Source organism: Dyella sp. AD56, from assembly GCF_002878475.1.
Lineage (GTDB): Bacteria > Pseudomonadota > Gammaproteobacteria > Xanthomonadales > Rhodanobacteraceae > Dyella.
In genome coordinates this window covers 1-351,329 of the sequence record NZ_NRDP01000007.1, presented here as the reverse complement: position 1 = coordinate 351,329, position 351,329 = coordinate 1, and the positions used below count along the sequence as shown (strand labels likewise).

310 protein-coding genes, 1 tRNA gene, 1 pseudogene and 2 riboswitches are annotated in these 351,329 nt (G+C 62.4%); of the genes and pseudogenes, 136 read left to right on the top strand and 176 right to left on the bottom strand.

Annotated features, from left to right (window positions below):
• Both DyAD56_RS07655 and DyAD56_RS07650 read left to right on the top strand, forming a co-directional pair.
• Window positions 1-738: IS3 family transposase (locus DyAD56_RS07655; protein ID WP_102302175.1), on the top strand; the 738-nt coding region annotated here is incomplete at its 5' end.
• A 541-nt stretch (window positions 739-1,279) separates the two neighbouring features.
• Window positions 1,280-1,966, top strand: a complete 687-nt coding sequence (locus DyAD56_RS07650) for a S24 family peptidase (RefSeq protein WP_102302147.1) — start codon at window positions 1,280-1,282, stop codon at window positions 1,964-1,966.
• A 171-nt stretch (window positions 1,967-2,137) separates the two neighbouring features.
• On the opposite strand, the gene DyAD56_RS07645 is transcribed toward DyAD56_RS07650, so the two are convergent.
• The 4 genes from DyAD56_RS07645 to DyAD56_RS07630 all read right to left on the bottom strand — a co-directional run bounded on the left by DyAD56_RS07645 (window position 2,138) and on the right by DyAD56_RS07630 (window position 4,631).
• Window positions 2,138-2,641 (bottom strand): TPM domain-containing protein, encoded by a 504-nt coding sequence (locus DyAD56_RS07645; RefSeq protein WP_102302146.1) that lies wholly within the window; start codon window positions 2,639-2,641, stop codon window positions 2,138-2,140.
• A gap of 1 nt (window position 2,642) precedes the next feature.
• The gene (locus DyAD56_RS07640) at window positions 2,643-3,530 is read right to left on the bottom strand and encodes a YgcG family protein (RefSeq protein WP_102302145.1); all 888 of its coding nucleotides are present in this window, start codon (window positions 3,528-3,530) and stop codon (window positions 2,643-2,645) included.
• A gap of 1 nt (window position 3,531) precedes the next feature.
• Window positions 3,532-4,146: a LemA family protein gene (locus DyAD56_RS07635; protein ID WP_102302144.1), complete on the bottom strand. Its 615-nt coding sequence runs from the start codon at window positions 4,144-4,146 to the stop codon at window positions 3,532-3,534.
• Window positions 4,147-4,259: 113 nt separating this feature from the next.
• The gene (locus tag DyAD56_RS07630; protein WP_102302143.1) at window positions 4,260-4,631 is read right to left on the bottom strand and encodes a diacylglycerol kinase; all 372 of its coding nucleotides are present in this window, start codon (window positions 4,629-4,631) and stop codon (window positions 4,260-4,262) included.
• Between the two features lie 233 nt (window positions 4,632-4,864).
• Between DyAD56_RS07630 and DyAD56_RS07625 the strand changes: the two genes are divergently transcribed.
• From DyAD56_RS07625 to DyAD56_RS07615, 3 genes are all read left to right on the top strand, one after another.
• Window positions 4,865-6,406, top strand: a complete 1,542-nt coding sequence (locus DyAD56_RS07625; protein WP_102302142.1) for an oligopeptide:H+ symporter — start codon at window positions 4,865-4,867, stop codon at window positions 6,404-6,406.
• A gap of 136 nt (window positions 6,407-6,542) precedes the next feature.
• Window positions 6,543-7,817, top strand: coding sequence for an ATP-binding protein (locus DyAD56_RS07620; protein WP_102302141.1), 1,275 nt, complete (start codon window positions 6,543-6,545; stop codon window positions 7,815-7,817).
• A gap of 98 nt (window positions 7,818-7,915) precedes the next feature.
• Window positions 7,916-8,479, top strand: a complete 564-nt coding sequence (locus DyAD56_RS07615; RefSeq protein WP_102302140.1) for a response regulator transcription factor — start codon at window positions 7,916-7,918, stop codon at window positions 8,477-8,479.
• Between the two features lie 59 nt (window positions 8,480-8,538).
• On the opposite strand, the gene DyAD56_RS07610 is transcribed toward DyAD56_RS07615, so the two are convergent.
• The 3 genes from DyAD56_RS07610 to DyAD56_RS07600 all read right to left on the bottom strand — a co-directional run bounded on the left by DyAD56_RS07610 (window position 8,539) and on the right by DyAD56_RS07600 (window position 11,284).
• Window positions 8,539-9,531: an isoaspartyl peptidase/L-asparaginase gene (locus tag DyAD56_RS07610; RefSeq protein ID WP_102302139.1), complete on the bottom strand. Its 993-nt coding sequence runs from the start codon at window positions 9,529-9,531 to the stop codon at window positions 8,539-8,541.
• A gap of 120 nt (window positions 9,532-9,651) precedes the next feature.
• Complete coding sequence (locus tag DyAD56_RS07605; protein WP_102302138.1) at window positions 9,652-10,926, bottom strand: M56 family metallopeptidase; 1,275 nt, start codon at window positions 10,924-10,926, stop codon at window positions 9,652-9,654.
• A complete protein-coding gene (locus DyAD56_RS07600; RefSeq protein WP_102302137.1) occupies window positions 10,913-11,284 on the bottom strand; it encodes a BlaI/MecI/CopY family transcriptional regulator in 372 nt (123 codons plus the stop codon). The genes DyAD56_RS07605 and DyAD56_RS07600 overlap by 14 nt, the downstream gene beginning before the upstream one ends.
• Before the next feature lie 222 nt (window positions 11,285-11,506).
• Here DyAD56_RS07600 and DyAD56_RS24475 point away from each other — a divergent pair, with 222 nt between their 5' ends.
• A complete protein-coding gene (locus DyAD56_RS24475) occupies window positions 11,507-12,865 on the top strand; it encodes a 3-oxoacid CoA-transferase (RefSeq protein ID WP_102302136.1) in 1,359 nt (452 codons plus the stop codon).
• A gap of 51 nt (window positions 12,866-12,916) precedes the next feature.
• Here DyAD56_RS24475 and DyAD56_RS07590 read toward each other — a convergent pair whose 3' ends face one another.
• The 3 genes from DyAD56_RS07590 to DyAD56_RS07580 all read right to left on the bottom strand — a co-directional run bounded on the left by DyAD56_RS07590 (window position 12,917) and on the right by DyAD56_RS07580 (window position 15,390).
• On the bottom strand, window positions 12,917-13,834 hold the full coding sequence (locus DyAD56_RS07590; protein WP_233202323.1) for a HAMP domain-containing sensor histidine kinase: 918 nt from the start codon (window positions 13,832-13,834) through the stop codon (window positions 12,917-12,919).
• A gap of 84 nt (window positions 13,835-13,918) precedes the next feature.
• Entirely contained in the window at window positions 13,919-14,650 is a 732-nt protein-coding gene (locus DyAD56_RS07585) for a response regulator transcription factor (RefSeq protein WP_102302134.1), read from the bottom strand.
• Between the two features lie 122 nt (window positions 14,651-14,772).
• Window positions 14,773-15,390 carry an arylesterase gene (locus DyAD56_RS07580; RefSeq protein WP_102302133.1) on the bottom strand — a complete coding sequence of 206 codons (618 nt, stop codon included), beginning with the start codon at window positions 15,388-15,390 and terminating at the stop codon, window positions 14,773-14,775.
• Between the two features lie 19 nt (window positions 15,391-15,409).
• Between DyAD56_RS07580 and DyAD56_RS07575 the strand changes: the two genes are divergently transcribed.
• The 3 genes from DyAD56_RS07575 to DyAD56_RS07565 are packed head-to-tail and all read left to right on the top strand — an operon-like array spanning window position 15,410 to window position 19,760.
• Entirely contained in the window at window positions 15,410-16,135 is a 726-nt protein-coding gene (locus tag DyAD56_RS07575) for an ATP-binding cassette domain-containing protein (protein WP_102302132.1), read from the top strand.
• A gap of 31 nt (window positions 16,136-16,166) precedes the next feature.
• Window positions 16,167-18,650 (top strand): FtsX-like permease family protein, encoded by a 2,484-nt coding sequence (locus DyAD56_RS07570; RefSeq protein WP_102302131.1) that lies wholly within the window; start codon window positions 16,167-16,169, stop codon window positions 18,648-18,650.
• On the top strand, window positions 18,651-19,760 hold the full coding sequence (locus tag DyAD56_RS07565; RefSeq protein WP_102302130.1) for an SLC13 family permease: 1,110 nt from the start codon (window positions 18,651-18,653) through the stop codon (window positions 19,758-19,760).
• A 24-nt stretch (window positions 19,761-19,784) separates the two neighbouring features.
• Here the strand turns inward: DyAD56_RS07565 and DyAD56_RS07560 are convergent, their stop codons facing one another.
• A complete protein-coding gene (locus DyAD56_RS07560; RefSeq protein WP_102302129.1) occupies window positions 19,785-20,555 on the bottom strand; it encodes a DUF2807 domain-containing protein in 771 nt (256 codons plus the stop codon).
• A 150-nt stretch (window positions 20,556-20,705) separates the two neighbouring features.
• On the opposite strand from DyAD56_RS07560, the gene DyAD56_RS07555 reads away from it, so the two are divergent.
• Entirely contained in the window at window positions 20,706-21,257 is a 552-nt protein-coding gene (locus DyAD56_RS07555; protein WP_102302128.1) for a hypothetical protein, read from the top strand.
• Window positions 21,258-21,363: 106 nt separating this feature from the next.
• On the opposite strand, the gene mazG is transcribed toward DyAD56_RS07555, so the two are convergent.
• Genes mazG through DyAD56_RS07525 form a run of 6 tightly spaced genes read right to left on the bottom strand, consistent with a single transcriptional unit; the run spans window position 21,364 to window position 25,494 of the window.
• A complete protein-coding gene (gene mazG, locus DyAD56_RS07550) occupies window positions 21,364-22,179 on the bottom strand; it encodes a nucleoside triphosphate pyrophosphohydrolase (RefSeq protein WP_102302127.1) in 816 nt (271 codons plus the stop codon).
• Window positions 22,176-23,003 carry a 3'(2'),5'-bisphosphate nucleotidase CysQ gene (cysQ, locus tag DyAD56_RS07545; protein WP_102302126.1) on the bottom strand — a complete coding sequence of 276 codons (828 nt, stop codon included), beginning with the start codon at window positions 23,001-23,003 and terminating at the stop codon, window positions 22,176-22,178. Before cysQ ends, mazG begins: the two co-directional genes overlap by 4 nt.
• Complete coding sequence (gene nudE, locus DyAD56_RS07540; protein ID WP_102302125.1) at window positions 23,000-23,557, bottom strand: ADP compounds hydrolase NudE; 558 nt, start codon at window positions 23,555-23,557, stop codon at window positions 23,000-23,002. Before nudE ends, cysQ begins: the two co-directional genes overlap by 4 nt.
• A gap of 21 nt (window positions 23,558-23,578) precedes the next feature.
• A complete protein-coding gene (locus tag DyAD56_RS07535) occupies window positions 23,579-23,920 on the bottom strand; it encodes a hypothetical protein (protein WP_102302124.1) in 342 nt (113 codons plus the stop codon).
• Window positions 23,921-23,929: 9 nt separating this feature from the next.
• Complete coding sequence (locus DyAD56_RS07530; RefSeq protein ID WP_102302123.1) at window positions 23,930-24,712, bottom strand: inositol monophosphatase family protein; 783 nt, start codon at window positions 24,710-24,712, stop codon at window positions 23,930-23,932.
• Window positions 24,709-25,494 carry a type II secretion system protein N gene (locus DyAD56_RS07525; protein ID WP_146010458.1) on the bottom strand — a complete coding sequence of 262 codons (786 nt, stop codon included), beginning with the start codon at window positions 25,492-25,494 and terminating at the stop codon, window positions 24,709-24,711. Before DyAD56_RS07525 ends, DyAD56_RS07530 begins: the two co-directional genes overlap by 4 nt.
• A gap of 62 nt (window positions 25,495-25,556) precedes the next feature.
• Between DyAD56_RS07525 and bioA the strand changes: the two genes are divergently transcribed.
• Window positions 25,557-26,915 carry an adenosylmethionine--8-amino-7-oxononanoate transaminase gene (gene bioA / locus DyAD56_RS07520; RefSeq protein WP_102302121.1) on the top strand — a complete coding sequence of 453 codons (1,359 nt, stop codon included), beginning with the start codon at window positions 25,557-25,559 and terminating at the stop codon, window positions 26,913-26,915.
• On the opposite strand, the gene DyAD56_RS07515 is transcribed toward bioA, so the two are convergent.
• Entirely contained in the window at window positions 26,912-27,232 is a 321-nt protein-coding gene (locus tag DyAD56_RS07515; RefSeq protein ID WP_102302120.1) for a hypothetical protein, read from the bottom strand. The genes bioA and DyAD56_RS07515 overlap by 4 nt on opposite strands.
• A 173-nt stretch (window positions 27,233-27,405) precedes the next feature.
• Between DyAD56_RS07515 and DyAD56_RS07510 the strand changes: the two genes are divergently transcribed.
• A complete protein-coding gene (locus DyAD56_RS07510; protein WP_102302119.1) occupies window positions 27,406-28,140 on the top strand; it encodes a 16S rRNA (uracil(1498)-N(3))-methyltransferase in 735 nt (244 codons plus the stop codon).
• A 124-nt stretch (window positions 28,141-28,264) separates the two neighbouring features.
• Here the strand turns inward: DyAD56_RS07510 and DyAD56_RS07505 are convergent, their stop codons facing one another.
• From DyAD56_RS07505 to DyAD56_RS07475, 7 genes are all read right to left on the bottom strand, one after another.
• Window positions 28,265-28,741, bottom strand: coding sequence for a chemotaxis protein CheW (locus tag DyAD56_RS07505; protein ID WP_102302118.1), 477 nt, complete (start codon window positions 28,739-28,741; stop codon window positions 28,265-28,267).
• Window positions 28,738-30,588: a chemotaxis protein CheB gene (locus DyAD56_RS07500; RefSeq protein WP_102302117.1), complete on the bottom strand. Its 1,851-nt coding sequence runs from the start codon at window positions 30,586-30,588 to the stop codon at window positions 28,738-28,740. Before DyAD56_RS07500 ends, DyAD56_RS07505 begins: the two co-directional genes overlap by 4 nt.
• A complete protein-coding gene (locus DyAD56_RS07495; RefSeq protein ID WP_102302116.1) occupies window positions 30,581-36,739 on the bottom strand; it encodes an Hpt domain-containing protein in 6,159 nt (2,052 codons plus the stop codon). Before DyAD56_RS07495 ends, DyAD56_RS07500 begins: the two co-directional genes overlap by 8 nt.
• 82 nt (window positions 36,740-36,821) lie before the next feature.
• Window positions 36,822-38,852 (bottom strand): methyl-accepting chemotaxis protein, encoded by a 2,031-nt coding sequence (locus DyAD56_RS07490; RefSeq protein WP_102302115.1) that lies wholly within the window; start codon window positions 38,850-38,852, stop codon window positions 36,822-36,824.
• Window positions 38,853-38,967: 115 nt separating this feature from the next.
• Entirely contained in the window at window positions 38,968-39,507 is a 540-nt protein-coding gene (locus DyAD56_RS07485; protein ID WP_102302114.1) for a chemotaxis protein CheW, read from the bottom strand.
• A 7-nt stretch (window positions 39,508-39,514) separates the two neighbouring features.
• Window positions 39,515-39,886, bottom strand: coding sequence for a response regulator (locus tag DyAD56_RS07480; RefSeq protein ID WP_102302113.1), 372 nt, complete (start codon window positions 39,884-39,886; stop codon window positions 39,515-39,517).
• 31 nt (window positions 39,887-39,917) lie between these two features.
• Window positions 39,918-40,319, bottom strand: coding sequence for a response regulator (locus tag DyAD56_RS07475; protein ID WP_275666955.1), 402 nt, complete (start codon window positions 40,317-40,319; stop codon window positions 39,918-39,920).
• 422 nt (window positions 40,320-40,741) lie between these two features.
• On the opposite strand from DyAD56_RS07475, the gene gshB reads away from it, so the two are divergent.
• From gshB to DyAD56_RS07445, 6 genes are all read left to right on the top strand, one after another.
• Window positions 40,742-41,719 carry a glutathione synthase gene (gshB, locus tag DyAD56_RS07470; protein ID WP_102302111.1) on the top strand — a complete coding sequence of 326 codons (978 nt, stop codon included), beginning with the start codon at window positions 40,742-40,744 and terminating at the stop codon, window positions 41,717-41,719.
• Window positions 41,716-42,582, top strand: coding sequence for an energy transducer TonB (locus DyAD56_RS07465; RefSeq protein ID WP_233202322.1), 867 nt, complete (start codon window positions 41,716-41,718; stop codon window positions 42,580-42,582). The genes gshB and DyAD56_RS07465 overlap by 4 nt, the downstream gene beginning before the upstream one ends.
• Window positions 42,583-42,711: 129 nt before the next feature.
• The gene (locus DyAD56_RS07460) at window positions 42,712-43,287 is read left to right on the top strand and encodes a YqgE/AlgH family protein (RefSeq protein WP_102302110.1); all 576 of its coding nucleotides are present in this window, start codon (window positions 42,712-42,714) and stop codon (window positions 43,285-43,287) included.
• On the top strand, window positions 43,284-43,718 hold the full coding sequence (ruvX, locus tag DyAD56_RS07455) for a Holliday junction resolvase RuvX (RefSeq protein ID WP_102302109.1): 435 nt from the start codon (window positions 43,284-43,286) through the stop codon (window positions 43,716-43,718). The genes DyAD56_RS07460 and ruvX overlap by 4 nt, the downstream gene beginning before the upstream one ends.
• A 19-nt stretch (window positions 43,719-43,737) precedes the next feature.
• Window positions 43,738-44,664: an aspartate carbamoyltransferase catalytic subunit gene (locus tag DyAD56_RS07450; RefSeq protein WP_102302108.1), complete on the top strand. Its 927-nt coding sequence runs from the start codon at window positions 43,738-43,740 to the stop codon at window positions 44,662-44,664.
• 116 nt (window positions 44,665-44,780) lie between these two features.
• The gene (locus tag DyAD56_RS07445) at window positions 44,781-46,544 is read left to right on the top strand and encodes a hypothetical protein (protein WP_102302107.1); all 1,764 of its coding nucleotides are present in this window, start codon (window positions 44,781-44,783) and stop codon (window positions 46,542-46,544) included.
• Between the two features lie 72 nt (window positions 46,545-46,616).
• Here the strand turns inward: DyAD56_RS07445 and DyAD56_RS07440 are convergent, their stop codons facing one another.
• Window positions 46,617-47,360, bottom strand: a complete 744-nt coding sequence (locus tag DyAD56_RS07440) for an MHYT domain-containing protein (protein ID WP_102302106.1) — start codon at window positions 47,358-47,360, stop codon at window positions 46,617-46,619.
• A gap of 64 nt (window positions 47,361-47,424) precedes the next feature.
• Window positions 47,425-48,231 carry a hypothetical protein gene (locus DyAD56_RS07435; protein WP_146010457.1) on the bottom strand — a complete coding sequence of 269 codons (807 nt, stop codon included), beginning with the start codon at window positions 48,229-48,231 and terminating at the stop codon, window positions 47,425-47,427.
• Between the two features lie 406 nt (window positions 48,232-48,637).
• Between DyAD56_RS07435 and DyAD56_RS07425 the strand changes: the two genes are divergently transcribed.
• A complete protein-coding gene (locus tag DyAD56_RS07425) occupies window positions 48,638-49,042 on the top strand; it encodes a BON domain-containing protein (protein ID WP_102302103.1) in 405 nt (134 codons plus the stop codon).
• An 88-nt stretch (window positions 49,043-49,130) separates the two neighbouring features.
• Here DyAD56_RS07425 and DyAD56_RS07420 read toward each other — a convergent pair whose 3' ends face one another.
• A complete protein-coding gene (locus DyAD56_RS07420) occupies window positions 49,131-50,297 on the bottom strand; it encodes a PilT/PilU family type 4a pilus ATPase (protein ID WP_102302102.1) in 1,167 nt (388 codons plus the stop codon).
• A 70-nt stretch (window positions 50,298-50,367) separates the two neighbouring features.
• Window positions 50,368-51,408, bottom strand: coding sequence for a type IV pilus twitching motility protein PilT (locus DyAD56_RS07415; RefSeq protein ID WP_102302101.1), 1,041 nt, complete (start codon window positions 51,406-51,408; stop codon window positions 50,368-50,370).
• Window positions 51,409-51,720: 312 nt separating this feature from the next.
• On the opposite strand from DyAD56_RS07415, the gene proC reads away from it, so the two are divergent.
• The 3 genes from proC (at window position 51,721) to DyAD56_RS07400 (ending at window position 55,285) form a co-directional block, all read left to right on the top strand.
• Complete coding sequence (gene proC / locus DyAD56_RS07410; protein ID WP_102302100.1) at window positions 51,721-52,545, top strand: pyrroline-5-carboxylate reductase; 825 nt, start codon at window positions 51,721-51,723, stop codon at window positions 52,543-52,545.
• Window positions 52,542-53,117, top strand: a complete 576-nt coding sequence (locus DyAD56_RS07405) for a YggT family protein (RefSeq protein ID WP_102302099.1) — start codon at window positions 52,542-52,544, stop codon at window positions 53,115-53,117. Before proC ends, DyAD56_RS07405 begins: the two co-directional genes overlap by 4 nt.
• Before the next feature lie 95 nt (window positions 53,118-53,212).
• A complete protein-coding gene (locus DyAD56_RS07400) occupies window positions 53,213-55,285 on the top strand; it encodes a M13 family metallopeptidase (RefSeq protein ID WP_102302098.1) in 2,073 nt (690 codons plus the stop codon).
• A 137-nt stretch (window positions 55,286-55,422) separates the two neighbouring features.
• Here the strand turns inward: DyAD56_RS07400 and DyAD56_RS24235 are convergent, their stop codons facing one another.
• The 3 genes from DyAD56_RS24235 to ltaE form a co-directional block, all read right to left on the bottom strand.
• Entirely contained in the window at window positions 55,423-56,568 is a 1,146-nt protein-coding gene (locus DyAD56_RS24235; RefSeq protein WP_233202321.1) for a fimbrial protein, read from the bottom strand.
• Between the two features lie 178 nt (window positions 56,569-56,746).
• Window positions 56,747-56,941: a hypothetical protein gene (locus tag DyAD56_RS07390; protein WP_102302097.1), complete on the bottom strand. Its 195-nt coding sequence runs from the start codon at window positions 56,939-56,941 to the stop codon at window positions 56,747-56,749.
• Window positions 56,942-58,475: 1,534 nt separating this feature from the next.
• The gene (ltaE, locus tag DyAD56_RS07385; RefSeq protein ID WP_102302096.1) at window positions 58,476-59,492 is read right to left on the bottom strand and encodes a low-specificity L-threonine aldolase; all 1,017 of its coding nucleotides are present in this window, start codon (window positions 59,490-59,492) and stop codon (window positions 58,476-58,478) included.
• 147 nt (window positions 59,493-59,639) lie between these two features.
• On the opposite strand from ltaE, the gene DyAD56_RS07380 reads away from it, so the two are divergent.
• Window positions 59,640-61,400 carry a glucan ABC transporter ATP-binding protein/ permease gene (locus DyAD56_RS07380; protein ID WP_102302095.1) on the top strand — a complete coding sequence of 587 codons (1,761 nt, stop codon included), beginning with the start codon at window positions 59,640-59,642 and terminating at the stop codon, window positions 61,398-61,400.
• A 65-nt stretch (window positions 61,401-61,465) separates the two neighbouring features.
• On the opposite strand, the gene lptG is transcribed toward DyAD56_RS07380, so the two are convergent.
• Both lptG and lptF read right to left on the bottom strand, forming a co-directional pair.
• Complete coding sequence (lptG, locus tag DyAD56_RS07375; RefSeq protein ID WP_102302094.1) at window positions 61,466-62,566, bottom strand: LPS export ABC transporter permease LptG; 1,101 nt, start codon at window positions 62,564-62,566, stop codon at window positions 61,466-61,468.
• Window positions 62,566-63,606 carry an LPS export ABC transporter permease LptF gene (gene lptF / locus DyAD56_RS07370; RefSeq protein WP_233202320.1) on the bottom strand — a complete coding sequence of 347 codons (1,041 nt, stop codon included), beginning with the start codon at window positions 63,604-63,606 and terminating at the stop codon, window positions 62,566-62,568. The genes lptG and lptF overlap by 1 nt, the downstream gene beginning before the upstream one ends.
• A 265-nt stretch (window positions 63,607-63,871) precedes the next feature.
• Here lptF and DyAD56_RS07365 point away from each other — a divergent pair, with 265 nt between their 5' ends.
• Together DyAD56_RS07365 and DyAD56_RS07360 are read left to right on the top strand one after the other, a co-directional pair.
• Window positions 63,872-65,359, top strand: a complete 1,488-nt coding sequence (locus DyAD56_RS07365) for a leucyl aminopeptidase (protein ID WP_102302172.1) — start codon at window positions 63,872-63,874, stop codon at window positions 65,357-65,359.
• Between the two features lie 86 nt (window positions 65,360-65,445).
• Window positions 65,446-65,868 carry a DNA polymerase III subunit chi gene (locus tag DyAD56_RS07360; RefSeq protein WP_102302092.1) on the top strand — a complete coding sequence of 141 codons (423 nt, stop codon included), beginning with the start codon at window positions 65,446-65,448 and terminating at the stop codon, window positions 65,866-65,868.
• Window positions 65,869-65,911: 43 nt separating this feature from the next.
• Here DyAD56_RS07360 and DyAD56_RS07355 read toward each other — a convergent pair whose 3' ends face one another.
• Window positions 65,912-69,505 (bottom strand): hybrid sensor histidine kinase/response regulator, encoded by a 3,594-nt coding sequence (locus DyAD56_RS07355; protein ID WP_102302091.1) that lies wholly within the window; start codon window positions 69,503-69,505, stop codon window positions 65,912-65,914.
• A 167-nt stretch (window positions 69,506-69,672) separates the two neighbouring features.
• Here DyAD56_RS07355 and DyAD56_RS07350 point away from each other — a divergent pair, with 167 nt between their 5' ends.
• The 3 genes from DyAD56_RS07350 to DyAD56_RS07340 are packed head-to-tail and all read left to right on the top strand — an operon-like array spanning window position 69,673 to window position 71,422.
• A complete protein-coding gene (locus DyAD56_RS07350) occupies window positions 69,673-70,293 on the top strand; it encodes a YceI family protein (RefSeq protein ID WP_102302090.1) in 621 nt (206 codons plus the stop codon).
• Window positions 70,290-70,862 carry a cytochrome b gene (locus DyAD56_RS07345; protein WP_102302089.1) on the top strand — a complete coding sequence of 191 codons (573 nt, stop codon included), beginning with the start codon at window positions 70,290-70,292 and terminating at the stop codon, window positions 70,860-70,862. Before DyAD56_RS07350 ends, DyAD56_RS07345 begins: the two co-directional genes overlap by 4 nt.
• The gene (locus DyAD56_RS07340) at window positions 70,862-71,422 is read left to right on the top strand and encodes a YceI family protein (protein WP_102302088.1); all 561 of its coding nucleotides are present in this window, start codon (window positions 70,862-70,864) and stop codon (window positions 71,420-71,422) included. Before DyAD56_RS07345 ends, DyAD56_RS07340 begins: the two co-directional genes overlap by 1 nt.
• Window positions 71,423-71,458: 36 nt before the next feature.
• Here the strand turns inward: DyAD56_RS07340 and DyAD56_RS07335 are convergent, their stop codons facing one another.
• On the bottom strand, window positions 71,459-71,698 hold the full coding sequence (locus DyAD56_RS07335; RefSeq protein ID WP_102302087.1) for a glutaredoxin family protein: 240 nt from the start codon (window positions 71,696-71,698) through the stop codon (window positions 71,459-71,461).
• A gap of 213 nt (window positions 71,699-71,911) precedes the next feature.
• On the opposite strand from DyAD56_RS07335, the gene DyAD56_RS07330 reads away from it, so the two are divergent.
• Both DyAD56_RS07330 and DyAD56_RS07325 read left to right on the top strand, forming a co-directional pair.
• Window positions 71,912-74,077, top strand: a complete 2,166-nt coding sequence (locus DyAD56_RS07330; protein WP_102302086.1) for a TonB-dependent siderophore receptor — start codon at window positions 71,912-71,914, stop codon at window positions 74,075-74,077.
• Window positions 74,078-74,314: 237 nt separating this feature from the next.
• The gene (locus DyAD56_RS07325; RefSeq protein ID WP_102302085.1) at window positions 74,315-75,697 is read left to right on the top strand and encodes an L-serine ammonia-lyase; all 1,383 of its coding nucleotides are present in this window, start codon (window positions 74,315-74,317) and stop codon (window positions 75,695-75,697) included.
• A gap of 97 nt (window positions 75,698-75,794) precedes the next feature.
• Here DyAD56_RS07325 and DyAD56_RS07320 read toward each other — a convergent pair whose 3' ends face one another.
• Window positions 75,795-76,802: a tetratricopeptide repeat protein gene (locus DyAD56_RS07320; protein ID WP_102302084.1), complete on the bottom strand. Its 1,008-nt coding sequence runs from the start codon at window positions 76,800-76,802 to the stop codon at window positions 75,795-75,797.
• 275 nt (window positions 76,803-77,077) lie between these two features.
• Here DyAD56_RS07320 and DyAD56_RS07315 point away from each other — a divergent pair, with 275 nt between their 5' ends.
• Entirely contained in the window at window positions 77,078-78,685 is a 1,608-nt protein-coding gene (locus DyAD56_RS07315) for an APC family permease (protein ID WP_102302083.1), read from the top strand.
• Window positions 78,686-78,940: 255 nt separating this feature from the next.
• On the opposite strand, the gene DyAD56_RS07310 is transcribed toward DyAD56_RS07315, so the two are convergent.
• The 4 genes from DyAD56_RS07310 to DyAD56_RS07295 form a co-directional block, all read right to left on the bottom strand.
• Window positions 78,941-80,026 (bottom strand): homoserine dehydrogenase, encoded by a 1,086-nt coding sequence (locus tag DyAD56_RS07310; RefSeq protein WP_102302082.1) that lies wholly within the window; start codon window positions 80,024-80,026, stop codon window positions 78,941-78,943.
• Complete coding sequence (metB, locus tag DyAD56_RS07305; protein WP_102302081.1) at window positions 80,023-81,231, bottom strand: cystathionine gamma-synthase; 1,209 nt, start codon at window positions 81,229-81,231, stop codon at window positions 80,023-80,025. The genes DyAD56_RS07310 and metB overlap by 4 nt, the downstream gene beginning before the upstream one ends.
• 38 nt (window positions 81,232-81,269) lie before the next feature.
• Window positions 81,270-82,298, bottom strand: coding sequence for a homoserine O-succinyltransferase (locus DyAD56_RS07300; protein ID WP_102302080.1), 1,029 nt, complete (start codon window positions 82,296-82,298; stop codon window positions 81,270-81,272).
• Window positions 82,299-82,383: 85 nt separating this feature from the next.
• Window positions 82,384-82,500: riboswitch (SAM riboswitch) on the bottom strand.
• 155 nt (window positions 82,501-82,655) lie between these two features.
• Window positions 82,656-83,447, bottom strand: coding sequence for a hypothetical protein (locus tag DyAD56_RS07295; protein ID WP_199178909.1), 792 nt, complete (start codon window positions 83,445-83,447; stop codon window positions 82,656-82,658).
• Between the two features lie 215 nt (window positions 83,448-83,662).
• Here DyAD56_RS07295 and DyAD56_RS07290 point away from each other — a divergent pair, with 215 nt between their 5' ends.
• The 9 genes from DyAD56_RS07290 to DyAD56_RS07250 all read left to right on the top strand — a co-directional run bounded on the left by DyAD56_RS07290 (window position 83,663) and on the right by DyAD56_RS07250 (window position 94,918).
• Entirely contained in the window at window positions 83,663-84,019 is a 357-nt protein-coding gene (locus DyAD56_RS07290; RefSeq protein WP_102302079.1) for a DUF1304 domain-containing protein, read from the top strand.
• 82 nt (window positions 84,020-84,101) lie between these two features.
• The gene (locus DyAD56_RS07285; protein ID WP_102302170.1) at window positions 84,102-84,764 is read left to right on the top strand and encodes a M24 family metallopeptidase; all 663 of its coding nucleotides are present in this window, start codon (window positions 84,102-84,104) and stop codon (window positions 84,762-84,764) included.
• A 60-nt stretch (window positions 84,765-84,824) separates the two neighbouring features.
• Window positions 84,825-85,994, top strand: a complete 1,170-nt coding sequence (locus DyAD56_RS07280) for an acyl-CoA desaturase (protein ID WP_102302078.1) — start codon at window positions 84,825-84,827, stop codon at window positions 85,992-85,994.
• Between the two features lie 98 nt (window positions 85,995-86,092).
• Complete coding sequence (locus DyAD56_RS07275; protein ID WP_102302077.1) at window positions 86,093-87,694, top strand: peptide chain release factor 3; 1,602 nt, start codon at window positions 86,093-86,095, stop codon at window positions 87,692-87,694.
• Window positions 87,695-87,803: 109 nt separating this feature from the next.
• A complete protein-coding gene (locus DyAD56_RS07270; RefSeq protein ID WP_102302076.1) occupies window positions 87,804-88,721 on the top strand; it encodes a CPBP family intramembrane glutamic endopeptidase in 918 nt (305 codons plus the stop codon).
• A 93-nt stretch (window positions 88,722-88,814) separates the two neighbouring features.
• A complete protein-coding gene (locus DyAD56_RS07265) occupies window positions 88,815-92,489 on the top strand; it encodes a response regulator (protein WP_102302075.1) in 3,675 nt (1,224 codons plus the stop codon).
• Window positions 92,486-93,355, top strand: coding sequence for a protein-glutamate O-methyltransferase CheR (locus DyAD56_RS07260; protein WP_102302074.1), 870 nt, complete (start codon window positions 92,486-92,488; stop codon window positions 93,353-93,355). Before DyAD56_RS07265 ends, DyAD56_RS07260 begins: the two co-directional genes overlap by 4 nt.
• A 1-nt stretch (window position 93,356) precedes the next feature.
• A complete protein-coding gene (locus tag DyAD56_RS07255; protein ID WP_102302073.1) occupies window positions 93,357-93,926 on the top strand; it encodes a chemotaxis protein CheB in 570 nt (189 codons plus the stop codon).
• Entirely contained in the window at window positions 93,923-94,918 is a 996-nt protein-coding gene (locus DyAD56_RS07250) for a diguanylate cyclase (RefSeq protein ID WP_102302072.1), read from the top strand. Before DyAD56_RS07255 ends, DyAD56_RS07250 begins: the two co-directional genes overlap by 4 nt.
• 10 nt (window positions 94,919-94,928) lie before the next feature.
• Here DyAD56_RS07250 and DyAD56_RS07245 read toward each other — a convergent pair whose 3' ends face one another.
• From DyAD56_RS07245 to DyAD56_RS07235, 3 genes are all read right to left on the bottom strand, one after another.
• Entirely contained in the window at window positions 94,929-95,393 is a 465-nt protein-coding gene (locus DyAD56_RS07245) for a hotdog fold domain-containing protein (RefSeq protein WP_102302071.1), read from the bottom strand.
• Window positions 95,394-95,490: 97 nt separating this feature from the next.
• A complete protein-coding gene (locus DyAD56_RS07240; protein WP_102302070.1) occupies window positions 95,491-97,962 on the bottom strand; it encodes an acyl-CoA dehydrogenase in 2,472 nt (823 codons plus the stop codon).
• 51 nt (window positions 97,963-98,013) lie between these two features.
• Complete coding sequence (locus DyAD56_RS07235) at window positions 98,014-98,904, bottom strand: alpha/beta hydrolase (protein WP_102302069.1); 891 nt, start codon at window positions 98,902-98,904, stop codon at window positions 98,014-98,016.
• Between the two features lie 126 nt (window positions 98,905-99,030).
• Here DyAD56_RS07235 and DyAD56_RS07230 point away from each other — a divergent pair, with 126 nt between their 5' ends.
• The 5 genes from DyAD56_RS07230 to DyAD56_RS07210 all read left to right on the top strand — a co-directional run bounded on the left by DyAD56_RS07230 (window position 99,031) and on the right by DyAD56_RS07210 (window position 103,695).
• Complete coding sequence (locus DyAD56_RS07230; protein ID WP_102302068.1) at window positions 99,031-99,609, top strand: TetR/AcrR family transcriptional regulator; 579 nt, start codon at window positions 99,031-99,033, stop codon at window positions 99,607-99,609.
• Window positions 99,610-99,844: 235 nt separating this feature from the next.
• The gene (locus tag DyAD56_RS07225; RefSeq protein WP_102302067.1) at window positions 99,845-101,626 is read left to right on the top strand and encodes a phosphoenolpyruvate carboxykinase (GTP); all 1,782 of its coding nucleotides are present in this window, start codon (window positions 99,845-99,847) and stop codon (window positions 101,624-101,626) included.
• A 152-nt stretch (window positions 101,627-101,778) separates the two neighbouring features.
• Window positions 101,779-102,330, top strand: a complete 552-nt coding sequence (locus tag DyAD56_RS07220; protein WP_102302066.1) for a sigma-70 family RNA polymerase sigma factor — start codon at window positions 101,779-101,781, stop codon at window positions 102,328-102,330.
• Complete coding sequence (locus DyAD56_RS07215; protein ID WP_102302065.1) at window positions 102,327-102,773, top strand: hypothetical protein; 447 nt, start codon at window positions 102,327-102,329, stop codon at window positions 102,771-102,773. Before DyAD56_RS07220 ends, DyAD56_RS07215 begins: the two co-directional genes overlap by 4 nt.
• Window positions 102,774-102,792: 19 nt before the next feature.
• Window positions 102,793-103,695 carry a DUF4097 family beta strand repeat-containing protein gene (locus tag DyAD56_RS07210; protein ID WP_102302064.1) on the top strand — a complete coding sequence of 301 codons (903 nt, stop codon included), beginning with the start codon at window positions 102,793-102,795 and terminating at the stop codon, window positions 103,693-103,695.
• Between the two features lie 83 nt (window positions 103,696-103,778).
• Here DyAD56_RS07210 and DyAD56_RS07205 read toward each other — a convergent pair whose 3' ends face one another.
• The gene (locus DyAD56_RS07205) at window positions 103,779-104,702 is read right to left on the bottom strand and encodes a hypothetical protein (protein ID WP_102302063.1); all 924 of its coding nucleotides are present in this window, start codon (window positions 104,700-104,702) and stop codon (window positions 103,779-103,781) included.
• Between the two features lie 265 nt (window positions 104,703-104,967).
• Between DyAD56_RS07205 and DyAD56_RS07200 the strand changes: the two genes are divergently transcribed.
• Window positions 104,968-107,865, top strand: a complete 2,898-nt coding sequence (locus DyAD56_RS07200) for an EAL domain-containing protein (protein WP_102302062.1) — start codon at window positions 104,968-104,970, stop codon at window positions 107,863-107,865.
• Window positions 107,866-107,971: 106 nt separating this feature from the next.
• Here the strand turns inward: DyAD56_RS07200 and DyAD56_RS07195 are convergent, their stop codons facing one another.
• Window positions 107,972-108,871 carry an Hsp33 family molecular chaperone HslO gene (locus DyAD56_RS07195; RefSeq protein ID WP_102302061.1) on the bottom strand — a complete coding sequence of 300 codons (900 nt, stop codon included), beginning with the start codon at window positions 108,869-108,871 and terminating at the stop codon, window positions 107,972-107,974.
• A gap of 130 nt (window positions 108,872-109,001) precedes the next feature.
• Here DyAD56_RS07195 and mtgA point away from each other — a divergent pair, with 130 nt between their 5' ends.
• The 3 genes from mtgA (at window position 109,002) to DyAD56_RS07180 (ending at window position 111,284) form a co-directional block, all read left to right on the top strand.
• Window positions 109,002-109,742, top strand: coding sequence for a monofunctional biosynthetic peptidoglycan transglycosylase (gene mtgA / locus DyAD56_RS07190; protein ID WP_102302060.1), 741 nt, complete (start codon window positions 109,002-109,004; stop codon window positions 109,740-109,742).
• 68 nt (window positions 109,743-109,810) lie between these two features.
• Complete coding sequence (locus DyAD56_RS07185) at window positions 109,811-110,749, top strand: glycosyltransferase family 2 protein (protein WP_102302059.1); 939 nt, start codon at window positions 109,811-109,813, stop codon at window positions 110,747-110,749.
• A 106-nt stretch (window positions 110,750-110,855) separates the two neighbouring features.
• Complete coding sequence (locus tag DyAD56_RS07180) at window positions 110,856-111,284, top strand: CBS domain-containing protein (RefSeq protein WP_102302058.1); 429 nt, start codon at window positions 110,856-110,858, stop codon at window positions 111,282-111,284.
• Between the two features lie 10 nt (window positions 111,285-111,294).
• On the opposite strand, the gene DyAD56_RS07175 is transcribed toward DyAD56_RS07180, so the two are convergent.
• Window positions 111,295-112,617 (bottom strand): MFS transporter, encoded by a 1,323-nt coding sequence (locus DyAD56_RS07175; RefSeq protein WP_233202319.1) that lies wholly within the window; start codon window positions 112,615-112,617, stop codon window positions 111,295-111,297.
• Between the two features lie 67 nt (window positions 112,618-112,684).
• Between DyAD56_RS07175 and DyAD56_RS07170 the strand changes: the two genes are divergently transcribed.
• Entirely contained in the window at window positions 112,685-114,289 is a 1,605-nt protein-coding gene (locus DyAD56_RS07170; RefSeq protein WP_102302056.1) for a choline dehydrogenase, read from the top strand.
• A 157-nt stretch (window positions 114,290-114,446) separates the two neighbouring features.
• Window positions 114,447-115,751 carry a serine hydrolase domain-containing protein gene (locus DyAD56_RS07165; protein ID WP_102302055.1) on the top strand — a complete coding sequence of 435 codons (1,305 nt, stop codon included), beginning with the start codon at window positions 114,447-114,449 and terminating at the stop codon, window positions 115,749-115,751.
• Between the two features lie 89 nt (window positions 115,752-115,840).
• On the opposite strand, the gene DyAD56_RS07160 is transcribed toward DyAD56_RS07165, so the two are convergent.
• The 6 genes from DyAD56_RS07160 to cysD form a co-directional block, all read right to left on the bottom strand.
• Window positions 115,841-116,881, bottom strand: a complete 1,041-nt coding sequence (locus DyAD56_RS07160; RefSeq protein ID WP_102302054.1) for an energy transducer TonB — start codon at window positions 116,879-116,881, stop codon at window positions 115,841-115,843.
• A 357-nt stretch (window positions 116,882-117,238) separates the two neighbouring features.
• On the bottom strand, window positions 117,239-117,826 hold the full coding sequence (gene metJ / locus DyAD56_RS24495) for a met regulon transcriptional regulator MetJ (RefSeq protein ID WP_102302053.1): 588 nt from the start codon (window positions 117,824-117,826) through the stop codon (window positions 117,239-117,241).
• A gap of 628 nt (window positions 117,827-118,454) precedes the next feature.
• Window positions 118,455-118,850 (bottom strand): glycine cleavage system protein GcvH, encoded by a 396-nt coding sequence (gene gcvH, locus DyAD56_RS07150; RefSeq protein ID WP_102302052.1) that lies wholly within the window; start codon window positions 118,848-118,850, stop codon window positions 118,455-118,457.
• 104 nt (window positions 118,851-118,954) lie between these two features.
• On the bottom strand, window positions 118,955-120,055 hold the full coding sequence (gene gcvT, locus DyAD56_RS07145) for a glycine cleavage system aminomethyltransferase GcvT (RefSeq protein ID WP_102302051.1): 1,101 nt from the start codon (window positions 120,053-120,055) through the stop codon (window positions 118,955-118,957).
• A gap of 201 nt (window positions 120,056-120,256) precedes the next feature.
• Window positions 120,257-122,146, bottom strand: a complete 1,890-nt coding sequence (cysN, locus tag DyAD56_RS07140; protein WP_102302050.1) for a sulfate adenylyltransferase subunit CysN — start codon at window positions 122,144-122,146, stop codon at window positions 120,257-120,259.
• A complete protein-coding gene (gene cysD, locus DyAD56_RS07135) occupies window positions 122,146-123,048 on the bottom strand; it encodes a sulfate adenylyltransferase subunit CysD (RefSeq protein ID WP_102302049.1) in 903 nt (300 codons plus the stop codon). The genes cysN and cysD overlap by 1 nt, the downstream gene beginning before the upstream one ends.
• 471 nt (window positions 123,049-123,519) lie before the next feature.
• On the opposite strand from cysD, the gene DyAD56_RS07130 reads away from it, so the two are divergent.
• Genes DyAD56_RS07130 through DyAD56_RS07115 form a run of 4 tightly spaced genes read left to right on the top strand, consistent with a single transcriptional unit; the run spans window position 123,520 to window position 127,037 of the window.
• Window positions 123,520-124,665, top strand: a complete 1,146-nt coding sequence (locus DyAD56_RS07130) for an ABC transporter permease (RefSeq protein ID WP_233202318.1) — start codon at window positions 123,520-123,522, stop codon at window positions 124,663-124,665.
• Entirely contained in the window at window positions 124,662-125,477 is an 816-nt protein-coding gene (locus DyAD56_RS07125; protein WP_102302047.1) for an ABC transporter ATP-binding protein, read from the top strand. The genes DyAD56_RS07130 and DyAD56_RS07125 overlap by 4 nt, the downstream gene beginning before the upstream one ends.
• A gap of 1 nt (window position 125,478) precedes the next feature.
• The gene (locus DyAD56_RS07120) at window positions 125,479-126,417 is read left to right on the top strand and encodes an MlaD family protein (protein WP_102302046.1); all 939 of its coding nucleotides are present in this window, start codon (window positions 125,479-125,481) and stop codon (window positions 126,415-126,417) included.
• Window positions 126,414-127,037 (top strand): ABC-type transport auxiliary lipoprotein family protein, encoded by a 624-nt coding sequence (locus tag DyAD56_RS07115; protein ID WP_102302045.1) that lies wholly within the window; start codon window positions 126,414-126,416, stop codon window positions 127,035-127,037. Before DyAD56_RS07120 ends, DyAD56_RS07115 begins: the two co-directional genes overlap by 4 nt.
• Before the next feature lie 10 nt (window positions 127,038-127,047).
• Here the strand turns inward: DyAD56_RS07115 and DyAD56_RS07110 are convergent, their stop codons facing one another.
• A complete protein-coding gene (locus DyAD56_RS07110) occupies window positions 127,048-127,677 on the bottom strand; it encodes an alpha-ketoglutarate-dependent dioxygenase AlkB (RefSeq protein ID WP_102302169.1) in 630 nt (209 codons plus the stop codon).
• A gap of 20 nt (window positions 127,678-127,697) precedes the next feature.
• On the bottom strand, window positions 127,698-129,095 hold the full coding sequence (locus DyAD56_RS07105) for an amidase (RefSeq protein WP_102302044.1): 1,398 nt from the start codon (window positions 129,093-129,095) through the stop codon (window positions 127,698-127,700).
• A 167-nt stretch (window positions 129,096-129,262) separates the two neighbouring features.
• On the opposite strand from DyAD56_RS07105, the gene DyAD56_RS07100 reads away from it, so the two are divergent.
• Complete coding sequence (locus tag DyAD56_RS07100; RefSeq protein WP_102302043.1) at window positions 129,263-130,882, top strand: electron transfer flavoprotein-ubiquinone oxidoreductase; 1,620 nt, start codon at window positions 129,263-129,265, stop codon at window positions 130,880-130,882.
• A 48-nt stretch (window positions 130,883-130,930) separates the two neighbouring features.
• Here DyAD56_RS07100 and DyAD56_RS07095 read toward each other — a convergent pair whose 3' ends face one another.
• Entirely contained in the window at window positions 130,931-132,058 is a 1,128-nt protein-coding gene (locus tag DyAD56_RS07095; RefSeq protein WP_233202329.1) for a glycosyltransferase family 2 protein, read from the bottom strand.
• 426 nt (window positions 132,059-132,484) lie between these two features.
• On the opposite strand from DyAD56_RS07095, the gene DyAD56_RS07090 reads away from it, so the two are divergent.
• The 4 genes from DyAD56_RS07090 to DyAD56_RS07075 all read left to right on the top strand — a co-directional run bounded on the left by DyAD56_RS07090 (window position 132,485) and on the right by DyAD56_RS07075 (window position 138,167).
• Window positions 132,485-134,566 (top strand): glycosyltransferase, encoded by a 2,082-nt coding sequence (locus DyAD56_RS07090; protein ID WP_102302041.1) that lies wholly within the window; start codon window positions 132,485-132,487, stop codon window positions 134,564-134,566.
• Window positions 134,567-134,665: 99 nt separating this feature from the next.
• Entirely contained in the window at window positions 134,666-135,412 is a 747-nt protein-coding gene (locus tag DyAD56_RS07085) for an electron transfer flavoprotein subunit beta/FixA family protein (protein ID WP_102302040.1), read from the top strand.
• A gap of 80 nt (window positions 135,413-135,492) precedes the next feature.
• The gene (locus DyAD56_RS07080) at window positions 135,493-136,437 is read left to right on the top strand and encodes an FAD-binding protein (RefSeq protein ID WP_102302039.1); all 945 of its coding nucleotides are present in this window, start codon (window positions 135,493-135,495) and stop codon (window positions 136,435-136,437) included.
• Between the two features lie 386 nt (window positions 136,438-136,823).
• Entirely contained in the window at window positions 136,824-138,167 is a 1,344-nt protein-coding gene (locus tag DyAD56_RS07075; protein WP_102302038.1) for a phosphomannomutase, read from the top strand.
• A 455-nt stretch (window positions 138,168-138,622) separates the two neighbouring features.
• Here DyAD56_RS07075 and DyAD56_RS07070 read toward each other — a convergent pair whose 3' ends face one another.
• The gene (locus DyAD56_RS07070) at window positions 138,623-139,993 is read right to left on the bottom strand and encodes a hypothetical protein (RefSeq protein ID WP_146010456.1); all 1,371 of its coding nucleotides are present in this window, start codon (window positions 139,991-139,993) and stop codon (window positions 138,623-138,625) included.
• Window positions 139,994-140,435: 442 nt separating this feature from the next.
• Here DyAD56_RS07070 and DyAD56_RS07065 point away from each other — a divergent pair, with 442 nt between their 5' ends.
• From DyAD56_RS07065 to DyAD56_RS07040, 6 genes are all read left to right on the top strand, one after another.
• Window positions 140,436-141,386 (top strand): UDP-glucuronic acid decarboxylase family protein, encoded by a 951-nt coding sequence (locus DyAD56_RS07065; RefSeq protein WP_102302036.1) that lies wholly within the window; start codon window positions 140,436-140,438, stop codon window positions 141,384-141,386.
• A gap of 6 nt (window positions 141,387-141,392) precedes the next feature.
• Window positions 141,393-142,349, top strand: coding sequence for a glycosyltransferase (locus DyAD56_RS07060; RefSeq protein ID WP_102302035.1), 957 nt, complete (start codon window positions 141,393-141,395; stop codon window positions 142,347-142,349).
• On the top strand, window positions 142,330-142,731 hold the full coding sequence (locus DyAD56_RS07055) for a GtrA family protein (protein WP_102302034.1): 402 nt from the start codon (window positions 142,330-142,332) through the stop codon (window positions 142,729-142,731). The genes DyAD56_RS07060 and DyAD56_RS07055 overlap by 20 nt, the downstream gene beginning before the upstream one ends.
• Before the next feature lie 35 nt (window positions 142,732-142,766).
• Complete coding sequence (locus DyAD56_RS07050) at window positions 142,767-143,324, top strand: hypothetical protein (RefSeq protein ID WP_233202317.1); 558 nt, start codon at window positions 142,767-142,769, stop codon at window positions 143,322-143,324.
• Between the two features lie 227 nt (window positions 143,325-143,551).
• Entirely contained in the window at window positions 143,552-144,871 is a 1,320-nt protein-coding gene (locus DyAD56_RS07045) for a UDP-glucose/GDP-mannose dehydrogenase family protein (protein WP_102302033.1), read from the top strand.
• 74 nt (window positions 144,872-144,945) lie between these two features.
• Window positions 144,946-147,072, top strand: a complete 2,127-nt coding sequence (locus DyAD56_RS07040) for a hypothetical protein (RefSeq protein WP_102302032.1) — start codon at window positions 144,946-144,948, stop codon at window positions 147,070-147,072.
• Between the two features lie 147 nt (window positions 147,073-147,219).
• Here the strand turns inward: DyAD56_RS07040 and DyAD56_RS07035 are convergent, their stop codons facing one another.
• The 10 genes from DyAD56_RS07035 to DyAD56_RS06990 form a co-directional block, all read right to left on the bottom strand.
• Window positions 147,220-148,542, bottom strand: coding sequence for a class I SAM-dependent methyltransferase (locus tag DyAD56_RS07035; protein ID WP_102302031.1), 1,323 nt, complete (start codon window positions 148,540-148,542; stop codon window positions 147,220-147,222).
• Window positions 148,543-148,732: 190 nt separating this feature from the next.
• Complete coding sequence (locus DyAD56_RS07030; protein ID WP_102302030.1) at window positions 148,733-149,431, bottom strand: hypothetical protein; 699 nt, start codon at window positions 149,429-149,431, stop codon at window positions 148,733-148,735.
• Window positions 149,432-149,499: 68 nt separating this feature from the next.
• Window positions 149,500-150,669: an acyltransferase gene (locus tag DyAD56_RS07025; protein ID WP_233202316.1), complete on the bottom strand. Its 1,170-nt coding sequence runs from the start codon at window positions 150,667-150,669 to the stop codon at window positions 149,500-149,502.
• A 136-nt stretch (window positions 150,670-150,805) separates the two neighbouring features.
• Entirely contained in the window at window positions 150,806-152,941 is a 2,136-nt protein-coding gene (locus DyAD56_RS07020; protein WP_158241284.1) for a glycosyltransferase, read from the bottom strand.
• A 488-nt stretch (window positions 152,942-153,429) separates the two neighbouring features.
• On the bottom strand, window positions 153,430-154,458 hold the full coding sequence (locus DyAD56_RS07015; RefSeq protein ID WP_102302167.1) for a glycosyltransferase family 4 protein: 1,029 nt from the start codon (window positions 154,456-154,458) through the stop codon (window positions 153,430-153,432).
• Between the two features lie 133 nt (window positions 154,459-154,591).
• Window positions 154,592-156,424 carry a methyltransferase domain-containing protein gene (locus DyAD56_RS07010; RefSeq protein WP_102302027.1) on the bottom strand — a complete coding sequence of 611 codons (1,833 nt, stop codon included), beginning with the start codon at window positions 156,422-156,424 and terminating at the stop codon, window positions 154,592-154,594.
• Window positions 156,421-157,878: a glycosyltransferase family 1 protein gene (locus DyAD56_RS07005; RefSeq protein ID WP_102302026.1), complete on the bottom strand. Its 1,458-nt coding sequence runs from the start codon at window positions 157,876-157,878 to the stop codon at window positions 156,421-156,423. Before DyAD56_RS07005 ends, DyAD56_RS07010 begins: the two co-directional genes overlap by 4 nt.
• 32 nt (window positions 157,879-157,910) lie before the next feature.
• Window positions 157,911-159,170, bottom strand: a complete 1,260-nt coding sequence (locus DyAD56_RS07000; RefSeq protein ID WP_304529232.1) for an ABC transporter ATP-binding protein — start codon at window positions 159,168-159,170, stop codon at window positions 157,911-157,913.
• Window positions 159,167-159,958, bottom strand: a complete 792-nt coding sequence (locus DyAD56_RS06995; protein WP_102302025.1) for an ABC transporter permease — start codon at window positions 159,956-159,958, stop codon at window positions 159,167-159,169. The genes DyAD56_RS07000 and DyAD56_RS06995 overlap by 4 nt, the downstream gene beginning before the upstream one ends.
• Window positions 159,959-159,983: 25 nt before the next feature.
• Window positions 159,984-161,153: a cystathionine gamma-synthase gene (locus DyAD56_RS06990; RefSeq protein ID WP_102302024.1), complete on the bottom strand. Its 1,170-nt coding sequence runs from the start codon at window positions 161,151-161,153 to the stop codon at window positions 159,984-159,986.
• A 287-nt stretch (window positions 161,154-161,440) separates the two neighbouring features.
• Here DyAD56_RS06990 and rfbB point away from each other — a divergent pair, with 287 nt between their 5' ends.
• The 6 genes from rfbB to DyAD56_RS06960 all read left to right on the top strand — a co-directional run bounded on the left by rfbB (window position 161,441) and on the right by DyAD56_RS06960 (window position 168,177).
• A complete protein-coding gene (gene rfbB, locus DyAD56_RS06985) occupies window positions 161,441-162,490 on the top strand; it encodes a dTDP-glucose 4,6-dehydratase (RefSeq protein WP_102302023.1) in 1,050 nt (349 codons plus the stop codon).
• Window positions 162,487-163,374, top strand: coding sequence for a glucose-1-phosphate thymidylyltransferase RfbA (gene rfbA, locus DyAD56_RS06980; RefSeq protein WP_102302022.1), 888 nt, complete (start codon window positions 162,487-162,489; stop codon window positions 163,372-163,374). Before rfbB ends, rfbA begins: the two co-directional genes overlap by 4 nt.
• Window positions 163,371-163,928 carry a dTDP-4-dehydrorhamnose 3,5-epimerase gene (gene rfbC / locus DyAD56_RS06975; RefSeq protein WP_102302021.1) on the top strand — a complete coding sequence of 186 codons (558 nt, stop codon included), beginning with the start codon at window positions 163,371-163,373 and terminating at the stop codon, window positions 163,926-163,928. Before rfbA ends, rfbC begins: the two co-directional genes overlap by 4 nt.
• Window positions 163,925-164,863: a dTDP-4-dehydrorhamnose reductase gene (rfbD, locus tag DyAD56_RS06970; protein ID WP_102302020.1), complete on the top strand. Its 939-nt coding sequence runs from the start codon at window positions 163,925-163,927 to the stop codon at window positions 164,861-164,863. Before rfbC ends, rfbD begins: the two co-directional genes overlap by 4 nt.
• Window positions 164,864-164,865: 2 nt before the next feature.
• On the top strand, window positions 164,866-166,278 hold the full coding sequence (locus tag DyAD56_RS06965; RefSeq protein ID WP_102302019.1) for a mannose-1-phosphate guanylyltransferase/mannose-6-phosphate isomerase: 1,413 nt from the start codon (window positions 164,866-164,868) through the stop codon (window positions 166,276-166,278).
• A 234-nt stretch (window positions 166,279-166,512) separates the two neighbouring features.
• Entirely contained in the window at window positions 166,513-168,177 is a 1,665-nt protein-coding gene (locus tag DyAD56_RS06960) for a Wzt carbohydrate-binding domain-containing protein (protein WP_102302018.1), read from the top strand.
• Between the two features lie 10 nt (window positions 168,178-168,187).
• On the opposite strand, the gene glmS is transcribed toward DyAD56_RS06960, so the two are convergent.
• The 5 genes from glmS to DyAD56_RS06935 all read right to left on the bottom strand — a co-directional run bounded on the left by glmS (window position 168,188) and on the right by DyAD56_RS06935 (window position 173,539).
• The gene (glmS, locus tag DyAD56_RS06955; RefSeq protein WP_102302017.1) at window positions 168,188-170,017 is read right to left on the bottom strand and encodes a glutamine--fructose-6-phosphate transaminase (isomerizing); all 1,830 of its coding nucleotides are present in this window, start codon (window positions 170,015-170,017) and stop codon (window positions 168,188-168,190) included.
• Window positions 170,018-170,164: 147 nt separating this feature from the next.
• Window positions 170,165-171,535, bottom strand: coding sequence for a pyridoxal-phosphate dependent enzyme (locus DyAD56_RS06950; protein ID WP_102302016.1), 1,371 nt, complete (start codon window positions 171,533-171,535; stop codon window positions 170,165-170,167).
• A 157-nt stretch (window positions 171,536-171,692) separates the two neighbouring features.
• Window positions 171,693-171,920 (bottom strand): YdcH family protein, encoded by a 228-nt coding sequence (locus tag DyAD56_RS06945; RefSeq protein ID WP_102302015.1) that lies wholly within the window; start codon window positions 171,918-171,920, stop codon window positions 171,693-171,695.
• 408 nt (window positions 171,921-172,328) lie between these two features.
• A complete protein-coding gene (locus DyAD56_RS06940) occupies window positions 172,329-172,922 on the bottom strand; it encodes a hypothetical protein (RefSeq protein ID WP_102302165.1) in 594 nt (197 codons plus the stop codon).
• A 20-nt stretch (window positions 172,923-172,942) separates the two neighbouring features.
• Window positions 172,943-173,539: a DUF4398 domain-containing protein gene (locus tag DyAD56_RS06935; protein WP_102302014.1), complete on the bottom strand. Its 597-nt coding sequence runs from the start codon at window positions 173,537-173,539 to the stop codon at window positions 172,943-172,945.
• Between the two features lie 81 nt (window positions 173,540-173,620).
• Between DyAD56_RS06935 and DyAD56_RS06930 the strand changes: the two genes are divergently transcribed.
• Complete coding sequence (locus DyAD56_RS06930; RefSeq protein WP_199178908.1) at window positions 173,621-174,736, top strand: PilT/PilU family type 4a pilus ATPase; 1,116 nt, start codon at window positions 173,621-173,623, stop codon at window positions 174,734-174,736.
• Between the two features lie 9 nt (window positions 174,737-174,745).
• Here DyAD56_RS06930 and DyAD56_RS06925 read toward each other — a convergent pair whose 3' ends face one another.
• Window positions 174,746-175,126 (bottom strand): 2OG-Fe(II) oxygenase, encoded by a 381-nt coding sequence (locus DyAD56_RS06925; protein ID WP_199178907.1) that lies wholly within the window; start codon window positions 175,124-175,126, stop codon window positions 174,746-174,748.
• 4 nt (window positions 175,127-175,130) lie between these two features.
• Window positions 175,131-175,799: a maleylacetoacetate isomerase gene (gene maiA, locus DyAD56_RS06920; RefSeq protein WP_102302012.1), complete on the bottom strand. Its 669-nt coding sequence runs from the start codon at window positions 175,797-175,799 to the stop codon at window positions 175,131-175,133.
• 137 nt (window positions 175,800-175,936) lie between these two features.
• Here maiA and DyAD56_RS06915 point away from each other — a divergent pair, with 137 nt between their 5' ends.
• A complete protein-coding gene (locus DyAD56_RS06915) occupies window positions 175,937-177,115 on the top strand; it encodes a phosphoglycerate kinase (RefSeq protein ID WP_102302011.1) in 1,179 nt (392 codons plus the stop codon).
• Window positions 177,115-177,747 carry an HAD hydrolase-like protein gene (locus DyAD56_RS06910; protein ID WP_102302010.1) on the top strand — a complete coding sequence of 211 codons (633 nt, stop codon included), beginning with the start codon at window positions 177,115-177,117 and terminating at the stop codon, window positions 177,745-177,747. Before DyAD56_RS06915 ends, DyAD56_RS06910 begins: the two co-directional genes overlap by 1 nt.
• A gap of 61 nt (window positions 177,748-177,808) precedes the next feature.
• Here the strand turns inward: DyAD56_RS06910 and DyAD56_RS06905 are convergent, their stop codons facing one another.
• Together DyAD56_RS06905 and tkt are read right to left on the bottom strand one after the other, a co-directional pair.
• A complete protein-coding gene (locus DyAD56_RS06905) occupies window positions 177,809-178,357 on the bottom strand; it encodes a DinB family protein (RefSeq protein ID WP_102302163.1) in 549 nt (182 codons plus the stop codon).
• 131 nt (window positions 178,358-178,488) lie between these two features.
• Window positions 178,489-180,492 (bottom strand): transketolase, encoded by a 2,004-nt coding sequence (gene tkt, locus DyAD56_RS06900; protein ID WP_102302009.1) that lies wholly within the window; start codon window positions 180,490-180,492, stop codon window positions 178,489-178,491.
• 255 nt (window positions 180,493-180,747) lie between these two features.
• Here tkt and DyAD56_RS06895 point away from each other — a divergent pair, with 255 nt between their 5' ends.
• Window positions 180,748-181,359, top strand: coding sequence for an outer membrane beta-barrel protein (locus DyAD56_RS06895; protein WP_102302008.1), 612 nt, complete (start codon window positions 180,748-180,750; stop codon window positions 181,357-181,359).
• A gap of 76 nt (window positions 181,360-181,435) precedes the next feature.
• Here the strand turns inward: DyAD56_RS06895 and DyAD56_RS06890 are convergent, their stop codons facing one another.
• The 5 genes from DyAD56_RS06890 to DyAD56_RS06870 form a co-directional block, all read right to left on the bottom strand.
• Complete coding sequence (locus DyAD56_RS06890; protein ID WP_102302007.1) at window positions 181,436-182,443, bottom strand: class I fructose-bisphosphate aldolase; 1,008 nt, start codon at window positions 182,441-182,443, stop codon at window positions 181,436-181,438.
• Between the two features lie 149 nt (window positions 182,444-182,592).
• Window positions 182,593-183,042, bottom strand: a complete 450-nt coding sequence (locus DyAD56_RS06885) for an energy transducer TonB (protein ID WP_102302006.1) — start codon at window positions 183,040-183,042, stop codon at window positions 182,593-182,595.
• Window positions 183,043-183,218: 176 nt separating this feature from the next.
• Window positions 183,219-184,691: a pyruvate kinase gene (gene pyk, locus DyAD56_RS06880; RefSeq protein WP_102302005.1), complete on the bottom strand. Its 1,473-nt coding sequence runs from the start codon at window positions 184,689-184,691 to the stop codon at window positions 183,219-183,221.
• A 411-nt stretch (window positions 184,692-185,102) separates the two neighbouring features.
• Window positions 185,103-185,912 (bottom strand): S1/P1 nuclease, encoded by an 810-nt coding sequence (locus tag DyAD56_RS06875; RefSeq protein WP_102302004.1) that lies wholly within the window; start codon window positions 185,910-185,912, stop codon window positions 185,103-185,105.
• Window positions 185,913-185,983: 71 nt separating this feature from the next.
• Window positions 185,984-186,454 carry an OsmC family protein gene (locus DyAD56_RS06870; RefSeq protein ID WP_102302003.1) on the bottom strand — a complete coding sequence of 157 codons (471 nt, stop codon included), beginning with the start codon at window positions 186,452-186,454 and terminating at the stop codon, window positions 185,984-185,986.
• A 189-nt stretch (window positions 186,455-186,643) separates the two neighbouring features.
• Between DyAD56_RS06870 and gap the strand changes: the two genes are divergently transcribed.
• Window positions 186,644-187,657: a type I glyceraldehyde-3-phosphate dehydrogenase gene (gene gap / locus DyAD56_RS06865; protein WP_102302002.1), complete on the top strand. Its 1,014-nt coding sequence runs from the start codon at window positions 186,644-186,646 to the stop codon at window positions 187,655-187,657.
• Between the two features lie 187 nt (window positions 187,658-187,844).
• Entirely contained in the window at window positions 187,845-188,294 is a 450-nt protein-coding gene (gene azu / locus DyAD56_RS06860) for an azurin (RefSeq protein ID WP_102302001.1), read from the top strand.
• A 79-nt stretch (window positions 188,295-188,373) separates the two neighbouring features.
• Here the strand turns inward: azu and tpx are convergent, their stop codons facing one another.
• The 5 genes from tpx to hmgA all read right to left on the bottom strand — a co-directional run bounded on the left by tpx (window position 188,374) and on the right by hmgA (window position 194,562).
• The gene (tpx, locus tag DyAD56_RS06855) at window positions 188,374-188,874 is read right to left on the bottom strand and encodes a thiol peroxidase (RefSeq protein ID WP_102302000.1); all 501 of its coding nucleotides are present in this window, start codon (window positions 188,872-188,874) and stop codon (window positions 188,374-188,376) included.
• Window positions 188,875-189,126: 252 nt separating this feature from the next.
• A complete protein-coding gene (locus DyAD56_RS06850) occupies window positions 189,127-190,356 on the bottom strand; it encodes an alginate export family protein (protein WP_102301999.1) in 1,230 nt (409 codons plus the stop codon).
• Window positions 190,357-190,698: 342 nt separating this feature from the next.
• Complete coding sequence (hemN, locus tag DyAD56_RS06840) at window positions 190,699-192,099, bottom strand: oxygen-independent coproporphyrinogen III oxidase (RefSeq protein ID WP_102301997.1); 1,401 nt, start codon at window positions 192,097-192,099, stop codon at window positions 190,699-190,701.
• A 109-nt stretch (window positions 192,100-192,208) separates the two neighbouring features.
• Window positions 192,209-193,195 (bottom strand): fumarylacetoacetate hydrolase family protein, encoded by a 987-nt coding sequence (locus tag DyAD56_RS06835; RefSeq protein ID WP_102301996.1) that lies wholly within the window; start codon window positions 193,193-193,195, stop codon window positions 192,209-192,211.
• Window positions 193,196-193,263: 68 nt separating this feature from the next.
• Window positions 193,264-194,562 (bottom strand): homogentisate 1,2-dioxygenase, encoded by a 1,299-nt coding sequence (gene hmgA / locus DyAD56_RS06830; RefSeq protein WP_102301995.1) that lies wholly within the window; start codon window positions 194,560-194,562, stop codon window positions 193,264-193,266.
• Window positions 194,563-194,702: 140 nt separating this feature from the next.
• Between hmgA and DyAD56_RS06825 the strand changes: the two genes are divergently transcribed.
• Window positions 194,703-195,098, top strand: coding sequence for a DUF5362 domain-containing protein (locus tag DyAD56_RS06825; protein WP_102301994.1), 396 nt, complete (start codon window positions 194,703-194,705; stop codon window positions 195,096-195,098).
• A 52-nt stretch (window positions 195,099-195,150) separates the two neighbouring features.
• On the opposite strand, the gene hppD is transcribed toward DyAD56_RS06825, so the two are convergent.
• Window positions 195,151-196,248 carry a 4-hydroxyphenylpyruvate dioxygenase gene (hppD, locus tag DyAD56_RS06820; RefSeq protein WP_102301993.1) on the bottom strand — a complete coding sequence of 366 codons (1,098 nt, stop codon included), beginning with the start codon at window positions 196,246-196,248 and terminating at the stop codon, window positions 195,151-195,153.
• 120 nt (window positions 196,249-196,368) lie between these two features.
• Between hppD and DyAD56_RS06815 the strand changes: the two genes are divergently transcribed.
• Window positions 196,369-196,827, top strand: coding sequence for a MarR family transcriptional regulator (locus tag DyAD56_RS06815; protein ID WP_233202315.1), 459 nt, complete (start codon window positions 196,369-196,371; stop codon window positions 196,825-196,827).
• A 71-nt stretch (window positions 196,828-196,898) separates the two neighbouring features.
• On the opposite strand, the gene DyAD56_RS06810 is transcribed toward DyAD56_RS06815, so the two are convergent.
• The 3 genes from DyAD56_RS06810 to DyAD56_RS06800 form a co-directional block, all read right to left on the bottom strand.
• Window positions 196,899-198,407, bottom strand: coding sequence for an oligopeptide:H+ symporter (locus tag DyAD56_RS06810; RefSeq protein WP_102301991.1), 1,509 nt, complete (start codon window positions 198,405-198,407; stop codon window positions 196,899-196,901).
• Between the two features lie 132 nt (window positions 198,408-198,539).
• Window positions 198,540-200,048: an oligopeptide:H+ symporter gene (locus DyAD56_RS06805; RefSeq protein WP_102301990.1), complete on the bottom strand. Its 1,509-nt coding sequence runs from the start codon at window positions 200,046-200,048 to the stop codon at window positions 198,540-198,542.
• A gap of 78 nt (window positions 200,049-200,126) precedes the next feature.
• On the bottom strand, window positions 200,127-200,981 hold the full coding sequence (locus DyAD56_RS06800; protein ID WP_199178911.1) for a tryptophan 2,3-dioxygenase family protein: 855 nt from the start codon (window positions 200,979-200,981) through the stop codon (window positions 200,127-200,129).
• A gap of 208 nt (window positions 200,982-201,189) precedes the next feature.
• Between DyAD56_RS06800 and pdhA the strand changes: the two genes are divergently transcribed.
• The 3 genes from pdhA to DyAD56_RS06785 all read left to right on the top strand — a co-directional run bounded on the left by pdhA (window position 201,190) and on the right by DyAD56_RS06785 (window position 204,715).
• Window positions 201,190-202,275, top strand: coding sequence for a pyruvate dehydrogenase (acetyl-transferring) E1 component subunit alpha (gene pdhA / locus DyAD56_RS06795; RefSeq protein ID WP_102301988.1), 1,086 nt, complete (start codon window positions 201,190-201,192; stop codon window positions 202,273-202,275).
• 3 nt (window positions 202,276-202,278) lie between these two features.
• Entirely contained in the window at window positions 202,279-203,259 is a 981-nt protein-coding gene (locus DyAD56_RS06790) for an alpha-ketoacid dehydrogenase subunit beta (protein WP_102301987.1), read from the top strand.
• 76 nt (window positions 203,260-203,335) lie between these two features.
• Window positions 203,336-204,715, top strand: a complete 1,380-nt coding sequence (locus DyAD56_RS06785) for a dihydrolipoamide acetyltransferase family protein (protein ID WP_102301986.1) — start codon at window positions 203,336-203,338, stop codon at window positions 204,713-204,715.
• 151 nt (window positions 204,716-204,866) lie between these two features.
• On the opposite strand, the gene DyAD56_RS06780 is transcribed toward DyAD56_RS06785, so the two are convergent.
• Entirely contained in the window at window positions 204,867-205,271 is a 405-nt protein-coding gene (locus tag DyAD56_RS06780) for a globin (protein ID WP_102301985.1), read from the bottom strand.
• Between the two features lie 288 nt (window positions 205,272-205,559).
• Here DyAD56_RS06780 and DyAD56_RS06775 point away from each other — a divergent pair, with 288 nt between their 5' ends.
• Both DyAD56_RS06775 and DyAD56_RS06770 read left to right on the top strand, forming a co-directional pair.
• Entirely contained in the window at window positions 205,560-207,254 is a 1,695-nt protein-coding gene (locus tag DyAD56_RS06775; protein WP_146010454.1) for a tetratricopeptide repeat protein, read from the top strand.
• A gap of 114 nt (window positions 207,255-207,368) precedes the next feature.
• On the top strand, window positions 207,369-207,752 hold the full coding sequence (locus DyAD56_RS06770; protein WP_102302162.1) for a VOC family protein: 384 nt from the start codon (window positions 207,369-207,371) through the stop codon (window positions 207,750-207,752).
• Between the two features lie 24 nt (window positions 207,753-207,776).
• On the opposite strand, the gene DyAD56_RS06765 is transcribed toward DyAD56_RS06770, so the two are convergent.
• The 6 genes from DyAD56_RS06765 to DyAD56_RS06740 all read right to left on the bottom strand — a co-directional run bounded on the left by DyAD56_RS06765 (window position 207,777) and on the right by DyAD56_RS06740 (window position 212,067).
• On the bottom strand, window positions 207,777-208,418 hold the full coding sequence (locus DyAD56_RS06765; protein ID WP_102301983.1) for a DUF6348 family protein: 642 nt from the start codon (window positions 208,416-208,418) through the stop codon (window positions 207,777-207,779).
• Between the two features lie 14 nt (window positions 208,419-208,432).
• Window positions 208,433-208,759 (bottom strand): hypothetical protein, encoded by a 327-nt coding sequence (locus tag DyAD56_RS06760; protein ID WP_102301982.1) that lies wholly within the window; start codon window positions 208,757-208,759, stop codon window positions 208,433-208,435.
• Window positions 208,760-208,793: 34 nt separating this feature from the next.
• Complete coding sequence (locus DyAD56_RS06755; protein WP_102301981.1) at window positions 208,794-210,161, bottom strand: tryptophan--tRNA ligase; 1,368 nt, start codon at window positions 210,159-210,161, stop codon at window positions 208,794-208,796.
• Between the two features lie 34 nt (window positions 210,162-210,195).
• On the bottom strand, window positions 210,196-211,110 hold the full coding sequence (gene rocF / locus DyAD56_RS06750) for an arginase (protein ID WP_102301980.1): 915 nt from the start codon (window positions 211,108-211,110) through the stop codon (window positions 210,196-210,198).
• Window positions 211,111-211,148: 38 nt separating this feature from the next.
• Entirely contained in the window at window positions 211,149-211,487 is a 339-nt protein-coding gene (locus tag DyAD56_RS06745; RefSeq protein ID WP_233202314.1) for a rhodanese-like domain-containing protein, read from the bottom strand.
• Window positions 211,488-211,797: 310 nt separating this feature from the next.
• Complete coding sequence (locus DyAD56_RS06740; protein WP_146010453.1) at window positions 211,798-212,067, bottom strand: hypothetical protein; 270 nt, start codon at window positions 212,065-212,067, stop codon at window positions 211,798-211,800.
• Window positions 212,068-212,441: 374 nt separating this feature from the next.
• Between DyAD56_RS06740 and DyAD56_RS23540 the strand changes: the two genes are divergently transcribed.
• A complete protein-coding gene (locus tag DyAD56_RS23540; RefSeq protein ID WP_146010452.1) occupies window positions 212,442-213,437 on the top strand; it encodes a hypothetical protein in 996 nt (331 codons plus the stop codon).
• Window positions 213,434-213,994, top strand: a complete 561-nt coding sequence (locus DyAD56_RS06730; protein WP_102301976.1) for a hypothetical protein — start codon at window positions 213,434-213,436, stop codon at window positions 213,992-213,994. Before DyAD56_RS23540 ends, DyAD56_RS06730 begins: the two co-directional genes overlap by 4 nt.
• 139 nt (window positions 213,995-214,133) lie before the next feature.
• On the opposite strand, the gene DyAD56_RS06725 is transcribed toward DyAD56_RS06730, so the two are convergent.
• The 4 genes from DyAD56_RS06725 to DyAD56_RS06710 all read right to left on the bottom strand — a co-directional run bounded on the left by DyAD56_RS06725 (window position 214,134) and on the right by DyAD56_RS06710 (window position 216,771).
• Window positions 214,134-214,209 (bottom strand) — tRNA-Thr (locus DyAD56_RS06725).
• A 49-nt stretch (window positions 214,210-214,258) separates the two neighbouring features.
• Window positions 214,259-215,008 (bottom strand): SPOR domain-containing protein, encoded by a 750-nt coding sequence (locus DyAD56_RS06720; protein ID WP_102301975.1) that lies wholly within the window; start codon window positions 215,006-215,008, stop codon window positions 214,259-214,261.
• Between the two features lie 39 nt (window positions 215,009-215,047).
• A complete protein-coding gene (locus DyAD56_RS06715) occupies window positions 215,048-215,806 on the bottom strand; it encodes a type III pantothenate kinase (protein ID WP_102301974.1) in 759 nt (252 codons plus the stop codon).
• Window positions 215,803-216,771 (bottom strand): biotin--[acetyl-CoA-carboxylase] ligase, encoded by a 969-nt coding sequence (locus tag DyAD56_RS06710; protein WP_102301973.1) that lies wholly within the window; start codon window positions 216,769-216,771, stop codon window positions 215,803-215,805. The genes DyAD56_RS06715 and DyAD56_RS06710 overlap by 4 nt, the downstream gene beginning before the upstream one ends.
• A gap of 247 nt (window positions 216,772-217,018) precedes the next feature.
• On the opposite strand from DyAD56_RS06710, the gene DyAD56_RS06705 reads away from it, so the two are divergent.
• Together DyAD56_RS06705 and DyAD56_RS06700 are read left to right on the top strand one after the other, a co-directional pair.
• Window positions 217,019-217,330, top strand: coding sequence for a hypothetical protein (locus DyAD56_RS06705; RefSeq protein ID WP_102301972.1), 312 nt, complete (start codon window positions 217,019-217,021; stop codon window positions 217,328-217,330).
• An 11-nt stretch (window positions 217,331-217,341) separates the two neighbouring features.
• Window positions 217,342-218,109: a M90 family metallopeptidase gene (locus DyAD56_RS06700; protein WP_102301971.1), complete on the top strand. Its 768-nt coding sequence runs from the start codon at window positions 217,342-217,344 to the stop codon at window positions 218,107-218,109.
• A 59-nt stretch (window positions 218,110-218,168) separates the two neighbouring features.
• On the opposite strand, the gene DyAD56_RS06695 is transcribed toward DyAD56_RS06700, so the two are convergent.
• The 5 genes from DyAD56_RS06695 to DyAD56_RS06675 form a co-directional block, all read right to left on the bottom strand.
• Window positions 218,169-219,500 carry an ATP-binding protein gene (locus tag DyAD56_RS06695; RefSeq protein ID WP_233202328.1) on the bottom strand — a complete coding sequence of 444 codons (1,332 nt, stop codon included), beginning with the start codon at window positions 219,498-219,500 and terminating at the stop codon, window positions 218,169-218,171.
• A 46-nt stretch (window positions 219,501-219,546) separates the two neighbouring features.
• Complete coding sequence (locus DyAD56_RS06690; protein ID WP_102301970.1) at window positions 219,547-220,239, bottom strand: response regulator transcription factor; 693 nt, start codon at window positions 220,237-220,239, stop codon at window positions 219,547-219,549.
• Window positions 220,239-220,472 carry a hypothetical protein gene (locus DyAD56_RS06685; protein WP_233202313.1) on the bottom strand — a complete coding sequence of 78 codons (234 nt, stop codon included), beginning with the start codon at window positions 220,470-220,472 and terminating at the stop codon, window positions 220,239-220,241. Before DyAD56_RS06685 ends, DyAD56_RS06690 begins: the two co-directional genes overlap by 1 nt.
• 183 nt (window positions 220,473-220,655) lie before the next feature.
• The gene (gene dusA, locus DyAD56_RS06680) at window positions 220,656-221,636 is read right to left on the bottom strand and encodes a tRNA dihydrouridine(20/20a) synthase DusA (RefSeq protein ID WP_102302160.1); all 981 of its coding nucleotides are present in this window, start codon (window positions 221,634-221,636) and stop codon (window positions 220,656-220,658) included.
• Between the two features lie 91 nt (window positions 221,637-221,727).
• Window positions 221,728-222,147, bottom strand: coding sequence for a PDZ domain-containing protein (locus DyAD56_RS06675; RefSeq protein ID WP_102301968.1), 420 nt, complete (start codon window positions 222,145-222,147; stop codon window positions 221,728-221,730).
• A 335-nt stretch (window positions 222,148-222,482) separates the two neighbouring features.
• Here DyAD56_RS06675 and DyAD56_RS06670 point away from each other — a divergent pair, with 335 nt between their 5' ends.
• A complete protein-coding gene (locus DyAD56_RS06670; RefSeq protein ID WP_102301967.1) occupies window positions 222,483-223,259 on the top strand; it encodes a ferredoxin--NADP reductase in 777 nt (258 codons plus the stop codon).
• Window positions 223,260-223,327: 68 nt separating this feature from the next.
• Here the strand turns inward: DyAD56_RS06670 and DyAD56_RS06665 are convergent, their stop codons facing one another.
• Window positions 223,328-223,930, bottom strand: a complete 603-nt coding sequence (locus tag DyAD56_RS06665) for a short chain dehydrogenase (protein WP_102301966.1) — start codon at window positions 223,928-223,930, stop codon at window positions 223,328-223,330.
• Window positions 223,931-224,047: 117 nt separating this feature from the next.
• Between DyAD56_RS06665 and DyAD56_RS06660 the strand changes: the two genes are divergently transcribed.
• Window positions 224,048-224,947 carry a LysR family transcriptional regulator gene (locus DyAD56_RS06660; protein ID WP_102301965.1) on the top strand — a complete coding sequence of 300 codons (900 nt, stop codon included), beginning with the start codon at window positions 224,048-224,050 and terminating at the stop codon, window positions 224,945-224,947.
• Between the two features lie 29 nt (window positions 224,948-224,976).
• Here the strand turns inward: DyAD56_RS06660 and DyAD56_RS06655 are convergent, their stop codons facing one another.
• A complete protein-coding gene (locus DyAD56_RS06655) occupies window positions 224,977-225,612 on the bottom strand; it encodes an RIO1 family regulatory kinase/ATPase (RefSeq protein WP_233202326.1) in 636 nt (211 codons plus the stop codon).
• A 129-nt stretch (window positions 225,613-225,741) separates the two neighbouring features.
• On the opposite strand from DyAD56_RS06655, the gene DyAD56_RS06650 reads away from it, so the two are divergent.
• The gene (locus tag DyAD56_RS06650; RefSeq protein WP_102302158.1) at window positions 225,742-226,224 is read left to right on the top strand and encodes a DUF456 domain-containing protein; all 483 of its coding nucleotides are present in this window, start codon (window positions 225,742-225,744) and stop codon (window positions 226,222-226,224) included.
• Window positions 226,225-226,339: 115 nt separating this feature from the next.
• Entirely contained in the window at window positions 226,340-228,106 is a 1,767-nt protein-coding gene (locus DyAD56_RS06645) for a DUF885 domain-containing protein (RefSeq protein WP_102301964.1), read from the top strand.
• 24 nt (window positions 228,107-228,130) lie between these two features.
• On the opposite strand, the gene DyAD56_RS06640 is transcribed toward DyAD56_RS06645, so the two are convergent.
• The 3 genes from DyAD56_RS06640 to DyAD56_RS06630 form a co-directional block, all read right to left on the bottom strand.
• Window positions 228,131-228,502, bottom strand: coding sequence for a TfoX/Sxy family protein (locus DyAD56_RS06640; protein ID WP_102301963.1), 372 nt, complete (start codon window positions 228,500-228,502; stop codon window positions 228,131-228,133).
• A complete protein-coding gene (locus tag DyAD56_RS06635) occupies window positions 228,499-229,167 on the bottom strand; it encodes a hemolysin III family protein (protein WP_102301962.1) in 669 nt (222 codons plus the stop codon). The genes DyAD56_RS06640 and DyAD56_RS06635 overlap by 4 nt, the downstream gene beginning before the upstream one ends.
• A 108-nt stretch (window positions 229,168-229,275) precedes the next feature.
• On the bottom strand, window positions 229,276-229,704 hold the full coding sequence (locus DyAD56_RS06630) for a hypothetical protein (protein ID WP_233202325.1): 429 nt from the start codon (window positions 229,702-229,704) through the stop codon (window positions 229,276-229,278).
• Window positions 229,705-230,007: 303 nt separating this feature from the next.
• Between DyAD56_RS06630 and DyAD56_RS06625 the strand changes: the two genes are divergently transcribed.
• Together DyAD56_RS06625 and DyAD56_RS06620 are read left to right on the top strand one after the other, a co-directional pair.
• A complete protein-coding gene (locus DyAD56_RS06625) occupies window positions 230,008-230,835 on the top strand; it encodes a universal stress protein (protein ID WP_158241282.1) in 828 nt (275 codons plus the stop codon).
• A 174-nt stretch (window positions 230,836-231,009) separates the two neighbouring features.
• On the top strand, window positions 231,010-231,669 hold the full coding sequence (locus tag DyAD56_RS06620; protein WP_102301959.1) for an energy transducer TonB: 660 nt from the start codon (window positions 231,010-231,012) through the stop codon (window positions 231,667-231,669).
• 90 nt (window positions 231,670-231,759) lie between these two features.
• Here the strand turns inward: DyAD56_RS06620 and DyAD56_RS06615 are convergent, their stop codons facing one another.
• Window positions 231,760-232,050 carry a hypothetical protein gene (locus DyAD56_RS06615; protein ID WP_102301958.1) on the bottom strand — a complete coding sequence of 97 codons (291 nt, stop codon included), beginning with the start codon at window positions 232,048-232,050 and terminating at the stop codon, window positions 231,760-231,762.
• A 221-nt stretch (window positions 232,051-232,271) separates the two neighbouring features.
• Here DyAD56_RS06615 and DyAD56_RS06610 point away from each other — a divergent pair, with 221 nt between their 5' ends.
• Together DyAD56_RS06610 and DyAD56_RS06605 are read left to right on the top strand one after the other, a co-directional pair.
• Window positions 232,272-232,850, top strand: a complete 579-nt coding sequence (locus DyAD56_RS06610; RefSeq protein ID WP_102301957.1) for a cysteine dioxygenase family protein — start codon at window positions 232,272-232,274, stop codon at window positions 232,848-232,850.
• 39 nt (window positions 232,851-232,889) lie between these two features.
• Window positions 232,890-234,260 carry an FAD/NAD(P)-binding protein gene (locus tag DyAD56_RS06605; RefSeq protein WP_102301956.1) on the top strand — a complete coding sequence of 457 codons (1,371 nt, stop codon included), beginning with the start codon at window positions 232,890-232,892 and terminating at the stop codon, window positions 234,258-234,260.
• 135 nt (window positions 234,261-234,395) lie between these two features.
• Here the strand turns inward: DyAD56_RS06605 and DyAD56_RS06600 are convergent, their stop codons facing one another.
• From DyAD56_RS06600 to DyAD56_RS06580, 5 genes are all read right to left on the bottom strand, one after another.
• Complete coding sequence (locus DyAD56_RS06600; protein WP_199178905.1) at window positions 234,396-234,719, bottom strand: ubiquitin family protein; 324 nt, start codon at window positions 234,717-234,719, stop codon at window positions 234,396-234,398.
• A 111-nt stretch (window positions 234,720-234,830) separates the two neighbouring features.
• Entirely contained in the window at window positions 234,831-235,940 is a 1,110-nt protein-coding gene (locus DyAD56_RS06595) for a hypothetical protein (RefSeq protein WP_146010451.1), read from the bottom strand.
• A 791-nt stretch (window positions 235,941-236,731) separates the two neighbouring features.
• Window positions 236,732-237,745, bottom strand: coding sequence for a zinc-binding alcohol dehydrogenase family protein (locus tag DyAD56_RS06590; RefSeq protein ID WP_102301954.1), 1,014 nt, complete (start codon window positions 237,743-237,745; stop codon window positions 236,732-236,734).
• Window positions 237,746-238,045: 300 nt separating this feature from the next.
• A complete protein-coding gene (locus tag DyAD56_RS06585) occupies window positions 238,046-239,101 on the bottom strand; it encodes an SDR family oxidoreductase (RefSeq protein ID WP_102301953.1) in 1,056 nt (351 codons plus the stop codon).
• 34 nt (window positions 239,102-239,135) lie between these two features.
• Window positions 239,136-240,356, bottom strand: a complete 1,221-nt coding sequence (locus DyAD56_RS06580) for an MFS transporter (protein ID WP_102301952.1) — start codon at window positions 240,354-240,356, stop codon at window positions 239,136-239,138.
• Window positions 240,357-240,482: 126 nt separating this feature from the next.
• On the opposite strand from DyAD56_RS06580, the gene DyAD56_RS06575 reads away from it, so the two are divergent.
• The gene (locus tag DyAD56_RS06575) at window positions 240,483-241,412 is read left to right on the top strand and encodes a LysR family transcriptional regulator (protein ID WP_102301951.1); all 930 of its coding nucleotides are present in this window, start codon (window positions 240,483-240,485) and stop codon (window positions 241,410-241,412) included.
• 11 nt (window positions 241,413-241,423) lie between these two features.
• Window positions 241,424-242,827 carry a cardiolipin synthase gene (gene cls, locus DyAD56_RS06570; RefSeq protein ID WP_102301950.1) on the top strand — a complete coding sequence of 468 codons (1,404 nt, stop codon included), beginning with the start codon at window positions 241,424-241,426 and terminating at the stop codon, window positions 242,825-242,827.
• 19 nt (window positions 242,828-242,846) lie between these two features.
• Here the strand turns inward: cls and DyAD56_RS06565 are convergent, their stop codons facing one another.
• Window positions 242,847-244,046, bottom strand: a complete 1,200-nt coding sequence (locus tag DyAD56_RS06565) for an MFS transporter (RefSeq protein ID WP_102301949.1) — start codon at window positions 244,044-244,046, stop codon at window positions 242,847-242,849.
• Between the two features lie 51 nt (window positions 244,047-244,097).
• A complete protein-coding gene (locus DyAD56_RS06560) occupies window positions 244,098-244,472 on the bottom strand; it encodes a hypothetical protein (protein WP_102301948.1) in 375 nt (124 codons plus the stop codon).
• Between the two features lie 203 nt (window positions 244,473-244,675).
• Between DyAD56_RS06560 and pncA the strand changes: the two genes are divergently transcribed.
• On the top strand, window positions 244,676-245,323 hold the full coding sequence (gene pncA, locus DyAD56_RS06555) for a bifunctional nicotinamidase/pyrazinamidase (protein ID WP_102301947.1): 648 nt from the start codon (window positions 244,676-244,678) through the stop codon (window positions 245,321-245,323).
• A gap of 10 nt (window positions 245,324-245,333) precedes the next feature.
• Here the strand turns inward: pncA and DyAD56_RS06550 are convergent, their stop codons facing one another.
• The 3 genes from DyAD56_RS06550 to DyAD56_RS06540 are packed head-to-tail and all read right to left on the bottom strand — an operon-like array spanning window position 245,334 to window position 246,517.
• Window positions 245,334-245,522, bottom strand: coding sequence for a CPXCG motif-containing cysteine-rich protein (locus tag DyAD56_RS06550; protein ID WP_102301946.1), 189 nt, complete (start codon window positions 245,520-245,522; stop codon window positions 245,334-245,336).
• Between the two features lie 35 nt (window positions 245,523-245,557).
• Window positions 245,558-245,980 (bottom strand): hypothetical protein, encoded by a 423-nt coding sequence (locus DyAD56_RS06545; protein ID WP_102301945.1) that lies wholly within the window; start codon window positions 245,978-245,980, stop codon window positions 245,558-245,560.
• A 54-nt stretch (window positions 245,981-246,034) separates the two neighbouring features.
• A complete protein-coding gene (locus DyAD56_RS06540; RefSeq protein WP_102301944.1) occupies window positions 246,035-246,517 on the bottom strand; it encodes a putative toxin-antitoxin system toxin component, PIN family in 483 nt (160 codons plus the stop codon).
• Window positions 246,518-246,570: 53 nt separating this feature from the next.
• Between DyAD56_RS06540 and DyAD56_RS06535 the strand changes: the two genes are divergently transcribed.
• From DyAD56_RS06535 to DyAD56_RS06525, 3 genes are read left to right on the top strand one after another with little or no spacing between them, the layout of a single operon-like run.
• A complete protein-coding gene (locus DyAD56_RS06535) occupies window positions 246,571-246,843 on the top strand; it encodes a hypothetical protein (protein WP_102301943.1) in 273 nt (90 codons plus the stop codon).
• Window positions 246,840-247,364 carry a M48 family metallopeptidase gene (locus tag DyAD56_RS06530; protein ID WP_102301942.1) on the top strand — a complete coding sequence of 175 codons (525 nt, stop codon included), beginning with the start codon at window positions 246,840-246,842 and terminating at the stop codon, window positions 247,362-247,364. Before DyAD56_RS06535 ends, DyAD56_RS06530 begins: the two co-directional genes overlap by 4 nt.
• Window positions 247,365-247,396: 32 nt before the next feature.
• A complete protein-coding gene (locus DyAD56_RS06525; RefSeq protein WP_102301941.1) occupies window positions 247,397-248,308 on the top strand; it encodes an ion channel in 912 nt (303 codons plus the stop codon).
• A 5-nt stretch (window positions 248,309-248,313) separates the two neighbouring features.
• Here DyAD56_RS06525 and DyAD56_RS24065 read toward each other — a convergent pair whose 3' ends face one another.
• A complete protein-coding gene (locus tag DyAD56_RS24065) occupies window positions 248,314-248,847 on the bottom strand; it encodes a zinc-binding dehydrogenase (protein ID WP_233202312.1) in 534 nt (177 codons plus the stop codon).
• A gap of 623 nt (window positions 248,848-249,470) precedes the next feature.
• On the opposite strand from DyAD56_RS24065, the gene DyAD56_RS06515 reads away from it, so the two are divergent.
• Window positions 249,471-250,394, top strand: coding sequence for a sulfotransferase (locus tag DyAD56_RS06515; RefSeq protein ID WP_102301940.1), 924 nt, complete (start codon window positions 249,471-249,473; stop codon window positions 250,392-250,394).
• Between the two features lie 15 nt (window positions 250,395-250,409).
• On the opposite strand, the gene DyAD56_RS06510 is transcribed toward DyAD56_RS06515, so the two are convergent.
• On the bottom strand, window positions 250,410-251,732 hold the full coding sequence (locus DyAD56_RS06510) for an aspartyl/asparaginyl beta-hydroxylase domain-containing protein (RefSeq protein ID WP_102301939.1): 1,323 nt from the start codon (window positions 251,730-251,732) through the stop codon (window positions 250,410-250,412).
• 210 nt (window positions 251,733-251,942) lie between these two features.
• On the opposite strand from DyAD56_RS06510, the gene DyAD56_RS06505 reads away from it, so the two are divergent.
• Together DyAD56_RS06505 and DyAD56_RS06500 are read left to right on the top strand one after the other, a co-directional pair.
• Entirely contained in the window at window positions 251,943-253,475 is a 1,533-nt protein-coding gene (locus tag DyAD56_RS06505; RefSeq protein ID WP_102301938.1) for a sulfotransferase, read from the top strand.
• The gene (locus tag DyAD56_RS06500; RefSeq protein WP_102301937.1) at window positions 253,472-255,022 is read left to right on the top strand and encodes a sulfotransferase; all 1,551 of its coding nucleotides are present in this window, start codon (window positions 253,472-253,474) and stop codon (window positions 255,020-255,022) included. Before DyAD56_RS06505 ends, DyAD56_RS06500 begins: the two co-directional genes overlap by 4 nt.
• A gap of 20 nt (window positions 255,023-255,042) precedes the next feature.
• Here the strand turns inward: DyAD56_RS06500 and DyAD56_RS06495 are convergent, their stop codons facing one another.
• The 3 genes from DyAD56_RS06495 to DyAD56_RS06485 all read right to left on the bottom strand — a co-directional run bounded on the left by DyAD56_RS06495 (window position 255,043) and on the right by DyAD56_RS06485 (window position 261,053).
• Window positions 255,043-256,902, bottom strand: coding sequence for a tetratricopeptide repeat-containing sulfotransferase family protein (locus tag DyAD56_RS06495; protein ID WP_233202311.1), 1,860 nt, complete (start codon window positions 256,900-256,902; stop codon window positions 255,043-255,045).
• A 37-nt stretch (window positions 256,903-256,939) separates the two neighbouring features.
• Window positions 256,940-259,906, bottom strand: coding sequence for a TonB-dependent receptor (locus DyAD56_RS06490; protein WP_102301936.1), 2,967 nt, complete (start codon window positions 259,904-259,906; stop codon window positions 256,940-256,942).
• 355 nt (window positions 259,907-260,261) lie between these two features.
• Complete coding sequence (locus tag DyAD56_RS06485; protein WP_102301935.1) at window positions 260,262-261,053, bottom strand: AMP nucleosidase; 792 nt, start codon at window positions 261,051-261,053, stop codon at window positions 260,262-260,264.
• Between the two features lie 526 nt (window positions 261,054-261,579).
• Here DyAD56_RS06485 and DyAD56_RS06480 point away from each other — a divergent pair.
• Together DyAD56_RS06480 and DyAD56_RS06475 are read left to right on the top strand one after the other, a co-directional pair.
• Window positions 261,580-262,524 carry a DegV family protein gene (locus DyAD56_RS06480; RefSeq protein ID WP_199178902.1) on the top strand — a complete coding sequence of 315 codons (945 nt, stop codon included), beginning with the start codon at window positions 261,580-261,582 and terminating at the stop codon, window positions 262,522-262,524.
• A 19-nt stretch (window positions 262,525-262,543) separates the two neighbouring features.
• Window positions 262,544-263,179, top strand: a complete 636-nt coding sequence (locus tag DyAD56_RS06475; RefSeq protein ID WP_102301933.1) for a DUF4124 domain-containing protein — start codon at window positions 262,544-262,546, stop codon at window positions 263,177-263,179.
• Window positions 263,180-263,815: 636 nt separating this feature from the next.
• On the opposite strand, the gene DyAD56_RS06470 is transcribed toward DyAD56_RS06475, so the two are convergent.
• The gene (locus DyAD56_RS06470; RefSeq protein WP_102301932.1) at window positions 263,816-264,598 is read right to left on the bottom strand and encodes an SDR family oxidoreductase; all 783 of its coding nucleotides are present in this window, start codon (window positions 264,596-264,598) and stop codon (window positions 263,816-263,818) included.
• Window positions 264,599-264,683: 85 nt separating this feature from the next.
• Here DyAD56_RS06470 and DyAD56_RS06465 point away from each other — a divergent pair, with 85 nt between their 5' ends.
• The 3 genes from DyAD56_RS06465 to metE all read left to right on the top strand — a co-directional run bounded on the left by DyAD56_RS06465 (window position 264,684) and on the right by metE (window position 268,562).
• On the top strand, window positions 264,684-264,902 hold the full coding sequence (locus DyAD56_RS06465) for a hypothetical protein (RefSeq protein ID WP_102301931.1): 219 nt from the start codon (window positions 264,684-264,686) through the stop codon (window positions 264,900-264,902).
• Between the two features lie 48 nt (window positions 264,903-264,950).
• Window positions 264,951-265,772 carry an ATP-binding cassette domain-containing protein gene (locus tag DyAD56_RS06460; RefSeq protein WP_102302155.1) on the top strand — a complete coding sequence of 274 codons (822 nt, stop codon included), beginning with the start codon at window positions 264,951-264,953 and terminating at the stop codon, window positions 265,770-265,772.
• A gap of 60 nt (window positions 265,773-265,832) precedes the next feature.
• Window positions 265,833-266,067, top strand: a riboswitch (cobalamin riboswitch).
• 206 nt (window positions 266,068-266,273) lie between these two features.
• Complete coding sequence (metE, locus tag DyAD56_RS06455; protein WP_102301930.1) at window positions 266,274-268,562, top strand: 5-methyltetrahydropteroyltriglutamate--homocysteine S-methyltransferase; 2,289 nt, start codon at window positions 266,274-266,276, stop codon at window positions 268,560-268,562.
• Window positions 268,563-268,641: 79 nt separating this feature from the next.
• Here the strand turns inward: metE and sppA are convergent, their stop codons facing one another.
• Window positions 268,642-270,504 (bottom strand): signal peptide peptidase SppA, encoded by a 1,863-nt coding sequence (gene sppA / locus DyAD56_RS06450; protein WP_102301929.1) that lies wholly within the window; start codon window positions 270,502-270,504, stop codon window positions 268,642-268,644.
• 129 nt (window positions 270,505-270,633) lie between these two features.
• Window positions 270,634-272,001 (bottom strand): MATE family efflux transporter, encoded by a 1,368-nt coding sequence (locus tag DyAD56_RS06445; protein ID WP_102301928.1) that lies wholly within the window; start codon window positions 271,999-272,001, stop codon window positions 270,634-270,636.
• A gap of 140 nt (window positions 272,002-272,141) precedes the next feature.
• On the opposite strand from DyAD56_RS06445, the gene DyAD56_RS06440 reads away from it, so the two are divergent.
• A complete protein-coding gene (locus DyAD56_RS06440) occupies window positions 272,142-273,260 on the top strand; it encodes a DUF3667 domain-containing protein (protein ID WP_102301927.1) in 1,119 nt (372 codons plus the stop codon).
• A gap of 332 nt (window positions 273,261-273,592) precedes the next feature.
• Here the strand turns inward: DyAD56_RS06440 and DyAD56_RS23855 are convergent, their stop codons facing one another.
• Entirely contained in the window at window positions 273,593-273,736 is a 144-nt protein-coding gene (locus tag DyAD56_RS23855; RefSeq protein ID WP_158241280.1) for a hypothetical protein, read from the bottom strand.
• On the opposite strand from DyAD56_RS23855, the gene DyAD56_RS06435 reads away from it, so the two are divergent.
• The 3 genes from DyAD56_RS06435 to tal are packed head-to-tail and all read left to right on the top strand — an operon-like array spanning window position 273,735 to window position 278,255.
• Window positions 273,735-275,903, top strand: a complete 2,169-nt coding sequence (locus DyAD56_RS06435) for a primosomal protein N' (RefSeq protein ID WP_102302154.1) — start codon at window positions 273,735-273,737, stop codon at window positions 275,901-275,903. The genes DyAD56_RS23855 and DyAD56_RS06435 overlap by 2 nt on opposite strands.
• A 57-nt stretch (window positions 275,904-275,960) precedes the next feature.
• A complete protein-coding gene (locus tag DyAD56_RS06430; RefSeq protein ID WP_102301926.1) occupies window positions 275,961-277,265 on the top strand; it encodes an NAD(P)/FAD-dependent oxidoreductase in 1,305 nt (434 codons plus the stop codon).
• 21 nt (window positions 277,266-277,286) lie between these two features.
• A complete protein-coding gene (gene tal, locus DyAD56_RS06425) occupies window positions 277,287-278,255 on the top strand; it encodes a transaldolase (protein WP_343125291.1) in 969 nt (322 codons plus the stop codon).
• A gap of 788 nt (window positions 278,256-279,043) precedes the next feature.
• On the opposite strand, the gene DyAD56_RS06420 is transcribed toward tal, so the two are convergent.
• The 11 genes from DyAD56_RS06420 to DyAD56_RS06370 all read right to left on the bottom strand — a co-directional run bounded on the left by DyAD56_RS06420 (window position 279,044) and on the right by DyAD56_RS06370 (window position 293,521).
• Complete coding sequence (locus tag DyAD56_RS06420) at window positions 279,044-280,507, bottom strand: efflux transporter outer membrane subunit (protein ID WP_102301925.1); 1,464 nt, start codon at window positions 280,505-280,507, stop codon at window positions 279,044-279,046.
• Window positions 280,494-281,690 carry an efflux RND transporter periplasmic adaptor subunit gene (locus DyAD56_RS06415; RefSeq protein ID WP_233202310.1) on the bottom strand — a complete coding sequence of 399 codons (1,197 nt, stop codon included), beginning with the start codon at window positions 281,688-281,690 and terminating at the stop codon, window positions 280,494-280,496. The genes DyAD56_RS06420 and DyAD56_RS06415 overlap by 14 nt, the downstream gene beginning before the upstream one ends.
• Window positions 281,683-284,892, bottom strand: a complete 3,210-nt coding sequence (locus DyAD56_RS06410) for an efflux RND transporter permease subunit (protein ID WP_102301923.1) — start codon at window positions 284,890-284,892, stop codon at window positions 281,683-281,685. Before DyAD56_RS06410 ends, DyAD56_RS06415 begins: the two co-directional genes overlap by 8 nt.
• A 156-nt stretch (window positions 284,893-285,048) precedes the next feature.
• A complete protein-coding gene (locus tag DyAD56_RS06405) occupies window positions 285,049-286,482 on the bottom strand; it encodes a HAMP domain-containing sensor histidine kinase (protein WP_102301922.1) in 1,434 nt (477 codons plus the stop codon).
• Complete coding sequence (locus DyAD56_RS06400; RefSeq protein WP_102302152.1) at window positions 286,479-287,180, bottom strand: response regulator transcription factor; 702 nt, start codon at window positions 287,178-287,180, stop codon at window positions 286,479-286,481. The genes DyAD56_RS06405 and DyAD56_RS06400 overlap by 4 nt, the downstream gene beginning before the upstream one ends.
• Window positions 287,181-287,291: 111 nt before the next feature.
• The gene (gene rpoH, locus DyAD56_RS06395) at window positions 287,292-288,149 is read right to left on the bottom strand and encodes an RNA polymerase sigma factor RpoH (RefSeq protein WP_102301921.1); all 858 of its coding nucleotides are present in this window, start codon (window positions 288,147-288,149) and stop codon (window positions 287,292-287,294) included.
• A 186-nt stretch (window positions 288,150-288,335) separates the two neighbouring features.
• Entirely contained in the window at window positions 288,336-289,037 is a 702-nt protein-coding gene (gene ung / locus DyAD56_RS06390; protein WP_102301920.1) for a uracil-DNA glycosylase, read from the bottom strand.
• Window positions 289,034-289,876, bottom strand: a complete 843-nt coding sequence (locus DyAD56_RS06385) for a response regulator (protein WP_102301919.1) — start codon at window positions 289,874-289,876, stop codon at window positions 289,034-289,036. Before DyAD56_RS06385 ends, ung begins: the two co-directional genes overlap by 4 nt.
• A 146-nt stretch (window positions 289,877-290,022) precedes the next feature.
• The gene (gene ftsX / locus DyAD56_RS06380) at window positions 290,023-291,009 is read right to left on the bottom strand and encodes a permease-like cell division protein FtsX (RefSeq protein ID WP_102301918.1); all 987 of its coding nucleotides are present in this window, start codon (window positions 291,007-291,009) and stop codon (window positions 290,023-290,025) included.
• Complete coding sequence (gene ftsE / locus DyAD56_RS06375; RefSeq protein WP_102301917.1) at window positions 291,006-291,683, bottom strand: cell division ATP-binding protein FtsE; 678 nt, start codon at window positions 291,681-291,683, stop codon at window positions 291,006-291,008. Before ftsE ends, ftsX begins: the two co-directional genes overlap by 4 nt.
• A gap of 119 nt (window positions 291,684-291,802) precedes the next feature.
• Entirely contained in the window at window positions 291,803-293,521 is a 1,719-nt protein-coding gene (locus DyAD56_RS06370; RefSeq protein WP_102301916.1) for a DEAD/DEAH box helicase, read from the bottom strand.
• Window positions 293,522-294,022: 501 nt separating this feature from the next.
• Between DyAD56_RS06370 and trxA the strand changes: the two genes are divergently transcribed.
• The 3 genes from trxA (at window position 294,023) to DyAD56_RS06355 (ending at window position 297,475) form a co-directional block, all read left to right on the top strand.
• Window positions 294,023-294,349 (top strand): thioredoxin TrxA, encoded by a 327-nt coding sequence (trxA, locus tag DyAD56_RS06365; RefSeq protein ID WP_102301915.1) that lies wholly within the window; start codon window positions 294,023-294,025, stop codon window positions 294,347-294,349.
• A gap of 177 nt (window positions 294,350-294,526) precedes the next feature.
• Window positions 294,527-296,293, top strand: a complete 1,767-nt coding sequence (gene rho / locus DyAD56_RS06360; protein WP_102301914.1) for a transcription termination factor Rho — start codon at window positions 294,527-294,529, stop codon at window positions 296,291-296,293.
• A gap of 414 nt (window positions 296,294-296,707) precedes the next feature.
• A complete protein-coding gene (locus tag DyAD56_RS06355) occupies window positions 296,708-297,475 on the top strand; it encodes a hypothetical protein (protein WP_102301913.1) in 768 nt (255 codons plus the stop codon).
• Between the two features lie 36 nt (window positions 297,476-297,511).
• On the opposite strand, the gene DyAD56_RS06350 is transcribed toward DyAD56_RS06355, so the two are convergent.
• From DyAD56_RS06350 to DyAD56_RS06335, 4 genes are all read right to left on the bottom strand, one after another.
• Entirely contained in the window at window positions 297,512-298,498 is a 987-nt protein-coding gene (locus DyAD56_RS06350; protein ID WP_158241279.1) for a GGDEF domain-containing protein, read from the bottom strand.
• A 287-nt stretch (window positions 298,499-298,785) separates the two neighbouring features.
• Entirely contained in the window at window positions 298,786-299,277 is a 492-nt protein-coding gene (locus DyAD56_RS06345) for an SRPBCC family protein (protein WP_102301911.1), read from the bottom strand.
• A 19-nt stretch (window positions 299,278-299,296) separates the two neighbouring features.
• Window positions 299,297-299,557: a GlsB/YeaQ/YmgE family stress response membrane protein gene (locus DyAD56_RS06340; RefSeq protein WP_102301910.1), complete on the bottom strand. Its 261-nt coding sequence runs from the start codon at window positions 299,555-299,557 to the stop codon at window positions 299,297-299,299.
• Window positions 299,558-299,950: 393 nt separating this feature from the next.
• Window positions 299,951-300,580: a response regulator transcription factor gene (locus tag DyAD56_RS06335; RefSeq protein WP_102301909.1), complete on the bottom strand. Its 630-nt coding sequence runs from the start codon at window positions 300,578-300,580 to the stop codon at window positions 299,951-299,953.
• 112 nt (window positions 300,581-300,692) lie between these two features.
• On the opposite strand from DyAD56_RS06335, the gene DyAD56_RS06330 reads away from it, so the two are divergent.
• From DyAD56_RS06330 to DyAD56_RS06320, 3 genes are all read left to right on the top strand, one after another.
• Window positions 300,693-303,545, top strand: coding sequence for an ATP-binding protein (locus DyAD56_RS06330; protein ID WP_158241278.1), 2,853 nt, complete (start codon window positions 300,693-300,695; stop codon window positions 303,543-303,545).
• A gap of 188 nt (window positions 303,546-303,733) precedes the next feature.
• Window positions 303,734-305,365, top strand: coding sequence for a FecR domain-containing protein (locus DyAD56_RS06325; RefSeq protein ID WP_158241277.1), 1,632 nt, complete (start codon window positions 303,734-303,736; stop codon window positions 305,363-305,365).
• A 28-nt stretch (window positions 305,366-305,393) separates the two neighbouring features.
• Window positions 305,394-306,617 (top strand): CHASE2 domain-containing protein, encoded by a 1,224-nt coding sequence (locus tag DyAD56_RS06320; RefSeq protein ID WP_233202309.1) that lies wholly within the window; start codon window positions 305,394-305,396, stop codon window positions 306,615-306,617.
• Between the two features lie 53 nt (window positions 306,618-306,670).
• Here DyAD56_RS06320 and DyAD56_RS06315 read toward each other — a convergent pair whose 3' ends face one another.
• The 5 genes from DyAD56_RS06315 to DyAD56_RS06295 form a co-directional block, all read right to left on the bottom strand.
• Window positions 306,671-307,252: an OmpA family protein gene (locus DyAD56_RS06315; RefSeq protein ID WP_102301906.1), complete on the bottom strand. Its 582-nt coding sequence runs from the start codon at window positions 307,250-307,252 to the stop codon at window positions 306,671-306,673.
• Window positions 307,253-307,500: 248 nt separating this feature from the next.
• The gene (locus DyAD56_RS06310) at window positions 307,501-307,698 is read right to left on the bottom strand and encodes a hypothetical protein (RefSeq protein WP_102302150.1); all 198 of its coding nucleotides are present in this window, start codon (window positions 307,696-307,698) and stop codon (window positions 307,501-307,503) included.
• Between the two features lie 143 nt (window positions 307,699-307,841).
• The gene (locus DyAD56_RS06305) at window positions 307,842-309,515 is read right to left on the bottom strand and encodes a methyl-accepting chemotaxis protein (protein WP_102301905.1); all 1,674 of its coding nucleotides are present in this window, start codon (window positions 309,513-309,515) and stop codon (window positions 307,842-307,844) included.
• Window positions 309,516-309,685: 170 nt separating this feature from the next.
• Window positions 309,686-310,042 (bottom strand): GFA family protein, encoded by a 357-nt coding sequence (locus DyAD56_RS06300; RefSeq protein WP_199178901.1) that lies wholly within the window; start codon window positions 310,040-310,042, stop codon window positions 309,686-309,688.
• Window positions 310,043-310,117: 75 nt separating this feature from the next.
• A complete protein-coding gene (locus tag DyAD56_RS06295; protein WP_199178900.1) occupies window positions 310,118-310,645 on the bottom strand; it encodes a GNAT family N-acetyltransferase in 528 nt (175 codons plus the stop codon).
• 210 nt (window positions 310,646-310,855) lie between these two features.
• Here DyAD56_RS06295 and DyAD56_RS06290 point away from each other — a divergent pair, with 210 nt between their 5' ends.
• Window positions 310,856-311,608 (top strand): endonuclease/exonuclease/phosphatase family protein, encoded by a 753-nt coding sequence (locus DyAD56_RS06290; protein ID WP_199178910.1) that lies wholly within the window; start codon window positions 310,856-310,858, stop codon window positions 311,606-311,608.
• Window positions 311,609-311,657: 49 nt separating this feature from the next.
• On the opposite strand, the gene rsgA is transcribed toward DyAD56_RS06290, so the two are convergent.
• The 3 genes from rsgA to DyAD56_RS06275 form a co-directional block, all read right to left on the bottom strand.
• On the bottom strand, window positions 311,658-312,716 hold the full coding sequence (rsgA, locus tag DyAD56_RS06285) for a ribosome small subunit-dependent GTPase A (RefSeq protein WP_102301902.1): 1,059 nt from the start codon (window positions 312,714-312,716) through the stop codon (window positions 311,658-311,660).
• Between the two features lie 379 nt (window positions 312,717-313,095).
• Window positions 313,096-313,512, bottom strand: coding sequence for a DUF3597 domain-containing protein (locus tag DyAD56_RS06280; RefSeq protein WP_102301901.1), 417 nt, complete (start codon window positions 313,510-313,512; stop codon window positions 313,096-313,098).
• Window positions 313,513-313,593: 81 nt separating this feature from the next.
• A complete protein-coding gene (locus tag DyAD56_RS06275; RefSeq protein ID WP_102301900.1) occupies window positions 313,594-313,785 on the bottom strand; it encodes a hypothetical protein in 192 nt (63 codons plus the stop codon).
• Window positions 313,786-314,402: 617 nt separating this feature from the next.
• On the opposite strand from DyAD56_RS06275, the gene DyAD56_RS06270 reads away from it, so the two are divergent.
• Window positions 314,403-317,252 (top strand): TonB-dependent receptor, encoded by a 2,850-nt coding sequence (locus tag DyAD56_RS06270; RefSeq protein ID WP_102301899.1) that lies wholly within the window; start codon window positions 314,403-314,405, stop codon window positions 317,250-317,252.
• A 524-nt stretch (window positions 317,253-317,776) separates the two neighbouring features.
• Here the strand turns inward: DyAD56_RS06270 and DyAD56_RS06260 are convergent.
• Both DyAD56_RS06260 and DyAD56_RS06255 read right to left on the bottom strand, forming a co-directional pair.
• Window positions 317,777-318,130 (bottom strand): hypothetical protein, encoded by a 354-nt coding sequence (locus DyAD56_RS06260; protein WP_199178899.1) that lies wholly within the window; start codon window positions 318,128-318,130, stop codon window positions 317,777-317,779.
• Window positions 318,131-318,205: 75 nt separating this feature from the next.
• A complete protein-coding gene (locus DyAD56_RS06255; protein ID WP_102301897.1) occupies window positions 318,206-318,736 on the bottom strand; it encodes a hypothetical protein in 531 nt (176 codons plus the stop codon).
• Window positions 318,737-318,982: 246 nt separating this feature from the next.
• On the opposite strand from DyAD56_RS06255, the gene DyAD56_RS06250 reads away from it, so the two are divergent.
• Window positions 318,983-319,705, top strand: coding sequence for a hypothetical protein (locus tag DyAD56_RS06250; RefSeq protein ID WP_102301896.1), 723 nt, complete (start codon window positions 318,983-318,985; stop codon window positions 319,703-319,705).
• 105 nt (window positions 319,706-319,810) lie between these two features.
• Here DyAD56_RS06250 and DyAD56_RS06245 read toward each other — a convergent pair whose 3' ends face one another.
• Window positions 319,811-320,647 (bottom strand): hypothetical protein, encoded by an 837-nt coding sequence (locus DyAD56_RS06245; RefSeq protein WP_146010449.1) that lies wholly within the window; start codon window positions 320,645-320,647, stop codon window positions 319,811-319,813.
• A 263-nt stretch (window positions 320,648-320,910) separates the two neighbouring features.
• On the opposite strand from DyAD56_RS06245, the gene DyAD56_RS06240 reads away from it, so the two are divergent.
• Window positions 320,911-321,516: a hypothetical protein gene (locus DyAD56_RS06240; RefSeq protein ID WP_102301894.1), complete on the top strand. Its 606-nt coding sequence runs from the start codon at window positions 320,911-320,913 to the stop codon at window positions 321,514-321,516.
• Complete coding sequence (locus DyAD56_RS06235) at window positions 321,513-321,821, top strand: hypothetical protein (protein ID WP_102301893.1); 309 nt, start codon at window positions 321,513-321,515, stop codon at window positions 321,819-321,821. The genes DyAD56_RS06240 and DyAD56_RS06235 overlap by 4 nt, the downstream gene beginning before the upstream one ends.
• A gap of 14 nt (window positions 321,822-321,835) precedes the next feature.
• Here the strand turns inward: DyAD56_RS06235 and DyAD56_RS06230 are convergent, their stop codons facing one another.
• The 3 genes from DyAD56_RS06230 to DyAD56_RS06220 form a co-directional block, all read right to left on the bottom strand.
• A complete protein-coding gene (locus tag DyAD56_RS06230) occupies window positions 321,836-322,351 on the bottom strand; it encodes a hypothetical protein (protein WP_102301892.1) in 516 nt (171 codons plus the stop codon).
• 8 nt (window positions 322,352-322,359) lie between these two features.
• Window positions 322,360-322,614, bottom strand: coding sequence for a hypothetical protein (locus tag DyAD56_RS06225; protein WP_102301891.1), 255 nt, complete (start codon window positions 322,612-322,614; stop codon window positions 322,360-322,362).
• Window positions 322,615-322,781: 167 nt separating this feature from the next.
• The gene (locus DyAD56_RS06220; RefSeq protein WP_102301890.1) at window positions 322,782-323,201 is read right to left on the bottom strand and encodes a hypothetical protein; all 420 of its coding nucleotides are present in this window, start codon (window positions 323,199-323,201) and stop codon (window positions 322,782-322,784) included.
• Window positions 323,202-323,355: 154 nt separating this feature from the next.
• On the opposite strand from DyAD56_RS06220, the gene DyAD56_RS06215 reads away from it, so the two are divergent.
• Entirely contained in the window at window positions 323,356-323,934 is a 579-nt protein-coding gene (locus tag DyAD56_RS06215) for a TetR/AcrR family transcriptional regulator (RefSeq protein WP_102301889.1), read from the top strand.
• 55 nt (window positions 323,935-323,989) lie between these two features.
• On the opposite strand, the gene DyAD56_RS06210 is transcribed toward DyAD56_RS06215, so the two are convergent.
• Window positions 323,990-324,781 (bottom strand): N-acetylmuramidase family protein, encoded by a 792-nt coding sequence (locus DyAD56_RS06210; protein ID WP_158241275.1) that lies wholly within the window; start codon window positions 324,779-324,781, stop codon window positions 323,990-323,992.
• Between the two features lie 81 nt (window positions 324,782-324,862).
• On the bottom strand, window positions 324,863-326,041 hold the full coding sequence (locus DyAD56_RS06205; RefSeq protein ID WP_102301887.1) for a hypothetical protein: 1,179 nt from the start codon (window positions 326,039-326,041) through the stop codon (window positions 324,863-324,865).
• Between the two features lie 592 nt (window positions 326,042-326,633).
• Here DyAD56_RS06205 and DyAD56_RS06200 point away from each other — a divergent pair.
• Window positions 326,634-327,905, top strand: coding sequence for a peptidoglycan-binding domain-containing protein (locus DyAD56_RS06200; protein WP_158241274.1), 1,272 nt, complete (start codon window positions 326,634-326,636; stop codon window positions 327,903-327,905).
• A gap of 18 nt (window positions 327,906-327,923) precedes the next feature.
• Window positions 327,924-328,493 carry a DUF4303 domain-containing protein gene (locus DyAD56_RS06195; RefSeq protein ID WP_102301885.1) on the top strand — a complete coding sequence of 190 codons (570 nt, stop codon included), beginning with the start codon at window positions 327,924-327,926 and terminating at the stop codon, window positions 328,491-328,493.
• Window positions 328,494-328,513: 20 nt separating this feature from the next.
• On the opposite strand, the gene DyAD56_RS06190 is transcribed toward DyAD56_RS06195, so the two are convergent.
• From DyAD56_RS06190 to DyAD56_RS06180, 3 genes are all read right to left on the bottom strand, one after another.
• Window positions 328,514-328,873, bottom strand: coding sequence for a cytochrome c (locus tag DyAD56_RS06190; protein ID WP_146010448.1), 360 nt, complete (start codon window positions 328,871-328,873; stop codon window positions 328,514-328,516).
• Window positions 328,866-330,107, bottom strand: a complete 1,242-nt coding sequence (locus DyAD56_RS06185) for a molybdopterin-dependent oxidoreductase (RefSeq protein ID WP_102301883.1) — start codon at window positions 330,105-330,107, stop codon at window positions 328,866-328,868. Before DyAD56_RS06185 ends, DyAD56_RS06190 begins: the two co-directional genes overlap by 8 nt.
• Before the next feature lie 167 nt (window positions 330,108-330,274).
• Window positions 330,275-331,012 (bottom strand): polysaccharide lyase family 7 protein, encoded by a 738-nt coding sequence (locus tag DyAD56_RS06180; RefSeq protein WP_158241273.1) that lies wholly within the window; start codon window positions 331,010-331,012, stop codon window positions 330,275-330,277.
• A gap of 211 nt (window positions 331,013-331,223) precedes the next feature.
• Between DyAD56_RS06180 and DyAD56_RS06175 the strand changes: the two genes are divergently transcribed.
• Complete coding sequence (locus DyAD56_RS06175; RefSeq protein ID WP_158241272.1) at window positions 331,224-332,186, top strand: prolyl oligopeptidase family serine peptidase; 963 nt, start codon at window positions 331,224-331,226, stop codon at window positions 332,184-332,186.
• A gap of 109 nt (window positions 332,187-332,295) precedes the next feature.
• Here the strand turns inward: DyAD56_RS06175 and DyAD56_RS06170 are convergent, their stop codons facing one another.
• From DyAD56_RS06170 to DyAD56_RS06160, 3 genes are all read right to left on the bottom strand, one after another.
• Window positions 332,296-333,126 carry an SGNH/GDSL hydrolase family protein gene (locus DyAD56_RS06170; RefSeq protein ID WP_146010447.1) on the bottom strand — a complete coding sequence of 277 codons (831 nt, stop codon included), beginning with the start codon at window positions 333,124-333,126 and terminating at the stop codon, window positions 332,296-332,298.
• A 191-nt stretch (window positions 333,127-333,317) separates the two neighbouring features.
• Window positions 333,318-333,722 carry a hypothetical protein gene (locus DyAD56_RS06165; RefSeq protein ID WP_102301879.1) on the bottom strand — a complete coding sequence of 135 codons (405 nt, stop codon included), beginning with the start codon at window positions 333,720-333,722 and terminating at the stop codon, window positions 333,318-333,320.
• A 199-nt stretch (window positions 333,723-333,921) separates the two neighbouring features.
• Window positions 333,922-335,049 (bottom strand): acyltransferase, encoded by a 1,128-nt coding sequence (locus DyAD56_RS06160; protein WP_158241271.1) that lies wholly within the window; start codon window positions 335,047-335,049, stop codon window positions 333,922-333,924.
• A 406-nt stretch (window positions 335,050-335,455) separates the two neighbouring features.
• On the opposite strand from DyAD56_RS06160, the gene DyAD56_RS23850 reads away from it, so the two are divergent.
• Entirely contained in the window at window positions 335,456-335,602 is a 147-nt protein-coding gene (locus tag DyAD56_RS23850) for a hypothetical protein (protein ID WP_158241270.1), read from the top strand.
• 42 nt (window positions 335,603-335,644) lie between these two features.
• Here the strand turns inward: DyAD56_RS23850 and DyAD56_RS06155 are convergent, their stop codons facing one another.
• Complete coding sequence (locus DyAD56_RS06155) at window positions 335,645-336,334, bottom strand: CDGSH iron-sulfur domain-containing protein (RefSeq protein WP_102301877.1); 690 nt, start codon at window positions 336,332-336,334, stop codon at window positions 335,645-335,647.
• 171 nt (window positions 336,335-336,505) lie between these two features.
• Window positions 336,506-336,730: pseudogene (locus tag DyAD56_RS24220) on the bottom strand (integrase core domain-containing protein); the annotation flags it as partial.
• A gap of 263 nt (window positions 336,731-336,993) precedes the next feature.
• Here DyAD56_RS24220 and DyAD56_RS06150 point away from each other — a divergent pair.
• Window positions 336,994-339,018 (top strand): site-specific recombinase, encoded by a 2,025-nt coding sequence (locus DyAD56_RS06150; RefSeq protein WP_158241269.1) that lies wholly within the window; start codon window positions 336,994-336,996, stop codon window positions 339,016-339,018.
• A 95-nt stretch (window positions 339,019-339,113) separates the two neighbouring features.
• Here DyAD56_RS06150 and DyAD56_RS06145 read toward each other — a convergent pair whose 3' ends face one another.
• The 4 genes from DyAD56_RS06145 to DyAD56_RS06130 all read right to left on the bottom strand — a co-directional run bounded on the left by DyAD56_RS06145 (window position 339,114) and on the right by DyAD56_RS06130 (window position 346,033).
• On the bottom strand, window positions 339,114-340,568 hold the full coding sequence (locus DyAD56_RS06145) for a carbohydrate-binding protein (RefSeq protein ID WP_102302148.1): 1,455 nt from the start codon (window positions 340,566-340,568) through the stop codon (window positions 339,114-339,116).
• Window positions 340,569-341,085: 517 nt separating this feature from the next.
• The gene (locus DyAD56_RS06140) at window positions 341,086-343,908 is read right to left on the bottom strand and encodes a TonB-dependent receptor (RefSeq protein ID WP_233202308.1); all 2,823 of its coding nucleotides are present in this window, start codon (window positions 343,906-343,908) and stop codon (window positions 341,086-341,088) included.
• A gap of 921 nt (window positions 343,909-344,829) precedes the next feature.
• Window positions 344,830-345,213 carry a hypothetical protein gene (locus tag DyAD56_RS06135; protein WP_102301874.1) on the bottom strand — a complete coding sequence of 128 codons (384 nt, stop codon included), beginning with the start codon at window positions 345,211-345,213 and terminating at the stop codon, window positions 344,830-344,832.
• A gap of 10 nt (window positions 345,214-345,223) precedes the next feature.
• Window positions 345,224-346,033 (bottom strand): hypothetical protein, encoded by an 810-nt coding sequence (locus tag DyAD56_RS06130; RefSeq protein WP_199178898.1) that lies wholly within the window; start codon window positions 346,031-346,033, stop codon window positions 345,224-345,226.
• A 288-nt stretch (window positions 346,034-346,321) separates the two neighbouring features.
• On the opposite strand from DyAD56_RS06130, the gene DyAD56_RS06125 reads away from it, so the two are divergent.
• From DyAD56_RS06125 to DyAD56_RS06110, 4 genes are all read left to right on the top strand, one after another.
• Complete coding sequence (locus DyAD56_RS06125; RefSeq protein ID WP_158241267.1) at window positions 346,322-347,185, top strand: DUF4189 domain-containing protein; 864 nt, start codon at window positions 346,322-346,324, stop codon at window positions 347,183-347,185.
• A 34-nt stretch (window positions 347,186-347,219) separates the two neighbouring features.
• Window positions 347,220-348,503, top strand: coding sequence for a peptidoglycan-binding protein (locus DyAD56_RS06120; protein ID WP_102301872.1), 1,284 nt, complete (start codon window positions 347,220-347,222; stop codon window positions 348,501-348,503).
• A gap of 239 nt (window positions 348,504-348,742) precedes the next feature.
• Window positions 348,743-349,078, top strand: coding sequence for a lysozyme inhibitor LprI family protein (locus tag DyAD56_RS06115; RefSeq protein WP_102301871.1), 336 nt, complete (start codon window positions 348,743-348,745; stop codon window positions 349,076-349,078).
• A 386-nt stretch (window positions 349,079-349,464) separates the two neighbouring features.
• Window positions 349,465-350,313, top strand: a complete 849-nt coding sequence (locus tag DyAD56_RS06110; RefSeq protein WP_102301870.1) for an alpha/beta hydrolase — start codon at window positions 349,465-349,467, stop codon at window positions 350,311-350,313.
• 70 nt (window positions 350,314-350,383) lie between these two features.
• On the opposite strand, the gene DyAD56_RS06105 is transcribed toward DyAD56_RS06110, so the two are convergent.
• Both DyAD56_RS06105 and DyAD56_RS06100 read right to left on the bottom strand, forming a co-directional pair.
• Window positions 350,384-351,055, bottom strand: a complete 672-nt coding sequence (locus DyAD56_RS06105) for a hypothetical protein (RefSeq protein WP_102301869.1) — start codon at window positions 351,053-351,055, stop codon at window positions 350,384-350,386.
• A 49-nt stretch (window positions 351,056-351,104) separates the two neighbouring features.
• A partial coding sequence (locus DyAD56_RS06100) for an integrase core domain-containing protein (protein ID WP_146010446.1) occupies window positions 351,105-351,329 on the bottom strand: 225 nt, incomplete at its 5' end.

The following is a 351,329-nucleotide window of genomic DNA, read 5'->3' as shown; positions in this document are numbered from 1 at the left end:
ATCGTCGGCATGAGCGCGAGCGCCTATCGCTATCAAGGTCGCCCCGATCGCAACATGGCGCTGCGCGAGCGCATCGTCGGTTTGGCCCAACGCCACCGACGCTATGGCGTCGGCATGATCTATCTGAAGCTTCGGCAGGAAGGACTCGTGGTGAACTACAAGCGCGTCGAGCGGCTGTATCAGGAAGCAAAGCTGCAGGTGCGCGCGAAGCGCAAGAAGGTGCCTGTGGCCGAGCGTCAGCCTCTCCTTCGCCCTGCCAAGGCCAACGAGGTCTGGTCGATGGATTTTGTATTTGATCGCACGGCCGAAGGCCGTGTGATCAAGTGCCTCACCGTGGTTGACGACGCCACACACGAGTCGGTCGTGATCGAAGTAGAGCGTGCCATTTCTGGTGCCGGCGTCGCTCGCGTGATGGATCGCTTGGCGCTCACACGCGGCCTACCGAAGATCATTCGCATTGATAACGGCAAGGAGTTTTGCGGGAAGGCCATGGTGGTGTGGGCCCATGAGCGCGGCGTGCAACTGCGGTTGATCGAGCCTGGCAAGCCCAACCAGAACGCTTACATCGAATCGTTCAACGGGCGCTTGCGCGATGAATGCCTCAACGAGCACTGGTTTCCCAGCCTGCTTCACGCACGCACCGAGATCGAAACCTGGCGCCGGGAATACAACGAAGAACGACCCAAGAAGGCTTTGGGCGGGCTCACGCCCGCCGACTATGCGAAGCAGCTAAAGTGACACTGGGCTCTAATTCGTCCCGCTACTGAAAGCGGGGGGACGTCGGACCGCCATGTCACGCGGGACCATGATTGTGGATCCCGGCAACACGAGGGTGAACGTCTTGGGATTGCCATTGAGGGTGCTACACCCGGTCGCCCAGAGGGCATTGCTGACAAACAATGCAAGAAGAAAAAGGAATCCCTGGAGCCACAACACACTGCCTCGACGTGGGGGAACCCAGCGAGTGGTGGGCTCCGATGAATCAAGGGACGGACCGCCTGGATGACTCGTCATTCTCATATTCCACTCCCCGAACATGGTTGTTTCGCTCCCAAGGTTGAACTGTCACACCCGTGGCCTTGCGTTGCATGGCTTTGCAAGTGAAGGCGCCCGAGCACTTGCCCACTTCGCCACCGCTCCGACGAGCGCGGTGGCCAGCCCGATCCGGACCGAAAAATCCTGCGACAGAATGTCGAAAGGAAGTGAGCATCTCGATGATAAATACACTTAACATCGATATGAAAGTGTACTTTTCGCTTTGGCAAGTAATCTTATTGCCATGCAAAGATTCGGTGATCGACTCAAGGCTGCCCGTGCCGCCAAGGGGCTATCGCAACGCGCCCTGGGCGTGAAGGCCGGAGTCTCCGGAACTTCGATCAAATATTGGGAAGACGGAACGACGGACCCGGAAAACATCCGGAACGCCGCACTTCAGGCGGCTGCGGACGCGTTGGGCGTCACCGTGGCCTATTTGAAGACGGGAAGGGACGCGCCAAGGCGTGTCGGCCCTGCCTCAAGTCGACACATCGTCAAGGATGACGCCAGGCTAATCTCCGTTATTTCCTACGTGCAGGCGGGCGAATGGCTCAAGATATCCGACCCTGCAAACCTTGACGGCCTGCGGCCTCTGGTCATTGGGGGAGGACTGGCAGAGCGTCTCAGCGAAACCGCGTTTGCTCTCGAAATTGAGGGTGAGGCGATGCTGGACGAATTTCGACAGGGCGATATTGTCATCGTCGACCCCGGCATCGCTCCGCTTCCAGGGGATTTTGTCGTCGCAAAGCTCGATAACGACACGCGCGCCATCTTCCTGAAGTATCGACCTCGCGGCGTTGATCAGGCCAATCACCCTGTTTTTGAGCTCGTGCCTCTCAATGAGGATTTTGAAATCATTCGAGTCTCAACGGACAACCCAGGCCGCGTCATCGGGACCATGATGGAGCACCGGCGGCATCGGCGGCGCTGAACCAGAAGTGCCTTGATATCACCTTAGTTTCTGGACAAATGCGACGCGCATGCTGCCCAAATACCGGGGGCCTTCCCGCCGGCTTTAGCATGCATTCGCGGCGGCCTCTGCCAACTTCCGCGCCCATCGTCCACTCCGTCTCGAGCACACAGAGAGCTCACTAGCTCGCGCTCAGAGCAAGATGGGCCTGTCTGGCAGCTCGTCCGGTGCGTCCTTGTCGTTACCAGGAAAATGCTTCACCAACAGAGCATGGGCTTCGGCAATACCTTCCAGGCTGCCCTTGCGCCAATTACCGCGCGCAAAACTAAGCAGCATGTGATCGCGAACCACATCCCACTCGGCCTGCGTGACTGCCACAGCGACGCCACGGTCGGCGATGATCACCACGCGATGTTCCGCCATCAGCACGTAGAACAGCACGCCGCTGTTGTGCTCCGTATCCCACACATGCAATTGCGCGAACACCTGTCGCGCACGATGTTCCGCACTCAAACCCGCCAGTACCGCGCTCGGTGCCAGTCGCGATTCGATCGCGAAGCAAACTTCGCCGCGGTGGTCGCGCTCGCCCCGGGCGATCGCCGTGGTCATATCGTCCAGCAGGCTTTTGGGGAAACGTCGGCGTAGCTGGAACCAGCCGTCGAACAGATTCATGAAGAGGCGTTGCCTATTCGACATGTCACCAGCTCCCCGATGATCCGCCACCGCCAAAACTGCCACCGCCGCCGCTGAAGCCACCACCACCGAGGCCGCCGCCACCGCCGCCGAAGCCACCGAAGCCGCCGCCCCCAAAGCCACCCCAACCACCGCCACCGATCGAACGCCCTCCTCCACCCGGCAACAGCATCAGCACGCCACCAATGAGCGCACCGAAGATGCCAGCGCCTGCAGACGCCGCGAGCAGCCACACCAGCGCACCGGTGAGCACTGCCCCTACCGGTGTACGCAGCCACACCGTGGTACGCCCGAAGATGCTGCGCAGGAAGATGGCGATGAAGACGCCGAACAGCAGCACATGCCCGAAGTCGATGCCTCGTCGATGTTCGCGGTTGCTACTCTCCACCGGCGGCGGCAACGCTTCACCGTTGACGAGCTGGGTGAGCGCACCTACCGCGTCGCTGATGCCGCCGAAGTAATCGTTGGTACGGAATTTCGGCGCGATGTACTCGCGGATGATGCGTGCTGTCGCCGCATCCGGCACGGCGCCTTCCAGGCCGTAACCTACCTCGATGCGCACGCGGCGATCATTCTTCGCCACGAGCAGTAGCAGGCCATCGTCCGTACCCTTACGACCGATCTTGTTCGCCTCCGCAACGGCCAGCGAATACTCCTCGATCTCCTGCGGCTGCGTGGTCGGCACCATCAACACGACCAACTGTGCGCCCTTGGTCTTCTCCAGCGACACCAGCTGTGCGTCGAGCTGGTCGACCTGCTGCGGCGTCAGCGTGCCCGTGAGGTCCGTGACATGACGCGTGAGGGTGGGAACGGCTTCATCGGCATGCAACTGTGCCAGCGGCAGCAGAGCCACCGCCAGCACGAGCAGCAGGCGCGTTACGCGCCGGATCATCTCAGTGCGCCGAGGCTGCAGGCGCCGGGCTGCCGAAGTCGACCGTCGGCGCCGTGGAAATGGCCTTCTCGTTCTCCACCGAGAAATTCGGCTTCACCTGGTAGCCGAACATCTTCGCGGTGAGGTTGTTCGGGAAAGTGCGGATCATCGAGTTGTATTCCTGCACCTCTTTCACGTAGCGGTTGCGCGCGACGGTGATGCGGTTCTCGGTGCCTTCCAACTGCGCCTGCAGGTTCTGGAACAGGCCGTCGGCCTTCAGCTGCGGGTAGTTCTCGCTGACCACCATCAGGCGCGACAACGCGCTAGACAGCTCACCCTGCGCGGCCTGGAATTGCTTGAGCTTCTCCGGGTCGTTCAGATCGGCAGTCGACAGCTGCGTGCTGCCCACCCTGGCGCGTGCATTGGTCACCTCGGTGAGCACACGTTCCTCGTGCTGGGCATAGCCCTTCACCGTATTGACCAGATTGGGCACCAGGTCGGCGCGGCGCTGGTATTGGTTGAGCACCTCGGACCAGGCTGCCTTCACCGCCTCGTCCTGGCGCTGGATGGCGTTATATCCGCAACCCGACAGGCCGACGGCGACCAGCAGCAATACAAGGACACGAAGAAGTTTCATGGTGGTGCTCCAATCCAGTGGAGCACCATTGCAGCATTCCGTCGTGAACGACGCAATCTTGCGCGCTCTCAAAGGTCCGGCCGGCAAAGGCAAACGACGTCTCGACGAACCAATCAGAACCAGTGGGGCCAGAGGATGAGCCCCCAGGTCAGGGCGGTCATGGCCAGCAGCAGGAACACGGCGGCCGAGCCCATGTCCTTGGCGCGACCCGCCAGCTCGTGGAATTCCGGGCTGACTTTGTCGACCACGGCCTCCACCGCCGAATTGAGCAATTCAGCGGATAGAACCAGCACAGGAGGCAGCACCAAGGCAATCTTCTCCAACGGGCCGTTACCGAGCCATAGGCCCAGCGGTACCAGAATCACGGCAATGCAGACTTCCAACCGAAACGACGCCTCATGGCGCCAACCGGCCTGCAGCCCTTTCATGGACCACTTGAAAGCGTTCCAGATTTGCCGGGGTCCGCGAAAACCACTGGCGGCCATGGTGTCGTCCTCTGTGAGATTGCGGCACGGCCGCGTCCGCCCATGGCGTGCATAAGACCGGAATTTTGCCATATCCGCCTCATGGCGGGCAGATCGCAGCTTTCTGCATGCGGCAGCGCAACGTTACCTGAATGACGAATCGGTTACGCTTGGCCACTTTGTGACCAAATTCCCGGTCACGCGAGCCGGTCACCCCGCGTGGCCGTTGTATGAACCGCAGTACGGACAATTGAATGGCAATCCAGAATCCACCGGTCTCACAGACCCGCTCGTTCAGCACCGTGTTCCTGATCGAGATGTGGGAGCGCTTCGGCTTCTACGGCATGCAGGTGCTCATGGTCACCTACATGATGAAGAAGCTCGGCTTCGCCGACAGCAAGGCAAACCTCGTGTGGGGCGCGGCCGCCGCGCTGATCTATGCCACCCCCGCCATCGGCGGCTGGGTCGGCGACAAACTGATCGGCACGCGCCGCACCATGGTCACCGGCGCCGTCGTGCTGACGCTGGGCTACGCGATGCTGTGGATTCCCTCCAACAACCCGACGCTCACCTACCTTTCGCTCGGTGTGATCATTGTTGGCAACGGCTTCTTCAAGCCCAACGCCGGCAACCTCGTACGCAAAATCTACGAGGGCGACGACGTACGCATCGATAGCGCCTTCACCATCTACTACATGGCGGTGAACGTCGGCTCGATGGTCTCAATGACGGCCACGCCGTGGATTCGCGACTACGTCGGCACGCATTATGGCGACGCCATGGGTTGGCACACCGCGTTTGGTGCGTGCGCCGTGGGCCTTGTGCTCGGCCTGATCAACTACTCGCTGATGCATCGCACGCTGGCGCACATTGGCTCGCCTGCGGACGAACAGCCGCTGCAGGGCAAGCGCGTGCTGGCGCTTATCGTTGCCTCGTTGGTGATCGTCGCCGTTGCCGCCTTCATCCTGCAGAGCCTGCTGGCCGCGAAGATCTGTGTATACCTGGCCGGCATCGTGATCTTGGGCATCTTCGTGCACCTGATCCGCAACGCAGAGCAGAGTGAGCGCGCCGGCCTGATCGCCGCGCTGGTTCTCACCGTGCAAACAATCTTCTTCTTCATTTTCTATGCGCAGATGGCGACCTCGCTGAACCTGTTCGCGCAGAAGAACGTCAACCTGATGCAGGACTTCAACCTGGGCTTCACCCAGTTCCACATCACCTGGATCCCGGAGCAGTACCAGAACCTCAACGCCATCTGGATCGTGCTCCTCAGCCCTGTGCTGGTAGCGATCTACAACACGCTAGGCCGCGCGGGCAAAGATCCGTCGGTGGCCACCAAGTTCGCCTTCGGTTTCGCCGCAGTCGCACTGGGTTTCTTCATGTATGGCTTCGGCGCGATGAGCGCAGTCGACGGCCAGGTGTCCTCGTGGACCATGATCTGGGGCTACGGCCTGTACTCGTTGGGCGAGCTGCTGGTGAGCGGTCTGGGTCTGGCGATGATCGCTCGCTACGTGCCGGCCCGCATGGGCGGCTTCATGATGGGTGCGTACTACGTGGCCGTCGGCATCTCTCAGTACCTGGGCAGCGTGGTTGCCAACCTCGCCGCCATGCCTGAGAACATCAGCAGCCCGGTCGAGTCGCTGAACATCTACGTCGGTCTATTCAACAAGCTCGGCTTCGTGGGCATTGCCTGCACGGTGGTCGCCGTGGTGATGCTGCCGCTGATGAGCAAGCTCTCGCGCAGCCACTCCGAAGCACACACGCCACTGCCGGCTGTGCATAGCGAAGAAGTCTGATCGACACCTACTCGCCCCGCTCGTCGGGGCGAGTTCTTTTGGGGGCCAAGGCCTGCCCATCCAGGGCCTGCGCATAGTGACGCACCGCCCTGCCCCATTCCGGGGAGGCCAGCGCAAACCGGCTAGTATCGCGGCCATGAAGCGCCCCAGCACCCAGCAACGCATCGGACCTCGCACCCTCTTCCGCAGCCTCGCCTGGCTGCGCATCTGCGCCATCGCCGGGCAGAGCACCGCCGTGCTTGTCTGTGCGTTGTGGATGCGCATGGATATCCCACTGCTGCCGCTGATGGTCGGCATCGGCTTGCTCGCGGTGTTCGCGGTGTTTGCTGCATGGCGCCTCACCCAGCCGTGGCCCGTCCGCCAGTGGGAAACCATTCTCCATGTCGGTGTCGACACGCTGGTGCTGGGCTACCTGCTGCACTTCACCGGTGGTGCGAGCAATCCGTTCATTACGCTGCTGCTGATTCCTATTGCGCTAAGTGCGGCGGCGTTGACAGTCAACGCCGTGTTCACTGTCGCCGCAGTGGTCGGTGCGGCTTACGCGGTCTTGCTGTTCTGGTACGTGCCGCTGCCGGTACCCATGCATTCCACCAGCGGCTTTTCGCTACATGTGCTCGGCATGGGCGTGAACTTCGTGATCATGGCCGTGCTGCTGGGCTTCTTCATCAATCGCCTTGCGCGGGCCGTGCGTCTACAACAGTTGGAGATGCAACGCGTGCGCGAGCGCGCACTGCGCGATGAGGGCATCCTGGCCATTGCCACGCAGGCGGCGGGTGCTGCCCATGAACTGAACACGCCACTGGCCACCATGCGTACGCTGCTGCCTGAGCTTCGCCGCGAGCACGCGGGCGACACCGCACTGGCCGAAGACCTTGAACTGCTGGAGGGACAGGTCGATCGCTGTCGCACCATCCTTCGCGAGATGGTCGCCTTCGGCAAAGCGCAGCTATCGCAGGAACCGGAACAGCTCACCGTCGATAAATTCATCCACGGCTGCCTGGAACGGTTTCAATTGCTACGGCCAGAAGCAGATCTTGCGCTTGCGCTCGACCAGGAAGCCGCACGCACTGTACTGCGCACGCCGCCAGGCCTACGTCACGCGCTACTCAACCTGCTGAACAACGCGGCCGACGCCTCCGCCCTCAATCACTCGCAGGCGGTAGCACTCACCGTGCGTCGTGATGGCGGTTGGCTGGAACTGATCGTGGCCGACCACGGCCCCGGCTTTGCCGACCCTACCGGCGAACTGTCGGAACTAGGCCGCTCGCATAAGCAAACAGGACTGGGCATCGGACTGGCGCTGGCTGAGGCCACGGCCGAACGCCTGGAAGGCGAATTGATCGCACTCAACACCGGGCACGGCGCACAAATGCGCCTGAGATTGCCGCTGGCCGTGATTGCTGCGCCATAATCCCTGCGGCGGATAGCCACAGTGGCGCATGGCCACATGGGCATGCGTTGTCGCAGCGGCGAAAATGCCCATATCGGCACAACGCCGAGGAGAACACCATGAGCGATCAACAACTACTCATCATCGACGACGATGCCACTTTCGCCCGCGTGCTTGCGCGTGCACTCAGCTCGCGCGGCTTCGACGTGATCACCGCCAGCAATGCCGACGAGGCCCGCGCACTCACCCGCCGCCACCAACCGCGCTACTGCGTGCTTGATTTGAAGCTGGGCGAGGAAAACGGCCTGCGCTTGATCCCGGAACTGCAGGCGCTGGTGCCCGAGATCCGCGTGCTGCTGCTGACCGGCTACGCATCCATTGCCACGGCCGTCGAAGCCATCAAGCGCGGCGCGCACGACTATCTCGCCAAACCAGTGGATGCTGATGCAGTGGTTCGCGCGCTACTCGACGGCGATACCAATGCGGGCGAAGACGATGTGATCGACGCGCCGGAAGCGCCTCTCGCTCTACGTCGTCTGGAGTGGGAACACATCCAGCGCGTACTGACCGAATGCGATGGCAACATCTCGGAAACGGCGCGCCGCCTGGGCATGCATCGCCGCACGCTGCAACGCAAGCTCAGCAAGCACCCCGTTCGCGAACGCCCCGAACACGAAGAGTAAGAAGCTCGGGCACCGGGAAATAGACGAAGCACGTGACACCCTCCGTGCTTCTCTCCCTGCTAGCCGCCCGTCGACTCTGCTTCAGCCGGTAACGGCTCCGCAGTGCCATCGCTCTCATCGCCGTAGATCGCCACATGCGGCACACCGTCGGCACCGATCCAACCGCGATACATCCCATCGGTATTGAACGGCATCGACACGGTACCGTTCGCATCCAGCGCAATGGCGCCGCCATTGCCGCCCATCGACGGAATTTCCTGATTAATCACTTCGGCCGCTGCGCGACGCAACGGCACGCGCATCTGAGTCACGCGCATGCAGATTTCATGCGCGGCCACGGTGCGAATGTAGTACTCGCCCCAGCCGGTGCCGGACACCGCGCAGCCTGAATTGGCGTACGTGCCCGCACCAATGATCGGCGTGTCGCCGACGCGCCCCCAGCGCTTGTCGTTCATACCGCCCGTGGACGTGCCCGCCGCCAGATGCCCTTGTGCATCGAGCGCTACCGCACCCACGGTACCGAAGTGCTTGGCGGTTTCAACGTCGGAGTGCTTTTCCTGGTTCTCGTCTTCCTTGAGCGCCTTCTGCAGCTGTTGCCAGCGCTCTTCCGTACGGAAATAAGCCGAGTCAACCAGCGTGATGCCCACCTGCTTGGCGAACTCTTCCGCACCGTCGCCTACCAGCATCACATGCTGGGATTTCTCCATCACCGCACGCGCCAGCAGGATGGGATTCTTCACGCGATGCACGCCAGCCACGGAGCCCGCTTCCAGCGTGGCGCCATCCATGATGGCCGCATCCATTTCGTTCTTGCCGTCGTGCGTAAAGACAGAGCCCTTGCCTGCATTGAAGTTCGGGTCGTCTTCGAGCACGGTGATGGCCGCGGATACCGCATCCACCGCGGCCTTACCGGCTTTGAGTTGCGCGTAGCCGCTCTGCAGGGCCTGCGTCAGCGCGGCGCGCGCGGCCTTTTCCTTGACTGGGGTCATGTCGCGTTTGATCACGCCCGCCCCCCCATGGATCACCAGCACCGGCGAGGCGGCATGACACATGGACGCTATCCCCAGCGCCGCGATGGCGGCGACAAGACGGCTGGACTTCACGGACGGTACTCCCCACAACGTTGGTGGGGAGTATAGCCAGCCGTTGCTTCATGCTCACCCGCGCGGTGATCAGCAACCGTTGCTGGGGGTCAGATCCATCTTGAGCGTGCGGTCAAGCTCGTTGCCGTCCTTGCCCATGATTTTCTGGCCGACCTGGATCCCGCCAGTCTGGCCTGGCAGCATGCGGATGCCGGGCTGCACAGGCTTGTCCAGGCTGCCCCCACTGATTTGGGTCTGTACTTCCAACTGGTTCTCTGGCCCAGGCACCACACTCAACCGCACCTGCCACGCCGGGAGCGGATCAATGCCCGTCTGGACGGCGTCATAGTGCTGACCTGGCTTGAGGCACATGTCGGCATGCAGTTTCGCGGGTTCTCCGTTGATGCCCAGTTCAATCTTCAGGCGATGATTGCCATTCGATGCATCCTTCGTATCGGTCGCGGCATACAGGGCACCGGTGATGGCAACGCCCAAGGCCAACATCGCGACGCCTCCAACGATTCGACCGGTCTTTCCTGGCGGTGACAGCTTCAACATGGCAATACGCTCTGTGATGGGGTGTCGTGACAGCCAAGGGCATCCCACCGGCAGCGGAAAGGCCGCCGACTGGGTCTTCAACATCGTCTGCGCATACAAATGGCGCTGACCCCGATGACGCTTCATCACGGCGGCATCGCAGGCAAGCTCCTGATCGAGGCGAAACGCGCGGTAAGCCCACCAGACCGCCGGATGACACCAGCAGACGACGAACAAGAGGCGCGCGCAAAGCGACCAAAAACCATCGTGACGCCCGGCATGGGCCTCCTCGTGCGCAAGGATCAGCGCGCGCTCCTCAGGGCTGTAGCGGCGATCGAAATCGGCAGGCACGACAATCCGCGGACGCCAGGCGCCGACGAGTGCCGGCCCGATGTCGTCACGGTCCGCGCGCAACACTGCCCAGCGACGGTCGCCACCATCCATGCTGGTACCCGCACCCAGCAAGCGCTGGTAGCGCCATTGCGACACGATCGCTGCCGTCAGATTCACAGCAACGCCGAGCAACCACAACGCCAACGCCAAGTCCTGCCAATGAAGATTCTCGTCGTGGAGCGGGGTCGTCCCCATCGCACCGGCTGCCGTCGTCACGGTGAGCACGAGCGGCGGCAATGGCCGCGATACGGCGCCAACCGCATGAGGAAGCTGGCTGGCCAGCACAGCCAGCGGAGGCAGCAACCAAAGCTGGAAGGCGCTCTCCGCGCCCAGCCACCGGCGACACACGGGACGCAACGCGGCAACGGCCAGCAAGGCCATGCTCAACGACAGCAACAGCAGCCAGGCGCGTGAGACCAGCTCAAGACTGTTCATCGTCAAGTTCCTGCAGCAGCTTCTTCAGTTCGGCGATGTCTTTCTTCGACAGCTTGCGCTGCTCGGAGAAGTGCGCCACCAGTGGCGCCACGCGGCCGCCGAACAATCGATCGAGCAGCCCCTTGCTTTCCTGCGACACGTATTGCTCGCGCGTCAGGCGCGGCGCGTAGAGATAGCGCCGCCCGTCGCGCTCGGCCTTCACGGCCTTCTTCTTGAGCAGGCGGTTGAGTAGGGACTTGACCGTGCCCTCCTGCCAGCCCTGCTGCGGACCGACCTCCGCGAGGATGTCCTCGGCGCTGCGCGGCGACGAGCGCCACAGCACCTCCATGATGATCGCCTCGGCTTCGCTGACTGCCATACATCACCGTTTACGCCTGTAATTGAATTTATGTTTACATGCGTAATCGACAATGGTCAAGCATCCAGGGGGCGTCACGCATCCCTAGCACCGGCTCTGTGGCTACCCCACAAACGTCGCTGCGACGCCAAGGGTGCAGCCTTGCGACCTTCGTACAGCATGTCCGGTCACCATTCCGTCGTATCCTTGGCAGCTGGCTCTCCCCTGCAAGAAGGCATCGCAATGGACAAGGTTTATGCAAGCGCGGCGCAAGCCCTCGACGGCCTGCTGTTCGACGACATGACCATCGCCGCCGGCGGCTTCGGCCTCTGTGGCATCCCCGAGAACCTGATCGCGGCGCTGCTGGCGGCTGGCACCAAGGGCCTGACCATCGTGGGCAACAATGCCGGCGTGGACGACTTCGGCATGGGTCCGCTACTCAAGACCCGCCAGGTCAAGCGCGTGTATGCCTCCTACGTGGGCGAGAACAAGGAATTTGAGCGTCAGGTACTGGCCGGCGAACTGGAGCTTCACCTGGTGCCGCAGGGCACGCTCGCTGAGAAGCTGCGCGCCGGCGGCGCGGGTATCCCGGGCTTCTACACGCGCACCGCATTCGGCACCAAGCTCGCCGATGGCAAGGAAACCAAGGTCTTCAACGGCAAGGAATACGTGCTGGAAGAAGCCATCCACGCTGACGTATCTATCGTGAAGGCGTGGAAGGGTGATCGCCTGGGTAACCTGGTGTTCCGCAAGACCGCGCGCAACTTCAACCCGATGATCGCCACCTGCGGCAAGATCTGCGTAGCCGAAGTGGAAGAACTGGTGGACGTGGGCGAGCTCGAGCCGGATGGCATCCACGTGCCCGGCATCTATGTCGACCGCATCATCAAGGGTCCGTCGTACGAGAAGCGCATCGAGTTCCGCACCGTTGCCGGCGCCAACACCGGCAAGGAAAGCCCGATCCGCACGGCCATGGCGCAACGCGCCGCCAAGGAATTGCAGGACGGCTTCTACGTGAACCTCGGTATCGGCATTCCCACGCTGGTCGCCAATTACATTCCGCCGGGCATGGATGTCACGCTGCAGTCGGAGAACGGCCTGCTCGGCATCGGCCCGTTCCCGGATGACGCCCACGTTGATCCCGACCTGATCAATGCCGGTAAGCAGACCATCACCACCCTGCCCGGATCGAGCTTCTTCTCCAGCGCGGAATCGTTCGCGATGATTCGCGGCGGCCACGTCGACCTGTCGATCCTCGGCGGCCTGGAAGTGTCGTGCACAGGCGATCTCGCCAACTGGATGGTGCCGGGCAAGATGGTGAAGGGACCCGGCGGCGCGATGGACCTGGTGAGTGGCGTGCAGCGCGTCGTGGTGCTGATGGAGCACACCGCGAAGGACGGTTCGCCCAAGATCAAGGACCAGTGCGACCTGCCCATCACCGGCAAGGAATGCGTGGACCTGATCATCACCGACCTGTGCGTGTTCTCGGTTGAGAAGGGCAAAGGCCTGACGCTGATCGAGCTGCAGGACGGCGTAACGTTGGACGACGTGAAGACGAAGACGGGCTGCGCGTTCGCGGTGAGCCCGTCGTTGAAGCAGTAAACCGCACTGCGGCCTTCCAACTTTTGTTGGAAGGCCGCAAACACCGGCGCGCTACGCAGGCACCGGCGTCGATTCCGGAAAGCGAATGCGCGCGATGTGACGACGCCCATCGTGCGTTTGCAGCTCAAGCGGCCATTGGAAACGCTCGCTGATGCGCTGAGCGATGGCCAATTCGAAACCGTGGCGGTTGGCCCGGCCATGTGAGTCGTCGTAGCGGTGCGTCACCGTCACCATGCCCGGCATCACAGTGATTGCCACCGTGCCTCCTTCCGCCTGCTGGCAGGCGTTACGGATCAACTGCCAGCACAACACGGCAAATACGCGTGGCGAACCGTGCAATGCGAAACGCGCGGGCTCGTCGAGCTCCAGCGTAATCGGGCGGCCCTCCAGCATCTCCAGCACATCGGGCAGTTCGTGGCGGATCACGTCGTTGACGACGAAATCCTCCTCGGTGAGCCCATTATCCGATTCACGCGCCAGAATCAGTAAGGCCTCGACCAGTGCTTCCATTTCGCGCGTGGAGCGCTTGATGCGTTGCACGGAACGCTGCCCGAACTCACCCAGTGAGGAATCGTCCGCCAACATGTCGGCGGACATCTTGATCACGGTGAGCGGGCTGCGCAGTTCGTGGCTCGCGTCGCGGGTGAAGTTGCGTTCGCGCTGGTTGTATCCGGCAATGCGGTTGGCGAACTCATAAAGGCTGCTCGCCAGCGTAGCCACGTCGGCATCGGTGCGGCGCGAGATCTGATCGGGGCGCCACCCATCTAGGCCGGTGGATTGCTCATCCCAGGCGCTTACCGCTTGCGCGAGACGACTGATAGGGCTCCATTCGCGCCGCGCGGCCAACCACGACAGCACACTGATGATGACAATGAGCGCGAGCACCGCGCCCATCGGGGCGACGTCATAGAAGCCCATCAGGCACGCGATCACGATGGCCAGCAACTGCAAGCCAAAGATGATCGCCATGCGCCTATGGTACCGCCCGCTGCGGAATATCCGCGCGGGCTTGGAACTGCCCCTGCTGGCCATAATCAACTCATGCGGACACGATCATGCCGGCTGTGAGGCCGAGGCCACCTCCGATTCAAGATCGGCAAGGCGATATCCGGCGGAGTGGATGGTATGCAGCAGCGGACGCTCGAACGGTTTGTCGATGACGCGGCGCAGGTTGTAGAGGTGGGAACGCAATGTATCGGAATCGGGCAGCGTGTCGCCCCAGATTTCGCGCTCGATGTCACGGCGACTCACCACGCGGGGCGATTCGCGCATAAGGATCGCCAGCAGCTTCAGGCCGATCGGCGACACAGTGAGCTCTTGCCCGCTGCGCACCAACCGCAACGTAGCTGTGTCGAGCGTCATATCGCCTACGGTCAGGATTTCCGTGGACACCTGGCGACGATCGCGACGGATCAGCGCGCGCAGGCGGGCTTCCAATTCGCGTACTTCGAAGGGCTTGACCAAGTAGTCGTCGGCACCCGCCTCGAGGCCGATAAGCTTGTCCTCAAGCGTATCGCGCGCAGTCAGCATGAGTACCGGCGTAGATTTCTTGGCGTCGCGCCGCAACTTGCGGCACACGTCCAAGCCATCCATGCCCGGCAGCATCAGGTCGAGCACGACCACGTCATAGCTGTTGGAAACAGCCAGATGCAAACCACTGACGCCATCGGCCGCGTAATCGACCGAATACCCCCTTCGCTCCAGAAATTCGCCGACCATTTCTGCGATCTGGCGGTTGTCCTCGACCAGAAGGATCAGTCCTGCTTGTTCGTCGCGCGAGCTCATCCGTACCTCCTGAAGCTGACTTCACAAAGGTGAACAGCTAACGACCGGCATCGTGAGGGCCATGTGAAGACAATGACGCCCGATTCACGCGCGGTTGTGATTATCATCACGTCTCGCGCGTTTCAACGCAAAAGCGGTGCCAAGCCCTTCCATACGTTGTCCAGCACCATGGGCTCGCCGGCAGCCACGGGGTGCAGGCCATCGTCCTGCATCAGCGCCGGCTTCAGCGCCACCCCGTCCAGCAGGAACGGGACCAGGGCCACGTTCTTCGTCTTGGCCAGGTCGGCATAAATGGCGCGCAGGCCATCCCGGTACTGCGGGCCGTAGTTGACCGGCAACTCGATGCCCAGCAGCAGCACGCGTGCGTGCGCCTTCTGTCCGGCATCAACCATGGCCGCCAGGTTCTCCTTTAGCTGGGCCAGCGGCAGGCCCCTAAGGCCATCGTTGGCGCCCAACTCGATGACCAGCACCGCCGGCTGGGTCTTCTCAAGCAACGCAGGAAGGCGATTGCGCCCGCTCAGCGAGGTTTCGCCACTGATGCTGGCATTGACCACGGTCCAACCCGGCTCCATCTTGGCTAGACGGTCCCCCAGCAGATGAACCCAGCCGGCCTCGACTGGAATGTTGTGTGCGGCGGACAGCGAATCGCCCAGCACGAGTACGGTTTTCGGCGGCGTCGCCTGCGCGGCGCCGATGACGGCACCCCACAGCAAGACCAGGCAGCAAAGGAAACGACGCATGAGTGGTAATGCCTCCGCAATGTCCGAGAGCCCACAGCCCGGCTCTAAGGGTGTCCTCTTGGACGCGGTCGATGTTAGCAAGTCGGTCCAGGGCCCCGAGGGTCGGCTCGACATCCTGAGCGGCGTGTCGCTGCAGGTGCGCGAGGGCGAGAGCTTCGCCATCGTCGGTGCCTCGGGTTCCGGCAAGACCACCCTGCTCGGCCTGCTTGCCGGTCTGGACACGCCTTCCAGCGGCCATATCGCCCTGGACGGACACCCACTCGAACGCTTGGACGAGGAAGCGCGCGCCGACCTGCGTCGACGTTTGGTCGGCTTCGTGTTCCAGTCGTTCCATCTGTTGCCTGCCCTGACCGCAGAAGAAAACGTCATGCTGCCGCTGGAACTCGAAGGCCGCGACGACGCGCGGGTCCGTGCCCGCGAAGCGCTGGAAGCCGTCGAGCTGACGCCACGGCGTCGGCACTACCCGGCCCAGCTGTCGGGCGGCGAACAGCAGCGGGTGGCGATCGCCCGTGCCTTCGTGCACAGCCCCCGCCTGCTGTTCGCGGACGAACCTACCGGCAACCTGGACCAGCGCACCGGGCAGCACGTGAGCGACCTGTTGTTTTCGCTCAACCATGATCACCGCACGACACTGGTGCTGGTCACCCACGACCCGCGGCTCGCCGCGCGCTGCGCGCGGCAGGTGACGTTGGACAACGGCCGCGTGGTCACGGCTCCACGCGCATCCACAGCGGTGGCGCCGTGATGATGGCGGCTACCTTCACTGGGTCGCGCGCATGAGGCTGCTGACGCTATCCCTGCGCACCTTGCGTCGCGAATGGCATCTACCCGAGCTACGCACGCTTGGCGCCTCACTGGTGCTTGCCGTGGTGGCGCTGGGCGTGGTCGCCACACTGGCCGCGCGCATGGAACGTGGCGTACTCGCCAGCGCAGCCGAGCTGATCGGCGGCGACCTTGGCATCAGCGCACCGCAATCGTTGCCGCCGGACTATGCAGCGCAAGCGCACCAACGCGGCCTGCAGGTCACGCAGGGCGCGAGCTTCCCCAGCGTGGCCTTCGCGCATGAGCAAAGCCAATTGCTCGACGTGCTCGCTACCGACAACGCCTATCCACTGCGCGGCACGATGGAGCTGGCACAAGGCGCCGGTGACACCACCGCAGGCCACGGACCGGCGGCCGGCGCGGTCTATCTCGACCATCGCGCGCTGGTCGCCTTGGGCCTGAAGGTGGGCGACAGCCTGCAGTTGGGTGGGCGCGATCTGCGCGTCGCCGCGGAACTGGTGCGCCTGCCCGATGGTGGTGAACTCGTGGCCATGGCGCCGCGCGCACTCATGAACATCGGCGATGCCGAGCAGGCAGGCCTGCTCGGTGTGGGCAGCCGCGCGCGCCATCGGCTGCTGGTGGCAGGCCAGCCTTCCCCAGTACAGGACTGGCGGACCTGGGTGGAAGCCCAGACCCTGCCGCAAGGCGCGGAGCTGATCATGCCGGAGCAAACTCAGGAACGCATGCGCAGCGCCTTCGACCGCGCCAGCGCCTTCCTGCGCCTCACGGCATTGCTTTCCGCGTTGCTGGCCGGCGTCGCCATCGCGCTGGCCGCACAGCGCTATGCACGCCGCAAGACCAACGAAGTGGCACTGCTGCGCGCGCTCGGCACGCCGCGCCGGCAAGTGTTGGGTTTGCTGGTCGGCACGCTGGGCTTGCTCGCGGTGCCGTCCGTGATCGTCGGCGCCCTGCTGGCGCTCGGTATGGCACAGATCACCTGGGGTTTTGCCAGCCAACTGTTCTCTGCCATCCCGACCACGCTGCCCCTGGGGCCCGCCATCGCCGCTGCCGTCATGGGCTTGGCGGTGCTCGCCGGCTTTGCGTTACCGCCGCTAGCGCGGCTTGCGGAGGTGCCACCGGTCGCTGTCTTCCGCGAAAGCGCGGCGCGACGCGTGCGCCGTTTCGATGCGCTGTATCTCGTACCTGCCCTGGTAGCGCTGTTACTGATCTGGAGCCAGAGCGGCTCGGCCAAGCTGGCAGGCATCCTTGCCGTGAGCCTGCTGGGTGTGGCCGTGGTCGCGGCCCTGCTCTCCGCCTTGCTGCTTTGGACGGCGCGACGCGTGGCGCCTGGAGCGCATCCTGCGCTGCGCCTTGGGCTTGCCGCGCTGGCTCGCCGTCGCGGCATGAGTTTGCTGCAGGCCACGGCACTGAGCCTGGGGCTGGTCGCGCTGTTGCTGCTGGCTATCGTTGCACCGGCCTTGCTGGAAGGTTGGCGACGCGAACTGCCTGCCGACACACCCAACTGGTTCGTGCTCAACCTGCAGGACGATCAGCGCGAAGGTTTTGAGCAGGCGCTCGCACGCATCGGCGGCCAGAAGCTCAATATGGCCCCGCTTGCGGTAGGCAAGCTCACGGCCATCAACGGCCAGCCCATTGATCAGATGCACTTCAAGGACGAGCGCGCCAAGGACTGGTCCGACCGCCAACTGCGCCTGTCCTGGGCCAGCGATCTGCCACCGAGCAACGAGGTGATCGCCGGGCAATGGCACGGCGAGCATCCGGCCGACGCCGAAGTATCCATCGACACGATGTGGCGCGACATGTACGGCCTGAAGGTCGGCGACATGATGCGTTTCAACGTGGGCGAAGGCAGTATCGACGCGCGGGTAGGCAGCATCCGCAAGGTGGATTGGACGTCGTTCCGGGTGAATTTCTTCCTGGTGTTCGATCCAGCGCATGCCGCCTCGTTGCCGCATACGTGGATCGCCAGCTTCTACCTTCCGCGTGGACACGCCGAATCCCTGGCGCAACTCAGCCGTGACTACAGCAACCTCAGCCTGATTGACGTCGACGCCATGCTCGACCGCGTGCGCGAGATCGTGAATCAGGTAAGCGGTGCCGTGCGCTGGGTGCTTGCTTTCAGCCTGCTCGCAGGCGCACTGGTACTTGCTGCCGCACTCGCGTCCAGCGCGCAGGAGCGTCGCCACGAAGCCGCCTTGCTGCGCACGCTGGGCGCACGCCGCACGCAGCTGCGCATGGCGGCAGCCTGCGAATTCGGGCTGCTGGGACTCGTGGCGGGCCTCACTGCCGCATTCGGTGCGGCGGGTACCGGGCTGTGGCTGGGACATGCCATCTTCCACATCGAACATTTCGTTCCGCCATTGGGATCGCTGCTGTTGGCTGCCCTCGCTGCCGCCGTCGTGGTGATGATGCTGGGCCTGATTGGCACGGCGCGCGTCAGCCGCACATCGCCCATGCAACTGCTAAGGGAAGCCTGAGTGCATTGGATCAAACGTGTTGCGCACGAACACCTGCTCATTGGCTTTGGGTTACTGGCCATCGTGCTGGCCATGGTCGACCCGCAACCGCTGGTCACCTATCAGCGCTGGCTGCAACTGCCGACGCTGGCCGGCCTGCTCGGGCTGATGATCTGCATCCAGGGCATCCGTGACAGCGGTCTGGTGCAACACGCCGCCGCTGCGCTGGTCGAGCGCGTGCACTCATTGCGTGGGCTGGGCGTGTTGCTGGTAAGTGCAACGGCGTTGCTCTCAATGGTGCTCACCAATGACGTGAGCCTGTTCCTGCTGGTGCCACTGACGCTCGCCATTGGCACCATCTCCAATCTGCCCGTGATGCGCACGGTGGTGCTGGAGGCGCTCGCCGTCAACGCGGGTTCCACGCTCAGCCCCATCGGCAATCCGCAGAACCTGCTGTTATGGCAATACACGCATCTGCCCTTCATGGAGTTCGTGCAGAAGATGCTGCCGGCGTTCGGCACCATGTTTATCCTGCTGCTACTGCTGACCGTGGCGTGGATGCCGCGTGGCCGTGTGATCCTGCATGCCAAAGACATCGATGGCCACCCGGTATCGACCCCGCAGGCGATCCTGTCGGTGCTGGCGCTGGGCAGCATGGTGCTGATGATGGAGCACAACCACGCGGTGCTCGGTGCGCTGTTGCTGTTCGTGCCCTTCGCCCTGCTGGAGCGCGGCACACTGCGCCGTGTGGACTGGTTTTTGCTGGCAACGTTTGCAGCAATCTTTCTGGGGTTGGGCCATTTTGCCGAGCTCGCGTGGGTGCAACGCGGGCTGGAAAGCCTCGATCTGGAACATCCGCTCACGCTTTACGCCAGCGGCATCCTCGCCTCGCAGCTGATCAGCAACGTTCCGGCTACGGTGCTGCTGTTACGCCACGCACCTGACCCGATGGCGCTGGCTGTCGCGGTGAACGTCGGCGGTTTCGGCGTAGCCATTGGCTCACTCGCCAACCTGATCGCTCTGCGCCTTGCGAAGCAGCCGCGCGGTGCGCGGCGGCTGCATGTGGTTTCCATACCGTTTCTGCTGGTGTGCGCGCCGCTGGTCTATTTCGTGTATCACTGGATCAGCTGATCAGCTAGCGCGACGCGTACCCCGTCAGTCGTCGCGGTCGTGCGGCACGCTCACCTTACCCTTGATACCGGAATGGCTGACGTCGCCGCTGCCTTTGGCGCCCAGCGTGAGGTCGCCTTGCACATCGCGCACCACCAGGTCGCCCGAACCCAAGGTATCCACGCGCACGTTGCCGCTCACGTTGCGGAGGCCGACGTCACCCGAACCAATGCTGCCCACGCGGGCATCGCCACGGACGCCATTGACCTTCAGGTCGCCAGAGCCGATGGAGCCGGCATCGAGGCTACCCACGTCATTCGCGTCGATATCACCCGAACCCACGCTCAAGGCGAGCGGGCCGGCGATCTTGCTGACGTGCAGGTCACCCGAACCCACCTGCGTGCTCAATCGCTGCAAACCCATCGCCCAGGCATCACCCGAACCGATATTGAGCACGACCGGCATCTGCACGGGCACCTGCATGTCCAGCTTCAGGCTGGTCGAACTGTGGCCGAACAGCGAGATATTGATGTGCGAACGACCGCCGACCTCCACGATCAGGCGATCGCCCTCGCGGCGCTGGGTCACGGTCAAGTCATCCAGCAACTTCGGATCGGACGCACAGGCACGCCCGGTCACAATGCCCCCGCTACCACTCGCGCCGGAGAGATGCAGGTCATAGCTATGCAGGTCCACCTCTACCTCGCGCACACCCTGAAGATCGAGCGTGAGATTGCGCGGGGCTTGGTACTGGCAGTCATCGGCGTAGGACGCCAGTGGAGCGAGCAACAGGATGGCTAGGATCAGACGGCGCATAGATGGTTCCTCATTGGCTGGATAACGCTTTGATGGCCCAGGGCGACAAAAGGTTTAGAGACTACAAACGGGCTCTTGCAGACCCCATCGTCAACCCGCGCCGCCAAACGACGTTTGAGACTTCACGAACCGACGTGGAGTCACCCTGCCATGCAGCGCAAGACATTGCTCGCCACCGTACTCGTCCTGGCGGTTATCGGAGCGGCCTCGCTGGTTATCGCCCAAGACGGCGCGCCGAGCGCACCGCCGGCCAAGAACCCAGCTGGCAAAACGGAACCCATGGCGCATGACGGTATGGCCGACTTCATGGGTGGTCCGGACTTCGGTGGCCCTGGTCCGGGCCCGGGCTTTGGTCGCCCCGGTTTTGGCCGCATGGGCTTCGACGCACCCGAATCACCGGTGATCGGCGACCTCACCGCCCTGGAGCGCCTGTACCGGGAAAGCGGTCGCACCAAGGAGCTTCCGGCCCTTTACAACGACGTGCTGTCCAAGTCGCAGGACCCACGCGTGCGCACCTATGCGTATCACCAGTTGGCCCGCGTGCAGTCGGCGCCAGCCAGCACCGACCAAGCCATTGCCACGCTGCGCAAGAGCCTCGACGAGAACCTCAGCAACGAGGCGAAGAAGCGTGCCGAGCTCGACAAGATGCGTAGCGATTGGGAACAGCGCCACAGCCAGACCAAGCCGGCGCCCCAATCCTAAGAAATCAGATAACAAGAAAAGCGGCACTGCCGTTAGGCAGCGCCATGCCCTGAGGCACGGGAACCCCAGAGCCCGTGCCTCCTTTTTATCCTTCGCTGAAGCTATCTCAGGCGACCGGTTTTTCCTGCTGCTTCGCGCGTTGCCACAGCATTTCCTGGGAGGCCAGATCCTGCTCGGGCAAGGGCTTGCCATCGGCATGCGCCAGTTGCTCCATCGCGCGGAAGCGTCGTTCGAACTTGGCATTCGCGTGACGCAGCGCCTGGGAGAAATCCACGTTGGCATGCCGGGCAAGATTCACCACGACGAACAGAACGTCACCGATCTCGTCCTGCAGACGATGCGTGTCTCGGCCGTTGGCGAACTCGGCGCGTACCTCGCCGACCTCTTCCAGCAACTTGTCCAGCACGGGCTGTTCATCGGGCCAGTCAAAGCCGACCCGGGCAGCGCGTTCCTGCAATTTCAGCGCTCGCTTCCATTCGGGTAGTCCGCGTGAAACGCCGGCGAGCGCACTGTCGTCGTGCTCTTCGCCCTTGGCGGCGCGTTCGGCGGCCTTGATATCGTCCCAGGCCTGCTTCTGCGCATCGAGATCGTCATAGCGCTCATCGCCGAAGACATGCGGATGGCGCCGCAGCATCTTCTCGCTGATCGCATGCGCCACGTCGGAGAACTCGAACAAGCTCGCCTCTCTCGCCATCTGCGCGTGGAAGACCACCTGTAAAAGCAAGTCACCCAGCTCATCGCGCAGGTCATGCCAATCCTTGCGATCGATGGCATCGGCCACCTCGTACGCCTCTTCGATGGTATACGGCGCAATGGTGGAGAAATCCTGCTGCACATCCCAAGGGCAACCGTTCTGCGGATCGCGCAGGCGCGTCATGATCGCGAGCAGGTCGTCCATGTCGTGTCGGCGCGCGTCGCTCATGAGGCGTCCATATCCGCCGACTGCAAGCGTGCTTTCCAGTCGATGGAGACGTCACCTATGGCGATGAATTCCGGATTGATCAGCGAATCGCCACGGTTGTAGCGCAACGGCTCACCCGCAAGGTCGAGTACGGCCCCACCGGCTTCCTCCAGCACGCTCTGCGCTGCCGCGGTATCCCATTCACTGGTAGCGCCTCGACGCAAATAGACGTCCGCATCGCCACGCGCTACCACGCAGAATTTCAGCGATGAGCCCAGCGGCTTCGACGCGTAGTCGTCGCCAATCAACTGCTGCAGCAAAGCCGCGCCCGAGCCACCGTGCGAGCGACTGCCGGCCACGGTGGCGGGCTCCGCCATACGTCGCGTGCCGATGCGCTGCCAGGCCCCGCCCGTCTCGCGCTGCAACCAGGCACCCTCGCCGCGTGCCGCGACATAGAGCTCGCCGGTGACCGGCGCCAACACCACACCCAGCACAGGCTGATGGTTCTCGATGAGTGCGATGTTCACGGTGAACTCGCCATTGCGCTTGATGAACTCGCGTGTGCCGTCCAGCGGATCGACCAGCCAATAACGCTGCCACTCGCGTCGCTGCGACCACGGCGCGGCGCGGGCTTCCTCGGAAATCACCGGAAGGACGTCATCCAGCGCAGCAAGACCCGCGGTAATCACGCGTTGCGCGGCGAGATCGGCGGCGGTGACCGGCGAATGATCCTGCTTGCGTTCGACTTCGAAGTCTTCGCCATAAACAACGAGGATCGCCTCGGCGGCGTCACGGGCGATCGCAGCGATCTGCTGCAGCAGCTTGGAAAAAGGGGCTTGAGTCATGTCGGCGAAAAGCGGCCCGCAAGATACTCGCGGGCCATAAAGAGGGCGGCGATGGAACGGCCTTCGGTGACGTCGTCCCGCGCGATAAGCACGTGCAGATCGGCGAGCTTCCATGGAACCACTTCCAGCTCTTCGGGCTCATCGCCCTCCAAGCGTTCCGGGTATAGATCCTGCGCGAGCACCACGTGGGCCATGTGCGTCATGTACGAAGGCGACAACGACAGGTTGTGCAGAATTTTGAGCTTGCGCGCGCCGTAGCCGACCTCCTCCTTGAGTTCGCGGTCAGCCCCCTGCTCCACGGTCTCGTCACGATCAAGTCGCCCCTTGGGCAAGCTTAGTTCGTACCGTCCCACGCCGGCGCCGTACTCGCGCACGAGCAGCACGGTCTCGTCGTCGATCATCGGCACGATGATGACGGCGCCGAGTCCACCGCCCTTCAGGCGCTCATAGGTGCGGCGCTCTCCGTTGGAGAACTCCAGGTCGAGCTGCTCGACGCGCAGGAAGCTGCTGTCGTGCACGTCCCGGGTGGCATGGATGATCGGTGGCTTTGGCATCGGGCGATTGTAGCGCGGGGGTCAGGGGGGCGGCGGCGCGTGATGGCGGCCGGAGAAGGCGGCCCAGATCATCAGGCCGAGAGCGATGGCATGCAGCAGGCTGCTGACCAAGGCCCAGGACGTGATAAGCACCTGGGTGGTGGAATAAGTGCCCTCATGCATCAAGTGAGGGATATACCAGCCACTCATCACCGAATGCGCGACGAGAAGCAACGCCTGCAGCACGCAGGCCACCAGCATCAACAAAGCCGATTTGCGCGCCCTGGACCAGTACACGCCGGCCATCACGATGCCGACGACGCAGGCAACGAATACGGGCGCGGTGCCAATGAGGATGGAGTAGATCGGAATCAGGTCTTCCATGACGGTCTCTCAGTGGGAGGTGGAAAATCGGTCAAGTGCCAGCGCGTGGATGGCGGGCGTTCCCGCCAGCACGCTGGTGGTGTCTAGCGTAAGCGCCTTGCCGGCGAGATCCGTGAATACGCCGCCCGCCTCCCGCACGATGACGGCCAACGCGGCCACGTCCAGGATGCTGACATCCGACTCGATCACCAGGTCTAGCCCGCCGCGCGCCAGCAAGTGGTAGTGGCAGAAATCACCGTAGCCACGGATGCGGTTGCTGTCGCGAATCATCGCGCCCAACGCGGCCCAGCGCGCGTCCTTGGTCAGGGTCTTGATGTTGCCGGTGGAAAGGGAGGCCTTGGCCATATCTCGGGTGTCGGCCACGTGGACGCGCTCACCGTTGAACCACGCGCCACCGTCTTTGCTCGCCCACATGGTCTCGCCGTAAACCGGTGCGCTCGACACGCCGAGCACCAGTTCGCCACGATGCATCAGCGCGATCTGTGTAGAGAAAAATGGCGTGCGGCGCACGAAACTCTTGGTGCCGTCCAAGGGATCGACCATCCACAGCAAGTCATTGCCATGGTCGTCACGGCCGAACTCTTCGCCAAAGATCGATGCCTCGGGTAGCGCTTTTTGCAGGATCTCGCGAATGGTCAACTCTGCTTCGCGGTCCGCCGCCGTCACCGGCGTGTCGTCGCTCTTGAGTTCCACCGCCACACCCTTGCGCCAGTAGTGCCGCAGCACGACGCCAGCGGCTTCCGCGGCTTCGCGCGCGGCGTCCAGCGCCTTGGACAGGTTCAGTTCGCTCATCGTTTCTCCCCGCGGAGGGCGGCTGCGAGACCACCACTGTAGTTGATGTGCGTGACGCCATCGGCATCAGTGGTGCCAAAAGCCGCCAGCCAGCGCTGAAGCTCCGGATGTTGCCCTCTTGGCGCGGTGACGGCAGTGAAACGCCGCGCGAGAGGACTGAGCTGCAAGCGACCGTCGACGCGTAGCGGGCCGTTGCCATCGTCCTGCACGTGCCCTTCGATCACGCCATTCACCGCCTGCAGCTCCGCACGCAGATCGCCTAGCGGGAGCTCGCCCAGCGCTACCGTGCGGAGCGCTGCTGCCTGCCATTGCACATGGGCATCAAGGCTCCCCGGCCAACCACCGCGCAACTGGAGATGAGCGGCCGTCGCGCGAAGCGTGCCGCGCGGCCATCCGCCCAGCACCATGGGGCCAGTGCCGAGAACATCCAGGTCAACGCGCATTTGGACGTCCGTCCAGGTAGCCTCGGCGGCCTGCTTTCCCGTCATGTTGCCCGCGAAATCCACGCGGGGGCCATGCAGTTCCACATGCAACCGGTTGTCACCCAATAGGGCGGCACGCGAAAGCTGCCATTGCAACTCGCCCAGGTTCTCGCCCTTGGCAGACAACAATTTTCCCGCCTTGCCATCCCATAGCAGGCCACTGACGTCCTGCAATTGCGCACCGTTCAGCCGACTCTCCAGCCACGGCATGGCCCAACGGGCCGGCAGGAACCAAAGCAGCACGAAAACCGCCAGCAACAAGGCCACCAGGCCCATAAGTGCAATACGCCAGACCTTCAACTCGGCTCCCAGACAGGACGCGGGACTTGAGCGTGCATGCTCGAAACCCCGATCATAGCCCGATGAATACCCTCCCTGCTGGCGACGCGCTGGTGCGTCGCGACCTGAGCCTGCTCTGGCACCCCTGCACGCAGATGTACGACCACCGCACGGTGCCGATGGTGCCTATCGCCCGCGGCGAAGGCGCCTGGCTCATCGACACGAACGGCCGCCGCTATCTCGACGGCATCAGTTCGTGGTGGACCAATCTGTTTGGCCACGCCAACCCTCGTCTGGCGGCGGCACTCGCCGAACAGGCCCACACGCTGGAGCACGTGATCTTCGCGGGCTTCACGCACGAGCCCGGCGTAGCGCTGGCGGAAGAACTGGTACGCGTGACGCCGCCGGGACTCGATCGCGTGTTCTATGCGGACAACGGCTCGGCCGCCATCGAAGTGGCGCTGAAGATGAGCTTCCACTATTGGCTCAATCAGGGTCACGGTGAGAAAACGCGCTTCATCGCATTGACCGGCAGCTACCACGGCGAAACGCTAGGCGCGCTTTCAGTCAGCGACGTCGCGCTCTATCGCAAGACCTACGCGCCGCTGTTGCTCACGCCCATCCTCGCGCCCTCCGCAGACACTTATGAAGCGCTTCCCGGCGAGAGCGCGAGCGAAGTCGCACAGCGACGCCTGGACGAGCTCCGCCACTTGCTGGAGGCGCACGCGCACGAGGTGTGCGCCGTCATCGTGGAGCCTCTGGTGCAATGTGCCGGAGGCATGCGCATGTATCACCCGGACTATCTCGCGGGGTTGCGCCGTCTGTGCGACGAATACCACGTGCATTTCATCGCCGACGAAATCGCCGTGGGCTTCGGCCGCACCGGCACGCTGTTCGCGTGCGAACAGGCCAGCGTCTCGCCGGACTTCATGTGTCTCTCCAAGGGGCTCACCGGCGGTTTTCTACCGCTGTCGGCGGTGCTGACCACGGCAAACGTGTACGAAGCGTTCTATGCCGAATACAGCGCAGGCAAGGCATTCCTGCACTCGCACAGCTACACCGGCAACCCACTGGCCTGCCGCGTGGCGCTGGAAACCCTGCGGATATTCCGCGACGAACCCGTGCTTGAGCGCAATCGCGTATTGGCGGCACATCTGGCCAAACGACTGGCACCGCTACGCGATCATCCGCATGTAGCTGACGTACGGCAGACCGGCATGATTGGCGCAGTGGAACTGGTGGCGGACAAAGCAACCCGCACGCCGTTCCCTTCATCGGAACGACGTGGACTACGCGTCTACTTGCACGGCCTGGAACACGAGGCACTGCTACGCCCGCTGGGCGACATCATTTACTTCATGCCGCCCTACGTCGTCAGCACCGACGAGATCGACCACTTGGTCGATACCGCGATCGCAGGCATCGAGCGCGCCGTGGCTTAGTGGCCGCCACGCACCGTGATGCTCGGATCCAACTGCTCCAGCGCCCGGCCCGTATCCACCTGGCCCGTGTTGAGGATGTCCTGACGGCTGTAGCTCCGACCGGCCACCGGCAGGCAAGTACCCTGCTTGGCCGGGATCAGGCTACCGGTCGATTGCAAGCAGTTGCGATTGCCGGGTTTCAACGGGCTCTGCGACGCGTTCGGGTTGCCGGCGCCCTGCAGGGTTGACTGAGCCGCGGGCGCGGGGTTTTCCTGCGCCATGGCGATCGGGGCGACGCCCAGTGTCATGACAAGGATGAGAAGGGATTTGCTGACCATGATCCACCTCCGGGGAACAGGGGATGTGTGACATGCTGCGCCGGTAGCCGCTAACAGGCAAATGCCGCTGCGTGGGCATCTCCCGCGCATTCAGCTAACCGCTCGCAGACCGCATGGGACGGTATTTCTCCGGTCCGCTATGCTTTTCGTTTCCGTTCCTCTGATAACGCTCCATGCGCACGATCCGTATACATGTCGAACTACCGCTCGCCATCGGCCAGGCGTTGGACCTGCCAGCACAGGCGGGCGAACACGTGGCGCGCGTGCTGCGATTGACGACAGGCGCCCCGATTACCTTGTTCAATGGCGACGGCGTGGACTATCCCGCCGTGATCCAGTCCGTCGGCAAGCGCGATGTCCAGGTACGGGTGGAAGCCGCCCTGCCGGTGGCCAATGAATCGCCATTGCCACTGACGCTGGCCCAGGGCGTGGCGCGCGGCGAGAAGATGGACTTGATCGTGCAGAAGGCCACCGAACTGGGCGTGGCGCGCATCATTCCGCTGCTGACCGAACGCTCCGAAGTGAAACTTGACGCCAGTCGCGCCGAAAAACGGCTGGCCCACTGGCAGGCCGTCGTCGCCAGCGCCTGTGAGCAGAGCGGCCGCGCACGTCTGCCTGAGGTCTTACCAGCCATCCCGCTGGAACATTGGCTCCGCGACCTTCCCCAAGACGGCGCACTGCGCCTGGCCCTGTTGCCCGAAGGCACCCATCGTCCAGGCGAACTGAAGTTCTCCGCGGCAGGTGGCGTGCTGGTGGTGGGTCCCGAGGGCGGCTTGGGTCAACGCGATACTGCAGCACTCACTGACGCCGGCTTTACCGGCCTACGCCTTGGGCCGCGCATCCTCCGCACGGAAACGGCGGGGCTGGCAGCACTGGCAGCGCTGCAGGCGTTGCATGGCGATGTGTGAATCGCACGCTTTTGGGTGTGCGCCGGGATGACGAGCTAGTTGGAAGGTCGAGGCTAGGTTGACCCCTCACCCCAACCCTCTCCCCATAGGGGAGAGGGAGTTAAAGGCTCACGTCCTGCCGAGCTCAGCTTGCGAGTTCAAGCAACTCGATCAATTCCGCCTCAATCCCTTCCAGATCCGGGATCACCGCGATGTCATCGCGCACCAGTACCTGCGCGCGTACACCTGGGGGCAACGGCGCACCGTCATGCGTGGGAATGATCAGCTCGGCATTGAGCGTGGTCAGACGCGGAAAACCCTGGGTGACCACCGCGATGAACGGCAGGTCCGCATGCCCGCCCAGCGCCTTCAGCACGGCCACGCGCACCGCCTGCTCGCTATCGCCCTCGCCGGCACCTGCCAGCGTATTGAACGACACCAACGGCACGCGCCAGCCACGCCACGCAATGCGACCCAGCAACCATGGCGGCGAACCTTCCATGGGTTCGGGCGCGGGCATGGTGATCACTTCGGCCACGGTGGCGTTGGGCAACAGCAGGCGCAGGTTGCCAACCGGCACCAATACGCAACGGATTTCACGTGGTAGTGGTAGATCACTCATCGCCGGCCCTCCATCAACGTCTCTTCCACCAGGCGCGCCGCCAACTCGGCTGGCGTACCCGAATAACTGTGCAACCGCTCGGCCTCGATGCCGTGCACCATGTCCGCGAAGTGACCGTCGGAAGACTCAATCCAGACCTGGCCACCGCGATCATGGATCGCCTGGCAGCCACCGAGCGCATCGTTGGCTTGTCCCGCGAAGACGATGCCCTGTGCGCTGCGACCGAACACGTTGGCCGCCATGGTGAAGCTCGCGTCGATCGGCGAACTGCGCATGTCATTGTTCTCCAGTGACTGCAACTCCACGCGCCCATCGCGATGGATGCGCGCCTGCTGTCCACCGGGGACAACCAGCACCTCACCCACGCGGGCCCGCACACCAGGGCCGGCGATACGCACGGGGAGGTCGCTATGGCGCGTCAACGTATCGGACAAGGCCTCAACCGACTTGCCGCCGAGATGCTGGACATGCAGCACCGCGATGCGCAGGTCCATCGGCAACATCGACAGGAACGAGCACACTGCCTCCAGGCTGTCTGCCGCGGCGCCCAGCACGAGCAGGCGACCGATCGCGCTATCCAGGTCGTCGAGCAACATCTCGGTGCCGGCGTCGTACTCCTTCGGCGCCAGGGCTTCTTCCATCGACACCAGTTCCAGCGCCGCTCCTGGCTCGATGATGGAAGCGTGTTCCTCGCCACCTTCCGGCGCCAGGAAATCTGCCGCGCTCAACTTCTCGACCCCGAACTCCTTCGGGTTCGCCGGTGCGGGCGCAGGGGCCGCGACAGGCGCGTGCGCATCATCTTCGTCGACCAGGGACCAGCCCGACGCCAGATCCAGCACCGACGACGACGGCTTCGCAGCATCTGCCGTCGCTGGCATGAACGAGTCGTCCAGTGGCGCCAGCGCGAGATGATCCAATTGGAACGAAGGCACCTGATGAGACACCGCTTCGTGGGTCAGCTCTTCAATAGGCGCAGGTCCCTGCGTAGCGAGCGTTTCCACGCCGAACCTACCGTCGTGCAACGGAGGCAGTTCGTCGGTGGCATTGAATTTCAGGCCCGAGCCAAAGTCGTGATCGGGCGCGGTGGCCTCATGCGCGGTCGTGCCGAAGTTGCCATCGTGCAACGGCGGCAATTCGTCGTCAGCGCTGAACTTCAGGCCCGAGCCAAACTCATCTCCCGTATCGAGCGGCAGATCGTCCAGCGCCGCAAAATCATCGGCATGCAAGGACTCGTCGTGCCCCTGCTGCGGCGAATGCGATGCATGGGCTTCATCCGCTACCACGGGTTCGTCGGCGGCAAGCAAGGCTTCGAGCTCCGCCGCCAGCGATTCGGATTCCACTTCGGTCGCAGCGCTGACCTGCGGTGCCGCCGGCGCCACTTCCGTCGTATCCACAAGCGAGGTGAGATCCCACGCGGGCGCTTCGACGCCCATGGCGGCCACGCTTTCCACGGCCGCAGGTGCGACCACCTCGGGAACAGCCGGCGCGTCGAGCGGACGCGGCGGATCCAGATCCCCCTGGGCCATGACCTTCACGGCGAGATGGCGCGCCCAGCGCGCACGATCCCAACCATCAAGGGAACGGCTAGCGGCAGCGTCGTTGAACACCACGCGCGGCCTGTCGCCATCGAGCACGTCGTAAAGGCGATCGAGGTCGTTCTCGGCGTCATCGTCCAGGTTCACCACCAGCACTTCCGCGCGGGTGGTGTCGAGCATCTGTTTGCTCAGGGTGGACAGGGCACCTTCGTGCACGATCCTCGCCCCACGCTCTCGCAGTGCCTCGCGCAGTTGGCCGCCGAGCTCCACGTCATCGAACAACAGGGCTACCACAGTCGCCGTTTCAGCCATTGAGCGACTCCGTGGTGCGCTGCTCGAGCACCTCGCCGATCTGCATCAGCAGCTCGGCCTCCTGGTAAGGCTTGCCGAGGTAACGGTCCACGCCGATGTCGAACGCGCGCTGGCGATGCTTATCGCCGGTACGCGACGTGATCATGATGATCGGCACGTCGCGGAATCGCGAATCGGCCTTCATATGCGTGGCCAGCTCGTAACCGTCCATGCGCGGCATCTCGATGTCGAGCAGCATCAGGTCAGGCACGCGCTCGTGCAACTTCTCGAGTGCGTCCACGCCGTCCTTCGCCGTGGCGACTTCGTACTCGTGACGCTCCAGCACGCGGCCAGTCACCTTGCGCATGGTGATGGAGTCGTCGACCACCATCACCAGCGGACGCACGCGCGACTCTTCCACCACCGGCGTGGCCACCGCACTGAGGCCTTCGTCGAGTCGCGCCCGGCGGCGGATCACACCGTGGCGTACCAGCGGGGCGAGATCGAGAATGATCAGCACGGAGCCGTCACCCATGATGGTCGCGCCGAGAATGCCGGGCACCGAGCTGATCTGCGGGCCGACCGACTTCACCACGATTTCGCGCGAGCCGATGACGGCATCGATACGGATCGCACCGCGCAAGTCACCGGCGCGCGTCAGCAACAGGGGAATCTGTTCTTCATCACCGGCGTGGCTGGCCGTAATGCCCAGCAACCCCGACAGCTCGTGGATGTCGTAGCTCTCGCCGCCGTACAGGAAGGTCGGCTCCGGATCAGCCATGCGCTCGGCCAGTTCCGCCGGGCTAATACGCGCCACACCCTGCACCGAGGTCATCGGGATGGCGAAGGCAGACTCGCCGACGCGGACCAGGATGGCCTGCGTCACCGCCAGGGTGAACGGCAGACGCAGCACGAACGTGGTGCCCTGGCCTTCCTTCGATTCGATCGACAGCGCACCGCCGAGCTGCTTGATTTCGTTCGCCACCACGTCCATGCCCACGCCACGGCCAGCGAGCTGGGTCACGGTGCTGGCGGTGGAGAAGCCCGGCTGCGTGATGAGAGCGAGCACCTGATCGTCGCTTAGGCGCGCATCGGCACGAACCAGACCGCGTTCCACGCCGCGTTTGCGGATGGCGTCGCGATCGAGGCCGCGGCCATCGTCCGTCACGCGCACAACCACTTCGGTCGCTTCGCGCGCCACGCGGATGCGTACAGCGCCCTCTTCTGGCTTGCCTGCCTTGCGGCGATCAGCCGGCGATTCGATACCGTGCGCCACCGCGTTACGCAGCATGTGCTCAAACGGAGCCTTGATGCGGTCAAGCAGGTTGCGGTCCATTTCGCCGTGGGCGCCCTCCACGTAGAGCTGGGCACCCTTGCCTTCTTCCTGTGCGGCCTGACGCAGCGTGCGGCGCAGGTTCGGCACCATGGTGTCGAACGGCAGCATGCGCGTGCGCAACAGACCATCCTGCAGTTCGGAGCTCACGCGCGACTGCTGGATGAGCAAGGTTTCGGCCTGACGCGTCAGTTCGTCCAGCATGCCCTGGATGGACACAAGGTCGGATACCGACTCGGCCAGCGCACGCGAGTACTGCTGCAACTGCGAGAAGCGGTCGAGCTCGAGCGGGTCGAACACCGCCATGCCCGCTTCGCGATGCTCGCGCTGGAAGCGCGCGATGATCTGCGCTTCCGTTTCGATTTCCAGCATGCGCAGCTGACCGCGCAGACGCTGCACGGTCTGGTCAAGCTCGACCAGGTTGAAGCGGTAGCCAGCCACCTGCTGTTCGAGGCGCGAACGGTAAATCGCCACCTCGCCCGCGTGATTCACCAGCGAGTCGAGCAGTTCGGCGCGAACGCGGATCTGTTCCTGCGGCGTGGACTGCGCTTCCTCGCGCTCCTCCGGCAGCAGTTCAGGCAGCGGCGCAGTACGTGGCACGAACGGCACCACGTTGGCGGCATCGGCCGGCGTGGGCGCGACATCGACACCGCCGCCAGCCATGGCCAGGAAGCGGTCGATGGTCGCCTGCGGATACGGCATCGCCCGACCCTGCGAAACCAACTGCACGAGGCCGTGCAACTGATCGAAGCCCGTTTCCAGCGCGGCGATCAATTCGCCGGTGTGCGCCGAGTCTGCGTTTAGCGGCTTTTCCAGGGCGGTTTCGATGGCGTGCGTGAGGTCGCCCACGGCCATCAGGCCAGCGATGCGCGCACCACCCTTAAGGGTATGCAGGTCACGCTGGATCTCGGCCAGATGCTCAATGGCCGTCGGCTCGGCACGCCACTGGGCGAGCACGCCGTCAGAGTGATCGAGAATCTCGCGCGCTTCCTCGATAAAGATCTCCAGCAGATCCGGATCGATCTGGCCGTGCAGCAGAGAGGATTCGTCGAGCGAATCCACTTGCGCGGCGGCCTCCACGACGTCCGGCACGTCGACCACCGGTTCGACGACTGGCGATGCCTCCGCCGGAAGCGCGGGCTCGGCTGCTACCAGCGTTTCCAGCTCGATCTCTTCGTCCGGCACATCGACGATCGGCGCTTCCAGCGCGATCTCTTCATCCGGCACGTCGATGGCCGGCACCTCCAGCTCGATCTCTTCGATCGGCAGCAGGTCGATGGGTGGCAGCGCGTCGATGGACACCGCGTGCTCGTCGTCCGTCGACGCAGCAACGTCAGGTACTTCGGTCTCTTCGATGAAGTGATGCGTCGTCGCTTCTGCTTCGACGACAGGTTGCGCTTCCTCGAAATTCACTTCATGCACAACGGCGTGTTCGGCCGGCGCGTCAGCATCGTGCTCGACCGGGTCGATCTCCAGCGTCTCGGCTTCACCGATCAGCTCGGCATACAACTTGGCGAGTTCGTCGCTTTCCGCATCACCCTTCACCGGCGCGTGCGGCGGCGTATGCGACGCCTGATTGGCGGCAGGCAGGTGCGCGTCGAGATCGTACTCACCCAAGGCGGCGAGCAGCTCGTCGGCATAGTCGTCCGTAGTGGCAACGACAGGCGGCGCGGCGGGCTCGACAGGTTTGGACGCATCCGACAGTGCTTCGTCCAGCGATGCGCCAAACGACTCTTCGTGAGAAGCATCCGCAAGGTGCGCCGGAACCTCGTCCTGAAGATCGATCGGTGTTTCGAACAACACATGCGCGACTTTGGGTTCGGGCTGGCTGTCGCGCAGTTCGGTCAGGCGATGGATCAGGTCATCCAGGTCCGGCAACTGCGGCGACGGCACGTCGAACTGGTTCATCACATGGTCGACGGCGTCGGCGCTCTGGCTGAGCAGCAGCACGCCTTCCGGCGACAACGACTGACCCGCGGCGCGCAGGCGCTTGAGCAGGCTTTCCAGCGGTGACAAAAGCTGCGTCAACACCGGAATGTCGACCATGGCGATGGCGCCATGCAGCGTGTGCACTGCACGCAACAGGCTGTCTTCCACGCGCAACTCACCATCGACCCGGTTGATCGCGGTGCGGATTGTGGCCAGATACTGCGCTACTTCACTACGCAGGATTTCCAGCAGCACCGGATCGATCGGCGGCATCACCGGCGCTTCGAAGAAGACGTGCTCAGGCGTAGGTGCGAGCACCTCGGCGTGGGTTGTTTCGATGTCGGCCAGCGTCGCAGCGGGAATCGCCTCGGCGGCCACGTTCGCGCGCGGCACGCGACGACGGACGATGCGGCGCACGGTTTCGGTAGCACCCGTGGTGGGCACATCGGCCAGACGCGCATCAGCCTGATTGGCCGCCAGGCGTTCGGCGATCTCCATGATCGCGGCAACCGGTGCCGTGACCGCACCCTCGCCCATCAACGCGGCGCGGAACTGCGGCAGGACATCGATGGCGGCGGAAACGACCTCTTGCACGCCCTCGTTCGGCGGGACCGACTGGTCCAGCACCCGGTTGAGCATGTTTTCCACCTTCCAGGCGAACTCGCCCAGCAGGGTGGCGCCGACCAAGCGACCGGAACCCTTGAGCGTATGGAAGGAGCGACGAATCGACGTCAGCGCGTCGAGCTGCTGCGCGTCGGCCAGCCAGTTTTTGCGCGCGGCGTGCAGGCTGTCGATCTCTTCCTGCATTTCCTCCAGGAAAATGTCGCGGATGTCGTCGTCGATGCCGGCTGTGCTGGCTTGGAAGCCTGCATCAACCGCGGAGGCGCCGGCGACCGGCACTTCTTCGACGACTTCTTCCTCGATCTCGATCCAGTCGTCTTCGCCGCTGCCCTCCACGGGCTCTTGCGGCGTGATATGCACAGTGTCGGCAAGGCGCAGGCCAGTGATCTCCTGCGGTTCGGGCTGCGGGGTTTCGCTATACCCCACGACCAGCCCGGTCAGGTCATCACCGTGTGCCACGCTGACGCTCTCGGACAGTTCCGGCTGGTTCGCGAGCGCAGCAGCGAGTGCAGCGTCGGCGGCGCGCGCCACATGCTCCGGCGGCGTCTCATCCAGTTCGTCTTCGGACGGCGCGCGGACGGCCGGCGGCGGCCAGTAACCCAAGCTGCTGAGGCTGTGCTCGGCAACGTCCAGAATGTGTTCGAGCCCACCGCGATGTTCGCGCGCAGCCTCGAGGTAGTACTCCAACGCGGCCAGTGCATCGGCCAGGTGATCCATCTGCACCGAGCTGGGCACACGACGGTCGACCAGCAATTCGTTGCCGACGAAACGGCCGATGCCTTCGGCCAGTTCGGCCGGGCGCGGTGCGGACAACATGCGCAGGGCACCGGCGACTTCATCCATCAATTGGCCTACGTCGGCCAATTGATGCGACTGCCAACCGGATTCAACGTAGGCGACGATGGCGTCCTTCACCTTGCCGGTGTTGGCAGTCGCCTCGTGCATCAGCGTTGCGAGGATATGGCGTGCCTCGCTGCGGGGCAGCATGCCGGTCGGCGCTTCGCTGAGCGGCTCGCCGTCGGCGCCGAGGCTTTCGATGTGATCGTCCAGCGATGCTTCCACGTACAGCAGCGCACCGGCGACGTCGAGCAACAGCTCTTCATCGGGCGCGCGCACGCGGCTGACGATTTCGTCCAGCACCCGCCGCTGCTCGTTCACCACGCGACGCGGCACACCCAGCGCGAGCATGCCCAGCGTGTCACCGACGCGCTCGAGGATCTCTGTCTGGCTGGCCAGCTGTGCGGGATCAGGATGTGTCTGGCGCAAGAACAGATCGAGCGATTCCTTGACGCGCAGCAGGTCGTCCTTCAGCGCCTTTGCCACGGAGTCGAGCAAGGCTCGATTGTGGCCGGCCATGGAACCCCGTGCGTGCTCGACCTCGCTCTGCTCGGGCAGCAGCGCGTCGAGTGCGTAGGTCTGGCGCAACAGCTCCATGCGCGGGCTGCCCTGACGGACCTGGCCCACGACGTAGAGCAGCTTGCGCGCAAGTTCGTCGGCATCGCCACCGCGAAGGTTGGCTTCACCGTGCTCAACCAACTGGCGCATGCTGCGATCGACTTTGCCGATCAACTGGCGCACTTCGCCGGTCTGGCTCTTCAACGCGCCTTGCTGCACACCTTCCAGCACACCGGCTGCGATCCACCACAGGCGACGGCCCGGGACGGTGTGGCAGCGCGCCGTGATGGCGTCCAGCGTCTGGACCATACCCGCCAATTGCTGGTCACTGCCCTGGCCGCGGAACCACGACAGCAACTGCTGCTGGAAACGCAGGCGCAGCGTGGTGACTTCGCTGCGCTGGCGTTCGCCGCTGACTTCCTGCAGCGTCGCTGGCGCCTGGGCCGGCAATGCGACCTCGAGGTTTGGCGTGAACAGTGCCGATTCGTGCAGCGCCTGCTGGCCGCGGCTCGAACGCAAGTCGTTGAGCAAGGGCAACAGCACCACCGGCACGTCGCGATGACCGCCGGAAAGGCGTTCCAGGTAGTCCGGCAGCTGCATCAGGCCGCGCATCAGCGCGGCATAAGCCTCCTCACGGTTGGCCACATGGTCTTCGAGTAGCGAGATGGCGAGTGTTTCCATCTCCTCCGTGACCATGGCAGCGCCGTAAAGCTCGACCATGCGCAGCGTGCCGTGCACCTGATGCAGGCTGTCCGCGCAGGAGCGCATCGCATCCCGATCACCCGGGTTGTCGACATAGGACTCCAACGCCTGCCGGGCGAGGGCGAGCGTTTCATCCAGCTCGGGCTTGACCCACTGCAGGGTGGTGAAATCGATATGGTCTTGAAGTCTCATGCGCCCCTCTCAGCGGCCACGTAACGCTTTGTCACGCAACCATCGAGGTTGCTTCTGCAAAAAACGTTGTTAGCCAGCTTGTTCAACCCGGCAGCTTAAAGTGAGCCACCGAACGCCGCAGGTCACTCGCCAGCTGGGCCAGGTAACCGATCGAGTCGGCGGTCTGGCTCGCGCCTTGCGAGGTCTGCGAAGTAATTTCCTGGATCGCATTCATCGACACCGAAATATCGGTTGCCGCGGTCGACTGCTGACGCGCCTGGGTGGAGATGTTTTGAATCAGCGCCGACAAGTCATGCGACACGCGCTCGATGTCACCCAGCGCGCTGCCTGCGTCTTCCGCGAGGCGTGCACCGGCCACCACTTCCGCGGTGGTCTGTTCCATCGAGTTCACCGCTTCGTTGGTGTCGGACTGAATGGTCTGCACCAGCGTTTCGATTCGCTTTGTCGCGCTCGCGGAGCGTTCCGCGAGGCGCTGCACTTCGTCCGCCACGACCGCGAAGCCGCGACCCGCTTCACCCGCCGACGCCGCCTGGATGGCTGCGTTCAAGGCGAGGATGTTGGTCTGCTCGGCGATGTCGTTGATCAGTTCCACGATGGAGCCGATCTCCTGCGACGACTCGCCCAGGCGCTTGATGCGCTTGGACGTTTCCTGGATCTGGTCGCGGATGGAGTCCATGCCCGAGATCGTCTCGCGCACCACTTCCGCACCGCGCGATGCGATCTGCACCGAGCGTTCCGCCACGTCGGCCGATTCGGCGGAGTCCTTGGACACCGTATCCATCAGGCTGGCGATCTGGTTGATCGCGGTGGTCGCCGTGCTGATGCGCTGCGCCTGATTCTGTGCCGACTCGGCCAGATGGCGTGCGGTGGTCTGCGTTTCCTGCGCCGAGGACGACACCTGCTCCGAGGTCTCGTTGATCGTCGTTACCAGGGTGCGCAATTCGTCGATGGCGTAGTTCACCGAGTCGGCGATGGCGCCCGTAATGTCTTCGGTCACCGTCGTCTTGACGGTCAGGTCACCTTCGGCGAGCGAGCCCATTTCGTCCAGCAGGCGCATGATGGCCTCCTGGTTACGCTGGTTGAGTTCGGTCGATTCCTGGAAGCGGCGGCGTTGATCGGCGATCAGCTGCACGATAAGGACGGCCAGGAAGGCGGCCGCGCCGATCGCACCAAGCACACCCCACCAAAGGTTCGGGAACAGGCGGCGGGTCGGCAGCTTGCTGATCTGGTCAGCAAGCTCGTTCGCACGCAACAGCACGTTCTGCGAATCCAGCGACGCCTGATTGCCGGCGCGCTTCACGTCACTGAGGTTGCCGGCGGCGCCGACCAACTTGCCGACTGGGTCTTGCAGGCCATCCCACTGCGTCTGCATGTCAGCGAGGATCTTGCGCGCGTTGGCATCACCCATGGCGCGCACGCCGACTTCGGTGTTGCCTTCGAGCAAGCCCTTGAGCACCGAGCCGTAGAGCTGGCCGTCGCGGGCCAGGCCGTCGGCAGCAGGCTGCGAGGCGTCGCCACCCTGCAGCACTTCCTGCACTCGGCGAATCATTCGGTCAGCCAGCACCATCTGACGGGCGGAGGTGTAGGTCTGCTCAGCGCTGCCGCCGCGCTGCTGCAGGATGTTCACCACCTGCTCCATGCTGGAGTTCAGCAGGGGCAGTTCGCGACCCAGGGTGGAGGCGCGCTGCGCCGAATCCACCACCAGCGCCTTGTTCGAAAGGATCTTGCCGATGTCCCCGTCGAGCTGACCCCAGGCATTGCTGAGCGCGCTGACGGCGCGGCCGGCGGGCGTGGCGTTGCTGTCGGCATAGGGCTTCATGCCGCCCTTCTCGTCGCCCTTGTTGAGGCGCTGAATAGCCGCGTCGATGGTGTTGCGGTTGGTTTCGAGCTCCTTGAAGGAGTCAACGTTACCGTCCGCCGCTTCCAGCGCGAGCTTTGCCGTCTGCTGTGACAACACCTGGATCTGAGTGGTCAGGCCCGTCGCCTGCGCATCCTCGCGACCACGCAAGGTGAGCATGGCGAAGTCGACACCCGTGAAACCGAACGCAATGACCAGCGCAATGATGAGGCCTGTATAGCCCCGCTCTTTGCCCACGCCCCCTGTAGTGCTCATTTCGTTCACCTCGCCCTTCTACGCCTCGCCGCCCATGCCGGCGAAGGCGTCGGATCATCGCCCTGATTCCGGCCTTGAGCAGCGCCGGTCCTACTCGTGGTTCAACTGTTGCGCGTCAAGCCGCAGCCTGACGGAAATCCGGCGCACGAACCAGCTTACCCATACTGAAGACAGCCAATCGCGAATCGCCTACGCGATCATCCACAAAACGTGCCAGGCGCGGATCGTCTTCCTGCTCGGCGTGACGACGCTGTTCCGCATCGACCGTACGCTGACCGAAAACTTCATCCACCATCAGTGCCACGCTGCCGGCACCCTGGCGCACGACGAGGAGTCGCGTGCGTTCGGTGGACTGCGTGCGTTCGCCAAACAGGAAACGTGCCAGGTCGATGACCGGCACCAGGTTGCCGCGCACGTTCGCCACGCCCAGCAGCCACGGTTGCGTACCCGGTACCTGCGTCAGCGAAGGGACCGCCAGCAGTTCGCTGATCTCGTCGATGCCGCTGACGAACAGGCGACTGCCCGCGCGATAGCCGATACCGCGCCACAGGCCGGGAGCTTCCAGCTTTTCCGGTGTGTCGGAGGCATGCACAAGCGAAAGACGCTCGTAACGGGCCAGGATTTCAAACGGCGAGAGCGACGCGGTCTGGCTCATCGTCACCTCACGCTGCGTTGGGCAGCAAGTCGTTGATGCAGGCCAGCAAGTCTTTCTCGTTGACAGGCTTAGTGATGAAGGCACGCGCACCTTGGCGCAGCCCCCACACACGGTCCGTCTCCATCGACTTGGTGGTGATCATGACAATCGGGATACCCGACGTCATCGGGTCACGCGTGAGCGTGCGGGTGGCCTGGAAGCCGTTCATGCCCGGCATGATGACATCCATGATGACCAAATCAGGCTTGAGCTCGCGCACGCGCTCGATGCCGTCTTCGGCGTTGCCGATGGAATCGACCTGATAGCCCGCGCGTTCGAGCAGCGTGGTGAACACGCGCACGTCCGTCGGCGAATCGTCGATGATGAGAATATTGGCCACAGGCCCCCCTCAGATCCTGTAGTCGTCGGGCTTAAACCGTAACGACATGTCGATGGATTGCACCAAGCAGTTCGTCCCGGGTGAACGGCTTGGTCAAATATTGTTCCGCGCCCACGATGCGGCCGCGCGCCTTGTCGAACAGTCCGTCTTTCGAACTGAGCATGATGACGGGCGTGCCCCGGAACTGCGGGTTGTTCTTGATCAGCGCGCACGTCTGATAGCCGTCGAGACGCGGCATCATGATGTCGACAAAGATGATCGCGGGCTTCTGGTCGGAGATTTTCGCGAGCGCCTCGAAACCGTCCACAGCCGTAAGCACGTCGCAACCTTCTTTCTTGAGCAAGGTTTCGGCGGTACGGCGGATGGTTTTCGAGTCGTCGATAACCATGACCTTGAGGCCGGCCAGGCCATTTCCATTCATATTCAAGTTCACAACACCCCCCTGCGACCCGCCCCTGGCTCAGGTAAACCATGCGACCGCCAACCATTGGGCTAGCGGTCCCATATTAGATACAAAACCGCACGTCGAGGACGACGTACGGCGATCGTTCAGCTGGCAGGCACTCGTGCGTTGCTGTTTACCGCCTGCCCGACGTGCCGTCAAGCTGAAATCTCACGTATAGCGTTCTACGTCATTGAATCGAACGCTTTGCCTCCTTCGGCGGCCGACATCGGGGCTTATCGGCGACGTTTCCCTATGGAGACAATCCCGTCCTTCCGGCACCCTCAAAAGGGAGCTTGATCACCGGAACGATCAACGCCATTTCCCACCATCGGACGACATACACTGCCACACCGCCGCCCAAGCAACACCGGGCGCGGATAGTGAAGACGCTCTACTACCGGAGAATGACGATGACCCTCAAGGTCGCCGTACTAATGGACCCGATCGGCTCAATCAAGATCGCCAAGGACACCACGTTCGCCATGCTGCTGGAGGCCCAGCGGCGCGGCCATCACTTGTTCTACATGGAACAGGGCGATCTGGCCGCTCGCAGCGGCGAACCCTGGGCGCGCCTGGCGCCGCTGTCCGTGCGGGACGATCCCTCCGGTTGGTTCGTTCTCGGGGAGCCCGAATGGCGAGACTTACGCCAGATGGACGTGGTGTTGCTGCGCAAGGATCCGCCGGTCGACTCGCAATTTATCTACGACACCATGGTGGCCGAGCTGGCTGAACGCGCCGGCGTGACCGTGGTGAACCGCCCCGAGGCCCTGCGCGACTGCAACGAGAAGCTGTTCGCCATGCACTTCCCGCAGTGCATGGCCCCTACCCTGGTGACCCGCGATGCGGCCGAGCTGCGCGCCTTCGTCGCCACCCACGGCGAGGTAGTGCTCAAGCCGCTGGACGGCATGGGCGGGCGCGGCATCTTCCGCGTGAAGGCAGGGGACAACAACCTGAACTCCATGCTGGAAACGCTGATTGCCGCTGGCCCCAAGGGTGAGCACAAGCAGTTCACCATGGTGCAGAAGTTCATCCCGGAGATCACAGCCGGCGACAAGCGCATTCTCGTGGTGGACGGTGAGCCCGTGCCGTACGCGCTCGCCCGCATCCCGCAAGGCAGCGATTTCCGCGGCAACCTGGCGGCGGGCGGACGGGGCGTGGGCGTGCCGCTCAGCGAGCGCGACCGCTGGATCGTCTCCCAGGTAGCACCGGAACTGCGCCGCCGCGGCCTGCTGTTCGTCGGCCTGGACGTGATCGGTGACTACCTCACCGAGATCAACGTCACATCACCGACATGCGTGCGCGAACTGGATGCCCAATTCGGGCTTAATATTGCGGGTCAGCTCTTCGACGTCGTTGAGCAGAAACGAACCGAGACCCGCGCTGCGTGAGCCAACCTGCTGTCCGCACCAGCGCCGACATGTTCGGCGCCACGATGCTTTTCTCGCTATTGCTGCACGGCGTGGTGATCCTTGGCATCACCTTCACCTACGTGAAGGCCAAGCCGAGCTTGCCCACGCTCGACGTGACACTGGTCGACGTGGCCAATCGCGAGTCGCCAGACAAGGCGGACTTCCTCGCCCAGGCCAACAACAGCGGTGGCGGTGAAAGCGATAAGGCCGCCCGCCCGTCCCAGCCGGTGTCCGGCGTGCTGCCCCGCCCGTCCAACGGTGTGGCGCCGCAGCCCGTTCAAGCCAGCGCACCGCGCCCGCAAGAAGCCACCGACGACAAGCTACTCACCACGACCGGCAACAGCCATTACAGCGTCAGCACCGACAGCGCGAAGCTAGAGCGGACACCGCAGGATCTTCCCGACTCTTCCGAGGAGGTGAAGCGGCAGCAGGAGATGGCCCAGCTGGCCGCCGAAGTGCGCGACCGCAGCGAGCAATACGCCAAGCGCCCTAAGAAGAAGTTCATCTCATCCAACACCAAGGAGTACGTCTACGCGGCGTACATGCGCGGCTGGGTGGACCGGGTGGAGCGCGTCGGCAACCTCAACTATCCCAACGAAGCACGCCGCCGCGGCCTTCACGGCGACGTGCTGATGACGGTGACGCTCAACCGCGACGGTTCCGTGAAGAGCATCGAGGTGGTGCAAAGCTCAGGCCAGCCGCTGCTGGACGCCGCCGCGCAACGCATCGTGCGCCTTGCCGCACCGTTCCCGGCGCTGCCGTCGGATAAGGAGCGGTTCGATGAGTTGAACATCACGCGGACCTGGCAGTTCATGCCCAACGACACGCTGCACAGCCGTTGAGCCATCGGTGAACCAAGCGCACACGGAAAGACTGCAGCAAAGTCACGGCCCCTCGACGATCCCCAGCGGGTCTTAACCCGGCCTGCATCCGCGCGGGCAAGCAATGCCGGCTGGGCTTACAATGCACCCATGCCCGCTTTCTGCTCTCAACCGTCATCCCTCGCCGGTCAATTTCTGATCGCCATGCCCAGTTTGGCCGAGCCACCGTTTTCCCGCGGCGTGGCCTTCATCTGCCAGCACGACGAGGACGGCGCCGTCGGCCTGCTGGTAAACCAGCTTTCCGAATACCGCCTGGGCGACGTGCTCGACCAGATGAAACTGGAATGCAGCGACCTCGAATTGGCTGATGCGCCGGTGCTGATCGGTGGCCCGGTACAACAGGAACGCGGCTTCGTGCTGCACCGTGAACCCGGCCACTGGGAATCGAGCTATCGGATCAATGGCGAGTGGTCGGTGACCACCTCGCGCGACATCCTCATTGCCATGGCCCACGGCGAAGGCCCGCGCCTTGCTGTGATGGCGCTGGGCTACGCCGGCTGGAGCGCCGGCCAGCTTGAGCAGGAACTGAAGGACAATACCTGGCTCACTGTCGAAGCCAACGAACGCGTGGTGTTCCATACACCGCTGGAGGAGCGCTGGAGCGCTGCCGCGGGCCTCGTGGGCGTCGACCCGCTGCAATTACCCGGCTACGCAGGGCACGCATGAGCTGTGTGTTTGGCTTCGATGTCGGTAGCCGCCTGATCGGTGTGGCCGTCGGCAATCGCATCACGGGCAGCGCGCGTGGGCTGGCGGCCATCGCCGTCCGCGATGGCGATCCCGACTGGTCGAAGCTCGACGCGCTGCGCAAGGAATGGTTGCCCGAGACCCTGGTGGTCGGCTTGCCCCTGACACTCGACGGCGAAGAGCAGCCAGCCAGCAAGGGCGCCCGTCGCTTTGCCAACAAGGTCAGCCAACGCTACAACCTGCCGGTGATGCTCACCGACGAGCGCTACAGCTCGCAGGAGGCCGCACAACGCTTCGCCGGCGCGCGTGCTGCAGGCCTGAAGAAAAAGCGCGATGCTGCCACGATCGATGCCGAAGCCGCTGCCGTGATCCTGGAACGGTGGCTGGCCTCTCCCGATACCACCGGACCCTAAGAACGGACTTCCGCCCGCCATGAGCTCTCGCTTGCGCCACCTCACCACCCTGGAACACCTACCTCGCGAGAGCATCGAGCGGCTGCTCGACCGTGCGGAGACCATGCGCGACGGATGCGCCCACGGCACGCGCAAGCTGGAGCTGCTCAACGGCCGCACCATCCTCAACCTGTTCTTCGAGCCGTCCACGCGTACGCGCACCTCGTTCGAGCTAGCCGCACGACGCCTTGGCGCCGACGTCATCAACTTCGACATCGGCTTCTCCTCCACCAGCAAGGGCGAGGCGCTGTTCGACACGCTGCACACGCTGGAGGCGATGCACATGGATGCCATCGTCGTACGCCACAAGGTGTCAGGTACGCCGGAAGAACTGGTACGCCATGCCATGAGCGGCGTTTCCGTGATCAATGCCGGCGACGGCAACCGCGCCCACCCCACCCAGGGCCTGCTCGATGTGCTGACCATTCGCCAGCATCGCCCGGACTTCAGCCAGCTCACCGTAGTCATCTGTGGCGATGTAAAGCATTCGCGTGTGGCCCGTTCGGACGTGCATGCACTCAAGGCGATGGGCACGAAGGAGATCCGCCTGTGTTCGCCGCAGGCCTTGATGCCTGACGCCGCTGAATTCCCTGGCTGCGTGCTCACTGACGATTTCGATGCCGCCGTGGAAGGTGCCGACGTGGTCATCACGCTGCGCCTTCAGAAGGAGCGCATGGCCGCCACCGACCTGCCGGACGAGACGGCCTACTTCAATCGCTACGGCCTGGATAACCGCCGCCTGGCACGCGCCGCCAAGGGCGCCCTAGTGATGCATCCGGGCCCGCTCAACCGCGGCATCGAGATTGCCCCGGAAGTAGCCGACGGCCCGCAGTCGCGCATCCTTGAACAGGTCGGCAACGGCGTCTTCGTGCGCATGGCGGTGCTCGCCGAGGTACTGGGTCGCTAAGCTCGACCTGCCAGGCCCTGCCCCCAGCCACGGCCGACCGGCCGTGGCTCACCGCGATATGTCACAAATAAAGGCATAATGCGCGGCGCAACATCACCTCACTCAAGGGATTAGACATGCGATCGACGAAGCGCATTGCCGCGCTAGGCCTTGCTGGCGTCCTGCTGGCTGCATGCCATCACAAGGACAAGGACGCCCCCCTCGCTTTCGTACCGGCGGACACGCCGTACGTGGTGGCCAACCTCGACGTGCTCGACGACGACACGCGCAAGGCGCTGCTCACCCAGGCCGATGCCCAGCTGCCGTCGGAACTGACCCAGCTGCGCTCCGCCGCCGACGACATGGCGGAAAAAGACCCCGACCTGTCCCGTCTGCTCAAGGCCATCATCGCCGAGCTGGACGGCAAGACCATTGAGCAGTTCGCGCAGAATGCCGGCCTGAACATCAAGGGACGCTCCGCCTTCTACGGCCTTGGCCTCTCCCCGGTGGCTCGCTTCGAACTGACCGACTCGAAGGCTTTCGATGCCTTCGTCGGCCGCCTTGAGGCTGCCTACGGTAAGCCGTTCGACACCGCGACCGTCGGCGGACAGAGCTACCGCAAGCACCTCTCCGCCGATGCCGGTGTGCAGATCGTACTGGCCGAAGTTGGCAAGCAGGCCGTAGCGGCCGTGCTGCCGGCCGACGCGCCGGAAGCCACCCTGCGCCTGGCCTTCGGCATCGACCGTCCGGAAAAGAACATCCAGGACGACGGTCGCCTCGACAAGCTCGCCAAGGCTAAGGACTACCAGCCATGGGCCATCGGCCAAGTGGATCTGGCACGTCTGCTGCCGCTGGCAGCCAGCGGCAAGGACCCGTTGTTCAACGCGCTGATCAAGGCACGCGCCGAAACGGAAGCGGCCAAGACCGGTGAGCCGGTGGCCAACCAGCTGAAGGTCTCGCCGGCGTGCGAAGCCGATGCCACCCGTATCGCTTCGCGCGTGCCCTCGATCAGCTTCGGCTACACCAAGCTCGACGAGAAGCATCAGGACATCCGCTGGGACGTCGCGCTGGCTGACGACATCACCAAGGCCTTCAGCGGCATGAAGGTGGAACTGCCCGGCCTCGGCGCCGCCGGCACCGCGCCGTTCGACATCAGCGTCGCCGTGCCGATCGCTCAGCTGCGCCCCTTCTGGAGCGCACAGGCCGACGCCGTCGCCGCCAAGCCGTTCACCTGCCCCACGCTCACCGAGCTCAACGAAGGCTTCGCCAAGATCGGCCTGATGTCGCAGCAGGCCGCCGTGCCGCCGATCGGCGACCTGCTCGGTCTGCGCGTAGCGCTGGATAGCTTCGACGCCGGCAGCAACGACACCATGCCGAAGTTCAGCGGCCGCATCCTGATCGGCACCTCCAACCCCGCCGGCCTCATTGCGATGGCGCAGATGGCATCGTCGGGCCTGCAGCAACTCAAGCTCACGCCGGATGGCAAGCCGGTGGCGCTGCCGCCCGAACTGACCGCCCCGCTGGGTGCGCCGGTATGGGCCGCGATGGGTCCGAAATCGCTGGCGCTGGCCGTAGGCCAAGGCGAAGAAGTGAAGATGGGTGAACTGCTCAACGCCGCTGGCGGCGACGCAGGCCGCCTTGGCCGACTGAGCCTGAGCGGTGAGATGTACCAGGCCTGGGTCAAGGCCATGGCACAGAAGGCCGAGCACATCGCCGAACTCACGGCCGAAGCACAGGCGGACGATCCGCAGGCACAGGCCACCGCTAAGGCGACGGCCGAGCGCTCGAAGGCACAGTTCGAGTCGATGGAAACACAGGCCGCGCGCATCAAGTCGCTCAACGGCGACCTGCGCATGACCAACGATGGCGTGGTGATCACCAGCCAGACTGAACTGAAGTAAGTCGTCCACCTACGGTGGAAACGAAAACGGGGCGCCTTGGGCGCCCCGTTTTTTTGCCTGCTGATCGTCAGCTCAAATGGAGAGCGCAGCGCGCCGCTGTTGCCGCACGATGCTTATTCCCAACGCAACGGCCAGCAGCAGTACGACCACCACGAAAATCGCCAGGCCCAGGTGCTCGCCCTGCATGCCCTGCTCGAAACCGGCCGGCAACGTATCGCCCTGACTCACCTCCATGGCCGACATACCGGTGTAATGCATGCCGCAGACCGCAACGCCCATCACCAGCGCGCTGCCCAGCATCTGCAGCTTGCCGCGCAGATTGAAAGCCAGCCATAGCGCGGCCATCGACGCCACGATGGCGATGCCTACCGACAAGGCCACGATGCCGCCGTCGTACGACACCTGCGCCGAGGACAGCATGGCCGTCATGCCCAGATAGTGCATGCCCGCCACCCCCAGGCCCATCAGCACGCCGGCGAACAGCAGGTTGATGAAACGGAATGCGCCACTACCGACGATCGCCAGCCCCAGCGAGCACGCGACGATCGCCAGCACCGCCGAGACCGTCGTCAATAGCACGTCGTACGTCACCTGCGTGCCCATGTTGCAGGCGAGCATGGCGATGAAGTGCATGGCCCAGATAGCGCCGCCGCCCATCGCCGCCCCGGCGGCAAGGATGGCCCCCCAACGCTGCTTTTCGTTCTGTGCCGATGGAATGCCCAAGGCAAACTGTAGCGCTGTGAACGACCCCAGCACTGATACGGCATACGACAAACCGACCAGCACCCCGTTGTAATGCTGATGCATGTCTTGCATGAAGTTTTCCCCCTTCGTTGGCTACGGACACCCAGCGACCCACGCCGTACTCCGCCGGCGACGATCAGTGGGATATGTCGAACACGCACATGGATGCACCATGACTGTGGCAACTGGTCTCGCGTGCGAACACCGAGCGCGCGTCGACGGATTCGGCGAGCAGGCCTTCAATGAATCCGCAGAAGAAACGCCCACCGGAGGTACCACCCGGCTGACAAAGCGGGCACCCGCGGACATGCAGCTGATTCTCTTGATGCTCGACCGTGACCAAGACGCGCATGGCAGGCAAGGCAATGCGACGTATGGCATCGACCAGCCCCAGCTTTGCGCCAAGCGCGAAGTCGCGCTTGTAGACCCAGGCGCCGGTACGTCGCCCCGCGAGGTAAAGCGAGGCATCGCGCGCTTCGGCCGCAACGGCGTAGTCGAGGTTGATCAGCCAGGGAAAAATGCGCGGATAGTCCTTGGCGAGGCTGGGCAGCATGCGCTCGACACGCCCCACATCAGCGCCAGCGGCGATAGGCGCGCTATCCGGTGGAGCCGCAGGACGTGGAATGCTGGCGGCTGCCACATGGGGTGCTGGCGCGGCGCGGACCACAGGCGGGGCCACCACGGCATGCGGCGGCGGCGCCTCCATAAGCTGTGGCCGCAGCGATTCGAAACTGAGTACGCGTGGATGCGTGCCCAGTGCTTCCTCCAATGCCAGTTGCCGCTCGTCGGGCCCGCGCAGCACTAGCGTGAGGCAGGCGCCGTGCGCCTCCTGCACCAGTCGCTGACGGATAAGTACGTGTCCGTACTCGGTGACCAGACGCCCGAGCTCTACCAGGAGCCCTTCTCTACGCTCGGATACGACCCTTACTTCCAACTCGGCCATGATTCCCCCCGAAATCAAGCCAGCACAGGCTGTGCTTCGCTGCCCAAATTTGCCGTATAGCCGTCTATTTCACAAGACGCTTCGTCGCCCCTCGGACGTGGCATGCAGACTAGCCAGCCGTTTGTATCGAAAGCGTCTACGCATATGTGGACGCAAAAACAGGAAGCTCACGCTTCCTCACCAGCGCTCTTGTGATGCACATCACAATTCGCACGATCTTAACCACCGGAACGTTCTTTCAACATCGCCATGACGCGACGTTGCCAAGCGTAATTACGTGCTGAACAAATTTTCTTCACAGCCATCTTCAATTCATGCAGAGGCTGTTGGGATGGCCTCACGGATGCCACAACGAGCGGCAACCGTCTGTCTCATGGACAGCGCTTCCCCACTACAGGAGATTCCCATGCGCACCAACAACCTGTTTCGCAAGACGCTGATGGCCGTTGGCCTGGCGACCGCCTTCTCGGCCATGCCATTCGCGCAGGTTGCCGCCCAGCAGGCACAGGAGAACGGGGCCGCGCAACAGCAGGCCCAGGACGCGGCCATGCAGCAAAAGACCAGCAACGAAACCGTCCCTGGCAGGACCAACGATGCCTGGATCACCACCAAGGTGAAGTCTGAGCTAGCTACCACCAACGGCATCAAGAGCAATGACATCTCCGTATCGACGGCCGATGGCGCCGTGACGCTAACCGGTACGGCAAGCAGCGCCGCCGAAAAGACCAAGGCCACGCAGATCGCCAAGAAAGTAAAGGGCGTAAAGACTGTCGATGCCAGTGGCCTGACGGTCAGCGATACGGCCAAGTAAACCTTCGCGCACCGTATCAGGTGACTGAAATGAAGAAGGAGCCCCTTGGGCTCCTTCTTCTTGGCTGCCGCTTCTTAAATCGATGACGTCAGCGACGCAGGAGCCCACCACCGAAGTTCTGCGAATCTTTGGTTTCCTCGATCTCCACGCCGTCCAGGCCCTGCGACAGCGTGTGTGCGTCACCGCCTTGTGCAAGCTTGATACGCAAGCGCACTTCGTTGGAGCTGTCGGCGTGGCGTAGCGCGTCCTCGTAGGAGATCTCGCCGGCGTGATAGAGCTCGACCAGGCTCTGGTCGAAAGTCTTCATGCCCAGGTTGGTGGATTCCTTCATCACTTCCTTGAGCTTATGGATCTCGCCCTGGCGGATGTAGTCCTGCACCAGCGGCGTGCCCAGCAGCACCTCCACCGCCACGCGACGTGCCTTGCCGTCCGGCGTGGGGATCAACTGCTGCGCGACGACGCCCTTGAGATTCAACGACAAATCCATGAACAGCTGAGAACGACGATCCTCCGGGAAGAAGTGGAGGATGCGATCCATTGCCTGGTTGGCGTTGTTCGCATGCAGCGTACACAGGCACAGGTGACCCGTTTCCGAGAAGTTGATCGCATGCTCCATCGTTTCGCGCGTACGCACTTCGCCGATCATGATCACGTCGGGAGCTTGGCGCAGCGTGTTCTTCAGCGCGTTTTCCCAGCTATCCGTGTCGATGCCCAGCTCGCGCTGCGTGATGATGCAGCCCTCGTGCTTGTGCACGTACTCGATCGGATCCTCGATGGTGATGATGTGGCCGGTCGAGTTGGCGTTGCGGTAGCCGATCATCGACGCCAGCGAGGTGGATTTACCGGTACCGGTGCCGCCGACGAAGATGATGATGCCGCGCTTGGTCATCGCCAACTGCTTGATGACGGGCGGCAGGCTGAGTTCCTCGATGGTCGGGATCTTCGACTCGATGCGGCGCAACACCATGCCCACGCAGTTGCGCTGATAGAAGCACGACACGCGGAAGCGGCCCACGCCCTGCGCCGAGATGGCGAACTGGCACTCGTGGGTCTTTTCGAATTCCTCGCGCTGCGAGGGTGTCATCACGTTGAGCACCATGTCTCGCGCCTGCTGGGCGGACAACGGACTCTGCGTGATCGGCACGATGCGCCCCTGCACCTTCATCGAGGGTGCGACACCGGCCGTAATGAACAGGTCCGATGCCTTCTTGTGCACCATCAGTTTGAGGAAGGAGGTGAAATCGAAGTCGCTCATAGGTCCCTCCCAGAGGGGAACGGAGTGTCAGGCCAGGACAAGCGGAGCGGCGACCGCCGCCCCGAACAGCTTAGCCCTTAAAGATGTCCTTGTTGCGCGCGTAACTCGATGCCTGCTGACGCGTCACCAGGCCACGCTTCACCAGGTCCTGCAAGTTCTGGTCGAGCGTCTGCATGCCGTACTGCTGGCCAGTCTGGATGGACGAATACATCTGCGCCACCTTGTCCTCGCGAATCAGGTTGCGGATGGCCGGGATGCCCACCATGATCTCGTGCGCCGCGATACGACCACCGCCCACTTTCTTCAGCAGCGACTGCGAGATCACCGCGCGCAACGATTCGGACAGCATCGAGCGCACCATCGGCTTTTCGCCGGCAGGGAACACGTCGATGATACGGTCGACGGTCTTGGCCGCCGAACTGGTATGCAGCGTACCGAACACCAAGTGTCCGGTTTCCGCGGCGGTCAGCGCCAGGCGGATGGTTTCCAGGTCGCGCAACTCACCCACCAGCACATAGTCCGGATCTTCGCGGAGCGCCGAGCGCAAGGCTTCGTTGAAGCCGTGCGTGTCGCGGTGCACTTCGCGCTGGTTGATCAGGCACTTCTGCGAGGTATGCACGAATTCGATCGGATCCTCGATGGTGAGGATGTGGCCGTATTCGTTCTTGTTGATGTGATCCACCATCGCCGCCAGCGTGGTCGACTTACCCGAACCCGTCGGACCGGTCACCAGGATCAGGCCCTGCGGCTGCTCGATCAGTTCGCGGAATATGGACGGTGCCGCAAGGTCTTCCAGCGTGAGCACTTCCGAGGGAATGGTACGGAACACGCCGCCCGAGCCACGGTTCTGGTTGAACGCATTGACACGAAAACGCGCCAGCCCGGGAATTTCGAACGAAAAGTCGACCTCGAGAAATTCTTCGTAGTCGCGTCGCTGCTTGTCCGACATGATGTCGTAGATCAGCGAATGGACCTGCTTGTGGTCCAGCGCGGGGATATTGATGCGGCGAACGTCGCCGTCCACGCGGATCATCGGTGGCAGACCGGCGGACAAGTGTAAGTCCGAGGCCTTGTTCTTCACCGAGAAGGCAAGCAGTTCGGCGATATCCATCTGGTTTCCCCTTGAACCCAATCGTCTGGCTGGCTCATGCCCGGAAGCGGGGGTTTCCACTGGACGCGACGATGCGGCGCACCAGGCGCCATGCCGTCCGACCGGTCACATCCCCGTTCCCCAAGCAGCGGGCCGATACTACTCGCCGCGCGGGCCGGCCAGCCAGTCTTTCCTTTGGCCGCAAGCTGCAAACTGCGGACCACGTTGAAAGATTTCGTCCCCGGGGTGCTATCCCGGCCGACACTTTCGCCACGGGACGAGCGCTTCCGGCTCCGGTAAGGTACGCCCTCAAAAGGAAAGACAGGCTCTTACATGACTCGTATCGCTTTCATCGGTGGCGGCAACATGGCGCGCAGCCTGATCGGCGGCCTGCTCAAGACCGGCGTGGCCGCCTCGTCCATCACCGTGGCTGAGCCGAGGGCGGACGCACGGCAGGAACTGGGCCGCGAATACGGTATCGCCTGCTATGCCGAGAACCGCCTGGCCGCCGCCGAGGCCGACGTGCTGGTGCTGGCGGTGAAGCCGCAGATCATGCCGGCCATCCACGCCGAGCTGCGCGATACGCTGGCCCGCCAACGGCCGATGCTGATCTCCATCGCAGCGGGCGTACGCATCGACCAGCTCGAACGCTGGTTCGGTCATGCTCTCGCCATCGTGCGCTGCATGCCCACCACGCCCGCACTGATCGGGGCCGGTGCCACCGGCCTGTTCGCCAACCGCCGTGTCAGCCCCGAGCAGCGCGCCCAGGCCCAACACATCATGGATGCCGTGGGTATCACCCGCTGGGTGGATGACGAAGCACTGATCGATACGGTCACCGGCATCTCCGGTTCCGGGCCGGCCTATTTCTTCGCCATGGTAGAGGCGCTGGAAGACGCCGCCTTCGCCCAGGGCATGTCGCGCGAAACAGCACGCGCGCTCGCCGCGCAGACCTGTCTTGGCGCCGGCCGGATGTTGGCGGAAACCGGCGAGGACCCGGGCGTGCTGCGCCAACGCGTCACCTCGCCCAACGGCACAACACAGGCCGCGCTGGAAAGTTTCGCTGCCGATCATTTCCACCAGATCATCGCCCGTGCCGTGGCTGCCGCTACGCACCGTGGTGCCCAGCTGGCCGCTGCATTGGACGACCCCTCGTGAGCTATCTCGTCAACGCCCTTTCGTTCCTGGTCGACCTGGCCTTCGGCGCCGCTGCCGCTCTGTTTGTGCTGCGCCTACTTGCCGAGGCCAGCCGCGCGGACTTCCACAACCCGCTGAGCCAGTTCATCTACCGCACCACCAACGTCGTGCTGGCGCCTCTGCGTCGCCTGCTGCCGAACTGGCGGCGGATCAACATCGCGGCCCTGCTACTGGTGTGGTTGTTGATGCTCATCAAGCGCATCGTGCTGTTCGCACTGCTCGGCTTGTTCCCGCATATCGTCGGGCTGCTGATATTGTCGATCGCCGACACGCTCGACTTCATCGCCATGTTCTACGTGGTGCTGATCTTCATCTGGTCGCTGATGAGCCTGTTCCAGGTCGAGACCCATCACCCCGTTTACCGGCTCGCCGCCACCCTCGTGGACCCGCTGCTGCGCCCGCTGCGCGGCAAGCTCACGGCGGGTGGCCTGGATTTCGCGCCGTGGGTGGTGATGATCGTGCTCATCCTCGTGCGCCTGCTGCTGGTGTCGCCACTGGCCGACCTGGGCGCTCGACTGGCGCTAGGTATCTGAGTTCTTGCCGCGCCCGCCCGTCCTTATTTTCAGCACCATTGGGGCGCACTGCCTCCCCAACGTCACGCCCACATTCCTCCAGGAGAACTGACCGCATGAAAGCGAACTCGCCTGCCCTGCCCCGCCGATTGCTCGCGCTGGCCCTCGCCGCAGCGTCCGTTGGCGCGGCTTATGCCGCCACGCCGGCCTCTGCACCCACCACGGCAAAGCCTGATGTGGTCGCCGACCATATCGACACCTCAGTCAAACCCGGCGACGACTTTTTCGAATTTGCCAATGGCGCATGGCTGAAGAGCCACCCGATTCCGGCCGAGGAATCGCAATGGGGCATCGGCCAGGTCGTGCAGGACGAGCTTTACACCAAGCTGCGTAAGATCAGCGAAGACGCGGCCGCCGACAAGAACGCCAAGGCCGGCAGCGATCAGCAGAAGGTCGGCGATTTCTGGACCACCGCCATGGACCAAGCGCAGGCCGACAAGCTCGGCATCACCCCGCTCAATGACGAACTGGCACGCATCGATGCCGTGCATGACGTGAACTCCGCGCTAGACGAGGCCTTCGCGCTACAGCTGCTAAACGTCGGCCCGTTCTTCGACTTCCAGGTGTCGCAGGACGAAAAGCAAAGCGACGTCATGGCCGTGCACCTCTACCAGGGTGGCCTGGGCCTGCCGGAGCGCGACTACTACTTCAACAAAGAGAAGGGCGTCGCCAGGGTACGCGATGCATACGTAGAGCACCTGCACCGTACCTTCCACATGCTGGGCAAGAGCGACGCCGACGCTGCAAGCAGCGCCAAGCAGGTGATGGCTTTCGAGACCGCGCTCGCCAAGTTCTCTCGACCGCTCGAGGACCTGCGCGATCCTCAGAAGAACTACAACAAGATGTCGCCCGCGGACCTCACGGCGAAGTACACGCCGTCCATCGCATGGGGCTCCCGCCTCGCCGGATGGAAACTGCCCGCGAGCACCGTGATCGTCGGCCAGCCCGAATTCTTCAGCGGCCTGCAGGCGCTGCTCGCCAAGACGCCCACGCCCGTAGTGCGTGACTACATGCGCGCGCATCTGGTGGACGCCTATGCCAGCTACCTGAGCCAGGATTTCGACACCGAGCATTTCGATTTCTACGGCCGCACGCTGAACGGCCAAGCGCAGCAGAAACCCCGCTGGAAGCGCGCGCTGCGCGCGGAGAACGAAGCACTCGGCATGATCCTCGGGCGCATCTACGTCAAGGACTACTTCTCCGAAGCCGCCAAGCAGCGCTACAACACCATGGTGGAAGCCGTGCGCACGGCCTATGGCGAACGTATCGACAAGCTCGACTGGATGAGCCCGGCCACCAAGGCCAAGGCCCACGAAAAGCTGGCCGCGATCACCAAAAAGGTGGGTTACCCGGACAAGTGGAAGGACTACTCCACGCTGACCATCGGCCGCACGTCGTACGCACAGAACATGATGAGCGCCACGCGCTGGCTAGCCGAGGACATGATCTCCAAGTTCGGCAAGCCAGTGGACCGTACGGAATGGGAGATGACGCCGCAGACCTACAACGCGTACTACAACCCGTCGAACAACGAGATCGTGCTGCCCGCCGCGCAGTTCATGATCCCTGGCTTCGCCGACGACCAGATCGATGACGCGGTGGTGTACGGCTACGTTGCCGCCTCCACCATCGGCCACGAGATGACGCACGGCTTCGACGACGAAGGCCGCCAGTACGACGCCAAGGGCAACCTCGCCGACTGGTGGACCAAGGAAGACGCCACCCGCTTCAAGCAGCGCGCCGACGTGATGGTGAAGCAGTTCAACGCCTATGAACCCCTGCCCGGCATCCACATCAACGGCCAGGCCAGCCTGGGCGAGAACATTGCGGACTTCGGCGGCATCATGATCGGCCTCGATGCATTCAAGAAGACCGAGCAATACAAGAAGGGCGAGAAGATTGCCGGCTACACGCCACTGCAACGCTTCTTCCTTGGCTATGCGCTCGGCTGGCTGTCGCAGGAACGCGAGGAGATGCTGCGCACTGGTTTGCTCTCCGATGTCCATGCGCCGGCCAAGTGGCGTGTAAACGGGCCATTGTCGAATGTGCCGGATTTCTATGAGGCGTTTGGTGTGAAGCAGGGGCAGCCGATGTGGCGACCGGAGAATCAGCGGGTGAAGATCTGGTAACACGCCATCGGAATGGCCGGCAGGCTTCGTCCTGCCTCCTCCGCTGAAAACGAGGGCACATCACGCGCCCTTCTTTAAAAAAAAGGCCAAGCAACTCGCTTGGCCTTTTTCTTTTACACATCCGGCGTCGATCGCAACTACTGGTATTGCATGGTGAACGTCATAGCCGTATTGGCGACACCGGGCGAAACCGCGGCAGCCGTCTCGTAGTAGCGTGCTTGAAGTGGAATGGTGTAGTCACCGCCCATGGCTGCGTTGTAGCCAGTGAAGGTGATCCAGGTCTGCAACGGAACCGGCTGCGTACCCGAGCTGTCGAGCAGTTGCACACCCACGCCTGTCGCCGATGACGACGCATCGAGAGCGACCACGGACTGGGTGGCATTCACCACCGTGGTGACGGGGTCGACGCGGTACGTGATGCTGTTCAACCCGGCCGGACAACTGTTGAGGCTGATATTCACCGGTTTGGCTCCACTGGTGCTGCCGATACCGGTGAAAGTGGTTTGCGGCCATTGCCCCAAAGGCACCCGCACGTCGGGCGTCTGGCAGGCGACCACGGCGAAGGTCGGACCGCCGACGAAACCGATCGGGGCGATATTCATGGGCCCGTGCGTGGGCGTGACGGGATAGGTGCCAGAGACATAGTCGACCATGCCCACCGAACCGACCTGCCCAGGAAAAGACACCGTGCCCGCTTGAACCGTTCCTGTTGTCACGAAGGCGACACGAACGCGAAAACCAAAGGAAAGCGGACCCCAATTTCCCGTGTTTCCCCAGCCGCCTCCCGGAGAAGGCGTCGTGACTACCAAGTAGCCATAGGGCTTTCCGGTCAGGTCGCTTTGCCAGCCACTCGGGGTGTAGGCGCTTTGGCCAACCACCATGCCGATGCCGGCGACGTTGGTGCCAAACACGGTGTAGCTGATGCCACCGGCCGTATAGGTTTGTCCGGTCGGCACAAGGCTCTGCATCCAGACGGCGGCGCCGTTGTATTCCCCGTTGGGGGCGCCTAGCCCCGTGCAGCTCCAGACCGATGTGCCACCCACAAACCAGTCGCTCCAGGGAACAACCAGCGTATTGGGCCCCATGTTCCGAGGAACGCTGAAGGTGCCGGAGGGCAGTGCGAAGGTGAAACCGCCTGGCATAGGATTACTACAGCTCGTTATGGTGGCCATGGCGGGTGACGCGCCAAGAAACAGCCACGCCAGACAAGCGAACACGATCACGGCCACGCTGCGCTGCATGCGGTGATAAAAACGATGATTTGCTGAGATTGAGGACGTCACGATCCGCTCCCACGGAAGGCATTGGAATGTGCAAGGCACAGCGGCACCGTGCCTTGCTGGCTTCATCAACATGTCGCCTCAACCGTTTCGAGCAGGGCACCGCCCTGCTCGCTGGCGTGCAGCGCTCATGCGTAACTGATCTGATATGACCGAGCAGCGTCGCTATCCCAACGCGCGGTCAGCGTGCCCCCGGACCGCGAACAAATACCTGGACTCCATGCGCCACGACACCCACGTTTTGTCCGTTCCCATCGAGGACGTCGGCACCGAACAGCGCCGTCTCAGCCTTGGTCTGTGTGGCGTGGATAAGCACGGAGCAGCAAGACTCCAGCGGAATGACAGCGCCCCTGCGCAGCATGCTCTGCAAGCTCATGATCTATGGCTTCCTGAGGTCCAAAGTCGTCTTTCCATAGGTCGACTGGAACGTTGAAGTAGGCCTCGGAATGCGATGACCCTTCTGACGGTAATGACGTACCGTTGGCGGGAAAGAAAATTCCAATGGCTGACGTGGGCCTTTGTCTCATAAGGCCGCACCACCAAGAAATAAGGAAACTCTCAAATTTGTCCGGCAGCGATCTCTCGCTTCGCTACAGGTCAATTACTCAGATAGGTCCAGTAGACGGCCGTCGATCGATGGAGTCGTGTGCCGTCATGTCGACAGGCGCCGGATTTCCATGAGGCGTTCGATGTGAAACAGGGGCAGCCGATGTGGCGGCCGGAGAATCAGCGGGTGAAGACCTGGTAGTTGGCGGCATGCGCCGTTTGCTCCCTCTGCCTTTTTGGTGAGAGGGTTGGGGTGAGGGGTGGGTGCTCGCTGTACCGTTTCGATGAAACCGTCATCCCTGCGGAGACAGGAAGCGCTTTTTAACAGCCGAATGGCTGGTCATCCAGTTGCGTCTGTGGTTGGCTGTCGCCTCGTGCGCTACGGCGATCGGGCCGCTTACGCAGCGGGCGTTTCGATCGTCTGCCGACGCTCGCAGCATTCCGCATGGATAAGCCCGAACGCGTGAGGCAGTTTGTTGCTTGGCCACCTTCGCCGCTACACAGCGGGTACATCGGAACACTTCGCAACGCGCCGTCGCGGAGAGGACTTAAAGCAGGCTTCGCTACGCTTCCCGATCGCTGAGGCTTGGGAAAGAACACGCTACGCTTTCCTACCGCAGAGGCGAGGTAAAGGGAGCGCTACGCTTTCCCACCACTGGAGCAAGGCAAAGGGGACGCTACGCTTCCCGACCGGCGTGGAGAACTCGCCACGCAATCGTGATTTCCGCCTACTTTGGCTTTGTGCACTTGGAGCAGGAGCAACGCGACCTGCGAGTGCGATGTGCAGCTCCGCTGCACGAGCCGTCGGCTCGGCGCTTTTGACCTTCGGGCCCCCTGTGCGGCGGTGAGGGGTAGACGAGAAGGCCCGCAGGGGGATCGGCAAGGATGCCGATCCCTTTTCGCCAGGGCAGGATGCCCTGTCGAAAAGCCCGGCCGCCCCTCACGAACTGGCCGGCTTCACCGGCCAGCGCCAAGTGGGGGTGCCTTTTCTTTGGGTGCCTTTTCTTTGGGTGCCTTTTCTTTGGGTTACTTTTCTTTACTCCGGGCATCCTGCCCTCCGCCCTTCGGGCCGGCTTCGCCGTTCGCACGCGCTCCTGCGCGTGCGTGGGCAAGCAAAGAAAAGTGACTCGGCCTCCGGTAGGAGGGCGAAAGCCCGCCGCAGGCGAGCCAGATCGCTACAACGCGACAACCAAGTGCAAAGTCACTGGACCCCTGCCTGCGCAGGGGTGACGGTTCTTTTGAAGTAGTGAGGCAAGAATGTCCCCTCACCCCAACCCTCTCCCCAAAGGGGAGAGGGAGCAAAAGCTAAAGCGGCGGCACCACGCTCCCCACGCCCACCCCACACGGGCAAGACCCCAACAACATCACCCCACAAAAAACCGCCGAAACGCCGCCACCGTCCGCGCCACACCCTGATCATCCACATCCAAATGCGTCACCAACCGTAACGTCGGCAAATACCCGATGCTGATGCGGATACCCGCCCCTCGCAAATGGACGTCCAATTCCCGCAAGCGATCCGCCGGTACATCGACGAACACCATATTGGTGTGCTGACCCAACAGCTTCACGCCAGGAACATCGCTCAGATTTGCCGCCAGCGTCGCCGCACGCGCGTGATCATCTGCCAGGCGATCAACATGGTGATCGAGCGCGAACTGCGCCGCGGCGGCGAGCATGCCGGCCTGTCGCCAGCCACCGCCCGCCACCTTCTTCCAACGGCGGGCTTTCTCGATGAGGGTCGACGAACCGACCAGCACCGAGCCCACGGGTGCCCCTAGTCCCTTGGACAGACACACCGACACGCTGTCGAAGTGTTTGGCGATCTCGCGCACGGGTACGCCACAGGCCACGGCAGCGTTGAATACGCGCGCACCGTCCAGATGAATCGCCAGTCCGCGCTCGCGAGCGAAATCGTGGGCAGCCTTTAGGTAATCCATGGGCAGCACCCGGCCGTGCCAGGTGTTTTCCAGCGCCAGCAGGCGCGTGCGGGCGAAGTGCGGATCAACCGGTTTGATCGCCGCGGCGACCTTGTCCAACGGCAGGCTGCCGTCCGTATCGTGTGGGATCGGTTGCGGCTGGATGGAGCCGAGCACAGCGGCACCGCCGCCCTCGAACTTGTAGGTATGCGCATCCGCGCCGACCAGGTATTCATCGCCGCGTTCGCAATGCGACATCAGTGCCACTAGGTTCGACTGCGTGCCCGTTGGCACGAACAACCCCGCCTCGAAACCGAGGTCAGCAGCCAGACGCTCCTGCAGCGCGTTTACCGTGGGGTCTTCGCCATAGACGTCATCGCCTACGGCGGCATCGAGCATGGCCGCGCGCATGGCCGGCGTGGGACGTGTCACGGTATCGCTACGCAGGTCGATCAGTTCCACGGCGGTCTTCTCATGTCAGAAATAGATGGAAAGCTTGCTCGGTCGCGCCCCGCCGGGCAAGGGCCGCTGACGCCAGATGCGCCATTGGGCTAGCCTTGCCACAAAGTCCCTGCATGGAGCGGGGACGCGAGTCATTGGGGCCACAGCATGTCGTTCCTGCGTCTCTACCTCCGCGTCATTGGGTTGCTGGCTCCAGAGAAGAAGCTGGCCATCACCCTGGCGCTCGCCAACCTGGCACTGGCCGGCGTGTTCTTTCTCGAACCCGTGCTGTTCGGCCGCGTGGTGGATGCGCTGGGTGCCCAGCCTGGTGACGCACCGCGCCTGATCGGGCTATGGGCCGGCGTGGGTTTTGCCGGTGTGCTGGCTAACGTGTGGGTATCACTGCACGCGGACCGACTTGCGCACCGGCGCCGCCTTGCCGCCATCGCGCTGTTCTTCGAACACGCGGCGTCGATGCCGATGTCGTTCCACGGCGAGTATCACACCGGGCGGCTCTCGCGCATCATGAATGTAGGCGTGAGCAACCTGTTCAACCTTTGGCTGAGCTTCTTCCGTGAGCACCTGGCCACACTGCTGTCGATCTTCGTCATGGTACCGGTGGCGCTGTGGATCAACTGGAAGCTAGCGCTGCTGATGATTGCGTTGCTGCTGTGCTTCTCCATCTTCAACGCTATCGCCGTGCAGCGCACGCACAAAGCCCAGGGCGAGGTAGAGGAACTACACCACGAGATCGCCACGCGCGCCGGTGACGTGTTTGGCAACGTGACCGTGGTACAGAGCTTCACCCGCCTCGCCGCCGAGTCACGCGCACTGCACGAACTGATGACGCGCACGCTCAACGCGCAATATCCGGTGTTGCGCGGCTGGGCGATTCTTTCAGTGCTCAATCGCGCCGCCAGCACGCTGACCATCGTGGCGATCTTCGCGGTGGGTGCGGCGTTGCATGCGCGCGGCGAGATCAGCGTGGGCGGCATCGTGAGTTTCGTCGGCTTTTCGATGTTGCTGATCGGACGACTGGAGCAGTTCGCCACCTTTCTCTCGAACCTGTTCTTCCAGTCCCAATCCTTGCGTGACTTCTTCACCGTGCTGGATCGGAAATCCGAGATCGAGGATCGCCCCGGCGCCATCGCCCTACCCCGCGTGCGCGGCGAGGTGGTGTTCGACCGCGTGAGCTTCGGCTACGACCCGGTGCAGCCGGCACTGCACGATCTGAACTTTCGCGCGCCACCGGGCAGCACCATCGCGCTGGTGGGCCCCACCGGCGCGGGCAAGAGCACGGCGCTGAGCCTGCTGTATCGCGCCTACGATCCGAGTGCTGGACGCGTCACCGTGGACGGCCACGATGTTCGCGACGTTACGCTGGAATCGCTGCGCGGAAACATCGGCGTGGTGTTCCAGGACGCGGGCATGTTCTACCGCTCCATCCTGGACAACCTGCGTGTGGGCAATCCCGATGCGGATCCAAGCCAGATCGAGGACGCTGTTGCTGCCGCCGAAGCGGCGACGTTCATTGCGCGCAAACCCGAGGGGCTGGAAACGCTGGTGGCCGAACGCGGCAGATCGCTGTCAGGCGGCGAACGCCAGCGCCTGGCAATCGCGCGAGCCATGCTCAAGGATGCGCCCATCCTGATTCTCGACGAAGCCACCAGCGCGCTCGATAACGCCACCGAGGTGCGCATCCAGCGCGCGCTCGACCGGCTTACCGTGGGCCGTACCACCTTTGTGATCGCCCATCGCCTGTCGACCGTGAGGCACGCCGACCTGATCCTGGTGTTGGACCAGGGACGATTAGTGGAACAAGGACGCTTCGACGAACTGATCCGCCAGGGTGGCCTGTTCGCGCAATTGGCGGAAGACGGTCAGTTCGTGGCGGATGCGGAACCGGCGAACACCGTCGAAGAGGACTGACGACGCTTGCGTCGAGTCCATACAGGAGCGCACTCGTGCGCTCCTGTATGAGATGCAACCCGGCGCTAGCCGTGTTTGCGGAAGTACACCCAGGCTATGACGGCCAGGATCACCGCGGGCAACAAGTTGGCCATCAGCGGAGGCACGCCGTATACGGTGCCAAAGTTCACCATCGCCTTCTGCAGGAAGTACCAACCGATGGCGAGCAACATGCCGATGAACATGCGCTTGCCCAAACCACCCGAACGCAGCGTACCGAACGAGAACGGCATGGCCAGCAACACCAGCACCAACACGTTCACCGGGTATAGCGCGCGCGTCCAAAAGGCGGAGGAATAGACGCCTGGATTCTGGCCGTTCTGCTCGAGATAGGCGATGTTGCGCCGCAGGTCGCGCATGGGCAGGTACTGCGGCTGGATCACCGATTGCTCCAGCACCTGCGGATTGAGCCTGGAATCCCAGGTCTGGCTGTCCGCCGTATGGGAATGCGTGCCAGCCTCGTCGAGGGTGGTGCTGCGCACCTTGCTCATCACCCACTGCCGACCGTCATGCTCGGCGGTCTGTGCCCAATCAAATCGCGTTACTTGGCCATCCGGCGTTAGCGTAAACACGCGCACGTCGAGCAATTGCACGGTGCTGTGCGTGGCCGTGCGTTTAGCCACCCAACTCTTGGCGTTGATAATGCGGTCACCATCGCGCGCCCACAGGCCCGAGGTGCCACCAATGCCCACGTTGTTCGATTTCAGGCGCAACTGCATAGCTTGCGCTTGCTGGTCGCCCCATGGTGCCGCGGTTTCGCCGAGGATCACCACGCCGACCACCAGGATCGCCACCACGCCCACCGCGGATGCCGCGATGCGCAGCTTGGATAGGCCACACGCACGCAACGCCGTCAGCTCGTTGGTGGCAGCCAAGCCACCCAGGCCGAGCAGGCCACCGATCAGCGCGGCATTGCCGAACATTTCGTACAGACGGCGCGGGAAGGTGACCAACACGTACACCACGGCGTTGGTCACCGTGTAGCCGTTCTTGCCCACGTTGCCCAACTGGCGCAGGAACTGGAACACCGCGTCCAGACCGGTGATGACCAGCCACACGGTGAGCAATGAGCCCAGCACCGTGGTGCCGACCAGCCAGTCGACGCGGCGAATACGCAGGGAGGCCATCAGGCACCCGCCTTGCGCGGCTTACGCGGGGAGTACTGGTTGTGGAACATGCGGGCGGCTGCAATGAACACGATCAAGGTGATCAGCCACATCGGGAACGAGTGGTGCCAGTGGCCTTTGATGATCTGGCCACGGCAGATGGCCAGCAGCAGGTAATAGAAATAGAACGTGAGGATGGCCAGGAACAGACGGCCAAAGCGCGGTTCGCGCGGGGTTTGGCGCGACAGCGGCAACGCAAGCGTCAGTAGTACCAGCGTCATGAACGGCGCAATGGTGCGCCAGGCGAATTCTGCGCGTGTATCCGGATTGTCGGCGCGCAGCAGCTGGCTAAGCGTCATCGAGTGCGCGGGGTCTTCCTCGTCATCGTCGGACTGGATGCTGTCCAGCGACGCATCGTTGCGCTCGTACTCCATCTTGCGCCAGTTGTCCGCGCCCAGCGGGATGTCGTACTGGAAGCCAGTCCACAAGGCCAGGAAGCGGCCGCTGCCGTCGGTTTCCTGATAAAGCTGGCCGTGCTTACCGGTGACGATCTTCAGGTGCGGCACGTTGTCGTGACCGGCGCGCTCCGTGGCGATGAAGGTGTTGCCCAATATGCTGCCGTCACGACTCAGCTCATCCACGAAGATGATGCCGCCCTTGCCCGGCAGCGCGGTGAAACGGCCTGCATCGAGGCCCGCGGCGATCACCGAACGGTTGGCCGCAGCCACCAATTGGTCCGATGTGCGCGCAGCCCAGGGACCAAACCACAACGCCACCGCACCCACCAGGATCGCGATGACCACGGCCAGGATACTGATCGGGCGCAGCAGGCCCGATGCGCCCATGCCGGACGAGGCCAGCACGTGCATTTCGCTCTCGCGGTACATACGGCCCAGGCCGTTGAGCACGCCCAGGAAGGCGGCCAGCGGCAGCAGTGTGGACAGGCCGTCCAGCATGTTCAGGCCCAGCACCTGGAACATCACACTGGCCGGGAAGCTACCGTTCGCCACCTGCTGCAACACGTGCGCAAACGAGGTGCCGGCCATGACGGCCAGCAGCACGATGGCGGTGGCGGCGATGGTTTGCGCCAGCTCACGCAGGAAATAACGATCGAGGATGCTCAGAACCGGTCCTCACGCGCGGGGATACCCGCGCGGGCGCGCGGGCGGGGAAACAGCAGTGAAGTGTACGGGCTGGACGCCTGTTCTTGGGGACTGTTTCTCGACATGCGATAAGATGAAGGGCTTGGCGCCGCCCCATCCGGGTGCAGCAAACCTCAAGTCTAGCCTGTCCGAACCTTTCCGGACCTTTCTGCAGGACATCTTCATGACTCTCCAGTTCAGCCTTGGCTCCGTCGCTCCCGAATCCGTCGAAACCCCTTGCGTGGTCGTCGGCGTCTACGAGAATGGCGTACTCACCAGTGCCGCCGCCCGCGTGGACACCGCCGCGCACGGCGCCATCAAGCGCCAGGTCGAAAGCGGGGACATCAACGGCAAGGCCGGCACCACGGCTGTGCTGTACGCACCGGAGGGCGTGGCAGCCAGGCGCGTGCTGGTGGTGGGTCTTGGAACGCAGAAGACGTTCGATGGTGCACGCTATCAGAAGGTGAATATCGAGGCCGCCCGTGCCCTGGGCCGCCTGCCGGTCGACGGAGCTGTGTCCTACCTTACTGAAGTGGACGTGCCGGGCCACGACGCTGCCTGGCGCGTACGCACGGCCGCCCTCGCCGCCGACTTCGCAGCCTATCGCTACACCGCCACCTTCAAGCCGCGCGAGAAGGCCCCGCAGCCGGAGTTGGGCGCCATCGTCTTTGCCGCTGGCGACGACGCCAAGGCGGGCCTGGACCAGGCCGCCGCCATTGCGCATGGCGTTCGTTTCGCCCGCGAGTTGGCCAACCTGCCGCCCAACATCTGCAACCCCGCCTACATCGCCTCGCAGGCCGAGCAATTTGCCGCGCAGCACGACAAGGTCGACTGCACCGTGCTGGACCACGAGAAGATGGGCGAACTGGGCTTTGGCTCGCTGCTGGCCGTGGGTCGCGGCTCAGCCAACAAGCCAAAGCTCGTCATCCTGAACTACAAGGGCGGCGCGGAAGGCGACAAGCCGTACGCCTTCGTCGGTAAGGGCATCACTTTCGACACCGGCGGCATCAGCCTCAAGCCGGGCCCGGGCATGGAAGAAATGAAGTTCGACATGGGTGGCGCTGCTGGCGTACTCGGCAGCTTCGTGGCTACGGTGAAGTTGGGCTTGCCGGTGAATCTGGTGTGCGTGGTGCCGGCGGTGGAAAACATGCCCGATGGCGACAGCTACCGCCCCAGCGATGTGCTCACCAGCCTGTCGGGCCTGACCATCGAAGTGCTCAATACCGACGCCGAAGGCCGCCTGATCCTGTGCGACGCACTGACCTACACGGCGAAAACCTTTGAGCCCAAGGTGCTGATCGACGCCGCCACGCTGACCGGCGCCTGCGTCATCGCGCTGGGCAAGCATGCCAGCGGCCTGATGAGCAAGCATGACGACCTCGCCGCTGAGCTGATCGCCGCTGGCGAAACCACCCTCGATCGCGCATGGCGTCTGCCGCTGTGGGACGACTACCAGGTGCAGTTGGAGTCGGGTTTCGCCGATGTCGCCAACATCGGCGGCAAGAACGCCGGTGCCATCACGGCCGGCTGCTTCCTGGCGCGCTTCACCGAAGGCCAGCGCTGGGCGCATCTGGATATCGCAGGCACCGCCTGGGACGAGGGTCGCAAGGGCCTCGCCACTGGCCGCCCGGTGTCGCTGCTGGTGCAGTGGCTGATCGACCGCGCCGCATAACTAAGCGACGTGTCGCGTCACGCTCATACCGTCATTCCGGCACAAAGCCGGAATGACGACAATGACGAAACTGAAAGGCTTCGCCCATGCCTCGCGCCGACTTCTACCTGATCGACAAGCCGCGCTTTCGCGAGCAGCCTCTGCTGCTGGTGTGCGAACTGGCCAAACGTGCTTATGCGGCACAGCAGCCCACGCTGGTGCTGGCTCGCGATTTCGCGCAAGCCGAAGCCATCGACGAAATGCTGTGGGATTTCGACGAGAATGGTTTCATCACGCACCAGCTCGCTGGTGACGACGACGACCACACCACCGCAGTGCTGATCGTGCCACCCGGCATCGACACACCCGACCGGCCGATGCTGATCAATCTTCGCGAAGAGTGTGCGCCCGGCCATTACGACCGCGTGCTGGAAGTGGTGGCTGCCGATCCCGCCGAACGCGACGGTTCCCGCACACGATGGACCGAGTACAAGCGCCGTGGCTTCGACGTGAACAAGCACGACATGTAACTCGGCCAAAGGCCTACCCGCAGGAGCAGAGGGGCGCCCCGGCTCAGCCGTCGACCGATTCTCTCGATGCCACCATCTGTGCCTGGATGGCGTCGCTCAACTGCTCGCCGGTGAGCGGCTTGCGCAGAAAGCCATCCATCCCCGCATCTCGCGCACGCACTTCTTCATCGCCACCGGAACGTGCTGTGAGCGCCACGATCGGTATGCGGCAGCCAGGCTCCTCGCGCTGGCGAATCAATCGCGCGATCTGAAAGCCGTCGATACCCGGCAGGTCAAGGTCAAGAAGGATCACATCACACGTCGCCTGCGCCAGTTCGGCAAGCGCCGCCAATCCGTTGCCGACGTAGCGCACTTCATGCCCCGCACGCTCCAGCAGGCCACGGACGACAGCCGCCACGATGGCATCGTCTTCCACCAGCAGGATGCGCAACGGCTGGGCATCGACGCTGTCCACTCGCTGGGCCAATGCAGCGACGGGCTCCGTGGCGAGCGGCAACGGCAGCCTTACGTGGAACGTGCTGCCAAAAGCGACCTTCGATTCCAACTCAATGCTGCCGCCCATCATCGCCACCAATTCGCGGCAGATGGCCAGACCCAACCCGCTGCCGGTACTGCGTTGCGGCCCGGTGACTTGTTCGAAGCGTTGGAACAACCGCGTCCGGCTTGCTTCCGGAATGCCGGGGCCCGTGTCGATCACGCTGAAGCGCAGGCCACTGTCGGTAGAACGCACGCGCAGCGTCACGCTGCCACGCTCAGTGAATTTCAACGCGTTGTTGGCAAGGTTGAGCAACACCTGCTTGATGCGCAGCGCGTCGCCGATCATGCGCGCCGGCAAATCGCGCGGCAGATCCAGTTCAAAGCGCAGGCCCTTGGCGCGTGCCTGGCCATGCGCTAGTTGCGCCACGTCGTCGATCAGGGCGCGCGGATCGAACGGTGCATAGTCGAGATCCAACTTGCCCGCTTCGATGCGCGCCAGATCGAGCGCGTCGTTGACTAGCTTGAGCAGCATGCCGCCGGAACGTTGCATGGCTTCGGCATAGTCGCGTTGCGTGCGGCTAAGCGGCGTGCTGAGCAACAGCTCGGCCATGCCCATGACGCCGGTCATCGGTGTGCGGATTTCGTGACTCAGCGTGGCGAGGAAGTGTGTCTTGGCCGCGCTGGCCTGTTCGGCCAAGCGACTGCGTTGTTCCGCCAGCAGAATCTGCTGGCGCTCAGCCAAACGACGGCGCCATGCCTGCAGCGCCAACCAGGTGAGCAGGACCACCAGCACCACGTACACGCACCAAGCCCACCAGCGCGTCCACGGTGGCGCCTCCACATGGATATGCAAAGGCTTCGGCAATTGCGCCCACACGCCATCCGCACCTGCCGCCATGACATCCAGCGTGTAATCCCCGTACGGCAACCCGGTAAGGTCACGCTGGCCGCGGCTGCCCGTATCGACCCAGGCGTTGTCCAGGCCGGCAAGACGGAAGCGATAACGGTTTGCCGTGGGATCGGCATAGGAAAACACACGCGAATCCACCATCAGCCCGGAGTCGTTCCAGCCAATGGATAGCTGACCATCGACCGGCACCGGCAGCTCGTGCAAGGCGCCGCCGCGACGTACCCGTATCCGTGTGATCGCCACGCGCGGCGGCTCCACTCGGGGCGTCGCGCGATTGGGGTTAAAGCCCAACACCCCGCCAAAGGTGGGCGAATACACCATGCCATCGGGCATGCGTGCAAAGCCGCGCATGAATTCGCCGTTGCTTACGCCGTCCTGCAGACCCATTTCGCGGAACTGTCCGGTGGCCGTATCAAAGAGCCACAGGCCATCGCGACCGAAGATCCACACGCGCTGATGCTGGTCGACGGCCAGGTCGACAACGTTGATGGACGGCCAGCCACGCATGGCGTCGATCTTGCGGTCGAGCGCCAGTCCGTCGCCGACGTAGTGATAGTGCTCCAGCCCATCGGGGCGGGCCGCCCACAGGCCGTCGGCGTTGAAATCGAACGCATCGACCGGCTGACTGTTGTCCATACCTGGCACGGGTTCGAAATGATCAAAGGTGCGATCGAGGCGCAGCATGCCGCCGTCGCTCGCGTACCAGAAGGTGCCATTCCTGAGCGTGAGCTGGCTGCCCCAGCGCGCCTTCTCTTGCGCGGGCTGCACAGCCACCGGGGTCACCGCGAGCGTGTCCTGATCGATCCGGAACAGGCCTTCGCCGAAACTACGTGCATAGAGTTTGCCATCCGGCCCGGCCTCGACCTCGAGCGGATGCTTCATGCCATGCGCGTATCCGTCGACCGCATCCAGCTTGCCGTTGGCATAGCGGAACAACGCACCACGCACCGTCACCCACAGTCGCGACGGCACATCCTCGGTGAGCGCGAGTACGTCGCCATGCAGGCCCGAAATCACGTGATCCACCTTGCCCGTACCCGGCCACAACCGATCCACGCGGCCGTCACGTTCACCAACCCAGATGGAGCCGTTGCTGCCGCGCGCTACGGCGTACGCGACCGAGTCGCGCAGGCTGTTGTCATCATCAGGGATGTGGGTGAATCGACTGACGCTGTCCCAGCCCGGCGCCAGATAACCCACGCCGCCATCGAACAGGGCGATCCAAAGGCCGCCCTCGCTGTCGGGTTGAACCTGCCAGACCCACGTGCCCGGCAGGTTGCCGTTGAGCACCGGCTGGTTGGTGATGGGCTGGATATTCGCGTCGCGACCATCCTTCAGAAACAGGCCTCGCTGCGTGCCGATCCACATCCGCCCTGCCGGGTCGCGCACACTGCTGAAGATGTTGGTGTCGGGCAACTGGCCGACGCCCACTTGCTGCGCCCGATCATCGCTGCCGACAACGAACAGACCGCGTGGGGACGCCACGCGAATCTCATCGCCCTCGCCTTCGATGCGCCAGGCATCGAAGGGCTTACCCGTCGATCGATTGAGGATGGGATGAAACGCTCCGCTCGCATCGCGACGGAATACACCATTGTCGGCGCCCACCCAGAGCTGGCCGTGTGCGTCCACGAACAACGCACCCACCGTGCCCACCTCCCCGGGTGTGTGGCCTGTCACCACCACATGATCGAAACCGCGTCCGTCCGGGTGCATGCGGTCCAGGCCCTCGGCCGTACCGACCCAGATCGTGCCGTCGCCGGTCTGGGCGATCGACCACGTCTTGTCACTGGACAGACTCGTTGGATCCGCGGGTTCGTGGCTCCAGTGACGGAACGCACCGGTGGCCGGGTCATAGCGGTTGAGGCTCGCTTCCAGTCCCGCCGCCCACAGATGGCCATCGTGATCGAACATGAGCGCCGAGATGCCATTGTTGAACAGCGACTTCGGGTCACCCGCCACATGGCGGAACACCTGAAAGCCTACGCCGTCGTACCGTGCGATGCCGCTCTTGGTACCGAACCACATGGTGCCGTCAGGCGCCTGCACGACGGTATAGACACTGCTACTTGGCAGGCCATCCCCGGTGCCGAATCGGCGGAACTGCGGCGTAGCCAGGGCCACGTTGTCCGATGGCTCGGCGGACGCCGACGTCGTGGCCTGCGCCGGCCCAGCCGCCGGCACGACCGCGTCCACAGACGTGGACACGCCCATGGACAGGACGACGCTGAGCAGCAAGGACGGCAACATGCACTTCCCCCAGAAGCTTCTGATGATGCCAGACGTACCGCGCAGGAACGAGCACGCCGTTCGGCCGAGGGCTTTGAAAGGCGCACGAAGGCGTTGCCTGCGGGGAAACAATCCGTTCCGGGGCCAGTGGCTGGCATCGGTCCGGAGGATCGTCCAGACTGCCCGCCATGCCACGGTCACGCCTTTCCAGCCGCCTTTTGCTCGCCCTGTCGTGCGTTTCGGCGCCGCTGGCCACCGTGCGTGCCGCACCTGTCACATACAGCTACGACACTACGCACAGCCAAGTCCTTTTCAGCATCGACCACAACGGATTTTCGAGGCCGTTCGGGCGCCTGCACATCGCCAAAGGCTGGTTGCGGTTCGATGCGGATGACTGGAGCCAATCGGCCACCGAGCTGGACATCGACCTGGCCAGCCTGGACATGGGCGACGCGGCGTGGAACGCCGCGGTGCTCAAGCCGACCTATCTCGATGCGGAGAAGGACCGCTACGCGCACTTCGCCAGCACCTCGGTGGAACGGAAGGACGATACGCACGGTCTGTTGCACGGCAACCTCACCCTGCGCGGAGTGACTCACGCGATCGACATCCCCTTCACCTTCAACCGACTCGGCACAACCATCTATGGCATGCATACCGTCGCAGGTTTTTCCGGCACGGCCATGCTGCAGCGTGATGACTACGGCATCACCGCGACGCCCAACTCCGTCGGCCACAACGTAAGCGTGTGGCTGGAGCTGGAGGCCATCCAGGAAGACCCCAACCGCAGCAACAAGGAATCGCCATGAGTTTTCGCAACACCGACCGCCAATGGGGCTCGGTCGCCAAGTTTTTCCACTGGGCCATCGCACTGCTGATCATCGGCAATGGCATCTTTGGCCTGTGCATGGATCTGGCCGGCAATCCCATGCAGAAGATCAACTGGCTGGCGCTGCACAAGTCGATCGGCCTGACCGTGCTGGCTCTGTTCCTGCTGCGCGTACTGTGGCGCTTCTTCAATCGCCAGCCGAAGGACGAGCCCGCGCCGCGTTGGCAGCAACTCGCCGCGCACGCCATGCACATGACGCTTTACACGCTGGTCGCCGCGTTGCCGCTGAGCGGTTGGTGGTTCAACTCGATCGTCGGCAAGCCTCTGCAGTTCTTCAAGCTGTTCAACCTGCCGGCGCTCACCGCCGCCAATCCCGACACGCGCCACCTGTGGCACGAGGTGCACGAATACCTGTTCTGGTTCCTCGTACTACTGCTCGTGCTGCATATCGCCGGCGCGCTCAAGCATCACCTGGTCGACCGCGACAATACCCTGCGGCGCATGCTCCCCTTTGCACGCCTGCGCCAGACCTCTCAAGGAGAACGCTAATGAATCGCTCTGCACTTCGCTTTGCACCCTTGCTGCTTGCCCTTGCCTTGCCAGGTATCGCGAGCGCCGCCGACTATGCCGTACAACCGGCCGGCAGCAAGCTGGGCTTCTCCGGCAGCTTCCAGGGCCAGTCGTTCGAAGGCACGTTCGCTCAGTGGACCGCCGCCATCAGCTACGACCCGGCCAAGGTCGCCACCTCGAAGTTCGACGTGGACGTGGATCTGTCCAGTGTGAAAACGGGTGACAAGGATCGTGACGGCGCGCTGCCGGGCTCGGATTTCTTCAACGTGGCCAAGTTTCCCAAGGCGCACTTCGTGACCACGGGCTTCCGCCAGAACGGCGCGCAGGTGATTGCGGACGGCAACCTCACGTTGCGCGGCGTGACCAAGCCGGCGAGCCTCAACGTGGTGTTCAAGTCGCAGGGTGCCGGCGCCACCATGGACGTCAGCGGCGCCGTGAAGCGCCTGGACTTTGGTGTGGGCGGCGGTGACTACGCCGACACCTCGGTGATCGCCAATGATGTGAAGATCAACGCGCACCTGGTGCTTACCGCCAAGTAATCCGTGACCTCGACGTAGGAGCGGGCCCGTGCGCTCCTACGTCGAGGCTTGCACGAACATCTGCACGGCCTTCGCATCGAACGGCCAGTCCAACTCCCGCCCATCCAGGCTGTCGCGCAACACCGGCACGCGTGTGCCGTAGCGCGCTTCCAGCGCCTCGTCGTCGTCCACCCACTGACTGTCGAAATCCGGTGCCCGCGCCTCGGCCATCACGGCCAGCGCCTGATCGCACAGGTGGCAGTAGTCCCGCTGGAAAAGCACGTATCGGATCGGCATAGGCGCCGGAAGATACCTCGAAGACTTCGGTTTCAGCGATATCCGCCCGTCTTTTGATGCTGGCGCATCCCGCCGCGTCATCCTCGACCTAGGCGGCGGCTGGTAAATTCAAATGATAATAACTATCATTTACAAATTAAGGGCCCAGCGGGCCCGCCCGACGCCACACCGCCCGGGCTCTCCCCCTATCTACAAGACATCAAGGCCCTCCCGATGCCGCTCATCGCTTCGCCGCGACGCCCGTTGCCGCTCCGCAGTCTCGCTTTAGCGCTATCACTGGCGCTGACCGCTCCCGTGCTCCACGCCGACGATGCCACCAGCGCACCGGACGCTACCAAGGTGAAGAACCTGGAAGGCGTGCAGACCACGGCAACGGTGACGGGCGATGGCGACTCGTACACCACCAAGGCAGCCTCGGGCGCCACACGTCTGCCGCTGTCGCTGCGCGAAACACCGCAATCGGTGAGCGTGGTCACCGACCAGCAGATGAAGGATTTCAACCTCACCAACATCAACGCCGTGCTCGACACCACCACCGGCGTCAACGTGGAGCGCGTGGAAACCGATCGCACGTATTACACCGCGCGCGGCTTCGACATCACCAACTTCCTGGTCGACGGCGTGGGCGTGCCCTTCGCCAATGGCGAACAGGAGGGTGATATCGACACGGCGCTGTATCAGCGCATCGAAGTGCTGCGCGGTGCGAACGGCCTGCTGTCGTTCACCGGCAATCCATCCGCCACGATCAACTTCGTGCGTAAGCGCCCGACCGCCGACTTCGAAGGCAACGTCGGCCTGACCGTGGGTAGCTGGGATAATCGCCGTCTGGACGTCGATCTGTCCGGGCCACTCAACGACTCGCACAGCGTGCGCGGCCGCTTCATCGCCGCCGGCCAAGATACCGACAGCTATCTGGACCGCTACAACCTGCGCAAGCAGGTGCTCGGCGGCATTGTCGAGGCGGATCTCGGCAGCAGCACCCTGCTTACCGCAGGCGTCACCTATCAGAAGAACAAGACCCACGGCGGCATGTGGGGCGCACTGCCGCTCTACAACACCGACGGCACGCCGACCGATTACAGCCGCGACACCAGCACCTCCGCCGACTGGTCACGTTGGAACATCGCCGACACGCGCACGTTCGTAGAACTCACCCAGCAGTTGGGCAACGACTGGAGCCTCAAGGGTTCGCTGAACTATCGCCGCATCGCCGAGAACAGCAATCTGTTCTACGTGTACGGCACGCCGGATGCGCAAACAGGTCTGGGCCTGTATGCCTATCCGTCGGCGTACACCAGCAACGAAAAGCAATACGTCGCCGACCTCTACGCCACTGGTCCGTTCGAACTCGCCGGCCGCAAGCACGAGCTGGTGCTGGGTGCGAACTGGGCGAAGGACGACGTGCATCAGTTGTCCAGCTACGGCGAAGGCATTGGTACGCCGCTGGCGCCACTCACCCAATGGACGGGCGACTATCCGGAGCCGCCGTTCGACGCCTCGTACGGCCAGGGTGATTTCCACATCAAGCGCAAATCGCTTTACGCCACCGCACGCTGGAGCCTGGCCGACCCGGTCACGCTGATCACCGGCGCCAGCCTCGTGCACATCGAGCAGTACGGCCAGAACTACGGCGTGCCGAGCAACTACGAGAAGACGGAAAGCACGCCGTTCGTCGGCCTGGTGTACGACTTTGCCAAGAACTACTCCGCCTACGTGAGCTACGCGAAGCTGTTCAACCCGCAGACGCAGACCGACATCAACAACAAGGTGCTCGACCCCGTCACCGGCGCGAACCTCGAAATCGGCGTGAAGGGCGAGTGGTACGACGGCCGCCTTAATGCCACCTTCGCGCTGTTCCGCTCGCGCCAGGATGGTCTGGCGAACTACGCCGGCCACAACATGGCGACCAACCAGGATTACTACACGGGCATCAACGCCATCTCGAAGGGTTACGAGTTCGACGTGAGCGGCCAGATCACCGACAACTGGCAGCTCAGCGGCGGCTATACCCAGTTGGGCCTGGTCGACCCGGAAGGCCACAACGTGCGTACCTACGTGCCGCGCCGCCTGTTCCGCCTCAACACCACGTATCGTTTCGACGCCCTGCCCGGCCTGCGCGTGGGCGGCACCTTGCGCTGGCAGGATCGCATCTACCGCGACCAACAGGCCGTGGCGCTCAACGGCAGCGAGATCTTTACCAACCAGGGCTCGTATGCGGTGCTCGGACTGATGGCCGGTTACGACTTCGACCAGCACTGGAGCACCACGTTCAACATCGACAACGTCACCAACCGCAAGTACATCACCAGCCTGTACTGGGCGCAGGGCCTTTACTCGGCACCGCGCAACTACATGCTGAACGTGAGGTACGCGTTCTGATCCACGCGGCGTATGCCATATCGATAGGACGCGCGTTTAGACCTACTTAGGGACGGATGAAGGGATGCTTCGGACAGGAGCGCACGCCGGGCTTGGGGCTCATACGTAAGGCCTTCCGCACCCTTCATCCGATCCCTCCATACGCCGGCGCACCGAGGGTATCGCTGCGCCGCGACAACCAAGGTGCGGCAGCGCGCGTAGAATAGGCGGTTCTCCCCGCCCACTCTGCGTGTCTCCATGGCTGTCAGCGTTTTCGACCTGTTCAAGATCGGCATTGGTCCGTCCTCCTCGCATACCGTTGGCCCCATGCGCGCCGCAGCCCGGTTCGCCGAGCGCTGGCTGGAGGAGAAAGGCGTGCTCGATCGCGTCGTGCGCGTACGCGCCGAGCTGTACGGCTCACTGGCCATGACCGGCCGCGGCCACGGCACCGACAAGGCCGTGCTGCTGGGCTTCGAAGGCGCGCATCCGGATACGGTCGACCCCGACCACATCCCTGAAACCTTGAACCGCATTCGCACCACGCACCGCTTGCGCGTGCTGGGCAAGCACGAGATCGAGTTCGAGGAAAAGCGCGACCTGGTCTTCAACAAGCGCCAGAAACTGCCGTTCCACACCAACGGCATGCGCTTCTCCGCTTATGACGCACAGGGCCATGAGCTGGCCACGCGCGATTACTACTCCGTGGGTGGCGGCTTCGTCGTCAACCACGACGAGGCGGCCGAAGACCGCATCGTCGCCGACACCACCGAACAGCCCTACCCGTTCTCCACCGGCGACCAAATGCTGGAGCTGTGCGAGAAGAACAAGCTGACCATCGCCCAGTTGATGATGGAGAACGAGAAGGTGTGGCGCCCCGAGGCGGAAACACGCGCCGGCCTGCTCACCATCTGGAAAGCCATGCAGGATTGTGTGAATCGCGGCCTGCGCTCACCGGGTGTACTGCCCGGCGGCCTCAAGGTCGCGCGCCGCGCACCGCAGATGGCAGAAGACTTGCGCTCACAGCCGGAAGCGGCGCTGAAAGATCCGCTGACCATTCTTGACTGGGTAAACCTCTACGCGCTCGCCGTGAACGAGGAGAACGCCGCCGGCGGTCGCGTGGTCACGGCGCCCACCAACGGTGCCGCGGGCATCGTGCCGGCGGTGCTGCACTACTACCACCGTTTCTGCCCCAAGTCGGACGAGAACGGCATCGTGGACTTCATGCTCACGGCCGGCGCCATCGGCATCCTCTACAAGGAAAACGCCTCGATTTCCGGTGCGGAAGTGGGCTGTCAGGGTGAAGTAGGCGTGGCCTGCTCGATGGCGGCCGGTGGCCTCACCGCTGCCTTGGGCGGCAACGTGCTGCAGGTGGAGAACGCCGCCGAGATCGGCATGGAACACAACCTCGGCCTTACCTGCGATCCGATCGGTGGCCTGGTGCAGATTCCCTGCATCGAGCGCAACGCCATGGCATCGGTGAAGGCAATCAACGCCAGCCGCATGGCGCTCAAGAGCGACGGCAAGCATCGCGTGTCGCTCGACAAGGTGATCGCCACCATGCGCGACACCGGCCGCGACATGAAGGACAAGTACAAGGAAACCTCGCGCGGTGGCTTGGCGGTAAACGTCATCGAGTGCTGAGCCTCGGCATTCAACCGCACGCGGTTGCCTTCGCTTATCCCTGTTCTCTCTTAGCCGTCATCCCAGCATCAGCTGGGATGACGAGCCACGCGCCCTCTCACGAACCGGATGGCGGCGCCACTTTCGCCGCATCGGCATCCACCCGAACTTTCAGTTCGGTGAGCTGAGCGGTCGTCAGCTTCGCCTCCGCCTTCGCCAGATAGTCGGCGGCACTCTTGAGCTGCTGCTGGCTATCCATGCGTTGCGCCAGCGAGATCTGGTACCAGCCCTCCCCCGGGTTTTCCGCAATGCCGCTGCCCGTCACGTAGGCCACGCCCATCGCGTAATGCCCCAGCATTTCGTTGGCTGCCATCGCCTTGCGGGCCAGTGCCACACCACGCGCCGCATCCACGGGCGCGCCTTCCTTACCGGTGATGAGGAAGTAAGCGAGCGTGCCTTCCGCCTTGGCGTTACCGCTGTCGGCGGCCGTCTGCAGCCAATGCATGCCGGCGCTCGTGTCGTGTCGGCCGAACAAGCCGGTGAGGTAGATCTGGCCGAGTGACAACTGCGCATCGGCGTCGCCTTTCTGCGCCGCCGCAACCATCAGTTTTTCGGCGAGCGCCGTGTCCTTGGGTACGCCCATTTCGCCGGTAAGGCGGGCCATCGCCAACACTTCCATGCCCTTGGACGAGCCTTTGTCGGCCGCTTTCTGCGCCCACTGCAAGGCCTCCTGTGTGCCACCGGTGGAGAGCAGCGATACCGCGAGCACCGCCATGCGATCGCCGTTCGGGTCGATGTTTACACTCTTGCGCATCCACTCGATGGCCGTGGGAACGTCGCGTGTTACACCGACGCCGGCCATGATGGTCGAGCCAAGCATCCACGCACCCTCTGCGCTGCCCGCCGTCGCGGCCTTGCGATACCAGTCTGCACCTGCCGCTTTGTCGGCCGGCACACCGTCGTCCTGCAAGGCCTTGCCCAGCGCCACCTGTGCCTGGACATCGCCCGCCTCGGCACGCTGCTTCAGCGCATCGCGTAACGCATCACCTGAGGGCGTCGCTGCCGACACCGGGAATGCGGCCACTGCCGCGGCCATCACCACCAGCATTGCCGCACGGATCATCATGGTGCGCCTACCTTTGTGGGAGGCCCCGATGGTAGCCGCCCACCAACGCGGCGCCAATTAGCCGACAACGGGAACCCACCGGTATCAGCACGCGTGCCGATTCGGCCGCCGATTCAATGACCTGCGTGTTGCGCTGCGCCACGGTCCGTGACTCCCGACGGGCTGACAGCTGTAGGACGGGTCTGTCATCATCGTCCCCTTTGTCGCCCGGGATGGCGGCTGCCACATGTGTCGCCCCAGGGGCGGCCCGTCGATCCACTGACCTGGGGACCTGCATGTCTCAATCTCCGATCCGCCGCGACGTCGGCCCGTTCGCCCTCATGCTCACCGGCTTGGGCTCCATCATCGGCTCCGGCTGGTTGTTTGGCGCCTGGAAGGCCGCCGGCCTCGCAGGTCCGGGAGCTGTCTGGGCATGGGTGCTCGGCGCGGCCATCATCATGACCATTGCGCTGACCTACGCGGAACTGGGCGCCATGTTCCCCGAGTCCGGCGGCATGGTGCGTTACAGCCATTACTCGCACGGTTCGTTGGTGGGCTTTATCGGCGCATGGGCCAACTGGATCGCCATCGTTTCGGTGATCCCGGTCGAAGCGGAAGCCTCCGTGCAGTACATGGCCTCGTGGAAGTGGCAATGGGCGCAGGATCTCTACATGCACATGCCTGATGGCCACGGCGAGCTCTCGCATGCGGGCCTCGGCATTGCCGCTGTGCTGGTGATCATCTATTTCCTGCTCAACTTCTGGAGCGTCAAGCTGTTCGCACGCTCCAATACGCTCATCACCGTGTTCAAGCTGGTGGTGCCGGCCGCCACCGGCGTGGCCCTGATCGCCAGCGGCTTCCATCGCGAGAACTTTTCGGTGGGTATCCACGGGGACGCGCACGCGATCGACTTTGCGGCCGTGCTGACCGCCGTGGCGACGGCAGGCATCGTCTTCAGCTTCAACGGCTTCCAGAGCCCGGTGAATCTTGCGGGCGAAGCGCGCAACCCGGGCAAGAGCATTCCGTTCGCAGTGGTCGGCTCGATCCTGCTGGCTACGGTGGTCTATGTGATTCTGCAGGTGGCCTATCTCGGCGCCGTACCGCCGGAACTGCTGGCCAAAGCGGGCTGGCACGGTATCGATTTCCGTTCACCGTTCGCCGAACTCGCCATCATCGTCAACCTGCACTGGCTGGCCATGCTGCTGTACATCGATGCCTTCATCAGCCCCAGCGGCACCGGCATGACCTATACCGCCACCACCGCACGCATGCTCTACGGCATGGAGCGCAACGGCACGCTGCCCAAGATCCTGGGCCGCATCCATCCGAAGTGGGGGGTGCCGCGCCCGGCGATGTGGCTGAACCTGGCGGTGTCGTTCCTGTTCCTGTTCTTCTTCCGCGGCTGGGGCACGCTGGCGGCGGTGATTTCGGTGGCGACGATCATTTCCTACCTGACCGGCCCGGTGAGCGCGATGACGCTGCGTCGCACGGCGCCGAGCCTGCATCGTCCGCTGCGCATCAAAGGCTTGCCGATCCTGGCGGGCGTGGCCTTCGTCATGGCGACCGAGCTGCTGTATTGGGCACGCTGGCCGCTGACCGGCGAGATCATCCTGCTGATGGTGGTGGCGCTACCGGTGTACCTGTTCTATCAGTTCAAGGCGAACTGGCACGACTTCGGCCGCCAGCTGAAGGGCGCGTGGTGGCTGATTTTCTACCTGCCGACACTGGCGCTGGTGTCGTGGATGGGCAGCTCGGATTTCGGCGGCAACGGCTACCTGAGCTATGGCATGGACCTGGCTGTGGTGGCCGTGATCGGCCTGGTGTTCTATGTGTGGGGCGTGAAGTCAGGCTGGCGCACGCCGTCGGTGGAAGAGGCCGAGGCGAATCCGCACCTGCACGATTGAACGGCACGCACCATCGAATGAAATAGAAAACGCGCGGTGACGAGCCGCGCGTTTTACTTTTCGTTACCTATCGCGGCTGAAATCGTGCCCTTCACCAGCGTCATTCCGGCGCAGGCCGGAATCCAGCGGCGGTAAGGGTGGTCTTCGCCAGGATGCCGACGAACTCTATCGCGACAATTCATCGTGGCTGTCACTGGATTCCGGCCTGCGCCGGAATGACGAGCCAAAGCATCGGCACGCAACGTTAGCGCGATATCACCCCAACGCCAGCACATCTCCCAGCAACGCCTGCGCCGTCACTTCCGGTCCCGCGCCCGGCCCCTGGATCACCAAGGGCTGCGTGTTGTAGCGCGTGGTGCTGAGCGCGAACTGGTTGTCGGTGCCGTAGAGCCGCGTGGCCGGGTGATTGGCGGGCACTTCAACCAGGCCGACACGGGCGCGGCCGCGCTGGTTGAGACGCGCGAGAAAGCGTAGCGCGCCGCCTCGAGCCTTCGCTTCAGCGAAGCGCGTGGCGAGAGGTGCATCCAGTTCCTCAAGGCGTGACAGGAAGGTTTCCACGTCGAGGCCACGGAGGTTCTCCGGCACCAGGCTCTCGACTTCCACTTCGTCCGGACGCAGTGCGAAGCCCGCACATCGCGCAAGGATGAGCAGCTTGCGCGCCACGTCCTCACCGGAGAGGTCGCTGCGCGGATCGGGCTCGGTGTAGCCCAGTTCACGTGCCCGGCGCAGTAGCGCAGAGAACGGCTGGCTACCGTCATATTGGTTGAACAGATACGAAAGCGACCCAGAGAACACGCCTTCAAGCGTCAGCAGCGCATCGCCGCATTGACGCAGACGGCGCAACGTGGAGATCACAGGCAGCCCTGCCCCCACCGTGGCGGAATCGCCATAACGACCGCCATTTGCCAGCGCCGCCTGCAGCGTCCGCCAGCCCGGCAGGTCACCACCGGCCAACGACTTGTTGGCCGTGACCACGTGATAGCCGTTTGCCAGCCATTCCGCGTGGCGCAAGGCCAGCGCACTGCTGGCGGTCGCATCGATGATCACCTTTACCGAGGCATCGTGGGCGTCGAGTGCGCCTAGCAAGACGCCGTCATTGCGCACATCGCCATGCGTCTTGAGCTTTTCGCGCAACGTGCGATCGGCCAACTGTTCTGTCTGCGTCTGCTGGCGGCGCGAATTGGCCGCCCCCACCAACCGGATGGATGCAGCGGCCGGCGTATTGAGCAACTTGAGGAACGCACCACCGACGACGCCCGTACCCAGCAAAACCGCTGCGATGGCGGGCGACGCCTCTGCTTTCGATGCGCTCGCAGCCTCCTCCGCCAGCACCGCGCTCATGCGCTCACCCGACGTTTGAGGAGGGCAGCTGCCTCTACGCGCAGCAGTGCGGCGTCGATATCGCGCAACAGATCGTCACCGTCTTCGATGCCTACCGACAGGCGCAGCAGCGTGTCGGCGATGCCGGCCGCGCGGCGTGCTTCGGGCGCCATGGAAGCATGCGTCATCGACGCAGGATGGGCGACCAGGCTTTCTACGCCGCCGAGCGACTCGGCGAGCGAGAAGTACTGGACCCCGTCCACGAAGGCCGCCACCTGCTCCTCACCGCCTTCAATTTCGAAGCTCAGCATGGCGCCGAAACCCAACTGCTGACGCGCCGCGAGCGCGTGGCCGGCGTGGCTTTCGAGGCCTGGGTAATACACTTTGCGCACGGCCGCATGGCCGTCCAAACGTTCCGCGATGCGTACGGCGTTCTCTTGGTGCTGGCGCAGACGGACGTTCAGCGTGCGCAGGCCACGCAAGGTGAGGAAGCTGTCGAACGGTGCACCGGTGAGGCCGTTGCAGTTGCCCCACCATTTGAGCTGCTCCGCCACAGCCGGGTCGCGTGCAACGACGGCGCCGCCGACTACGTCGCTGTGGCCGTTGATGTACTTGGTGGTGGAGTGCACCACCACGTCGGCGCCCAACGTCAGTGGCTGTTGCAGGGCGGGCGACAGGAACGTGTTGTCGACCACCACCAGCGCGCCCACAGCGTGCGCGGCCTGCGCCACGTGGCGGATGTCGGTGATGCGCAGCAGCGGGTTCGACGGCGTTTCCACCCACACCAGCGACGGCTTGAGCGCGAGGCCCTCGGCCAGCGTGTGGCTGTTGGTGAGATCAACGAACTTGACCTGGAACCGACCCTTCTTCGCCCAGGCGTCCAGCAGGCGCCAGGTGCCGCCGTAGCAATCGTGCGCGGCGAGCACCAACGAGCCAGCCGGTACCAGTTCCAGCGCCAGCGCCACGGCGGCCATGCCGCTTGCTGTCACCACGGCGCCCGCGCCCTGCTCCAGTTCGGCCAGTGCGTCACCCAGGAGGTCGCGCGTGGGGTTGCCGCTGCGCGAATAGTCATAGGCGCGCTTCTTGCCGAAGCCTTCGAACGCATAGTTGGTGGACAGGTGCAGCGGAGGCACTACGGCGCCGTGCTGAGTGTCTGATTCAATGCCGGCGCGCACGGCCCGGGTGTTCAGGCCCGGCGGGGTACAGGGGACGGTGGTGTCGCTCATGGTGGATCTCCGTGCGTATCGCGTCTTTGGATTCGGGGTCAACAACCGGCCAGCGCGTCGCGCAGCAGCGGCGCGAGGCGGTCGGTTTCCTTGAGGAAGGCATCGTGGCCGTAGGGCGACTCGACCACTTCGAGCGTGGCCGGGCCATGCAGGCGACGCTGCAGCTCGCACAAATCCGCCAGCGGCACCAGACGATCGGAGGGAAAGCCGATGAGCCTGGCGGGCGCGGCAACCTGTTCGGGCGTTACGTCGTGCAGGTCGATGGATTCGGACAGCGCTAGGAAGCGCTCGACATCGAAGCGCTCGACGAAACGGCGACCGGCGTGCTCGAGGTAATCCTCGACCGGAAAGTGAAAACGGCCGTCACGGAACTCCGGCGCGGCGGTAAACCGCTTGGCGAACTCCTCGCTGCCGCGATAGGTGGTCATGGCGAGCTGGCGGGCCAGCGCAAGCGCCTGGTCGGCCTGGCCGCTTTCCAGCCCCAGCCGCACGATGCCGCGCTGCACTGAACGCTGCGCCGTCGCCAGCGGATGCGGTCGGTGCGCGCCAGCCAGCAGCACCAGGCGACCGAGCGCATAGGGGTGCCGGGCGGCGAAGGCCAGCGCGACCATCGCGCCATAGGACGAGCCGATAAAGGCGTGCACACGGTTGATGCCCAGCGCATCCACCAGCGCGGCAAGCACATCGGCCTGATCCTCGCTGGACACGGCCTGGACCTCGGCGAGGTCGGCCGGGGCAATCCAGTCGATGGAGAGCACCCGGTAGCGGTCCAGATCCAACGGCAGGCCTGGGCCCACCTGGGCTTGCCACCAGCCGGGAGCGGCTTCGCCATCCAGTGCCACCACGTCGCGGGTAGCCGAGATACCACCCTGCACGATCACCGTGGGGGCGTCCGGCGCGCCACACCACAGGTAGCTCACTTCCAGCTCGCAGGGCGCGCTGCCGTACTTAGGGGTGATGACCAGGCGACGAGTGCAGCGCTGGGTGGTCAGGTCCGGCCGCATACCGCCAAACACCGCGGCGGGAGCGGGTGTGACGGACGGGGTGATTTGCGGCTGGCTGGACATCTGGCTCTTCTCCGGTCGGCATCGACCTGCGGACCGGAGAGGCGGGCAACACACGGCCGGCACGAGGCGCGGCGGTGCAGATTTGCCCTCATCTCGCGGCGTGCGCCCTAAGGCGTTACCGCAGGAATTGGCACCGTCGCGGAAAATTCCGCAGGTTGCCCCGGCTTCAAAGGGCCTGTCCCTCCGCCGGTCTCGATGAGTAGGGAGGAATCTAACGGCCTCGAATGACCGTGTCAATAGACGTCTAAACGTCTATGCATCTAGCCATCGACGTTTTATCCAGAAAACCGAAGGTTTCGCCTGAAACCACGGCCTTTCCGCGCCCGACCCAGGCTGCGCCGGGCGCGGCAGAAGCATTTACTGCTTCACAGCCACGAAAGACATCGTACGGTTACGCAGCTTGTCGTCGAAAATCATGCTCATGTGCTTGCCATCGGCTGAGACGGTGGAGGTAAGCACGCCCACCACTTTGCCGCCCCGCTTGTCGGTTTCCACCATCGATAGTTTGCCGGCCTGCTTCACCGTAACGCTGTTGATACCGGGATCACCCTTGTACGGCGCCTCGGTGCCATCCAGTTTGGCCGCATATGACTGGCCGGTGGGTGTGGTCATGTCCAATACGCCGCCCTCCTCTCTGTAGGTGAGTTCGGTGCCGTTATCGGACATATTGGCGATAGTGGCCGTGACCCAGGAGCCGGATATCGCATGGGAGCCGGCCGGCCCGGCGGCGACCTGCTTGAGCTCGCCACTACCGGTCACTGGCGCGCCATTGGTGTTGCTGCTGTCGCTGAACTCAAAATGCGCCGCCTTGCCATCGGGCGCCACGGTCGTAGTGGTGGTAGCGACGACCTTACCGCCCTTCTTGTCGGTCTCCTTGACGGTGTGTGCGTCCACCACCTGGATAGCCATCGAATCAAGATAGGGATGTCCGACAATCGGGTGATCCTGACCATCGGCCTTGATGCTCACCGCCGGCACGCAAGTCTTGCATGCGTACATGCCGTCCTTGAGCACGAGCACGTCGGGCTTCTTGGGCATCTGCACCTTGCTCATGTCGATCTTCCAGGTGCCGTCGAACGGCCCGTTGGCCATCGCGCCCAACGGAAACAGCAAAAGCAGGCACAGGCCTGCGGACAGTGGTTTGTTCATGGCATGACTCCCAGAGGTTGGTATGGCCGGGCGATACCCATGTCCCCTGGAGACATCGTTGTCCTGTGGGCGTTGCTCCCTCGGACCCAGCTTCTTCACGCTACGCCGCCACCATGGCCACAGCCATTGGCCGGAAGTGTTAGCAACCCATAGATTTGCGAGGCAGATATCGGGCTGCAACACTGCGCCCCAACTTCACCGCCCTTCGGATACCGATGTCCCTCGCCGCCCATCTCGTCGTTGCCCTCATCGCCCTGCTCCACGTGTGGTTCCTGGTGCTGGAGATGTTCCTGTGGACGCGTCCCTCGGGCCGGCGCGCCTTCGGCCTGACCAAGGAGTTCGCTGAACAGTCGAAGGTGCTGGCGGCCAACCAGGGCCTCTACAACGGCTTCCTCGCCGCCGGCCTGTTGTGGGGACTGTGGTTGGGCGATGCCGGTCGAGCCATCACGCTGTTCTTCCTGGGCTGCGTGCTTGTGGCCGGCCTGTTCGGCGGACTGACAGCCTCGCGCAAGATTCTGTGGGTCCAGGGTCTGCCAGCGCTGATCGGCCTGATACTGGTCATGCTGACCTGAGCACTTTTCATGACGGATGGCTCCTGCGCCAGCCACGGCCCTGTGCCATGCTTTTTACCCCACCCGCGACATCTGGCCACTCATGACCGCATTACCCAAGGAAGCCGTCGGCACCTGCTTTGATCCGCAACGGATGCTCCATGCGCGCGAGCGCACCTGGGCTGCGTTGCACGGCATCCGCGAGCGCATGCGTCCCGGCATCACCGAGGAAGAGGCGAAAGCCGAAGCCATGGAGGTGTTCCAGGCGCTAGGCATGGAGCGGCTGTGGCATCCGGTGCTCATCCGCATCGGCAGCAACACCACCAAGATCTACCGAGAACGCTCCGAGCCGGTGCAACTGGGCGAGAACGACATCTACTTCATCGATCTTGGCCTTGTCTTCGAGGGCCACGAAGGCGATGCGGGCGACACCTTCGTGATGGGCCACGCCCCGGAAAAACAGGCATGCGCGGATGCCGCGCGTGAACTGTTCGAGCTGACCGCTACCGCATGGCGAGAGCAGGGCCTCAGTGGCGAAGCCCTCTATGCATTTGCCGAAGAGCGCGCCCAGGCGATGGGCTGGCGGCTCAATCACGAGATCAAGGGGCATCGCGTCAGCGACTTCCCGCATTCGGTGCACAAGGCTGGCGACCTGGGCGAGTACGGCGAACGGCCATCCAGCGGGCTGTGGGTACTGGAGATCCAGATTGCCCATCCAACCGAGCCGTATGGCGCGTTCTACGAGGATTTGTTGACTCGTGATTAGGGGCAACAAGCCGTTACAGCGTATGGGCTAGCATGGGCGGATTCCTCCCGAGTGCATCGCATGTCCCCTGAGTCATCCCACCGAGCAGCAGAAACCGCTCGGCCTTCGCCTGCAGATGCTTCCACGGATCGGCTCAAGTTCAACGGCGACAATACGTTCCAGCGCGAGCTGCGGCGGCGTGTCGAGGCGCTGTTCAAGCACTCCGGGCAAAAGCAGCGTGACGATGCGCGTCTCTACCGCAAGACGGCGATCATCCTTGCCACCTTCGCCGTGTCCTACGTGCTGCTGGTTTTCTTCGCGGCCACGTGGTGGCAGGGTTTGCTGCTCAGCATCGTGCTGGGCGTGGCAACCGCGCAGATCGGCTTCAATATTCAGCACGATGCGGGTCACCAGGCTTATTCAGAGCGCCGCTGGATCAACAAGTGCATGGCCATGACGCTGGATCTGGTCGGCGGCAGCTCGTACGTGTGGCACTGGAAGCATGCGCACTTCCATCACACTTACGTGAATATCGACGGCTACGACAGTGACATCAACCTGGGCGCGCTGGCACGATTTTCGCCGCAACAGAAGCACTATTGGCACCATCGGTGGCAACACCTGTACCTGTGGCTGCTCTATGGCCTCACGGCGGTGAGCTGGCATCTGCATGACGACTTCCGCGACGTCATCACCGGCACCATCGGCAAGCGCCGTTTTCCGCGGCCGCGCGGCAAGGATCTGGCGGGTTTTATCCTGGGCAAGCTGGTCTTCTTCACCCTCGCGCTCGGCTTGCCGCTGCTGTTTCATTCGCTGGGTGCGGTGCTGCTTTTTTACGCCGTCACCGCCGTCGTGGCCGGGCTGCAGCTAGCTATGGTGTTTCAGTTGGCACACGCCGTGGAAGCAGCCGCGTTCCCTTCGCCGAGCGAGCCGGGCCGTATGAACACGCCCTGGGCGATCCACCAACTGGAAACCACGGCGAATTTCTCGCGCAACAGTCGCGTGATCACCTGGCTGGTCGGCGGCCTGAATTTCCAGGTGGAGCACCACTTGTTTCCTCGCATCAGCCACGTCCACTACCCGGCCATCTCGCGGGTGGTGGAGGCGACCTGTCTCGAATACGGCGTGCCCTACCATGCGAATAGCTCGTTTGGTGCCGGCCTGGCCTCGCACTACCGCTGGCTGCGCCAGATGGGGCGACCGCAGGCTGTGCCGGCGGCGCTGGTGCTGGAGCCGCTGCCGGAGAGTTGAGTCACAGGCTCCCCTCGGCGGGCGGTGGCGGGCATGGCGCGGCCGAAAGGCCGTTCCACGCTATCATTGAGGGCTAGCCTTCCTGCCGATCCGCCTGCATGTCCGCCCATCTCACCGAAACCCGCCGCCGCCGCACCTTCGCCATCGTCAGCCACCCTGACGCAGGCAAGACCACGCTGACCGAAAAGCTGCTGCTGTTCGGCGGCGCCATCCAGATGGCCGGCTCGGTGAAGGGCCGCAAGGCGGCGCGCCACGCCACCTCCGACTGGATGGCACTGGAAAAAGAGCGCGGCATTTCGGTGACTTCGTCGGTGATGCAGTTCCCCTATGAGGGCCGCATCGTCAACCTGCTGGACACCCCAGGCCACGCGGACTTCTCGGAAGACACCTACCGCGTACTCACCGCGGTGGACTCGGCACTGATGGTGATCGACTGCGCCAAGGGCGTGGAAGAACGCACCATCAAGCTGATGGAGGTGTGCCGCCTGCGCGACACCCCCATCATGACTTTCATCAACAAGCTCGACCGCGAAGGTCGCTCGCCCATCGAACTGTTGGACGAGGTGGAGTCGGTGCTGGGCATCGCCTGTGCCCCGCTCACCTGGCCCATCGGCATGGGCAAGCGCTTGAAGGGCGTGTACCACCTCGTGCTCGACGACGTGCACGTGTTCGAGCAAGGCAAGAATTTCACACGCCAAGATTCGACCATCTTCAAGGGTCTGGATGCGCCGGGCCTGGAAGCGGCAATCGGGGCTGAAGCACTGTCCGAATTGCGCGACGAACTTGAGCTGGTGCAAGGCGCATCGCATCCGTTCGACATCGAGCAGTATCTGGCCGGCAAACTGACGCCGGTGTTCTTCGGTTCGGCGGTGAACAACTTCGGCGTGCAGCTGCTACTCGATTTCTTCGTCGAGCACGCGCCTTCGCCCAAGTCGCGCGCCACGCTCACGCGTGAAGTGAAGCCGGAAGAAGAAGCCCTCACCGGTTTCGTCTTCAAGATCCAGGCAAACATGGACCCAGCGCACCGCGACCGCATCGCCTTCATGCGCGTGTGTTCGGGCACCTACACTGCTGGCATGAAGATGGTGCAGACGCGCACCGGCAAAGACGTGCGCATCGCCAATGCACTCACCTTCATGGCCAGCGACCGCGAAATCGTGGAAAGCGCCTACCCCGGCGACGTGATCGGCCTGCACAACCACGGCACCATCGGCATCGGTGATACGTTCACCGAAGGCGAGATCGTGAGCTTCACCGGCATCCCGAACTTCGCTCCGGAACTGTTCCGCCGCGCACGTCTGCGCGATCCGTTGAAGATGAAGGCGCTGCAGAAGGGCTTGGCGCAGTTGTCGGAAGAAGGCGCTACGCAGTTCTTCCGTCCGCTGATGAGCAACGACCTGATTCTGGGCGCAGTGGGCGTGCTGCAGTTCGATGTGGTGGCCTATCGCCTCAAGGACGAATACGGCGTGGATGCCAGCTTCGAGCAGGTCACCGTGGCGACGGCGCGCTGGGTGTACTGCGACGACGCGAAGAAGATGGAAGAGTTCCGCGAGAAGAACGCCAACAATCTCGCCATCGATGCGGCGGGCCAGCTGGTATATCTCGCCCCTTCGCGCGTGAACCTGCAGTTGGCGCAGGAGCGCTCGCCCGCCGTGCGCTTCTCGGCCACGCGCGAACACGCGACCTCGGTCGACCTGTAACGATCCGAAGCCGTCATTCCCGCGCAAGCCGTGGGATGACGGTAGGCACGTATTCGCCGCAGTATCCGCGCTGTTAGCCTTGTCAGCACATCCAGGGATATCCAGCCGCATGCCCGCCCAGCCCATTGCCTTCACCACACCCGTGACCGCTACGCCCTGGCAGCGCTGGGTCGTGTTCTCCCCTTTTGGCCGTATCGTGTTCTTCGCAGCGCTTTACCTGGTGCTGATCAAACTGCTCTCCGTGGGAGTCGATGCCATGGGCATCGTCGGTCCCGGGGTGCCGAGACTGACACGTGCCTTCGGCATCCTTGCCGTGCAACTGATTCCCTCCGTGCTCGCTTACACGGTGCTGGTGAAAGCCATCGAGCGCCGCCCGATGGACGAGCTAGCCGCGCATGACGTCCCCACGCTGGGCCTCGCCGGGCTGGTGCTCGGGGCCCTGCTCATGAGCGCTGTCGTGTTCGTGCTGTGGCTGGCCGGGAGCTATCACATCACCGGCACCGACCCGTCCGTGAACTGGCTCCCCGCGGTGCTGACCACCGGCCTGGGCGCGGGCATCGGTGAAGAGATCGTCACGCGCGGCGTGTTGTTCCGCGCCGTGGAGGAAGGCCTGGGCACCTGGTGGGCCCTCGGCGTCTCGGCGTTGTTCTTCGGGGCCGCCCACATTTTCAATCCAGGCGCCACGCTGTGGAGTTCGCTCGCCATCGCCATCGAAGCCGGCGTGCTGTTGGCCCTGCTCTATCACGTGACGCGTTCGCTGTGGCCGTGCATTGGCCTGCATGCGGCCTGGAACGTCATGCAGGGCACGGTCTATGGCATCCCGGTATCGGGCACGGAAGCGCACGGCTGGCTCGTCTCCACCCGTAGCGGCCCGGACTGGCTGAGTGGCGGCGTGTTTGGCGCGGAAGCCTCGGTGGTGGCGCTGACCCTGTGCTCTGCCTGCTCGGTCCTGCTGCTCATCGTGGCGCTGCGCCGCGGCACCATCGTCCGCCCGGCATGGCGCCGCAGACACATCGTCACGACCTGACATCAGCTATCGCCTTCACAAAACTGCGGATACCCTGAAGGCTATCCGCCCCGGCCGGGCAGCACTGCCCGGCCCTGACACCTGTGAAGACGTATGGCCGCCCCGAAAACCCGTTATTCCTGGCTGGCCCACCAGCCGATGCAATGGAAGATCCTCATCGCGATCGGCACGCTGGTGCTGCTGTTCGTGGTCTGCGGCACCTTCACACTGCAGTCGCTAGGCCGGCAGGACGTTAGCGCGCACTGGGCTAGGCACACCTACGACGTGCGCGCCAAGATCGACGACGTGGTCGAACACCTGCAAGCCAGCCAGGTCGCTGTGCGCGGCTACCTGCTGAACCCGGCGGGAGGCGAGCTTGCCGACTACCAAAAGGCAAACACCGGCCTGGCCAAGGACATCGCTGACCTGCGCAGCCTTACCAGCGACAACCCGGTACAACAGACGCGCATCGATCACCTGGAGTCCATGGCGGACCAGTGGCAGAAGGAAGCGCTGCACAACGGCATCGAGCCGATCCAGGCAATCCACGCCGCCGACACCGCCGACGCCGCCCTCGAACGCACTCGCGTCCAGAACCAATATCTAAGCCGACGCACCGTCTCCGTCGAAGACATACTCGCGGTGCTCAATACCATGGACGACATGGAGCGCACCCTGCTGGACCAGAGGGAGCAGACGCAACATCGAGATGTGACCGAAGTGCGGGCGAGCATCTGGATCACCCTGGTGCTTTCCATCCTGCTTGGCGGTTCGGTGGTCTACATGACGCTCCGCCTTATCACGCGGCCGATTCGCCGCATGACCGACCTGATGACCCGCTTGGCGAACCACGACCACACCGTGGAAATCAGGCAACTGGAGCGACGCGACGAGATCGGCGAGATCGCGCGCGGCCTGCACGTATTCAAGCAAATGGCGATCGAAACCGCTGCCCAGACCTGGGTAAAGACGCAGGTATCGCAGATCGCCAGCGACCTGCAAAAGGTGGAGACCGAAAGGGAGTTTGCCGAGCAGCTCACCGGCACGCTGGGGCCCATGCTCGAGTGCGGCGTCGGCGTGTTCTATCGCTTCGACGAGGAGCACCAGCGACTGCAGTTGATGGGCAGCTACGGCTATCAGCAACGTAAGCACCTGAGCACCGACTATGCACTGGGCGAGGGCCTCGTGGGTCAGTGCGCCGTGGAACAAAAGCCGATCACCCTGCAAGACGTGCCCGACAACTACGTGCGCATCCACTCGGGCACCGGTGAAGCGTCACCGCGCTCCATCGCAGTCATGCCGTTGATTCTGCGTGGCAAGCTGCTTGGCGTGCTGGAACTGGCGAGCTTCCATCACTTCACCGATCCGCAGCAGCGTCTGCTGGACGAATTGTTGCCGATCGCTTCGTTGTCGCTGGAGAACCTCGGCCGCGCCATCCGCACGCAAGATCTGCTCCAACGCACCAGCGAACAGGCTGACGAACTGCGTGCGTCCGAAGACATCCTGCGCCGCCAGCAGCAGGATCTTCAGGCCACCAACGAAGAGCTCAACGCCAAGACCCACGAGCTGCAGGAGCAGTCGCAGCGTCTGCTCGCCTCGGAAGAAGAACTGCGCGTGCAAACCGAGGAGCTGCAGGCGTCGAACGAAGAGCTGCGCCAGAAAACCGATACGCTCAACCAGCAGAAGCACGTGCTGGAAACACTGCAGCGCGAAACACAGGAAAAGGCGGAAGAACTGGCCCGAGCCAGCCAGTACAAATCCGAATTCCTCGCCAACATGTCGCACGAATTGCGCACACCACTCAACAGCCTGCTGATTCTCTCGCGCAGCCTGGCCGACAACCGCGAGGGCAACCTCGACGACGAACAGGTAGAGTCCGCGCGCATCATCCACGACTCGGGCAACAACCTGCTGCGTCTGATCAACGACATCCTCGACCTCTCCAAGGTAGAGGCCGGCAAGATGGACGTGGTACTGGATGACTTCCCGCTCGCCGACCTCGAACGCGTGCTCATGCGCACGTTCCATCACGTCGCGCAGGAAAAGCAGCTCGGCTTCATCGTGCAGATCGACCCGAGCCTGCCCACGACCCTGCGTACCGATGGCAATAAGCTGGAGCAGATCGCCAACAACCTCGTCGGCAATGCGTTCAAGTTCACGCATCGCGGCTCGGTCACCGTCCGCATTGAGCGTCCCTCCGCCGCCATCGCGATGCCGGCGTCATTGCGTGGCAAAGAGGTGGTCGCCATCGCCGTGACCGACACGGGCATCGGCATCCCGCATGAGAAGGCGCAGAAGATCTTCCAGGCGTTCGAACAGGTCGATGCCAGCACCAGTCGTCAGTACGGCGGCACGGGCCTGGGTTTGACGATCTCCAAGCGCATCGCAGAACTACTCGACGGCGACATCGTGCTGCACAGCGATGCAGGGCACGGCAGCACCTTTACCATCCTGCTGCCCTTGGCAGGACCGTCGGGACAAGTCGTCGCCACGCCCGCCAGCGTGGCCGCACCGGCGCCCGCACCGATGCGCCCGACGCTCACGTCCGCCTTGCTGCCGGAAACCATTGAAGACGACCGGGACAGCATCAACCCGAGCGATACCATCATCCTGATCATCGAGGATGACCCCGTGTTCGCGCGCATCCTCGCGGACATGGTTCGCCGTAAGGGCTATCGCGTGCTGGCAGCGGCGGACGGTGAATCCGGCCTGCAGTTGGCGGCGCGCTACCGCCCCACCGGCATCCTGCTCGACGTGATGCTGCCGGGCATGGACGGCTGGACCGTGATTGAGCGACTGAAGGAAGACGCCGCCACGCGGCACGTCCCCGTTCACTTCATCTCGGCAGTGGACGAGGCCAACCGCGGTCGCGAACTCGGTGCGGTGGGCTTTCTTACCAAACCGGTCAGCCGCGAAGCCATTGGTGACGCCTTCGAGCGACTGCTGCATTTCGCCGAAGGCCACATGCGTCATTTGCTGATCGTCGATGACGATGCCGACTCGCGCGCCGCCATGCGTACGCTGCTGCGTAACGACGACGTCACCATCGACGAGGCCGGCAGCGCCGAAGAAGCGCAGGAACGCATGGCCGACACGACCTACGACTGCGTCGTGCTCGACCTGGGCCTGCCCGGTATGTCGGGTACCGAGTTCCTTGAACAGCTTTCCACCACCGGCAGAATCCCCCCGGTAGTGGTCTATTCCGGCCGCGAGCTCAGCCGCGAGGAAAGCCTCAAGTTGCGCCAGTACACCGACAGCATCGTCATCAAAGGTGCGCGCTCGCCGGAACGCCTGCTCGACGAAGTGAGTCTGTTCCTGCACAGCATCCAGGGCGCGCGGGCACAGCGCGCCGCTGTCGGCGTCACGGCCACCACGGCATCACCTGCGACACTCGCCACACCGGATGCGAGCGCCCTGCAGGACCGCAAGGTATTGCTGGTCGATGACGACATGCGCAACCTGTTCGCCCTGTCCAAAGTGCTGCGTGGCTGGGGCATGCACGTGACCATGGCGCAGGATGGCCAGAAAGCGCTCAAGGCACTGGCCGATCACAACGACGTCGAACTGGTGTTGATGGACGTGATGATGCCGGTGATGGATGGCTACGACACCATCCGCGAGATTCGCGCCCAGCCACAACTGGCGAAGCTGCCCATCATCGCGTTGACCGCCAAGGCCATGCGCGGCGATCGCGAGAAGTGCCTGGAAGCAGGCGCAAACGACTATCTGTCCAAGCCCATCGACATCGACAAGCTGTCCTCGATGATGCATGTGTGGCTGCACCGATGAACACGTCGACCGACCAGCCGCAGGCGCAGGACACCTCGCTCGAGGACATCGAGATCGAGCTGTTCGTGCGTGCGCTGAAGCTTCGGCACGGTTATGACTTCACCCAGTACGCCCCTGCCTCGCTCAAGCGCCGCGTGCTCCAACTCACGCACGCACAGGGAGCAGATACCGTTAGCGCCCTCACCACTCGCCTGTTGCACGAACAGGATTTCCTGCCCATCGTGCTGGAGGGTCTGTCGGTACCGGTGTCGGAAATGTTCCGCGACCCCGACGTTTTCCTCGCGCTGCGTGAGCAGGTTTTCCCTGTGCTCGCTTCCTACCCGCAGATCAACATCTGGCAGGCCGGCTGCGCGCACGGGCAAGAGGTGTATTCGCTGGCCATCCTGCTCGAAGAGGCCGGACTCTACGATCGCACGCAGATCTACGCCACCGACTTCAACGAGAGTGCGCTGCGCCATGCGCAGGAAGGCATCTACCCTTCCCGCGAGGCGAAACTGTGGTCGCGCAATTACCTCGCGGCTGGCGGCAGCCATACGCTGGCCGACTATTACAGCGCACGCTATGAACTCATCAAGCTCGACCAACGCCTGCGTCGCAACGTGATCTTCGCCAACCACAACCTGGTCACCGACGAAGTGTTCTGCGAGGCGCACCTGGTGCTGTGCCGAAACGTGCTCATCTACTTCTCGGACCCGCTGCAGGACCGTACGCTGTCGCTGTTCCGCGACAGCCTGGTGCGCGGCGGCTTCCTCTGCCTTGGCACGCGCGAAAGTCTGGATTTCGCACCCTCTGCCGGCGACTTCAAGCCTGTGGATGCCGCACGCCGCATCTATCGGCTGGGTCCGCGCAACGCGGTGAAGGAATGACATGGCGACGCCGCAGGCCATCGTGATCGGTTGCTCGGCGGGCGGATTGACCGCATTGGAAGAGTTGTTTGCCGGTATCGACGCCACCGTGAGCCAACCGATCGCCGTCTGCTGCCATACCGGCTCTTCCACCGTCGACCTACTCTGCGAGTTGCTGGCCAGGCATGCCACGCTGCCCGTCGAAGAGGCACGCGAGCGCACACCCATGCGCGGTGGCGTCATCTACGTGGCACCCAGCGGCTACCACCTGCTAGTTGAAACCAGTCGTCGCTTTGCGCTGTCGGTGGACCAGCGCGTGAGCTTCGCGCGTCCGTCGATCGATGTGCTGTTCGAGTCCGCCGCAGAAGCCTGGCGCGACGGGTTGATCGGCGTGTTGCTCACCGGCGCCAACAGCGACGGCGCCGATGGCCTGCTGCAGGTCCGCGAACACGGCGGATTGGCCATTGTGCAAGACCCCGCCGATGCCGAATGCCCGGCCATGCCCTCCGCTGCGCTTGAGCGTGCGGGGGCCGATCATTGCCTCCCCCTGGCGGACATCGCGCCGCTGATCAATCGTCTGTGCCTGCAATGAACATCCCTCTCCCGAAACTCCTCGTCGTCGACGACACGCCCGCCAACCTGGTGGCCATGCGGCACCTGCTGGCTGACAGCGGCGCGCAACTCTTCGAGGCGAACAGCGGCAACGAAGCGCTCGCCCTGTGCCTTGACCATGATTTCGCGCTGATCCTGCTGGACGTGAACATGCCGGAGATGGATGGCTTCGAAGTCGCCTTCCTGATCGGTGAATCCGAACAGCTTAAGGAAACGCCGATCATCTTCGTCACCGCTGCCTATGCCGATGACATCAACCGCATTCGCGGCTATCACTTCGGCGCAGTGGACTACATCGCCAAGCCGATCAACGACATGATCCTGCAGTCCAAGGTTCGCGTGTTCCTTGAGCTGTATAAGGCGCGTGCCGAGCTGAAGTCGGCACTCGCCACGCTGGAGGAGCGCAATACGCAGCTCAAGGTGGAAATGGCCGAGCGCCTGCGCATCGAGGACCGCATCCGCTACCAGGCAACGCACGACATGCTCACGGGCCTGCCGAATCGCGTGCTGTTTCACGACCGCCTGCTGACGGCCATGCAACGCGCGCCGCGCCATGGCCACGGCTTTGCGCTCGCGCTGCTTGATATCGACGGCTTCAAAGCCGTCAACGATACCCATGGGCATCCCGCGGGCGATGCACTGTTGCAAGCCATTGCCGAACGCCTCGGCGACGGGCTACGAGCCAATGACACAGTGGCGCGGCTCGGCGGCGACGAGTTTGCATTGATTCTGGAGGATGTCGTCGACGACACCTCACTCCTGCGTCGCTGCGAAGAAGTGTGCACCGTCATCGCCCGCCCGTATCTTCTCGACGGCAGCAAGGGGCCGTTCGAGGCAAACGTCAGTGCGAGCATCGGTATCGCTCTATGGCGCGGGCAGGAACAGAGCGACGAGACGCTGATCCAGGCCGCCGACCGAGCGCTCTATCGCGCCAAAGGTGAAGGCAAGAATCGTTGCGTCGTGGCGAGCTGACGCCGTTGGCTCACTTGCGTGGCGATACCCACATGTCGATACGGGCGCGGAACACGTCCTCACCCGCCTGGTTGCGCACGCGCACGGTGACGGGCCACGCATAACCGCTTGCCGCCTCGACCGCGGGTAGCTCCGGCGTAGCCAGCGCGACCAGCGTGCCCTTGGCCTTGGCGAGGTACTCGACCGTCATGCCCTTGGGTATCCAACGCATGGCCGGCGGAATGGTCACGTCGGTCATCATGCCGGCGGTAAGTTCCGCCGCATTGCAGAGCGCAATCGCGTGCACGGTACCGATATGGTTATGCACGCGGCGCCGATCGCGGATCGCCACTTCGCAGCGCCCTGGCTCCAGCTGGAGAAAGCGCGGGGCGATGGTGGCGAAATAAGGTGCTTTGAAACAGATCAGCCGTCCGTACAGCCAGCGGCCGCCGGGCAGGGAAACCAGTCGACGATACAGCGACAAGGCCTGGCTCATGGCGAATCTCCCGCTGGGGCAGCGCCTGGGCACCACCCTTTCGTACGTCGATAGGGAGCCACCATGCCGGCCGTGGCCGGCATGGTGGCGAAGCACATCAGGCCGCGTCGGCCAGCTTCTTCTTGTGATCCGCGCGGGTAACGGCGGCACGCAGTTCCGACGGATCGAAATCATCCACCGAGATGAACTCGAACACGCCTTCGCGCACGCGCTTGAGCAATTCGAACTCGGCCGCGTTGATCACGCCGGCCTGCACGGCTTCCGTCAGCTGACCCACGTAGTCATGCGACTTGAACTGGCCGGCCTTCTGCGCCTTACCGAACTTCCGCTCCACCGGCTCGGCCGCGATCACGTCCGGCAGTAGCGCGTTCATGCGACCGATGGTGTTGTTCGCCGTCGGCGTGAGGTAGACCCACTCGGTGAGGCGATCACGCGCTTCGCCCGGCGCCGTAATGATGGCGGCAACGCGGCGACCCAGACGATCCGACGGCGGCACTTCGCGACGACCGAACGGGAACACCAAGGCGCGCAGCAGCCAAGACACTGGCTTCACCGGGAAGTTGCGGATGGCACCATCAAGCGAGGTCTGAATGCGCCACATGCACTCGTGGAACGCCCAGGCCAGCAGCGGACGATCCGCTTCCGGACGACCGGTGTCCTCGTAGCGCTTGAGCATCGCGCTGGCGATGTACAGATAACTCAACACGTCGCCCAGACGCGCCGACAGCTTTTCCTTGAACTTCAGCTTGCCGCCCAGCACGCCCATAAAGGTATCGGCGCAGAGCGCGAGCGCGGCGGAGTAACGGTTGAGCTTGCGGTAGTAGCGGCGCACATACGCATCACCGGCGGTGTCGCCGATGCGCGAACCCGTCACGCCCAGCGTGAACGAGCGCACCGCGTTGGAGATGCCGAAGCCAATGTGGCCGAACAGCGCGCGGTCGAAGGTCTTCAGGCGATCGCCGTAATCGGGGATCGACAGCGCCTGCATTTCCTTCAGCACGTAAGGATGGCAGCGGATGGCGCCCTGACCAAAGATCATCAGGCTACGCGTCATGATGTTGGCGCCTTCCACCGTGATAGCGATGGGCACACCCTGCCATGCGCGACCCGCGTAGTTCTTCGGACCCAACTGCACGCCCTTGCCACCGTGCACGTCCAACGCGTCACCAGCAATGGTGCGACCCCATTCGGTGGCGTGGTACTTCGCGATAGCCGACGGCACTGCCGGCTTCTCGCCACGGTCCACCGCCGCGGCCGTAGCGCGTGACAGCGCCGCAGTCGCGTAGGTCAGGCCGCCGATGCGCGCCAGCGCTTCTTCCACGCCCTCGAAGCGAGCAATGGAAAGACCGAACTGCTTGCGCATGCGAGCGTAGGCGCCCGTGGCCGCCACGGCAGCACGCACGCCACCGGTCGCATTCGAGGGCAACGAAATCGCTCGGCCGACGGAAAGGCATTCCACCAGCATGCGCCAGCCATGGCCGGCCATGTGCGGGCCACCGATCAGCACCGACAGCGGCACGAATACGTCCTTGCCGTGCAGCGGACCGTTCTGGAACGGGATGTTCAACGGGAAGTGACGGCGGCCGATCTCGAGACCCTGCGTCGAACGCGGCAACAGTGCCAGCGTGATGCCTAGGTCTTCCTTGTCACCTAGCAGCTTCTCCGGATCGTACAAACGGAAGGCCAGACCCACCACAGTCGCGATCGGCGCCAGCGTGATATAGCGCTTGTCGAAGGTGAGCTTCATGCCCAGCGTTTCCACGCCGTCGACCACTTGCTTGCACACCACACCGTAGTCGGTGATGGACGTGGCGTCCGAACCCGCATACGGGCCGGTAAGCGCGAAACACGGAATCTCTTCGCCCACGGCAAGACGCGGCAGGTAGTGGTTCTTCTGCTCGTCACTGCCGTAATGCAGCAGCAGTTCCGCCGGGCCCAGCGAGTTCGGCACGGCCACCGTCGAAGCCACCGTCGCCGACATGGTCGCCAGCTTCTGCAGCACGGCCGAATGCGCCAGTGCGGAGAAGCCGAGGCCACCGTACTGCTTCGGGATGATCATGCCGAAGAACTTGTGCTTCTTGATGAAGGCCCAGACGTCCGGCGGCAGGTCAGCCAGTTCGTGCGTGATCTGCCAGTCGTCGATCATGCCGCACAACTCTTCCACGGGGCCATCGAGGAACGCCTGCTCTTCGACGCTCAGTTCCGGCTTGGGTTGCTTCAGCAGTTCGTGCCAGTCCGGCTTGCCGGAGAACAGTTCGCCCTCGAAACCCACCGTGCCTGCTTCCAGTGCGGTCTGCTCGGTCTCGGATAGCTTCGGCGTCACTTTGGCGAACATCTTCAGCAGCGGAGCGCTGATCTTCTTGCGGCGAAAACCGTCCATCAGCAGCGGTACGGCGATAGCCAGTTCAATCACCAGCAGAATGAACATGGTCCACGGCGCACCGGCGATCAGGCCGACCACGACGGTGGTAATCACCGTGGCAATCGCCCAAGTCCGCAGGTTGGTGCGGTGGTAGGCACAGGCGCCGGTGGCGATGATGGCCGCCAGCAGAGTCAGTATCACGGACATCACAACACCTCGTTACGAATGACGTCTTGGTCGAACATGGATTTCACGGGTTCACGCAGTGACCGCATCGCTGCGATCCGTTGATGAAAGCTTGCCCACGAAGCGTGCAATCTCGCGGGTGAATACGTCGTTGGCATCGCCGGCCACCATGTGCGTGGCGCGCGGAAGCTCCACGTGCTCGGCATGCGGCACCAGTTGCAGGAATTCGTCGACCGTCTCGCGCGACACCACATCGCTGCGTCCGCCTGAGAGCAACAGCACCGGCACACGCACTTTCGACGCGGCGGCCATCAGGCGCGGCTGGTAGCGCTCGCTCTCGCGCACCAAGCCGTTGAGCAGGGCCGGATCCCAGTGCCAGCGCAGGCGGCCGTCGGCTCCCTCGCGCAGCAGTGGTCGCAATTGGTCTTCTGTCTTGCGCTCGGCGCGATGGGGCAGGTATTTCGCAATTTCCTCGCCAGCCTGCGCGTAGCTGGCAAAGCCATCCGGATGGGCCTGCATGAAGGCCAGGATGCGTTCCACGCCCTTGGTTTCCCAGCGAGGCGTGATATCCACCAGCACCAGCGCGCGGAAGGCGCTCGGATCGATCTCGCCGGCAATGACCAAGCCCAGCAAGCCCCCCATCGAGGCACCCACCAGGATCGGCTTGCACAGCTCAGCGTGAGCCAGCAGGCGCAGATCGCCGATGAACTGTTCCATGTGGTAATCGCCACCGGCGACGTGGCCGCTCTCGCCATGGCCGCGTGCATCGAAGGTGACGCAACGGAAGCCTTCAGCCGCCAACGCCTCTGCGGTGCCGCGCCACGCACCACGCGTCTGCCCGAAACCATGGGCAAACAGCAGCGTAGGATGACCCGAGGGCTGGCGGGTTTCGACGGCCAACGTCAGGCCATCGACGGCGCTGACCTGGGCGACGGAGTTCTCGGTAATGGGCATGGATACCATACGGTCGAGTATGGATCGCCTCAAAGCGCTGCGTCAATACGCGCTGCGACAAGGGGAGTTTCCGCCGATTCAACGACTTGCCACCGAGCCAATTGCAAAGCCGCTAGCAGGGGCTACCATACTCACATGAATGCAAGCGCCAAACCCGAACGCACCCGCCTATCCGCCGAGGACTGGGAAGACGCCGCTCTCAGGCTGATTGCCGACCAGGGCGTCGGCGCGCTAGCCGTCGAGGCGCTGGCCCGCCAGCTCGGGGTGACCAAGGGTAGTTTCTACTGGCATTTCCGCACGCGCGAAGCCTTGCTACAGGCCGCGCTGGAACGCTGGGAGCAGTACGGCGAAAAAGAGGTGATCAGCCAGATCGAGGCCATCCCCGATCCGCGTGCGCGCCTGCCGGAGCTGTTCCGTCGCGTGGCGCATGAGCTGGCGCCGCATCGTGTCTACGCCGCGCTGCTGAAGGCACTGGACCACCCGCAGGTCGTGCCGGTGATGGCCCGCGTGTCGCAGCGGCGCATGGAATTTCTCACCAATATCTACCGCGAGGCCGGCTTGGTGCCGGACGAGGCGCTCAATCGCGCCCGCCTGACCTACGCCGCCTACGTGGGTTTCCTGCAACTTAATTTCACACTCGGCCTGCCGCGCATCAGCCACGATGAGTTCGACGCTTACGTGGAACACATGATCCGTACGCTCACGCCGTCCTGAGCCGCCGTCACGGGGAAGTCCAGGGGAACGCCGCCTTCGGGCGGCGTTTTTTTTCTTCGCAGGCCAATGACAGTCCACCTGCCAAAGTGGTCTGCAGTTACATCTGTAACCACCGGTGGCAGTGGCAAATTTGGGTGCGCCCAGTTGCCTTTTTGCTGCGCCAGTACTTGCCATGCCAGTAGACGTAAGTTAGCGTTTCTCTTCTTTTTTAGCTTAAGACCAGAGTGAGGAAACGATGTCGAGCAAGTTGGCAGCGCTGCAGCGCTGGGTGGATGAGGTCGCGGCACTGACCCGCCCTGCCCATATCCATTGGTGCGACGGTTCCGACGCCGAGTACCAGCAGCTGGTGCAGCAGATGCTGCAGACCGGCGACCTGATCGAGCTGAACCAGCAGACCCATCCTGGCTGCTATCTGCACCGGTCCAGCCCCTCGGACGTCGCCCGCGTCGAGCACCTCACCTTCGTCTGCACGAACGAACAGGAAGACGCCGGCCCGAACAATCACTGGATGGCTCCAGCCGAAGCGCACACCAAGATGGACGCGCTGTTCGATGGCTGCATGGAAGGTCGCACCATGTACGTCATTCCGTACTGCATGGGCCCGATCGATTCCCCGCTTGCCCGCTGTGGCGTGGAAATCACCGACAGCCCGTACGTAGTGGCGAACATGCGCACCATGACGCGCATGGGTGCTGCCGCGCAGGCGCGCATCGAGCGCGAAGGCACCTTCGTGAAGGGGCTGCACTCTACTGGCGAGCTCGACCCCGAGCGTCGCTTCATCATGCATTTCCCCGAAGAGCTGACCATCAAGTCGTACGGCTCGGGCTACGGCGGTAACGCGCTGCTCGGCAAGAAGTGCCATGCGCTGCGCATTGCCAGCTACCAGGCGAAGTCGGAAGGCTGGCTGGCCGAGCACATGCTGATCGTCGGCATCGAAAACCCGCAGGGCGAAACCCACTACATCGCCGCCGCGTTCCCCTCGGCCTGTGGCAAGACCAACCTCGCCATGCTCATCCCGCCGGAAGGCTATCGCCAGGACGGTTGGAAGGTGTGGACCGTGGGCGACGACATCTGTTGGATGCGCCCAGGTGCAGACGGGCGCCTGTACGCGATCAACCCGGAAGCCGGCTATTTCGGCGTGGCGCCGGGCACCAGTGACGCCACCAATCCGAACGCGCTCTCCACCATCGCGCGCGACACCATCTTCACCAACGTTGCGGTCACTGCCGACAACCAGCCGTGGTGGGAAGGTCTGCCTGGCACGCCGGTCACCGATTGGCAGGGTCGTCCGTACGACCCTGCGAACGGCCCAGCCGCCCACCCCAATTCACGCTTCACCGTAAGCGCGAAGCAGTGCCCGACCTGGTCGCCGCGTGCGGAAGATGCGCAAGGCGTGCCGGTCAGCGCCATCGTGTTCGGTGGTCGTCGTCCGTCGCTGATCCCGCTGGTGTTCGAAGCAAAGGACTGGAAGCACGGCGTACTCGTCGGCGCAGCGATGGGTTCGGAAACCACTGCCGCCGCTACCGGCGCCGTGGGTGTGCTGCGTCGCGACTCCATGGCCATGAAGCCGTTCGCCGGTTACCACTACGGCGACTACTTCCGTCACTGGCTGTCGTTCGACAAGCCCGGCGCGAATCTGCCGAAAATTTTCCACGTCAATTGGTTCCGCAAGGGTGACGACGGCCGCTTCCTGTGGCCGGGATTCGGCGACAACCTGCGCGTGCTGCAGTGGATGATCGACCGCGTGGAAGGTCGTGTCGAAGGCAATCACACGCCGATCGGCACGCTGCCCAAGACCGATGAGCTCAAGCTCGACGACCTCGGCCTCGACAGCGCCACCGTCGATACCCTGCTGCACGTCGACCAGGCCGGCTGGACCGCCGAGTTGGCGGCCATCGGCGAGTACCTCAGCAGCTTCGGCCAGCGTATGCCCAACGAGCTGCACGCTGAGCAGCAGCGCGTTGCCAATGCACTCAACGACGCGGCAGTGACGCCGCGCGCGGCCGTCGCCTCCTGACGTTCGCCCTGCCCCGCCGGCGCAACGCCGGCGGGGTTCTAAGAGCATGTTCACGATCTGAGCTTTTCCCGCGATTGCATCTAAACCATGCCGCGCGTCGGCGCATCCAAGCTGGCAAGATGATCGCAACCTGCCCCGCCACCGGAACCACGATGCCGCCGCCAGCGCCCGCCGCGGATTCCCATGACATGGACGACGTTCGGGCAGCCGCCGCTGGCGATCGCCAGGCATTTCATCGCCTGTACCGGGCCCATGTGGATCGCATATATGGCGCCGTGTATCGCCTCGCCGGTTACGACCACGCCCGCGCGGAGGACCTGACGCAGGAAGCCTTCGTACGCGCCTGGCAGAAGCTGTCGGGTTTTCGCGGTGATAGCGCGTTTGGTACATGGCTGTACCGGCTGGCGGTCAACGTCGCCTTGATGGATATCCGATCGCGCGGCTCCGACCCCGTCACCATGATGGACGAGGACTACATACCCGATCGCGGCGACACACCATTCTGTGCCGCCGAACGCGAAGAACTGGAACGTGCGATCGGTAACCTGCCTCCGCGTGCGCGCGCCGTGCTGGTGCTGCATGACGTGGAAGGATGGCGACACGAGGAAATCGGTGCCGAGCTCGGCATGGCAGTAGGTTCGTCCAAAGCGCAATTGCATCGCGCACGCGGCCTGCTGCGGAAAGTATTAGGAGAACGCTCATGAACGAATTCGAATGGCTCCGCCAGACACGCGCTCTGCGCGAACCGGTAACGCCACGCCGCGACTTGTGGGCGGGCATTGATGCCGCACTGGAAGCCGCCGATGCGACGGCCGCCATGCCTGCGCCAGCACGTGCCTACCGCCGGCCGCAAAACTGGCTGATCGCGGCGAGCTTCGTCGGGCTGTCTCTGTTTGCCAGCAGCCTCGCCGTGCACCTGCGCGACCGCACGCTCGCCAACGCCACCGCGGCAGCCACACCGGATGCCGGGCGCTGGCGCCCGAATGATCCGCGCCTGGCTGGCGCGGCGGTAGAGCTCGACGCCGCCAACATGGAGCTTCGCCAGGCCATGGAGCAAGCGCCCCATTCACCGGCACTCCAACGCTTGCTATACCGAACACAGAAACAACAGTCGCAGCTGCGACAGATGGAACACCAGGCTGGTTGAGTCCAATGGAGCCTTCATTATGAAAACCGCATGCTTGATCCCACTCCTGCTCAGCCTGTCGATTGGCCAAGCCCTGGCCGATACGCCCATCAACCTCAATCACGACGCCGCGCCCAACGCACGCGTAAGCATCAGCAACGTCAAAGGTGAGGTGACGGTAAGCGCCTGGGACCGCAATCAGGTGCAGGTCACCGGCCGCCTCGGCGATGGCGCCAAGCCGCTCACCATTGATGGCAGCAACAGCAACATGACTATCAAAGTCGAGTCGGCGGGCAAGTCTGGCTGGCTCAACTTCGGCAGCGATACCTCGATGGGCGCCACCACACTGGACGTACGTGTGCCCAGGGGCGCCTCGCTCGACGTGGACGTGGTCAGTGCGTCGATGAACATCGACGGTATCGACGGCGGCGCCATCAAGGTCAACACGGTAAGCGGCAAGGCACGCATCAACGCCCGCTCACCCAGCGTCGACGCCGATGCCGTCAGTGGCAGCATCGAGCTTGCCGGCAATGCGGACAAGGTGAATCTGCAGACGGTAAGCGGCGACATCCTTGCACCCAACGTCGGCACCGAAGCAGAACTGCAGACCGTATCCGGGCGCATCCGCGTCAGTGGCGGCCCATGGCGCAAGCTCAATCTCAGCACGGTCTCCGGTGATGTCCAGCTGTCCGGTGGACTGGCACCGAACGGCGCCTTCGACGTCGACAGCATGAGCGGTGACGTGCAGGTGCAGGTGCCGTCCAACCTGTCTGCCATCATCAAGGCTTCGACGTTCAGCGGCGATCTGCGCAGCGATTTCGGTGATGTGAAGAAGCCCGAGCACGGCCCCGGTAGTGAGCTGCAGGCGACCGTGGGCGCCGGCGGCGCAAAGATGAACATCGAAACCTTCAGTGGCGACCTGCGCATCCGTCGCCAGGATTGATGCTCCCCCTAAGCAGCAAACGAAAACGCCGGGCAATGCCCGGCGTTTTTCTTGTCATCTCCATCCGGTGATCGGCGGAGAGATCAGAGATCCTGGTGATACTGCACGTAAGGCGTGCGCGACTGATCCGGCTCCGGACCCGTTGGCGTATTCACACCGCCGCTACCCGACGACCACAGGTTCTGCGCACCAATGCTCAGCGAGCCCTGCCACGGCAAACGCCACGTCACGCCGAGGTCGATGCTGTTCCAACGACGATCCGGGTTGTAGGCCGCGCCCGGGTTGCCGGCTTCCGGCGCCATGCTTCGTCCCACGATACTGCCGCTCAGCGGACCGCTATCGACACCGAAGCTCACTGCCTTCTGATCGAGCGTGTTGACGCCCAGCAGGTTGCCCGGAAGCAGACGTACACGACCGACGCTGGCGCCCAGATCGATGCCGCTCTTGCCATCCAGCGCCAAGCGACCGCGTGCATTGATCTGCGTGCTGCTGTCAAAACCGGAAAGGCCGTTGACGCCCGGCAGGGCACCCGGCAACAGGCGCGGCAGTGTGACGGCGCCTTGGACATTGTCCGTACCCACGCTCAAGCCCAGCGAGTAACGACCGTCGTTGTACGTCGCACCCACTTCGCTGCCGATGATGCGCGGCGCCTGGTTGTTCGCCCAGTTGTGCTCGCTCACGCCTACGTGCGCCTGCACATTGGGAGCAATGCCGTACTTGATATCGGTGGACTGCACCGTGGCCGAATCGACAGCCCTGAACTGCAACGGGGCGTCGGCACGCTGCGCGGATGTCAGTGTGCCGCTGTTGGCCTGCAGCGCCAGCCAGCGACCATCGGCACCAAGCCAGAGCGGCACGCCATTGCTGGCGGCAGCCTGCAAGGCCTGGTCCGGCGCGGTCTGGGAGAGCAGACGTCCTGCGGCGCTGTACGAATCATTGGCCGCAGTCTGCCCTGCCGCGACAAACGGCATGAGCAACAGTGGCAATGACAGGAACAAACGACGCATCTACGCGAAAACCCCCGCGATACTTTTGGACGGGTAAAGAGTTCGCCCCCTCCCAGAGACGAGTTAGGGCTAACGATACCACATTTTACTTTTTACTAACACCAAGATTCCGGCTTTGTGAGCCAGTTCTAACAGGGCCCCCATCACATTTTTTTGACATCCAATGGCCAGTTAGGTTCCCTGTTCATCCGGCCAGCGACAAAGCTGAACAGAGGCGATATATAGTCCTCTCCTGTCGACAACGTACGGATTCGTCCTGCGACTGATGACCTCGGTTCTTTCAAGCCACATGCCCGCCCCTTCGGCGGACAGCGCTGTCGCTGCCCTTCATGCGGCAGTGGAGCGCCTTTTCCGCGCGGCCGATGCGGCCAGCGTGGCGGAAATCTGTGAGGCCATGCTGCGCGACTTAGGTGTCGAGGGCCGCCTGCATTGGCGTCTTCTGGGAGATACGGAAGCACCCAACGAGGAATTCACCCAGCTCGACTTGGCGGAAGATCCGCAAGGGCTGCGTTCGCTCGTCTTGGCCTTGCCGACCGGAACGATCTCGGACCCCATGAGAGAGGATCTCTCGTGGGTCGGCCGGCTGGTTGCCTGCCGTCTGCGGCAACTCGCCGAGACGTCGCGCCTTTACGAGGCCATTTCCCGCCTTGCCCTGGCCGAACGGCTGCAGCGTGCGCTCTACGCCATCGCTGATCAGGCCAGCGCAGAGCACAACATGACCGAGATGATGCACTCGCTGCATGCCATTCTCGGCAGCCTGATGTACGCGGAGAACTTCTACATCGCGTTGTACGACGCAGCCACCGACACGGTGCGGTTTCCCTACTACGTCGACACGATGGACAAAGAACCGCCCTCGCCCGACGAAGCGGTGCCGCTGCAGGAAATGCGTTACAGCCTTACCTGGAATCTGCTGCAGACGGGCCAGGCGATCATGGGCTCGGTGACCGAGCTGACGGAGCAGTTCAAGGGGCGCTTCGTGCTGATGGGCCCCGTCTGCGAGCACTGGCTAGGCGTGCCCCTGCTGCGTGATGGCCGCGTAGTGGGCGGTATCGTGATGCAGAGCTATCGCGAGGACACGCACTACAGCGAGCACGATCGCGAATTGCTCAGCTATGTCGCCAAGCACGTACAAACGGCGCTGGAGCGTCGCGAAGCGCACGAAGAACTCGAGCGCCGCGTATCCAGCCGCACGGCGGCCCTGCGCGAGGCCAACCGCGTCCTGCGCCAGCAGGTACTGCAACGCCAGCGCGGCGAACGCCTGCAAGCCGCATTGTTCCGCATCGCCGAGCTGGCGAACGCCTCAGAAAGCATCGACAACTTCTATGCCGCCGTGCACCGTGTCATCGGCGGCCTGCTCTATGCGCGCAACTTCTACATTGCGCTGCTGGACGATGAGCAGAAGACCCTGAGCTTCCCCTACTCCGTTGACGAGTTCGACACCGTCCGCCTGCCACGCGCACACGGCCGCGGTGTCACGGAGTATGTGCTGCGCCACGCCAAGCCCTTGCTGGCCGATCCGACGGAATTTGATCGGCTGGAGCAGATGAGCGAGATCACCCATCGCGGTTCCCGCTCGCTGTGCTGGCTGGGCGTACCGCTGATCTGGGGCGACCGCGCCATGGGCGTGCTGGCGGTGCAGAGCTATTCGCCTGAACACACCTACGACGTGCGTGACCAGGAGCTGTTGACCTTCGTGGGCTATCACGTCGCCAACGCTCTGCAGCGCAAGCACACCACCGAATCGCTGAAGCAGGCCTATGCCAGCCTGGAGCGCCGCGTCACCGAACGTACGCGCGCGCTGGCGCTGGCCAACCGCGACTTGCGCGAACAGATCGCCGAGCGCGAACGCGTCGAACGTCGCCTGAAATACGAAACGCTGCACGACTCGCTAACTGGCCTGCCCAACCGCACGCTGCTGCTGCAGCGCTTGGAGCAGGCGTTGCAGCGCTATCACAGTGACGCGCAGGAGCTGTTCGCGGTGCTGTTCATCGACCTGGACCGGTTCAAGGTTATCAATGATTCCGTCGGCCATCTGGTCGGCGATGACCTGCTCTTCCAGGTAGGCGGCCGCATTCGTGCCTGCCTCAAAACCCGTGATGTGGTGGCGCGCTTGGGCGGCGACGAATTCGCCGTGCTGGCCGAGGGCATCACCGATCCGAAGATGGCGATGCTTATCGCCGAACGCATCATTGACGAGCTGCAGACGCCTTTCCGGCTCGGCGCCAAGGAGATCTTCACGTCGGCTTCGATCGGCATCGCCCTGCCCAGCCCGCATTACCAGCGCCCGGAAGAACTGCTCCGGGACGCTGACGCAGCGATGTACCGGGCCAAGGACGAGGGCCGTCACCGGGCAGCCGTGTTCGATGATCGCCTGCGTCGCGAAGCGCTGTCGCTGCTGGAGATGGAGGGCGATCTCCGCCGCGCACTGAGCCGCAACGAGTTTGTGCCGTTCTACCAGCCGATTGTGGCGCTGCAGACCGGCCGCACCGTGGGCTATGAAGCGCTGTTGCGCTGGCGCCACCCAGACCGTGGACTGTTGACGCCGGGCGACTTCCTCGCCGTGGCCGAGGAAAGCGGATGCTCGGAAAGCATCGACTGGCAAATCTTCGACCAGGTCTGCGCCCAGGCGGAAGCGCTGGCCGGCAGCGACGGCTTCGTCAGCATCAATGTATCGGGCAGGCATTTCCGTTCGCTGGACCTGGACAAGCGCCTGCTCGACCTCATCGAGTCGCACCACTTGCCGCCGCGTTGCCTACGCATCGAAGTGACCGAACGCGCGCTGCTCGAAAACGCCATCCAGGTGAAGCGCATGCTCGACAACTTGCGCAGCCGCGGCGTGAGCATCGCGCTCGATGACTTCGGCACGGGCTATTCGTCCCTGAGCTACCTGCATCAGTACCCGATCGAGACGCTGAAGATCGATCGCTCGTTCATCGTGGAACTGCCGCGTGAAGGCGGCCATGGCGCTGCGGTTGTGCGCGCCATCCAGGCACTCGCCAATTCGCTACAGATGCAGGTGATCGCCGAAGGTATCGAGGACGAACACCAGCGCGAAGCACTGCTGCGCATTGGCTGCCGCTACGGCCAGGGCTTCCTGTTCGCCACGCCCAAGATGGCCGAGGTGTGGCTGCAACGCGAGCATCACTTCGCATTACCGTAGAGCAATCCAGATACCACTTAGCTTGTCCTTCCGGCGCGAGCCGGAAGGACGGGTAAAGAAAAAGGCCGACACATCCCGATGCCGGCCTTTTTTTATTGCATGAAACTTATTGCGCTGTGTTCGGCGCCGTTGCCGCGGGGCTGACGCTGAGCAGATGCTCGGCATCGATGCGGTCGAAGGTGTAACGCTGCGCGCAGAACTCGCAGATCACTTCGATCTCGCCCTCGCGCGCCTCCAGTGCAGCCTCCACTTCGTCGCGGCCGAGCGAGCGCAGCACCGCCTCGACACGATCGCGCGTGCAACTGCAGCCGAATGCCAGCGGGCGAGGCTCAAACAGGCGCACGGATTCCTCGTGGTACAGGCGGTAGAGCAACTGTTCCGGCGATGTGGCCAGCAGCTCTTCCTGACCTAGCGTGGCGGTCAGGTGCTGGATGCGCGTCCAGGCGTCCTCGTCCTCTACGGCGTCGTGGCCGCCTTCGTCAGGCAGCCTCTGCAGCATCAGGCCCACCGCATGCTCACCGTCGGCGGCAAGCACAATGCGCGCAGGAAGCTGTTCGGACTGGCCGAAATAATTCTCCAGCGCCGACGCGAGTTCCGGATGCTGCAGGTCGACCAGACCCTGGTAACGCTGCCCACGTTCGGCATTGCCGATGGTGATCGCCATATAGGCGTCCGGCAGTACCGCGAGATCCAAGGTCGGCGGCAATGGATCATTCCACCGCGCCAGGCCACGCAACCGGCCCTGATCAGTGCATTCGGCGAACAACAGCCGCAGCGGACCGCTGCTCTTGAGCTCCACCGAGAGGGCGCCATCAAGCTTGATGTTGCCCGTCAGCAGCGCACTGGCCGCCAGCGTCTGACCGAGCACAGACCGCAATGCAGCGGGATAAGCGGAGCGGCCGGCGACCTCGCGCCAGGCCGGACCCAGACGAACGAGCACGCCACGCACGCCGGCGCGCTCAAGCATGAAGCGATGCAGCACATCTTCGACAAGCACGGTTTCCACGAGATCGACCTCTCAAGAACAATTTGCTTACATGGGGGCGCCTGCATCCGGGCACAACGACGGCCAGGCCGCCTGTCGGGGGAGGGAGTCGGGGCTCTTATACTGCCGCCAATCCTGTCACAGCGCCGCCATGACCCCACGACGCCCGCTTGCCGTCCGCCTGCTCCGCCGCTTGCTTCTGCTCCTCCTGGCCTGGCTCGCAGTGAGCTGGCTGGCCGTATTGGTGCTGCGGTTTGTTCCGCCATGGACCTCCGCCGTGATGATGGAACGTCAGGTCGGCGCGCTCATTCATGGCGAGAACGACTTCCACCTGCGTCACCGCTGGGTGCCCTGGAGCGAAGTTTCGCCCTACGTACCGCTGGCCATGGTGGCTGGCGAGGACCAGAAATTCCCTTTCCACCACGGTTTCGACTTCGATTCCATCCAGAGCGCCGTCGATGCCGCCGATGATGGTCGTCGCCTGCGCGGCGCCAGCACCATCAGCCAGCAGACCGCCAAGAATCTGTTCCTTTGGAACGGGCGCAGCTTCGTTCGCAAGGGGCTGGAGGCGTATTTCACGGTGCTGATCGAACTGACCTGGCCCAAACAGCGCATCCTGGAGGTGTACATGAACATCGCCGAGCTGGGCGATGGGATCTACGGTGTGGGCGCGGCCAGCGATGCGTTCTTCCGCGTATCGCCGGCGCAACTCAGCGCGGCGCAAGCGGCACGGCTGGCAGCGGTGTTGCCCAGCCCGCGGCGCCTCCATGCCGACCACCCCTCAACCTACGTGCAGGGCCGTGCCAACTGGATCCAACAGCAAATGGAGCAACTCGGCGGACCGGGCTATCTACAGAGTCGACAGCCACCCCGCGACGCCCGTCGCCGATGACACTCTCGCCCCCAGGGCAGGCGTCCATTAGCATTCGCCGAGTATCAGCGGAACCCCTCGCATCCATCATGCCTCGCCTTACCGTCGTCGTACCCGTTTATAACGAGGCCGCCGTGCTGGAGGCTTTCCACGCCCGGCTCAGCCACGTCCTCGATGAGCTTCCGTTGGATTGCGACATCCTCTACATCGACGACGGCAGCAGCGACACGACCTGGCAGTTGATCGAAGGCCTGGCGGCACGCGACGCACGCACCGGTGCACTCAAGCTGTCACGCAACTTCGGCAAGGAAGCAGCCCTAACTGCAGGCCTGGATCATGTCGACGCCGACGCCGCCGTGGTGATCGATGCTGACCTTCAGGATCCACCGGAACTGATTCCGGCCTTGATCGAGCGCTGGCGCAACGGCTTCGACGTGGTCTACGCGACGCGCACCGCGCGCGAGGGAGAAACGAGCTTCAAGCGGTTCACCTCCGCCCTGTTCTACCGGAGCATGGAGCACGTGTCGGAGACTCGTGTCCCCCGCGACACCGGCGATTTCCGCCTGCTCTCGCGTCGCGCGCTGGATGCCCTGCGCCAAGTGCGCGAACGCCAGCGCTTCATGAAAGGCCTGTTCACCTGGATTGGCTACCGCCAAACCGCGGTCTACTACCTGCGCGAACCGCGCCAGGCCGGCACCACCAAGTGGAATTATTGGCGCCTGCTGCAACTGGCTATCGAAGGCTTCACCTCGTTCTCCACCGCGCCGTTGCGGCTTGCCACCTGGATCGGCGTGATGGCCTCGCTGCTGGCCTTCCTCTACGGCGCCTGGGTGTTCGGCAAAGCCCTGCTGCTTGGCGACCAAGTGCATGGCTATCCCTCGCTGATGGTGGTGATCCTGTTCATGGGCGGCGTACAGATGCTCGCCTTGGGCGTGATCGGCGAATACCTTGGCCGCAACTACGCCGAGAGCAAGCAACGGCCGCTGTACTTCATCGAGGAAAGGCGCACACCCCGCACGCGGCCTTGAATCTGCGCCGCCAGTCGAGCGCTTCACGTCAGGTCAACACCGCTTCTACGCAGCAGCGTTAGACTCCCTGCATGCGGCCCATCCGCGGCCTCGGGGAGGTTCAAGCATGCGACAGGTCAAGCATTTGCTGGAAGGCAAGGGCACCGACATTTTCAGCATCGCACCGGACGCGCCCGTACTCGAAGCGATCAAGCACATGGCGGAGCGCCGCGTGGGCGCACTGCTGGTCATACGCGGCGAACGACTGGTCGGCATCGTTTCCGAGCGCGACTACGCCCGGAAGGTGATCCTCCAGGGGCGGTCCTCCGCACAAACTGCTGTCTCTGAGATCATGAGCAGCCCCGCGCTCACCGTGGGCCCTGACACCGACGTATTCGATTGCATGCGCCTTTGCACCGACAGCCGTATCCGCCACCTACCGGTGGTCGTCGGCGAGCGAGTGGTCGGCGTGATCTCGATCGGTGACTTGGTGAAGGAAGTGATCGACGCTCAGGCCGAGCAGATCGAACAGCTGCAGCGCTATATCACCAGCTGAGCGAAGACGTTCAGGCATCCGCGGCGTCCGCCTGCCGCAGGCCCGTACCGTCGATAGGTTTCGGGTCAGGCAGCAGGTCGGGCGAGTTGGCTGCGCGCGCGGAAATCCACGCAGCACACACCGATACGCCCGCGCCGATCGCAGCCATGCCGGTAGCGGCGACGCCCATAGCACCCAAGAGCCTCACCCCACTGGTGACGATCAGGTCACCGAAACGCCAAATCGCCGTCTCGACGAAGTTCTTGCCCTTGTAGCGCGTTTCACGGGGTACTCGGGTGTACAGCGAATCGGTCGCCGGCTTGGTCATGCCATACGCGAACCCGCGTGACCCCACCATCATGACCGCCAGCATCGGCACCTCGACCAGGCCGAAGATGCCCACCTTGCCGACACCCATCATGGCAACCAGTAGCAGGAGCAACAGGTTCACAAGCGATGCCACGACCAGGGCCCAGCCGGCCCCCTTGCGCATAAGCAACCACCGCGTCACCGTGAGTTGCAAGAGTATTCCCAGGGAATTGGTGGCCAGATCCAGGTTGAAATAGAAATCGGTGCGCGCCACGCGGTCGGTGTAATGCGCATTCGTGTAGTCGGCCATCAATGCATAAGCAAGCGTGCCGATACCGTCACCAAGCACCATCAGCACCGCCATGTAGCGCAGGAATGGTCGCGTCCATAGCTCTTTGGCGCCCGCCCACAACGATCCGCCGATAACCTCTTCCTGGGTGCCCGGCGCACGATGGTCGTGGTGCGTGGAAAGGGTGAGCAACAAACCCAGCGCAACCGCCAGCGCAGCCGCTGAGATGATGAGCAGCGGCGGCACGCCCACGACGCCGAGCAGCACTTTGCCAAGACCAGGCCCGCAGATGGCGCCCCCCATGCCGCCCAGCGCGATGATGGAAAACACGCGCTTGGCCTGCTCATTCTGGAAAATGTCCGCCATGAGGCTCCAAAAGAGCGACACCACGAACAGGTTGAACACGCTCAACCACACGTAGAAGACCAAGCCCAACACACGTGCGCCAATATGATCCTGCATGACAAAAGCCGGCACGAAGGCGATAAAGCATGCAATGAAGAAACTGTAGCTGTAGCCGATCAGACGCTTGCGAGGGAAGCGCGCCACTAGTGCGCCAAACGCGGGCGTAAGCAGCAGCATCACGACGAGGGTGATGCCGTAAATCAGAGGCAGCTCCTTGGACCCGACAGCGCCCACGAGTTCTTCACGCAGCGCTCGAACGATGTAGTAGGCCAACAGCACGAAGAAGAAGGCCACCGTCGCGAGGAGCAAAGTACGGCTTTCGTTCGCTGCGGCGGATCTGGGGGTGTTCACCGGCGTTTCCAGCGTGGGTCCTGTACAGACTAGCATGCAGGTATGACGGCCAAGCGCAGGGGGCGGGATGAGCTACGACTACATCATCGTTGGCGCCGGTTCGGCAGGCTGCGTGCTCGCCAACCGACTCAGCGCAAGTGGGACCAAGCGCGTATTGTTGCTGGAGGCCGGACCATCCGACTGGCATCCGCTGATCCACATGCCTGCCGGCATCGCGCGCCTTGCCAACAATCGCCGGCTCAACTGGAACTATCGGACCGAGCCGGAAGCGCAGTTGCAACACCGCGCGTTGTGGTGGCCACGAGGCAAGACATTGGGCGGTTCCAGCTCGATTAACGCCATGTGCTACATCCGCGGCGTGCCCGGTGACTACGACCGCTGGGCCGACGCCACCGGCGACGCCCGCTGGTCATGGGAGCAGGTGCTTCCCTGGTTTCGTTACAGCCAAGACCAGGCACGCGGCGGCGACGAGTTGCATGGCAGCGGAGGCCCTTTGTCGGTGAGTGATCTGCGCTATCGCAACCCGCTATCCGACGTGTTCATCGACAGCGCCGCAAGCGCCGGCTACGCACGCAACGATGACTTCAATGGGCCCGACCAAAACGGCTTCGGTTTCTACCAGGTCACCCAGCGCAATGGCACGCGCTGCTCCACTGCCACCGCGTATCTCCGCCCTGCCCGACAGCGAGCCAACCTGGAGATACGCACCGGCGCACTCGCTAAGCGCGTAGTCATCGCGCATGGGCGCGCCATCGGAGTGCAGCTTCACGGGCACGATGCCATCATCGAGGCTGGCGAGACCATCCTCGCGGGCGGGGCGATCAATACGCCGCAATTGCTCATGTTGTCGGGCGTGGGGCCGGCCGATCACTTGCAGGAGCACGACATCGCCGTGCTTGTCGATCAACCCGGAATCGGCGCCAATCTGCAGGACCATCTGGATATCTGCACGCTGGACGGCTGCACGCAAAAGATCACCTACGACCACCTCAACGAACTGGTAGCCGGCTGGCGCTTCCTCCGTCATCGTGATGGCCCAGGCACATCCAATGTGGCCGAGGCGGGCGGCTTCGTGCGCAGCCGGCTCGCCACAGACGAACGCTGCGATCTGCAGTTTCATTTCGTGCCCGCACTGCTGGACGATCACGGCCACCATCGCCTTCCTGGCTATGGCTACACCGTGCATGCGTGCTATCTGCACCCACGCAGCCGCGGCACGTTGCGCCTGCGCTCAGCCGACCCAGCTGACGCCATCGCCATCCATGCAAACTATCTAAGCGATCCGGAAGGGCACGACCTGCAGCGCATGATCGAAGGCGCAAGACTGTCCCGCGACATCCTCTCGCAACCGCCGTTCTCCCGCTTCAGGGGAGCGCCGGTGTTTCCTGAGCGAGCCATCACCAGCGATGCGGAATACACCGACTTCATCCGGCGCAAGGCGGAGACGATCTACCACCCCGTTGGCACCTGCCGCATGGGCAAAGCCACGAACGCGCCGCTCGACAGTGAATGTCGTGTACGCGGAGTGGAGAATCTGCGAGTCGTGGATGCATCGGTGATGCCAAGTCTGCCTAGCGGCAATACCAACGCCCCCGTCATCATGATCGCGGAGCGCGCCAGCGCGCTGATCCTGAACGAAACCATGCCCTCGTCACCGTTGTCTCAACCTTAGCGACCATCGACCTTATGGGCAGCGGATTTTCCGGCGCCCCTGCGGTACTCTCGCCCGGCCGTCATGGATGGACCTGGCTCGCTCGACTCAAGGCCCGGCTCTCTCCTGAGCTGTTATTCGACACGGCGCCCGCTGGCGCCCCTCACTATCGAACAGCATGACGTTTCGCACGCTTCCACTACTCATTGCCGCCACGCTAGGGCTCGCCAGCCTCTCGCCCAGCGCGCACGCCGCGGCGCCCTCCAGCGACGCCAGCCTTCCGCCAGCAGCACCCCAGGGCATGCCCGCCGATCGCATGAAGGACACGCTGGCGTCCTACCAGCTATGGCTGCAGCGCGTAGACCAGCGCAATGCCGTCGCTGGCTTGGCGACTGCCGTCGTGGCGGACAACAAGGTGGTGTTCGAGGACACCATCGGCTACGCCGACGCCTCCACGCGCGAGCCTGTGACGCCCGAGACGGTGTTTCGCCTGGCGTCGCTATCCAAGGCCTTCGCGACCGCGCTGACAGGCGTGCTGGTAGACGACGGCAAGCTGTCGTGGGACACCAAGCTTGCTGCCGTACTGCCTTTCTTCAAGCTCAAGAACGACGGCGCGGCGCAGCAGGCTACCGTGCGCGACATTCTCGGCCAACGCCTGGGCCTGCCCAAGAACACGTATGACAATTTGCTCGAAGAAAACCTGTCCTACGAAGAACTCGCGCGCCGGCTCGACGAGGTCACGCTGACCTGTGACGTGGGCCAGTGCTACGGCTACCAGAACATCGCCTTCAGCCTGATCGGCGACGTGGTCTATGCACAGACCGGTGACTTCTTTACGCGCCAGGTCGACAAGAACATTTTCTTCCCGCTCGGCATGAAAACCGCCAGCTACGGCCGCGAAGGACTGGAGGCCAGCAAGAGCTGGGCACGCCCGCATCGTCCCGGCGGTAGCGGCTGGATTCCGTTCGAACCGAAGGAGGCGTATTACCGCGTGGCTCCCGCCGCTGGCGTCAACGCCAGCCTCAAGGACATGGAGCAGTGGCTGATCGCACAGATGGGCGGGCGCCCGGACGTGCTGCCGCCCGCGCTGCTGGCCACGCTGCACGCGCCAGAGATATCCACACCGGTGGAAATGCATTCCGCGCCATGGCGCCGCGCGCGCCTGGAAGACGCCTCGTACGCACTGGGCTGGCGCGTGTTCGATTACGAAGGCGAGACGATGATTTTCCACGCGGGTGCCGTCGAGGGTTACCGCACCATGATCGGCTTCCTGCCGAAGTACCACGTCGGCATGGTGATGATGTGGAATTCCGCCGATCCCCTGCCCGCCGGGTTACTGCCGATGGTGTTCGACAGCCTGCTGGGCCTGCCTCACGTGGACTGGGCCGGCGTCGAGAGCGACGCGCCGGCCGCCGCCCCTGCCAAGAGCAAGGTGCGCCACAAGGGCAAGAGTGCGACTGCGGCTCGCAGCACCAAAACCTGATTCAGACACCGCCAGAAAAAAAGCGCCGCATGTTTCCATGCGGCGCTTTCGCGTTGGGTGCCGGTCGCTCGACGACGAGCGACCCGTCGTCAGTTGAGCTTGAACACGATACGGCGCTTGTCCTGCGAGGCGACCGGGTTGCCATCCTGCGTCGCGGGCTGGAACTTCCAGCGACTCACGGCCTCCGTCGCAGCGCGATCGAACACGTGACGCGGCTCGGCATCTACCACCTTCACGTCATCGACGGTGCCTTCAGGCGTAATGGTAAAGGTCACCTCCACCCATCCTTCCTGGTTGGCGCGAACTGCCGTGGTGGGATAACGCGGCGCCACGTTGCGCAATAGAACCGCCCCGTGTGTACCACCCACACTCGCCGTTGCGGCATTGCCTGCGTTGGCCGCGGACGATGCCGTCTGCTGCTGCCGGGCCGCCTCTGTCGCCTGCTGCTGGGCCGCGCGCGCCTGCGCCGCACGCTGGTCAGCCTGGGCCTTCTGCTGCGACTCCGTAGCGAGGCGATCGGCCTCCACCTTGTCCGAGGCTGCCTTCTGCGCCGCCAGTTGCTGCTGCTTCTCCTTGTCCGAAGCCAGCTGCTGCTCGCGGTCCTGTAGCTTGCGCTGGGCATCGAGCTTGGAGCGCAGGATGGTCAGCGTGTAGTTCGCTGGGTCGGCCTTCGCCAAGAGGTCGATCTGACGCTGCGCTTCGTTGAAGTCGCGCAAGTTGATCGCCTGCTCGGCCACGCTCGCACCGACCGGGAAGGTTTCGCGCAATGCGTCGGTTGCGACCTGGTTGCCCGGGTCCTTCTCCAGCACATTTAGGTAGAACTCGAAGGCGTTGTTGCCGGCAGGAGCCAGCAGGCGCTGCTCGTTCACGGCCTTGCGGGCTTCCGCAAGCAACTGGTTCAAACTCATCGCAGCCACGTTGACCGGCGGCGGAGGCACCTGTACTCCAGCCTTCACCGGCGTGGACGGGTGCGCGCCAGTGTCAGTAGCGACCAGATCCTGGTGCGGCTTGATGATCAGAAACCAGGACGCTGCGGCCAGAACGGCAACGACAGCAGTAATAGCAATAGTGGCGGGCCGAACGACCCCACGCGCGTGACGACGCGCATGACTTTTATATCGGGTATCCATGATCTCTCACCGAGTGGCATCAGATACCCGCGCTTTTTCCCCCTGTGAATCCAGGAGCGGCCAGCCTCCCCAAGGCTCGCCGCGGCGCGGATGTGGGAAAGGTAACCGTAATGCAGCACTACGGCAAATCGCACGTCGTGTCGGCGACGGGATGCTCATGGCGTCATGTTGACTGACGCCGCCATCTCACGCTGGGGCAAGCTCGCTTTAGGAAATTTTCTTACCCCGGAAACGAAGCGTCCCGGCAAGGGCCGGGACGAGTCGCTCTTTCGAAGGACTCTCCCCACGCTGGGCACCGCGGGGAGAAAAGTCGTTCTTGCTTGCTTGTTATTAAGAGTGAAGCTTTAAGAGTAAAGCTTACTTCTTGGCCTTAGCGACCTTAGCGGTCCTGGGGGCCTTTGCAGCCTTGGTAGCCTTCACCACCTTAGCGGCGGCGGCCTTCTTCACGGTGCGCTTCTTGGCAACCTTCTTGACGGCCTTCTTAGCAACCTTCTTCGCAACCCGCTTGGTCGCGACCTTCTTCACGGCAGCCTTCTTGGCAGCCGCCGGACGCTTCTTGGCGACAGCCTTGCGGGCGGTCTTCTTGGCGGCAGCCTTCTTGGCGGCCGGCTTGCGGGCGACCGGCTTCTTGGAAGCGGTCTTCTTCACGGCGGTCTTCTTGGTCGCCTTCTTGGCGGCCTTCTTAGCAGTGGCTTTCTTGGCAGTGGCCATAGTTCGTCTCAGCTCCTCATCAGTTGGCAGTGGTTGCCCAGTAAAAGCGTGTAGGAACGCCTCCACCAGCAAATCGCTGTTGGTGGCGTGCCGAAGATTGTTCACCTGACGACGGGTGCGTTCGTCAGATAGGGGCCTCAAGATGTGCAATGGAATCGAGACCGTGATCTTGCGTACTGCGCCGGCCTTCTCTCCATGCTCGACATAAGGCTTGATGAATTTCGATGTTGCCATGGCACCCGTTCTCCGTGTTCCGATGCGAAAGCTATTCCTGAAGATTTCAACTGTCAATTGATTTTAACCATGAAATCAATCCGTTTCACCCACCTCAAGGAGGGCCCAAACCCCCGCCATACAAGGCCTTACAGGGGGTAAAGGGCATTTTCATTTGGACGTCCAAACATCCAGATGTAAATGCAATAATCATTACCTTGAAATCAATAAAACCGCTAAAAATAAGGCATTTTGTCTTTTTACGGCCTCATGCACTGCAACATGCGTGTCTCATAATCCAAGACACATCAAGCACATGACGGGCGCATCCCGGAGACGCCCTCCAGGATGAACGAAACTCGACTGAAAATATTTTTCGGGGGGTCGCCCGAAAAGGTCGTTCCGAACCTCCCGAAAGGGCGTCGAACGCATCGAAGCGGGTCACCTCGTCACGCCCACCCCAATTTTCCGACACCGTCCGGCTGGACATCTATCGGCATGGACGGCAAGAACTGCAGTGCGAAAAACGACGCGCCGATCACCGTCGAGTAGCACCTCCGCAAGTCGAAAAAACGCAGCGACGTCCGGCCAAAAAAGACGCCGGCCGCTTGCGGCGGCCGGCGTCGGGTGAAGCGTCGAAGACCGGAGCTTAGTGGTCTTCGTTCTCGATCAGCTCGGCGTAGGCGTCAGCATCGAGCATCTCGTTGAGCTCGCCGCGGTCGCTAGCGCGGACCAGGAAGATCCAGCCATCGCCGAAAGCGTCTTCGTTGATGGTTTCGGGCTTGTCGTTGAGGTTCTCGTTGACCGCGACAATCTCGCCGGAGACCGGGCTGTAGATGTCCGAAGCGGCCTTGACCGACTCGACCACGGCCACGCCGTGACCAGCCTTCACGCTCGCGCCGATCTCGGGCAGCTCGACATACACCAGGTCGCCAAGCTGGCCCTGGGCGTGGTCGGAGATACCCACGCGCACCAGGCCATCGTCTTCGACGCGGGCCCACTCGTGGGACTTGAGGAATTTCAGATCGCCGGGAATCTCGCTCATGATCGAATCCAGTCGTTGATATGGGTCGTGGGTGGAGCGGCAATTCTAGCCGCTCCACCGTGTTGGCAACACGGGCTGAGCCCAAGCTGCCGCAAGGTGGAAAATCAGATGCCTTCGCAGGGCTTGCCGTCGCGCACGAAGGGGTATTTCACCACGCGTACCGGTACTTCTTTGCCGCGGATATCCACGCGCACGTCGCCCGGCTCGCCCACGGGAATACGCGCAAACGCCACTGCCTTGTTGAGCGTCGGAGCGAAGCTGCCGGAGAGAATCTCGCCCGCACCATTGGCAGTGAGCACCGGCTGGCCGTGACGCAGCACGCCCTTCTCGTCGAGCACCAGGCCGACCATCACGCGCTTCACGCCGGCCGCCTTCTGCGCCTCTAGCACCTTGCGGCCAATGAAGTCGCGGCCCTCGTCCAGGGCGATGGTCCAGCCAAGGTTGGCCTCCCACGGCGACACGGTTTCATCCATGTCCTGGCCGTAGAGATTCATGCCCGCCTCCAGGCGCAGCGTGTCACGAGCACCCAGCCCCGCCGGCGCCACACCGGCGGCGGCGAGCGCCTGCCAAAGGGCAACAGCGTGTTCCTGCGGCACGATGATCTCGAAGCCGTCCTCGCCGGTGTAGCCGGTGCGGGCGACAAAGAGCGGCATGCCGTGCGGGCCCTGCGCAGCGGCGGCGGCGAACTTGCCGAGCTTCTTGATGCGCTCGTGATCAACCTCTGCCAGCAGGCCGATGACCTTGTCACGGGCATGGGGGCCCTGCACGGCGATCATGGCGAATTCCGGGCGCTCCTTGACCTGGACGTCGAAGGCCTTGGCCTGCTTTTCGATCCACTGCAGGTCCTTCTCGCGGGTGGCGGCGTTCACCACCAGGCGGAAGAACTCTTCGCCAAGGAAGTAGACGATCAGGTCGTCGATCACCCCGCCCTGCTCGTTGAGCATGCAGGAGTACAGCGCCTTGCCCTGCACCTTGAGCTTGTCCACGTTGTTGGCCAGCAGGTGGCGCAGGAACTCTCGCGTGCGCGCACCGTGCAGGTCGACCACCGTCATGTGGGAGACGTCGAACATGCCGGCGTCACGGCGGACGGCGTGGTGTTCCTCGATCTGCGAGCCGTAGTTGATCGGCATATCCCAGCCGCCGAAATCGACCATGCGCGCACCGAGCGCACGATGGGTGTCGTTGAGTACGGTCTTCTCAGTCATCGCAGTCGTGCTCTGGGGAAAGAACCATTATCGCCGGGCGCGTCGGCACATTCCAAGCCAAGCGTGACGGGCACATACCGTGCGTTCGCGTAACGGCGGCGCTTCGTGCAGCGCAACATGTGAACGGATGGACCTCCCCATCACGACCATCCCGACCGCCGCCGGGATGGTCGTGGAAACCGCTACGCGCGAATGCGCCGGTCAGGGGGTGTGGGGCGAATGCCCCAGACCCGTGAGCAACTGCTCGACGACCTGCTCGGCAAGCTGTTCGGGGCGCAGACCTGCGGTGCGCAGGCGCAGCTCGGCGGCGTCCGGTACCTCATAAGGCGAATCGATGCCCGTGAAGTTGATGATCTCACCGGCACGGGCCTTGCGATAAAGACCCTTGGGATCGCGCCGCTCACACTCGTCCAGCGTGGTGTCAACGAACACCTCGAGAAACTCCCCACCATCGAACAGACTGCGCGCAAATTGGCGTTCGCTCTGGAACGGCGAAATCACGCACACCAGCACGATCAACCCGGCATCGACCATGAGATGGGCGACCTCGGCGACGCGACGGACGTTCTCCACGCGCGCCTCGGGCGTAAAGCCCAAATCCTTGTTCAGGCCGTGGCGCAGGTTATCGCCGTCCAACATATAGGTGTGATAGCCGAGTGAATGCAGGCGCCGTTCGACCAAATTGGCGATGGTCGATTTGCCCGCGCCGGAAAGCCCGGTGAACCACAGGCAGCGAGGCTGCTGCCCCTTGCTGACGCTGCGAACCTCTTTGTCCAGGTCGGTGTGCTGCCAATGCACGTTGGCCGCGCGGCGCAACGCGAAATCCAGCATGCCGCAACCGACAGTGGCATGGGTGGTGCGGTCGATCAGGATAAAGCCGCCCAGGGTGCGATTGGTCGCGTACGACTCGAAGGCGACGGCATGGTCGAGATCGATGTTGCAGTAGCCGACCTCGTTGAGGTCGAGACGGCGGGCCGCCAGTTCGGCCTGCGTGTTCACGTCCACCTTGTGCTTGATCGAAGTGATGCGCGCATTGACCGTACGCGAGCCGATCTTGAGCCAGTAGGCACGATTGGGCAGCAGTGACTCATCGCCCATCCATAAGATGTGGGCGGCGAACTGATCAGCCACGGGCGCGGGTCGGGCCGCGTCGGCAATCACGTCGCCGCGGCTGACGTCGATCTCGCGGTCGAGCGTCAACGTCACCGCTTGGCCGGCCACGGCCTCCTGCAGATCCCCATCGGCGGTCACGATGCGCTCGACGCGGGCACGACGCATCGCCGGCTGCACCACGATCTCCGAGCCTACGGCCAACCGGCCGCCGCTGACCGTGCCGGCGTAGCCGCGGAAAGAGGCGTCAGGCCGGTTCACCCACTGCACCGGCATACGGAACTCTTCGGCCTGCGCCACCACCGTGTCGGCAGCCTCCAGCCATTCCAGCAGCGTGGGGCCCTGATACCAGGGCATCCGCGTCGAGCGCTTGCCGACGTTATCGCCGCCTGGCGCAATGACCGGCAGGCAATGCACGGTCGTGATGCCCAGCTGTGTGGCCAATTCGCGGTACTCATGAGCAATGGCTGCGTAGATGTCTTCGCGGCAATCGACCAGATCCATCTTGTTGACCGCCAGCACCACCTGGCGAATGCCCATCAAGGCGCAGATATAGCTGTGACGGCGCGTCTGCGGCAGCAGACCCTTGCGCGCGTCCACCAGCACCACGGCCAGCTGGGCCGTGGAGGCACCGGTGGCCATGTTCCGGGTGTACTGCTCGTGCCCCGGACAGTCGGCCACAATGAAGTTACGGCGTGGCGTGTGGAAATAGCGGTACGCCACGTCAATGGTGATGCCCTGCTGGCGCTCGGCGTCGAGGCCGTCGGTCAGCAGAGAGAAATCCAGCGTATCCGGGTCGCCCCCTTGGGGCTTACGGCTGTCGCGGACCAGCGTGGCGAGCTGATCGTCGGGCACCATGCCAGCGTCGTAGAGCAAGCGGCCGAGCAGCGTGCTCTTACCGTCGTCGACGCTGCCGCAGGTGATGAAACGCAACAAGCCGGTGTCTGGGGCAATGCTCTTGGCGGTATCTGTCATGGCCATCAGAAGTACCCCTCCTGCTTCTTGCGCTCCATCGACGCGTTGCCGTCGTTGTCGATCACCCGCCCCTGGCGTTCCGAACTGCGGGAGGCCGCCATCTCGTCAATGATCTGGTCCAGCGTATCGGCGGTCGACTCGACCGCACCCGTGAGCGGATAGCAGCCCAGGGTGCGAAAACGGACATGGCGCATCTCCACCTTCTCACCTTTGCGCAGATCGAACCGGTCATCGTCCACCATGATGAGCGCACCGTCGCGCTCGACGACGGGCCGCTGCTTGGCGAAATACAACGGCACCACCGGAATCTGCTCACGGCGCACGTAATGCCAGACATCCATCTCGGTCCAGTTGGACAAGGGGAAGACACGCACGCTCTCGCCCTTGTGAATCTGGGTGTTGAAGGTGTGCCACAACTCCGGGCGCTGCTGCTTGGGATCCCAGCGGTGCTGCGCATTGCGGAAGGAGAACACGCGCTCCTTGGCGCGGGATTTCTCCTCGTCGCGGCGCGCACCGCCAATGGCGGCGTCAAAACCGTACTTATCCAGCGCCTGCTTGAGCGCCACAGTCTTCATCACATCCGTATGCACGGCCGAACCATGCGTGAGCGGTGAGATGCCCTGGCGAACGCCTTCCTCGTTGATGTGGACTAGCACCTCCACGTCGCCCGCCGTTGCCACCTCATTGCGGAACGCGATCATCTCGCGGAACTTCCAGGTGGTGTCCACGTGCAGCAGCGGCATCGGCGGACGAGCCGGGTAGAACGCTTTGCGCAGCAGATGCAACAGGACCGAGGAGTCCTTGCCGATGGAATACAGCATCACGGGGCGCTCGAAAGCAGCAGCCGTTTCGCGAAAAATGTGGATGCTCTCGGCCTCGAGGGCGTCCAGATAGGACATGGAAGACATGCGTGGCGTCACTGGTTCCTGGGGCCTCGGTTGCTGCCGGGCGTGCGATCAATGGGGCAATTTAGCGGAAAATGGCAAGCGCGGCAGTGTTAGAGCCTGCTCAATGTCTCCACGTGGCCCGCGCCGGGAGCTGTTTGCGCGCAGGACAAGGAAGAACGAAGGAGTGTACGTCCGTACACGACTGAGTGATGACGCCGACCTGTGGGCAAACAGACTCGGCCCGAAGGGTTGTTCGCCCCAAGCGCCCAGCGAGCGGTCCGCAGCTTGACCTGACCACCACTGACCACCAGTCAGGCACTGCGCTGCAGCCCGCTCGCTGGGCGCTTGGGGCGAACAACGCGGGCTGCGTGGAGACATTGAACAGGCTCTCAAAGGCCACAAGGTCTAGGGAAACGCTTCAGCACGATCTCCGATGACCTCACCATCATTTCGTCACCTGCCCTGGGCGACACTCCATTAAGATCGCGGCCCATGAGTACATCGATGGCGACAGGAAGCGCACAACTCGATGCCACGACCACGCCACCACGCCTGCGCGTGGCCGGCGACTGGACGCTGGCTCACTACGCCACGCTTGAGCGCGCAGTCGACGCGCTGAAGAGCCGACTGGACCAGCACACCCCCATCGACCTGAGCGCGCTAGGTACGCTGGACACCGCCGGCGCCGCGCTGCTGGCTGGGCTGCTGGGAGCGAATCGACTCAGCGACCTGGCCACCGACGACCCCGCCCTGCCCGCCGCGCAACGTGCTTTGCTGCAAACGGTTGGCAAGGCTATGGCCGGTTATGTGGAGCCGCGGACCACGCGCCGCCACAACACGGTGACCGAATTGTTGGCGCGCATCGGCGCGACCATGGAGGGCGTCTGGCACCAGCAGGTACGCCTGCTCGGCTTCGTCGGACTGACCCTGGAAAGCCTGTCGAAAACGATCTTGCGCCCGCGCCGCTGGCGGGTTACGTCGCTGGTCTCACACGTGGAGGAAACCGGCCTGGACGCCGTCCCCATCGTGGTACTGCTGACCTTCATGGTGGGCGCGGTCGTGGCCTTCCTCGGCTCTACCGTGCTCGCTGACTTCGGCGCCACTATCTATACGGTGGACCTGGTGGCGTATTCGTTCCTGCGCGAGTTTGGTGTGCTCCTTACCGCCATCCTGATGGCCGGCCGGACCGCCAGCGCATTTACCGCGCAGATCGGATCGATGAAGGCGAACGAGGAAATCGATGCCATCCGAGCGCTCGGCCTGGACCCGATGGAGCTGCTGGTGCTCCCCCGCGTACTGGCCATGCTCGTGTCGCTTCCCTTGCTCACCTTCCTCGCGATGATCGCCGGACTGGTGGGCGGCGGCCTGGTATGCGCGCTCGTACTCGGCATACCGCCGGTGATGTTCGTCAACGTGGTCAAGTCCGACATCGGCGTGCAGCACTTCCTTGTCGGTATCGCCAAGGCACCGATATTCGCTTTCCTGATCGCCGTCATCGGTTGCCTGGAGGGGTTCAAGGTGAGCGGCAGCGCCGAGTCCGTCGGCGAACACACCACCTCGGCCGTGGTGCAGTCGATCTTCGTGGTGATCCTGCTCGATGCGGTGGCCGCACTCTTTTATATGGAGATGGGCTGGTGAACGCCGTCGCGAAATCTCAGCCGGTCGATAACGTCATCCAGGTACGCGACCTGGTAAATCGCTTCGGCACACAGACCGTGCACGAGCATCTGGATCTGGACGTCCGCCGCGGCGAAATCCTTGGCGTGGTTGGCGGGTCGGGTACCGGCAAATCGGTACTCCTACGCAGCATCGTGGGATTGCGCCGCCCTACCTCCGGGCAGGTTCGGGTGTTCGGGCAAGACCTGCTGGACCTGTCTCCCGATCAACGCTCACGTGTAGAACGACGCTTCGGCGTGCTGTTCCAGAATGGCGCGCTGTTCTCCTCGCTGAATATCGTGGAGAACGTGGCGATGCCGCTGATTGAGCACGCGGGCCTCCAGCGCCCTGACGCGCAGCAACTCGGTGGCGTGAAGCTGGCATTGGCGGGCCTGCCGGCAAGTGCCGAGACGAAGTACCCCTCCGAACTGTCGGGCGGCATGGTGAAGCGCGCGGCGCTCGCGCGTGCCCTGGCACTGGATCCGGAGATCCTCTTTCTGGACGAACCGACCGCAGGCCTGGATCCGATCAGCGCCGCCGCATTCGACCAGCTGATCCTGACCCTGCGCGATGCCCTGGGTCTGACCGTTTTCTTGGTCACGCACGATCTGGACACGCTGTACACGATCTGTGACCGCGTGGCCGTCCTTTCTCAAAAGAAAGTGCTGGTGGTCGGCCCACTCGACGAAGTCGCGCAATGCCCCGATCCGTGGGTGCAGGCTTATTTTCACGGCCCGCGCGGCCGCGCCGCCGAAGAAGCGCACGAGCGCGATACATCTACCGAGGTGAAGTGACATGGAAACGCGTGCCCATCACGTACTCATTGGCCTATTCACGGTGATCGTGGTCGCTGCCGCGCTGCTGTTTGCGCTATGGCTTGCCAAGTCCAGCTCCGATCGCCAGTTCGCGGAATACCAAGTGGTGTTCAACGAAGCAGTGAGCGGCCTCTCGCAGGGCAGCGCCGTGCAGTACAACGGCATCAAGGTGGGTGACGTCACCCAGCTCAAGCTCGACCCCAAAGACCCCCGCAAAGTGCTGGCGCGCATCCGCGTCGGTGGCGATACACCGGTGAAGCAGGACACCCACGCCAAGCTCACGATGACTGGCGTCACCGGCCTGTCGATCATCCAGCTCAGTGGCGGCTCGCCGGGCAGCCCGTCGCTGGAATCGCGCGATGGCCAGCCGCCAGTCATCGTGGCCGACCCATCGCCGCTCAGCCGCATCCTCGCCAATGGCGAGGACTTGGTGACCAACATCAATGAAGTGGTGGCGCGGGCCAACATGCTGTTGTCGCCGGAGAACACCGATCGCATCAGCCGCACGCTGGAGCATTTGGACCAGGCAACAGGAGCCATCGCCGGCCAGCGCGACGACATCCGCCAGCTCCTGCAGCAACTGGCGCAGGCCAGCAAGCAGGCGAACGACACGCTGGCGCAGACCGACAAACTGATCCGCAACGCCAATGGCCTGGTCGACAACCAGGGACGCGCCACGCTGGACAGTGCGAGCAAGGCCATGGCTTCGCTCGAACACTCCGCCGCCGATATCCAACGGATACTCGACAACAACAACGCCGCCATCAACGGCGGCCTGCAGGGCTTCAGCGAACTGGGGCCAGCCGTGCGCGAGCTGCGCGACGCCGCTGGTTCGCTGCGCGGCATCTCGCGGCGCTTCGACGACAACCCGGCCGGCTTCCTGCTCGGCCGCGAACGCAACAAGGAGTTTGAGCCATGAAGTTGCTCGCCCATCTTTTCGCCGGGACGGCGATCGCCCTGTTGAGCGCCTGTTCCGTGCTCCCAAAGTCGGAACCCCAACAAATCTATCGGCTGCCCGCCACGCCGCTGCCGCATGACGGCGGCGCAACGGTGAACTGGTCACTGCGCGTCGACACACCTCAAGCAGAGCGCATGATCGACAGCTCGCGCATCACAGTGCAGCCGCAAGGCGACACGATGAGCGTCTACAAGGGCGCGCGCTGGAGCGACTCGGCCACCACCCTGCTCCGCAATCGCTTTGTCGATGCCTTCCGCGATAACGGGCGCATCACCGGCCTCAGTAGCGATGAAACCAGCCTGCAGGCGGACTATTTCCTGTCCGGCGACCTGCGTGCGTTCCAAACCGTTTATGAGAACGGCCAACCCGTGGTGGTGATCCGCTTCGATGCGCGGCTGGTGAAAAGCAACGGCCTACGCATCGTAGCCAGCCGCCGCTTTGATATCAGTCAGCCGGTGAGTGGCACCGCCGTGCCACAGGTCGTTACCGCTTTCGGGCAGGCAACCGACACGCTTGCCTCACAGCTGGTGAACTGGACGCTACAGCAGCCGTTGGACGGCCGCGACGCACACGCGAACTAGGCGACTAGCCCTAGCGCCTCGACGCATCCACCCAGCGGAACGTCAGATTGAGTCGCGGCCCCACGGCCGCGCTCGTCTTTGGCAGGTCATGCATGTAAAGCCGTTGCGTATGACCTGCCATGCGCAGCAAGCTGCCATGGCCCAGTTCTATGCCCAGCACATTGCCACGCCCGCCCTCATCACGAGGCTTGAGACGAAAACGCCGCGCGGCGCCAAGACTGAGGGAAGCGATGACCGGCTGCACCCCCAACTCAGGCTCGTCATCGCTATGCCAGCCCATCGAGTCCTGGCCACTGCGGTAGAGGTTGGCGAGCACGCTATTGAAGCGCGCGCCGCAGGCGTGGGCCACGCGATCACGCAGTGAAGCCAGTACTGGCGTCCACGGATGCGGGTCAAAGCGCGTACGCGAATAGACGTAGCTCGCATCCTCATCGCCGATCCAGCAGCTGAGACGGGGAGAATCCACCTCCCGTCCGAAGATGCGAATGCGATGGACCTCCCATGGAATCGTCGCCTGCAGATCGGTCAGCAAGGCACAGGCTTCAGCCTCACCCAACCAATGCGGCCACAACGAAAGCTCCGCGTCCGGGAGTGGTAGCGATTGCCAGCCCTCAGATGTCGTCTGATCGAACAGGCCCATGCCGCCGCCTCCGCGCTGCATCAACGAATGGCAGGAAACGTCGGCTCCACATCCAACGTCGCCGCACACACCGATGCAAGCTCGAGCAGCCGCAGATCCGATCCGCGCGCACCGACGAGTTGCAAACCGATCGGCATGCCATCCGGCAAGTAGCCCATGGGAATGCTTACGGCGGGACAGCCGGCCAGGCTGGCAAAGCTGGTGAGATCCGCCTGTGAGTCAGGCACGGGTCCGTCCAGCGGAAATGCGCCCTGCGGCGTGGTGGGTAACACCAGCACGTCGATCTGCGCGAACAGCCGGCGCATCTTGAGCGTGGCGGCATCGAGCACACGGTCGGCGGCCGCGTAGTCGGCGGCGCTTTTGCTGTCGGCGTAACTCAGCAAGCGCCGGAAGTGCTCAGACGCGCGCTGACCGGTGTCGGCCAGATCGGCGGCAAACGTGCCCAGCATCTCCGCTTCCATCAGCAACAGGCCGGCACGCCGCGTGCGGGCGAAGTCCCAGTCCGCGAAATCCACCGTGCGACGTTCGCCCAGTTCCCGCGGCCATTTTGCCAGCGCCTCTTCGAAGACGTTCACCACGTCCTGATGCACACCGAGCGCTGTCAGATTCGGCAGGAAACCAGCACGCAGGCGTCCCGGCTCCCAGTCCGGCGGCGAGAGCGCCACGCGCCGACGGCGAGAGCGCGGATCGTCGGCATCGTAGCCAGCTAACACCTGCAGCAACACGGTGAGGTCATCCGCGCTGCGCGCGAGCAACCCTACGGTATCCAGACGCCGCGCAGCGGGCACCATCCCGCGCGCGGAGATTTCCCCATGCGTCGGCTTAAGTGCGTAAACACCGCAATAGCTCGCGGGAATGCGAACTGAGCCAAGGCTATCCGAGCCGATCGCCGCGACGGCCAACCCCGCGGCCACGGCAGCGGCGGCACCGCCGGATGAACCACCCGCGGTATAGCCATGGCGGTGCGGATTGTGCGTCGCACCGAAGTGCGGATTGTTAGTGACCGCACCGAGCGCGCCTTCGTCCATATTGGTCTTGCCAACCAACACCGCGCCCGAAGCGCGCAGGCGTGATACGACGTGCGCATCATCCGCCACCGGCTGGTGGCGACCGGCGAGACCGGCACTGGTAGACCATCCGGCTACGTCAAAGTTGTCTTTGAGTGCGATGGGAATACCGTCGAGCCGACCGATGACGCCATCGCGACGCCTATGCTGCGCCGCAAGAGCCTGCTCTTGCAGCATGGGCGAGCTCAGGCCGACATAGGCATTGAGTTGAGGATTGATGCGCTCAATGGCTTCCAGATAAGTCTCTGCCAGCCCCTGCGGCTGCACGCGCTCCACCGCGAGCCAATGCAGCAACTGGCACATGGTGGCCCTGCGCAGATCACGTTCGCTGATGGCTGGTTGCATATTCATACTCGCTTCCCTGGCTTGCCTTGAGTGGATTATGGCCTCTGCGGATGAAGGCTTTGCAAGGATCCGGCCACCGTTGCCCCCGGTGGCCCGAACCCGGACAATGCCTGCTTGCCCGTTCCATACCTCTGTGAACGGTATCGTGCCGCCCTAGCCCGTTGGAGTCCGCCATGAGCGACCGCGAAATCATGGAATACGACGTCGTCGTCGTTGGCGCGGGCCCCTCCGGGCTCTCGTTCGCCATCCGCCTCAAGCAGCTCAAGCCGGAAACCACAGTCTGCGTGATCGAAAAGGCATCGACCATCGGCGCCCAGATCCTCTCAGGCGCAGTGATCGAACCGCAGCCGCTGGATGCACTGCTACCAGGCTGGCGCGACAATCCGCCGCCGATCTGCGTGCCCGCAACTGAGGACGAGTTCTGGCTGCTCAGCAAGACCGGCGCCCGCAAGCTGCCGGTGCCGCCGGGGATGAACAACCACGGCAACGTCATCGTGTCACTGGGTGCCATGTGCGCATGGCTGGCTCCGCAGGCGGAAGCGCTCGGCGTGGATGTATTTCCCGGCTTTGCCGCAGCCGACACTATCTATAACGATGATGGCTCCGTGGCCGGCGTACGCATCGGCGACATGGGCGTCGCGAAGGACGGTTCCCACAAAGCGGGTTACACGCAGGGCATCGATATCAAGGCGAAAGTCACAGTGCTGGCGGAAGGTGCGCGTGGCAGCCTCACCAAGCAGCTGATCAAACGCTTCGAGCTGGACAAGGATAGCGATCCGCAGGGTTACTCCATCGGCATCAAGGAGCTGTGGCAGGTGCCCGCCGTCCGCGTGCAGCCCGGCAAGATCGTGCACAGCTTCGGGTGGCCGGCTGACAACCATACCTACGGCGGCAGCTTCCTGTACCACTTGGACAAGGATCGCATCGCGCTGGGCTACGTCAGCGGTCTCGACTACAGCGACCCGAACTACCAGCCGTGGGAGGCGTTCCAGCAATGGAAGAATCATCCCTCGGTGAAATCGCTGCTCGACGGCGGCAGCATTCTTTCAGCCGGCGCACGCGCCATCGTGACGGGCGGATATCAGTCGCTGCCGAAGCTTGAAATGCCCGGCGCGTTGCTGATCGGCGACACTGCCGGCCTGCTCAATGTGCCCAAGATCAAGGGCACGCATCAGGCCATCAAGAGCGGCATGCTCGCCGCCGAACACCTGGTGGCCAACGACCTGAACGCTGCCGGGTTCGATGCCAAGCTACGTGCATCGGACGTGATGGCCGAACTCAAGAAGGTCCGCAACATCAAGCCCGGTTTCAAGAAGGGTCTGTGGTTCGGCATGTTGAACGCCGCCTGGGAAACCACACTTGGCGGTGCGTCACCCTGGACGCTCAAGAACAAGGCCGACTGGTCGTCGTTGCACAAGCTCGGTGAATGCGAGGAGCCCAAGCGGGACTACGTGCAGCCACGTGAGTTGCCGCCGCGCGACCGTCTGGCGGGTGTCTACTTTGCCGCCACCGAGCACGACGAAGACCAGCCCATCCACCTACACGTATCCGACACCAATGTGTGCGTGACCAAGTGCGCCGTCGAGTACGGCAACCCTTGCACTCGCTTCTGCCCCGCGGGCGTCTACGAGATCGTTGACGACGCCATGCCTGATGGAAGCCAGGGCAAGCGCCTGCAGATCAACGCCGCCAACTGCGTTCACTGCAAGACCTGCGATATCAAGGACCCGTACCAGATCATCAACTGGGTGACACCGGAAGGTGGTTCGGGTCCGAATTACCAGAATCTCTGATCTCATCTGGGGCCAAGGCACTATCGCTTGACCCCAGTTCCGTATTTGTCATGGGTTGTCCATGCGCACAACCCTGACCTCCGGACGCGCGCGCCATAGACGTCCAAACGTACTCGCGTCCGCGTCGGAGGTGACACGAACCTCGGCCACGCGGGAGCCGTATCGACGAACCCATCCGCGAAGCCCGGTGCGCCAATATCCAGACCAGATTTCTACCCCTTGCTGCTCCCATTGATGCTGCCACGACGAGGGTAGCGTGCCGCCTTTCATTAACACCATAAGTGACCGCCCGTCGGCCAGAAGATGGGTGATGACGGCCGCCGATTTGACAGCAGCATCCCCATCGTCAAAGACCATCAACGTAGCCTGGCCTCGCGCCACCGCCAGATCGAGTGGCAGGCCCCACGCCGGGTGATCGCTAAGCAGGCGCTCGCGCCAGCGTTCGAGAAACACTTCCCTGTTCCGCACCTGATAGGCCTTCACTCCCCCCGCCTCCGAGGTTCCGGAAGTAATGCCCTCGAAATGAATGACAACCGAGTGTGGCTGATACAGCACCTTGTAGCCGGCCTCGCGCACTCGCATGGCGAGGTCGGCGTCTTCGTAATAGGCGGGACGGTAGCGATCATCGAAACGACCAAGTTGTTCGAATAGCTCCTTTCGGATGGCAATGGCAGCCCCCGAACAGTAGTCAACTTCTCTCACGTGGGTGTAACGCGGATCGAGCGCCGCATCGAAGCGACCGTAATTGCCGCCTCGCCCATCCTTGTAAAGGATGCCCCCAGCCTCCTGCAGCGTACCGTCGCCATAAAGCAGCTTCGCGCCGACTAGCCCGGCCTTGGGGTGCGCTTGAAACGTGGAAACCATTGCATCCAGCCATCCCGGCTGCACGGCGGTGTCGTTGTTAAGGAAAACCAGGAACTCACCACGGGCGAGCTCCGCACCGCGATTGCAGCTTCCAATGAAGCCCTCGTTACTGGGATTGCGTGTATAACGAACCCCCTTCAACCCGGACACTCGATCGGCAGTCGCATCCGATGAGCCGTCGTCCACCACAATGGCCTCGTAGTTCGTGGCATCGCCACTTGCGACCAGCGCGGCGAGGCACTCAAGCGTATATTCCACTTTGTTGAAGACCGGAATAACGATGCTTACCAGCGGGGACTCGGCGCAAGGCACCTCGGTCAAGGCATCAATGCATGCCGCGCTCGGACGGACCAATGCATGGCGTGGCGTCCAAGGCACCATCCGGCGCAGAAAGTCACTACTCCGATCCCAAGTCCGCACCCAACCGTCGCGCCTCAGGCCCTGCCAAGCACGACTTAAATGCAGTCTAAACCGTCGGCTCATGACGCCTTTGTTCCACAGGGCATTAGCACCTCCCACCTTCACGACGACAAATGCCACAGCCACCCTTCCGCCCCGCCGACATTTGCTAAGGGATCGGTTCCGGGACAGATAAAGTCGCCGAGAATTACATTACTGCAAAGCAGCAATGACCCCTCTAGTACGGCAGAAAGCTGAACGCGCCGAATTGAATGGCCCACGAGCCACATGCGATTATTGCATGTTGGGGCGTAGCCCATCCCTGGATTGAAGCACCTGATGTCTTCTCACGTTGGCTGGAAGCTCCAACAGCTTGGATACACGCTGAAGCGAGTCAGAGGGAGCCTGGCGCAAAGGGGCCTCAAAGGCACCATAGATCGTATTCGCCAAGAGTTTCAGAGCCCTCTCACCGAAGATGCAGCGCTGACGCTGGACAACGTGAGTGCCGTAGCCCCCACCGATATGCCCTGCTCGGCCACACCAACGGTGTCTGTCATCATTCCCGTGCATGGCAAACTCGACTGGACGCTTACCTGCCTGCGCTCCATCGCGCGCGCAGGCGCAGAAACGCCCTTCGAAGTCATTGTGGTGGACGACGCGTCGCCCGATGACACGTACCACGTGCTCTCCAACATCCCGGGGTTACGCGTCCTGCGCAATGAACAGAACCTCGGCTTCATCGGCACCTGCAATGCCGGTGCGCGGGCTGCCAGGGGCGCGCTGCTGTTCTTTCTCAATAACGACACACAGGTCATGCCGGGCTGGCTGGATACGCTTGTGGCCACTCATGCCAACGAACCTGATTGCGGCATTGTGGGCAGCCGACTGGTGTACCCGGACGGTCGCCTCCAAGAGGCCGGCTGCATTGTCTTCGCTGATGGCCAAGGTTGGAACGTCGGACGCTTCGGGCAGCGAGAAGATCCACAGTATCTCTACCGTCGCGACGTCGACTATGTATCGGGCGCTGCGTTACTGATTTCGCGCAACCTTTTCGACCAAGTCGGAGGTTTCGATGCGCGCTATGCGCCGGCTTACTGCGAGGACATGGATCTGGCTTTTGCCGTGCGTGCGACCGGCAAGCGCGTAGTCTACGAACCCGCCAGCGTAGTCGTACATTTCGAAGGCATCAGTTCCGGGCTGGATCCGTTCAGTGGCGTTAAGCGCTACCAGGCCGTGAACAATGGAAAATTTTGCGAGAAGTGGGCGCTTGCGCTAAAGGATCAGCCATCTCGCAAGCTGAGCGTCGACCAAGCTCTGCTGCATGGGCATCGTCATATCCTTATCGTCGATGCTCTAACGCCCGACCCGAATCGGGACTCTGGTTCACTACGTCTCGTCAACATCATGCGACTGCTCCGAGAAATGGGGTGGCGCGTCACCTTTATGGCCGACAATCGTCGGTCCACGCCCGCAGAGATCTCTCGGCTCGGCGCCATGGGCGTACGTGTGCTCTGCAAACCCTGGGCACCGGCCCTACCCGCTTGGCTCGCGCACGAGGGCAAATCCCTGGACGCCGTGATGTTGTGTCGTCACTACGTGATGGCACCACATCTTCCGCTGATCCGAAAAATGGCACCAAAGGCGAAGCTGCTGTTCGACACAGTCGATCTACACTTTTTGCGAGAACAGCGCGCCGCCGCACATGATGACAACCCGGCACTTGCAAAGCAGGCCCAAGCCTCACGAGAAACCGAGCTCTCGCTTATTCGCGCAAGCGACATCACATTCGTGGTCAGTCCGGTCGAGCAGAAGCTGATCGCGGCAGAAGTTCCGGAGGCACGCGTGGAGCTACTCTCCAATGTGCACGAACTATTTGGCAGGACGCACGCTTATCAAGAACGCGAGGGGCTGGTGTTTGTGGGGGGCTTCGCTCACCCACCAAACATCGATGCCGTGAACTGGCTCGTCGACGACATCTATCCCCGCATTCGACAGCAGCGACCCGACATTGAGCTTCACCTGATTGGCGATATCCCTGAGAGCGAGCAACGCCGGCTCGATCTCCCTGGTGTGCATATCCATGGCCGCGTAGCCGATTTAGGTCCCTGGATGGAGCGATCACGTATTGCGCTAGCACCACTTCGATACGGCGCTGGTGTCAAGGGCAAGGTCAATATGGCGATGAGCCACGGCCTTCCGGTCGTGGCCAGCACTATCGCCTCGGAGGGCATGAACCTTGAGCGCGGCGAGAGCGTGCTTGTTGCTGATGACGGGGCAAGTTTCGCCTCGGCCATCCTGTGCCTTTACGACGATCCAGACCTCTGGCTCCGTCTCTCCGACGGTGGTTTACGCAATATCCGTGACCATTTTTCCTTCGAAAAGGCCCGCGCAACACTGGAAGCCGCCCTGGCCAACCCTTAAAAGACCCCTTATGTCAGGCGACTTCAAACGATCGTTTGAGGTCAGGTACAATCGAAATTCCGGCTCCCCTAGGGCAGCCTAGTCTCAAAGGACCCGCAAATGAAGATTCTGGTCGGCTACAAGCGCGTCGTGGATTACAACGTTCGCATTCAAGTGAAGCCCGATGGCACAGGTGTGGTGACAGATGGCGTGAAACTCTCCGCCAACCCCTTCGACGACATCGCACTGGAAGAAGCCCTGCGCCTACGCGAGAAGGGCATTGCCGAAGAGGTGGTGGTCGTTGGCATCGGCCCGGCCGACCTTACCGCCCACCTGCGTAACGGCCTCGCCATGGGCGCCAACCGCGCCATCCACGTGGTGACCGGCGATGCCGTGCAGCCGCTGACCGCCGCCCGCGTGTTCCAGAAGCTGATCGAGAAGGAACAGCCGGGCCTGGTCATCTTGGGCAAGCAGGCCATCGACGATGACGCCAACCAGACCGGCCAGATGCTGGCTGCGCTATGGGACCGTCCGCAGGCCACCTTTGCAAGCAAGGTCGAGATCGCCAACGGCAAGGCAACGGTCACCCGTGAAGTCGATGCCGGCTTGGAAGTGATCGAAGCGGAACTGCCCGCGGTGATCACCACCGACCTACGCCTCAATGAGCCGCGCTTCATCAAGTTGCCGGACATCATGAAGGCCAAGTCCAAGCCCATCGATACCATCGAGTTCGCTTCGCTGGGCGTGGAAGCCAACGACCATCTCAAGACCACCCACTACGCCGCGCCCGCAAAGCGCAGCAAGGGCGTGATGGTGAAGGATGCGGCCGAACTGGTCGCGACGCTGAAGCAGAAGGGGCTTTTGTGATCATCCCTGATCAGATCCCGGCCATCCATGGCCGGACTCTTCACTAAAAGCCTTCCTGCCCCACGTTTGAGGGAACACTCATGAGCAAGATCCTCGTCATCGCCGAACATCTGGACGGCAAGCTGAACCCCTCCACCGCGCGCGCCGTAAGCGCCGCTGCGGCCATCAAGCCCGAAGCCATCGACGTGCTGGTACTCGCTGGCAACGTCGATGACATCGCCGCCGAAGCCGCCAAGATCGAAGGCGTGAGCCGCGTGCTCACCATTGCCCGCGCTGAGAATGCCCATCCGCTCGCAGCGGTGCTGGCGCCGCAGATTGCCAAGGCCGCCGCCGGCTACAGCCACGTATTCGCACCCTCCACCACGTTCGGCAAGGACGTGCTGCCGCGCGTCGCCGCCCTGCTGGGCGTCGCCCAGGTCAGCGACGTGATGAGCGTGGAAGGCAGCCATACCTTCAAGCGCCCCATCTACGCCGGCAACGCCATCATCACCGTCGAAGCCGATGCAGGCAGCACCGTGGTTGCCACCATCCGGACCGCTTCGTGGGCTGCCGCTGTCAGTGGTGCGAACAGTGCGCCGGTCGAGGCATTGAACGTCGACGTCACCCTGCCCTCGCACACCCGCTTCGTCGAGCTGCAGTCAGGCAAGAGCGATCGTCCGGATCTGCAGAGCGCCAGCAAGGTCGTCTCCGGTGGCCGCGGTGTGGGCTCGAAGGAGAACTTCGACATCATCTACACCTTCGCCGACAAGATAGGCGCCGCCGTGGGTGCCTCGCGCGCCGCCGTCGACGCTGGCTACGTGCCCAGCGACCTACAGGTGGGCCAGACCGGCAAGATCATCGCCCCCGAGCTGTACATGGCCATCGGCATTTCCGGCGCCATCCAGCACCTGACGGGCATCAAGGATGCCGGCACCATCGTCGCCATCAACAAGGACGGCGAGGCACCGATCTTCGAGATCGCCGATATCGGCTTGGTCGGTGATCTGTTCAAGATCATTCCGGAACTTGAGTCTGCACTGGGCTGATACCACAGCGATAACCTGTAACAGGGACGGCGGGCACCGGGAGACCGGAGTCCCGCCGTTTTCGCTTCAGCGCTCTGCTGAAAGGGCTTCGACCGGATCGGGGTAAGTGCTCTCGATGCTCCTCCCTGCCGCACCGCCAGAAGCGCCTGATAAACAAATGTCTCCAAGACCCAATGCTTTGCATCGGTGTCCCAAGCCCTTACCCTGAATACTCTCGTTCCCTGAAAGTCTGCTTTTGGCAGATGTCGTCATACACTGAACGGGATCGAACGATGAAGTTTCAGCACAGCCTCGCTCGCTTCGGGCCAATAGCCAACCGCTAATGAGCGGCGCCTCCGCGTCGGCACTTTTTTACATCTACACACGCTTCAAGGACCATTACTCCCATGGATCTTCGCTGCTTCAAGGCCTACGACATTCGTGGCCGGGTACCCGACGAACTCAACGAGACCCTGGCGCAGCGGATTGGATTTGCGCTATCCAACCAGTTGGGCCCCGGCCCGGTGGTTCTTGGCAGGGATGTACGCCTGAGCAGTCCGGCCCTCCAGGCAGCCCTGTCTGAGGGTCTGCGACGCGGTGGGCGTGATGTGATCGACATCGGGGTGGGCGGTACCGAAGAGGTCTATTTCCAGACTGCGCACCTGGGCGCCGCTGGTGGCGTGATGGTCACGGCCAGCCATAATCCCATGGACTACAACGGCATGAAGCTGGTCCGCGAAGGCGCGCGCCCCATCAGCGGAGATTCCGGCCTATTCGCCATTCGTGACGCCTGCGAAGATCCCGTTCCGGATCTTCCGCTCACAGGTAACGAACGCGCCCAAGACAATCGCTCAGCGTTTGTCGAACATCTGCTTGGCTACATCGAGCGGGATACGCTTAAACCTCTCACGATCGTCGTGAACGCCGGCAATGGCGGAGCAGGCCTCGTCATCGATGCACTCGCTCCACACTTGCCGTTCAAATTTATCCGCGTGCATCACGAACCTGACGGCAACTTTCCCAACGGCATTCCCAATCCACTCTTGCCGGAGTGCCGAGAGGACACCGCCAAGGCCGTCGTGCAGCACGGCGCGGACTTTGGTGTCGCCTGGGACGGCGATTTCGACCGCTGCTTCTTTTTTGACGCCAATGGCCGATTCATCGAGGGCTACTATCTAGTAGGCCTGCTTGCCGCATCCATGCTGCGCAAGCATCCCGGCGCCAAGATCATTCACGATCCTCGACTGACTTGGAACACGATCGAAATGGTGAAGGCGGCCGGTGGCATTCCCGTGATGAGCAAGACGGGCCACGCGTTCATCAAAGAGCGCATGCGTGCTGAGAATGCGGTCTACGGTGGCGAGATGAGCGCCCATCATTATTTCCGTGACTTCGCCTACTGCGATTCCGGAATGATTCCCTGGCTGCTCATCGCCAGTCTGGTGGCATCTACTGGCACATCGCTGGCAGAGATGGTCGAAGACCGCATGGCTGCATTCCCCTGCAGCGGCGAGATCAACTTCAAGGTAGAGGACGCCAAGGCCTCTATCGCTCGCGTCCTGGATCACTATGCCAGCGCAAACCCCGTGCTCGATCATACCGATGGCGTGAGCGCCGACTTCGGTCACTGGCGCTTCAACCTTCGCAGCTCCAATACGGAGCCCTTGCTGCGCCTCAATGTGGAGTCACGCGGCGACATCGCCCTGATGGAACAGCGGACCGCCGAGATCGCGGACCTGATACGCCGCTAAAGTCCGCGGCGTTGCGTGATGGGCGGTCATCGCGCACAGCGGTCGCCCACCCTTAGGGTATCTTTGCAGGAGTCAGCGAGCGGCAATGCTCGCTGACTCCGGTCAAGAAACGATCGCCACCTAGCAATTGAGTCGGGCAGCACCGTGTGGACTGAGCCGACACAGGAGATTCATCGCGAGGACTTCGGCGGTTCGCGTTGCGGCACGATTGAGGTTGCCTTCGCAACTCTCCCTGCGTCTCCGGCAGAGACCGTCGAAAACACCGACAACAGGCATCTTGGCCTCGCCTTTACCAAGGCAACGGTCACCGAACTGCCGTAACGCCGAAGAGGCCGGGGCGATGTGCATCTCTCCGGCACCATCAAAGCGCACAGGCAGCCGATCCCCTGGAGGCACGCCGCCACGCAACCGGAAGCGCTCCACGACAGAGTGGCACTTACCGACGGGATACGCTCTCAGAATTCGGCGCGAAGCCGAGCCGGCAGCTTCAGGAGCGTAGCCAGATCCGTTTCATCGAACGGAATGAAACCATGCCAGTAGGAATACATCAGCGCCCAGTTCAACAGGACCAGCGCCGCTACCAAGCAGGTCAGCATGGCCACACGCCGGGGCGTCGCCAGCTGATTGACGATCATGGCGGCTGAAATGGCGAAGATCGGCATGACGTCCACCATCGGGCGACTACCGAAGCTGCCTCCAAACGGCCAGCAATACCAGCTGGCACAGATGTACACGTGCAACGCTAACACCAGAATCATCGCCCAACCCAGCATGCCCTGGCGCCGAGCCAGCGCAGGCAGGCCAATCACACCCAGGATAAGCAGTGGAGTCCATAGCAGTGCCCCTTTGCGGATACTGAAAAGGAAATCCAGGAGCGCGGGATGGGTCCAGAAGAACTTGGCGTCCTCTCCCACCACCGTGTACGCATTGACCAACCAGTGGCCAGTCAGGTGCTTCCAGTACAGCAGCTGCGGAAACAGCACGAGCAGTACGCAGGCACCTGCCAAAAGACCATCGGCGACGAAAGCCTTTAGGTCTCGGTCCTTAGACCAACGCTCCACGAAGAACGCGATCGTCAGCAAGGCAAACGGTGCATTGGTCATGCGCGTCAACGCAATCAACCCGGTCACCACACCCACGGCCACCACCCACCCGCGGCGAGGACGAGCGCCACTTCGGCGCGCTGTCATCAGCAGATAGAGCAGTATCGAGGTGAGAGCAAACTGGTAAACGTGACTAAACGAAGCGTCATACGTCGCATAGTGGAATACGTTAGTTCCAAAAACGCTCAGCGCTACGGTCACAAGCGAAACGCCCGCCGAGTAGCTGCTACGCAATGCATAGAAGAGGAAAATCATCCCAATGCACAGGTAGCTGATGGCAGATACCGTGTTCGCTATCTGATAGAACCGGGAGTAGCCAGTCTGCGGCTCACCCGCGACGCCTGCCAGGACATGCGCACTCAGAAAAAAGGGCGACTGCAGTAAGGCGGTCCCGACGGCGTACTTATTGAAGTTTCGCCCCGTCCCGTTGACCGGATTGATACCGACCGCATAGGAGGTCGCCCCCTCGGGCATGTTCTTCAATGCCGAGGAGAGTTCGAGACTGTGGTCAATAAAGACCGAAGGAAGATATGCGTAGTAACCGAATCCGTCCGAGCGTATCGGTGGACCATTCAGGTGCTTCGAATAGATATGCACACAAGAAAATACTGCGGCGAGTACCGTCAGCACGACGAGAAGCGCGATATTGCGGGTCTCTGCGGACCAGCGGACTTGGGTTTCATTGGCCCAAAACCGACTTACCGTCGCCTGTTCGACGTCCATGGCTGACTGATTCACACCGTAACCCCGAAATTCCCCAGTCCATATGTTCCTTCAATGCAAAGGGATCGGCAAGATATTTCGGCGGCATTCGTAAGTTAAGCGACAGCACCAACCGAATCCTACGCCCCCGACCAAGTCTCCTCATCGACGCCGTGACGCCAGGGACGCAAAGCTGGGCCCTGGACCCTGACTAACGCCCAGGGTCCGAACCACGAGCCTTGCCCGATGTCCTCTAACTGTTACTTTCACTGACTGTCATGGGACCGCCCTACGATGCAAGCCCCCGCGGACTCAAGTAACATGTTGCGCTTTACTTTGGGGCATTGGGATAGGTGAATTTCGTTGTCGGGTCAACGCGACAATGTCTTTTATTGCCCGGCGGACGAGCGCAAATTGCTTTGAAGCGGACCGCGGCAGCTCTTCGATCACTCACGATTCAAACATGGAGAACACTTTGAGCCAGATTCTGGTAACCGGCGGCGCGGGGTTTCTGGGTTCGCACCTGTGCGACCGCCTCATTGAGGCGGGACATGATGTCCTCTGCGTGGACAACTTCTTTACCGGCTCGAAAGACAATATCCGTCACTTGATCGGGCACCCGTCATTCGAGCTCGTGCGTCACGACGTTACGTTCCCACTCTACGTCGAGGTCAAGCAGATCTACAACCTCGCCTGCCCGGCATCGCCTGTGCACTATCAGCACGATCCGGTGCAGACCACCAAGACCAGCGTCCATGGCGCCATCAACATGCTTGGACTAGCAAAGCGCACTCGCGCACGTATCCTGCAGGCGTCGACGTCTGAAGTGTATGGCGATCCCGAGGTCCATCCGCAACCGGAATCCTATTGGGGCCGTACCAACCCCGTAGGTATCCGCAGTTGCTATGACGAAGGTAAGCGCTGCGCAGAAACGCTGTTCTTCGACTACTGGCGCCAGCACCAGCTGGAAATCAAGGTCATGCGCATCTTCAACACGTACGGTCCGCGCATGCACCCGAATGACGGCCGCGTGGTCAGCAACTTCATCGTGCAGGCGCTCAAGGGCGAACCCATCACTATCTATGGCGATGGCACGCAGACGCGCAGCTTCTGCTACGTCGACGACCTGATTGAAGGCATGCGCCGGCTCATGGATAGCGCGGTGGACATCACCGGCCCCATCAACATCGGCAATCCGGGCGAGTTCACCATGCTGGAGCTGGCCGAAAAGGTCATCAAGCTCGTGGGCGGAAAATCCAAGATCACCCACATGCCGCTGCCGAGCGACGATCCCAAGCAGCGCCAGCCGGACATCACGCAGGCCAAGACAAAGCTTGACTGGAGCCCCAAGGTTTCGCTTGATGACGGCCTCAAGGAGACGGTGGCCTATTTCCGCAAGCGTCTTGAGGCTTGATAGCACATGCGTCATCCCAAGCTCATCGTCGTTACGCCGGTGTTCGAAGACACGGAGGCGTCATCCATCCTTTTCTCTGAGCTGGCGAAATCCTGCGGCAGAGAAATTCATGTCGTGGCTGTCGACGATGGCTCGGTTCGCGAGCCGCTCACGCCGAAGGGAATGAATGACGCCGGTATTCATGGCACGGTAGTCAGGCTCAAGCGCAACGTGGGGCACCAGCGTGCCATTGCGGTGGGCCTATCCTACGTCGCCGACCATTTCAGCGATATCGACCGCGTTGTCGTCATGGACTCCGACGGTGAAGACCTTCCGGAAACCATCGCCAGCCTACTCGACGAACTCGATAACTCCGAAGTGGACGTGGTCGTCGCCGAGCGCAGGAGTCGCGTTGAAACGCTACGCTTCAAAGCCTTCTACGTGGTCTACAAGTATTTGTTCAGCTTGCTGACCGGGCGCAAGATCAGCTTCGGCAATTTCATGGCCATGAACGGGGCTGCCGTGCGCCGCTTGTCGTCCATGGGGGAGCTGGCCACTCATGTGGCCGGTACCGTGCTCGTTTCCCGCTTGCGGTGGCGCACCTGCGCCCTGGACCGTGGTCCCCGCTATGCAGGCAAGAGCAAGATGAACTTTGTTGGCCTGGCGTTGCATGGCTTCAAGGGCCTGATGATCTTTGCCGAGGATGTTCTCGTCCGGGTCGGCATTGCGTGCGCCGCGGTGGCGGTCCTGTCTCTGCTCGGCAGTTCGGCCGCCGTTGTCCTGAAGATGATCGGCTATGCGACGCCAGGCTGGTTCTCGGTGGTCCTTGGGCTTTTGCTGCTGGTGTTTCTGCAGACCGGTGCGATCACGCTAATGACCTTGATGCTCACTGGCATCACGCGCAGCAGCACCGTCCTGCCACTGGATTACCGCCTGTTGATTGACCAAGTGTTCGCGACGACTCATGACCATAGCGATCACTAGCCTTCTAAGACACCAGCCGATTCGGTATCTCATCAACGGACTGGTTGCCACCTGCGTCAGCTACGGCACCCTTAGTGCCTGCATTCACCTGGCCCACATACCCTCTGCGGGCGTGGCCAATTTCATCGCAGCCATTCTAGGCATTACGGCATCCTTCCTGGGTAGCCGTTACTTCGTGTTCCCAGAGGGGGCGGAGTCCATCTGGCATCAGCTGGCGAGATTCTGGTTGCTTTACGCAGTGCTTGCACTAATGCAAGCAGCCGTGCTGTTCGTCTGGTCAGATCTGGCTGGCCTTGACTATCGCATCGGCTTCCTGATTGGAACGTTCTTGCAGATGGTGTGCAGTTATTTCGGAGGAAAGCATTGGGTATTCAAGCAATAAAGATCAGCCGCATTGTTGCGATCACGACCGTCTTCGTGATCGTCCTGTTGGCCACTTACGTCGTTCACTCACTTTATCTTCGGGTGAATGTCGTCTTCTACAGCGCCATCCTCGACGGCGTCATTGCGACGCTGCTGTGCGGCGTCCTGTTGTGGGCGCTCCCCTGGTTCAAAGTGCTTGGCCTCGTCGAGAAGCTGCAACTCGTAGTCATCTGGCTGCTGCTCGGCTACGGCTATGCCATCTCCGTACCTACCGTGCTCGACCGTTCGCTCTCCTTCTACATTCTGGAGAAGCTGGAGCAGCGCGGCGGCGGTATTCGCGAGGACGCATTCCAGGACGTGTTCACCAAGGAGTACGTCAAGGAGCATCACTTGGTTGACGTGCGCCTTACCGAACAACTGGAGTCCGGCACCATCGAGATTCATGATGGCTGCGTTCTGCTGACCGACAAGGGTCGCCGCCTGGCCACCATCAGCCGGTTCTTCCGCAACCATTTGCTCCCCAAGCACCGGTTGCTGATGGGCGCTTACTCGGACGCACTTACTGATCCGTTCCGCAACAGCACGACCGATGTCGATTACCGCTGTAAGTAACAGCGCACTTCGGAGGCGAGTTTCTTGCGGAGTGCGGCAGCTCGCCTCCCCGGCCTGTGACGTATGCGCCAAGCTGTACGTTGGTTCTTCCAACTACGACTGTCGCGCCAGCGCTGCCTCGGACCAGAACATCATCAACATGTATGCCGAGCCCCTGCACCATGCAGCGACTGGGCTCTCGATTCACTTTCAGGCGACCGGCGCTTCGGTCGGCAGGTAATGTCCCCATGAAGATCACTGTAGTAGGAACTGGATACGTCGGCCTGGTGACGGGCGCTTGTCTTGCTGAGATGGGCAATGACGTACTGTGCCTTGACGTCAATCCCGAGAAGATTCGCATTCTTCAGGAAGGCGGCGTCCCCATCCACGAGCCGGGCCTGGACAAGGTCATCGCATCCAACGTAGCGGCGGGCCGCCTGCAGTTCACCACTGACATCGAGAAAGCAGTGGCTTATGGCACCGCCCAGTTCATTGCCGTAGGCACACCGCCGGATGAAGATGGTTCAGCGGACCTTACCTACGTCCTCGAAGCCGCACGCAACATCGGCCGACTGATGACCGAGTACAAGCTGGTCATCGATAAGAGCACGGTGCCCGTTGGCACGGCTGATAAAGTGCAGGCAGCCATCGCCGATGAATTGACGAAGCGTGGCATGCAAATCGAGTATTCGGTGGTTTCCAACCCGGAGTTCCTCAAGGAAGGTTCTGCTGTCGAAGATTTCATGAAGCCCGACCGCATCATCGTCGGTGCCAACGATGAACGCGGCATTCGCATGATGAAGTCGCTCTATGCGCCGTTCCAGCGCAATCATGACAAGGTCGTGATCATGGACGTGCGCTCCGCCGAGCTCACGAAGTATGCGGCAAACGCCATGCTGGCCACCCGCATCTCCTTCATGAACGAACTTGCCCTGCTTGCTGAGAAGCTGGGCGCAGATATCGAACTGGTGCGCCATGGCATTGGCTCGGATCCTCGTATTGGCTATCACTTTCTGTATGCCGGCTGCGGTTATGGCGGCTCCTGCTTCCCGAAGGACGTGAAGGCACTTATCAAGTCGGGGGAGGAGGCTGGCCAGCACTTGCGTGTGCTGCATGCTGTCGAGCAAGCCAATGACGCGCAAAAGCGCGTGCTCACCAGCAAGATCTGCAAGCGCTTCGGCAATGACCTGACGGGCCGCCACTTCGCCATCTGGGGCCTGGCTTTCAAGCCGAATACCGACGATATGCGCGACGCGACCAGCCGCGTACTGATTGCCGACCTGATCGAGCGCGGAGCGACGGTTTCGGCTTACGACCCCGTCGCGCTCGAAGAGGCACACCGTGTTTTTGGTGACCAACCGGGCCTCAAACTGGTCAAGTCACCCGACGAGGCCGTCGCCGAGGCAGATGCCCTGGTCATCGTGACGGAGTGGAAGGAGTTCCGCTCCCCCGACCTCGGCGAGCTCAAGACGCTGCTGAAGGCTCCGATCGTGTTTGATGGCCGTAATCTTTATGAACCCTCAAGCATGACCGAGCAAGGCTTCGAACACTATCCCATCGGGCGCTAAGCCCGGCACTAGCCTGCGCAACGCCTTCGGGCGTTGCCAGTAGCCACGAATTGGATCGAAAGCGTAAGGAACCCATGAACAAAGCTGCCCACACCTCACCAGCCAGGCCTCCCCACCATGGAAGCTGGCACTGGCGGTCAGAATTCCTGTGGCCGCTCGGCTTCCTTCTGCTCGGCTTCGTGCTGGTTACCTTGCGTCAGACGGATTACCTGCAGTCCATTCCCGGTGACATGGGCGATGCGCGGTTCAACAACATCATTCTTGAGCACTTCTATCGCTGGGTCATAGGCAAGGATTCAAGCCTGTGGAGTCCGGAGATCTTTTTTCCGTATCCAGGCACGCTCACCTTCAGCGATAACCACTTCGGCACCGGCCCGTTCTATGTGGTGCTGCGCCTCATCGGTCTCGACCCCGAATCGGCATTCGCATCGTGGTATGTCCTAGCCGCCCCGCTGAATTTCGCCGCGTGCTACTACGCCCTTCGCAAAATGGGTGTCAGCGCCAAGGGCAGTGCGATCGGTGCGTTCGTGTACACGTTTGCGTTCAACGTCAGTGCAAGGCACGGACACGCGCAGCTGGATTACCGCTTCGCCATTCCCCTGGCCATTCTCGCTTGGCAGCGCCTATTCGAAGAAGGCCGACTGAAGCAACTGGCCGTCGTGGCCGTGTGGGTCACCGTGCAGTTCTACGGCTCGATCTACCTCGGCTACTTTCTTCTGCTGACGCTGTTAGCGTACTTTGTCGCGATGTCCATCTTCCCGCCAGCCAGCGGCAGGCCGTATCGGACATTGCTGCACAGCATGTGCGAGGGGTGGCGCGAGCGAAACGTCGCACCGGTCGCCGTCATGGCCGCGTGCTTCATCGCCCTGATAGCGCTGTTCTATCCGTACATGCACTACTCCAAGATGTATGGCTTTGGCCGTACCTACGACGTCATCGAAAGCATGCTGCCCCGCCCCTCCAGTTACTTCCTGGCGGACGGCTCGATGATCTGGGGCAAGCTGAGCGACCACATCAAGCGGATCCCGGTCCGCTGGGAACACCAGATGTTCTTTGGCGCGGCGGCATACCTGCTCGCCATCCTGGGCGTGTTTCGCCGGCCCAATCGCCAGACCCTGACGGCCCTCGTCGCTCTACTGTTCCTTGTGGTGCTGACGCTAGACATCCACCACCACAGCATTTATGTGTTGCTGTACAAGCTCCCCCTCGCCAACGCGATCCGGGCCATCGCTCGCATCGGGCTCGTCATGGTCTTCCCGCTGGCGCTGCTGGTGGGGTCTGGCGTCGATTCCCTGGTGGAAGCCCAGCGCAAGCGCTACGTGGCGATCGGAGCCGCTGTACTCATCGCCGTGTTCATGGTGGCTGAGTACGCTGCCTACTTCACCGTGAAGGTACCGATCCGTGACCTGCGCGAGCGTCTCGCAGCGCAACTTGCCCTGGTGCCCAAGGACCTTCCCAAGGATGCCATCATCTACATACCCAACGAGAACAGCGAGCGGCCGTTCGATAACGAGATCGATGGCATGCGTCTCTCTCAGGCCATTGATCGCGCGACCCTCAACGGCTACTCAGGCAACGTGCCCACTGGATTTAACGATCCCGGCATCGATGCCTGTGCCATCGTCAACAACCGGTTTATCCGCTACGCGACGTTTGCCAATGCCAGTTACGAGAGCTATGCGTCCCTTGTGAAGCGCGCTGTTGTCATAGGTGGCTCGGCAAAGTGCACGCCACGCGACGAGCTGCCGCAGCGCACGCATTACAGTGGCAAGTTGCCAGAGGAAGTGGTACGCAATATCAGCCTGACCATTAGCAGATTGCAAGTTCAGAACGGCCAACTGATGGTCACTTTCGAGCTCACGAATCATTCGGCTGCCATGCTGCCGTCAATCTCGGATGATGGGCATCCGCTCGGCTTCTCGTGGCGTTTTGTGCCCGTCGGAGAAACGTTCGCCCCGTACTTCGCCTGGGATCCTCGTCAAGAGGTTACTTCTGACATTCCTGCGAGCGGCGCGCGCCGCTTCGATGTCCCAGTGCAGCTTCCGCCGCATGCCGGCAAGTACCGGCTGGAAGCCAACCTCGTGCAGGAAGGCCTTTACTGGTTCAGCGAGCACGGTATGCAGGTGCCGCACAGCAGCGACATTATCGAAGTCGGTGCCAATGGCTCGGTCCAGCTACTACCGGACCAGCCGCAGCCCTGAGCAACGGTGTTAGTCACAGGAGGCGCGCTACGCAACGCCCCCTGTGACTAGAGTGGCTGAGGTAGACCCATCGTATGCGCAATGCACTGAAGCCAATCCAGTGTGTATAAGCACGAGACCACTGCCGGCCCTGGCAGCTTTAACTGCTTAAGCGGTACCTGCGAGTCTCTCCAGCACCCAGGTCATACCGATGGTGGTGAGGTCTTCTTCACTATGGTGCTCAAGCAGACGCTTGTACTCGGCAGACTCGCCTGCACCGGGAAGGGTGAATCCACGCACCGCATGGTGGAAAACCACGTTCAAACCAGATGCATTAACAGCCGCGTAGTAGCTCTGCGCCCCACGCCCATTTAGGCTGGCAAGGATGTTGTCCACTTCATTTGGCACGCCGCCGGACGCGAGGATGGCTTGCTTGATCTCACCGGGAGTCATCACCAACTGCGCCCACGGCTGGTTGTATCCGAGTGTGGCCGGCAAATGCGAGCCGCTATCTGAGTAGTACAACGGCGAGAACTGAAGCAATGCCCGGCCGCTAGGACGAAGCACGCGATAGATTTCCTTGAAAGCACGTTCCAGATGAGGAACGTGTTCCATGACATTCAACGAATAGACGAAATCGAAACTCTCATCGGGAAAAGCCATCTCCTCGGCACTCATGGTGAGATGTGCAGTCCGCTCCATCACGCCACGCAGCCCCATCGTCGTTGCCATGGACTCGAGTCCATGCACCGCTCTCAACAGTGACTTTTGGAGTTCGAATTCTTTCGTGAGGCGTTGGCGCGCAGATGGGAACCCGGGCTTTTCATACTCGATCACATCGATACCGGTTACCGATGCGCCCGAGTAAGCACTCATCAGACAGGCTAGGTGGCCCTCGCCAGAACCCACTTCGAGCAAGCGATCTCCCTTGGAGAAGCGTTGCTGAGACAGCATTTCGTAGAACGTGCCGCCATCCGGCGAAAACAACCCCAGCTTCTCGCGGAACGCGTGGCGGTCCGGAAACTCGTCCTTCTCTACGTCAATAAGTTTGATTTCATAGACGCAAGCGCTCGCGTCCTCCCGATATTCATCGCCTACGAGTACCCGAAGGCGGACATCGACACTTCCCTCTGCCAGCCCTTCCCGAAGGCTCGCCGGCAAAGGGAAGTAATAGGTTCCATAGGAGGGGATGTCTTGCGGGTCGAGCTCCATGCCGTTGAGCGAAAGCGCGAGTCGCGTGCGCGCTTGACCGGGAAGCGCCCGGACCAGCAGGTAGGGGTCGGATGCCATCGCACCGCTCAACCAGTAACGGCAGGAGGCAAGACCGGTTATGCATCGAAAGCGGTCGGGCAGATACAGATCTTCGAACCCTGAGGCTACTGGCAGGCCGTCCACCCAGCACAGTCCATCGCCAAACAGGTCCGTTTCCGCAGGCAACGCCTCCGCGGCCTCTGCGGCCCCCGCCGCCTTTCTCCACCAACTAAAAGGCATAGCTCACTCCTCCGACTTGGTCTCCAGTTTCCGACGCTGCTCAGCGAACAAGCGGGACACCCAAATCAGGTGTCCCCGGCGCGACAAGCTGGCGGAAATCACCACCAATGGAAGACCACAAAACCGCGGTCTTCGCCGTTACGTGATAGCAGATCTGCTTTGGAGGCCACCCAGAAATGTGGCCGCGCTCTCAGTTCGCCTCGATCCTCTCTTCCATGAAAGCGTTCAGCACCTCTTCCCAGCCACGCTTGCATCCCGCGTAGTGATCGACGGCACCTTCATGCCATTCGCCATAGTTATTCACCGAAGCTACGCGCACATCGGACCTACGCTTTACCCGATCCACCGCCGCAGGATCTCCATTGCTGATACAAAACAGCGGATCCGCAGACGGATAGGCGTCGCGGAACGCATCGATGATGCGCAGATAAATCACTGGCTGATGGGTTTCCTCTAGAACAACGCTGTCCATCGGGTCATACCAACCCGTCCGATTGATGAAAAGGGCTGGCTTGCGCGATGCGCGAAGCATTTCATCCATTCGGTTGCCCAGGAACCTGTACTTCTCCGCGACTTGCTGAATTTCATCCCGCCAGTGGGGAGCGATCCGATGGTTTTCGCCCCGGGTGAAAGCGTGATGCAGCAAGATGCCCGTCGGCCCGTGAATGACACTGTCCGTGTTGTCGACATCCACGTGGCGCAGCGATTCGGCAAAGCGTTCGTCGACCAGCTGGAATCCAGATCTCACCAGGGCAGGAAGGGCTGCCAGCGGGGTGATGAACCAGTCCAGGAGTCCCGTGCTGAGATCGCCGAAATACGCCCTCAGGTTGTATGCAATTTCGCAATTCGTACCGAGCGAAAACACACAGTCGTGCTGACCCATATTCATCAAAAGACCTCAATAACCATGCACGCTCTCCATCGCACGATCCTGTGCTGCCCTCAGACTCAAGCAAGTCAGGCGACCTCCTTGATGGACGGCGCAACGGTCAATGACTCGTTGCGCCTAAGTCTATTCTTACGCATCGGCCGCAACAACACATCCCTCATGCGATTGGATACGCCAAGCTCCAGGTAGCGATGGGACAGGCACGCCAGAACGATCGCGATGGCCGAAGTGATAAAGAAGGCGGCAAAGCCTGCAAGTGGCCCTGTGCCACTGAGACGGACGTTGTACCTATCGAACCACTCCTGAGCGATGGGGTGAAACAGATACAACGAAAAGGAAATGTCACCCAAATACAGCAAAGGGCGAGAGACCTCCCAGTCGATCGTCTTGAGAGCAAGCGCCAGCACCAACATCAACGGCACCAAGGTCAGGCCCCAGTTGAAGAGGCCGTGATCCGCACGAAACCCAGAACAGTACTGAAAGATGACCATGCATACGACCGCAAAAATCGAAAGCCGCCCATAGAACGGGTTAGCAATCGTCAACCGGGTGTCGTAAATGATGCCAATGATCACTCCTGCAGCGAACAACAAAATGATGGGATTGGTCGCCAGTCGCAGATAGCCGTGAAACTGATAATTGACAGACGGATCTACGGACAGAGGCGTTGCGGAGAACACGCCTGGAATGACAAGAAGGGTCAACGCCATCCACAGAAAGAACGCGAGCCAACGCGCCCGACCGAAGAGCAGCGACGCGGCGAGAACGGCGTAGAAGTACATCTCGTAGTTCAACGTCCACCCCACGGACAACGCGGGAATGACAACGCCAGGATCACCGCCATTAGGGCCGTGCAGGGGGAGAAAGAACAAGTATTCCACCAGATGGCGAAATCCATGCCATGAGAGGAATGGTTCACGACGGTAGGAGATCAGCAGCAGCAGGATAGCCGTGGCGATGACATAGACCGGCCATATGCGTGCGAAGCGCTTGATGAAGAACGTAGCGACGTAGCCCTTGCTACCATCGCTTCGTCTTGTCGTAACCAACATGATGAAGCCGCTGATCAGAAAGAACAGATCTACGCCAAAGGGCGCTGCGGGCCTCAAGAGAACGCCGGACCAACCTTCGCCGTAAGGGGCAAAGAATCGGCTTCCATGCCAGAACACCACGAGCAACGATGCGATCCCTCGCAGCGCCTGGATGAACTCGATCTTGTCGACCTTGGATTGCTCCATATCAGTCTCCGCAAGCATGCAGTAGAGCCGATAAACGTCTTCCTTGAGTTCGGGTTGAATCTCCTTGCCATCCCGGAAAGCATATTGCCCGCCCGGCCCAGAATACGGGCAGAGTTGCACAGGATTCGGCAGAGGGTCAGCTCGCTCGCCGGATTTTCGCCACAACGGGCTGCTGTTCCCCGGCAAGCGTCGAGTGCTCCAAGAACTTGCGAGCCATCGCAACGTAATCGTTGCTCTCCGCCCAAGTACGGGCGCGCGTGGTCAAATCATGCCGCTTTGGTCCATCCATCAGCAGGCCGTCGATAGCATCGGCAAAAGCCTTGGCGCTTCGCGGCTCAACGACGGCCGCCACATGACGCAGCGAGGAGAAAATCTTGGAATCGGAAATAACTAATGGAGCGCCAGCCGCCAACGCAATGTTGGCTGCGCCACTGGCACCTTCATTCGAAGGAGCATAGGGCAGCACTACGAGATCACATCTGGAAAGGCCGTCAATGACTTCTTCGATGTCGGCGAACGAAGTATCGAGTGTCACTGCACCATCGAGCTTCTCCCGTCGCGTGAAAGCCAGGCACTCACGTACGTAGTCCGACTGCTCTTCCCCAGGATAGATCGCGTGCCAGCCGCGATAGGTGAGGTTCGGGTATTTCCGCCGGAGCAGTTTCACTGCATCGAGCGTAATGTCGATACCCTTGTAATCGCGGAAGAAGCCAAAACCGCCCAGCACGAAGGGCGCATCAGTCCCCTGCTCCGCCGTTACCGGCCTCTGCGACGAGAACGCCCCCGTGCGGACAGGATGCAGGCATACCACGACGTTCGCTTTGTTACCCAGGCGCTCGGCTTCGCGCTGACTGTGAACCACCACGGTAGCACCCGCCTCAGCCAGAAGTGCCGCCTCACCGGGCTGCAAATGCGCAGCGTCATGACACTCGATCACGACCGGCACGCCTCTTTTGCGCGCCTCCGCGGCAATCTGCGCGTAGTCACCTACCCCCATGAAGCCGGTGTGGTGCTGCAACACCACCAGAACCGGCTTGACCGCCGCCATCGCTGCATTGAACGCAACCAGGTCGACCTGGCTGCTTCGCCACGTCCGGTTATCCCAATGCCAGCCACGCGTCACAGGAAAGCGAAGCTCGGGCATCACGCCTGTTGGCTCGTGCCCAAGCAACGAATTACCGAAGATGACAACCTCGGCACCGGCTTCGCGCAATGCTTCGGCAAAGTACTGTGCGTGTTCGGCGATACCACACGCCACACCCCAGGTAGACAGCATGAGCACGGCAGGCTTCGCCGTCACCCGTTCTGCCGCGTGATAACGCAGTGCGTCACCGAGTCCCTTCGAGATGGTCTCCCAGCTGAAACGCCGCTCCACCAGCGCCAGGCAGGTATGGCGGCGCTCATCCGTCACGCCCTCTTTCAGCAGGCTCGCGAGCGCGGAAACAAATTGTTCCTTCGATTGGACGGCTATCTCTCCCTTTGCCGTACTCTCATCCGCGATGCCCCTGGCACCAACAGGCGTAGTCAGCACCGGCAGACCCGCCGCAAGGAAATCGAACATCTTGACGTTCGTTCCGGCACCGGAAAACATCGGATTGATGGCAATGTCCGACGACAACAGAAGCTCCCACTTCCGTTCGTCATCAACGATACCCGTGCATACGACGTTTGCTGGCAGGCTACCGGAAGCAAGCAAAGGCTCGCCCACCCCGCCAACCAGAACAAAGGTCGCTTGTGGAGTTCTTGGCGCTACGACATCAACGATGAAACGTCCCGCTTCGGCGTTGGGCCCATATTGGCTTCCCATGAAGATGACGCGTTTGCGACCGCGCTCATCGGCTGAAAGCGCTTCTAATGCCTTGGCGCGGAGCGCTATCAGATCGTGGCGGAAGCGACGAGTAAACGTGCCGTTTGGCGCGACGCGCAGTTTGCCGGGTGCGACGTCGTAGATCTTCTGGAAGAGCACCACTTCTTCACCAGAACAGCAGTAGACCAGCTGACTACGCGCGAGCAAGGCGGCTTCGGTCGCAACCACCGACTGCAGCAATGGGGCCGCCTGTGGCAGGTCGTCGTGCAACGAAACACGCAACACGGACTCCACGTTGTGTGCGTCATAAACGACGAGCTGCTCAGGTTTAAGGTCGTTCGCCAAGGGAGGAAAACACCATGGATGCGAGAAAACGACAACGTCCGCATCTTGCATCTCGCGACGAGCAACGGATAGGTATTCAGGCGACAGCGCAACCTGATCCGGGAATTCGATGTCGATCATGCCACGCCCATCCATGCGGCGTGCCGTATCCTGAGCGGCTCGATGGTGAGCGTCGCTCAGAGGTATGCAAATCTCGCGAAGATTCGGCGTGGGCCGGTGATCCCTGGCTAGCTCGCCGGGCCAGTCATAGGTGCCGACGTACACGGCTTCGATGTTATCGCCAAGATTGTGATAGAGGCCCAACAGTCGCTGCCTACCACCACCCACGGCGGGTGTGATCGGCTGCATATCCAGAACCACAACCTTGCACACCTGCATTACGTACCCTCATCCAGCGCTAAAGCGGAAAAGGCCACCGTCACCCGCGGCCCAAAATCGAAATGATATTCACAAGCGCATCCACAAGCCTGAATCGTTCAAGTCGCCGGCCCAAACGCCTGTTCACAAAGCCATTTTAGTGCCAAAACGTCTCCCCGGCGTGTAAATAGCGTTGAGAAGCAGCACTTTACACCATCAAAAAAACGTGATTGAGACAATACTAGGATCTGCTAGGCCCTTAGAGCCAATGCTTCAAGCAGCCGCGAGGCCGTAAGCTCCCAACTCATGGCCTTAGTGGCCTCGTGTCCACGCCGCCCCATCTCCTTGGCGAGATCCGGACTCGAATACACCTTGTCGATGGCGGCGCCGACAGCAGCCGGATCCGGTTCGCAAACCATCCCCGCGGCATGCGCCTCCACCAGCCTGGCGGGTTCGCCCGAGTCCGTACAGGTAATGACTGGCTTTGCACTATGGAATGCCTCAACCGTCACCAAGCCGAAATCCTCTCGGAAAGGCACGAAGGGCACAGCGAGAGCATTCGCGTAGTGATCCAGCAACTGCTGGTCGCTGATACGCCCAAGGAAGACGATGCGGTCATCCCCCTTGGCAAGCTCCTCCAGCACTTCACGGTCCTCCCCAGAACCGGAAATCAATAACTGGACAGGTGACTTCACGTACCTCATGGCGCGGATCACCAAATCAACACGCTTCCAGCGATGCAAGCGTCCTGGCATGAAGATGTACTCGAAGCGCCCTTCGCGGAACCCACTCATGTTGGTTGCCTGATACAGCACATCGGCGTCAAGACCGTTGTACTGCTGAAGGCGACGCCTTACCTCCTCTCCGATGACAAACAGCTTTCGCACTCGACTCGATGAAAGCGCTGCTGTGTCTAGCTCCTGAATGCGCCTGCGTTGCTCTTTGAGCTCTCTGCTCGCCGCGGGAAATTCGACATCGAACATGTCGTAGAAGACACGCATTGTGTGCTGCAGGTAGCAGATATGATTGGGATGGCGGACGACGTAACCGGGCGCCTTGGTGGAGATCACACCGTCGTACTGCGATAGATCCAGTTCATAGAACCGCAAGTAGGAGCGGAGAATGGACTCGAAGTTGGATTCGTCGGCAACGACGGGCACGACCGATGCATCCACCCCTTTCTCGCGAAGAGCGCTGCATAGACCTTCATAAAATCGCTCCGCTCCACCCGCTTCGCCAGACGGAGATGCGGTCGCGAGAACCGCTACCTTCTTGCTCACTTCGAGATCCCTTTTCCAGATGGGTTTCGCATTGCTCGCGACTTGATGCCTTACTTCCAGATCGTTGAAATGGCACAGGCGCCGCCTCGCGGACATGCCGGACCCGACCGACGCGCCATTACCTAGCGCCAAATTACGCCTTCGTCGCAACGATCGCGTAGTCAGGGGCTATGTTCAAGGCAGCCAGCATGGCGTTGATGGAGCTGGCACCCGGCATATCTTCGGGCACCAGTCCAGGAGCATTCAGCTCGCGAGCAACCATCAATCGCTCGACGCGCGCCGATTGGAAGCCACGAGCCTCGACAATCCAGCGCAACGCCTCCGGAGGCAGCGGATTGCGATGCGTCGGGTCCATGTAGAACGTATGTGAGCCGACCGACGGATTTTCCGGATTGGGGGTTTCAAGGACGATGACGCCCCCAGGGCGCAGGACGCGCCGAGCTTCGTCAAGCAACACGATGACCTGCTCGAACGATAGATGCTCCACCAGATGCATTGACGTAATCGCACCGATGGAATTGTCCTGCAGGGAGGTAAGGATCTTGATGGCATCCCCCTCCATCACATCCAAGCCATAGCCACGGCAGATGTCCGCGAAGACACGGTTGAGATCAATACCGCGTGCGGTCAGCCCATGATCGCGGAGTAATTCGAGCCACTCGCCGCGCCCGCAGCCGATGTCCAGCACCGGTGCATCTATGGTGCCCGCACCAACCTCACGAACGATATCGAGGTAGGGCTCAGCACGACGACGAACCAGCACGCGATCGCCGCGGAAGCGGTCTTCGAAAGCGGCATACAACGGGTCAAGATCCAGGTTGCCCAATGCGGGCACGGCATCGCCTGCCTCGACGCCCTGCAGCTTCGCGAAACGGGCTTCCATGGAAACCTTGGTATCCAGGAGGCGATCGGAAAGTGAACGCAATTCACTGACGAAACTGTTTGGGGAAACAACCTGGCCACGCTCGGATACCACGCGCTCCACATGGGCTACGCGTTGATCCACGACAAGCGACGCCTTCTCGTGAGCAACGAGTTTTGCGTCGGTCGTGATGACCCGGTCAGCCAGATCATTCGTGCGCGCGCTCACGTCGCGCTGCGCCTGCTCGGCCTCTTCCATCCTGACGCGAAGGAGGTTGAGTGTATCCAGCGCCTGGGCAACGGCCTCTTGCACATGGCGGGCGGATTCGGCCTGGGCGACGTTCAGCGCATTGCGCAGATCGTTTCTGCAAGTATCGAAATCGCTCCTCAATACTTCGAACGCGGCAGCAGACGGATGCGATTCGATCTGCTGATAGACCGCCTCTTGCCACTGGACCAGTGCATCGGACACACGGTTCAACGACGCGCCGACTGCCTGGGTTTCTTGCGCCTGAACCGCGATCTGAGCGGCCTGCCGGTCCGTGAGCGCACCCAACCTCACGAACGCATGGACCCACCGAAGAACCGGCCCAATGACGCGCTTGCGCTTCCAGCGAGCAAAGGTATACGGAATCAGGAGGCCGTCGACATGAACACCCCGAGCGCGCCCCTCGGCAGAGAAACGCAGATCGCCTATGACCTCGACCTTAGAGGCATGACCGTTTCGCATTTGTCGCAGATAGTGCTGCTCGCCTTCGCTATCGGGGCTGCGGCGTAACACGATCTGGTACACCGTCCGAACGAAATCCACATCAGAGAACGTCAGGAGCTCGCCCAGTGCATAAGCCTGCTTAGCCGCAAGTCGGCCCGCCACTGGACGCCAGCGCGGGAACGGACCATCGTCAATCGTGTCATCTGAAGCATTCGCGCCAGCGCCACGGCGACGCGCCACTTCTGCACGTACACGACGCATGATCTCAGACAGAGACAAGGCTCCTGGCACAGCCTGTTCGGGCACCGCCGCTGACGCAGCTTCCGTTCCGCCAACTTCTTCGCGGACGTGTGCCATCAACTGGTCAATCTTGCTGGTGCTCTGATCGTTCATGTCTTATTCCTGATGCTTGCGTCTTCCGGAGATGCGACGCAGATCCTCTTCAACTCGGCCGCAGACTGCGCCCAAGTCCCCCATTGCCTAAGGGCTTCATGCCCATTGGTTGTTGTGCCCTTGCTCCAATCCAGCAGCGCCCTGGCGAGCACTTGCGGATCTTCGCCCGAGAAGTAATGAGCACGTTGGCCCGCCACCTCTCTGAATATCGGCAGGTCACGCAGCAAAAGCGGCATGCCCAGATGCCCTGCTTCGGCCACAGGCAACCCATAGCCTTCGCCAAAGGAGGGTGCCAGCAGTACGTCACACTCACGGTAGAGGCTGGCCAACACCCTGTCATCCGGGCCTTGTAGCCAATGCAGGCGACGTCCTTGCTCGGGATGTTGCCTCAGGCGCTCCACCAGTGGCTCAACGTTCCAGCCTGGTTTTCCGGCAATAATCCAATGGAACGGAGCGCCATCCCGCCACAGGGCCTCGAAGGCTTCCAATGCCTGCGCGTGGCCCTTGCGCGGCTCCACGGTACCCACGGTAAGCACCCGCCAGCCACCGCAGCCGTCCTTGGGTGGCAATGCACCCACCCATGGCGCTGGCGGGAAATCCGCTCCCAAGGGGATGACGAACTTTCGCAGCTGCGGCGTCACCAGTCCCTTCTGGGCCAACACCTTCGCGAGCTCTTGTGCAGTGCAATGCGAGTTGCACAAAGCACGATCGGCGAGCAATGACAACGTCCGCAACCACGCTTCGAAATCTCGTGGAACACCCTCGGGAAACCATTGGGGATGCGTCATGGGCAACATGTCGTGAACAAGCAGGCTCACCGGGACACCGGCGTCCCGCATACCACTCAACGCACGTGCGAATGGCTCGGCATACGAACGGCAGAAATCCAGCCCGATAAAGTGGTCGCCGAGGCGGGGACAGGCCGAAGTGTCCACACCGAACGAACCGTCCGGTACGCCCACGAACCTCGCCAGAAACTGGTTCGCGCACAGATATTCGCCAGCTAGACTCAACCGCACGGGCTGTATCCGCACGCCTGACGGCGGTGCCAACAGCAACTCTCCTAGCAGACGACGGGTCACCCGTTCAACGCCAGCGCCCAGGTCCTCCGTGGCCAGCTCGGTAACGTCGACAAGCCATCGGGGGCCGATATCACCTTCAGGCGCCGGCAGCAGTGCCGCCATCCAGACGGGCAGCTGCACCGTGGCGTCGCCCGAGAGCTCTGAGCGCGTCACTGTCTCCGTGATCTTGCGGGTTACAGACTTGTCTCGACGCAACAAGCCACGCAGCGCCCTGAGTGGCGCGGTCACGCGCCAGCTCGCACTGTTCTGCATCGCAGACAGCTGCGCCTGAAGTGCATCCGTCCTGGATGATTGTTCCACCAGCGCAAGCCACAGCCGCCGCTCATCATCCGGCAGCAGATGCGCATCTTTCCGGCCCTGACCAACACTCATGCCGAGCTCCAGGAGTGCCTACAACAGCAGCATCAGTGCGACGGGGGCGCGCCAGCGCTTCCCGTCGACGCACGAACCACCTCAATATGCGGGGGCACCCAGGCGCTACCGACGAACTTGGGGTGCGCCACATTGGACACGGTAAACACCATAGCAAGGTCGCGCCATTGGTAGTTCTTCACCAGATGCGTATCCGCGTCGGTCAGGGCAACCGATATGGAATAGCTGCCCGGGCCGAAATTTGCCGGAAACTGGGCGCGAACCTCCACTATGTCCCCCGCTACCAAGTCCTCGCAGATCTGGTCCGTATGATGTGTGTTGGTTCCGAAAACCGGCTGTCCTAGACGATCTCGAATCATATAACCGAAGACCATCTGCTCAATGGGCGCTTCGATGCTAATACGCGCCCGCAAGGTCACCGCCTGACCGACGGTGATGTACTCCGCCGGCTCGCCGTCTGCGTCGATCAGCTGCAAACTTTCAAACTGAGCCTCGCCCGTGCCCGACTCGGTGGCAACGGAACCCTGGAGGGTCCGAGTCGTTCGAACGGTGCTGTTTTCCTTTTCCGCGATCAGTGCGTTGTAGTAGTCCAGAACCTGTTGCGGGTCACCATCAAGCATCAGGCGGCCGCTATCGATAAGAATAGCGCGATCGCAAAGCGTCTGGATGGCACTCGCATCGTGCGAAACAATTAAGAGTGTCGTTCCTGCCTCGCGAAATTCGCGAATCCGCTTGAAGCACTTGTGGACGAAATAAGCGTCACCGACAGACAACGCCTCGTCGACAATGAGAATCTCCGGCCGCACGACCGTTGCAACACTGAATGCGACACGCATCTGCATACCGCTGGAGTAGGTACGCATAGGCTGATCGAAATACTCGCCGATCTCGGCGAAAGACTCGATCGAGGGAATCAGCTCTTCAATCTGGTTCCGCGACAGCCCCATGAGCCCAGCGGAATAGATGGCGTTTTCACGACCGGTCAGCTCCGGATTGAAGCCCAGCCCCAGTTCGAGCAATGCCGACACTCGACCGTGCAAGGCAATTTGCCCTTCCGTCGGTCGAGTGGTTCCAGTGATCATCTTTAACAGAGTGCTCTTGCCGGCACCGTTCTGTCCGATGATGCCCACGGAATCCCCGCGCTCTACGCGGAAGGAAATGTCGCGAATAACCCAATGTTCGTGTTTCGGCTTCGTGGACGCGCCGAACCAACGGGCGACACGCCGCAACTCCGAGCTGTACTCCACATAGGCCTTGCCCACATTTTCAACGACAAGCGCTGGCAGGCTCACAGCACATCCACCATTTCAGCTGAGGCACGACGGAACAACAGCGCCGAAATCGCCAGGAACACGCAAGCCGTCAGAGTCACCCAACCGAGACCGGCTGGGGGAGCCTTGCCGTAGACGAGCACGTTTTGGTAACCGACCACTAGCGGGATTACTGGATTCAGCACCAAAAACTTGCGCAGGGTCTCTGGAATAATTGTCACCGGATAGACGATCGGCGTGAGCCAGAACCAGAACTGCAGAACGATCGGGATGATTTGCCCGACATCGCGCATAAAAACGTTGAGCGTCCCCAGGAGCAATCCAAACCCCGTTGCCAACGCAACAGTAAGAAACATCAGCACTGGGAGCCACAACAAATTCCAGGTTGGGTAAAACCCCAGGATAGGCAAGATGAGCAACGCAACCACAATCAGCGCTAGATTGTTCACCGAGGCGGTACCCACGATGATCATCGGTAGTGTGATACGGGGAAACTGGATTTTCTTGAGCAGCGAAGTAAAGTCGATAAAAACAGTGAGGCAGCGCTGCACGATTTCCACGAACAATGACCAGCATGCTGAGCCGGCAACCAGATACGCGGCATACGCATACTTGTTATTCACACCCTGAAGTTTGGCCGCGAGCACGTTGGACAAAATCGTGGCGTAAATGAACACTTGCGCGAGCGGCTGCAGTACCACCCAGGCCGTCCCTAAGCGACTCCGCTTGAGCCTGGCCTTGAAGTCGTTGGCAACCGAAGATTTCACGAATCCCCGATATTTCCAAGCGGCACTTAGCAATTGCGACATGACGTTTCCTGCTGGTATCTAGCGATCAGACGATCGACAACGCACGATCAAGATCGGCTCGAAGATCACTAACGTTCTCAACGCCGACACTTAGACGCACTAGACCGTCCACGATACCCAACGCCACGCGGCGCTCCGCAGGCACGGAAGCATGTGTCATGCGGGCCGGGTGATTCACAAGGCTTTCCACGCCACCAAGCGACTCGGCAAGCGAGAACAACTTCGTGTTCTCGCACAGTGCGCGTGCACCCTCAAAGCCACCCTTGACCAGTATGGAAACGATACCGCCGCCACCTGACATCTGGCTCATCGCCAGCGCATGCTGCGGATGTGATTTGAGCCCCGGATAAAGCACTCGCTCGACGGCCTGGTGATGCTCCAGCCATTGAGCCAACTCCATCGCGTTCTCGCAGTGCGCCTTCATGCGCAAATGCAGCGTTTTCAAGCCCCGCAGCGCCAGAAAGCTGTCAAACGGGCCTTGCACTGCACCCGCCGAGTTCTGGAGAAATGCCAGTCGCTCAGCCAGCGCAGCGTCACCTGCCACCGCCATGCCGCCAACCATGTCCGAGTGACCGTTGAGATACTTGGTCGCCGAATGGATGACCAACTGCGCGCCTAGTTCAAGCGGTCGCTGCAGCATCGGCGACGCAAACGTATTGTCCACGACAACCAGAATGTCGTGCCGACGCGCCACTTCAACGATGGCCGCAATGTCGACAATCTTGAGCATCGGATTGGTCGGTGTTTCGATCCAAACCATGCGCGTGTTTGGCTTGATGGCGGATTCGAATCGCTCCGGATGGGACAGATCCACGTAGTCGAACTGCAAACCCGCGCTGCGTCGGCGTACTCGCTCGAACAGTCGGAGACTGCCGCCGTACAGATCATCCATGGCGATCACATGGTCACCGCTATCCAGCAGCTCCAGCACCGTGGCGGTCGCCGCCATGCCAGAAGCAAATGCGAAGCCCGCAACCCCTCCTTCCAGGTCGGCGACACAGGCCTCGTAAGCGCCACGCGTGGGGTTCTGAGTACGCGAGTACTCATAACCCAAGTGCCGCCCCGGACTCTCCTGCACATAGGTGGACGTGGCATAAATGGGCGTCATGATGGCCCCAGTGCTGGGGTCAGGATGCTGCCCCGCATGAATGGCCCGGGTCCCCAAGTCGAGGCTCTTTCCAACGATCTTCGTCATAAGGTGCAAGTGCCCGGTCGGCCCATGTAGGCCCATTGAGGAAATATGCCATCTTATCAGCATAAGTTTTCGAGGTCTGCGGCCCCAACCAAATGGCCTAATACCGTGTCTACTGGACAAAAAGAAGCCTTTTCCCAGGCACCCTCAGCCAAGCGTCGCCCTTCGTCATAGCTGAATACTGATTTAGCAAACATTAGAAAGCGGGACTGACCGCGCCCCGCTGCGAGTCGATTGATACCCCGTAAATGGCACAATTGGTCCCTTCGATCCTCGAGCGGACCTGATCCATGCAAACGCTGCTGGTAACCGGAGGTGCCGGCTTCATTGGCGCCAACTTCGTACTGAATGCCGTTTCGACGGGACTGCGTATCATCAACCTCGACAAGCTGACCTACGCCGGCAACAGAGACACGCTGGCCCAGCTCGATCGAAACGAGCGCCACACATTTGTGCAGGGCGATATCGGCGACAGGAATCTGGTCGACAACATCCTGCGCAGCCACCGACCCGATGCCATAGTGAATTTCGCGGCGGAATCGCACGTTGATCGCTCAATCGACGGACCCGCTGCATTTGTCCAAACCAACGTTGTCGGAACGCTCGCACTACTAGAAGCTGCTCGCGACTACTGGCGCGAGCAGGGAACACCTCAGCGCAGCAGCTTTCGCTTTCTCCACGTGTCCACCGACGAAGTCTATGGTTCGCTGGGACTTGAAGGAAAGTTCACCGAAAGTACGCCTTACGCACCCAATTCGCCCTATTCGGCGTCCAAGGCGGCGTCGGATCATCTTGTCCGTGCGTTTCACCATACCTATGGCTTGCCAACGCTAACCACAAACTGCTCCAACAATTACGGGCCCTATCAATTTCCCGAGAAATTGATCCCGCTGGTCATTCAAAAGGCGCTATCGGAAGAACCCCTGCCTGTCTATGGCGATGGAATGAATGTGCGGGACTGGCTGTTCGTGGACGATCATTGCCAAGCCATCAGCACGGTACTGAAGCAGGGTCGTGTGGGCGAAACCTACAACATAGGCGGGGATGCAGAGCGTGAGAACGTTACGGTGGTGAGGAGCATTTGCGCACTGCTCGACCAGCATCGCCCTCGTCGAACGGGAGAGTCCCACGAGTCGCTTATCACTTTCGTGAAGGATCGCCCAGGCCATGACCGGAGATACGCCATTGACGCTGGCAAGCTTCAGCGCGAGCTTGGCTGGAGTCCGTCCAAAACTTTCGAATCGGGCCTATCCGCCACAGTCGCCTGGTACTTGAAAAATCAGCAATGGGTAGGACGGGTACTCGATGGCAGTTACCGTATGGAGCGACTGGGCACATGAGCAAACGCAAAGGCATCATCCTCGCCGGTGGCTCAGGGACGCGCCTCTACCCTGTCACTCAGGCTGTAAGCAAGCAACTCCTGCCTGTCTACGACAAGCCGATGATTTATTACCCACTCGCCACACTTATGCTCGGTGGCATTCGCGACATACTGATCATCAATACCCCGCACGAGCAGATGCTATTTGAACGTTTGCTGGGCGACGGTTCGCAATGGGGGATCAATATCAGCTATGCGATGCAGCCCTCGCCCGATGGTCTGGCGCAAGCGTTCCTCATAGGGCGTCAATTCATCGACGGAAGTCCGAGCTGCCTAGTCCTTGGCGACAACATCTTCTACGGCGAGGGTCTAACCGAGCGCATCACGCGCGCGTCGGCACAAGCAGACGGCGCCACGGTGTTCGGCTACTGGGTCACGGATCCTGAGCGTTACGGCGTGGCGGAGTTCGACGGGCGAGGCAACGTGATTGGTCTGGAAGAGAAGCCAACCAACCCTAAATCGCACTATGCAGTAACCGGCCTCTACTTCTACGACTCTAACGCCTGCGACTATGCCGCCTCACTAAAGCCTTCGGCACGTGGCGAACTGGAAATCACTGACCTCAACAAACGTTACCTTACCGAAGGCAAGCTCCGCATGGAGCAGCTCGGCCGTGGCTACGCATGGCTGGATACAGGCACGCATGAGTCGCTCATGGAGGCGGGTAATTACATTGAGACCATCGAAAAACGTCAAGGCCTGAAAGTTTGCTGCCCTGAAGAAATTGCATTCATGAATGGCTGGATCGACAACGAGCAGCTGCAGCGTCTGGCTGCACCGCTCATCAAGACGGGCTACGGCCAATATCTGAGCCGATTGTGCGAACAAGGGGCGGCGCGATGAAGGTCATCGAAACATCGCTACGCGGAGCGCTAATCATCGAACCGAAGGTGTTAGGCGACGCCCGCGGCTTTTTCTATGAGAGCTACCACGAAGCGAAGTTCCGGGCGGCGGGCTTGAGTACCAACTTCGTGCAGTCCAATGTTTCGTCGTCATCGCGTGGCGTTTTGCGCGGCCTGCACTATCAGTGGCCCAACCCGCAGGGGAAGCTTGTAAGTGTGCTTTCCGGGGAGGTATACGACGTCGCAGTCGATATACGACGTCAATCACCTACGTTCGGGCACTGGGCGGCAGCACTTCTTACGGGTGACAACCACCGCCACTTCTGGATACCTGAGGGCTTCGCGCACGGTTTCTGCGTACTGTCCGAGACAGCCACCTTCACTTACCAATGCACGGCACTTTACGAGCCCTCACATGATCGCGCCGTACGCTGGAATGACGCCACGCTCGGCATAGACTGGCCAGTGACCGATCCCCTGCTTTCAGACAAGGACGGGCGCGCGCCGCTATTAGCGGATATTCCGCAACACGCTTTGCCAGAGTTCAACGCGTGAGGATTCTTTTGTTAGGCGCCAATGGTCAATTGGGACAGGAGTTCTTCCGTACTAATGGCCTGTCCGCACTCGGCTCGTTGACCATGGCGAGCCGGGATGGCCGGGGCATCGATGGCTCGCCGGCGATACGCATCGACCTGGCTGAGCCGGAGTCACTTAAAAGAGGTTTGGATGACATCCGGCCCGAGATCATCATCAATGCAGCGGCGTATACCGCCGTGGACAAAGCGGAAAACAATGAAGCACTTGCAACCCAGGTCAATGGCGAGGCTGTGGGTGCCATAGCGGATTGGGCTAAGCACCACGATGCACTTGTCGTGCATTACTCAACTGACTACGTCTTTGACGGGAAGGCATCCAGACCAATCTCGCCGGACAGCGTCACTGCCCCCATCAATGCCTATGGACGGAGCAAGCTCGACGGCGAGGAACGCCTGCGGCGAAGTGGGTCACACCACCTCCTGTTCCGAACAGGCTGGGTGTACTCAGCCCATGGGAACAATTTCTTGCGCACCATGCTCAAGCTTGGTGCTGAAAGGGAAGTGCTCCGCATCGTATCGGACCAACGCGGGGCTCCAACCAATACGCGCCTCATCGTGGCAGGCACTCTTGCTGCACTACAGCAATGGCTGAGTGCGGCCCCGGCGGTTCGAGCCGCCATGGAGGGCACGTATCACTTGGTCTCCAGCGGTGAAACGACATGGTTTGACTACGCAACGGCCATTTTCGAGCTCGCCCACAACCAGGGGATACTCGCGCGCACCCCGCTACTGGAGGCCGTATCCACGAAAGACTTTCCAGCAACGGCTCGCCGGCCAGCTTATTCTGTGCTCGATAATCGAGACTTTCAGCGACAATTCGCCTTTACACTCCCTCCCTGGCAGGACGACCTGGAACCAGTCCTTAGGGAAATCGCGCTAAACGGACAAAACTAGACATGTTGATCCCTCTTATTCTCAGCGGCGGCAGCGGCACACGGCTTTGGCCCGTCTCGCGCAAGAATTTGCCGAAGCAGTTCCTGTCGCTAACCGGCCAAGGCACTTTGTTCCAACAAACGGTCGAGCGTACCCGCCTTCTTCCGGATGTGACCTCACCCATTATCGTCGCCAGTGAAGACCATCGGTTTCTGGCCGCTGAGCAGTTGTTGGAATCGGGCATCACCGGCTCGACGATCATGCTTGAACCCGTCGCACGGAACACGGCCCCAGCCATTGCCTTAGGCGCCCTGCAAGCCCTGGAGCAAGATCGGGACGCCATCATTCTGGTATTGCCTGCCGACCACCTCATCGGAGACGCGGACAATTTCACCGCAGGAGTAAAGGCCGCACTGCCCTCCGCAGAGGATGGCTGGCTGGTGACCTTCGGTATCCGGCCGAGCCGGGCGGAGACAGGCTTTGGTTACATCAGCCGCGCCGGCCAGATTGGCGAGAACGCATTCCAGGTAGCACAATTTGTCGAGAAACCAGCGCTTGCAACCGCCGAGGCCTATCTCGCCGACGGCGGTTACGACTGGAATTCCGGAATGTTCTTGTTCAAGGCATCCCGTTATCTCGAAGAGCTAGGCCAGCACAATCCTCACATGCTGGAGGCTGTCAGGGCCGCCTATGCATCCGCCAACACGGACCTGGACTTCGTGCGCATTGATCGCGAGGCATTCTCGAAAGTGCCCGATGATTCAATTGACTATGCCGTCATGGAAAAGACCAGCCGCGCCGCTGTCATACCCGTGGCTTGCGACTGGAGCGATATCGGCTCATGGTCCGCCCTGTGGCTGGCCGGCGTGCGCGACGGACAGGGCAACCTGCGCGAAGGTGACACGATTGCGGTCAATACGCGAAATTCGCTACTCCGCTCGCACGATCGCCACCTCTTGGCGACGGTTGGGGTCGACGACCTCATCGTTGTGACTACACCCGACGCCACCCTGGTAGCTCACCGTGACGCCGCTCAGGACGTTAAACGTGTCGTCGACGAGCTGAAGGCTGCCGGCCGCAGCGAGCACTCGCTGCATCGCATCGTGCGGCGCCCTTGGGGCAGTTACGACTCAATCGAATCGGGGGACCGTTTTCAGGTCAAGCGCATTGTGGTCAAGCCTGGGGCGGCGTTGAGCCTACAAAAGCATCATCACCGCGCCGAACACTGGATCGTGGTCTCCGGAACCGCTGAAGTCACCTGTGACGATCGTATATTCCTGCTCGGCGAAAATCAGAGCACGTATATCCCACTGGGAAGCGTCCACCGCCTGCGAAACCCAGGCAAGGTGGCTCTGGAATTAATCGAAGTCCAATCAGGTAGTTATCTTGGCGAGGACGATATCGTCCGCCTAGAGGACGTCTACGGGCGCTCATAAAGCCACTTTTTAGCAACACAAATGAAACCGCGCGTCAGCGCGGTTTTTTTTTGGACGTTTCTCACCATGGCACCTGCTGCGCGTGAAATCGACCGACCCTCAATTATCGCTACCCATTCAGCATTCCTTGCGCGAAACTGGCTATATCATTACAGGAAGATGACGCTGCCGGCAGCGTATCGGGTGTCCCTGCAACGCCATGCACGATGTCGTGCGTAAGAAACCGGAATATTGATGGAACCGATCAAGCTACTTCATCTCCATCTGCCCAAGACCGGGGGCACGGCGCTGTGGCGCTTTTTTGTCGACCAGTTCGGCGAACAAGCAGTGACGCCTCCGCAGCAAGCCATCATGCTGAGCGAAGCACTCCTTCAGTGGGAGGACAGACCCGTTATAAGTGGGCACTTCATTGCCAGACACGGCGATACGATTCCGCACGATCGGATGGCACTGTCCGTATTGCGTGATCCGGTGGACCGTTTCCTGTCCGAGTACTTCTACCATCAATATGACGTGGACAATCAGCCGATTGAGGTTGGTAGACGCGTGCGCAGCCTCGACGAACATATCGCCCATTTGGCCCAATTATCCAATGACTCTGTCTTGGTTCAGACGGAAATGCTCTATCCATTGGGTACGGACGCACAAACCCGGTTGACCACTGAGGAAAAGCTCGCCGCAGCCAAGAATGCTATCGACGGATTCAGCCTTGTCGGTATCCAGTCGGAGATGGACGACTTTTGCAGCATGCTCAACGCCACATTCCATCGGACACCAAGCGCTGTTCGGCGGATCAACGTTACATCTCGTCGCATTGATCAAGACACGCTTACCGAAGCCCAGCGCCGCGCTATCCGACAGCTCGTCGAGCCAGAAATAGAGCTCTACGAGTATGCGCGATCGCGTTTTCGGCGAGACCGTCGCTCTTTCATCTCGTCCGCGAACCGTGTCCCCCAGGGTGAACCGGAGCCGGTCTCTCCGCCCATACCGTCCGCAGCACCCAGTCAAAAGAGGGACTTCGGCGACTTACGCTGCGAGATTTGCGGCGTGGAAGTAATCGGGCGGGCGTCAGGTCCTGGCCAAGTTATGACCGGGGAACCGATGACTGTCGCTCTTCATATATCGGTGCACGAGAAATTGGACGACGTCAATGTAGGAATTGCCATCAAGAACGAGCGTGGCTCTCTTGTCTTTGGAACAAACTCCTTGCTGCTAGGTGAAACCTATGCAGTATCACCGGGTCGCTACGTGATCAGCTTCAATTTGCTGAATCGACTGGGCCCAGGCACGTTTCAGCTGGACGCTGCACTAACCCCCACCTCGTCGCACTACGACGGCTGTTTCCACTGGCGTCACGACGTCGCGAGTTTCTCGGTTCCGGCCTACGCGACACATCACTTCGAAGGGCAGGTGATGATGGACGTAGACCTGAATGTCGAAAACGTCGAAGCCGGCTCCGAATGCACCCGCAAGTGTGCAGTAGGTGAGCACGCCCCCCTACGCACATTCGGTAACACCAGCAAGACCCTAACGGATTTTCGATCGACCCTGAATATCATGTCGCGCGTAGACATGGTCCCCCGTGGCTCGGACCTCCTGCTGCAGGTAAAGGTAACCAATAACGGCGCGGAAGCTTGGCCACACGGTGGTCGCTACCCCACACACCTCTCGTACCGATGGCTTGCACCCGATGGCACCATCATCGTGGCAGACGGCCTCCGATCAGAGCTTGCCTGCGACGTTCAACCCGGAAGCAGCCTGGTCACTTACATGCAGGTACGAACCCCCGACCAAGCCGGCAAATTCCAGCTAATAGCTTCACTCGTGCAGGAACACGTAGCCTGGTTTATTGACACGGGCGGAGACAACGGCCGTGCCATGCCTCTCACCGTGTCGTGATGAGGCATCCCTACTCCACCGTTACCGACTTCGCCAGATTGCGAGGCTGATCCACGTCGGTGCCGCGTAGCACGGCCACGTGATAGGCAAGCAATTGCATCGGCACGGTGAACACGGCGGGAGCGATGAAATCGCCGCCGCCATCCATGCGAAGAGTGACGCCACGTGATGCGTTGCCATCCATGCTCGCTTCGCCATCGGCGAAGACCAGCAGCTCGCCGCCGCGTGCGCGCACTTCTTGCAAGTTGGACTTGAGCTTGTCGAGCAGCGGGCCATTCGGCGCCACGGCAATCACCGGCATGTCTTCATCGACCAGCGCCAGGGGACCGTGCTTGAGTTCGCCGGCCGCGTAGGCCTCGGCGTGAATGTAGGAGATCTCCTTGAGCTTGAGCGCTCCTTCCATCGCCACCGGGTACTGCACGCCACGGCCGAGGAACAGCGCATGCTGTCGATGGATCAGGTGCTCGGCGAGCTCGATGATCCGGGGCTCTAACTCTAGGGCTTTCTCAATCATCACCGGCATGCGCTGCAGCTGCGCGGTCAGATCCGCATAACGCGCGGCATCAAGGCCACGATGGTGCGCTAGCTGAAGCGACAGCAGACCCAACGCCGCGAGCTGCGTGGTGAAAGCCTTGGTGGATGCGACGCCGATTTCCGGGCCAGCACGCGTCATCAGTTTGAGATCGGCCTCGCGAACCACTGACGATTCGGGCACATTGCAGATCGCCAGCGTACCGAGGTAACCACGACGACGCGATTCACGCATGGCAGCCAGGGTATCCGCCGTTTCACCGGATTGCGAAATGGCAACGAACAGAGTGCCGTCAGGCACCACGGCCTCGCGGTAGCGGTATTCGCTGGCCACTTCCACATTCACCGGAAGCCGGGCGTATTCCTCGATCCAGTACTTGGCCACGAGGCCGGCATGGTAGCTGGTGCCACAAGCAATAATATGCAGGCCCTTCACCTGGCTCAGCAGCTCGTCGCCACCCACACCGAAGATATTGGGCAGCACGCCGTTCGGACCGATGCGCGCCTCCAGCGTATCGGCGACGGCACGCGGCTGCTCGAAGATTTCCTTCTGCATGTAGTGGCGATACTCGCCACGCTCGACGGCATCGCTGGAGAGCTCACTTTCGTGCACGGAGCGAACGACCGGTTGGCCATCCCGCCCATAAACCTGCACGTTGTCGCGGGTGATTTCGACAACGTCATGCTCTTCCAGATAGATGATCTTGTTGGTGACCTGGATGAGCGCCTGAGCATCCGAACCCAGGAAGTTTTCGCCGATGCCCACGCCTACCAACAACGGCGCACCGCGACGCGCGCCGACTACACGGCCCGGCTCATTTTCGCTAACCACGGCGATGGCATAAGCGCCTTCCAGTTCGTGCACCACAGAAGACACGGCATCAAGTAGCGACTTGCCCGAAGACACGCGCTCACTGATCAGTGCCGCCATGACCTCGGTGTCGGTTTCCGAGGTGAAGACATGACCCCGTGCTTCGAGTTCGCCACGCAGCGAGGCGTAGTTTTCGATGATGCCGTTGTGCACCAGCGCGACACTGCCCTGAACATGTGGGTGGGCGTTGACCGTGTTGGGCACGCCATGCGTGGCCCAGCGTGTGTGGGCGATACCGGTACCGCCAGGGAACGGGTGGGCCAGATAGAGGCCTTCCATTTCACGCACCTTGCCCTTGGCACGGACGCGGTGGATCTCGCCACCATCGAGAACGGCGAGACCCGCCGAATCGTAGCCGCGGTATTCCAGGGCCTTCAGGCCGGCGATGAGCAGGGGGGCCACGTCACGCTGGGCGGCGGCGGCAACGATTCCACACATGAGTTGTTACTCCTTGAAACAGGCGCGGCACACGGACGGTCGCGAGATCGCGACTTTGTCGACAACCGATTTCAACAAACTTTCACGACCGTGGATCGGGAGGCCTGATGGTCCCCCGTCCATGCTGAACGCCCCATCGACCGGGCTTCAATGCACCTTGCGACGTAGATAGTTCAGCAGATCGATCCGGGTGATCAGACCCAGGAACTGGTCGCCATCCACCACAATGGCCACATGCCCCCGGTCGAACACGGGCAACAGAGATTCAATAGGCGAACGCACATCCAGCATCTGCAGGTTGGTGATCATGGCCGTGGCGACCGAGTCCCGGAACCGGCTTTCGTCCGCATGCACGTGCATGAGCACATCGGATTCATCCAGGATACCGACCAAGCGGCTCCCGTCCATGACCGGCAACTGGGATACGTCGTACAGCTTCATACGCGTATAGGCGGTCATCAACAGCTCGTTTGGCCCGATGACTACGGTGTCGCGCTGAGCGAACGGACGTAGCAGAAGGTCGCGCAGGTCACCGTGCTGTTCGCGCTCGATGAAGCCGTTGTCGAGCATCCAATAGTCGTTGTACATCTTCGACAGGTACTTGTTGCCCGTGTCGCAGACCAGCGTCACCACGCGCTTGGGGGTCGTCTGTTCGCGGCAATAGCGCAACGCAGCGGCCAATAGCGTGCCGGTCGAGGAGCCACCAAGAATGCCCTCCTTCGCCAGCAGCTCACGAGCGACCAGGAAGCTCTCCTTGTCGGGTATCGCATAAGCCTTCTTCACGCGAGTGAAGTCGCTGATGGTCGGCAGGAAATCCTCCCCAATGCCTTCCACCATCCAGCTCGCCGACTTGGTCGAGAGCGTGCCCTCGTTGATGTACTGGGTGAGGATGGAGCCGACTGGGTCGGCCAGCACGAACTCGGTATCGGGCGAGTGCTCGGCGAAGAATTTGGATAGGCCGCTGAGCGTGCCGGACGAACCGCAGCCGACCACGATGGCGTCGACTTTGCCGTCCAACTGCTCGAGGATTTCCGGGCCCGTGGTGGCAATGTGCGCCGCCGGGTTATCCGGGTTGCCGAACTGGTTGATGAAGTAGGCACCCGGCGTTTCACGCGCGATGCGCTCGGCCATGTCCTGGTAGTACTCCGGATGGCCTTTGGCCACGTCCGAACGAGTCAGCACCACCTCGGCGCCCATGGCCTTGAGGTTGAAGATCTTCTCGCGGCTCATCTTGTCGGGCACGACCAGGATCAGGCGGTAGCCCTTCTGTTGCGCCACCAGCGCCAGCCCGAGGCCCGTATTGCCTGCAGTGCCTTCGACCAAGGTGTCGCCCGGGCGGATCTTGCCGGCCTTTTCGGCGCCTTCGATCATCGACAGACCAATACGGTCCTTGACGGAGCCGCCCGGGTTGGCGCTCTCCAACTTCAGGAAGAGTTCGCACGGTCCAACGTCCAGGCGCTGCGCGCGTACCATCGGGGTACGTCCGATCAGTTCGAGGACACTCTGGTGGACCGACATAGGAACTCCTTACTTTAGGCTCCGGCCGCGTCTTGGCGACCGCTTGGGACGCTGATGATACCCGAGCCACGCGATGCCCTTTCGCAAACATCTGAAACAACGCGGCCCCGGAAGCCGTAAGGCGCCGGGGCCGCGTTCATGCGAAAACGTCGCAGATTCAGTTGATGCGGTGCGCTCGGGTGTCCCACATGCGCTGGAGTCGCTCCTTCGCGTGGAGCTTCTCCTTCTTCATGCCTGACAACGTCATGTCGTCGATGGGAAGCACGCCGATCTCGGCGTCGTGCACCTTGCTGTCGAGTTCCTTATGGTGCTGGTAGAGCCGACGAAACTCGGCGTCCGCCTTCATCAAAGCTTCGACATCATCACGCTGCTGGTTTTCAAACATGATCGAACCTCCTCTGGAGAGAACGGCAGGTACCTGGGAGGGGCACCTGCTGACGTTGAATCAGGCGCAAGCACCCCCGATCCATGCCGTGTGACCGGGCCATGGAGAACGAATGGAGGAGAAGGATGAGCGCATGATTCAGGTCGGTAACCCAAGGAGCGAAAATGCCCCCTGGGAATTTGACCCTACTCCCCGTTTCGGGGTCATGCAAGCGTCATATTGACCGTGCGACTTGACGGAACTTTCTGAAAAAAGATTGTCAAAACAGTCTTTTGCGCGATGCAAACACGAGCGTCGCGAAATTTGAACAGAGCCAGCATCCAGGTCAGCGGTCTCACTCAACTTCCAGACAAACGAAAGGCCGACGCACATATCGTCGGCCTTTTCTTAGTCTGAACCGGATGTGGGTTATTTACCCTGATCCTTGCTGGTCGACGAACTGTCTCCCTGCATCTGCTGTCGCATGGCTCGGGCGGCCTGCGCGGCCAGGTCGGCCTGCTTCTTGGCGGCATTGGCCACCTTGGCCTGCGCTGCCGCCAGCTTTTTGGCTTGATCGGCCTGGGCCTGGGCCTGGGCAGCAGCTTCGGCACCAGCAGCAATCTGGCGGGCGGAATCTTCCTGGGCAGCCTGGTACTGTAGGCGCTGGCGCTCGAGCTCACGGCGCGCCATCTCCGTCTCGCGGCGGCTGCCGTCGAGTTGGATCTGGTCGTGCTCGCGGTCGAGCTTGGCGATCTGCTGCTGCGCGTCCTGCCATTGGGCCGTAGCACGCGCAAGGTCGACCCGCCGCTCGGCGATGTACAACGCATGCGCGCGATCGCGTGAACGGGCCTGGGAAAGCTGATTCACGGCGTCGTGGGCACGCGCCTGCTCGGCCTGGGCATACATGCCAAGCGACGGATCGCCGGAAAGCTGGCTGAGGCTGTTGTTCAGGCGGGCCACGTCCATGTCGTCCTTGGAGGAGGCATGGGCGGCACCTGCGGCAGCCACGGCCACCAGCAGCATCGAAAGACGGAAGGTCAGTTTCACAGGTGGCCTCCTTGGTCAGTGCTCGACGGAGGCGCCGGCTGGTCGGGGTTCGGGTTCTGCGGATAGGTCTGAAAGCCCTGCCCCTGCGGGATGGGCTCGCCCAGCGACGAGCTCGGCGGAGCCGGCATGTCCTGGGTCTGCTGCTGCGGCGGCAGGCTGCTCGACTGGCTTTGGTCCTGCTGTTGCTGGTCGGCCAGTGACTGGTCGATCTGGTCGCGCAGTTGCTGGTTGGCGGCCGTCTTGCTCTGGATCTGGGCGCGGGCCGCCCCCAGGCGGGCCTTGGCACGTGCCAGCTCGGCGCTCGCCCGGGCTTCGTCAGCCAGCTGGGCGGCCACGTCGTAGTCACGCTTGGCCATGGCGTTCTGGGCCTGCATGAATTTGTCCTGGGCGTTCCCGAGGTCAATCGGGTCATACACCTGGGCGTCGGCATCGCGCGCCGCCTGCAGTTGCATCTGCGCCTGGTTCATGATTCCGTCCGGCGGCGGCGCGGAGGCGCAGCCAGCCAGCGCCAGCACCATGGCCAACGTCAGGGTCGAAACCGCCAGCCGGGCGATCTGGGATCGCGCCTTCGGCGGGAAAAAGATGTGCACCATCACTCAGTCCTCTCGGAGTGTCGCAGCGTATTGTGGGCGGGCATAATCGCTTTTAGCAATGCGCACGAACAGGGGATTCGAGTGGACATCGGTTATTTCCTCAAGCTAATGGTAGACAAGGGCGCGTCGGATATGTTCCTGACGACGGGCGCCCCTGTGAACATTAAGGTCGAGGGCAAGCTTTACCCGTTGGGCAATACCGGCCTGCCTAGTGGCATGGTCAAGAAAATTGCCTACTCGCTGATGGACGAGGGCCAGGTACCCCAGTTCGAGCGCGACCTGGAGTTGAACATGGCGCTCGCCGTGAAGGAAGCTGGACGCTTCCGCATCAACGTGTTCAAGCAGCGCGGCGAAGTGGGCATGGTCATCCGTGCCATCAAGAGTGAAATTCCCAGCATCGATCAGTTGCAGCTGCCGACCATTTTCCGCGAACTCATCATGGAACCGCGCGGCCTGATCCTGGTGGTGGGCGCCACCGGCTCGGGCAAGTCGACCACGCTGGCCGCAATGATCGATCACCGCAACCAGAACTCCTCGGGCCACATCCTCACCATCGAGGACCCGATCGAATACCTGCACCGCCACAAGAAGTCGATCGTCAACCAGCGCGAAGTCGGCCTGGATACGCACAGCTATCACGAAGCCCTGCGCAACGCGATGCGCGAGGCGCCTGACGTGATCATGATTGGCGAGATCCGCGACACCGACACAATGGAAGCGGCCATTTCATTCTCCGAAACCGGCCATCTCTGCCTTGCCACGCTGCATTCGAACAACGCTGACCAGACGTTGGAGCGAATCCTCAACTTCTTCCCGGAATCGGCCCACAAGAACGTGTTGATGAACCTCGCGCTCAATTTACGTGCGGTGATCAGCCAGCGTCTCGTGGTCGGCAAGGACGGCCGCCGCCTGCCGGCGACGGAAGTGCTGCTCAACACGCCACTGATCCGCGACATGATCCGTCGCGGCCAGGTGCACGACGTCAAGGAAGCGATGGACCGCAGCCTGCAGGAAGGCATGCAGACCTTCGACCAGTCGCTGTACCGCCTGTACAAGGAAGGCCGCATCGAGCTGGACGAGGCACTCAACAAGGCCGACTCCCGCGATGGGCTGGCGCTCAAGATTCGCCTGTCCGACAGCGGCAACACCGAAAGCACCGAACTGGTCGGCAACGACCCCTACGGCCTGGGCTTCTGAGTCCGGCCGTCAGGCCGCGGGGCGCGTGCCGCCCCGCGCGCCTCGCACCCAGCCGAAACTGAGCACCCAACGCGAGCCTTGTTCGATCCGGGTCACACTGTGCTCTTCCAGATCGGGTCGAAACAGCTTGATGCGCCGGCTCGCATGGATCGGCCGGGCACAGACGAATTCGCCACCTCGGCGAGCCGGCCAGACGATGATATTCAACCGATAGTGCCGACCCTGTGCAACGCGATCGGTGTGAGGCGGCACTGACGATCCCTGCGGAAACTTCAGCAGATAGCAGTCACAGGGAAGCGGCCATAACGTGCCGCCGAGCAGCAGTTTGTCGTAACCGCTGCCCTGCCGCCCTCGCTGCCAGCGCCAGATCTGCTTCCAGAACGATGCCACGCGCTTAGCCCTGCGCGGGAGGTGCATCCGGCTGCGCCTCGGGCGCAGCATGCTGGAAGGCCTCCAGCGACTGACAGGTCTCGTGGATGCGTTGGATAGTCGGATACTCATCCAGCGGCAGCTTCCAGCGCACCGCGTTATAGACCTGCGGCACCAGGCAGGCGTCCGCCATGCTGGGCGCGTCGCCATGGCAGAACCGACCCGTGGCCACGTTGCCTGCCAGCATCGCCTCCATCGCCTGCAGGCCCTGCCCGATCCAGTGTCGCGACCACGCGCCCTTGGCCGCGTCGTCCGCGCCGAACTGGGCTGCCAAACGCTGAAGCACACGGAGGTTGCCAAGCGGATGCACATCGCAGCCGATGATCTGAGCCAACGCACGTACCCTCGCCCTCCCAGCCGGGTCGGCCGGCAGCAGCGACGGCGACGGATGCGTTTCGTCCAGGTACTCCATGATCGCCATGGACTGGGTAAATACCCGCCCGTTATCGACCAGGCAGGGCACTAGCTCCTGCGGGTTCAGTGCCTGGAAATCGGGCAGGTGCTGCTCGCCGCCCTGGTTCACCAGATGCACCGCCTTCGACTCGTACGACAGGCCTTTTAGGTTCAACGCGATGCGCACCCGATAGGCAGCGCTGGAGCGCCAGTAGCCGTACAACACCAGATCCTGGCTCATGCCCATATCCTCATAGGGAAATATCAGCTGCCCAGGATACCTGCCGCGTGGTTTGCATCGCCGGGGACCGGGCGGGACAATACGCGATTCGCGCCTACAGGCGTCCGCATCCATGAATCCAAGCCAGGAGTTCCGCCGTGTCCGTTACCCGTATGAGCGATCTTGATCTGCGCGGCAAGCGCGTGCTTATCCGCGAAGACCTGAACGTGCCGATCGAGAACGGCCACATCACCTCCACCCAGCGCCTCGACGCTGCCCTGCCGACGATCAAGGCTGCCCGCGACGCCGGCGCCAAAGTCATGGTGCTGTCGCATCTGGGCCGTCCGAAGGAAGGCCAGTTCGACGCCGAATCCTCACTGGCGCCGGTCGCCAAGTGGATGAGCGACAAGCTGGGCCAGCCGGTTCGCCTGGTGGCCGACTATCTCGACGGCGTCGACGTCTCCGACGGCGAGGTGGTGGTGCTGGAGAATTGCCGCATGAACGTGGGCGAAGGCAAAGACGACGAAGCGCTCTCGAAGAAGTACGCCGCGCTGTGCGACGTGTTCGTCATGGACGCCTTCGGCACGGCACATCGCGCGCAGGCCTCCACGCACGGCGTGATCAAGTACGCCCCGATCGCCGCGGCCGGCCCGTTGCTGTCCGGCGAGTTGGATGCGTTGGGCAAGGCGCTGGAGCACCCTGCCCGCCCGCTGCTGGCGATCGTGGCAGGCTCCAAGGTCTCCACCAAGCTCACCCTGCTCGAGAACCTGATCGGCAAAGTCGACCAGTTGATCGTGGGCGGCGGCATCGCCAACACCTTCATCGCTGCCATGGGTTACCAGGTCGGCAATTCGCTGTACGAGCCGGACCTCATCCCTGCCGCCAAGAAAGTCATTGCCGACGCCAAGCGCCGCAACGGCGATGTGCCGCTGCCGGTCGACGTGGTCGTGGCACCGGAGTTCTCCGCCCACGCGCCCGCCACGGTGAAGCCGGTGGACCAGGTGAAGGAAGGCGAGATGATCCTGGACATCGGCCCCGAGACGGCGAAGCGCTACGCTGAAATGATCGCCAAGGCCGGCACGGTCGTGTGGAACGGCCCGGTGGGCGTGTTCGAATTCGACGCCTTCGGTCACGGCACCGAGACTTTGGCCCGTGCTATCGCAGCCTCCTCGGCCTTCTCCATTGCCGGTGGTGGCGACACGCTCGCCGCGGTCGACAAGTACGGTATCGAGAAGGACGTCTCGTACATCTCGACCGGTGGCGGTGCCTTCCTTGAATTCCTGGAAGGTAAGGAACTGCCGGCCGTGACCGCCCTCAAGGCACGAGCAGCCAAGTAATGCTCTGCCTGTTCGACCTTGACGGCACGCTGATCGATTCGGAGATCGGCATCCTGGGCTGCGTCCGCCACGCGCTGACACAGCTGGGCGTGGAACATCCGGCCGAGATGCGCCACTGGATCGGCCCACCGCTGCGGCATAGCTTTGCGCCGCTGCTGGATCACGATCACGACCGCATCGAGCTGGCGGTGGAGTACTACCACCAGCGCTTCCATGCCATCGGCTGGCGCGAGCACACGGTGTACCCAGGTATCGACGCGATGATCGACCGACTGCAGTCGGCCGGTCATACGCTGGCCGTGGTCACCAGCAAACCCGAGCGGCATGCACGCCCAATCATCGAGCACTTGCCTTTCGGTGGTGCGTTCAACCGCCTGTATGGACCGGACCCGTCCAGCCCACATAGCGAGAAGGCATCGATGATCGCCGCCGCGCTTGCTGATTTCAGCGCGTCGCCAGAGCAGACGGTGATGATCGGTGATCGCCATTTCGACATTGATGGCGCCGTCGCCAATCGCGTGCAGGGCATCGGCGTGCTCTGGGGTTTCGGCAGCCAAGCGGAGCTGGAGAAGGCCGGAGCGTATGCGCTGGCGCGCGATCCGGAGCATCTCGCCGAGTTGCTCGCCGCGTAAGTTCGATCGCTGCAGGGGCGTACAAGCGCGCCCCTGCAGAAGCGTACCTATCGTAATGGGCTCAAACGCTGGCGATAAGCGCCGATAGGTCCGTCACTCCTACATCGACGCCTGCTTGCGCCAATAGTGTCGTCACCTGCCCGCGATGATGCGTCTGGTGATTGAAGAAATGCATGACCACGAAGAAGTACGGCTTGCGGAATGTTTCGCCGCGGGTGTTCACGTATTCCAGCGCGTGGTCCAGGTCATCCTCAGTCACCGCCTCCGCCCAGGCCTCAATCACATCGTCGAGAAAACGCCGACGCTCGGTAAGCGCAGCGAGATCGCCAAACGGCTGCGCAGCCAGGTCACGCTGGATTGGCAGCCCTCGCACTTTATCGAGCGCCGCATAGCGTGCCGGGTGATCGGCAAAACGCTGCAGCCAGATCATGTCAGCCACGGCAATATGGCTCAGTGTTCCATGAATCGAACCGAAGAATGCGCCACGCTCCGCCATGACTTCCGTCTGCGAAAGTGTCGACGCAGCCGTGTAGACCTTGTCGTTCATCCAACGGTTGTAGGCAGCCATTTGCTGTACGTGGTCGCGTCGCAATGGAGTAGTGATCGTCATGGTTCGAACCTGATTGTCGCAAGCGCGCAGCGTAGCGCCGATGACCAACGGCGTCGCCTGCCAGATAGAACGGCAGGCAAAGAAAAAGCCGCGGCAGGCCGCGGCTTTTTCTTTATACAGACAGTGACGGCTTAGCCGATCACGCGCTTCACCGTATCAACCACATGGGTCACCGTGAAACCGAACTGCTCGAACAGCTGCGCTGCCGGCGCCGAGGCACCGAAGCTGGTCATGCCGACGACATCGCCGTCCAGGCCGACATACTTGCGCCAGAAGTCGGACGTGGCCGCTTCCACTGCCACGCGCGCACGGCACCAGCCCGGCAGGATGGCTTCGCGGTATTCCATCGGCTGGGCATCGAACAGTTCCGTGCACGGCATCGACACCACACGCACCGGCACGTTCTGCTGTGCCAATGTGCGCGCCGCTTCCATCGCCAACTCCACTTCCGAACCGGTGGCGATCAGGATGGCCTTGAACTTGGTGTCCTGCGGATCAGACAGCACGTAAGCGCCGCGCGTGATGTCAGCGACCTGCTGCGCGGTGCGCTGCTGGTGCTTGAGGTTCTGGCGCGAGAACACCAGACACGCCGGGTTGCCCTTGCGCTCGATGGCGGCCTTCCACGACACCGCCGTCTCGACCGCATCGCACGGACGCCACAGCTGGTTGTTCGGGATGTAGCGCAGCGAGGCCATATGCTCCACCGGCTGATGGGTCGGGCCGTCTTCGCCCAGACCAATCGAGTCGTGCGTGTACACGTGGATGGCGTGCGCCGGGATCAACGCACTCATGCGCACCGCGTTGCGCGCATAGTCGGAGAACACCAGGAAGGTGGCGTCGTACGGGATGAAACCGCCATGCAACGCCAGACCATTGGCAATGGCCGTCATGCCGAACTCGCGCACGCCGTAGTAAACGTAGTTGCCCTTCGGGTTGTGCCCATTGCCGGCATCGACGCTACCCGACCACTTGGTGAGGTTGGAGCCAGCCAGATCGGCCGAACCACCGATCAGTTCCGGCAGTAGCGGCGCAAACGCTTCGATGGCCATCTGCGAGGCCTTGCGCGAAGCAACCGTGGGACCATCGGCCTGCATCTTCTCGACATAGGCCTGCGACTTCTGCGCCCAGTCGGACGGCAGGTCGCCGGACACGCGACGGTTGAATTCAGCCGCCAGCTCTGGGAACGCCGAGGTGTACTTGGCGACCGCATCGTGCCACTTCTCCTCGCGCTCAGCACCAGCCTTCTTGTGATCCCAACCAGCGTAGATCTCGGCGGGAATCTCAAACGGGGCGTAACGCCAGTCCAGCTCGTCGCGCGCGGCGGCGACTTCGTCCTTGCCCAGCGCGGCGCCGTGACTTTCTTCCTTGCCCTGCTTATGCGGCGCGCCGAAACCGATGATGGTGCGCGCGCAGATCAGCGTGGGCTTCTCCGACTGGCTGGTAGCCGCGGTGATGGCCTTCTTGATGGCCTCGGCGTCATGACCGTCCACGCCGCGGATCACATTCCAGCCGTAGGCCTCGAAACGCTCCGGGGTGTTGTCGGTGAACCAGCCGTGCACTTCGCCGTCGATAGAGATGCCGTTGTCGTCATAGACAGCGACCAGCTTGCCGAGCTTCCACGTACCCGCCAGCGAAGCGACTTCGTGCGAGATGCCTTCCATCAGGCAGCCATCACCCAGGAACACATAGGTGTGGTGGTTGATGATCTCGTGGCCCGGGCGGTTGAAGTGATCCGACAGCACCTTCTCCGCCAGAGCGAAACCCACGGCATTGGCCAGACCCTGGCCCAGCGGGCCGGTGGTGGTTTCCACGCCTGGGGTTTCACTGGCTTCCGGATGGCCGGCCGTCTTGGAATGCAGCTGGCGGAAGCGCTTGAGCTGATCCATCGGCAGGTCATAGCCGGTCAGGTGCAGCAGCGCGTACTGCAACATCGATCCATGGCCATTGGAGAGCACGAAACGGTCGCGATTGAACCACTTCGGATTGGTCGGGTTGTGCTGGAGGAAGTCGTTCCACAGCACCTCGGCGATATCCGCCATGCCCATGGGCATGCCCGGGTGGCCGGAATTGGCCTGCTCCACGGCGTCCATGGCGAGGGCGCGCACGGCGTTGGCGAGTTCGCGACGGGTTGTCATCTAAGGGGGTCTCCGGGGAAAGGCGGCCATAAAAGTCGGCATTGTCGCCGATCCCACGCCCGCCTGTCGCCATGAGTACTGCCCCAGAATTGCCCTAAGGATTAACACAACCTTAATAATGGACTAACCGGTATTGAAACTAAGGACCCTCTTACCCATCTAAGGATCAGCACCGTCGGCACGAGGTGCCCAGCCGCGCAACACCGAACCCCCGGAGACGCGGACTGGCCCAATAAGACAAAGAGGAGTACCCCCATGAAGAACACCATTCTTGCCCTCGCCCTGGCTACGGCCGGTCTCGCCACTGTCCCGGCGGCTTTCGCCCAGGACGCTGGTAACGCCCAGCAGGGCTGGTATGTCGGCGCCAACGCCGGTTACGGCCAGACCCAGAAGGGTCCCTACGACAACGGCAGCTTCGCCGGCGGCGTGAAGGGTGGTTACCGCTTTGCCATCAACCCCGATACCTCGGTGGGTGCTGAAGTGGGTTATGTCTACCTGGGCCGTTCTGACGCGCGTGGCGCGTACACCCAGAACTACGCCAACTACAACGGCAACAACGGCCAGTCCAAGCTGCAGGGCGCCACCGCCGGCCTGAACCTGCGCTACAGCTTCAGCCCGAATTGGTACGGCGAAGTCCGTGGCGGCGCTTTCTTCGCCAAGGGCTCGGGCCTGACCGATGACAAGTACAACCCGCAGACGGTCAACTTCAAGAGCACCCGCTACTACGCCGGTCTGGGCGCTGGTTACAACATCAACAAGAACATCAGCGTTGGCCTGAACTGGGACTACTACGACGGCAGCCAGAGCGACAAGAACATCCACCTGCCGACCAACCTGTACAGCGTCAGCGCGGAATACCGCTTCTGATCCATCGGTTGGTATGAAACAAAAACGGGCGCCGCAAGGCGCCCGTTTTCTTTTACCCAGGGAAAGCGGAAATCGCTTACTTCGCGTTCCACTGGCCCAGCGCGGCAAGACCGTTGTCCTTGGCGCGAGCCAGTACGGTCTTCTGCGCATCCGCGTAGTTGGCCTTCATGTCCTTGGACCACAGCTTCAGCGCAGCCTGCTGCATGGCGCGGCCGTAGGAGAACGACAGCGGCCACGGGTGCGGACCCATGCGGTTCATGGCGTTGAGGTGGGCGGTGGACTGCTCGTCGGTCTGGCCGCCCGAGAGGAACACGATGCCCGGCAGCGTGGCCGGCACGGTGGTCTTGAGCACACGCACGGTGGCTTCGGCGACTTCCTCGACCTCGGCCTGCTCGTCCGATTCCTTGCCGGGGATGACCATGCTGACCTTCAGAATGGTGCCTTCCAGCATCACGTTCTGCTCGTACAGCGCATTGAACAGGCTACGCAGCACGGCTTCGTGCACTTCGTAGCTGACTTCGATGCTGTGGTCGCCGTCCATGATCACCTCCGGCTCAACCATCGGCACCAGGCCGGCTTCCTGGCACAGCGCAGCGTAACGGGCCAGCGCATGGCAGTTCGCTTCGATGGCGGTGGAGGACGGATTGTCTTCGCTGATGTTGATGACCGCGCGCCACTTGGCGAACTGGGCGCCCAGCTTCACGTACTCGGCGAGGCGCTCACGCAGGCCGTCGAGGCCTTCGGTCACCACGTCACCCGGGAAGCCGGCCAGCGGCACCGGGCCCTTGTCGACCTTGATACCCGGGATGATCCCGTTCTTCTTCATGATGGTGGTGAACGGCACACCGTCCTTGGTCGACTGACGGATGGTCTCGTCGTACAGGATGGCACCCGAGATGTGCTCGCCGAGGGTCGGCGCGGTGAGCAGCAGCTCGCGGTAGGCGCGACGGTTCTCTTCGGTGTTGTCGATGCCGACGGCCTCGAAACGCTTCTTGATGGTGTTGGTCGACTCATCGATGGCGATGATGCCCTTGCCGGGCGCGACCATAGCGAGGGCAACGCTTTCGAGATCTTCGATGCTCATGACAACTCCGGATACTTAGCGGTGTGGGCCGCACAAGGTGATGCCGCCCCGGTCAGGGCGGAGGCTGAAAGGCCGCGATTATAGGCCAAGCGGCCGCCCAGGGTCCGGAGAGGCCCTGAACGGCTCTGGGAAAGGGCCTGGAGCCTGCCTCAGGCCTGGTCGTATCCGGTCAACTTGCAAGCGTTGACGATGGACTGCCGTTGAGCTGGGTCAGCAGGCAAATTGAATGGCACGATGAAATAGGTGTTGACCGGCTCGTGCGTGTTGTTCTTGAGGGCCGGGCCGTAGCGGAAATTCTTCACCACGCTCTTGGCCACGGCATCCAGGCCGCTCTGCGGCACCACCTTGCGCACCGTGACGTTCTGAGGAACGCCGTCCGAGCCGATCATGTAGCTCACCGCGACGCAACCGGGCTTGTCCATGTTGCTGCCACTGTTGGGAATATCCGCGTCGACCTTGGTATTGAGCATGATCCAGTACGACTGGATCTGCTCGGGCCCGACCATGCGCTCATTCGACTGCGCAAGCAGGGGAGCCGCGCTCATTGCAGCCATTGCCAACACCAACGTCTGGGCCAGGCGACGTGACTTCGTGTTCATGGGAAACCTCCTGTTCGTGATCGGGGACGGTGCGGCGATTCTAGCGATACCGCGCCCCCGGCGATGACAGCGTGAAACGCGCCATCGTGCAGGAGAATGCCGTACAACGGAGCGCCATCGCCCGCCAACCCGGCCCACACCAGGTCAACGGACGATGGCGACTCGACGTAACTTGCTCAGAGGTCCCGCAAGCACTCCACCACACCCTCGGCGCCTACCGAGAGCAGCTTGAGAGTGTTGGTGCCACCGCCCTGGCCGATATGGTCGCCGTGAGTCAGCACCACGCGATCGCCTTCGGCCAGCTTCCCTTCGATAAACAGCTGACGCACGGCGTCACGAGCTGAGCCGGCCGTGGTCTGCGATACGTGGGTGAACTTCACTGCTGTCACGTCGCGGAAGATGGACATACGACGACGCGCGTCGGCGAACGGCGACAGTGCATAGATTGGCACCGCGCTGCGATAGCGTGAGAGCCACTGCGCGGTGGCGCCCGACTCGGTCAGCGCCACGATGGCACGCAGACCCAACTGGCTGGCCAACAACATGGCGGCCAGTGCGATGGCCTGATCGGTGCGATCCAGGTGGTGGCCCTGTGCGCCAGGATCTTCCTTCGGCTCGAACTGGCGCTCGGCTCCCAGGCAGATGCGACGCAGTGCAGCCACGGCCTTGTCCGGGTGCGCGCCGGCAGCGGATTCCTCCGACAGCATCACCGCATCCGTACCGTCGATGACAGCATTGGCTACGTCCATCACTTCTGCGCGGGTCGGGATGGGTGAGCGCACCATCGACTGCAGCATCTGTGTGGCCGTAATAACGGCGCGATTGCGCTGTACCGACTCGCGGATGATTTTCTTCTGCAGGCCGGGCAGTTCGGCATCGCCGATTTCCACGCCCAGGTCGCCGCGCGCCACCATCACCACGTCGGACGCGTCGATGATCTCGCCGAGCACCGGGATGGCATCGGCACGTTCGATCTTGGCCACCAGCGATGCCTTGCCACCGGCTTCTTCGAGCAAGCGACGCGCCAGATTCATGTCGGCGGCGGAACGCACGAAAGAGACTGCGAGGAAATCACAGCCGATCTCCGCGGCCAACTTGATGTCTGCCTTGTCCTTGTCGGACAGCGCATCCACTGACAGCCCACCGCCCTGGCGGTTGAGGCCCTTGCGATCGGAGAGCTTGCCGGCGACCAGTACCGTGCAATGGATTTCCGCCCCGACCACCGAATCCACGGTGAGTGCGACGAGGCCGTCATCGAGCAGCAGTACGTCGCCAGCAGACACGTCCTTGGGCAGGTCGTGATAGCTGACGCCTACGCGCGTGGCGTCACCGAGCGGGGCGTTCGGGCTGCAATCGAGCACGAAGCTGTCACCGACGCGAAGCTCCACCGGACCATTGGCGAATTTCTCGACGCGAATCTTGGGACCCTGCAGGTCGGCGAGCACGCCCACCTCACGGCCGAGCTTCAACGCGATATCGCGCACGGCAGTGGCGCGGGCGCGGTGATCGTCCGGCAGACCGTGGGAGAGGTTCAGGCGAACCACGTCCACGCCTTCGGCGATGATTTTTTCGAGCATGCCAGGCGCATCGGTAGCGGGACCGAGGGTGGCAACAATTTTTGTGCGGCGCAATGGATTTTCGGTAGTCATACTTCGAGACTAGCAAAACCACGCGCGCGGTCCAGAGGGTTTTTGCCGCCTTTTTCACCCCCGTTCGCATCACTAAAGTGGACTGCATGTGGCATGCGGACCAGCTGGACCGACTGGTATTACTAGTTCGGCGTGAATATTGAGTCTGCGCGAATCACTGGTCTGGTTATCGAGCCAACGGACGTCCAAACACTGGTGTCATGACCAGCCATCTTCAAATCCACTCGCGGTGTCTGCTCAAGCCGTAGACGCATCGGTCGAAATGTCCCGGATGAATGGGCCGATCGCGGCGAAACTTCATCGCTGCAATGCAGCAAACACTAGGCAAAAGAATGGGCCGACCTAGGCAAGGCCGACCCACGATGATGTGCGTTTCCACCCTCCCCGCACACAGGTGCGAGCAGGCTTGCGTCAGTGCGAGAGCGTCAGATTGAGCACTTCGGCCAACCGGCGCCCCGCTTCGCGCAGGCGCAATTCAGCCACCGGCAGTTCCTTGTCCACATAGGCCTGATCGATCTTGTGACCGTTGGGATAGATGTCGCGCGAGATCGCGCACGACTCTTCGGCCCACTGCGCATAAGCGTTGTCGTAGGGCGGGATCGGCTGCGGCAAGGTCACCGTGCCTTCGCTCTCCAGCTTGTCCGCGTACGCCTTGTAGTCGAGGCCGCTGGTCTTGAGCATGCCCGAGTCCCACACGCTGTGCAGGTTGGTGCCCTTGTCATTGAACTGCACCTGGTACTCGTTGCCGCCCTTGTCGTCACGCGAGCCCGCGTGCAGTGGCTGGTGTTCGTCGCCGATGAAATGAACGACGAACTTCAGCGCCTCCAGTCGCGCCGCGTCCGGTTGGCTCTTGTCGCCCAGGATCTGCACGTAATGATCGATCCCGGCAACCACGCAACGATCGCCTTTGCAGTCACGCGGCGGCGTGTAGTTGCAGTCACCCGAAATGAAATTGATGTAGTGCAGGCCGCTGGTCTGCTTCCACAGCGCGTCCTTGGTGGGATCGTTGCGGATCTCGTCCGGCCAGCTGGCGATATCGGCCAGGGACTTGGTGTGATCCGACGCGAGCAGGCGCTCCACTTCCGCTTCCGCCGCCGGGCTCAAGTGGCGCTGCGCCAAGTCGGCCACGACGCTGTGGCCAAGCTGGCCCCATGCGTGCGCGGCGGGCGCCAAGGCGAAACAGATGAGGGCGGCGGCAACGGTTCGGCGCGGGAATGGCATGGTGCAGTGGTTCTTGGTAAGGAAACGATCGAGTTTGCCACAGCCTCATGACAGGTCCGCGCCGACAACCCTCAGCCTTCGCCTGGGATCGAAAGCTGCTTGCCGTCCCCATCGTGCACGCTCACATCGACCTTGATGCCCTGCCGCACGCTCTGCGTGACGATGCAGAAGTCTTCGAACTGAGCGAGCACGCGATCGAGATGCTCGTACACCTCAGCCTTGTCAGCCAGTTGCAAGTCCACACCGATATGGGTGATGCGCAAACGGCCCTGCTCATTGCGCGCCAGGGTGAGCTTGGCCTTTGCGCCCATGGTGCCGGGCGCGTTCTTGTACTTGCGCAGCGCAAACAACAGGCTGGCGGCCAGACAGTTAGCCACGGCCGTGGCCATCATCCGCGAGGGGTTGGGCCCCGCGTTGCCGCCCAGCGGCGCGGTTTCGTCCGTGATGAGGTCGGGAATCGGGGTGTCATCGAAGCGCACGCGGAACTCGTAATCCGACACCTGCTCGAGGGTGATGCCAAAGCTCTGTTCTGTCTCGCTCATGCCAAACTCCTGGTGGGCCGGGGCGCCCGAAAGAAAAGCCGATTCAAGCGCTTCCGGCGTCCGCTGAACAGCCCCATCTGGGTGACCCCGGGGCTGGATGGGAGCCGCGGGCCGGTTCAGGCTAAAATGACGGTTTTACGGCGGTCCCACAGCCGCCATTTTCGTCATCTCACCGGAGGACGCTGTCCCATGGCAATTAAGGTCGCCATCAACGGTTACGGTCGCATTGGCCGCAACATTCTGCGCGCGCTGTACGAAGCCGGTCGCACCAACGAGATCCAAATCGTTGCGATCAATGACCTCGGCAATGCCGAGACCAATGCGCACCTGACCCAGTACGACACCGCGCACGGCAAGTTCCCGGGCACCGTGTCCGTGGAAGGCGGCGACCTGATCGTCAACGGCGACCGCATCAAGGTCTGCGCTGAGCGTGACCCGTCCAAGCTGCCGTGGGGCGCCCTGGGCGTCGACGTGGTGCTGGAGTGCACCGGTCTGTTCACCTCCAAGGCTAAGGCCAGCGCGCATATCGCTGCCGGCGCCAAGAAGGTGATCATCTCCGCCCCTGGCGATAAGGACGTGGACGGCACCTTCGTCATCGGTGTGAACGACGACAAGCTCACCTCCAAGCTGGAAGTGATCTCCAACGCGTCGTGCACCACCAACTGCCTTGCTCCGCTGGCCAAGGTGCTGCACGAGAAGATCGGCATCCAGCGCGGCCTGATGACGACCATCCACGCCTACACCAACGACCAGGTGCTGACGGACGTCTATCACTCCGACCTGCGCCGCGCCCGTTCGGCCACGCACTCGCAGATCCCGACTAAGACCGGCGCTGCCGCTGCGGTCGGCCTGGTGCTGCCGGAACTCAACGGCAAGCTGGACGGTTTCGCCATGCGCGTGCCGACCATCAACGTGTCGGTCGTGGACCTTGTGTTCGACGCCGCCCGTCCGACCACCAAGGAAGAGGTTGACCAAGTCATCAGCGAAGCCGCCAACGGCCCGCTGAAGGGCATCCTGGCCGTCAACACGCAGCCGCTGGTGTCGATCGACTTCAACCACAACCCGGCTTCGTCCACCTATGACGCCACGCAGACGCGCGTCATGGAAGGCACCCTGGTGAAGGTGCTGTCGTGGTACGACAACGAGTGGGGCTTCTCCAACCGCATGCTCGATATGACCATCGCGCTGATGGCTGCCAAGTAAGCTACTCGCCAACGTAGTACACACAAAAGCCGGGCTATGCCCGGCTTTTGTTTTTTCTGTACTCCGTACGCGGCATGCGGTCGCACAACTCCACTACGCATCATCGACTTGATCCAGATCAGCGCAGCAGGCATGCGCTGGCGCAATCGTTCGGGCTTTTCCAACCGCGCCCTTTCGGAGATACCCGATGATTCGCCAAGTCCTGGCCCTCGCCCTACTCGGCCTTTCCGCCACGCCCCTATGGGCCGCCGATTGCACTGCCACCATCGATGGCAGCGATGCCATGCAGTACGACCTGAAGAGCATCACGGTCCCCAAAACCTGCAAACAGTTCACCGTGACGCTCAAGCACACGGGCAAGCTGCCCAAGGCGTCGATGGGCCACAACTGGGTGCTGGGCACAGCGGCCGATGAGCCGGGCATCATTGCCGACGGCATGAAGGCCGGCGCAGACCAGAACTACATCAAGCCCGGCGACACACGCGTTATCGCGCACACCAAGCTGATCGGCGGCGGCGAGTCCGACAGCGCCACCTTCCTGGTATCCAAGCTCAAAGCGGGCGAAAGCTATGCTTACTTCTGCACCTTCCCGGGCCATGCCGCCTTGATGAAGGGCACGTTGACGCTCGCCCCGTAAAGCGGCCATCGCCAAAAAAGAAAAAGGCCGGTTTCCCGGCCTTTTTCAGGTCAACGCGGTAACCGATGCCGTGCGACGCTTAACCGAGCGCCGTCAGCGCCGCATCGTAGTTCGGCTCGTGAGCAATCTCGCCGACCATTTCGCTGTGCACGACATTGTTCTGGCCATCCAGCACCACTACGGCACGCGCCGCGAGGCCAGCCAGCGGACCGGATGCGATCGCCACACCGTAGTTCTTGAGGAAGTCATGGCCACGCAGTGTCGAGAGCGTGACGACGTTGCTCAATCCTTCCGCGCCGCAGAAACGTGCCTGCGCGAACGGCAGGTCAGCGGAGATGCACAGCACCACGGCGTTGTCGAGCTGGCTCGCCTTCTCGTTGAAGCGGCGCACGGACGTGGCGCACGTCGGCGTGTCGACGCTGGGGAAGATATTCAGCACCTTACGCTTGCCGTCAAAGCTGGCGAGCGTCACGTCCGCCAGATCCTTACCGACCAGCGAGAACGCAGGCGCTGCTTCGCCCTTGGCAGGGAAATGGCCGTCGACCTGGACCGGATTGCCTTTCAGCGTGACTTGGGACATGGGACACCTCGTTGGATGGGGTGCATAAGTAAACCATGGCTTTCGTCGAAAAGATGCGTGGAGCGGTCGCTCCATAGACTAACCAGCATTGGCAACATCAACCGACAGGATTCGTGCGCGTACCGCCGCATCTTAAGGCAGACCTTGACGCGCATGAACGGCAAGAGTGCAGCTGTCACTCTTGCACCGTCTAGATCAGCATCCGCCTCTTCGTTGCGCCGTATCCCAATGCCGCTGTGTGGCCTTACACAATCAAAGTGACTGCTTGCCAGTCCACTCCAATTGCAACCACAGTTTGGTGTCATCGCGCCCCCACTGATCCGCACGATAGTCCGCCGCTTTCAGCAAAGCATTGAGCCCCGGCATCAGCACATAGGACAACGAGGCGTCCCATTCGCTGCCGTAACGCGCACTGCCCCGAACCGAACGGAACTCGTGGTACGTGACCGTCCAGGCAAATTGACGTGCCACACCCGTGCGACCCAGTGGTCCGTTGAGTGTCACGTAGTAATCCTGCAAACCCGTCGCCGGAGTCACCGTGAACTGGTCGTCCCAACCGTTGAAGGCATGCAGGCTGGCCAGTGGCGTTTGCAGTGCGGTGCGGCTATCGCCGCCAAGAAACTCCCAACCCAGCTTGCCCGTGATGCCCCATTGCGTCCATGACGGTTCTACCAGCCAGTAGTTGTGCTCAAAACCCAAGGGATTATTGGCGTAGTCGTACTGACGCGCGCCTTCCGCACTCCATCCAAAACCACCGTCTGCAGTCGGTTTGCCCGTCCAGCGAACGCCGTAGGTGGCGGTGGACGCTGTGGCGACGTCCTTATCCTTGTGCAGATAGGCGTAGCCCACTACCTGTTGTCGCCCGTGACTCCAAGCCACATGCAGCAAATGCGTGTTGAGATCGCGCTGACGAGCGAGCGGATTGATCGCATCCGGACCGGCCACACGATTCACGCGATCGATCCAGTCATAGCTAAGGATCCAGTTCGCGGCGGGCTTCCATTGCAGGGCCACCGCATCGAAGGTCTGCTCGAACTGACGCCATGGTGCGGTACCGATCCAGCGCTGGTTGTCCAGCGTCATTTCCTGTCGCCCAACCTTGGCGCTCGCCGTGTCTCCCTGCCAGGCAAGCCATGCCTGATTGAGAGCAGCCCCCTTGGGATCGGTGATGGAGGGGTACTGCGTTTGCCCGTTCGCCCCACTGTTGTAGTGATTGCCGACACTCGCCGTGCCGACACCTTCAACGAAATAGCTCCAGCCGTAGCCTATCTGGCTGCGTATGCCCAGCCGAAGACGCAACGTATCGGCATAGGCGTGGGGCGAGTACGCCGCGCTGTCCACCTGCTCATGGCGCAATCGCGCATTCCATTCCAACTGCACGCCGGTATCCGATGATTCCGACGACTGCGCGAGGGCCACATCGGACAACCCAAGCAAGGCAAACGCAACGAAATACGTTTGAAAAGACGATGCACACTTCACGAACAACTCCTGTCGATGAACTACTGGGACGTGCCAGCAGTGTCGAAAAGAGCGGCTGTGAAAGCCCTGATCACCGTCAATCGTGCGACGTACCCGAGCTCATTGTGACAGCGAGATTCGCAAGAACATACGACTACATGCCCGCCAGATGAACGCGCCATTCACTATCAGCCACGCGCAGTGGCCCGCGAGCGTCTTGTTGACCGCTTGGACACATTCGGAACCCACGCGACCGATCATGGTTGTTCGGTCCACGATATCGCCGACGTCAGGCAAGCATGCCGATGGCGCATCCAACCATGCCACCGACGCGTCACGACCGTCCATCATGCGTGGCGGCCGTCATATCGTGCGAGAGTAACGCGGTGCATCCAATGCTCTGCCGAGGTAGGCGTCGAAGCACATCGCAACGTTGCGCAGCAGCAAACGGCCACGCGGTGTGACGCGAATGACATTCGCATCCAGCTCGACGAGCCCATCGTCGACACACTGGCCTAGTCGCTCAAGTTCAGAGGCGAAGGCGTCGCCGAACCGAAAGCCCTTCCCTTCCATGAAACGCTGCATGTCGATCTGGCCGTGACACATGAGCTCCCCAATAACGGCCCGACGCAACTGATCGTCGTCGCTTAAGCGAATGCCGCGACTGACCGGTAGGCGCCCCGAAGCGAGCGCTGCTTCATAGCCCAGGAGATCACGCGCGTTCTGACTGTAGGTGTCGCCGACACGGCTGATCGCGCTCACGCCAAGACCCACGATGTCGCAGTCGCCATGGGTGGAGTAGCCCTGGAAGTTGCGCTGCAACGTGCCGGCCTGTTGTGCGCGAACCAGTTCGTCGTCGGCACGGGCGAAGTGATCCATGCCGACGTAGACGTAACCGGCCTCGCACAGCATCCGGAAAGCGACGCCGAACAAAGCCAAGCGCGTCGATGAATCGGGTAGATCCTCGTCGTCAATCTGGTGCTGCGCCTTGAACAGATGCGGCAGATGGGCGTAGCCGTAGACCGCCACGCGGTCAGGTGCCAACGCGATGACCTGCTCCAGCGTGCGTTGGAAACCATCGAGCGTCTGGCGCGGTAACCCGTAGATCAGGTCCACACTGACCGAGCCGTAGCCGGCGTCACGTGCCGCATCGATCACTTCGCGCGTCTGCTCCACGCCCTGGATGCGATTGACCGCCGCTTGCACGTCGGGATCGAAATCCTGGATACCCACCGACAGACGATTGAATCCAAGCGCGGCCAGGTCACGCACATAGCGGCCATCCGCATAGCGCGGGTCGATCTCGATACCGTATTCCCGAATACCATCCCGGCGATAAGAGAAGTGCCCTTCGAGAGCAGCCACCAACCGCGCCATGCGCGGCGCATCGAGGAAGTTCGGCGTACCACCGCCGAGATGAAGCTGCAGCAAGGGGCGTCCACGATCGAACAGCGAACCCGTGAGGGCGATCTCATGCCGCAGTACGTCGAGATAATGGTCAGCGCGGGTGGCGTCGCGAGTGATAATGCGGGTGCAGCCACAGTAGAAGCACGGGCTGAAACAGAACGGCACATGCACGTAAAGCGACAACGGCTGCGGCGATGCTGTTTCGTTGGATGCGATGGCTGCCGCACGAAATGCGGCCTCATCAAAGCCCGTGTGGAACTGCGGCGCCGTCGGATAGCTTGTGTAACGAGGGCCGGGCACATCGTAACGGGCAACGAGTGCGGGATCGAATTCCGGAACGATGATGTTCGTGCGCATGCACGGCAGTATCGCGGCGGCAGCGAACTACGGACCTGACGCCTATCAGGGCTCTGCGACAATTCGCACGCCACCGTGGGCACAGCCCACGGTGGCGCAGCGACGTCGTTTACTTCTTGAGCGGCGCGATGGTCTGCTCGATGGCGCCGAAGATGGACACGCCCGACGTATCGGTCACGTCGATGCGCAAGCTATTGCCAAACGACAGGAACGGCGTCGACGGCTTGCCGTCACGCAGGGTTTCTACCGTGCGCTGTTCGGCCAGGCACGAGGCGCCCTTGCTGGTGTCTTCGTTGGCGATGGTGCCCGAGCCAACAATGGTGCCGGCCGTCAACGGACGCGACTTGGCGGCATGCGCCACCAGTTGCGCGAAGTTGAACTGCATGTCCACGCCGCACTCGGCTTCGCCGAACCACTGGTCATTGAGCCAGGTGCGCATGGGCAAATGCAGCTTTTCATCCTTCCACGCATCGCCCAGTTCGTCCGGCGTCACAAACACCGGCGACAGTGCGGAGCGCGGCTTGGACTGCAGGAAGCCGAAACCCTTGGCGAGTTCGCCCGGAATCAGGTTACGCAGCGAGACGTCGTTGACCAGGCCAACCAGCTGGATGTGCGCAGCCGCCTGCGCCGGCGTCACCGCCATCGGCACGTCGTCGGTGATCACCACCACCTCGGCTTCCAGATCGATGCCATAGTCCTCGCTCGGTACCACCACCGGATCACGAGGACCAAGGAAGCCGGCGCTGGTCGCCTGATACATCAGCGGATCGACATAAAAAGACTCCGGCACTTCCGCACCGCGCGCACGACGCACGCGCTCCACGTGCGGCAGGTAGGCGCTACCGTCGACGAATTCATAGGCGCGCGGCAGCGGCGCGGCCAGTGCGGTCATGTCGAGGGCGAACGCGCCATTCGCGGTGCCTGCGTTCAGTTCCTCGTACAGCGCGTTGAGGCGCGGCGCCGCGCTCGACCAGTCATCCAGCGCTGATTGCAGCGTCGGCGCAATGCCGGTGGCCTTGACCGCCTGCGTCAGCGCGCGATTGACGACAACCAAGGTGCCGTCGCGGCCGCCTTCCTTCAGTGAACCCAGTTTCATGCTTTGCTCCGTCGACCGTGCTGGGCACAGTCTGCCATCTTGTGTTGATCGTTAGTCCGACGCCGGACTTACTTGCCCGTGAAATGCTTGTGGATGCCCTGCCAGCACTCGTAGTAGTTACCCTGCAGTTCCGGCGAGGCCAGTGCCTGCTTGGTCGGCTGGATCACGCGGCGGGTTTCGAACATAAAGGCCATCGTGCCGGTAATGACGTCCGGCTGCGAAAGGTCGCGCGTGGACGCTTTCTCGTAAGTCGCCGCGTCCGGACCATGACCGCTCATGCAGTTGTGCAGCGAGGCGCCGCCCGGCGAGAAGCCCTCGGCCTTGGCGTCATACGCGCCGGTGATCAGCCCCATGAACTCGCTCGCGATATTGCGGTGGAACCACGGCGGGCGGAACGTATGCTGTGCCACCAGCCAACGCGGCGGGAAGATCACGAAGTCCATGTTGCTCACGCCGTCTGTATCACTCGGCGAATGCAGCACGAGGAAGATGCTCGGATCGGGATGATCGAAGCTGATCGAGCCGATGGTGTTGAAGCGGCGCAGGTCGTACTTGTACGGCGCGTAGTTGCCGTGCCAGCCCACCACGTCCAGCGGCGAGTGGTCGATGCCAGCACGCCACAGGTTGCCACCGAACTTGGCGATCAACTCGAACTTGCCTTCGACATCCTCGTAAGCGGCCACCGGCGTGAGGAAGTCACGCGGGTTCGCCAGACCGTTGCTGCCAATGGGGCCAAGGTCGGGCAGACGCAGCAGCGCACCGAAGTTCTCCGCGACATAGCCGCGCGCGGTGTGGTCGAGCAGCTCCACGCGGAAACGCACGCCACGCGGGATCACCGCGATTTCCAGCGGCTCCAGCTCGATGACGCCCATCTCGGTGACCAGCTTCAGGCGCCCGTGCTGGGGCACGATCAGCAGTTCGCCGTCGGCGTTGTAGAAGAAGCGGCCCTTCATCGAGCGGTTGGCGGTGTAAACGTGGATGCCTACGCCGGTCTGGTCCGCCGCGCTGCCATTGCCGGCCACGGTGAACATACCGTCGATGAAGTCGGTGGGTTCGGCGGGCAGCGGGAACGGGCTCCAGCGCAACTGGTTCGGGTTGGCCGGAACCTCGTTGAAGCGGTTGTGGAAGCGGCCGTCCGGCATCGCCTCGAATGGGTGGTGCATGGCCGCCGGGCGGATGCGGTACAGCCAGCTGCGCCGGTTGCTGTGGCGCGGCGCGGTGAAGGCCGAGCCGGAGAGCTGCTCGGCATAGAGCCCGTGGGCCGCCTGCTGCGGCGAGTTCTGCCCTTCGGGCAGCACCCCGGGCAAGGCCTCGGTGGCGAATTCGTTGGCGAAACCTGACTGATACTGCTGTTTGCTGGCTGACATGGAAGCTCCGCGATCTGCCCGAGTGCGGGGGCACCACACGCCCCTCGCGATCCTATTATTCTTGCCCTACAACCGTTGGCCGCCTCACCCCAAGGACGAGGCGTTGTTCGTCTATTGCAACAACATCACAAGGAACCCGCATGTCCGACTCGTATTCCTCGCTGGGCAATGCCCCTTCCAATCACTCTATCCAGGATCTGATCCAGCCCCTCGCTTCCGGCAAAGGTTGGATGAAGTTCCTGGGCATCGTGTTCATCATCGGCGGTGCCCTCTACGCCATCACCATCGTCGGCATCATCATCGCGTGGCTGCCGATCTGGATCGGCGTGCTGCTCCTGCAGTCCGCCGGCGCCCTTGAACGCGCCCAGGTCAGCGGCGACGTCGCCGCCATGAAGGAAGCCTTGACCAAGCTGCGCAGCTTCTTCGTGATCCAGGGCGTGATGATGATCGTCGGCATCGCCTTGTGGGTCCTGGCGTTGATCTTCTATGGCGCCGTGTTCGCCGCCATGCTGCACAACGGCGGCTCCTGGCGCTAAAACCCTCCGCTCAAAAAGGCCGCCCTTCCCGGGCGGCCTTTTTCTTTGCGGTTTACAGCACGCCGCGCTTCATCTGATCGCGTTCGATCGATTCGAACAGCGCCTGGAAGTTGCCTTCGCCGAAACCCTCGTTGCCCTTGCGCTGGATGATCTCGAAGAAGATCGGGCCGATGTTGTTCTGCGTAAAGATCTGCAGCAGCTTGCGCTGCTTGGTCTCCGGATCGGCGTCGATCAGGATTTTGTTCTTCGCCAGGCGCGGCACATCTTCGCCGTTGTTCGGAATGCGCATGTCGATCACGTCGAAATACGAGTCCGGCGTGTCGAGGAACTCCACACCCTTCTCGCGCATCGCTTCCACCGTGTCGTAGATGTTGTCGGTGAACAGGGCGATGTGCTGGATACCCTCGCCGTGGTACGCGTCGAGATACTCGTTGATCTGCGACTTCGGATCACTCGACTCGTTAAGCGGAATGCGCACGATGCCGTCCGGCGCGGTCATCGCCTTCGACACCAGACCCGTCTTGGCGCCCTTGATGTCGAAATAGCGGATCTCGCGGAAGTTGAACAAGCGCTCGTAGTAATCCGACCACTTCTGCATATTGCCGAAGTAGAGGTTGTGAGTGAGGTGGTCGATGAAGGTGAGGCCAAAACCCTTCGGATTCTGGTCGGCGCCTGCGATCGGCTCGTAGTCGCCTTCGTAGATGCTGCCGTTGTCACCATAACGGTCGATCAGGTACAGCATGCAATCGCCAATGCCCTTCACCGCCGGCGCGTTCACTGCACGGCTGGCAAGCGCCTTTTCGCTCACGGCTTCACCGCCATTGCCGAGCACAACGCCGTAGACGTCCTTCGCCGGCTTCTCGAAACGGATCGCGAAACCCGCTGCGCACGGGCCATGGGCCTCGGCGAATTCAGCCGCAAAGGAGTCGGGATCTTCGTTGACCAGCAGGTTCACACCGCCCTGGCGGTAGACCGTGATCGCGCGCGACTTGTGCTTGAGCACCGCGCTGAAGCCCATGCTCTTGAACAGGGTATGCAGCTCGTGGCTGCGACCGGCCGGGGCAGCGAATTCGACGAATTCGAATCCGTTGATGCCCATGGGGTTTTCGAAGGTGGTGACCTGCATGCCAAGATTGGGCTGCGCGCTCATGGGGCTCTCCTGATGGACCGGACTCGATGGCCTACGCCTGGGCATCCCAAGCGTGCGACCATCCTCATAATCCTCGCGTTATAGTTACATATGAAACCATTTGCAAGGAGCGTCGCAGCAGTGGCTGAAGAACACCATCCTGACCATGCCCCGCTGGAGCTGGAAAATTTCCTGCCTTACCGGCTGTCCATCCTCTCCAACGCGGTCAGCCAGGCGATTGCCGACGATTATCAACGCCGGTTTGACCTCAGCATGACGGAGTGGCGCGTGATGGCGGTGCTGGCCCGCTTCGACGGTCTTTCCGCCCGTGAAGTGGCCGAGCGCACCCTGATGGACAAGGTGGCCGTGAGCCGCGCCCTGTCCAAACTGGTGGAAACCGGCTGGGTGACCCGCGCCACGCACGACGGCGACAAGCGCCGCTCCGTGCTGGGCCTGAGCGAGGCCGGCTGGGCCATCCACGAAGTGGTGGCGCCCATGGCCCGCGAGCACGAGCGCAACCTGATGTCCAAGCTGGACGAAGAGGAACGCACCTGGCTGCTGCGCATCCTGGACAAGCTGCAGGCGATCGAGCCGAAGTAATCCCCAGACACCACTCTCTTTGCCCGTCATTCCCGCCTTCGCGGGAATGACGAGTTAAAGGGGCGTCTTCCTTACTTCACGCCATGCATCAGGCGGTTGATCAGCGGTGCGATCAGGAACAACAAGGTGCCGGCGCCAGCCAGCAGCCAGAAGCTGAAGGTGAAGCCGCTGAGGGCAGAGGCCACCGTCATGCCGGTCTCGCCACTTACATGTCCGGCGAAGATGCCCGACAGGTTGTTGCCGATGCCGGTGGACAGAAACCAGCCACCCATCGCAAAGCCCACCAGCCGCACCGGCGCCAGCTTGGTCACCATCGACAAGCCGATCGGCGACAGGCATAGCTCGCCCAGGGTCTGCAGCACGTAGACCAACACCAGCGGCCAGAACGGAATCAGGTGACGACTGTCCACGAGGCTGGATAGCGCGTACATCAGCACAATGAAGGCCACCGCGTTGCCCAACAGACCCAGGCCGAACTTGCGCGGGATCGACGGCTCGATGTTGCGCTTGTCGAGCCAGCCCCACGCCAGCGATACGAACGGCGCCAGCAGCACCAGCGCCAGCGGCGCGACAGACTGGAACCAGCCCACCGGGAATTCCCAGCCGCCGAACATCTCGCGGTCCACGATGTTCTGTGCCAGGAAGTTGAACGAGCTGCCGGCCTGTTCGTAGAACATCCAGAACAGTACGTTGAACACGAAGATGATCAGCATCGCGAACACACGGTCGCGCTGCACTTTGCCCTCGCGGAAGCCTTCCACCAGCAGCAGCAGCGACAAGCCCACGAACAGCGCGCTCAGCATCCACTGCAGCACGATGGCGCCGGCCTTGGCCATCACCAGGTACACCAGCGGAATCGCCAGCACGCAACCGATCAACACATAGAGCACGCGCATGCGGTTCGCCTGGTCCGCGGTCGGGCGACCCACGCCCTTCAACTGACGGCGACCGATCCAGAACCACACCAGGCTGATCAGCATGCCGATGCCCGAGGCCAGGAACACCAGCTTGTAGTTCTGCTCCATGGGTGTGTCGGTGAAGTGGCTGGCCAACCAGCCGGTCAACAGCGGCGAGAACAGCGCGCCCGCGTTGATGCCCATATAGAACAGAGTGAAGCCGCGATCGCGACGCGCGTCGCTCACGCCGTAAAGCTGCCCCACCATGGACGAGATATTCGGTTTGAACAGGCCGTTGCCCACGATCACGGTGGACAGGCCGAGCAGGAATATCTGCTCATTCGGCAGCATGATCATGAACAGGCCGGCCGACATCACCACCGCGCCGACCAGGATCGAGCGCTGATAGCCAAGGACGCGATCCGCCACGTAACCGCCAAACACCGCCGCCGCGTAGACCAGCGCCAGATAGGCGCCGTAGGTGCGGCTGGCGAAGCCTTGGCCCGCAGCGTCGCCCTTGAAGAACTCCGCCACGATGTACAGCGTCAGCGCCCAGCGCATGCCGTAGAACGCAAAGCGCTCCCAGAACTCCGTCATGAAGAGCATCCACAACGGACGCGGATGCCCCATGGTCTGCGGGTAATCGGGCACCGACGGTGCGGTGGCAGTGTTGGTCTCGCTCATGCAAACCCCATGAAGACAGGAAGGGCACTCGCGTGCCGGTCGAAAGTTTTTGCGAATCGGGACATGTAACCGGCCACGCCCAGGCCCGTCAAATGCACCGCACCATTCCCTGGTCCCGCATCGGGCCGCTTCTTAGCGCACGCCATGCATCAAACGGTTGATCAGCGGTGAAATCAACAGCAGCAGCACACCTGCGCCCGCCAGCAGCCAGAAGCTGAAGGTGAAGCCCGCCAGCGCGGACGCCGCCGTCATGCCGCTCTCTCCACTGATCTTTCCCGCCAACAGGCCGGACAGATTGCCACCGACGGCCATCGACAGAAACCAGCCGCCCATCGCCACACCTACCACGCGCGGCGGCGCCAGCTTGGTCACCATCGACAGGCCGATGGGCGACAGACACAGCTCGCCGACAGTCTGCAGCACGTAGCAAGCGGTCAGCGGCCAGAACGGGATCAGCCCGTGGCTGTTGACTGAGTACGTCAGGGCATACATCAGTGCGGTAAAGCCGAGGCCGTTGAACACCAGCCCCAGGCCGAACTTACGCGGGATCGAGGGCTCCTGGTGGCGCTTGGCCAGCAGCGCCCACACCTGGGTCACCAAGGGCGCCAGCAGGATGATCGCCACGGGGCTCACCGATTGGAACCAGCCCACCGGGAACATCCAGCCGCCGAACATCTCGCGATCGACCATGTTCGCGGCGAGGAAGTTGAATGATGTACCCAGCTGGAAATACATCATCCAGAACAGGATGTTGAAGGCGAAGATGATCAGCATCGCGATCACTCGATCGAGCTGCACGCGATCGTGCCGCACCGCCTCCACCACCAGCATCGCGGCCACGCCGACAAACAACAGGCTCAACAGCCACTGCAGGCCGCTCGCACCGATAAAGGCGAGCAGCAGATAGACCAGCGGCACCGCGACCACCACACCCAGCAGCACCCACACCACGCGCATGCGGCTGGCGGCCTCCGGCGCAGGCCGACCCACGTTCTTCAGGCCGCGGCGACCAAACCAGAACCAGAGCAGGCTCAACGCCATGCCGACACCGGCCGCTGCGAACACCACGCGATAGTTTTCCTGCGTCGGTGTATCTGTGAAATAACCCGCCAACCAGCCGGTCAGCAGCGGCGCGAGCAGCGCACCGCCATTGATGCCCATATAAAACAAGGTGAAACCGCGGTCGCGACGCTCATCCTTGGGGCCATACAACTGGCCGACCATGGAAGAAATGTTTGGCTTGAATAGGCCATTGCCCACCACGACCATCGCCAAGCCCAGCAGGAACAAATCCTTGCTCGGCAACATCACGACGAATAAGCCCAACGCCATCACCAGCGCGCCGATCAGGATCGAACGCTGGTAGCCAATGACCTTGTCCGCGACGAAACCACCAAAGATGCTGGTGGCATAGATGAGCGCGGTATAGGCGCCATAAATCTTGCTGGCCCAGGCTTCGCCTGCCGGATCGCCATGGAAGAAGTGCGCCACGATGTACAACGCCAGCGCCCAGCTCACGCTGTAGAACGCAAAGCGCTCCCAGAATTCCGTCATGAACAACATCCACAGCGGCCGTGGATGCCCCAGCATCTGCGGGAAATCGGGTGCGGACGCGGGTGCGGTCTCGGCGGTGTTGCTCATGCATGCCCCTTTGCAAGCAGAACGGCGCGCTAGGCGCCGTCACATCGTTGGGTTGGCGAAAGAAAGTGGGAACCTGGCTCAGGCGCCCAGTTCGGTGCGCACGTCCAGCAACTCCGGGAAAAACTCCAGGTCCAGCGCCTTCTTGAGGAACGACACGCCCGAGGAACCACCTGTGCCGCGCCGATGTCCGATGATCCGTTCCACGGTTTTCATATGGCGGAAACGCCACATCTGGAAACTCCCTTCCACATCCACCAGTTGTTCGCACATGTGGTACTCAGGCCAGAATGTCGTTCGGTTTTCGTAAATGCGCTTGAGCACGGGCAGCAGACCCTCATGCCGCTTATAAGGCTGCGACCAATCGCGCTGCGTCAGCTCGTCAGGCACCGCATGCCCGCGGCGCGCGAGATAGCACAGAAATTCGTCGTACAGGCTCGGTGCGTCCAGCACCTCACGCAGCGCGGCCTGCGCCGCAGGATCGTACGCAAACACCTGCAACATCTGGGCATTCTTGTTGCCCAGCAGGAATTCGATCTGCCGATACTGCAACGATTGAAAGCCCGAGGACGTGCCCAGCACACCACGGAATTCCAGGTATTCGGAAGGCGTCAGCGTTTCAAGCACCGCCCACTGCTCGAACAACTGGCGCTGCACGTGCTTCACGCGCGCCAGGATCTTCAAGCATGGATCGATCTCATCGCGGCGCAGATGCGCCACAGCCGATTTCAGCTCGTGGATGACCAGTTTCATCCACAGTTCCGCCACCTGGTGCTGCACGATAAAAAGCATTTCATCGTGATGCGGCGGATCGCTCAGCGGCTGCTGGGCCGTCAGCAACTGGTCCAACCGCAGGTAGCCGCCGTAGGTCAGTCGTCCGTTCAGGTCGAGTTCGATGCCGGCCTCAAGGTCGCGCTGGTTCTCGGTCATATCGATCCGGGGTGCGGAAAAGGTCGCATGGTAACCCGTGTGAAGGCCGACCCCGTACGAGGGCGCATGCTGCACCGTGCCTTGCGGCGCAACATGCCCGCCTGTAACAATTTTGCTCTTGCTCAGGGCTTTACGTCCGCTGCTGGCCCCACTGGATGGGCCGCCGACGCCCCGGCACCCCAATCCCTACCATTACTCACTCCAGGAGCGAGTCGTGTCCATCGCCGCCAAGTTTGAAATCGAATACCTCCAGTATCTCGATGCTGAAGGTAAGCAGGTCCGTGACGATCTGCCTGAATTTGCCAAAGATCTCAACCACATGGTTGAGCTGTACAAGCTGATGCTATCGACCCGCGTGTTCGACGCGAAGTCGGTCGCCCTGCAGCGCACCGGCAAGCTCGGCACCTACGCCAGCTGTCTGGGCCACGAAGCCGCCCACGTCGGCATCGGCAGTGCCATGAAGCCCGAGGACGTGTTCGCGCCGAGTTACCGCGAATACGGTGCACAGCTCTATCGCGGCGTGCAGCCGCGCGAGGTGTACATGTACTGGGGCGGCGACGAGCGCGGCAACGACTACCAGAAGGAACCGGCTCGCCACGATTTCGCGTGGTCGGTGCCGATCGCTACGCAGTGCCTGCATGCCGCCGGTTCCGCACTGGCGTTCAAGATCCGCAACGAGAAGCGCGTAGCCGTGTGCACCATCGGTGACGGTGGTTCGTCCAAGGGCGACTTCTACGGCGCCATCAACATCACCGGTGCGCAGAACCTGCCGATGGTCGCGGTAATCGTCAACAACCAGTGGGCCATCTCGGTGCCGCGCAAGATCCAGACGGGTGCGCCGACGCTGGCGCAGAAGGGTATTGCGGCGGGCCTGTTCTCCATCCAGGTGGACGGCAACGACATCATCGCCGTGCGCAAGGCGATGGAAGACGCGCTGGACCGTGCACGCAACGGCCAGGGTGGCAGCGTGCTGGAGCTGGTCACTTACCGCCTCTCCGACCACACCACTGCCGACGATGCACGCCGTTACCGCGGCGAGCAGGAAGTGAAGGACGCCTGGGCGAAGGAGCCAATGAAGCGCCTGCGCAACTGGCTGGTAGCCAAGGGTGTGTGGGACGACGCGAAGGAAGAAGCCTGGAAGGCCGAGTGCGACGACTGGATGGACAACGAGGTGAACGCCTACCTCGAGACCAAGACGCAGCCCGTCACGGCGATGTTCGACTACATCTTCGCCGAAGTCCCCGCCGATCTCGCCAAGCAGCGCGATCTCGCCATCCAGCTCGACAAGAAGGCCCATTAAGTCATGGCACAGATCACCCTTATCGAAGCCGTCACCCAGGCTCTTGCGTATGAAATGGCGCACGACGACAGCGTCGTGGTGCTGGGCGAAGACGTTGGCGTCAACGGCGGCGTGTTCCGCGCTACCCAGGGCCTGCAGGAAAAGTTCGGCGAACTGCGCGTGCTCGACACGCCGCTGGACGAAACCACCATTGCCGGCGTCACCGTGGGCCTCGCCGCCCAGGGTATGAAGCCGGTGGCCGAAGCGCAGTTCGAAGGCTTCATCTACCCGATGATGGAGCAGATCGCCTGCCACGCCGCGCGTATGCGCAACCGCACGCGCGGCCGCATCACCGTGCCGGCCGTGTGGCGCGCTCCTTGGGGCGGCGGCATTCGCGCGCCGGAGCATCACTCGGAAGCGAACGAACATCTGTTCACCAACATCCCGGGCCTGCGCGTGGTGATGCCGTCGTCGCCGGCGCGTGCTTACGGCCTGCTGCTTGCCGCCATCCGTGATCCGGATCCGGTGATGTTCTTCGAGCCCAAGCGCATCTACCGTCAGTACAAGGAAGAAGTGCCCGATGACGGCGAGGCCTTGCCGCTCGACGTGTGCTTCGTGCTGCGCGACGGCACCGACGTCACCCTCGTCTCGTGGGGCGCACAGGTGAAGGAAGCGCTGGAAGCGGCCGACGCACTTGCCGAAGAAGGCATCAGCGCGGAAGTCATCGACGTCGCCACGCTCACCCCGCTGGACTTCGACACGATCGCCGAATCGGTGCAGAAGACCGGTCGCTGCGTGATCGTGCACGAGGCCCCGAAGACTGCGGGTTTCGGCGCGGAAATCGCCGCACGTCTTGCCGAAGAATGCATGTACGACCTGCTCGCACCGGTCGAACGCGTCAGCGGCTACGACACGCACATCCCGCTGTTCCGCCTGGAAATGAAGTACATGCCGAGTGCCGAACGCGTGGTGGACGCCGCCAAGCGCGCGCTGGCAGCCAGCTAAGAACATGCACCCGATGTCCCGGCCATGCCGGGACATCGCACTATGAAATTCTCCGCCTGACCACGGAATTAAACTCATGGCCGACATCAAGACTTTCTACCTACCCGACCTCGGCGAAGGCCTGCCCGACGCCACCATCGTCGAGTGGCACGTGAAGGAAGGCGACACCATCAAGCTCGACGCACCGCTGTGCTCGATGGAAACCGCCAAGGCCGTCGTCGACGTGCCCTCCCCGTACACCGGCAAGGTGACCAAGCTGCACGGCGCCGCCGGCGACATTATCGAAACCGGTGCCGCGCTGGCCGAGTTCGAACCCGACCCGAACGCCAAGCAGCGTGCGGAAGCCGAATCGACTGGCCATCACCACGGCCCGAAGAAGGGCGCCGGCAGTGCCGCTGCCGAGCCGAAGAAGGTTGTTGCCTCCGATGAAGGCGGCGAGATCGACAACGGCACTAGCGATCGCGAAGACGAAGGCACCGTCGTCGGCGCCATGGTCTCCGGCAGCCACGTGCATGTGGAACAGGCAAGCAGCGTCGGCGGCGTGAAGGCCGTACCCGCCGTGCGCGCGCTCGCCAAGAAGCTCAAGGTCGACCTGACTCGCGTCAAGCCGACGGGCGCTGACGGTGTGGTCACCATGGCCGACGTGAAGAACGCCGCCGCCAACGGCAGTGCCGCACTCGGTGCCGCGCCGGCCCGTAGCGTGCCGGCGTCCGCCGGTCATCACCTTGCCCCGCAGTTGCCCGAGCCGGAGCCGGCTCGCACGGCAACCTCGCTCGCCGGCAAGCCGGTGCGCACGGCCCCGCCGAGCGTGCAGGCCAGCGGCCAGCCGGAACAGCTCAAGGGCGTTCGCCGCAACATGGCGCGCGTCATGGCCGACGCCCACGCCCAGGTGGTCCCGACCACGCTGGTGGACGACGCCGACCTGCACGCCTGGATCGGCAAGCAGGACATCACCGCCCGCCTGATCCGCTCCATCGTGGTTGCGTGCAAGGCCGTGCCGGCGCTCAACGCCTGGTTCGACGGCAAGAACCTCACCCGCACGCTGCATCCGCATGTGGACATCGGCATTGCCGTGGACACCGAGGAAGGCCTGTTCGTGCCGGCCCTGCGCAACGCCGACGTGCTCGACGGTGCCGGCATCCGCGCCGCCATCAAGCGCCTGCGTACCTCAGTGGAAGATCGCACCATTCCGGCGTCGGAGCTGTCGGGCTACACCATCAGCCTGTCGAACTTCGGCATGTTCGCTGGTCGCTACGCCACGCCGGTCGTCGTGCCGCCGTGCGTCGCCATCATCGGCGCCGGCAAGCTGAGCCATGACGTGGTGGCCGTGATGGGTGGCATCGAAGTGCATCGCCGCATGCCGATCTCGATCACCTTCGATCACCGCGCTGCCACCGGTGGCGAAGCTGCCCGCTTCCTCAAGGCGTTGCTGGACGATCTGTCCGCGCCGAACTGAGCGTAGTCACGTTGAACAAAAAAAAGCCCCGGTCATGCCGGGGCTTTTTTGTTCTCGCTCATGTGTCGCTGAAAGGCACTGGATTCCGGCCCTTGCCCCTTTTGTGGGGTTCGCGGGAATGACGGTGAGGGGAATAAACGGTGAGGAGCACTCAATACCGCTGCACGAAATAATTCATCGTGTGATCCAACGCCTTACGCCAGCGCTGTTCCAGTGCGAGGTCATACGCCGGATCGTGCTCGCGAATAGCCACGAGCAACGCCTCCGTCCAATACGGATACAACGCCGGCGGCACCGGCGCATGGCCACTGCGGCTATGCGCGCAGGTCATCTGTTCCATCGTGCGCTTGGTCAACGTGCTGCCACCCGCGTGCGCGATGGCTGCGCTGATGCCCCGACGCAGCGCGATGTACTGCTTACTGAAGTCGGTGTCCTTGAACAGCTCCGGCACATCCGGATGGCTGGTCATGAATATCTCGTAGAAACGAGCAATGAATTTCCCATGCTGCAAGCAACGGCCATAGCTCGTCTGCAGATCGTCGAACGTGTCGCTCATGCTTTTTCCGTGCGATACCTCAGCGCCGAAAACTAGCATCTGTCGCCATAGGTAACCTTGAGGCACATAGTCGCGACGATGTGACCAGGAACGTCGCACCTGTGGCGCGCCGGTACTTCTACGTTCTGGCCATGCCGACTCGCTTCCGTTCGCGTTAACGCAATTTATTAGGCAGATACATCGTTCGGCAGATATACGCTCACCCCGCTCGTCTTCACACTGCTCTGACAAAACGATAAGTGGCGAAGGAAGGTTGCCCCTCTCCCTCCACCTTTGACGGACGTGTTCATGGATGAGCAACGATCGGTTGAGCACGCTCCTTTTCGGCCGTCCGATGCGGCACCGGAAAATGCGACAGCCACAGGCAAGGTTGTCCACCTACTCGCTCAGGGTGAAGCCTTTCTTCTTCAGCGACGGTGGCAGGACGCCGAGCGATTGTTTCGACATGCACTCACCCAAGGGCATGCCGATGTATCCATCATCGCGCTGCTCGCCCGAACCCTTCTGGCGCAGGGCAAGCTGCGCGAAGCGCGCGAACTGATCAACAGTCAGTCCACTGCTACGGCGTTCACTTCACCCGCCATGCTGCTCCTGCGCGCGCAGATCCTTCTTGAGATGGGTGAGCGACAGGACGCCATCGTCGCCTTCCAGTACGCCCTCGCCGCCGCACCCGACAATGGCAACGCGCATATCGGGCTTGCTGTCGCCTTGGGGCAGGATGGCCAGAGCCGAGCTGCCCATGCCTCGGCCATGATGGCCATCACCCACGGGGTGGACCATGCAGGGAGCCGATCCGTACTGGCGCGCTCGCTGTACGAAATGCATCGCTACGGCGACGCCGAAGCGGAGTACCGCCGCGCCCTGAAGCACTCCCCATGGAACATCGGCACGCACATATCGTTGGCGGAACTGATCTGGCTACGCACGCGTGATGTATCGGCAGCGCTGGTGGAAGTCGATCGCGCATTGCTGCAACTCCGCGATAGCCGCGCGATGGACCTTCGCTTGCTGCGAGCCCGCATGCTGTTCGCGGCAGGCGATCGCGAGGAGGCGCTGGAACAAATTGAGCAATGGATACCGTCGAACCCTAACCATCTGCCGCTGCGCATCCTTGCCATCAAGTTGTGGATCACCATCGACCCCGCGCGAGCAGCGCAGCACGCAACGCATGCCATGCAACTGGCTCCCGGCCACACCGGCGTTATCGGGCTCTATGGTGACGCGATGCTCGCTGCCGGCCATCCGGAAATCGCTGCCCACGTCGCGCAACGCCTGCTAGAGGGAAACCCGCACGACAATCACGCGATCGCCTTGCGGGCTGCGGCGTGGCGACTGCTCGGCGATCCACGTCACCTACCGTTCCATGACTACGAGTCGCTCGTACGAAGCTGCATGCTCGACGTCCCGGACGGCTGGTCCAGCCTCCCGCACTATCTGGACACGTTGGCCGACGAACTGCGCCACGAGCATGAGTTGCTGGCCGAACCGCTTGAGCTAAGCGTTCGCGGCGGAACGCAGGTCGAACATCGCACCACGGAAACTGAGATGCCGGCCGTACGTGCGTTTCCCAAGGCGGTGAACGGCGCTCTGCGGCGCTACATAAGCGCGCTGGGAATCGGCGATACCGCTTGGCACCGTCGCTCAACGGGTCATTACCGCCTCGCGGGTCTCTGGTCCGTGCGCCTGAAGTCCCAAGGCCATCACGTCAGTCACTATCACGGCCAAGGCTGGCTCTCGTCGGCGTGCTACGTGCAGATGCCCAAGGCAGTGAACCAAGGCGGTGGACAAGGATGGCTGAAATTCGGCGAGCCAGGCCTTGCGACACGACCTGCGCTGGGCGCCGATTACTACGTGCAACCCGTCCCCGGCATGATCGTGTTGTTTCCATCGTGGATGTGGCATGGCACCGTGCCATTCACCGGTGCCACCGACGAACATCGACTCACCATGGCTTTCGACGCCGTGCCGGCAGCAATACCGTGAGCCCGTGGAAAGCCTCGGCCTGATCGCCGCGCCCTCCGGCGATCCATGCAGATTGACGGGGTATCGACCCTGCAGCCGCTATACGACAGTCTCGTGTCGCCATCGGAGTCGTTCATGCATCACAGCCGGCTATGCACCCTCGTGCTCGACTGCAAGACCGATGACCTCAGCAAGGCGGCCACGTTTTGGAGTCACGCTCTGGGTAAATCCATCGTCACCCTCGATCAGGATGGTGACGGCAAGTACGCCGAACTCGCCACCGAGGACGACGAACCGATCATCCTGCTGCAGCGCGTGGATCATGAGAGCCACGTGCATCTGGATATCGAGACGGACAACCTGGAGGCCGAAGTCGAGCGGCTAGAGAAACTCGGCGCCACGCGCGTCGCCTTCGTGCGCGATCGCTGGTGGGTGATGGAGGCGCCGAGCGGGCACCGCTTCTGCGTGGTGCGTCCGCAACGCGAACGCTTCGGACCACACCTCAATCGCTGGGAATGATGCGCGCCTTTCGGCGAAGCAGCATCAGTAGTCGCGGATATCCAGCGCGATAAACCCACGCACGCTGTAGCCCTGCTCACTCGCTTGCCACGGCAACGATGCGAGCAACCGGTCGCCCGCAGGCCACGGGGCGTTGTCCAGCAGCGCCTCGGCACTAACCGTGCCGTCATCGCCACGACGATAGAACAGGCGCACCCAGTGCAGCTCAGGATTCAGCGCTGCATCCTGCAACGCGGCACGTAGCGCAGGCATGAGTTCCGAAGGCGGTTCAACGCCGTCCTTGCTCGACAACCAAGGCCCCACGAACACGTCCCAAGTGCGTATGCCGAAATCCCAGCCGTACAAGGTCATGCGACGGTCGTCGGTGACGTACCAGCATGCCGCCAGCAGCACGTGGAAGATGCCTTCCTCGAACGCGCGCAGCGCATCGAGGCAGCCTGCCTCGCCACCACCGACGCCCGCAAAGCTCTCTTCGATATGGCGGTCTTCACTCAGCACCACATCGACGTCCAGACGCCCCGGCTCACCGGCTGCGCCTTCAAACCAGCTTGCGCGCACGGCGGGGAAATCGCCGTCCGTCATCAGCCATTCTTCGTCCGGCTCCAGTTCGACGTCGTGACGCTCGAACAGACGCAGGAGGTATCGCTGGAGATCCGAATCTTGCATGACTGCTTCCGCCTTTAATGCGCCTGAGGGCGCCACACCAACTGACGCACGATCAGCGCCAGCACCAACACCACCACGCATGCCCCATAGCCATACAGCGCCGGCAGTACCTGCTGCCAGATGGCGCCGCTGGACGGGCCGTACTGGCCCACCGCAGGCACCGCGGCAGTATCAAACGCGCTGCCCGCACACTCCACTGCTGCGAAAGCAGCGAGCAACAGTGCAGCGACGTCGAACCAACGACGCAGACGCGTGCGCGGCAGGCTCTTGGGATAGGCCCAGAAGGCCCACCCCAGAATCAGCAGCCAGGGCGCCAGCAACAGAATGGCCAGGTAACGCATGCGTCAATTCACTCCCTGAAGGCCGTAGGCCCCCTTATTCCTGCGCGGCAAGTTGGTCGAGCGCGCCGCGCAGGCGAACCAGTGCTTCGTCGCGCGCTTGCTCGCCGTCATAAGCGGGCGTAGCGCCGACTTCCTCACCATCGATCTCCAGCACCAACGCCTGCGGTAGCACCTGCACTACAGCCGCTGCGCTGCCCAGATCCTTGATGCGCTTCTGCATGGCGCCGGCTGCCTTGGGATCGGCAAACGAGCGCGACAACAGCAGCTCCTCGCCTTCCGAGGAGAACAGGCGGAAACGGAAGCTACCATCCGCATCGCGGAAACTTGCAAGGCGCGGCGCTTTGCCGCCCTTCGCGGTGGCTGTCTTGGACGCAGTCGCCTGCGGCGCCACCGAGGAGCCCGAACGCAGGCCGATGGCATCACGCAGCTCGGCAACCTTCGGCCCCGCGATGGCGCGCGCCTTCTTGGCGCCTTCGTGCAGGATTTCCTCGATCACTGCCGGGCGCGCAATCAACGCGTCGTAGCTCTCGCGCATCGGCGCAATTTCTACTTCCAGACGCTCGAACAGCACCTGCTTCGCCTCGCCCCAGCCCAGCCCGTTGACGAGTGCTTCGCGGAACGCGGTGGATTCAGCCTCGCTGGCGAACGCGCGGAAGATGGTGAACAGCGAGGAGCTGTCCGGATCCTTTGCCTCGCCCGGCAGGCGCGAGTCGGTGACGATGCGCATGATCGCGTCGCGCAAATGCTTCTGACCACCCGCAAACAGCGGAATGGTGTTGTCGTAGCTCTTGGACATCTTGCGGCCATCCAGGCCCGGCAGCGTCGCCACCTGCTCCTCGATCACCACTTCCGGCAGCGCGAAGAATTCGCGGCCGTAGATGTGATTGAAGCGCTGTGCGATATCACGCGCCATTTCGATGTGCTGGATCTGATCGCGCCCCACCGGCACCTTGTTCGCATTGAACGCGAGGATGTCCGCCGCCATCAGCACCGGGTACATGTACAGGCCCGCGGTGACGCCGGCATCCGGGTCTTCACCCGCTTCCGTGTTCTTGTCCACGGAAGCCTTGTACGCATGCGCGCGGTTAAGCAGACCCTTGGCGGTGACGCAGGTAAGGAACCAAGTCAGCTCCGGGATTTCCGGAATGTCCGACTGACGATAGAAGGTGACCTTCTGCGGATCGAGCCCGGCGGCAAGCCACGTGGCGGCAATCTCCAGGCGCGAACGCTCGATGCGCTCCGGATTGTCGCTCTTGATCAGCGCGTGGTAGTCGGCCATGAAGTAAAACGCGTCGACGTCGTCGCGCTTGCTCGCGGCCACGGCCGGGCGAACGGCGCCGACGTAGTTGCCAAGGTGCGGCGTGCCGGTGGTGGTGATGCCGGTAAGTACGCGGGTCTTCATACTCTCTTCTTCGTATCGTTATTGTTTGTTGTTATCAGCGGATCAGCGTGGACTTGCCGAACAGCGATTCGACCAGATCCACTGCGAGACGCGCGGTCTGGTTCTTCTTGTCGAAAGCGGGGTTGAGTTCGACGATGTCGAGCGAACCCACACGCCCCGTATCCGCAATCATCTCCATACAGAGCTGCGCCTCGCGATAGTTCGGGCCGCCGCGCACCGTGGTGCCCACACCCGGCGCAATGCTCGGGTCGAGAAAATCCACGTCGAAGCTGATGTGCAGGTGCGTGTTCTCGTCGATGCCGGCCAGCGCTTCTTCCATCGTGCGCTTCATGCCCACTTCGTCGATATGGCGCATGTCGAAGATGCTCACCTGCGACTCGCGCACCAGGCGCTTCTCGCCCTCGTCCACCGAGCGGATGCCGATCTGACGGAACACCGCCGCCGAAGTGGCTGGCACATGGCCGCCCATCTCGATCAGTTCCTTCGGCCCGTTGCCACACAGGCAGGCCACCGGCATGCCGTGGATATTGCCCGAGGGCGTGGCTTCCGCCGTATTGAAGTCAGCGTGCGCATCCAGCCACAGCACCCGCAGCGTCTTGCCCGTGTCGCGGCAATGGCGCGCCACGGCGCTGATGGAACCGATGGCAAGGCAATGGTCACCGCCCAGCATGATCGGCAGGCGGCCATCGGCCAGCTCCGCGTAGATCGCCTCATGCACGGCTTGGTTCCAGGCGACCACTTCCGGCAGATGGCGATAGCCATCTACCGGCGGCTGCCACGGGTTGAGCGGTCCCTGCAGATTGCCGCGGTCAACCACGTCCAGCCCACGCCGCGTGAGCCTCGCGGCCAGATTGGCCACGCGCAATGCTTCCGGACCCATGGAAGCGCCGCGATGCCCCGCACCGATGTCGGTGGGAACGCCGATCAGGGAAAGTGCCTTGTTGACCATGAAAACCTGCAGTGTGGAAACGGGAAGTACGAGACGTCTTAGTGTGCCAGAGGCAGATGGCGTTGCCGCCACCCATTCAGGCTGCCATCCAGCACCCGCACGTGGGAATAACCGAGGTCGGTGAGCGTCTGCTGTGCCTTCGCGGCACGTTTCCCGGAGACGCAATACACCACGATCTCACTGTCACGCGGCACGCCCAGCACGCCCGCGCGGCTGGCCAGCTGTTCGACCGGGATATTGAGCGCACCGGCGATATGGCCGTCGGCGTATTCGTCGGTATGGCGCACATCCAGCAACACCGGCGCCTGTCCTGTCTGCTGGCGTTGCAGCAGTTGCGCGGCACCGATCGGCGCGTCCGCCGCCATGGCACTACGCATGCCCACCAACAACCACCCTGCAAGCAGGATGGCCCTGAGCCTGCGGGACCGTGTCCCCTGGCCTGGCGAAACGCGCTGAAACACCGCCAACACCTTGAATATCATGAAGTAATGGGCAAGCCGGAAGCCCGGCCACCGCCCATAGTAACGTCAAAGGCACCCAATATTCCCCGCCGGGTGCTGGAGATCGCCCGTTATGCCAGCGAGAGCTGGAAGCACTCGGCAACAGGAAACTGCTTTGTCAGTGCTTCGCCAAGCGGAAGTGCCTGGCGCAACCTACGCGAAGTTGACGCCCGCGATGTCGGCCCCTCTACACCATGCCGCGAATCTTCCCTTCCGCGTGGATCGCAGCGATCAGTTCAACCGATGCATCCGACCACCGCTCGACCGCAGCGCCATCCCGAACAATGGTGTCGTGCACAAACCCGAAGCGATCACCGTCTCGCCAGACTTGGGCGATATAAGCCAAGTCAGCCGGTGTCTTGGTAATGGTGAGCTCGTAGTGAAATGTCGATCCAGCATGGTTGAACCGATGCGTCGATCTCGCCACGGCATAGCCCCACAATCCTTGGTGGCGCACATATATGCCAGCGCAAAAGCACTTCGAACACTCTGCCGAACGGTCTACGCCGAGATCAAGGAAACGTGTACTTGGAACGTAGATCGATCAAAGCGAATGAGTGGCAGTGCTTTCAGAGAGCCAGCTCATTGCCAATGTCTACGCACTCTCGCCGCCAAGTAGTGAGTATCGCCAACATAGCTGGGCTCACAACCGCGAGTATCTCGAAATAAATACACGCCACGCATACCAAGTCAGCAAGAATGATTAGTGAACCTGACCCCGTTCTTGCTCGACAGCGCTACCTTCGCCCTGGTGGCGATATTCAAGATTTGTCCAATTGTCTTTGCGGGTGCACGGCTGTATTAGAAGACCTTTCAAAGGAGCGCAGCGCAATGGCCTCAATGGAAGATCACTATGCTGTCTGTATGCCATGCCGGCTCAGAAATGAGGCCCGCAAAGCTGAGGCGCGCGCCAATCCTCCGACGCCGCACCCTGAGCCCGCGCCGCCGCCGTCATCGATATATGACCCAAATCTCTACTACGCACAATTGCAGCTTGTGCGAGAGGGCGACGGCGGCCCCGTGCCGAATCTGCCCTATGAGGCAATACTAAGCGACGGAACGCGCGAGTGTGGCGCGACAGATGCCAATGGTTTAACTGCGATAATTTGCACTGCGCGACCGCTAGCCGTTCAGCGCGTCACGCTGACGTCGCCAGCCCAGGCTAGGACATTACCGTGCTGCGATGCCCCTTTAGACAGCACAGATGGCGAGCGAATTTATTTAGACGCTGGCAGCAATGTGTTTGCTTACACTGCCAAAACAACGACCGAACCCGCCGTTACCCGTCTACCCGTGCCTAAAGGCCGAGCCCGCGCCTTAACGGCCGGCGAAGAAGCCATCGCGCGAACAGTGTTCGGCGATGGTGTCGACTACTCAGAAGTAAAGATTCACAATCGTGGAACGTTGCTTTTTTTGGGGTTTCAAGACAGCGATACAGCAGTAACGCCAAACGGCGAAATGTTCATGCCTTCCAAAATCTATCGGGACGATTACTCACAGGGCACAGACGCAGATAGGCGTCTATTCATGCACGAAATGGTTCACGTCTGGCAATTCCAAATGGATTACCCGGTGAAGCGCAAGGCGTTGACGGTGACAATTCACGGGGCATCCGCCTATAGCTACACACTGACACCAAATAGTCGTCTAAGTGATTTCAACATGGAGCAGCAAGGCAATTTGATGTCTGACTACTACATGATTTGTATCTATCGGCGCGCTCAATCTGCCTACAATCCTCACACGCACCCGGCATATCTCTATCAGGTGATGCAGCCGTTCGTTAACCCGACCGATCCCCGTCACTTACCGAACGTGAATCTATGAAGCGCTTCTGCCTGATTTCCATTGCGCTGTGGGTCGTTATCGCGCGCAACGCCGCAGGACAGGATGCGCCCAAAGGCTTGCCGTCGTTGACTATCAAGCAAGCCGGCAACGTCCCAGCCGCCTGCTTGCCTATCCACAATGAAGCGTTGCCACTTCTCGGTGCTGCAGTTGGGCCGCTTGATGGCGAGTGGCCGCCGGAAGAATGGGCGATAGTCAGGCAACCTAGCGGTAAGGCATTCATACTAAAGCCGGGAGAGTGCATTACCTACGGAACGACGTTAAACGGATATAGACAAGAAGGCGGGGGGCATCCGTTAGTTGCGGGCGCGACATATGAATTCATCGTGCGTAGCGGCGACAAACCCTCACGATGGGATGAAGGGCTCTTTTTAAGCGTGTTCTGCATCGAGCAGCAGGCTGACGGTTCGCGCCGAATTCTCCCCTATGTTCTTCACGACGATGGCACGGCGACCTATCCGCGCTGCGGAAGATATATAGGCTGGAAAGCAGCGCCGAATAGCTTTATTCCATCTGACTATCCGGCTAGCCGAGAGTAAACGGGCTACAACCAAAAACGGGGTCAGGCTCACTTTCCACAAAGCAGGCCAGCAAATTTCGTAGCCGTTGGGATGGCCGCACTCGCCCCAACAAAAAAGGCCTGCGCAGACCAAGTCCGCACAAGCCTTTCTGTTTATCTGGTGCCGGCAGCAGGAGTCGAACCCGCGACCTACTGATTACAAATCAGTTGCTCTACCAACTGAGCTATACCGGCGAAGGGTGGCAAGTCTAGCAGGCCTGTGTGGCTGAGCGCCAAAGGTGGATCAGAAGCAGCCGGTGCTGTGGGAGCCGACGCCCTTGACGCGGTTGCGCCAGTCGGCGTGGCCATTGTCGGCGATGACCACGTCCAGCCAATACTCGGGCACGGTTTCGGTGCGCTCGGTCATCTGCGCGGGGAAGCCGGCGGCGACCACTTGTTCGCGGCGACGGCGGGCGTTGGCGGGGTCTTTGAACAGGCCCAGCGAGACGGTGTTGGATTGGTCACCCTGGCCGACGACGAAGTAGTCGCCCACGTTGGCGGCGGCGAGGCGGCGGCCGAGTTCCAGCGCCTTGTCGCGGCTACCACCGCCCGGCAGGTAGACCCACCAGCCGGCGGTCTGGGTGGTCTGTTCCTGGCGCGAGCGCATACGCGCGGCCTGGTTGGTGAGCGCGACGCGGGCGTTGCGCATATCCGTCTGTGTAGCGAAGGGCCCCAGCGCCATGCAGGTATAGGTGTTGGGTCGCGGCGGTTGCGGCGGCGCGGGTGCCGGCTCGGGCGCGCGTGCCTGCGGTGTCGGACTGGAGGCCGGGGCAGAAGGCGCGGCAGCCGTCGACGGCGTGGCGGCAGACGATACGGGTGACGCGGGTGTCGAAGACGACGATGGCGCGGCCGGACGCTCACTGAGCAGGTGCAGTTCCGGCACACCGCTATCGGTGGCGGCGCGACCGTGCACGTCGTCCTGGCCGAGCAATAGCCATGCGCCCACTGCGATATTGAGTGCGATCAGCAGGACAAAGAGCAGGCGCAGGAACATCGGCGATCCGATCAGGCGAGCGGCGAAGGAGCAGCCATTTTAGAGAGACTGCTCGACAGGTGTATGTGCGTCCGACCACACGGACAATCCGCGCAGCACGCTGTCCTGGCTGAGCCGTGACGGCAGGGCGATCAGCGGTGCCAGCGATTCCGCGTCGCCGCCACCCAGGATCAACTGCGGCGCACCGCCCAGCGACGCTGACATGTGCGCCACGAAGCGCTCGACCAGCGCGGCAGCGGCCTGCCAGCAGCCGGAGGCGACGGCATCGGGCGTGTTGTCGGCGGCTTCGAGCACCCTGCCCGGCCGGTCGACCAGTACGCGCGCGGTGGCGCCCAACAGCGACTGCTGCATCAACTGCGGTCCGGGCGCGATCAATCCGCCCAGGTGTTTTCCGTCTGCATCGAGCGCGTCTAGCGTCAGCGCGGTGCCGACGCCAGCCAGCACGCATGGCGCCAGCCCTTCGGCGCGGGCGGCCACCATGCCAAGGAAACGATCCACGCCCAGGCGACCGGGTTCGGGATACGCGTTGCGCACGCCGCAAGCTTCGGCAGGCGTGCGTAGCCAGGTCGTCGTCCGTTCGAAGCGGGTAGACACCACGGCGGCGATTTGCGCTTCGCGCGCACCGTCCACGACGGAGGCACCAAACACGTGATGCGGCACGGGCAGGTGGCGCCATGCGTCGTGCAGGGCGAGCACCACGTCATCGTTCCACGCCACCGCACCCTGCGCGTGCCACTGCGCGCCATCACGCAGGGCCCACTTCAGACGCGTGTTGCCGAGATCGAGCAGCAGCCTCATGCGCGACGCACCGTGACGTCGGCGCTATCGATACGATGCAGGCCATCGTCGGCTTGCAGTAGCAGCGCACCGCGCTCGTCCACACCCGCGCCGACGCCTTCCAGGACGCCGGCTGCACCCTGTACGCGCAGCGCTTTGCCATGCAGCAGGTCGTAGCGAGCGTATTCCTCGACGAAGGCGGCGAAGCCTTCGCGCTCGAATTGTTCCAATCCTTCGGCCAGAGCCGTGACCAATGCGGCGGCGACGAGGTTGCGATCCGGTGCCGCGCCGGCCAGTGTCGTCAGGTCGTTCACCGGCTGACCCGCCTGTTCGTGCAGGGCCGAGGTAAGCCGCACATTGAGGCCCACGCCGATAATGGCTGCGCACGGCCCCTGATATTCCCCGCCCAGCTCGACCAGGATGCCAGCAAGCTTGCCGGCGTCGCTCAGCACGTCATTGGGCCATTTGAGGCCCGCGCCCTCGATGCCCAGCGAGGTCAGCGTGCGCATCACGATCACGCCCACTGCCAGCGACAGCCCGGACAAGGCAGCGAAACCCGCGTCGAAGCGCTTGAGGCAAGACAGGTAGACATTGAGCCCCGGCGGCGACAGCCAGCGGCGACCACGGCGGCCACGACCTGCGGTTTGGGTTTCTGCAAGCACCATGCTCATGTCAGGTAGATCCGCCTGTCGGCGCTGGATCTCACTCGAGGTCGAGTCGATCTCCCAATGCAGTTCCAGCGTGCCGAGGCGCTTGCGCACGGTGGCAGGCAGCGCGGCCTTCAGCGCGGGCAAGTCGAGCAGTTGGACCGGCCACGGCAAGCAGTAACCCGCCGTACCGCGTGATTCCACCGGCACGCCGCGCGCCCGCAAAGCCTCGATCTGCTTCCAGATGGCGGCGCGGGTTACACCCGCACGCTCGGCAAGCTGGGCGCCGGACACCATACCGCCATCCGCCAACGCGACCAGCAGCTCCTGCGCCTGCATTACGCGGCGTCCCGGGCCGACACGCCACGACGGCAGCGCCCGCAGGAAAAGGGAAACAGGGAGATAGGACGTGACATCCAATAATTCTAGCTTGCCGGCGCGACGCCTCGCAGCGTCAGCGCACTGTAAGTCGCATGACTTCTGGGACTCGCGGGCTCCGTAAGGTCGAAATAGGTGGCACTGGTATCGCCCCCTTTTTTCTGCCAGCATCGGGATCTTGGATTGCGGATCAAGGGGTTGAACCGCCATGGGTTTCGGGAAGAGCTTGTTTGGATGTGTTCTGTGTGTCGGCAGCCTGAGTGCTGCATCGGCCATGGACGCGGACAGCCAGGATCTGGGCTCGATGCAGCGCACGGTGGACAGCAACTCCAACCATGAAGGCGCAGGCAGCAGCAGTGGCGGCGACGCCCTGGGCCTGCCGCGCGAAACCACAACCGCACCCAGTTCATCCTCGTCGTCGTCCGGCGACAATTGCCCGCAGAACACCCCTGCCCGTGGGGCGCGCGGTCGCCAGAACCGCGTCGGCTGGCAGTCGTTGTTGCCGGGCTCCATCCAGTAACTCCAGTACCCGTGCCCGCTGCCTGGTGGCGGCGCCTCCGCGCCTACCTGACGCCTCCTCCGCTTGCCGATGAACCTTGGCGCAAAGCGCTGTGCGCTTGTCCGCTTGCGCAACGGCTGGATGGCGAACGTCAGCAGGAGCTGCGCCGACTGGTGGGTGTGTTTCTCGCACGCAAGCGCTTTCACGCACTCGCCGATGCCGAACTGAGCGACGACATGTGCACCCTGATCGCCATGCAGGCCTGCATGCCGGTGCTGCGACAAGGGCCGAAGTCGCTGCGAGGCTGGCGCGACATCCTGGTGTATCCCGGCGAGTTCAAGGTGAAACGCAGCCACCATGACGACCGCAGCGGCGTAGTGACCGAAAGCGACGACGTACTGATCGGCGAAGCGTGGGAACGCGGTCCGCTGGTGCTCTCGCTGGCAGACGTGCAGTTGGACCTGGCCCAACCATGGGATGGCTACAACCTGGTCGTGCACGAGATAGCCCACAAACTCGACATGCTCGACGGGCCACCCGACGGCGTGCCGGTGCTCCCGCCACATATTCCTCGACGCCAGTGGATCGTCGCGTTCCAACGAGCCTTCGACCGGCTATCCAACGATGTGGCGCGCGAGCGCGAGACCTTGATCGACCCGTACGGCGCAGAAAGCCCGGACGAGTTCTTCGCCGTGGTGAGCGAACTGCACTGGTCACAGCCGGCGACGTTGCGCCGCGCAGATGCGGTGGTGGCGGATTTGCTGCAGGCGTACTACGGGCCTTCGTCGGCACCGGGGTGAGATGGGGTTTGGCCGTCTAAATTGGGGTGTGAGGCTAGATTGGCTCCTCACCCCAACCATCAACCCGGCGGAAACTTCACACTAAACCGCGCCCCATTGAACTCCGGCGACCGGTCAACCACGAGCTCGCCACCGTAAGCACGAATGATGTCCTGCACGATCGACAAGCCGATTCCGTGCCCTTGTACGCGCTCATCACCACGCACGCCACGCTGTAGCACGCTCTCGATCTTGTCGTCGTCGATACCCGGACCATCGTCCTCCACGCTCAGCCACAGGCCGGGTCGCTGGCGTCCCGCCACCGGGCGCATCTTCACCACCAGCAGCACGCGGTGACTCGCCCATTTGAAGGCGTTTTCCAGCAGATTGCCCATCAGCTCGAGCAGGTCACCCTGCTCGCCGTAGAACGAGGCGTTGTCGTCGATATCGAATTCGCACAGCACGTTCTTGGCGGCGTAGACCTTCTCCAGGCTTTGCACCAGATCTTCCGCGTGCCCCGCAATGGGAATGGCGGTGGTGGCGAAAGTCTGGCGGCCTGAGGTGGCGGCGCGCGCGAGCTGATATGCCACCAGCTCGTCCATCTTGCGTACCTGCTCCAGCACCTGGTTGCGAAGATCCGGCGAATCGCTTTCGAGACCCGAACGGATCACCGCCAGCGGCGTTTTCAAGCTGTGGGCAAGATCGGCCAGCGTGTTGCGTGTGCGCACGCGCTGTTCGCGCTCGCTATCGATAAAGGCGTTGATGCGCTCGGTGAGACCCGTGAGCTCCTGCGGATACTGGTCGCCCAGATGCTCGCGGTCGCCGCGCTCCACGCGCGACATCTCGTTGGCCACTTTGCGCAAGGGCGTCAGGCTCCAGCGCAGCAGCAAGAGCTGCAGCAGGATGAGCATCACGCCCAGCGAGGCCAGCCAGAACACAAGGCTGCGTCGGAATACGGCGTTGCGGCCTTCAAGCTGGTCTTCGGTCTGCGCCACCATAAAGGTGAGGTGCACCGATTTCTTTTCCGACGTATCGAGCGCTACGCCGTAGATGTAGTAATACAAGCGCCCCATGCGCGTATCGACGGGGCCGACAAACTCGCCCTCGCCCGGCGCTAGCGGACGCAGGAAAGCGAAGTCGCGCCCGATGGCCGACGGCGATTCCCATTTGAAACCGCCGTCGCCGATGGTCACGGCGTAAAGACCCGAACCCGGTCGCGAGAAACTCGGATCGGGTGGCGTGTCGGGCAGCAACACTTTGCCGGAGCGACCGACTTCAGTGCCCGCCAGATAGGCTACGACGAAATTCTGAAGACGATCCTGCAGTCCCTTGCGCGAACTATCGGCAGCTGTACGCATAAGCGTAAGGCCGACCACGCCGAGGAATGCAGCCAGCACGAAGCCGGTCGCCAACGCCGCACGCGCCGCCAGTGAGAACGGGCGGCGCGGCGGGGGCGAATCATTCGTCTTCGGCTTCGCTGCGAGGGATGGCAAAGCGGTATCCGCGTCCACGTACCGTCTCGATGGGCTTGAGGTTGCCTTCCGGGTCCAGCTTCCTGCGCAGGCGGCCGATGAAAACCTCCAGCACATTGGAATCGCGATCGAAATCTTGCTGGTAGATGTGCTCGGTCAGGTCGGCCTTGGAGACCAGCTCGCCAGCGTGCAGCATCAGGTATTCGAGCACTTTGTACTCGTAGCTGGTCAGGTCGACCACCTTGCCTTCCACGGTCACCGTCTGCGCGGTGGTGTCCAGCTTGATCGGGCCGCAGGCCAGCACGGGCTTGGACCAACCGCTGGCGCGGCGCACCAGCGCGTTGATGCGCGCCAGCAGTTCTTCGACGTGGAACGGCTTGACGAGGTAATCGTCGGCGCCGTGCTTGAGGCCTTCCACCTTGTCCTGCCAGCCGCCGCGGGCGGTGAGGATCAGGATGGGGTAACGCTGGCCGGCCTCGCGCAGCGCCTTGATCAGGTCCATGCCTGACATCTTCGGCAGGCCCAGGTCGATGATGGCCAGATCGAAGGGCACTTCGCGCCCCATGTACAAGCCTTCTTCGCCGTCCTGGGCTGCATCGACGGCAAAACCATCGCGCTTCAGGCGTGCGGCGAGGGTCTCGCGCAACGGCGCCTCGTCCTCAACCAAAAGAATGCGCATCAGTGTTTCTCCTTGTTGCTTCCACCGTCAGTGGACGGGTTCTTGGTCGGATCACCGGAAGCCGGCCCCTTGCTGGCATCCGTGGTTACGGTCACTACGCGTACGTGCCCCGTCGGCGTGAGCACTTTGACGCGATGTTCGAACGAACTGCGACCCCGACGCACGGTGCTGGCGGACAATACCTTGCCGCCGGTCTCGTGCTGTACCTGGGTCACGGCCTGCTCTAACGACATAGCTGGCTCGTTGGATTGCGCCGCCCAGACGCTTGCGCCCGTCGAGCACGCCAGCAGCCAGACCAAAGGGCGCAGGATTGTTTTCATTTTGTTAAACAAGCCCGTAACACCTGCGGGGACGGTTTCCATCGTCGTTCAGACTATGGACTCGGGCCTGAATATTGACCGGATAAACCTGAACGGTCACGCGGCAACCTGGGTTGGCGCCATGGCCTCCTCGATCAGACCCCAGCCAGCCCCCGGCAAGTGCGCCCCCTCGCTCAGCCGGCGGCGGAAGCCGCGGGCACCCGGCTCGCCCTGGTACAGGCCCAGGATGTGCCGGCTGATGTGTTTGAGCGCCGTGCCACGGGCCAGTTCGGCCTCGATATAGGGTCGCATGTGCAGGAGCACGTCCTCTCGGGTCGGCAAGGGTTCCCCATACAGCGCGGCCTCGACCTGAGCCAGGATGTAGGGGTCGTGGTAAGCCGCCCGGCCCAGCATCACCCCATCCACCTGTTCCAGATGGGCCTGTACCTGTTCCACCGTGGTGATGCCGCCGTTGATGACGATCACCAACCCTGGGAATTCACGCTTGAGGCGATAGACCCGCTCGTAATCCAGCGGCGGGATCTCGCGATTTTCCTTCGGGCTCAGGCCTTGCAGCCACGCCTTGCGGGCATGCACCACCAGTACCTCGACGCCCGCGGCAATCATCGTCTCGGTGAAGTGCTGCAGGTCCGCGTAGTCGTCCTGATCGTCCACGCCGATACGGCATTTGACCGTCACCGGCACGCCCACCGCGTCGCGCATAGCCTTGACGCAGTCACCCACCAGCGCGGGCTCACGCATCAGGCAGGCGCCGAAGCGGCCGGATTGCACGCGATCCGAGGGGCAGCCCACGTTGAGGTTGATCTCGTCATAGCCCGCCTCGGCGCCATAGCGCGCGGCGATGGCCAATTCCCCCGGCTCGCTGCCGCCCAGTTGCAACGCTACCGGGTGCTCCTGCTGGCTGTGTTCGAGCAGGCGCAGCTGCTTGCCACGCACCAGCGCGGCACTGGTCACCATCTCGGTGTACAGGCGGGCATGCGGGGACAGCAGACGGTGGAAGTACCGGCAGTGCCGGTCCGTCCAGTCCATCATGGGGGCAACGGTGAGGCGAACGTCGGTGGGGGCAAGGCTATGCATGCGGCGCATTTTAGCCGTTTGTCCACGGCGCACGCCCATGGGCAAGCTCACCTACGAAAAGGCCCCCGAGTGGGGGCCTTTTGTCGGCCACTCAATTGGCCTTGGCTACCGGAATCAGCCTGCCGTAGTCGGCCTGCGCCAACGTGAGCTCGCGCTTCTCGTAAATGCGCATGTCGATGTCGTGGTGATACACCGTCAACACCACCGATTCGGGTCGCTGATTCTGCAGCTGACCCACCAGTTGGCCCACCCAGCGGATCGGCTGCCCATTGATCCGCTCTATCTGATCGCTGCCGTGCAGTCCCATCCAGCCGTCGGGCCATACCGAAGCAACGAAGACGCGTTGTCGGCCGTCGGTAGTCAGCGTCAACTGGTGCCTACCGTCTTTGACGATAAGGAAGTTGCCGCTGTAGTTCACATGGCTATCAGGCGCCAGCTGGGCGGTTTGCGCAAAGGCGGGCAGTGCCACCATCGCCACCAGACTGGCCATCATCAAAGGCAAAGACTTCATGACAAGTTCTCCTCCTGAGTCCTGTGAAATCCCGCGACCGAGCTCTATGCGCCGGGGCATAAACCCCTCGAAGCTCCTGAAAGCGCGCCAAGAGGATAGCCCTGGATGGCGCTGGGTATGTCAACGGAACGTATGAAGGGGCGGCGCGACAGCGCACCGCACCCGGCCGAAGGCATGAACTGAGCATCCTCCAATGGCATAATGGACGCTTGCGCTGCACTTGCGGCAGCACTCGTCAGGCGCAGCGGTTTCCGCCTTCCCCACACGAGTCCGGTACCGGCATGGTCGGTACCCTGCCCGCAGCTCCCCTGATTCTTTTAGGACGGTAACCGGCAATGGTGGCATTGGCGACGGAGCACGTGATTGACGTGCACCACTGGAACGACAGTCTTTTCAGCTTCCGCACGACGCGTGACCCTGGCTTCCGCTTCGACAGCGGGCAATTCGTGATGATCGGCCTGGAAGTGGATGGCCGCCCCTTGATGCGCGCGTATTCGATCGCCAGCACCAACTACGAGGAGCACTTGGAGTTCTTCAGCATCAAGGTGCCCAATGGCCCGCTGACCTCCCGTCTGCAGCACCTCAAGCCCGGCGACCCGCTGATCGTGAGCCGCAAGCCGACCGGCACGTTGGTGCTCAACGACCTCAAGCCGGGCAAGCACCTGTACCTGCTCGGCACAGGCACGGGCCTGGCGCCATTCATGAGCCTGGTGCGCGACCCGGAAACCTACGAGCGCTACGAGAAAATCGTGATCGCGCACGGCGTGCGCAACGTCAACGACCTCGCCTACATGGATTACCTCGAGAACGAGCTGCCGCAGCACGAGTACCTTGGCGAGCTGGTGCGCGAGAAGCTGGTCTACTACCCCACGGTGACGCGCGAGGCGTTCCGCCACCAGGGCCGCATCACCGACAACATCGTCAACGGCTCGATGAGTGAAGCCATCGGCTTGCCGCCACTCGACCCGACGACCGATCGCGTGATGCTGTGCGGCAGCCCTTCGATGCTGGACGACACCTGCGCGCTGCTCGATGAGCGCGGCTTTCAGGTATCACCGCGTACGCGTGAGCCGGGCGATTACGTGATCGAGCGCGCGTTCGTCGAGAAGTAAGCGACGGAATCGCTTGTTTCAGCGGGAGCGCACGGCGTGCGCTCCCGCTTTCGTTTCGGGTGCCGCGATTACTGCCAAATCGTGTACACCCGCCCGGTGACCACACCCTCTACGCTGCGCCGATAAACCTGCCCTACGCGCTCGCCGGGCACGGCATCGAAACCGGGAAAGTACGGGCCGTAAGCTTCAAGCGCTTCGGTCAGCAGTGTCGCGCTTACCGCATTGATACGCAGGCCACGCGGCAGTTCCGTCGCGGCGGAGCGCACGAAACCTTCGATAGCCGCGTTCACCGTGGTGGCATTCGTGCCCAGTTTGATCGGTTCGACCGCGGTGATGCCGCTGGTCAACGTGAACGAGCCACCATCGCGCAGATGCGGGATGCCCGCAATAACCGCATTCACCTGCCCCATAAGCTTGTCCTGCAGGCCGGACAGAAACTGCGCGGGCGTGGTCTGCACCAGCTCGCCGAAATGCACGTTGCCCGCGGTGGTGACTACCGCATCGAGCTGACCCACCTCGCGATACATGCGCTCCACGCTGGCCATGTCGGTAAGGTCTACGCGCACGTCGCCGGAATGACGGCCGGCGCGGATGAGTTCATGGTGCGGGGCCAGTGCCCCCGCGACGGCCGTGCCAACCGTACCGCTGGCGCCGATAAGCAGAATTCGCATGGATGGAACCTCGATAGCTGCGGCCCCCATGGGTCGCCATGCCCCCAGTCTCCGCTTCTCCCGTACTCCAATAAACGTGCCATTATTCCACCCATTCCAAACTGCAGGTTTGCAATCATGGATACGCTGGCGAGCATGGCGATGTTCGTGCGGGTGGTGGATACCGGCAGCTTTGCCGCTGCTGCCGAAGCGAGCGGCGTATCCCCCACCATGGCCGGCAAGCACATCCGCGCCATCGAGGAACGGCTGGGTGCCCGCCTGCTCCATCGCACCACGCGCCGCCAACAGCTCACCGAGGTCGGCAAGCTCTACTACGAGCGCTGCAAACTGGTACTAGCGGACGTGGAGCTGGCCGAGCGCAGCGCCCATGAACTGCAGGCCACGCCCCGAGGACGACTGCGCCTCACCGCACCCATGAGTTTCGGCAGCCGGCGACTGACCCCAGCGCTCACCGAGTACCTGCAACGCTACCCCGACGTCAGCGTGGAGTTGTCGCTCGACAATCGCGTCTACGACCTGGTGGGCGAAGGCTACGAGCTGGGTATCCGCATCGGTGCAGTGGATGACCCCCAGTTGGTCGCGCGCCAACTGCTGCCGTATCGCATGCTGCTGGCCGCGTCGCCGCAGTACCTGGCACGGCATGGCACGCCGACGCGTCCGGAGGAGCTGTCAAAACACGTCTGCCTTGGCCTGACCAATTGGCGTCGTCGCGATCAGTGGCGGCTGCTCGGCCCCGGTGGCGAGGAATGCGACGTACCCGTGCAGGGCCGGCTTTCGGTGGACCACGGTGATGCCCTGCGTGTCGCGGCGCTGCATGGCGCGGGCATCGTGCTGCAGCCGGAAGTGTTACTCGCGGACGATCTTGCCGAGGGACGCTTGATGGCGGTGTTCCCCGAATGGGCGCCGCCGGCAACGCCCATGCACCTGCTGTATGCGCAGGATCGCCGGCCGACAGCCAAGCTGCGCAGCATGATCGAGTTTTTGCTGGAACGCTTTGGCGCGGATACTGCTCGGTAGAAGCGCTCCTAACAGAGAAGCCCGCTACCTCAATCGCGTATGCGCCCCTGCCCTTCATTGTCCCAATAACCGAACACACGTCGCGCGATGAGTTTGTAGACACGCTTGCCCGTGGCGCGCCACACCCGCGAGTGCATTGCGGGGGTATCGAGAATGACGCGCTGACGCGCCGTCAATGCGTCCGGGCAATAGGTGCGCTTGTGCTTGAGCAGGTGTCGCAGGTCTTCACGTGCCAGCAGGCGGAACAAGGCGCCACGCTTGCCACGCGTCCATGCGATCTGGAAATCGACCACTGCGGGACGACCATCGGCGCGTACAAGCCAGTTCGGCTCTTTGGCAAGATCGTTGTGCACAACGCCACGGCGATGCAGTCGGGCCAACAATCGCAACGCCTCCCGGTAATAGGCGCGATCGTGCGGCTGGGCCTGCTGCATGGGCGCACCGGCGATGTAGCCGCGCAATAGTTCGTGCCCATCCCAACCCAGCAACGCGGGCACACCGTCGAGGCCATCGAGCTTCGCCAGCGCACGGGCTTCGCGCGCGGCGGCACGGCGCGCAACGGTGCGAGCCCACCAACGCGCCGCCATGACGTCGCGACGGATCACGCGCACGCCACTGCGCTCAGTCATTTCGATGCGACCGAGTTCGTCGGCTTTCAAAAGTATGTCGCGTGAGGTATCCACAAGAACGTCACTATCCGCCTGACATCGGCTGCCCCATTGTCGCCGAACCTACGTATGCACGGTGCATCGCCATGCCGATATGCTGCGCCGTCAGAGACGGAGGATGCCATGCTGGAGATCGCGCTTTACGTGTTGGCCGCGCTGCTGATGATCGGTGGCGTCGCTGGCAACATCCTGCCGGCACTGCCGGGCATCCCCATGATCTTCGGCGGCATCTGGCTGGTGGCGGCAGTGGACCATTACCGGCACCTGGGCACGTGGTGGCTGGTGATCATCGGCGCACTGGGCGCGTTTGGCGTACTGATGGACTTCGTCTCGGCGTCCCTTGGCGCCAAACGGGTCGGCGCCAGCCGGCTGGCTCTCTGGGGCGCGGGCCTGGGCACGGTGGTGGGTATGTTCTTCGGCCTGGTCGGCCTGATCGTCGGCCCGTTCCTGGGCGCCCTGGTAGGCGAGCTGGCCTCAGGCACCAGCGTGCTGCGCTCGGCCCATGTAGGTGTGGCCACCTGGCTGGGGTTGCTCTTCGGCACCTTCGTCAAACTGGTGATCTCTTTCGTGATGATCGGCCTGTTCGGCTTTGCCATGCTGTTTGGCTGAGTCCCGGCCACTCCCCGCTGACCCTGGGCCCCGCACCGGACGGCGCGACCTTCGGCACATGGCCGGCCCACGCGCGCCCCTATAGGCTCGGGAAACTTCACTACGGGGAAACCTCATGTCCAAACGTCTTGCCCTGGCGCTGGCGGTATCGCTGGTCGCCGTCGGCTCCGCCCAGGCGGAAACCAAGTCACCCACCTGGATCGACCGCAGCAACACCGATGCCAAGGTGCTGCTCGACGTGATGGCGAAGTTCAACCCCGAGTTCGCCTCGCAGATCGGCGTACCGGGCTTCGACGACAAGGTGGTTGACCTGAAGCCCGACGTCGACGCACGTTCGCGCGCGGCATTCACCGACGCCAAGGCGAAGCTGGAGAAGATGCTCGCCGACGAGAAGGACGCCAACGTCCGCCAGGATCTGCAGATCATGATCAAGGCGACCGACCAGCAGATCGAAGGCATCGATCTGAATCACAAATACATGCTGCCTTACCAGGACGTCGGCCAGCTGATTTTCCAGGGTGAGTTCGCGCTGCTGAAGGACGACGTGGACGCCAAGCGTCGCCCGTCCGCCGTGAAGCGCCTGGAATGCTACGTCGGCAAGACGCCGGGCTGCACGCCGCTCATCGATCTGGCCAAGGCGCAGACCCAGGCGCGCATCGGCGAGAAGGATCTGATCGGCCCGTACAAGAACGAAGTGGAGCAGAAGCTCAGCAACTCGCAGCGCTATGCGCAGGGCATCCGCCAGTTGTTCGCCAAGTACAAGCTCGACGACGCCGACGGCAAGGCCGCACTCGACGCGCTGGACGGCCAGCTCAAGGATTACGACGGCTGGGTGAAGACGACCGTCGTGCCACGCGCACGCGCGGACTTCCGCCTGCCGGAACCGCTGTATGCATACAACCTCAGGCAGGTCGGCATCGATATTCCGCCGGAACAGCTGATCAAGGAAGCAGAGTTCGAATTCGCCGAGCTGCGTTCCATGATGCAAGTGCTGGCGCCGGTGGTGGCGAAGGCCGAAAACATCCAGGCCACCGACTACCGCGACGTGCTGAAAGCACTGAAGAAGGAACAGCTTGGCAAGGATGACGTGGTGCCGTGGTACCACGAGATCATCGGCCACATCGAAGACACCATCCGCCGCGAGCACATCATCACCCTGCCCCAGCGCAAGATGCAGATGCGCCTCGCATCGGAGGCGGAGACCGCCGCCGTGCCGGCGCCGCACATGGACCCGCCGCCGTTCATCAACAATCACGGTGAACAGGGCACCTTCGTGCTGACCATGGGCAACCCTAGCGGCAACAAATCCGACTCGTACGACGACTTCACCTATAAGGCCGCTGCGTGGACGTTGACCTCGCACGAAGGCCGCCCTGGCCACGAGCTACAGTTTGCGGCCATGGTGGAACGCGGCGTGTCGCTGGCACGCAGCCTGTTCGCCTTCAACAGCGTGAACGTGGAAGGGTGGGCGCTGTATGCCGAGTCGGAAATGCTGCCGTATGAGCCGCCGGCCGGCCAGTTCGTGGCCCTGCAGGCCCGCCTGCACCGCGCTGCTCGTGCCTTCCTTGATCCGATGCTCAACCTCGGCCTGATCACCAAGGAACGTGCGCATGACGTGCTGCGTTACGACGTGGGCTTGTCCGAAGCCATGACGCAGCAGGAACTGGACCGCTACACCTTCAATAGCCCCGGCCAGGCCACGGCGTACTTCTATGGCTACATGCGCTTGCAGCAGACGCGCATGAACACCGAGCTGGCGCTGGGCAAAGACTTCAACCGCCAGGCATTCAACGACTTCGTGATCGGTCAGGGTCTGCTGCCGCCGGAACAGCTCGCTGAAGCGGTGCGCACGCAGTTCATTCCGTCGCAAAAGAAGAAGTAATTCTCGCGAGCCGAACGGTTCGCACTAGCGAGGCCGCGTCTTCGGACGCGGCCTCTTCTTTTGTGGAGCCGGTGCGTTGCTGCTCCGTTCAAGCCATTGGGCGAAGCGAGCGGTATCGCGACGAAGCGCGGACGGAACGAGGATGTAGTCGCGACTCGGCGGCTCGTCCGGGCGATGGCGGAATCGCGCAGCGCCCTTCTCCGCCAACAGTTCAGCCTGATCCGCCTCCGCCAGCCGCAGCGCCAACCCTTGCGCGGACAACCACGCGCACGGCTTCTCGTCGAACCAGGCCATCAGACCGCCGAACATCGGCTTGAAACGAAGATCGTGTGGACGCCCCAGGTGCGTGGCGGCGTCTTCCAGTTCCTTGCGCAGAAGCTGGGTATCAGCGCTCACGCCCGTGCGTCGGGCAGCACGTAAAGCAGCACCGCGAGATAGTGCAGCACGCTGCCGGCCAGCACAAAGAAGTGCCACACCGAATGGTGGTACGGCAGCTTGCGCCACAGGTAAAACGGCACGCCCAGCGTGTAAGCCACGCCACCAGCAAGCAGCAGCACCATGCCACCCGTCTGCAAGTGCGCGAGCAAAGGCTTGAACGCGATCACGCCCACCCAGCCCATGCCCACGTACATCAGCACCGCCAACTTGCGGTACTTCTTGAGCATGCCCAGCTCCAGCGCGCTGCCCATCAAGGCCAGCCCCCACACGGTACCGAACAGACTCCAGCCCCAGGCGCCCGGCAGAGCGATCAGGGTGAACGGCGTATAGGTGCCCGCGATAAGCAGGAAAATGGCGATGTGGTCCAGCGTGCGCAATACACGCTTGGCCATCACACCAGGAATGGAGTGATAGAGCGTGGACGCCGTGTAGCAGAGGATCAACGTGGTGCCGAACACCGCACTCGCCACCACGGTGCGCGCATCGCCATAAAGCGATGCATAGGACACCAGCGTGACGAGACCGGCGATGCTCAGCAGGATGCCGATGCCGTGAATGACGCTACTGGCGACCTCGTCGCCGAAGGCATAGCGGGGGAGAGCCGTGCCAGAGCTGGCGGACATGGGGAAGATCCTTGAACCGAACGTACCGGGGGTACGGCTCCGCCACCTTAGCGACCCCGCGTCCGAATGCAAGGCCGCGCGGCGTATGAAACGCCGCGCCCGCCTGCGTCATTCGATGATGAAAGCACCGAACGCGACGCCCAGATCCCAGCCCTTACCCGTGCCGCTGAGCGCCAGGGACACATTGCCCTTGGTCATCACGCGTGCTCCGGCGGATTTCGACGCGCCAGCGTGTACGCCGGCATCGGCGTAGTGCCCCTTGATCTCGCTCATGCTGCCGACGCCAGAGAACTTGCCGACGCCGTTATCGATCTGGCTTTTGCCGAAGGTCAGCCCACCGCCTTTGACGCGGATGTGCACGCTCATGCTCTGGCCGTTACTGCAACGGACGGTGCCGCTGCCGGTAGCCGTTTGATAGAACACCGACCAACCCGCGAGGCGGAAACTCATCTTGCACTCCAGGTCACCGGCATGTGCCGGTGCCGAGCCCACCCAGCCGGCCAAGACCAGCGTCGCCGCCACTACCCACTTCCCCATACCCATGGCATGTCTCCCTTGAAAACGTATCCGCCATCGCGGCAAGCCAGCGATTCTGGCGAGCGCTCACCTTCTACGGCGTGAATACAGCATTCACTCCAGATGTACGCCAAAACAAGTCGCACCGCGAAAAAATGGCACAACCGGGCGTCCCCTCTCTCTCCCCCGACGCCTGGCCTTGCCGCCCCGCCATCCTGTGCGGGGCTTTTTTTGTCCCGCGTTCGCCGCCGCGACAACACGCGCTACACGCTCACTGATGGCAGGCTCTATGCTGGGTACGGACCGGGAATCGGGAGAGCCGCCATGTCAGCGATCGATCTGCTGTTGCATCTGGACCATCTAGACCTCGACGTTGCCGCCCCTCGTGCCGCCCTGGCCCTGGCGCAACGACTGGGTGCACGACTCGATGCACTCTACGTTGCCGACCTTCCCGCCACTGCCTTCAGCCTACCGGAAGCGGTGCCCGTACAACTGGAAGAAACCCAGCGCCGGGTTGCCGAAGCCCGGACCCATGCCGATCAGTGGCAACAGGCACTCAGCCCTCGTTCGCTGACGGGTCGCTGGCGAGTCACCCAAGGCGACACGGTTCAGACACTAAGCCTGGCCGCGTCCGGCTACGACATGCTGGTGATGGAACGCAGCCAGCGGCGCAGCGATGCCCCGGTGGGCTTCGGCTCGGTCTCCCGCTGCGTGTTCGCCAGCGGCCGGCCGGTGCTGGTGGTACCCGACACCGCCCCGGTTCCCAGCCTGGGCGCCAAGGTGCTGGTGGCCTGGAACGGCAGTCGGGAATCGGCCCTCGCCCTCGCCGCCGCCATACCGCTGCTGCAGAAGGCAGATGAGGTGCGCGTGCTCGACGGCAGCGAGATGAACTCGGACATGTTGCCGGTGCTGCCCCCACCCGGCCTGGGCGACTGGCTGCAGCGCCACGGCATTGAGGCCCGGATCGAGACGCTGGATATCGGCCCCAGTCACGCGGCGGGCCCCGCCGTGCTGGACGCGGCGCATGCCCAGGGCGCCGACCTGATTGTCATGGGCGCCTGGAGCCGTTCGCGCCTTGCGCAAATGGTGCTGGGTGGCACCACCCGCCACCTGTTCATGCACGGCGACGTACCCATGCTGGTGGCGCACTGAAAAATCCCTTTCCGGGAGTTTCGGGGCAATCACCCTAGAATAGCCTTCCATACGGCTACTTGTGCAAGTCCCATCAGTGGGCCTAGGGTGAAATTGCACCCACGCGATCCCCACTGCGTCCCCTGCAGCGTGTCGGGTGCGACAACCCAACATCGATACGTCAGGAGGTCGCTTATGTCGTCCGCAAGCCTGGCTTTACCCCGGCACGCCCATCCGGACAGCGTCCGCATCGCTGCGCTGAGTGCTGCCATTGTCCTGAACCTGGCCGCGCTCATGGTCGTCATGCGGCCGATGGCTCCGCAGTGGGCCGCGCAGGTGCAACGCATCACCACTACGCCGATCAGCTGGATCACCCCGGAGAAAGAGCTTCCACCGCCACCGCCCGTCGACATACAAAAGCTGGTGCAGCCGAAAGCCGTGCCGCGTACCCAGGTCGTACCGCAGCCATTACCGGTCAACCCACCCGTGACCACGACGGACGAGGGCAGCATCCCCGCACCGCCGGTGGTGCCGACACTGGCACCGTCGACCGACGCTCCAACGACAGGTGCGCCCGTGGAAGCCACGCTCGCCTACCGGGCGACACCGCTGAAATATCCGCCGCAAGCCCTGCATTCGCACCTGGAAGGACAAGTGATCCTCAAGGTGCTGGTCGACGAGAACGGCGTCCCGCAAGACGTCACGGTGGAGAAGAGCAGCGGCCAGCCCGTGCTCGACCGCAGTGCACGCGAACAAGTCTTGAAGGGGTGGCGGTTCGAGCCGGCCACCGTGAACGGCCATACGGTGCGCGCATGGGCGCGCGTGCCCGTGACATTCAGCCTGAACGAGCTGTAGGCGCGCCCGTCGCCCACCGGCGCGACACAAAAAGGAAGGCCCGGCCTGCATCCAGTGGCAGGTCGGGCCCTTCCTCGGCAAACGAAAAGATCAGCGGGCACTGGCAGTCACCGGCTGCGCGTGACCGCGTGATCCGCGCACGATGGCCCATACCACGGCCGCCACCACGATCACGGGCAGGCACACGGGCAACAGGGCAAGCGCCACGATGGGCGCTACGATCAACAGCGCGATGCCACCGAAAAAAGCACCGAGTAGCGCGCCGACCACACTGAAAAGACCGCCGATCAAGGTGAAGATGAGCTTGAACACCAGGCCTATCGCCACCGCACCCAGCCAGATTCCCAACACCACCATCAAGAGCACGCTCATTGCAATCATGACGCTTCTCCTCCCGGCATCGCCGGCGACCATGCGCATCGACGTTTTGAGGCGATCGATGCCGTTTTCAAGGCCTTCTTGAGTAGCATCGTGCGCTTTTGCGGTGCCTCGCGCATGTCGCGAAAGTCATGCCGGCCCGCTCCTATTCCGTCCCCTCGGGTTACGGGACTTTAACGACCCACATGCTCCACTGCGCGCCGGTTTCCATCGAGTAACATCGCATGGCCAAACACATGCAACACCTCAAGGCGCTGCGTGAGATCGCGTTTGACTATGGTGTGGGCGAGCATCCCGATCTAGCCACCATGTCCCGGGAGCTGAGCCGCGCGGTTTATCAGAACAGGCACGCGCTGGACGCGGATCTCGCCGATCTGCGCTTGCGCGACAAGGGCTTCGAGCGCTGGATCGTCGCGCAACGCAGCAAGCCGGACATCAGCGTCCTGGTCATGGCATGGCCGGCAAACTACAGCTCGCCCATCCATGACCACGACGGGCTGTGGGGCCTGGAGATGGCCCTGCATGGTGCCCTGGAAGTGGAGTCATGGGACCGCGATGAAAACGGCAAGGTCCTGCGAATGACCGGCCGCGACTGGCTGGGCCCCGGGGACGTCAGCTGGTTCGACGCCGACGACCGCTACGCACACCGCTGCCGCAACCTCTCCCGGCAGGAAACGGCACTGACGCTTCACGTCTACGGTGGCGATCTGGCACAGTACTTCACATACCAAGAAGCCGGCGAAGCCGGCCAGTGGACCAAGAGCCCGCAGCGCAGCAGCATCGCTGGTCGCCTGTACGCCTGAGCCACGCAGGTTCCAAACGCTTTGATTTAAGGGAGTGGCATGTATCGACGGGTCGCCATCATCGGCGGCGGTGCTGCAGCGGCAGCGCTGCTGAGCGAGCTGCTGGAACGCCAGCTGCCGCAGCCGTTGCATCTGGACTGGTACACCGGCGGCGCGAATTCGCCGCGCGGTGTCGCGTATGGCACGCGGTCCGACAAGCATCTGCTGAATGTTCGTGCCGCCTCCATGAGCATGTTTGCCGCCAGGCCGCACGGGTTCCTCGATTTCGCCCAGCGCGGCGACAGCACCATCGCCGGCACGGATTTCCTGCCGCGTCGCCTCTATGGCGACTATCTGGAGGCGGAAGTCGAACGCGCGCTCGAACGCGCCCGCGCGGCCGGCCACGACGTACGCGTACTGCCATTCGCGGTGGATGCCATCGTGCCGGAGAGCGCCGGCGTCACCGTAGTCCACGGTGAGGAAAACACACGCGTCGATGCCGCCGTGCTGGCCATCGGTTCGCTACCGCCCCTGCCCTTGGGCGGCGTCGCCGATGCGGCTCTCGCCAGCGGCGGGTACGTCACCGAACCCTGGGGGTTCCTCGCCCAGGCCAAGCCGGATACGCGCCCGCTCAAAGTCGTGCTGATCGGGTTGGGTCTGACTGCGGTCGACGTACTGCTGGAATTGTCGGTGCTATGGCCCAACGCCAGCTTCGAAGCCATTTCACGCCACGGCCTGTTGCCGGAACCGCATCTGCACCAAGCCTCCGCGCCGGCCGATGACGGCAGCGAGCTGATCGAATCCATGCGCGAGGCGCCTTACATCCGCAACTGGATTCGCCTGCTGCGCGAATCTGTCGCACAGAGCGCCGACTGGCGCACGGTGATCGACAGCCTGCGCCCGCATACACCGTCGCTCTGGGCGATGCTTCCCGAAGTGGAACGCTCGCGCTTCCTGCGGCATGCGCGCTGGGCGTGGGAACGCGTGCGCCATCGCATGCCGCCGCAAGTGATGGCATCCATGGCGGCACTCGAAGGCGCCGGCCGTTTGCACCGCCGCCGTGGCCGCCTGCAGGCCGTGGACGTGGCGGGCGACAAGCTGCATCTGGACATCCGCTTGCCACACGGCAAGGGCGTGGAGACGATGGACGCTGACCTGGTGATCCAGACGGTGGGCCTGAATACCGACGTGCGCCGCACACAGCACGCCTTGGTTCGCCAGCTATCGACCAACGGCCATGTAACGGCCGACCCGCTGGGCCTCGGCGTGGTCGCCACTACCGAAGGCCGCGTAAAGCACGGCACGCAAACGTGGCAGCACTTCTATGCCATCGGCACCCTGCTCCGTGGCGCATTGTGGGAATCGACGGCCATGCCGGAAATCCGGCAACAGGCACGCAACCTCGCGGATCGCCTGATGAAGAGCGAGTAAGGAAAAGGGAGCGCCAGGCGCTCCCTTTTTCATGTAGGCCATTCATCACCAAGCCGAACGTCGTTGTCGCGGGTTCTGTCATCGCCACCCTCTACGTCTTGCTTGACTTGAAAGTACGGCGACGCTTGGGCGAACTCACCCTCCACGCAGCCGTAGAACCAGATGTAACGTGGACTCTTTCTGGATGTTGTAATCACTCACCGCCCTGCCATCTTCAAGCTGCTTACCGGCGAAGATAAGTCGCTGTTGATCAGGGGGAATGCCTTCCTTGTCTTGAATCAAAGCCTTGAGGTTTTCGATCGAATCGGACGGCTGGACCTCGATGGTAATCGTCTTACCCGTGAGGGTTTTGATGAACAACTGCATCGCCATGACAGACGGCGCAAAGGTCATGAAACCGCAGGCAAGAAAAACGAGAAGTCCCATGCTTAAACGGCTTTTTCGTGTAGAAGTGTTCATGGATATTTTCCCTATGTGTTGGTGCGCTTCGTCGCCGATCGATCGCGATCTGGGACATTTGCGCATGGCGCTTAGGTCATCCGCGTATTCATTGATGGCGCGCACGTCCAGCTACTGGGCTAGCGTCAGTCCGCTGGGATCGCTACCCAGCGCGCCTTGATTGGCATTACCAAAATCGCTGAGCGTTTGAACCTGGTACGTCGACGGATTCACTGTCAGCAAAGCGCCATTTCCTTCGGGACCGCCATCCGCATCAGTTACACCAAGCAATCCCGACGACGACAACCAAGTAATGCCGTTCGGTGCGATGGCGGTTTGCGCAGTCGAGCCCGTGCCAAAATCGGTGAGCAGGGTTCGAAAACCGTTCGTTGGATTCACCTGCACCACGGCGCCACCACCACCCGAACTCAGTTCCTGCACCAGCACATAGATGGCACCTGACGGACTGATCGTCACGCTCATCGGCGTGGACTCAGGGTTCGTGTCGACCCAACCTTGAGCGCTGTTGCCAAAATCGCTCAATACATTGCGTGTGCCCGTGCCCGGGTCGACCGTAAACAGCTCACCTTGACCATTCGTGCCGGCGCTGCCATCCGCCACCAAAATGGTGCTGCCCAATAATCCGAGGAGCCCGGGCCAATACACCATGCTATCGGGATAGACGCCTTGATTCGTGCCAACGCCAAAATCCGTCAGCAGCGCGCGACTGCCTGAACTGTTCACCGAAAAGATTGCACCCTGGCCATTCGTTCCGGCCATTGGATCGACCACCAGGATCTGCGCAGTCAATCCCAACAAACCCGGCACGACCAATACGCCGGATGGATCCTGCCCAACATCACCCTGCACGCTGTTGCCGAAATCACTAAGTTGGGCTCGATAGCCCGTCACCGGATCGACTTCGAAAAGTGCACCTTGTCCGTTCGTTCCCGCGCTGCTGTCGGTGACGATGGCCTCGGCCGAACCGAGCAGCCCAAGCAAGCCCGCTGGCATCCAACCCACGCCACTGGGATCGACACCCGTATCCCCTTGTGCGCTACTCCCGAAATCGCTGAACAACGTTCGGTTGCCGCTGCTTTGATCAACGATAAATAGCGCACCTTGTTGATTGGTGCCTGCGCTTTGATCGACTGCGAGTAGATTGCCTGTAGCAATCGACGCCGCAGCCGCAACGCCGATGCATCCGACTGATAGCGCCAAAACCATTAGCTTACGTTTCATGATTGTCCCCCGCTTGTGGATGGGCCATACATGTGCGTTTGAATGGCACACGCGTACCTGACGAAGGCGCGATGGCGCCTGCGTACCTCGCTTTTCAACAAGAGAAAACCACCAACAAAACCGCCGTTACCCCAGCCGACGCCGGGCTACGGTGACTTCCTTGCATGCCACGACGCTGTATTCCAGCATTCGCTGGAAAGATGATTTGAGCTTGCCCCCGATGTTGTTAGCGACGCTTAATCGCTCAATGCGGCCGTCATGCACAGCAAGGCGCACCGATCCATCGAATTGCCGATACCTCTTCTGCTTATCCGCGTACTACAACGCTGCAGAACGATGACTATGCCTAAGACGGTGCCAACTGTCGGCACCCAGAAATGCCAGATCGCTTTCGTCGCTGAACCCGGATTTCCGGGTCGCGAAGCTAGCGCATGCACAGTTATCGCCTTGTGATCGACGCATGCATCGCCATTCACGGGCACGATGCACCCACAGCGACTGCACATAGACATCGCCCCATTTGCCGTCGCCCGCAGCAAGCGATTGTTGCCAACGGAGCTGTGTTGTTGTGGTGTAAGACCGATGGAACCGCCGTCTGCCGGCGGTTCGCAAACGGCGAGGGTTCTCTCACTCACGCCACAAGCACGGTGGCGATCACCATGCCGACGCTGCGCAACTGTTATAGCTGGCACGCATAAGAATCAGCCTTGGTGCTGCACGCTGACGCTATAGCCCGTCGCCAGTTGATCCGCCTTTTGGGTTTGATCGCGGCAATGCGAGGCTCTGGCGATTCACCATCCGCTCAACACGACTTTCCCAATCGTGCTTGCACTCTCCACTTGCGCATGCGCGCGTCGCAGGTTGGCCGCGCCGATGGTGCCGAGGTTGTCACGCAGCGTCGTACGTAGCACGCCCGCGTCGACCAGATCAGCCGCCTCATTGAGCAGTTGGTGCTGGGCTTGCATGTCCTCTGTGTGAAACAGCGAACGGGTGTACATGAACTCCCAGTGCAACGACAGGCTCTTTTGCTTGAGCAGACGGATATCCAGCGGTGTCGCCGGGTCGTCGATCAAGGCAAGTTTGCCCTGGGGCTTGAGCAGTTCAACCAGCGCGGCATAGTGCTGCTCGGTATGCGTAAGGCTGAGTACGTAGTCCACGCCCTGCGGTGCGACTGCCTTGACCGCGGCTACCAGATCACCGTGATGATTGACTACGTGATGCGCGCCCATGTCCGTCGCCCATGCCTGCGTGTCCGCACGCGAGGCCGTGGCGACGACGGTGAAATTGGTCAGGCGGCGAATCAATTGGATAGCCATCGATCCCACACCGCCGGCACCGCCAACGACGAGAATCACGCCACTACGTGGCGTGCTGCCGCGCGGCACACCCAGGCGATCGAACAGCATCTCCCACGCGGTGATGGTAGTGAGCGGCAAGGCGGCGGCCTGCGCAAAGTCGAGCGTGGAGGGCTTGCGCCCCACGATGCGTTCGTCGACCAATTGAAATTGGGCGTTACTGCCGGAGCGGTCGATGGCGCCCGCGTAGTACACGTCGTCACCGGGCTTGAACAACGTGACGTCGGCGCCCACAGCCACCACGGTACCCGCTGCGTCCCACCCCAGCACCTTGTCGGTGCCTGCGGGATCGACGCGCTGCCGTATCTTGGTATCCACGGGATTGACCGACACGGCCTCAACCCGCACCAACAGGTCGCGTCCCTGCGGCGCGGGCTGCGGAAGCTCGACGTCGATAAGGCTCTGCGCATCGGTAATGGGCAGCATCTGCTGGTAGGCAACGGCTTTCATGCAAGGTTCCTCAAGCAAAAGGGGATAACTTAGGGATGCTCTGATCTATTCAACGCGGGTGGCATGATGCCCAGAACGCTCGCAGGCTGTGGGGCGTGACGCGGCCCAGGCTGGTTGCCTGGGCAAGTTGCGCACCGCAGCCTGCGGGCGTTCTGGACATCACCCGCAGGGCCGGCCCTGTTTGCCTGCCACTGCGCGCCGCACTGTCTCGACAGGCCACCAGCCTGCCTTCACCAGTGCGGCGCGCAGTGGCAGGCAAACAGAACCGGTGACACCCACGTCGAATAGACCAGAGCATCCCTAGATGATTCTGCGCCGACGAAAGTCGTCAAACAGTCGCGTGAACATCGCCTTGGTTTCGACATGTTCGTGGAAGCCGAAGCGACGCGCCTTGGAGCCGTCGCCGAACATGTCGTAATCCCACGAGAATACGAAGTCCGCGAAACGCCAGGACGATACCTCGGACCAGTCGTGTGGTGCCAAGCCTTGGCGTTCGCCCATCGCTCGCCACAGGGGCGCTTTGTCCGCCATCACGGTGTCCAGCGATAGCGGCAGGGACGGCGCTACTTCTAGACCAAAATAGTCCGCGATGAAGGGCCACATCTCGTTCCAGCGAAACAGGTCGCCATTGGTGATGTTGAACGCCTGGTTGGCGCAACGCGGCTCGGTGGCTGCCCACACGGTGGCACGCGCGAGCAGGCCGGCGTCGGTCATTTCGAGCAGACGGTCGTAAGCGCCCGGCTTGCCTGGGAAGCGCAGCGGCAGGCCGAGTTCTTTGCTGATCGATGCGTAGACGGCAATCGCCAGCGCCAGGTTCATCGGATTGCCTAGCGCGAATCCACCGACCACGGCAGGGCGGATGGCCGACCAGTTCCACGCACTGCCCTGCTGGCGCGCTTCGAGAAAACGTTGCTGGTCGTGCATGAATTCCGGCGGCATAAAGGCCGCGTCGGTTTCTCGCGCGGGCGTCTTGAACGGTCCAAGGTGACCGCCGTAGACCTTGTAGCCCTGCATCAGGCTGATGTGTTGCAGGTTCTTGGCCACGGGTTCGATGGCGTCGACCACGTTCACCAGCATGGCGAGATTCGGCGGCACCAGTTCCGCCCAGGTGGGGCGATCCTGGTAGGCGGTGTAGAACACGTGCGTGACGTCGGAAAGCGCGCTGAGTTTCTTTCGCGTGTCGTCGGCATCGAGAAGATCGACGGCGATGTGGCGCACGCGGCCCTGACTTGTACCGTCGCGGCGCGAGAGGCCGATCACCTGCCAATCGTCCAATGTCGACAGGTGATCAATCAAGTTACGGCCGATCACGCCCTGCGCGCCGACGACGAGGGCTACCTTGTGCTGCGATGTCATGACGTTCCTTCGTTCAATGGAGCAAGTGCAGGAATCAGGCGCACGCGACTACGGTGGCGCCGCGACGACGTTCGAGTGCGGCGCTGATCAACGTGACCAACAGGCCGAGCAAAGCCACCACCGCACCCGCGATGCTCACCGAAGGCAGGCCAAGGTTCATGCCGATCATCGAGCCACCGATGAACGCGCCGATGGCGTTGCCCAGGTTGAAGGCGGCGATATTGAGCGTGGAGGCGAGATGCGGGCCCTCACTCGCCTGCTGCACCACACGCATCTGCAACGGCGGCACGGTGGCGAAAGCCGCAATGCCCCAAACGAACACGGTGACGATGGCGGCGATGGTGTTGTGCATGGTCCACGCGAAGGCAAACATGATCACTGCCAGCAGCACCAGCACGCTGGCCAGTGACGGCATCAAACGCCAGTCCGCCAGGCGGCCGCCCAGCATGTTGCCGATGGTGGTACCCACGCCGAACAGGATCAGCACCCAACCGGTAGCGCCCACGCTGACATGCGATACCTGCTGCAGGATCGGCGCGATGTAAGTGAACACGGTGAACACGCCACCGAAACCCAGCACCGTCATCAGCAGCGCCAACAGCACCTGCGGCTGTCGCAGCACGCGGAGCTCGCGCTTCATGTGTGGCGACGGCAGATCCGGCAAGGCCGGCACCAAACGCCATACCGCAATGGCCGCCACGATGCCCAGGCCGGTCACGGCGGCAAAGGTGGAGCGCCAGCCAGCCCACTGACCAAGGAAGGTGCCGAACGGCACGCCCAGTACGTTGGCCAGGGTCAGGCCGGTGAACATCAGCGCGATGGCGCGGGCTGCCTGCCCACGCGGCACGACGTGCGAGGCCACCACCGCACCGATACCGAAGAACGAGCCATGACAGAACGCGGCCACCACGCGAGCCACCATCAGCACGCCGTAGTTAGGCGCCACGGCGCACAGGGCGTTGCCCAGGATAAACAGGCCGAGCAGGAGCAACAGCGCGTTGCGCCGCTCCATGCGCGCGGTGAGGGCCGCCAGCAGCGGCGCACCCGCCGCCACGCCCAGCGCGTAGCCGGACACCAGCAGGCCGGCGGAGGGAATGCTGACGTGCAGGTCCGATGCCACCTCGGGCAACAGGCCCATGATCACGAATTCGGTGGTGCCGATGGCAAAAGCCGCCACGGACAGGGCCAGCAAGGCCAGCCGGGACGGGTCAGACGCCGAGGCGCCGGACGTTGGAAGGGAATCTTGTGCGTTCATGGGAGGGATCCCTGACGGAAACGGCCGCCACTTTGCGCCTTGTCGTTTCTTGTGAGAATTGAGCAAACTAGAGAGGCATCTTTTCCCGTAAGTTAAAGATCTCCTCTTTTCAGGGTCTGGGATTCCATGGTCGATTTCGACGACATGCGCCTGTTTGTCCGCGCCGTCACCGAAGGCAGCCTGTCGGCGGCCGGCCGGGAGCTGGGCCTATCGCCAGCGGCCGCCAGCAAGCGGCTGACCCGCTTGGAGACCACGCTGGGCGTGCGGCTGCTGCAGCGCAGTTCGCGCCGGCTGGTACTTACGGAAGAGGGCACCATCTATTTCGAGCGGTGCCAGGCCATCATCGCTGACGTGGACGATGCCAATTCGGCGGTCGGTTTGCGCCAGTTGGAGGTGCGGGGGCAGTTGCACATCTCCGCATCGGTGGATATGGGTCGGCAATACATCGGCCCCATTGCCGCGGATTTCGCCGGGCAGCACCCGCAGCTTCACCTGCGCCTGACCAATTCCGACACCATGCTCGACCTGTTCGAGTACGGGGTGGATGTGGCCGTGCGTGGCGGCAGCATGGCCGACTCGCGGCTGGTGTCGCGCCTGCTGACCAGCAACTTCCGCGTGCTCTGCGCCTCACCGGACTATCTGGAACGCCACGGACACCCCGACAGCGTGGAGGCCCTGCGGCACCACCGCTGCCTGATGCTGCACCGCCCCGGCCACAGCGTGTTGCCCTGGATCATGCAGACGCCCGAGGGGCCTCGCCCCCTGCGCGTGGATGCCGCGATCACCTGCGACAACGGCGACCTGATGCGCACGCTGGCACTCGCCGGCCACGGCATCGCCTTCAAGTCCGCCTGGGATATTGCCGAGGACGTGCGCGCAGGCCGACTGGTACCGCTCAAGAGCGAGGTAATCTTGCCGGACGCCCACATCTACGCCATCTACCCAAGCCGCGCCTACCTGCCTGCACGCATCCGCCTGTTCGTGGATCATCTGCAACAGGAACTCAAAGCGCGCGAGCAAGATGTGCTCGATACCGTACGCGCAGCCATGCGTTGAGGACATAGACCTTGCTGACCACCATTGTCGGTGCCCTGCTGCTTACCTTGCACATCGCCGGCGTGCTGGCCGCGATGCATGCAGTGATGAATACGCGCACGCCACAAGGCGCGTTTGCCTGGGCGCTGGGCTTGGTGCTTCTGCCCTACATCACGTTGGTGCCATACCTATATCTCGGGCGCAGCCGTTTCCACGGCTACGTGGATCTGCACCGTGCGCGACGCGGCCAGATCCAGGCCCTCGCCGACGAGCAACTCGCGAGCGACGACGCTCCGCCCGTGGTCACCGAGCGCTACGGCGAAATCGCGCGCATGCTCGGCGCACGCTTCCACGAGGGCCAGCGCCTGCGCCTACTGGTGAATGGCGACGCCACGTTTGAGGCCATCCTCAGCGCTATCAGCGGTGCGCAGCGGTGTGTGCTGGTGCAGTTTTTCATCATCCACGACGACATGCTCGGCAAGCGCATGCAGCAGGTGTTGATCGACCGCGTGCGTGCCGGCGTAGACGTTTGTGTGCTGTACGACGGCATCGGCAGCCACGCGCTGCCTCATGCGTACGTGGAAACGCTGCGCGAAGCGGGCGTGAGTATTCATCCGTTCGCGACGCAGCGGCGCAGCAATCGCTTCCAGCTGAACTTCCGCAATCACCGAAAAATTGTCGTGGTCGACGGTATGCGTGGTTACGTCGGTGGGCTCAACGTAGGCGACGAGTATCTTGGCCTCAAGCCGCCGCTAGCTCCGTGGCGCGACACACACCTGGAGATCGAAGGCCCTGCGGTGGCGGATCTGCAACGCAGTTTTGCGGAAGACTGGCACTGGGTAACGGGTGCCCTGCCCCCACTGCTCAAGCCGCTGCTGGGCGAAGGCACGGCACATACGTTGATTGCCGCCACGGGGCCGGCGGATCGCCAGGAAACCTGCTCGCTGTTCTTCGTTGCGCTGATCCACGCGGCACGTCGCCGCCTGTGGATTACCACGCCTTATTTCGTGCCTGACCACGCCGTGATGTCGGCGCTGCGGCTGGCGGTGTTCCGTGGCGTGGATGTCCGTGTGCTCATTCCGTCGCGACCGGACCATCACACGGTGTTCCTCGCCTCGACGTTGTACGCGCACGACGCCATCCGTGCGGGCATCCGCGTGTTCCGCTATCAGCCCGGTTTCATCCACGAAAAGGTACTGCTGGTGGACGACGATACGGCCTCGGTCGGCAGCATGAATCTCGACAACCGTTCGTTCCGTCTGAACTTTGAGATCGGCGCACTCAACGTGGACCGCGATTTCGCCACCCAGGTGGAAGCGATGCTGGGCAACGATTTTGCGCATGCCCATGAAGTCACCGAAGCGGAGTACGAGAAGGCGCCGTATCTGCGGCGGCTAGCGATGCATGTCGCCCGCTTGTTCGATCCGGTGCTCTGACGCCTGCCAGTTTCCTTGATCAGCCCTCGGCCTTGGTGCCGTAGACCACGAACAGGCCGCCCGTCAGCAACGCCGCGGCCAGCGACATGGCCGCCGCCACCACGAACATCGGTGCATAGCGCCCGCCGGAAGCAATCCAGCCGCCCAGCGGGCCAGTGACACCCAGCGCTACGTCGATGAACACGGAATACGCGGCGAGCGCTGCGCCGCGATTGCTCGCACTCACGCGCTCCACCGCCACCACGCCCAGCGCGGGAAAGATCAACGAGAAGCCGACGCCGCTCAACGCGGCACCCAGCATCGCCACACCGGCATGGTTGGCCGTGGCCAGCACGACCAAGCCGACACACTCCACCAGCAGGGACACCAGCGCTGTGCGATAACCGCCGAAGTGCGCAATGGTCCAGCCCAGCACCAGACGCACACCGACGAAACACACACCGAAAATGCTGAGCGTCGGCGCAGCGCCGGACCATCCCTCGCTCGCGTAGTACAAGGTGATGAAGGTGGCGATGACGCCGAAACCGACCGAGCCCAGCGCAAGCCCCATGCCGTACGGGGCAACGCGGCCGAACACATGATGCATCGGCATACGCTCGCCAGCTTCGCTTCGCACCGCGGGGCGACGCCATGCCAGCATTAGGCCGACCACCATTAGCACCAGGCTCGCCACGCCGATGCTGGCGAAACCCAGCGCACCGGTCAGCACCACGCCCAACGGCGCGCCCACCGCCAGCGCACCGTAGGTGGCAATGCCATTCCAGGAGATGACCTTGGCCGTGTGCTGGGCGCCGACGCTCCGGATGCCCCACATGATGCAACCCGTGGCCACGCAGCTTTCGCCCATGCCGAGTGCAAGACGGGCCACCAGCATCACTGCAACCGACGCCACCGGCCAGCCGCGCAACAGGGCCGCGACAATCATCAGCACGCCGCTGGCGGCGCATGCCGTCAGGCCGATCAACGCGGCACGCTTGGGACCGGCCGTATCCGAGGTGCGCCCGGCGAAGCCGCGGCTGAGCAGCGTGGCCACGTACTGGGTGCTGATGACCAACCCTGCCAGCACTGCGCCAAAACCAAGATCGTTATGCACGAACGGCGGCAGCACCGCCAGTTGCATGCCGATCACCAGGTACGCCAGGAACGTGAAAAGGACGATCTGGACAATGCGCAGGGTCAGCGGCGATCCGCTGGCGCCGGGTTCAACGTGAGCATTCATGGGTACTACTTTGGGACAAGAAAAAAATAGCCGCGATGGGCGTCGACCGCGTCACTCGGACTGGCGCCGCCGGCGGCTGGCCACCAGCCAGCCCAGGTAGACGCCAATGCATACGCCGATGAACTCGGCCACCACACGGCCGCCAAGGTTGTCCGGGTCGTGTACTTCGGCCAGGCGCACGCGCAGCAGTTGCAGCGACTGCACGCGCCCGTAATTGAAATAGACGAGGTTCCACAAATCGTTGCCGCTAGCCAGCACCATGGCGATCAGGGTGGCCCAGCCGATCTCGACAGCTTGGCTCCATCCCTGGGTACGCCCAAACAGGTGCAGCACGGTGTAGACCAGCAAGGCGATGACCAGCGCGATGGCGCCGGCCTCCAGCGAGCCGACGTACCCGTACCCCATCCAGGATTGATCGAAGAACATGCCCCTGTTTCCCATCGGCTGCCGTGGGATCAATTATGCCTGCGACGGCCGCCTGACCGCGCAATTGGCGAGGTCACTTTAGAAGGTTTTCAACCCTGAACGTTTTGCATCGCCGCGGGATCCCGCGTCGAGCGCATCACACCTCACCGGCGCCAGGCTCGCTAGACTTTCCAGCGCAACCTTTTGCGAGACCTGACGCGACCATGAAACCGCCCATCAGCAGCCGCGCCGCCCTTATCCTGGTCGACGTACAACCGGACTTCATGCCCGGTGGCGCGCTCGCCTGCCACGAGGGTGACACCATCGTGCCGGGCATCGATCAGCTGTTGAAACGCGACATTTTCAAGCACGTCGTCGCCACCCAGGACTGGCACCCGCCCGGCCACGTGTCGTTCGCCACGTCGCACCCTGGGCGCGAGCCCTTCGACCGCATTCCGCTCTACGGCCACGCCCAGACGCTTTGGCCACCGCACTGCGTGCAGCACACGCCCGGCGCGGAGCTGCACCCCTCCATCGACTGGTCGCACCTGGATACGGTGATCCGTAAGGGCGACGACCCTCGTGTGGATTCGTACAGCGGTTTCCGCGAGAACCACGGGCCGCATGGCAAGCGCCCCTCCACGCCGCTGCATGGCTGGCTGCGCGAACAGGGCGTGGACGAGGTTTATCTGTGCGGGCTGGCACGCGACGTCTGCGTGCTGTGGACGGCGCAGGACGCGGTGGAACTGGGCTACCGCACGCACGTGCTATGGGACCTTACGCGTCCCGTATCGCCAGACACCGATCTCTCCACGCGCGTGCGCTTCGACAACATGGGCGTGGGCGTGGTCGATTCGTCCGAGCTGGCCTGACGCCAGTCTCTCAGGCGTCATCCTCGGAGCCGACGCTGACCTGCGGCTCGCCGTCCTCGTCGATGCTTACGCTGACGTCGATGGGTCGGCAGCAGACCTGGCAATCCTCGAAGTAGCGCTGGCTGCCGGCGGAGCCATCGACGAGGATCTCGATGGCTTCGCCGCAGTAGGGACAATGAATGAGGACGGCTTCGAGCATGTCGCTCACGTTATTTGTCCGGGTCGACGCGTCGTTCAGCGCTTGGCGAGCGCCAGCGACGAGCCCCACTTGTTGACTTCGATGGTCGCGCTCTCACCCGCCGCCAGCGTGGTATCCACGTGTGCATCGCTGCTCACCTTGTGGCATGCGCCGGAGTTGCGCAGCGACACGGTGTGCGCGCCACTGGGCACATAAAGCGTGGCCTGCTCGCCGGTCTCCAGCTGCGCGGCGAACTTATCGTCAATCACCACCTGGCTGGAGCAGCCGCCGCCGAAATAGCCATTGGCGCGCACGATCTGCAGCGTGGCGTTGCCATCGCCCGGCGCCTGGTAGAGGAACTGGCGATTGGACACCACGTCCTTGATGACCTTGTCGTGGTCGTTGGTCACGCCGCAACCGGTCAGCGCCACCATGGCCACCAACACCGCCGCACCTGCCACGTTCTGCATGATCTTCATCACCACACTCCACTTGATCCGAAAGTTAGCTGTCCGAGCATCGCGAAGACGCGATCAACCTGTTGTGAATCGTACGCTTACGGCGGGGGCTGGTTCCCATGCCGAAGGGCACAGGATGCGGAACCAGCCCTCACGCGCCGTCCGGCGGGCCAACTGCAGCAAGGCCTTGTCCTTGCTGAGCAGGCATTGCGCGCCCGCCCCCAATGCCAGTTCGAGGAATTTCTGGTCGTCCGGGTCGGCGCAGCGCGGCAATTTCACCGCCGGTGGCGGCACCAGGGCGGACGCGGGCAGCAGGGCCACCCAGCGATCGAATGCCGCTACGGCGTCGCCGCGCGCGGTGTCCGTTAGCCCGAAGGCGGGATATTCCAGCACCGCCAGCCATTCCTCGCGGCATGGTTCGTCCACCACGGCGGCCACGGTGCCCTCCCGCAACGCGTCCATCAGGCGATCGCAGGCGGGGTCGCGGAACACGAACAGGTCGAGGGCAACGTTGGTATCGAGGACGAGCCGGGGAGCGGAAACAGGCATGGCGCGCATGGTGGCACACCCGGCCGGTTAAAATGATCGCCCCACCCCTGCGGACTACCGACATGACCGAACGCTTTTTCGACCACTACGCGGTTCGCGCCACGGCCATCGCCGAGGGCTCGCGCTACAGCGCCTGCGTGGTGGTATCGCCGCTCGGACGTGCTGGCTTCCCCGTGTATTTCGCGGTCTGCGAGAACCGTAGTTTCCGCGACAAGGACCTTGCTGAAGCAGCGGCGGCCAAGGCGCTGGACGCCATCGAGTCACTGGAAGACGACGGTACGCCGGTGTTCCCCGAGGGCTACACCGGCTTTGATGACGAGCCACCGGCACCGTGACCGCATTGAAGTACCTGGGCGGCTACCCGCCGGCCTTGCTCGATAAGGTGCGCCAGCAGATCGACCGCGGTGAGCTGGGCGAGTACCTGCAGAAACGCCACCCCGGCCGCCACGAAGTGCAGAGCGACAAGGCGCTCTATGCCTACACCAATGCGCTGCGCCAGGAGCACCTGCGAAACGCGCCCGACATTGACCGCGTGTGGTACGACAGCAAGCTCGACGTGATCAACAAGGCGCTGGGCATGCACACGGCTATCTCCCATGTGCACGGCAGCCGCATGAAGGCGCGCAAGGAGATCCGTATTGCCGCCCTGTTCCGGGATACGCCGCCGGAGTTCCTCAAGATGATCGTGGTGCACGAGCTGGCGCACCTGAAGGAAGCCGAGCACAACAAGGCGTTCTATCAGCTGTGCGAGTACATGCAGCCGGATTACCACCAGCAGGAATTCGACCTTCGTCTGTACCTCACCTGGCGTGATGTACAGGCCGCCGCCCTGCTTCAGACAAAGGCGCCGCGATAGAATGGCGGTGCCCCTCCCGATCGGTATCGCTCATGCCCGCTTGGTTCCATCAGTGGCTTAATCGTCCCCGCACCATCCAGATCGGCGGACGGCCGTTCGTCAGCGAAGGGCTGACGCAACGCATTTGGGACGACATCTACCATTCTGCGCTCACCATCCGCTGGCCGACGTTCTTCGGGCTTGCCGCGGCCGTGTTCCTGGCGCTGAATGCGTTGTTCGGCCTGCTTTACCAGTTGGGCGACCACGCCATCGCCAATCAGTTTCCCTCCAACTTCGCCGGCGCATTCTTCTTCAGCGTGGAAACGCTGGCGACCGTCGGCTATGGCGACATGCACCCGCAGACGCTCTACGGCCATCTGGTGGCGACGGTAGAGATCTTTTTCGGCATGCTGAGCATCGCCCTGGTGACCGGCCTGGTGTTTGCCCGCTTCTCGCGGCCGCGGGCCAAGATGATGTTTGCCGATCATCCGGTGATCCGCCTCGTGCACGGCAAGCGCACGCTGATGATTCGCGCAGCCAACGCACGCCAGAACGTGATTGCCGCAGCCTCTGCGAAGCTGCATCTGCTGCTGCGCGAAACCTCGCCAGAAGGTTTTCGCCTGCGCCGCATCCACGACCTCACGCTGTTGCGCGACCGCCACCCGGTGTTCACGCTGAGCTGGAGCCTGATGCACGTCATCGACGAAGGCAGCCCACTGCATGGCATGAGCGCGGAGGACCTGGCGGCCACCGAGGCCACTTTGATGCTGAGCATCGAAGGCATCGACGAAACCACTTCGCAGTCGATGCTCGCCCGCCGCCAGTGGAGTTATCGCGAGTGGCGCTGGAACCATCGCTACGTCGATCTGGTGCACGACGACGAACTAGGCATCAGCCACATCGACTATGGCGTCTTCCATCAGGTGCTGCCGGTGGAAGCGGATGAGGACAGCGATCGTTTCTGAGCGCGCTACAGCGTCAACAGTACTTTCCCGATGGCGGCACGACTTTCCAGATACTCGTGCGCACGAGCGCCATCCCGCAGCAGAAAACGCGCGGCAATGTGCGGCTTCACTGCACCCTGCCGAATCTGCTCGAACAGCATCGCCGCCCGTTCGCGCCGCACTTCCGGCCCGGTCAGCACGTTCCACAGGTCGCCGCCCGTCAGGGTGAGCGAGCGGTCCATCAGCAGGCGCGGATCGACCGGATCGGGATCGCCCGCCGCCATGCCATAGAACACCACGGTGCCACCAATACGTGCCGCCGCCAGGCTGTCCGCGAGCGTGCGCCCCACCGAGTCGTAAACAACATTCGCGCCGTGACCGCCGGTCAACGAACGCGCGGCCTGTACCCACTCCCCGTACCCCACGGCCGCATCAGCGCCCGCAGTGATGACCGCGTCGCGCTTGGCTTCGCTCGAGGCGATGCCCAGCACCACTGCACCCAGCGACTTGAGCATCTGCACCAGCAGCAGGCCCACGCCGCCTGCGGCGGCATGCACCACGGCGACGTCGCCGCCCGCGCAGCGAAGCTGTCGGTGACGAGGTACTGGGCCGTCAGCCCCTGCAGCAGAACGGCAGCGGCTGTGTCGTTGTCGATGTCATCGGGCAGGGAAATCAGGCGGTCGCGGTCCACCACGACCAGTTCCGCGTTGGCGTGCGGCATGTCGGCAAAGCCGACGCGGGTACCGACGGGAAAGCGCGCGTCCCCATCTACCGCCGTCTCCACCACGCCCGCCCCTTCGTAGCCCAGCACCCAAGGTGCCGCTCCACTGAGGTGATAGTTGCCATTACGCCGGTAAACATCGGCAAAGTTGAGCCCAACGCTCTTCATCCGCACCAGAACTTGACCGGGGCCGGGCACCGGGTCTGGACGCTCGGTCCAGCGCAGCACGCCGGCAGGGCCAAAGTGGTCAAACGTCAGTGCGTGCATCGGGTCATCCGAACGGGACTAAGGACGACAGGTTAATCAGGGAGCTCGCTGCCGCCAACAGATCAGGATCAAAAGTGACAGCGGCGTCGTCTTTTCCTTACGGGAACCTGTATTCTGCGTCAACGTAACGCAAAATCGCGCGTTATTGAGGCCCATTGACCGCAACGGCGCGGTCATCGTTCAGGAGACAGCGCCATGCGGCGTACCTTTGTCGTGGGTTGCCCGCGTTCCGGTACCACTATTGTCCAGGCGCTGCTGGCTCGACACCCTGAGGTCTATACGCTGCCGGAAACCGCGTTCTTCGAACAATTGCATGGGGACCTGACCATGCGTTGGGGCGATGCGCGCATGCATATCCGCCGCCTGCGTCGCTGGCGCCAGACCCTCGGGCTTACGCGCCGCCATGCGCGCGAAACCTACGCCGCGCTGCATGTGCAACTGACCGGTAAGCGGCCGGCCATGCTGCCGACCTATCACCACCAGAGTCTTTCCCAGCGTTTCCTCGCCGTGCTGGACCGCTCCGCCGCTTCGGCCGAACGCTCCATGTGGCTGGAGAAGACCCCGAACCATCTCCTCTACATCCCCGAAATCGAAGCTGCTGCGCCTGACGCCCGCTTCGTCCACGTGGTACGGCGGGGCATGGACGTGCTGGCATCGCTGGCCGACGTCTACCTGCGCTTTGAGAACGACGATGCCTTCGGCGGCGGTACCGTGCACTGGGCGCGCCGCTGGAATCGCGCGATGGAGATCCATGGTCAGCACGTCGGGCGTGCCCAGCATCACTTTGTCTTCCTGGAGGATCTGGTGCGCCAGCCGGATAGCGAATGGGCGCGTCTTTGCGCCTTCCTCGAGCTGCCACCGGATGCACCGCTGGAAAATGCCAACCACCAGCCCATCGCCAATCTGAAAGACGAACCCTGGAAGCTCTCGGCCATCGGGGGCCAGGTGCGCGAGGCCGACCGCAAGGTCGACAGCCTGTTCGGCCCCAAACTGCAGCGCTGGCTGCACAGCCGCCTGGCCTCTTATGAGGATCTGCGGGCGCAGTGCCAAGCCACTCGCGCGCCGCCCGTATCCCGCACGCTCAAAACCGCCGGGATACCGACAGCCAACGTCGGCTGAGCCACCTCACCCGGTTCAGCCGCTCGGAACCGGGACTTCGCTAGCGCGGTTGAAGTCACCGATGGCCTCGACCAGATCGGTGACCGCCAGACGCTCGGCCTCGGTAAGGTCGGGGTTCCAGCTGTCCAGGATCACCACCACGCGGGTACGGTCGCTACGGTTCCAGGCTTCGTGCTCGAAGGTGTCGTCGAAGCTCACGCAACGACCTTCCTTCCACTCGTGCAGCTCACCACCAACGTTGATCGCGCACTCGGGCGGCACGATCAAGGGCAGGTGCGTCACCAGGCGCGTGTTGGTCACACCCCGGTGGGGCAGGATGTGGGTTCCCGGACGCAGCATCGAGAACAGCGTTTCGGGCGCGTGGTCGCGGATGCGCACCAACGGCACCTGATTCAGCACGGCCGAGGTGCGAGGGCACCGCACATGGTGTTCGTCGAACCGATCGCCATGCCGATAAAAGAAGTAGGCATCCCATTGCGCCGGTTGCGCCCCCGATGAGCGCAAGTGCCCCTTAAGCTCGTCCGCACTCTGGTTACCCAGAAACGGCAGCAGCGGCTGCTGCTCAGCCAGTACGGCGAGCAGTTCTTCGCGGATGATCTCGGTGGCTGCCTCCAGGTCGGCCTGCCAGGGGAAACGCTCGCGGCCGTAATAGGGCTGGCTCGGAACATCCGGGAAGTAAAGGAATTTTGGCTTCTGGCGGGCGTCCGGGATGTTGGCCGGCCTTTCGCCCAGATAGATGGCCAGGCAATGCTCCACGCGCGCCAGTTCACCCTGGCCGTAACGCTGCCGCAGGGGCTCGAGCACGGCATCGAACGTGCTGCGCCGCCCGACGTCGATCATGCGCATGGCATGGTGCACGGAATCGCGCAGCCCCGGTGCCGTCGTCGCATCGCTCATCCAGCGACCGTGTGCCTGCGCGCCGTTGACGGCACCGAAATAGGCGAGCACTGCGCCGTGCTGGTCACCCAGTTGCTCGAGCGCCATGCCCAGGCGCAGGCGGGCCACGAACAGGCCCGGCGCCACGTCGAGGCATCGGCGCAGCGTGTCGATCGCCCCACTGATATGGCCGGCCGCCATTTCCGCCGCACCCATCTGATGAAGAATGTCCGGGTTCTGCGGCTGCGCCTTCGCTGCGCGCTGGAGCAAGGCTACGGCGCCCAGCGCATCCCCCCTCATCAGGCGGCTGGCGGCCAGGAACTGCAGCGCCTCAACATCATCCGGCACCTGCTCCAGCAACCGCGCAAACGACTGTTCGGCGACGGCCACATCCCCCGTGCGCAGACCGTGCAACGCCGACTCACGCAGCGCCGCCACTCCCCCTTCAACACCGTTGCTCATTGTTACCCCGCGCTTAAAGGCATTGCTGCCATCTATCCCCGAAACGCTGCAGTCTTTGCTGCCGTGCGTATATGCATAATAAGCATGTTTTGACGAGCCGCATGCACCTTTGGCGTCGCAGGAAGATACGCGGCGTAGACATCATTCTCGACCGGGCTATTGATGAATCCGCGACTGCAAGGACTGGGGCCCACGGCTGCCCAGCAAGTTATGACTGCCGCCCAGGCCATCGAGGCCGGACGTGCCGACGAAGCCGACCGCCAGCTCGAGCGCACCCTGGCCGCCTATCCGGACCACCCTGAAGTCCTGCGCATGAAGGCCGGCGTCCACAGCCTGCGCGGACAGCACCAGGAAGCCGTGCGCCTGATGCAACGCGCCCTGGCGCAGCGACCGCAAGATGCCCTTTACCACAACACCCTCGGTTCGCTGCTGGGCACCGCCGGTGATTACGAAGGCGCGATACGCGCCCTGCGCCGCACCTGCGAACTGGAACCCAGGCTGGCCCTGGCCTGGTACAACCTGGGAGTGATGCTTACCAAGTCGGTGCGTAACGATGAGGCCACCGAAGCATTGCAGCGCGCAGTGACGCTGGCGCCGGATCTGGTCGCCGCGCGCGCACTGCTCGCGGACCTGCTGCGCACGCGTGGCGACGTGGTGGCGGCCGCAGCTGAGTACCGCCGACTCCTGGCCATGCGCCCCAGTTTCGGCCTTGCTTGGTGGGGGCTGGCCGACCTACGTACGCAGCGCTTCGACGACAACGACATCGCCAGCATGCAGTCCGTGCTGCAGCGAGCAGACACTGCCGAAAGCGATCGCGTCACCACGGGTTTCGCACTCGCCAAGGCGTTCGACGACCAGGGGCAGTACGCAAACGCTATCGACGCGCTCGCCAAGGCCAACGCAACAGCGCGCCGCTATCAGGCGTGGGATGCCCCGCGCTTCTCCGCGGGCGTGAAGTCGATCTCTGACGCCTTTGAACCGGTGCCCGTCGGAAGCAAGGCGCCACAGGGCAGCGAAGTGATCTTCATCGTGAGTTTGCCGCGATCGGGCTCCACCCTTGTCGAGCAGATCCTGGCCTCGCACTCCTCCGTCGAAGGCGGTGGCGAGTTGCCGGATCTCTCGCAGGTACTCGCCGAAGAGACCCGGCGGCTGGGCGGAAAACCCATTCCACAATGGGCCCGCGAAGCCACGCCGGAAGACTGGCAGCGTTTGGGCCAACGCTATCTCGACCGGACTGCGCACTGGCGTAACGAGCGTCCCGTCTTTACCGACAAACTGCCCAGCAACTGGATCTACATTGGCGCCATACGCGCCATGCTGCCGGGCGCGCGCATCGTCGCCGTGCGTCGCGACCCGCTGGAAACCTGCTTCTCGTGCTATCGCCAGCCGCTGGACGGCAACAACGGCTACAGCCGCAGCTTCGAGGATCTCGCCAGTTTCTGGCGCGACTTTGACCGCAGCGTATCGCGCAGTACGGCGCTTCATCCCGACTTTGTGCGCGAACACAGTTACGAAGCTATGGTGGCCGACCCGGAAACGCAGATTCGCGAGCTGCTGGCGTTCTGTGGACTTCCCTTCGAGGAAGCCGCCTTGAACTTCCACGAAAACCAACGCGTGGTGCGCTCGCCCAGCGCCACCCAGGTGCGTCAGCCCATGCGCTCGGATACGGCGCGCTCGCAACGCTATGGCGCTCTGCTCGACCCCCTGCGTGCCTCGCTCGGGCTGCCGGCATTCCGCGAATGACCCTGGCCGTGCCTTCGTCGCTGGAAGGGGCACCGGAACAAGCGTGGCTTAGCCATGGACGCATGCTGGCGCTGAACGGTGAGCCGGCCGCCGCACTTGCCCTGTTCACCGAGGCCGCCACGCGCTTTCCCGAATCATCCGATATTCGGCTGGGGTGGGCCGGCTTGCATTGGCAGTCTGGACAACATGATGCCGCCGAACAATTGCTGCGCGACTGGCTCGCATGCCATCCCACCGATGAAGGCGCCACATTCCTCCTCGCGCAACTGTTGCGCGAACAGGGTCGCCTGCATGCCATCGGCGATGTCATGCAGGCGCTGTTCGGGCATGGGCAGCACGACGTCGATACAGTCATCCGCGCCATCGAGATGCTTGATGACTTTGGCCGTCCAGACGAAGCGTTCGCGATCTGCGAGAACGCCATCGACTCGGGTCAGGATGACCCACGCCTTCATGCCTATGCCGGCATGTTGGCCATCCAGCTGGGCAAGTTCGCACTTACGCGCGAGCATTACGCGCATGCGCTCGCCCACGAGCCAGCGGCCGTGGACTGGAACATCCCTCTAGGCCTCTCCGGCCTCCAACGCTATACGGATGCCAGCCACCCTGACTTCACCTTCTTCAGGGAATTGCTCCAGCGCCCCGCACTGAACGAAACCACCCGCCGCTCCACCTTGTTCGCACTAGGCAAGGCGCATGACGATCTGGGTGAATACGCCAGCGCAACCCACTACCTGCGCGAAGCGAATGCCCTTGCGCATGCCAACTCCACCTGGTCGCGCAAAAGATGGAAACGGGCCGTCGACGCGCGCCTCGCCAGCCAACCCCGCGACACCATCCTGCCACCGCCAGCGGACTGGGCACCGGTCTTTATCGTCGGCGTGCCGCGATCAGGCACTACTCTGCTTGCGGAACGCCTGGCGCTATACCCCGGCGTAAAAAACCGGGGCGAACTGGGATGGCTCGAACATGCCGAGCAACGCCTTTCTTCGGCATCCGGCAACACCCACCCGGTACTGGAACAAATCGCCTCCGACTGCGCCCGGCAATGGCTGCAGGACGACGACAAGGCGTACTGGTATATCGACAAGCAGCCGATGAACCTGCTGCGCGTTGATCTGGCCATGACTTTATGGCCCAACGCGCGCTTCATTCATTGCGAGCGTGATGCGCGAGATACCGCACTGTCCCTGTGGATGCAGTCGTTCAACGACGCCGCTCACGATTACGCGTACGACTTCGGCGACATTGCAGCGGTCATACGCGATTGTCGCCGTCTCGCCGCGCACTGGCGCAAGCGTTACCCTTCGTCGTTTCTCAACGTGTCCTACGAGGCGTTGGCGAGCACGCCGGACGAAGTGATGCCCGCCATTGCCCAATGGCTTGGACTGACCGCCCTGCCGCCCGGCGCGCGCCAGGTGGCATCCCACAGCATTGCCACGGCCAGCGCCTGGCAGGCACGGCAAGCGGTCTACACGCGCTCCGTGGGACGCTGGCAGCACTACGCCGCTTACCTTCCGGAGCTGGCGGCGCTGGGCCCGGGCTAGATCGAGCCTGCTCCGGCGACTCAGGCCGGAGCGGTGTCGTAGCCCCAGTGGCAAAGCATGGGCTCAAGGATCGGCAGCAATGGCTCGAACTGCCCGCGATACTTCTGCCAACGGCCCACGGCCCTGCGATTGACCGGCTCGATCACCTGCGAGTAGCTCGGTGTTGCGATGTACGTTTTGCGCCGCGCGTGCTCGTCGAAGCCGAGCATGGCCGATGTGTCGTCGAGCTCGAGGAACTCCGCCACGCGCGACACCTGCCGCGGGAAGTCGTCGACCAGATCCTCGTAGCGGGACACCATCACTGACGGACGCAGGATATCCACCTCGTCCAGCCAGCATTGCATGGTTTCCACATAGGCATGCGCGAGGCGCTCGAGACTGCTGCAGGCCGCCGCCAACCCGCTGGAACGGAAGCTATGCATATAGCAGCTCAGGAGCACATCGCACGGGTGACGCACGGCAAGAATGAACTTCGCCTCCGGAAACAGCCGAACCATCATCGGCAGCCAGTGCATGTTCAAGGGATTTTTGTCGACCAGGCGCGCATCCCAGTTGCGCCGGATACGCTCGTCCACCATCGCGTGGTAACGCTTGCGCAGCTCGTCTGTGTCGAACTGGCGCAGCACGCTCAAGTCGTCAAGGATGCGGCGATCGTGATTGCCGAGAATCCCCGCGAGCCGGTTGAAGAACGGATTCTCGTCCATAGACTGCAGGCGCGGGTGCGCGTCGAGCACCTGCTCCAACAAGGTCGTGCCCGAACGCGGGAACCCCACCACGAAGATCGGCGAGTCACGCATCTCCGGCGCGATCAACGCAGGCCACCGCGCATACTGCTCAGCGGTGACGCGCGGTGCGTCAACCGGCATGGCGGGTGCGCCGGGCACGAAGAACTCAGGCGAATCGAAACTGCGCTCGGCGGCCTCCATGCGATGCGCTACATGCAGTGCGTCCATGGCCTTGACCGTCTCGCCGAGCTTGTCATAAGCAGCGGCAAGCTGGAAATAGTGGTTGAAGCTGTTGCCCCCCTCCGGCCCGGTGCTCTCCAGTAAATCTCGCGCAGCGGCGGCGTTGCCCGCCCGCAGGGCCAGCGTCGCCAGCACATGACGGGCTTCCTTGACCTGCACGTCCGACGCACCAGACCCGGCGCGCAACACCGGTACGAGCACAGCGTCGGCATCAGCAAGGCGATTGAGGCGTTCATAGTGGTTGGCCAGCAACAAGCGCACGTCCAACTGGCCTGGCCAGCGTGCCAGGAGATCCTCCAGTACTTCGACAGCGTCGGGAATATCGTTCTTGAGCGTCAATACCTGAGCCAGCGACAGTTGCAGGTCGTCGTCATTGAAAGGCACCCACTGGCGCCAGCGGCGCAAGATATCCGTCGCCCCTTCCTCGTCCTGGCAATGACAGCAGGCTCGTGCCGCGTCGACGCGGGCCGCCAGGGAGTCAGGCATGGCGGCCAGCACATCCAGCAGAAGATGGCGTGCTGTCAGGTAATCGCGTAGTTCAATCAACAGCAGGCCAAGTTGCCTCTTGGCATCGAGATTGCTCGGATCAAGTTCGACCGCCCGCGCAAAAGCCTTGGCGGCCTCGCCGCTATCGCCCGTTGCCTGCAGAGCCGCGCCATAGTTGTTCCAGTTCAGGCTGCTATCCGAGCCCCGCGCCAATTCTGCATACAGCGGCAGGGCGTCATGTACGCGACGCTGCATATGCAGGCTTATGGCAAGCAGCAGCGTGAGGTCGGCATCACCAGGATGACGTGTCAGTGCGGCACGACTCAGTTGCTCGGCGCGTTCGGGATGGCCGCCATTGATGGCGGCACCAATCTGGGGAAGTTCGTCGGAAACCATGGCTTCACACATAAAGAAGGGCCGCGTGAACATTCACGCGGCCCTCAAGGTTAACGCTTATATCAACGGCTTAGAACTTGACCGTCACACGAGCCCAGTAGTAACGACCCATCAGGTCGAAGTCAGCCGGGTCGGTATTGGCATTGAGCGTGTTGTTCGCGTACAGCATGGGCGGCTGCTTGTCGAACAGGTTGTTCACGCCGAAGTCCAGACGGGTGTTGATCATGGCCAGGTTGTAGCCGATCGACACGTCGTTGTAGACCGTCGCACCGTACTTCAGGATCGAACCAGACGTGCCATTCGGTGCGCTATCCAGCGGCGAACCCGTCGGGGCACCGTTCTGGAAGCGGCCAATGTAGCGCATGCGCCACTGGGCGCTCCAGCCACCACCCTGCCAATCCACGAAGCCCTGTGCGCGCCAGCGCGGGAACAAGCAGACGCCAACGTTGTCCGGACAGGCTGCTGCGGCCGACGAGCCGTAGGCCAGCAGGTGACCTGCATCCTTGTAGGTGACACCGCCCTCGGCAGCCGAAGCCGTGCTCTGGTCGTAGTACTTGAGGTAGGTCGCGTTGACGCCGATGTTGATCTGGCCGAAGGAGAACTGCGGCAGCTTGTAGTTGGCCGACCAGTCGATGCCCGAGGTGTTCAGGCTACCGATGTTGCCCACCGGCTCAACCGTGGAACCCAGCAGCTGACCGGCGGTCGCCGGGTTGGTGCCGCCCTGGCGCTGGATGAACTGGCAATAGATCGTCGAACCAGCAGCGCAGAGGTTCAGCAGGCTCTGCAGACCGACCTGAGTGATGGTGTTGTTGAGGTTCACACGCCAGAAATCGATCGTGGTCGACAGGCCCGGCACGTAGGACGGGCTATACACGAGGCCGAAGTCATACGACTTGCCGTGCTCCGGCTTAACGTCGAAGCCGGCCACGCGCGAACCCTGGATAACGGTGCTTGCCTGCGATGCACCTGCGGCGGTCAAGGAGTTCTGGAAAGAACCATCGGTCAGAACGTTCTTACAGGCCAAGGCCAGCGGCGAACCTGCCGGGGCGCCGGTGTAACCGTTACACGGATCGGAGTGGATCAGCGGAGCATCCGTACCCGAGACATACAGCTCGGTCAGGTTCGGCGCGCGGAACACGTCTTCCATGGTGCCGCGGAGCAGCAGGTCATCGATCGGCTTGTATTCCAACGCGAACTTGAAGTTGTTCGTGCTGCCGAAGCTGCCGATCTTCGAGTAACGGTCACCAATGGTCAGGTTCAGCGACTGCACGCCCGGCAGGCCAGCCAGCACCGGGATGAACGCTTCGGTGTAGATGTCCTTGGTGGTGTAACCACCCTGCACGGCGCTCAAGCACTGGCTGCCCAGTGCGCAGCTACCGGTAGTCGGGTCGATCGTCAGCTGCGGAGCCGGCACGGTGTGCTGGTAATCCTTGCGGTCTTCAACACCGAGTGCCAGCTGCACGGCGCCTGCCGGCAGGCTGAACAGCTCGCCGCTGATGCCGGCGTGCCAGGTGCGCTCGATGATGTAGCTGTTGGACGGCGCCGTGACGCTGGCCGCCTTGACCGCAGCGATGCTGGCGGCGCTCGAGTTGGGCTCGAACGGGTTGAACTGGCAGGCTGCAACGCTTGGGCAATTCGGGCCGCTTGCAACGCCATTAGCACCCAGCGTCGAAGCACCAGTGTACAGCTGGCTCTGGTCAATCAGGCCGGCCGTGGTGGTCACAACGCTCTCGTGGCCGTAGTTGTAGCCGACGTCCCAGTTCCAGTTCTTGTCCCAAACTGTGAAGTCGCCCTTGAAGCCCGTATTGATCTGGGCATCGGTACGACCGTTGAACGCCTCGCGCACGCCGGCGGAGGTCAGGCGCTGACCGAACTGATAGCCGTTAGCGGTACCGTAACCCGCACCGCCGCCAAACACGTTGAACCCGTTCTTCGGATCGACCGTCGCGCCGGTCACGCCAGCGCCGTACACGGCGGGAGCGAGCTGGAAGTTGGACGAGGTCTTTTCGTAAACCGCGTCCACGTACGCATTGACGTGGTCACCCAGGTGGTATTCACCATTGAGGAAGCCGCCAGTGCGCTCCTGCGGGGTCATGATCAGGTTGACCGCCGCATAGTTGTACTTGTCGGAATTACCATAGCAATGGTAGTTCGCCGGGCTGAGCACGGTGGGGTTGCCGCCCGCACTCAGCGAGACGTAGCCGCTCGCACAACTGATACCCGCCTGGCCCAGCACCGACTGGGGAACCTGGATGTGGCCCACCGGGGTACGCGACGAACCGCCCACGTACACCTGGGTGCCGGAAAGGGTCAGCGCGTTCTTCGAGAAGGCGCGGTTGGCCGCCTCCACGCCGTCCTGCTTGTTGTAGCTCAGGCCGGCCATGATGCTGCCCTTATCGGACGTCTGGCCGAACGTGAAGGTATAGCCAGCCTGGTCACCGTCGTTACGATCGGACGAGCCGACGTTCGCGGTGAAGGTGGCACCCTGGTAGTTCTTGCGGGTGATGAAGTTCACCACGCCGCCGATGGCGTCCGAACCGTAAGTGGCCGACGCACCGGTCGGCAGCACTTCAATGCGCTCGATGGCATCGGCCGGAATGGCGTTCGGATCCTTGCTGAGGAGGCGCTGGCCGTCGATCAGGATCAGCGTGCGGCGCGAACCCAGGCCGCGCAGGTTGATGGACGAGCCACCGGTACCGCCGCCGTTGTTGGTCTGCGGGTTAACCGCGCCGCCGGTCATGGCCGGCAGCTGCTGCACCAGGTCACCCAGGGTGAGCTTACCCGTCGCCTGGATGGCGGCGCGGTCAATGGTCACGACGGGACTGGCCGTCTCGACGTCCACACGACGAATCAGCGAACCGGTCACAGTGACCGTTTCGAGCGTCTTGCTCTTGGACTGATCAGCCGGTGCCGGCGTGTTGGACTGCGACTGCGCGTCCTGCGCGAAAGCGGTAGTGCCGTAGGCGCTCGCTGCGAGCATACCCAGCGACAGAGCCAGGCGAACCGACGTGCACAGTTTATTTTCCCCGAACTTCATGAGAACACCCTCCCGTTATTTATATTGACTGGGTTTGAAAGATTTCCCCGCCTCAAACCCGCGCCCGATTCACCCAAACAATTTAGGTGTGGACCGACCGAATGGCAGCCCACAGCGCTTGGCATTTATCACGCTTTACTTACAGATAGTCAATAAAATCTATACAGCAAGAAGTTACTATGTCGCGACAGATATCGCATTAACTTGCGAATTATCTGACTCGGAAATAAGAACCCCTTTGGCGTCCCCGCGTCCGCTGCGGTGCAGCGACCTTCGTTGGAATGGGGTGAAGCCACGGTGAAAGCGGCCTGACGCGATATTTCGTATAACGCCAGACCACTGATTTCCGTGAGATTCAGTCGGCGATGCCGTCGTTCTCGAAACGCAGGTGTTTTACGCTGCGTCCCCGACGCCGAACCAGCTTCAAGGCTTCAATACCAATGCGTATGTGGCGTTCAACAAATTGCGTCGTCACGCTCCGGTCGCTTAATTCCGTCTTAACGCCCTCGGGGATCATGGGCTGATCGGAGACCAGGAGCAGCGCTCCACACGGAATCTTGTTGGCGAAGCCCGCCGCGAAGATGGTGGCGGTCTCCATGTCGATGGCCATGCAGCGGGTGCGCCGCAGATATTCCTTGAAGGTTTCGTCGTGCTCCCAGACACGGCGGTTGGTGGTGTACACCGTACCCGTCCAGTAGTCGTAGCCCAGGTCGCGGATCATGGTGGATACGCCGCGCTGCAACTGGAAGGCCGGCAGCGCCGGAACCTCCGGGAGTAGATAGTCGTTGGAGGTGCCTTCGCCGCGGATGGCGGCGATCGGCAACACCAGGTCGCCGATGGCGTTCTTCTTCTTGAGCCCCCCGCATTTACCCAGGAAGACTGCAGCCTTGGGATGGATGGCGCTCAGCAGATCCATCACGGTCGCCGCATTGGGGCTGCCCATGCCGAAATTGATCAGGGTGATGCCGTCGGCGGTGGCGTTGGGCATGGGACGATCCCGCCCCTGCACTTCCACCCCATGCCATTCGGCGAAGAGGTCCACGTAGTGTCCGAAATTCGTCAGCAGAATATGCTGGCCGAACTGCTCCACAGGCGTGCCGGTATAGCGCGGCAGCCAGTTGGAGACGATCTCCTGCTTGTCCTTCATTGAGACCCCATGAGGTCAGCGCAACAAAAGGCTTTGTTGCGCGTTACCGGCGACGCCACGCCGGCACGATGCCAGATATGTTTTCCCATAATAGCGGGTGAGCGACTTGTTCTGGATGGGTTTGACGACAAATTCCGGATCGGGACCGGTCATGCACCACCGTGACCCACGTCTACCGCCATCCCTTCGGGCCGGTGCGCCAACGACATGGACAACAACGGAGTCATCTGCGAGTACGAGCCACACCTTACTTATATGTCTATCCATATGGACTGCTGTTTGCGAGGTCATTGGTTGCATCGGTAACTGCCTGGGGGCTCGCATCAAGCGCAAAGACACCCCGTCGAACCAACCAACGTTTGCCGGAGAGAGCCAAGATGCCCGATGAGATCCGTCGATCCGCGCGACGCGGTGCCCCTTCTAAACCACGGAAGCACATCTCTGGCGGCACCTCCCCAGCCGAATCGCGATTTCCATGGCGCGGCGAAACCCATGGCATCATGAGCCAAACTGGGGAGTCTTCAATATGCGGATGGGTCTGGCCATCGATGCAGCCTGTGATTTGCCACAGGCATTCCTGCAAGAACACAACATCGCGGTGATGCCCATCACCATCCATGTCGACGACGAAGTCTTCATGGACAACCGCAACCAGGTCGAGCTGCACCGCTTCCTGGATCGCAACCTTGGTAACCGGAGCCATTCGGCCGAGACCATCCCCTGCTCCGTCGAAGACGTGCAAAAGCTGTTCCTCGAGAAACTGGTGCTCGAGCAGGATTGTGTGTTCTGCCTCACCATCACCGCCACGCGCAGCGCCATCAATGAGCATGTGATCAAGGCGAGCTTTGCGGTACTCAAGCACTACCGCGAAGTGCGCGAGAAGAACAACCTCTCGGGTCCGTTCCTGATGCGCGTCATCGATACCCGCACACTCTTTGCGGGTTCAGGACCGGCTATCGTCGAAGCCACGCGCCTGATCCAGGCGGGCGAACAACCCGCAGCCATCCGCGAACGCCTCACCTATGTAGCCAACAACTCGTACGGCTACATGCTGCCGCGCGACCTCTACTACCTGCGTGCCCGCGCCAAGAAGAAAGGCGACCGCAGCGTGGGCCTGCTCAGCGCCATGCTTGGCTCAGCGCTGGACATCAAGCCGTTGCTGCGCGGCTATCGCGGCGAAACAGGCCCGGTCGGTAAGGTGCGTGGCTTCGAGCACGGTGCGGAAACACTCTTCAACTACGCCGCGCAACGCGTCCACGCCGGCCTGTTGGTACCCGCGGTATGCGTGAGCTACGGCGGCGATCTGGCTGAACTGGCCAAGCTGCCCGGTTATGCAGAACTGCGCACGGCGTGCGAAGAGTGCGGCGTAGATTTGATGGAAGCGCCGATGAGTATCACCGGCATGGTTAATGTGGGCGAAGGTGCGGTGACGCTCGGCTTCGCCGCTGAAGAACACGTCGCCGAGTTCTGAGACTGCCGGGAGGATAGGCATGATCCGCCTGTGCTTTCTCGCTTCGCTCCTACTGCTGAGCCTGCCCGCCGTCGCGGGCACGGCCTACCAATGCACCGACGCCAGCGGCAAGGTGTCATTCCAGGACAAGCCGTGCCAAGGCCAGCAGCGCCAACAGGTGCTGCACCTAGACGATACCCCAGCCTACACGCCGGCACAGCCAGAGACTGTCCCTGCGCCGGAGGCCGACATGGCACCTCCGCCACCACTACCGCCACCGCCGATCGAGTCGTCGTTGCCCGTCCTGTATGCATGCGTACGCGCAACCGACGGCAAGACGTACACCAGCGAGAACGGTGATCCCCAGCCCTATCAGGTGCCCTACGGCATTCTCGGCGCCGCACAACTGCCTCTTTCGCAGGCCTACGGTGGACCAGGCGCCGCCGGCGCATCCGCTCCCGAGCTCAACCGCGGACGCGTTACGCCCGGACTCATCGCCAACTACTACGTCTGGGTACAGGACCAGTGCCGCCCATTGACGCGAGCCGAGACCTGCCGCTCCCTACGTGATGCGTACGACGACATCGAGAGCAAGCTCAGGCGCGCATTCAAGAGTGATCAGCCTCCGTTGGAGCAGCGCGAGCAGGAGTTGCGTGGGCAACTTCGCAGCTGTTGATTTACGACTGCTCATTTTTTGCGCAATGTCATGCAAGTCTACGCTGCACAAGGCCAATGACGGCTTGTCCACAGGCTTGCCACCAGGGTTTCCCCAAACGCTGTGGAAAACACAGTTACACGAGCTGCTGCAAATCTGCGCATGATGATGAAAGCTTTGCTACGACATGGACTTGCATCGCCTATCCACAGGCTTACCCGGGTCCCATCCACATTTACTGTGGAAAAGGCCGCGCCAAGCCTGGCGCAAAAATGCGCACGAAGATGAAAATCTCGTACCGGCGTGCACTTACATCAACTGTCCACAGGCTTGCCCATAGGCCATCCACATAACCTGTGGAAATCCACGCGTCAGCGCTGCTGTAAAAGTACGCACGATGATAAAAATCTCGCACTGTCACGCACTTGCATCGACTATCCACAGGCTTGCCAAGAGGCCATCCACATTCGTTGTGGAAAACCATCGGCCGCTGTCGATCTTTTGCGCATGATGATGAAACTTCAACCGTGGCGTGCACTTGCGCGGCCTATCCACAGGCTTGCCATGCGCCCATCCACATTCGCTGTGGAAAACGCGCGATCAGCGCCAGTTTGGCTCGTCTTTTCGCCGCGTGACTAAGCCCATGCGAACGGCGAGTCAGAACCCGTAGTTGAGAAAGCCCCCATCCACCGCCAGCACCTGGCCGGTGACATAGCTCGCCGCAGGCAGACAGAGAAAAGCAATGGCCGCGGCTACTTCCTCCGGCTCGCCAATGCGGCGCAGCGGTGTGCGGTCGAGTACTTCATCGAGGTACTCGTCGTCGGCAAGCGCCGGCTCGGAACGCTGCGTGCGGATGTACCAGGGCGCTACCGCGTTGACACGGATGCCATCCGCCGCCCATTCCACCGCCAGATTGCGGGTGAGCTGATGAAGGGCGGCCTTGGTCATGCCATAGGGCGATCCCGTGCGCACATGCGTCACGCCTGAGACGGAACCCACATTCACAATGGCTGCATTGGCGTGCTGCACGAGCTGCGGGTGCGCCAACCGGCACATCTCGAAGGCCGAGAACAGATTCTGCTCGAAGATCGCCCGGTACTCGTCCTCGTGATACGCCAGCGTCGGCGCGGGACGGTTGCCACCGGCATTGTTCACCAGCAGGGAAAGCGGCGCACCGAGATCGGCGACCCAGTCGAACACGGCGAGGCGATCTTCCTGTTGTCCCAGGTCTGCACCGAACGCCAACACCTCGATGCCTGGGAAGTCGTCCAGCAACTCCACACGCACCTGTTCCAGGTAATCAGCATCGCGTGCCACCAGCAGCAAGTTGGCGCCGAGGCCAGCCAATTCACGGGCAGTGGCGTAACCGATGCCCTTACTGGCTCCGGTGATCAGGGCGGTGTGTCCTTGCAGCTGCCAGGCATCGATGCGTGCGTTCATGCGTCGAGCTTAGAGCCTGTACACGTTCTGCGCCAAGCATGGCCCGCTACCATGCAGGTGTGACCTTCCATCGGAGAGGCCTTCCATGAAACGACTAGTCCCCCTGCTTTGTCTGCTCTCCCTGACCGCCTGCTCCGGCAAAGCGCCCGCACCGGAGTCCGCCCCCGCTGCCGCCAGCGCCGCGCGCGTGGCGACGCCGTGGGACGACATGAAGAAGGACGAGCAACGCGCGGCGGATGTGCAGAAGACCGTGGACGAACAGGCGAAGAAGCAGCAGCAACAGATCGAGGCAGCACAGCAGTAAATGTTCGGCACTTGGCAAATGGACGTCTGGACGAGCATCGTGTCCGGCATGAACGCCCATCACGACGAACTTGCCAACGCGCCACTGCTGGACATCGACGATGCCAGCGTGATGCGCGGTGACCGATTGATCCTCGATCGCTTCAGCCTGCGCATTGGCGCTGGCCAGCACACCGCCATCCTCGGTGCCAACGGCGCGGGGAAGTCCACGCTGGTGCGCTTGATCACGCGCGAGCTGTACCCGCTCGCGCGGGAAGACGGCCGCGCTCCGGTGCGTGTATTCGGCCGCGATCGTTGGCACGTTTCCGATCTGCGCGGGCTGCTCGGTATTGTGTCGCCCTCCCTGCAACACGACTGCACCACCGACGCGACGCTCGAAGTCTCCGAAGCCGTGCTGTCCAGCTTCTTCGCCGCGCAACGGCTGGGGCTCGACCATTACGTCACGCGGACCATGCGCGAGCGAGCGAACGAAGCACTGCATCAAGCCGGCGCCACGCATCTACTTGGGCGCACCATGGCCAGCCTGTCCACCGGTGAGGCGAGGCGTGTGCTCATTGCTCGCGCACTGGTGCATCAACCACGCGCCTTGCTGCTCGACGAACCCTGCGCGGGCCTGGACATGGCGAGCCGCCGGCGTTTCCTGGAGAACCTGCGCGGCCTTGCGCGTCAGGGCACCACGCTGCTGCTGGTGACGCACCACGTAGAAGAGATTCTCCCCGAGATCCAGCAGGTCGCCCTACTCCGTGACGGACGCCTGCACAAGCAAGGTGCCAAGCACGACGTGCTCACCGGCGCCCTGCTTTCCGAAACATTCGGCATGCCCGTGTGCGTGGAACGCCACGGCGACTATTACAGCGCAGCGATCGCATAAGGCCGTCTGGCCGTCCAATCCCCCCGCGGAAATCGCTTGACGCGCCCTGGCGCGCGGGCGTACTTTTGCGCCGCTGGTGGTTTTCATCTTTTCATCGCGATGAAAGGATGAAATTAAAAGGGAAGCCGGTGCGGCCCGTAAGGGCCAATTCCGGCGCTGCCCCGCAGCGGTGTGTGGAAACGACCTTCGCCATAAGCACTGGCCCTTTCGGCCGGGAAGCGGCGAACAGTAGGCGAAGCATTGACGTGCTTCATGTCCACGAGCCCGAAGACCTGCCCCGGCCAGAAGGCTCGTCCTTCTGTCAGACCTGGAGCTTCCGAGGGGAAGCGGCCGGATGTCGCGCCATGGCCCGCGCCCACGGCGTGCGCCTCCGTGCCCGCCCGCGGCTGTTCCGGTTCGCCCGAGGGGGCGAAGGTCGCTGGCGTGGAGGTCGATGCTGTCCGCATCGCTTTGGCGCAGTTCCTTCGTTCCTCATTCATCACGAATCGAGGACACGCAAACATGACTACCGTTACCAACCTGGGCTTCCCCCGCATTGGCCCGCGGCGCGAGCTCAAGCATGCACTGGAGTCCTACTGGCGCGGCGAAACCACGTCGCAGCAGTTGGAAGAAGCCGCTTCAGCACTCCGGCAAAAGCACTGGGCATTGCAGCGGGACGCCGGCGCCGACGTCGTTCCCTGCAACGACTTCTCGCTGTACGACCACGTGCTCGACACAGCCTTCCTGCTCGATGCCATTCCCGAGCGCTATCGCTCCCTGGTCGAGCGCGATGCGTACGCCGGCTACTTCGCGCTCGCGCGAGGATGGCAGCGCGACGGCATCGACCTGCATGCGCTGGAAATGACCAAATGGTTCGACACCAATTATCACTATCTGGTGCCGGAGCTCCACGCGGAACAGAGCTTCCGCCTTCGCGGCGATAAGCCAGTCGCGGAGTATCTGGAAGCCCGCGCGCAAGGCCTGGATGCTCGCCCCGTCCTGCTGGGACCGGTGAGCTTCCTGCTGCTCTCCAAGGCCGTGGATGGCAGCGATCGCCTGGCACTGCTGGAGCGCTTGCTGCCTGTCTATGCGGAACTGTTGGCGAAGCTCAAGCAGGCCGGCGCCGAATGGGTACAGATCGACGAGCCCTGCCTGGTGCTGGATCAGGATGGTGACGATCACGCGGCCTACCGCTTGGCGTACCACGCCCTGACCGCAGTGGAACGCCCGAAATTACTGCTTGCGACGTACTTCGGTCCGCTCGGCGAGAATCTGCCTCTGGCTGCGGAGCTGCCGGTCGACGGCCTGCATATCGATCTCATTCGCGCACCCGAGCAGCTCGACGCCGTGCTCGACGCACTGGGCGAGGAAAAGATCATCTCGCTCGGCCTCGTCGACGGACGCAACGTGTGGCGCGCCGACCTGGATCGCGCACTCCGGACGTTGCGTCGTGCTCACGACCGCTTCGGTAAGCGCGTGCAGATTGCACCGTCGTGTTCACTGCTGCACGTACCGGTTGATGCCTCCGTTGAAAACGCGCTGCCCGCGGACCTCAAGTCATGGCTTGCCTTCGCGACGCAGAAGATCGGCGAACTTCGAGTACTGGCCGATGCTGTGAAGGGGCTAGTGCGCGCCTACACCACGCTGGACACCGCCCGCGAGCAACAGCTGGCCCGCCAGCAGTCCGAACGCGTGCATCGCGCCGTCGTGGCGGAGCGCATGGCGGCCATCGACGCGACCGACTTGTCGCGTCGTTCACCGCATGCCGCGCGCAAGGCAGCGCAACAGCAGCACCTGCATCTCCCGCTGTTCCCCACCACGACCATCGGCTCGTTCCCGCAGACGCATGAGGTGCGCGAAGCCCGCGCGCAATTCAAGTCCCGCAAGCTTTCCATCGAGGACTACGAGGCCTTCCTCGAAGCCGAAACCGAGCGCTGCGTACGTTTCCAGGAAGACATTGGCCTGGACGTGCTCGTGCATGGCGAGTTCGAACGCAATGACATGGTGGAGTACTTCGGCGAACAGCTGGACGGCTTTGCCTTCACCAAGCTCGGCTGGGTGCAGAGCTACGGCTCACGCTGCGTAAAGCCGCCGATCATCTACGGCGACGTGCAGCGACCAGCACCGATGACCGTCCGCTGGTCGCGCTATGCGCAGTCACTCACCAAGCGTGCAATGAAGGGCATGCTCACTGGCCCAGTGACGGTGCTGCAATGGTCATTCGTGCGCGATGACCAGCCGCGCTCCACCACCTGCCGCCAGATCGCCCTCGCGTTGCGCGACGAAGTACTCGACCTCGAGGCCGCCGGCATCCACGTCATCCAAATCGACGAACCGGCACTGCGCGAAGGCCTGCCCCTGCGCCGCAAGGACTGGAGTGAGTATCTCGCCTGGGCAGTGGAAAGCTTCCGCCTTACCGCATCGGGCGTGGAGGATGACACGCAGATCCATACCCATATGTGCTACTCCGAGTTCAACGACATCATCGAAGCCGTGGCCGCCATGGGCGCCGACGTGATCTCCATCGAGACGTCCCGCTCGCGCATGGAGCTGCTCGATGCCTTCGTGCGGTTCCGTTATCCCAACGACATTGGCCCGGGCGTCTACGACATCCATTCGCCCCGCGTGCCAAACGTCGAAGAGATGACTGAGCTCTTGCAGAAGGCCGCCGACGTGCTCAAGCCGGAACAGCTATGGGTGAACCCGGACTGCGGCCTGAAAACCCGCGGCTGGACCGAAGTGCGTGCAGCCCTCGTCGCCATGGTCGCGTCGGCACGACGCATGCGCGAATCGGCCACTGTCGAGGCATAAAAAAAGCCGCCACCGGAAATCGGCGGCGGCTCGATGTATCGGAATCTCGTCGCGCGACGGCGCGACGAGATTCCACGGTTCAACGTGGCGAGCAGAAGCAGTAGGCGTAAACGTTCGGGCGCCCCGCCTGTGCGGTGCGCAACAACTTCAGTTCCGGCGCCATCGTGTTGATGTGGGCAACCCACGACGGCAACTGCACGCCGTACGACTGCGCCATCTGCACCATCGCATCGTTGTTGAGGCCGATCAGGAACTGTGCGAAGCCACCCATCGGCTCTTCCACGTAACGCACCGGTGCGTCCTTACCAAGCTTGGCGCGCTGCGAAGCGTCGGCAACGGCTTCACCGATACCGCCAAGCTGATCGACGAGACCGCGATCCAGCGCCTGCTGGCCGGTCCACACGCGCCCCTGCGCAATGGCATCAATGGCGTCGTACGGCTTGCCGCGGGCCTTGGCCACGTTGCCGACGAAATCGCGATAGCCCTTCTCGATGGTGGCCTGGATCACCGTGCCCACCTTGGGATCGAGCGGACGCGTGATATCGAACGCACCCGCCAGCGGGCTGGTGCCCACGCCGTCGCTCTTCACGCCCAGCTTATCCAGCGTACCCGGCACCGTCATGATCATGCCGAAGATGCCGATGGAGCCGGTGATGGTGTTGGGCTCGGCGTAGATGCGATCGGCGTTCATCGAGATCCAGTAGCCGCCGCTGGCCGCAACGTTACCCATCGACACCACAACCGGAATGCCGGCCTCGCGGGTCAGTGCCACTTCGCGGCGGATCTGCTCGGCGGCATACACCTCGCCACCCGGCGAGTTCACGCGCAGCACCAATGCTTTGGTGCGCTTGTCTTCACGCGCTGCGCGGATCAGCTCGGCCGTAGAATCGCCGCCCACCGTGCCCTGCGGCTGCTTGCCACCGGTGATTTCGCCTTCCGCCACCACCACGGAAACACCCGGCGTCTGCGTGGCGTCTTCGGAAATCGTGCCTTCATATTGCGACAACGATACCTGGCGGAAGCCCTCGCCCTTCTTGCCGGCGGGCACGCCTTCCTTGCGCATCATGGCGTTCACTTCGGCCGGCGTCGCCACACCATCGACCAGGTGCTGCTCCAGCGAGAGCTGGCCGAGATCACCCTTGGCGTTGGCGATCGTCTCCGGCAGCGTGTCGATATCCGTACGCAACGTGGCCGGATCCAGCTTGCGCAGCTTGGCCACCTCGTTGATATAGCTATCCCACAGGCCGCCCATCCAGAAACTGTCGGCCTCCTTCGCTTCGGACGAGGCGTGGTCGAGGATGTACGGCTCAGCGGCGCTCTTGAACTGGCCGACGCGGAACAAGTGCACGTCCACACCGAGCTTGTCGAGCAGATCCTTGTAGAACAAGCGGTAGTTGGCCAGGCCCGTAATCATCACCCCGCCCTGCGGATCGACCAGTACACGGTCGGCATGCGCGGCGAGGTAGTACTGGCCCTGGTCAAGGCTCGGCGCCCACACGACCACCGGCTTGCCGGCAGCGCGGAAGCGGTCGAGTGCCGCGCCCACTTCGCGCAGTGCGGCAAAGCCGCCACCCTGCAGCTCGCCCGGCTCCAGCAGGATGCGCGTAATGCGTGCGTCCTTGGCGGCGGCATCGATGGCGCCAACCAGATCGCGCAGCTGGATCTGCTTGGGCGGGTTGCCCGACAGACTGGCCAGCGCGCGCTGCATCGGGTCGATGCTGTACTGCTCGACCAGATCGCCCTTGGGCTTGATGACCAGCACACTGTCGCTCTGAATGACGTGCTCAGCGCGAGTGCCGGCAAAGCCGACAATCAGCACCAGCAGGAACAGAAACAGGAAGGCGAAGAAGATCAGGTTGAGAAGGGTCAACCTGACGATGTTGATACCGCGTCCAAGAACGCAGAGAAAGGCCCAAAAGCCGTTCGTACGGGGCTCCGCCATGCGAGGTTCCTCAGGATGTCCACAACAGCGTAGCTGTTCGTGTGGTGAAGGTCATGTGGTACGAACCGCACATGCCCGTCATCTTTACCCGTTCCCGCGTTGGGATTGGCCGTAAGGCACCGAACAACCTTAGGGGGTACGGCGCCAGCGTTCGTGGGACGTATTGCGGTACAAGCGCGTAAACAGCAGGATGGCCGCCATGGTCAGCCCGGCGATCAGGCCGATCCACATGCCCCGCGCGCCCATGTCGTGGCGGAACGCCAGCCACCAGCCCACCGGCATACCGACACCCCAGTAGGCGAACAGGGTAATCACCATCGGCACCCGCGTGTCCTTGAGGCCGCGCAGTGCACCGTTGGAGGTGACCTGGATGCCGTCCGAAAACTGGAACAACCCGGCCAGCACCATCAGCTGCGCAGCCAGCGCGATCACCCCGGCATCATGCGTGTACGCACTCGCCAGCACGTGCGGCAGGGTCAGCATGACCGTTGAGGAAACGGTCTGCACGCACAGCGCCAGCCCGACGCCACAAAGGCCGGCATAACGCACGCCCTGGGCATCGCCACGGCCGACCGCGTTGCCCACCCGCACGGTGATCGCCATCGACAACCCCAGCGGCACCATGAAAGCAATGGTCGCCACGCTCAGCGCCACCTGATGGCTCGCCACCACCGTCTCGCCCAGCGTCGCGATGGCTAGCGCCACCGCCACGAACAGTCCACCCTCGGCCAGCAGCGTCACGGCCATCGGGCCGCCGATTTTTACCAGCTCGAGAATCATCTTCGGCTTGGGCCAGGCCATGCCGCCGCGCAGGTTGGCGTCGCGATAGGCCGGGTGCTTGATGACGAACCATAGGAACGCCAGCATCTCCAGCCACAACACCGTCGCGGTGGCGATGCCGCTGCCCAGCGAGCCCAGCGCGGGCAACCCGAACTTGCCGTACATCAGCACGTAGCCCAGCGGCGCTAGCACCAACAGGCCACCAAAGCCGAAGTACATCGACGGACGCGTCATCGACAGGCCTTCGGACAGGCCGCGGATGGCGAAGTAACTCGTCATCGCTGGCGCCGCCCAACTGATGGCGTGCAGGAAGTGCATGACGTCGGTGCGCAGCGTCGGCACCACGCCAATCCAATCGAGCAACGGCGTGGCATGGCGTACCAGGAACCACAACACGATGCCCATGCCCCAGGCCAGCCACAACGCCTGCACGAACACGGCACCCGCTTCGTGACGGCGCCCCGCGCCGTCCAACTGGGCGACCGACGGCGGCACCGCCATCATCATGCCCAGACCGCTGACTAGCGCCAGCGCCCAAATACTGACCGCTGTGGTCACCGCCGCCTGCACGTGCGCACTCAGGTGCCCGGCGAGCACGGCATCGACGAAGTTCGGACCCACCGCGGCGAGCTGCGCGGCGATCAGGGGAAGGGCAAGGCGCACTGTGGCGCCGACCTCGTGCGCCACCTTGGCGCGATCGGGGCGGAAAGACAGCATAGAAGGACTCCTAGGCTGACAGTCTAACCCAGTCCTGTCGTCATCCTTACCGACAGCGCTTTCAGAAACGCCCCACGACTGCTGTCTACGCAAGCCGCTTGTGCCAAGATCCGCGGCTGATCATCCCGGGGGGAGAGGGCATGAAGAAAGAAATCGTCTCGTTCGAAGGCGTGCACTGCGCCAACTGCAGCGCGCCCATGCAGGGCGAGTTCTGCCACGAGTGTGGGCAGTCCATCCACACCGTGCTGCGCCCCATGCATCACATGGTGGAAGACACCCTCGACATGGTGTTGCACGTGGACGGCCGCGTCATCCACACGCTGCCGCCACTGTTCCTCAAGCCCGGCTTCCTCACCCTGGAATACTTCTCGGGCCGCCGCCAGCGTTACGTGGCGCCGTTCCGCCTGATGTTCGTGCTGGCCCTGCTGGCCTTCTTCGTATCTCACTTGGTCATGGGGAGCTCCGGCCTATTGGAGTTCGGCTCCAAAGCGAGTGTCGGCACCGGCGAGTTCGCCAAAGACACAACCCCGGACGCCGTGCGGGCGCATTTTGAGCAAATGCGCCAGGACATCGAGAAGTCCAAGGGACAAAGCGACCAGAAGGCGAAGCATTACAACCGTCTGGTCAACGTGGAGCGCGACCACGCCAACCATCGATTGGCCGAGCTTCATGCCCCAGCGATGCCCAATGTCACCGTCGAAGACATGGACTTCACCTCGTTCGCGATCGACATCCCGTGGCTCCCCGCAGCTATCAACCACAGCCTCGATCGCTCCAGAGCGCGGGCCGTGTCCAACATACGAGAGATGTCGAACGGCGGTGAGCAGGCAGCTGAGGCAGAGGAGCGCGTCGTAGCCTCTGTGTTCCATGCACTGCCGCAGACCATGTTTGTGCTGATGCCCCTGTTTGCCCTGCTGTTGAAGTTCACCTACTTCTTCAAGCGCCGGCTTTATATGGAACACCTGATCGTGGCGCTGCACAGCCACGCCTTCCTGTTCCTGTCCCTGTTACTGAGCATGATGCTGTACGCCCTGCAGGCCTGGCTGACACCCCATGCGGCTTGGGTGGGCACACCGCTACGCCTGCTGCAGTGGGCCCTGTGGGTCTGGACGCTGGTCTATTTGCTGATCATGCAAAAGAAGGTCTATCGGCAGGGTTGGTTCATGACGATCGTGAAGTACCTGTTCGTCGGCTGGTGCTACACGATCCTGGCTTCGGTAGCGCTCGCGTTTGCAGCGATTCTGGGCGTAACGAACTGACCCCGGCCACCGGCCACTTTCTGTGACACAAATCACACACAAACCGGGCACCTACGCAATTTCGGCAAGCCCGTAAAGCGCTTCCAACGGGGGTTTTGCACAGCGTCACATGGCTGTCAAGGCAAGACCCATGCCTATGGCAATTGTATGAACCCTAGCCAAGCAAAAAACTCAACTCAATGTATTTATTGATGTTTTTTTGGTGGCTAAAACTTGAACAGCGCGTACGGAAGGACGCTTTCATGCGCCCCAGAGGCCTCCCTCAACGGGCCATCCACAGAGTTATCCACAGAGGTTGTGGATAACATGAAAAGCCCCCTGCCGTTAGTCACTTAGCTGTCCTTTCTAGATGACAGGGCAGCAAGCATGCGCAAGCCATCGCCAGGCAGCCAAACGGTGAATCCGCGCGTTTCACCCGGCTGGAATTCCGTCCAGTGCAACGGGCCGGTTACACTGGTTCTCCAAGAGGTATTCATGCCCGCCGTCCTTCGCGTAGCCCTGCCGGTGCCCCTGCCAACCCTGTTCGACTACCTGCCGCCGGCCACCGGCGAGGCGGTCGCGGGCAGCCGGGTGCTGGTGCCGTTCGGCAAGGGCAAAGCGGTCGGCGTCGTGGTCGAGGCCGGGGTGGAATCCGCGGTCGGCAACGCCCGGCTCAAGCGAGTGCTCCGCGTCCTGGACGATGCCCCCCTGCTCGACGCCGAGTTGATGGCCACCCTCGCCCGTGCCGCGGATTATTGGCTGGGGGCACCCGGCGAGGCATACGCGAACGCCCTGCCCCTGGCCCTGCGCGAAGACCGCCCGCTTCCCGAGCTGCACGAAGAGGCCTGGGCACTGACCGCCGCCGGGCGCAGTGCCCTCGACGCAGGCAGCCGGCGCGGCGGCAGTCGCGCCTTGCTCGAAGCACTGGCACGCGGCCCGCAGACCGCCGAACTACTGCACGAGATGCTGCCCGGCTGGCGCGACGCCGCACGCCGGCTCGACGAGGCAGGTCTGATCGAACGCACACGTACCCAAACGGCCGGGCCGATGGCGGTCACGACTGCGCCATCGCTGAGTGACGAGCAGCAACAGGCCGTGGACGCCATCGGCGAATCGCTGGGTGCCTTCCAGTCCTTTCTGCTCGACGGCGTCACCGGCAGCGGCAAGACGGAGGTCTATCTCGCGCTGATCGAAAAAGTCATCGCGCAAGGCAAGCAGGCCCTATTGCTGGTGCCGGAGATCGGCCTCGCGCCGCAGACCGTGCGCCGTCTTCGCGACCGTCTAGGTGTCGCAGTACAGGTCCTGCACTCCAACCTGGCCGAAGGTGATCGCGCGCGCGCCTGGCTGCGCGCGCGTTCCGGCGAGGCCAAGGTGATCCTCGGCACGCGCTCGGCCATCTTCACCCCGCTGCCCAACGCCGGCCTGATCGTGGTCGACGAGGAACACGACAGCGCCTACAAGCAGCAGGAAGGCTTCCGTTACCACGCGCGCGACCTCGCCATCCTGCGCGGGCGGGCGCTCAACGTACCGGTCGTGCTCGGCTCGGCCACACCATCGCTGGAATCGCTGGCGAACGTGCAGGCAGGCCGCTATCGCACCTTGCACCTGCGCGCACGCCCGGGAGCAATCCGCGCGCCACAAGTGCAGATCGTGGACATGCGCGCGCAACGATTGGATCACGGCCTCTCACCCGCCCTGCTTGCCGCTGTCACCGATACGGTGGCGCGCGGTGAACAAGCATTGGTGTTCCGCAATCGCCGTGGTTATGCACCGGTGCTGCTCTGCTACAGCTGCGGCTGGCATGCGGAATGTCCACGCTGCGAACACCCGATGACACTGCATGCGGCACGCCGCGCACTGATCTGTCATCACTGCGACTACAGCACACGCATGCCCGGGCAATGCCCGTCCTGTTTCTCGCCCGAACTCAAGCCACAGGGCCAGGGCACCGAGCGCCTGGAAGAAGCGCTGACCGCGCACTTTCCGGAGGTGCCAGTCATGCGCATCGACCGCGAAACCACGCGCCGGCGTGATGCCTTCGAACAACTATTGGAAGGCCTCCACGAGGATCGCCTCGCCATCCTTGTCGGCACGCAAATGCTGGCCAAGGGCCACGACCTGCCCAATCTCACACTGGTCGCCATCGTCGGCGTCGACGAAGGGCTGCATAGCGTGGATTTCCGCGCGAGCGAACGGCTTGCGCAACTGGTCGTGCAGGTGGCCGGTCGCGCGGGTCGTGCGCAGAAACCCGGGCGCGTGTTGCTGCAAACACATCACCCGGAACATCCGCTCTTGCGCCAACTGCTCGCGCAAGGCTATGCGGCGGCGGCCGCAACGCTGCTGGAAGAACGCCGCAGTGTGCAACTGCCGCCGTTTGGTCATCAGGTCTTGCTGCGCGCCGACGCGCACCAGCGCGAACACGTCGATGCCTTTCTCGGCGAAGCGGCAAACGCATTGACCGGTACGCCACTGCAACTGGCTGGCCCCATGCCCGCGCCCATGCCGCTACGCGCAGGCCGCCATCGGGGCCAACTGTTGATCGAAGCCGAAACACGGGGCGCGCTGCACAGCGCACTCAGACCTTGGTACCCATCGCTGTCGAGGCTGCCTTCGGCGCGTCGCGTGCGGTGGTCGCTCGATGTCGATCCCATCGATCTCTACTGAACACGGGACGACACGGCGAGACCTTCATGATTCTCTTAACTTCGAAAGAGGCATCACATGGAAGGCAATACATCGTCCACCGCTCGTCCTCATGTCGTCATCCTCGGCGGCGGCTTCGGCGGTCTCGCCGTAGCGCGCGAATTAGCTGACACCAACGCGCGCATCACGCTGATCGACCGGCGCAACCATCACTTGTTCCAGCCACTGCTGTATCAGGTGGCTACCGCGGGGCTATCCGCGCCATCCATCGCCGCGCCGCTGCGACAGATCCTCAGGAAACAAGCCAACGTCACCGTGCTGATGGACGACGCGCGGGACGTCGATCTCGACCGTCAAGTCGTAAAACTTGCGCGCGGTGATATGCCATACGACGCGCTGATCGTCGCTACCGGCGCCACGCACGCCTACTTCGGCCACGACGAATGGGAGCGGCACGCGCCAGGCCTGAAGACACTCGAAGACGCGTTCGCCATCCGCCGTCGCGTGCTGGTCGCCTTCGAGCGCGCCGAACTCGAGGAAGACCCGGCGCTACGACAGGCGTGGCTCAATTTTGTCATCGTCGGCGGCGGCGCGACCGGCGTGGAGCTGGCCGGCACCGTGGCAGAAATTGCTCGCCACACCCTGCCACGCGAATTTCGTCGCGCAGACCCACGCCACGCCAACGTACTGCTGGTGGAAGCTGGCCCTCGACTGCTACCAGCGTTCGACGAAGATCTGTCGGACAAGGCGCGGAGACAGCTCGAGAAACTCGGCGTACAAGTGCGCCTTGGCACGTCCGTCACCGCCATTGATGAGGAAGGCGTGATGCTGGACGGAGCACCGTATGCAGCGCGTACCGTGCTGTGGGCAGCCGGCGTGGCCGCCTCGCCACTCGGTCGCAAGCTGGGCGCCCCGTTAGATCGCGCGGGCCGCGTACTGGTTGAGCCCGATCTCAGCCTGCCCAACCATCCGAACGTCTTCGTCATCGGCGACCTTGCCGCCGTCACCCAGGCCAATGGCAAGCCGGTTCCCGGCGTCGCGCCTGCGGCCAAACAGATGGGGCATTACGTCGCCACGTTGCTCAAGGCGCGCTGGCGCGGGGAAAAGGCCGCAAAGCCTTTTGCGTACCGCGACGATGGCGCACTCGCCACCATCGGCCGCATGGCTGCGGTGGCGCAGTTTGGACGGCTGAAGCTGTCCGGGATACTCGCCTGGTGGGTCTGGTTGATCGCCCACATCGCCTTCCTGATCGGGTTCCGCAACCGTCTCGTGGTGATGCTGGACTGGGCCTGGGCGTACTGGACCTACCAGCGCCACGCCCGCATCGTGACCGGTATCGATGAACGGGCCGACACACAAACGTCTTTGCCCAAAGACGCTTAGGGTGGAGAATCATGGTTTTCCATGCCGGATAACGCCGTGTCTTCCCAACTCGAACAGCTGCGCCAGTACACCACCGTCGTCGCCGATACCGGCGACATCGACGCCATTGCCCGCTGGCGCCCGGTAGACGCCACGACCAACCCGTCACTGCTGCTCAAGGCCATCGAGAACCCCAAGTTCGCGCCGATCATCGAGGAGTCCGTGGCGTGGGCCAAGGGCAAGAGCAACTCGCGCGAGCAACAGTTGGTGGACGCGAGCGATCACCTCGCCGTGGCTGTCGGCCGCAAGATCGTCGAACTGGTACCAGGTCGCGTGTCCACCGAAGTGGATGCGCGCCTTTCGTTCGACGTAGATGCATCCATCGCCAAGGCCGAACGCCTCGTGCAGTTGTATGCCGATGCGGGCGTGACGCGTGACCGCATCCTGATCAAACTGGCCTCGACGTGGGAAGGCATCCGCGCCGCAGAACAGCTGGAAAAGCGCGGCATCAACTGCAACCTCACCCTGCTGTTCTCGTTCGAACAGGCCGTGGCCTGCGCCGAAGCCGGCGTGTTCCTGATCTCGCCATTCGTCGGCCGCATCATGGATTGGTACGTCGCCAACACCGACACCAAGAGCTACGCACCGGAGGAAGATCCGGGCGTGAAGTCCGTGCGCCGCATCTACGACTGGTACAAGGAACACGGCTTCCAGACCGTGGTGATGGGCGCCAGCTTCCGCAACATCGGCCAGATCCAGGCCCTCGCCGGCTGCGACCACCTCACCATTAGCCCAGACCTGCTGGAAAAGCTGGACCAGGACACCTCGTCACTGCCACGCGCGTTGAATGACACCGGCGCAACCAAGGCCAAGCCCAAGCCGATTACAGAAGCGCAATTCCGTTGGGGCCATAACGAAGATGCGATGGCGACGGATAAGCTGGCGGATGGTATCCGCAAGTTTGCAGTGGATCAGCGCAAGATGGAAAAGCTGCTGACGGAAAAGTTGTAAGAGGGAAATGGGGGCGCTTTCGAAAGCGGCCTCTTGGCATGGTGTGAAGGTGCTGACTCGCGCAGTTCCGCGGGGCTATTCACTCACTAGGTTTGCTTGTGGCGTATTTGGTCCTCGTGCCAACTAGCCGCCTCGGTTTTACTCCCTCTCCCCGCCGGGGAGAGGGTTGGGGTGAGGGGTCAACCTAGCCTCATCGTCTCATCTGCGCCGTCATCCCGGCGCAGGCCGGGATCCAGTGACGGTATCGCTCGGTTGTCGCGTTACTGCGATCTGGCCGCTTACACAGCGGGCGTTTCGATCGTCTGCCGACGACGCGATGTGCAGCGCAGCTGCACGAGCCTTCGGCTCGGCGCTTTTGACCTTCGGGCCCCCTGTGCGGCGGTGAGGGGTGGACGATCAGGCCCGCAGGGGGATCGGCACGGATGCCGATCCCTTTTCGCCAGGGCAGGAAGCCCTGTCGAAAAGCCCGGCCGCCCCTCACGGACTGGCTGGCTTCACCGGCCAGCGCCAAGTGGGGGTGCCCTTTCTTTGGGTTACTTTTCTTTGGGCAAGCAAAGAAAAGTGACTCGGCCTCCGGCAGGAGGTCGAAACGCTCGCCGCGTAGGCGGCCAGATCGCGGCGACGCGACAATCGAGCGATACCGCTACTGGACCCCGGCCCTTGCCCCCTTTTGTGGGGTACGCCGGGGTGACGGCTAAAGATAAAACGGTGAGGCTAGATTGACCCCTCACCCCAACCCTCTCCCCGAAGGGGAGAGGGAGAAAAGCAAAAAGCGCGTCGAGCGCCCCTCACTTCATCCCATGCGCCTTGGCATCCTCCGCCAACCGCCTCACAGCAATATCATCACCCTGCCACCCACCACCCAACGCCCGCACCAACTGCACACTCGCCCGCAGCTGATTCGTCTGCAATGACAGCAGCCCCAGATGCGCGTTAAGCGAATCCACCTGCGCCGTCACCACATCGAGATAGCTGTTGGCGCCCTGCTTATACAGCGCCGTCGACAGCTTCAACGTGCGATCCGCCGCCGTGGTGGCATCCTGCTGGTCTACCAAGGCGTTGCCGTAGTTCTTCAACAGTGACTGGTTGTCTTCGACCTGCTGGAACGCCGCGAGTGCCGTGCTCCGGTAGTGCGCGCTGGCTTCGTCGAAAGCGGCATGTGCTGATGCCACCTGCGCTCGGCGGCGACCGCCATCAAACACGTTAAGCAACAGATTCGGACCCAAGGCCCACAACGTGCTTGGTGCGTTCAACAAGTTGCCCCAGGCGCCGCTGGTATATCCACCACCTGCGCTAAGCGTAAGTGAGGGGAAGAACGCCGAGCGGGCAACGCCGATCTGCGCGTTGGCTTCCGCTGTACGACGCTCTGCAGCGGCAATGTCAGGGCGACGCTCCAGCAGGGTGGAAGGCAGACCTACTGGAATCACCGGCAAGCCCGGCAGTTCAGTCTTCGCGCCCAACGTAAAGTCCGACGCCGGCTGGCCCACCAGCGATGCAATTGCATGCAGTAGTACTTCGCGCTGCGCCTTAGTCTGCGACAACTGTGAGCGCGTCGAGGCTAGCTGCGTCTGTGCGCGATCCACATCGAGGCCGGAGACCGCGCCACCTTCATGCAACGTCGTGGTCAACTGCAAGGCGCGTTGATAGGCGTCAACCGTTCCCTGCAGCAGATCAATCTGGCGGTCCACGCCAACCAATTGCACGTAGCTGTCCGCCAGCGACGCTTCCAGGCTCAGGCGCACCGATGCAAGATCAGCCGCCGATGCCTGCATCGAGGCACGGCCCGCCGCGACGTTGTCGTGCACGCGGCCCCACAGGTCCACTTCGTACGAGGCCTGTGCCGTCGCCGAATAGAGGTCGTAGTACTCCGGCGACGTGGCACCGTGCAGCGGTGAGTTCAACGACGCGCGATTGCGCTGCGCGCCTGCGCCCGCCGACACCTGCGGAAACAGGTCCGCGCGTACTTGCGCGAGGTAGTCACGCGATTGCTGGTAGCTGGCGAAAGCCGCGGCAAGATCCGGATTGTGATCGATCAGTTGCTGTTCGAGCTTGTTGAGGCGGTCGTCGCCATAAAGCGTCCACCAGCCCTCGCGCGGTAACTGGTCCGACGGCTGCGCCGTGGTCCACGGGCCAGCCGACTGGTAGTGCTCGGCAACCGGCGCCTCAGGCGGCTTGTAGGTGGGCGCCATCGAGCACGCGCCCAACGCCAGCGTCGCCGCGATGGTTGCCGCAAGGCTCTTAGGCTTTTTCATGGGGCTTGCCCGCCTGCGGGTTCTTGGCAATGCGCACCTCGTCGCCATCGGCGAGGCCATCCGGCGGGTTGATGATCACGCGATCAGCTGGCGCCAGACCAGAACCAACCTCAATGGTTTTGCCGTAGTCACGACGGATCGATACCGTCTTGAAGTGCACGTGGTCGCTGGCATCAAGCGTGGCGACGTGCAGGCCCTTGTCGTCGAAAATCAGTGCTTCAGCGGGCACGCGCAGACCCAGTTCACCGGAGCCCAGCTTGAAGCTCACACTGGCATAGCTGCTCGGCAGCAGCTTGCCATCCGGGTTGTCGACCATCAGCTGCACCAGCGTAGTACCCGAGGTCGGCGTGATCGCACGCGCATCCGCCTCGACCTTCGCGGTAAACGACTTACCGGGATACTCAGGCACGGTGAGCGTGGCTTCGTCACCCTTATGAATGGCCGGTGCATACACCTGCGGCACGCGCACATAGACGCGCAGCTTGCTTGTGTCGGACACCGTAAAGAGCGGCGTGCCCGAGCCACTGCTGTCAGCAGTGATCAACGCGCCTACGTCGGTGTTGCGCGCGGTCACGCGGCCGTCGAAGGGCGCGACCAGCTTGGCGTACGACTTCAGCGCTTTCAGGCGATCAAGGTTGGCCTGCGAGGCATTGACCTGCGCCTGCTTAGCCGCAAGGTCACCGTTGTACTGGTCTACCGATTGCTGTGAAACCGAATCGGGGTCGGTCTGGCGCAACACCTGCCAGCGCTTGGCCGTGGTCGCGGCAAGCGCGGCATTGGCCTTGGCGGTGGCCAGATCAGCCTGCGCCTGCAGTAGCTGCTGATCGAGGTCTGGCGTGTCGATGATGCCGAGCACGTCGCCCGCCTTCACGGTGGCTCCGATGTCCTTATCCCACGACTTCAGGTAGCCGCTGGTGCGTGCGTAGATGGGCGCGTTGGTGAACGCATCCATTTGCGCGGGCAGCTCGAGCGGCGCCGAGCCGTTGGCGTTTTCCGGCTCGGAAATCACCACGGTAGGAATGGCCTGTTCGTCCGTCCACTGGTGCAGATTGCGCGCCTGCACGATGCGCGTCGTGACGCCGACCACCACGATCGAACCAAACACCACGGCGGCGATCACGGCAGCCAGGCGCAGCCGGCGCGGGGACAGATGGACCTCAGGAAGTTGGGTATGTTCAGACATGAGCGGGTACTCCGGCATGGTCAGCCGAATCAGAGTCAGGCGCGTGCTTGTAACGCGCATGCACGATGGAGAAAACGACGGGAACGAAGATCAGCGTGGCCGTGGTGGCAAACAACAAGCCACCGATCACGGCGCGACCTAGCGGCGCGTTCTGCTCGCCGCCATCGCCGAGGCCAAGTGCCATCGGCACCATGCCGATGATCATGGCCAGCGCGGTCATCAGCACTGGGCGGAAGCGGACGAAGCCTGCCTCGCGCGCCGCCAACAAGGCATCGCCGTGGAGGGATAGTCGCTCGCGGCAGAAGCTCACCACCAGCACCGAGTTAGCCGTGGCCACGCCCATGCACATGATCGCGCCCGTCAATGCTGGCACCGACAAAGTGGTGTGCGTGACGAACAACATCCACAGGATGCCGGCCAGCGCCGCAGGCAGCGCCGTGATGATGACGAACGGATCCGTCCACGACTGGAAGTTCACCACGATCAACAGGTACACCAGCACGATCGAACCCAGCAGTCCGAACAGCAGACCCGAGTAAGCATCGTGCATGGTCTGGACCTGGCCAAGCAGCACAGTGTTCGCGCCCTTCGGCTTGTCCTTTGCAGTGTCGTCGATCACCTTCTGGATATCACCGGCCACAGCGCCCAGGTCACGGCCCTGAATGGCAGCGAAGATCTCCACCATCGACTGGATGTTGTACTGGCTCACGACGGTGTTGCGATGCGTGCGCGTGATGTCCGCCAGCGCGCCCAGCACCTGCGCATTGCCACCGCTCTTGGCCGTGATCGGCAAGTTATTGAGCTGCGGCAACGAATCAAGCTGGTACTGCGGCACCTGCGCCGAGATCGGATAGGTAACGTTGTTGTCCGGATTCAACCAATACGTGGGCGCCACCTGCGCGGTGCCGGAAAGGTCCGCAATCAGACTGTTGGTCACGTCGGCTTCGGTCAGACCCAGCAGCTGTGCACGCGTGCGGTCCACGTCGATGCGGAACGCAGGCTGCGCCTGCGACTGCTGGAGGCGTGCGTCGACCACGCCTGGGATCTGCCGAAGCTTGTTGAGCAGCTCGTTAGCGTACGCGAAGTCCTTGTCGAGCTTGCCGCCGCGGACCTGCAAATCGATCGGCGCAGGCGAACCAAAGTTCAGGATCTGGCTGACGATGTCCGCTGGCGGGAACGAGAACGTCGAGCCCGGGAACGAACGGGGCAGCTTCTCGCGCAGGATCTTCACGTACTCCGCGCTCGGGCGATGCCCCTCCTTCAACGAGATCTGGATGTCACCATCGGACTCGCCGATTTCGCCGGTGTTGTTGTAGATGGTGTTGATCGAGCTGGAGTACTGGCCGATGTTGTCGACTACGGCCTCCAGTTCATCGGGCGGAATCACCTGACGGATAGCCTTCTGGATGTCAGAGAACTCAGCCGACGTGGTTTCCACGCGCGTACCCACTGGCACGCGCACGTGCACCAGGATCTGGCCGCCATCGACGTCCGGGAAGAAGTTGCTGCCAAGACCCGGCAGCAGCGCGAACGACAGCAGCACAAACCCGAGGAAACCGACCACGAACACCTTTCGATGCTCCAGCGCCAGATGCAGCACGCCGCTATAGCCGGCACGGAACTTCTCGAAACGATTCACAAAGCCCTGCTGAAAGCGGCCCAGCACCGTCTTGGGCGCCGGCTGCTCGATGTGCTGACCATGCTCGTCCACCGTCGCGGGATGCGCGTGCAACAGGTACTTCGCCATGGTCAGCACGAGCGTACGCGACAAGATGAAGGAGAAGATCATCGCGAAGATCACCGCCTCCGCCATCGGCACGAACAGGTAGCGCGCCACGCCCGGCAGGAAGAACATCGGCACGAACACGATGCAGATACAGCACAGCGACACGAACGCCGGCACGATGATCTGCGCCGAACCATCCACGATCGCGGTGATGACATCCTTGCCCTGCTCAAGGTGCCAATTGATGTTCTCAATAGTCACCGTGGCCTCGTCCACCAGGATGCCCACGGCCAGTGCTAAACCGCCGAGTGTCATGATGTTGAGTGTCTGGCCGATGGCAGACAGCGTGAACACCGAACCCAACACGGCCAGCGGAATCGATGTAGTGATGATCAGCGTCGAGCGCCAGCTGCCGAGAAACAGCAGGATCATCAAACTGGTAAGCGCGGCGGCGATGATGCCTTCACGCACGACGCCATCGATCGACGAGCGCACGAACACCGACTGGTCGCCAATCGGCGTTACGGTGAGATTTTCGGGCAACGCATCCTTCATCTGCGCGAGCTTCTCGCGCGCGCCGGCCACGATGGCCAACGTGGAGGTCGAGCCGTTCTTGAGGATGGACAGCAGCGTCGATCGCTTGCCGTCCACGTGCACGATGTTGGTTTGCGGCGGGTTACCGTCGCGCACGTGGGCCACGTCACGAATGTAGATGGTGGTGCCGTTGACCTCCTTCACTGGCAGGTCTTCCAGCTCCTGCACATGAATGGCGGCGTTGTTCAGCTCCATCACGTATTCGTACTTGCCGATCTTCTGCGTGCCGATCGGGCTGATTTGCTGCTGGTTGGCCAGCGCATTCGCCACGTCCTGCGTGGACAGGCCGCGCGCCTGCAACTGCGCCGGATCCACGTCCAACTGCACCTGGCGCGTCTTGCCGCCGAACGGATACGGAATGGCTGCGCCTGGCACCGTCACCAGCTGCGGACGCAACTGATTGAGGCCAATGTCACCCAGCTGCTGCTCACTCAGGCCCGTGCCGGACAACGCCAGCTGCAGGATCGGCACGGTCGACGCGTTGTAATTGACGATCAACGGTGGCGTGGCACCGGCCGGCATCTGCTTGAGGATCGTCTGCGCGATGGCCGTGACCTGCGCGTTCGCCGTGGCGATATTCACGCCAGGCTGGAAGAAGATCTTCGTGATGCCCATGCCATTGATCGACTCCGACTCGATATGCTCGATGTCGTTGACGGTCGTGGTGAGCACGCGCTCGAACGGCGTGTTCATACGGCCAGACATCTGGTCGGGCGTCATGCCGGTGAACTGCCAGGACACCGCGATCACCGGAATATTGATCTCCGGAAAGATGTCGGTAGGCGTACGCATGGCCGACATCACACCAAAGATGAGAATGGCCAGTGCAAGAACAATAAAAGTGTAGGGCCGCGTAAGCGCGATCCGGACGATGCCAAGCATGCGGGGGATTTCCGTGCGCGAAATGATGCGTCGCGGCAAATTTTCGCACGCACCGGATACCCTCAGAAGAGTCCGGCGGATGAAGATAATTTCATGTTGCCCAAACCAAGCGCCCTGGCCGGTTGCATGAAGATTTCTTCACGCAACCGTGCGCGCTCAGACCGTCATGGGCGTGACTTCCGGCACAGAGCGCGACAGGCAAGTACCGACTTTCTCATCGGGATCCAAGGCATAACAGTAGAGCGTGAGGCGTGCGCCACTGCTGCTGGCATCAGCGATGTCGAGCGCGTACCCGTGCAGGCGCACGATGGCACTGACGATACTGAGGCCCAGCCCTGAGCCACCCGTTGTACGGCTGTTGTCGCCGCGATAGAAACGACGCGTCACCGCATCACGCTCGTCGGCCGGTATGCCGGGGCCGCTGTCGACCACATCCACGCGCGGTCCCCGTTTATCCATGCACGCACGCAGGCTGACCCTGCCGCCGGTCGGCGTGAACTTGATCGCATTGCCCACCAGGTTGGCCAATGCCTCGAACAGAAGATGTGCATCGGCGCGCACGGGCGCGAGTTGCTGAATGTCGACGTCGAACGTCTGCCCACGATCCTCCGCCACAGGCGCGTAAAACTCATGCACCTGGCGCAACACCTGCCCCACGTCCACTTCGTCGAAGCAGGCTACGCGATGGCGATCCTCCAGCTCCGACACGCGCAACAGGGCTCGGAATCGGGTCAGCACTTCGTCGATGTCGACGACGCACGATTCCACCAGCGCTGCTTCTGGTTCACCGTCAAGCTGCTGCTGCGTGCGGTACAGACGCGCGCGCAGGCGCGTCAGCGGCGTACGCAGGTCGTGCGCGATGTTGTCGCACACACCCTTCACTTCGTTCATCAGGCGCTCGATCTCGCCCAGCATGGTGTTGACGATGCTCGCGAGCTGGTCGAGTTCATCGCCACGGCGGCTTACCGGCAAACGCTTGGAAAGATCACCCTGGCGAATCGGGTCGGTCGCTTCCTGCAACTGGCGGATCCGCTTCTCCGGACCACGCCGCAGCAGGAACCCGCCGAGCAAGCCAGGAATGATGGTCAGCGATATACCCCACAGCAACGCACGGCGGATGATCGCGCCGATGCCGTCGATGGTGCTGATGTCCTTGGCGATAACCAGGATGTCGCCGTTCGGCAATGTCGTCGCCAGTCCACGCGCCCTTACGCGCTCAGCGTCCCGATCCGGTCGTGGCAGACCGTGCCTGAGCAGATGCACCTGGCCATCGCGCAACAGCGACGCCGGCAGATGATCGATGTTGCCGGCGACCGGCTGGTGATCCTTGTCGAACAGGCCAACCGACATGATGCCGTGCGGATCGATGGCGGCCGCCGCATCGACCGTGGTGGCGAGCCGCGTCGGGTCCGTCGAAGCGATGTAATGCATGCGCTGCTGCAACATCTGGTCAATAACCGTGTTGAGGTAGCGCGTAGTTTCCCACTGGATCACACCGACCAGCACGGCGCACCATACAACGAACAGCGAGCCGTAGATCAGGATCAGCCGTGATGTGGTGGAGTGCCAGCTGTTTGGATGTCCGTTCATGACACCACCGAAGCTGTTTCATTAGCGGCCGCGATCATATAACCGGTGCCGCGCACCGTATGGATCAGCGCCAGTTGCCCGGTGCCGTCGATCTTTCGCCGGAGGCGGGCGATATGCACGTCGATCACGTTGGTGCCGGGGTCAAAGTGGAAGCCCCACACCGTCTCGAAAATCATCGTGCGCGTGAGCACCTGCCCCGAGTTGCGCATCAGGAATTCGAGCAAGCGATATTCGGTAGGCAGCAGCGTCAGCGGCTGGCCACCGCGGTAGGCCACATGACTGACCAGATCCAGCTCGAGATCGGCCACGCGCAGGCGCTGCACGACCGCCTGCGGCTGGCGCCGGCGTAGCAGTACTTCGGCGCGGGCGGACATTTCATCGGGAGCGAACGGCTTGGTGAGATAGTCGTCGCCACCGGCGCGCAAACCACGTACGCGTTCGTCCACGTCGCTCAGCGCGCTGATCATCAGCACAGGCGTATCGCGACCCGCACGGCGCAACTCGGCCACCACGTCGATGCCATCCATGCCGGGCAACATGCGATCCAGCGTGATCAGGTCGTAATCGCGTTGCATGGCACGGTCGAGGCCGTCACGGCCATTAGCCACCCACTCGGCCTGCATACCGTGCACGCTGAGCTCCGCGACGATCTCGCGCGCGGTGGTTTCGTCGTCTTCGATGACCAGCACGTGGGGCATGGCAACCATAAAACCTGGAATCCAGTGATAGGGATGCGGAGGCAGCCATGTCCCCGCAAAGCCAAACGGCCCCAATCGGGGCCGTTTGTCATCTTACGCTTACACCGAAGATCAGGCAGCGAAGAGGCCGCGCATCTTCTTCATGGCGTTGGCCTCGACCTGGCGGATGCGTTCGGCAGAGACGCCGTACTCGTCCGCAAGATCCTGCAGTGTGGCCTTTTCTTCGTTGAGCCAGCGGCGCTGGATGATGTCGCGTGAACGCTCATCCAGGTTCCGAAGTGCCGTCGACAGCGTATCGAGCTGATTGTCGGCATGGTCGGCGTCGGCCACGTTCTCGTACGGATCCGCGCCTTCGTCGATCAGAAACGCTTCCGGTGCCGGCTTGGCATCGTCCTCGGCGTCAGCCGGGGCTTCGAAGCCGATATCACGGCCAGACAGTCGCGATTCCATCTCGCGCACCGTTGCTTCCGGCACGCCCAGATCCTTCGCGACCACGCGCACTTCTTCGGCGTTCATCCAGCCCAGGCGCTTCTTGCTCTTGCGCAGGTTGAAGAACAGCTTGCGCTGCGCCTTGGTGGTGGCGACCTTCACGATGCGCCAGTTGCGCAGGATGAACTCGTGCATTTCGGCACGGATCCAGTGCACGGCGAAGCTCACCAGACGCACGCCCTGGTCAGGGTTGAAGCGCTTGACGGCCTTCATCAGGCCGATGTTGCCTTCCTGGATGAGGTCGGCGATCTGCAGACCGTAGCCGCTGTAGCCGCGGGCGACGTGCACCACGAAACGCAGGTGCGCCATTACCAGCTTGCGAGCCGATTCCAGGTCTTCTTGTTCGTTGTAGCGACGCGACAGCGTCTGCTCCTCGTCCTGGCTGAGCACCGGAATCCGATGGACCGCCGAGATATACGCATCCAGACTGCCGACGACACTCGGCACCGGCAGGTTGGCGGTCACCAAAGCTTGAGACATGGGTGGAACCTCCTGAATAGGGGATCAGCTTAGCACTCGGATAGTGAGAGTGCTAAAGGCCCCGAAAGGTTCCGGGACCTTTGATGAACTGAATAGTACAGGAATTTGGAACACCTGTCCAGCGAGGCGCCCAGGGGAGGCTCCACAGTGCCTAGTCGGCGGTTCAGCGACCGTGAAAAGGCCGTTTCAGCCGAGTTCTGAGCGCATTGGCAGGGACCAGTCGATCGGTGCGACCCCACGGCTTTCCAGATACCGGTTCGCCGCCGAGAAGTGCCCGCAACCGATAAAACCCCGATGCGCTGACAAGGGAGATGGGTGCACCGAGCGCAAAACGCAATGGCGGCGACTGTCGATCAGCTGGCCCTTTTTCTGGGCGTAGGAGCCCCACAACATGAACACCAGCCCTTCCCGCTCGCGGTTGAGGGCGTCGATGGCGGCGTCGGTAAACCCTTCCCAACCCTTGCCCTGGTGGGAGGCGGCCAAGCTCTGCTGGACGGTAAGCACGGCGTTGAGCAGCAGCACACCTCGGTCAGCCCAAGGCGTCAGACAGCCATGATCCGGCGCCCGAAAGCCCAGGTCCCGGTGGATCTCTTTGAAGATGTTCTGCAGCGAGGGCGGCGCCGGGATTCCCGGGCGTACCGAGAAGCACAGCCCATGGGCCTGATTCGGTCCGTGGTACGGGTCCTGGCCCAGGATCACCACTCGCACCGCGTCGAACGGGGTGTGATCGAAGGCGGCAAAGATCTCAGGGCCGGGAGGGTAGATCACCTTCCCCGCCTGCTTTTCGACGCGTAGGAAGTCCCCCAATGCCTGCATGTCGGGCCGGCCCAGATAGTCGCCGACACGCGCCTTCCACGAAGGCTCCAGCTTCACACGATCGTCGGTCACGCCGCGTCGCCCCGCTCGCGCAGGTGCTGCGAAACGCGTAGTTGGAACAGCAACTTGGTCATCAACAGTTTTTCCTCAATGGGCTTCTCGACCAGGTCGTTGGCACCGGCACGCAGCAGCGCGGCCTGGTTGGCCGGATTCTCGTCACCCGTCATCACCAGCACGGGCAGCCGACCCTTGCCATAACCATAGTCGCGCCGGATGCGTTCAAGCAGGTCGCCACCGGTGAGCTCACCCTTCAAGCTGACGTCGGTAAGCACGATGTCGGCACCGACTTTCGCCTGCTCCTTCGCCTTGTCGAGCAGCACCAGCGCATCTTCGACGCTGACCACGTGGTACACGGTAAGGCCGTGCTTTTCCAGAATGCGGCGCGTCGCCAGCGCCACCACTCGGCTGTCTTCCACGTAGAGCACTTCACCCTCGGCGGTGTCGGAGGGTTTCACGTAGCCACGGATGAATTCCGCCAGCGCCTGGAAGCCCAGCGACTTGTCGAAGTAATCGGTAACGTGCTCGCCCAACGTGCGGTTATGCAGACGATCGTCCACGTCGCCGGATACCACGACGACAGGCACGTAGGCCTGCGCCGCAGATTCGCGCACGTGGCGCGCGAGCTCCAGCCCGTCCATGTCGGGCAGCCGCAATGCGATGGTGATGAAGTCGAACGCGCGACTTTCGAGCAGCTCCTTGGCTTCCGCACCGTTGCCCGCACCCACCACGTCACTGTCGGGCAGTTCACTCTTCAGCACACGGGCAATCAACTGGCGCACCACCTTGGAACCATCTACTACCAGCACCCTGGGCGCCGTTCCTACCGTACGACTGCTGAAACTTCCACTCATCCCCTGTCACCCACGTGTAGGCCAGCACTCCCTGCCGGCAACCTATCGGTGCACCCTCCTAGCGCCCGGAGAGCCCGATCCGGATGCTGCACCATCCCCGCAAACCTTGCATGACAAGCTTGCCGTGGCGTGAGCCGGCGCACGCTTCACGCTGCCTTGCGCAGTTGCCACGCGCTGACCAGGCGAGCGCCCAGCCAGCCGAGCACTGCAGCAGCCACCGGCACGGCCGCCAGCAACCACACCGGCAATACGTCGATCTGCAGCTTGCCGGCGTAGACCTGGCCCAGTCGCTGAACCGGCTCGGCCAACGCCAGCTCCACCAGTACCGCAAAGCCCGCGGCGAGAATGCCTGCGAACAAGCCGTACCAGATGCCGGCATAAAGATAAGGACGACGCACGAAGGCGCGGCTCGCACCCACCAGCATCAGCACACCGATTTCCTCGTGGCGGCTGGCGATGTCCACACGCACGGTGTTGCCAACCACCAACAGTACGGCCCCGGCCAACAGTGCGGCGAGGATCATCACGATGCGCTGGCCGACGCCGAGCAAGGCTTCAAGGCGTTGGCGCCACGTGCCGCCATCTTGCACCTGATCCACACCCTGCATGCCCCGCACGTCGGCCACGAGGTGATCGACGCTATCCGCACTCACGCCAGCCTTGGGCTGTACCTCAAGCACGAAGGGCAGCGGATTGACGTCCAGTGTGTGCAGCGCGCCAGAGAAGCCTTGCATCTTGGCTAGTTCGTCCATGCCTTGGTCGGGCGATTTGACGGTGACGCCGTTGACTTCAGCGCGTTCGCCCAGCTTCTTGGCCATCATGTCCGCCGACGAGACGCTCTGCCCCGGCTGCAGGAACACGCTGATGGTCTGGTTCTGGCCCAGCGCATCACCCATTTTCTGCAGGTTGCCCAGCAGCAGATAGAAGGTCAGCGGCAACGCGAGTGCGATGGCCATCACCGTCACGGTGAGCAAGGTGCCGATCGGACGCGACATCAGGCGGCGCAGGCTCGCCGCCGCACTCCAGCCGTGGTGCTCGCGCCAACTTGCCACTGGCCTGGGCTTATTGCGAATGCCGCGCGACTGGTCGGAAAGCAGTGGGCTTTCCATGGGAAATTCGGGCTGCGTGCTCATAGCACCTCCTGGGCGGCCACGTCAGCGACGAGGCGGCCGTGGTCGAGCACGATCACACGCTTCCTCATGCGCTTGATCAACGGCAGATCATGGCTGGCAATCAGCACAGTGGTACCCACGTTCTGGAATTCCGCAAACAGGCCCATGATCTCCACCGCTAACGAGGGGTCGAGGTTGCCCGTGGGTTCGTCCGCGATCAGCAGCGTCGGCTTGGCGACGATAGCGCGGGCAATGCCCACGCGCTGCTGCTCGCCAGCGGATAGCGTGGCCGGCAGCTGCCGCTCGTAGGCCAGCAGGCCGACCTTCTCCAGCGCCGCACGCGCACGCTTGCCGCGCTCGCTGGGTGCCATGCCGCCGATCATCAGCGGCAATTCGACGTTGGCGAACACCGTGCGATCCATCAACAGGCGATGGTCCTGGAACACCATGCCCAGGCGGCGGCGGAGTTTGGGGATGCCGGCGCGGCCTATCTTGGCCAGGCTCTGCCCATCCAGCGTGATCACACCGTGCGAGGGCCGCTCGATCAGGCCCAACAATTTGAGCAACGTGCTCTTGCCGGCGCCCGAATGGCCGGTCACAAAGGCCATCTCGCCTGTCGCTACTTCAAAGGAAAGTTGCGACAAGGCCTCGTGGCCACCTTCATAACGTTTACTGACTTGGTCGAAGCGGATCACCGCGCATCCCCGGTCCTAGATGACAGAAGGATAAGGGATGCGTGCGTGAAGGTCAGTCGGTTTTATCTCGTCGAGCTGCCGCGGATTCAGCCCGCGGCAGTTCACGGCAAGCGAATAGCTCAGCGACCGGTGAAGAAGCGGCTCAGTCGACGGAAGAAGCCCACCTTCTTCGGTGCTTCCTGCTCAGCCTGCTTGCCCGAGGTGATGGCAACGTGGCGCGACGGACGCGAGTGATTGTTCTCCGCGTTGCCACGCTCGCGCGGTGGGCGACGCTCGCCGCGCGGCTGACGATTACCTTCCCCTGCCGGGTTGGCGGCGGCCTCGGCGGCCGGCGCATCGCCTTCGCGACGACGGTTACGACCACCACGGCGACGGCGGCGCTTGCGCTCTGCACCATCCGTAGCTTCGCCCTGCGCCGACGCCTGCACGGGTGCGGTTTCCGTTTTCACCGGTTCTTCAGCGCCTTCCGCAGGCGCTTCATGGCGAGGCTTCCGAGGTCCGCGAGGCTTGTCACCGCGCGGACGATCGCCACTGCGACCGCTGCCGCTACGCGAACCCTTGCGCGGGGAACCGTCTTTCTCGCGCTGCTCCACCTTGTCGCCGAACGCGGCGCTGTCGGCAGCCACCTCGGCCATGTACTGCGCGTCCTGCTCGCGCGGCTGCGGCATCACCAGCATCTCGGCTTCAATATTGGCCACCGGGATGCGCTGGCCAATATAGGTTTCGATATCCGGCAAGCTCATCGCGTAGAGATCGCAGGCGAAGCTGATCGCATCGCCCTCGGCACCAAGGCGCGCGGTACGGCCGATGCGGTGCACGTAGTCTTCCGCGTCCTGCGGTAGATCGAAGTTGAAGACGTGGCTGACGGCCGGGATGTGCAGGCCGCGCGCGGCGACATCGGTGCACACCAGAATGTCGAGCTGACCTTCCTGGAAACGCTGCAACAACTTCTGACGCTTCAGCTGCGGCACATCGCCCGACAGCGCGCCCACGCGATAACCGTATCGCTTGAGGCGATCGGTGATCTTTTCCGCGGCGGCCTTGGTGTTGACGAAGATGATGCTGCGCTCGGCCTTGGTACGGTCGAGCAGGTTGAGCAGCAGGGGCATCTTCTCTTCCTTCGCGGGGAAGTAGACGACCTGGCGCACGCGGTCAGCGGTGACGTTTTCCGTCTCCACTTCCAGCTTCTCGGCGTTGTGCATGTGCTCGTAAGCCAGCTCCAGCACGCGATGGCTGAGCGTGGCGGAGAACAGCAGCACCTGGCGCTGTTCGCGCGCCGGCAGGCGGCGGAAGATGAAGCGCACGTCCTTGATGAAGCCGAGGTCGAACATGCGGTCCGCCTCGTCGATCACCATCACCTCGACGGCGTCGAGGCTGAACACGTGCTGCTTGAAGTAATCGAGCAGACGGCCCGGCGTGGCGATGATGATGTCGCAGCCATCCTTGAGCTGCTGGCGCTGCTTGTCGTAATCGACGCCGCCGTAGATGAGCGCGGTGCGCAGACCGGTGTAGCGGCCGATGGACTTGGCGTCCTTCTCGATCTGGATGGCCAGCTCGCGGGTCGGTGCGATCACCAGGGCGCGCGGGTCGCTGTCCTTGCGCTCGGCGACGGCCGGCGTGGTCAGCAGGCGGTTCATCATCGCCACCAGAAAGGCGCAGGTCTTGCCTGTGCCCGTCTGCGCCTGGCCGGCGACGTCGCGACCCGTCAGCGCGACCGGGAGGGTCAGCGCCTGGATCGGCGTGCAGCGGGTGAAACCCGCCTCGTCGAGGCCTTGCTGGAGCAGCGGATGGAGATCGAAATTGGTGAAAAAGGTATCAGTGAGAACGGTTTGGGACATTTTATAGGGAGTATTTTCAGTGCAGGCAGCGCCCAAAGGCGGCCGCCTGGCTCCTTGCCGGTGAGACGCAAACAAGGAACAGGTGGATGGTCGGCGCGACCGGGACGTGGCGGCAGGCGGGATCCATATCGGATCGCGCGTGCCATCAGCACGTATCCCAGATTGGCGCCGGCGAGAGCGGCGGCGTGCGACGGCTCCGCTGGCATAGGTCAAAGGACTGCAAGGCCTAAGCCATTGGCAGTCAAGGAAAAACCCTTTCACCTATGTCAACGGAACCATCCCTGGCCGCCTGTAGAGACAAGTGCATTCATCATGCCGAATGCACCTACAGCCGCCCTTGAATCGCTTGAATCGCGCCCCGAGTTACGATGCAATGGAGGCCTGCCGCAATGGCACCAGACTTCCTTTTGGCACGACCCCGCGCTTCATGGGCGCCCCAGTGTAGCCGATGCTGGGCGCGCGGTCGTGAAAACTCCTACCCGCCTACCTTCGGAGACCCCGGTGAGCGACCTGATTACCCATGTGAGCGACGACGCCTTCGAACAGGAAGTGCTCAATTCCGATACGCCCGTTCTGTTGGACTTCTGGGCAGAGTGGTGCGGCCCCTGCAAGGCTATCGCCCCCATCCTGGATGAGCTGGCCCAGCAGTACGAGGGCAAGCTGCGTATCGCCAAGATCAATATCGACCACAACCAGAAGACGCCCCGCAACTACGGCGTGCGCGGGATCCCGACCCTGATGGTCTTCAAGAACGGCAAGGTCGAAGCCACTCAGATCGGTGCGGTCAGCAAGGGTGCCCTGACTCAGATGATCGACAAGGCCATCTGAGGCCTTTTCAGATCGTTTCAGAAAAAGTTTTCTGAATTTTTCCGGCCGCGGCGCTTTACGTCGCCGCGGACCCGGTGCTAGATTTCATGCGTCCGTCGGGACTGTCCTGTCCCCCGCGCCGTCCGCGCAACGCAACCTTCCCTCCTTTTTTCAACGGCGCCCCGCAGAGGTTTGCCCGTGTCTGATATCGAAAGCAAAGAATCCAACGACGCCAAGAGCGCCGACGCCAAGCCTGTGACTGAACCCCGCACGCGAGCGCCACGCAAGTCCGCCGCATCGGCGGCTGCCGCCGCGGAAAAGGCCAGCAAGCAGTCTCAGCTCGACATGCCGCCGCTGCCGCCTATCGAGCGCGCCGCGCCGCCGGCCTACGAAGTTTCCGCTCCAGCCCCGGCGCCCGCCCCCGCTGCCGAATCGGCAGCACCGCAGGGCGATGGTGGTCAGCGCCAGCCGCAGGAAGCCCGCGAGGGTGGCCAGCAGCAAGGCGGTGCTCAGCAGAACGGCGGCAACAACCCGAATTTCAACCGCAACGACCGAGATGGTCGCGGCCGTCGTCGTCGCCATGAGCGCAACAACCCGCAGCAACGTGGCCAGGGTGGTGGCGGCAACAGCCCGCAGCACCCGCGCAACAACAACGGCCTGCCGGTGGATGACGAATACGCCGATGCCGGCAGCAACGACCGCCTGATCAACCTGACCGAGCTCAAGCGCAAGAATGCGTTCCAGCTGCTCGAATTCGCTGAGTCGCTCGGCGTGCAGGAAGGCGTGGCGCGTGCCCGCAAGCAAGACGTGGTCTTCAACATCCTCAAGGCCCACGCCCGTTCGGGCGGCGGCATCTGGGCCGAGGGCGTGCTGGAAATCCTGCAGGACGGCTTCGGCTTCCTGCGCTCGGCGGACGAGTCCTACCTGGCCGGCCCGGACGATATCTACGTCTCGCCCAGCCAGATCCGCCGCTTCAACCTGCGTACCGGCGACTACATCACCGGACGCGTGCGCCATCCGAAGGAAGGCGAGCGTTACTTCGCGATGCTCAAGGTCGACGACATCAACGGCGATCCGCCGGAGGCGTCCAAGAACAAGATGCTGTTCGAGAACCTGACGCCGCTGTTCCCGCGCAAGGCGTTCAAGCTCGAGCGTGGCAACGGTTCGACCGAGGACATCACTGGCCGCATCCTGGATCTGGTGGCGCCGATCGGCCGCGGCCAGCGCGGTCTTATCGTCTCCCAGCCGAAGTCCGGTAAGACGATGATGCTGCAGAACATCGCGCAGGCCATCCAGTACAACCATCCCGACGTCCACTTGATCATGCTGTTGATCGACGAGCGTCCGGAAGAAGTGACGGAAATCGCCCGCACCGTGCGTGCGGAAGTAATCTCCTCGACCTTCGACGAGCCGGCCGTGCGCCACGTGCAGGTCGCCGAAATGGTGATCGAGCGCGCCAAGCGCCTGGTCGAGCACAAAAAGGATGTGGTGATCCTGCTCGACTCCATCACGCGCCTCGCCCGCGCCTACAACACCGTGGTGCCGAGCTCCGGCAAGGTGCTCACCGGTGGTGTGGATGCCAACGCCCTGCAGCGCCCCAAGCGCTTCTTCGGTGCGGCCCGTAACGTGGAAGAAGGCGGCAGCCTGACCATCATCGCCACCGCGCTGACCGACACCGGCAGCAAGATGGACGAGGTGATCTACGAAGAGTTCAAGGGCACCGGCAACATGGAAGTGCACCTGAGCCGCCGCATCTCCGAGAAGCGCGTGTACCCGGCCATCGACATCAACCGCTCCGGCACCCGCCGCGAGGATCTGTTGATCGAGCCGGACCTGCTCTCCAAGATCTGGATCCTGCGCAAGCTGCTGCATCCGATGGACGAGCTGGCCGCGATGGAGTTCATGCTCGACAAGATGAAGAACACCAAGTCCAACGACGAGTTCTTCAATTCGATGAAGCGCTGATCACCAGTCACCTTCGTCACTGCAAAGGCCGCCCTCGGGCGGCCTTTGTACTTTTAGGGCCGGCATCCGCGAACCCGACGCTAGACTGTTTGGGCTATTCCCGGCAGGACGCGCGAGCCCCAAAAAATGCGCGTGGCCGCACGGTTGCTCCCGCAACCGATTCGGCACGATAGCCGCGCCTGTACGTACGCTGCCTCGCATCCGCTTTGTCCCTTACCGGAGTCGCTGATGTCTTTCGTCGCAACGTCCCGCCATCCGCACGTCGTCCATCCGCGAAAGCGCCGCCTGGAACCACACAGGCAAGGCCCTCGCTACCTGCCTCCGTGCGCTGTAACTAAATCCTCGCAGGCAAGTCTGGCCTGACCCGGGCCCGTCCGGGCCTCAACGCTGCACGACATTCATAGGAGAGCCCCCATGAAGGCAGTCACTACCCTGCTTGTGCTGACACTGGCTGCAGTTGGCGCACGTGCGGCAGACAACGATGCCACGCTTGCTTCGCGCGAATACACCGATGTCGTCGCACCGGCGGAACAGGATGCCTACGAGGCCGGCATCCAGGCATACAACCAGTGTCTCGGCCAGCATGGTTTCAAATATGACTGGACCGCGTGGACGCACGAAACCGGCGATACCTACAGCTACACCTACACCACGGCCTCACTGCCATGGTCAGCCTTCGATGCCATGCGAACGGCGTCCAGGGCCTGCGACCAGACACTACGGACTGCGGTGAATCCCCACCTTAAAAGCGAAACCAGCGCGTTCACGCAGAAAATCGGCGCACTCAGCCACTTGCCGCAGGGCGCGGAAACCGAACAGCCGTTCGCCGAAGTGAACTACTTCAAGCTCAAGTCCGGGCACGAACCGCAGGAAGCCTTCATGGACGTGATGCAGAAGGTCACGGCGGCAGCGGAGAAGTCTCACTGGAATTACTACTACGCCATCAGCGCGCTGCGCGATGCTGACGGCAACAGCCCCGAGTTCATCATGATCATCCGCTCCACTAGCTGGGCGGATCTCGGCAAGGAGCCGGATGTACCGTTGTGGACGATGGTGGAAAAGGTCTATGGCAAGGACAGCGCACAGGCCATGCGTAAATCGCTCAACGAAGCGTTGCTGTACGAAACCGTCCGCATCGACAGCTACAACGCCGACCTTACGTACAAGGCTAACGGCAAGTGACATTGCCTGGGCCGCCCTCGCGGCGGCCCTAGCGCTTCATTGACGGGGTGGGTATACGCATAGTGTGTTGCGCCCCGCCGCCTTTGCCGCATACAGCGCGCGATCCGCGCAATTCAGCAAGGCTTCGCGCGGACCCAGCTTGGACGGCGGAAGATCGTCCAGGCTCGCCACGCCGATGCTTATCGTCACACAGTCGCATGGGCTGCCTGGATGCCAGATGGCCAGCGCACGGATGTCCTGCAGGATATGACTGGCCACCACCTGCGCTCCCGCCGTATCGGTATCCGGCAGAATCGCAATGAACTCCTCGCCGCCATAGCGGCCCACCAGATCACCGTGGCGACGGATGCTTTTGCGCAAGAGCGCCGCAATGGCACGCAGGCATTCATCACCTTTCTGATGTCCGACGTGGTCGTTGTAAGACTTGAAGTAATCGACGTCCATCATCAGCACCGACAGCGCAGCGCCACTGCGCAAACAGCGACGTGCTTCCGCTGCAAGGGCATCGTCGAGACGGCGGCGGTTGGCAAGGCCGGTGAGGTGATCGTGGCTGGCATGGAACTGCCACAGGCGGCGCGCCTCCTCCGAGGCAACCTCCATGCGCTTGCGGTTCGTGATGTCGATCAACGCCGACGTGATGCCCAGCACGCTGCCGTCGGTGTCGCGCACTGCCTGCAACGCTACAAGGAAGTGGCGGCCGTGACAGGCCATCTCGCGTTCCTTTAGATCGAAACCGGCGTCGAAGTCCGCAAAGTCTTGCTGCAGTTGCTCGTCCGCACCCGGGAGGTAATCGTTTACCCGGTGACCGACCATGTCCGCGGGGACAAGGCCATGGATAGCTGCGTAAGCCCCATTGGCGCTCGCGTAGTAGCCATCGCGATCGATCACACCAAGCGCCACAGGGATGGTGTCATACAAGGACTGCAACGACGTGGCCAAGGGACCGATCACCATGCCTGCGTCGAAACGCGATGTCGCCATGCCCTGCACCAGACCTTGGGTACGGGGCGAACGGAAGTCCATTGGCCGCCGTCCATGACCGCGCTTCGTATCGGCGGAAAAAGCGCGCCGACGCGAACGCACCAGGGTGACCGCCCTGCGGGCGCCTCGTGGCCAGCGACTTTGCAGCTTGAAATTTCGCTTCACCATCTCACTTCTCCGGCCCGCGTGATGCGAGGCATCGCTCCGATGGAGCGCCCTCGCTGCAGGTAACGACGGCAGCGGGAGCCCGGCACATGTGCCGCAGCTACGCATGGATCGCTTGATGGTGATGGTGCACAACGAACAGTCTGATCGGAATCAGAAAAGTCCTACCGATGGGACGGTGCAGGCTGATTTTCAGGTGCCGCCAGCAAACAACGCCGCAACCCTTCCATAGTCCCGGCTATGTGGCGCTCCAGCATGCGATGGATCAGGGGAGATGAAAGTCTCGCCAGCCACCCCATGGGAGTGACCTGCACGGAGTGCGTGAGATACGTGCCCTCACCGCGCGGCGACATGGAGAAATCGAGGGCGACGTGCATGGAGCGGCTCGCATAGGTGCACGCCAACGTACGCGTTGGCACCCGGGCAACGATTGCGCCTGTCAACACACCATGCCGCGTCATGCCCTGGTAGACACAACGCAGTGGATCGCCGACGGCATTCTCACCCTCGCGGTATTTCTGCACGCGAATGCAGCGATCCAGCCATCGATGCATGGACGACACGTCATCAACCAGCGCGAACACTTCACCCGGGTCGCGCGGCACGAACACGCTGTGGCGGCGACAAAGCGCCAGGGACAGCCGTTCTTTCACCATCGATGACCGTACTCGAACATCAATGCATGCATTGCTTGAGCACGCGCAGCATGACCAGCAACAGCACAGCACCGGCCGTCGCTACGACCAGCGAGATGACGAAGCCGCCACCCACGCTGAACCCAATGAGGTGAGCAACCCAACCACCAAGGCAGGCGCCAAGCACCCCAATAAGGATGTCGATAAACACGCCGTAACCGCTGCCCTTCACCAGCAAGCCCGCAATCCATCCAGCCAGAGCGCCAATGACCAGCCACACCAGCAGACTGTGTTCCGCCATAAATCGAATGCTCCCGTGACATGGACAGGGTCGCCCTCGCGTAAGGACGCGCCCTGGAGGTAACCCGCGTGGTGTTACGCAGAGGCGGCGCCATTCCGCGCCCACGGCTGCATCGTCTGGAACGCAAGCCGTGGGGCGGAGGCCCCGTACATAGATCCCGACAAACCGATCAGGGGTGGCGCGGTTTGTCGCCGGCGTACTCACCGACACATGTCATCCATGGCATGCGGGAAACCTTATGCGGCCGACGCAACGGTGCGGCCACATGTTCGTGGAGTGCATTGGACGATGTGTGGCGGGCCAGCGGAATCAGAACATTCCTACCCGGGTCACGAAATGTGGTTACGCGCGTTCGAGAGGGTGACCAGAACCGGCAGACGCCGCCCCAGCGACTTAAAGCAGTCCGATGGAACGAGCGTAGTCGTAGAGCTGCTTATCGCTCTCAAGATTCAGCTTGCGCATCGCATCGCGCTTCTGCTGGCTGATGGTCTTCACGCTGCGGTCCAACCGCCGCGCGATTTCTGACACCGTCAGCCCCTGCGCCAGGAAACGGATGACTTCGACCTCGCGCCGCGAAACCATCGGCTCGGCGCCCGTGGGATACATGCCTTCGATCTGGCGCCGCATGCGCTCGCTGAGGTAGCTTCGCCCCGCGCGGATCATGTCGATGGCGAGCATCAGCTCCTTCGCCATCGCCATTTTGTCCACCACGCCACGCACGCCGACGCTCACCATGTTCTGCACCAATGCGGGATTGCGCAGCATGGTGAGTACCAGGATGGGCAGTGCCGGGTAGGTTTCGCGCACGCGCTGCAACAGGGACAGGCCGTCATAGCCTTCGATGTCCGCCGGCATGGAGAAATCGGTAATGAGCAGGTCACAGGGCGTTTGCGTCAGCAGATCCAGCAATTGCTGCCCGTTGCGCGCTTCACCGACCACGTCCAGCCCATTGCCGTAGTCGCGGAGCGAGGTCTTCAACCCGATCAGGACGACCGGATGATCATCGGCGATTATGACTCGCACACTTCACTCCTGCTTTTCCTGCCACTGCAAACAGCACATGCATTACAACGTTCAACCGCAGATACGGCTTGATAGTGCGGCCCGTTTGTGGCTGCCGCGCTTCAAAGGTAGCATGAACCCCCGACCATCCAGCCGCATGGACCTTTCCGCCGACCGGGCCTGCACGATGCTTACCGTCGTTCGTTCCTGCCCGGAATCAGGGCCTGCCACCACCATCGCACCGGGCTGCTTTCGCGTTCGGGCCCTGGGCATGCTTGCCTTGCCCTGGTTCGGCAACGAAGCCACCGCGCTTTCTCCGGTCGCCCTGGTCATCACCCTCTTGCTGGTGGCAACTGCCGTGCTGGCTTTCGTGCTGACATGGCTGCTGCAGGCGCAGGTGCGCCGCAACCGGCAGCTGGCGCAACGCCTCCAATCGGAGCGGGAACTTCAACAGGCCACACTCGATGCGCTGCCGTTTCCCGTGCTGCTGCATGGACTCGACGGCCAGACCGTGGCAGGCAACCGGCTAGGACGCGCACTGTCCGAACGCGACGACGATGCTGCGGCCCTGATCCGCGACGCGTCGTTCGCCGAACAAAAGGACAAGGTATTGCAGGGCGCCACGCTGCGGCAGGACATCAACGTCCCCATGGCCAATGGCGAAACGCACGCTGCACACCTTTGGATACGCGCCTTGCGCGACGAACAGGAACAGGCGCACGGCTATGCCAGCACCCTGCTGGACGTCACCGAGTTCCGCGACGCCGAGCAAGCCGCACGCCAGACCGAGCAACGCCTCGGCGATATGGCCCGGCGCATGCCGGTGGTGGTGATGGCCATGCGCATCGACCGGCAAGACGTTGCGCATGTTTCCTTCGTCACCGGCGATGCCCGCGCGCTGTTCAGCATCGACGCGGCCGAGCTGCGCGACGGCGACGGCGCGCTGCGCATCGACGCCTTGCGAGAACGCATCCATCCGGATGATTTGCCGGCCCTGCTGCCGCTGCTGTCGCCCGCAACGCATCAGGCCGACCAACGCACGCTGGATTTCCGTGCCTTCGGACAAAGCGGCCTGCGCTGGATTCACGCCACCTTCGCCACGCGTCCGATGAGTGACGGCGACCTGGGCGTGATGGGCTATTTCATCGATACCACCGAGCAGAACCTGCGCAACGAAGCACTGCGCATTGCACGCGACGTAGCCGAACGCGCCTCCAAGGCCAAAGCGGATTTCCTCGCCGCCATGAGCCACGAGATCCGCACGCCAATGAACGGCGTGATCGGTATGCTGGAGCTACTGGGCCGCACACCGGTCAACGGCGAGCAGCGGGAACTGTTGCGCGCCGTGGAGGATTCCGCCGGCTCGCTGTTGCAGATCCTCAACGACATCCTGGATTTCTCCAAGCTCGAAGCCGGCGACCTTAGGCTCGACGCCACACCATTCGACACCCGCCAATGGCTGGACGGTACCGTCGGTACGATGGCCGTGGCGGCTCGCGCCAAGGGGCTCGATCTTGGTCTTTTCGTGGATGCCACAGCGGCCGGCCAGTTGCGCGGCGACAGCCAGCGGTTGCGGCAGATTGTGATCAATCTGCTCAACAACGCCATCAAGTTCACCGATCGCGGCAGCGTCGGCGCCACGCTCACTGTGCTGGGCGACAACGGCACGCAACAGCACCTCTCGCTGAGCGTGACCGATACCGGCATCGGCATTGCCCACGACAAGCAGGACACCCTGTTTAAACCGTTCGCACAGGCGGAAGCCTGGACCAGCCGACGCTACGGCGGCACCGGTCTGGGGCTCGCCATCTGCCAACAGCTAGTACAGCTGATGGACGGCAGCATCGAACTGCGCAGCGAAGAAGGTGCGGGCACCACCGTCACCGTGCAGTTGCGCCTGCCTGTCGCCGACCGCGCCACCGATGCACCCGCCAGCCTGCACGGCCGGCACGCCATCGTGCGCCTGACATCGCCCACCCTCGCCACGTCACTGGAGCAACACCTGCGCGCCGCCGGCCTGAGCGTCGAGCGCTGCGAGCCCGCCACGCCCCTGCGCGAAGGCATGGCAGCCAGCCTGCTCTTTATCGATGCCGACGACCGCGACAGCGCCGGCCAGATCCACGCCCATGTGGTGGTCGTATCCAACGAGTCGCCCGCGCCGGATCGAGAGGCCATATGGCTCAACGCCCAGCCGCTGACCTGGCGATCGGTGATCGCCACGAGCTTGCGCGCGCTGGAACTGGAAGCACCTGATCACTGGCGCGACCCACTGGCCACCCGCAGTACACCTGCCCTGCGCGGTCGCGTGCTGGTGGTCGAAGACCACGCGGTCAGCCGACGCTTGATCGCCCGCCAGCTGGCCTTGCTGGGCCTGGCCAGCGAAGTCGTGGACAACGGCCATGACGCGCTTGAGATGCTGGCCGACGGCGACTATGCCCTGCTGCTGACCGACTGCAACATGCCCCACATGAGCGGCTACGAGCTTGCCCGCGCGTGGCGCGAGCGCGAGGCGGCAGCGGGTAGTACTCAGCGCCTGCCCATCCTTGCCATGACGGCCAATGCCATGAGTAGCGAAACGGCACGGGCGAAAGAGGCGGGCATGGACGACGTGCTCAGCAAGCCGCTGCAGTTGGCCACGCTCGGGCGCAAGCTCGGCGAGTGGCTAGGCGAACTGGCCACGCCCACCGCCGAGCCTCCGCCACCGGAAGAGCTGCAGGCCTTGCTCGCTCAGGAAACCCGACGCGACCTGGACGACCTCCGGCAGCATGCCGCCCGCGAGGATCTACCAGCCGCCCGCCAATCCCTGCACCGCCTGATGGGCATCCTGCCCCTGGTGGGCGACGAAGCGCTGATCCACGAAGGTGAGCGCCTCCACGAGGCACTGCACGGCCCCGCAGCGGCGGACGCCCTGTCCGGCACCGCCGGATTCGTCGAGCGGTTGGCCCAGCGGCTGGCAAACCCGGATCACCCCGGGGCCATTTCGTGACGAAGTTGGCAATTTGGTGACCTGTCCGCGACAATAGTCGGGCCGCAAGTCACTGCGTCGCCACGGGAAAATGGATTCCGGCTGGCCGCGCGCGCAGGAGTGACCGTGGCGCAGGGGTGCTAAAGGAGTATCGACGCTTTATGTCACACCGGACCTTCGGGCCTGGCCAGCCTTGGCGCTGGCTATGTATGACTGTGCTGTTCGCTGTCACTGCCTACGTACCTCACGCCTTCGCCGCACCCGCACCCGCCGACTGGAATTACCGCGTACGGCCGGGCGACAACCTGTGGGATCTCGCCGCCCGCTACCTCAAGCCGGACGTACCCTGGCAGAAACTGCAGGACTACAACCAGGTCGGCGACCCGCTGCATCTGCCGCCCGGCTCCACCATGCACTTTCCCGTCGGCTGGCTACGTCAGGGCCCGGCACCGGCCACCGTGGTCGCCGTACTCGGCAGCGCTACCGCGAAGCCCCCCGGCAACGCGCCGGCGATCCCGGTAACAGCGGGTATGTCGGTGGGTTACGGCACCGAGCTGGACACCGCAGCCGATACCAGCCTCACGCTGCAGTTGGCTGACAGCTCGCGCGTGCTGCTGCAGGCCGACAGCGCGCTCGTGCTGGACCGCCTGAGCGCCTATGGCCGCACCGGCATGGTCGACACACGCATGCGCCTCAAGCGCGGCCGCCTCAACAGCGACGTGACCCCGCTCAGCGGCAGCGCGGCACGCTTCACCGTCTCCACGCCCAACACCATTTCCAGCGTGCGAGGCACCCACTTCCGCGTGGCCGCCGACGAGGACAGCGGCGACGCTCGCACCGAAGTCGTTTCCGGCCATGTGGACGTGGGCAATAACGCTCGCCACGTGATGGTGGACGGAGGCCGCGGCGTCGCGACCGAAGCCGCCGGCAAGCCGGGCGAACCTCAGCCACTGCTCGCCGCGCCCTCGGTGGATTGCCCGGCGCAACCCATCGGCCAGTCGCCGGCGCAGATCCAGTGGAAGCCGCTGGACCGTGCGACGCATTATCGCGTGCAGGTCGCGCTTACCGATCGTTTTGAAGCACTGTTGCTCGATACCGTCGTCGATGGCACACACGCCACATTGCCCAGCCTGCCTGATGGTGCGCACGCCTTCCGCGTACGCGGCATCGACAGTGCGCGAATGGAAGGGCTGGACGCCACCTGCATCTTCACCATTGCCGCGCATCCCCAGCCCCCGCTCATCATCGACCCGCAACCGGGTGCGAAGGTACGCGCCACGCGTCCCGAATTCCGCTGGACGGAAAGCATCGAGGCCGAAAGCTACGCATGGCAGCTCTCCGCCGATGACAGCTTCAGCCAGTTGCTCGGAGACAACGACAACGTGCGCGGCGATCATGTGCGCGCGCCGCAGGCGCTGCCCTACGGTCACTACGTGTGGCGCATCGCCAGCCGCGACAAGGACGGCAAGCTCGGCCCCTATACCAGCGCGATGCCGTTCGATCTCGTGCCCGAGCCACCCGCGCCTGCGCCGGGTGAACCCAAGCACGAGCATGGCGACTTCGTGCTGAGCTGGCCGGGCGGCGCAGCGGGGCAGCACTACCACATCCAACTCGCACGCAAGCCTGACTTCTCCGAGGTGCAGGTGGACCAGACGCTCGATGTGCCCGAACTGAGCCTGCGCAAGCTGCCCCACGGCAAGTGGTACGCGCGCGTGCAGACCGTCGACACCGACGGCTACGCAGGCCCGTGGGGTGCCATCCAACGCACCCGTGTACCCTGCACCGCATGCCGCTGGGTAGCCGCCGGCGGTGGCGTGGTATTGCTGTGGCTCGTGCTCTGATGCATCCGTCGCGGAGGTTCTGGCGCCCGTGATCATCGCCGCGTTGCCTCTGCTCAAGCGCGCGCTCGCGTGGGTGGTGGGCTTCGCCGTGGCTGTCTTACTGATCGCCAGCAGCGCCATGCAACCGCTGGACAACGCGCTGTATGACGCGCACATGCGTCATTGGTCTTACGCCACCAGCGATCAGGTCGTTATCGTCGCCATCGATCCGCAAAGCCTGGCCGCGCTGGGCAACTGGCCGTTGCCGCGCTCCGTGCACGCGCAACTCATCCGCCGGCTCACCGCCGCCGGCGTGCGCGGCGTGGGCATGGATGTGACGATGGCGGAAGCCGACGTCAATCACCCCGACAATGACCACACCTACGCCCAAGCCATCCACGACAACGGCCACGTAGTGATGCCGGTGTTCGCCGAAGCAGCCGAACTCGGCGGCGTGCTGGAAGAAGTGTTACCTGTACCGGAGATCGCACGAAACGCCGCCGCCTTCGGCCATGTCGATGCCTCCAAAGACCCCGACGGCGTCACCCGTGGCGTCTATCTCAAGGCAGGTCTCGGCCAACCGCAGTGGTCGGCTCTCGCGCTTGCGCTGTACGACATCGGCCGGCCTTCGCCGCTGCATCCCCTGCCCGGACTGCACCAGCCCGAAGGTACGGCGAACTCGCCCTATGAGTGGATTCGCGACGATTACGTACTGGTCCGCTTCGCCAACAGCGCAGGCGCGTTCAACCAAGTCTCCTATGTCGACGTACTGCAGGGGCGCGTACCCGATGCGCTGCTCAAGGGACGCTGGGTGCTGATCGGCGCCACCGCGGCAGGACTCGGCGACCAGCTCGCCACCTCGGCGTCGCGCCCCAACAACCCCATGCCCGGCGTGGAATATCAGGCAAACATTCTGGAGTCGCTGAGCAACGGACGCCTGATCACGCCGCTCAACCTCACCGCGCAGCTCCTGCTTGGCTCATTCGCGCTCGCGCTGCCGCTGGCCATCTACGGACTGCCGGGCATGCGCCGCACGCGCGTACTCGCCGCGCTGAGCCTGAGCATGATTGTGCTCATGAGCCTTCTACTGCTGCGCGCAGCCGGCGTGTGGTGGCCACCGACCGGTTGGATGGTCATTGTTGCGGCCGGCCTCACACTCCACGCGGCTATCCGGCGCCTCGAGGCGCGACGCGAACTCAAGCAGGCACGGCTGACCGATGTGACCTGGTGGCAACCGCCTGCCGCGGACATCCAGAATTCGGGACGCACATGACACGAAGGCCGCCCTCGGGCGGCCTTCGACATGGATGCGTTGAACGATCGTGCTCAGGTGCTCCCAGCGAAGTCAGTCACCAGCGACACCCGACGATTGGGCATCCCCTGGTCACCGCTTGCGCCCTTCACCACCTGGCGATTCTTGACCTTGCCGTAACTCACGGCGCGCACCTGGTCAGCATTGAGACCACCGGTCTGCACCAAGTAATCGCGCACCGCCTGTGCACGCTTGAGCGCCAGCTGTTGGTTGTATCCCGCTGAGCCGGAGGGATCAGCAAAGCCTTCCGCCGTAATCACCGCGCTGGTGTGGTGCTCACGCATCACCTTGGCGAAATCATCCAACCGTTGCTTGTCCTCGTCGCGCAGCGAGGTCTGATTGGTGTCGAAGTGCGCGATAGTGTCGACGCTGATGCGGCCCTGCATGGCCGTGATCTGCGTGTCGTACTGCGCGAACTTCTGGTGCATCTCCTGCGTGATCGCATCGATCTCCTGCTGTTGCTTTTGATCGTTGCTACGCAACTCGGCGATGGTGGCATCGAAATCGCTTTTCTTGACGTAGCCGGTGCAGCCGCAAAGCGCGACCACGAAAAGACCGGCGACGCTACGACCGATGCGAGAGCTGGTACTTGCCATGCGGTTTCTCCTCTCGTTAGCGGTGCACAAGCACAGACCGCCAGGGGGCGGCTTACGCTTGCGCTGAGGGAGTATGCACGGCAGGCGCCAGAGCGGCGCCCATACGTTCAATCGTCGATTTGGACGTCCAATCGCGAAACAAGGACACACGAAGACGGCAGCCCGTTCATGACGGTCCGCACGAAGTTGCACCATGCGCCAAAAAGCCAAAACACCGCATGAACATAGACGTCAGCGATGAGCCGCGCTCAGGGGCGGCCAGCCACCTTACGAAAGCGTCGCTCCTGCACCATCCACATGGCAACGCCGTATCCCGCACCCGCCAGGGCCCACAGGAATACCGATTGGGGAGCAGCAAGACGTGGATGGGGAAGCACAAAGGTCATGATCAGGAACATGGGCACGCCGTAGCACAGCAGCCCATAGAGCAGCACATAGCGGAGCATCCCCTGCCCCCGGATCCTGGCCCAACGGTCGAATTCCCTTTGCTTCATAACGGCCCCTCGATGCCTCGCCCTGAACGCGGTAAGACACATGGAACGCGCGAGCGCTCCATGCGTTGATCCAACCGCAAAAATTTATTCAGGGACTAGAACTCCGTCCACACGTCGCCGGCGACTGCCATGGCGGGCTCGGCGCGCTGGCGAGCCGGAGCCACCGGGGATGCCGTCGGCGCCGCAGGCGTTGGCGCCCCACGAACGACGCGTGCCGCAGCCGGTTCGCGCGGAGCCTCACCCTGCAGGGTGAAGTACGCCACTTCGTTCACGAGCACTCGCGACAGGTCCAGCGTGTTGCGGCTGGCGGCACTGGCCTCTTCCACCAGCGCGGCGTTCTGCTGCGTCACCTCATCCAGCGTCACTACCGCATTGTTCACCTGCCCGATGCCCGCGGATTGCTCCTCGGACGCCGCTGCGATCACCTCGATGATGGTGCTCACTTCGCGCACGTCACCCGCGATGTCGTTGAGGGCATTGCCGGTACGCTGCACCAGCTCCGCGCCTTCGGACACCTTTTCGGTGGTGTCCTGGATCAATGCCTTGATGTTCTTCGCTGCCGCGCCGCTGCGCTGGGCCAGATTGCGCACCTCCGTCGCCACCACCGCGAAGCCTCGGCCCTGTTCACCCGCGCGCGCCGCTTCTACGGCCGCATTGAGTGCCAGCAGGTTGGTCTGGAAGGCAATCTCATCGATCAGGACCACGATCTCGCCGACTTCCTTGCTCGCCTGGGTAATGGCCTGCATAGCGCCGACGGCCGAGCCAGCGATATCCCGACCCTCCTCCGCGCGCTTGCGCATACGCAACGCCATCTCGCGCGCCTGCCCGGCACCCTCGGCATTCTGTTTGACCGTACTGGACAGTTCTTCCATCGACGCAGCGGTTTCTTCCAACGAACTGGCCTGCTCTTGCGTGCGCTGCGACAGGTCGTCGTTACCCTGGGACAGGTCGCGCGCCGCCGACGTTACCTGCTCGGCCACGTCGCGCACCTGCGTCACGATGCCAGCAAGCTGGCGATCCATTTCGTCAAGCGAACGGAGCGTGTCGGTCAGTTCGTCGTTGCCGGTAACCAGCGTGGCATTGTTGAGCTTGCCCTGCTGAATCGCATTCGCAAGCGAACGCGCCCGATCGAGCGGACGGGTCACCGCACGGATCAATACCATCGCCGCGCCGATAAGTACCGCAATGGCGATCACCAGCACGCCAAGCGCTACCTGCCACGTGCGATGGAAACTCGCCTCCGCATTCTGTGCGGATTGCGCGGCCTGCTTTTCATTGATGGCCATAAGCTTGTCGATAGCATCCGTAGCTTTGCCCATGGCATCGGCCACCTTGCCGATATGCAACTGGCGGCCCTCTTCGGCCTTGCCCGCGTCCAGCAGTTCTGCCTCATGGCTTACATCCGCTCCGGATGCCTTGATGAGATCGTCGAATTGTTTGGCCACCGCGCGCTCGTCGTCGGCCGACACCATGTCGGGGTAATAGCGCTTCCATGCTGCCATCAGGCTGTCGTGGCCTGCCTTGATTCGCGCCGCCGCATCGTGGTGCGAGGGGTCGATGATGGCGCGATTGAGGGCAAGGCGATCTTCGATGATGGATGCCCGTGCCTGGCTGATCGCCGCCATCGCCTGCACGTTGTTCCGATACATGTCGTCGACCAGCGCATACGTGCTGCGCACGCCGTACAGACCAACCAAACCGATGACCACGGCGAGCAACAGGGCAAGGCCCATGGTCGCGATGATCCTCAAACGAATTGTGAGACGCATGGTGCTGATTTCCCGACAGAAAGGCGGCTACTCGCCTTGAGTGGGTATCGGCGCGGGGTAGGCTTCCTTGACAGGTAATTTCTTGCGGTCAGCGTGACCCGGTTGGCAATCTTTCAGGCCAAACAAAAAAAAGCACTCAACATCCATGAAGAACACGACGGACAGCGCTGTCAGTCCATGTGTTCGATGCCATCGGGCAGGGTCACCCACGGATGCATGCATTCCTCGAACACGGAGATGCCCGGCGCAGGAAAGTCCGAGCGAGAGAAAGCTCCCACCGGCACACCAATGACACCCTCCACCGAATCCAGCCGGTAATAGACCGTGGCGCCGCATACCGAGCAGAAGTGGAACGTCGCGGAACCACCGGTATCACCACGTCGCACATACGCGGTGGACTGGCCACGAATGACAACCGCCCCCTCGCGAAACCGCGCCTTCACGCCGAACACGCTGCCGGTACGACGCTGACACGCATTGCAGTGGCAGATGGACACGCGCAGCGGTTCCTCCGTGGTACGGAGCATGAGCTGTCGGCAACTGCAGGTAGCAACGCGCTGGGGCATGGACGTGAGTCTCTGGCGAAGTGAGTGGCGACGCGATCAGGCGTGATGCAAATCGAGTTGAAAGCCGAAGACCGGCAACATCGCCTGCGCGAAGTCCAGCGCGTGTACGCGCTGGAAACCCATGCGTTCGTACATGTCCCACGCAACGCGCATCGCCTCGGTGGTATGCAGTACCACCCGACGATGCCCACTCTCGCGGGCAAGCTGGATACAGGCATCCATCAATTGCCTGCCAATACCCTGACCGCGCGCGGAGGGATGAACGGCTAACAGCCGTATGCCCGATGCATCGTCCATGGCGAGCGTCAACGCGGCGCCATACTGGGCGATGTCGCCAAAGTAGACCACGCCTCCCAGCACCTGCCCTTCGTCATCTACTGCCACCAACACCCGAGCCTTCGGCTTCTGAGTGAAGGTGCCGATGTTCGCCAGCATCTCGTAGTAACGCGGCTGCTCATCCGGCGATGGAAATCCCGGCAGATTTCGATAGACGTCCACCATCAACTGACCGAGGGCGCCGAACTCATCCGGATGAAGGTCGCGTATGGCCACTGACAAAGACATGTGGATTTCCGAACGTTGGGACGCGCGCACTATACGCGCTCAGCCGTTCCGGCACTGGCTGCCGTATAGACCCATTCAAATCCAACGCGTGCTACGGTCTGCCCACCGACATCATGGAGCCCGACCGTGTCTCGTCCCTGGCGTATCACCCTGCTGTCCGTTGTACTGGCCCTGGTCAGCCTGCCGCTCGCTGCGCAGTCGCTGCGCGTGATGAGCTTCAACGTACGTGTTCCGGTGGAGTCCGATGGACCCAACCGCTGGGAGGCACGACGCGACCTCATGGTGCGCACCATCCGCGAACAACAGCCCGACGTGATGGGCACGCAAGAACTGCATCAGGAACAGGGTGACTACATCGTGGGCAAGTTGCCCTCCTATGCCTGGTTCGGCATTGACCGGCGCGGTGGCCACAGTGACGAACACATGGGTGTGTTCTATAGGAAAGACCGATTGACCCTGAAAGACTCCGGCAATTTCTGGCTATCGGATACACCCAACGTACCCGGCAGCATCACCTGGGGACACCCCTTGCCTCGCATGGTGACCTGGGCACTGTTCGAAGACAAAGCGACGCATCGCAGCTTCTACTACTACAACACGCACCTTCCCTATCAGGAGAAGGACGAACCCGCGCGCGTCAAAGGTGCCAAGGAGATCCTTGGCCGTATCGCGCAGCTACCGGCGAACGCGCCCGTTATCCTCACTGGCGACTTCAACACCGAGCCCAGCAGTCCGACCTATGCGCTGCTCGCCAAGGAACTTGTCGACACGCGCGCCGCCGCACCGAAGGTGGAAGGGCCGGAGAAAACCTTCCATGACTTCACCGGCAATCCCTCGGTACGCATCGACTTCATCTTCGAGCGCGGGTTCAAGCCAACACGCTTTGCTACCGTTACGACACAGCAAGACGGGCGCTATCCGTCCGACCATTTCCCCGTGATGACCGAGCTCGACTGGAAGTGATGAGCTTTCGGCTCCTGTAGACCACCCACCAAACATCAGGGGCGGCGGATCACCGCCCCTGCCTCTCTCGTTTGGCGCGCATGATCTGCTTCGCCATAGCGCCAAACTGACGCCCATGCTCTCGTTGCTCACGTAGCGTCTGTTGCGCGTGCGCAACCTCGCGTTGCAGCTTGCGATAGTTCGACAGACGTCGAGCTTCCAGGACGCCATCGGCGATCGCCGCCTCCACTGCACAACCCGCATCACCTTCGTGCTGGCAATCACGAAAGCGGCACTGCTTTGCGAGTGCCACGATGTCGTCGAATACTGCAGCCAACTCCGCTTCGCCCGACGCCAGGCGAAGTTCACGCATGCCGGGCGTGTCGATCACCCAGGCACCCGAGGGCGTCGGGAACATCTCGCGTGCGGTCGTGGTATGGCGACCACGCGCATCGTCCTCACGAATGCCGGACGTCTGCTGCCACGCCTCGCCCATCACGCTGTTGGTGAGCGTCGACTTGCCCACGCCGGATGACCCCACGAACGCGACCGTCTTGCCGGGCGCCAACCACGGCGCCAGTTGCGATACCGAGCCTGCGTCCATCGCGTTGAGTGCAATCACCGGTATGCCGGGCATCAACTGCTCTGCCGTGTTCACATAGTCGGCCACGCCGTCGACCATGTCCGCCTTCGTGAGCACAATCACCGGTGTTACGCCCGCATCGAGCGCCAGCGTGAGGTAGCGTTCCAGGCGTGATGGATTGAAATCGTCATTGCACGACGACACCACGAACAACACGTCGAGATTGGCCGCAATGGACTGTCGCTGATGGTCGCCACCCGCGGCGAGGCGCACGAGCACTGTTCGGCGATCGAGCAGGGACAACACGCGATCGGCCTCGTGCTCCACCAGCACCCAATCGCCCACGGCCACGCCCGTATCAGCCGCGGCCAGATCGCGTGGCAACGCCACCGGTGCCTGCCCACGCGAGGACATCACGATCAACCCGCTGCGATGTGCCGCCATGACGCGCGCGGGATAGCCGGCTTCGAAATCGGCCAGCGTCAAATACTGCGCATACTCCGGCTGCCAGCCGAGCTGGTGCAGCGAAAAAGTCTGAGAAGGCATGAAAACACCCTGAAAACGAGAAATGCGACGGCCACACGAAACGGGGCCGAGCGAATCGCCGGGGTGCGAAGCGGGAGTGTTGAAGCGCGCCAGCAGAACGCTGGCGGGACAATCAGAAGCGCGACGACCCGGCGGAGGCTGCAACTACAAGAATCATGGTTCTATTCCTCCTCATGGCTGGGTTGACGGGATGCGCAGAGTATCCACGCGTCACACGGCTTGCAAGTGCAGGTTTTCGTTAGTCGTTACGTAATAGTGCCCATACGCTTCCGCGAGGCGCCACCAGGGATGCACAACAGCCATGCGCGAATTCGCTGCGCCCAAAGAAAAAGGCCGGCATAAACGCCGGCCTTTGGCATCCAGTTGTACCATCTGACGATTAGCTGGTGAGGCCGGCAGGCAACGTTCCACCATTGGCCGCAAGTGCCTTCAGTACTTCCTTGTGAAGCCAGATATTCATACTGGCCGAGTCGTTCGTATCGCCCGTGTAGCCCAGTTCGCCGGCAAGCTGCTTGCGGTGGTCCAGACTGCTATCCATGCCCAGTGCTTTCATCATATCGACGATAGACACACGCCAGTCCAGTTTCTGTCCGCTTTCGCTGACGAAGCTATCCATGACAGCGGCCACGTCTACGCCCGACAGCGGCGTGACCGACGGCGTCGCCGTGGCGGGACTGACGACCTCAGGTGCCACCGGTGCTGCGGGTGCGCTCGTCACGACCGTCGATGCATCCGTGGAGGTGACAGCATTGGCCTTGCCGAAAAGTTTGCTGACAATGGTTCCGAAAATACTCATGGGTATCGCTCTCCGTAGGTGATGTAACGATCTACGCGCGGGCGTAAGACAACGGGCCAAGCCCTGTTGATGTTCGCGGAGCTAGGCCAGCACAACGGGCAACGCCGCGCCGCCAAGCGTCTTGATGAGTGCAGAGTGCCGGGCGTAGAAAAGGCCGACCTGATCGACAACACCCGGGCTAGCGCGCTCAGCCTGCCCTGCAATCTGCTCCACGTCCGTGACGTTGAGATGACTCGCCTGCTCTGTGGTCACCTGATTCGCGCCAGAAGGCATAAGCCGACCGAGCAAGCTGCCGGCCCCTCGTCATTCTGGATGCTTCTTTCAAACGCAAAGTCCTCATATGCCGTATTAGATATTTCTTGCAGAAGTACGAAGAGTATCGCCAAGGACCGCCAAAGTAGACGCTCGATTCAAGCAAAGTTGAGGCCTATACATGAAGGCATTTTTCACATACCAGATACCAAACGATGCTGATCATCCGCTCAAAAGAGAGAACTTTCAGTCAACATATGCCGTACATTCGTACGGGAACGCCCTCTAGCGGCCGTCTCCTTCCGAACAGTTCGCGTCCGATTCGCAAGCATTAATGCGAAGGCATTGGCTGAAGTTATCAATTCTCCAGACGACTCTCTTGCCAAATATTGATTTCGTTTTCCCTTCCATACTTTTTAGAAGTAGTCCCAGGCCAATCGTTCGATCCACCTACACGGTTTGTAGTCCTTTGCCCAAGCAGCCGATGAAACCGTCGATTTGCATGAAACGTCTCCATCGCCAATAACAAAAGCGCGGCCAGCAATTGCGACGGCTGCGCAGGCGCACGGCTTGTGCGCGAACACCAACGCGCCATCCACGAAGTCGTCGACTGGTGAAGATATTGGTGGGGAGACCACATGCGGAAGGAAACGATCACGGTGGCCGTGCTGGCCGCGCTTGCCCTTGGTGGCCCGCACGCAGGCATGGCCATGGCAGCGGAAGGTACACAGGAAGCATCCACCACACCCAACCCAACGGAGACGACGGACGCATCCAATAAGGCCAAACGGCTCGATGTAGTCACCGTCACAGGCTCACTGATTCCCCAATCCCAAGTGGAAACGTCGACCCCGGTGATCACCATCACCGCGGACCAATTGAAGGCGCGGGGCTTTAGCACCGTGGCCCAGGCGCTCCAGCAGTCATCGTTCGCCACAGGCGGCGTGCAGGGCAACTCCAGCTCGGCCAGCTTTACCCAGGGTGCCGAGACGATGAGCATGTTCGGCCTCGATCCTGGTTACGTGAAGTACTTGATCGACGGTCGCCCCATGGGTGACTTCCCTGCGCTGTACAACGGCAGCAGCGCCTTCAACAACCTCACCAGTATTCCGGCGGCGATGGTGGATCACATCGACATCCTGCCAGGTGGCCAGTCGTCGTTGTACGGCTCTGACGCCATTGCTGGCGTGGTCAACATCGTGCTGAAGAAGAAAGTCGATGCGCCCGTAGTGGACGTTCGCTACGGCTGGTACGGCGATGGCGGCGGCGCCGATCGTCGCATCTACCTCGCCGATAGCTTTGGCATCGGCAAGTTCAACATCACTGTGGGCGCGCAGTACGAAAACACGAGTCCCATCTGGGCCTACGACCGCGACCTGACCAAGCAGTACTTCAACGACGGCACCAGCCCGGCCACCGCCTCGCGTGACTTCCTGGTCAACAGTACAACCAAGGTGCGCAACAGCTACGTCGACCCAAACAGGCTGGCACCGGGCGCCTGCAACAGCACCACAGGCCTCTTTGGCGGCACCGAGGGCTACCAGTACCGTAATAACAGCGGTGGCTACTGCGGCTCGTTCGATTCACCCGGCTACCGCACGCTGAAGAACGACAAGCAGATCGCCAATCTGTACACGCATGCCACGTTCGACGCCTCCGATAGCCTGCAGCTCTACGGCGACCTGCTCTACAACTACGATCAGGAGAAGTACGCCACAGGCACCAGCTACACGTGGTGGGGAACGTCAGCAGATTTTGGCGCTTTCTACGATCCGAACCTCAAGGACTTCGTCAACCTGCAACGCGGGTTTGCTCCGGAAGAAGTCGGCGGCTACAGCTCCATCATGAACAAGAGTGTCGAGAACTCCTACATGCTCACGCTGGGCGGCAAAGGCGTCATCGGGCAATCCAACTGGGACTACGACGTCAACTTCACCCACTCGGACGACCATCTGATCGAGCGCCGATTCGCGCGATGGACCGATGCCATCGACGGCTACTTCGAAGACCACGTCCTTGGGCCGCAACTGGGCACGCGCAACGGCTACCCCATCTACAACCCCAACTACGCCGCGTTCTACCAGCCGGTTCCAGTGTCTGACTTCCGCAGTTTCACCGGCTATACCGACACCCGCTCCAAGACGTGGGACAACGTGCTACGTGGGCAGGTCACCAACGCCTCGGCGTTCACGCTGGGCGGCGGCGACGCTGGTGTCGCGCTGGCGCTCGAAGGCGGCAACCAGGGCTGGGATTACTCGCCGGATACGCAACTGATGGATGGCGGCGTATGGGGGACTACCGCAGTGCAGGGCGCCGGCCATCGCTCCCGCTATGCCGGCACGGCTGAGCTCAACATGCCGCTGCTCAAGGAACTGGTGATGGATGTGTCCGCCCGTTACGACAACTACAAGGTAAACGGCCAGAACATCAACCACCCCACCTACAACGTGGGTCTTGAATATCGCCCGCTGGAATCGTTGTTGTTCCGCGGAAAGTACGGCACTGCGTTCAAAGCGCCGACGCTGCCCGATGAATTCCAGGGCCCTAGCGGCTACTACAATTCGGTCACCGACTACTACAACTGTGCGCAGGCGGGATACACCGGAGCCAACATCGGCAACTGCCCCAACAAGTACTACAACGCGCAGTTCTTCGGACAGAACTCCGGCAATACCGCACTCAAGCCAATCACCGCGACCGTGTGGAACTATGGCTTCGTGTGGTCGCCGATCACCCACATGTCCTGGAGTGTTGACTACTACCACTTCAATATCGCGAACGAGGTGGATCAGCAAAGTGCCGACCTTCTTTCGCAGCAGGAGTATCTCTGCCGCAGCGGTGGGGCAGACGTCAACTCGCCCAGTTGCCAGCAGGCGATGTCACAGATCGTTCGACTACCGCAGACCAGTCCACAGTATCTAGGCGACATCGAGACGATCTACACGCCCAAGATGAATGTCTCGCGGGAAAAGCTCAATGCATTGGTGTCCAACTTCCAATACTTGTGGAAGCTTGGCGCCTACGGATCGCTGGCCTTCAATGCGTCCTACAGCGACATCCTCAAGCACGAGCGACAGTCGTATCCCGGCGACCCGTTCATCGACCTGCTGCGGAACCCGTACTACAGCACCGACTTCAAGAACAAGGCCAACGCCTCGGCAACTTGGAACATCGGCAAGTGGAGCAGCACGCTCTACGTCAACCGCTACGGCAGCACGCCCAACTACCTTGCATCGGTACTCAACAACTACACCGCCGCGGGCACCGGGAAACTGGCGCCATGGTTCCTTTACAACGCCAGCGTGAGCTACTCCCCGATAGACAACCTGGCTCTCTCGTTCGTGGTGAACAACCTGTTCGACAGCGCTCCGCCCAAGGACGACAGTTACCCCGGCACCTCGGGCTCGCCCTACAACGGACAGAACTACAACGTGTACGGCCGCTCGTTCTATCTGGAGGCCACGTACAAGTTCGGAAAGGCGAGGTAACATCTCAACGCTCCAGAAAAGGCCTCGCTTTGGCGAGGCCTTTTCTTTGCTCACTACCGCACCTGAGGCGCTTGCGTCGAGCGAGTAGCGAGTAGCGAGTAGCGATTAGCCCGGATAAGCGCAGCGCTATCCGGGAAACCACACTTCACCGTGCAGCGCTATTTAGGCTTTCGCGGGATTGCCCCGGATTGCGCTTTGCTCCATTCGGGCTACTTGCTGCGGGCACCGGGAAACTTGGGCCATGGCTCCTTTACAACGCCAGCGTGAGCTACTCCCCGATAGACAACCTGTCTCTCTCGTTCGTGGTGAACAACGTGTACGGCCGCTCGTTCTATCTGGAGGCCACGTATAAGTTCGGAAAGGCGAGGTAACGTCTCGACGCTCCAGAAAAGGCCTCGCTCTGGCGAGGCCTTTTCTTTGGTCACTACCGCACCTGAGGCGCTTGTGTCGAGCTATGAGTTCTCTTTAGACGGCCGTTGCTGAGCGTCGGCTGGCACCAGCGGGGCGCTTCGCCCAACACGGCGTTATCTGGGAATGGCCAGGCATTCCATGACTTCAATCGAATCACCCGGAAAAATCATAAAGTGCGGGTGGCCTTCGAACAGCTTGGCCGCCGCTTCGTGCGATTCGGCCCTGACGATAGTGAAAGCCGTCAGTTCGTTCCTGGACGGCTCGATGCCGCGCGAGGACACGCGCAATGTCTTGCCCAGCGGCGTACCGATCTCGACGATGTCATTCTGGTGGCTAGTCACCCAGTGGTCCCAAGCCTGTATGCCGGCCCGCTCCCGCTCCTTGCGGTCCGCCTCGTTCAAGGCGTTCCATCCGGACGCCTTGTAGCTCGCCTCATTACCGATGAATACCGCCAGGTAGTTCTTCATGGTTCACTCCGACATGCCGTGGGTGGAAAAAGGGTAACGCTAACCGCATCATCCGCCGGCAACGCCGGGCCATGCTCAGCCCATTTCATTTCCGCGATGCAGGTGAACGCCCAACTCCGTCGCGAGTTCGCGCATCGGCTCAACGTTACGCGACAGCGTTATCCAGCCGGCGACGCTATCGTCATCCGTGTCGAGCACCCACAGCGTGTAACCATGCGGTGCAAGCTGGTCATATGCAGTGCCGAGCAATCCGGAGGTATCGGCGTCCGCGTGAAATTCATCCTCGTCGGTGTCGCCACCCCAGTCGATCGACAGGTTCCAGCGGGACGCCAGCTCGTCAATGGCCTGCACCAGCGCCCGCGTGTCCTCAGCCCCCACGTTGAATGCGGACCGCCAATCGGCCACCTGCCCTACCACCTGGGCGACATCGACATCTTCATCGGGCGTATCGCCCACGACCTCGCGATAGGCGGTGAACTGCTGGAACGCCGAGTCATCGTCGCCGGGGTTGATCATCAGGAAAAGTTGCCAGACATAGGCATCGAGCGAATCGTCGTCATCGTCGAACGCGTGCTCGTGGTCGAAGTCGTCGCTGGAGAAACTCATGGCTCGGCACCTGGGAACGGAACGGTATGGCCTGCCTGGGGCAGGTCTGTCCCATTGTCGGCCGCAATGCCGGCGAGCGAAAGAGCGGGCAGGATGTGAAGGCGCGCCCTACCCGCCTTTTGCATCGCATCGGAAGGAAGCGCTACCCTGCGCTCACCTCGGCAGGACGCTGACTATCCCCATGAATCTGACTGATTTTCTGCTTTCCTTCCGCGACCACGCACCTGAACCCGCAGCGGGCCGGCCGTGAAGCGCTTTAGACAAAGGATACCGTTCGCCCTGCTGCTTGGCCTGTTCCCACTGAGCAGTCATGCCGATGTAGGCAGCCTGGGCGGCTTGGCCGTAGCGGCATTCGAGATCGTGACGGTCTTCTGGTTGTGCCTGACCGTCGTCGTGTTTCTGCTGCTGCGCAAGCGCCTGTCGTTGCTGAAACGGATCGGCGCAGCGCTGCTGTTTCTGGTCTCGCCGGTGCTGATGCTGGCGTGGGCGCTGTTCAAGAGCTACATGTTCGACGATTACACCAGCGAGGAGACCGTGACCGCTCCGAAGCCCGTGCTCGCTGCTGGCGCGACGTTCCCTGCCGGAAGCATCGCGCACTACGAAGTGAAGGGCAGCCGCATCTCCTTGCACAAGCAGCGCACCTTGCTGGACGTGCATAGCGACCAACCCGTGTCACTGGGCAAATTACGCATCAACTCGATCAAGCCGGATGAGTACTCCACGGAACTCCAGGTAGCCCTGAGCGGCGACCAGTTGCTGGATGGCTGGCCCTGCGCCGGCGGCGACTACACCATCGTAGACCCCGAGCCCAACGGCGTTGAACTCCGCTCATGCTGGTTGTCTGCTGCGCGCGAATGGCAAGGCCAGACGGTGGCGGCTGGAACCTATGTCACGCGCAACGGCGAGAGCAACGAATGGTTGTTCGCCGTCATGCCAAAGCCCAGCGATGCACCGGCAGATAATCCGTAACGCGGCGCATCCGTTACATCCAACACCCTGAACCCAACATCCGACTGGAACGCTGGGACCTGGATTCGACTCTACCCGGTGTGGAGCGTGATCCACACCGACAGGTCATTTCACCAGATCAACCATACTCTGCGCCTCATGCACCAACGAGGCGTACGCGGCGACGCTCGGTAGACGCTGCGCATAGCACTGCAGGAAAGCGCCGTTCGCCTTCTCGCGCAGGTCGCCGAATTGATCGAACTTGGCTTTGTCCGCCAGCTTGGACGCGTGGTAAGCCGACAGCGCTGCGTCGGCTTTCTTGTTTGCCTCGCGATAGGCCGCAGCGCATTCGGGGATATCAGGTGCCGTCCACGACTTACGCAGCAGCACGACGCGCTCGCCGTTTACCACGGCAACCAGGATGCCGTCGGGCGGCGACGGCGCGGGATCGTCCTGTGCGGAGGTGAACAGGATGGCGCGTGCCACCCCTGACGTCCCCTGCGCAACAGGCAGCTCGGCGTACTTGTAGTAATGCGCGTCATCGGAAAACGCCTCGGTATAGAACGTTTCCGAGGTAAACACGCCGGCAAGTCCATCAACGCCAGTCGACGTCGATGGCTTCGGGATATCGGATGAGTGATCGAGCCAATCCCGCAGCAGCGGTAACGTGGTGATCAGCGCGAACGATTTCTCATCCGACGAGCCGACCGCCATGCCGTCCAGTTTCCCGTAGCCTTCCTCGTCGGTGAGGGTATCGACGTAGTACGAACCCTTCGGCGGAAAGCCCTGCAACCGTATTGGCCCCACGATGCCCTGCATCATGCCCTGCAACGTCTGCAACGATGCCTGTATGCGCTCATCCGTCTTCGGATCTTCCAGGTTAGCCACCTTGAAGGTTGCAACGGCCTTGTCGCGCGCGGCGAGGTAGGCCGTCGTGGCGGCATCTGCCGCATGGGAAGTCATGGATACCAGCACGCACGCTAGTGCGAATCCGGATGCAATCCTGAGCATAGATAACCCTTGTGATGTCGCCCCAAGTGACGACGCATGATGAAGCCGTTTCAGTGTATGGCAGATGTCTCGGCATCCGTGACCGCTACTGCCGCACACCGCTGGAGATTCGCTTTACGATAGGCCAACGAATGAGTGGACCCCGGAGCCACGTCGATTTTCCGATGTCGCACCACACACCTGCCGGGCGCCCTACGCATAAGGAGGCAATATTCATGGAAGAGCTCGACATTGGCGACGTGAAGTTCCACATCAGCCGTCCGCCTCGCGTGGATTTCCCTACCTATCGGCGCTTGCAGCGCCTGATGTTAAGCCCGGCACTGGGCACTCGTCGTGGTTTCTTTCGAGGTTTCACTCCCGCATTCCTTATCGCAGCCTTGGTGAGTTTCGTGGGCATTAGCCTGGGGCAACGCCCTGACTACGCCTTCCTTGTCGTCAACGACGGCGCACTCATGATTGATGCGCCACGGCTCTGGCTGTATGCCGTCGGCATCTTCTTGCTGGGTGCGGCGGCGGTTTACTGGTCCGTGCTGTCGCGGTCGCGCCGCATGCTTCGCTATATCTATGAGCAGCGGTTCACGCCGATTCTCGATGCGTGGTTCGGCGAACAAGGGTTGCGCATTCGTTGGGGCGATACCTTGTTCGTTTCACCGTGGTCGGTGGTGGACAGCGTGCACGAGGAGAAGGGCGTCACCTATCTGATCGCTAGCAGCGGCGTGAGCCTGGCCTTCACAGCACAGGCCTTTTCGTCAGCGACGGAGTACGAGGCCTGGGTTGCGTTTGTCCGCGAACGTCAACGCAACCCGCGCTCAGCTCCATGAAACAGGCCGTCCGATTGACGCTCACTGGCTTGGCCTGCGGAGTGATCGGCTGGCCCTGCTGGCTGGCCGCGATCGGGTTCCTTGAAAGCCTTCCCGCCAACGCCAGACCCGACCCCGTGAGCGCCATTGTCACTGGCGCCGCACTGCTGCTTCCGGGGCTGATCTTTCTCGCGTGGCGATTCGACAAGCATGGTGCCAAAGGGCTCGGCTGGGCCGTTTTTGGCGTGTGCCTCGGAACCGTACTGCCCGTCGCGCTGTTTGTCGGACTGCTGATGCTCATTGGCCCCATTACACCGCGCGGTTAGCTATCCGCGCGGCCCTAGCACGCGACACCACCTTCGACGCGCAAGGTTTGTGTCACGCCCTTGTAGGTGATCGTCAGGGTTCCGCTAAGCGACGTGCTGTCGGTGTTCTCGTTGGTTACTCCGGACTCCACGGACTCGACCACGCGCAGCGTGTGCGCGACGTCTTCGAACACGTTCGTCACACCGTGTTCCCGGCTATCCGAGTGCGACAAGGTCACGCGGACCAGCGCTCCATCGATACGAATAAAGCCCACGCCTTCGGTCTCGCTGCTGCTCTCGCGGAACGTCTCGCCGGACGCCGGCGCAGCGCCGGTCACCGTCAAGCCGCTGGTGCAGCCCTGCAGTTCGCCATCGCCGTCATTCTCGGCCAGCAAACCCACGGTAAAGGCAGACGTGGGCGGCGCCGGCTTCGGCGCGGCGCTTGCGGCTACCGCGGGTGACGCCGGTGCATGCGCTGCATCTGGCGTGGCGGCGTGATCGCTGCATGCGGCAATGGCACCAGCTGCGGCGCACAGAAGCATCAGTGGCACTAGGTTTTTCATTGCGCCGGCATCTTGCCGAAAACGGTAGCCACGGTGATCAGCAGGCTAAGCACGCCAAGCAGCATGCACACTGGGCCGAAGAAGTACTTGGTGAGTTTCATTGCACGCTCTTTCCCCAACAGGGAGATCCAGATGCGCGCCCGTCCGTGGCTAAGCCCCCACTCCGCGACCTTCTCCTTGGTCGACAGCAGAAAACCAAGAGCGAAGAAGGCGATGCCCACCAGCAGCATCACGATGTTCTGAGTAGCCATAACTTGAAGTCCCTTTCCTTGCTTGCGACAGAATGCGATGACGGTGGACACCCAACCGCCTTACGTAGTTTAGAGACGCCCTCTCCGTCCCGCACGCACCCGGCCCGCCATTTCGTGCGGGCCGGGTGGTATTCCGCCGAGTCTTTCAGACTTTTCCTACATTCCGGTCAAGCAGCGGCCTGGATGGCGGCGCCCAGCTCGGCATTGGTATAGGCCTTGCCCCCGATCCCCCACGCACCGTCGACGGCGTACGTCACATTGACGAAGGTCCGTTCTCGCGGATGCGTGCCCGCTTTCAACCGGTCGATGATGTCGGTGACCTCGCCGATAAAGGCCTGCTTCACCTCGGCATTGGGGAAGGTCACGGTGGGCACCGTCACCTCGATCACGGCAAGCGAGTGGAACCCGCCGCCCACATAGCTTTCCGACTGCTGGCTCACCATTAAATGCCCAATCACGTTGGGCGCCATAAAGGCATTGTCGGTAAGGCCATGAACGTGAAGCAGCGCCTGGGCAACGCGCGGCAACACCTCACGCTCGCCCTGTGCAGTAAGCAGGCCCTTGGTAACCTGAATTGAGATAGGCATAGCAACAACTCCCTGGATTCTTGAGGGGTGGGTCGAATCAGAGCTCTTGTTCCTGCATCACGGTCGCCATATAACGGTCGTGACGCGGCGATCGTTCCATAACGATCGTTATGTCGTCAAGCGCCAAATAGTGATCGTTATGTGGAGACATGCTATGGCCCACCGGCCCGGTAAGAAGGAAGAAAGCAGAGCAAAGATCCTTAAGAGCGCGGGCCGGGGCTTTCGCAGCCGCGGTTTCGGCGGCTCCGGCATAGACGGCCTAGCGAAAAACGCCGCCGTCACCTCAGGCGCGTTCTACGCCCACTTCAAATCCAAGGCGGATGCATTCCGCGAAGCCGTGGTCGAGGGGCTCGCCGAGCTGAAGGACGGCGTGGAACAGATGCGCGCCCAGCGCGGCGCGCGCTGGCATAAGGAGTTCGTGGACTTCTACCTCGGCGACCGCCGCACCTGCGATCTTGGCGATAGCTGCGCCCTGCAAAGCCTTTCCGGCGAAGTCGCGCGCGCGGATGACGAAACACGCGAAGCCTTCGAAGTTGAACTGCGCGGCATCATCGACGCCGTCGCGGGTGGGCTGGAGGGAACAACCAAAGCCAAGCGCGAGGAGGCCATCAGCCTGCTCGCCCTGCTCGTGGGGAGCGTCACCCTGGCGCGTGCGGTCAAGGATCCCGCTGTGAGCAACGAGATCGCGGCGGCGGTGCGAAAGAGCGCGCTAGCGTTGCATAGCGGCACTTGATCATGGCGAGTGCTGAAGCCTCGCCGCATAGCTAGAAGAGAGCGTATCGCCGAACTCAGGTTGAAATGTAGGGTTTGACCAGGATTTGGTACGTAGGCTCGTCCAACGTATCGGTAAGCTGCATTTGATGACTGGCCTGATATCGATGCCAAGCGCTCAACGTGGGATTCTCCCAAAGCCCATTGAACATCCCCGGGTTGAAACCTTCGTACCACAGACAACACTGAGCCGTGCGAATACGCAGATCGGGAAGCTTGTCCTGCAGCAAGTCAAATTGAGCCTTCACCTTTTGGTCGTACTGGTTGGAGGCAAAGCCCGTACCGTTGTAAAGCCTGGCGAATGTCGCCCAGTCCTCTTTCGCGAGCGCCTTCGCTGCGCCGAGCTTGACCATCTCAGCCGCCATGGCGGACACCTGGTCATCTTCCGACTTGACCATCGACAGAACAAAGCTGGTGACATCGGCAAAGCCTGCCTTCTGATAGTTTTCTCCAAGCGTCTGCCCGATACCCCATGAGCAACTCTGCAAGGCCTTGTCCTGGTCCAGCGCGCACGCTTTCGCGAGAAAAAGATACTGATCGTTGTAGGTCCCGTGATTCTGGTGATAAACCGCCGAGCTGATATCGGGGTTCGTTTCGTCGTAGGCGTGATCAGTCAAACCGCTGAACTGCTGAGGTTCGTAGAGAATCTGGGGCCGCCGGTCGCGCAGATATCCGCCGTTGGGAAAGTCCGTCTCCACGAAAATAACCGCCCACAGATGCCTGGCATCTACACCTGCGCGGCCGCAAGCAGCATTGAGCGCAAGCGCCGTCAACGGTGTTCCTTGGCCGATCAAGGGCACGATATACATGGCATGCATCCTGGGCTGCAACACAGCAATGCGAAGACGATACGCTCGCCACACCGGCTCTCCGGCCAGCATGGCTATTGGTTATTGGCTATTGCCAAGCTGCCCCAGCCCCACAAACTTCGTCCTAGGCGGAGGAGGTGTGCCATTAGTACTTTGCCTCGCCTTTTCAGCGACGCCGCTCCCTGCCGGGGTTTGCCCGCCAGCCGCAGCAAATTCGATGGGAACGCTCCCCGTGCCGACCGTGTTCGCGCCCACATCGGTAACAAGCGCACCAGCGTCTATTTGCGCGACAAGGCTTCCGTCCCCGCTCGAGCTAATCAGCGCCTTGATGATGCATCCACCCGGTGATGGCACCAGGGCGCCTGCTTTATAAGTGATGCCATTGGTCGCGGGAATCACTTTTGCCACTTCACACGTCGACTGAGATATATCCGGCGTCGCCAACTTCACGCCTGCCGTGACCGTGAACGGAATCAAGAGATCCTTGCTCAGGGTGGCATTTTTTCCACTCGCGTTATTCAGCGCGACAGTGAGGATTGCTTCGGTGCCGGTCGTAACCGCCTTCTTTCCGCCGAAATCGGCCGTCACTGAAACACCTGCATTGGCCTCGGAGGGGGCATTCGCTGTGGCCGTACTGATGCTCTGCGATATCAGGTACTCCGCCGACGCCATGCTGCACTTGGAGTGGATTGATTCAATCTTTGCCACTTCGACGGGCAGTATGAGGTTCTCGTCGGTCATGCTCGACATGCCATCCATATACTGCTGGACGGCAACAGCGTAAGAAACGGTCATCACCTTGCCGATGTTCGCGACCGTTGCGTCCGCGAAATACCCGGACAGGTAAGCGTTCTTCGTACCTGAAGCAACCGTAGCCGAGGCGGTCAGGCCATGAACCGTCGTGATGGGCTTCGCCACCGTGGCAAGCGCCGAAAACAGCGTACTGAACGTGTCCCCGATGAAGTTCGCATCACCTTGTGCCGCGTCCACTTTGTTGGCGAAGTCGCGGCATTTCAATACAGAGTCAAGCAGAACCGCGCCGAGGTATCTCTTCTTCCCTGCAAAGTCGGCGGGGATAGCAACGTGTCCTGGTCCTGCTGTCGATGACGCCATTGCCAAGAAGACAGGGTCATCCAGCTGCTTATTGATCGGCGCAGCGGAGATGATGGACGGATCATTTTTGCTTCTAAAACTGAAGCATCCGGAGAGGCCCGAGACCGTAATAAGCAAAAGCACGCTCCACCAGAGAAAGGCTTTCATTTCCGCTCCCTGAGCAAAAATTTCAGACGCCTCTACGCCACCTGTTTGCACAGACAGCACTGACAACGCGGCTACAGCACCCCATTCCATGTCCGTCGTCGAGAAACGGGAAAATCGTTTCGACTGAACACTGGCGGCAAAGGCTACTCCCCGATTCTTGCCGCTTCAATCTGTTACATATCAGATACATATCCCACACCCTCCGACCATGCCTGATCGCGCCAAGCGCCATCAAGGCTCCGCGAAAGCGAGTGGTCTAATCCAGGAGGCCTTGTTCGCAACACGTCCACTTCGTGACGAGGGACGCAAGAAAGCACACGAACGGGTGCGCCCGACAGGACGAACTCGCTCAACCTACAGATGGCATCAGAAAAGTCCTACATGTTCAGCAAGAGCGTGGGCTTATGGTGCACACCGGGCGGCCCAAGGCTGTCTCGCGCCGGCAACCGCTGTCTTGTCGTGCGCGCACCGACCCGCTCTGGATCACGGAAGGAATCGTACCGAGGCGGCAAGTCGTTCAAGGAAGTACGAACGGACCGCAGCCATGGCGTGCTTTGACGCCCTAGCGCCGTCGCCAGTCAAGGAGACAAACATGGATGTGATGTCGAGGTGCAAGATCATTCGCCTGGTCGCTACGCAGGGAAAATTGCGTGTGTACGAAATGGACGATGGCACCTGGTTGATGGTCTGGGACGGTACGGTGGCATGGCGCAACAACAATCCGGGCAGACTCAAGTTCGCCTTCGCAGGCAGCGCCGATGATCCGCACAGCCATGTAACGCGCACGCGGGAAGAAGCACTCGGCGACGCGCAACGGCGATACCAGGGATTGATCGATCTTGACCCATGGGGCAATGCCGTCTTCGAGAGTTATGACGCCGGTCGCGAAGCCCAGAAGAAGCTGTTGCGAGAAGGCGTGAAAGACGACACCGTCGAGCAACTGGTCTTGCGTTACTCCACCCACGATTACAGCGGAAGTACGCACCACGCCAACCAGGTCGCGATCATTCACGCCACCGCCGCCGCAAAGGGCTTGGACCTGCACGGCAAGATGGTCAAGGACATGACCCCGCGGGAGATCAACGCGCTCGCCGACGGACTGGCGAAGGCCGAATCCTGGAAGGTCGGAGCAGTCGAAAAGACTCAGCCGCTCAGCGACGAGCAACTGCGCTCTACCCTGGCCCAACACGCAACGCCATCCCCGCACGGCCACGCACAGCGCCACCACGATACCTGGCGCGAGGGCGATCATGGCCCCGGCGTGGCACAGCTTCAGCAGGACTTGGTCACGCTCGGTGTCAACGCAAAAGATGGGCGTCCGCTCGTGCCCGATCAGCACTTTGGCCCGCGAACGCACGAAGCCGTGGAAGCCTTCCAGCGCTCGCATGGATTGCACGCCGACGGCGTGGCCAGCTCGGCCACCATCAGCGCACTGGCGCACGCGAGAGCGCTTGCCCTGGCTGATGCGCCCAGCCTGCTCGACGCGAGACATCCCGCGCATCACATGTTCAAGCAAGCCTATCAATGCGTGGCGCGCATCGACGGGAGCCAGGGCCGCACGCCGAGCGCACACACGCAGATGTTCGCCGGCAGCCTCACTTCAGCCGCCCTGGGGGTAGGCATGAGCCAGATCGACCACGTTGTTTTGTCGGAGGACACCAGCCTGGGCATCGCCGTGCAGGGGCCGCTCGAATCGCCGTTCAAGCACTACGCGAGCGTGAACGCGATGGAGGCAGCCCAGACACCGCTCGACGTGAGCAGCCGGCAGGCGGCTGCGCATATGGAGCTCGCTCAGCTCACCCACGCCAAGAACGCGGATGTCTCCCCGTCGCAGCCCGCCGCCTCATCCGACGCGCCACGCTAAAGTTCAAGGAAAACCGACATGCTTCCGAAAGCTGCCATGAAAGACTTCGACTTTGACCAACTGCATCGCGACATCCTTGCTGCTGCCCGGCAGGCCTTTACCGACGTACTGACCCAGCGCCCCGTCGATGACTTATGCGCCTTTGCCATCTACAGCGACTCGGGCGCCATGACGGTCTGCCCCGCCATGTGCACTACAGAGTTTCTCGCCGAGAAAGCGCGCGACGCACCGGACGAATACCTGTTCTACAAGTACTCCCCGTCTGAATGGCCGCTCGAAGGCGCAGGCGCAGAAGAGGCGTTCGGCCGAATCTGCCGCATGCTCCGAGAGCATCTGTTTCATGACATCGACGACAGCGACCAGGCCTTTCATGCGTTTCAGCAACGCTTGATAGAGACCTGCGTGCAGGCACAGGCGGAGCTGCGCGAATCATTCTTCGCGGAACGTGCGGACGACTTTCTTCTGCTGGTCACCATTTCCGACGACGACGAACCCGCGCAAGCACTTCAGTCCAGGGTCAAACGTCTAAACAACGCACGGATCGCCGATGAGTTCGATGCGTGGGCACTCACCTGGAGCAACGCCTGAGTCGCCTCATGCGTCATCGTTCATTTGCCCTGCTGATCGGCATTGACCTTGGTGAGGTAGGCGCTTAACACCGCCACCTCGCTGTCCTCGATCGGCGCGCCGTAGGCCGTCCGCATTTTGTTGATCTCCGCCGTCCATTCCGTTTGCGTCAGCGCAGGCTGCTTCAACACCATGCCGGCCGAATGGCAGATAAGGCACTTTCCGGCAATATCCGAACCAGGACCCGGTGGAAACGAAGATTGGCTTGCTGGCAAATCCACCGATACCGAATGAATCGCGATAGGTGCGGGATGCGCCGATTGCGCGCAGGCCGGGTGCATCCATCCCAACGCCAGCATTATCGACAGAGCGAACGCATGTCTGATGTTCATATCAGCCAACCCGGACCTTGACCGATTCGATGACGTTGCGCATGAAGCCGCCCGGATTCCAGTTGGCCTCTGCGGGTTGCTCGACGCCGTTGGTGTTCACCGCCTTCACCATCAAGGTGTTCTCACCCTTGGCGCTGGGCGTGTACTTCGCATGCCAGCGACGGAAGCTGTACTTGCCATGGTCTTGTTCCAGCGTGGATTCCTCCCAGTGCGCGCCACCGTCAGCGGACCACAGCACCTTCGCGATACCGGCGTCCCCACCGAAAGCGATGCCGCGCACTTGCGTCGCATGACCGGCAAGTACCTTGTCACCATCGCGCAGATTGGTAATGAACGATCGCGGCACCATACGGTTGATCGGCACGCTCTTGTAGCCCGTCTGGCCGGGCACGACAGCCGCATGCGGCGTGTCGGGAATCAGATACGCCTTGGCCATCCAGAAATTCGTATCCGGCTTGTCCAACACCTCGATATCGCTGAGCATCTTCACCCAATAGGTGGAGTACCAGCCGGGCACAATCAGGCGCAGCGGGAATCCATTGAGTAGCGGCAACTGCTCATCGTTCATGCCCCACGCCACCATGACTTCGCCATCCCTCGCGTGATCGATGTCCAGCGACTTCAGGAAATCGGGTGTTGCCGGCAAAACACCACTGTCGAGCCCTTTGAAGCGCACCTGCACTGCATCTGCATTCACGCCGGCTTTGTCGAGGATGTCCTTCAAACGCACCCCCGTCCACCGCGCGCAACCCATTGCGCCATTGGCCCACTGCCCGCCAGCTATACGCGGATGGAACAAGCCACGCGAATTACCCGAGCACTGATTGACGGCCGCGATCTCCACTGTTTCGAACTCGCTCATCAATTGCTTGAGGCTGAGCGTGAGCGGCTTGTCCACCTGGCCGTGCACATTCAGGCGGAAGCTTTCTGCATCGATCTGCGTGGGTATGTAGGCCAGATGCCACCGCACGAAGAAACGGTTGTTCGGTGTGAATACGCCTTGGTCGAATACATCGAACGGCGTTTCGAGCATCGGCGGCCGCGTTCGCAACAGCAGCATCTCACCCTTCTGTGGAAAGGCGCGAGTCAGCTCGCGCTGCCCATTGGCGAACGGTAGCTGCGCCGTCGGCGCATCAGCCGCTAACGCTTTGGCGCCACCTAATGCACCGATCGAACCCATCCACCCCGCCGCACGCAGGAAGCGGCGGCGGGAGGGATCGTTGGCGTTCCACTTCTGATTCATCGCGACTCCCTCTTGCAGTGATTCCGCCCTCCGTGTCACGAAGAAAGCGACAAGCGCGGCTCGCACATATGCTCGATGACATATCCGCCGCCACCCGTCCAAGAGGCGTGAAAAACGCCACCCGATGAAGCCTACGGGGACATCGGGAGCGCGCCGCCGACTACTTGCTACTGGCTGGAAAGAGCAAAGAACTTCACGATACCGGCCGACCCCGATGCCGAATTGTCCTGCAGATAGTTACCTGCCTTGAAGTAAACCGTGCCGCCATCCCAGCTCTGATCGTACGTGAACGAACGCGTCGCGCCATTGACGGTCACCGTCACCACGCGGTCGGACTGGGCGATCCGGTAGTCGATGCGATCGCCCAGCATCAACCCGTGCGCCAGCGTAAAACGCTGCTCTGTACTGCCAGGGCTCGCCTTGACCCCCACCACGATGTCGCCCTTCGACCAGCGGATCTTGAGGGCCTCCGAGCCCTTACCGTCACCGTGAATCTGCCCCACGATAATGCCGCCACTGCCTGGTTGCTGTGTCACGGCCAGCGAGGCGCTCAGGGTGTGCTGGCCGGAGAATGTCCACTCACGCGTATCGCGTAATTCGGAGCGCGGGTAATGCGACCCTCGCGTGCTTGCGCCGTTGTCCGGGCAGTTGAACACCATCGCTTGGGCGTCGGCGTCGTAATAGAAATACGCGCTGGAGAAATCACGCAGCGTGGGCTGCTTCACTTCCTCCACACTGTCTCCGCGAGCGACAGGGGTCTGCAACTTGAAGGGTGACAGGTCAAAGTGCTGGCCAGGTGCGCCTGATGAAAACACGCCCTCGGCGAGCACTGCGTTTGACAACGCCAACAAACCAGTCATGGCGACGGCACCTACCCAGCGACCCAACTGCTTCTTGCCTTGCATCGAGCTGACTCCTTGCATCGGTGATGGCGTGATTGCCTGATCGATCAGCAACGCCTGGGTCGCAACGGTGGATGACCGGGCTGTTGGATGGCATTCATGCAGATGTGGGTGAGGCGGACGGCGCCGGGTTGACTTCAATATTCATCCAGGGGGAATCTGTCAGGTGCCTCACCGACCGATGGACCACAGACAACCACAGCATGGAGATGCTATGAACAAGTCGCTTTTTATCATGACACTGGCCTTGGGCCTTGCCGCATGTTCCAGCCAGAATGGCAGCGAGCTTGGCGCCGCTCACCAAAACGAGCCCTTCGCGGATCAGCACAAGCAATTCCACACGCACATCGTGCGTTCGGTATCGGAAGAAGGACAGGTGCCGACACCGCCGAAGGACAGTGGCTTTGCGCTGATTACCTACCCGTCACAGGGCAAGACCCTGCCCGCTTACATTTCTGCAGATCCCGGCGACGGAAAGAAGCACCCGGCCATCATCTGGGTGGTGGGTGGATGGAGCAACGCCATCGACCTGGACAATCTTGTCCATGGCGAATGGGATAACGACCAATCCGCCCTTGCCTTCGCCGATCACGGCATTGTCACCCTGTTCCCCACCTTCCGTGGCGGTAGTAGCGGCACCGGTACCAAAGAGGCGAAGTACGGCGAGATGGATGACGTCATCGCCGCCTATGACTATCTCGCCAGCCAGCCCTACGTGGATACAAACCGCATCTACCTGGGCGGCCACAGCACCGGCGGCACGCTGGTGATGCTAACGGCGGAAGCGATGGACAAATTCCGCGCTGTGTTCGCCTTCGGCGCCACCGATCGCTTCGAAAAGCACAACGCAACGCAGTTCGTTTTCGATACGAATGACAAGCGGGAATTTGACCTGCGCTCACCCATTCTCTGGCTGAGTGACATCAAGAACCCTACGTTTGTGTTTGAGGGCGACCAGAGCGACAAGGCGCAGTCACTGGAAGCCATGAAAAGCACTACCAAGAATGGCCAGGTGCATTTCCATCTCGTCAACCACGCCGATCACTTCAGCACACTGGCGCCGTTGACAGAAATGCTGGCGAAGAAGGTAGTCGAGGATACCGGCCCGCAATCGAACATCCAGATTACGGATGCCGATGTACAGGCAGCGATGGCGCAGCCGCCGATTCAACACTAAATGGCTTTGTGCGAAAGGAATCAGCGGGTGATGCCCTGGTTCCTTTCGCACCGCTCAGAGCACTAAAGAGCCAGATTGCTTACGCATTCTGGCTCTTTGTTCGCGCTCTTCAGCGTTGCACGGCGAGCTCCTCATACAACTTGTCGCCCACCAGCTTGTTGACCCAGCTCGATGGATGACTGCTGTAGTAATAGAAATACTTTCTAGGATCGGAGCATGGCGGTGCTCTCTTCTCGCCCAGTGGCTCACTGAAGGCGCAAGGATCTTTGGCATTCACGATGCCGTATGCCTCAGGGTGACTGACGATCTCGTCGAAGTAACTACCCCACTGGCTGAAACGCAAATCGATACCCAGCTTCTGGCGCAACGCGGGCACCAGCTTTTCGTAGGCGGGGTTCAACCGCTTTGCTGCCTCGGAGAAATCAGACATCTGGGTGGGGAGGCGTGCCAACACGATATGGCGTGCGCCTACTGACTTCAGTATCTCGATCTGCCGGGTGATATGGGCCACGGAGACATCCAAGGACGTCTTGTCATCGTTGAGGCCGCCAGCGATGAAGAACAGCGTCTTGTCCGGGTCAAAGGTGATCGACTTGTCACGCACGCGCGCGGCGAAGTCCTGCACCTGATTAATCATGCCCACTTCCAGCATCAGGCCGTTGGTTTTCACGCCGGGATTAAGCCCCGTATCCGCACCCGCCACTGCGAAATCGATGCTTTCGCTATTGGCGTTCTTATCCTTGGAATGCGTGAACGGCAGGTTCATCCGTTGCGCCATGTACGCCACGGAGGTGGGGCCATTACCGGCCAGGTAGCCGGCCCCCATGTCGGAGTAGCTGTCACCAAAGACATAGAGGCGATTGAACTCCGCGCTGGCCATCGCGCGTGGAGCCACTACCACTGCACACAGGACAACAAGAAAGCCAAGGACTAGCCGCATGGGATGCTCCGCATGACAAGACCGAACCGGGCAAAGAAAGCCACCGCCCATGGAGAGGTAGGGTGGCCTGGCAGGTGCTCATGGTGGGGTGAATGACGCCGGATGCACACGTGCCGGAAGCTTGGGGTACCCGTGCCGGAGCTCATCGATACCCACCAAGCACGCCACACAGCTATCTCGCCATGCAGGCGCTACGCAGAGGTATCCGCATCCTTGGGCAGGTTGGCGTTGATCCAGCCCGTGATGAAGGCGTCCAGCGGCATTCGTTCCGGCACGTCGATAGCGGCCTCACGCACATAGACCGCCGCGGCCTTGATCAGCGACTGCCGCGCAATACTTGTCGCCTGCCGCGCCGCCGCCTGCTTCTGGCGCAATTGCACAATGTGCGCCGAGGGCTTTCCCGGCTTAGCGTACTTTTGATAGCGACGCAGCTCATCCGCTGCCAGCGTGGTATCCGATGCAGCCTGCAGCGTGGCCCTGTAGGCCTTCAGCAAGGGAATCAGGGTGGCGGCTTTCGCATCCACCGCGCCCGGATCGCCCGATGTCTCCAGCGCATCAAGAAGCCCGGCGTACGGGAACAGTGTGGTCGTGGTCATGGGGAGGAAGCCTGAAGCGTGGCCGCTCAGCATAGGCGCGAGCGGCAGGTATACGCCAGCCAAAAGCGAGTTCGCGGCACCAGCCAACGACGCCCTCTTCTTCTGCAATGCCTGAAAATGACTTGGGGAAAAATCCACCGGGAGCTTGGCTAGGCGCTCCCTGCGCATGCTGGCCAGCCCTCGCCATGCTCGTCTTCTGTTAAGCCTTTCTCTCGCGAGTTTTCAGCACAGGCCGGCGTGCATATCGGCCCGCCATGGAGGTCAGCCACGTGTAGACCTTGCGCGGCAGCGACTTGAGACGGAGCACCGGTTTCTCGATCACGTGCCAGGAGAAGACAGCCATGGTCAACGCCAGCGGCCACGCGATAAACGCATTGACCAAGCTCGAGGCCCCTGGCACCCAATGAGCCGCGACCTGCTGCATGGGGAAACCCCACAAGTACAGGCCATATGAGTAATCGCCGAAGCTGTTATAGCCGTACCACCGCATGTTGTACGCGAAGGCAAAGACAAAGCTCATCAAGGCAAGCGCCAGCGCAAAGGGGTAGAGCACGCTGCCATGCGCCAACCATGCGAGCAGCGCCGTAACCGCCGCAACCGGCCAGCCGACATACACCCACGAGCGATTGACGAAACAGAACGCGCCCAAAGCGAAGTAACCCGCGGGCTGCACGAAGTCGGCGAGCGGCACCAACGGAATCGAACCGGGCCTGACGATGCCCCAGACAACCAAGGCAACGATAAGCACATTGGCCAGATACTTGCGCCCGAGAATGCCAGTAACCCCGACGATCCCCACCCACAAATACATCCGCACTTCCGCCGGCAACGTCCAGATGGACCCATTGACCGCACCGTGCACCTGCTGGTCAGTGAAAACACCGGGAAGGTAGTAAGCCAGGTACTTGCCAAGCTCAATATTCTTGGTGACGTAGTACAGCACCTTATGGTCACGGAGATAGTCCGCGAGCGGCAGGCTAGTGAAGAGGGGGCCAAGCACATACGCCGAGCCCACCAGGCAGAACAGATACGCCGGGTAGATCCGCAAAAGGCGGGCCCAGAGAAAACTGGGCAGATGCTGGCGGCGCAGATAGCTGCCGGCAATCATGAAGCCGCTGATGACAAAGAAGGCATTGACCGCCAGCGCGCCCGAGTACGAGCCCCAGCCCAGCCACAAGAACAGGTCCATCTTGCTGGAGTCGCCGCTGATCGGCGCGCCATGGCCATAAATCACCAGGCTCGCCGCGAGCAGGCGGAGCAGAAGAAAATTATCTTGCGCCTCGGCAGACGCCTCGCCTAGCGTCCGCACACGAAAAAAACCCTTCACGGCCACGACTTCCCTATCCATCAAACGCAAGTTATTTCATGCAAGCGCATGATTTTGCCGCGTTTCGTAAGTAATAGACAGTGCAGGCCCGGCCGGGCATCTCATCAGGCCGCCGCCGGAGCGCCGCCCACATTGCGAATGGCTGGCGCTCACCGATAGGCCACCCCGCCAGGCCTTGGCGGATCACTTCTGCCATTCACATTTCCGCGCCGCCAAAGGGGCCGAAGCCTTGGGGGCACCGTCAGCGTGCTTCAGCACATCAAGGAGCTGGCACGACAACGACGTGACCATGCTCATGGGAAGGTGAAGCAGCTCTAGCCCGTGTGTGCGTCAGAAAGCACACGATCCTTCGCGATGGAAGAAAGCGCCACAGCCCCTTAGTGTTGCCGGGAACAAGGGGAAAGCTATGGACTCTGCGACACTCACCTTCGCCGCGCTGAACACGCGCATCGATCAACTACCTGATCACGAAAGCCTATCCATGGCACCGACCAAACGTCAGCGCTGGGGCTACGTCGTTGGGTTTGGCGTGGGCTTTACCGGCCTGTCTTAGAAGAACTCCACCTACTTCGTCGCTTCGGAAGCAATCCGGTTATCAATCCCTGAAATGAACTGCGGCATGCGTGCCATCGCAGAAGGGCTTGTTCTTAGACTGCCCGCATCGGCAGAGCGTGACCCGGTTACGCACCTCGTACTTGAATCCATCGGCCGAGACAACGGGAATACCCCCGCGTAACCACAGCGGGCCGCTGCACTTTTCCACCGGGTCTTCGATAAGGCCAATGGAAACCGGCAACTCGGTTTCGACGGACTCACCGGTCGCGCTGTCCCAAGCCACCAAACGCCCTGACGGACACTGGTTGACCTGGCGGATAAAGTTGGCGCGCACTTGCGGATCGTCCGTCGAAGCCACCTGACTCCAGACCTGTCCATGCGGGTCGCAGAAGCGAGCAAACGCGCAAAGGCTTTCTGCGTCCGTGAGCGCATGCAACGGACCGTTCATCACCTTCGCCTGATCGAGATACGACTGCCGGCTCGCGCGCTCCGTCCCATCAAAGCCGACTTTCTGGTGCGAGCCATCGCAGAACGGTTTCGACTGCGACGCACCACACCGACACAGTGCGTACGTGGCGGCGTGATCGATCGGCGGGCCTTCCTTCCAGGCTTCCGAACCACCCTCGGCATCGGCAACGATGGTTTGCTTCGCGAGCGCGATATCGCCTACCACCAGATACGGACCATTCTTGGAAACGGTTACCTGGATGTTCGCTTTTACCCGTGCCATGCCACTTCCCCTCTCGCCATGGGACTGCGCTGATTCTTGACCATGAACTTCTACCCGGGATCGTGACGTGAAAATGAGCAAAAAAGCATAACAGTTACACCAACCTAACTATCTAAGCTCGTTCTCAAAGCGCATCCCTCCCCCGCTTTTAGCAGCAGCCAAAAAGTGAAGCTAAGCGGCCAAGGCCAATGTCTGCATCGGCGTGATGTCACTGAGTGCCATGTACTGGCGCGCGTGGTTGTAAGTCCACGGCCAACGAGTGGCCATGTCCTGCACCTGTTCAATCGAGCCGAACCGGGTTCGTGCAAGCCATGCCTAGTGCATTTTCCGGTGGTAGCGATCGACGTAGGCGTCCCGCTGCGGCTTGCCCGTCTGGATGTGGTCGACTCGGATACCGCGCGGTGCGGCAATCAGTGAGGAGTGCACTCTTGCTCCGGTCCTTCCACCGCGCGCGTTTCGACTACACAAAAAGTCCTGAATCGCCGCTGCTGATGCGGCGGCATTCCCAACACACTGGCGCCCAAACGGGGCCGGCGGATCTTCCGGCCCCACTGAACAGCATGGCGGCTCAACCAGCACGTTTTGTTCCAACGGGAACAGCAACGTAGCCGACGTGGCTCGTCGCATGCGCCCGGATACGCTGGAGAAGGAGAGTTGTTGTGGAAGATACGCTTCGCAAGCTGGGCAACGCCGATGCCGATCCTGTGGTGGTTCTTACACAGCTGGTCGAATGCATCCGCCCCAAGCGGGCGGGCAATCTCAATATGGCCCGGCAATCGATGTTCGCGCTGTGCTTTCTACTGGAACAAAACACAGAATTCAGAGCTAACCTGCGCGGTGCGGTCTGTCGCTTGCTGACCGAGCGAAAGCCGCTATCACTTTATACGGAGGCGGGCATCTTCTCCGGCAACGATGTCTTTTCCGAAACGTTGCGTCGCCTGTCTCGCAACTTCCTTCTTCCCGATGCGGTCGATCTTCACTATCTGCGTGACGTAGTTGCCGTGCTGTTCCACAAGGCCAGCGATCATGTCTGGGTCGAAGGTGTTGAAACAGCGTCGTGGGTCAAGTTGCTGGAGGCATTGCGCTTCGATGAGCTGGACATTTCCGGCGATACGTTTCACGTCATGCAGATCGGCGAGGCGTTACGCGTACTGTCGTACCGCATTGCATCCATCGGCCTGGAACCAGAGGTGCTTCGACTGGATACCTCGCTGGAGAAGTTCGCCTCACCGTTCATCGCGCAGAATGTGGAAACGCTGGCCTACGTGGATCAGTTTGAACGTTGGCAGGCAGGTGATCACCAGACCGCTCCGGATGCTCGCCATCTACTGGTGCTGCTCGACCAGTGTCATAGCGTGGCCGACCGTATTCGTGCCCGGGCGGCACGTGACGGAACCAGCCTGTCCCTGACACTTCAGCTTCAGCGGCTTCGGCAGAACCGGTTGCGCGTGGAGGCATTGGCCGACCTTCTACAGTCGATGCGGGCCGACAGCACGAACACTTGTATGCTTGAACGCGCTGCACAACTCGCGTCCACCCTGATCAGCCAGGAATGTCGCAGGAACGACCTACGTGCGTACATGCGGCAGAACGTTCAGATCCTGGCGCTGCGCGTCACCGAGAATGCCGGCCATGCGGGCGAACATTACATTACGGCGAGCCGAAAAGATTATTTTGCGCTGTTGCGGTCGGCGCTGGGAGCTGGTTTCGTCATCGCTTTCATGGCGTCCTTCAAGATCATCTTCAGCAAGCAGCATTGGACGCCCTTGAACGATGCGATCGCGATCTCGCTCAACTATGGCTTCGGCTTTGTCCTCATTCATATGCTGGGCTTCAGCGTGGCGACGAAGCAGCCAGCCATGACGGCCAACGCAATCGCCGCGTCGATTGATGTGAGCAGCGGAAGCACCAGCGACCTTGAGAAGCTGACCACGCTCATCGCACGGACCATCCGCAGTCAAACCGCCGCGATTCTTGGCAACGTGGTGTTGGCGGTACCAACGGCCATGCTGATCAGCTGGGCGATCACGCGAGTTACCGGGGCACCGTTCGTGGGCAAGGAGAAAGCCATGCACATGCTTGGGGACCTGAACCTGTTCTCCGGCGCCATCATCTATGCCGCCATTACGGGCGTATGCCTGTTCCTCTCTGGGCAAATCGCGGGCTGGTACGACAACCTGTGCGCCTACAACCGCATTCCGGAGCGCATCCTTCAGTTGAAGTGGCCGAGAGCGGTCTTCAGCGAAAGACAGATTCAGCGATGCGCAAACTACGTTCGCTATAACCTGGGAGCGCTGGCCGGCAATTTCTACTTTGGCTGCATGTTGGGCGGCATCTGGGGTATCGGCGTGCTGCTCGATATTCCGCTGGACATTCGCCACGTTGCATTCGCGTCGGCGAATATTGGGTACGCCGCCTCGGCATTGAACTTCTCCATTGACCCACATGTGCTCTGGTCAGCCATCGCTGGTATTGCCGCTATCGGCATAACCAATCTCGTGGTCAGTTTTACTCTGGCGCTGTGGGTGGCTTTGCGGGCACGGCACGTGTCCCTTCCAAAGCGCGGGCAACTGCGTCGCAGCCTGCTGCTTCGTTTTCGCCGGCATACGCGGGAATTCTTCCTGCCCCCGCGTCGCACAGAGAATGCAGCGGGGATCGAGCTGGATAGTGCGGGAACGACCTGATACTCCTCCGTGCTTTCATGATGGAGGTACGTCCGGCAGGGCGCATCAAAAAAGGCGCCGACCTTCCGGCCGGCGCCTATAGATTCGCTTAGCGCTTACAACTGCGAATTAGTCGTCGCGTTGAACTGTGTGCCCAGATTGGTCTCCAGGTCACCGATCGCATATTCCAAGACTCTGAAGGTCGCTGCACGATCCGTCGCGTTGCCCAGATCCAACGTCGCCGAGCTAGCTACGCCGGCCTGCGTCAATGCCTGATTGAACGCTGTACTCGCCTGCGTGGCGGAGATGTAGGTCCCCACGCCCGAGCTGTTGACGTAGTCAATCGTCTGGAACACGTTGGAGAAGATACCTTCCAACGTAGCCACGCTGAAGGCCACATGGTTGTCAGGTGTGGCAAACGTTGTCGCGCTGGTGGTGGGGATCGGGTTGTTGTACAGCTGATCCAGGTAATAGCGAACCTGATAAGGATACTGCTGATAGGTGTCCTGCACGCCCCATACCGAGCTATAGGAGTTGACCGATGCCACGGTCGCCGCCGTAGCTGTTGCGCCCAGGCTGCTGTAACTGCCCACCAAGCCACCGTAGTAGCCCTGGTTGTACGCCACGTTCAACAACACATCGAGAAAGTTGTTTGGCAGCGTTTTGAAGTTTGCCAGCGCGTTGTTGTATGCCGGTTGCCACGGCGTTACCCAACCACCGGGTCCCGGGCCGGTGACGATCAGGGACACGAAATCGTTGTAATGGAAGTACGCCGTCAACATCGGCCCGTAGTACTTGTTGTTGAACGATGGCGGCGTCGGCTTGCTGTACTGCGTGGCGGCCGTCGCCATGGTGTAGCCGATGTTCTTCTGGATCGCGGCGTAGTTGATCAGCGAGTGCCCTGCCGGTGTATAGGACCCGGACACCATGTCGGCGGCGTAATTGTTGATTTGATAGGGGCCACCTTGCCCTGCCCCCATGACCGCCGCCTGATTGGGCGAGGGATCAATAAGCGTACTGGTGTCGACGTAGTACTCGGTCGCGATATTTTCCTGCAGCAACTGCCCAAAGATCGATCCGTACAAGTAGTCCTTGTCGAACTGGATGCCTGGGTCGTATTCCTGCACTAGGTGACCGTACATCACGCCCGCGATGACATTGGACAGGATGAGGTCGGTGTAATTGCCACTCGTCAGGGCGATCTGGTCTTGGGCGGTGCCACTACCCAACAGCAAGTGGAAGCCGATGGTATCTGGCGTGATCACGGGCGGTGGTGGCGGTGGGGGTGTTGTAGAGCCACCGCATGAACTCTGTACCGTCCAGGGCTGCCCACTGCCCGATCCCCCGCTACTGGTGGCTGGATCGTTGCCCTGGGTCCACCAGTTGGCCTGGTAGTTGATGCCATTTTCACTGGCGACATCCCCCGTGTTGTAAACCGTCGCCGCGCTCCACGCAGCCGCGCAGGTGGTGCTCGCATGAACCGCTTGCAGAGGCATAACGGCAAGCGACGCTATGGTCAGCGCGACTTTCGTCACGGCGCTCAAGGAGCTCAGCGTCAGAACAGGATGCATTGTGGATTTCTTCACGCGCATGGATTGCCTCCAAGGTTTGAATGGAACCGAGTAAGGAGAGCTGCATCGTCGATTTCGTGACTGCGTCCGAACCACCTGGAGAGCGCAGTCGCGGTGCATATCCCCATGCGCCACTGCAAGGTCTCGAGGTAAGGCGAGTATTTAGGCGCAATGACAACGTTGTCTATAATGTCCACTTGATAACGTGAACTGGTTAGCGTTGGCCATCGGTGGCCATGGCGACTATGAGACGTGAAGCTGGCCTCCCATGGCGGAGGACAGGTGCGAAACCCGTGAATAGCGCGCAGCGTCATCGCCGGCCTGTCGTTGCCGGCGCGCCTGGAGAAGTAAAAGGGGAAACACTGCCTGTGCAGCAGGCGTTGCTTCATGCGCGTTGACGCGCAGGTCATCTTTGTCCTGCCTGCGAAGGTTGCGTGCCGCGCGCCATTCCGCGCGGCACGCAAACCTTCAGGCAGAGGAAGCTGGGGTCAGGGACCCGTTCTTGCGGCTTCCGGGATCAATCAAACTTCTGGGTATAACGCAGATAGACAAAACGTCCGTAGTCATAGGACGGATTGTAGGCGTACATCGAATCGGTGTTGTTGCTACTGCCGACTTCAAAGCCACCGTAGAAGTAGGGCCCCACGCGGTTGAAGACGTTGTTTGCGCCCAGCGCGATGGTGGCATTCCACGGCGCCTTCCAATAGATCTGCACGTCGTGGAACGTGATCGATGGAATCTGCGTGATGGGCGTAATACCCACACCGGGCAGGTAGTAGTTGGGCATGGTGCACGGGAAAGCGGAATCCTGCGCGTTGTAGCAGGGCTCCTTCAACGGCGAGTAGTACCGCATGGTCCACTGCGCCCCGAAGTCTTGATACTCCCAGCCCATAGTGAAGTTGGAGCGCAGGCGCCAGTAAGAGCTGAAGCCGGTGTTGTGGCTCACCGGCACACCGGCATATTGCTCAGTGTTGTCATGCGAGTAGTAGGTGGATTTGGAGTCGAGCGTGAACTGGCCAAAGGAGAACTTTGGCAACTTGTAGGAAAGATCGACATCGTAACCGGCGACATCCAGATAGCCTTGGTTCTCTTCGCCGGAGAACAGGCTACTCACCTGGTAGTTATCCGCCGCCGTACGTTGGAACTGGGCGCAGTCGGAAGCAATAGCCAGCTCATAGCAATTGTTGAGCACTTCGTTGGGGCTGATGCCGGAAATGATGTTACGCACGATGTATCTGAAATGATCGACCGTGACGTTCAAGCCCGTGAGATAGCTAGGACTGTAGACAAGGCCGATCTCCGAACTCTTGGATTTTTCCGGCTTGAGATTGGGATTGCCGCCCTGGGTGAACGGTGCGTAGACCGGTGCGCCACCCGGCGAGGTGACGGGCACTTGAGGTGCCGCCTCTTGCATGAAGCCATTGGGGAACTCGTTACCCAGACCGGCCGCGTTCAACGCCGTCTGATTCAATGCGGGTTGTCCGCCGACACCATTGGCGCAGTTCTTGGCTACGGTAGCGTTGTAGCGGGCGAGGCCGTAGGTCACGTCGCAGGGGTCGTTGTAGCCCGGATACGTCGTCGAAACACCGCCGAACAGGTCGCCGACCGTAGGCGCGCGAAAGCCCGTGCCATAGCTACCGCGGACCATAAGGTCATCAATGGGTTTCCAGGTCAGCTTGTACTGGCTGTTGAACGTGCTGCCGAAATTGTTGTACCGCGAATAGCGGCCCGCGATATCGAGGTTCAACGACTGCGCCAGCAGCATGTCCTTGAGGATGGGTATGTTTATTTCGGCCCACGTCTCGTTCACGCTGTAGCCGCCCTCCGTAGGCGCACCGGCAAGGTTGGTGGTATAGCCTTCAGAGGATGGTACATCTGGCGTGTCGTAGCCGGACACGGAACGGTGCGAAGCACCTACCGCAAAGGTCAGGTCACCGGCAGGCAGTTCATAGATGTTACCGCTCAAGTCGACCTGCGGCCCTTTTTCCGAACTGCCGTAATGCTCGTAACCGTTAACAGCGATGTAGTTCAACATCGACTGCGTGTAACCACCCGGCCCCGCCAGAGCATTCAGCGGCACGCAGCCTGCGATGACACTGCCTGGCGTTCCGCACTGCACGGTGCCATTGGACCCCATGAACGACGGGCCTAGCGCGTTCTGAAGATTGGGGAGAGAGAAATTACCGGTTTCGGTAATGGTGCCTTCGTAGCGGGTGTTGTAGTAGTAGGCATCCCAGTTGAACGAATGGTCGCCGATACCAAAGTAGCCCTCTAGCCCAAGGCTAAAACGGAAGTTTTCGACCTTGTTGATGGATAGGCGCGACAACTCACCGACGTAGCGCTGGAAAGCCACATCAGTCGGCGTCTGCCCCGGTGCATTGGTGGGGTTGTAGTAGCTCTGCCCCGACAACATCAGGTTGTCGTACTGCGGTTGCTGGATCGAGAACAGGCCGCTGGTGGAAAGCGGAAAGCCTGCCAACTGATCGGTATTGCCCTGCTCGTTGTAACTCGCGGTAAACGTCGCCGTGAGGTTCTGCAAAATGTCGTAATGCCCCTGCACAAACAGGTTCTTCATGTTTGTGGCACTGAGCAAAGTGTTCGGGGGATTGAGGTTGTAGGTATCGCCCGGATTGGTCACGACGCCATTGGCAGCGTAAGTCGGCAGTTGCTGGAAATGGTAGTCGTTGATGTTTCGTGGATCACCACCGGCATTGAGTATGTTGAGATTGCCGTTACTGTCGTAGAACTGCCCGTAAGGACCGAGGTAAGCGAGTCCGTTCAACGGAAATTTGTCAGTTAGCGGGTATTCGCTATAGGGGCGCCTACCTGCACCGATGGAATCCTGGTCCTGGTATTGCGCTGAAAACATAATCGACCCGCGCGAATAGCTCTTGCCAAAGGTGACACCGTACTGCCCTTGTTTGCCATCGCCACCAGGAATGTACTGGCCGTTGTAGGTGTCGAGTTCGGCGCCGTTGAAATCCTTTTTGGTGATGATGTTCACCACGCCCGCGATCGCGTCCGAACCATAGGTCGCAGATGCGCCGTCCGCCAGCACATCGATGTGATCAATGATGGAGGTGGGAATGGTGTCCAGGTTGGTGAAGCCATCGAAGGATGTACCCAGACGCTTGCCGTCGAGCAGTACCAGTGTGCGCTGAGCGCCGAGATTGCGCAGGTCGACATACGTGCCACCTACGTCTGGACCGGCTTCATCCGGGTCGGACTTGCTGATGTCGGGTGTAGACGCGGACGTAAGGTTCGCCAGGAACTGGCCGACGGTCGCAAAGCCCTGCCGCTGAATATCCTGAGCGGTGATGGTAACGACGGGTTGCGCCATTTCCGTATCCACGCCGCGGATCAGCGAGCCAGTGACCTGCACGGCTTTCAGCGTTTGCGCTTTCTGCGGGTTCGCTGGCGTCGCTGCCTGACTTTGATTTTGAGCAGCAGGCGTTACGGCTTGTTGTGATGTATCGCTTTGCTGTTGCGGAGTTGGCGTAGGCGTAGACGCCCCACCACTGGGTGCTGCCGTTTGTGCACGAACAGAATCAGGTAAACCCAGCGTCCCTGCAAGAACGCTGCAGATCAAAACTGACAACAGCTTTCGGTTCTGCGGCTTCATGACAACTCCCCTTGTCGTAAAGTTAGCGCAAGCTTCGTTTTGTCCACGGTCACACCGCACTGAAGATTGGAAATTCAGCAATTGACTTCAGTCGGGAGACCGAACAATAACGAGAGATTCACGTAACTTCACCAAGCAAGTATTTTCGACTCGACCACAAACAATCGCGCAGTCGAAGTGTCGATGAAATGCCTTAAATCACGGCATAAGTTGAAGGGTTGCGGCGCAGCAGAAAAGCGAATCCAACTTCATCTTTCGGAAGAAAACATGATGAACGAGCAATCCGGTCGCAAGCTAATGCTGTTCGGGTGCTCAATGTGGTGTGGTGAATCCTGAGCATCGTTGCGCAAGTGGTACTTGCTTCCGCATGTCGCATGCGAACTGCACGATGGTGTATCAATGCCTCCAGCAGGACGGCCCACAGAACATCATCCGCACGATGCGCGGAGACCAAGTTAGTGAGTTGTACTAGTGCAACATCGACGGCACGTTGGAGTACTGCTTCGATGCGATCTTCGCGACAAAGAACGCTTCAGGATCACCACAGCGGTGGATTTAAGTGAGCCTGATGATGTACTCAGACGATCGATGGAGCGTGCCGTCCGCCCCACTTCGGTATGAAGCGGGGACGTTTAGCTGTTAATCGTGGAACGCGGCACGATAGGCTGGCTGATCATTCACCATGGCTCGTCGCGCACGCTGCTCAGTAAGTTGTCGCCACGTCCAGGTGACAACCATGACACCGCGTTTGACTTCACCTTGCGCCATGGCCAGCAGGTAGGCCCCATCGGTGGTTCGGCATATCCAGGAGGCATTGCAGCCGTAGCGCTCTTGCATGGTGGGTGGTCTATAGATCACCTCCAACTTGCTCGCCGGAAGTTGCTGACCACCCACACTGACGGTTTGATCCGCAAACGAACGAGCCAGTGTGTCGTCATCACCACCGAGGCTTATAAAGAAAGCGAAGATAGGCCCCAGCACGACGACCAGTGCAAAGCCCAGGATGTACCCATATTCCGTCACGGACGATACGCTACGTAGGCACCGGTGCAGGTTCTGCGCTCTGCAGGCCAGATACCGATGCTCTCAAGCGATCCAGCTCCGCGGTTGATCGTTCCACCTCACGCTGCACGCGCTTGTAGATACCACGCAAAGCCGGCTTCAGATGATCCAGTGTTTCGCGTGCGGGTGTGCCCAGCAACACGCAGCGAATGGCGTGCATATGCAGGATCTCCGGCTCGGACAGATAGCCCTGCTGACGCCACTGCCAGCCCATGGTCTGTCCGTCGGAGAACTGCGAAAAGCTGAAGCGCGAGTTGGCGAGGAACAGGCCGAAGCCGAGGAAGACAGCAGCCAGGTCCGTCGCGTGCTCCCATACATCCCAGCCACCCGGTGGCGGCTCAGGACACCCGGCCGTGCGGTAATGCGCCAGCTCGTGTGCGAACGTCGCGACGAGGCTCATGGGGTCACGCACGCGATTCGGGTGATAGGTGATCAGCGCCCCGTCCTCCGTGGCGCGAAACGTGCCTGCCGGCGATGACGGGCTGCCCTTGACCAGCAATGCGGGGGCCACGACAGGATTGGGATCCGCCTCCTGTGCCTGCAACACGCATGGCCAATCTGCCATGCCCGCGTACTCCCGCACGCGCGCGAAGATCGCCTCTGCCATCGCATGCCCCTGCAAACCTCGCTCGGGGAAAAACTGTGGCGTGGGCTGAACCAACGGGCGCTGCCTGAGAGCATCCAGCCCGCCGGTGTGCCGCAGCAGCCATCCAAAGCAGTCGAACTGCCAATGGGTGAGTTCGCTGCCTAGAAGCGTTCCTTTGCGAAACCATCCGAACATGGGTCTTCAGCCTCCGTACCGAAGAAATGACCTGGCTCCAACCTCGCTCAACCCAACGGCGGCCAGGGGAAAGCACTCTGCCCCCTTTTTGTACAGCAACCCAGCCCTTGGCTGAACCCACAACGTGAAATGCGTCAACCTACAGGCTGCGTCAGAAAAATCTTACACGGGGTTTTGATCCAGCCCTTTAAGGTGCTCAAAGGAACCCGATGGCAGGACCCGTACCCGCCCCCAACGATTTGCCACGTGCCGCCCCGGGCCACGCGGCTCACAGAAGGAATCGTGTCGATGAAATTCGCGCTTAGCGCCCTGACCACCGCCATCGCCCTGGCCGCCGCCGGGCTGGCCTGGGCCGGTACACCGCCACAGGCGCCCGCCGAAGTTGCCGCCGCCGCACCCGCGGGGATGACCCTACTGTCGTTCAAGGCCAGCGGCACGCAGGCAGGCGCGACCGCAGCCGCCGTCTACGAAACCGCGCCCGACAAGGATGGCGTGCGCCATCGGCAGCTCACCCTGTTCGGCAACACCAACGGCAAGTTCGCCCCTGAAGTCACCAGCGACAAACTCATCGCCTGCTCGACATGCAGCCAGTACCACGATGACCAGTTCTACCCGGACCATGTCGAGGTATCGGTTGGCCACGTGCACATTGATCAGTTCGACAGCGGCGAGATGCCATCGACCACCACGTTCGACTTCGTGCAGAAGCAAGGCAAGTGGTACGTAACCAAGGCGACGCGCGACACGTACGAGGCAGGCGAAGGCGATCCGCGCCGGGAAAAGCTGGCCATTCCCGCATCCGGCTTGGTTCAGGACATGGATGGCCATTGGAGTGTGCCTACCTACTACTCCGCTCTGGCTGTGAACGACGCGACTGGGAAGTTTGCGTTCGAGCACGGCGCGACCACGTTGCAGCAACTCCAGAAGAGCATCACCGAAGACTGCCAGGGCCCAGGTTGCCGCGTTCTGGTCCAGCAACAGGACGGCTGCATGTCGCTCGTGCGCGACAGCAGCGGTAAATCATTCGGTGCTGGCGTTGCCGACCACGAGGCGAAAGCCGACGCTGTCGCCAAGGCCATGGCCGCATGCAAGGCGGGCGGTGGCAACGCCTGCAAGGAAGTCAGGACGGATTGCAGCAAAGGCATTCTTTGACGGCTGATGGTCGTCATCAATCAAGGAGACAAACATGGACGTCGTGTCAGACAAGAAGATCGACAAACTGATCGCCACGCAGGGTATGACCCGCGTGTACGAACTGGAAGACGGTAGCTGGCTCACCGCACGGGATGGCACGGTGGCCTGGCGCAACAACAACCCTGGCAACCTCAAGTTCGGTTTTAAAGATAGCGTCGACACGCCGGAGAACCGCCTTCCACGCACCAAGGAAGAGGCACTGCACAGCGCGCAGACGAACTACAAGGGTGTCGTCGCCCTGGACCAGTGGGGCAACGCCGTCTTCGAAAGCTACGAAGCCGGCCGCGAAGCGCAGAAGTCTCTCCTGCTCCACCGAATGGGCGACAAGACGGTCGACGAACTGGTCAAGTCCTATTCCACCAAGGATTACAGCGGTGAAGCGCACCACGACAACCAGATAAAGACCATCTACAACACCGCAGCTGCCGAAGGCTTCGATCTTCATGGCAAGAAGGTGAAGCAGATGAGCACGGATGAGCTCAACGCGCTGGCCGACGGCGTATCCAAGGCCGAATCCTGGAAAGCCGGCACGGTCGAGAAAACCCCGCCGCTCAATGAAGAACAACTGCGCGCAGCGCTGGGCCCCCATGCCCACACCAAGGCGCCGGCCCACAGCACAAACGCGACGGCAACCCATACGCACACGCACGCCCTTCGCCAAGGCGATCAAGGCGCGACCGTCGGCCACTTGCAACAGGATCTGGCCGCACTCGGCATGACCTCGCGAGACGGCCACGCCATCAAGCCCGACCAGCACTTTGGCCAGCGCACGCACGAAGCCGTGGAAACCTTCCAGCTCGCCCACGGCCTGAAGCCGGATGGCGTTGCCGGACCGGCCACGCTCGCCGCCATCACGCAGGCCAAGGATCTCGCGCAGACCCACACGCCCAGCCTGCTCGACGCGCAACACCCCGCGCATGGCATGTACCAGCAGGCCTACCAGTGCGTGGCGCGCCTGGATGAAACGCAGGGCCGCGCCTCCGGCGCACACACGCAGATGTTTGCTGGCAGCCTCACCGCCGCCGCTCTTGGCGCAGGCATGAACCAGATCGATCACGTGGTGCTATCGGACGATGCGAGCCGCGGGTTTGCCGTGCAGGGCCCGCTCAGCTCGCCGTTCAAGCAGTACGCCAGCGTCAACGTGATGGACGCCATCCAGACACCGCTCGACCAGAGCAGCCAGCAAGCCGCCGCGCAGATGAGCGCAACGCCGATAGCCCCGTCGTTGAACCAGAATCTCACTGCCCAGCAGCACGTGGCCGGGCCCAGCTTGTAACGGGAACACCTACGCGGCGAAGCGGGCGGAGCGCATTTCTCTCGGAGAAAGCACTCTGCCCTCTTCTTGCCCTTCTGTGCATCTCCACGCCGATTGTCCGCGCGCGAGCCTGCCAGTAAGGTCCAGCCACGTTCACCATCATGGAAGAGATACCCGTACCCACACTTCTACTCTGTGCATTGCTGATCCCCGCCGTCATGCTCAGCCCCTAGGCGGCGGCAGACACCTATGGCGCCGACATGTCCCATGTATACGGCCTGCGCCCTAGCTACGGCGCTTGCTTGAGCAAAGCCAGCGACGATACTGCCGCCATAGTGGCGTGCGCGCGAGCGGAGCTCGTTTACCAGGACAAGCGCCTCAACGACGCTTATGCCGCACTCATGGTGAGGCTGGATCCCGAGCGTCAGGCCAAGCTCAAAGCAGAAGAACTCCGCTGGATACAGTTCCGCAACAACCGCTGCGCCAATACCATCGATGGATTGCAGATTCCCGAGTACCAGGCACCCACGTGCAGAGTCGAAGAATCAGGACGACAGGCGAATCTGCTCGAATTGAGGGCACGGCTTGCCGAGTAGTCCGCTGCGACCGCAGCTTTTTTCTACTACCGCCCGATTTTCACAACTTCTAAAGATTCCCCTGATGGGGATACAACAATTGATCGCTTAATCTGACCCTGCTCCTGAGTCATATAGATGACCCCCTAGAGCAAGCGACCGCCCTGCTGGCGGAGCACCAACAGCCTACTGAACATGGCTGGATGGACAGATGGGCGGCCACGCAAGGGCCGCCCATTTCCTTTTCTGGGCTCAGCGCATCCCATTGCCACGACAAGGCAACGGCTGAGCCGTCTTCCACAAAGTGCACTCGCCCCGTTTCGGCGTCCTACGGGATCACGCTGCAAACACACGCGCGGGAAACAATGACGGCCACCTGCTTACCCGCATGATCGGAGAGCAACGCTATGTGGCGACTTCCCACCCTCGTGCTGATGCTACTGGCAGCCCTGGCCAGCCACGCGCAAACCGTGAAGCTGTGGCCCGGCGTGGCGCCGGGCTCAGAGCACTGGACGCAGAAGGAACAGGTGGAGAAGAACACGCCGGTCGGCACGGTGATCATCAACGTTGTCGAGCCGACCCTCACCGCTTATCTGCCGGAGCCCGGCAAAGCCACGGGCGCAGGTGTGGTTATCGCACCCGGTGGCGCGGTTGTGGCGCTGGCCATCGACCGGGAAGGCAACGACGTTGCGCGCTGGCTGCAAAGCAAGGGCATCGCCGCCTTCGTGCTCAAGTACCGCACCATGGAAAAGCGCCAGCCCGGTATTCCAGCCAACATGGATATGGATGCGGCAGCGAAGTACGGCATCGCCGATGGCATCCAGGCCATCAAGCTCGTCCGCCTGCACGCCGCCGAATGGCATGTGGCGCCCGACAAAGTGGGCATCGTCGGTTTCTCCGCTGGCGGCATGCTGGCGAGCGAAGTGCTACTACAAGACGACGCCAGCACCCGCCCCGACTTCGCCGCACTCATCTACGGCGCACCGTTCGGACGCATGCCCAGCATCCCCGCCAAGTTGCCACCGGTGTTCATGGCCTGGGCTCAGGACGATCCAGTCGCGCGGGATGATGTCGCCAAGTTCTACGCTGCATTGCTTGCTGCGGGCAACAAGCCCGAAGCGCATATCTACAGCGCTGGCGGGCATGGCTTTGGCATGAAGCTGCAGGGCACTACCAGCGATAAGTGGATCGATGCGTTTTATGCGTGGATGGTGGCGCAGGGGTTCACGGGCGCAAGCGTGGGACAGGTGCGCTGAAGGCGGCTTCTCGCTACGCAGCGGTGAAAAAAGCGCACTCTGACTCGGGGTTCCTTGGCCGCGCCAACGCCTATTTTGACTTGCTGGGCTCTTGGACCGCATTGAGTTGCTTGGTAGCGCCAAGGTCTCCGGCAGCGGCAGCCTGTTTGATCAGTGACGCCGCCTCGGCAGTCTTGCCTTCGGTGAGCTTTGTGTAGCCGAGCCCACTCGTGGCCGATGCCACCTGGTCGTGTGGAAGCGAGCTGTCGGACACGGCCTCCGTGAACGATGCGCTCGCTGCCTGGACATCACCCGTGGCCAGCTTGGCCCAGCCGCATTGCGCCTGATTGCGCTCACGACAGACCGTGTCCGCTGCGGCGGAGGGCTGCGCCGAGGCAAACACTTTATCGATGCTGCTCTTCACAGAGGGTGGCGTGGGGACTATCGCCGCGAACAACTTCGCCCGGTCGCTGTTGGCCACAGCATTGGTGGTGACTTGTGCATGCAACTGGTCGTTGTCGGTTTTCAGCTGCTGCAGATAGTCCCCCAGCTTGGCCACATTCACCTTCACCACGCTATCGGGCCCATCCGGCGAGACATCCACCAGATTGCCGGTGGGTTTGGGCGTCAGGTGGGTTTCGATCAGCGGCGCCGAATTCGAAACTAGCCCTTCCAGGTCTGGCTTGACCTCCACCGAAATGGTGATGCGCGGGTTGTGCTCCCCTTTGAGGTAATCGAGCACAGAGCTGAAGGCACCCGCCACCGCACACTGAATCGCCCCGGTTTTCGCGGAGGCTATTTGGTTTAAGTGATCATGCGGCCTGCACCAAGTCGGAAGCCAGCTGACGGTAGTAGTTAGCTTCGGCCTCGGCGGGTGGAATATACCCGATGGGTTCGAGTAAGCGTTGGTGGTTGAACCATGACACCCATTCGAGCGTGGCCAGTTCCACCGCTTCTCTGGTTTTCCATGGTGCTCGGCGGTGAATCAGCTCGGCCTTGTAGAGCCCGTTGATGGTCTCGGCCAACGCGTTGTCATA

What these genes read in the sequence shown, in the direction of transcription:
- DyAD56_RS07650 (WP_102302147.1), top strand. Translation starts at nt 1,280, where the DNA reads ATGCAAAGATTCGGTGATCGACTCAAGGCTGCCCGTGCCGCCAAGGGG.
- DyAD56_RS07645 (WP_102302146.1), bottom strand. Translation starts at nt 2,641, where the DNA reads ATGTCGAATAGGCAACGCCTCTTCATGAATCTGTTCGACGGCTGGTTC.
- DyAD56_RS07640 (WP_102302145.1), bottom strand. Translation starts at nt 3,530, where the DNA reads ATGATCCGGCGCGTAACGCGCCTGCTGCTCGTGCTGGCGGTGGCTCTG.
- DyAD56_RS07635 (WP_102302144.1), bottom strand. Translation starts at nt 4,146, where the DNA reads ATGAAACTTCTTCGTGTCCTTGTATTGCTGCTGGTCGCCGTCGGCCTG.
- DyAD56_RS07630 (WP_102302143.1), bottom strand. Translation starts at nt 4,631, where the DNA reads ATGGCCGCCAGTGGTTTTCGCGGACCCCGGCAAATCTGGAACGCTTTC.
- DyAD56_RS07625 (WP_102302142.1), top strand. Translation starts at nt 4,865, where the DNA reads ATGGCAATCCAGAATCCACCGGTCTCACAGACCCGCTCGTTCAGCACC.
- DyAD56_RS07620 (WP_102302141.1), top strand. Translation starts at nt 6,543, where the DNA reads ATGAAGCGCCCCAGCACCCAGCAACGCATCGGACCTCGCACCCTCTTC.
- DyAD56_RS07615 (WP_102302140.1), top strand. Translation starts at nt 7,916, where the DNA reads ATGAGCGATCAACAACTACTCATCATCGACGACGATGCCACTTTCGCC.
- DyAD56_RS07610 (WP_102302139.1), bottom strand. Translation starts at nt 9,531, where the DNA reads ATGTGTCATGCCGCCTCGCCGGTGCTGGTGATCCATGGGGGGGCGGGC.
- DyAD56_RS07605 (WP_102302138.1), bottom strand. Translation starts at nt 10,926, where the DNA reads ATGAACAGTCTTGAGCTGGTCTCACGCGCCTGGCTGCTGTTGCTGTCG.
- DyAD56_RS07600 (WP_102302137.1), bottom strand. Translation starts at nt 11,284, where the DNA reads ATGGCAGTCAGCGAAGCCGAGGCGATCATCATGGAGGTGCTGTGGCGC.
- DyAD56_RS24475 (WP_102302136.1), top strand. Translation starts at nt 11,507, where the DNA reads ATGGACAAGGTTTATGCAAGCGCGGCGCAAGCCCTCGACGGCCTGCTG.
- DyAD56_RS07590 (WP_233202323.1), bottom strand. Translation starts at nt 13,834, where the DNA reads ATGGCGATCATCTTTGGCTTGCAGTTGCTGGCCATCGTGATCGCGTGC.
- DyAD56_RS07585 (WP_102302134.1), bottom strand. Translation starts at nt 14,650, where the DNA reads ATGAGCTCGCGCGACGAACAAGCAGGACTGATCCTTCTGGTCGAGGAC.
- DyAD56_RS07580 (WP_102302133.1), bottom strand. Translation starts at nt 15,390, where the DNA reads ATGCGTCGTTTCCTTTGCTGCCTGGTCTTGCTGTGGGGTGCCGTCATC.
- DyAD56_RS07575 (WP_102302132.1), top strand. Translation starts at nt 15,410, where the DNA reads ATGTCCGAGAGCCCACAGCCCGGCTCTAAGGGTGTCCTCTTGGACGCG.
- DyAD56_RS07570 (WP_102302131.1), top strand. Translation starts at nt 16,167, where the DNA reads ATGAGGCTGCTGACGCTATCCCTGCGCACCTTGCGTCGCGAATGGCAT.
- DyAD56_RS07560 (WP_102302129.1), bottom strand. Translation starts at nt 20,555, where the DNA reads ATGCGCCGTCTGATCCTAGCCATCCTGTTGCTCGCTCCACTGGCGTCC.
- DyAD56_RS07555 (WP_102302128.1), top strand. Translation starts at nt 20,706, where the DNA reads ATGCAGCGCAAGACATTGCTCGCCACCGTACTCGTCCTGGCGGTTATC.
- mazG (WP_102302127.1), bottom strand. Translation starts at nt 22,179, where the DNA reads ATGAGCGACGCGCGCCGACACGACATGGACGACCTGCTCGCGATCATG.
- cysQ (WP_102302126.1), bottom strand. Translation starts at nt 23,003, where the DNA reads ATGACTCAAGCCCCTTTTTCCAAGCTGCTGCAGCAGATCGCTGCGATC.
- nudE (WP_102302125.1), bottom strand. Translation starts at nt 23,557, where the DNA reads ATGCCAAAGCCACCGATCATCCATGCCACCCGGGACGTGCACGACAGC.
- DyAD56_RS07535 (WP_102302124.1), bottom strand. Translation starts at nt 23,920, where the DNA reads ATGGAAGACCTGATTCCGATCTACTCCATCCTCATTGGCACCGCGCCC.
- DyAD56_RS07530 (WP_102302123.1), bottom strand. Translation starts at nt 24,712, where the DNA reads ATGAGCGAACTGAACCTGTCCAAGGCGCTGGACGCCGCGCGCGAAGCC.
- bioA (WP_102302121.1), top strand. Translation starts at nt 25,557, where the DNA reads ATGAATACCCTCCCTGCTGGCGACGCGCTGGTGCGTCGCGACCTGAGC.
- DyAD56_RS07515 (WP_102302120.1), bottom strand. Translation starts at nt 27,232, where the DNA reads ATGGTCAGCAAATCCCTTCTCATCCTTGTCATGACACTGGGCGTCGCC.
- DyAD56_RS07510 (WP_102302119.1), top strand. Translation starts at nt 27,406, where the DNA reads ATGCGCACGATCCGTATACATGTCGAACTACCGCTCGCCATCGGCCAG.
- DyAD56_RS07505 (WP_102302118.1), bottom strand. Translation starts at nt 28,741, where the DNA reads ATGAGTGATCTACCACTACCACGTGAAATCCGTTGCGTATTGGTGCCG.
- DyAD56_RS07500 (WP_102302117.1), bottom strand. Translation starts at nt 30,588, where the DNA reads ATGGCTGAAACGGCGACTGTGGTAGCCCTGTTGTTCGATGACGTGGAG.
- DyAD56_RS07495 (WP_102302116.1), bottom strand. Translation starts at nt 36,739, where the DNA reads ATGAGACTTCAAGACCATATCGATTTCACCACCCTGCAGTGGGTCAAG.
- DyAD56_RS07490 (WP_102302115.1), bottom strand. Translation starts at nt 38,852, where the DNA reads ATGAGCACTACAGGGGGCGTGGGCAAAGAGCGGGGCTATACAGGCCTC.
- DyAD56_RS07485 (WP_102302114.1), bottom strand. Translation starts at nt 39,507, where the DNA reads ATGAGCCAGACCGCGTCGCTCTCGCCGTTTGAAATCCTGGCCCGTTAC.
- gshB (WP_102302111.1), top strand. Translation starts at nt 40,742, where the DNA reads ATGACCCTCAAGGTCGCCGTACTAATGGACCCGATCGGCTCAATCAAG.
- DyAD56_RS07460 (WP_102302110.1), top strand. Translation starts at nt 42,712, where the DNA reads ATGCCCGCTTTCTGCTCTCAACCGTCATCCCTCGCCGGTCAATTTCTG.
- ruvX (WP_102302109.1), top strand. Translation starts at nt 43,284, where the DNA reads ATGAGCTGTGTGTTTGGCTTCGATGTCGGTAGCCGCCTGATCGGTGTG.
- DyAD56_RS07450 (WP_102302108.1), top strand. Translation starts at nt 43,738, where the DNA reads ATGAGCTCTCGCTTGCGCCACCTCACCACCCTGGAACACCTACCTCGC.
- DyAD56_RS07445 (WP_102302107.1), top strand. Translation starts at nt 44,781, where the DNA reads ATGCGATCGACGAAGCGCATTGCCGCGCTAGGCCTTGCTGGCGTCCTG.
- DyAD56_RS07440 (WP_102302106.1), bottom strand. Translation starts at nt 47,360, where the DNA reads ATGCAAGACATGCATCAGCATTACAACGGGGTGCTGGTCGGTTTGTCG.
- DyAD56_RS07435 (WP_146010457.1), bottom strand. Translation starts at nt 48,231, where the DNA reads ATGGCCGAGTTGGAAGTAAGGGTCGTATCCGAGCGTAGAGAAGGGCTC.
- DyAD56_RS07425 (WP_102302103.1), top strand. Translation starts at nt 48,638, where the DNA reads ATGCGCACCAACAACCTGTTTCGCAAGACGCTGATGGCCGTTGGCCTG.
- DyAD56_RS07420 (WP_102302102.1), bottom strand. Translation starts at nt 50,297, where the DNA reads ATGAGCGACTTCGATTTCACCTCCTTCCTCAAACTGATGGTGCACAAG.
- DyAD56_RS07415 (WP_102302101.1), bottom strand. Translation starts at nt 51,408, where the DNA reads ATGGATATCGCCGAACTGCTTGCCTTCTCGGTGAAGAACAAGGCCTCG.
- proC (WP_102302100.1), top strand. Translation starts at nt 51,721, where the DNA reads ATGACTCGTATCGCTTTCATCGGTGGCGGCAACATGGCGCGCAGCCTG.
- DyAD56_RS07400 (WP_102302098.1), top strand. Translation starts at nt 53,213, where the DNA reads ATGAAAGCGAACTCGCCTGCCCTGCCCCGCCGATTGCTCGCGCTGGCC.
- DyAD56_RS07390 (WP_102302097.1), bottom strand. Translation starts at nt 56,941, where the DNA reads ATGAGCTTGCAGAGCATGCTGCGCAGGGGCGCTGTCATTCCGCTGGAG.
- DyAD56_RS07380 (WP_102302095.1), top strand. Translation starts at nt 59,640, where the DNA reads ATGTCGTTCCTGCGTCTCTACCTCCGCGTCATTGGGTTGCTGGCTCCA.
- lptG (WP_102302094.1), bottom strand. Translation starts at nt 62,566, where the DNA reads ATGGCCTCCCTGCGTATTCGCCGCGTCGACTGGCTGGTCGGCACCACG.
- DyAD56_RS07365 (WP_102302172.1), top strand. Translation starts at nt 63,872, where the DNA reads ATGACTCTCCAGTTCAGCCTTGGCTCCGTCGCTCCCGAATCCGTCGAA.
- DyAD56_RS07360 (WP_102302092.1), top strand. Translation starts at nt 65,446, where the DNA reads ATGCCTCGCGCCGACTTCTACCTGATCGACAAGCCGCGCTTTCGCGAG.
- DyAD56_RS07355 (WP_102302091.1), bottom strand. Translation starts at nt 69,505, where the DNA reads ATGTTGCCGTCCTTGCTGCTCAGCGTCGTCCTGTCCATGGGCGTGTCC.
- DyAD56_RS07350 (WP_102302090.1), top strand. Translation starts at nt 69,673, where the DNA reads ATGCCACGGTCACGCCTTTCCAGCCGCCTTTTGCTCGCCCTGTCGTGC.
- DyAD56_RS07345 (WP_102302089.1), top strand. Translation starts at nt 70,290, where the DNA reads ATGAGTTTTCGCAACACCGACCGCCAATGGGGCTCGGTCGCCAAGTTT.
- DyAD56_RS07340 (WP_102302088.1), top strand. Translation starts at nt 70,862, where the DNA reads ATGAATCGCTCTGCACTTCGCTTTGCACCCTTGCTGCTTGCCCTTGCC.
- DyAD56_RS07335 (WP_102302087.1), bottom strand. Translation starts at nt 71,698, where the DNA reads ATGCCGATCCGATACGTGCTTTTCCAGCGGGACTACTGCCACCTGTGC.
- DyAD56_RS07330 (WP_102302086.1), top strand. Translation starts at nt 71,912, where the DNA reads ATGCCGCTCATCGCTTCGCCGCGACGCCCGTTGCCGCTCCGCAGTCTC.
- DyAD56_RS07325 (WP_102302085.1), top strand. Translation starts at nt 74,315, where the DNA reads ATGGCTGTCAGCGTTTTCGACCTGTTCAAGATCGGCATTGGTCCGTCC.
- DyAD56_RS07320 (WP_102302084.1), bottom strand. Translation starts at nt 76,802, where the DNA reads ATGATGATCCGTGCGGCAATGCTGGTGGTGATGGCCGCGGCAGTGGCC.
- DyAD56_RS07315 (WP_102302083.1), top strand. Translation starts at nt 77,078, where the DNA reads ATGTCTCAATCTCCGATCCGCCGCGACGTCGGCCCGTTCGCCCTCATG.
- DyAD56_RS07310 (WP_102302082.1), bottom strand. Translation starts at nt 80,026, where the DNA reads ATGAGCGCGGTGCTGGCGGAGGAGGCTGCGAGCGCATCGAAAGCAGAG.
- metB (WP_102302081.1), bottom strand. Translation starts at nt 81,231, where the DNA reads ATGAGCGACACCACCGTCCCCTGTACCCCGCCGGGCCTGAACACCCGG.
- DyAD56_RS07300 (WP_102302080.1), bottom strand. Translation starts at nt 82,298, where the DNA reads ATGTCCAGCCAGCCGCAAATCACCCCGTCCGTCACACCCGCTCCCGCC.
- DyAD56_RS07295 (WP_199178909.1), bottom strand. Translation starts at nt 83,447, where the DNA reads ATGAACAAACCACTGTCCGCAGGCCTGTGCCTGCTTTTGCTGTTTCCG.
- DyAD56_RS07290 (WP_102302079.1), top strand. Translation starts at nt 83,663, where the DNA reads ATGTCCCTCGCCGCCCATCTCGTCGTTGCCCTCATCGCCCTGCTCCAC.
- DyAD56_RS07285 (WP_102302170.1), top strand. Translation starts at nt 84,102, where the DNA reads ATGACCGCATTACCCAAGGAAGCCGTCGGCACCTGCTTTGATCCGCAA.
- DyAD56_RS07280 (WP_102302078.1), top strand. Translation starts at nt 84,825, where the DNA reads ATGTCCCCTGAGTCATCCCACCGAGCAGCAGAAACCGCTCGGCCTTCG.
- DyAD56_RS07275 (WP_102302077.1), top strand. Translation starts at nt 86,093, where the DNA reads ATGTCCGCCCATCTCACCGAAACCCGCCGCCGCCGCACCTTCGCCATC.
- DyAD56_RS07270 (WP_102302076.1), top strand. Translation starts at nt 87,804, where the DNA reads ATGCCCGCCCAGCCCATTGCCTTCACCACACCCGTGACCGCTACGCCC.
- DyAD56_RS07265 (WP_102302075.1), top strand. Translation starts at nt 88,815, where the DNA reads ATGGCCGCCCCGAAAACCCGTTATTCCTGGCTGGCCCACCAGCCGATG.
- DyAD56_RS07260 (WP_102302074.1), top strand. Translation starts at nt 92,486, where the DNA reads ATGAACACGTCGACCGACCAGCCGCAGGCGCAGGACACCTCGCTCGAG.
- DyAD56_RS07255 (WP_102302073.1), top strand. Translation starts at nt 93,357, where the DNA reads ATGGCGACGCCGCAGGCCATCGTGATCGGTTGCTCGGCGGGCGGATTG.
- DyAD56_RS07250 (WP_102302072.1), top strand. Translation starts at nt 93,923, where the DNA reads ATGAACATCCCTCTCCCGAAACTCCTCGTCGTCGACGACACGCCCGCC.
- DyAD56_RS07245 (WP_102302071.1), bottom strand. Translation starts at nt 95,393, where the DNA reads ATGAGCCAGGCCTTGTCGCTGTATCGTCGACTGGTTTCCCTGCCCGGC.
- DyAD56_RS07240 (WP_102302070.1), bottom strand. Translation starts at nt 97,962, where the DNA reads ATGTCCGTGATACTGACTCTGCTGGCGGCCATCATCGCCACCGGCGCC.
- DyAD56_RS07235 (WP_102302069.1), bottom strand. Translation starts at nt 98,904, where the DNA reads ATGGTATCCATGCCCATTACCGAGAACTCCGTCGCCCAGGTCAGCGCC.
- DyAD56_RS07230 (WP_102302068.1), top strand. Translation starts at nt 99,031, where the DNA reads ATGAATGCAAGCGCCAAACCCGAACGCACCCGCCTATCCGCCGAGGAC.
- DyAD56_RS07225 (WP_102302067.1), top strand. Translation starts at nt 99,845, where the DNA reads ATGTCGAGCAAGTTGGCAGCGCTGCAGCGCTGGGTGGATGAGGTCGCG.
- DyAD56_RS07220 (WP_102302066.1), top strand. Translation starts at nt 101,779, where the DNA reads ATGCCGCCGCCAGCGCCCGCCGCGGATTCCCATGACATGGACGACGTT.
- DyAD56_RS07215 (WP_102302065.1), top strand. Translation starts at nt 102,327, where the DNA reads ATGAACGAATTCGAATGGCTCCGCCAGACACGCGCTCTGCGCGAACCG.
- DyAD56_RS07210 (WP_102302064.1), top strand. Translation starts at nt 102,793, where the DNA reads ATGAAAACCGCATGCTTGATCCCACTCCTGCTCAGCCTGTCGATTGGC.
- DyAD56_RS07205 (WP_102302063.1), bottom strand. Translation starts at nt 104,702, where the DNA reads ATGCGTCGTTTGTTCCTGTCATTGCCACTGTTGCTCATGCCGTTTGTC.
- DyAD56_RS07200 (WP_102302062.1), top strand. Translation starts at nt 104,968, where the DNA reads ATGACCTCGGTTCTTTCAAGCCACATGCCCGCCCCTTCGGCGGACAGC.
- mtgA (WP_102302060.1), top strand. Translation starts at nt 109,002, where the DNA reads ATGACCCCACGACGCCCGCTTGCCGTCCGCCTGCTCCGCCGCTTGCTT.
- DyAD56_RS07185 (WP_102302059.1), top strand. Translation starts at nt 109,811, where the DNA reads ATGCCTCGCCTTACCGTCGTCGTACCCGTTTATAACGAGGCCGCCGTG.
- DyAD56_RS07180 (WP_102302058.1), top strand. Translation starts at nt 110,856, where the DNA reads ATGCGACAGGTCAAGCATTTGCTGGAAGGCAAGGGCACCGACATTTTC.
- DyAD56_RS07170 (WP_102302056.1), top strand. Translation starts at nt 112,685, where the DNA reads ATGAGCTACGACTACATCATCGTTGGCGCCGGTTCGGCAGGCTGCGTG.
- DyAD56_RS07165 (WP_102302055.1), top strand. Translation starts at nt 114,447, where the DNA reads ATGACGTTTCGCACGCTTCCACTACTCATTGCCGCCACGCTAGGGCTC.
- DyAD56_RS07160 (WP_102302054.1), bottom strand. Translation starts at nt 116,881, where the DNA reads ATGGATACCCGATATAAAAGTCATGCGCGTCGTCACGCGCGTGGGGTC.
- metJ (WP_102302053.1), bottom strand. Translation starts at nt 117,826, where the DNA reads ATGGCAACATCGAAATTCATCAAGCCTTATGTCGAGCATGGAGAGAAG.
- gcvH (WP_102302052.1), bottom strand. Translation starts at nt 118,850, where the DNA reads ATGAGCGAGATTCCCGGCGATCTGAAATTCCTCAAGTCCCACGAGTGG.
- gcvT (WP_102302051.1), bottom strand. Translation starts at nt 120,055, where the DNA reads ATGACTGAGAAGACCGTACTCAACGACACCCATCGTGCGCTCGGTGCG.
- cysN (WP_102302050.1), bottom strand. Translation starts at nt 122,146, where the DNA reads ATGGCCATGACAGATACCGCCAAGAGCATTGCCCCAGACACCGGCTTG.
- cysD (WP_102302049.1), bottom strand. Translation starts at nt 123,048, where the DNA reads ATGTCTTCCATGTCCTATCTGGACGCCCTCGAGGCCGAGAGCATCCAC.
- DyAD56_RS07130 (WP_233202318.1), top strand. Translation starts at nt 123,520, where the DNA reads ATGAGTACATCGATGGCGACAGGAAGCGCACAACTCGATGCCACGACC.
- DyAD56_RS07120 (WP_102302046.1), top strand. Translation starts at nt 125,479, where the DNA reads ATGGAAACGCGTGCCCATCACGTACTCATTGGCCTATTCACGGTGATC.
- DyAD56_RS07115 (WP_102302045.1), top strand. Translation starts at nt 126,414, where the DNA reads ATGAAGTTGCTCGCCCATCTTTTCGCCGGGACGGCGATCGCCCTGTTG.
- DyAD56_RS07110 (WP_102302169.1), bottom strand. Translation starts at nt 127,677, where the DNA reads ATGGGCCTGTTCGATCAGACGACATCTGAGGGCTGGCAATCGCTACCA.
- DyAD56_RS07105 (WP_102302044.1), bottom strand. Translation starts at nt 129,095, where the DNA reads ATGAATATGCAACCAGCCATCAGCGAACGTGATCTGCGCAGGGCCACC.
- DyAD56_RS07100 (WP_102302043.1), top strand. Translation starts at nt 129,263, where the DNA reads ATGAGCGACCGCGAAATCATGGAATACGACGTCGTCGTCGTTGGCGCG.
- DyAD56_RS07090 (WP_102302041.1), top strand. Translation starts at nt 132,485, where the DNA reads ATGTCTTCTCACGTTGGCTGGAAGCTCCAACAGCTTGGATACACGCTG.
- DyAD56_RS07085 (WP_102302040.1), top strand. Translation starts at nt 134,666, where the DNA reads ATGAAGATTCTGGTCGGCTACAAGCGCGTCGTGGATTACAACGTTCGC.
- DyAD56_RS07080 (WP_102302039.1), top strand. Translation starts at nt 135,493, where the DNA reads ATGAGCAAGATCCTCGTCATCGCCGAACATCTGGACGGCAAGCTGAAC.
- DyAD56_RS07075 (WP_102302038.1), top strand. Translation starts at nt 136,824, where the DNA reads ATGGATCTTCGCTGCTTCAAGGCCTACGACATTCGTGGCCGGGTACCC.
- DyAD56_RS07070 (WP_146010456.1), bottom strand. Translation starts at nt 139,993, where the DNA reads ATGGACGTCGAACAGGCGACGGTAAGTCGGTTTTGGGCCAATGAAACC.
- DyAD56_RS07065 (WP_102302036.1), top strand. Translation starts at nt 140,436, where the DNA reads ATGGAGAACACTTTGAGCCAGATTCTGGTAACCGGCGGCGCGGGGTTT.
- DyAD56_RS07060 (WP_102302035.1), top strand. Translation starts at nt 141,393, where the DNA reads ATGCGTCATCCCAAGCTCATCGTCGTTACGCCGGTGTTCGAAGACACG.
- DyAD56_RS07055 (WP_102302034.1), top strand. Translation starts at nt 142,330, where the DNA reads ATGACCATAGCGATCACTAGCCTTCTAAGACACCAGCCGATTCGGTAT.
- DyAD56_RS07045 (WP_102302033.1), top strand. Translation starts at nt 143,552, where the DNA reads ATGAAGATCACTGTAGTAGGAACTGGATACGTCGGCCTGGTGACGGGC.
- DyAD56_RS07040 (WP_102302032.1), top strand. Translation starts at nt 144,946, where the DNA reads ATGAACAAAGCTGCCCACACCTCACCAGCCAGGCCTCCCCACCATGGA.
- DyAD56_RS07035 (WP_102302031.1), bottom strand. Translation starts at nt 148,542, where the DNA reads ATGCCTTTTAGTTGGTGGAGAAAGGCGGCGGGGGCCGCAGAGGCCGCG.
- DyAD56_RS07030 (WP_102302030.1), bottom strand. Translation starts at nt 149,431, where the DNA reads ATGAATATGGGTCAGCACGACTGTGTGTTTTCGCTCGGTACGAATTGC.
- DyAD56_RS07025 (WP_233202316.1), bottom strand. Translation starts at nt 150,669, where the DNA reads ATGGAGCAATCCAAGGTCGACAAGATCGAGTTCATCCAGGCGCTGCGA.
- DyAD56_RS07020 (WP_158241284.1), bottom strand. Translation starts at nt 152,941, where the DNA reads ATGATCGACATCGAATTCCCGGATCAGGTTGCGCTGTCGCCTGAATAC.
- DyAD56_RS07010 (WP_102302027.1), bottom strand. Translation starts at nt 156,424, where the DNA reads ATGAACGATCAGAGCACCAGCAAGATTGACCAGTTGATGGCACACGTC.
- DyAD56_RS07005 (WP_102302026.1), bottom strand. Translation starts at nt 157,878, where the DNA reads ATGAGTGTTGGTCAGGGCCGGAAAGATGCGCATCTGCTGCCGGATGAT.
- DyAD56_RS06995 (WP_102302025.1), bottom strand. Translation starts at nt 159,958, where the DNA reads ATGTCGCAATTGCTAAGTGCCGCTTGGAAATATCGGGGATTCGTGAAA.
- DyAD56_RS06990 (WP_102302024.1), bottom strand. Translation starts at nt 161,153, where the DNA reads ATGACGAAGATCGTTGGAAAGAGCCTCGACTTGGGGACCCGGGCCATT.
- rfbB (WP_102302023.1), top strand. Translation starts at nt 161,441, where the DNA reads ATGCAAACGCTGCTGGTAACCGGAGGTGCCGGCTTCATTGGCGCCAAC.
- rfbA (WP_102302022.1), top strand. Translation starts at nt 162,487, where the DNA reads ATGAGCAAACGCAAAGGCATCATCCTCGCCGGTGGCTCAGGGACGCGC.
- rfbC (WP_102302021.1), top strand. Translation starts at nt 163,371, where the DNA reads ATGAAGGTCATCGAAACATCGCTACGCGGAGCGCTAATCATCGAACCG.
- DyAD56_RS06965 (WP_102302019.1), top strand. Translation starts at nt 164,866, where the DNA reads ATGTTGATCCCTCTTATTCTCAGCGGCGGCAGCGGCACACGGCTTTGG.
- DyAD56_RS06960 (WP_102302018.1), top strand. Translation starts at nt 166,513, where the DNA reads ATGGAACCGATCAAGCTACTTCATCTCCATCTGCCCAAGACCGGGGGC.
- glmS (WP_102302017.1), bottom strand. Translation starts at nt 170,017, where the DNA reads ATGTGTGGAATCGTTGCCGCCGCCGCCCAGCGTGACGTGGCCCCCCTG.
- DyAD56_RS06950 (WP_102302016.1), bottom strand. Translation starts at nt 171,535, where the DNA reads ATGTCGGTCCACCAGAGTGTCCTCGAACTGATCGGACGTACCCCGATG.
- DyAD56_RS06945 (WP_102302015.1), bottom strand. Translation starts at nt 171,920, where the DNA reads ATGTTTGAAAACCAGCAGCGTGATGATGTCGAAGCTTTGATGAAGGCG.
- DyAD56_RS06940 (WP_102302165.1), bottom strand. Translation starts at nt 172,922, where the DNA reads ATGCTGCTGGTGGCCGTGGCTGCCGCAGGTGCCGCCCATGCCTCCTCC.
- DyAD56_RS06935 (WP_102302014.1), bottom strand. Translation starts at nt 173,539, where the DNA reads ATGGTGCACATCTTTTTCCCGCCGAAGGCGCGATCCCAGATCGCCCGG.
- maiA (WP_102302012.1), bottom strand. Translation starts at nt 175,799, where the DNA reads ATGAGCCAGGATCTGGTGTTGTACGGCTACTGGCGCTCCAGCGCTGCC.
- DyAD56_RS06910 (WP_102302010.1), top strand. Translation starts at nt 177,115, where the DNA reads ATGCTCTGCCTGTTCGACCTTGACGGCACGCTGATCGATTCGGAGATC.
- DyAD56_RS06905 (WP_102302163.1), bottom strand. Translation starts at nt 178,357, where the DNA reads ATGACGATCACTACTCCATTGCGACGCGACCACGTACAGCAAATGGCT.
- tkt (WP_102302009.1), bottom strand. Translation starts at nt 180,492, where the DNA reads ATGACAACCCGTCGCGAACTCGCCAACGCCGTGCGCGCCCTCGCCATG.
- DyAD56_RS06895 (WP_102302008.1), top strand. Translation starts at nt 180,748, where the DNA reads ATGAAGAACACCATTCTTGCCCTCGCCCTGGCTACGGCCGGTCTCGCC.
- DyAD56_RS06890 (WP_102302007.1), bottom strand. Translation starts at nt 182,443, where the DNA reads ATGAGCATCGAAGATCTCGAAAGCGTTGCCCTCGCTATGGTCGCGCCC.
- DyAD56_RS06885 (WP_102302006.1), bottom strand. Translation starts at nt 183,042, where the DNA reads ATGAACACGAAGTCACGTCGCCTGGCCCAGACGTTGGTGTTGGCAATG.
- pyk (WP_102302005.1), bottom strand. Translation starts at nt 184,691, where the DNA reads ATGACTACCGAAAATCCATTGCGCCGCACAAAAATTGTTGCCACCCTC.
- DyAD56_RS06875 (WP_102302004.1), bottom strand. Translation starts at nt 185,912, where the DNA reads ATGCCATTCCCGCGCCGAACCGTTGCCGCCGCCCTCATCTGTTTCGCC.
- DyAD56_RS06870 (WP_102302003.1), bottom strand. Translation starts at nt 186,454, where the DNA reads ATGAGCGAGACAGAACAGAGCTTTGGCATCACCCTCGAGCAGGTGTCG.
- gap (WP_102302002.1), top strand. Translation starts at nt 186,644, where the DNA reads ATGGCAATTAAGGTCGCCATCAACGGTTACGGTCGCATTGGCCGCAAC.
- azu (WP_102302001.1), top strand. Translation starts at nt 187,845, where the DNA reads ATGATTCGCCAAGTCCTGGCCCTCGCCCTACTCGGCCTTTCCGCCACG.
- tpx (WP_102302000.1), bottom strand. Translation starts at nt 188,874, where the DNA reads ATGTCCCAAGTCACGCTGAAAGGCAATCCGGTCCAGGTCGACGGCCAT.
- hemN (WP_102301997.1), bottom strand. Translation starts at nt 192,099, where the DNA reads ATGCGCACGAACATCATCGTTCCGGAATTCGATCCCGCACTCGTTGCC.
- DyAD56_RS06835 (WP_102301996.1), bottom strand. Translation starts at nt 193,195, where the DNA reads ATGAAACTGGGTTCACTGAAGGAAGGCGGCCGCGACGGCACCTTGGTT.
- hmgA (WP_102301995.1), bottom strand. Translation starts at nt 194,562, where the DNA reads ATGTCAGCCAGCAAACAGCAGTATCAGTCAGGTTTCGCCAACGAATTC.
- DyAD56_RS06825 (WP_102301994.1), top strand. Translation starts at nt 194,703, where the DNA reads ATGTCCGACTCGTATTCCTCGCTGGGCAATGCCCCTTCCAATCACTCT.
- hppD (WP_102301993.1), bottom strand. Translation starts at nt 196,248, where the DNA reads ATGAGCGCGCAGCCCAATCTTGGCATGCAGGTCACCACCTTCGAAAAC.
- DyAD56_RS06810 (WP_102301991.1), bottom strand. Translation starts at nt 198,407, where the DNA reads ATGAGCGAGACCAACACTGCCACCGCACCGTCGGTGCCCGATTACCCG.
- DyAD56_RS06805 (WP_102301990.1), bottom strand. Translation starts at nt 200,048, where the DNA reads ATGAGCAACACCGCCGAGACCGCACCCGCGTCCGCACCCGATTTCCCG.
- DyAD56_RS06790 (WP_102301987.1), top strand. Translation starts at nt 202,279, where the DNA reads ATGGCACAGATCACCCTTATCGAAGCCGTCACCCAGGCTCTTGCGTAT.
- DyAD56_RS06785 (WP_102301986.1), top strand. Translation starts at nt 203,336, where the DNA reads ATGGCCGACATCAAGACTTTCTACCTACCCGACCTCGGCGAAGGCCTG.
- DyAD56_RS06780 (WP_102301985.1), bottom strand. Translation starts at nt 205,271, where the DNA reads ATGAGCGACACGTTCGACGATCTGCAGACGAGCTATGGCCGTTGCTTG.
- DyAD56_RS06775 (WP_146010454.1), top strand. Translation starts at nt 205,560, where the DNA reads ATGGATGAGCAACGATCGGTTGAGCACGCTCCTTTTCGGCCGTCCGAT.
- DyAD56_RS06770 (WP_102302162.1), top strand. Translation starts at nt 207,369, where the DNA reads ATGCATCACAGCCGGCTATGCACCCTCGTGCTCGACTGCAAGACCGAT.
- DyAD56_RS06765 (WP_102301983.1), bottom strand. Translation starts at nt 208,418, where the DNA reads ATGCAAGATTCGGATCTCCAGCGATACCTCCTGCGTCTGTTCGAGCGT.
- DyAD56_RS06760 (WP_102301982.1), bottom strand. Translation starts at nt 208,759, where the DNA reads ATGCGTTACCTGGCCATTCTGTTGCTGGCGCCCTGGCTGCTGATTCTG.
- DyAD56_RS06755 (WP_102301981.1), bottom strand. Translation starts at nt 210,161, where the DNA reads ATGAAGACCCGCGTACTTACCGGCATCACCACCACCGGCACGCCGCAC.
- rocF (WP_102301980.1), bottom strand. Translation starts at nt 211,110, where the DNA reads ATGGTCAACAAGGCACTTTCCCTGATCGGCGTTCCCACCGACATCGGT.
- DyAD56_RS06745 (WP_233202314.1), bottom strand. Translation starts at nt 211,487, where the DNA reads ATGCGTAGTGCCATGGCGGCGGACGCGCCGATCGGTGCCGCGCAACTG.
- DyAD56_RS23540 (WP_146010452.1), top strand. Translation starts at nt 212,442, where the DNA reads ATGGCCTCAATGGAAGATCACTATGCTGTCTGTATGCCATGCCGGCTC.
- DyAD56_RS06730 (WP_102301976.1), top strand. Translation starts at nt 213,434, where the DNA reads ATGAAGCGCTTCTGCCTGATTTCCATTGCGCTGTGGGTCGTTATCGCG.
- DyAD56_RS06720 (WP_102301975.1), bottom strand. Translation starts at nt 215,008, where the DNA reads ATGTTCCTGCGCCTGCTCTTTGTCCTGCTGATCGCACTCAATATCGCA.
- DyAD56_RS06715 (WP_102301974.1), bottom strand. Translation starts at nt 215,806, where the DNA reads ATGAGGCTGCTGCTCGATCTCGGCAACACGCGTCTGAAGTGGGCCCTG.
- DyAD56_RS06710 (WP_102301973.1), bottom strand. Translation starts at nt 216,771, where the DNA reads ATGCAGGCGCAGGAGCTGCTGGTCGCGTTGGCGGATGGCGGTATGGTG.
- DyAD56_RS06705 (WP_102301972.1), top strand. Translation starts at nt 217,019, where the DNA reads ATGGGTTTCGGGAAGAGCTTGTTTGGATGTGTTCTGTGTGTCGGCAGC.
- DyAD56_RS06690 (WP_102301970.1), bottom strand. Translation starts at nt 220,239, where the DNA reads ATGCGCATTCTTTTGGTTGAGGACGAGGCGCCGTTGCGCGAGACCCTC.
- DyAD56_RS06685 (WP_233202313.1), bottom strand. Translation starts at nt 220,472, where the DNA reads ATGTCGTTAGAGCAGGCCGTGACCCAGGTACAGCACGAGACCGGCGGC.
- dusA (WP_102302160.1), bottom strand. Translation starts at nt 221,636, where the DNA reads ATGCATAGCCTTGCCCCCACCGACGTTCGCCTCACCGTTGCCCCCATG.
- DyAD56_RS06675 (WP_102301968.1), bottom strand. Translation starts at nt 222,147, where the DNA reads ATGAAGTCTTTGCCTTTGATGATGGCCAGTCTGGTGGCGATGGTGGCA.
- DyAD56_RS06670 (WP_102301967.1), top strand. Translation starts at nt 222,483, where the DNA reads ATGGTGGCATTGGCGACGGAGCACGTGATTGACGTGCACCACTGGAAC.
- DyAD56_RS06665 (WP_102301966.1), bottom strand. Translation starts at nt 223,930, where the DNA reads ATGCGAATTCTGCTTATCGGCGCCAGCGGTACGGTTGGCACGGCCGTC.
- DyAD56_RS06660 (WP_102301965.1), top strand. Translation starts at nt 224,048, where the DNA reads ATGGATACGCTGGCGAGCATGGCGATGTTCGTGCGGGTGGTGGATACC.
- DyAD56_RS06645 (WP_102301964.1), top strand. Translation starts at nt 226,340, where the DNA reads ATGTCCAAACGTCTTGCCCTGGCGCTGGCGGTATCGCTGGTCGCCGTC.
- DyAD56_RS06635 (WP_102301962.1), bottom strand. Translation starts at nt 229,167, where the DNA reads ATGTCCGCCAGCTCTGGCACGGCTCTCCCCCGCTATGCCTTCGGCGAC.
- DyAD56_RS06630 (WP_233202325.1), bottom strand. Translation starts at nt 229,704, where the DNA reads ATGGGGAAGTGGGTAGTGGCGGCGACGCTGGTCTTGGCCGGCTGGGTG.
- DyAD56_RS06625 (WP_158241282.1), top strand. Translation starts at nt 230,008, where the DNA reads ATGTCAGCGATCGATCTGCTGTTGCATCTGGACCATCTAGACCTCGAC.
- DyAD56_RS06620 (WP_102301959.1), top strand. Translation starts at nt 231,010, where the DNA reads ATGTCGTCCGCAAGCCTGGCTTTACCCCGGCACGCCCATCCGGACAGC.
- DyAD56_RS06615 (WP_102301958.1), bottom strand. Translation starts at nt 232,050, where the DNA reads ATGATTGCAATGAGCGTGCTCTTGATGGTGGTGTTGGGAATCTGGCTG.
- DyAD56_RS06610 (WP_102301957.1), top strand. Translation starts at nt 232,272, where the DNA reads ATGGCCAAACACATGCAACACCTCAAGGCGCTGCGTGAGATCGCGTTT.
- DyAD56_RS06605 (WP_102301956.1), top strand. Translation starts at nt 232,890, where the DNA reads ATGTATCGACGGGTCGCCATCATCGGCGGCGGTGCTGCAGCGGCAGCG.
- DyAD56_RS06600 (WP_199178905.1), bottom strand. Translation starts at nt 234,719, where the DNA reads ATGAACACTTCTACACGAAAAAGCCGTTTAAGCATGGGACTTCTCGTT.
- DyAD56_RS06595 (WP_146010451.1), bottom strand. Translation starts at nt 235,940, where the DNA reads ATGAAACGTAAGCTAATGGTTTTGGCGCTATCAGTCGGATGCATCGGC.
- DyAD56_RS06590 (WP_102301954.1), bottom strand. Translation starts at nt 237,745, where the DNA reads ATGAAAGCCGTTGCCTACCAGCAGATGCTGCCCATTACCGATGCGCAG.
- DyAD56_RS06585 (WP_102301953.1), bottom strand. Translation starts at nt 239,101, where the DNA reads ATGACATCGCAGCACAAGGTAGCCCTCGTCGTCGGCGCGCAGGGCGTG.
- DyAD56_RS06580 (WP_102301952.1), bottom strand. Translation starts at nt 240,356, where the DNA reads ATGAACGCACAAGATTCCCTTCCAACGTCCGGCGCCTCGGCGTCTGAC.
- DyAD56_RS06575 (WP_102301951.1), top strand. Translation starts at nt 240,483, where the DNA reads ATGGTCGATTTCGACGACATGCGCCTGTTTGTCCGCGCCGTCACCGAA.
- DyAD56_RS06565 (WP_102301949.1), bottom strand. Translation starts at nt 244,046, where the DNA reads ATGAATGCTCACGTTGAACCCGGCGCCAGCGGATCGCCGCTGACCCTG.
- DyAD56_RS06560 (WP_102301948.1), bottom strand. Translation starts at nt 244,472, where the DNA reads ATGTTCTTCGATCAATCCTGGATGGGGTACGGGTACGTCGGCTCGCTG.
- pncA (WP_102301947.1), top strand. Translation starts at nt 244,676, where the DNA reads ATGAAACCGCCCATCAGCAGCCGCGCCGCCCTTATCCTGGTCGACGTA.
- DyAD56_RS06550 (WP_102301946.1), bottom strand. Translation starts at nt 245,522, where the DNA reads ATGCTCGAAGCCGTCCTCATTCATTGTCCCTACTGCGGCGAAGCCATC.
- DyAD56_RS06545 (WP_102301945.1), bottom strand. Translation starts at nt 245,980, where the DNA reads ATGAAGATCATGCAGAACGTGGCAGGTGCGGCGGTGTTGGTGGCCATG.
- DyAD56_RS06540 (WP_102301944.1), bottom strand. Translation starts at nt 246,517, where the DNA reads ATGCGCGCCATGCCTGTTTCCGCTCCCCGGCTCGTCCTCGATACCAAC.
- DyAD56_RS06535 (WP_102301943.1), top strand. Translation starts at nt 246,571, where the DNA reads ATGACCGAACGCTTTTTCGACCACTACGCGGTTCGCGCCACGGCCATC.
- DyAD56_RS06525 (WP_102301941.1), top strand. Translation starts at nt 247,397, where the DNA reads ATGCCCGCTTGGTTCCATCAGTGGCTTAATCGTCCCCGCACCATCCAG.
- DyAD56_RS06515 (WP_102301940.1), top strand. Translation starts at nt 249,471, where the DNA reads ATGCGGCGTACCTTTGTCGTGGGTTGCCCGCGTTCCGGTACCACTATT.
- DyAD56_RS06510 (WP_102301939.1), bottom strand. Translation starts at nt 251,732, where the DNA reads ATGAGCAACGGTGTTGAAGGGGGAGTGGCGGCGCTGCGTGAGTCGGCG.
- DyAD56_RS06505 (WP_102301938.1), top strand. Translation starts at nt 251,943, where the DNA reads ATGACTGCCGCCCAGGCCATCGAGGCCGGACGTGCCGACGAAGCCGAC.
- DyAD56_RS06500 (WP_102301937.1), top strand. Translation starts at nt 253,472, where the DNA reads ATGACCCTGGCCGTGCCTTCGTCGCTGGAAGGGGCACCGGAACAAGCG.
- DyAD56_RS06495 (WP_233202311.1), bottom strand. Translation starts at nt 256,902, where the DNA reads ATGTTCACGCGGCCCTTCTTTATGTGTGAAGCCATGGTTTCCGACGAA.
- DyAD56_RS06490 (WP_102301936.1), bottom strand. Translation starts at nt 259,906, where the DNA reads ATGAAGTTCGGGGAAAATAAACTGTGCACGTCGGTTCGCCTGGCTCTG.
- DyAD56_RS06485 (WP_102301935.1), bottom strand. Translation starts at nt 261,053, where the DNA reads ATGAAGGACAAGCAGGAGATCGTCTCCAACTGGCTGCCGCGCTATACC.
- DyAD56_RS06480 (WP_199178902.1), top strand. Translation starts at nt 261,580, where the DNA reads ATGCGGATGGGTCTGGCCATCGATGCAGCCTGTGATTTGCCACAGGCA.
- DyAD56_RS06475 (WP_102301933.1), top strand. Translation starts at nt 262,544, where the DNA reads ATGATCCGCCTGTGCTTTCTCGCTTCGCTCCTACTGCTGAGCCTGCCC.
- DyAD56_RS06470 (WP_102301932.1), bottom strand. Translation starts at nt 264,598, where the DNA reads ATGAACGCACGCATCGATGCCTGGCAGCTGCAAGGACACACCGCCCTG.
- DyAD56_RS06465 (WP_102301931.1), top strand. Translation starts at nt 264,684, where the DNA reads ATGAAACGACTAGTCCCCCTGCTTTGTCTGCTCTCCCTGACCGCCTGC.
- DyAD56_RS06460 (WP_102302155.1), top strand. Translation starts at nt 264,951, where the DNA reads ATGAACGCCCATCACGACGAACTTGCCAACGCGCCACTGCTGGACATC.
- metE (WP_102301930.1), top strand. Translation starts at nt 266,274, where the DNA reads ATGACTACCGTTACCAACCTGGGCTTCCCCCGCATTGGCCCGCGGCGC.
- sppA (WP_102301929.1), bottom strand. Translation starts at nt 270,504, where the DNA reads ATGGCGGAGCCCCGTACGAACGGCTTTTGGGCCTTTCTCTGCGTTCTT.
- DyAD56_RS06445 (WP_102301928.1), bottom strand. Translation starts at nt 272,001, where the DNA reads ATGCTGTCTTTCCGCCCCGATCGCGCCAAGGTGGCGCACGAGGTCGGC.
- DyAD56_RS06440 (WP_102301927.1), top strand. Translation starts at nt 272,142, where the DNA reads ATGAAGAAAGAAATCGTCTCGTTCGAAGGCGTGCACTGCGCCAACTGC.
- DyAD56_RS06435 (WP_102302154.1), top strand. Translation starts at nt 273,735, where the DNA reads ATGCCCGCCGTCCTTCGCGTAGCCCTGCCGGTGCCCCTGCCAACCCTG.
- DyAD56_RS23855 (WP_158241280.1), bottom strand. Translation starts at nt 273,736, where the DNA reads ATGAATACCTCTTGGAGAACCAGTGTAACCGGCCCGTTGCACTGGACG.
- DyAD56_RS06430 (WP_102301926.1), top strand. Translation starts at nt 275,961, where the DNA reads ATGGAAGGCAATACATCGTCCACCGCTCGTCCTCATGTCGTCATCCTC.
- tal (WP_343125291.1), top strand. Translation starts at nt 277,287, where the DNA reads ATGCCGGATAACGCCGTGTCTTCCCAACTCGAACAGCTGCGCCAGTAC.
- DyAD56_RS06420 (WP_102301925.1), bottom strand. Translation starts at nt 280,507, where the DNA reads ATGAAAAAGCCTAAGAGCCTTGCGGCAACCATCGCGGCGACGCTGGCG.
- DyAD56_RS06415 (WP_233202310.1), bottom strand. Translation starts at nt 281,690, where the DNA reads ATGTCTGAACATACCCAACTTCCTGAGGTCCATCTGTCCCCGCGCCGG.
- DyAD56_RS06410 (WP_102301923.1), bottom strand. Translation starts at nt 284,892, where the DNA reads ATGCTTGGCATCGTCCGGATCGCGCTTACGCGGCCCTACACTTTTATT.
- DyAD56_RS06405 (WP_102301922.1), bottom strand. Translation starts at nt 286,482, where the DNA reads ATGAACGGACATCCAAACAGCTGGCACTCCACCACATCACGGCTGATC.
- DyAD56_RS06400 (WP_102302152.1), bottom strand. Translation starts at nt 287,180, where the DNA reads ATGCCCCACGTGCTGGTCATCGAAGACGACGAAACCACCGCGCGCGAG.
- rpoH (WP_102301921.1), bottom strand. Translation starts at nt 288,149, where the DNA reads ATGTCTCAAGCTTTGGTGACCGCCAACCTGCCGGTGCCGAGTGTCGTC.
- DyAD56_RS06385 (WP_102301919.1), bottom strand. Translation starts at nt 289,876, where the DNA reads ATGAGTGGAAGTTTCAGCAGTCGTACGGTAGGAACGGCGCCCAGGGTG.
- ftsX (WP_102301918.1), bottom strand. Translation starts at nt 291,009, where the DNA reads ATGAGCACGCAGCCCGAATTTCCCATGGAAAGCCCACTGCTTTCCGAC.
- DyAD56_RS06370 (WP_102301916.1), bottom strand. Translation starts at nt 293,521, where the DNA reads ATGTCCCAAACCGTTCTCACTGATACCTTTTTCACCAATTTCGATCTC.
- DyAD56_RS06355 (WP_102301913.1), top strand. Translation starts at nt 296,708, where the DNA reads ATGAAGGCAGTCACTACCCTGCTTGTGCTGACACTGGCTGCAGTTGGC.
- DyAD56_RS06350 (WP_158241279.1), bottom strand. Translation starts at nt 298,498, where the DNA reads ATGGACTTCCGTTCGCCCCGTACCCAAGGTCTGGTGCAGGGCATGGCG.
- DyAD56_RS06345 (WP_102301911.1), bottom strand. Translation starts at nt 299,277, where the DNA reads ATGGTGAAAGAACGGCTGTCCCTGGCGCTTTGTCGCCGCCACAGCGTG.
- DyAD56_RS06340 (WP_102301910.1), bottom strand. Translation starts at nt 299,557, where the DNA reads ATGGCGGAACACAGTCTGCTGGTGTGGCTGGTCATTGGCGCTCTGGCT.
- DyAD56_RS06330 (WP_158241278.1), top strand. Translation starts at nt 300,693, where the DNA reads ATGAACCCCCGACCATCCAGCCGCATGGACCTTTCCGCCGACCGGGCC.
- DyAD56_RS06325 (WP_158241277.1), top strand. Translation starts at nt 303,734, where the DNA reads ATGACTGTGCTGTTCGCTGTCACTGCCTACGTACCTCACGCCTTCGCC.
- DyAD56_RS06315 (WP_102301906.1), bottom strand. Translation starts at nt 307,252, where the DNA reads ATGGCAAGTACCAGCTCTCGCATCGGTCGTAGCGTCGCCGGTCTTTTC.
- DyAD56_RS06310 (WP_102302150.1), bottom strand. Translation starts at nt 307,698, where the DNA reads ATGCTCCGCTATGTGCTGCTCTATGGGCTGCTGTGCTACGGCGTGCCC.
- DyAD56_RS06305 (WP_102301905.1), bottom strand. Translation starts at nt 309,515, where the DNA reads ATGCGTCTCACAATTCGTTTGAGGATCATCGCGACCATGGGCCTTGCC.
- DyAD56_RS06300 (WP_199178901.1), bottom strand. Translation starts at nt 310,042, where the DNA reads ATGCTCCGTACCACGGAGGAACCGCTGCGCGTGTCCATCTGCCACTGC.
- DyAD56_RS06295 (WP_199178900.1), bottom strand. Translation starts at nt 310,645, where the DNA reads ATGTCTTTGTCAGTGGCCATACGCGACCTTCATCCGGATGAGTTCGGC.
- DyAD56_RS06290 (WP_199178910.1), top strand. Translation starts at nt 310,856, where the DNA reads ATGAGCTTCAACGTACGTGTTCCGGTGGAGTCCGATGGACCCAACCGC.
- rsgA (WP_102301902.1), bottom strand. Translation starts at nt 312,716, where the DNA reads ATGCCTTCTCAGACTTTTTCGCTGCACCAGCTCGGCTGGCAGCCGGAG.
- DyAD56_RS06280 (WP_102301901.1), bottom strand. Translation starts at nt 313,512, where the DNA reads ATGAGTATTTTCGGAACCATTGTCAGCAAACTTTTCGGCAAGGCCAAT.
- DyAD56_RS06275 (WP_102301900.1), bottom strand. Translation starts at nt 313,785, where the DNA reads ATGCCTTCTGGCGCGAATCAGGTGACCACAGAGCAGGCGAGTCATCTC.
- DyAD56_RS06270 (WP_102301899.1), top strand. Translation starts at nt 314,403, where the DNA reads ATGCGGAAGGAAACGATCACGGTGGCCGTGCTGGCCGCGCTTGCCCTT.
- DyAD56_RS06260 (WP_199178899.1), bottom strand. Translation starts at nt 318,130, where the DNA reads ATGAAGAACTACCTGGCGGTATTCATCGGTAATGAGGCGAGCTACAAG.
- DyAD56_RS06255 (WP_102301897.1), bottom strand. Translation starts at nt 318,736, where the DNA reads ATGAGTTTCTCCAGCGACGACTTCGACCACGAGCACGCGTTCGACGAT.
- DyAD56_RS06245 (WP_146010449.1), bottom strand. Translation starts at nt 320,647, where the DNA reads ATGACTTCCCATGCGGCAGATGCCGCCACGACGGCCTACCTCGCCGCG.
- DyAD56_RS06240 (WP_102301894.1), top strand. Translation starts at nt 320,911, where the DNA reads ATGGAAGAGCTCGACATTGGCGACGTGAAGTTCCACATCAGCCGTCCG.
- DyAD56_RS06235 (WP_102301893.1), top strand. Translation starts at nt 321,513, where the DNA reads ATGAAACAGGCCGTCCGATTGACGCTCACTGGCTTGGCCTGCGGAGTG.
- DyAD56_RS06225 (WP_102301891.1), bottom strand. Translation starts at nt 322,614, where the DNA reads ATGGCTACTCAGAACATCGTGATGCTGCTGGTGGGCATCGCCTTCTTC.
- DyAD56_RS06220 (WP_102301890.1), bottom strand. Translation starts at nt 323,201, where the DNA reads ATGCCTATCTCAATTCAGGTTACCAAGGGCCTGCTTACTGCACAGGGC.
- DyAD56_RS06215 (WP_102301889.1), top strand. Translation starts at nt 323,356, where the DNA reads ATGGCCCACCGGCCCGGTAAGAAGGAAGAAAGCAGAGCAAAGATCCTT.
- DyAD56_RS06210 (WP_158241275.1), bottom strand. Translation starts at nt 324,781, where the DNA reads ATGTATATCGTGCCCTTGATCGGCCAAGGAACACCGTTGACGGCGCTT.
- DyAD56_RS06205 (WP_102301887.1), bottom strand. Translation starts at nt 326,041, where the DNA reads ATGAAAGCCTTTCTCTGGTGGAGCGTGCTTTTGCTTATTACGGTCTCG.
- DyAD56_RS06200 (WP_158241274.1), top strand. Translation starts at nt 326,634, where the DNA reads ATGGATGTGATGTCGAGGTGCAAGATCATTCGCCTGGTCGCTACGCAG.
- DyAD56_RS06195 (WP_102301885.1), top strand. Translation starts at nt 327,924, where the DNA reads ATGCTTCCGAAAGCTGCCATGAAAGACTTCGACTTTGACCAACTGCAT.
- DyAD56_RS06185 (WP_102301883.1), bottom strand. Translation starts at nt 330,107, where the DNA reads ATGAATCAGAAGTGGAACGCCAACGATCCCTCCCGCCGCCGCTTCCTG.
- DyAD56_RS06180 (WP_158241273.1), bottom strand. Translation starts at nt 331,012, where the DNA reads ATGCAAGGCAAGAAGCAGTTGGGTCGCTGGGTAGGTGCCGTCGCCATG.
- DyAD56_RS06175 (WP_158241272.1), top strand. Translation starts at nt 331,224, where the DNA reads ATGAACAAGTCGCTTTTTATCATGACACTGGCCTTGGGCCTTGCCGCA.
- DyAD56_RS06170 (WP_146010447.1), bottom strand. Translation starts at nt 333,126, where the DNA reads ATGCGGCTAGTCCTTGGCTTTCTTGTTGTCCTGTGTGCAGTGGTAGTG.
- DyAD56_RS06165 (WP_102301879.1), bottom strand. Translation starts at nt 333,722, where the DNA reads ATGACCACGACCACACTGTTCCCGTACGCCGGGCTTCTTGATGCGCTG.
- DyAD56_RS23850 (WP_158241270.1), top strand. Translation starts at nt 335,456, where the DNA reads ATGGACTCTGCGACACTCACCTTCGCCGCGCTGAACACGCGCATCGAT.
- DyAD56_RS06155 (WP_102301877.1), bottom strand. Translation starts at nt 336,334, where the DNA reads ATGGCACGGGTAAAAGCGAACATCCAGGTAACCGTTTCCAAGAATGGT.
- DyAD56_RS06145 (WP_102302148.1), bottom strand. Translation starts at nt 340,568, where the DNA reads ATGCATCCTGTTCTGACGCTGAGCTCCTTGAGCGCCGTGACGAAAGTC.
- DyAD56_RS06140 (WP_233202308.1), bottom strand. Translation starts at nt 343,908, where the DNA reads ATGGCGCAACCCGTCGTTACCATCACCGCTCAGGATATTCAGCGGCAG.
- DyAD56_RS06130 (WP_199178898.1), bottom strand. Translation starts at nt 346,033, where the DNA reads ATGTTCGGATGGTTTCGCAAAGGAACGCTTCTAGGCAGCGAACTCACC.
- DyAD56_RS06125 (WP_158241267.1), top strand. Translation starts at nt 346,322, where the DNA reads ATGAAATTCGCGCTTAGCGCCCTGACCACCGCCATCGCCCTGGCCGCC.
- DyAD56_RS06120 (WP_102301872.1), top strand. Translation starts at nt 347,220, where the DNA reads ATGGACGTCGTGTCAGACAAGAAGATCGACAAACTGATCGCCACGCAG.
- DyAD56_RS06115 (WP_102301871.1), top strand. Translation starts at nt 348,743, where the DNA reads ATGTCCCATGTATACGGCCTGCGCCCTAGCTACGGCGCTTGCTTGAGC.
- DyAD56_RS06110 (WP_102301870.1), top strand. Translation starts at nt 349,465, where the DNA reads ATGTGGCGACTTCCCACCCTCGTGCTGATGCTACTGGCAGCCCTGGCC.